At 36.9% G+C, this 461,373-nt stretch carries 403 protein-coding genes and 2 tRNA genes (2 of these 405 only partly in view); 186 read left to right on the top strand and 219 right to left on the bottom strand.

Features of this window, described 5'->3' with window-relative positions; genetic code table 11:
- Positions 1–568 carry the final stretch of a T9SS type A sorting domain-containing protein gene (locus J0L69_04665; GenBank protein ID MBN8692464.1) on the top strand. Its footprint begins 2,375 nt before the window's first position, so the window shows 568 of its 2,943 coding nt (coding positions 2,376–2,943); the start codon falls outside the window, past its left edge; the stop codon is at positions 566–568.
- 43 nt (positions 569–611) lie between these two features.
- On the opposite strand, the gene J0L69_04660 is transcribed toward J0L69_04665, so the two are convergent.
- From J0L69_04660 to J0L69_04625, 8 genes are all read right to left on the bottom strand, one after another.
- Positions 612–2,291 carry a L,D-transpeptidase family protein gene (locus J0L69_04660; GenBank protein ID MBN8692463.1) on the bottom strand — a complete coding sequence of 560 codons (1,680 nt, stop codon included), beginning with the start codon at positions 2,289–2,291 and terminating at the stop codon, positions 612–614.
- Between the two features lie 52 nt (positions 2,292–2,343).
- Positions 2,344–5,808, bottom strand: coding sequence for an efflux RND transporter permease subunit (locus J0L69_04655; GenBank protein ID MBN8692462.1), 3,465 nt, complete (start codon positions 5,806–5,808; stop codon positions 2,344–2,346).
- 28 nt (positions 5,809–5,836) lie between these two features.
- The gene (locus J0L69_04650; GenBank protein MBN8692461.1) at positions 5,837–6,946 is read right to left on the bottom strand and encodes an efflux RND transporter periplasmic adaptor subunit; all 1,110 of its coding nucleotides are present in this window, start codon (positions 6,944–6,946) and stop codon (positions 5,837–5,839) included.
- 123 nt (positions 6,947–7,069) lie between these two features.
- The gene (locus J0L69_04645) at positions 7,070–7,744 is read right to left on the bottom strand and encodes an ABC transporter ATP-binding protein (GenBank protein ID MBN8692460.1); all 675 of its coding nucleotides are present in this window, start codon (positions 7,742–7,744) and stop codon (positions 7,070–7,072) included.
- Positions 7,744–9,006: an ABC transporter permease gene (locus tag J0L69_04640; protein ID MBN8692459.1), complete on the bottom strand. Its 1,263-nt coding sequence runs from the start codon at positions 9,004–9,006 to the stop codon at positions 7,744–7,746. Before J0L69_04640 ends, J0L69_04645 begins: the two co-directional genes overlap by 1 nt.
- Complete coding sequence (locus tag J0L69_04635) at positions 9,007–10,110, bottom strand: efflux RND transporter periplasmic adaptor subunit (protein ID MBN8692458.1); 1,104 nt, start codon at positions 10,108–10,110, stop codon at positions 9,007–9,009. It lies immediately after the preceding gene.
- 30 nt (positions 10,111–10,140) lie between these two features.
- Entirely contained in the window at positions 10,141–11,484 is a 1,344-nt protein-coding gene (locus tag J0L69_04630; GenBank protein MBN8692457.1) for a TolC family protein, read from the bottom strand.
- A 14-nt stretch (positions 11,485–11,498) separates the two neighbouring features.
- Positions 11,499–12,113 carry a TetR/AcrR family transcriptional regulator gene (locus J0L69_04625; protein MBN8692456.1) on the bottom strand — a complete coding sequence of 205 codons (615 nt, stop codon included), beginning with the start codon at positions 12,111–12,113 and terminating at the stop codon, positions 11,499–11,501.
- Between the two features lie 88 nt (positions 12,114–12,201).
- Here J0L69_04625 and J0L69_04620 point away from each other — a divergent pair, with 88 nt between their 5' ends.
- Positions 12,202–13,074, top strand: a complete 873-nt coding sequence (locus tag J0L69_04620) for a M23 family metallopeptidase (protein MBN8692455.1) — start codon at positions 12,202–12,204, stop codon at positions 13,072–13,074.
- 494 nt (positions 13,075–13,568) lie between these two features.
- Here J0L69_04620 and J0L69_04615 read toward each other — a convergent pair whose 3' ends face one another.
- From J0L69_04615 to J0L69_04605, 3 genes are read right to left on the bottom strand one after another with little or no spacing between them, the layout of a single operon-like run.
- The gene (locus J0L69_04615; GenBank protein ID MBN8692454.1) at positions 13,569–13,988 is read right to left on the bottom strand and encodes an acyl-CoA thioesterase; all 420 of its coding nucleotides are present in this window, start codon (positions 13,986–13,988) and stop codon (positions 13,569–13,571) included.
- A complete protein-coding gene (gene gatC, locus J0L69_04610) occupies positions 13,988–14,290 on the bottom strand; it encodes an Asp-tRNA(Asn)/Glu-tRNA(Gln) amidotransferase subunit GatC (protein MBN8692453.1) in 303 nt (100 codons plus the stop codon). Before gatC ends, J0L69_04615 begins: the two co-directional genes overlap by 1 nt.
- Positions 14,274–15,026 (bottom strand): 1-acyl-sn-glycerol-3-phosphate acyltransferase, encoded by a 753-nt coding sequence (locus J0L69_04605; GenBank protein ID MBN8692452.1) that lies wholly within the window; start codon positions 15,024–15,026, stop codon positions 14,274–14,276. Before J0L69_04605 ends, gatC begins: the two co-directional genes overlap by 17 nt.
- A gap of 81 nt (positions 15,027–15,107) precedes the next feature.
- Between J0L69_04605 and trpS the strand changes: the two genes are divergently transcribed.
- Positions 15,108–16,082 (top strand): tryptophan--tRNA ligase, encoded by a 975-nt coding sequence (trpS, locus tag J0L69_04600; GenBank protein MBN8692451.1) that lies wholly within the window; start codon positions 15,108–15,110, stop codon positions 16,080–16,082.
- On the opposite strand, the gene J0L69_04595 is transcribed toward trpS, so the two are convergent.
- Together J0L69_04595 and J0L69_04590 are read right to left on the bottom strand one after the other, a co-directional pair.
- On the bottom strand, positions 16,079–17,104 hold the full coding sequence (locus J0L69_04595) for a T9SS type A sorting domain-containing protein (protein ID MBN8692450.1): 1,026 nt from the start codon (positions 17,102–17,104) through the stop codon (positions 16,079–16,081). The two genes, trpS and J0L69_04595, sit on opposite strands and share 4 nt — an antisense overlap.
- 70 nt (positions 17,105–17,174) lie before the next feature.
- Positions 17,175–18,989, bottom strand: coding sequence for an ATP-binding cassette domain-containing protein (locus tag J0L69_04590; protein ID MBN8692449.1), 1,815 nt, complete (start codon positions 18,987–18,989; stop codon positions 17,175–17,177).
- Positions 18,990–19,198: 209 nt separating this feature from the next.
- On the opposite strand from J0L69_04590, the gene rpmH reads away from it, so the two are divergent.
- Entirely contained in the window at positions 19,199–19,360 is a 162-nt protein-coding gene (gene rpmH, locus J0L69_04585) for a 50S ribosomal protein L34 (GenBank protein MBN8692448.1), read from the top strand.
- Between the two features lie 98 nt (positions 19,361–19,458).
- On the opposite strand, the gene J0L69_04580 is transcribed toward rpmH, so the two are convergent.
- On the bottom strand, positions 19,459–20,856 hold the full coding sequence (locus J0L69_04580) for an arginine decarboxylase (protein ID MBN8692447.1): 1,398 nt from the start codon (positions 20,854–20,856) through the stop codon (positions 19,459–19,461).
- Positions 20,857–20,951: 95 nt separating this feature from the next.
- On the opposite strand from J0L69_04580, the gene rocF reads away from it, so the two are divergent.
- A complete protein-coding gene (gene rocF / locus J0L69_04575; GenBank protein MBN8692446.1) occupies positions 20,952–21,905 on the top strand; it encodes an arginase in 954 nt (317 codons plus the stop codon).
- 43 nt (positions 21,906–21,948) lie between these two features.
- A complete protein-coding gene (locus J0L69_04570; GenBank protein MBN8692445.1) occupies positions 21,949–22,725 on the top strand; it encodes a 2-(1,2-epoxy-1,2-dihydrophenyl)acetyl-CoA isomerase in 777 nt (258 codons plus the stop codon).
- 70 nt (positions 22,726–22,795) lie between these two features.
- Here J0L69_04570 and J0L69_04565 read toward each other — a convergent pair whose 3' ends face one another.
- The 14 genes from J0L69_04565 to cdd form a co-directional block, all read right to left on the bottom strand.
- Complete coding sequence (locus J0L69_04565; GenBank protein MBN8692444.1) at positions 22,796–26,314, bottom strand: gliding motility-associated C-terminal domain-containing protein; 3,519 nt, start codon at positions 26,312–26,314, stop codon at positions 22,796–22,798.
- A gap of 223 nt (positions 26,315–26,537) precedes the next feature.
- Positions 26,538–27,224: an alpha/beta fold hydrolase gene (locus J0L69_04560; GenBank protein ID MBN8692443.1), complete on the bottom strand. Its 687-nt coding sequence runs from the start codon at positions 27,222–27,224 to the stop codon at positions 26,538–26,540.
- Positions 27,225–27,273: 49 nt separating this feature from the next.
- Complete coding sequence (locus J0L69_04555; GenBank protein MBN8692442.1) at positions 27,274–28,539, bottom strand: hypothetical protein; 1,266 nt, start codon at positions 28,537–28,539, stop codon at positions 27,274–27,276.
- A 1-nt stretch (position 28,540) separates the two neighbouring features.
- Complete coding sequence (locus J0L69_04550) at positions 28,541–28,813, bottom strand: hypothetical protein (GenBank protein ID MBN8692441.1); 273 nt, start codon at positions 28,811–28,813, stop codon at positions 28,541–28,543.
- A 1-nt stretch (position 28,814) separates the two neighbouring features.
- A complete protein-coding gene (locus J0L69_04545) occupies positions 28,815–29,858 on the bottom strand; it encodes a hypothetical protein (protein MBN8692440.1) in 1,044 nt (347 codons plus the stop codon).
- A gap of 184 nt (positions 29,859–30,042) precedes the next feature.
- Positions 30,043–30,369, bottom strand: coding sequence for a hypothetical protein (locus J0L69_04540; protein ID MBN8692439.1), 327 nt, complete (start codon positions 30,367–30,369; stop codon positions 30,043–30,045).
- 288 nt (positions 30,370–30,657) lie between these two features.
- Positions 30,658–34,581, bottom strand: a complete 3,924-nt coding sequence (locus J0L69_04535; GenBank protein MBN8692438.1) for a T9SS type A sorting domain-containing protein — start codon at positions 34,579–34,581, stop codon at positions 30,658–30,660.
- A 123-nt stretch (positions 34,582–34,704) separates the two neighbouring features.
- Positions 34,705–35,457, bottom strand: a complete 753-nt coding sequence (locus tag J0L69_04530) for a response regulator transcription factor (protein MBN8692437.1) — start codon at positions 35,455–35,457, stop codon at positions 34,705–34,707.
- Between the two features lie 96 nt (positions 35,458–35,553).
- On the bottom strand, positions 35,554–37,452 hold the full coding sequence (locus tag J0L69_04525) for a histidine kinase (protein ID MBN8692436.1): 1,899 nt from the start codon (positions 37,450–37,452) through the stop codon (positions 35,554–35,556).
- Positions 37,453–37,489: 37 nt separating this feature from the next.
- On the bottom strand, positions 37,490–38,248 hold the full coding sequence (locus J0L69_04520; protein MBN8692435.1) for an enoyl-CoA hydratase/isomerase family protein: 759 nt from the start codon (positions 38,246–38,248) through the stop codon (positions 37,490–37,492).
- Between the two features lie 37 nt (positions 38,249–38,285).
- Positions 38,286–39,872, bottom strand: a complete 1,587-nt coding sequence (locus tag J0L69_04515; protein ID MBN8692434.1) for a pyruvate dehydrogenase complex dihydrolipoamide acetyltransferase — start codon at positions 39,870–39,872, stop codon at positions 38,286–38,288.
- A 30-nt stretch (positions 39,873–39,902) separates the two neighbouring features.
- Positions 39,903–40,277 (bottom strand): four helix bundle protein, encoded by a 375-nt coding sequence (locus tag J0L69_04510; protein MBN8692433.1) that lies wholly within the window; start codon positions 40,275–40,277, stop codon positions 39,903–39,905.
- Positions 40,278–40,308: 31 nt separating this feature from the next.
- The gene (gene pdhA / locus J0L69_04505) at positions 40,309–41,322 is read right to left on the bottom strand and encodes a pyruvate dehydrogenase (acetyl-transferring) E1 component subunit alpha (GenBank protein MBN8692432.1); all 1,014 of its coding nucleotides are present in this window, start codon (positions 41,320–41,322) and stop codon (positions 40,309–40,311) included.
- A 61-nt stretch (positions 41,323–41,383) separates the two neighbouring features.
- Positions 41,384–41,866: a cytidine deaminase gene (cdd, locus tag J0L69_04500; GenBank protein ID MBN8692431.1), complete on the bottom strand. Its 483-nt coding sequence runs from the start codon at positions 41,864–41,866 to the stop codon at positions 41,384–41,386.
- 99 nt (positions 41,867–41,965) lie between these two features.
- On the opposite strand from cdd, the gene J0L69_04495 reads away from it, so the two are divergent.
- Complete coding sequence (locus tag J0L69_04495) at positions 41,966–44,059, top strand: PD40 domain-containing protein (protein MBN8692430.1); 2,094 nt, start codon at positions 41,966–41,968, stop codon at positions 44,057–44,059.
- A 70-nt stretch (positions 44,060–44,129) separates the two neighbouring features.
- Positions 44,130–46,145 (top strand): PD40 domain-containing protein, encoded by a 2,016-nt coding sequence (locus J0L69_04490; GenBank protein ID MBN8692429.1) that lies wholly within the window; start codon positions 44,130–44,132, stop codon positions 46,143–46,145.
- A gap of 8 nt (positions 46,146–46,153) precedes the next feature.
- On the opposite strand, the gene J0L69_04485 is transcribed toward J0L69_04490, so the two are convergent.
- The 6 genes from J0L69_04485 to J0L69_04460 form a co-directional block, all read right to left on the bottom strand.
- Positions 46,154–46,894, bottom strand: coding sequence for a shikimate dehydrogenase (locus tag J0L69_04485; GenBank protein ID MBN8692428.1), 741 nt, complete (start codon positions 46,892–46,894; stop codon positions 46,154–46,156).
- Positions 46,895–46,950: 56 nt separating this feature from the next.
- The gene (locus tag J0L69_04480) at positions 46,951–47,889 is read right to left on the bottom strand and encodes an Omp28-related outer membrane protein (protein ID MBN8692427.1); all 939 of its coding nucleotides are present in this window, start codon (positions 47,887–47,889) and stop codon (positions 46,951–46,953) included.
- Positions 47,890–47,907: 18 nt separating this feature from the next.
- The gene (locus tag J0L69_04475) at positions 47,908–49,629 is read right to left on the bottom strand and encodes a hypothetical protein (GenBank protein ID MBN8692426.1); all 1,722 of its coding nucleotides are present in this window, start codon (positions 49,627–49,629) and stop codon (positions 47,908–47,910) included.
- 7 nt (positions 49,630–49,636) lie between these two features.
- Entirely contained in the window at positions 49,637–50,149 is a 513-nt protein-coding gene (locus tag J0L69_04470; protein ID MBN8692425.1) for a TlpA family protein disulfide reductase, read from the bottom strand.
- Positions 50,150–50,321: 172 nt separating this feature from the next.
- Positions 50,322–51,020 carry a transferase hexapeptide repeat family protein gene (locus J0L69_04465; GenBank protein MBN8692424.1) on the bottom strand — a complete coding sequence of 233 codons (699 nt, stop codon included), beginning with the start codon at positions 51,018–51,020 and terminating at the stop codon, positions 50,322–50,324.
- A gap of 14 nt (positions 51,021–51,034) precedes the next feature.
- The gene (locus tag J0L69_04460; protein MBN8692423.1) at positions 51,035–51,271 is read right to left on the bottom strand and encodes a hypothetical protein; all 237 of its coding nucleotides are present in this window, start codon (positions 51,269–51,271) and stop codon (positions 51,035–51,037) included.
- 90 nt (positions 51,272–51,361) lie between these two features.
- Here J0L69_04460 and J0L69_04455 point away from each other — a divergent pair, with 90 nt between their 5' ends.
- The 3 genes from J0L69_04455 to J0L69_04445 are packed head-to-tail and all read left to right on the top strand — an operon-like array spanning position 51,362 to position 53,248.
- Complete coding sequence (locus tag J0L69_04455; protein MBN8692422.1) at positions 51,362–52,300, top strand: GNAT family N-acetyltransferase; 939 nt, start codon at positions 51,362–51,364, stop codon at positions 52,298–52,300.
- 11 nt (positions 52,301–52,311) lie between these two features.
- Positions 52,312–52,929, top strand: coding sequence for a YihA family ribosome biogenesis GTP-binding protein (locus J0L69_04450; GenBank protein ID MBN8692421.1), 618 nt, complete (start codon positions 52,312–52,314; stop codon positions 52,927–52,929).
- On the top strand, positions 52,919–53,248 hold the full coding sequence (locus tag J0L69_04445; GenBank protein MBN8692420.1) for a hypothetical protein: 330 nt from the start codon (positions 52,919–52,921) through the stop codon (positions 53,246–53,248). Before J0L69_04450 ends, J0L69_04445 begins: the two co-directional genes overlap by 11 nt.
- A gap of 128 nt (positions 53,249–53,376) precedes the next feature.
- On the opposite strand, the gene J0L69_04440 is transcribed toward J0L69_04445, so the two are convergent.
- Positions 53,377–54,135, bottom strand: a complete 759-nt coding sequence (locus tag J0L69_04440) for a TatD family hydrolase (protein ID MBN8692419.1) — start codon at positions 54,133–54,135, stop codon at positions 53,377–53,379.
- Positions 54,136–54,180: 45 nt separating this feature from the next.
- On the opposite strand from J0L69_04440, the gene J0L69_04435 reads away from it, so the two are divergent.
- From J0L69_04435 to J0L69_04410, 6 genes are all read left to right on the top strand, one after another.
- Positions 54,181–55,143, top strand: coding sequence for a glycosyltransferase family 9 protein (locus J0L69_04435; GenBank protein ID MBN8692418.1), 963 nt, complete (start codon positions 54,181–54,183; stop codon positions 55,141–55,143).
- Between the two features lie 66 nt (positions 55,144–55,209).
- Positions 55,210–55,518 (top strand): nucleotidyltransferase domain-containing protein, encoded by a 309-nt coding sequence (locus J0L69_04430; GenBank protein ID MBN8692417.1) that lies wholly within the window; start codon positions 55,210–55,212, stop codon positions 55,516–55,518.
- On the top strand, positions 55,502–55,846 hold the full coding sequence (locus J0L69_04425; protein MBN8692416.1) for a DUF86 domain-containing protein: 345 nt from the start codon (positions 55,502–55,504) through the stop codon (positions 55,844–55,846). Before J0L69_04430 ends, J0L69_04425 begins: the two co-directional genes overlap by 17 nt.
- Before the next feature lie 187 nt (positions 55,847–56,033).
- A complete protein-coding gene (locus J0L69_04420; protein ID MBN8692415.1) occupies positions 56,034–56,810 on the top strand; it encodes a DUF2971 domain-containing protein in 777 nt (258 codons plus the stop codon).
- Between the two features lie 306 nt (positions 56,811–57,116).
- Positions 57,117–58,004, top strand: a complete 888-nt coding sequence (yhdJ, locus tag J0L69_04415) for an adenine-specific DNA-methyltransferase (protein ID MBN8692414.1) — start codon at positions 57,117–57,119, stop codon at positions 58,002–58,004.
- Entirely contained in the window at positions 57,976–59,103 is a 1,128-nt protein-coding gene (locus tag J0L69_04410; protein ID MBN8692413.1) for a restriction endonuclease, read from the top strand. Before yhdJ ends, J0L69_04410 begins: the two co-directional genes overlap by 29 nt.
- A gap of 85 nt (positions 59,104–59,188) precedes the next feature.
- Here J0L69_04410 and J0L69_04405 read toward each other — a convergent pair whose 3' ends face one another.
- Positions 59,189–59,704, bottom strand: a complete 516-nt coding sequence (locus J0L69_04405; GenBank protein ID MBN8692412.1) for an acyl-CoA thioesterase — start codon at positions 59,702–59,704, stop codon at positions 59,189–59,191.
- Between the two features lie 53 nt (positions 59,705–59,757).
- Between J0L69_04405 and J0L69_04400 the strand changes: the two genes are divergently transcribed.
- Positions 59,758–60,339 carry a CopD family protein gene (locus J0L69_04400; protein ID MBN8692411.1) on the top strand — a complete coding sequence of 194 codons (582 nt, stop codon included), beginning with the start codon at positions 59,758–59,760 and terminating at the stop codon, positions 60,337–60,339.
- Here J0L69_04400 and J0L69_04395 read toward each other — a convergent pair.
- The gene (locus tag J0L69_04395) at positions 60,323–61,390 is read right to left on the bottom strand and encodes an SPOR domain-containing protein (protein MBN8692410.1); all 1,068 of its coding nucleotides are present in this window, start codon (positions 61,388–61,390) and stop codon (positions 60,323–60,325) included. The two genes, J0L69_04400 and J0L69_04395, sit on opposite strands and share 17 nt — an antisense overlap.
- 133 nt (positions 61,391–61,523) lie before the next feature.
- On the opposite strand from J0L69_04395, the gene J0L69_04390 reads away from it, so the two are divergent.
- Positions 61,524–62,381: a DUF1571 domain-containing protein gene (locus J0L69_04390; GenBank protein ID MBN8692409.1), complete on the top strand. Its 858-nt coding sequence runs from the start codon at positions 61,524–61,526 to the stop codon at positions 62,379–62,381.
- Between the two features lie 4 nt (positions 62,382–62,385).
- On the opposite strand, the gene J0L69_04385 is transcribed toward J0L69_04390, so the two are convergent.
- The 8 genes from J0L69_04385 to J0L69_04350 form a co-directional block, all read right to left on the bottom strand.
- Entirely contained in the window at positions 62,386–63,945 is a 1,560-nt protein-coding gene (locus J0L69_04385; protein ID MBN8692408.1) for an O-antigen ligase family protein, read from the bottom strand.
- 103 nt (positions 63,946–64,048) lie between these two features.
- Positions 64,049–66,262, bottom strand: a complete 2,214-nt coding sequence (recQ, locus tag J0L69_04380) for a DNA helicase RecQ (protein MBN8692407.1) — start codon at positions 66,260–66,262, stop codon at positions 64,049–64,051.
- A gap of 156 nt (positions 66,263–66,418) precedes the next feature.
- Positions 66,419–66,766 carry a hypothetical protein gene (locus tag J0L69_04375; protein ID MBN8692406.1) on the bottom strand — a complete coding sequence of 116 codons (348 nt, stop codon included), beginning with the start codon at positions 66,764–66,766 and terminating at the stop codon, positions 66,419–66,421.
- Positions 66,767–68,014 (bottom strand): ABC transporter permease, encoded by a 1,248-nt coding sequence (locus J0L69_04370; protein ID MBN8692405.1) that lies wholly within the window; start codon positions 68,012–68,014, stop codon positions 66,767–66,769.
- A gap of 71 nt (positions 68,015–68,085) precedes the next feature.
- Positions 68,086–68,310: a hypothetical protein gene (locus J0L69_04365; protein ID MBN8692404.1), complete on the bottom strand. Its 225-nt coding sequence runs from the start codon at positions 68,308–68,310 to the stop codon at positions 68,086–68,088.
- On the bottom strand, positions 68,310–68,867 hold the full coding sequence (gene lptC / locus J0L69_04360; GenBank protein MBN8692403.1) for an LPS export ABC transporter periplasmic protein LptC: 558 nt from the start codon (positions 68,865–68,867) through the stop codon (positions 68,310–68,312). The genes J0L69_04365 and lptC overlap by 1 nt, the downstream gene beginning before the upstream one ends.
- Positions 68,868–68,876: 9 nt before the next feature.
- A complete protein-coding gene (locus J0L69_04355; GenBank protein ID MBN8692402.1) occupies positions 68,877–70,304 on the bottom strand; it encodes a hypothetical protein in 1,428 nt (475 codons plus the stop codon).
- The gene (locus J0L69_04350) at positions 70,301–71,020 is read right to left on the bottom strand and encodes a type III pantothenate kinase (GenBank protein MBN8692401.1); all 720 of its coding nucleotides are present in this window, start codon (positions 71,018–71,020) and stop codon (positions 70,301–70,303) included. Before J0L69_04350 ends, J0L69_04355 begins: the two co-directional genes overlap by 4 nt.
- Before the next feature lie 112 nt (positions 71,021–71,132).
- Between J0L69_04350 and J0L69_04345 the strand changes: the two genes are divergently transcribed.
- From J0L69_04345 to J0L69_04335, 3 genes are all read left to right on the top strand, one after another.
- A tRNA-Phe gene (locus tag J0L69_04345) sits at positions 71,133–71,205 on the top strand.
- A gap of 254 nt (positions 71,206–71,459) precedes the next feature.
- The gene (locus J0L69_04340; GenBank protein ID MBN8692400.1) at positions 71,460–73,868 is read left to right on the top strand and encodes a TonB-dependent receptor; all 2,409 of its coding nucleotides are present in this window, start codon (positions 71,460–71,462) and stop codon (positions 73,866–73,868) included.
- Positions 73,869–73,911: 43 nt separating this feature from the next.
- Complete coding sequence (locus tag J0L69_04335; GenBank protein ID MBN8692399.1) at positions 73,912–75,096, top strand: thioredoxin family protein; 1,185 nt, start codon at positions 73,912–73,914, stop codon at positions 75,094–75,096.
- Between the two features lie 34 nt (positions 75,097–75,130).
- Here the strand turns inward: J0L69_04335 and J0L69_04330 are convergent, their stop codons facing one another.
- Positions 75,131–76,699: a T9SS type A sorting domain-containing protein gene (locus tag J0L69_04330; protein MBN8692398.1), complete on the bottom strand. Its 1,569-nt coding sequence runs from the start codon at positions 76,697–76,699 to the stop codon at positions 75,131–75,133.
- Between the two features lie 108 nt (positions 76,700–76,807).
- Here J0L69_04330 and kdsA point away from each other — a divergent pair, with 108 nt between their 5' ends.
- Together kdsA and J0L69_04320 are read left to right on the top strand one after the other, a co-directional pair.
- On the top strand, positions 76,808–77,632 hold the full coding sequence (gene kdsA, locus J0L69_04325; protein MBN8692397.1) for a 3-deoxy-8-phosphooctulonate synthase: 825 nt from the start codon (positions 76,808–76,810) through the stop codon (positions 77,630–77,632).
- A 79-nt stretch (positions 77,633–77,711) separates the two neighbouring features.
- Positions 77,712–78,602 (top strand): hypothetical protein, encoded by an 891-nt coding sequence (locus J0L69_04320; GenBank protein ID MBN8692396.1) that lies wholly within the window; start codon positions 77,712–77,714, stop codon positions 78,600–78,602.
- Between the two features lie 17 nt (positions 78,603–78,619).
- On the opposite strand, the gene ubiE is transcribed toward J0L69_04320, so the two are convergent.
- From ubiE to J0L69_04295, 5 genes are all read right to left on the bottom strand, one after another.
- Positions 78,620–79,342: a bifunctional demethylmenaquinone methyltransferase/2-methoxy-6-polyprenyl-1,4-benzoquinol methylase UbiE gene (gene ubiE, locus J0L69_04315; GenBank protein ID MBN8692395.1), complete on the bottom strand. Its 723-nt coding sequence runs from the start codon at positions 79,340–79,342 to the stop codon at positions 78,620–78,622.
- Between the two features lie 26 nt (positions 79,343–79,368).
- The gene (locus J0L69_04310) at positions 79,369–79,788 is read right to left on the bottom strand and encodes a GxxExxY protein (protein ID MBN8692394.1); all 420 of its coding nucleotides are present in this window, start codon (positions 79,786–79,788) and stop codon (positions 79,369–79,371) included.
- 22 nt (positions 79,789–79,810) lie between these two features.
- Positions 79,811–80,827 carry a D-glycero-beta-D-manno-heptose-7-phosphate kinase gene (locus J0L69_04305; GenBank protein ID MBN8692393.1) on the bottom strand — a complete coding sequence of 339 codons (1,017 nt, stop codon included), beginning with the start codon at positions 80,825–80,827 and terminating at the stop codon, positions 79,811–79,813.
- Position 80,828: 1 nt separating this feature from the next.
- A complete protein-coding gene (locus J0L69_04300) occupies positions 80,829–82,025 on the bottom strand; it encodes a pyridoxal phosphate-dependent aminotransferase (protein MBN8692392.1) in 1,197 nt (398 codons plus the stop codon).
- 99 nt (positions 82,026–82,124) lie between these two features.
- Complete coding sequence (locus J0L69_04295) at positions 82,125–82,958, bottom strand: T9SS type A sorting domain-containing protein (GenBank protein MBN8692391.1); 834 nt, start codon at positions 82,956–82,958, stop codon at positions 82,125–82,127.
- Positions 82,959–83,049: 91 nt separating this feature from the next.
- Here J0L69_04295 and J0L69_04290 point away from each other — a divergent pair, with 91 nt between their 5' ends.
- From J0L69_04290 to J0L69_04280, 3 genes are read left to right on the top strand one after another with little or no spacing between them, the layout of a single operon-like run.
- Entirely contained in the window at positions 83,050–83,754 is a 705-nt protein-coding gene (locus J0L69_04290) for an outer membrane beta-barrel protein (protein ID MBN8692390.1), read from the top strand.
- A complete protein-coding gene (locus tag J0L69_04285) occupies positions 83,754–84,482 on the top strand; it encodes a hypothetical protein (protein ID MBN8692389.1) in 729 nt (242 codons plus the stop codon). Before J0L69_04290 ends, J0L69_04285 begins: the two co-directional genes overlap by 1 nt.
- Before the next feature lie 25 nt (positions 84,483–84,507).
- A complete protein-coding gene (locus J0L69_04280; GenBank protein MBN8692388.1) occupies positions 84,508–85,530 on the top strand; it encodes a T9SS type A sorting domain-containing protein in 1,023 nt (340 codons plus the stop codon).
- On the opposite strand, the gene J0L69_04275 is transcribed toward J0L69_04280, so the two are convergent.
- From J0L69_04275 to J0L69_04230, 10 genes are all read right to left on the bottom strand, one after another.
- The gene (locus J0L69_04275; protein ID MBN8692387.1) at positions 85,527–86,039 is read right to left on the bottom strand and encodes a DUF2480 family protein; all 513 of its coding nucleotides are present in this window, start codon (positions 86,037–86,039) and stop codon (positions 85,527–85,529) included. The genes J0L69_04280 and J0L69_04275 overlap by 4 nt on opposite strands.
- Position 86,040: 1 nt before the next feature.
- The gene (locus J0L69_04270) at positions 86,041–86,370 is read right to left on the bottom strand and encodes a DUF59 domain-containing protein (protein MBN8692386.1); all 330 of its coding nucleotides are present in this window, start codon (positions 86,368–86,370) and stop codon (positions 86,041–86,043) included.
- Between the two features lie 36 nt (positions 86,371–86,406).
- Positions 86,407–86,778, bottom strand: coding sequence for a four helix bundle protein (locus J0L69_04265; GenBank protein ID MBN8692385.1), 372 nt, complete (start codon positions 86,776–86,778; stop codon positions 86,407–86,409).
- 30 nt (positions 86,779–86,808) lie between these two features.
- A complete protein-coding gene (locus J0L69_04260) occupies positions 86,809–87,228 on the bottom strand; it encodes a SufE family protein (GenBank protein MBN8692384.1) in 420 nt (139 codons plus the stop codon).
- A complete protein-coding gene (locus tag J0L69_04255) occupies positions 87,229–88,434 on the bottom strand; it encodes a SufS family cysteine desulfurase (GenBank protein MBN8692383.1) in 1,206 nt (401 codons plus the stop codon).
- Entirely contained in the window at positions 88,431–89,702 is a 1,272-nt protein-coding gene (gene sufD, locus J0L69_04250; protein ID MBN8692382.1) for a Fe-S cluster assembly protein SufD, read from the bottom strand. The genes J0L69_04255 and sufD overlap by 4 nt, the downstream gene beginning before the upstream one ends.
- Positions 89,703–89,711: 9 nt before the next feature.
- Positions 89,712–90,467, bottom strand: coding sequence for a Fe-S cluster assembly ATPase SufC (gene sufC, locus J0L69_04245; protein MBN8692381.1), 756 nt, complete (start codon positions 90,465–90,467; stop codon positions 89,712–89,714).
- Position 90,468: 1 nt separating this feature from the next.
- Positions 90,469–92,217, bottom strand: a complete 1,749-nt coding sequence (locus J0L69_04240) for a hypothetical protein (GenBank protein ID MBN8692380.1) — start codon at positions 92,215–92,217, stop codon at positions 90,469–90,471.
- On the bottom strand, positions 92,217–93,674 hold the full coding sequence (gene sufB, locus J0L69_04235) for a Fe-S cluster assembly protein SufB (protein ID MBN8692379.1): 1,458 nt from the start codon (positions 93,672–93,674) through the stop codon (positions 92,217–92,219). The genes J0L69_04240 and sufB overlap by 1 nt, the downstream gene beginning before the upstream one ends.
- A gap of 70 nt (positions 93,675–93,744) precedes the next feature.
- Positions 93,745–94,071 carry an iron-sulfur cluster assembly accessory protein gene (locus tag J0L69_04230; protein ID MBN8692378.1) on the bottom strand — a complete coding sequence of 109 codons (327 nt, stop codon included), beginning with the start codon at positions 94,069–94,071 and terminating at the stop codon, positions 93,745–93,747.
- A gap of 217 nt (positions 94,072–94,288) precedes the next feature.
- Here J0L69_04230 and J0L69_04225 point away from each other — a divergent pair, with 217 nt between their 5' ends.
- From J0L69_04225 to J0L69_04215, 3 genes are all read left to right on the top strand, one after another.
- A complete protein-coding gene (locus J0L69_04225) occupies positions 94,289–95,854 on the top strand; it encodes an HYR domain-containing protein (GenBank protein MBN8692377.1) in 1,566 nt (521 codons plus the stop codon).
- A 137-nt stretch (positions 95,855–95,991) separates the two neighbouring features.
- Complete coding sequence (locus tag J0L69_04220; protein ID MBN8692376.1) at positions 95,992–97,785, top strand: HYR domain-containing protein; 1,794 nt, start codon at positions 95,992–95,994, stop codon at positions 97,783–97,785.
- 87 nt (positions 97,786–97,872) lie between these two features.
- The gene (locus tag J0L69_04215) at positions 97,873–98,454 is read left to right on the top strand and encodes a DUF3109 family protein (GenBank protein ID MBN8692375.1); all 582 of its coding nucleotides are present in this window, start codon (positions 97,873–97,875) and stop codon (positions 98,452–98,454) included.
- 521 nt (positions 98,455–98,975) lie between these two features.
- Here J0L69_04215 and J0L69_04210 read toward each other — a convergent pair.
- Positions 98,976–99,836 (bottom strand): DUF4349 domain-containing protein, encoded by an 861-nt coding sequence (locus J0L69_04210; protein ID MBN8692374.1) that lies wholly within the window; start codon positions 99,834–99,836, stop codon positions 98,976–98,978.
- Between the two features lie 390 nt (positions 99,837–100,226).
- Here J0L69_04210 and J0L69_04205 point away from each other — a divergent pair, with 390 nt between their 5' ends.
- The 6 genes from J0L69_04205 (at position 100,227) to J0L69_04180 (ending at position 108,989) form a co-directional block, all read left to right on the top strand.
- Positions 100,227–101,198, top strand: a complete 972-nt coding sequence (locus J0L69_04205; protein ID MBN8692373.1) for a ribonucleotide-diphosphate reductase subunit beta — start codon at positions 100,227–100,229, stop codon at positions 101,196–101,198.
- 262 nt (positions 101,199–101,460) lie between these two features.
- On the top strand, positions 101,461–103,881 hold the full coding sequence (locus tag J0L69_04200) for a ribonucleoside-diphosphate reductase subunit alpha (GenBank protein ID MBN8692372.1): 2,421 nt from the start codon (positions 101,461–101,463) through the stop codon (positions 103,879–103,881).
- A gap of 104 nt (positions 103,882–103,985) precedes the next feature.
- The gene (locus J0L69_04195; protein MBN8692371.1) at positions 103,986–105,323 is read left to right on the top strand and encodes a toll/interleukin-1 receptor domain-containing protein; all 1,338 of its coding nucleotides are present in this window, start codon (positions 103,986–103,988) and stop codon (positions 105,321–105,323) included.
- 21 nt (positions 105,324–105,344) lie between these two features.
- On the top strand, positions 105,345–106,283 hold the full coding sequence (locus tag J0L69_04190) for a hypothetical protein (protein ID MBN8692370.1): 939 nt from the start codon (positions 105,345–105,347) through the stop codon (positions 106,281–106,283).
- A 44-nt stretch (positions 106,284–106,327) separates the two neighbouring features.
- Positions 106,328–107,806 (top strand): rhomboid family intramembrane serine protease, encoded by a 1,479-nt coding sequence (locus J0L69_04185; protein MBN8692369.1) that lies wholly within the window; start codon positions 106,328–106,330, stop codon positions 107,804–107,806.
- 367 nt (positions 107,807–108,173) lie between these two features.
- A complete protein-coding gene (locus J0L69_04180; GenBank protein ID MBN8692368.1) occupies positions 108,174–108,989 on the top strand; it encodes a KilA-N domain-containing protein in 816 nt (271 codons plus the stop codon).
- A 66-nt stretch (positions 108,990–109,055) separates the two neighbouring features.
- Here J0L69_04180 and J0L69_04175 read toward each other — a convergent pair whose 3' ends face one another.
- Complete coding sequence (locus J0L69_04175) at positions 109,056–109,418, bottom strand: DoxX family protein (GenBank protein ID MBN8692367.1); 363 nt, start codon at positions 109,416–109,418, stop codon at positions 109,056–109,058.
- 137 nt (positions 109,419–109,555) lie between these two features.
- Here J0L69_04175 and J0L69_04170 point away from each other — a divergent pair, with 137 nt between their 5' ends.
- From J0L69_04170 to J0L69_04140, 7 genes are all read left to right on the top strand, one after another.
- The gene (locus tag J0L69_04170) at positions 109,556–109,948 is read left to right on the top strand and encodes a helix-turn-helix transcriptional regulator (protein ID MBN8692366.1); all 393 of its coding nucleotides are present in this window, start codon (positions 109,556–109,558) and stop codon (positions 109,946–109,948) included.
- A gap of 105 nt (positions 109,949–110,053) precedes the next feature.
- A complete protein-coding gene (locus J0L69_04165) occupies positions 110,054–110,716 on the top strand; it encodes a DsbA family oxidoreductase (protein ID MBN8692365.1) in 663 nt (220 codons plus the stop codon).
- Between the two features lie 37 nt (positions 110,717–110,753).
- Positions 110,754–111,740: a hypothetical protein gene (locus J0L69_04160; protein MBN8692364.1), complete on the top strand. Its 987-nt coding sequence runs from the start codon at positions 110,754–110,756 to the stop codon at positions 111,738–111,740.
- 142 nt (positions 111,741–111,882) lie between these two features.
- Positions 111,883–113,883, top strand: coding sequence for a tetratricopeptide repeat protein (locus J0L69_04155; protein ID MBN8692363.1), 2,001 nt, complete (start codon positions 111,883–111,885; stop codon positions 113,881–113,883).
- An 80-nt stretch (positions 113,884–113,963) separates the two neighbouring features.
- Complete coding sequence (locus J0L69_04150) at positions 113,964–114,503, top strand: dihydrofolate reductase (protein ID MBN8692362.1); 540 nt, start codon at positions 113,964–113,966, stop codon at positions 114,501–114,503.
- 82 nt (positions 114,504–114,585) lie between these two features.
- The gene (locus J0L69_04145) at positions 114,586–116,595 is read left to right on the top strand and encodes a SpoIIE family protein phosphatase (GenBank protein MBN8692361.1); all 2,010 of its coding nucleotides are present in this window, start codon (positions 114,586–114,588) and stop codon (positions 116,593–116,595) included.
- Between the two features lie 3 nt (positions 116,596–116,598).
- Positions 116,599–117,297 carry a methyltransferase domain-containing protein gene (locus J0L69_04140; protein MBN8692360.1) on the top strand — a complete coding sequence of 233 codons (699 nt, stop codon included), beginning with the start codon at positions 116,599–116,601 and terminating at the stop codon, positions 117,295–117,297.
- A 4-nt stretch (positions 117,298–117,301) separates the two neighbouring features.
- Here J0L69_04140 and J0L69_04135 read toward each other — a convergent pair whose 3' ends face one another.
- On the bottom strand, positions 117,302–117,763 hold the full coding sequence (locus tag J0L69_04135) for a hypothetical protein (GenBank protein MBN8692359.1): 462 nt from the start codon (positions 117,761–117,763) through the stop codon (positions 117,302–117,304).
- Between the two features lie 44 nt (positions 117,764–117,807).
- Here J0L69_04135 and J0L69_04130 point away from each other — a divergent pair, with 44 nt between their 5' ends.
- The gene (locus tag J0L69_04130; GenBank protein MBN8692358.1) at positions 117,808–118,227 is read left to right on the top strand and encodes a hypothetical protein; all 420 of its coding nucleotides are present in this window, start codon (positions 117,808–117,810) and stop codon (positions 118,225–118,227) included.
- 75 nt (positions 118,228–118,302) lie between these two features.
- On the opposite strand, the gene J0L69_04125 is transcribed toward J0L69_04130, so the two are convergent.
- From J0L69_04125 to J0L69_04100, 6 genes are all read right to left on the bottom strand, one after another.
- Positions 118,303–118,491, bottom strand: a complete 189-nt coding sequence (locus J0L69_04125; protein ID MBN8692357.1) for a cold shock domain-containing protein — start codon at positions 118,489–118,491, stop codon at positions 118,303–118,305.
- Positions 118,492–118,565: 74 nt separating this feature from the next.
- Complete coding sequence (locus tag J0L69_04120) at positions 118,566–119,693, bottom strand: DEAD/DEAH box helicase (protein MBN8692356.1); 1,128 nt, start codon at positions 119,691–119,693, stop codon at positions 118,566–118,568.
- A 227-nt stretch (positions 119,694–119,920) separates the two neighbouring features.
- The gene (locus J0L69_04115) at positions 119,921–120,313 is read right to left on the bottom strand and encodes a hypothetical protein (GenBank protein ID MBN8692355.1); all 393 of its coding nucleotides are present in this window, start codon (positions 120,311–120,313) and stop codon (positions 119,921–119,923) included.
- A gap of 1 nt (position 120,314) precedes the next feature.
- Positions 120,315–121,571, bottom strand: coding sequence for an OmpA family protein (locus J0L69_04110; protein MBN8692354.1), 1,257 nt, complete (start codon positions 121,569–121,571; stop codon positions 120,315–120,317).
- Positions 121,572–121,719: 148 nt separating this feature from the next.
- On the bottom strand, positions 121,720–121,974 hold the full coding sequence (locus J0L69_04105; GenBank protein MBN8692353.1) for a GIY-YIG nuclease family protein: 255 nt from the start codon (positions 121,972–121,974) through the stop codon (positions 121,720–121,722).
- Between the two features lie 37 nt (positions 121,975–122,011).
- Positions 122,012–122,086: transfer RNA gene (locus tag J0L69_04100), tRNA-Val, on the bottom strand.
- A gap of 228 nt (positions 122,087–122,314) precedes the next feature.
- Between J0L69_04100 and J0L69_04095 the strand changes: the two genes are divergently transcribed.
- Positions 122,315–122,812, top strand: coding sequence for a hypothetical protein (locus J0L69_04095; protein ID MBN8692352.1), 498 nt, complete (start codon positions 122,315–122,317; stop codon positions 122,810–122,812).
- Between the two features lie 17 nt (positions 122,813–122,829).
- Positions 122,830–123,873 (top strand): AI-2E family transporter, encoded by a 1,044-nt coding sequence (locus J0L69_04090; GenBank protein ID MBN8692351.1) that lies wholly within the window; start codon positions 122,830–122,832, stop codon positions 123,871–123,873.
- Between the two features lie 2 nt (positions 123,874–123,875).
- Here the strand turns inward: J0L69_04090 and J0L69_04085 are convergent, their stop codons facing one another.
- Together J0L69_04085 and J0L69_04080 are read right to left on the bottom strand one after the other, a co-directional pair.
- Positions 123,876–124,787: a hypothetical protein gene (locus J0L69_04085; GenBank protein MBN8692350.1), complete on the bottom strand. Its 912-nt coding sequence runs from the start codon at positions 124,785–124,787 to the stop codon at positions 123,876–123,878.
- Positions 124,788–124,793: 6 nt separating this feature from the next.
- The gene (locus J0L69_04080) at positions 124,794–125,417 is read right to left on the bottom strand and encodes a hypothetical protein (GenBank protein ID MBN8692349.1); all 624 of its coding nucleotides are present in this window, start codon (positions 125,415–125,417) and stop codon (positions 124,794–124,796) included.
- A 97-nt stretch (positions 125,418–125,514) separates the two neighbouring features.
- On the opposite strand from J0L69_04080, the gene J0L69_04075 reads away from it, so the two are divergent.
- Positions 125,515–125,919, top strand: coding sequence for a 3-oxoacyl-ACP synthase (locus tag J0L69_04075; protein MBN8692348.1), 405 nt, complete (start codon positions 125,515–125,517; stop codon positions 125,917–125,919).
- A gap of 22 nt (positions 125,920–125,941) precedes the next feature.
- On the opposite strand, the gene J0L69_04070 is transcribed toward J0L69_04075, so the two are convergent.
- From J0L69_04070 to J0L69_04035, 8 genes are all read right to left on the bottom strand, one after another.
- Positions 125,942–126,433, bottom strand: a complete 492-nt coding sequence (locus J0L69_04070) for a PepSY-like domain-containing protein (GenBank protein ID MBN8692347.1) — start codon at positions 126,431–126,433, stop codon at positions 125,942–125,944.
- 58 nt (positions 126,434–126,491) lie between these two features.
- Positions 126,492–126,947 (bottom strand): ankyrin repeat domain-containing protein, encoded by a 456-nt coding sequence (locus J0L69_04065; GenBank protein MBN8692346.1) that lies wholly within the window; start codon positions 126,945–126,947, stop codon positions 126,492–126,494.
- A 39-nt stretch (positions 126,948–126,986) separates the two neighbouring features.
- The gene (locus J0L69_04060) at positions 126,987–130,292 is read right to left on the bottom strand and encodes a gliding motility-associated C-terminal domain-containing protein (protein MBN8692345.1); all 3,306 of its coding nucleotides are present in this window, start codon (positions 130,290–130,292) and stop codon (positions 126,987–126,989) included.
- A 165-nt stretch (positions 130,293–130,457) separates the two neighbouring features.
- Positions 130,458–131,087 (bottom strand): response regulator transcription factor, encoded by a 630-nt coding sequence (locus J0L69_04055; protein MBN8692344.1) that lies wholly within the window; start codon positions 131,085–131,087, stop codon positions 130,458–130,460.
- 6 nt (positions 131,088–131,093) lie between these two features.
- On the bottom strand, positions 131,094–131,627 hold the full coding sequence (locus J0L69_04050; protein ID MBN8692343.1) for a hypothetical protein: 534 nt from the start codon (positions 131,625–131,627) through the stop codon (positions 131,094–131,096).
- Positions 131,628–131,705: 78 nt separating this feature from the next.
- The gene (locus J0L69_04045) at positions 131,706–132,098 is read right to left on the bottom strand and encodes a hypothetical protein (protein ID MBN8692342.1); all 393 of its coding nucleotides are present in this window, start codon (positions 132,096–132,098) and stop codon (positions 131,706–131,708) included.
- A gap of 96 nt (positions 132,099–132,194) precedes the next feature.
- Positions 132,195–132,551: a signal peptidase I gene (locus J0L69_04040; protein ID MBN8692341.1), complete on the bottom strand. Its 357-nt coding sequence runs from the start codon at positions 132,549–132,551 to the stop codon at positions 132,195–132,197.
- Positions 132,552–132,611: 60 nt separating this feature from the next.
- Positions 132,612–134,354 (bottom strand): M61 family metallopeptidase, encoded by a 1,743-nt coding sequence (locus J0L69_04035; protein ID MBN8692340.1) that lies wholly within the window; start codon positions 134,352–134,354, stop codon positions 132,612–132,614.
- A gap of 23 nt (positions 134,355–134,377) precedes the next feature.
- On the opposite strand from J0L69_04035, the gene J0L69_04030 reads away from it, so the two are divergent.
- Positions 134,378–135,469: a tetratricopeptide repeat protein gene (locus J0L69_04030; protein MBN8692339.1), complete on the top strand. Its 1,092-nt coding sequence runs from the start codon at positions 134,378–134,380 to the stop codon at positions 135,467–135,469.
- Complete coding sequence (locus tag J0L69_04025) at positions 135,466–135,807, top strand: translation initiation factor (GenBank protein ID MBN8692338.1); 342 nt, start codon at positions 135,466–135,468, stop codon at positions 135,805–135,807. Before J0L69_04030 ends, J0L69_04025 begins: the two co-directional genes overlap by 4 nt.
- Positions 135,808–135,843: 36 nt before the next feature.
- On the opposite strand, the gene J0L69_04020 is transcribed toward J0L69_04025, so the two are convergent.
- Positions 135,844–136,599, bottom strand: a complete 756-nt coding sequence (locus J0L69_04020; GenBank protein ID MBN8692337.1) for a T9SS type A sorting domain-containing protein — start codon at positions 136,597–136,599, stop codon at positions 135,844–135,846.
- Positions 136,600–136,740: 141 nt separating this feature from the next.
- Between J0L69_04020 and J0L69_04015 the strand changes: the two genes are divergently transcribed.
- The 4 genes from J0L69_04015 to J0L69_04000 all read left to right on the top strand — a co-directional run bounded on the left by J0L69_04015 (position 136,741) and on the right by J0L69_04000 (position 142,362).
- Entirely contained in the window at positions 136,741–138,312 is a 1,572-nt protein-coding gene (locus tag J0L69_04015) for a HAMP domain-containing histidine kinase (GenBank protein MBN8692336.1), read from the top strand.
- Entirely contained in the window at positions 138,302–138,985 is a 684-nt protein-coding gene (locus J0L69_04010; GenBank protein ID MBN8692335.1) for a response regulator transcription factor, read from the top strand. Before J0L69_04015 ends, J0L69_04010 begins: the two co-directional genes overlap by 11 nt.
- 183 nt (positions 138,986–139,168) lie before the next feature.
- The gene (locus J0L69_04005) at positions 139,169–142,024 is read left to right on the top strand and encodes a gliding motility-associated C-terminal domain-containing protein (protein ID MBN8692334.1); all 2,856 of its coding nucleotides are present in this window, start codon (positions 139,169–139,171) and stop codon (positions 142,022–142,024) included.
- Positions 142,025–142,137: 113 nt separating this feature from the next.
- Complete coding sequence (locus J0L69_04000; GenBank protein MBN8692333.1) at positions 142,138–142,362, top strand: hypothetical protein; 225 nt, start codon at positions 142,138–142,140, stop codon at positions 142,360–142,362.
- On the opposite strand, the gene J0L69_03995 is transcribed toward J0L69_04000, so the two are convergent.
- The 8 genes from J0L69_03995 to asnS form a co-directional block, all read right to left on the bottom strand.
- The gene (locus tag J0L69_03995; protein ID MBN8692332.1) at positions 142,359–142,649 is read right to left on the bottom strand and encodes a 2TM domain-containing protein; all 291 of its coding nucleotides are present in this window, start codon (positions 142,647–142,649) and stop codon (positions 142,359–142,361) included. The two genes, J0L69_04000 and J0L69_03995, sit on opposite strands and share 4 nt — an antisense overlap.
- 3 nt (positions 142,650–142,652) lie before the next feature.
- The gene (locus tag J0L69_03990) at positions 142,653–142,943 is read right to left on the bottom strand and encodes a transcriptional regulator (GenBank protein MBN8692331.1); all 291 of its coding nucleotides are present in this window, start codon (positions 142,941–142,943) and stop codon (positions 142,653–142,655) included.
- Positions 142,936–143,517 (bottom strand): hypothetical protein, encoded by a 582-nt coding sequence (locus J0L69_03985; protein MBN8692330.1) that lies wholly within the window; start codon positions 143,515–143,517, stop codon positions 142,936–142,938. Before J0L69_03985 ends, J0L69_03990 begins: the two co-directional genes overlap by 8 nt.
- A gap of 108 nt (positions 143,518–143,625) precedes the next feature.
- Positions 143,626–144,267, bottom strand: coding sequence for a hypothetical protein (locus tag J0L69_03980; GenBank protein ID MBN8692329.1), 642 nt, complete (start codon positions 144,265–144,267; stop codon positions 143,626–143,628).
- Positions 144,268–144,349: 82 nt separating this feature from the next.
- Positions 144,350–146,149: an excinuclease ABC subunit C gene (locus tag J0L69_03975; protein ID MBN8692328.1), complete on the bottom strand. Its 1,800-nt coding sequence runs from the start codon at positions 146,147–146,149 to the stop codon at positions 144,350–144,352.
- Between the two features lie 47 nt (positions 146,150–146,196).
- Entirely contained in the window at positions 146,197–146,460 is a 264-nt protein-coding gene (locus tag J0L69_03970; protein ID MBN8692327.1) for a type II toxin-antitoxin system mRNA interferase toxin, RelE/StbE family, read from the bottom strand.
- A 5-nt stretch (positions 146,461–146,465) separates the two neighbouring features.
- Positions 146,466–146,669, bottom strand: coding sequence for a hypothetical protein (locus tag J0L69_03965; GenBank protein ID MBN8692326.1), 204 nt, complete (start codon positions 146,667–146,669; stop codon positions 146,466–146,468).
- A gap of 23 nt (positions 146,670–146,692) precedes the next feature.
- Entirely contained in the window at positions 146,693–148,126 is a 1,434-nt protein-coding gene (gene asnS, locus J0L69_03960; protein MBN8692325.1) for an asparagine--tRNA ligase, read from the bottom strand.
- 98 nt (positions 148,127–148,224) lie between these two features.
- Here asnS and lepA point away from each other — a divergent pair, with 98 nt between their 5' ends.
- The 3 genes from lepA to J0L69_03945 all read left to right on the top strand — a co-directional run bounded on the left by lepA (position 148,225) and on the right by J0L69_03945 (position 152,616).
- Complete coding sequence (gene lepA / locus J0L69_03955) at positions 148,225–150,015, top strand: elongation factor 4 (GenBank protein ID MBN8692324.1); 1,791 nt, start codon at positions 148,225–148,227, stop codon at positions 150,013–150,015.
- Positions 150,016–150,051: 36 nt separating this feature from the next.
- The gene (locus J0L69_03950) at positions 150,052–150,807 is read left to right on the top strand and encodes a hypothetical protein (protein ID MBN8692323.1); all 756 of its coding nucleotides are present in this window, start codon (positions 150,052–150,054) and stop codon (positions 150,805–150,807) included.
- Positions 150,808–151,038: 231 nt separating this feature from the next.
- Positions 151,039–152,616 carry an FAD-binding protein gene (locus tag J0L69_03945; GenBank protein MBN8692322.1) on the top strand — a complete coding sequence of 526 codons (1,578 nt, stop codon included), beginning with the start codon at positions 151,039–151,041 and terminating at the stop codon, positions 152,614–152,616.
- Between the two features lie 44 nt (positions 152,617–152,660).
- Here the strand turns inward: J0L69_03945 and J0L69_03940 are convergent, their stop codons facing one another.
- From J0L69_03940 to J0L69_03875, 14 genes are all read right to left on the bottom strand, one after another.
- Complete coding sequence (locus J0L69_03940) at positions 152,661–162,092, bottom strand: gliding motility-associated C-terminal domain-containing protein (GenBank protein ID MBN8692321.1); 9,432 nt, start codon at positions 162,090–162,092, stop codon at positions 152,661–152,663.
- 160 nt (positions 162,093–162,252) lie between these two features.
- Positions 162,253–163,182: a hypothetical protein gene (locus J0L69_03935; protein ID MBN8692320.1), complete on the bottom strand. Its 930-nt coding sequence runs from the start codon at positions 163,180–163,182 to the stop codon at positions 162,253–162,255.
- Positions 163,166–163,699, bottom strand: a complete 534-nt coding sequence (locus J0L69_03930) for a shikimate kinase (GenBank protein ID MBN8692319.1) — start codon at positions 163,697–163,699, stop codon at positions 163,166–163,168. Before J0L69_03930 ends, J0L69_03935 begins: the two co-directional genes overlap by 17 nt.
- Positions 163,700–164,671, bottom strand: a complete 972-nt coding sequence (gene hemB / locus J0L69_03925; GenBank protein ID MBN8692318.1) for a porphobilinogen synthase — start codon at positions 164,669–164,671, stop codon at positions 163,700–163,702.
- Entirely contained in the window at positions 164,668–165,348 is a 681-nt protein-coding gene (locus J0L69_03920) for a hypothetical protein (protein MBN8692317.1), read from the bottom strand. The genes hemB and J0L69_03920 overlap by 4 nt, the downstream gene beginning before the upstream one ends.
- A gap of 19 nt (positions 165,349–165,367) precedes the next feature.
- Positions 165,368–166,948 carry a hydroxymethylbilane synthase gene (hemC, locus tag J0L69_03915; GenBank protein MBN8692316.1) on the bottom strand — a complete coding sequence of 527 codons (1,581 nt, stop codon included), beginning with the start codon at positions 166,946–166,948 and terminating at the stop codon, positions 165,368–165,370.
- A 1-nt stretch (position 166,949) separates the two neighbouring features.
- Entirely contained in the window at positions 166,950–168,131 is a 1,182-nt protein-coding gene (gene hemA, locus J0L69_03910) for a glutamyl-tRNA reductase (GenBank protein ID MBN8692315.1), read from the bottom strand.
- A gap of 169 nt (positions 168,132–168,300) precedes the next feature.
- Positions 168,301–169,302: a ketoacyl-ACP synthase III gene (locus tag J0L69_03905; protein MBN8692314.1), complete on the bottom strand. Its 1,002-nt coding sequence runs from the start codon at positions 169,300–169,302 to the stop codon at positions 168,301–168,303.
- Positions 169,302–170,240, bottom strand: a complete 939-nt coding sequence (plsX, locus tag J0L69_03900; GenBank protein ID MBN8692313.1) for a phosphate acyltransferase PlsX — start codon at positions 170,238–170,240, stop codon at positions 169,302–169,304. Before plsX ends, J0L69_03905 begins: the two co-directional genes overlap by 1 nt.
- An 83-nt stretch (positions 170,241–170,323) precedes the next feature.
- Entirely contained in the window at positions 170,324–171,598 is a 1,275-nt protein-coding gene (locus tag J0L69_03895; protein ID MBN8692312.1) for a sensor histidine kinase, read from the bottom strand.
- Positions 171,599–171,676: 78 nt separating this feature from the next.
- The gene (gene rpmF, locus J0L69_03890; GenBank protein MBN8692311.1) at positions 171,677–171,865 is read right to left on the bottom strand and encodes a 50S ribosomal protein L32; all 189 of its coding nucleotides are present in this window, start codon (positions 171,863–171,865) and stop codon (positions 171,677–171,679) included.
- 11 nt (positions 171,866–171,876) lie between these two features.
- Entirely contained in the window at positions 171,877–172,395 is a 519-nt protein-coding gene (locus J0L69_03885; GenBank protein ID MBN8692310.1) for a DUF177 domain-containing protein, read from the bottom strand.
- A 53-nt stretch (positions 172,396–172,448) separates the two neighbouring features.
- Complete coding sequence (locus J0L69_03880; GenBank protein MBN8692309.1) at positions 172,449–172,805, bottom strand: MmcQ/YjbR family DNA-binding protein; 357 nt, start codon at positions 172,803–172,805, stop codon at positions 172,449–172,451.
- 3 nt (positions 172,806–172,808) lie between these two features.
- A complete protein-coding gene (locus tag J0L69_03875; GenBank protein ID MBN8692308.1) occupies positions 172,809–175,265 on the bottom strand; it encodes a choice-of-anchor L domain-containing protein in 2,457 nt (818 codons plus the stop codon).
- A 282-nt stretch (positions 175,266–175,547) separates the two neighbouring features.
- Between J0L69_03875 and J0L69_03870 the strand changes: the two genes are divergently transcribed.
- The 9 genes from J0L69_03870 to J0L69_03830 all read left to right on the top strand — a co-directional run bounded on the left by J0L69_03870 (position 175,548) and on the right by J0L69_03830 (position 183,245).
- The gene (locus tag J0L69_03870) at positions 175,548–176,351 is read left to right on the top strand and encodes a MotA/TolQ/ExbB proton channel family protein (GenBank protein MBN8692307.1); all 804 of its coding nucleotides are present in this window, start codon (positions 175,548–175,550) and stop codon (positions 176,349–176,351) included.
- Positions 176,352–176,434: 83 nt separating this feature from the next.
- Positions 176,435–177,115 (top strand): biopolymer transporter ExbD, encoded by a 681-nt coding sequence (locus J0L69_03865; protein ID MBN8692306.1) that lies wholly within the window; start codon positions 176,435–176,437, stop codon positions 177,113–177,115.
- A gap of 23 nt (positions 177,116–177,138) precedes the next feature.
- A complete protein-coding gene (locus tag J0L69_03860; protein MBN8692305.1) occupies positions 177,139–177,780 on the top strand; it encodes a biopolymer transporter ExbD in 642 nt (213 codons plus the stop codon).
- Positions 177,781–177,898: 118 nt separating this feature from the next.
- Positions 177,899–178,579, top strand: coding sequence for an energy transducer TonB (locus J0L69_03855; protein ID MBN8692304.1), 681 nt, complete (start codon positions 177,899–177,901; stop codon positions 178,577–178,579).
- A gap of 190 nt (positions 178,580–178,769) precedes the next feature.
- On the top strand, positions 178,770–178,979 hold the full coding sequence (locus tag J0L69_03850; protein ID MBN8692303.1) for a hypothetical protein: 210 nt from the start codon (positions 178,770–178,772) through the stop codon (positions 178,977–178,979).
- Positions 178,969–179,910: a substrate-binding domain-containing protein gene (locus J0L69_03845; GenBank protein ID MBN8692302.1), complete on the top strand. Its 942-nt coding sequence runs from the start codon at positions 178,969–178,971 to the stop codon at positions 179,908–179,910. Before J0L69_03850 ends, J0L69_03845 begins: the two co-directional genes overlap by 11 nt.
- Before the next feature lie 3 nt (positions 179,911–179,913).
- Complete coding sequence (locus J0L69_03840) at positions 179,914–180,306, top strand: TonB family protein (GenBank protein ID MBN8692301.1); 393 nt, start codon at positions 179,914–179,916, stop codon at positions 180,304–180,306.
- Between the two features lie 93 nt (positions 180,307–180,399).
- Positions 180,400–182,097 carry a tetratricopeptide repeat protein gene (locus tag J0L69_03835; GenBank protein MBN8692300.1) on the top strand — a complete coding sequence of 566 codons (1,698 nt, stop codon included), beginning with the start codon at positions 180,400–180,402 and terminating at the stop codon, positions 182,095–182,097.
- Positions 182,098–182,171: 74 nt separating this feature from the next.
- Positions 182,172–183,245: an acyltransferase gene (locus J0L69_03830; GenBank protein MBN8692299.1), complete on the top strand. Its 1,074-nt coding sequence runs from the start codon at positions 182,172–182,174 to the stop codon at positions 183,243–183,245.
- A gap of 47 nt (positions 183,246–183,292) precedes the next feature.
- On the opposite strand, the gene J0L69_03825 is transcribed toward J0L69_03830, so the two are convergent.
- Together J0L69_03825 and J0L69_03820 are read right to left on the bottom strand one after the other, a co-directional pair.
- The gene (locus J0L69_03825; protein ID MBN8692298.1) at positions 183,293–185,992 is read right to left on the bottom strand and encodes a DUF3458 domain-containing protein; all 2,700 of its coding nucleotides are present in this window, start codon (positions 185,990–185,992) and stop codon (positions 183,293–183,295) included.
- Positions 185,993–186,220: 228 nt separating this feature from the next.
- Positions 186,221–187,282, bottom strand: a complete 1,062-nt coding sequence (locus J0L69_03820; GenBank protein ID MBN8692297.1) for a VOC family protein — start codon at positions 187,280–187,282, stop codon at positions 186,221–186,223.
- Between the two features lie 86 nt (positions 187,283–187,368).
- Here J0L69_03820 and kbl point away from each other — a divergent pair, with 86 nt between their 5' ends.
- Together kbl and J0L69_03810 are read left to right on the top strand one after the other, a co-directional pair.
- On the top strand, positions 187,369–188,556 hold the full coding sequence (gene kbl, locus J0L69_03815; protein MBN8692296.1) for a glycine C-acetyltransferase: 1,188 nt from the start codon (positions 187,369–187,371) through the stop codon (positions 188,554–188,556).
- A gap of 105 nt (positions 188,557–188,661) precedes the next feature.
- Positions 188,662–189,555 (top strand): glycerol kinase, encoded by an 894-nt coding sequence (locus J0L69_03810; GenBank protein ID MBN8692295.1) that lies wholly within the window; start codon positions 188,662–188,664, stop codon positions 189,553–189,555.
- Between the two features lie 31 nt (positions 189,556–189,586).
- Here the strand turns inward: J0L69_03810 and J0L69_03805 are convergent, their stop codons facing one another.
- Positions 189,587–190,477, bottom strand: a complete 891-nt coding sequence (locus J0L69_03805) for an alpha/beta hydrolase (protein MBN8692294.1) — start codon at positions 190,475–190,477, stop codon at positions 189,587–189,589.
- An 86-nt stretch (positions 190,478–190,563) separates the two neighbouring features.
- On the opposite strand from J0L69_03805, the gene J0L69_03800 reads away from it, so the two are divergent.
- Entirely contained in the window at positions 190,564–191,064 is a 501-nt protein-coding gene (locus J0L69_03800; protein MBN8692293.1) for an IPExxxVDY family protein, read from the top strand.
- 1 nt (position 191,065) lies between these two features.
- Here J0L69_03800 and thiL read toward each other — a convergent pair whose 3' ends face one another.
- The 13 genes from thiL to J0L69_03735 form a co-directional block, all read right to left on the bottom strand.
- Positions 191,066–192,115: a thiamine-phosphate kinase gene (gene thiL / locus J0L69_03795; protein MBN8692292.1), complete on the bottom strand. Its 1,050-nt coding sequence runs from the start codon at positions 192,113–192,115 to the stop codon at positions 191,066–191,068.
- Between the two features lie 43 nt (positions 192,116–192,158).
- The gene (locus J0L69_03790) at positions 192,159–192,554 is read right to left on the bottom strand and encodes a GxxExxY protein (GenBank protein MBN8692291.1); all 396 of its coding nucleotides are present in this window, start codon (positions 192,552–192,554) and stop codon (positions 192,159–192,161) included.
- A gap of 55 nt (positions 192,555–192,609) precedes the next feature.
- Entirely contained in the window at positions 192,610–193,293 is a 684-nt protein-coding gene (locus J0L69_03785; protein ID MBN8692290.1) for a class I SAM-dependent methyltransferase, read from the bottom strand.
- Positions 193,293–194,738, bottom strand: coding sequence for an aldehyde dehydrogenase (locus J0L69_03780; GenBank protein ID MBN8692289.1), 1,446 nt, complete (start codon positions 194,736–194,738; stop codon positions 193,293–193,295). Before J0L69_03780 ends, J0L69_03785 begins: the two co-directional genes overlap by 1 nt.
- A 6-nt stretch (positions 194,739–194,744) precedes the next feature.
- Positions 194,745–195,263 carry an SRPBCC family protein gene (locus J0L69_03775; protein ID MBN8692288.1) on the bottom strand — a complete coding sequence of 173 codons (519 nt, stop codon included), beginning with the start codon at positions 195,261–195,263 and terminating at the stop codon, positions 194,745–194,747.
- Between the two features lie 84 nt (positions 195,264–195,347).
- On the bottom strand, positions 195,348–197,174 hold the full coding sequence (locus J0L69_03770; protein MBN8692287.1) for a cbb3-type cytochrome c oxidase subunit I: 1,827 nt from the start codon (positions 197,172–197,174) through the stop codon (positions 195,348–195,350).
- Between the two features lie 34 nt (positions 197,175–197,208).
- Positions 197,209–198,240, bottom strand: a complete 1,032-nt coding sequence (locus J0L69_03765; GenBank protein ID MBN8692286.1) for a cytochrome c oxidase subunit II — start codon at positions 198,238–198,240, stop codon at positions 197,209–197,211.
- Positions 198,241–198,285: 45 nt separating this feature from the next.
- The gene (locus J0L69_03760; GenBank protein ID MBN8692285.1) at positions 198,286–199,437 is read right to left on the bottom strand and encodes a quinol:cytochrome C oxidoreductase; all 1,152 of its coding nucleotides are present in this window, start codon (positions 199,435–199,437) and stop codon (positions 198,286–198,288) included.
- A gap of 86 nt (positions 199,438–199,523) precedes the next feature.
- Positions 199,524–200,183, bottom strand: a complete 660-nt coding sequence (locus J0L69_03755) for a cytochrome c (protein ID MBN8692284.1) — start codon at positions 200,181–200,183, stop codon at positions 199,524–199,526.
- Between the two features lie 23 nt (positions 200,184–200,206).
- Entirely contained in the window at positions 200,207–200,755 is a 549-nt protein-coding gene (locus J0L69_03750) for a DUF3341 domain-containing protein (GenBank protein MBN8692283.1), read from the bottom strand.
- 22 nt (positions 200,756–200,777) lie between these two features.
- Entirely contained in the window at positions 200,778–202,181 is a 1,404-nt protein-coding gene (gene nrfD / locus J0L69_03745) for a polysulfide reductase NrfD (protein MBN8692282.1), read from the bottom strand.
- Between the two features lie 28 nt (positions 202,182–202,209).
- Positions 202,210–205,551, bottom strand: coding sequence for a TAT-variant-translocated molybdopterin oxidoreductase (locus tag J0L69_03740; protein ID MBN8692281.1), 3,342 nt, complete (start codon positions 205,549–205,551; stop codon positions 202,210–202,212).
- Between the two features lie 30 nt (positions 205,552–205,581).
- Complete coding sequence (locus J0L69_03735) at positions 205,582–206,856, bottom strand: c-type cytochrome (protein MBN8692280.1); 1,275 nt, start codon at positions 206,854–206,856, stop codon at positions 205,582–205,584.
- Positions 206,857–207,231: 375 nt separating this feature from the next.
- On the opposite strand from J0L69_03735, the gene J0L69_03730 reads away from it, so the two are divergent.
- Positions 207,232–208,125, top strand: coding sequence for an SPASM domain-containing protein (locus J0L69_03730; GenBank protein ID MBN8692279.1), 894 nt, complete (start codon positions 207,232–207,234; stop codon positions 208,123–208,125).
- Here the strand turns inward: J0L69_03730 and J0L69_03725 are convergent.
- From J0L69_03725 to mutY, 5 genes are all read right to left on the bottom strand, one after another.
- The gene (locus J0L69_03725; protein MBN8692278.1) at positions 208,122–208,892 is read right to left on the bottom strand and encodes a uroporphyrinogen-III synthase; all 771 of its coding nucleotides are present in this window, start codon (positions 208,890–208,892) and stop codon (positions 208,122–208,124) included. The genes J0L69_03730 and J0L69_03725 overlap by 4 nt on opposite strands.
- Positions 208,893–209,217: 325 nt before the next feature.
- Positions 209,218–209,940, bottom strand: coding sequence for a DUF4271 domain-containing protein (locus tag J0L69_03720; GenBank protein ID MBN8692277.1), 723 nt, complete (start codon positions 209,938–209,940; stop codon positions 209,218–209,220).
- A gap of 25 nt (positions 209,941–209,965) precedes the next feature.
- Positions 209,966–210,907, bottom strand: a complete 942-nt coding sequence (locus tag J0L69_03715) for a hypothetical protein (protein MBN8692276.1) — start codon at positions 210,905–210,907, stop codon at positions 209,966–209,968.
- A gap of 86 nt (positions 210,908–210,993) precedes the next feature.
- A complete protein-coding gene (locus J0L69_03710) occupies positions 210,994–211,551 on the bottom strand; it encodes a YceI family protein (GenBank protein ID MBN8692275.1) in 558 nt (185 codons plus the stop codon).
- Between the two features lie 38 nt (positions 211,552–211,589).
- Positions 211,590–212,645, bottom strand: a complete 1,056-nt coding sequence (gene mutY / locus J0L69_03705; protein MBN8692274.1) for an A/G-specific adenine glycosylase — start codon at positions 212,643–212,645, stop codon at positions 211,590–211,592.
- Positions 212,646–212,761: 116 nt separating this feature from the next.
- On the opposite strand from mutY, the gene J0L69_03700 reads away from it, so the two are divergent.
- The 9 genes from J0L69_03700 (at position 212,762) to rsmA (ending at position 223,860) form a co-directional block, all read left to right on the top strand.
- The gene (locus J0L69_03700) at positions 212,762–213,076 is read left to right on the top strand and encodes an integration host factor subunit beta (GenBank protein ID MBN8692273.1); all 315 of its coding nucleotides are present in this window, start codon (positions 212,762–212,764) and stop codon (positions 213,074–213,076) included.
- Positions 213,077–213,080: 4 nt separating this feature from the next.
- Positions 213,081–213,905: a tetratricopeptide repeat protein gene (locus J0L69_03695; protein MBN8692272.1), complete on the top strand. Its 825-nt coding sequence runs from the start codon at positions 213,081–213,083 to the stop codon at positions 213,903–213,905.
- Positions 213,906–214,114: 209 nt separating this feature from the next.
- On the top strand, positions 214,115–215,674 hold the full coding sequence (locus tag J0L69_03690) for an Rne/Rng family ribonuclease (protein MBN8692271.1): 1,560 nt from the start codon (positions 214,115–214,117) through the stop codon (positions 215,672–215,674).
- A 214-nt stretch (positions 215,675–215,888) separates the two neighbouring features.
- Positions 215,889–219,524, top strand: coding sequence for a hypothetical protein (locus J0L69_03685; protein MBN8692270.1), 3,636 nt, complete (start codon positions 215,889–215,891; stop codon positions 219,522–219,524).
- Positions 219,521–219,931, top strand: a complete 411-nt coding sequence (locus tag J0L69_03680) for an ATP-binding protein (GenBank protein ID MBN8692269.1) — start codon at positions 219,521–219,523, stop codon at positions 219,929–219,931. Before J0L69_03685 ends, J0L69_03680 begins: the two co-directional genes overlap by 4 nt.
- 75 nt (positions 219,932–220,006) lie before the next feature.
- The gene (locus J0L69_03675) at positions 220,007–221,842 is read left to right on the top strand and encodes a tetratricopeptide repeat protein (GenBank protein ID MBN8692268.1); all 1,836 of its coding nucleotides are present in this window, start codon (positions 220,007–220,009) and stop codon (positions 221,840–221,842) included.
- Positions 221,835–222,710 (top strand): 4,5-DOPA dioxygenase extradiol, encoded by an 876-nt coding sequence (ygiD, locus tag J0L69_03670; GenBank protein MBN8692267.1) that lies wholly within the window; start codon positions 221,835–221,837, stop codon positions 222,708–222,710. The genes J0L69_03675 and ygiD overlap by 8 nt, the downstream gene beginning before the upstream one ends.
- Positions 222,711–222,729: 19 nt before the next feature.
- On the top strand, positions 222,730–223,032 hold the full coding sequence (locus tag J0L69_03665) for a DUF4286 family protein (GenBank protein MBN8692266.1): 303 nt from the start codon (positions 222,730–222,732) through the stop codon (positions 223,030–223,032).
- Positions 223,033–223,071: 39 nt separating this feature from the next.
- Complete coding sequence (gene rsmA / locus J0L69_03660) at positions 223,072–223,860, top strand: 16S rRNA (adenine(1518)-N(6)/adenine(1519)-N(6))-dimethyltransferase RsmA (protein MBN8692265.1); 789 nt, start codon at positions 223,072–223,074, stop codon at positions 223,858–223,860.
- A gap of 1 nt (position 223,861) precedes the next feature.
- Here the strand turns inward: rsmA and J0L69_03655 are convergent, their stop codons facing one another.
- The 19 genes from J0L69_03655 to J0L69_03565 all read right to left on the bottom strand — a co-directional run bounded on the left by J0L69_03655 (position 223,862) and on the right by J0L69_03565 (position 240,866).
- A complete protein-coding gene (locus tag J0L69_03655; protein ID MBN8692264.1) occupies positions 223,862–225,019 on the bottom strand; it encodes a glycosyltransferase in 1,158 nt (385 codons plus the stop codon).
- A 14-nt stretch (positions 225,020–225,033) separates the two neighbouring features.
- Positions 225,034–225,612: a SiaB family protein kinase gene (locus tag J0L69_03650; GenBank protein ID MBN8692263.1), complete on the bottom strand. Its 579-nt coding sequence runs from the start codon at positions 225,610–225,612 to the stop codon at positions 225,034–225,036.
- A gap of 1 nt (position 225,613) precedes the next feature.
- Positions 225,614–226,231 (bottom strand): deoxynucleoside kinase, encoded by a 618-nt coding sequence (locus J0L69_03645; GenBank protein ID MBN8692262.1) that lies wholly within the window; start codon positions 226,229–226,231, stop codon positions 225,614–225,616.
- Positions 226,232–226,338: 107 nt separating this feature from the next.
- A complete protein-coding gene (locus J0L69_03640; protein MBN8692261.1) occupies positions 226,339–227,337 on the bottom strand; it encodes an NAD-dependent epimerase/dehydratase family protein in 999 nt (332 codons plus the stop codon).
- Positions 227,338–227,339: 2 nt separating this feature from the next.
- Positions 227,340–227,972, bottom strand: coding sequence for a hypothetical protein (locus J0L69_03635; GenBank protein MBN8692260.1), 633 nt, complete (start codon positions 227,970–227,972; stop codon positions 227,340–227,342).
- A 3-nt stretch (positions 227,973–227,975) separates the two neighbouring features.
- Entirely contained in the window at positions 227,976–228,977 is a 1,002-nt protein-coding gene (locus J0L69_03630; protein MBN8692259.1) for an NAD(P)H-dependent glycerol-3-phosphate dehydrogenase, read from the bottom strand.
- 1 nt (position 228,978) lies between these two features.
- Positions 228,979–229,677, bottom strand: coding sequence for a 3'-5' exonuclease (locus J0L69_03625; protein ID MBN8692258.1), 699 nt, complete (start codon positions 229,675–229,677; stop codon positions 228,979–228,981).
- A gap of 73 nt (positions 229,678–229,750) precedes the next feature.
- The gene (gene queA / locus J0L69_03620; protein ID MBN8692257.1) at positions 229,751–230,800 is read right to left on the bottom strand and encodes a tRNA preQ1(34) S-adenosylmethionine ribosyltransferase-isomerase QueA; all 1,050 of its coding nucleotides are present in this window, start codon (positions 230,798–230,800) and stop codon (positions 229,751–229,753) included.
- Between the two features lie 157 nt (positions 230,801–230,957).
- The gene (gene atpG / locus J0L69_03615; GenBank protein ID MBN8692256.1) at positions 230,958–231,833 is read right to left on the bottom strand and encodes an ATP synthase F1 subunit gamma; all 876 of its coding nucleotides are present in this window, start codon (positions 231,831–231,833) and stop codon (positions 230,958–230,960) included.
- Positions 231,834–231,856: 23 nt separating this feature from the next.
- Complete coding sequence (locus tag J0L69_03610) at positions 231,857–233,434, bottom strand: F0F1 ATP synthase subunit alpha (GenBank protein MBN8692255.1); 1,578 nt, start codon at positions 233,432–233,434, stop codon at positions 231,857–231,859.
- Between the two features lie 15 nt (positions 233,435–233,449).
- Positions 233,450–234,004 carry an ATP synthase F1 subunit delta gene (atpH, locus tag J0L69_03605; GenBank protein ID MBN8692254.1) on the bottom strand — a complete coding sequence of 185 codons (555 nt, stop codon included), beginning with the start codon at positions 234,002–234,004 and terminating at the stop codon, positions 233,450–233,452.
- Between the two features lies 1 nt (position 234,005).
- Positions 234,006–234,521: a F0F1 ATP synthase subunit B gene (locus J0L69_03600; protein ID MBN8692253.1), complete on the bottom strand. Its 516-nt coding sequence runs from the start codon at positions 234,519–234,521 to the stop codon at positions 234,006–234,008.
- 68 nt (positions 234,522–234,589) lie between these two features.
- Positions 234,590–234,796, bottom strand: a complete 207-nt coding sequence (atpE, locus tag J0L69_03595; GenBank protein MBN8692252.1) for an ATP synthase F0 subunit C — start codon at positions 234,794–234,796, stop codon at positions 234,590–234,592.
- Positions 234,797–234,829: 33 nt separating this feature from the next.
- Positions 234,830–236,008 (bottom strand): F0F1 ATP synthase subunit A, encoded by a 1,179-nt coding sequence (gene atpB, locus J0L69_03590; protein ID MBN8692251.1) that lies wholly within the window; start codon positions 236,006–236,008, stop codon positions 234,830–234,832.
- 200 nt (positions 236,009–236,208) lie between these two features.
- Complete coding sequence (locus tag J0L69_03585) at positions 236,209–237,474, bottom strand: ABC transporter permease (GenBank protein ID MBN8692250.1); 1,266 nt, start codon at positions 237,472–237,474, stop codon at positions 236,209–236,211.
- Between the two features lie 2 nt (positions 237,475–237,476).
- A complete protein-coding gene (locus tag J0L69_03580; protein ID MBN8692249.1) occupies positions 237,477–238,229 on the bottom strand; it encodes an ABC transporter ATP-binding protein in 753 nt (250 codons plus the stop codon).
- A 32-nt stretch (positions 238,230–238,261) separates the two neighbouring features.
- The gene (locus tag J0L69_03575) at positions 238,262–238,684 is read right to left on the bottom strand and encodes a 3-hydroxyacyl-ACP dehydratase (GenBank protein MBN8692248.1); all 423 of its coding nucleotides are present in this window, start codon (positions 238,682–238,684) and stop codon (positions 238,262–238,264) included.
- Positions 238,684–239,823: a beta-ketoacyl-ACP synthase III gene (locus tag J0L69_03570; GenBank protein MBN8692247.1), complete on the bottom strand. Its 1,140-nt coding sequence runs from the start codon at positions 239,821–239,823 to the stop codon at positions 238,684–238,686. The genes J0L69_03575 and J0L69_03570 overlap by 1 nt, the downstream gene beginning before the upstream one ends.
- A gap of 119 nt (positions 239,824–239,942) precedes the next feature.
- Complete coding sequence (locus J0L69_03565; protein MBN8692246.1) at positions 239,943–240,866, bottom strand: flavodoxin family protein; 924 nt, start codon at positions 240,864–240,866, stop codon at positions 239,943–239,945.
- Positions 240,867–240,924: 58 nt separating this feature from the next.
- Between J0L69_03565 and J0L69_03560 the strand changes: the two genes are divergently transcribed.
- From J0L69_03560 to hemH, 7 genes are all read left to right on the top strand, one after another.
- The gene (locus tag J0L69_03560) at positions 240,925–241,350 is read left to right on the top strand and encodes a RidA family protein (protein MBN8692245.1); all 426 of its coding nucleotides are present in this window, start codon (positions 240,925–240,927) and stop codon (positions 241,348–241,350) included.
- Positions 241,351–241,361: 11 nt separating this feature from the next.
- Positions 241,362–241,778, top strand: a complete 417-nt coding sequence (locus tag J0L69_03555) for a hypothetical protein (GenBank protein MBN8692244.1) — start codon at positions 241,362–241,364, stop codon at positions 241,776–241,778.
- Positions 241,779–241,881: 103 nt separating this feature from the next.
- On the top strand, positions 241,882–242,841 hold the full coding sequence (locus J0L69_03550) for a hypothetical protein (GenBank protein ID MBN8692243.1): 960 nt from the start codon (positions 241,882–241,884) through the stop codon (positions 242,839–242,841).
- A 110-nt stretch (positions 242,842–242,951) separates the two neighbouring features.
- Positions 242,952–246,488 carry an isoleucine--tRNA ligase gene (locus J0L69_03545; protein ID MBN8692242.1) on the top strand — a complete coding sequence of 1,179 codons (3,537 nt, stop codon included), beginning with the start codon at positions 242,952–242,954 and terminating at the stop codon, positions 246,486–246,488.
- 658 nt (positions 246,489–247,146) lie between these two features.
- Positions 247,147–247,572 carry a TraR/DksA family transcriptional regulator gene (locus J0L69_03540; GenBank protein MBN8692241.1) on the top strand — a complete coding sequence of 142 codons (426 nt, stop codon included), beginning with the start codon at positions 247,147–247,149 and terminating at the stop codon, positions 247,570–247,572.
- Between the two features lie 57 nt (positions 247,573–247,629).
- Positions 247,630–248,313, top strand: a complete 684-nt coding sequence (locus J0L69_03535; protein ID MBN8692240.1) for a lipoprotein signal peptidase — start codon at positions 247,630–247,632, stop codon at positions 248,311–248,313.
- Positions 248,310–249,317: a ferrochelatase gene (gene hemH / locus J0L69_03530; protein ID MBN8692239.1), complete on the top strand. Its 1,008-nt coding sequence runs from the start codon at positions 248,310–248,312 to the stop codon at positions 249,315–249,317. Before J0L69_03535 ends, hemH begins: the two co-directional genes overlap by 4 nt.
- Here the strand turns inward: hemH and J0L69_03525 are convergent.
- Positions 249,310–250,428 carry a T9SS type A sorting domain-containing protein gene (locus tag J0L69_03525; GenBank protein MBN8692238.1) on the bottom strand — a complete coding sequence of 373 codons (1,119 nt, stop codon included), beginning with the start codon at positions 250,426–250,428 and terminating at the stop codon, positions 249,310–249,312. The two genes, hemH and J0L69_03525, sit on opposite strands and share 8 nt — an antisense overlap.
- A gap of 20 nt (positions 250,429–250,448) precedes the next feature.
- Between J0L69_03525 and J0L69_03520 the strand changes: the two genes are divergently transcribed.
- Positions 250,449–251,591: an anthranilate synthase component I family protein gene (locus J0L69_03520; GenBank protein ID MBN8692237.1), complete on the top strand. Its 1,143-nt coding sequence runs from the start codon at positions 250,449–250,451 to the stop codon at positions 251,589–251,591.
- Here the strand turns inward: J0L69_03520 and J0L69_03515 are convergent, their stop codons facing one another.
- The gene (locus J0L69_03515; protein MBN8692236.1) at positions 251,592–254,024 is read right to left on the bottom strand and encodes a T9SS type A sorting domain-containing protein; all 2,433 of its coding nucleotides are present in this window, start codon (positions 254,022–254,024) and stop codon (positions 251,592–251,594) included.
- 102 nt (positions 254,025–254,126) lie between these two features.
- Between J0L69_03515 and J0L69_03510 the strand changes: the two genes are divergently transcribed.
- Positions 254,127–255,659, top strand: coding sequence for a hypothetical protein (locus tag J0L69_03510; protein ID MBN8692235.1), 1,533 nt, complete (start codon positions 254,127–254,129; stop codon positions 255,657–255,659).
- A 2-nt stretch (positions 255,660–255,661) separates the two neighbouring features.
- The gene (locus tag J0L69_03505; protein ID MBN8692234.1) at positions 255,662–257,203 is read left to right on the top strand and encodes a hypothetical protein; all 1,542 of its coding nucleotides are present in this window, start codon (positions 255,662–255,664) and stop codon (positions 257,201–257,203) included.
- Between the two features lie 277 nt (positions 257,204–257,480).
- Here the strand turns inward: J0L69_03505 and rfaD are convergent, their stop codons facing one another.
- Positions 257,481–258,455 (bottom strand): ADP-glyceromanno-heptose 6-epimerase, encoded by a 975-nt coding sequence (rfaD, locus tag J0L69_03500; protein ID MBN8692233.1) that lies wholly within the window; start codon positions 258,453–258,455, stop codon positions 257,481–257,483.
- Between the two features lie 126 nt (positions 258,456–258,581).
- Between rfaD and J0L69_03495 the strand changes: the two genes are divergently transcribed.
- Together J0L69_03495 and J0L69_03490 are read left to right on the top strand one after the other, a co-directional pair.
- Positions 258,582–260,354, top strand: coding sequence for an AMP-binding protein (locus J0L69_03495; GenBank protein ID MBN8692232.1), 1,773 nt, complete (start codon positions 258,582–258,584; stop codon positions 260,352–260,354).
- Between the two features lie 22 nt (positions 260,355–260,376).
- On the top strand, positions 260,377–260,874 hold the full coding sequence (locus tag J0L69_03490; GenBank protein ID MBN8692231.1) for a hypothetical protein: 498 nt from the start codon (positions 260,377–260,379) through the stop codon (positions 260,872–260,874).
- Position 260,875: 1 nt separating this feature from the next.
- Here J0L69_03490 and J0L69_03485 read toward each other — a convergent pair whose 3' ends face one another.
- Positions 260,876–261,943, bottom strand: a complete 1,068-nt coding sequence (locus J0L69_03485) for a methyltransferase (GenBank protein ID MBN8692230.1) — start codon at positions 261,941–261,943, stop codon at positions 260,876–260,878.
- A 135-nt stretch (positions 261,944–262,078) separates the two neighbouring features.
- On the opposite strand from J0L69_03485, the gene J0L69_03480 reads away from it, so the two are divergent.
- The 8 genes from J0L69_03480 to J0L69_03445 all read left to right on the top strand — a co-directional run bounded on the left by J0L69_03480 (position 262,079) and on the right by J0L69_03445 (position 271,281).
- Positions 262,079–263,617 carry an aromatic amino acid lyase gene (locus tag J0L69_03480; GenBank protein ID MBN8692229.1) on the top strand — a complete coding sequence of 513 codons (1,539 nt, stop codon included), beginning with the start codon at positions 262,079–262,081 and terminating at the stop codon, positions 263,615–263,617.
- A gap of 1 nt (position 263,618) precedes the next feature.
- Complete coding sequence (gene fabG / locus J0L69_03475; protein ID MBN8692228.1) at positions 263,619–264,347, top strand: 3-oxoacyl-ACP reductase FabG; 729 nt, start codon at positions 263,619–263,621, stop codon at positions 264,345–264,347.
- 30 nt (positions 264,348–264,377) lie between these two features.
- On the top strand, positions 264,378–265,595 hold the full coding sequence (locus tag J0L69_03470; GenBank protein ID MBN8692227.1) for a beta-ketoacyl-[acyl-carrier-protein] synthase family protein: 1,218 nt from the start codon (positions 264,378–264,380) through the stop codon (positions 265,593–265,595).
- Positions 265,596–265,619: 24 nt separating this feature from the next.
- The gene (locus J0L69_03465) at positions 265,620–265,880 is read left to right on the top strand and encodes an acyl carrier protein (GenBank protein ID MBN8692226.1); all 261 of its coding nucleotides are present in this window, start codon (positions 265,620–265,622) and stop codon (positions 265,878–265,880) included.
- A 34-nt stretch (positions 265,881–265,914) separates the two neighbouring features.
- On the top strand, positions 265,915–266,820 hold the full coding sequence (locus J0L69_03460; protein ID MBN8692225.1) for a lipid A biosynthesis acyltransferase: 906 nt from the start codon (positions 265,915–265,917) through the stop codon (positions 266,818–266,820).
- Positions 266,821–266,939: 119 nt separating this feature from the next.
- A complete protein-coding gene (locus tag J0L69_03455; GenBank protein MBN8692224.1) occupies positions 266,940–268,487 on the top strand; it encodes a Re/Si-specific NAD(P)(+) transhydrogenase subunit alpha in 1,548 nt (515 codons plus the stop codon).
- Positions 268,488–268,550: 63 nt separating this feature from the next.
- Complete coding sequence (locus J0L69_03450; protein ID MBN8692223.1) at positions 268,551–269,942, top strand: NAD(P)(+) transhydrogenase (Re/Si-specific) subunit beta; 1,392 nt, start codon at positions 268,551–268,553, stop codon at positions 269,940–269,942.
- An 88-nt stretch (positions 269,943–270,030) separates the two neighbouring features.
- Positions 270,031–271,281, top strand: a complete 1,251-nt coding sequence (locus J0L69_03445) for a DUF2029 domain-containing protein (protein MBN8692222.1) — start codon at positions 270,031–270,033, stop codon at positions 271,279–271,281.
- Here J0L69_03445 and J0L69_03440 read toward each other — a convergent pair.
- Entirely contained in the window at positions 271,265–273,472 is a 2,208-nt protein-coding gene (locus J0L69_03440; protein ID MBN8692221.1) for a PKD domain-containing protein, read from the bottom strand. The genes J0L69_03445 and J0L69_03440 overlap by 17 nt on opposite strands.
- A 131-nt stretch (positions 273,473–273,603) precedes the next feature.
- Between J0L69_03440 and J0L69_03435 the strand changes: the two genes are divergently transcribed.
- From J0L69_03435 to J0L69_03425, 3 genes are read left to right on the top strand one after another with little or no spacing between them, the layout of a single operon-like run.
- Positions 273,604–275,826 (top strand): VCBS repeat-containing protein, encoded by a 2,223-nt coding sequence (locus J0L69_03435; GenBank protein ID MBN8692220.1) that lies wholly within the window; start codon positions 273,604–273,606, stop codon positions 275,824–275,826.
- Positions 275,826–277,256, top strand: a complete 1,431-nt coding sequence (locus J0L69_03430; protein MBN8692219.1) for a hypothetical protein — start codon at positions 275,826–275,828, stop codon at positions 277,254–277,256. Before J0L69_03435 ends, J0L69_03430 begins: the two co-directional genes overlap by 1 nt.
- Positions 277,234–277,638: a DUF393 domain-containing protein gene (locus J0L69_03425; protein MBN8692218.1), complete on the top strand. Its 405-nt coding sequence runs from the start codon at positions 277,234–277,236 to the stop codon at positions 277,636–277,638. Before J0L69_03430 ends, J0L69_03425 begins: the two co-directional genes overlap by 23 nt.
- Positions 277,639–277,642: 4 nt before the next feature.
- On the opposite strand, the gene J0L69_03420 is transcribed toward J0L69_03425, so the two are convergent.
- From J0L69_03420 to J0L69_03400, 5 genes are all read right to left on the bottom strand, one after another.
- On the bottom strand, positions 277,643–278,110 hold the full coding sequence (locus J0L69_03420) for a hypothetical protein (protein ID MBN8692217.1): 468 nt from the start codon (positions 278,108–278,110) through the stop codon (positions 277,643–277,645).
- Positions 278,091–279,014 (bottom strand): SDR family oxidoreductase, encoded by a 924-nt coding sequence (locus J0L69_03415; GenBank protein MBN8692216.1) that lies wholly within the window; start codon positions 279,012–279,014, stop codon positions 278,091–278,093. The genes J0L69_03420 and J0L69_03415 overlap by 20 nt, the downstream gene beginning before the upstream one ends.
- Before the next feature lie 181 nt (positions 279,015–279,195).
- Positions 279,196–279,609 carry a GxxExxY protein gene (locus tag J0L69_03410; protein MBN8692215.1) on the bottom strand — a complete coding sequence of 138 codons (414 nt, stop codon included), beginning with the start codon at positions 279,607–279,609 and terminating at the stop codon, positions 279,196–279,198.
- 1 nt (position 279,610) lies between these two features.
- Complete coding sequence (locus J0L69_03405) at positions 279,611–280,627, bottom strand: potassium channel protein (protein MBN8692214.1); 1,017 nt, start codon at positions 280,625–280,627, stop codon at positions 279,611–279,613.
- Between the two features lies 1 nt (position 280,628).
- A complete protein-coding gene (locus tag J0L69_03400) occupies positions 280,629–282,407 on the bottom strand; it encodes a sensor histidine kinase (GenBank protein MBN8692213.1) in 1,779 nt (592 codons plus the stop codon).
- Between the two features lie 47 nt (positions 282,408–282,454).
- On the opposite strand from J0L69_03400, the gene rimO reads away from it, so the two are divergent.
- Both rimO and J0L69_03390 read left to right on the top strand, forming a co-directional pair.
- A complete protein-coding gene (gene rimO, locus J0L69_03395) occupies positions 282,455–283,768 on the top strand; it encodes a 30S ribosomal protein S12 methylthiotransferase RimO (protein MBN8692212.1) in 1,314 nt (437 codons plus the stop codon).
- Positions 283,769–283,777: 9 nt separating this feature from the next.
- Complete coding sequence (locus J0L69_03390; protein MBN8692211.1) at positions 283,778–284,440, top strand: hypothetical protein; 663 nt, start codon at positions 283,778–283,780, stop codon at positions 284,438–284,440.
- Positions 284,441–284,442: 2 nt separating this feature from the next.
- Here the strand turns inward: J0L69_03390 and J0L69_03385 are convergent, their stop codons facing one another.
- The 6 genes from J0L69_03385 to mfd form a co-directional block, all read right to left on the bottom strand.
- Positions 284,443–284,865 (bottom strand): SET domain-containing protein, encoded by a 423-nt coding sequence (locus tag J0L69_03385; protein ID MBN8692210.1) that lies wholly within the window; start codon positions 284,863–284,865, stop codon positions 284,443–284,445.
- A gap of 64 nt (positions 284,866–284,929) precedes the next feature.
- Positions 284,930–285,625: an ABC transporter ATP-binding protein gene (locus J0L69_03380; protein ID MBN8692209.1), complete on the bottom strand. Its 696-nt coding sequence runs from the start codon at positions 285,623–285,625 to the stop codon at positions 284,930–284,932.
- Positions 285,625–286,608 carry an iron ABC transporter permease gene (locus J0L69_03375; GenBank protein ID MBN8692208.1) on the bottom strand — a complete coding sequence of 328 codons (984 nt, stop codon included), beginning with the start codon at positions 286,606–286,608 and terminating at the stop codon, positions 285,625–285,627. Before J0L69_03375 ends, J0L69_03380 begins: the two co-directional genes overlap by 1 nt.
- 8 nt (positions 286,609–286,616) lie before the next feature.
- Positions 286,617–287,822, bottom strand: a complete 1,206-nt coding sequence (locus J0L69_03370) for an ABC transporter substrate-binding protein (protein MBN8692207.1) — start codon at positions 287,820–287,822, stop codon at positions 286,617–286,619.
- Positions 287,758–288,726 carry a HAMP domain-containing histidine kinase gene (locus J0L69_03365; GenBank protein ID MBN8692206.1) on the bottom strand — a complete coding sequence of 323 codons (969 nt, stop codon included), beginning with the start codon at positions 288,724–288,726 and terminating at the stop codon, positions 287,758–287,760. Before J0L69_03365 ends, J0L69_03370 begins: the two co-directional genes overlap by 65 nt.
- A gap of 13 nt (positions 288,727–288,739) precedes the next feature.
- A complete protein-coding gene (gene mfd, locus J0L69_03360) occupies positions 288,740–292,123 on the bottom strand; it encodes a transcription-repair coupling factor (GenBank protein MBN8692205.1) in 3,384 nt (1,127 codons plus the stop codon).
- Between the two features lie 198 nt (positions 292,124–292,321).
- Here mfd and J0L69_03355 point away from each other — a divergent pair, with 198 nt between their 5' ends.
- The 4 genes from J0L69_03355 to J0L69_03340 all read left to right on the top strand — a co-directional run bounded on the left by J0L69_03355 (position 292,322) and on the right by J0L69_03340 (position 296,867).
- Positions 292,322–294,148 (top strand): Omp28-related outer membrane protein, encoded by a 1,827-nt coding sequence (locus J0L69_03355; protein ID MBN8692204.1) that lies wholly within the window; start codon positions 292,322–292,324, stop codon positions 294,146–294,148.
- Positions 294,149–294,227: 79 nt separating this feature from the next.
- On the top strand, positions 294,228–295,031 hold the full coding sequence (locus J0L69_03350; protein MBN8692203.1) for a T9SS type A sorting domain-containing protein: 804 nt from the start codon (positions 294,228–294,230) through the stop codon (positions 295,029–295,031).
- A 96-nt stretch (positions 295,032–295,127) separates the two neighbouring features.
- On the top strand, positions 295,128–296,138 hold the full coding sequence (locus J0L69_03345; protein MBN8692202.1) for a CBS domain-containing protein: 1,011 nt from the start codon (positions 295,128–295,130) through the stop codon (positions 296,136–296,138).
- A gap of 39 nt (positions 296,139–296,177) precedes the next feature.
- Positions 296,178–296,867, top strand: coding sequence for a phosphatase (locus J0L69_03340; protein ID MBN8692201.1), 690 nt, complete (start codon positions 296,178–296,180; stop codon positions 296,865–296,867).
- Here J0L69_03340 and J0L69_03335 read toward each other — a convergent pair.
- Entirely contained in the window at positions 296,864–297,700 is an 837-nt protein-coding gene (locus J0L69_03335) for a DUF1571 domain-containing protein (protein MBN8692200.1), read from the bottom strand. The genes J0L69_03340 and J0L69_03335 overlap by 4 nt on opposite strands.
- 48 nt (positions 297,701–297,748) lie before the next feature.
- On the opposite strand from J0L69_03335, the gene kdsB reads away from it, so the two are divergent.
- Positions 297,749–298,495 carry a 3-deoxy-manno-octulosonate cytidylyltransferase gene (gene kdsB / locus J0L69_03330; GenBank protein ID MBN8692199.1) on the top strand — a complete coding sequence of 249 codons (747 nt, stop codon included), beginning with the start codon at positions 297,749–297,751 and terminating at the stop codon, positions 298,493–298,495.
- Here kdsB and J0L69_03325 read toward each other — a convergent pair.
- Entirely contained in the window at positions 298,492–298,833 is a 342-nt protein-coding gene (locus J0L69_03325; GenBank protein ID MBN8692198.1) for a hypothetical protein, read from the bottom strand. The genes kdsB and J0L69_03325 overlap by 4 nt on opposite strands.
- Before the next feature lie 94 nt (positions 298,834–298,927).
- Here J0L69_03325 and J0L69_03320 point away from each other — a divergent pair, with 94 nt between their 5' ends.
- From J0L69_03320 to J0L69_03310, 3 genes are all read left to right on the top strand, one after another.
- The gene (locus tag J0L69_03320; GenBank protein ID MBN8692197.1) at positions 298,928–300,541 is read left to right on the top strand and encodes a PD40 domain-containing protein; all 1,614 of its coding nucleotides are present in this window, start codon (positions 298,928–298,930) and stop codon (positions 300,539–300,541) included.
- 214 nt (positions 300,542–300,755) lie between these two features.
- Positions 300,756–301,904: a DUF2029 domain-containing protein gene (locus tag J0L69_03315; GenBank protein MBN8692196.1), complete on the top strand. Its 1,149-nt coding sequence runs from the start codon at positions 300,756–300,758 to the stop codon at positions 301,902–301,904.
- 96 nt (positions 301,905–302,000) lie between these two features.
- Positions 302,001–302,375, top strand: a complete 375-nt coding sequence (locus J0L69_03310) for a hypothetical protein (protein MBN8692195.1) — start codon at positions 302,001–302,003, stop codon at positions 302,373–302,375.
- A gap of 33 nt (positions 302,376–302,408) precedes the next feature.
- On the opposite strand, the gene J0L69_03305 is transcribed toward J0L69_03310, so the two are convergent.
- Positions 302,409–304,358: an AAA family ATPase gene (locus J0L69_03305; GenBank protein MBN8692194.1), complete on the bottom strand. Its 1,950-nt coding sequence runs from the start codon at positions 304,356–304,358 to the stop codon at positions 302,409–302,411.
- Between the two features lie 21 nt (positions 304,359–304,379).
- Here J0L69_03305 and J0L69_03300 point away from each other — a divergent pair, with 21 nt between their 5' ends.
- Together J0L69_03300 and J0L69_03295 are read left to right on the top strand one after the other, a co-directional pair.
- Positions 304,380–305,786, top strand: coding sequence for an MBOAT family protein (locus J0L69_03300; protein ID MBN8692193.1), 1,407 nt, complete (start codon positions 304,380–304,382; stop codon positions 305,784–305,786).
- A 170-nt stretch (positions 305,787–305,956) separates the two neighbouring features.
- Entirely contained in the window at positions 305,957–306,721 is a 765-nt protein-coding gene (locus tag J0L69_03295; protein ID MBN8692192.1) for a hypothetical protein, read from the top strand.
- On the opposite strand, the gene J0L69_03290 is transcribed toward J0L69_03295, so the two are convergent.
- From J0L69_03290 to J0L69_03240, 11 genes are all read right to left on the bottom strand, one after another.
- A complete protein-coding gene (locus J0L69_03290; protein ID MBN8692191.1) occupies positions 306,710–307,918 on the bottom strand; it encodes a glycoside hydrolase family 16 protein in 1,209 nt (402 codons plus the stop codon). The genes J0L69_03295 and J0L69_03290 overlap by 12 nt on opposite strands.
- Position 307,919: 1 nt before the next feature.
- On the bottom strand, positions 307,920–308,804 hold the full coding sequence (locus tag J0L69_03285; protein ID MBN8692190.1) for a sterol desaturase family protein: 885 nt from the start codon (positions 308,802–308,804) through the stop codon (positions 307,920–307,922).
- A 62-nt stretch (positions 308,805–308,866) separates the two neighbouring features.
- Positions 308,867–313,522, bottom strand: coding sequence for a gliding motility-associated C-terminal domain-containing protein (locus J0L69_03280; GenBank protein MBN8692189.1), 4,656 nt, complete (start codon positions 313,520–313,522; stop codon positions 308,867–308,869).
- Positions 313,523–313,634: 112 nt separating this feature from the next.
- Positions 313,635–318,710, bottom strand: a complete 5,076-nt coding sequence (locus J0L69_03275; GenBank protein ID MBN8692188.1) for a gliding motility-associated C-terminal domain-containing protein — start codon at positions 318,708–318,710, stop codon at positions 313,635–313,637.
- 63 nt (positions 318,711–318,773) lie between these two features.
- Entirely contained in the window at positions 318,774–320,018 is a 1,245-nt protein-coding gene (locus J0L69_03270; GenBank protein ID MBN8692187.1) for a DUF4886 domain-containing protein, read from the bottom strand.
- A gap of 167 nt (positions 320,019–320,185) precedes the next feature.
- Positions 320,186–320,623 carry a hypothetical protein gene (locus tag J0L69_03265; protein ID MBN8692186.1) on the bottom strand — a complete coding sequence of 146 codons (438 nt, stop codon included), beginning with the start codon at positions 320,621–320,623 and terminating at the stop codon, positions 320,186–320,188.
- Between the two features lie 272 nt (positions 320,624–320,895).
- The gene (locus tag J0L69_03260) at positions 320,896–321,816 is read right to left on the bottom strand and encodes a PorP/SprF family type IX secretion system membrane protein (GenBank protein ID MBN8692185.1); all 921 of its coding nucleotides are present in this window, start codon (positions 321,814–321,816) and stop codon (positions 320,896–320,898) included.
- A gap of 29 nt (positions 321,817–321,845) precedes the next feature.
- Entirely contained in the window at positions 321,846–324,530 is a 2,685-nt protein-coding gene (locus J0L69_03255; GenBank protein ID MBN8692184.1) for a D-alanine--D-alanine ligase, read from the bottom strand.
- 108 nt (positions 324,531–324,638) lie between these two features.
- Positions 324,639–326,060, bottom strand: a complete 1,422-nt coding sequence (locus tag J0L69_03250; protein ID MBN8692183.1) for a T9SS type A sorting domain-containing protein — start codon at positions 326,058–326,060, stop codon at positions 324,639–324,641.
- 18 nt (positions 326,061–326,078) lie between these two features.
- Positions 326,079–326,663 carry a non-canonical purine NTP diphosphatase gene (locus J0L69_03245; protein MBN8692182.1) on the bottom strand — a complete coding sequence of 195 codons (585 nt, stop codon included), beginning with the start codon at positions 326,661–326,663 and terminating at the stop codon, positions 326,079–326,081.
- Between the two features lie 6 nt (positions 326,664–326,669).
- Positions 326,670–327,671, bottom strand: coding sequence for an NAD-dependent epimerase/dehydratase family protein (locus tag J0L69_03240; GenBank protein ID MBN8692181.1), 1,002 nt, complete (start codon positions 327,669–327,671; stop codon positions 326,670–326,672).
- 101 nt (positions 327,672–327,772) lie between these two features.
- Here J0L69_03240 and J0L69_03235 point away from each other — a divergent pair, with 101 nt between their 5' ends.
- From J0L69_03235 to J0L69_03225, 3 genes are all read left to right on the top strand, one after another.
- Positions 327,773–329,104, top strand: a complete 1,332-nt coding sequence (locus J0L69_03235; protein ID MBN8692180.1) for an oligosaccharide flippase family protein — start codon at positions 327,773–327,775, stop codon at positions 329,102–329,104.
- Positions 329,101–331,311 (top strand): N-acetyl sugar amidotransferase, encoded by a 2,211-nt coding sequence (locus tag J0L69_03230; protein ID MBN8692179.1) that lies wholly within the window; start codon positions 329,101–329,103, stop codon positions 331,309–331,311. The genes J0L69_03235 and J0L69_03230 overlap by 4 nt, the downstream gene beginning before the upstream one ends.
- Before the next feature lie 172 nt (positions 331,312–331,483).
- On the top strand, positions 331,484–332,380 hold the full coding sequence (locus J0L69_03225; protein MBN8692178.1) for a polysaccharide deacetylase family protein: 897 nt from the start codon (positions 331,484–331,486) through the stop codon (positions 332,378–332,380).
- Here J0L69_03225 and J0L69_03220 read toward each other — a convergent pair.
- Together J0L69_03220 and J0L69_03215 are read right to left on the bottom strand one after the other, a co-directional pair.
- Positions 332,370–333,134, bottom strand: coding sequence for a class I SAM-dependent methyltransferase (locus tag J0L69_03220; GenBank protein MBN8692177.1), 765 nt, complete (start codon positions 333,132–333,134; stop codon positions 332,370–332,372). The genes J0L69_03225 and J0L69_03220 overlap by 11 nt on opposite strands.
- Entirely contained in the window at positions 333,124–333,879 is a 756-nt protein-coding gene (locus J0L69_03215; GenBank protein MBN8692176.1) for a peptidoglycan bridge formation glycyltransferase FemA/FemB family protein, read from the bottom strand. The genes J0L69_03220 and J0L69_03215 overlap by 11 nt, the downstream gene beginning before the upstream one ends.
- Before the next feature lie 111 nt (positions 333,880–333,990).
- On the opposite strand from J0L69_03215, the gene J0L69_03210 reads away from it, so the two are divergent.
- From J0L69_03210 to J0L69_03195, 4 genes are read left to right on the top strand one after another with little or no spacing between them, the layout of a single operon-like run.
- Positions 333,991–335,067, top strand: a complete 1,077-nt coding sequence (locus J0L69_03210; protein MBN8692175.1) for a hypothetical protein — start codon at positions 333,991–333,993, stop codon at positions 335,065–335,067.
- The gene (locus tag J0L69_03205) at positions 335,064–336,182 is read left to right on the top strand and encodes a glycosyltransferase family 4 protein (GenBank protein ID MBN8692174.1); all 1,119 of its coding nucleotides are present in this window, start codon (positions 335,064–335,066) and stop codon (positions 336,180–336,182) included. Before J0L69_03210 ends, J0L69_03205 begins: the two co-directional genes overlap by 4 nt.
- A gap of 34 nt (positions 336,183–336,216) precedes the next feature.
- Complete coding sequence (locus J0L69_03200; GenBank protein MBN8692173.1) at positions 336,217–337,068, top strand: glycosyltransferase; 852 nt, start codon at positions 336,217–336,219, stop codon at positions 337,066–337,068.
- Positions 337,068–338,264 carry a glycosyltransferase gene (locus J0L69_03195; protein MBN8692172.1) on the top strand — a complete coding sequence of 399 codons (1,197 nt, stop codon included), beginning with the start codon at positions 337,068–337,070 and terminating at the stop codon, positions 338,262–338,264. The genes J0L69_03200 and J0L69_03195 overlap by 1 nt, the downstream gene beginning before the upstream one ends.
- Here the strand turns inward: J0L69_03195 and J0L69_03190 are convergent.
- Entirely contained in the window at positions 338,261–339,649 is a 1,389-nt protein-coding gene (locus tag J0L69_03190; protein MBN8692171.1) for a hypothetical protein, read from the bottom strand. The two genes, J0L69_03195 and J0L69_03190, sit on opposite strands and share 4 nt — an antisense overlap.
- A 56-nt stretch (positions 339,650–339,705) precedes the next feature.
- On the opposite strand from J0L69_03190, the gene J0L69_03185 reads away from it, so the two are divergent.
- The 3 genes from J0L69_03185 to J0L69_03175 all read left to right on the top strand — a co-directional run bounded on the left by J0L69_03185 (position 339,706) and on the right by J0L69_03175 (position 344,338).
- The gene (locus J0L69_03185) at positions 339,706–340,569 is read left to right on the top strand and encodes a class I SAM-dependent methyltransferase (protein ID MBN8692170.1); all 864 of its coding nucleotides are present in this window, start codon (positions 339,706–339,708) and stop codon (positions 340,567–340,569) included.
- Between the two features lie 87 nt (positions 340,570–340,656).
- Positions 340,657–341,706 (top strand): UDP-glucose 4-epimerase GalE, encoded by a 1,050-nt coding sequence (galE, locus tag J0L69_03180; GenBank protein MBN8692169.1) that lies wholly within the window; start codon positions 340,657–340,659, stop codon positions 341,704–341,706.
- Position 341,707: 1 nt separating this feature from the next.
- Complete coding sequence (locus J0L69_03175) at positions 341,708–344,338, top strand: AAA family ATPase (GenBank protein MBN8692168.1); 2,631 nt, start codon at positions 341,708–341,710, stop codon at positions 344,336–344,338.
- 68 nt (positions 344,339–344,406) lie between these two features.
- On the opposite strand, the gene J0L69_03170 is transcribed toward J0L69_03175, so the two are convergent.
- The 4 genes from J0L69_03170 to J0L69_03155 form a co-directional block, all read right to left on the bottom strand.
- Positions 344,407–345,087, bottom strand: coding sequence for a hypothetical protein (locus J0L69_03170; GenBank protein MBN8692167.1), 681 nt, complete (start codon positions 345,085–345,087; stop codon positions 344,407–344,409).
- 88 nt (positions 345,088–345,175) lie between these two features.
- Positions 345,176–345,865 carry a hypothetical protein gene (locus J0L69_03165; GenBank protein ID MBN8692166.1) on the bottom strand — a complete coding sequence of 230 codons (690 nt, stop codon included), beginning with the start codon at positions 345,863–345,865 and terminating at the stop codon, positions 345,176–345,178.
- Between the two features lie 76 nt (positions 345,866–345,941).
- Positions 345,942–346,628, bottom strand: a complete 687-nt coding sequence (locus J0L69_03160) for a hypothetical protein (protein ID MBN8692165.1) — start codon at positions 346,626–346,628, stop codon at positions 345,942–345,944.
- A 115-nt stretch (positions 346,629–346,743) separates the two neighbouring features.
- A complete protein-coding gene (locus J0L69_03155) occupies positions 346,744–347,112 on the bottom strand; it encodes a hypothetical protein (protein ID MBN8692164.1) in 369 nt (122 codons plus the stop codon).
- A 57-nt stretch (positions 347,113–347,169) separates the two neighbouring features.
- On the opposite strand from J0L69_03155, the gene J0L69_03150 reads away from it, so the two are divergent.
- The gene (locus tag J0L69_03150; protein ID MBN8692163.1) at positions 347,170–348,024 is read left to right on the top strand and encodes a peptidylprolyl isomerase; all 855 of its coding nucleotides are present in this window, start codon (positions 347,170–347,172) and stop codon (positions 348,022–348,024) included.
- On the opposite strand, the gene J0L69_03145 is transcribed toward J0L69_03150, so the two are convergent.
- Both J0L69_03145 and J0L69_03140 read right to left on the bottom strand, forming a co-directional pair.
- Positions 348,025–348,531, bottom strand: a complete 507-nt coding sequence (locus tag J0L69_03145) for a hypothetical protein (protein MBN8692162.1) — start codon at positions 348,529–348,531, stop codon at positions 348,025–348,027.
- 2 nt (positions 348,532–348,533) lie between these two features.
- Positions 348,534–349,415: a class I SAM-dependent methyltransferase gene (locus J0L69_03140; protein MBN8692161.1), complete on the bottom strand. Its 882-nt coding sequence runs from the start codon at positions 349,413–349,415 to the stop codon at positions 348,534–348,536.
- A 133-nt stretch (positions 349,416–349,548) separates the two neighbouring features.
- Between J0L69_03140 and J0L69_03135 the strand changes: the two genes are divergently transcribed.
- The 16 genes from J0L69_03135 (at position 349,549) to paaJ (ending at position 369,309) form a co-directional block, all read left to right on the top strand.
- Positions 349,549–350,958: an MFS transporter gene (locus J0L69_03135; protein MBN8692160.1), complete on the top strand. Its 1,410-nt coding sequence runs from the start codon at positions 349,549–349,551 to the stop codon at positions 350,956–350,958.
- 1 nt (position 350,959) lies between these two features.
- Entirely contained in the window at positions 350,960–351,517 is a 558-nt protein-coding gene (locus J0L69_03130; GenBank protein MBN8692159.1) for a YeeE/YedE family protein, read from the top strand.
- Positions 351,518–351,521: 4 nt separating this feature from the next.
- Positions 351,522–351,932 (top strand): YeeE/YedE family protein, encoded by a 411-nt coding sequence (locus J0L69_03125; protein ID MBN8692158.1) that lies wholly within the window; start codon positions 351,522–351,524, stop codon positions 351,930–351,932.
- A 1-nt stretch (position 351,933) separates the two neighbouring features.
- Positions 351,934–353,550, top strand: coding sequence for a beta-N-acetylhexosaminidase (locus J0L69_03120; protein ID MBN8692157.1), 1,617 nt, complete (start codon positions 351,934–351,936; stop codon positions 353,548–353,550).
- Position 353,551: 1 nt separating this feature from the next.
- A complete protein-coding gene (locus J0L69_03115) occupies positions 353,552–354,541 on the top strand; it encodes a N(4)-(beta-N-acetylglucosaminyl)-L-asparaginase (protein MBN8692156.1) in 990 nt (329 codons plus the stop codon).
- Positions 354,542–355,213 carry a copper homeostasis protein CutC gene (locus J0L69_03110; protein ID MBN8692155.1) on the top strand — a complete coding sequence of 224 codons (672 nt, stop codon included), beginning with the start codon at positions 354,542–354,544 and terminating at the stop codon, positions 355,211–355,213. It abuts the gene before it with no gap.
- Positions 355,210–357,723 (top strand): glycoside hydrolase family 2 protein, encoded by a 2,514-nt coding sequence (locus tag J0L69_03105; GenBank protein MBN8692154.1) that lies wholly within the window; start codon positions 355,210–355,212, stop codon positions 357,721–357,723. The genes J0L69_03110 and J0L69_03105 overlap by 4 nt, the downstream gene beginning before the upstream one ends.
- An 18-nt stretch (positions 357,724–357,741) precedes the next feature.
- Complete coding sequence (locus J0L69_03100; protein ID MBN8692153.1) at positions 357,742–360,672, top strand: GH92 family glycosyl hydrolase; 2,931 nt, start codon at positions 357,742–357,744, stop codon at positions 360,670–360,672.
- Positions 360,673–360,718: 46 nt separating this feature from the next.
- Positions 360,719–362,662 carry a (E)-4-hydroxy-3-methylbut-2-enyl-diphosphate synthase gene (ispG, locus tag J0L69_03095; protein ID MBN8692152.1) on the top strand — a complete coding sequence of 648 codons (1,944 nt, stop codon included), beginning with the start codon at positions 360,719–360,721 and terminating at the stop codon, positions 362,660–362,662.
- A 9-nt stretch (positions 362,663–362,671) separates the two neighbouring features.
- Positions 362,672–364,039, top strand: a complete 1,368-nt coding sequence (locus J0L69_03090; GenBank protein ID MBN8692151.1) for a tryptophan 7-halogenase — start codon at positions 362,672–362,674, stop codon at positions 364,037–364,039.
- A 107-nt stretch (positions 364,040–364,146) separates the two neighbouring features.
- Entirely contained in the window at positions 364,147–365,085 is a 939-nt protein-coding gene (gene paaA / locus J0L69_03085; GenBank protein MBN8692150.1) for a 1,2-phenylacetyl-CoA epoxidase subunit A, read from the top strand.
- A 37-nt stretch (positions 365,086–365,122) separates the two neighbouring features.
- Positions 365,123–365,410, top strand: coding sequence for a 1,2-phenylacetyl-CoA epoxidase subunit B (gene paaB, locus J0L69_03080; GenBank protein MBN8692149.1), 288 nt, complete (start codon positions 365,123–365,125; stop codon positions 365,408–365,410).
- Between the two features lie 24 nt (positions 365,411–365,434).
- Entirely contained in the window at positions 365,435–366,184 is a 750-nt protein-coding gene (gene paaC / locus J0L69_03075) for a phenylacetate-CoA oxygenase subunit PaaC (GenBank protein MBN8692148.1), read from the top strand.
- A 5-nt stretch (positions 366,185–366,189) separates the two neighbouring features.
- Complete coding sequence (locus tag J0L69_03070) at positions 366,190–366,531, top strand: hypothetical protein (protein ID MBN8692147.1); 342 nt, start codon at positions 366,190–366,192, stop codon at positions 366,529–366,531.
- Positions 366,532–366,769: 238 nt separating this feature from the next.
- Entirely contained in the window at positions 366,770–368,821 is a 2,052-nt protein-coding gene (locus tag J0L69_03065; protein ID MBN8692146.1) for a SpoIIE family protein phosphatase, read from the top strand.
- Between the two features lie 2 nt (positions 368,822–368,823).
- Positions 368,824–369,309, top strand: a complete 486-nt coding sequence (gene paaJ, locus J0L69_03060) for a phenylacetate-CoA oxygenase subunit PaaJ (GenBank protein MBN8692145.1) — start codon at positions 368,824–368,826, stop codon at positions 369,307–369,309.
- A 1-nt stretch (position 369,310) separates the two neighbouring features.
- Here the strand turns inward: paaJ and J0L69_03055 are convergent, their stop codons facing one another.
- The gene (locus tag J0L69_03055) at positions 369,311–370,627 is read right to left on the bottom strand and encodes a T9SS type A sorting domain-containing protein (protein MBN8692144.1); all 1,317 of its coding nucleotides are present in this window, start codon (positions 370,625–370,627) and stop codon (positions 369,311–369,313) included.
- Positions 370,628–370,717: 90 nt separating this feature from the next.
- Positions 370,718–371,272: a crossover junction endodeoxyribonuclease RuvC gene (gene ruvC / locus J0L69_03050; protein ID MBN8692143.1), complete on the bottom strand. Its 555-nt coding sequence runs from the start codon at positions 371,270–371,272 to the stop codon at positions 370,718–370,720.
- A gap of 63 nt (positions 371,273–371,335) precedes the next feature.
- Here ruvC and J0L69_03045 point away from each other — a divergent pair, with 63 nt between their 5' ends.
- From J0L69_03045 to J0L69_03030, 4 genes are all read left to right on the top strand, one after another.
- Entirely contained in the window at positions 371,336–372,283 is a 948-nt protein-coding gene (locus J0L69_03045; protein ID MBN8692142.1) for a flippase-like domain-containing protein, read from the top strand.
- Positions 372,280–373,398 (top strand): glycosyltransferase, encoded by a 1,119-nt coding sequence (locus J0L69_03040; GenBank protein MBN8692141.1) that lies wholly within the window; start codon positions 372,280–372,282, stop codon positions 373,396–373,398. The genes J0L69_03045 and J0L69_03040 overlap by 4 nt, the downstream gene beginning before the upstream one ends.
- A gap of 31 nt (positions 373,399–373,429) precedes the next feature.
- Positions 373,430–374,662: an ABC transporter permease gene (locus tag J0L69_03035; protein ID MBN8692140.1), complete on the top strand. Its 1,233-nt coding sequence runs from the start codon at positions 373,430–373,432 to the stop codon at positions 374,660–374,662.
- Positions 374,663–374,732: 70 nt separating this feature from the next.
- Positions 374,733–375,389, top strand: coding sequence for a hypothetical protein (locus tag J0L69_03030; protein ID MBN8692139.1), 657 nt, complete (start codon positions 374,733–374,735; stop codon positions 375,387–375,389).
- Positions 375,390–375,434: 45 nt separating this feature from the next.
- Here the strand turns inward: J0L69_03030 and J0L69_03025 are convergent, their stop codons facing one another.
- From J0L69_03025 to J0L69_03015, 3 genes are read right to left on the bottom strand one after another with little or no spacing between them, the layout of a single operon-like run.
- Positions 375,435–375,932, bottom strand: a complete 498-nt coding sequence (locus J0L69_03025; protein ID MBN8692138.1) for an N-acetyltransferase — start codon at positions 375,930–375,932, stop codon at positions 375,435–375,437.
- The gene (gene hflX, locus J0L69_03020; protein ID MBN8692137.1) at positions 375,932–377,131 is read right to left on the bottom strand and encodes a GTPase HflX; all 1,200 of its coding nucleotides are present in this window, start codon (positions 377,129–377,131) and stop codon (positions 375,932–375,934) included. Before hflX ends, J0L69_03025 begins: the two co-directional genes overlap by 1 nt.
- 9 nt (positions 377,132–377,140) lie before the next feature.
- A complete protein-coding gene (locus J0L69_03015; GenBank protein ID MBN8692136.1) occupies positions 377,141–377,749 on the bottom strand; it encodes a SirB2 family protein in 609 nt (202 codons plus the stop codon).
- A gap of 59 nt (positions 377,750–377,808) precedes the next feature.
- Between J0L69_03015 and J0L69_03010 the strand changes: the two genes are divergently transcribed.
- The 3 genes from J0L69_03010 (at position 377,809) to J0L69_03000 (ending at position 382,609) form a co-directional block, all read left to right on the top strand.
- Complete coding sequence (locus J0L69_03010) at positions 377,809–380,856, top strand: amidohydrolase family protein (protein ID MBN8692135.1); 3,048 nt, start codon at positions 377,809–377,811, stop codon at positions 380,854–380,856.
- Between the two features lies 1 nt (position 380,857).
- On the top strand, positions 380,858–382,144 hold the full coding sequence (locus J0L69_03005) for an amidohydrolase family protein (GenBank protein MBN8692134.1): 1,287 nt from the start codon (positions 380,858–380,860) through the stop codon (positions 382,142–382,144).
- An 81-nt stretch (positions 382,145–382,225) separates the two neighbouring features.
- Positions 382,226–382,609: a hypothetical protein gene (locus tag J0L69_03000; protein ID MBN8692133.1), complete on the top strand. Its 384-nt coding sequence runs from the start codon at positions 382,226–382,228 to the stop codon at positions 382,607–382,609.
- Positions 382,610–382,674: 65 nt separating this feature from the next.
- On the opposite strand, the gene J0L69_02995 is transcribed toward J0L69_03000, so the two are convergent.
- On the bottom strand, positions 382,675–384,057 hold the full coding sequence (locus J0L69_02995; GenBank protein MBN8692132.1) for a T9SS type A sorting domain-containing protein: 1,383 nt from the start codon (positions 384,055–384,057) through the stop codon (positions 382,675–382,677).
- A gap of 117 nt (positions 384,058–384,174) precedes the next feature.
- On the opposite strand from J0L69_02995, the gene J0L69_02990 reads away from it, so the two are divergent.
- The 12 genes from J0L69_02990 to J0L69_02935 all read left to right on the top strand — a co-directional run bounded on the left by J0L69_02990 (position 384,175) and on the right by J0L69_02935 (position 396,745).
- On the top strand, positions 384,175–385,185 hold the full coding sequence (locus J0L69_02990; protein MBN8692131.1) for an NAD(P)/FAD-dependent oxidoreductase: 1,011 nt from the start codon (positions 384,175–384,177) through the stop codon (positions 385,183–385,185).
- Between the two features lie 72 nt (positions 385,186–385,257).
- Positions 385,258–387,501, top strand: coding sequence for a transglycosylase domain-containing protein (locus J0L69_02985; protein ID MBN8692130.1), 2,244 nt, complete (start codon positions 385,258–385,260; stop codon positions 387,499–387,501).
- A 44-nt stretch (positions 387,502–387,545) separates the two neighbouring features.
- Positions 387,546–388,259: a CoA transferase subunit A gene (locus tag J0L69_02980; protein MBN8692129.1), complete on the top strand. Its 714-nt coding sequence runs from the start codon at positions 387,546–387,548 to the stop codon at positions 388,257–388,259.
- A 14-nt stretch (positions 388,260–388,273) separates the two neighbouring features.
- Entirely contained in the window at positions 388,274–388,930 is a 657-nt protein-coding gene (locus tag J0L69_02975; GenBank protein MBN8692128.1) for a CoA transferase subunit B, read from the top strand.
- 56 nt (positions 388,931–388,986) lie between these two features.
- Positions 388,987–389,529, top strand: a complete 543-nt coding sequence (locus J0L69_02970) for a hypothetical protein (protein MBN8692127.1) — start codon at positions 388,987–388,989, stop codon at positions 389,527–389,529.
- 2 nt (positions 389,530–389,531) lie between these two features.
- Positions 389,532–390,947 (top strand): FAD-dependent oxidoreductase, encoded by a 1,416-nt coding sequence (locus J0L69_02965; GenBank protein ID MBN8692126.1) that lies wholly within the window; start codon positions 389,532–389,534, stop codon positions 390,945–390,947.
- The gene (locus tag J0L69_02960) at positions 390,947–392,509 is read left to right on the top strand and encodes a glycosyltransferase family 39 protein (protein ID MBN8692125.1); all 1,563 of its coding nucleotides are present in this window, start codon (positions 390,947–390,949) and stop codon (positions 392,507–392,509) included. Before J0L69_02965 ends, J0L69_02960 begins: the two co-directional genes overlap by 1 nt.
- Before the next feature lie 115 nt (positions 392,510–392,624).
- Positions 392,625–394,028 (top strand): hypothetical protein, encoded by a 1,404-nt coding sequence (locus J0L69_02955; protein ID MBN8692124.1) that lies wholly within the window; start codon positions 392,625–392,627, stop codon positions 394,026–394,028.
- Entirely contained in the window at positions 393,994–394,758 is a 765-nt protein-coding gene (locus J0L69_02950; GenBank protein MBN8692123.1) for a glycosyltransferase family 2 protein, read from the top strand. Before J0L69_02955 ends, J0L69_02950 begins: the two co-directional genes overlap by 35 nt.
- The gene (locus J0L69_02945) at positions 394,736–395,104 is read left to right on the top strand and encodes a DUF2304 domain-containing protein (GenBank protein ID MBN8692122.1); all 369 of its coding nucleotides are present in this window, start codon (positions 394,736–394,738) and stop codon (positions 395,102–395,104) included. The genes J0L69_02950 and J0L69_02945 overlap by 23 nt, the downstream gene beginning before the upstream one ends.
- Positions 395,091–395,915 (top strand): polysaccharide deacetylase family protein, encoded by an 825-nt coding sequence (locus J0L69_02940; GenBank protein MBN8692121.1) that lies wholly within the window; start codon positions 395,091–395,093, stop codon positions 395,913–395,915. Before J0L69_02945 ends, J0L69_02940 begins: the two co-directional genes overlap by 14 nt.
- Positions 395,915–396,745, top strand: coding sequence for a GNAT family N-acetyltransferase (locus J0L69_02935; protein MBN8692120.1), 831 nt, complete (start codon positions 395,915–395,917; stop codon positions 396,743–396,745). Before J0L69_02940 ends, J0L69_02935 begins: the two co-directional genes overlap by 1 nt.
- On the opposite strand, the gene rpoN is transcribed toward J0L69_02935, so the two are convergent.
- The 5 genes from rpoN to J0L69_02910 form a co-directional block, all read right to left on the bottom strand.
- Positions 396,746–398,236 (bottom strand): RNA polymerase factor sigma-54, encoded by a 1,491-nt coding sequence (gene rpoN, locus J0L69_02930; protein MBN8692119.1) that lies wholly within the window; start codon positions 398,234–398,236, stop codon positions 396,746–396,748.
- A 2-nt stretch (positions 398,237–398,238) separates the two neighbouring features.
- A complete protein-coding gene (locus J0L69_02925) occupies positions 398,239–399,513 on the bottom strand; it encodes a tyrosine--tRNA ligase (GenBank protein ID MBN8692118.1) in 1,275 nt (424 codons plus the stop codon).
- A gap of 85 nt (positions 399,514–399,598) precedes the next feature.
- Positions 399,599–400,396, bottom strand: coding sequence for an alpha/beta hydrolase (locus J0L69_02920; protein ID MBN8692117.1), 798 nt, complete (start codon positions 400,394–400,396; stop codon positions 399,599–399,601).
- Between the two features lie 2 nt (positions 400,397–400,398).
- Positions 400,399–401,289, bottom strand: coding sequence for an LD-carboxypeptidase (locus J0L69_02915; GenBank protein ID MBN8692116.1), 891 nt, complete (start codon positions 401,287–401,289; stop codon positions 400,399–400,401).
- A 9-nt stretch (positions 401,290–401,298) separates the two neighbouring features.
- Positions 401,299–401,919, bottom strand: a complete 621-nt coding sequence (locus tag J0L69_02910; GenBank protein MBN8692115.1) for an HNH endonuclease — start codon at positions 401,917–401,919, stop codon at positions 401,299–401,301.
- 89 nt (positions 401,920–402,008) lie between these two features.
- Here J0L69_02910 and metG point away from each other — a divergent pair, with 89 nt between their 5' ends.
- From metG to J0L69_02880, 6 genes are all read left to right on the top strand, one after another.
- Positions 402,009–404,057: a methionine--tRNA ligase gene (metG, locus tag J0L69_02905; protein MBN8692114.1), complete on the top strand. Its 2,049-nt coding sequence runs from the start codon at positions 402,009–402,011 to the stop codon at positions 404,055–404,057.
- Positions 404,038–404,859, top strand: coding sequence for a hypothetical protein (locus tag J0L69_02900; protein MBN8692113.1), 822 nt, complete (start codon positions 404,038–404,040; stop codon positions 404,857–404,859). Before metG ends, J0L69_02900 begins: the two co-directional genes overlap by 20 nt.
- A 78-nt stretch (positions 404,860–404,937) precedes the next feature.
- Entirely contained in the window at positions 404,938–407,187 is a 2,250-nt protein-coding gene (locus J0L69_02895; protein MBN8692112.1) for a zinc-dependent metalloprotease, read from the top strand.
- Positions 407,188–407,360: 173 nt separating this feature from the next.
- Entirely contained in the window at positions 407,361–408,182 is an 822-nt protein-coding gene (locus J0L69_02890) for a UDP-2,3-diacylglucosamine diphosphatase (protein MBN8692111.1), read from the top strand.
- Positions 408,183–409,274, top strand: a complete 1,092-nt coding sequence (locus J0L69_02885) for a hypothetical protein (GenBank protein ID MBN8692110.1) — start codon at positions 408,183–408,185, stop codon at positions 409,272–409,274.
- A 36-nt stretch (positions 409,275–409,310) separates the two neighbouring features.
- Positions 409,311–410,201, top strand: coding sequence for a YegS/Rv2252/BmrU family lipid kinase (locus tag J0L69_02880; GenBank protein MBN8692109.1), 891 nt, complete (start codon positions 409,311–409,313; stop codon positions 410,199–410,201).
- On the opposite strand, the gene J0L69_02875 is transcribed toward J0L69_02880, so the two are convergent.
- Together J0L69_02875 and J0L69_02870 are read right to left on the bottom strand one after the other, a co-directional pair.
- Positions 410,196–410,942 carry a menaquinone biosynthesis protein gene (locus J0L69_02875; GenBank protein MBN8692108.1) on the bottom strand — a complete coding sequence of 249 codons (747 nt, stop codon included), beginning with the start codon at positions 410,940–410,942 and terminating at the stop codon, positions 410,196–410,198. The two genes, J0L69_02880 and J0L69_02875, sit on opposite strands and share 6 nt — an antisense overlap.
- 15 nt (positions 410,943–410,957) lie before the next feature.
- Positions 410,958–411,392, bottom strand: a complete 435-nt coding sequence (locus tag J0L69_02870) for a hypothetical protein (protein MBN8692107.1) — start codon at positions 411,390–411,392, stop codon at positions 410,958–410,960.
- A gap of 234 nt (positions 411,393–411,626) precedes the next feature.
- Here J0L69_02870 and J0L69_02865 point away from each other — a divergent pair, with 234 nt between their 5' ends.
- Complete coding sequence (locus J0L69_02865; protein MBN8692106.1) at positions 411,627–412,829, top strand: phosphoribosylformylglycinamidine cyclo-ligase; 1,203 nt, start codon at positions 411,627–411,629, stop codon at positions 412,827–412,829.
- Position 412,830: 1 nt separating this feature from the next.
- Here J0L69_02865 and J0L69_02860 read toward each other — a convergent pair whose 3' ends face one another.
- The 3 genes from J0L69_02860 to J0L69_02850 all read right to left on the bottom strand — a co-directional run bounded on the left by J0L69_02860 (position 412,831) and on the right by J0L69_02850 (position 416,596).
- Positions 412,831–415,440, bottom strand: a complete 2,610-nt coding sequence (locus tag J0L69_02860; protein ID MBN8692105.1) for a hypothetical protein — start codon at positions 415,438–415,440, stop codon at positions 412,831–412,833.
- Between the two features lie 86 nt (positions 415,441–415,526).
- Positions 415,527–416,126 carry a ribonuclease HII gene (locus J0L69_02855; GenBank protein ID MBN8692104.1) on the bottom strand — a complete coding sequence of 200 codons (600 nt, stop codon included), beginning with the start codon at positions 416,124–416,126 and terminating at the stop codon, positions 415,527–415,529.
- Positions 416,126–416,596, bottom strand: a complete 471-nt coding sequence (locus tag J0L69_02850) for a redoxin domain-containing protein (protein ID MBN8692103.1) — start codon at positions 416,594–416,596, stop codon at positions 416,126–416,128. The genes J0L69_02855 and J0L69_02850 overlap by 1 nt, the downstream gene beginning before the upstream one ends.
- Before the next feature lie 95 nt (positions 416,597–416,691).
- On the opposite strand from J0L69_02850, the gene J0L69_02845 reads away from it, so the two are divergent.
- Positions 416,692–417,324 (top strand): peroxiredoxin, encoded by a 633-nt coding sequence (locus tag J0L69_02845; GenBank protein MBN8692102.1) that lies wholly within the window; start codon positions 416,692–416,694, stop codon positions 417,322–417,324.
- 59 nt (positions 417,325–417,383) lie between these two features.
- On the opposite strand, the gene J0L69_02840 is transcribed toward J0L69_02845, so the two are convergent.
- The gene (locus J0L69_02840) at positions 417,384–418,067 is read right to left on the bottom strand and encodes a response regulator transcription factor (GenBank protein ID MBN8692101.1); all 684 of its coding nucleotides are present in this window, start codon (positions 418,065–418,067) and stop codon (positions 417,384–417,386) included.
- Positions 418,068–418,236: 169 nt separating this feature from the next.
- On the opposite strand from J0L69_02840, the gene J0L69_02835 reads away from it, so the two are divergent.
- Positions 418,237–421,116 (top strand): TonB-dependent receptor, encoded by a 2,880-nt coding sequence (locus J0L69_02835; protein MBN8692100.1) that lies wholly within the window; start codon positions 418,237–418,239, stop codon positions 421,114–421,116.
- On the opposite strand, the gene J0L69_02830 is transcribed toward J0L69_02835, so the two are convergent.
- Positions 421,113–421,511, bottom strand: a complete 399-nt coding sequence (locus tag J0L69_02830) for a hypothetical protein (GenBank protein ID MBN8692099.1) — start codon at positions 421,509–421,511, stop codon at positions 421,113–421,115. The genes J0L69_02835 and J0L69_02830 overlap by 4 nt on opposite strands.
- Positions 421,512–421,730: 219 nt before the next feature.
- Here J0L69_02830 and J0L69_02825 point away from each other — a divergent pair, with 219 nt between their 5' ends.
- The 8 genes from J0L69_02825 to J0L69_02790 all read left to right on the top strand — a co-directional run bounded on the left by J0L69_02825 (position 421,731) and on the right by J0L69_02790 (position 429,929).
- A complete protein-coding gene (locus tag J0L69_02825; protein MBN8692098.1) occupies positions 421,731–423,386 on the top strand; it encodes a T9SS type A sorting domain-containing protein in 1,656 nt (551 codons plus the stop codon).
- Between the two features lie 64 nt (positions 423,387–423,450).
- Complete coding sequence (locus J0L69_02820; GenBank protein MBN8692097.1) at positions 423,451–424,122, top strand: response regulator transcription factor; 672 nt, start codon at positions 423,451–423,453, stop codon at positions 424,120–424,122.
- Positions 424,123–424,244: 122 nt separating this feature from the next.
- Complete coding sequence (locus J0L69_02815) at positions 424,245–425,450, top strand: porin (GenBank protein MBN8692096.1); 1,206 nt, start codon at positions 424,245–424,247, stop codon at positions 425,448–425,450.
- A 60-nt stretch (positions 425,451–425,510) separates the two neighbouring features.
- Positions 425,511–426,917 carry an inorganic phosphate transporter gene (locus J0L69_02810; GenBank protein ID MBN8692095.1) on the top strand — a complete coding sequence of 469 codons (1,407 nt, stop codon included), beginning with the start codon at positions 425,511–425,513 and terminating at the stop codon, positions 426,915–426,917.
- Positions 426,918–427,018: 101 nt separating this feature from the next.
- A complete protein-coding gene (locus tag J0L69_02805; GenBank protein MBN8692094.1) occupies positions 427,019–427,408 on the top strand; it encodes an SRPBCC domain-containing protein in 390 nt (129 codons plus the stop codon).
- Entirely contained in the window at positions 427,405–427,932 is a 528-nt protein-coding gene (locus J0L69_02800; GenBank protein ID MBN8692093.1) for a hypothetical protein, read from the top strand. The genes J0L69_02805 and J0L69_02800 overlap by 4 nt, the downstream gene beginning before the upstream one ends.
- Positions 427,933–428,221: 289 nt before the next feature.
- Positions 428,222–428,614: a cytochrome c gene (locus J0L69_02795; GenBank protein ID MBN8692092.1), complete on the top strand. Its 393-nt coding sequence runs from the start codon at positions 428,222–428,224 to the stop codon at positions 428,612–428,614.
- 1 nt (position 428,615) lies between these two features.
- Positions 428,616–429,929, top strand: a complete 1,314-nt coding sequence (locus J0L69_02790) for a cbb3-type cytochrome c oxidase subunit I (protein MBN8692091.1) — start codon at positions 428,616–428,618, stop codon at positions 429,927–429,929.
- A gap of 2 nt (positions 429,930–429,931) precedes the next feature.
- On the opposite strand, the gene J0L69_02785 is transcribed toward J0L69_02790, so the two are convergent.
- Both J0L69_02785 and J0L69_02780 read right to left on the bottom strand, forming a co-directional pair.
- Positions 429,932–430,393 carry an acyl-CoA thioesterase gene (locus J0L69_02785; GenBank protein MBN8692090.1) on the bottom strand — a complete coding sequence of 154 codons (462 nt, stop codon included), beginning with the start codon at positions 430,391–430,393 and terminating at the stop codon, positions 429,932–429,934.
- Complete coding sequence (locus J0L69_02780; protein MBN8692089.1) at positions 430,390–430,854, bottom strand: hypothetical protein; 465 nt, start codon at positions 430,852–430,854, stop codon at positions 430,390–430,392. The genes J0L69_02785 and J0L69_02780 overlap by 4 nt, the downstream gene beginning before the upstream one ends.
- Before the next feature lie 108 nt (positions 430,855–430,962).
- On the opposite strand from J0L69_02780, the gene J0L69_02775 reads away from it, so the two are divergent.
- A complete protein-coding gene (locus J0L69_02775; protein MBN8692088.1) occupies positions 430,963–432,339 on the top strand; it encodes a tyrosine phenol-lyase in 1,377 nt (458 codons plus the stop codon).
- Here J0L69_02775 and J0L69_02770 read toward each other — a convergent pair.
- The 9 genes from J0L69_02770 to J0L69_02730 all read right to left on the bottom strand — a co-directional run bounded on the left by J0L69_02770 (position 432,326) and on the right by J0L69_02730 (position 442,608).
- Positions 432,326–433,576, bottom strand: a complete 1,251-nt coding sequence (locus tag J0L69_02770) for a hypothetical protein (GenBank protein MBN8692087.1) — start codon at positions 433,574–433,576, stop codon at positions 432,326–432,328. The genes J0L69_02775 and J0L69_02770 overlap by 14 nt on opposite strands.
- Positions 433,548–434,231, bottom strand: coding sequence for a Crp/Fnr family transcriptional regulator (locus J0L69_02765; protein ID MBN8692086.1), 684 nt, complete (start codon positions 434,229–434,231; stop codon positions 433,548–433,550). Before J0L69_02765 ends, J0L69_02770 begins: the two co-directional genes overlap by 29 nt.
- 10 nt (positions 434,232–434,241) lie before the next feature.
- Positions 434,242–435,282 carry a GTP 3',8-cyclase MoaA gene (gene moaA / locus J0L69_02760; protein MBN8692085.1) on the bottom strand — a complete coding sequence of 347 codons (1,041 nt, stop codon included), beginning with the start codon at positions 435,280–435,282 and terminating at the stop codon, positions 434,242–434,244.
- Positions 435,239–435,913 carry a hemerythrin domain-containing protein gene (locus J0L69_02755; GenBank protein MBN8692084.1) on the bottom strand — a complete coding sequence of 225 codons (675 nt, stop codon included), beginning with the start codon at positions 435,911–435,913 and terminating at the stop codon, positions 435,239–435,241. Before J0L69_02755 ends, moaA begins: the two co-directional genes overlap by 44 nt.
- A gap of 62 nt (positions 435,914–435,975) precedes the next feature.
- On the bottom strand, positions 435,976–436,983 hold the full coding sequence (locus tag J0L69_02750) for a c-type cytochrome (GenBank protein MBN8692083.1): 1,008 nt from the start codon (positions 436,981–436,983) through the stop codon (positions 435,976–435,978).
- Entirely contained in the window at positions 436,964–437,707 is a 744-nt protein-coding gene (locus J0L69_02745) for a hypothetical protein (protein MBN8692082.1), read from the bottom strand. Before J0L69_02745 ends, J0L69_02750 begins: the two co-directional genes overlap by 20 nt.
- A 100-nt stretch (positions 437,708–437,807) precedes the next feature.
- Positions 437,808–439,199, bottom strand: a complete 1,392-nt coding sequence (locus J0L69_02740; protein ID MBN8692081.1) for a hypothetical protein — start codon at positions 439,197–439,199, stop codon at positions 437,808–437,810.
- Positions 439,200–439,216: 17 nt separating this feature from the next.
- Positions 439,217–440,812, bottom strand: a complete 1,596-nt coding sequence (locus tag J0L69_02735; protein MBN8692080.1) for a NarK/NasA family nitrate transporter — start codon at positions 440,810–440,812, stop codon at positions 439,217–439,219.
- Positions 440,813–440,838: 26 nt separating this feature from the next.
- A complete protein-coding gene (locus J0L69_02730; protein ID MBN8692079.1) occupies positions 440,839–442,608 on the bottom strand; it encodes an MFS transporter in 1,770 nt (589 codons plus the stop codon).
- Between the two features lie 183 nt (positions 442,609–442,791).
- Here J0L69_02730 and J0L69_02725 point away from each other — a divergent pair, with 183 nt between their 5' ends.
- Both J0L69_02725 and J0L69_02720 read left to right on the top strand, forming a co-directional pair.
- Entirely contained in the window at positions 442,792–443,403 is a 612-nt protein-coding gene (locus J0L69_02725; GenBank protein MBN8692078.1) for a Crp/Fnr family transcriptional regulator, read from the top strand.
- A 98-nt stretch (positions 443,404–443,501) separates the two neighbouring features.
- Complete coding sequence (locus J0L69_02720; protein ID MBN8692077.1) at positions 443,502–444,605, top strand: proline dehydrogenase family protein; 1,104 nt, start codon at positions 443,502–443,504, stop codon at positions 444,603–444,605.
- An 86-nt stretch (positions 444,606–444,691) separates the two neighbouring features.
- Here J0L69_02720 and J0L69_02715 read toward each other — a convergent pair whose 3' ends face one another.
- The gene (locus J0L69_02715) at positions 444,692–445,462 is read right to left on the bottom strand and encodes a radical SAM protein (protein ID MBN8692076.1); all 771 of its coding nucleotides are present in this window, start codon (positions 445,460–445,462) and stop codon (positions 444,692–444,694) included.
- A gap of 185 nt (positions 445,463–445,647) precedes the next feature.
- Between J0L69_02715 and J0L69_02710 the strand changes: the two genes are divergently transcribed.
- Complete coding sequence (locus tag J0L69_02710) at positions 445,648–448,206, top strand: adenosylcobalamin-dependent ribonucleoside-diphosphate reductase (protein MBN8692075.1); 2,559 nt, start codon at positions 445,648–445,650, stop codon at positions 448,204–448,206.
- 135 nt (positions 448,207–448,341) lie between these two features.
- On the opposite strand, the gene J0L69_02705 is transcribed toward J0L69_02710, so the two are convergent.
- The 7 genes from J0L69_02705 to J0L69_02675 form a co-directional block, all read right to left on the bottom strand.
- Positions 448,342–449,001: a cytochrome c gene (locus J0L69_02705; GenBank protein ID MBN8692074.1), complete on the bottom strand. Its 660-nt coding sequence runs from the start codon at positions 448,999–449,001 to the stop codon at positions 448,342–448,344.
- Between the two features lie 13 nt (positions 449,002–449,014).
- Positions 449,015–449,740, bottom strand: coding sequence for a respiratory nitrate reductase subunit gamma (gene narI / locus J0L69_02700; GenBank protein MBN8692073.1), 726 nt, complete (start codon positions 449,738–449,740; stop codon positions 449,015–449,017).
- 2 nt (positions 449,741–449,742) lie between these two features.
- Positions 449,743–450,435 carry a hypothetical protein gene (locus tag J0L69_02695; GenBank protein ID MBN8692072.1) on the bottom strand — a complete coding sequence of 231 codons (693 nt, stop codon included), beginning with the start codon at positions 450,433–450,435 and terminating at the stop codon, positions 449,743–449,745.
- Positions 450,432–451,922 carry a nitrate reductase subunit beta gene (gene narH / locus J0L69_02690; GenBank protein MBN8692071.1) on the bottom strand — a complete coding sequence of 497 codons (1,491 nt, stop codon included), beginning with the start codon at positions 451,920–451,922 and terminating at the stop codon, positions 450,432–450,434. Before narH ends, J0L69_02695 begins: the two co-directional genes overlap by 4 nt.
- A gap of 21 nt (positions 451,923–451,943) precedes the next feature.
- Positions 451,944–455,561, bottom strand: a complete 3,618-nt coding sequence (locus J0L69_02685; GenBank protein MBN8692070.1) for a nitrate reductase subunit alpha — start codon at positions 455,559–455,561, stop codon at positions 451,944–451,946.
- 16 nt (positions 455,562–455,577) lie between these two features.
- Positions 455,578–456,444 carry a c-type cytochrome gene (locus tag J0L69_02680; protein ID MBN8692069.1) on the bottom strand — a complete coding sequence of 289 codons (867 nt, stop codon included), beginning with the start codon at positions 456,442–456,444 and terminating at the stop codon, positions 455,578–455,580.
- Between the two features lie 79 nt (positions 456,445–456,523).
- Entirely contained in the window at positions 456,524–457,252 is a 729-nt protein-coding gene (locus J0L69_02675; protein MBN8692068.1) for a Crp/Fnr family transcriptional regulator, read from the bottom strand.
- 123 nt (positions 457,253–457,375) lie between these two features.
- Here J0L69_02675 and J0L69_02670 point away from each other — a divergent pair, with 123 nt between their 5' ends.
- The 6 genes in view from J0L69_02670 to moaCB are tightly spaced (at most 47 nt apart) and all read left to right on the top strand, a layout consistent with a single transcriptional unit that may run on beyond the window.
- Positions 457,376–458,572: a molybdopterin molybdotransferase MoeA gene (locus J0L69_02670; GenBank protein MBN8692067.1), complete on the top strand. Its 1,197-nt coding sequence runs from the start codon at positions 457,376–457,378 to the stop codon at positions 458,570–458,572.
- A gap of 47 nt (positions 458,573–458,619) precedes the next feature.
- The gene (locus J0L69_02665) at positions 458,620–458,943 is read left to right on the top strand and encodes a LysR family transcriptional regulator (protein ID MBN8692066.1); all 324 of its coding nucleotides are present in this window, start codon (positions 458,620–458,622) and stop codon (positions 458,941–458,943) included.
- A gap of 34 nt (positions 458,944–458,977) precedes the next feature.
- Entirely contained in the window at positions 458,978–459,802 is an 825-nt protein-coding gene (locus J0L69_02660; protein MBN8692065.1) for an NTP transferase domain-containing protein, read from the top strand.
- A 2-nt stretch (positions 459,803–459,804) separates the two neighbouring features.
- Positions 459,805–460,905: a HesA/MoeB/ThiF family protein gene (locus J0L69_02655; protein ID MBN8692064.1), complete on the top strand. Its 1,101-nt coding sequence runs from the start codon at positions 459,805–459,807 to the stop codon at positions 460,903–460,905.
- Between the two features lies 1 nt (position 460,906).
- Positions 460,907–461,353 carry a molybdenum cofactor biosynthesis protein MoaE gene (locus J0L69_02650; GenBank protein ID MBN8692063.1) on the top strand — a complete coding sequence of 149 codons (447 nt, stop codon included), beginning with the start codon at positions 460,907–460,909 and terminating at the stop codon, positions 461,351–461,353.
- Between the two features lies 1 nt (position 461,354).
- A protein-coding gene (gene moaCB / locus J0L69_02645; GenBank protein ID MBN8692062.1) for a bifunctional molybdenum cofactor biosynthesis protein MoaC/MoaB crosses the window boundary here: on the top strand, positions 461,355–461,373 show its beginning. It continues 893 nt past the right edge of the window; only the first 19 of its 912 coding nucleotides appear in the window; its start codon is at positions 461,355–461,357; its stop codon lies off the right edge, out of view.

Here is a 461,373-nt window from a genome sequence, read left to right as displayed (position 1 = left end):
TACAGTTACTACTACTTATTCTGTTAGTGGTTTAAATTCAGGTTGTCCTTCTAACATGGCTGTATTTACCGTTACCGTAAACAATCTTCCTACAGTTACTGCAACTACAGGCAATACTATTATTTGCGGTCCTCCATTCCAGGGCACAGCCACTTTAACAGCGAATGGCGCATCTACTTATACATGGAACACATCTGCTAACGGTTCGTCCATTGCAGTTTCTCCATCAGTTACTACTACATATACAGTAACCGGAACGGATGCCAATGGTTGTGCAAATACAGCAGTAGTTACACAAAGCGTAAGTACTTGTACAGGTATCGATGGATCTAAATCAATCGCGTCACAAGTAAAAATATATCCTAATCCTAATAATGGCTTTATATCTGTTGAATTACCATATGAGGCTAAAATGGAAATAATTAATGTACTTGGTCAGGCTGTTTATTCAGAAACTATAATTGAAGGCAAAAATGAAATTAATTTAAGTGCGCTACAAAATGGTGTATACTTTATCAAACTTTCATCAAGTCAAGGAGAATCAATTACTAGAATAATTAAACAATAATCCTATACAACCTTTTAAAAAGCCCCGCTTAATGCGGGGCTTTTTATTTATACAACATTTTCATCATTTTTTCATCACGTCTGTATATGTCAATATACATATGTAAGCCGGTAGAATCATCGGCACGAACGGTATAATATTTTACGAAAATCGGAACCGGTTTCTTAATGCTTATTTGTCGTTGCACCGGTGTTAAAAAATACTCCATCAACGTATCATACGGCAATTTCAATGTATCATCGCGAATTAAAAACTTAGCCGTTTCAATAAATTTTTCCAAACGTATACAACCATGACTTTGATAACGATAAAATGTTTTAAAGTACTTCTTGCTGTTTGTATCGTGCATGTAAATACCGTACTTATTATGAAAATTAAACTTACAAATACCCAAACTATTATCTCCACCAATTCTTTGTCGGAATTTAAATGGTAAATAATCTTTACTGTACTTCTTCCACTTCATTTTTGAAATATCCATTACCCTTCCCTTATAATCTACACACTCAAAACCCTTCTTTCTCAAATAACTTGTATCGCGTTGCACCATGGGTAATATTTCCTTCCATGCAATACTATAAGGTACATTCCAATATGGATACACCAACATATAATTGATTTTACTCTTTACTGCGTGTGGTGTTGGTGTTTCCGGTTTCCCAACAACCACATTGGACTTTAATACTAAAGTATCCCTCTTTTCTTTCTTGTCATATTCCCAAATGTGTAAATCGGCACTTGGGATATTTACCCAAAAATATTTTTTTGGAAATTCTCTTGGTTCCCATCGCCATCTCTCTAAAGCCATTTCCATCTGACGGATTATTTTTTCTTTATCGTAACCTAATGCTTGTCGCGTATACTTACCCAGTTTCCCGTCAGGCTCTAAATTAAACTTTGGCTGAAACTTCTTTATCGCCTTCGCAATTTTCACACTGTCATTTCCTTTCACCAAACTGTCATACTCTCCTGTAATCATCAATCTTCTCTTTAGTTGTTGATAAAACAAAACTGTATCCGTCACGTTGGTGAAGGAAATTGAATCCCATTGCAAACTATCGTTCTCGAGAATGAATTTCTTCAATTCTACTTTCAGAAATTTATAACCTTCATGTTGAGGCTCTAATGAATCAAACGCAGCGCGAATGTTTCCTGTTTGTAAACCATGATTAATAATACTTACCCAATTACTATCCAGCTTCTTTGGATTCCACTCCAACATTAAACTATCCGGATAAAATCTTCCTTTATTCAAATGTGCGCCAAATTTATAACACGCATCCATTAATAATATTTCAGCACGTGCAATGGCAAAAGCATCATAAACGCTATCTTTAGCATTAAACCAGGTTTCGGATAATTCTTTGATTTTATTATAATGATAATCGTCCGGAATTAAACCATAATAACGCGCATCCTTGAAAATGCTAATTAAAGTGTCCGCTAATGGTTTCCATTTTGCTTTTTGCGTGAAATAAGGTGCAGTAATTTCAAATTGCGGAAGGATGTACTCCATCGTTCTAATCGTATCATCCAAAAGAGCCAGCGTAGTGTAATTAATTCGTTTGGTGAGAAGAGAGAAGATCTCCTTTTTTACCGAGATATCTACATCTTGTACAATTTTTACCTTAACGACCTTTTTCTCGACAATTTTCTCCTCCTCACAAGAAACGGCGAGCAATAAAACGACTATAAATAAAAAAGTTTGGTTAAGAAATCGCATACGAAATTCTTAACCAAACTTACAAAAATAAACGCTGTCTGAATGTTAAATTCTAGTAATCCAAGTTACCGTACTCTAATTTCACCTTCTTCATGCGTAAGATAATACGGCATATCAAGATGAAAAACGGTACATACATCAAGATCACAGGTAATTCAAAATGATTTAAAATTATAACAGCTTTGCGTTTTAATCTTTCAGCCATTAAGTACATGGCAGGAACCACAACTAATGTAATTACTGTCGCAAAAGCTAAACCAAATATCATTGTCCACGATAATGGTCCCCAGAATGTAACGTTATCACCGCCAAAATAAATATTCGGACTAAAGTTTGTAAACAAACCTTCAAAATCAATATTTAAACCAACTGCTAATGGAATTAATCCTAAAATGGCTGCAGTTGCGGTTAAGATTACCGGAGTCATACGGGTACGACCTGCTTCCACAGTTGCCTCCCATAAACTAACTCCTCTTGCACGTTCCATTTCAGCAAACTCTACCAATAAAATTCCATTGCGTACTGCAATACCACCTAAAGCAATAATACCTACACCGGTCATTACAATACTCATGTCCATTTTAAAAATGGCAGTCCCTAATAGCACACCAATGATACTGAAGAATATTTCTGTCATGATAATAACAGGTTTACCGAATGCGTTAAACTGCATTACTAAAATTAAGAGCATCAATCCAAATGAAATTCCTAAGGCACCTAATAAAAATGAACCGGTTTCTTTCTGTTCTTCCTGTTCACCTGTGAATGCTACTTCTACATTTCCAACCGGATTATACATTGCCGCCGCACGCTGTACTTTCGCTACCACTTCATTCGCATTATAACCTTGTTTTACATCAGATGCCAATGTAATCACACGCTTGAAGTTTTTGCGCTTAATACCACCGTAAGTTTGAGCATAACGGATATCGCACACCGACGATAAAGGAATACTGCGTAACATACCACCCATATTCATATCACGAAAAGTGATTTTTAAATTTTTGATGGTTTCAATATCAATTCGCTGATCATATTTGTATCTTAACTGTACAGGATACTCATCATCGGCATCTCTGAACTTTGTTGCTTCCGCACCGAATACGGCACCACGAATTTCCATTGCAATTTGACCGGTCATAATTCCTTCACGATTAGCGCGCTCACGATCGATGTCAAAAACAATCTCCGGTTTATTATCCTCAATATCCTTTTTCAACTCCATCACACCTTCAATTTTCTGATCATCCAAAAATCTTTTTAAATGATTAGCTGTTGAAATAAGATCTTCTAACTTATCACCACGTATTTCGATATTGATTGGTTTGGAAGTTGGAGGACCAGCCTGCTCCTGATTGGCAGAAATATCTGCCCCCGGAATATTCCACTTCATATTCTGCAAAGCATTTAAATATTTGGCAGTAGACTCGCCATTTCTTAAACCAAAGCGAACGAAATTAATCGCAATCTTACCACGGTTGGGGTAAGCATTTTGATCTTGATCTTGAGGATCAGTTACACCAATGGTTACGTTAGTAATAATTGATTCCACAACCGGATTATCCTTTCCAATCACCGAATCTACTTTCGCTTCCACCTTACGCATAATCTGATTGGTATAAACAGGATCTGTACCAACAGGTAATTTTACGTAAACAAAAACATTGTTTGGATCACCTTGCGGGAAGAACACTACTTTTGGTTGACGCGCGGCAAATAACATAATAGCTAAAACAAAACTTGCTAATACAATTACAACCGGACGATACGGCTTCGCTAAATTCCAATGTAAGAATTTTGTGTAGGCACGTTGAAACGCAGGCCACGTTTTATTCTGCCAGGCATTAATAACCTTATACAAAATCAAACGATGGGTTACCATAAATAATCCTAAGAAAATAACCAAGTTACCAATAGCCGGATGATTATTAATGTGCGCGATGATTGCTACCACTGCGTAAACTATAATTAATCTCCATCCCTTCTTAGAAATTTTTCCAAATTCTTTTTCTTCCTCGTGATGCGGTTTCATGAAATCAACTGCAAACACCGGATTGATAATGTATGCCACAAAGAGAGATGCCAACAATGAAATAATGAGTGTTATTGGCATAAAGAACATAAACTTACCGATGATACCTTTCCAAAATGCTAATGGGATAAACGGTGCTAAAGTTGTAAGTGTACCGGATAACACCGGCAAAAACACTTCGCCTGCCGCCATTTTTGCAGCAGTTTTAATGTCGCGCTTTCCATTTTCGAATAAGCGATGCGTATTCTCAATAACTACAATTGCATCATCTACCACAATACCGAGCGCCAATAAGAAGGCGAATAATACAATCATGTTCATGGTAAATCCTATGCCAGGCATGATCATGAAAGCAATAAACATGGAAAGCGGCACTGATAGCGCCACAAATAACGCATTAGTTACACCCATGAAGAACATTAAGATAAAGGTTACCAAAATAAATCCGATGATAATTGTATTAATCAAATCGTGTAAGGTAACTTCCGTTTTATCGGATTGATCTCCTGTAATTGAAATTTCAAGTCCGTTCGGAAACTCTTTCTCCTTCATGTCCTTAATAATCTCACGAATTTTTTCAGAAGCTTCGATTAGATTTTCTCCGGGACGTTTGATAACATTTAAGGTAATTACATTTTTTCCTTTACTGCTTGAAAAACTTTCCTGTTCCTTAAATGAATCAATTACTTCTGCAAAATCTTTTAAGTAAGCTTTAGCGCCGCTTTGAGAAGTAATCACAATATTTTTTAACTCCTCAACTTCTTTAAATTCGTTTTTAATACTTAAAGTACGTTTCATTCCATCCATTGGAACGCTTCCTAAAGTAATTGATAAGTTTTCCGAACCTAATGCGCGCTGAATATCTCCTAATGTTAACTGAGACGCTTGCATTTTATACATATCAAGATTGATTTGAATTTCTCTTTCCAAATCACCCACCATTTTTGCTTCGTTGATTTCACGCAGACCTTCAATTCGATCTTGTAAATCTTCGGCATACTGCTTTAATTTTTTCAAATCATAAGCACCGGCGATGTTAATGTACATGATTGGAATTTCGGAGAAAGCAATCTCCTTAATCATTGGCTCACGCGTTAGGGTTTGTGGTAAGTCAGTGCGGGCTTCATCCACTGCGTCCTTCACCTTTTGCTTTGCCTTGTCAGGATTAATATCCGTGTTAAACTCAATTACAACTACCGACACATCTTGTAAAGAAGTACTTGTTACCTTTTTTATGCCTGACACCGACTTTAATTTTTTCTCAATCGGTTTGGTAATAGTATTCTCAATGTTTGTTGGTGAGTTTCCTGCATTAACTGTGTTAACGAAAATGGTAGGAACAGTGATATCAGGAAAACTTTCCTTAGGTAAACCGATATATGACATCACACCAACTATCGAAATAATTATTGTGAGAATGTATACGGTTATCTTATTATCGATGGCCCAACTGGAGGGACCAAACTCTTTAAATTTATCTTTCATAATAATATATTATTTAAGCAGTCGTCAATTATTTATTATAAACTACTTTATCTCCTTCGTTCACGTTTTCAAAACCAAGTGTAACCAGTAAGTCACCAGCTGCTAAACCTTCTTTTACTTCCACTTTTCCATTATACTCGCGACCCGTTTTAATTACTGATTTTACTGCTTTATCATCCTTTACAACATAAACATATCTTTCGCCTGTCGTTGAATTTTGAATCACACGAACCGGAATTACTACAACTGGTTGCGGAGAAACATAATCATTAATTTTTAAGCGAGTTACCATATTTGGATGGTATTCCTTTTTGTTATCCAACAATACTTCAGCGGTAAATGTGCGTGACATTGGATTAATTGCGCGAGAAGCATAATTAACTTTCGACTCAAGTGAATCATTTAAGTCAGGGAAATAAATTTTTGCGATATCATTTTTCTTTACTCTTCCCGCGTATGATTCAGCTAACTCTGCTTTTACCTTCAAATTCGCGAAATTGATAACACGAATCGCAGGAATACCCGGAGCAATCGCGTTTCCAACTTTGATGTCAACCGCATCTACTGTTCCATCAATAGGAGAAATAATTTTTGACATACGTAATTGTTCCTGCAATGTTGCCATTTTCTTCTCTAAGCTTTCCTTATTGGTTTTTGCTTGTAAAAACTGAACTTCTGTTCCGATTTTTTGTTCCCAAAGATTTTTTTGCTTTTCATACAACTGATTCACTAAATCCATGTTCGTCTGTAAATCAGAAATGCTTTGTTGAATAGCGCGGCTGTCAGTTTCAGCTAAAACCTGCCCTTTTGAAACCTCATCACCCACTTTTACACTGATTTTTGTAACTGTACCCGGCATTTCACTCGATAAGGAAACATTTTCATCTGCATCCACTTTACCTTGCACATCGATGTACGTTGAGAAAATTTCAGGACTTACAGTTAAAACCTCTACCAAATTAGATTTTACCTCCACAGAATCTCCCATATCCTTCTTGATTTCAGCTTCCAAAGTTTCGATTTGCTTGGTTAACTTTTCATGCTCAGCTTTCAACGTTTCCAATTGAGTCTTCTTATCAGGTTGCGAACAAGAAGCAATCATAGCTGTAATCGCCATTAATAAAACAACTTTTTTCATTTTTATAGATTTTATATTTATTATCGTTTTTTTCATATGTAGATATTTTTTAAAGGTCTTATGGTTTAGCTATGTTACTTTCTACTTTTGTTTGTATCTAAGTACATGAATATTCCATAATTCTCAATTTACCACTTCACCGTCGTGAAGCCTTATTATTCTGTCTGTTTTGTTTGCAAAATTGTTATCGTGTGTTACTATTAAAATTGTTTGTTGATATTTCTCTTTCAGTTCCTTTAAAATTTCAAATACTATATCTGCATTCTTCGAATCAAGATTTCCGGTTGGCTCATCACCAAAAATTATTTTCGGTTCGTTAATTAAAGCTCTTGCAATGGCTGCACGTTGTTGTTGTCCACCCGAAAGTTTGTTTGCTTTTTTCAGCGCCTGATCCTCCAATCCCAACATTCTTAATTTGCTCATGGCGTTCTCCTCAATTTGTTTTTGATCGAGTTTGGCTAATTTCAAAGCGGGTAACATTACATTTTCTAAAACAGTGAACTCAGGGAGTAAATAATGAAACTGAAAAACGAATCCGATTTTTTCATTTCGTATTTCCGCCAAATCGTTTTTACTTTTTAAGCTTAAATCTTCGCCATCCAAAAATAAATGTCCTTTGTATTGAGTATCCAACGTACTTAATACATAGAGTAAAGTTGATTTTCCGCTACCCGAAGAACCCATAATAGAAGCAAATTGTCCCTTTGGAATTTGTAAATCAACATTCTTCAACGCCTGAAACTCCACAGGGTCGTAAAAGAATTTTGATAATTGTTTTGTTTCCAAAATAGCTTCCATTACTTACTTCTTATTATATCCACCGGGTCAATTTTACTCGCTTTACGAGCCGGCATATATCCTGCTATTGCCGTAACAATCATTCCAAACACAAAAGCGAAAGCGAAAAAATATGGTGACTGATTAAATTGTAAATGTTCCATGGCTACAAATCCTTTTACGTTCATTCGTATGCTTCCTACAATTTCCTGCAAGGTAAAACCAAGAAGTAATCCCAGTATGCCTCCAAAAAAACCGATTATTAAAGACTCCGATAAAAAAATAGTCCTGATATCTCGGTCTTTATAACCAATAGCTTTTAGGATGGCGATATCCTGCATCTTTTCATAAATAATCATCATCAAAATATTAAAGATGCCGAAGCCCGATACGACTAGAATTGAAAGAATAACCAAAACTGTAATCATGTTTTGAATTTTGAATACACCAAAAATATTCGCGTTCGCATCCTTCCAGTTTTGTGCCGGAAAACCATAACGATTTGTAAACTCTTTAGAAAGTTGCTCCGCTTTATCTATGTTTTTAAGTTTAATATTAATATCGGTGAGATAAGATCCATCCACTTGCAACAACTGCTGTGCGCTTCTTAAGTTCACGAATGCGCGTGTTTTATCTACCTCAACAATTCCTGAACGATGAATTCCAACCACCTTTAAAATCAGTTCAACACCTTTAGGGGAAACCACTGTGATGTTATCGCCCAGTTTTGCACCCAACAATTCAGCTAAGCCAATTCCGAGGATTAAACCATTAGGCGTATTTTGCAAATTGAGAATATTTCCTTCCACAGTATTTTCAGAAAGATCAAACAGCAAATTCTCCTTCTCAATATTAACACCTGAAACTCTTCCGGAAGATTGTGCAATACCCAAACGGAAAATAGCTTGCGAGCCTAAGAAAGGCGACACTCCTGCTATCTCAGGATGTTGTTCCAGTTGCTTAATTATTTGATAGCCGTTCTTAACCTTTGGTTGCTCATCCTTAACTTTTTGATTCCGGATAACAACCCACTCATTTTCTTTTTTGCCGGCATTTTCTAAAATACTGTGACGATCTTTGTCGGGCTCGTTATAAATACGAATGTTTGCAGTTGTATTTATGGTTTGTTCAATAAACACCGTTTGAAAACCGGACATTAAACCTGCCTGAAAAATAAAAATAGCAATGCCAAAAGTTACACCCAGCATAGCAACAATCGTTTGCCGTTTTTTAGACAACAAATGAATCAATGCTATTTTAATATTTGGTGACTTTGCTTTCATTTACTTTACAGGATTCTCAAGAATATCTGATTCAGACAATCCAGATAATACCTCAACAAATTCTAAATCTTCAATACCCTTTTTAATAACGATAGGCTCTTCCTTGCCCTTTACTTTTACTTTATTAAAGTCAAAAACATATTCACGCGGAATCACCAAAACATTGGCTCTTTTCTCAATGATAATATTTGCTTCCACTGACATGCCTGAATAGACTTTATGTTCAGGATGAAATGAAATAGTAGAAAGCACTTTAGCTGTTTTATTAATAGGATTTATACTTAAATAATTTTCTACTACTTCACCTTCAAACTTCTCGTTATTCTTGAATGCGTCTGCTTCATAAATAATTTTTTGTCCGGCCTTTACAAGCTCAACATCCGTTTCATCAATATTTAATTCAACTTCAAATCCATCGGTTCTTCCGATTTCCATCAGCATACGTTGTTGATTTACCAACTCGCCAATTTTTACATCCACATTAAACACTTTACCACTTTGTTCAGCTATAATGACAAAATCACTTTTTGACGACAATTGCGTTTCGTAATTAATTCGCGCGTTTTGCGCTTCGACAGAAGCCTTATCTGCAATATTATTCAACGCATCAGTAGCCTTGTAATAATTTGCCTTTGATATTTCATACTGCACCTTAGCCTGATCAAATTGTAATTGTGTGGTTGCGTTTTCCTTTATTAATTGAGAAAAGCGAACAAAATTTAATGAATCTAGCTTAAGCTTTGTAGCTGCAGCGTTTAAATCATTCTGATAAATACTGATGTAATCTGAATTACTCCCTGCATTTTTTTGCGCCAGGTTCATCAAATTTTTGGCCGACTCTGCCGCAAAATCAACCTGATCGTTTCGAATAGCAATAAGCGTATCTCCTTTTTTAATTAAATCTCCAGGCTTTACATAAATAGCTTTCACGTAACCAGGGTACTTGGCTTGTAACTTATAATAACCAACCGGGAAAACTTTTCCGGAAGCATACACTGCTTGTACCAAATCCTTCTTAACAGGACTAACGGTTTTATGCCCCCCTCCACAGGAAACTAAAAGCATCGCTGTGATTAAAATTGCAAGGTTAATTATAAATTTCATTTGGCTTGTTTTATTTTAACACTAAGTGCCTTACTTTATATTTCCAAGTGCTTTGTCTAAATCAGCTTTTGCGATAATTAAATCATATACGGCGTTTAGATAATTCGTTTCGGCTTCTTTAAGTGATGTTTCCGCAGTTACTACTTCGAGATTTGAACCTACACCCGCTTCATACTTCTTTTTAGCAGTTTCAAAAATGGAAGTAGCTAATTCTCGATTTTTCTTTTGGGTTAATAAGGAAGCGAAGGCGTTTTTATAGGAGATGGATGCAATATTCACTTCCAGTTCGATGGCCGACTTTAAATTCATTAATGAATTATTCGTTTTAGCTAAGTTCACTTGCGCTTGCTTTACTTTATAATATCTTTGTCCGCCACTGAAAATTGGAACATTCATTGTTACACCAAACAAACCGATTGGGTACCATTTCTGATCGAAATCCAAAAAATCAAACTTCGAGCGTTGCGCTTGTTGTAAGTAGGAAGCATAGGCCGCCAAGGTAGGAAGATACTGTAACTTGTACCTTTTTAATTCTAGTTTATTTAATTTCTCCTGGCTTTGTAATAAGGCATATTCCTGACGTGCTTCATAATTCACTTTTGTATCGCTAAGCAATTCTATGTCTTGCAATTGATCGGCTTTAATTTCGTCGGTTAAATTAATAGGTTGTTTTAAATCGTAACCCATTTGAAATTTTAATAAGGTTTCAGATACACCTACTAAACGTTCGATTTTTTCCTTTTCAATTGTTAGATTATTGTAAGCAAGCTCTAAACGATCGACATCAATTTTCTCTACGAAACCATTTTGATTCAATGCCTTTGTATCATCAAATAATTTCTTTAGACGAACAATGTTTGCATCTAAAGTCTTTAAGCGTTCTCGATTAATTAAAGTAGTGTAATACGCTTTTGTAATGGTAACAATAGTTTCAACTTTTGTTCTTGATAAATTTTTCTCCGATAAAATCTTTAACTCTTTTGCGGCTTTTAATCCGACAATATAATCGCTGCTAAATAACAATTGAGAAATTGTACCACCGGCTTGCATGTTATATTGCACACCAAACTTTACAGGAATAAACGTTCCGGGAGGCGCACCGAAAAACTGACCAGGTAATAAAGAGGTTGGTAACTCAAAGTAATCTTTGTAATCAACGCTTCCGCTAATTTGCGGTAAGCCTATACCTGTAATTTCTTTGCGTTTATACTCATTCATTTTCACATCCAACTCGGCATTTAAATAATTCGCGTTATGCTTAATGGCATAATCGATAGCCGCTTGCAATGAAAAATCGGCGGGTTGTGCGGTTTGTGAATTGGCACTTAAAGCCATCACTAAAACCGCTACTGTTGTTTTTAATTTATTAAACATGCTATTCATAAATATTATTCGTCTTCGTTTAATTCTTTGTATTTATTAATTAGTTTATGTCCCTTTAATATGCAAACCCCGTATAAAAAATGTTCGGCCAGTGAAAGTTGCACATCCACTACATTAAATTTATCAGGTGGATAAATATTAGGATTAAAAGCCATTTCAATTTCTTCCATTCTTAACCTTGCCAAAACTTTTACGTTTACGTCTTGGCGAACAAGTCCATCCTTTTTTCCTTTTTCCAAACTTGACTCCACCATTTTCTGAACAAAATTTGTTTTAAAGTCCTTTATCAGTTTCCAAGTTTGAGGATAATAGCGTTGAAGTTCATAAAACATAAGTGGATTTACTTTTCCAAAAATTTCAGCCATTCGTTTCATCATTTCAAAAACCTCTTCAACTACATTTCCGGTTTCTTCATGAATCATACGAAACGCGCATTGATGATTATCAACATCACATTTCATAAGGCTATGAATTATCTCCTCCTTTTCTTTAAAGTACTGATAAATGGTTTTTTTAGACATACCAAGATTTTTGGCTATATCATCCATGGTCACACTTCTGATACCATACTTAAAAAATAGTTCTTGTGCGCCTTTAAGTATTTTTTCTTCGGGAGTCATCTTTTAAAATTCGGGTACAAAACTATGGAAACTATTTTCGTCTTGCAAGTTTCTTAAAGAAAAAGATATTTTTCTGATATTTGAGCCATTGGCAGAAAAGAAACATAGCCGCTGGAAGCTTCTTACCGATCAGTTAAAGAACAAGTATCGTCTTGTAATACTGAACGATACAACATTTGGAGAGAAGTTTTCGCTACGACTTTCACCTTTAGGTTTAATAATAGCCATTAGTGCTGTAACCATTATTATGACCACTTTGGTGATTAGTTTAGTGGCTTTTACATCCCTACGCGAGTATATTCCGGGCTATGGCGACGTAGCAGAACGCAAAAGTTTGTTAAATCTTAGCCTTAAGGCCGACTCTATCGAGCAATCTGTTGCCGCACGGGATTGGTATATTAAAAACCTCGTGAATGTTTTGGAAGGGAAGACGGAAGGTAAACCGGAAAAACCAACGAAAGATACCAGTGGTAAATTTCAAAAGGTAAATACAAAACCAAGTGAGAGTGATGTGCAGTTTAGAAAAGATGTAGAGAATGAACCTGCCTCTTTACAGTTTGCAGGAACTACTGTTAAAAAAAATGCCTTGGCACAGTATTTATTTTTCTGTCCGGTAAAAGGAATAATCACTACTTCTTTAAATGCATCCGAAGAACATTACGGTGTTGATGTGGTAGCAAAGAAAGACGAACTGATTAAATCTACGCTCGACGGAACGGTAATTTACGTGGGCTTTACTCCTGCCGACGGACATATTATTCACATACAACACGACAATAATTTAATTAGCATTTATAAGCACAATTCTGAAGTTTTAAAAAAGATGGGCGAGCGTGTTCAATCCGGTGAGCCTATTGCAGTAATTGGAAATTCAGGAGAAACAAGTAAGGGACCGCATCTTCATTTCGAGTTATGGCATAACGGTCTGCCCATTAACCCCGAAGAGTTTATTGTGTTCTAGCAACGACTACTTATTGAACATTTTTCATTTTTTGTTATATGTTAATTATTTCAACATTAAACATATAACACTTAACAAGAAATGATTAAGTGTAAATAAAAATCTCAACATTCTCCATGGTGAGTTTTGGTGTCTTCGTGCATTAGTGGCAAAAAAAAGGTAACGCCACCAAATCCAAAAACACAAAAACCCTGAGTTTAGCTTGAAGTACTTTGCTAGGGTTGAAATTTAATTTTAACCTCAACCAAGCCTAATACGCAGAAACAGATTTATCGCTATCGCTCGAAATGACACGCTACTAAAAAACATAAACTTCTCTACGGTAATGTTAGTCACGAATGACACAAATATTCACGAATTGATTGGCGGAATTTGTGCCTCAGATAACACGGATTTTTATACCACTTATATTGCCACCAAATCACAAAAACACAAAACAGCGTATGTAATTTGGTGAGTTTTGGTGTCTTCGTGCTTTAGTGGCTGAAAAATATTTACAATAATCCCACTTTTTTCTTCCAGGCTTCGAAGTAAGGCGGATTGGTGATATACAATTCTTTTGTAACGGGATTCATAAATACTTGCGTGGTTTGTCCTTCACAGGCTAAATAACCATGCTTTGCACTGTAAATCTTAAAATTGAAAATTATTTTTGCCGCCGCTGAATTAACGAATACTGTTTCAATAATGGCCGAATCGCCGTATTCTAATGGTCTTTTATATTGCGCTTGAACATCTACAATCGGAACGGCTAATCCATCCGCATCATATACATCCAGATAAGTTAATCCGTATTCTCTTCCAAAAGCTTCGCGCCCGTCTTCAAAAAATTTAACGTAATGTCCGTGCCATACCACACGTAAGGAATCTACTTCGCTAAAACGAATCGGAACTTCTGTTTTATTAGTAAGCATTATTGATTTTGATCAATCACCTTAGGAACTTTGAAGTAATCGGAGTCGCGCTTCGGTGCATTCTTTAAGGCTTCATCCTGTGTAAGTGTTACTTTCACATCATCTTCACGTAACACGTTTTTTTCATCGGTCATGTAAATTAATGGCTCTACTTTATCCGTATCCAGTTCATTTAATTTGTCAACGAAAGCTAACATGCGGTTCATGTCGTTCAAAATTTCGCCCTTCGCTTCATCGTTAAATTCTAAACGAGCTAAGTGCGCAATTTCATCCACCATTTTAATATCAATCTTCTGTGCCATAATATTTATCTAATTCGGTTTTTATAAATTCATGAACCTGTGTACGCAAATCTACTAAATTTTCTTCTGTCATCCCTTTAGTAGAAATGGGTGCACCTACAATAACCCTGGCAATCCCCGGACGTCCATTGGCTTTAAAAAAACCTCCGTTCTGTAACAATTGCCAGTTATTAATGTTCACGACAGGTATAATCGGTACTTGTTTTTCGATAGCCAGTTTAAACGCGCCGTTTTTAAAATTTCGCAGTTTCCCTTCGTTAGAAATGGTGCCTTCTGGATAAATAACCATGCCAAAGCCTTGCTCAATTTTCTCTCCCGCTTGTTGCAAAGCCCTATGCGAACCTGTATTGCTTTTTCGATTAACAGGAATATCCATGTATTTAAAAAACTTTCCGAATAAAGGTGCTTTTAAAAGCTCCACCTTCCCCATAAACAAAGCCGTATGTTTCATGTAAAACACGCTCAAACAAATATCGAGATATGATGTGTGATTAGATACCACAACACATTTGTGCGGCCATTTAAATTTCTTTCTATACTTGATTACAGGAATAATACCCGCAAAAAGAACAATTAAAAATGCCCATACTTTTTTGAGAGCATACGCAAACCTCAACTGTTTTGTGATGAAAGCAATATAAAACAGTGGGTATAGGATTAAGAAAGGAATTGAAAAACACAAGATAAACCACACTTTCCAAAGCGGCATAAGGGTGTATTGATAAAGTGTTTTCATTGATAAAATTCAAAAGGCTAAGTTACTAAATTAATGTCAATGCCGGTTTATACAGGTAAAATTGTATTTTTACAGTCAATTATGGCACGCATATTAACAGGCATACAAAGTACCAATGTTCCGCATTTAGGAAACATATTAGGTGCTATTTTACCGGCAATCGAATTAAGTAAAAATCCTAAAAATGAATCTTTATTCTTTATTGCCGATTTGCATACTTTAACCTCGGTGAAAGATCCGCAGTTTATTATTAATAGTACAAAAGCGGTTGCTGCAACTTGGTTAGCTTTTGGGTTCGATACTACTAAAAACATGTTTTACCGCCAGAGTCGTGTTACGGAAGTGTGTGAATTAACCTGGTATTTGAATTGCTTTACGCCATACCCGATGTTAGCAAACGCGCATTCGTTTAAAGACAAGAGCAATCGTTTAGCTGATGTGAATTCAGGATTGTTTACTTATCCGGTTTTAATGGCTGCAGATATTATTTTGTATGATGCGAATTTTGTGCCGGTGGGGAAAGATCAATTGCAACATTTGGAAATGACGCGTGATATTGCAAGCGCGTTTAATAATAAATTAGGCAAAGAAATTTTCGTGATTCCGGAAGCATTAATTGATGAGCGTGTAATGATAGTACCGGGTACCGACGGACAAAAAATGAGTAAGTCGTACAACAACTTCATTAATATTTTCCTTCCGGAGAAAGAATTGAAAAAAGTGGTGGGCGGAATTGTAACAGACAGTACACCATTGGAAGAGCCGAAAAATCCTGACACGTGTAACGTATTTAAATTATATCAATTATTAGGAAGCGCCGAACAAACAGAAAGTCTCCGACAAAATTATGTAAAGGGTGGCTTTGGTTATGGCCATGCAAAAAATGCTTTGTTTGAATTGATATTGGAAAAATTTGGCGAGCAACGCCAATTATTCAATGAGTTGATGAGTCATCCTACGAAACTGGAAGAAGAGTTAAGCATTGGAGAAAACAAAGCCAAAAAAATAGCTCAAGAAAAATTAGCGATCGTGAGAAAAGAATTAGGGTTTGCTTAATGTTGGATTACAATTTTCTTTGTGATTATTGCTTCACTTGAAACTATCTGCAAATTATAAATCCCGTTACTTAAGGCGCTCACATCTATTTGATTAGTGCAGCTAGTCCTTAATACTATTTCACCTAAACTATTTATTATAGAAATTTCAAAATTTTGAGAATAATTATCCGGCGGAATCACGCTTACTGATTTATTTGCCGGGTTGGGATAAATTGAAATATCAGCTTTGTTATACTCTTGTATTCCGATGCAGGCATCCACAGTAACAGTTATAGCAGCCGATTTTATACATCCCACTCCGTTTGTACCATTAACTGTGTAACTGGTCGTTAAAGTTGGATTAACAACAATTGCACTGTTTGTTGAAACTGTGGACCAAGTATATGTAGTCATTCCGCTGGCAATTAATGTAGCCGTTTCACCAACACACAATATTGTATTGGTAGTACTAATTTGAATATCTGGAAATGCATTACATTTTTTTTCAATTACAATCGATTTAATCTTGATTGTGGTACTGGCATCCAATAATATCCAACCATATAGAGTATCATTTGGATAAATTTTTCTAAATCCTAAATAATTATTATTTGTCTTAAATGAACCATACTGAACATTACCGGGGCCCCAGGGTGGTGGTGGTCCTGAAAAACTGTAGTAAAGCGAGATGGTATAATTTTTCCAATTATATAGATTACTAACCGTTGCGCCTATTGGAATTGTATCTGCATATGAACTGTTTGATATATATGCGTACTCTATATTACTCAATGATAAAACTGATTTTGTAAAACTACTGTGAGATGGAGAACTAGAATGAGCATAAAGAAATCTCACATCGCTCACATTATCAGCATCAATATCAATGTCACAACTTGTCGTAGCCTTAGCAACAAAAGGCATTAAAGTGTCTTTAATATTATTGTAAAAAATGGTCGTAGAAATTGTATCTCCGGTTACAACCCCTTGAGAAAAAGTATAAAATGGTAAAAGAAAAAATATGCAGAGTCGCTTTAGCACCGGTGTCAATTTATTACCCTAAAGTTAAATAAAGTTCGCTAGAATACGAATGATTTAAGTCAGGAAAAAACTAATCCTTCACCCACTCTAATTGCATTTTGTTCAGCTTGTAGTAAAAGCCGTTTTCATTGGCGATTAAGTCGTGGTGCGTACCGGTTTCTTTTACTTCCCCTTTGTGTAACACCACAATCTTGTCGGCATTTTTAATGGTAGATAAGCGGTGTGCAATTACAATGGATGTACGTCCAACCATTAATTTATCTAAAGCTTCTTGCACTAATCTTTCGCTTTCTGCATCCAAACTGCTCGTAGCTTCATCTAAAATTAAAATGCTTGGGTTCTTCAATACAGCACGCGCAATAGCTACACGCTGTCTTTGTCCGCCTGATAATTGTATACCTCTGTCGCCAACTACCGTTTCAAATTTTTCAGGGAAGCTCATGATGAAATCGTAAGCATTCGCTTTTTTAGCAGCTTCAATAATTTCATCCATGCTGGCATCCGGCTTACCGTACAAAATGTTTTCTTTAATACTTCCTCCGAATAACAATACATCCTGCGGTACAATCGCCATTTGATCACGCAAAGCCGTTAACTCATAGTCGGTCGATTTTTTACCATCGATGGTATAGCTGCCGGCCGTTGGTTCGTAAAAACGCAAAACCATAGAGGCAATGGTTGATTTACCGCTACCGCTGCTTCCTACTAATGCTAATGTTTGTCCCGGTTCAATTTTAAACGATACATCTTTTAATACTTCAAAATCTTTTCGTGTAGGGTAAGTGAAATTGATATTCTTAAATTCAATTTCTCCTTTTAATCTTTCGAGATTAGATTTTTTCTCTTCTAAATTTATTTTTTCAATGTTACCATCAATCAATTCAAAAATACGTTCGTTGGCGCCCATCGCTCGCTGAATGGAAGCAATCTGATCCGGCAATCCACCTAATGAACCTGCCACGAATAAGGAAAGCATCAAAAATTTACCAAACTCTTCCGCTGTAATTTCACCGCTGTTTTTTAATAAGAGCATTCGCCACAAAATAAAAAACACAGCGCCAAAAATAAATGTCACCACAAAAGCAAAAAACGAACCTCTGAAAATTCCGAATTTCAATCCAAACTTTCTTACTTCTTCCGTATTGGCTGTGTAGCGATTAATTTCAAATGTTTCATTGGTGAATGATTTTACATTCGCAATTCCCGTTAATGCTTCGCCAACGATAACATTACTCTGCGCAATTTTATCCTGAAATTGTTTAGAGTATCCTCTGATTTTCTTTCCAAAAACAAGTGCAATAACAATGAGTGGAGGAATGATAATTAAAAAAAGTTGCGCCACTTCCCAAGAGGTGTAATAAATGATAAATACCAATCCACCCAAGCCAACAATACTCTGACGGATTAATTCGGCGATGTTAACTGTAAACGCGTCTGAAACCACATTAATATCAGTTGCAATGCGGCTGCTTAATTCTGCTACTTGATTTTGGGAGAAAAATTCCATTGGCATTTGAATGATGCGTTTAAACGAATCTGTTCTCAAACCTTTTAAAATACTTTCGGTAACCTGTGCAAACATAAATACACGTCCGAATGAAAACACACCTTGTACTACCAAAATCAACAGGAGCATTTGTCCGATGTCGATTAACTCGGTATTCATTTGTTCCACACTTTTTCCGGTTTGTCCGAAATACCCAAACATTTTACCGGAAATTAAAGGGAAGTATAAACCAACACCGGCGGTGCCGAATAAAAAGAACATACCCAACACAAATTTCCATTTGTGCGGACCCAAATAGGAGAATAAGCGTAATGATTTCTTTAAGTTGGCAAGCGTAAATTTGGCCTTCGGTAATTCTTCCTTCTCACTTTTACTCATTCGGTTACCACGGGTACCTGCAGCAGGACTTTTTGCCATATTTGTGTAATTTTAAGAGCTCAAAGGTACCTGATTTTGTTGGCTAAAATCTTAAAATTGATGTTTTTGGATCAATTTTAACGAAATTTGAGTCTTTTGTTTGTGGGAAAGCAAAAACTCTTTATATTTGCAGTCCATTTTAAAAAAAGAACATTTAAAATTTATATACAATGAAACGTACTTTCCAACCATCGCAACGCAAGAGAAGAAATAAGCATGGATTTCGTGAGCGTATGGCAACTGCCAATGGCCGTCGCGTGTTAGCTGCACGTCGTAAAAGAGGTCGTAAAAAATTAACTGTATCTAGCGAAAAGCTACACAAACGTCAGTAAGAATTTGATTTAATATATCAGGTTATAAAAAAACCGCGAGTAGATACTCGCGGTTTTTTATTTTGTCTCCCTTTCCATCCAGGGAAGTATTATCGGGATTAATACCCTAAAATCTTTAACATCGATTTATAGCTTTGTTCTTTGGCGAACAAACGCGTTGTAAATTCACCATCATCTTCCCTATCTATTAATACGTGCTTAGGCGCCGGTATTAAACAATGCTGCGTTCCGCCGTAACCACTTAAAGCTTCCTGGTAGGCACCTGTGTGAAAGAATCCAATATATAAAGGTTGTTTTTCGGTTTTCTCAATCTTAGGTAAGAATACTTGATTGGTGTGCGCCTCACTGTTATAATAGTCCATACTATCGCAGGTTAAGCCACCCAAATTGACCGGAACATACGGCTTATCCCAATGATTAATAGCCATCAAAATAAAACGCTGATTAATCCCCCAGGTATCCGGTAAAGTAGTGATAAAAGAGCTATCAATCATGTACCAGCGTTCGCGGTCGTTTTGCATTTTCTGATCAACAACAGAGTACAAAGTTGCTCCGCTTTCACCTACAGTAAATGAGCCGAATTCAGTAAAAATGTTAGGTTCATCAATCTCATTTTGGACACAAAAGTTCTTAATTTGAGCTACAATCTCCTCAATCATATACTCATAATCGTATTCAAACCCCAAAGAAGTACGAATTGGCATGCCCCCTCCGATGTTTAAAGAGTCAAGGGTTGGACATATCTTCTTTAATTCCAAGTAGATACTTAAACACTTGTTTAATTCGGTCCAATAATAAATAGTATCCTTAATTCCGGTATTGATGAAGAAGTGCAGGAGCTTTAGTTCGAACTTCGGATTACTCTGTATCTTCTCCTTATAGAGGCTCATGATATCAGTGTAGCGAATACCGAGGCGTGATGAATAGAAAGCAAAGGAAGGTTCTTCCTCGGTGCTGATGCGTATCCCGAGCTTGCACTTATCTACCTTCACATGCTTCTTGTAGTAGTCGAATTCATCCAAGTGATCCAGAACCGGAATTACATTAAAATTATCATTAATCAACTCGGTGATATACTGCTTGTACAGAGTGCGTTTATACCCGTTACAAATAATATATGTATCTTTGGTAAGCTTCTTTTTTTTGTATTGCTCTTTGAGTATTTGGATATCATAAGCCGAGGAAGTCTCGATATGAACATCGTTTTTAAGGATTTCATCCAGCACAAACGAAAAATGCGAGCTTTTGGTGCAATAACAATAAATGTATTTGCCTTTATAATCGGCCTTAGCCATTGCGACGTTAAATAAACGTTTCGCTTTTTGAATTTGGCTGCTGATTTTTGGTAAATAAGTAATTTTTAACGGAGTTCCGTATTGCTTGATAATTCCCATTAAAGGTATATCATTGAAATACAATTCGTTATCTTTTACATCAAACCCTTCTTGAGGAAAATTAAAGGTTTGGTGTATTAAATCGGCGTATGCATTATCCATTTTTAAAAGAAGTAAGTGAGTTACTTTGAAAAATTTTGGCTAAAGTAAGTAATTTACTTTAACTGTATGTTAAGAAACTAAAATATATGAAGGCAATGATAAAACCTATCCGCATAGTTGAAGTTAAAAGTGAAATTGGTGCCGGAACGCGTGGTGCCAGTATGGGAATTGACGCTATTAAGATAGCTGCCCTCGATTTCGGGAGTCCCTTTTTTAAAAAATTTAAAACCGTTGAAATTCCGAACGAAAACAACCTGCTTTTAGAGCCGGTTGTAAACGATTATGCTAAGCGTATTAAAGGTATTTACAACCTGAATGAGCGTTTAGCCAAGGAAATTTCAAAAATCCTTACAAAGGATGAGGTTCCAATTGTATTAGCCGGCGATCACAGTTCTGCATTAGGAACCATTTCCGGTATTCGTATGGCTTACCCGCAAAAACGACTTGGTGTAATTTGGATTGATGCACATGCCGATTTGCATAGTCCGTATACAACGCCAAGTGGTAATATGCACGGAATGCCTTTGGCTTGTGTATTAGGAGAAGATAATAAAGACCGTCAGCAAAATAAACCGGATGACGAAACCATAGAGTATTGGGAAAAATTAAAAAACTTAGGCGGCATCATGCCGAAAATTCAACCAAACGATTTAGTATTTGTAGCGCTTCGTGATTATGAACCGCAGGAAGATTATATTATTAAGAAAAATAAAATTCGTGTCTTCAATTTACAAGAGATTCGCAAAAAAGCCGTTGAGCGCGTAGCCATCGAATCACTAAATTATTTGGATCACTGTGATTTAATTTATGTAAGCTTTGATGTGGATAGTATGGATTCACGTATCTCCAGCGGAACAGGAACACCGGTGCCAAATGGTATTACAGAAAAAGAAGCCGGTAACTTGATTTATTATATCATGCGGAGTAAAAAAATCTGCTGCTTCGAAATGGTTGAGATTAATCCAACACTTGATAAAGAAAATTTAATGGCAGAAAATGCTTTTGAAATTTTACAGAAAGCAACTAATCAATTGAGTCACGATTTTTAGTTCTCGACTACGCTCGAACTGACAAAACAATATCTAAACAATTATGAATTTCATCACCTCCGAAAAAAAAGATAAAGTAACGGTTATCACATTAAACCGTGCCGATAAGTTCAACAGTTTCAATCGCGAAATGGCCTTGCAATTACACGCCGCACTCGATGATGCTGAAAATGATAAAGAATGCCGCGCTATTGTATTAACCGGAAACGGAAAAGCGTTTTGTGCCGGACAAGATTTATCGGAAGCAATTGATCCAAATGGTCCGGGTATTAAAAAAATTGTGGATGAACATTACAATCCGATTGTAATGCGTTTGCGTAAAATTGAAAAACCAATTATCGCCGCAGTGAATGGTGTTGCGGCAGGTGCCGGTGCTAACATTGCTTTAGCTTGCGATATTGTTACAGCAACTTCGTCGGCCAGTTTTATTCAGGCATTTAGTAAAATCGGATTAATTCCGGATAGCGGCGGAACTTTTTTCTTACCACGATTAATTGGCTTACAACGTGCATCCGCTTTAATGATTACAGGCGATAAAGTTTCGGCTGCCGATGCTTTACAAATGGGCATGATTTATAAAGTGTTTGAAGATGCCACTTTTATGTCAGACACATTAAAATTCGCTGCAGGTATTGCGGATATGCCAACCAAAGGTATCGGGCTAACGAAACGTTTATTAAACGAAAGTTTTTATAATACTTACGATAAACAAATACAATTTGAAAGTTTTATTCAAACTGAAGCTGCTGCCTCTTATGATTATAATGAAGGTGTAAAAGCGTTTTTAGAAAAACGTAAACCTGAATTTAAAGGCGAGTAATATTTAAAATTCCATTCAACAAAAAAGCCACTCAAATTGAGTGGCTTTTTTTATTTATCATTAATACTTATTATCGAATCAATGTTACATGTCCTTTGTATTCGTGTGCTTTACCAAACACATCTTTCACGTTGATTAACCAAGTGTAGGTTCCTTGCTCTACAGATTTATCACCTCTACCCTGGTAACGTCCATCCCATGACTCTTCAAACTTCTTAGTTGTGAAGATTCTCTCACCCCAACGATCGAAAATTTGCAATTGATATTCTACAATACCAAATCCTTTTGGCTGGAATACATCGTTTAATCCATCCGCATTTGGTGTAAACGCATTCGGAACATAGATTCCGAAATCTTCACCAACTACTAATGGTCTTACAATTGTATCCATACAACCGTGATCACTTTTTACTACTAAGGCTACAGCGTAAGTTCCTGCTTCGGTATACAAGAAAGTTGGGTTTTGCATGTTCGATGTATACTGCGCTGTATTCATAAAGAACCAATTCCAGCTTACAATGTTTGCGCTGTGTGAAGCATCCGTAAACACAACATCACCGTCAATATTAATTATTGGCTTAATCGGAGCGTGGTTAAAATCAGCTACCGGATTCGGATAAACTTCTGTTGTATAAGTTGCTTCCGCGCTACAACCATTTTGGTCGGTAACTACGGCAGTAATAGTGTAGATACCCGGAATTTCATAACAGGTTTCAGCGAAATTAATTCCGTTAGCAGAACTTCCGTTACCTAAATTCCAAGCCGCATTTGCAATTCCTGCAGCTGCATTAACTGTATACTGAACGCAAATTGGAGCACAACCTGTGTTTGGTCCTGAAACAATTGAAGGAACTGGTAAAGGATTTACAGTGGCATTAGCTGATGTAGAAGCGGTACAGCCATTCGCATCTGTTACAACTACATTATATGTTCCTGTGTAGTTTGTTGAATTCGCTTGAATAGTTGGGTTAGATACGCTGGCAAAGAATCCGTTCGGACCAGTCCATTGATAATTAACACCGCCTGTTGCATTGAGGTTTAAAATATTATTTACACAAATCGGACTATTAATCATAGCTACCGGCGTAGGTAATGGGTTAACCGTTAGATTACTGAAACCAGTACTCACACATCCATCAGAACTTGTTACAACTACGGTGTATTGTCCTGCATTTGACAAGGAAGCATTTAATACAGATGCATTTTGAGATGCAGAAGTAAATCCACCAGGACCACTCCAGGCATAAGTTGCTCCACCATTTGCGCTTAATGTAGTATTACCATTTTCACAAACCACAGGATTATTCACAGTAACTACAGGTAAAGGATTTACCACAACATTTGTTACTGCACTATTAATACAACCGTTTGCGTCTGTAACAAAAACCGTATACGCACCGCTGTTTGAAACAGCCGAATTAGAGATAGTTGGATTTTGCTGACTAGAAGCATATCCACCCGGTCCGCTCCAAGTATAAGTATTGTAAGCGCCAACATTTAATAATATCGCATCACCTGCGCAATAAGCACCGGTATTAGTTGGGTTTGGAAGCGGCAAGGCGTTAACCGTTACCGAAGTAGATGCCGTAGCAAAACAATTTCCAATTGTAATGGTAACATCATAAGTTCCGCTCATCGCTGTGGTAGAACCGGCAATTGTTGGGTTTTGTAAGTTAGAAGTATACCCACCAGGTCCAGTCCAACTATAAGCTGTACCTGCACCTGCATTTAATTGAATACCTGCACCTGCGCAATATGGCCCCGTATTTGAAGCTGAAGCAGTAGGGGTAGTTACGGTTGCATTCGTGCTTGTTGTGCCTGTACAACCTGCAACAGTTACAGTTAAATTATAAACTCCGGTTGCCGCAGGGGTGGCAGACGTTATAGTAGGATTTTGAACGGCAGATGTAAATCCACCGGGACCACTCCACGAATAAGTTCCGCCACCATTACCGGTAAACGTAAGATTTGAACCGGTACAAATTGGTCCGTTATTCGCAGCAACCGCCACCGGATGCGGATTAATAGTAATCACTGAAGTAGTACTTGCGGTACATCCTGTATTTGTAATGGTATGTCCTACTGTATATGTACCGGGAGCTGTAAAACTAACTGGTCCATAATTATTGGTACTTCCATTAGCCGGTGCACCGACGACAGGATTAAAATCATAGGTATGTGTACCCGTTGCTTGTATTGCATTAAACGTAAATGAATTTCCATTTAAACACTGCGTGTACGTTGGAGTGGTAAACGCAGGGTCGGGAGGCGGAGGCGGCGTGACGACCATCGAGGCCGTTGAGTTACACGTTCCTATCGCTACATTTTGATAGACCGTATATGTTGCTGAACTCGGAAAGACGACAGTGCTTGTTGCCGCAGTTGTTGTATATGATGCAGGTGCACTTGGTCCGACAAATGAAAATGTTTGAACTGCCGGAGCACCTGCTCCTGTATTAGTAAATGTATACGATGTACATGCGTTTGCTGAAGTAAATCCTGAAGCAGGAGGAGGAGTTACTAAGTAGGTTGCTGTTTTTGCTGTTGCAGCACAAGCTGCGAATGGTGTATAATCACAAGTATAAGTTCCAGGAGCAAGTGCTGTAATACAACTGGTTGTTACAACAGGTCCGCTTGGTGGAGTCCAAGTATAGCTTTGCATACCTGCAGGTCCGCACAATGGTCCCGGACAAACAGTACCTGATGGAGTTGCCGACATACAATCTGCATCAATGTAACAATATCCCCAATCGTAATTATAAATACACCAGTTACAATCGATACGAACCGTAATGTTCTGACCGTTATATGGAGAAAGATCCATAGCAATCGTTTGCCAAGGCACATAAGTAACAGGGTAAGATTGATTACCGATATTAACACCATTGAGTGGTGAAGTTTGAGTAGTTCCCGGAGGCATACCTACGAAAGCTCCCGGAGGATTTGCATAATAACAAGAGAAACTAGGACATGATAAAGGTTGATTTGCCGCATTTAAAAATTGGATTTTAAAAATTGCAGCTGCATTTCCCGGGTGAGGGAAATTTAAAATACAAAACGCGAAATGTAATTGAAACTGATTATTAATAGCTGTAACAGGAATAACACGAGAAGCGCTCGCTGTAAAATTTACTTTCCCAGAAATATTATTATCGTTTAGTCGCAATGAAAAATTTCCGCCCGGCTTCACTTTAGGGAAACCTCCAAAAGGATCATTACCCATGGCTGTTGTTTGAATTTGGTTGTCACCGGTTACAGTCCAACCCGAAGTGTTACCTGATTCAAAATCGATATTACTACAACCTGCTGGTTGTGGACCTTGTTGAATCGTGTTATTACCAATTCCTTTTGAAACTGAACCATCAGCATTCACTACTAATGCATTTTGGTGAGCATGAAACTTGCTGTAAACATAAGTACGTTTAGCATGTTCCATAAACTTATACTTCTCAACGGCAGTTTTCATGTGTGAAGCGTGTTCCTGCGCGCCAACGAAATCAAAACCGGCTAAAGAATCAATAGCGTTTTTTTGACCGAAAGAAAAAATCGATAAACCAACCGATAAAAGAGACCAACATAATTTTCTCATGGGATGAATTTTAATAAAGTAAAGGTAGACTATGTATATATCTACCCAAATTACTCACTCATTCAGCCACAAAGCTTACTAAATGACCGTTTTGAGTGAATGAATTGGTTAAAATGATTTAGCAGTCCGGCAAGTTAACTAAATATATGTTAATCAATGTTTTATAACCTTTTCGAATGAGTATTTTTCGAAAAGGGGCTAGTCCTAAGAGTTATCTAAAATGCTATGCCTCGATAAATTGATTTATTAATTCAGCAAGGTGCTTTGTGCTTACAGTCTCAATTGGATGCTTTGCTTCTTTAAGCTCGAAACGCTGCGAATTTTTGATTTTTGATGCCGCAAAATTTGTCTCCTCTACTGATACCATTGAATCATTTTCTGCTAAACCGAGCAAAACGTGATTGGAGATTTTTGCAAATTCCTCTTCAGTTAAAGCATTATTTTTTCCAAGTTCTAACATCATCTCTGCTGTGCTTTTCAAGAGGAGTTTCCATTTATCACCATGTCGTTTTTGCAATGCTTCCGCAAATTTTGGAACCTTTTCTGAGATGGTTTGAGAATCCAACATTTTGATTTCCTTAGCAGCAATTTCGGGCGACCATTCGAATTTAGTTCCTAAAGTGATAATTCGTCCTATTAAGTCGTGTCTTTTCGACGCTAAATACAAAGCCACAAATCCACCCATGCTGTATCCAAAAACGTGGGGCTGCTTTAAATTATTGGATTCAATGAAACTTTCTAATTCACTTGAGAAAGCCGCAATTCCAAAACCGTTAGTAAAAGATTTAGCACCATGACCGGAAAAATCCAATGTAAAACATTCGTATCCTTTGCTTTTAAGTTCTAAGCTAAGCGGATAGAGTTGATCGGAGGCACCAATAGCTCCGTGTAATAGGATGATGGATTTCATGTAGCTAATTTACGGAAAGACCATAAATTAAAAAGCAATTCTGTTTTGTTTATTTCAAGCAATCACAGAATATATTTCCATCTTGTCCTGTAGTAGAAGTTTCTATAGTTGTACTATAACTACTTCCATTCCAATTCTGAGTAAACGAAAACGTTTCGTACTTACACTTTCCATCCTTATAAGATAACCCCGCGGCGCCATACATAGTTTTCGAAATAGGAACACCGGTAATGTCGTTTTTCCGAATTTCCCAATCACCGCTTAACAACACAAAGCTCTTCATAACAGCATCCTTATTGTTATTAACGAGATACTTCTTTACACAGTCTTTATACTTAGTTTCGAGTGCCGGGTCTTTCTTTACGGCTTTAGGCATACAAATGGCCGGATTTGCCGGATTCGCAAATCCTCTGCTTACATTGAGGTTAAACTCACCACTCGCAATCGGAACTTCAGTAAGTGGCTTCACACTGGTGTAATTTGGAAATAAATCAATCTTAAAAAGATGCTTTCCGTCAGTTAATTTTGAATCATACCCAACTAAAGCGTCAATATAAGCTTCACTTAACAAAGCATCCTTATTAAAATTAAGTATTCCACCAATACTAGTTGCAGTACGCACTTCACTCTTAGACATGTATTGCTTACCATCTCCTTTAAAGTTTACACGCCCCTCATATGCCAAATTTCCATCAATGTAAATTTTATAGACCATTCCAACATGAATGTCAAAAATTTCAGAAGTACTTACTTTTTGTGCTTCATTGAAAACCGATGTTCTTAAATAGATACGAGCGTATATTGGTGAATTAATCTTAAAATCACTACTAAATTTTGTTTCTGTAGGGTTTTCTTTTGGTATTTCAGTCGTTGAAAACACAATTTTACCAGCGTATTTCTCATGGATTGGATTCGTAATGCCATCATCCTTTATAATTAAATTAGCTATTCTCTCTTGTTCTTTCAGCTTAGCCTCATCTTCTTTCTTTTGTTTATCGGCGGCTTTCCCATCACTTAAACTTTTAAGCGCTTCATCTCGCTTTGCTTTAAAGGCTGCTAATTTTGATTCGAACTCCGAAACATTATAAGAAGCGTCCTTTTGCTTAATCTTACTTATCTTCTCCTCCAGCGTGTTTATTTCACTTTTAACTCCGGTTTGAAAATTTTTATCCTTCCAAATCGGAGACGCCAACTTTTTTTCCAGGTTCTGTATATTAGTTTTAGCACCATCCACGTATGGTTGCGCATCTTTGTTTTGAGCGTTACATTGAATCATTACATGTAAGGCAATTAAAAATCCTATCGTCCTTTTCATATTATTTATTATTAATTCTTAAATCTTCTAGATTGTTTTCGTTCTTCTTAATTCTTTTCAGCAATAATATTTTAATCGGCAACATCATTAATAAAAATGGAAGAACTATTAATAGAACACTTAATGTTGGATAATATTTTCCATCGTTAATGCTTGCCTGCCACACGTTAATTGTTAATGATACCTTATTACTGGTGAATGTCACAACCGTCGCACATATAATCAGCAGAAATGTTATCGCTCCAAATGTTTTATCAAGTTTACTTTTTGTCATTTTATTTTACATTTTCACATAAAATTTCTACAACCTCTCCGAGATTAATATAACCCTGACCATAACTGCCACCTGCATAATCCTGTTTATAATCTACATAATGTAATAGTGAACAACTGCCATCTGCTCCTTTTAACGCCGCGGAAAAACCTTTTGTTCTACTTAAAATCGCACCTGTGATTGAATTCTTTTGTATACTCCATGATGAGCTATGAACATTTACTTTAACAACCGTTTTACCAGTGCCAAATTTTGATTTTAAAATGGCCGCCTTTATTTGCGCTTCCAATGGTGGGTCACTTACTGCCGCCGGCTCCATTTTAGTCTCTGCAATACGTTTTGCCATCGCACCCTGCGCATGCTTCCTGGCATTTTCCGCGCTGCCTAACATATTTAGTACGTCAAGAGATTTTTGCTTTGCTTCAGCTACAGATTTACTTGATGGAAAAACCTGGGAGAATGCATTCCATTTGTTGTAAATCCATTTAATTTGATAATAATTATAGACAGCATATTCAACACCTTCACTTTTTTCGTAATTATTCTTTGTGCTGACTAATTTTGTTTCATCTGAACCCGAAACTTCCCAATACCCTTCAATCTTACTCAAGCTTTCTTTATCGTTAGAATTTAAACTTGACTTACAGAAATTGCCAATTAAATCAATTTGTTCATTCACCTTTTTATCCAGTTCAGCAAAATCAGCATCGGTTTTACTGTTCTTATAACTTGCCGGTGTCCAATTTAAAATTACATCTAGATCTTCCGACGCGTTTTCTGCTGCCTTCCAATCCTGCTCCTTTTTATCATTTGCAGAGGCGCTATCTGATTTATATTTCTGTATCTCTGCTTCCATGGCGGAAACATCATAAGCCGGATCCGTCTTTTTAATTGATGAAATTTTTTTCTCTGCGTCTAAAATCGCTTCTTGATAGCCCATTGAACCAGGGCTCATTTTTTGTAATCGCTCAATTGCTTTATTGTAAAATTTTAAATTTGACTGCCCGCTTGTTGATAATTGCTGAGCGGATACATTTAAGGCCATTAGTAGTGTGATTTTTATAAAAACTCTTTTTATCATAAGTTATCTGTCATTGATTAATTGCATTCCATTTTTCTGCTGACTCATTTTTTTTTTACAGAATAAGAATTCTCGTTTTTAGTGAAGCCTGTATAATAATTGATACACTTTATTATTGTATTAATCTTAACACCGATAAAGTAGCGTTCTAATTAAACACAGTTAAAGAAAAAACATTAGAATCTATATATACATCCTTCAATGAGGAATACGGAAGAATAAGTAGCCGCGATAGCTTTACTTTCTTTACATCAAAGTACTCATACAAATAAAGTGCAGTTTCCTTTGCCTCCATTTTTGTAGATGCCGCCACACACTGTATGTTACTATTAGCAGAAAATATTGTAATCTTAGAACCTGTTTTAGTTAAAAGATCCGGAAAGGCAGTTATAGCGGTTTCTATATCTGTTTTTTTCACTTGTGCATTTAATCCTAATACACAAAATAGACAAAGTGCAGTTATTAGATTTTTCATTTTATAATTGTTTTACTTTAAGCTTTTAATTGTCTGATAGTACTATTGAACTTCAACTAATAATTTGAGTTTTTACTTACTTATACTTGTATTAATTAAGTTACCCTTAAACTCAGGCCATCCATCCAAAAAAGAACCAAAATCCGGCTCCACTCACCATCTCAACTAGATGCTTTATGTTAAAGTCAAATAGCTGAAGGCAAATCATTCTCCTAATAAAGGCGGCCGAAACCGCCTCTATACAAGGAACAACATAATCTATACCTTATATCTGTTGCTCCTATCCTTTTATTTATTCACTATAATTTTTGCTTTTGCAGATTTTCCAACCAGATAATAAATACCATCTGCTAAACTTGTAACAGAAATGGTTTGAGAATTATCTTTTACTTCTATAGTTTCGACTACCTGACCGATTGAATTTACAATTGTGTAATAACCACTTTCAGGAACACTAATTGTAAAGTCGCCATTATTCGGATTAGGAAAAATAACTATGGATGTAATTTGTGATTGCACTTCGTTTAATCCTGTACATGCACTTACTACTAAAGCGAGTGTTTGGGTATGAGTACAGCCTGCGCTATTTGATCCGACAACAGTGTAAGTTGTATTTGAAGTTGGACTAACGACAACGGCGGCACCGGTTAAAGATCCCGGGTTCCAATTGTAAGAATTGGCGCCCGTTGCACTTAACGTTGCACTATTTCCTAAGCAAATAATCGAAGAAGAACTAGATGCCGCAATTGTTGGATTAGGACTAACAGATATTGAAATTGTATTTGTTCCGCTACATGATCCACTCGTACCCGCGACCGTATACGTTGTTGCTGTTGTTGGTGTAATTATAATACTTGATGCATTTGAACCTGTATTCCATGTGTAAGATGTTGCACCACTCGCTGTAATTGTTCCAGAACTTCCTATACAAATAGTAGAAGGACTTGGAGTTAAAGCAATACTAATTGCAGAGCCAACTGTTACGCTCAATGTTCGTGTATTTGTACAAGTTCCAAAACTTGTTCCTGTAACGGTATAATTGGTGTTTGAAGATGGTGTAACGAGTATAGATGAAGTTGTGGCGCCGGTATTCCAGGAATATGTTGTAGCACCCGATGCTGACAAGGTAGCCGTACCTCCAGGACAAATTGTATAATTACTTACAACAACAGTTGGAGTATTATACACAGTTACATTAATGGTGCTTGTTCGGGAACAACCTAAAGTGTTTGTCCCAACAACTGAATACGTTGTAGTAACTGTAGGAGTAACTGCAATAGATGCGGTTGTTCCCCCGGTGTTCCAGCTATACGTTGATGCACCTGTTGCTGTTAATGTAACACTCGATGACGAACCCGAACAAATTGAAGCAGTACTTGCGGTTACATTTACTGTTGGTGATGGAGTAACGGTAATTGTCTTTTGATTTGCACTTGCACATCCACTTAAAGATCCAAATAACACATAATTCGTCGTTACTGTTGGACTTACAACAATAACCGTATTCGTATTTCCACCTGTCCATGTGTAAGAAGATGCGGTACCCGATGCTGTCAGTGTTACTGAATTACCTGCACATATACTATTTGAACTTGCTGTTATTGTAACGGTTGGTAAAGGAATAATAGTTTGTGTAACAGTAACACTGTTTGAACATGCATTGATAAATCCCGTTACAGTATATGTAGTAGTGGTAGAAGGAGCCACACTTATCGTTGCTGTAGTTGCTCCCGTGCTCCAAGAATAAGTAGACGCTCCACTTGCACTTAAAAATGACGTACCTGCACCACTACATGCGGTTGGTGTCGCTGCAGTCGCAGTTAATGTTGGAGAGATTCCTGCGGTTACAGTGTGTACGTCCATATAAACGCAACCTGTTGTTGCTGTATTTGCTACTAGTGTATAGGTAGTTGTTACGGTTGGTGAAATTAATACAGATGATGTGGTTGCTCCAATTGGACTCCAACTATAACTTGCAAATCCGGAACCTGAAGCAGATAATGTTGTTGAGCTTGAACAAAGTGTTGTAGTTCCGCCAGCGATATTGAGTGACAAATTCTGACAAGTATAAAATTTGGCTAAAAATCCGTCTTCAACCCCTCCACCATAACTAGCTTGATGACTACCCGTAGTTGAAATTATGCCGGCTGCACCCGTTTGAGCTGTAGAACCAGCAAGGTAAACATTCCCTACTCCATCCGGCTTACACGACCATCCATTATCAGTTAATGTGCCTCCGTAATATGAACCGAATAAACGAACACCGGACGGATTAAATCCAGCAATATAAGCATCACTTACAGCACCGCCTCCAAAAGTAGTTTGGTGACTTGAAAAAGATGAAATATTTGCTGTTGACATAGTAAAGCCAGTCATATAAATATTACCCGTATTATCTAAACTGCAAGCCATGGCCTCATCAGCATTGGATCCACCATAATAAGTTCCCCATAATCTTGTTGCACCATTTGAACTAATTTTTACCAGGTAAGCGTCAGAAGTACCACCCCCAGCTGTTGACTGATGGCTTCCGGCACTTCCCAAATTAGAACTTGGACTGTTGTCGGTTCCTACTGCATAAACATCTCCTGCAGTATTTATTGCGCAAGAAAAAATTTCGTCACTTGAACCAGCATAATAAGTTCCCCATTGTCTAACTCCTGATTGATTAAATTTTACAATAAAAGCATTACCACCTGTTTGATAAGCACCTGCTGTAACAATACCTGAAGGAGATCCGGAACTATATCCAACAAAAGCAATATCATTTGTAGTTTTATTTACATCGCAACCATAAACGAATTCGTTAGTAGTACCACCGTAATAAGATCCCCATTGTCTAACGCCGCTTGAATTAAATTTCACAATAAAACCATCTGAATTTGCTCCGGTGGTACTTTGATGCGAACCAGGTGTTGCAATTAATGTAGAGGTTGGAGCATTTGAAGTTGTTCCTACCGCTATCACATTATTTGCGCCATCAACTGCACAGTCGTTTCCATAATCATTATTAGTATTACCATAAAAAGTACTCCATACTCTTGTGCCTGTCGAACTATTAAATTTTAGTAAGAACGCATCAAAACCACCAGAGTTGGTTGTTTGATGTGCACCGGCAGTAGTAATTACCGTTCCCGATGAACTGGAATAACCGGTTACATAAAGGTTGGGAGTAGCAACCCCATCGATTGCATTGGCCATTGCATAATCGTCACCCACACCACCATAAAATGTAGCCCATTGACGAACACCCGATGGATTAAACTTGGCAATAAAAGCATCCCATGCTCCTCCTCCGCCAGCATGCGAAGTTTGAAATGCCCCGGACGTTGCAATGATAGTTCCTGCTGCTGTTGAGCTTGTGAAGCCAACAACATAAGAATTATTACTAGCATCGGTAGTTACATCTCTTATTCTGTCACTTACAGTTCCTCCATAATAAGTTCCCCAAAGCCTAACCATGGGATCAATCGTTAGTGTTCTAGTATGATCGTAAGATGAAATATTGAATTGCAGTTCGTTATTTTTTAATTCCCATTTCGCTTTTATTTCTTTTCCATCTTGGTATGCTACCGGTGCCATTTCTGTAATTTTGCCAAGTGGAGTAGTTATTTCCAATTGTCCCTTTTCATTTATTCTTAATTTTTTAGCTCCATTAATCTGAAATTTAATTTTGCTCGGATCAGCATTTGGAGAAACGATAAAATCATACTCTAAGTTTCCTTCCTTCTCATACCACTTTAAGTCGATACCGTTGTAAATATTCTTGTAAGTAACATCTGAGTAACTTTTTACATTTAGAGCACCGTTAGGACATTGTTGTAAGTAATAATTCGCTTCGCCTTCAAGTGGATTCCCTTTTTCGATTTTTACATTATTATTAATACCCATCCATTTCACATCAATTCTATAAATTGATGTTACATTAGGAGCTCTTAATTTAGTTTTGGTTTTTTCTTCTATTGTTTCTTTCCAACTTTCAATTTTACTGAGTTGATAGCTAATACCTGTATTGGTTAAATGATAAACCATACCATCAGAAGTACCACTAAACATCACATCGGGTCGTGGCTTGAAATTTTGATCACACACTTGGCCCTTGTTTTCAGTAAAACTAATGCCTGTTTGTTTTATGGAAGGTTCTGATGCATTTACATTAAATGCAGCTGCTAGAGCTAAGATGGTTATTGAAGTTGTTAAAGTTACTCTCATAAGATATAGATTTAAGGATTTCTATATCAAATTTAGAGAGGCCACTTCTGAGTTTTTCTGCGTTTTACTGCGCGAGAAGAGAAGTTTAATAAGTGATGGATTTAGTTTACTAAGTGATTTTGCCTACAGATTATTAAGCAATTCCAATATTTGCTCCTTTTTCCTTTGGGAAACCGGAACCACATGTTTGTTCTCGAGAATTAATGTACCACCGTCGGCTTTATCGAAACGCACAATACGCTTTACGTTGATAAGGTGTGAGTGATGGGTGCGGATAAATCCATAAGGCTCCAATAACTCTTCGTATTCCTTTAAACTTTTTGAAATAGTTATTTTTTGCTGTGGCACCAAATAGAATTCTGTGTAAGGCCCTTCTGCTTTACAATGTACAATATCCGAAACCTTTACAAAATAAATGGATTCGCTATCCTTTAATACAATTTTCTTCTCATTGATAGTGATGGAGCTTAAACTCTCTTGCAATATTTGAAATTGCAAATCCAGCGTTTTGCTTTTTATGTTCTGTTCTGCTTTTTCGACCGCCTTAATTAAGTCTTCAGCGTCAATTGGTTTTAATAAAAAATCAATCGCGCTTAATTTAAATGCATTGATAGCATATTTATCGTGCGCAGTTATGAAAACAAGTTGGAAATTAAATGTTCCCAATTTTTTAATGAGCTCAATTCCAGTTCCATCATCCATTTCCACATCCAGAAAAACCAGATTAGGTTGAAGAGCATTTATGGCTTTAATCCCTTCTGCTACTCCACCGGCCTCATGTATTTCGGTAACCTGAGGACACAATGCTTTGAGTTGTTTCACCAATCCTTTACGGATTTGCTCTTCATTATCAATCACCAATGTTTTAAGTGCCATATAACAAAGATACACTAAAATTCAGTTTAGGGAATTAAGGTCGTGTTGACTTTAACAAGTGATGAGACAGATTTATTAACTGATTGACTTACTTTATTAAGTGAGAATAGGTAATGTAACTTCCACCAATATTCCTTTACCTGTGGGATTTTTACTTAGATTATAGCCGGCCTTAGTTTTATGCCTTTTATTTAAAAGCATTAACCGGTCGCTTATTATTTGTGTAGCTCTTGAAGGATATTCCTTGTGTTGTACGTCGGTATTAAATCCAACCCCGTTATCACTTAATTCTACCTTTAGTGAATCATGCTCTTTAAAGAAACTAATCTTTAGCTCTCCTTTATAATCAATATTTTTAAATCCGTGCTCAATAGCATTTTCAATAAATGGTTGCAATAACATACCAAGAACCTTTAACTCATCAATTTCCAACTTATCATCCACTTTAATTTCATAATCGAACTTGTTGTTATAGCGTAATTTTTGAATATCAAGATAATTAGTTAAAAAGGAAATTTCTTCCTCAATGGTTGATAGCTCGTCGTACGTACTCTCAAGCGATTGACGCATAATTTTTGAAAATTTTGAAATCAGGGAAGGCACTCTTTTATTGTTCTCCTCATCCATTGATAATGTTTGAATCGAAGACAATGCATTAAAGAAGAAATGCGGATCCATACGCGCGCGGTTCAATCGCTGTTCGGTTTCAAGCGCCTTGAATTTATTTTTTAAAACTGATTGGCGATAAAAGAAAACAATTACCACAATAATGAGAATGGCTGCAAGTATAGCCACAATTAATATCTTTACATTCAACGAGGCTATTTCGTTTTTTCTACTCAAACTCTCAATTTCTCTTTCATTCTCCGCTTTCTGATATTTCTGTTGCATCTCATTGATAATTGTGCTTCTCTCAGAATTATAAATACTGTCTTGTATAGATTTGAATTTCTCTAATCCAATTATTGCCTCGTTTAGGTTGCCAATTCTTCGATTGTATACATACATCCTTTCATAATACACCATCCAATAATATGGATCATTTAAAACTTCAACGACTGTATGAATAGAGTCTAAGTACATAATGGCTGTTTTATAATCACCCAACATTGAGTAACAATCGCTGAACTCAATGTAATTTATGAGTATTTCATTTGGAAGTAAAAAATTCCGGAACCTGGAAGCTTGTTTACAATAGAGTAAAGCATTTATAGAATCATGTTTTATTCTGTATGCTTTAGAAATTGACAAACACAATTGATTTCCTCTTGCTAAATAATCATGCTTGATAACCTCATCCAAAGCCATCTTTGCATACACCAATGAAGAATCAACAAACTTACTTTCCCTAAATGATAACTGATCGTAAATTCCGGTAATTGCTGATAAAACAGTTATTCTGTTCCCGATTTCTTTTATCTTAGCGATAATTGATTTTGCTTTGTTCAAATATTGTATCGCTTCTTCACGTTGATCTTCATTATTAAAGAGCGCTGCCAATCTACAATATGTTAAAGCCTCACCATCTTTATTATCTGTGTTCAAGTAAAATTTTAATGCCGCTAAATAAGCATCGAGGGCCTTTGAATTATTATTTATGCGGTATTCATTTAAACCAAGGTTAAGAAACAAATCAGCCCTTAATGTTTCCGGAACATTCTTATTAATTAATCCTTTTAAAATACTGGAAGAACTATCATACTGATTGATTTTTTGCAGGTAAATAGCAAAATGATATTTTATTTCGTCCTCTAAATTTTTGAGTTTATTGCTGTTTGCTATACTATCCGCCTTAAGTGTATAATGCTTTAATGAATCAACATACCCGTATTGGTTAGAAAGTACCTGTCCGATTTGTAAATAGTTTTTGATTAGTTCTGTTTCGGAAGCTGATTTCATTTTGCTTCTTAACGTTTGTGCATTTTGAGCATTCAAACTAATAAGAAGAATGGAAAAACAAATAAAATAAAGTATTGATGTGCTTCTGAAATTCACACCTCTAAATTACTAAAAAGAAAATTACCTTATTAAATTAAGCCTTCTGCTTAAATTTATTGATAGCATTTACAGTAAATTCAGATAAAACTAATTTACCACTCATACCTGCGCGCTCAATTAATAACTGATCCCAATTCTCAGTGCCTTCCCACATTATTTTCTTTAGCATCGCCATCGCTTCAGGATTACTTGTCGCTAATTTGTTTGCAAGAATATCAATAGCTTTATCCATATCTGAAACATTGGCGAATAATTCAGCGTATAAACCTTTCTCTTTCGCCCATTGCGCACTTTGCCATTCTGTTGCATTGATAGTAAGCTGACAAAAAGCAGAGGTGCCAACCTTACGTTCTACCGCCGGACCCACTACAAACGGACCAATTCCAACTGCGAGTTCGCTTAATTTTACAGAAGCGCCATCCACAGCATATGTATAATCGGCTGCCGATGCAATACCTACGCCTCCACCAACTGCTTTACCTTGTACACGCGCCAAAACAAACTTCGGAGCCTTGCGCATGGCATTAATTACCGCTGCAAATCCGGAGAAAAATTTTAATCCGGTATCAATATCTTTAATTTGAATTAACTCATCGAAACTTGCGCCTGCACAAAATGCTTTATCCCCTTCACTTTTTAAAACGATTACCTTACACGCCTCATCCTTCCCCAATTTTTCAACTTCAGCAGCTAAATTTCGTAATTGCGCACCCGGCATTGAGTTGCTTTGCGGATGAAAAAAAGTAATAGTTCCAATTCCGTTTTTTATTTCAGATTTTACAAATGCTTCCATTTAATAGTTCGATGTGGTGATTATCAATTCGGATTAATTAAATTAATGTTGCGATAGGATTTTCCAGGTACATTTTTAATGTTTGTAAAAACGCTGCGCCTGTAGCTCCGTCCACACTGCGGTGATCGCAAGCTAAAGTTACTTTCATAACGTTCCCCGGCACTACGGCACCATTTTTCACAACAGGCACCTGACGAATTGCACCTACTGATAAAATACATGATTCAGGTGAATTAATAATGGAAGTAAATTCCTCGATGCCAAACATACCTAAATTGGAAACTGTGAATGTATTACCTTCCCAATCCTGTGGTTGTAATTTCTTTTCCTTCGCGCGTTTTCCCAAATCTTTTATTTCAGAAGCCACTTGCTGTAATGATTTCTCATCCGCAAAACGCACAACCGGAACTAAAAGTCCGTCTTCAACGGCAACGGCAACTCCAATATGAATGTGATTATTGATGCGAATCTTATCACCCATCCAATAGCTATTTACACGTGGATGTTTGCGCAATGCAGAGGCACATGCCTTAATCACTAAATCATTAAATGATATTTTCACATCACTCACCTGATTGATTGCATTACGTGAAGCGATGGCATTATCCATATCTGCTTCGATCGTTAAATAGAAATGTGGCGCGCCATTTTTGCTCTCCAATAAACGACGCGCAATGGTTTTACGCATTTGTGAAGCCGGCTCATCCGTAAAGCTTTCCACTCCTCCTGTAAAGAAGGATTTTTTAGAAGTGCCCGGTGTAAATGTCTCAATATCCTTTTTTGTAATGCGGCCGTTATCACCCGAACCACTTACCATAGAGATATCTATTCCTTTTTCCTTGGCTAATGCTTTCGCTAATGGCGACGCCTTTACGCGACCATTAGTAGTTTTATTTGAAACAGTCGTTGTTGCTGCAGAGGTTACTGTTGCCACGACTTTCTGAACTTGTGTTTCTGCTTTTGGTGCACTAACGGTTTCCGACTTACTACTTGTTGATGTTCCTACCGCCGCTAAAATCGCTTTCACATCTTCGCCGCCCTTTCCTAAAATAGCCAATACGCTGTCTATCGGAGCACTTTTACCTGCTTCAACACCAATATGAATAAGCACACCATCCTGGAATGATTCAAACTCCATGGTAGCTTTATCGGTTTCGATATCCGCTAACAGCTCTCCGCTCTTTACTTTATCACCTACTTTTTTATGCCACTTTGCAACTACGCCTTCGGTCATAGTATCGCTTAACTTTGGCATACGTACAACTTCAACGCCTTTTGGTAACTCAGCTTTTGCAGCAGAATTATTTTCGGCTGGAGGAGTTGTTTCAACCTTAACTTCAGTTTTTGGCGAATCGTTTCCGTTTAATAATGCGGAAATATCTTCACCTTGCTTTCCTAAAATAGCTAATATAGAATCTACTGGAGCTGCTTGTTTTTCTTGAACTCCAATATGCAATAAAACTCCATCCTGGAATGATTCAAATTCCATGGTGGCTTTATCGGTTTCAATGTCCGCTAATAGTTCTCCGCTCTTCACTTTATCTCCAATTTTTTTATGCCATTTAGCAACCACGCCTTCCGTCATGGTATCACTTAGTTTGGGCATTCTGACAATTTCAGCCATAATTTTTTTGTAATGTTGAGTGTTTAATTCTTAGTTCTTAATAGTTTTAGCCTGTGAAGTTTTGACGATTTTGGTCAAAATTTTCACTAACTCATCACAATCGCTATAATATTTCTCTAAATCTACCGGATAATAGTTTGTTTTTGAAAGTAATTTCAACCAATACAAAGTCTCTCGTGCTTCTTTACTTGCAATACTCATTTTAGTTATAAAATCTTTTTTAGTCTGTCCTGCGCTACCTTCCTGAACATTTGCGCCAATACTTGTTGCGCTTCGTAATAATTGCTTTAAAATAATAGAATCATTCGTTTTAGATAGTTGCTTATATAAATACACAATCTCAACAGCAAAATCAAAAGATTTTTTTTGAATTATACTCTCCTTATATGTTTCAACTAATTCCAATTATTAAACACTAAAAACTAAAGATTAAAAACTATTCCTGTATAAAAGGATAATTTGGTTCTAAATAAACATCATTATAAAGTTCTTCAGGCTCCGGATACGGACTCTCTTCAGCAAATTTTACCGATTCATCTACTAAAGCCTTTACTTTTTCTTCCATCGCCTCAATGCCTGCATCATCAATCCATTTATTTTTCTTCAAAGTATCAATCACTTTTTCAATCGGATCTTGTTTTTGATATTCTTTCACCTCATCCTTGGTTCGATATGTTTGTGCATCACTCATAGAGTGACCTTTATATCGATAGGTTTTCATTTCTAAAAAAGTTGGTCCGTCGCCTCTGCGTGCGCGAGCAACAGCCTCTTCAATGGCTTCATGAACAGCTTCTACCGACAAACCATCAACAGGTTTGCTTGGCATATCGTAAGCTAAACCAAGCTTCCATAAATCGTGAACATTACTGGTACGCACAACAGATGTTCCCATGGCGTACATGTTGTTCTCCACTATAAAAATCACGGGTAATTTCCATGTCATCGCCATATTAAACGCTTCGTGTAAGGCACCCTGACGAACTGCGCCATCACCCATTGAACAAACACAAACATTATCTGTACCCAAATACTTTTCCGCGAAAGCAATACCTGCTCCTAACGGTACCTGCCCTCCTACAATGCCATGTCCGCCAACAAAGTTATGTTCCTTACTGAAAATATGCATTGATCCACCCTTGCCTTTACTGCATCCGGTAATTTTCGCATACATTTCAGCCATTACATACTTTGGATGCATGCCCAATCCAATTGGATGAGCGTGGTCGCGATAAGCAGTAATATGCTTATCTTCCTTTTTTGTAGCACTCACTGTTCCGGCTACAATAGCTTCTTGTCCGATGTACAAGTGACAGAAACCTTTTATTTTTTGTTGAACATATACCTGTCCGGTTTTTTCTTCAAAGCGGCGCATGAGCAGCATCGATTCATACCATTTCAAGTATTGTTCTTTAGTGAACTTCAGTTTTTTTTCTACTGCGGTTTTTGACATAAGAAACGCGTTTTAAGAACTACAAAAATAAGAGAAATTGGCAAATAAATGAATAATATAATTATTTGTTTTTCAATTGTTTAGAATTAAATTGAAGGGGTAAAAGTTGATTGATGCCGTTGCACACATAAACCTTTCCTTTCTCGCCCGACATAATGATACGTATCGCCTTCCCAAACTTCTCTTCATATTCGGCAATTACTTGCCTACAGGCACCGCAGGGTGTAACTGGTTCGGTTATGATTAAACCGGAGACTTTACAAGTGACAGCAATTGACTTAATACCAACTGAAGGGAACTCTGATGATGCAGAAAACAATGCTACCCTTTCGGCACATAAACCTGAAGGATAAGCGGCGTTCTCCTGATTATTACCTTCTATAATTTTACCATTCTCGAGTAAGATGGCCGCTCCAACATGAAAATTTGAATATGGAGCATAGGCTCTTGTCACCGCCAGTTTTGCGTGCTCAAGTATTTTCTTTTCCTCAGAAATTAAATCGTTTTCGGAGGCATAAACCTCTACCTCAGTGTTCAACTTCATTAAATTAAAATCGCCTGCCATTCAGATATTAATATTGATTTGTTTAAAAGTAAGAAATATATCAATTAATGCTGCTTTTAAATACACTTAATTTATTACATGAAAAAATCTACCTTACTTATCGTTGCTTTCGCCTTTTTAGCACTTCTATCATTTGCACAGAAAAGTGGCGGATTATTTTATCAAAAAGCCGGTTTAAAAAATCTAACCAAAGAAGAAAATGAAGCTTTTGAAACGGCAAAAGAAATGTTGGATGAAAAACTCTATCCATTTGCTTATAACTGTTTCAAAGATTTATCCTCAAAATATCCAAACGAAACTTACTTGAAATACCTAATGGCCGTTTGCGGAACTTTTATTGGAGACAAACATGAAGAAGCCATCACTCTATTTGCAGAAGTGAAAGAAAAAAACAAAAAAGCCGCTTATCTAAACTATTACGAAGCTATACTTAATCATAAAACCTATCAATTTGATAAAGCCATCGAACTGGCGAATCTCCAACTTAAAGACACCAAACTTGAACCCGATCAAATTAAAATTTTAAATCAACTCATTCAATATTGTAACAACGCAAAAGAACTGGTAAAAAATCCAATTCAGGCTACGATTGAAAATGCCGGCTCACCTCCCAACACTGAAAATGCCGAATACTCTCCCGTTATCACAACCGATGAAGAAACCATGCTGTTTACCTATCGTGGAAAAGAAAGCACAGGCGGATTGCGTGATTTTCAAAACAATGAAAACAAATACGGTTGCTATTTCGAGGATATTTTCTTGTCAAAAAAAGTGGATGGAAAATGGCAGAAGGCGGTTAGTATTGGTGACAACAATACTAATGGCAACGATGCGGTTATTGCTATTTCAAACGACGGAGAAAAAATATTTTTATACCGATTTATGGAAAGTGACGGAGGGGACATCTACGTTAGTAACCGTGATGGCGATAGATTTTCGGAGGCGGTTCGTTTGGAAGGTGAGATTAATTCGGGCTATTGGGAAGGAAGTATGTCCCTATCCGGTGACCATAAAAAAATATTTTTCGCAAGTGAAAGACCCGGTGGTTTTGGAGGTAAAGATTTATACTCTGCCGTGATTATGCCCGATGGCAAATGGGGGAATATTAAAAACCTAGGTGATAAAGTAAACACGCCTTTCGATGACGATGCGCCGTTTATTCACCCCGATGGAAGAACTTTAGTTTTCAGCTCAAAAGGGCATAACTCAATGGGTGATTACGATATTTTTCTTTCTGATATTGATGAAATTGACAGTACCTGGAAAAAACCAACCAATATTGGATATCCAATCAATACACCTGATGATGATATTTATTACTTCCTGTCGGCCGACGGAAAACGTGGCTATTATGCCAGCGCCAAATCAGGAGGTTATGGAGATAAAGACATTTACATGGTTGCGCCTGCGGTGAGTGCAAAGAAATCCTATCTGACTGTGTTAAAAGGAAAAATTACAGAAAACCTTCAACCATACTCAGGCGAAGTGGTTGTAATTATAAAGAGCGGTAGTAAAAATTTCGGAACATTTAAATCCAATTCAGCCAATGGACACTATCTATTAAGCTTGCCATCGGGATATAATTATAAAATAACTTTCTATCATAAATCTTACGGCGAGAAAGTAGCCGATGTGATTACTGAAAAACTAAACGGCTATGCCGAAAAGATAGTTGACATTAATTTTGGAGAGAATGATACTTTAAATAAATTTCAGACCATAGTACTTGAATCGCCTGCTGAAAATATGCCGACGGCTGTTACCTCTACTCCAACTACTCCCCCAACAACGGAAACTCCGGTTACAACAGCCTCAACGAACACTGACATAAAAAGCATGTCTCGCGATCAACTGTTCAATAAATTCGCCGACTTAAAAATTGGCGGTCTTAGCTTTATTGTACAAGTAGGCGCTTATCGTCATCCGGAGAATTATAAAGGTGAGAAACTTAAAAATTTAGGTGGGCATAAAAGAGACGGAACCATTATGGGTGATGTACATTTGATTATTGCTACAAAAGAGTTTGCCACCTGGAGGGAGGCGGACGATTTTTGCAAAAAAGTGAAATCTGCCGGTACATATGATGCCTTTATTACTGCCAGTTTAAACGGTAAACGCATGTATTTAAAGGAACTTACCGAACAAGGGGTTTGGCTGAATACCGGTATGTGATTAAACAGATAGAAATCAGTATGATACTTTATAAATTTTATTATCTTAGCACACTTTGAAAAATCAATCTATGAAAAAACTTATCTATTTAGTTTTGTTTTTTGCCTTCCTTAAGAACTCTAATGCACAAGATGCGCAAACCAAATCTTGGTCTGCAGAGGATAAAAAAACTTTTGAAGCAGCAAATAAACTTTTCAATAAGCGCTTTTATTCTCAAGCCTATGAAAAATACAAATCTCTTTTTGTTTCGCATGAAAATGATATTTTTCTAAAATTTGTAACCGGTGTAAGTGCAGTTTATTTAAACGATAAGCACGATGAAGCTGAAACTTTATTAAATGAAGTGAAAGCGAAGGATAAAAAAAATAAAGATGTAGATTATTATCTCGCGCTTCTTTATCACAAAACATATCAATTCGACAAGGCTCTTGAGTTAGCGAATGCCTTACTGACTAATCCTAAAATCACTCCAGAAGATAAAGCAGAACTTGAGCGTTTGGTTTTCTTCAGTAAAAACGGAAAAGAATTATATCAAACTCCGGTAGATGCTAAAATTGAAAACTTAGGTTCTCCAATTAATACGGAAAATGCAGAATACGCTCCCGTGGTTAGTCCGGATGAAGAAACCATTATTTATACTTACCGCGGTAAGGAAAGCATGGGTGGTTTAGTAGATGAGAATAATAAGCCAAATCCGAAAGGAGATTACAATGAAGATATTTTTGTAGCAAAGAAAGTAGACAAAGTTTGGCAAACTCCTACAGGATTAAATGAGTTAAATACCATTGATAACGATGCTGCTATTGCTTTATCTCCGGATGGTGAATTGCTATTTATTTTCAAATACACCGGTGATAACGGTGATATTTATGTTAGTCATCGCGATAATGGAAAATACGGTCCGGCAGAAAAACTAGCGGGTGATATTAACTCTCCTTCATGGGAAGGAAGTGTATCCATGTCTACTGATCAAAAGAAAATCTATTTTGCAAGTGAGCGTCCGGGCGGATTTGGCGGAAAAGATTTATACGTAGCCACCAAAAATGAAGATGGATCTTGGGGTAATGTGAAAAATTTAGGAGATAAGATTAACACGAAATACGACGAAGACGCTCCGTTTATTTCTCCTGACAGCCGTACCTTAGTTTTCAGTTCTGAAGGTCATAATAGTATTGGTGATTTCGACTTATTTACTTCTGATTGGAATAAAAAAGATACGTCATGGTCGGCTCCAAAAAATTTAGGTTACCCAATCAATACTACCGATGATGATTTGTTTTATGTTTTATCCGCTGACGGGAAGCGTGGTTATTTTTCGAGTGCTCGTAAAGGTGGTAAAGGTGATCAGGATTTATATATGATAGAACCTGCTATAGCGGCTAAGAAAACATTCATTACTATTATTAAAGGTAAGGTTACTGAAAATTTAGTACCATACGAAACTGACATTACCGTAAGCGTGGAAGGTGATTCTAAAAATTACGGGACTTACCGTTCAAACCCTGAGAGTGGAAACTTCGTTGTAAACTTACCTTCCGGAAAAAATTACAAGTTGACATTCTACCATGAAGTTTTAGGTGATAAAATTTTCAATGTAAGTACAGAACAAGTGGAAGATGATTATGCAGAAAAATTAGTGAATGTGAATTTTGGTATGAGTGATACGGCCACTTTTAATCCGCAAAACATTGTGATAAAACCAGGAGCTGATACAAGTAAAGCTGTCGCATCATCTAATAATAACAGCAGCAGTATTACTTCCGAAAGTGATCTATTAAATAAATACGGCTCTGTGAAAATTCCGGGCTTAAAATATTATATACAGGTTGCAGCAACTGTTAGTCCTGAAAAATACAACCGCACTATTTTAAAGAAATTGTGTAAAATTAAAGATGGTGGTGTATTGAGAGATAATATCAAATTATTGATTACCGATAAAGAATTTGAAACATTAAACGATGCCAATGCCTTCTTAAAAGAAGTTCGCGCTGCAGGTCAGCCCGACGCGTTTATTACTGCTAAACTCAACGGTCAACGTTACTATCTAATTGATTTAATTAAAATGAAAGTGTGGGATTCAAAATAATCCCGCACTTATTTTTCATTCCATATTTCCCAACTTTTTTCGGCTTGAAGCTTAAGCATGCTTAAACCATTTATGGTTGTGGCGCCTTGCTCTCTGCATTTTTTTAAGAATAAAGTTTCTTGAGGATTATAAATTAAATCATAAGCCAGATGATTGGCGGTAACCTGTTCATATGGAATCGCCGGAGCTTCGTAAATGTTCGGAAACATTCCGACTGGGGTACAATTTACCAGCAATAAAAATTGTTTAAGTATAACCGGATTGAGTTCGGAATAAAAGAAAGTGTTCCGTGTTTTTTTACTGTTTGAAGAAGTCACAAAATAATACTCCACCCCAATACTTTTTAGTGCATAAGCTACCGCTTTAGAACTTCCGCCGGTTCCAAATATCAAGGCACGATTATGCTTTGGTTCCAAAAATGGTTTGATGCTGAAACGAAATCCGAATTCATCTGTGTTGTAACCTTTTGTTTTACCATTCGTGATTTTTATGCAATTCACAGCTCCGATCGCCTTAGCTTCTTCTGAAATTTCGTTGAGAAAAGGCATCACCCCCTCTTTATATGGTACGGTGACGTTTAATCCGGAAAGTTCCGGGTTATTTTGAATTAAAGATGGGAATTCTTTTATGTTTTCTAATTCGAAATTATTGTAGGAATAATTATTCAAGCCCAGCGTTCCAAATTTTTCTTCAAAATATTTTTTAGAAAATGAATGTGATAATTTCTTACCTATTAGTCCGAATTGCATGTACGAATATAAAAAAAGCCCGTTTAATAACGGGCTTTTAATTTTAGATAGTACTTTTACATGATATGCACCTTCTCCACCTGAATAATTTCCTTATTACTTGCTTTATAAATAAACACAACCACACTCGTATGCTTTAAATTATACTTTGGATTGGACGGCTTTACCGGCCAAGGATTTAATTTAAAACATTTATAAGTTTTAGTTACGGTGTCATTAATTGCAATAGGCGCCTTCTTTATTTCATCTCCCCATGAACCATTAACAGCGCCTCTTAGTGTATGCTCGAAATTATAATCAGGTCTTTCATCACCGTTAATTACAGTAGCACCTACCGGTGGTGAATAATCCTTTTGTGCACCAATAATACTATCTTCAGTAATCACCACGCTTAAAAAAACATCATCCGTAAATGCCTTTAAGAAAGTTGTTTTAACCTCTACATTTAATAACAATTGTGTTGTGTCAAGTGTTGTTGTCACCAACATTTTAGCGTCTTGCGGATTATTTAATAAAGCATCAACCGTTACCGACCAGGTCGTGCGAGGCTGAGGGTATGGAGTTTGTGAACGGTTTACGCATCCCTTTGGTAATCCGGCTGCAGACATGCCTAAAAAATTATCCCAATCAGTTCCTGCCGGTGTACGGAAATCTTCCGGATAATTAGGAGGAACCGGAGGTGCAAATTGTGTTCCTGCATGCACCGCAATAACTACAACGCTATCACCGTGACGGTTAACAATAGTGGTAGCATTTTCTGCCGCGCGCGGACAGTTACCACAGGTGTGGCCGGTATAATCTTCTACCAATACCTTTCTGAAATTCATTTTGGTAAGATTAGACTTTACGAAGTGCGGATTAACCGTACAATCAGTCACAGCATCAGGGTTTTGATTCGGATTCTCTACCTTATCACAGGCAAAAAATAAAATCACCGGAAGTATTAATAATGCAATATTTTTCATGCTTTTGATTTCTATACCTAAGTTAATCATTTAATCAATTTCTATTTGTTAAAAGCTGCTGGTTATAGATAATGTTATACCATTAGATGCAGGAACTACGCGGCAAACACCACCAACACAAAAAATACCGGCGCTTTGTTTACCATAACTTAATGAAATACGGTGTGCATCTTTGTTATATCCAATCGTTCCTAAATAATAATGAACTTGTAATTTAGGATCAGGGTTACCAAAATTCCATTGATCAAAAACAGCAATGAATAAATGTCCATTTGGCCACCATTCGATCATACCCGTTGCCCAATCGCCTTTCGCAATTAAGTTAGAGTTCGTTGCCACTTCCTTTCCATCCACTTTCTCTGCAAACAATCCTTGAAACTCAAAGCGGATAGAAGAAGATGATTTGTATTTGTAAGTGACATCAATCACCCCAATTTGCGCACGTAGATTTTTGTAACCGGCATTAGGAGCATTAAACTGAATAATATTACGGTTATAAAACTGATTCGCGTAAACAAAAGTTGCCTTAATTTTTTTATTGAACTTTTTATTGATTTCAACAAAGAAATCGTGATAGTATCTCTTATTATCATCACCCAATTCGGCAAAATCCCATTTCGTTTGATAATAGGTTCTACTAGTTAAAGAATCGGAAACACCGTATTGATTTAAACCGGAAGCTTGAGAATAGTTTAATGTAATTTCCATTCCGTACTTACCGCCAATGATTGAACCTTTCTTTACCTTATACTGTAATTCGGCCATGAATCCAATTTCGCCATTTAATTGTGTAGCGTATGGGTTCAATGCTAATAAGGTATATGAATGTTGTTTTGTAGTTGCAGGTAAATAATTAATTAATAAGTTTTGTAAGCTTTCATTTCTATCGCTGCGGTAACTCATGTTATCCAGACGTTTTCCCTGAAGTAAAATGGAGAATCCTTTTCCTGCGTAAGAGATGGTAGAAAATAAAGCATCGCCAAATTTATACGACCCATTATTATCTGCTGTTGGATCATTTATTTTATAAGCGTACTCTGTATTAAAATTAAATCCGTCGCGGATAATGTTAATACGCCCGCCGTAACAACCAACATTCTCCGGAATTACTAAGTTATTGTCTTGATCAGCTTGATACTTACTTACGAAACTTCCACCTAAAATTACACGTGTTTTTTTGTTACCAAGAATAGAATCAAACAATTCATTCACGTTTAACTCTCCATCGAAGCCACGCACAATTCCCGGTCCCTTTCCAAAGAATAAACGTTGCTTGCCAATAATTCCCTTAAACGTAAAACCTTTATAAGGACTTGAAATAATTCGTGCTCCATCAATAGAATTGTCATAAAGTAATCCCGGTTCGTAGTAAGCGCGCAACATTAATCCGTTTCCGAATTGCTCGTAAAAATTACCAATGGTAATATCCAATAAATCCGTTTGATAACGTGCAAAGCGATTGACAATACCTTCACCTTTGTAGGAAGGAAGGAAACCCTGACGAACATTGTTGTAAGCTTCATAACGAACACCCGCCGAAAATTTACCACGGGTATAATTAATGTTTCCAAAAACGTTCGATAATAATTTCTCCGGAACTTTAGGAGCACCAATTAAAGAATCGGTTTCGTAATATTGAGCATCTATCTGAAAATTTCCGTGTATTGAATTTAATTCATCTACTACCGGATTTTGTGCTCTAACGGTTTGCACACCTGCAACCAGAATTCCAAAAAGAAATAACTTTACCGAAGTCTTTAAAAACGTCATAAATTTTTTAGTGCTTTAGTTTTTCGCCCTTTGCTAATGCTTGAATGTTTTCGTACAATTTATCTTCGTCACCCTCTGCATAAGAATTGTGACTCCAAACTATTTTACCGCTACCGTCAATTAAAAAAGTATGAGGTACGTTATTTACATTCATAGCGCGTTTGAAATCTTGATTTTCATCGATATAAACCTCATATTCCCAACCTTTGGTCTTAACATCGGTTACTACTTTACTTGAGCTACGTGCATCATCAATAGAAATTGCGATTAACTTAACACCGGTTTCCTTTTGCCAATCGGCATAATTTTCAGCAATAGCGTCCAATTCTTTCTTACATGGCTTACACCAGGTTGCCCAGAAACTAATCACGATAGGTTTACCGTCATTGCTAAAAGTAGAAGAGTTCACTTTGGAACCATCCAGTTTTTTTAACGTTGCAGCAGGAATTTTATCACCATCAGATTTTACAGCGGCGGTTAATGTTACGAAGGCAATAGCCAATAAAAATAATTTTTTCATAGTGTTTAGATTTTACAAATATTGAAAGTATTTAAATCAAATAAAATGCCAATAAAGAGCGTATTTAAATCAAAATTGTAATCTTAACATAATTTTAGGAATACAATTTTATCCCGATAACTATCGGGATTAGAATTATAAAGCTAATTGATTTAAAATAACCTGCAAAGAACTATTTCTTTTTCTTTTTTGACTTAGAAATAGGTGCTTTTTTAGCCTGCTTTTTAGGTTCTTTTTTAGATTTTACATTCTCCTTTTTAGGAGTTGCGGAAGGCTTTTTGGTATCAGCCCAGGTTTTATAAATATCCTGTTGCACAGGACGGTAGGCCGGCTCACGCTGCAATGGCTCACATTCCCTTAAAGTGGTATGACATTCATAAGGTAACTGCTGATACAGCTTTGTACCTTCTGTCTTCCAGGCAATCATGGCATCACTTACATCTTTGATCACTTTTCCGGGATTTCCAACCACTACCTTACGTTTTGGTATTACCGTATCGGCAGGAACAAAACAAAGGGCGCCAATGATACACTCATCACCAACGACCACATTATCCATCACTACACTATTCATCCCCACTAATACATTTTTACCAATGGTACCGCCATGAATAATAGCTCCGTGGCCGATATGAGCCCCCTCTTTTAACAAGACAGTAGTGCCAGGAAACATATGAATCGTGCAATTTTCCTGAACGTTACATCCATCTTCAATGATGATTTGTCCCCAATCGCCACGAATAGCAGCACCGGGACCAACATATACATCGCGACCAATAATAACATTACCGGTTACGGTTGCATTTGGATGAATAAAAGCGGATTTATGTATAACAGGTTTATACCCGTTAAATTCGAACACATTTGCCATTTTTAGCCGGCAAATTATTTAACGTTCATGACTTCACACTTGTGATCGCCTTTAGGCGCCACATTGTTAACGTACATATCTGTACAACGGTCGCGTGCTCCTTGCTCGTTGTATTCTTTCACGTTATACTGTGTTTGGTTAATATAACCACCATTTTGCACAGTACTTACTTCGTTACAAGTACAACTGTAATTCTTTTTACAAGAAATCATCATAAAAAGAGCCGGAACCAATATCAATAACTTCTTCATTTCTTAAAAGTTTATGTAAAGATAATAAAATTATGGATTATTAGCATTTTAGTTTGCTACTTTAATGGTTATCTTTATGGCCTATTGACTATGCAGCCAATAATTGACAAAGTTCCAAGAGAGGCCCTTGTGGCCGAATTGAACAAAGACCGCTATGTGCGTAAGACCAATAACGGCAATAACGAAATTTATATTATCACTAATAACGATTCGCCTAACGTTATGCGTGAAATCGGCCGTTTACGTGAGGTGACCTTTAGACATGCCGGTGGCGGAACCGGTAAAGAAATTGATATAGATGAATATGATTTAAGCTCACATCCTTATAAGCAATTATTGGTTTGGAACCCGGAAGATCAGGAAATAGTTGGAGCCTACCGCTATATTGCCTGTAAAGATGCCGAATTTAGAGATGGAAAAGTACATTTAGCAACGACCGAACTATTTGATTTCAGTCCGAAATTTTATGCTGAATTTCTACCCTATACTATTGAATTAGGTCGCTCGTTTATTCAACCCATGTATCAACCTTCGGAGCAATTCAGAAAGGGCTTATTTAGTTTGGATAATTTATGGGACGGATTGGGAGCCATTGTAATCGACAACCCATACATTCAATACTATTATGGTAAAGTAACCATGTACACCGATTTTAATGTAACGGCACGTGATTATATACTCGCTTTTTTAAAACATTATTTTCCGGATCCGGATAACTTAGTTAAACCCATTCATTCGGTTCAACATAAAACGGATGTTACCGATTTTTTGAATGAAATAAAAAATTTACCGTATAAAGAAGGACACAGTGTTTTAAACAAAAAAGTACGTGCCTTGGGTGAAAACATTCCGCCGTTGATGAATGCTTACATGAATTTATCGAGCACCATGCGTGTTTTTGGTACTGCCATTAACCCAACGTTTGGTGGCGTTGAAGAAACCGGTATCCTGGTGAGGATTTCCGATATTTATGAAAGCAAAAAAGAACGCCATCTTAATTCCTACTTACAGGAAAAAGGATTGCTTTAATTGAAATTATCTTGCAAATAAAAAAAGCCATATTCGCCAAGTCATCGGCCAAAATAACGGAATGCCCTAAACCGGTGATGCCGGAGTATGCTTTTATTGGACGAAGCAACGTTGGAAAGAGTTCACTCATTAACATGTTGTGCAACAATAATAAATTAGCACACACCTCTTCCACTCCCGGAAAAACAAAAATCATTAATCATTTTTTAATTAATGATAATTGGTATTTGGTGGATTTGCCCGGATACGGTTACGCTAAAACAAGTAAAGTTGTTAGAGGCGAATTTGAAAAAATCATTACAGATTATATTACCACGCGCAGTAATCTTGTTTGTTTATTTGTATTGGTTGATTACCGATTACCGCTTCAGCAAATTGACGCGGAATTTATGGAATGGCTCGGCAAAAAAAATGTTCCGTTTTGTATTGTATTCACAAAAGCCGATAAACTCAGTAAAAGTGAATTGAAAAAAAATCTGGAAAATTACTTATTAAAGGTGTCTTACATTTTTGAAGACGAACCAAATTACATCATCACCTCCGCCGAGAAAAAGACAGGTAAAGAAGATTTGTTGGAATTTATTGAAGCCCATTTTGATTTGTTTAAGCGCGATAGAGATGAAAAGTGATTGGCAAGTATTACAGGAAAAACTAAATGAGCGCTTCGGCAATGAAATGGATTATGATGCCATTTTATATTTAATCGGATTGCAAGAGCTCGGCAAACTTCATCAAAAATTTAAAAAGGATCAAAAACTGGAAGTGATGCATATTGCGATTTGCACACTATTGGAGCCCTTTGGTTTTTACGAGTATAAAGGTCGTGATGAAGAAGGATGGCCGCATTGGGAATTAAAAGAGAATTTACCATTTCTGGAGCCAAAGCATCAAAACAAATTAATCATTGATGCCATTGTCGATTATTTTAAACGCGAAGAATTTATTTAATATGTCACGTTGAGCGGAGTCGAGACACGTTATATCAGTTCGCGACTACTCCCGATAGCCATTGAGACGAACTGACCATTTATATATTTTAAATCCTCTGCGTAAATCCGCGCTATCTGCGGGAGACCTCAATTAAAAATTTCCTCCGCGTTTTTGGTGGTAATTTCTGCTACTTCAGCAATTGTTGAGTTCTTGAGTTGCGCAACCTTTTCGGCAACCATCATCAAATAGGAACTTTCGTTACGCTTTCCTCGAAACGGTACCGGCGCTAAATAAGGCGAATCCGTTTCCAAAACTAAATGTTGCATATCTAATTGCTCAACCACTTTATCCAAGCCCGAATTTTTAAACGTCACCACGCCGCCAATTCCCAATTTAAATCCCAATTCAATTATTTTATTCGCTTGCTCTAAATTTCCGCTGAAACAATGGAAAATTCCTTTTGGTAATTTTTTATTTGCAGACAATACATCGAATATTTCATCAAAGGCATCGCGACAGTGAATCACAATGGGTAAATCATAGTGCAAAGCCCAATCAATTTGTTTTTGAAAGGCCATTTTTTGCTGCTCGAAAAAAGTTTTATCCCAATATAAATCCATACCGATTTCACCAACCGCGCAAAACTTTCTTTTCCCTAACCACTCTTCCACAATTTTTAATTCCTGCTCCACATTTTCATTTACCGAACAAGGATGCAAACCCATCATAGGAAAGCAATTCTCAGGATATTCCTTTTCCAATTGCAACATCCCCTCAATGCTTGTGCTGTCGATATTGGGCAAAAATAATTTCTTAACGCCGGCACCTATGGCTTTTTTGATAATCTGATTACGATCGTGATTGAATTCTTCGGAATAAAGATGTGTATGTGTATCGATGAACATGAAAATTAAATCAATTTGCTAACTTTACAAAGTTAACTTATTTAATTGAAAATTCTTATCATACGTTTCAGCTCTATCGGCGATATTGTTTTAACAACGCCGGTGGTTCGTTGTTGTGCGCAACAAATTAAAAATGCTGAAATTCATTTTGTATGCAAAGCTTCTTTTAAAAGTACACTGGAACACAATCCCTATATTCATAAACTCATTACGTTCGAAAAAGATATTAATGAAGTTATTCCGGCACTTAAAAAGGAAAACTACGATGTGTTGGTCGATCTGCACAACAATCTTCGCAGCCGCCGTTTAAAGTTAGCGCTCGGAAAAAAAAGTGTAGCCTTTGATAAGTTAAATGTCAGAAAATTTTTAGCTGTTGCTTTAAAGAGTAAAAACCTTTTACCCGATATACACATCGTTCAGCGCTATCTGCAAACCGTTAGTTCATTAGGCGTAAAAGATGACGGCAAGGGATTAGATTATTTTATTTCGGAAAAAGACAATGTCGACCTCAGCACCATTCATTCTGAATTAAACAAAGGTTACATAGCTTTGGTGGTGGGCGGTTCTTATTACACCAAAAAAATTCCGGTAAATAAATTAATTGAAATCTGTAACAACTCTAAACTCCCTCTTGTTTTATTGGGAGGAAAAGAAGATTCAAGCATAGCGGAGCAAGTGGTTTCAAAATGTAAAAACGCCATCAACATTTGCGGTAACTACTCGCTCAATCAATCCGCATCCATCATTCAACATTCATCATTTATAATAACCTCCGACACCGGACTCATGCACATTGCTTCAGCCTTTGGCAAAAAGATTTATTCGTTGTGGGGAAATACCATTCCTGAGTTTGGTATGTATCCATATAAAGCGGGTGAAGGCAGTCAACTATTAGAAGTAAAAAATTTAAAATGCCGTCCTTGTTCTAAGTTAGGTTACGGTAAATGCCCGAAAGGACATTTCAAATGCATGAATGAGATTGATGTGAGATTAGTTGGTAGTTCGTAGCTCGTAGACTGAGAGTCCATAGTTCTTAAGGTTGAAAATCAACAAAAAATAATGTATCTTTACCTTATGGGTATTTTAGAGTCAAATATTGATTTAATCAGGGACTTATGTTCAAAATATAACGTCTCTAAACTCTTTGTTTTTGGCTCTGTTCTAACTCCCGGATTTTCAAAAAAAAGTGATGTTGATTTTATTGTTTCGTTTAACAATGTTAGCCTTTATGATTACGCCGACAATTATTTTAATTTGAAAAGTTCACTTGAAAAAATACTTCAAAGACCAGTAGATTTATTGGAGGATAAAGCCATTAATAATCCTTTCTTAAGAGAATCTATTGACTCATCCAAACAAATAGTGTATGGACATAGAGATTAAAACCTGGCTATACGACGTACTTCAATCCATCAATGAGATTGAAAGTTATTATGATGGCAAACAAAAACTATTTGAAGAGTATGTAGCCGACATTAAAACAAAAAGAGCGATTGAAAGGGATTTGGAAATTATAGGCGAGGCAGTTAACAGAATTTCAAAAAAGAACCCTGATTTCAAACTAAACAATGCAGACAAAATTGTTGGCACACGTAACCGCATCATTCACGGTTATGACAAAATATCTGATGAGTTAATTTGGAGCATCGTGATTAATCATATTCCGAAATTAAAAGAGGAAGTCTCATTGCTCCTTAGTGAAGGAGATTGATTTTAATTGAGTTCGTAGACATTTCGTAATTCATTTGCTCCACCCTCTGCGAACTCCCAACTAAAACAACCTTTGAATTTTACTTTTAAATATTTAAATTAGCTTACCTAGCTGGAGTCATAAAATCATCCCAATCTTGCAAAGATTGCAAGCTTAGGGTAAAATATGGAAGTTACTGGCAAGTGTTATGACGACAACCGAAAGACCAAATATTGTTTACAAATATCATAGAGTTAATCAACATCTTGTTGACCTCTTGACAAACGGACAATTGTGGTTTTCGCACCAAAATGAACTTAACGACCCGTTTGACTGTAAGTACGCGCTCTCAGACGCGTTTTTAATTTCACTATTAAAGAAAAGTTCCAGCGACTTTTTTACCGATCTTCAAAAGGGTATACCACAATTCAAAGACGTTAGTCAAGACAAATTTTTTGAAATCATGCTTCCAATGCTCAAGACTAATGACTGGATGAATGGCTTTTACAATATGCTTTTCGGTGGACTAATGGGCTGGAGTGTTTCTTGTTTTACGACTAATGCTTTAAACGAATTAATGTGGGCGCATTATGCCGACAATAACAAAGGTGTTTGTTTAGAATTTGACCTCTCTAAGACGCCTGACCTTCATGAAAAACTCAATAAAGTAATTTACGACGACGCTTTCCCTGAAATTAATTCCATGGACGAATTACCGAAGGCTCTTTTGACCAAGCGCACTGCATGGAGCAAAGAAGACGAATGGCGCATATTGACAAATGTTAGAGGTGTAAAATCATTTAACAAAGAATCTTTAACATCAATTTATTTTGGCTGTAATGTTAGTAAGCAAACCATCGACAGCATAAAGAAAATACTTATGAGTAGTGGTTATACAAAAGTCGACTTCAAGCAATTTAGTTTTCGCATTAAAGGCGTAACGTTACGACCAATGGACAACGACGACCCATTTAAAAAAGTATAAACACCAGCCAGTAACAGCAAATAAACGTAAGCGGGCGGACTCGGTCATCGATCGGTGCGGAATTAAGGTGCGCTGACGCGCGAATTTATTTTGCACTCGCTAATAAACATTTGTATCTTTAAATTAACATTGTGCGTATAGACAGAGGAAGCAATAATATCCGCCTACGTCTACTCGCGGAACGTTATGTGCCATTCTGAAGAACAGTATTTTGATTGGAAATTTGTGAATAAAACGACCCTTGACTCTAAAGAATCGACCTGCGTTTTGACTATCTTTGAGACATTATAAAATATAAGTTTGACAATGGAAATATTAGGAAACGAACAACATAAAATTATTCACGGAGACGCTTTGGAAGCATTAAAAAAACTACCAGACAACTCAGTGGACTTAATATTTGCCGACCCACCATACAATATCGGTAAAAACTTTAATGGACATATTGAAAAATGGAAAACGGAGGAAGCATATTTGAAATGGTGCTATGAATGGCTAGACCTGTGTATTCAAAAACTGAAACCAAACGGTAGTTTTTATGTAATGACAGCGACACAATTTATGCCTTATTTTGATATTCACTTACGAAATAAATTAACTATCCTTTCAAGACTTGTTTGGTCTTATGATAGTTCTGGGGTGCAAGCAAAAAAATATTATGGTTCAATGTATGAGCCAATTTTGTTTTGCGTTAAAGACAAAAATAATTATACATTCAATACAAACGACATTTTAGTAGAAGCAAAAACAGGAGCAAAACGAAAACTTATTGACTACCGTAAAGCTGTTCCGACAGTTTACAATTCCGAAAAAGTCCCTGGTAATGTGTGGGAGTTTTCAAGGGTTCGTTATCGTATGGAAGAATACGAAAATCACCCTACACAGAAACCAATTGCTTTACTTGAACGAATTATCAGAGCAAGTTCTAACGCAGGTGATTTGGTAATGGATCCATTTTCTGGAACTTTTACAACTTGCTTTGTTGCAAAGGAGCTTGGTAGAAATTCCATTGGCATAGAATTGCAAGACGAATATGTAAAAATTGGCTTACGAAGATTACAATTAGCAAAAGAGTTTAAAGGAGAGAAATTAAAAAAAGAAATTCGCACCTTTGAAACAGAAAAAATAGCTACGGCTAACACATTAAAATTATTTGAAGAGCCAAATGGAACATACATTCACCGCAAACATTAAGGAAATATTAGCAAAGCACTTTGGAAAAAACTCCGAAGACATTTTTAAGCATAGCCATTTAATCCAATATTTAAACCGCAAGACCAAATCAGCAAGTAAGGGTTCGAAAGCCCGTGGCAGCTTTGCGAATATATACGCTATTTACGTTTTGGTGGAAGACTACATCACCAATGGTTTTCATGAAAAAGGTGACTACTCTGCTTACGAGGGCGCTATTTATAATAAACTCTTTCAAAGACAAAGAGAACTTCCTTTTGGAACAAATCTTCAAAACCACGCGTTGAATAATCGTTTGAACTCTGAGTTTGAAAATCTATTTCCAACTCTTGATTTCACTCCCATAAATCGTATCGCTGAATCAGAAAGGTATTGGTTTAATCAAAACCTTTTGCGAATTAAAATTGGCAAAACAGAATTTGACATCGCTTCAGCGGTAATTAAAATCATTGATGAATATGTGAAGACAAAAATGCAGTCTTTTGAAAGGTTTTTGCTTTCATGTCAAGAACTTCAACATTTGAAACCAGAAAAGCATAAAGAAGTTGAAGGGTTTATACTTTCACAATTAGCCCCAAATGTTGACGCCAGATTATTTGAGATCATTAGCTATTCCATTTTAAAATACTTCTATCATGACCAAAAAATTTACTGGGGTTATGAGCTTAAATTAGAAACTCTCAAAGAAGAAAATCTATCGCTCTATAAAACAGGAAGAACTAACGCTAATGACGGGGGAATTGACTTTGTCATGAAACCAATTGGTAGATTTTTTCAAGTTACTGAAACATTGGATTTCAAAAAATACTTCCTAGACATTCACAAATTAGAAAAATACCCAATAACTTTCGTAATTAAAGCTAATGAATCAAGTGAAGTTCTAATAAAAAAGATTGAGGAAAACGCCCTCAAAATATATTCTGCCAAAGCAATTGTCACCAAATTCATGAGTTGCGTTGAAGAAATTATAAATATCCCGACACTAACCGAAAGATTTAATTCTGCCGTAAAACAAGGGTACTTAAATAAAATCCTTGACGAAATAGTAATTCAAAGCAAAGTTGAATTTAACTATGAGGACACTGACGATGACGAAGAGTAAAAGAACGGCACATAACACCAGCCTGACAACACCATACATAATTCCACACTCACTCCCATCTACGAACTCCCAACTTCGAACTCCTCTAATCCTTAACAAACAAAGCTTTCAACTCAGTAGCTTCATCCGGCTTCATTCTTCCTGCTAAGATTAAGGATAACTGACGGCGACGTAATGCCGAATCATAACGCTTTTTTTCTTCTTCGGTTTCCGGTATCAATTGCGGAACAGGCAAAGGCGCTCCGTTTTGATCGATGGCCACAAAGGTTGTAATAGCTTCGTTACATTTTGTTTTTTGTCCCGTCACCGGATTCTCTACCCAAACATCCACAAACACTTCCATACTACTGTTAAACGCACGGCTTACTTTTGCTTCAAACGTTACAATGCTGTTTTGTTTAATTGGATTATCAAACGAAACATGATTGATGGAAGCGGTTACCACCACTCTGCCGCAATGTCTTTGCGCTGCAATCGCTGCGGAAATATCTACCCACTGCATTAACTTACCACCAAATAAATTTCCAACGTGATTTGTATCGTTTGGTAATACCACCTCTGTATTAATGGTTAGGGATTCGCGCGCAAACTTTGGCTTCATGGCTGTTTCTGTTTTATGATGCTAAATTACTACCTTTGTTTTAAATAAGCGCTATGGATTTCTTATATATTAAATCATTACACATTGTTTTTGTAGTTACCTGGTTCGCCGCCCTGTTTTATATGGTGCGCTTATTTATTTATACCACCGAAGCGCAAAACAAACCTGATAACGAAAAAACAATCATCACCGAACAATTGCTTACCATGCAACGTAAACTATGGTACATCATTGGATGGCCGGGTGCAATAGGCTCTTTGGTGTTTGGATTTTGGATGTTGTTTTTAAACTGGAGTTATTACCTCACACAACCGTGGATGTGGCTTAAATTGATTTTTGTAGGCTTTTTAGTACTCTATCATTTGCAATGCCATATGTTGTTTAACAAACAACGTACCGGGATTTTCAAATGGAACTCTTTTCAATTGCGATTGTATAATGAATTGGCCACTGTGTTTTTAGTGGGCATCGTTTTCTTAGTTGTTGTAAAATCAACCGGAAGTTTAGTGTGGAGCTTGTTAGGCTTATTTATTTTCGCTGCATTACTCATGGCATTTGTGACCATTTACAAAAACATGCGTGATAAGGAAGGAAAGAAAAAATCGGAAAAAAATTCGACTACTCCTGAGTCATAACCCAAGCGGATGGGTATTTTGATTTGATAGATTGGAGCAAATTAACCGCGCTTTCTTTATCATCGAATCCGCCGCTACTTACCACATACATGCCTTTTGCATTAGTACCGCTTATTGTAGCGTTTAAATTTTCAGCGGCTAATTTTTTAATCATTTTGCGTGCATTGGCTTTTACACTAAAGCATCCCATCACCACTTGATAACGGCCGGATGACACAACATGACTCATATTTGTATTTACCGAATGTGACGTTGTATTTACCGCATGAATATTTACAGCAACATGCTTGTCTTCAAACAATGTAATACCTGCGTATCCATTGGCATCTACTACATAATTGGAAGTCTGACTTAATTCGAGTTCAGTGAATTTAGAGTTATAGTTCACCGGTGTATAATTTGCGTGGGAACTTCCGCCAAATATTGCCGCAAACGAATTAGAATTTGGCTGCATTTGCTTAACGGCAAACAACAATGCAAATCCAATCACCGGAATTCCGATGGCTAAAGCTGCAATGCGTTTGTAATTTGTTTTCCTTACCGGTAATTTATCAGAAGCTTCCGCTTTTACTAAACGATCCTGCGGTTCGAATGCATGCTTTACAACAACTGTTTCTTCAACCGGTAATTCTTTTAAAGTAAGACTGCTTAATCCGAAACTATCAATTAAAAAATTGACGTCTGTTTTAGGCTCGAAGCAAATGTTGCTTTCGAAATCAACATAAAACAATCCTAAATTTTCAAACTCCAAACGACGTTTGGTATCGAGCAACATTTTACAATGTGCGCTAAATTCTTCTAAATGTTTAGTGGCCTGAATAAAATCGCATTTCACTTCTTCCTTCAACCAATTCGCCAAAACGCCATCGTTTTGCTTTAACTGTACATTAAATACAATTGATTTTGAAGGCGGGAATAAAACTTCCTTGTTTAAGGAATAATGTGATGCTTGTGATCGCGATACAAATCCGCCAAAGCCCGGCACCACCACATAATCGTGATTATACAGCAGTTCGGAAATTCCTTTTAATATGGCTTTTTGTACCAACATTTTAATGGGGCATCAAATTTAGCATTTAATACCAAATTTAGTCTTTACGGGGGGCTAAATCAAGTAAAAAAATTTAATAATTATAGAGGCTTTTCAACCTAATGTTCAAAAACTATATTACTTTTGTGACCCTATGTTTTTGAAACGCAGCTTATTGGTTTTTATGGGTGTTTTTACCATCTTGAGTTCTAATGTATTGGGACAAAGCAAGGATGCTATAAACACAAAGGAGCTTCTTTTAAAAATGGTAAAATCCATTAAGGAGGTACAGGGTTTAAAGTACAGCCTTAAAATTACAGAGCGCGGAAAGAAGGGATATAATCATTATGAATCGTCGGTTAAATTAATTCGTAAACCTCGTCAGCTTTACATTTACATTAAGGGAATTGAAGTATTATGGACGCAAGGCACCAACGATAAAAAAGCTTTAGTAAAACCAAATTCATTTCCTTATATCAATTTGAATCTTGACCCAATGGGGAACTTAATGCGTCAGGATCAGCACCACACCATTAACGAAATGGGCTTTGATTATTTTGGAAGCATTATTGAGTATGTGATTTTGAAATTCGGCGATAAGTTAGAAGACGGTGTAAAATACGACGGTGAAGAACGCTATAATAATCGTCCGTGTCATAAAATCACCATCAATAACAAAGACTTCGCGCAGACTACGTATACTGTTGGCGCTTCCGAAAATTTAACCTCTATTGCCAGAAAATTATTTGTAGCGGAATACATGATTGTTGAGATGAATCCGAAATTGAAAGATTACTTTGATATCCTTGCTCCCGGACAAGTCATTAAGGTTCCAAACTATTATGCGAAGACGGTTATTCTTTACATCGATCAATTTTACAATTTGCCTATTGGCGTAAAAGTGTATGATGATAAAGGTTTGTTTGAAGAATACAATTATCACTTCTTACAAGTGAATCCGAAATTTGACGAAAAAGAATTTACCCGCGACTACAAGGATTATAAATTCTAAGAGTCTATTGCTTTGCTTTTTTAGCGAAGGAAGCCAGCCAAATAAAAAGTGTATTAAAGAATGCGAAGAAGCTCACGCCGGATTGCGTTTCGAGAGTATCTTCCGTAAAAAAAGACACAACAGCAATTAAAAGAAACACAAAGTATAATCCGTGCAAATAATTTCTCAAAGCAACAGCCGGATACGCAAGTGAGAATAAAAACACAACAAGTCCGATTACACCGAAGGCAACTGTAATAGCTAAAAATTGATTGTGTGAACGCAAGCGCCATTCGCGACTAAGTTTTGTTTCGGTGCGATAATACGCTTTATCGAAAGCACGTTGCACATCGCCTGTCCCCACTCCAATCCAAGGACTTCTTTTAATAATGTAAATCGCCGCTTTCCAAAATTCCATCCGCATCAGCAAGGTATTACCTGAGGGATTACTTCCTTGTTTATAATCTCTGTATTCCCAAAACAATTCATGCAATCGATTTGCAATCGGTGATGCATCAACATATAAATAATTAGTTACTCCGCTTTCAATATTAGCTATATCTTCATTGGTTAAGGAAGCGATTCCGGCTGAATCTTTCGTTAAACCCTTACTGGATAAATAACGAATTAATGTCCAAATGACTTTCCCGCCCTTTTTATCCTTTCCATATACGGGTAATTTACTACGTAAGGGCCATTGCTCATGCAACTCATCGTACTGCAAATTATACGTGATGTAATAACCATTTTCTTTGTGCTTATTGGCAGTATCGGGAGTAAAATAAGCGCGGCCTGAATAACTTGTGCTTTTTTGAGAGTTTGATTTATCGGTTGAAACGAAGTTAAATTGTTGCCACTCGGATTTAAAAAAATAAAATGCAATGACTGAAAGTATTATGATTGCTGATAAACCCGCTACTTTAAAAATTGTTTTTTGCTTTAACACTAAATAGAGCAGATACACTCCCACCATAATCGTAAGCATTACCAAACCTGTAACCAGACTTAATACGAACATGGTGGCAATTAAAAAAAGAACAAGAATAAGCACACCTGATTTGCCATTTATACTTTTCGTCTCTTTAAAGAAATAAACCAGCACAGCAATGGCCAAATTGATAAATAAGCCAAAGCGAATGTGTGACATAAAACGCGAGGCTTTACGTATGTCGGTTAATTCGTGTGAGAAATTATAAAACAAACACCACATCGCGCTTACCACAACACCGGCTACAAAAAACTTCAACACTAAATTCAATTCGCTTTTTGTTAAAGGCGAAGTACTAAAGAACACAAGAGGCAGTAAAAGCATTGGAATTTTTATGCGGATATCGTCAATCCCTCTTGGTAAATCGATAGTAAAAATTAATCCGGCTAGATGCAATAAGAAAACAGAACTTAAAATCCAAAACAGGTGATTCGACTTAATAAAACTCCATTTTTCTTTCCAGCGACCTTCCAGCAACCAATTACCAAATAATACAAATTGCGGAATACTGGTAGGAACTGTTCCAAACATCATACCGGCCGCTAAACCGATAAGTCCGATAATAAAAATATATCTATGGATACGGGGAGGAAACACCAATTATTTAACGCAAAAAATTACAATAAAGTATGCGAAAATAAAGAAAAAGCCCTGTCATTTTTGAACAATGACAGGGCTGTGTATAATAAAACAAAAACTACTAATTAGCGTACTCTGTAATAAACTGAATACGTACCATGCGGATTTCCTCTTCCGTGTAATCATTCTCCCCTAACTCCTTCATTGCTGCATCTACACTGTCAGTTTCCGATTCTTTAAAATACTCCATTACCTCATCAAGCTTTTCTTCGTCCATCACATCCTGGAGATAATAATTGATATTAAGTTTGGTGCCGGAAGCAACAATGGTCTCCATTTCCGTTAAAAGATCATTCATTTTAATGTTTTTGGATTTAGCCATATCCTCCAGACGGATTTTACGGTCGACATTTTGAATGATATACACTTTTAATCCCGATTTATTTACCACCGACTTAATCACCATATCCACCGGGCGCTCAATCTCGTTTTCCTCCACATATTTTTTAATCATGTCGATGAAAGGCTTACCGTATTTAGCGGCCTTACCTGCACCAACACCAGATATTTTGGTAAGCTCATCCATGGTGATTGGATACTGAATAGCCATTTCCTCGAGTGATGTTTCCTGGAAAATAACATAAGGAGGTAAAGCCTTTTGCTTGGCAATTTTCTTTACCATATCCTTCAGCATCGCAAACAATGTTTCATCAGCTGCACCACCACCTGCTTTTCCGCCAACCATGATATCATCATCATCGGTTTTATCGGTATTGGCATAATCGTGATCGCGTGTGAATTTGATACTGTGCGGCTTCTTTAAAAATTCTTTTCCTTTATCAGTTACTTTTAATAGGCCGTAGTTCTCAATATCCTTAACGAGATAATTATTTACGATAGCCTGACGAAGTACAGCATTCCAGTATTTATCATCCTTATCATCTTCAGCACCCTTGCCCCACACTTCCAAATTGTTGTGCTTGTATGATTTTGATGTTGCGGTAAGTGTACCCATCAATACGTTAATAACATCTTTAATCTTGTGTTTTTCTTTAATTTCAAGAACAGCTTCAATAGCTAATTCCAAATCATCCTTCGCTTCAAACTTTTGTTTTGGATGGCGACAGTTATCGCACATCTCGTTACATTTACTTTCGTTGAACTCTTCGCCGAAATAATGTAAAATGAATTTGCGTCGGCAAGAAGACGTTTCGGCAAAAGCAGCCGTTTCGCTAAGCATTTGTTTTCCGATTTCCTGTTCGGCAACCGGTTTATCCTTCATGAACTTCTCCAACTTCATGATATCATCGTAGCTATAGAATGTCACGCAATTACCTTCACCACCATCACGACCCGCGCGACCGGTTTCCTGATAATAACCTTCTAATGATTTTGGAATATCATGATGGATAACATAACGTACATCCGGCTTATCAATTCCCATTCCGAAAGCAATTGTTGCAACAATCACATCAATTTGCTCCATCAAGAACAAATCTTGTGTCTTTGCACGCTCCTTTGCATCTAATCCTGCATGATATGGTTCGGCTTTAACGCCGTTTACTTTTAAAGCTTGCGCAATCTCTTCTACTTTTTTACGGCTCAAGCAATAGATAATCCCCGATTTACCGGAGTTTTGCTTTACGTATTTTATAATCTCTTTTAAAACATTTTGTTTAGGGCGAACCTCGTAATATAAATTAGAACGGTTGAAGGATGACTTAAACAAATTTGCTTTAAGCATCCCAAGGTTCTTTTGAATATCCTGTTGTACTTTTGGCGTTGCTGTGGCTGTTAAAGCCATTACCGGTACGTTTCCAACCTTATCAATGATTGGACGTAAACGACGGTATTCCGGACGGAAATCATGTCCCCACTCGGAAATACAATGCGCTTCATCAATAGCAAAAAATGAAATTTTAAACTCTTCGAAGAACTTGATATTATCTTCTTTAGTTAAGGTTTCAGGAGCAACGTATAATAATTTGGTTTTACCTGACAATACATCCTTCTTTACTTTCGCAATTTCACTCTTATTTAAAGAAGAATTTAAAAAGTGGGCAATCCCTGATTCGTCGCTAAACCCACGAATGGCATCCACCTGGTTTTTCATTAAGGCAATTAACGGGGAAACTACAATAGCCGTACCCTCACTCATTAAAGCCGGCAATTGATAGCATAATGATTTACCGCCTCCTGTAGGCATAATAACAAAAGTATCCTTTCCTGAAAGTACGCTTTTGATAATTTTCTCCTGATTTCCTTTAAAGCCTTCAAAGCCAAAAAAGCTCTTGAGCGTTTGTTGCAATTCTTCTGTTTCTACTTCGGCAATCATGCTTTCTATTGATTAAATCTATGTTCTTGTTGAGTGAATAAATACCTTATCTCCTATAAAGTTATACAAAATAATTTCTATTTCGCAAAACTTTTTGATTGATTTGGTACGTTTTTGGACAAATAAAGCTAAAAAGCAGATGGATTTTTTTAGGAACTACAGATTTACGTCCATTTTGGGATAATGGCGCAAAAGGATCGCTGAGAAAATAATGGCGGAAATAATGCCTACAATGGTACCCGGACCCAGATCGCCAATTACCACTAAAAACAATGTTTTGATGAAGAATATGCTGAGATAAAGCTGCACACCCCATTGTTTCATGTGCCACAATCCTATAAAGGCCATAAAGTTACCCGCCACTATAAATCCATATAAAGCAGGAACAAACATGCCTATTTTTTTAATGGATGGAGAGAAAACCGAAGGGAAATTAAACACCACTGTAATAAAACCAATGATGCAAATGGCAGATATTATTTTAGGCCTCGTTATCGCTCTCATTTAATTACTTCTTATGGCTTCTACCGGATCTAATTGTGATGCGCTGTATGCAGGCACAAATCCGCTAATAATGCCAATTAAAACCGAAATGGTTATACCTAATATAATATTTGAGTAACTCAAGGTGATTTCCATATCCATGTTGCCTTGAGCTGCCAGTGTAATGAGATAAGTGAGTAAGAGTCCTAACAATCCTCCCAGCAAGGAAAGAAAAACGGATTCAGATAAAAACTGTAATAGAATAAAATAATTCTTGGCACCAAGCGACTTTTGAATGCCAATTAAACTTGTTCTTTCTTTCACCGATACAAACATGATATTGGCAATACCGAATCCGCCTACTAAAATCGAGAATCCTCCAATAATCCAACCCGCAATACCAATGATATCAAACAGCACATCAAAATTTTTGCTCAACAAATTAGTTTCATTGAGTGCAAAATCATCATCGGCCATTGGTTTTAAACGACGCACGCCACGCATAATTCCGGTGAGCTCATCCATCATTTCGGCATTAGTAACACCCGGCTTTGCTTTAACCGCAATGTACGGATCGGCATTTTCTGAGTTTACATCCAAAATATATTTAGCAAAATGAAAAGGAATCACTACCTGGTTATCCATGCTGTTTCCAAGCATACTTTCTCCTTCAGTTTTGAAAACTCCGACAACAATTGCTTTTCTTCCCGCAATTTTGATATCCTTTCCGATTGGATCCTGATTATTCGGAAACAAACCTTCAGCAATTTTTCCGCCGATTACCGCTACATTGTAGCCGGCATTTACTTCATTCTCGGTAAAATATCTCCCGTTAGCAATATCAAAGGATTTTATTTTGTAGAATTCGTATGAACATCCCGCCAAAACCGCATTCTCCACAATGTTACTCTTATACTTAACGGTTCTTCTACCATGAATGGTATAAGCCACTGCATCAGCAGTCTTCGTCTTTTTCTCGATATCAAACAATTCGTTATACTGAGGCAGCGGACGGTTCATGTATTTCCACCAAGGATAATCCGGTCCGAAGCTCCATGGCCATTTCTGAACAAACACCACATTATCGCCGAGGCTTTCAATGCTTCCGCGAATGTTGCTTTCCAAACTATCTACGATGGTAAAGACAATAATAATGGCAAAAATACCAATGGTAATCCCTAATAAACTCAAGAAGGTGCGGAGCTTATTATTGTAAAGCGATTGCAATGCAAACAGAACACTTTCCTTTATAAGAGATAATACCAGCATTAAAACAAAGATAAGTGATATACCAATTCGCCAATGATAAGTATGACCAAAGGCGAATTTTTGATGTAAAATTACTTTTTACGGCTTGCTTCAAATGCCGATTGGCGTTCCTCTTGCTTCTTACGCTGATAGCGTCTTACCAAAAACATGGCCGCGCCAATTAAAAACACAAAGAAAAAATAAAGGGCGCTGTCGGTGTCCTTCATGATTAAAAAATAAATGGTTGCCACTACAGCAATAGCTGCCGTAAATAACCACAAATATTCCAAAGCCCTAAAAATTTTTCTGTTATCCATTATAAATCGTCGTTGTTAAGTTGAATCGTTCCTGTTACTTCCTTTATTTGATAATTGGTAAAATCCTGATTGCTTTCAAGACCTTTACCCATGATAATTTCCTTAGCTGTGGTAATTTTTACGAATGCGTCGGAGTGAATTTTTTTATTTGCCTCATCCCACACTAAATGTTCGGTGTTTAATTTTTCGCCGTCTTTATTTACCACTTCCACATTGTATTTTACCTCCATACGTTTGCGCGCCGGATAATGAACGCCATAATTGGATTTAAGCGTTGTTTCAGGTTTTTCATCCTTATTATAAAAAGTGACCCAAACACCTTCGGGTAAAATAGTCATGGGCTCTGTTACATTTCGATCATAGGTTAGAAGCTTCCCGGCTTTTAATACAATTTTTAATGCGGCCGAGTCGGAATAAATCATAGTAACTTCTTTTCCTGACTGAGAAGGAGAAACTTTAGGAAGACTTAGTGCCATTATTTTCGACCTGTCGTTTTCGCACGAAAACAGCAATATGCTAACCGTTATGGTTGAAACTATGAAGAGAAATTTCTTCATGAAGAAAAATTAATCGTAGCGGAATTTATTAAACCACTTGTCATTAAAGGTAAATCCAAGTACTATTTTTGCGTAGCGCTCGCGTACAAGATTATTATTAATTGAACCCATTTCGCCAAGCTGAGCGCTAATATTAACTACCGAAAACTGGCGATAAACACCTACCGGTAAACCAAGCCCAACGGTTAATCCGTAATTCACTATTTCGGTATTATTTAACTCCAGTGATCCTGTTTTATAAAATCCGCCTATGCGATATTGAATACGCTTAAGATAAGCTGAAGCACCGGCGGAATTCTTATTAGGAATGAAATTAATTCCTGCTGCCACACGAAATGAATTTTTTAATTCTGTCGCGCTTCCTAAATAGCGAAACTGACTCCAATTTGTATAAGCAGCTTCAGCAGCAACGGCAATCATATCGCCTTTTCTTAAACTTACTCCAAACCCTTGTTCCATAGGTAAGCGAATTGTATTTGGATTATCATTAACGAAAATGAAAGTGTCTTTTGCCAATTCATTTCCAAAATCATTTAACGAATAGTTGTACGCCAAGGTGCTATTTTTTACATTGATGGTATTCCCTAAATTCATAAAGTAACCAAACGCAACTTTCACTTTCTTTCTAAGCTCACGGTTTTTAACCGAATCGATTGTAAAAGAAGTTTGCAACCCAAAACTTCCGGTCACATCTTTAAACGAAACCGCACGGTAACGACGTGTATTATAATAATTATTCGCGTTAGGATAAATGACACTGGAGGTATGAAGAATACTTCCGAACAAATAATCCGCGCGCGCTCCAACACTTAGCTCCGACAAAAGTTCCTTACTTAATTTTTTACGTTTGTATACTTGTGTTTGTTTAGTCTTAACCAATGAATCTTTGTAGGCCGAACGGTAGAAGTTGACAAGCATCTTTCTAAACGGATTAATTCCAATACCCATGAATACTTTATTGATTCCACCTTCACCGGTATATTCATACTTAACATCACCGATAGTTTCAGTAAAAACAGTGCTTCTTAAATTATAACCCACATTCGAATGCGGCATAATACCGAAACTTAAGGCTGCTCTCTGCTTTAATGGAATTCCCATGGCAGCATAACTAAAATTAATGTTGCGGGTTTTGATAGCGGCTGTTCCGTTATTAAACTCTGTGAATTGTGTATGTCCGCCTAACTCCAGTGTAGTTAAACGAATTCCGGCAATAGCAGCGGGATTTGCAATATTAATAAATACAGGAGCTGCAGTATCAGGTTTTAAACCGATGAAAATTCCTCCCATACCTTTTGCGGGAGCAAACTCATTGCCATTTAATTCACCAAGTCCGTAACGCGAATAAGGACTAAACGTTAATTGAGCATGAAGCTGATTAATAAATAAAAGGCTCTGAAGTATCAGAAAACAAAGTATGTAGATTGGCCTTTTCAAGAATTATAAATCAATACCTCATTTAAGCCGGTTAAAACCGCATGAGGGTGGGCAAAGATGCGATTTTTTAAGCGTTTTGCAAAGAATTCGGTATCGCCTCCAGATACAACAATTGTTAAATCGGGATATAACAATTTATACTCCTCAATTATCCCGTCGGTCTCCTTTAAAATTCCGTTTATGACACCTGAAAGAATAGAGTTTTCCGTGCTATTTCCAATCAACGTATTAAAGTCAGGCTTCATTTTTACCAATGGCAATTTATCGGTAAAATGCTGCAAAGCCTTAAATCTCATTTGCAATCCCGGAGATATTGCCCCACCCAAATATTCCATATTTTGACTCACAAAATTGAACTTAAGGCAGGTTCCGGTATCTATATTCAAAACGTTTTTATTGGGGTACAAACTATATGCACCAATAGCGGCAGCGAGACGATCGGAGCCCAAAGTGCCGGCGGTTTTGTACAAATTCTTAAGGGGAATTTGAGCCTCATTCGTAAAAAACATAAACCTTTCCGCATGATTTAAGGCTGTTTTTAATTCATCATTGATGTTTACCACTGTGCCTACCATCACTTTATCGGCTGCCTTTAAAAAATCGACCGATTGAATTAAGTCGCTTAGCTTAGCAAAAACCCGGTAATCGAGCATTTCACGCTTACTGAAATAGGCTGCTTTAACCCTCGTATTACCGATATCAATGACCAAATTCATGAGAGTACGAAATTAACTAAAAACTTGGGGCACAGGGCTATTTAATATTTTTTTTGCCGAACAAAGAATTATCGTATTTTTGCATCCTCAAAATTGCCTTAGAGCATGGTATGGTACCTTAGCTCAGTCGGTAGAGCAAAGGACTGAAAATCCTTGTGTCCCTGGTTCGATTCCTGGAGGTACCACTTCAAAATTAGACCTTCCTTTTTGGAAGGTCTTTTTATTTTCTTTAAATCCTTTAGTCTTTCTGGTCGCGAGGTTACACTCGCGATGGCGAGCTTTGCCTCGCCATTCGATTCCTGGAGGTACCACAAAACCCCGCATGATGCGGGGTTTTTTATTTTTTGACCTTTAAGTAATATCAGGGAAATAATCCGGTACTTTTTCTTATTACATTGTAACCAATTAAGCCTTTTAAGTTATATCTGGTTTTATTTAGATGAAAGCACTTAAACAAATATGGATTCTGTTTCTCACAACTTCTATAAACCTATTGCAAGCACAAAGTAACAGTTATCGTATTTCTGGACTTGTTAAATCCGAACAAAACCAAAACGTTGAATTCGGCAATGTGATTGCACTAAGCATAAAGGATTCGGCATTGATTAAAGGCGGCCCTTTTCAAGATGGTACATTTAATCTTGGGCCACTTAACAATGATAGCATTCTGCTTAAAGTTACTTCAGTAGGTTATTCTGATTTTTTTCGGATTATTATTCGGTCTAACACAGACAGTCTTATTCATACTGAACCTATCACTCTCTTACAAGGTAAATCATTAAGTGAAATAACTGTCACTGCCAAAACGCCAATGTTTGAAGCTGATGGAGAAAAAGTAAAAGTAAATGTTGAAAACACCGCACTTAATAATGCCGGTAATGCATTAGACGTACTCAAACGCTCTCCTGGTGTAAACGTAAGTACCTCTGATAATGTGTCGGTTTTTGGTAAAGGCACTGCCATAATCTATTTAGATGGAATGATTGTGTCCACCGTTGACATTTTAAAAGCTCTGCCTTCAACAGATATTAAAACCATTGAAATCATTAACAACCCTTCGGCAAAATATGATGCGGGCGGCAGAGCGGTCATCAATATCATTACTGTTAAAAACAACCTGCAAGGGTATAACGGAAATTTAATTCAGAATACGCTTTACATTAAATCCATCTTTTCTTACACCGGATTAAGGTTAAATTATACTAAGAGAAAATGGACAACCAACCTGAGTTTAGGCACGAGCAAAGGCGAACAATGGAGTTCTGACATTTATAAACGTTATTATAAATCGAATGATACTTTAAACACAAGTATGATTAATTCAATTTATGATACACAAAAATATACCGACGTTTACTATTATAGAGCGGGCCTAAATTTCCGACCTGACTCGCTAACCACAATAGGATTTCAATACAATGGTTATTACGATTCTAAAAACAACTATTCGCAAAACACGAATTCAATTCTGAGCAATTCAATAGCTCAGTATAGTTTAAACACCTCAACACATAGTCGACCTATAGTCGTTAATAATTCGTGTAATGGAAATTACATCAGGAAACTAGACACGCTTGGGTCTGAGTTATTCATAGCTGCCCAATATGGAAACTTCAATTTAAAAACAACTTCCAATATTCATCAGGAAACTACTTTATATGATTCAATTGTTACCTCTGCTAAAAGAAACTTAAACACAAACTCCATTAACATATTTGGCGCACAACTAGATTTTACAAAAGTATTTAACCGAAAGTGGAAACTGGAAAGTGGCATAAAAGAAACTTACATTGATAAATCAAGTGATATAACCTTTCAAAATTACTCTCAGGAACATTGGATTTCAGATCCTAATTATAAAAACGGATTTTCGTTTAGCGAAAATATTTTAGCGGCCTATTCAGAATTGCGCTATAAAAAAAATAAGTTTAACTCCCGAGTAGGCATTCGGGCAGAATACACAAAGTCGAATGGTTTTTCCAAAATACTAAATCAAAAAATAATTAATCGCGAATACATTAATTATTTTCCAAGTGCATTTATTGGTTATGATTTCACGAAAGATTTAACCACCTCCATTACACTTTCGAGTCGAATAAATCGTCCAACCTTTCAGGACTTAGATCCGTTCATTAATTATATAGATTCTGTTACTTCTTTCAGAGGTAATCCGTATTTACTGCCGGAATACACCAACTCCATTGAAGCATCCTTAATTTATATGAAGGAAGCTAACCTTACTATAGGCTATAATAATACGCAAGGTGCTATGAGATTGGTCGTTGATAAACTCAACGACTCTACCGATGCTTTTACTGCGACGACAAAAAATCTTAATAATAGTGAAACCTACTCTTTCGGAATTACTATTCCGTATGAATTGAAATGGTGGACGACGGCAAACTATTTTGGGTACTTTATTAATAATTTCACTTATCAACTTAACAACGAAATAATAAAAAACAATAAATCCACATACAGCATTTACTTATACAATGAATTTAGAGCTAAAAAGTACTTTAGCTTTGAAATTACTTATGAGTATACTTCACCGGCAGTGGATGGGATTTTCACCTCCAATTCTTTTTCCATGTTATCTGCCACACTCAAAAAAAACTTTTTCAAGGATAAACTTACCTGCCGGATTACAGCCAGTGATATTCTAAAATCCTATATCATGAGCGGTGGCAGTAACATTCCCCTCTACAACCTCAATTACGAATCGCGAACCAGCACAAACTACTTCTTATTGGCTTTAAATTACAAATTCGGTAAACTTAAAAACAACGATTATAAAAACAGAACAGTTAATCAAGAAGAATTTAATCGTGTTAAAATTGGCAAATAAAATATCTACCACATATTAATTGCTTACTTTTATACTTTACGTTATGAAAAAATCATTATTAATATTCAGCGCATTGCCGGTATTGGCATTTTCACAAAACCGTCACATCAATTTTGAAACAGGCAACCTGGCTTCTGTTTTTGAAAAAGCTAAAAAAGAAAATAAATTCATTTTAGTAGATGCTTACACCACCTGGTGTGGACCGTGTAAATGGATGTCGAAAAACATTTTTACGAACGACACAGCTGCCGATTATTACAATGCGAATTTTGTGAATCTTAAAATTGATGCTGAAAAAGGTGAAGGAATTGCATTCGCCGAAAAATACGATGTACGTTGTTATCCGAATTTTTTAATATTAGATGGCGACGGAAAAGTTATTCATCGTGTTGCAGGCTCCATGCCAACTCAGGCATTTGTGAGTTTTGGTAAAACAGCATTTGAAAAAGAAAAAACCTTTTCATATAAAAAATCAGAATTTGAAAAATCCATTTTAACGGAACAAAACGTTACTGAATATATCGATTTACTTATGAGTTGTTGTTTAGATCCTTCGGCTCGAGCATTAGAATACATTGCAAGTGTAAAAGAAGCTGATTTAACCAAAGAAAATAACTGGACTGTACTTCGTGATTTTGTTTACAACCATGAATCGCGTGAAATGAAATATTTTCTGAGCAATCTCAATTTATTCGAAAAATCATTTGGAAAAGATGCCGTTGTTCAGAAATTAGAGCAATTGGGAAAAAGTTATTTTTCTAAATACACACGCGCGAAAGAATTTGATAAAGCCGGTTACGAAAATGCAAAAAAGGAATTTGCAAACATGAAATGGCCAAACACCGATAAAATTATTTTTGAAGCAGACATGGAAGCTTATAAGCGATTTGATAACACCAAATATTACGAACTCGCTGCTTCCGATTTTCAGAAACATTACAATAACGATTCACAAGAATTAAACGGTATGGCTTGGAATTTTTACGAAAAAGTGAGTGATAAAAAATTATTAGGCAGTGCCGTTAAAATGGCACAGCGAGCCTGTGAGATTAATGCCTCTTATGCCAATCTCGATACTTATGCGGCAGTGCTCTATAAAAGTGGTGATCTTAAAAACGCCGAAACACAAGCGAACAAAGCCATTGAAAAAGCAAAGGCCGAAAACATGGGAGCCGATGATTACAAAGAAACTGCTGAGTTGCTTAAGAAAATTAAATCAGGAAAATAAAAAACAAAAGCCCGAAAATTTTCGGGCTTTTTAATTATTGCTTAATTATTTTTCCATCGAAGACTTGCTCGCCGGCTCGTATACTGTAGAAGTAAACACCTTGTGGCAACAGATCTCCACTATCGCTTTTACCATTCCAGATAAACTCTTTAATTCCTTCCGTTTGCTTTCCGGTATTGTTTGTTGAGATTTTACGACCAAGTATATCTTTAAACTCAATGGTAACATTTACGTTTTCAAATAAAGCATAACGAATCGAAACACTATTGCTAAACGGATTAGGAAAAGCGATGGCTCGTAATCGATTTGTAGTTATCTCTTTATTTTCCTTTATACCAGAAAATAAAGTGTCTTGTTGCATTAATCCTTCCAGGTCTATTAATTCATCGCCGGGCTGATACAATAAAGACATAACACCGTCGAACAACATTTCGTTATTTGTATTTACACCCGCTGTTACATTAACAGGAACAGGATTGTGTGGATTTGCGGTGGTGTTATCGTAAACGTGTTTTGCAAATAAACGATAGCCTGCCGGAATTTTCACCAATTTTTTGTAGGTATAATAATCTTGCCATTCAAAATCCCACTTAGGAACATGAATCATGGGAATCGTATCAACACCCGGTTTCACTGCATACAACAACATACTCTTACCTAATAAGTGCGCATGTGGAAACACTCCGAATAAAGACAATGAATCAGTTAATGTGCCTGAAGTTGGATAGTAAGCCGTAAAAGTTTGTGTAGTATTAGCAGGAATAAACATACTCCAATTTTGTAATGGCGTAGTCACATAAATAGGACGAATGCCTGTGGTTGAAGTTGGATAAAAGTAGAGTCTGATTTTTGTGCTATCAATTTGACCTGCGCTACCTTTTGGATAATGCATTTGTAAGATAACATTGGATCCGGCTTTTAATTTAATTCCTGCACGTAACTGCGGACTATTCGGAAACACAGTAGCTTTCGTGCCCGGAGCAAATGTACCAATTGCATAATCTCCAGGAATATTATAACATGAACCGCTCATATTACTCACGTAAGTTCCATTTGAATCGGCCATAATAACAGCATGATGTACAATTGCTTTATTTCCCGGAACAATTTCAAAAGCGCGAATAACACGGTCTTGTGTTAATCCGGTAGGAACAGAAAAGCAAAGATAAATATCAGTGCTTGTAGCCGTACTTGTGTAAGTCGGTATTTTAACTTCTATATCGGCTGCTCCTTTTAACTGATATGCGCCCGAATAAACTGGAGCAGCAGGAGCTTGCGTAGTATCACCTTTAAGCGCTCCACCTGTAATCCAATTTAAAATTTGTGTTTTTTCGGCAGCCGTAATAATTCGTTCATGCTGAAAACGTGTATAAGACGTATCTGCCTTCCAAGGTGGCATAATATTATTATTTAAATCATACTGAATAACCGATTTGAGTTGATTAACCCCGGTATAATTCATAAATGAATATGGATTGCCGCCGGGATGATGACAAGATGTACAACGGGCGTAAAAAATACCGGCAACGTCTTTGTAAAATGTTTGTGCATTTAAGCAAATCGCAAAAGCAGATGCAAAAATAGCGAGTAGAATTTTCTTCATAGGTTTAATTATAATCAAATATATAAATTTAATCGATTTGACAAGGAAAATTATCGAAAGTTTAATTTAAAGGAATATATATTGTAATTTTACCCAACAATTCAGAACATGAAAAAAACAATTAAAGTAGGGAACATTGAGTGTGGCGCCAAAGATTTATTCTTAATCTCCGGTCCATGCGTTATTGAAGAAGAATCCATAATGATGAAAACTGCTGAGATGCTGAAAGAAGTATCAGAGCGTTTAAAAATAAAGGTGATTTACAAATCTTCGTTTCAAAAGGATAACAGAAGCAGTTTAAAATACTATGATGGTCCCGGCCTAAGCAAAGGTGTGGCCATGCTGGCGAAAGTAAAAGAGCAATTTGGATTTCCGGTTTTAACCGATATTCATTATCCCGACCAAGCTGCCGCTGCCGCTGAAGTAGTGGACGTTTTACAAATTCCTGCTTACTTATGTATGCAATCCACTTTATTGGTTGCCGCTGCAAAAACAGGAAAAGTGGTTAACATTAAACACGGACAGTTTTTAGCGCCCGACAACATGAAGCATCCTTTGCAAAAATGCATTGAGAGTGGTAATGATAAAGTAATTTTAACGGAGCGCGGTTATACTTTTGGATACAATGATTTGATTGTTGATCCAAGAAGTTTTTATCACTTAAATAATTTAGGCTATCCGGTTGTATTTGATGTTACACACTGCGTGCGTAAATATGGCATTCCAAGTTCTGATGCCAAAGGTGGAGCCCGTGAGTTTTTACCGGTACTTTCTCGTGCCGGTGTTGCCAGTGGCGTTGATGGTGTGTTTATAGAAACACATCCTGAACCCGAAAAAGCTTTATGTGATGCTGCTTCTCAATTATGTGTTTATGATTTAGAAGAATTTTTAAAACCATTGCTTGAAATTCACAATGTAGTCAGAAAGTACTAAGATAAGTGCTACGAAAAAGCCCGCAGTATCAAGCGGGCTTTTTTATTTATAATTTGTACATTAGCTTAAGAGGATTTATATGGGAATCAACAAATATGATGCGGAGCTTTTAATTTATGCCAAGAAAAAATTCAACGTTAATTTTGAAAGCACTTTAACGCTCGGCAGACTAACGCGCTATTTCAACGAAAAAGAATTTTATTCCTTGCTTTCCAAATTTAATTTGAAGGAAAGCCCTCCTGCTCATCTTTTTTCCTCAGAATACACAGAGGGATTTCTCGAATTTCTAGGTGCGTCAATGCCACAAAGCATGGATGTGTCCAAGTATGAAAATGCAAGTATCCTACACGATCTTAATACACCTTTACCAATAACCCTTCATCAAAAATTTTCTGTGGTCATTGATGGCGGAACACTAGAACATGTTTTTAATTTTCCGCTTGCCATTCAATCTTGCATGCTTTCTTTAAAGCAAGATGGTTTCTTTATAGGTTTTACCCCGGGAAATAATCAAATGGGACATGGTTTTTATCAATTTAGTCCGGAATTATATTATCGCGTATTTTCCGAACAAAACGGATTTAAAATGCATAAAGTTTTGATTCGGGTGGCAGACAAATGGTTTGAGGCCATGGATCCAAAAGAAATGAAATCTCGCATTGAAGTAGCCAATGGTTTGCCGATTTTTATTTATGTAATTGCGCAAAAATTAAAACACAGTGCATCATTTTCGGTACCTCAGCAAAGTGATTATGAGAGAACCTGGGATATTAACGAATCAGTTGCGACAGATAAAAAAAGAAAAGAAGATTCAGGCATTAAACATCTTTATCGGAAACTGATACCTAAGCGAATCAAAGATCTAGTAAGAAATTTCTATGATTTGTTTATCGACAAAAGAATAGATACACATGAACTTGGATTAATCAATCCAAAACATTTTAAAGAAATTGATTTATGTAAAGATTAAATTCCTATCCCTAAAATTTATTTTCCGGCTTCGTAAATTGCCGCAATGCCTAACGAAACTGATTCGAAATTAGCGTTTTTAAATCCGCATTTAGTTAGTATGGCCGTAAAATTTTCATTATCCGGAAAAGCTTTTACACTCTCCGGTAAATATGAGTAAGCGCGACTATCCTTCGAAAACACTTTACCGATAAAAGGCGTTACGTATGAAAAATAAAAATTATAAAATTGCTTTACCGGAAAACGACGAGGATAAGAAAATTCAAGAATGATAATTTTTCCGCCTGGTTTTAAAATGCGTTGTAAATTAATTATGCCTTTCTCCAAATTTTCGAAATTACGTACACCAAATCCCACTACAATTGCATCATAAGAATTATCCTCGAACGCGAGCGTTTCGGCATCACCTTTCTCAAGCGTAATTAATTTATCCAGATTTAATTTCTTTAATTTCTCGCGTCCGAATTTCATCATGCCTTCTGAAATATCGACGCCTGTAATTTTTGTTGGATTTAGCTTTGCACAGGCAATGGCAAAATCACCGGTGCCTGTAGCCACATCTAAAATTGCTTTCGGCTGAATTGGTTCTAATTTCTTGACGCATTTTTTTCTCCAACCTTTATGGATACCTAATGAAAGAAGCGAATTAAGAAAATCATAACGAAAAGCAATGTTATCAAACATTTGCTCAACTTCTTCCTTCTTGGCCGCGCCTGTATTATATGGGGTAACTTTATTCATTTTATTTCAACACAGAGTTACAGAGCTCACGAGAGCACTGAGTTTCTCTCATTTAGATAACCATTGATCCTGCGCCTAACTCCGTCTTTCAACAATGGCACATTGAAATTTATAAGCAAGCCCAGTTTCTTGTCTGCAAGTTTAAGATACGTTACAAGTTGAGCTTCATGAATTGGAAGAATGGCTTCAATTGATTTTAACTCCAGAATAATCAAATCATTTACTAAAACGTCAATGATAAAATTCTTATTCAATTCTTCACCTCTAAAATAAATAGGTAAGGATACCTGACTTTTTACCTTTAACCCTCTCTCTCGCATAACTGATACCAAACAAACTTCGTATACTGATTCTAAAAGCCCTGGTCCTAATTCCTTATGAACGTCAATTGCACATGAGATAATCAACTCTGTTAACTTATTATAATCCTCCTCCGTGTAACTCATACTTCTCTCTATCTCAGTGTTCTTACTTCACGAAATCTAAATCCAAAGCCTCACGTAACAAAGTTTCTTTATTGATTGGAACAACGCCAACTTCCTGACATACCAATCCTCCTGCCAAATTAGCTAACGCTGCTGTAAAAATCGGATTACACTCTAATGCACGACATAACGATGCCACACTAATAACCGTATCGCCTGCGCCTGAAACATCCGCGATATTACGCACGTGGGCTTCCACATGTTCCTTTACACTTCTTGAGTTTGTAATAACGCCTTTATCCGCTAATGTCACTAATGCTGTTTCCAATTTTTGCTTTACACGGAAACTACTTACGGCGCGTTGAAGCTCATTGATATTATCTCCATCCACATCTAACTTCAATCCTTCACGCAATTCTTTTAAATTTGGTTTAAACAATGTAACACCTTTATACGCGTTAAAGTTTTTCTTTTTAGGGTCAACGCATGTTGGAATGCCTTTACTCTTGGCTAATTCAACAACCTTCTGAATCAATTTCGGTGTAATTAATCCCTTATTGTAATCTTCAAAAATGATAACATCGATTTTATCGTGACCAATGATATAAGAGATAAGCGTTAAAAGATTTTGTGTTTCATCTGCGGTAATATCGTCTTCTGTTTCTTCGTCAACACGAACCAATTGCGAATTATTTCCTATCACGCGCGTTTTTACCGTTGTAATTCGGTCGCGTGATTTTAAAATACCTTTCTGACTTAATTTTTGTTGGCGCAATAAATCCAAGAAGGCCATACCTTCATAATCCACACCAATTACAGAACATAAAATAGGATTCGCACCCAAGGCCTGAATGTTCAAAGCCACATTCGCTGCACCACCTAAGCGACGTTCTTTCTTATTTACAGCTACGATAGGTACAGGCGCTTCCGGAGAAATACGATTTACTTTTCCCCACATATAACTATCCACCATCACGTCACCAATAATCAGTACGTTAAGATTATTGAATGATTTAAAAATTTCGCGGATGTGATCTTTCTTAATTGAAAACTTTCTCATTTTATTTCAATTTGGCTAATGCCTCTTTCATGCGGGTTAATGCTTTTCTTAAATTCTCTTCAGATGTTGCGTAAGAAAAACGAATATAATTATCATCACCAAATGCGGCACCCGGAACTAAAGCTACGAATGCTTCTTCCAATAAAAACATGGATAAATCCGTTGCATTTTGAATTGTTTTTCCGTTATAAGATTTTCCAAAATAATAACTCACTTCTGGAAAAACATAGAATGCGCCTTGAGGTAAATTGGTTTTTAATCCCGGAATTTCTTTCATCAACTGCAATACCAAATCACGACGTTTTTGAAACGCGTCACGCATTGGCTTGATATACGTATCAAAATCTAACTCCATGGCTTTGTGCATGGCCTTTTGCGTTATACTACAAGTAGCTGAAGTAAATTGTCCTTGCATTTTATCACACGCTTGTGCCAACCATTTTGGAGCCGCCATAATTCCGCCTCTCCATCCGGTCATTGCAAAACCTTTGGAAACGCCATTGATAACAACAACACGATCTTTAACATGCGCAAACTGTGCTAAGCATTCGTGACCACCAACAAAATTAATGTGCTCATAAATTTCGTCGCTGATAACATATAAATCTTCGTGCTTCACAACCACATCCGCAATTCCTTTTAATTCATCTTTAGAATATACGGAGCCTGTTGGATTACAAGGTGTGCTGAAAATAATTAATCGTGTCTTTGGTGTAATGTGCTTTTCTAATTGAGCAGGTGTTACTTTAAAATCCGACTCGATAGTGGTATTGATAATAACAGGCTTTGCTCCTGCCAATTTTAAAATCTCTAAATAACTTACCCAAAACGGAGAAGGCACAATCACCTCATCACCTTCATTCACCAAACACAAAACTGCATTAGCAATACTTTGTTTGGCTCCGGTTGAAACTACAATTTCATCGGGGGTATATTCTACTTTGTTATCGCGCTTAAACTTTTCGCAAATAGCTTGTCGTAACTCGACATAACCCGAAACATGGGTATAATAACTAAAGTTATCATCGATAGCTTTTTTCGCAGCATCCTTAATGATTTGAGGTGTTGCAAAATCGGGCTCGCCTAAACTTAAGCTAATAATATCAATGCCTTGAGCTTTGAGCTCGCGGCTTTTTCTTGCCATCGCAATGGTTTGCGATTCAGCAATGTCTTTTACGCGTTGTGAGAGATATGGCATAAACTATATTGAGAACAAATCTATAAAATAGTTTAATGTACCGTGTTATTTTAGACCCTTTTTTTAGCGCAACTTAGACAAATAAGGCTAAAAACGGGACTATTGAACAATTATGATTCTTTGAAGTTCCTTTTTACCTTGTTGTGCCAACTTTAGGAAGTAAACTCCACCGGTACAATTCTCCGGTAAATCTAATTGTTGCGAGTGAAAACCTGTTGATTGGTTTTCTGTAAATAGTTCAGCTACCAATTTTCCTTGCAAATCATAAATGGCAGCTTTTACTTCACCCTGCTCCAATAAATTATAGTTTACTTTAAATTCATCGGCAATTGGATTCGGGAAAACAGTAACACCTGAAAAAGAACTAGATTGTGCTTCAGTAATTCCTGAACTCAAATCAGGACTAAGAACTAAACTCCCTAAACCCGGTGTATCACCTGCAGTTCCTCCGGTTCCGTTTACAGCATTACCTGCAGCATAAACAGTAGCCGATCCGCTTGTTGGAGCTACCCAAACAAACTGAAAAGTTGCACTACCTGAGCCGGTTTTAATTCCGGAATGAATTGCATTTTTACGTGCACCTGAATTAGCAAATGCCACACCCGGCAACGCTGTTGTCATATTACCAGCATTCGTATTCGATGCTGTTAAAATCTCACAACCAAAACCAAAATTTGAAAAAGAAGCATTGCTCACAACTATACTTACGGTATAAGTTTGGCCGGGAATATATTTGTTTGCTACAAATGCCGGATTAGCAGTGATACTAACTGTTGTAGTACCGCCGCCGCCACCATGGCAAGCATTACAGCCTGTCTCCCCCGGAGAACCGGTACGACCTACGATACCACCACTACTTTTTTTAACAATAAATGCAGTGCCCGAGAGCATAACAACTGAAATAGATAATAAGGTTAAAATACGTTTTTTCATAAATATATGTTGTAACACTAAATTTCCTCATTTAATTCGGGACTACAAAATGTTTTAGTAATTAATTATTAGGCTTACCTTTGTCATCCGCATGTTTCACCCACGAATTGTTATATTTCTTCTGTTTCTCGCCACAGTTTCTTATTCTGTAGCTCAGCAAAAAACAGACTACAAAGGAGAATCGGAATTTGATTTAAAAAACTACAAAGGGGATCCACGCGACCGATTAATTTTAGAAGTTAACTATACAAATTGGCTAGGAGCACCCAAGAATATTAAATCTGATTGGAAGTGCGTTGGATTTAACTTCGCCTCTATGTTTGATAAACCTTTCGGTACTTCAAATTTCAGCTTAGGGTTTGGTTTAGGAATTTATGTACACAACTTTAGTTCAAACGCGGATTTTATTTTAAAGCTTGATAGCAATAATCAAAATGCAACAACTGTTTTACAACCTCGCACAACGCCTTACATCGCCAACCGTTATAACGAAAGAAGTTTTGAAATTCCGGTTGAATTACGATTCAGAACAAAATCAGCCACCATGTTTAAAGTTATGTTAGGCGGAAAAATAGGATATGTTATTTCGGATTTTAAGAAAACTGACGATGCAGACGGTAGAGTTAGACGTTACAATCTGCCTAATATTAATCGTTTGAGATATGGTGTTAATTTCAGAATAGGAATTGAACAAATTTGTTTAACCGGATGTTATTACCTGAGTGAAGTATTCACTGACAATGGTCCGCGTGGCGTTCATCCATTTTCTATTGGCATTGCAATTATACCCTACTAATGTTTAATTCCTTAAACATATCCTCTCAGTTAGAAAAAATCAGAACTAAAAATCGTAAGCACGAAGATATTTTACTAAATGAAGTAAAAAACATTTTAGGTGCCGACCTACTTAAAGAAAATAAAATATTAAATCATTTAAAATTTTACAACCAAGCTTTTGAACTAGTTGATGAGACAGAAGTAGATTATTCTTTAATCTACACCTTGCAGGAAATTAAAAAAACATGTGTTAATTATCGCTTGCGTTTTTTAGATAGTCAGCATTACAAAAACGAAATACCTTATGAAGCTGTTTTAAAAATCAAAGATTTTAATGCGGAACACCGAAAAGATTTAAAGCGCTTTAAAATTTTGGCGCCTGTAAGTGCATTTATCCGCGGAGATAACAATCTGCCTTGTTTATTGTTTGCCGAGACGTTAAATGGAAATTATTATTTAATTCATGCTTGGGGGCAAGATTTTAAGTGGTACAGAGCGCTTTTTAGCTTTCCTTTTCGAAGTATTGAAACACTTTTTTTAAGCGTTGCTCTTTTTACGCTGATAGTCGATGTTTCGCTGCCTGTACAATTAATTACCCTCGACCGAACCGCACCTTATTGGTGTGGCTACAGAGTAGCCACTTACTTTCATTTATTAATCTTTTTTAGCGGATTTACCACTTACGGCATGTTTGCCTTCCACAAACATTTTTCATCCAGTGATTGGAATAACACAAATATTCGTTAAATTAGATATACCTAATATTTAACGGATGAAAAAACTTTTACTCTCACTTATCTTACTTTCATTTTTCAGTAAAGCTCAAACTTATTACAAAACTATTGGAAGTAATAAAACTCAATGGGACATTTTCTTTGCCATGTACGGTGTTAGTCAGGCTGAAAAAACAAGTAGTCCATTAGCGCCAAATGTCAATTATGGACGATACGTTGCCGTTAATGATACAATCATAGCGGCAAAAAACTATAAAAAATATTACTATGGTGCCAATACATCCACCGTTAACACCCACATTGGCTATTTACGCGAAGATACGGTTGCCAAAAAGGTTTATTATCTCGACAAAACATCATTAATTGAAGATTTGATTTTTGATTTTTCATTGAACGTTGGCGATAGCATTTACTTGAATCTCGTTCCAACTATGAATCCTTTGCCAAAAGGTTATTATAAAGTTAAATCGATACAAAACACAACTATTAAAGCAGGTATAAGGAAAGAATTTAAATTAAAACATACTACAATATCTTCAAGTGATACATTAAGATTTATTGAAAGTGTTGGAAGTATTATTCATCCGCTCTATTTATACAAAAACTATTTTGGCTTTGGTGCATTTATAGGATATCCAAGTTGTCCCTTTCCGTATGATTTGGGTTTAGCTTGTAAATGGACGAATAACATGAAGGAATTTCAAAGTTGTACTTATGCGCTTGCGCTTTCAAACGGATGCTTCTCTAAATTAGACTCCTGTAATTATTGGAATAACTGTGGTGGAATAAATGAATTAAGCGCGATTAAAAAAGTTACTTTATCACCTAATCCTGCTCAAAATCATTGTGTAATAACCCTGGATGCAATTCAGGAAAGTAAAATCACCGCCGACCTTATTGATATTAGCGGAAGAAAAATAAAGAGCTTTTTTGTTGGTAAGTTAATTCAGGGTGAAAACGAAATTCGTTTGGAAACTGAAAGTTTGGAAAGTGGTTTGTACTTTATTTCTTTAACTGGAGATAATTTTAGAATCACTCAACCACTAACGATTACTCACTAATCTTTTTTTGCTTTATACAAGGGAACAGTACTGCAAGGTTCGCCGTACATGATGCTCTTTGCATATGGTTTTAGCGCGGCCGTTAATTTCACATACACATTCACAGGTACAGGTTTGTTACTGCATCCTTTAATTACAACACGCGCGTCTTTATATTGAGAGTAATCTATTTTCGAAAGCGAATATTCATATAATTCATTTTCCAACTGATCGAGGTTTCCGAATACGATTTTTTTAGCAAATGGTTCTAAAGCTAAACTTACAAGCATGTACGCCCATGTTGGCACAATGGCATCGTTCGTGCAAGTAATTGCCACAAACTTGTCTTTATAAACACTCCAGTCGCTATTCTTAATATAATCTCTGAAATCTTTTTCCTTTAAAATCAACTCCTGAAACAAAAGCGGCTTTACATCAAACAATACACGCTCACCACTTTGGTAATACTCTTCCAAATCAATGGTTACGATGCCGCTATTGGCTACTTTATTTACAATTTCTTCGCTCATGTTACATAAAACCCAATTCCAATTGCGCTACTTCACTCATCATTTCTTTCGTCCAGGTTGGTTCGAAAGTTAATTTCAATTCGGTTGACTTAATACCCGGCAACAACTTGCATTTATTTTCCACCTCAGCCGGTAAGCTCTCTGCCGCCGGACAATTTGGTGAAGTTAAAGTCATGGTGATTTTTAATTCGTTCTCGTCATTCAATTCCAATTCATAAATCAATCCTAATTCCCATACATCCACAGGAATTTCCGGGTCGAAACAGGTTTTGATTTCATCAATCACCCGTTGCATGAGTTCGGTGTTTTTTGTTATTATTATTGCAGCCATTCTAAAAGTCAAATGTGAAAGGTTAAAGGTAAAAAGTTAGATCTGTCTTTCTTTTATATAGTTCATTAATCCATAAATCATTTTACTTACAGATGTTACAGACGCACTTAAGTTTTCAAACTCCAATTCATTAATATAGTTTAAATCTAAAGCAATATACAACTGACTTCTAAGTTCACCTGCGGAGCCCTTTGCTATTCCAAGAAAATATGTAAACTGTTTATCCCCCTTTCTTTCAAAGCCCTCAGAGATATTTGAAAGTATTGATACTGCACTTCTTCTTATTTGATCTCTCAAAGCAAAATCCTTTGACAAAGCGGGCTGATTAGTTATCTCATATATATCCTTACAAAGTTTTCTTGAAACCTGCCAAACTTCCAATTCTTCAAAACTTTTTGCACCAGCCATATAATACTTTTAACATTAAACCTTCTACTTTTAACTATTTAAAAACGCTAAAGCATCTAACTTCATTTGTTTAATCATGCTCACCAATCCGTTTGCACGTGTTGGCGATAAGTGTTCTTTCAATCCAATTTTATCTATAAATTCCAAATTCGCACTCACTACATCCTCAGGTTTTTGATTACTTAATACTCGAATCATTAAAGCCACCATGCCTTTTGTAATAATGGCATCACTGTCGGCAGTAAAAACAATTTTACCTTCCTTGAGCTCTGAATGTAACCATACTTTACTCTGACAACCTTTAATAATTCTATCATCCGTTTTATATTCCTCCTTTATCTTCGGCAATGATTTTCCCAAATCAATAATGTGCTCATACTTTCCTTCCCAATCGTCGCCAAACAATTCGAACTCTTCAACTATTTCTTTCTCAATTTCCTGAATACTCATTTAACTTAGCATTTTTATACTCTTCTGAAGAGCTTCAATGAAAATATTTACCTCTTCTAATGTATTGTACATCGCAAAAGAAGCTCGCACCGTTCCGGGAATTTTATAACGCGCCATTAATGGCTGCGTACAATGATGTCCGGTTCGAACGGCTATACCGTATTTATCGAGCAGTGTGCCTACATCGAATGGATGCGCACCCTTTACGTTAAAAGAAATAACAGCTGCCTTTTCTAAATGATTGGCGTAAATCTCCACTTCCGGAATTTCATTCAGGCGTTCCGTTGCATACTTCAATAAAGTATGTTCATGCTTGGCAATTTTTTCGATTCCAATTTCATTCACATACTTCAATGCAGAAGCTAATCCTAAAACACCTTCAATATTTGGAGTGCCGGGTTCATAACGCAGTGCGCCTTCTACATAATCCGTTTTATCAAAACTTACTGTTTTAATGGTACCGCCGCCGCTGCGAGATAATTTCAATTTACCGACCCACTGTTTATTCATCCACAATACACCTGTGCCTGTTGGCGCGTAAACCTTATGTCCGCTGAACACATAAAAATCAGCGCCTAATTCTTTTACATCAATCTTCATGTGCGGAACAGATTGCGCTCCGTCAACCAATACAATCAAATCGTATTGTTTTGCAATTTTAATTAAAGCATCAACAGGATTAATAACACCAAGCGTATTAGACACATGTGTTACCGCCAATACTTTTGTTTGCGGCGTGATTAAAGATTCTAATAATCCAATATCCAGTGTGCCGTCTACCTCTACGGGAATCACTTTTAATTTTCCTTCATTCTTTTCACACCACAATTGCCATGGCAAAATATTGGAGTGATGTTCCATTTCAGTGATGATAATTTCACTTCCTACCGGCAATTCCAATCCCGCAGCAACTATGTTGATACTGTCTGTTGTTCCGGCGGTGAAAACAATTTCCTCTGTTTCTGCTCCTATAAATTTTGAAACTGTTTTACGCGCTTCTTCAAATAACTCTGTAGCTTCTCTACTCAACGTATGTACGCCACGATGAATATTAGCGTTATGCTCCGAATAATAATTGACAACAGCGTCAATAACCTGCTTAGGCTTTTGCGTAGTTGCGCCATTATCGAAATACACCAAGGGTTTTCCATTCACCTTCCGGTTGAGTATAGGAAAATCGGCACGTATTTTATTTACATCAATCACTTTAAATGTTGTTCAAATAAGTTCAGTACTCTATGTTGTAATTCTTCAATTTCAATTTTGTCTATCACTTCCTGTGCAAATGCCTGCAATAATAATTTTCTCGCGCTCATCTCGCCAATTCCTCTGGCCTTTAAATAAAATAAAGCCTGTTCGTCTACTTTGCCTGTCGATGTTCCATGCGAACATTTTACATCATCCGCGTAAATTTCCAATTGAGGCTTTGTATTAATGGTAGCGTCATCGCTCAATAAAATATTCTTACTGCTTTGATAAGCATTTGTTTTTTGAGCGTCCTTACGCACATAAATTTTTCCGTTGAAGATGCCGGTTGATTTATCCTTGGCAATGCCTTTGTATAATTCATTGCTTTGGCAGTTTGGCATCTGATGATCTACCAATGTATGATTATCAATCAGCTGATTGCCTTTAGCTACAAACAAACCATTCAAATGCGCTTCACACAAATCGCTAGCCAGCACTACATTCAGATTATTTCTTACCAACGAACCGCCAAATGTAAAGGTGTTAGTAGCATAATTCGCGTAACGGCTTACCTTTACTTGTGTGGTGTTCACCTGGAAAGAATGCAAATCTTCATACTGTAAACGGTACGAATTCAATTTCGCGTTTTCACCTAGTGTTACTTCCGATACATGATTGGTAAAAATGTTTGCCGAATTATTGTAAGAAACGAATGACTCAATAAGTGTAGCTTCCGCGTTGTTTTCCAACACAATCATTTGGCGAGGATTAACAAACGCGTTCTTCTTTACTGAACCAATATTGATAACATGAATTGGCTTTTTTACAACGCCCTTTATCTGAAGATAAAATCCGTTATTTGAAAATGCGGTATTAACTGCAACTAAAGCATCAGCGTCAGGAACAGCCAGACTTGAAATGTGTGTTTGTGTGCTGTTGGTTTGATCGAACGGACTTAACACAAATCCTTCCGCTTTATCTGACAATTCCGGTGAATAAGTGCCATTCACGACAACAATGGTAAATGTGTTGTTCAGCTTATATGCGTGAACTGATTTTATAGAATTGAAATCATACTCAAGCGATTTGAAATCTCTTCTTAATACGGCTTCAATATTGCAATACTTATAATCCTCTACTTTTGCATTCGGGAAACCTTTTTCTTCGATAAAACGAATAGCTGATACCAAAGCAGCATCGGGTATAAACGCGGTTTTATTCCCTGATTTACCTAAAGCATCAAGAATGTTTTGAGTAACGGATGTTTTTGAATCTACTATGCTCATCTCCCGGGATTATGCGTTTTCAAATTGTTTTTTAATTTCATCGTAACCTTTTGCTTCCAACTCCAATGCTAATTCTTTCCCGCCCGATTTTACGATTTTTCCTTTATATAGAATATGAACAAAATCAGGAACGATATAATCCAGCAAGCGTTGATAATGCGTAATTACGATGGTTGCATTGTCTTTCGATTTTAACTTATTAACGCCATTCGCTACAATACGTAAAGCATCGATATCCAATCCGCTATCGGTTTCATCTAAAATAGCCAGTTTCGGTTCCAACATAGCCATTTGAAAAATTTCGTTTCGCTTTTTCTCGCCACCACTGAATCCTTCATTTACGCTGCGGTTCGCTAATTTAGCGTCGAGCTCAACCAGCTTTTGCTTTTCTTTTACCAATGCAAGAAAATCTTTTGCTGCAATTTCCTCCTTGCCGTGATAGGTGCGGATTTCATTTAAAGCAGTTTTTAAAAAGTTAATATTACTCACACCCGGAATTTCCACCGGATATTGAAACGCTAAAAATAATCCTTCGCGCGCGCGATCTTCAGGCGACATTTCCAACAAGTTTTTACCATTGAAAGTAACTTCTCCGTCTGTTACATCGTAATCTTCTTTACCTGCTAAAACACCGGACAAGGTTGATTTTCCTGAGCCGTTAGGCCCCATAATCGCATGCACTTCGCCCGCTTTTACTTCGAGATTAATGCCTTTCAAAATTTCTTTATCGCCAACATTGGCATGCAAATTTTTAATTGTTATCATTTTAGTTGCTATAATTATAATTGTATACTTCTACTTTAAAATCATCTATGTAAAATTCCTTTTTCTCTTTATTCCATATATAAATTACTAATTTGTCTTCTGCATCTAATTTACCATCCATGGTAACGGAGAATTTACGTTCTTTCCACTCACAGCAGTCAGAAGCAGGCGCATCGTTTAATTTGTATGCCTGATAACTTTTCTTTTCGCCTGCCGCATTTTGTATATCTAACACCAACAACGCTTTCTCCGAATTGTTTAACTCTGCTTCCTTACGCTTTAATTTTACTCGCACAAAAATTTTACTTGTGGAGAATCCCAATTTTTCCAAACGGTATTCTACACCGAACTCATTTTCTTTGTAAGTAAAATATTCAGTCGAGTCGAATTTATTTTCATACTTTAAACTTGCTTCCGGATGTTTTTTAGAATAAGGTCTTAAATCATTACATCCGCCTAATACACCGGCGTATTTTTTATCGGTTTTAAATAATACATATTTGAATTTTTCAAAATTCATGCCGGCCGGTGGAATGATGCCGGCTTTATATTGGTAACAAACGAGCAGGTTAAATAATGCTGCTAATGTAATTCCGGATAGCGCAACGGGTTTGATTTTTATTTCACTTACTTTCTTAATAAGCGCGGCACCGGGTAATGCTAACACCGGGAGAAAATCAACAAATGCACGAATACTTATTCCGTCAAAATAAGTGTAAGCCCAATGTGAAGATAAAATGTAAAACACAAAAAGCAGGAAAGCACTCAGCACAAAAAACGAATAGCGCTGCTCTTTATACATAGGTATTAATCCAAATAAAAGTAATAAGCACAAAGGAGTATAAATGAATAATCCGCCATTAAAACCGAAAAGCATTTTAATCGGACTAGGATTAAACAGATACAAACCGTTATCCTTATATGTATACTGCATCAACTTTCCATTTTGGAAATACCATATTAACGACTGAATTGAAATGGTTAATTTAAAAACGGTACCGGCTGAAAACATTTTTAATTTATTATTCCATAAAATATCTTTTGTGCGGTAAATGAACTCACTCCATGAATCGGACCAGAGCGGAATTATAAATAAAATAATCGCATTGATTGGCCGCACCAGAATGATTAAACCAAATAAAATACCGGATGCGATAAAATAAGATAGCTTATAGGTATTGAAAACGCGATACGATGTGTACATAAAAGCGGATATCAGCGCGAAGGAATACACATGCGACATGGTTGGTTCAGTGATAGTATAACTTAACAGATGGGTGCCAAAAAAAACAAGCAGAGAAATTAAAGCAATATGCGTTTCAGAATATTCTTTCTTCAATAAAAGTTTACGGATGAAATAAAAACCCATGATAGCATAAAACAGCGCGCCAATACTTATCATCTTCTGAAATGGTTCGCTGATACCATTGATTTCGTAACCGCCCATGTTTGCCCATCCATAACCAATTAGAAAAAAAGGCAATAACATTAGCGATACACCTACAAAGTGAACATTTATTGTTCCGGTTGGTGTTTGAATTATATACCAAGGCGAAGTATCCTGGTGACCCAAATTATGGTCGATAAAGATGGCCATAAGATAAGAGTAGTAATCATTGCCATCACCGGCAATAACAGAACCGTATCCTATTGCATCTGTACGCCACACAAAAAAATAAATAAGCAAAAGACTGATGAAGCCAATCGCGTATAAATTTAATTTGGAATAATTATTTTGTAAAGCAATCACTATCCTACGCTACCTTCTAAACTAATCGCTAATAATTTTTGTGCTTCTACTGCGAACTCCATTGGTAATTTATTCAACACTTCTTTGCAATAACCGTTTACAATGAGTCCAATGGCCTTTTCAGTATCGATACCTCGTTGCTTGCAATAAAAAATCTGATCTTCCCCGATTTTACTTGTTGTAGCTTCGTGTTCTACAATTCCCGACTTATCTTTTATCTCAATGTAAGGAAAAGTATGTGCTCCGCATTTGTCACTCATTAATAAACTATCGCATTGAGAAAAATTTCGTGCATTGCTTGCGCCTTTACGAATCTGAACCAAGCCACGATAACTATTATTACTGAATCCTGCAGAAATTCCTTTTGATATAATTGTAGAGCGCGTGTTTTTTCCGATGTGAATCATTTTTGTGCCGGTATCAGCTTGCTGGTAATTATTGGTAACAGCTACCGAATAAAATTCCCCAACACTATTATCACCTTTTAAAATCACAGAAGGATATTTCCAGGTTACCGCAGAACCGGTTTCTACTTGTGTCCAGCTGATTTTTGAATTAGCTTCTAAGCAGATGCCACGCTTCGTAACGAAATTGTAAACGCCGCCTTTTCCATCTTTATCGCCCGGATACCAATTTTGCACGGTGCTGTATTTTACTTCCGCGTTTTTATGCGCGATAATTTCTACGACAGCCGCATGCAATTGATTTTCGTCGCGTGAAGGCGCAGTGCATCCTTCGAGATAAGAAACATAAGAATCTTCATCGGCTACAATTAAAGTACGTTCGAATTGTCCGGTACCCGCAGAATTAATACGGAAGTAAGTTGATAATTCCATCGGACAACGCACACCTTTTGGAATGTAGCAGAAAGAGCCGTCACTAAAAACCGCAGCATTTAATGCGGCATAAAAATTATCAGTGTGCGGCACAACCATGCCCATGTATTTTTTTACCAATTCAGGATGTTCCTGAACAGCTTCGCTGAACGAACAAAATATAACTCCTTTTTCGGCCAGTGTTTCTCTGAATGTAGTTTTTACGGATACACTATCAAATACAGCGTCAACTGCAATATTACTTTGTACTCCCGATAAACGTTTTTGTTCTTCGAGAGAAATTCCCAATTTTTCGAAAGTTTTTAAGAGTTCAGGATCTACCTGATCCAAACTTTCGAGCGTTGGTTTGACTTTTGGTGCCGAATAATAAATGATATCCTGAAAATCAGGTTTTGTATATTGAACGTGGGCCCATTCCGGCTCCACCATATTCTTCCAGTGTTTGAAAGCTTTTAATCGATAATCCAATAACCAAGATGGTTCTTTTTTCTTTGCAGAAATAAAACGAATGATGTCTTCATTTAAACCTTTAGGTGCAGTATCGGCATCAATGTTAGTTGTAAATCCCCACTTATATTCGGAATCGATGTGTTCTTTTAGAATTTCGTTTGACATTGTTATTTTAGTAAAAAGTGAAAAGTAGAAGGTTTAAAGCGTGACTATATTATCTTTTCACTTTAAACCTTTAACCTTATACTGAAAAAGATTCCCCGCATCCGCAGGTACGCGACGCGTTCGGATTTTTAAATACAAAACCTTTTCCGTTTAGTCCGCCCGAATATTCTAATTCAGTTCCTACTAAATACAAAAAGCTTTTACGGTCAACTACTATTTTAATGCCTTTATCTTCAAAAGCCTGATCACCATCTTTCATGTTATTATCAAACTCTAACATATATGATAGACCGGAGCAACCCCCACCTTCCACGCCAACGCGAATAAAAGTACCTTCCGGCTTACCGTCTTCCTTCATTAATTTAAGCGCATGTTCCTTTGCTGCTTCTGATACTGTAATCATAACTAATTGATTTTAAATTAATTATTATATTTCTTATTTAGAATTAATCTAATTCCACTACAAATATACCACATTTATGGTATGTGAACAAAAAGAAAACACTGTTTTTTATGTCGATTAAAAGAGTTCTTTTGTGTTGCTTCGCTGTTCACAACCTGTGATTTTTAACAAGCTTTCAATTGTTTGTTTAGATTACTTTTGCTAAAAACAATTATCCATGATAAAACGTTTACTCAACTACAAAAAACAATTGGCTTTGGCTGTTTTAGCTATTGGCTCTTACAATTCGCTTCAAGCACAATGCTTGGGTCTTACTTGTTCACCAAACATTACAGTTACGGCTACAACCGGAACTTGTGGCGCTGTGGTTAACTACTCTGCTCCGGCGGTTACCGGAACATGCTTGGCTTCGACTTCATCTACTTTCGCCTTCACCGGTGCGGCACAATCATTTACTGTTCCTGCCGGTGTTAATACTATTACAATAGAAACATGGGGTGCACAAGGTGGTGCAAATTGGGTTAACAATACAAATTTTGGCGGTTACGCTAAAGGAACATTTACGGTTACTCCCGGAGAAGTTTTAGCAATTTATGTTGGCGGTCAACCTACAACTGGAATTGTTGGTGGATTTAACGGCGGTGGAAACGGTGAAGCTGCCGGTAAAGGCGGCGGAGGCGGAACGGATGTTCGCCGCGGTGGTATTACTTATAACGATCGTATCATTGTTGCAGGCGGTGGCGGTGGTGCAGGATACTGGAGTAGCTTACATGTTGTAGGCGGACAAGGCGGAGGATTAGTTGGTACAGATGGTTACCGTGATCCAAGCTATGCTTCAAATCCGGGCGGACAAGGTGCAACGCAAACAGCCAGCGGATACGGCACATGTTCTACTTTTAGTGTAACTGCCATGGCAGGAGGTTTTGGTTTCGGAGGTTCTCCGAGTGGGTGTGGATGTGAAGGTTATGGCGGCGGCGGCGGCTGGTATGGCGGTGCAGGAAGCGGAAACTGTCGCGGTGGTGGTGGTGGAAGCGGGTACTTATTGCCAACTGCTACTAATACCATGTTTGCAACAGGAACGCGTGCCGGTAACGGACAAGTTGTACTAACGTACGGTGTCCCTCCGACAGCAACATTAACTACAGGTTTGCCTAGCGGTTCAGGTTTTCCGGTTGGAACAACTGTTCAAACCTATTCAGTAGTTGACTCATTCAGCAATACAGCAACTTGCTCTTTCTCTGTAACAGTTATTGACGCGGAAACACCAACTGTAACGTGTCCTGGCGATGTTACGCAATGTATTTCCGTTCCGGTTTCTTCTATTGCTCCGGTTTCTTCTTTTGACAATTGTTCTAGTCCAACTATTACCTATTCATTAAGTGGCGCAACTTCAGGAACAGGAACTGCAAATGCGAGCGGCACCTCATTTAATGTGGGTGTAACCAATGTAACTTATATTGCCACTGATGCGAGCGGAAATGTTGGAACTTGTACTTTCTCTGTTACTATTTCTGCGTGTACAGGTATCGAAGCTATCGCACCACTTTCAGGCGTGAAAATTTATCCAAATCCAAACAACGGAGAGTTTGTGGTAAATCTTGGAACTTACAACAGCAACATGACATTGGAAGTTTACAATGTATTAGGTGAGAAAGTTGTAAGTGAAAAAATTACTTCTGAAACTACTCAGGTGAAATTAAACAACAAAGCAAACGGAACTTACATTGTGAAAATCATGCAAGACAATCAAATGATTTATAAGTCGAGCATTATCAAACAATAATTTCCATTCATACTTAAACAATACTAAAAAGCTTGCGCTTAATGCAAGCTTTTTAATTAAATCTTACACATGTAAGAAATTTCCTTTTGTTGATCGAAATTCCTTATTCTTTAAAAATACATTTACAAAAAAACTTTATGAAATCAATTCTACAAAAATTCAAAGTACAATTAGCGGGTGCCATTGTAGCATTCGGATTGTCAAATCAAGCTCAAGCTCAGTGCTTGTCTATTAATTGTCCACCCAGTTTAACTGTTAATGCGCAAACAGGAACCTGTAGCGCTGTTGTTAGTTATTCAGCTCCGGTAGTTAGCTCCACTTGCGGACTTGTAACACAAACGATTAGTTATACAGGAGCCATTCAACAGTGGACAGTTCCTGCGGGTGTTACTACAATGACCATTCAAGCATTAGGTGCTGAAGGCGGAAACAGTACATCATCCACTATTCCTGCAGGATTAGGTGCTGATATCAGAGGAACATTTACAGTTACACCGGGTCAAGTTTTGAAAGTATTAGTAGGTCAATCTCCAACCGGGGGTAACGGAGGTGGCGGTGGAACCTTTGTAACCGATATGTCAAACAATCCTATTATCATTGCCGGTGGTGGTGGTGGTTCTGCAGGTGCAACTGATTCTCCGAATAAACACGGACAAGCCGGAACTGCAGGTGGAAATGGTGCCGGTGGCGGTGGAACCGGTGGTACTGCCGGAAACGGTGGTAGCATTGGCGCAACATTTGCATCTGGTGCAGGTGGAGGTTTGTTAACTGATGGCGCTGCGGGTTGGACGACAACATCAGGTGGTAAATCATTTTTAAATGGTGGTTTAGCAGGAACCGGTGGAGCTGTTGGTGGATTCGGCGGTGGCGGAAGCGGTTCAGGTTACGTTGTTGGTGCAGGCGGCGGCGGATACTCCGGTGGTGGTTCAGGTTCTAATTCAGCAGGACAAGGTGTTGGCGGCGGCGGCGGCTCATATAACGGCGGAACTAACCAGGTTAATACGACAGGTGTTCATACAGGAAATGGTGTTGTTTACATTACTTACGGAACAGGAACATATACAACAACACAAACTGCAGGTTTAACAAGCGGTTCTACTTTCCCTATTGGTACAACTGTTCAAACTTTTTCGGTTGTAGATTCATTTAGCAACACAACAACCTGCTCATTCTCTGTTACCGTTGTTGATGCTCAAACCCCAACTGTAACTTGTCCTTCTAACGTAGTGCAGTGCGCGGCAGTTGTTTCTTCAATTGCTCCGGTTTCTGCATTAGACAATTGTTCAAGTCCTAGTATTACTTATTCTTTAAGTGGCGCTACAACAGGAACAGGTACAGCTAACGCAAGTGGAACAAGTTTTAATACAGGTGTAACAAACGTAACTTATATGGCTATGGACGGCGCAGGAAACATTGGTTCTTGTACTTTCTCTGTTACCATTAATGTTACTCCTACTGTAACCGCAGTGAGCAGTACAAGTTTAATTTGCAGCGGACAAACTGCTACTTTAACAGCAAACGGCGCCTCAACATATACCTGGAATACCGGATCAAATAATAGTAGCATTGTAATTAGCCCAAGTGTAACCACAAGTTATACCGTTAGCGGTGATAGCAGCGGATGTGTTAACTCAACTGTGATTACACAATCGGTTTCGGCTTGTACAGGTTTTGAAACTCTTGTAGCTAATAATTATAACGTTTCAGTTTATCCAAATCCGAACAATGGTGAGTTTGTGGTAAATCTTGGAACTTACAACAGCAACATGACATTGGAAGTTTACAATGTATTAGGCGAGAAAGTTGTTAGTGAAAAAATTACTTCTGAAACTACTCAGGTGAAATTAAACAACAAAGCAAACGGAACTTACATTGTGAAAATCATGCAAGACAATCAATTGGTTTATAAGTCGAGCATTATCAAACAATAATTTTTTTCTCAACTCTTTTGAAAGTCCGTTAATTAAAACTAACGGACTTTTTTATTTTGTTTCATAAAGATATTTAACTTCGTGGGCATGATAGCTATTGGAAAAACTTTAATATCCGACGATTTACTCGATAAAAAATTTGTGTGCGACCTCAACGCTTGTAAAGGTGAATGCTGCGTGGCAGGAGATAGCGGGGCGCCTTTGGATAAAGAGGAATTGCCGTTATTAGAAGAAGTATTTCCAAAAGTAAAACCTTACATGACTAAAAAAGGCATTAAGGCTGTAGAGAAGAATGGTCCGTGGGTAAAAGACAGCGATGGTGATTACACCACCACTTTAGTAAGCGAAGGTGCCGAATGTGCATTTGTGTTTTTTGATGAAAACAAAATTGCCAAATGCGCCATTGAAGCAGCTTACAACGACAAAAAAGTAAAGTGGCGCAAACCCATCTCTTGCTATTTATATCCGGTGCGTATTGATAAACACAAAACCTATGATGCCGTTAATTATCATCGCTGGAACATTTGTAAACCCGCTTGCGAATGCGGCGCCAAATTAAATGTACCGGTGTTTATGTTTTTAAAAGAACCCTTAACTGTAAAATACGGCAAAGAGTGGTTTAATGAATTACTGAAAGTTTACAAACTCAGAAAAGCAGAAGCAAAATAGGTTTCCCGCGGATTACGCGGATAGACGCAGATATTTTTGTAAACAGATTTCTCGCTATAGCTCGAAATGACAAATTAAAAACAAGCGTCATTCCGACCGGAGGGAGGAATCTGTACCAATTAAGATTGCCCGCTATAGCTCGAAATGACAAATTAAAAACAAGCGTCATTCCGACCGGAGGGAGGAATCTGTACCAATTAAGATTGATCGCTATAGCTCGAAATGACAAATTAAAAACAAGCGTCATTCCGACCGGAGGGAGGAATCTGTACCAATTAAGATTGATCGCTATAGCTCGAAATGACAAATTAAAAACAAGCGTCATTCCGACTGCAAGGAGGAATCTCCCGTTTCAATTTAGATTTCTTCCTCCTCCCGATAGCTATAGGGACGAAATGACAATGAGCTTCAATCATACATTCTCCTTATACTTTATACTTATACTTTATACTTATACTTTACACTTTCTACCTTACACCTTTAAACTTCCTCCTCCCTCACTGTCTCCTGAATCCTTTATCCTAAATCCTGTTCTTCTTTCTTCTTCTAATCAACCAAACAATAAACCACCACACCAATCCGCCAACTAACCATAAAGGCCACAATTGCACCATAATTATTAAGAACCACAAAAATCCGGTGCCGCCATTTTTTAAAGCATCGCCGAATTTGCCGCCGAAATTAAATCCGCTGCTGCGCTTCTCGTAATAATGAATAGTAAGTGTACTATAACTCACTTGATTGCTCAAGTATTTTAATCGTCCTTCGGTCGACTCAATATCTTCGCGTATGTAACTAATCTCCTTCTCTATTCTCAAAATATCATCCATGTTATTGGCCTTGCCTAATAATTCCTGATACTTCGCTTCCAATTGCTTTTTGTTTTTTAAACGCGCTTCCATATCCACAAACTCTTCGCTCACATCTTGTATGTCGATATTCTTTGAATCCAACTCATCCACACCTTCTAAAATTTTATTCAAAAATCCATCGAAATTTTTTGCCGGGACACGCACCGTTAAATTCTCGGAAGGATTTTCGCTGTAATCGTAAGCATTTTCCTTAGCGATGTAACCACCTGCAGCTTTTAACGCTTCTGTAATTTGTTTTTTTGTTTCGCTTAGGCTTTTGGTTTTAAAAGAAACATCGCCGGTCTTAATAAGCTTACGTTCAAAAACCGCAGCCGGCACTTTTTCTGCCACCGAACCTGCTTCTCCGCCTTTTTGCTCCTCACCCGGAGGTGGTGGCGGAGCCGGCGCATTGAATTCCATTTGATCTTTAGCTAAAGTAGCTTCACTAAGCGGACTACTTTCCTTATTGGCTCCGCAAGCGTAAATAAAAATTACCGTGGCAGCGATAAGAACTTTACTGAAATTATTCATGGCTTAAAATTTTATAGGTTGTTATTAATTGATTCCGTTTTTAGTTTTTGGTAACCTTTCGGCTTTTTTGTCTTTAACTTTAATTAAGATGCAGCTAACTTTATGTTTCCATAATGTACTTAAAAATATTTCCTGTACCGCAAAACTTTTTTTGCCATTATTTTTTACTTTTTTTCATGTTGCCCTGCGGGCTTTGACTATCAAGGCATTCAGGGCTTTTCAACTTTTTTTGGTTAATTTCCTCATGTTAAAAAGTAGGCTCACGATGTTAATTTGTTGTTTCGTTTTCCGGCACATAATTTTCAATATTTGTAATCGGGTACTTCGCTAAAACGGCGATTTAAACCTTTGAAATAAGACTATTATTTAAAACTTATATATAAAAGCACTATGAACGAACCCTTATTAGCCGAGAACAAAGACCGCTTTGTGTTATTCCCTATCAAACACAAAGACATTTGGGAAATGTATAAAAAAGCTGAAGCCAGTTTCTGGACAGCGGAAGAGATTGATTTAGCTTCTGACATCACAGACTGGAATAATAAATTGAACGATAACGAACGTCATTTTATTAAACACGTATTAGCTTTCTTTGCGGCTAGCGACGGAATTGTAAACGAAAACTTAGCGGTAAACTTCTTAAACGAAGTACAATCACCGGAAGCTCGTTGCTTTTATGGTTTTCAGGTCATGATGGAAAACATCCACTCTGAAACTTATTCGTTATTAATCGATACTTATATTAAAGATCCTGCAGAAAAAGATAAATTATTCCACGCGATTGACACTGTTCCTTGCGTAGGTAAAAAAGCCGAGTGGGCTTTACGTTGGATTAACAACGGAAACTTCGCTGAGCGTTTAATTGCTTTTGCTGCTGTTGAAGGAATTTTCTTCTCCGGTTCATTCTGCTCTATTTTCTGGTTAAAGAAGCGTGGCTTAATGCCGGGCTTAAGCTTTAGCAACGAGCTTATCAGCCGCGACGAAGGTTTACATTGCGATTTCGCTTGTTTATTATATACACAGTATATCAAAAACAAAATGCCAATCGAGCAAATTACCAAAATCATCACCGATGCCGTAGCCATCGAAAAAGAATTCATTTCTGATGCTATTCCGGTGAAGTTAATTGGAATGAACTCTGATTTAATGTGCCAGTATATTGAATTTGTGGCCGACCGCTTATTAGTAGCATTAGGTTGCCCTAAGTTCTATAACGCTGCTAACCCTTTCGATTTCATGGAAATGATTTCATTACAGGGCAAAACCAACTTCTTCGAAAAACGTGTAGCCGAATATCAAAAGGCCGGCGTTATGGGCAAGAAGGAGGATAACAACGTATTTAAGCTGGACGAAGATTTCTAACCCGAAGGAATGAGAAATCATCCTTCAGGTTGTAAAAAATTCGTCGGCTAAAAATCCCGATTAAACAATTGAAGTACAATGTTTAACAAGGTCAAAATCTTGTATGGGACTTCTAGCCTCTAAACTTAAAAAAATAATTAACCGCCAAATTGTTGAAATCAAATTGAAGCGGAAACAAAAAAAGGAAATTATAGTAATAACTTGTAGATACTAAAAAGAGACTCAAAAAACCAAAGTAAAAACCAATTAATCCCCAGGGCGTATGTTCGTAATTAAAAGAGATGGCACTCGTGAATCAGTGAAGTTCGACAAGATCACTGCACGTATTCAAAAATTAAGCTACAGCTTAGATCCTACCCACGTAGATCCTATTCAGGTTGCTAAAAAAGTAATCGATGGTGTTTATGATGGCGTTACCACCAGTGAATTAGATAACCTTGCCGCTGAAACCGCTGCATCGTTAACGGTTCGTCACCCCGATTATGCTTCTTTAGCATCTCGTATCGCGGTAAGTAACTTACACAAAAACACCATTAAGTCATTCTCGAAAACAGTTGAAGCCCTTTACAACTACATCGACCCTAAAACAAATTTACGCGCGCAATTAATTGCCGACGATGTGTATGAAATCGTTCAGAAGAACGCTTTATTATTAGACTCGTCGATTATTTACGATCGCGATTTTGGTTATGATTATTTTGGTTTTAAAACGCTTGAACGCTCTTATTTATTAAAAATGCATGGCATGGTTGCTGAACGCCCACAGCACATGTTAATGCGTGTTGCCGTTGGTATTCACAAAGAAGATGTGGAAGCTGCCATCCAAACTTACAACTTAATGAGCGAACGTTGGTTTACACATGCAACACCAACTTTATTTAACGCCGGAACTCCAAAACCTCAAATGAGCTCTTGCTTCTTATTACAAGTAAAAGAAGACAGCATCGATGGTATTTACGATACATTAAAAAATTGCGCTAAGATTTCTCAAAGCGCAGGCGGAATCGGTATCAGCATTCACAATGTGCGTGCTACAGGTTCTTATATTAAAGGAACAAATGGTACTTCAAACGGTATCATCCCAATGTTAAAAGTTTACAACGAAACTGCACGTTACGTTGATCAAGGTGGTGGAAAGCGTAAAGGCTCTATCGCCGTTTACTTAGAGCCATGGCACGCGGATATTTACGAATTCCTTGACATTCGTAAAAACCACGGTAAAGAAGAAATGCGCGCGCGCGATTTATTTACCGCACTATGGATTCCGGATTTATTCATGAAGCGTGTAGAAGCTGAAGGTGATTGGAGCTTAATGTGTCCGAATGAGTGTCCGGGCTTAAGCGATTGCCACAGCGAAGAATTTGAAAAATTATATACTAAATACGAAAGCGAAGGAAAATTCCGCAAACAAATTAAAGCACGCGAATTATGGGCAGCCATCATCGACGCGCAAATTGAAACCGGAAATCCTTACATGTTATTTAAAGACGCTGCTAACTCAAAATCTAACCAAAAGAATTTGGGTACCATTAAATCATCTAACTTATGTACTGAGATTATTGAGTACACCAGCGCTGATGAAGTAGCGGTATGTAACTTAGCATCGATTGCTTTACCTCGTTTCGTAGATGAGAAAACAGGCACTTTCGATCACCAAAAATTATTTGACATTACTTACGTTGCAACGAAAAACTTAAACAAGATTATCGATCGCAACTACTACCCGATTCCGGAAGCGCGCAAATCAAACATGCGTCACCGTCCGATTGGATTAGGCGTACAAGGTTTAGCTGATGCATTTATTTTAATGCGTTATCCGTTTGAAAGCGAAGAAGCAAAAAAATTAAACGCTGAAATTTTCGAAACAATTTATTACGCGGCCTTAACAGCAAGTAAAGATTTAGCGAAGATTGACGGACCATACGAAACATTTGCAGGTTCTCCAATCTCTCAAGGTATCTTCCAGCAGGATATGTGGAATGTAACACCAAGCTCTCGTTGGGAGTGGGATGTGTTACGTGAAGAGATTAAAAAGTTTGGTGTACGCAACTCATTAATGTTAGCACCAATGCCAACGGCAAGTACATCTCAGATTTTAGGTAACAACGAATGTTTTGAGCCATACACCAGCAATATTTACACACGCCGTGTATTAAGCGGAGAGTTCGTAGTAGTAAACAAACATTTATTACGCGACTTAGTGAAATTGGGTATTTGGAATGATAATTTGAAAAACAAAATCATTGCAGCCAACGGTTCGGTACAAAACATCGATGAAATTCCTGCAAACATTAAGGAGATTTACAAAACCGTTTGGGAAATTAAACAACGTACCATTATTGATATGGCAGCAGACCGCGGTGCTTATATCGATCAATCACAATCTTTAAACTTATTCATCCAGGATGCGAACTTCGCGAAAATGAGTTCAGCTCACTTCTATGCATGGAAGAAAGGTTTAAAAACAGGTATGTATTACTTACGTACAAAAGCAGCTGCTGACGCTATTAAGTTTACAGTTGACCAAGGTGCATTAGCAAATCCTGCAGTGCAAGTATTAGGCAACGAAGACCAATTATTAGTAGAGCGCGGACAAACACATGTATTGAGTTATGAAGAGCAACAAGCGCAATTAGCTTGCAGCTTAGATAACCCGGATGCATGCGAAGCTTGCGGATCTTAAAACAAATGTCAGTTCGAGCGTAGTCGAGAACGAGACGCGAGAATAATTAATAAATAAACAAAAGCCCTGCAGAAATGTGGGGCTTTTTAGTCGGAAACAAAAAAATGAAACACTACAATATATTTATTGAAGATATTTATGGTATTGAGTCCTTTTTGATTGGTTTAAATGAAGGACAGTTAAACCGTGCTTTAAAAGCATATAGGAATGGTGAAGACTCAGTAATAATTATGGGTAAAACAATTGATCTTAATGAAAATAAGAATTTTGTTATCTACTCTATATCTAACCCCGATTTAGTAGGAAAAACTCAAGAACAAATAATTGAAACAATCAATAGAGAAAATAAATTTTTTGAAGGGGGAAGACTTTCAGAGCAGTTTTTAAGGAGATATGGCGCAAATATTACAGATGATTTTACCAATGGAAGTAGCTATGGAGAATTTTCTCCTAAATTCAAACCGACAAACAGTGAAGTTTCCTCTAATAAAAAAATGGATGGTAAAATTTTCATTAGTCATTCGTCGAAAGATAGTGAAATAGTAATAAAATTTTGTGATTTGATTTTAGGATTAGGTCTCAATATTAATACATCAGAAGAAATATTTAACACTTCAATGAGTGGTTCTAAACCGAAAACTGGTGAAGATTTCAGAAATCGAATATTAGAAGAACTAGTTAATTCAAAAGTGGTATTACAATTCATTTCAAAAGAGTATAAAGCTAGTGGAGTTTGTATGAATGAAATGGGGGCAGCTTGGGTTATATCGAAAAATGTTAAGCCTTTAATAATTGACAGCGAGGATTATGATATTGGCTTTATACATAGTACAAATCAACAAGCCCAATTACATAATGAAAGTGATATTTTAAAACTTATTGATGAACTAAAATCAGATAATATTATTAAGGATTTTAAATCTGAGGTTCTAAGTAAAAAAGTAAACGAGTTTGTTAATTGGTTGAAATCGTATAATAAGCGTGATTATATCACAGAAAAATATCCAAATAAAAAAGAATCATTTCAGAAAACAGGTGATACTATCGCTCATAATATAAATAAAGAAATAAATCCTTTCTATAAGTTAAATAAACGTGCGTCAACGTACTACCTTAGAGATTCAAAATACTGCCTAATACCAGATATGATGACGTTACTGTTTTTAGGTTATAGAGATTTTAATACAGTGAATTATATTTCAATTGCAGAGAGTGAATTTAATATAAAAACTGGCCAACCAATAGTGTCGGTAACACGTGGCGCAATTTTAAAAGATGAGCAGTCTAACGAGTTTTGGTTAAGTTACGAAAACAAAAGGCATCTAATTGATGAGGAAACAAATAAAGCCTTAAATAAAGAAAATCCAGCCATTAAAAACATTAAAGTCAACCGTAATCAATTATTACAAATTGTTGAAGGCGATTTTTTCTCAATAAAATAAACAAAATTCGTTTATACATTAATGAAATTAAACAAAAAACTCCTCGCTATCTTATCAACCTGCCTTTTTGGTTGGACTTGCACTTATGTTGCCACCGATGTTTTTGGAGATTATGCTTTTGGTCTTTTTATATGGTTACCCTGGGTGATGGGTGTAATGAGTACACTCATTTTTGCCTATAAAAATGAAGTGACTCGCAAAACCTGTAGAGATATTTCATTTGCTTCTATGGGTATATATTGCATAGGTCTTTTGTTCTTTGCCTTTGAAGGAATCATTTGTATGATAATGGCTTTGCCTCTTGGTTTACTTTTTAATTGGCTTGGTTATATCACGGGTTATGAAATTCTCAATAGAAACGTTAAATCTACAACCAATACACTTGGTGCCTTGGTGATTTCAGTTCCACTCTTAATGGGCATTGAGCATATCGGTAGCGATAAAGAATATACAGCAAATCCTATAACAACTAGTATTGAGATAAACGCACCCATTGAAACTGTTTGGAAAAACGTTATCGTATTCCCGCAACTGGATGAACCGACTGAATTTCTCTTTAATGCCGGAATCGCGTACCCTATTAATGCTAAAATTGATGGGCATGGAGTTGGCGCCATTCGCTATTGTAATTTTTCAACCGGAAGTTTTGTTGAACCAATTACCAAATGGGAAGAACCAACTTTACTTGCATTTGATGTAGTGGACCAACCTGAGCCCATGAAAGAATTAAGCCCTTATGATATTCAACCGAATCATTTACATGGTTATTTTGTCTCCAAAAAAGGACAATTCAAATTAACCAAACTTAGTAATGGTAAGACTTTATTGGAAGGAACAACGTGGTACTATAATAAAATCAAACCTGTAATCTATTGGGATATTTGGAGTGATTTCATCATTCATAAAATTCACGAAAGGGTTTTAAAACACATTAAAAAAGTTTCTGAGAATACCATTTGAGCTACAACATTAAATTTTTCCTATATTTAATTTAAAATACCCGTATGGCATTTGGTGCTTCTCCTAAATTTGAAAAAGAGTTTCAGCTGGAAGAATTATCACAGCAAGAATTTTTAGTAATAGCCATTGAAGCTGCAAAAGAATTAAGCTGGAACATTGGCACTATTCACGAACATGGCTTTATTGCCTACTCCGGCTTTAGCATGCGCTCTTACGGTGAAGAAATTAAAATTGACATACAAGACAAAGAAGTCAAATTAAAAAGCGAGTGTACCAGCAGTCAGTTATTTGATTACGGCAAAAACAAAGGCAACGTTGAAGATTTAATTTTAACCTGCAAACGCATTAAAGGAAATTTTACTAAAGAAGAATTTGCTGCTAAGTTTGAAGAATTAAAAAAATCATTTCTCAACGAAGAAGAAAAACTATTGAGTGAAGGAGCGTTAAATGTAAAATCTCAAAAAGGCAGTTTCTTTTCTCTCTTTGTGCCAAGTGAAGGTTACTATGTAACACCTATTCTTGTTAATCTAAATATTCTCATTTTTATTTTAATGGTGATAACAGGTACAAATGTTTTTTTACCTGAAAATGAAGACTTATTGGCGTGGGGAGCGAATTTCCGTCCGATGACTTTAGATAATCAATGGTGGCGTTTGCTCACTTGTTGTTTTCTGCATATCGGAGTTTTCCATTTACTCATGAATATGTATGCACTTATTTACATAGGTCTTTTATTGGAACCCATTTTAGGAACTACGCGTTTTTTGGCTGCCTATCTCGTAACAGGTATTGCTGCCAGTTTAACCAGTTTAGGCTGGCATGATTATACAATTAGTGCAGGGGCATCAGGTGCCATTTTTGGTATGTATGGTGTTTTTCTCGCCATGCTCACAACGAATTTAATAGAAAAATCAGCCAGGCAATCCCTTCTCTCCAGTATCGTTCTTTTTGTGGGTTATAATTTAGTGAACGGACTTAAAGGCGGAGTGGATAATGCCGCACACATAGGTGGACTGTTAAGCGGAATGGTGGTTGGCTATATTTATTATCCGGCGTTAAAAGATGCGGAAGCCCAAGTTTCAAAAAAAACCTCTATCATTTTAATAAGCGCAACAGTTTTACTTGCCACCGTTTTCATGTGCAGTTCCATTTCAAATGATGTAGCGATTTTTGATCAGAAAATGGAAGAATTTTCTAAGCTGGAAACGGAAGCGCTAATAATTTATAATCTTCCGGATACAACTTCAGACGACTACTATTTGAAAAAAATACAAAATCCGGGAATCAGCAATTGGAAAAGATGTGTAGAGATTACCGAAGAAGTAAAACGATTAGACTTGCCGGAAAACATTATGGAAAGAAATAAGTTATTGAAATATTACTGCCGTTTAAGAATTGAATCTTATCGCCGATTTGCTGAATACATCAAAGATACAACCCGCATCGAAAACAAAACAGAATTTGAAATCATCAATCAAAAGATTGAAAAAACGATTGAAGACATTAAAAGAATAAGCGAGTAATAAAAAAGGTTATCACAAAATGCGATAACCTCTACCCAACATTTAGAATAATTTTTCTTAAGCGGTTTTTGTTTCTTGTAAAAACATGGTTTTGTTTTTCAGATAAAAACCTAACCCGCTAGCGCGGTCCCGATAGCAATCAGGATGCAATCCACCCTTATCTCTGTAATTTTTGTTCACTTCTTCTGTTTGCTATAATTTATGGCAAGCAGCTTGCAGTTTTTGCCTATAGTTTTGCTGTAAATTTTATTAAAATACTTAATGGGGAAATCTATACAATTCCACTTTTAATTATACCGAATTCGGTATAATTAAAGAATAGCAACAAATTGTAACATGGTTAACACCATACCTAAAACTTGAAAGAATGGCAAAACAAAAGACTTTAAATGTAAAGGGTACGCTCATAGCCATAATTAATCAAAATAACATTGATTACATTTCGCTAACAGATATGCTAAAAGCAAAAGATGGTGATTTCTTCATTTCTGACTGGCTTAGAAATCGAAATACCGTTGAATTTCTAGGAATATGGGAAAGCATTTATAATACGGATTTTAATTATGGCGAATTCGCCATAATTAAAAGTCAAGCCGGTCTAAATAACTACAAAATAAGCGTGAAAGAATGGGAAGCTAAAACCAATTCGATTGGTTTAAAGGCCACACCGGGAAGGTATGGGGGAACATATGCTCACCCTGATATTGCCTTCGAATTTGGAATGTGGATCAGCGCTGAATTTAAAATTTACCTTATCAAAGAATTTCAGCGTTTGAAAGAAGAGGAGAACAACCGTTTAAAATTAGAATGGAATGTTAGTCGAACTTTAGCTAAAATAAATTACAAAATTCATACCGACGCTATAAAAGAGAATCTGATTCCGAAAGAACTGACAAAACAACAAATAAACTTTGTGTATTCTAATGAAGCCGATTTACTAAACATGGCTTTGTTTGGTATAACAGCCAAACAATGGCGGGAACAAAATCCAAAATTATCCGGCAATATACGCGATACTGCAAGCATTGAACAATTGGTTGTATTATCGAACATGGAAAGCATCAACTCCCTTCTTATAAATCAAAATATTTCACAAAGCGAAAGATTAACGCAATTAAATAAAATAGCGATTTCGCAGATGAGATCATTAATGACGAATGTTCAATTAAAGAAATTGAAATAGACAGTGCCATTTGGAGGTCGCAAATTGCGACCTCCATATTGAGAAACTTATTTTATAATTCTTCTCTTAAGCGATTTTTGTTTCCTGCAAAAACATGGCTTTATTTTTCAGATAAACACCTAACCAGATAAGCGCTAGGAAAACAGCCGCTGTCGGAAATTGTCCGCCGGCTAATTCCATACAAATTGCTCCGCCTAAATAAGAACACAAAAGAAGAAAACCAACTTTGTGTGCTTTAGGAATCCAGAATAATACAACTGCTAAAAGCTCTATAACAGCAATTAGATTTAAATAACCGATGAGTCCTGATTTGGTAAAGCCTTCCACAATGGGTTGCGCTTGCGTGAATTTCATAATGGCGCTCATTAATAACATTGCCGATGGTAAAGCCATTAATACGATGGAAATAATGCGTGTAGTTTTTGTCATGATTTTAGTTTTATAGATTGACAACAAAATTATGGTAACCTGCTTTACGTTTGTAACTACTTTCCCGTTGGAAACCGCTATACTTTAGGAAACCACTATAAAAAGGAAAGCTGATTATTATTTGATATCTTTGCGGCATGGAAACGTATGAATACGATAAACGTAAATGTCCGACACATGCCTCCGGTGAGCAATGCGCGAAATTACTTTTGCCCGTGAAAGACGCCTTAGATGTATTAAGCGGTAAGTGGAAATTGCAAATTATACTCTCGCTTTCTTTCGGCAAAAAACGTTTCAAGCAAATACAACGCGAAATTCCAGGACTAACACCTAAAGTTCTCTCTAAGGAATTAAAAGATTTAGAGATGAATGAACTGGTAGAACGCCATGTATATGATACATTACCGGTAAGCATCGAGTATGAATTAACCAATTATGGTACAACCATAAAGCCCCTACTCGGCGAATTACACAAATGGGGTTCTAAACACCGCAAGCGTATTATTGCGCGCAACGGAAGAAAGAATTAAATCTATAAGCTTAATATGAAAAAAATAACTCTCTTTTGTTTACTTCTTTGCGGTGTAACTGCTTTCTCGCAAACTAAAAGTGAGTCTGTAAAAAAAGATACCCTTATGAGCACTGCAAAAGTAAAAGTTGAAATTTGGTCGGATATTATGTGTCCGTTTTGTTACATAGGTAAACGCCATTTTGAAGAAGCCTTAAAACAACTGGAAAATAATAAAGACATAGAAGTGATATGGCACAGTTTTCAATTAGATCCTGATTTACCAAAACCCGCGCGCAAATTAAACGTGTATCAATATTTAGCCGAACGCAAAGGCATCAGTTATGAAAATTCGGTGAGCATGCACGAAAACGTCGTACAAATGGCCAAAAACGCCGGCTTGGATTATCATTTTGAAAAAGCAGTCGTGGCAAATTCATTTGACGCGCATCGCTTAATTCAATTTGCCAAAACAAAAGGCTTAGGCGATGAAGCCGAAGAGCGTTTGTTTAAGGCTTATTTTACAGAAGGAAAAAACATGTGCGATGCCGCTACTCTATTACAACTCGCTAAAGAAATTGGTTTAGATGAGAAGGAAGCGAATGCAGTGATAAACAGTGATGCTTATGCCGCGGAAGTAAAAAAAGATATTGAAGAAGCTTATAAAATTGGGGTAACCGGTGTGCCTTTCTTTGTGTTCAATCGCAAATATGTGGTATCGGGTGCGCAACCCTCCTCTACCTTTTATGGCGCGTTGAAAAATAGTTTAGCTGAAGTATCAGGTAAATAAAGAGATAAATTAATTTAGCATAAAGATTAATTGCATTATGCCATTAAGGTTATTCGGATTTTCATTCCTTATTATTTTATTTCTACACAATTCATTTGCGCAAAATGATTTAAAGTCGAATGTTGCGAGATTTCCCGGTTCATTTCTCAAAGTAAACAATTCCAGTGATTCATTTAAAATCAACAGTCCCTATTACATTGCGCAATTAATCTTAAATAACGATGGTCTCTTTAGATTTTATCAGGCGAGCCCTGCCGGATACCGAGTATGCATGGGATATTACAAAAAGACTGAGAAACTATTAAACTTAGCGGCTGATAGTTTAATGAGTTATAAATTAATTAATGACACAAATCTTTGTACTACCTTTTTTCGGTTTAAACGACCCCAGGTATTTATACCTCAACCCGAGATTTACTATTTTACATCCAAAGGAATTGAATCACAAACTATAAAATTTGACAAAATAGAAGTACTCATTTCCACTGACTTAAAATCAAAAAATGTGATATTAGATTCCTTAATAAGTATTCAATTCCTGAATTTTCCTTTCAAACAAGAACAGATTGTTTTAAAAAGACTGGGGCATTCTGATCTCATTTTTAAGAAGGATTCTATTTGGGGTTTCAGGCTGTATAAGAACGGAGACTTTACAACCTACCGCATTGATCCAATTGGTTTAAAATGGAATGTTTTTCCCGGAATGAGAGTTGAACAGGTAGTGGAAGGTTTTGTAGTTTATAGTATCGAAAGTACTTCGAAGGATAGGTACTATTATTTCAGCAAAGAATTAGACACTCCTGCATTTGTTATGAATTCTGATAACATAAAAAAAGAATATGAATACCTCCCTTGCTTTACAGCTAAAGTGAAAAAATCGCCTTTTCCACTAAACCATGGACAGATAAATGAGAAAACCAAGAATTTAAAAATAACTGATTTGTATACGGATTGTGTGCTGGAGGCAGAAAAAGCAAAGGCAGAGGTCCGGGAAGATAAGGAAGCGGAAACAAACACCGAATGATCTATCATACCTTTAATTTATTTTTACCGGATAACTACAATTTTTTGCACCGCCTAAAGTTAGAGCCATTATTTACTACGGACAAGTAATTCTTTGTTTCGCTCCTTTTTAAAAATTCAAGAATAGTTATATCTTTATCCTAATGAGGAAAAGGGTATTTTTTAGTCTTGCATTTTTATGTTTGCTTTGTGCTTTTAAGGCACAGGATGACACGATAAATTCAATACTTGCGAAATACGATTCAGATAGTTTACGCATCAACAAACTATTCAGATGGGCCTTTACGCTTAGCAAAAATAATCCTGAAAAGGCCATTGAACTTTCACAAAGAGGGATTGAGCTTTCAAAAAATCAAAAAAATTCATTAAAGGCAAGTTGTCTTAAAAGTCTTGCATTAGCCTATTACTACAAGGGAGATTATCCCACTGCCCTAAAAATTAATGTTGAAGCACTTGCTGAATCGGAGAAATATAAAGACAAAGATGAAAGTGCCATTATTTTAAATCATATCGGAATGATTTATGATGATATGAGTCAGTTCGCCAAATCAATTGATTATTACAAACAATCCATAACATTAATGCAGGAAACAAAAAATCAACACGGGGTGGCTTCTTTATTGAATAATATTGGTTTGAGTTACTACAACATGGGGCAATCCGATTCCGCATTATCCTATTTTGAAAAAGCCTATTCAGAAAACTCCAAAATCAAAAACCGGGAAGCAATTGCCATGATACTTACGAATATGGCCGGTATTTATTTTGATGAAAATGATTTTGAAACCTGTTTGAAATACGATACAAAAGCATTGGAAATAAGAAAGGAATTAAACGATCAATTTCAGATAGCGTCTTCGTTAAATAATATTGGTTATGATTATGTAAAATTAAAACAATATGAAAAAGGAATTTCATACCATCAGCAAGCCATGGCTTTAGGCCGGTCAATCAATGCAAAAGAAATCATCAAATCGGCATATGACGGACTAACCAATGCTTATTTAGGTTTAAAAGATTACAAGCAAGCCTATGAGTTTTCCGAGAAGTATAATTTAATTAAAGATTCCATATTTAACGAAAAAAGCTCGGCCCAAATCAATGAATTATCAGTAAGGTATGAAACAGAAAAAAAAGAAAGTGAAAATAAACTTCTGCAAAAGGAAAATGAATTGTCGCTTAAAACAATCAAGCAACAAAAAATTGTTAGCGCTTTCATTATTGCATTTTTAGCTGTTGCACTGGTTTTTTCCCTCTTTGTTTACAAAGCTTATAAGGAAAAACAAAAATCGCATCAAATCATTTTAAACCAGAAAAAAGAAGTTGAATTAAAAAATCACATCATCGAAGAAAAACAAAAAGAAATCCTTGACTCCATCAATTACGCTAAGCGCATTCAGTACACCCTCCTCGCACATGCCGATTTTTTAAAAGAAAACATTCCAAATCACTTTGTTTACTTCAATCCTAAAGACATTGTATCAGGCGATTTTTACTGGGCTACCAAACGCGGCAACAAGTTTTATTTAGCGGTGTGTGATTCAACCGGACATGGTGTTCCGGGCGCATTCATGAGTTTATTAAATATTAGTTTTTTAAATGAAGCTGTTAACGAGAAAGGAATTGAAGAACCAAATAAAGTTTTCGATTTTGTTCGTCAGCGTTTAATTGATAACATCAGCAAAGAGGGGCAGAAAGATGGATTTGATGGTATTTTAATTTGTCTTGACAAATCAAATAACAAAATCACCTATGTGGCGGCAAACAACGCGCCTGTTTTAATTAAAGCCGCCCTTCGACAAGCTCAGGGACCGGCTGCGGAGTATTTCGCGACACCGGAGTTACTAGAACTTGAATCAGACCGCATGCCGGTGGGAATGGGTGAACGCAAAGAAAACTTCAAATTATTTACTGTTGAAGCTAATACGGGTGATACTTTGTATTTATATACCGACGGCTACGCCGATCAGTTTGGCGGCCCGAAAGGAAAGAAATTTAAATACAAGCAACTCAACGAAGTGCTACTTGTAAATCACAACAAACCATTAAGTGAACAAAAAGAAATTCTAAAACAAACCTTTGAAAGTTGGAGAGGGAATTTAGAACAAGTGGATGATGTGTGTGTAATTGGTATTCGATTATAAGACAGTATGAGGTAAATCGGATTAAAGAACAAAATCGGAGCCATTAAATATAAATTGTAAACCGAATTCAATACTAGAATATGAGTTCACAACGTAAAGTTATTTTATACATAGCCATGAGTTTGGATGGCTACATCGCAAAACCAAATGATGACTTAAGTTTTTTAGACATCGTACAAAAAGAAGGCGAGGATTATGGTTATTTTGATTTCATTAAATCTGTGGATACTGTTATAATCGGAAGAAAAACTTACGATTGGGTCATGAAACAAGTAACTGAATTTCCTCATGCCGATAAACCTACTTACATAATAACTCGTCATTCCAAACCCAGCGAAGGTAATTTACATTATTACAATGGGTCATTAAAAGAGCTTATTACAAAGTTGAAATCGGAGAAAGGGAAAACGATATTTTGTGATGGTGGATCGCAAGTAGTAAATGCCCTTTTAAAAGAAAAACTCATTGACGAGATGATTATTTCAATCATTCCGGTTATGGTAGGAAATGGTACTCGCTTATTTGAGAATGAAAGACCAGAACAGGAATTACACTTAGTTAGCTCAAAATCCTTTGAGAAAGGACTGGTACAATTACATTACATTATTATTGAAAATTAAATAAGTTTTCTTTAAGAATAACAGGCGTATCTACTTGTTTAATTAACCTTGCATTTCAAGAATTTTATTATCTTTAATCCGCATGAATTCAGTTATAGCTAAGAACTTTATCGCGGTAATGCTACTGTTTTGTCTCAGCTTTACAGCAGAATCTAAAAATCTGGATTCACTTATTAACATCTTAAAATCCAATCCAAAAGATTCCATTTTTCGCATTGCAGCTAATGATTTGTATATCTCTTTAGCAAGCTTTAACCCTGAGGTTTATAAACCTAAGTTAATTCAAGTATTCCAAAATCGAGGTGAAGAAGCGCAAAAAGAAAATAAATACAAAACAGCCGCACAATCCTTTCAGGTTTTGGCACTTATGTATGAAGTAAATTTGATACAAGATTCAGCCATTTATTATCACTTTAAATCTACATCGAACTTTGAAAAAGCGGGAGATTTCAAAAACATGGCGCAAAGCTATTACCGTATCGCCAGAATTTACTTTTACAAGGGAACGTACATGGAAGCGAATCGTTATGTAAACATTCTATTAAATTATTATCTTCAAAAGGGTGAAGAATATTCGGAAGGCCTCGTTTCGACTTATATGTTCAAAGCCATAATTCTTCAAAACATTCCTGATTCTTTACCAAAAGCCTCATCCATTTACAAGAAAGCTATTGATATTGCAGAAAAACAACAATTAAAAATTTTGGGAATACTTTATAATAATTATGGCGAATATTTAAATATGGCCGGCAATCCTGTATCAGAAAGTTTTAAGTATTTTGAAAAAGCAAAGGAACAGGCAGAAATCACAAAAGACACCTCAATAATAGCTTACGCTTCGTATTGCATTGGTAATATTTCACACAAGCTCAATAAGAATTCCGATGCCGTAAAAGCAATCCTCCCTTATCTGAGTTTTTGGAACCGTACCGGAAGAGTGAATGATTTGCTTTTAGCGTATGAGATTTTGCATCAATCATACGAAGGTATGGCTGACTATAAAAACGCGGTCATTTACATGAAAAAACAAAAAGCTTTAAATGATAGTTTAATCAAACTAACCAACTCACAAACACTGGCTGAACTCGATACCAAATATCAAGTTGAAAAAAAAGATAAACAATTACTTCAGTTGAAAGAAAAAGCCGCCATTGAGCAATTGGAAAAGGAGAAGCAAGAAAACAAAAGTATGATGCTGATGATTGGCATTGGTGTTTCCTTATTGCTGGGCGGATTTGCCTTGTACGCTTACTTTAATAAGCAAAAAGCCAATAAACTTCTTGATAATGAAAAGAAATTAGTAGAACAACAAAAAGAAATACTTGAGGTTAAAAACAAAGAAATTTTAGACTCTATTAATTACGCTAAGCGTATTCAAAATGCCATTTTACCATCCGACCAATCATTTGTGAATACATTCAATGAATCTTTTATTTATTATCAGCCAAAAGATATTGTAGCAGGAGATTTTTATTGGCTGTATAAAAAAGAAAACACTATTTATCTGGCAGTTTGCGACTGTACCGGTCATGGTGTACCAGGCGCAATGGTGAGTGTGGTATGCAGTAACTCTTTGGAACGCGCCGTCAATGAATTTAATTTAAGCAAGCCTTCGGATATTCTAAACAAAACACGTGATCTGGTAAAAGTGGCGTTTATTGGTAATGAAAATAACGTGAACGACGGAATGGATATGAGTTTAATTTCCTTTGAATTCACCAACTCATCAGAAAAAGAAATACAATTTTCAGGCGCTAATAATTCGGTTTGGTATACAAACAAAGATGTAATGGAAGAATTAAAAGCAGATAAACAACCCATCGGGAATTATACTGCAGAAAAGCCATTCACCAATCACACTGTAAAAATCAGCAAAGATACCTGCCTATATTTATTTACGGATGGTTATGCCGATCAGTTTGGCGGACCAAAAGGAAAGAAATTCAAGTACAAACAACTCAACGAAGTACTACTTTCAAATCATAACAAACCATTAAGCGAACAAAAAGAAATTTTAAAACACACCTTTGAAAACTGGAGAGGCGATTTGGAACAAGTGGATGATGTGTGTGTGATTGGGATTAAAATTTAATCAATGAAAAAATTATTCATATTTCTGCCTGCGCTACTTGTACTATCCTGTTCAGAACATGAACACAACAAAAACAAGAGCCACGAACATCACGATTCTACTGTGCACGAACACCATCACGGTCACGTTAACCATCATATGAATCAGCGCCCTTTTGAAGAGTTGGTTGACCACTTTGAAAATCCAGAGCGCGATACATGGCAACAGCCTGAAAAAGTCATTGCGTTTTTAGGAGATCTAAAAAATAAAACGGTGATTGATATTGGTGCAGGTACAGCTTATTTCGAATCAAAAATAAAAGAACCAAGCGCTAAACTAATTGCCGCGGATGTTGACGATCGCTTTATTGAATATATGAATGCCCGAATCAAACGCGATAATTTAAGTAACCTCAGCACACGTAAAGCCGAATACGAAAATCCGCCTGTAGAAACGTCGGAAGCAGATATTGTTTTTATGGTAGATGTGTACCATCACATTGAAAATCGTGTAGACTATTTTAAAAAAGTAAAATCCGGACTAAAACCTAAGGGACATTTAGTGATTGTAGATTTTAAAAAGGGAGATTTTGAAGTTGGTCCGCCTGATGAAATGAAACTATCCGCTTCACAAATTATAAACGAAATGAAGGAATCCGGTTTAAAATTATCTGAAATTGATAGCACTTCGCTCAAGTTTCAATACCTTCTCAAGTTTGAATAGACAATCAATAGCTAGTTAAAATCTGCTCCAACCACACCAAAGCTTCTTCTCGTGTTTCAAACAATTTAGTAGGTAATCCGGGTTTGTGAAAATTGATGAATATTCTACCCATCAATCGCACCGGCATGGAAGTAATAACAATAGCCTCCGCTATACGGCCTTCGGGAATGTTTTGAGATGAATACTCACGCGCTTCTTTAGTGGCGGTGGTATGCTGACCGGCAATTGCCAGCACCGCATGCTTTTTACCTCCGGTAAACTCGTGAATGATTCTACGATGTTCGATAACATCTTCCAATGAAATCTCAGAATCATCTTCTAATTCACTTATCACAATACTTTTTCCGTCAAAAGAAATTGTTGCATGATTGGTTTTTATTGATGGTGTAAGGATGGGCTTCATCATAATTGCTTGTCTAAGATACAATTTTTCCTTTTCCGTCAAATCATTCACAATCTCTTGCATAATTAAAAAATTGTTGTAAATTGTATTATTCAAAATCAATTACCATGAGAATTACGTTTGTTTTAATGGTACTGGCATTTGCCTTTGGTAAGGCGCAAGATGCCCCCGGTGCGGCCTTAACCGCAGGCAGTGAGTCTTTGCAAGCACAATCTGAAAACCAAAGCATCACTTCCAATCAACCTACTAATGTTACCGATACATACGGGTATCAGGATATGTCGAGCGAGCCTAAATTCAAACAAGCAAAACGAAATGCGCGCGTTGAAGAATCGCCTTTTAATTTCATTGCTTTGTTTGTTGCTTTTATTTTGAGTGGTATTGCCGTTTATTTTATCCGTACTAAAATTAAAAATCAAAACGCGGAGACAATCCCGTTTGAAACAGAAGAGGAGATAGAATTAAAAAAAGAAGTGTGGGAAAAACTGGCATCCGATACTTCTGAAAAAAAGGAAGACGCCATATAAAAGAAAACCCCGAAGCAATGCTCCGGGGCTTGATTTTTCACTTTAAATATAGAGTGAAAAAATGGTAAAATGCAATTAAGCTAATTTTACATTAACAGCATTTAAGCCTTTCTTTCCTTCTTGAACTTCGTAAACTACTTGATCGTTTTCACGAATTTCTTCTTTTAATCCGGTTACATGAACAAAGATCTCTTGTCCATCATCACCTTTAATAAATCCGAAGCCTTTTACGTCGTTAAAAAATTTTACTGTTCCGTTTTTCATTTTGTTTTGTTTTTTTGCCCCTCCTAATAGAAAGAGCGGGTTATTATTTGTTTTATTTATTTATCAGTAAATCATTAAGAGAACGGATGCTTAGAAACAGCAATGTTCTTTTTAATTAATTTACTAATGTCTTTCATGTAACTTAATTCTTCCTGTGAGCAAAACGATAAAGCGGTTCCGCTTGCGCCGGCTCTGCCTGTTCTTCCGATACGGTGAACATACGTCTCTGCTACTTCAGGAATTTCAAAATTGATTACATGTGATAATTTGTCTACATCAATTCCTCGTGATGCAATATCAGTGGCTACTAAAACACGAATGCTTCTGTTTTTAAATCCCTTCAAAGCACGCTCACGCGCTCCTTGTGATTTATTACCATGAATAGCTTCTGCTTTAATACCATCGTTATTTAAATCTTTTGCCACTTTATCGGCACCGCGTTTGGTACGTGTAAACACTAATACGTGTTCGATCTCGTTACTTTTTAAAACGTGTTTTAATAAATTACGTTTATTCTCGCGCTTCACGTAAAATACGCTTTGGTCAACTAATGTTGCAGTTGATGAAACAGGACTTACCGCAACATGCACCGGATTTTTTAAAATGGTATTGGCCAGTTTCATGATATCAGGCGCTGCTGTTGCAGAGAAAAATAAAGTCTGACGTTTAGCCGGTAATTTTGCAATTACTTTTTTCATGTCGTTAATAAAGCCCATGTCTAACATGCGATCCGCTTCATCTAACACAAAATGTTCAACGCTGTTTAAATTAATAAAGCCTTGATTCATTAAGTCGAGTAAACGACCCGGTGTTGCAATTAAAACATCAACGCCGGCACGTAACGCTTTTGTTTGTGCTAATTGTGATACACCACCAAATACGGTTGTATGTGATAAACGTAAATTATAGCCGTAATCTTTAAAGCTCTCGCTGATTTGCAAAGCTAATTCACGCGTAGGCGCTAAGATTAATGCTTTAATAGAACATTGTTTGTTATTTTCCTTGTTGCTGTCTAATAATTGTAAAATCGGTAAAGCAAAGGCAGCAGTTTTGCCGGTACCGGTTTGCGCACATCCAAAAATATCGCGGCCTTCTAATATCGCCGGAATGGATTGTTGCTGAATGGGGGTAGGTGTTGTATACCCAATCTTATCTAAAGCCAAAACTAAAGGCTTGATAAGTTTTAAATCTGAAAAGGTCATTAATTGTTTTTAAATAAATACTCGGTAATTGTACTAATACATTTATACCATTAATTGTGGCTAAGAAAAATGTAAAAAATACCGAATTGCACTGTGGAGCTACAAACTGATTGAGATACAATCTTCTAAAGACATGACAAATGTACGACAATAATACGGGGAAACCTAATTTATTATTATAAGCTACTAAATCGGGTTTAGATAATACAGCGGTAAGGCGCTAAACGTTAGTTAGCTATGACTTTAATTTTGCTTGTTGGGAGAGTATTTGCCGCATCAGAGCCATTATGTTTTACACGCACATTCTCCAAATAGAAAAAATTACCTGTAGTAACTTTCATAAGTTGCTCCAGAGCTTCTTTATCCAATACTCCATCTCTAACAGCAAATTCTTTGATTACATCACCAACCTTAAAACTTATAATTGAAAAAATAATGGTGTAGTTTTCTGAATCGGGTCCGGATAATATAAGCTTCGTACATTTTGACAGATTACTTTTATTTATTTCCTTATTTGCATTAGCGCAATCCAAACTGGCATAAAACGTAGGTGCAGGCTTGGTTTGAGAAAATAAATCGAAAGAAAAAATTAAGAGAAAGGAAATAAATAAATTTTTCATCTTACTTTATAAATTTAAACTCCGTTCTTCGATTATATTCGTGTTCGTCATCAAAGCATAGCACGCCATTTGTACAACGATTTCGGATTTCCGTCTCACCTTTACCTAAAGACTTTAATCGCTTGGCTTTAATTCCTGCAGCAACAATATAATTTACAACAGCAGCAGCGCGTTGTTCCGATAATTTTAAATTAAACGCATCATCGCCTTCCGCATCGGTATGTGAAGTAATTTCCAATTGCACTTTAGAATTGTCCTTCAGGATCTGAATCACTTTATCGATGGTAGGTTTTGACTCCGGACGAATATCACTTTTTCCCGACTCGTAATAAATAGTTTGAATGGAAGTCATTTCTCCTTCATCCGATTCACTGAATTTACTGTAACGCTCGGTAATATCTTCGCTCGGTTCAAATTCAGACAAACGTGTAACCTCCGCTTGTAATAATTTATACTCAAATCCTGCCGGCGTGATATTGAATTTAGAAATTTCTGTTCCGCCACGAGTTAATAAAGAAACGTTGTTTACTTTTTGCTTTGGCGTTACACGTAAGCTATAGCTCATGTCTTTATCGGCTAAATAAATTTCGAAATCACCCATCGAATTGGTGTGCGTGCCAGCTAAAGTATCTTTCTTGTAACTGGAAACTACATGTACTGATGCATCGTCTAACGGTTGTTTTCTTCCGTTTGCTTCAGTTATCAGTTTAGCGCGAATGATTGTACTCTTTTTGGTATTATAATCAAATTTCCCAATGGAACTCGACCAACGTAATAAAGTGCCATCGGGAGCAATAATGGTAATTTTACTAAACAATTGTTTACTGCGTAAATCACCTTTACTGTTATTGCCGAGATTATAGTAATCCACACGGTAGGTAGAATTTACTCTGAAAGGTTTTTTAGCTTTAAGATGCTCTTGCCACTTTGATAGATTTGGCCCGTAATCATAACTTAAGCAAACAACTTTTATATTCTTAATTTTTGCCTGCAGTAATATTTCGATGATTTCAGTTTCGAGTTCTTTAATAGAATCGGCATTATCGATGCCCTTCCCTTCATCACGCCAACGGTATTTGTAAACGATTAAGTATTTATCCTCAGCGGGAATTTTAAAATCGACCTTGTTGCCATTTTCATCAATAACCTGTAAAGTTTCATTAATCACATCGCCGGGCTTTAAATCGGCAGAAGATTGTGAGAATGCTGTAATGGTAAAAGCGAATAAAAAAAGGAGTGTGTACTTGAACTTGTTCATTAAACTAAATTTAAAAAAAATACGCGAAATGTAAGGCTAAAGAAATGAACAGAAATAAAAAAGCCTCACATCCCGATTGCTATCGGGACTGTGAGGCTTTGTGGGAACTACTGGGTTCGTCCGCCGCGGCGGACAGTGCCCCCCTGCGTCAAATCCCAAATTTTTCTTTAATAAAATCTCTTCCCGCTCCTGTCTTTAGATATTTTTCTCTTTTTAAAGCGTCAGTTTTGTTAATAAATTCTTCTGTATAAATCAATTCCCAGGGCCCTTTGTTCTTAGTAAATCTACTTAAAGTGCCTTCATTATGTTGCCTTAATCTTATTGAGACATTCTCAGTATAACCGGTATATTTTTTCTTTACCGTCTTTGAATATATTACGTAAACAAAATATGGCCTGCGCAAAAATAAAAAAAGCCTTACTAATGTAAGGCTTTTAGTGTGGGAACTACTGGGTTCGAACCAGTGACCCCCTGCTTGTAAGGCAGGTGCTCTGAACCAGCTGAGCTAAGCTCCCGAGTTTTGGTGCTTTGAACCTCCCGATAGCTATCGGGATGAGCTAAGCTCCCATTATTCATTGGGGCAGCAAATGTAATTACAGATTTTAAATTATGCAAATTTTTTTAATCCCAGTGTAACTGGCTAAAATAGAGAGGTTTCTATTGGAGATTTCAAACCCATTCTACTGCCCCTAACTGGTCTTCGACCTGATATTTTAGCTATCTTTAAGAATCGAAAAATAACCATGAAACGATTTAACAGCACCTTCCTATTTTTATTTATAGCCTTAGCCGGTATTGCACAAGAAAGCACTTCAATCAACTACAAAAATTTACCGGTGAAGAAATTCTTTACGGCTTTTACCGAAACTGCCACGGTTAATGGCAAAACGATTTACAAGGCAAATGGAAAAGAAATTTCGAAAGATAAATATGATGTGATGATTGCTTCGCGTTCATCCATTGCTGAATGCACTCCGTGTATGTTAGAAACCTATGATGAAAATGGCAAACTAAGTACGAAGGCTGTTCAATATAAAGATTGTTACGTGGGTTCATTTACCGCTTACTATCCAAATGGAAAAGTTAAAACGCAAGGGCACTATCGCGAAAATGATACAGATGTTTGGGAACCGCTTTGGGATAATGGCTATTGTATAAAACACGGTACATGGACCGAATACGACGAAAAAGGGAAAGTTATAAAAACTGAAAATTACAACTTTGGAAATCTTAAAAAATAATCTTTAAGATTGTATAAATGTCAGCTGCCAATTCAGAAAAAACTAATTCTTACTTTAAGTTCGTAAGTTCCATTGTTTTTACAGGACTCATCCTTTACTTCGGAAAACCTTTTTTAATTCCGCTTGCTTACTCCTTCATGACGGCCATTGTACTTTACCCAATGTGTCGTTTCTTTGAAACTAAAGGCTTCGGAAAAACAATTTCAATTGCGATTCCCATTTTAATTGTGTGCCTTCTGTTCGGCGGATTAATTACCGTACTCACTTATGAAACAACTCTCATCAGCAGTAAATGGGCTTTATTACATCAAAAGATAAATCCGCTCATGCAGCAAATTCAAAACTTGCTGGAAACCGAATTTGGATGGAGCACAGAAGAACAAATGATTTGGGTAAGCGATACTTTACATTCTCTCAGTGCAAATGCAGGACAAATTATTCAGGATACATCAAAGGCAACGTTTGAAGCCTTATTGAACTTGTTCATCATTCCGGTTTACATTGCTTTGATTTTGGTTTACCGAAAAAAACTAGTCAATTTTCTTTCACAACTTTTTACTGATGATCAACGTGTACAATTATTCGCCGCGCTGAATGATACCATTAGCCTGTTTTCAAAATTCATTCGCGGCATGGTAATGGTTTATTTAACCGTTGGAATCTTAAACACGCTCGGACTCTGGTTAATTGGTGTGGAAAATCCACTTATGTTTGGAATGCTTACAGCCATCATGACTATTATTCCTTATTTCGGAATAGTAATCAGTGCTGTTCTTCCAATCACGCTAAGCTGGATTAACACAGGCTCGCTTTGGCAACCTTTAGGTGTTGTTGGTGTGTTCTCTGTTGTACAATACTTAGAAGCCAATTTAATTTTCCCATATATCGTTGGACGCTTTGTTAATCTGAATACTTTAGCAGCAATCGTTGTGATTTTTATTGGCGCGCTTTTTTGGGGTGTATCCGGAATGATTTTGTTTTTACCTTTTGCCGCAGCATTTAGGCTATTTGCCTCTCATTTTCCGGAGATGAAACATTGGTCGGATTTACTTGGAAAATAATTCTAATAAAGAAATAAAATAGCGCCGTTCTTTTTGTGAAGCCCAACAACGCGATCTTTCTTTGCTTCAAACGCTAATAAAAGATATTCACCTTCTTCTCTCCAGTCGTAAAGCTTTATTCTGTTATCGTATTCCCTCTCGTGCTTTAATTTTAATTGCTGCTGGTTATAAGTCCACACTTCTTGTCCTTTTGAATTAACAGCTGTAACCCTTACTTCGGGATAGTCCATTATGGCCGCATCGTGTAGTATAACACCAATATTTTCATCACCTGACACCACCTGCGCATTGATATATTCCTTGCTTCCTAGTATTGGCTGATGGTTGTAATGTAAAACAAATGTTTCGTTTTGCTTATGCTTATATAAATTGAAATTTCCAATTGGATATTTCCTCTTCTCTATTTGCGGCTCTGTGTTTCTTAGCTTCAAAATATCTTTTAGATAAATATACAGCTTTTTGCCTTGACTCGTTGTGATGTCAAACTTCCAATCGCCTTTTTGATATTTTATTTCCGCAATTCCATCCTCCGAATCAAGCTTCAAATAATTTGCTGGCTGTCGTGTATTGAAACATTCTTCAAATGCCTCCGTGTCGAAAATTGAAAAATATCTTCGCTCTAACTCCATCACTAAATATTTTTCAATCCGATGTACTTCCTTAAGCTCTTGTTTAAATACTTTAATTTTCTTTTCCTGCGGATTCTTTAAATCATACACAGTAAGTTTTGTATGGTAGAAAGCGTCGCCCTCTCCTCCACTATGAATTATTGTTGTTATAATAACTGCCTTATCACTCATTATCTCCACAAATTTCAAATCGCCATTCGCAATTTTATCACGGACTTTTATCATATAAAAAGCCAAGGCCATAATAACAACGAGCGATACAATGGTAATTAAAATGGTTTCCATGTTTGATTATTTATTCCTTTTAAATGAGGGCACATTCACACCCGCGCCAAAAATAAAAGCCGCGGCCGTTTTTTCGTGGTACATAACTGTTGGGTAATTTAAGTGCGAATAAACACTTACGCCTACATAAGTTCTTAATTGCACAGAATTAAAAAGTTTTACATCTAACTCTGCGCCCAATCCTCCTTCAACCGTAGATAAGTAAACTTTATTCCAGTCTTGCTTAATATCCGGATTCAACAACTCTTCCTCCACTACTCGCTTATAATTCATTTGCGTTTTATCAATATATTGAACAAATGTCATTAAGCTTACTCGCCACGAACCGTTACTGCTTTCTCTGAAATTGGCATGCAACATCTCCTCCGCATCCATTCCTGCCAACACAAACGAGTAAGCTAACTTCGCACCGGAAACTTTTAAACTTCGTTTGTGTACTAACGGCCCAACTTTTAAATGATGCTTTGACTGATTAAAACTTAAGTGCCCTGAATAAAACGCGCCATGAGCATTCGCCGAATAAAACATTTCGATGCCGCCACCCCAAATAGGTTTTTCGTTTTTCGCTTCCTGACAAAAAAGTGGGAATGAAAAACAGATGAATAGTAGCAGTGAAAAAAATTGTTTCATAAATAGAATATACTAAAAGTAATATTTTTTCGGATATTTATGAAGTATGAATAATACAAGTTTAAAAGAGCGTTTATTTTTGCATTGCAAAAATTTAATGGAACAGAAAGTTCAATCGCTCAAAGTTGCCTTATCGCAAATCACCGAATCAGCTAACAATGAAACAAAAAGCAGCGCCGGCGATAAACACGAAACCGCGAGAGCTATGATGCAACTGGAACAGGAAAAACTGAGTCGCCAGATTAACGACGCTTTACAAGTGCAGGCTGAACTATCATCACTTCCTAAAAACACTTCAACATCGGTTACGAAAGGCAGTTTAATTTATACCAACCGCGGACAAATTTTTATTGCGGTTGCCATAGGAAAAATCGAATTCGAGAAAAACACCGTTATTGTCATTTCCGACAAATCACCGCTGGCTTTAAAATTTATGGGATTAAAACAAGGGGCTTCACTTGATTTTAACGGTGTGAATTATCAAATAACTTCTATTCAATAAAAAAGCCCCTTGCGGGGCTTCGTTAATTTTTCTTTTTGTCATCATCGTCTTTGGTCGCTTCCTTTTCCAGAAATGCGCCGTTAGCATCAAAAATCAAATCTTGCTTTTCTACTTCAGCCTCGTACTTTATAGTTCCGTTAGCTTCCGTTATTTTAGAAGCCTCCTTAATTTTCTTTCCGGGATAATTTTTATTTACATAATCATTTATCGCGGCAGGTAAAGCTTTGATTTCAATTTGTTCCTCTGTTTTTACTAATTCGCCTGTTGCAGTATACTCAAGTGACTTCTCCACTTCACGCTTTTTCCCCTTACCATCCATTGGTACTTGTACCAATTCTATTTCCGCTTCATAGTTATCCCCCTCCTTCTCCCATTCCACTTCCTTAACATTCGGATATTGCTTTTTAAAAGCACTCACTACAGCAGTCGGAACGTCAGACTCCTTAATATCTTGTGCTGAAATATTACCACAAACAAAGGATGTAACACTTAGAATAATAATTACTTTTTTCATAGTCTAATTTTATTTGTCGATGTTTATTTGAAATTCTCAACTTAAGTAAGCATACGATTTACTTACTTTTATTTACCTCTTCTAAGTACTTTATCAATTCTTCATTTCCACTAACCTTGGCTTCAGAAATTACTGATTTTCCGTTGCCATTATTGTCATTCACAAAAGCGCCATTCTGTAATAATAACTTCACCATTTCTGTTTGTCCGGTTGAAGCAGCATAAATAATGGCAGAGCATTTTTGGTCATCTTGCCAATTCACATCGGCTTTATTGTTAATTAAAGCTTTTGCCATATCCAGGTTCTTATTTATAACCGCGGTGATTAACAAGCTCACTGTTTTATATGGAGTACCTGTAATAAAATAATTCGCATCACCACCGGCTTTCAAAAGCGCGGTTGCTTTTTCAGTTTCATTATTTTGTACGTGCGAAAATAAAACTTCGTTTTTACTCTGGCTGTATAAACCTAAATTGCTCAATGTAACAGCAAGAATTATAATTAGTTTTTTCATAGTCTTCTCTTGTTTCGAATTTATCAATTTTATTCTTTACTACTTTATTAATGTTACATGTCCTTTCAACTCATGGGCTTTTCCAAATACATCTTTCGCATTGATTAACCATGTATACGTTCCATCCATAATGATTCCGTATTTCACATCATTTTTAGATTTACGGGTTCCGTTCCATCCTTCGTTAAAGTCGTTAGTTTCGAAAATCTTTTCGCCCCAACGATCAAAAATTTGCAATTGGTAGTTAACAATTCCAAAACCCTTTGGTTGGAAAACATCATTCATACCATCACCGTTCGGGGTAAATGCATTTGGCACATAGATTCCAAAGTCTTCGCCTACTTCAATCGTTTTTACAATGGTGTCTAAACATCCTTTATCGCTTTTCACTACTAAAGCAACAGCGTATAATCCCGGTTCTGTATAAACAAAAGTTGGGCTCTGCTGTGTTGATGTATATTGCGCAGTATTCATGAAATACCAATTCCAAGCTACAATTGGCGCGCCATGCGATGCATCTGTAAATGTAACTTCAGGATCAATATTAATAATTGGCTTAATTGGAGCGTGGTTATAGTCGGCTACAGGCTGAGGATAAACCTCCACTGTATACGTTGCGGAGTTAGAACATCCGATTGCATCTGCAACTGTTAAGTTTACTGAGTAAACTCCTGTTGTTCCAAAACATGTTTGCGGTTGAGCCGCAGAAGATGTAAGTCCATTTCCTAAATTCCAATTATAGGTAGCGATGGTTGCGGCACTGTTTGCATTGAAGGTAACACATAATGGTGCGCATCCGCCTTTTACATTTGAATTAATAGAGGCGTTTGGCATTGGATTTACTGTAACAGCAATTACCGTAGACGAAGAACAACCATTCGCGTCTGATACTGTTAAATTATAATTACCTGTGTAATTAGAACTATTAGCTGTAAATGATGGGTTTTGTAATGATGAACTAAATCCGTTCGGACCGGTCCATTGATAGGTTACGCCTCCATTACCTCCTAAACTCAACTGTGTTCCTTCACAAATAGGTCCGTTGCTTGTTGCTTGTGGATCTGGTAAAGCAAACACTTGCGCATTTGAAACAGCGGTATTACTACAACCTGCGGCTGTGGTTACAGTTACTGAATAGGCACCGCCCATGGCTGCTGTTGCACCTGTAATTACAGGATTTTGCACTGCCGAATTATAGCCTAATGGACCGCTCCACGCATAAGAACTTCCACCACTCGCGCTTAGATTAATGTTTTGTCCTGCACATGCCGTAGGGTTACTCACCGTTACTACAGGATTCGAATTCACTACTACATTAAATGTTACTGTATTTATACAACCATTTGCATCGGCAACTGTTAATGAACCTACGCCACTATTTGCTACAGAGGCTACTGTAATACCCGGATTTTGCTGATTAGAAGAGAATCCGCCCGGAATCGTCCAAGTGTACGTTGTTCCACCTGAGCCGTTAAAGTTTAATGCATTGGTTTCACAAATCGGACTGTTGGATGTAGCTGTTGGACTCGGTAAAGCGTTTACTGTAACCGCTGTTGTACCGGAAGCTATACATCCGCCTGCATTTGCTACCGTAACTGAATAAACTCCTGCGCTTGCTAATTGTGAACCGGAAATAGTAGGGTTTTGCAAATTACTTGTAAATACATTCGGGCCGCTCCATGTATACGTTGAAGCCGCTCCAACCGATAATTGAATGGTGGCGCCCTCGCAATATGGTCCGTTATTTGTTGGAGTAATTACAGGGAGTGGACTAATAACCACATTGGTTGTGTTACTGTTGATACATCCATTTGCGTTTGTAACACTAACGGTGTACACCCCTCCTTCTGCAGAAGAAACGTTAGTTATGGAAGGGTTTTGTAAATTAGAAGTGAATGAATTTGGTCCGCTCCAGGAATAGGAAGTAGAAGCACCCACTGATAAATTTAAAACGCCGCCTACGCACACAGGTCCGTTATTGGCAGGAGCAACAACCGGTAAAGGATTTACTGTTACACCTAGTGTGTTTGTACCAACACAGCCTGCGGTTGAAGTACCTGTTACTGTATAAATGGTTGAAGCGGCAGGACTCACCGTTACTGTACCGCCGTTTAAGGCACCAGGACTCCAGGTATATGTTGATGCACCGGAAGCTGAAATAGAAGAAGAGTTACCAATACAAATCGCAGACGGTGTTGCTGCCACATTAACAGTTGGTAATGGATTAACAGTTACCATAACGGTTTGCGTACCAAGGCATCCGGCTGTATTTTTTGCATTTACTGTATAGATAGTTGTGGCAGTTGGTGTTACATTCGCAATAGCTGTAGTTGCTGTACCAGGTGACCAGGTATAAGTAGCGCCGCCTCCTGCTGTTAAGGTAACAGGGCTTCCAGGACAAACGCTGGTAGGAGATGCAACAGCAGTAATGGTTGGATTAACACAACTTCCATAAGCAAAAATGGCACCCCAAGGATGATTATCGGTAGCGCTTGCGTTGGCATGTTGATGTGATAAAGTTAAAGTATTGCTGTTATTGGTTACTAAGGCTACGATGTTACTTAATGCTTCAGGTCCGTTTACAGCCTGGTTAACATTATCATCGCTTAACGCGGTTAATGTATTATTACGGTAATAAAAACTTCCAACCGGACCACCACACATACCGGAGTTGATGTCTTGTCCCCAAACGGTACCTAAATTTGTTCCATTTACAATCAAACGTTCTCCATCAGCCGCGCTACACTCATAGCCACCAAAGAATGAATAACCAATATCACCTGCCAAAGTATTGAATGGGTAAGTAAAGGTTAATGTACCCCAGTTCATGATATTTGCGGAGTTTTGATTGTTCAGGAAGATAGCCGTTGCTACGCTTGATAAAGTTGGATTATCATAAGAGATATATAAATAAAAATCCTGATAACGGTTAGAAGTGCTCGCCTGTGTTGGTAAAGCTAAATTATATACGTTAACAGCTGGATTAACGATTGTTGTTACGTTGATAACGTGTACACCTGAAGCGCCGCCGTAGATGGTATTAAATGGGCCGGTTACCTGATTGGTTGCGTTAAAGGTAAGCGGTGTTCCGTTTAAAGTTACGTTCGTTGCAGGGGCATTACCTAATCGTCCTGCAATTAAATAAGCACGTCTGATAGTGCTTCCGGGTGCAATATTTACAGTAATGACTCCTGTTATTGGTGCCGTTTGAGAATAAGCCGGAGAATATCCCGCGCCGGTTACGCCACCTAAAAATTGATCTTGGTAATAACTGGTTTGAGCATTCGTGATATTGCAAATCGCAATAAGTACTACAAAACCAATTAATCTAATTTGCTTGAACATGACAATTAATTTACAAGACTAAATGTAGTCAATAAGCGTCCCAAAAGGCGTTTTTTCGCTCTTTAAAAGCTTATCCGGCTCATTTTCGAGGTAACTTCACTCAGTTTCGCTGAAAAGCACTGAAAATTAGCCTGTAAAAAGGCCTCCCTACCATGAATGAATAAACTAAAGCAAGTTACTTTCCATAGCGAACTTTAATAAGCCTACCACGGATTTTGTATTGGTTTTTCTGAAAATATTTTTGCGGTGTGTTTCAACCGTTCTTTCGGAGATGAAAAGTTTCTCGGCAATTTGAGCGTTGCTGCATTCTTTAGCGATGAGTTGAATAATTTCCTTTTCACGCGCTGTAATGTTTGGTTTATCCGGTCCTTCATCAATTGCTTTTTCGGCGCGCTCCAATTCTTCCTTCACAGTTTGACTGAAATATTCTTTTCCGCTTACAACTGTATTAATAGCATTTAAAACATCTTGCTTATCTGAATTTTTAAGAAGATAGCCTGTCGCGCCTGCACTTATCATATCATTAATATGACCGGCATCCCCAAACATGGATAAGGCAATAATTCTAGTATCGGGCAAAACGCGCTTGATGTTTTTAGCTAATTCAATACCATTCATTTCAGGCATCTGAATATCACTTAATACCACCTGCGGTTTTAATTGTTTTATTTCATCAAATGCCATCTGCGGATTGATGGATTTTCCCACCACCTTCAAGTTAGACTCTCCACTTAACAGTAAGCTAAGTCCGTCAACCAACATCCGGTGATCATCAACTATGTAAACAGTAACCAAGCTAGATTATTCGTCGTTCATGTGTTTTAAATTCAAGGCATACATTACAATGAATGCAATGTCGAAAACAAACATCAATGCCATCATGATTAGTCCTGCCGTTTTAGCCATTCCGCCTCCGGCAGCACCCATCATCGCCATGGCTTGTTTACCGCCAATAATTAATCCGATGTAAGGCAACAACTCTCCTGCTAAATAAATATAGAAGCCTTTCTTCTTCAATTTCCACATCATAAATGCGCCTAAGAAAGAAAGCAAGATGTAAACAAAATTTAAATATGGCGCAATTTGAGTATAAACATCTTCTTGCATTAAAACCATTTGTTCTTCCATTTGATCCGCCATTTCAGGACTGACAGCACGCATTTGTTCAATGTTTTCGGCCATTCTTTCAGGCGTGTTCATTACCAGACTCCATAAACCGCCAATGAGTGACAAACCGCACATAACAAATGTAAGTACACATAATACAGTTAAGAATTGCGGGCGTTTAGACTCCATGCTCTCAATCGAGAAATTATTATCGATAGGTGTTTCCATGTTGATTTTTGTTTGCATAAAAATAAAAAAAGCCGCTAAACACTTAGCGACTTCTTTATAAAAGGTTGTTAACCGTTATTAGTGGGATTGCAATGAATCAGCAACCGCTTCGATAGCTTCATTTTTTGCGCTATCTAAAGCTGCTTTCATTTCAGTTGCAAATTCTTGTCCGATACCTTCTAAAGCTTTAACAGCTTCTGCAACTTGATAAACACGGTAGAATGATAATGCAGTAGCTACTACACCTAAAATAATACCTGCCATCATCATACCTTTGTTTGGATTGTTACCGTTTTTAGCCATAACAAATCCAACGATACTTAATACTAAGCCTACAACAGCTAACCACCATGCACCTGCTCCTAATAAAGGAATAACAGCCCAAATTACGGCTACGATACCGATAACCATACCGGCTACGCCTAAACCTTTACCTTTTGTTGATGTTGCTGTGTTGTTTGTTTCTTCCATTTTAATTTTGTTTAATGATTAATAATATTCAAAAAAAAGGCATTTTTTTTGATTGACCAAGCTTATTACTTATAGTTTATTAACATAGTAACTTTACTAAACTGCCGGCGCATCTTCAATTTTCTTGTACACCGAATCGTCAAAGGCAAGAATTGCCCAGAAAATAATGCTTAAAAATAAAAGACCAACTGTAAATCCTGCTCCCTTACCAAAGGATAAAGAAATACGATGAAGCATCATTATCGCAAACACAATATTTGCAATCGGAATTAAGAACATGAAAATCCACCACCAAGGTTTATTAGCGATTTTAAGTAAAATAAGAATGTTGTAAATCGGAATGATGCATGCCCAGCCGGGCTGCCCCGCTTTTTCAAACACTTTCCATTGTGAAATAATAGCAAAAGCAATGATGCCAAGCCATAAGATGATAAAAATAATAAATCCTGCCATGTTATTTTATATTATAGGTTTATACAGCTAAATAAAATCATTTTTGCCAGAAAACAAAAATTAGTTTTCAATACACAACCATCGTTTATAATTGATTTCTTGCTGTAAAGTACGTTTACTTAACATCACAATTTTATGCTGATTAAAATAATTTGAATTACCTGCATTCAATTGCAAAGCCTTCAATTTTCCTTGTGAAGATACGGTTAAGTTAATGTCGCTTCCCTTAAAATAATTCAACCAATTATTCAAATCATTCTTTACTACAAAACCATTCACGGCAACAATATCATCATTTACTGATACGCCTGCCTTCCACGCGGGAGAATACGGAGCCACCAAAGATACCTTAGTGATTCCGGGTTGCTCAATAACTTTAAAACCAAAAGTATTTTCATTTGTTAATACACTTGGTAATTTCTGCATTTCTATTCCCACATAATTAAAACATTCATTTAAAACAGGCTCGAAATCTGAAGTTCCGTAAACATAATTATCAAATATTTCTTGTAACGAAACCCCTGCTGCTTCATTACACAAATCAATCACATCCTTTTCAGTGTAGCCTATTCCCTTTTTACCAAAATCATTATACAACTTCCGGCACACATCTTTTAATGAGTTTTTATTTTGAGTATGCTTTAAAATGGAAACATCTAATATAAACGCTACTAAATTCCCTTCATCATATATAGATGTTTTACGGTAAGGTGCGCCGGGTGCATAACCATCCAGCCAAGTCTCCCAACTACTTTGCGCTACCGACAAATTAAATCGTCCGTAATTATGAAAGTGCTTCATTAAGCGTTCTTCCAATGTTTCAAAATATTGCTGGTCATTAAACACATTGGATGCTCTCAACATTATATCGCCATAATACGTAGTAAAACCTTCGTAAACGTAACCGGTTCGCGCATAATTTTCTTTTGTAAAATCATACGGCATCATTTCAGCGGGACGAATATTTTTTACATTCCACGTATGAAATAGTTCATGCGAACTGACGCCTAACAAATCCTCATACGTTTTGCCATTGTTTAAATCGTAAGCCGGACCTAAAACAATCATAGTGCTTTTCTCATGCTCCACACCGTGATAATATTTATTCGGTAACACTTGAAATAAAAAATGATATTCGTTTACCGGAAAGCCGCCAAAAAATTCGATTTGCTTTTTAGTAAACGCGCTGAAGTGCGTTTTAATTTTTGTAAAGTCAGGTTTACACTCACCATTAAAATGTAAATAGAACTTAATTCCATTTACTTCATACACATCACTTTTAATATTTGCTGAAGCAATAAATGGAGAATCGGCCAGTTCATTAAAATTTGTTGCCGTTAAGGTTTTTCCTTCTATCGGCATCGAACAAGCAATTTTATAATCATCCGGAATCTCAAGAATTACTTCATGCTTTTCATTCATGCGATCCGGGATATACATACACAGATGAACAGGATTCACATAGATTTGTGTTTCATCTGCAAAGCAAGCACCTGCAGTCATTTCAAAAGCGAAATACGAGTAAGTTACCTTTATTGCGTTTGCACCATCCGTTTTAATCTGCCATTTATCCTTACTAAGTTTTGAATAGGATAAAGTATTTCCATTGGCGTCAAACGCATCAACTCGTTTTATGTTCTTAGCGAAATTTCCTAACTCATAGCGTCCGGGTCGCCATGCCGGAAGTTGTAACTCTAAAAATTCAGTATTAATGTTATCTATTTCCAGATCCACATAAATGTAATGCGCGGCCGGATTTTTGAGATATAATTTATATTTTATCATGCGAGGATTATCTGCCATAAAATTATAAATTTGATGAGGATATGCTAAGGTCAATTTTTCTTTTTCTTACCATTTCATTAACAGCACTGGGGCAAGACCCTGATACCTTATTATTCAGTTTACTCAAGCTGGAAAACGATACCGAAAAAGTTAACCAACTCTATAAACAAGGATTTTCGTTGCGTAATACCAATCCGCAACTCGCCTATTTGTATGCGAAACACTCCGAAAAGGAAGCCTTAGAATGTGGCTCACAAAAACATTTAGCTAAAAGTTATAATTTATTAGGAATCTTGTATTACAAAAAAGGCCAATATAAAACGTCGGTTAATTATCATCGCCATGCCTTGCAATTAAGAACGGATATAAACGATTTACTTGGAATTGCTCAAAGCCAGCAGAATTTAGGTAATGTGTATTCGGAGATAAAAATGATGAATAGAGCAGAGAAGGCTTATCTCGGCGCCATGAATGCTTATTATAAAATTGGATTAACTGAAAAAGCGCAAGAGTGTTTAAACAATATGGGCGTTATCCGACATGCCTTAAAAGAATACGATGCCGCCATTGAAAATTACAAAATGGCACTTACCATGTGTAATAAAAACGACTATGATGCCCAGGCAAGGTATATGAGCAACATGGGCGAAGCTTACCTTGGTAAACACGATACCCTCAAAGCCATTGCATTAAATACCGACGCGCTTAAACTTCGTAGGATGTGTGAAAATGACATGGAGGCCGGTGATAATTACGTAAATCTCGCAGGAATATTTACTGTAACCAAGGAATTTGACAAGGCCAAACGCTATTTACAAATTGCCGACAGCATTGCTAATCTTTATGATTACTTTGATTTGAAACTTAACGTGTATAAAATTTCTGCTTTTTATCATCAAGCCGCTGGTAATGCCAAAGAAGGATTTGAATTACTGGAAAACTATTATCACAAACGCGACAGTTTATTAGCCGCGCAACAAATGGCTACCTTACAATATGATTTTGAAGAGAATTTTTCGGAACCTATTAAAGTTAAAGCTTCTTTAAAAGATATTTCCAATAAATGGATGGCGATACTTTTAGTATTAATCCTTACCTTCATATCCTACTCTCTTTTTAAGAACAAACGATGAGCAAGAAAGATAAAAACCGCGTTAATGTTGTTTACTCCACCAACCCGAATTTTAATTACGAATCGGAGAGTAATGAACAGCATGAAACGTTGCCACCTGCGCAACAAAACTTAAAAGTATACCTCGACAGATTGGGTGGGGGAAAATTATTAAGCCGTGTATCAGGATTTGTGGGCACCGAAAATGATTTAAATGACCTGGCAAAACTCTTAAAACAAAAATGTGGTGTTGGCGGGAATTCAAAAGACGGTGAAATTCTCATACAAGGAGATAACAGAGATAAAATAATTACTCTCTTAACTAAAGAAGGATATAAAATAAAAAAAGCCGGAGGATAACCTTCGGCTTTTTGTTTAATTAATTTATCACACTACTTAGTCTAGTGAAATCTTTTTCACTTGCGTATGCTTTCCTTGAAGAATCTTTACAAAGTAAATACCCTTAGCATTACTGCTTATGTCGATTGGTTTATTATACTCCCCTTGAAAATTTGGTAATCTCTCGTTATAAACTTGTTTACCTTGCATGTCATAAACTGTAATTTCCGCATCGCCTTTGTTCTTAAGTGTGAAGTTTAGATTGAACTTTCCGTTGTTTGGATTGGGATACAACTTCATTTCTTCCATTTCAAGTTTTTTATCTGAACTACTTCCTAATCGCTTTAACTCTTCATCACTGGCATCAGTTATATCGAGCTTTACCATTACGATCTTTGTATAATGCTTTTCAGATTTCTTATCGTTGCCTGATTCCGAATCATGAATTACCATCACTTTTTTCATTTCCTTTCCATTCGCATCAACACCTGCTTCCTTAAGTGCCTTCTCAATCTCAGCGTTAATTTCACTTTCGGTCAACATCTTTGTTTCAGGACCTACTTCATCAATTGTTACAATTTTCATCACCTTTCCGTTTTCTGAGCTTACTTCGTTTATTTTGATGTTTCCATCCTTATCGCTCCATTTAAACTCTTCAGGATTACTGGTGGTAAAAGTAGTGTCAGTCACTTTTTCTACCCCATTAATGTTTTCAACCCTTTTAATTCGAATTGTTGCTTCCTTCTTTTCCGTTTGCGCATTAAGTGCCACACCTGTTAGCATCAATAATGCTGTTACCACTGATTTTTTCATAATTATATTTTTTAATTGATTATCATGAAGCAAAACTACCGCTACCATAAAGGCTGATCCGTTAAGGCGCGGTTAAACAGTGTTAAAGAAAGGTTAAAGTTGGCTGGAATGTGTTAAAGCCTCCCTAAATTTACCCATCGTATGTCGGCACCGAAAAGATATATACCAATTTTAATAGCAATTGCCATGTTTGGTTTAATTGCTTTACAGGCTATTTGGCTTTTTAATGTGTATCAATTCAAATCACAAGAATTAACCGACAAAACACGAGATGCTATTTTACAAACAATAAAACGATTGCAAAAAGAGGAAGACTCCAAATTAATTTTACAAAATATTGATTCGCTTCTGGTAACAGATAATATAATTGGCTCCGATACGAAGTCGGATATGCGGGTGATTGTTTCCAACATTAAAAACAAAATAAAAATTGACACACTTAAATGGGAAGGTCATTCAGGAATCGACAAAAAAATAAAATTTGTATCGGATAGTATACAATCAACTACTATAATTAAAACCGGTAAGGGCGATACAAAAAAAGTCATCATCCATTCCGAATCAATCAGTTTCAATCACACTAAAAATAAGGCTAAAGAACTCGAAACACTTTTTCTTAAAATGGCTTTACGAAGCAGTGATCAATCGCGCACTGTGCAAGAACGGATTAACTTCAAACAAGTAAAACAATTTGTTAGCGAGGAATTATTAAAACGCGGCATTCATCTTCAACCAAGTATATACATTTCATCGCGACTTACTGATACAAGCAAAGTAAAATTATTCTTCTCTAATCATAGCACTGAAAAACAAAACTTTTACAATAAGAGCTTTGTGAGTTTGCCTTTATACCCCTACGAGCCGGAAAGTAAAAATATTGTTTTGGAAGTTGGATTTACATCCACCATAAGCTTTGTTATTAAACAAATGGCAGGTTTATTGGTACTCTCTTTATTTATTACACTTTTAATCGCCTATGTGATGATTTACACATTCAGACGAATGCTTAGTCAGGAAAAATTGAATCAAATCAAGAATGATTTTGTGAATAACATGACGCATGAATTAAAAACACCCATTGCTACCATGTCACTTGCGTTGGATGCTATTAGCAATAAAGCCATAAAGAATGATGAGCAGAAATTCGAAAACTATACGCGTATATTAAAAGAAGAAAATAAAAAACTAAACAATCATGTAGAACAGGTGCTTCAGCTTGCACTATTAGAATCAGGAAAGCTGGCTCTAAACAAACTAAAGATTGATCTGAACCTTTTGATTAAAAAAAGTATTGAAACGCATCAATTACAAATTGAAGAGAAAAAAGCAAAAGTAATATATGAGGGTGAGGAGAATGTTATAGTTAATGCGGATGAATTTCACATGCAAAATCTGTTTAATAACATTATTGACAATGCTTTGAAATATTCAGCCAACGAGTGTATCGTGCAAATTAAACTTCAAAAGCGAGATAATTTAGTAATCATTTCAATTACCGATAATGGCCCCGGAATAGAGACGCATTTACATGAAAAGATATTTGAAAAATTCTTCCGTGTGCAAGGCGGCAATTTACATGATGTAAAAGGTTTTGGCATTGGCTTAAGTTATGTAAAGTCGGTCATTGAAGCGCATAACGGAAGTATTACATTAAAAAGCGATATTGGAAAAGGTTCTGAATTTATAATTAACTTTCCTTTACATGGGGTATAAGCTATTATTAATAGAAGACGAGAAAAATTTCGGCATGGTGCTTAAGGACTATTTAAGCATGAATGGATATAGTGTAACGCTTTGTGAAAATGGAGAGTTAGGAGTCGAAGAGTTTAAGAAAAACAATTTTGATTTATGCATCGTTGATATCATGATGCCTAAGAAAGACGGATTTACAGTAGCGGGGGAAATGCGTTTAATAAATAAACATACGCCTTTTATTTTTCTGACTGCACGTGGTATGCGAGATGATATAATTAAAGGATACCGACTTGGAGCCTATGATTATATTACAAAACCATTCGACTCTGAAGTACTTTTATATAAACTCCAGGTTATCTTAAATAAGGCACAAAAGGAAAATGCCATTCAAAACGAATATAAAATAGGTAAGTACACTTTTCAGGTAAAAATGCGCATTCTTAAAAACGGAACGGATACAGACATCAAATTATCACCAAAAGAAGCGGCGTTACTTCAATTACTTTGTCAGCACCAGAACGATGTTTTACCCCGCGAGAAAGCATTGAAACAAATCTGGAAAGATGATAATTATTTTACTGCCCGAAGTATGGATGTATATATAGTTAAATTACGCAAACATCTGTCATCCGACCCATCCATTGAAATAAATAACCTCCACGGAAATGGCTACACTTTACTCAGCCGATAAAATTTTACTTACATTTTATTTCCATTCACTAAACAGATACCGCATTTTACCCAATTTAAACCCTTTTTAGGGGTTTCCCGACCGTTAGACGTTCACTCATTTCCATCGAATTCTTGCTCATTTACAAATTTGGGCTCGAATATTACTTTTAATATTGCGTCAGATATCAGATAAACAAAATTTATGAAACGCATTAGTATTTTAATCCTCAGCATCCTTTTCTTAGGTTTTTATTCAAACAAAACTGTAGCCTGTCACGGCTTACCTTTAGTAAATTACAGCTTTAACGTTGGTGCCACCGGCGTAACCGTTAACGGTAGTTCAAATGCTGCAACTTGTGGTTGCGGACCTTATTGGATGCAAGTTGAAGTTTCGTGTTCGCCGGCATTTGTTGGTAACATGCCTACTTGTTTAACTGCCACTTTAATAAATTGGAATGTGGCAAACGGAACAACTTATACAAGTTATCCTTATTACCAATCCTTACTTAATATTCCGGCTTATACCGGTCCGGCTTGGATGGATAATTGTGTTGTTGAACCTTATCATAGTGTTTTTATTCCGTTCAATCAATTTTGTCCGGGCTCTACCATGTTTTTCAGGGCACGTGAAGTTATTGCAGGAGGTGGGCCTTCTTTCGGACCATGGACAGCAGTTAGTCAGTTTGTAGTGCCAGGAACATTATTAACTCCAACATGTACACCAAACTTAACACACACTCCTCCTACTACACCTGGATCACCGGCATGCGTGGGAACACCGTTTGTATTAAATATTAATAATTTGAATTGCTTAACTACTTGTGGTGGAACTTTAGCACCTTCATGTGTGCCAACAACAACTGTATTTTATAAATGGCGTTCTAACCCTGCTAACCCTTCTACACCAACCATTACAAGCTTACCAACTTTAAACGTTCCGATTGTAAATACTACAACAACATTTTCAGTTTGGGCAATCGATTCATGTAGTGTACCGGGCGGTGCTTGCGCAAAGAAAAGTTTATGCGTTAACACGAATACAGTATGGCCTTTAACAACTACTATTTACATTAACAATGTAACTGTTATGGCATCCTTTCCTGCTCCACCGAATCAATGTTTGAATGGTAATAATTTTTCTTTTAATGCTGTAACATCACCTGGCACCAATTACAATTGGAATTTTGGAGATGGAAATTTAGGGGCAGGAGCTTCCGTAAATCATTCTTATGCGGCACCGGGTACATACACAGTTTCACTTACTGCTTCTAATCCTGCAGCATGTGCACCAAATACAGCCACACAAGTTGTAACAGTTTATCCAATGCCGGTAATTACCGCTGGTAACAGTGGTCCTGTTTGTGCAGGATTACCTCTTAACTTAACTTCAAACGGTGCGGTTAATTACAGCTGGAGCGGTCCGGGTGGGTTTAACTCTGCATTACAAAATCCAAGCATTGCTTCACCTGCTATCAATCAATCCGGAATTTATACTGTAACAGGAACAGATGCTAACGGTTGTGTAGGCACGGCAACTACCAATGTGGTAATTAATCCGGGTGCTCCATTAAATATCAGCAACACTGGACCTGTTTGTAGCGGAAACAACATTAGCATGACAGTTAGCGGATCGAACACTTATACTTGGAGTGGTCCAGGAAGTTTCTCTTCCAATCAAAGTACTGTTACATTTAACAACGCAGCAGCAAGTGTAAGCGGAATTTATACGGTTACTGCGACTAGTGCAGGTGGATGTATTAGTACAGCTACTACACAATTAGTAGTTAATCCTACTCCAACTGTTACTATTACTAATAGCGGTCCGGTATGTAATGGTAATACAATTAACTTATCAGCCAATGGCGGCGGTACCTACCAATGGAGTGGTCCTGGTGGATTTACTTCTACTCAAGCTAACATCACCATAAACAATGCAACTTCAAATAATGCAGGCGTATACACAGTAACCGTTACCAGCACAGAAGGATGTACAAGTGTAGCATCTACAACTGTGGTTGTATATCAAAAACCAAGTTGCAGTGTAACAGCAAGCTCACCGGTTTGCGTTGGTGATGAATTAAAATTTACAACAACAGAAAATTTAGCGAATACTTATAGTTGGTCAGGGCCAAACGGATTTGTTTCTAATCAGAAAAATCCGAAAATTCCTGAATCAACTTTAAACAACAATGGTACTTATGTTTTAACTGTTACTTCCGAGAAAGGTTGTACGGCCACTGCTAGTGTGAATGTAATTGTTAATCCATTACCTGATGTAAATATCACTGCAAAAAACACCAGCGGATGTGCTCCTCTATGTAATGTAGGATTTACTGCAACTTCATCTTCTAACATTACTAAATACGAATGGACTTTAGGAAACGGCACCACTTCATCTAACAGTAATATCGATGATGTTTGTTTCTACCAAAGCGGACCATACTCACCTGCTGTAACGGTTGTAGATAATAACGGTTGTAGAAACACAATGGCAACTAACGTACAGGTATTCCCTAAGCCGGTTGCTGATTATAAATACAGTCCGAACCCAATCAATATTTTGAATCCATTGGTAAACTTCACCGACATATCTTTCGGTGGCGATATCAATACTTGGTTCTGGGCAATTAATCCGGGTAATTATGGAACATTTGCACAGCAAAATCCTTCAGTAACTTTTCAGGATACCGGTGTATACGCAGTACATTTAGTAGTAACGAATACGAATGGCTGTAAGGACACTGTATCAAAAGCGATTTATGTGTATGAAGACTTTATGTTCTATGTTCCAAATGCGTTTACTCCAAATGGCGATGGACAAAATGATGAGTTTAAACCAATCATCACCAATGTAAGCAACTACCACATGATTATTTTTGATCGTTGGGGTAAAGAAGTATTTTCAACAAAGGATCCAAACAAAGGTTGGGATGGAGTTGTAAAGAGTAAGATTAATAATAACGCTCCAACTAAACAAGAAGTGTATATCTGGCGAATAGAATTTAGCAGTAAAGGCAAAGGCGCGGTTCATACCGGACATGTCACACTGATTAAATAGTAAAACAGCAACGAGAAAAAAGGCGGTCATGTACCGCCTTTTTTTTTTGAATATACCCACCGGCGGGTATTCACTGATTTTTTAAAGCCGCTTATTTTTGTAAAAAGATTTTTATGAAAAAAGTGAGCCTCATCATTTTTTTGGCAGCAGGAATGGCTTTTACTTCTTGCCAAAAAGAATACGTTTGCGTTTGCACGCATACCGACTCCGGAGAAAAATCGTACGGAGATAAAATGAAAACCGGACCGTTTACCAAAGCGGCTACAGAGCAAGGCTGTGAGAACAACGATGAACTATCGGGCGGCGGATTAAAAGATTGTCATTTAGAAGACGCTTAGGAATTTTTTTGTTCCTCACGCTTCTTAAGTTTTTCGTATTCGCGTTCAACCGCACCTACTTTATCTCCCCGAAGATAGGTACCGGCAAAATGCCAAAATAATCCAAAGCCCCAACCAAGCGTTGGAAAAATTGGCCAAGGTAATCCATTGTGTGTAGTATGCCTATCACCAATGAACCACATTCCCCAAAAAAATATATTTACTAAAATGTAGGTGATTAAATGATTTTTAAAACCTACGCGCTTTTTTGCTTCTTTCCAAAGCAACTTATCTTTTTCTGTTTCCATTATTTATTTTGATTTAGTTAAATACTGCTTAATGTTTTTTACATATTCATCAAAAGCGTGAATACCTGCTGATGTAATTCTGCAGTTTGTTTGCGGATAATTGTCTTTAAACTTTTTCTCCACTTCAATGTACCCCGCTTCCTTCAACTTTTGAATTTGCACGCTTAAATTTCCGGCACTAGAGTTTGTTTGCTCTTTCAAATAGGTGAATTCAGCTTCCTTCACAGAAACTAACAAAGAAACAATTGCCAATCGTAATTGAGAATGCAATATGGGATCCAGATCTTTAAACATTCTCTGATTTAAATTTTAATCTAAGTAAATGACCAGGAATAACGTAACTGCTGATAATTGCAACAGCAATTACTAATAACAAATCGGTTTCGTTGCAGAATACAGAAACAACGGCACAGGCAAATGAAAACAGACTCCCAATTTTCAATGGTTTAAAATCTAGTATCCCGCCGGAAACGAATGTAGCTATACCGTAAAGTAACATAAGGAAAAAGTAGGTTGATTTAACGCCGTGTAATCCGATAAAAATAATTGTAAGGAATAAAGCAATGCCGAAAGCAATCCATAAAGCACTAAGGTAGGCATCAACATATGTTTTAACTTTTACTTTTTTGCTCTGGCGAATTCCATACACAGCAGAAAATACTCCTCCTAAAGGCATGAAAGTAACCCAAACATATTGACCCCACTCTATTTGTAACTTAATGCAAACAAAATGAATTAAAGCTGATGCAGCCACAAGCCATCCCCAAAAAATTAAAAGGAAGCCATCATCCGCCAATTTATTTTTAGCCTTATTAATCATGTTATCAATAAGCGCAAGACTTTGTTCCGGAGTTAAATTATTTTCCATTATTTGATGTATTTAATTTGACTTCACAAACATAAAGTAGTTTATATTATAAACCAAATATATTTAATAAATAATTATTAATCAATTAGTTAAAAACAATTTATGTTGCTATTTCGCCAGTTTTGATTTACAATAAGCAAGATCTGCTTTCGCCATCGTTTCTCCCCAATCAGGCTCCGTATCATCTAACGGTTTAAAAGATTTGAATTTTTCCAATGATTTCTCATAGAATTTTAAAGCGAACTTTGGTCCGCCCCCCAATTTCGGCGGCGCATTCATCACTGTCTTAGCTTTAATTAAATAAGCGCGCGGATTATTCGAATTTAATGCAATGGCTCGCTCGGCATGTTTGTTTGCTAATGCTCCGAATTTAGTTTGACGTGTAGAAGGATCAACACCTATTTTTATTCCCGCACTCATTGATAATAGCACATGTATTTCCGAATTGTTCGGACTTAACGAGTCTAACTTTTTTAAATATAAATCGGCGCGACGACAATAATCATCTACTTCGGTCGTGCCACTCTTAATAGCCATTAATAAATTGGCTAAAGATGCATAATACAAAGATTGTTTCAGTTTTTTCTCCTCCTTCACCATGCCGGTTAATCCCTGCTCAATACGTTGAAGCGAACTCATACTTTGTACGGTATCAAGTTCCTTTATCCATCTTTTAAACTGCTTATCGCTTTGGGAAAAAGTAAGTAGTGCTGATAGAGAAAAAACAAATATGAATATGCGTTTTATCATGGATAAATGCTATACAAACATAAAATAGTTTAAGAGAAAAACCAGCGTCAATTTGTATCTGTTTGGTTTACAGAATGCAATTTTAGTTATGATAAAAATCCCAAACCAATTGCGCTTTTGCGGGTCCAATTACCTTTGCTAATTCCTCGAGAGAGGTTTCTTTTATTTGCTTTACCGATTTAAATTCGTTCAGTAATTTGAGCGCCGTCACTTCACTGATACCCTTTATTAAACTCAATTCGGTTTTAATAGTTTCGCGACTGCGTTTGCTGCGATGGTGTGTTATTCCGAAACGGTGCGCCTCATCACGTATATGTTGTATAACCCGTAATGTTTCACTTCGTTTATCTAAATACAAGGGAATAGAATCTCCCGGGAAATAAATTTCTTCCAAACGTTTCGCAATTCCTATTACGGGAATTTTACCATACAAACCCAGCTTTTGTAAACTATTGACTGCCGCGCCTAATTGTCCTTTGCCTCCATCAATCACAATTAACTGAGGTAAAGGCAATCCTTCTTCCAATACGCGGGAGTAACGGCGGTAAATAACTTCTTCCATCGTTGCGAAATCATCAGGACCTTCCACCGTTTTTACATTAAAATGGCGATACTCTTTTTTTGCCGGCTTACCGTCGATAAACACAGGCATTGCACTTACGGCAAAATTTCCTTGGATGTTAGAGTTATCGAATCCTTCAATACGTCGCGGCTCCTCCTTCAAGTGCAAATCCTTCATCATTTGTTGCATGATGCGCGTGGTGTGCCGCTCCGGATCAGTTAAAGCAATTTGCTTCTCACGCTCGCGTTTATGCGATAAGGCATTTTTTAAACATAAATCAAGTAAATGTTTTTTATCGCCAATTTTAGGAACATAATATTTTGTATCCGGAAATTTAAACTCCGGTTCTTCCGCTACAATAATTTCTTTACTCTTGGAATTGAAACGCTGACGAATTTCGTTGATAGCGAACACTAACATTTCTTCCGGCGTTTCATCCAACTGCTTTTTCAATTCCAATATCTGCGCCTGCACAATGGCGCCGTTGTAAATTTTGAAATAACTAACGTAGGAAATACTTTCTTCGTGAATAGCCGCGAACACATCAGTGTCTGTTACGCTAGGATGAACAATGGTTGATTTCCCTTGGTATTTTTCCAGCAAATCTATCTTCTGTTTCAGCTCCTCCGCCTTTTCAAATTCCAAATTATCAGAGAACGTTTGCATCTCCGCTTTTAAATCCTTCAAAGCAAAAGCAAAATCGCCTTTAATAATTTTGCGGATTTGCTTCATGTTATTATCATACTCCTCAAAACTTTGTTTCCCCTCACACGGACCTTTGCATTTCCCGATATGGTAATCCAAACACACTCTGAATTTTTTCTTGGCAATGTTTTGCTCCGATAAATCATAACTGCAAGTACGCAATGGAAACAATTGCTTAATTAAATCCAACAGAGCATGCATCACCAAAACGGAAGGATATGGACCGAAATACTCTGAGCCGTCTTTAATTTGTTTGCGCGTGTAAAATATACGAGGGAATCTCTCATTCTTAATGATAATCCATGGATACGTTTTATCGTCGCGCAGATTAACATTATAACGCGGCTTTAAATTCTTAATTAAATTATTTTCCAGCAACAATGCATCCAGCTCCGTGTTTACTTTCACGGTTTTGATGTCGCTGATTTTTTTTACCAATAAACGTAAACGCGCGTTATCATGCTCTTTGGTAAAATAAGAACTCACCCGTTTTTTTAAACTCTTGGCTTTCCCCACATACAATAAAGTATTCTCCTTATCGTAATACTGATACACACCCGGTGTTTCGGGTAAGGATTTAATGATGGATTGGATATGTTCAGAAAAATCTTCTATCACTTCACTAATTTAAAACAAAAAAGGCAAAAACATTTGTTCTTGCCTTAATACACTTCATTATGTGTTCCAATATCGATGAAAACCGCATGAGTTTTATCTGAAAAATAAAAAATAACGCGCACATCATACTCTATAGAAAAACTCCACAAGTCCTTTAACTTTCCGGATAACTTATGCGTTTTAAGTCTAACGTCAGAAGGGTCCTCCATAAATACTTCCAATCGTGACCAAAACTTTTTCTCTAATGCTTTGTTTCGTGAAATCCGTTTGAAAGCTTTCTTAAATGAAGAACTAAATGCAACTTCAATCATAATTAAAGTAACTTTTTCAAACTATTGATGTTTGATGAGGATTTCAATTTTCCCTTTTTATACTCTTCTTTACTTTCTTCAAAATGGGATTGAATTTCATCCCTGCGCGCTTCAATTAAATATTTTTCCAGCAAAGCTTGTAACTCTTCCTTCTCACTCAAGGATAGTTTCTTAATATCCTCAACTATTTGACTAAATCCTCTCATATATCAAACTTACAAAAATTTACTTAGAATTCACAATTCTTAGGAGTTCTCGGGAATGGAATCACGTCGCGGATATTAGTCATGCCCGTTACGAATAAAACTAATCGCTCAAAACCCAAACCAAATCCGGCATGCGGACAAGATCCAAATCGTCTGGTGTCTAAATACCAACTCAATTCTTCTGCAGGAATGTTCATCTCCTTCATGCGTTGCTCTAACAATTCCAAACGCTCTTCACGTTGCGAACCTCCTACAATCTCTCCGATACCAGGGAATAAAATATCCATAGCTCTTACGGTTTTTCCATCGTCGTTCTGACGCATGTAAAACGCTTTAATGTTTTTTGGATAGTCGGTTAAGATAACCGGTTTATTGAAATGCTTTTCTACCAAATAACGCTCATGCTCACTTTGTAAGTCAACTCCCCACTCGTTTACTAAATACTGGAATTTCTTTTTCTTATTATGATTACTCTCTCTTAAAATAGAAATTGCTTCAGTATACGTTACACGCTCAAACTTATTGTTGATACAGAAATTTAATTTCTCCATCAAATTCATTTCGCTGCGTTCGTTTTGTGGCTTTTGTTTTTCTTCGTCTAATAAACGTTGCGTTAAAAACTCAATATCTTCTTTGTTATGCTCCAGCGCGTAACGAATTACATAGTGTAATAATTCTTCCGCCAGATCCATATTGTCATTTAAATCATAAAAAGCCATTTCAGGTTCTATCATCCAGAACTCAGCAAGATGTCGTGCGGTGTTAGAGTTTTCCGCTCTGAAAGTTGGCCCAAATGTATAAATATCTCCAAAAGCCATGGCGCCCAACTCACCCTCGAGCTGTCCGCTCACCGTTAGATTAGTAGACTTACCAAAAAAATCTTCTTTGTAATTTATTTCACCTTGCTCATTACGCGGAATGTTATTCAAATCAAAATTTGTTACATGAAAAGTTTCGCCGGCACCTTCCGCATCACTCGCTGTAATGATTGGTGTATGTAAATACAAAAATCCTTTATCGTTGAAAAACTTGTGGATGGCATACGCTAAAGAATGACGAATGCGAAACACCGCACCGAATGTATTGGTACGAAAACGCAAATGCGCAATCTCACGTAAAAATTCCAAACTATGTTTCTTTGGCTGCAACGGATACTTTTCCGCATCGCTGTCGCCAATAATTTCAACTGACTTTGCAACTAATTCAACGGTTTGTCCTTTACCCTGCGATGCAATTAAAGTCCCGGTAGCCGCAATAGCCGCACCGGTTGTAATACGTTTTAAAATTGTTTCCGGCGTATTATTAAAATCAACCACCACCTGTAAATTATTATTGGTTGAACCGTCATTCAACGCAATAAACTGATTGTTACGAAAGGTGCGCACCCAGCCTTTTACTGTTATTTCCTGATTTTGAGGACTTAACCCTAAGATTTCTTTGATTTTAACACGTGCCATATTTTAAATTTTGGGTTACAAAGGTGCAAAATTTTTCGATAATATAAGGCACTTTATTTGTATATTTGCTCTCTTATTTTTTTGAGTTTAAGCACATTATGAAGAACATCAGGAACTTTTGCATTATTGCCCATATCGACCACGGAAAAAGCACACTTGCCGACCGCCTATTGGAATATACAAACACCATTAGCAAACGCGAGATGCAAGATCAGGTTTTGGATGACATGGATCTAGAGAAAGAGCGCGGGATTACCATTAAGAGTCACGCCATTCAAATGGATTACATGTACAAAGGCGAGAAGTATGTTTTGAATTTGATTGATACGCCGGGTCACGTTGACTTTAGTTACGAAGTATCGCGTTCAATTGCGGCGTGCGAAGGTGCTTTATTAATTGTAGACGCTGCACAGGGTATACAAGCACAAACTATTTCGAATTTATATTTAGCCTTAGAACATGATTTGGAAATTATTCCAATCATGAATAAAATAGATTTACCAAGCGCAGAGCCTGAATTAGTAAAAGATCAAATTGTAGATTTATTAGGTTGCAAGCGCGAAGATATTATGTCGGCTTCCGGAAAAACCGGACAAGGCGTACATGAAATTTTAGAAGCGATTGTAGATAGAATTCCTGCCCCTAGCGGTGATGAGAATGGTCCATTACAAGCATTGATTTTTGATTCTGTATTTAATTCTTTCAGAGGTATTATTGCTTACTTCCGTATTTATAACGGACAGTTAAAGAAAGGCGACAAAGTAAAATTTGTGAATACAGGCATGGAATACAATGCCGATGAAATTGGTGTATTACGTTTAAAACAAGAACCTCGTGATATCGTAAAAACCGGCGATGTAGGTTATATTATTTCCGGAATTAAAGAAGCGCGTGAGGTAAAAGTGGGTGATACGATTACCACTGTTGCAAATCCATGTAAAGAAGCAATTAAAGGATTTGAAGATGTAAAACCAATGGTATTTGCCGGTATTTATCCTGTAGATACTGAAGATTTCGAAGAGCTTCGTTACTCAATGGAGAAGTTACAATTAAATGATGCTTCATTGACCTGGGAACCGGAAAGTTCTGCGGCATTAGGATTCGGATTCCGTTGCGGATTCTTAGGCATGTTACACATGGAGATTGTACAGGAACGTTTGGAACGTGAGTTCAACATGACGGTTATTACCACTGTACCAAACGTAAGTTACATTGCATACAAAACTAACGGTGAGGTCATAACGGTAAACAATCCGAGCGACTTACCTGATCCTGCACTCATTGATTATGTAGAAGAACCTTATATAAAAGCAAATATCATTACTAAATCAGAATTTATTGGTCCGGTAATGAGTTTGTGTATTGAGAAGCGCGGACAAATTGTTACTCAAAATTATTTAACTGCCGATCGCGTTGAATTAGTTTTTGAAATGCCATTAGGAGAAGTTGTATTTGATTTCTTCGACCGATTAAAATCTATCTCTAAAGGTTATGCTTCTTTCGATTATCATCCAATAGGCATGAAACAATCTGATTTAGTGAAGTTGGATATTTTATTGAATGGCGAGCAAGTGGATGCATTATCTGCCTTAATACATCGCAGTAATGCCTATGAATTCGGTAAAAAGATTTGCGAAAAATTGAAAGAATTAATCCCGCGTCAGCAATTTGAAATTCCTATTCAGGCTGCAGTGGGCGCTAAAATTATTGCGCGTGAAACCATTCGCGCGATTCGTAAAGACGTAACTGCGAAATGTTATGGTGGTGATATCAGCCGTAAGCGTAAATTATTGGAAAAACAAAAAGAAGGTAAAAAGCGCATGAAGCAAGTTGGTAGTGTAGAGATTCCGCAAAGTGCCTTCATGGCTGTGTTAAAGCTAAACGATTAGTGTAATAAAATCATTATTTACACGTTATAAATTAAGTTGAGAGCAGTAAAATTCATAACGCTTTTTTTGATTGGCTTCCTTCAGAGCTTTAGTCAGCAAAGTGATGGAATGGGCACCAATCTCCGTAATTTTTACAAAGGGAAATTGCATTTTGGTTTTACCATTGCTGCCAATCACACCGACTTCAGAATTCATACCGTAAGTAACGCCGCCTTTCCAGATACTGTTATTGATGATGTGCGTTATAAAATCAGAAGCGTTTACACCAAGGGCGATCCGGGATTTGCATTAGGTATTGTTTGTGATATTCGCGTGCACGAATATTTACGCGCGCGCTTTACACCCAATATCAGCTTTGGCTCGCGCTCTTTAGAATACACCTTGCAAAATGCTAAACACGATAGCACCAAAATATTTGTAAAAGGTGTTGAATCAACTTTTCTGATTTTTCCGATTGAATTAAAGTTACAATCCAAACGCATGGGTAATTTTGGCGCTTACGTCATTGGCGGGGGGGCTTATGCTTTGGATTTAGCTTCGAATAAAAAAGCGGCAGCCGTGAGCAGTAATGCCAACCGATTAGATGATGCCGTGCGAATTAAGCGAGATGATTTTATTTACAGCGCCGGTGCCGGTGTGGATTTTTATTTGCAGTATTTTAAATTCGGAATGGAATTAAAAATAATGAATGGTACCAAAAACTTAATTTACCGCGATAACAATATATTTGCAAAGAGTGTTGACAAGGTGAATTCGCGCATGGTCGTGTTTTCTCTTACGTTTGAGGGGTAAAATAATTAGTAAGTGTCAGTTCGAGCGTAGTCGAGAACTTTAGTTAAGAGAAATCTTTTTTCAGATTCCTCCCTACGGTCGGAATGACGCTTACTGTGAATTGTCATTTCGAGTTTAGCATCCGTAACGTAGAGAAGGAGGGCGTAACGAGAAATCTATTGAAAAGATTCCTCCCTACGGTCGGAATGACGAACGAAAGAATAACTAAGGGATAAAAACCCTTCTTGTAACATGAAAAAAACAATTCAACTGCAGCTGCCTGCAACAACAGCATTTAACGAGCAGCTTTTAAAAGAAGAAATTGCTACGCAACTTTCTTTAAATCCTAACGACACATTTTCTATTCAACCGGTAAAACGCAGCATTGATGCGCGGGGAAGAAACATTAAAATAAACTTAACTGTGGATGTTTACATTAACGAAAGCATTCCTGAATTTTCTTATACACCCGATTACAAACACTGTACTCCCAACTCCGAACTCCGAACTATAATTGGTGCCGGACCTGCCGGATTATTTGCTGCACTCCGTTGCTTAGAATTAGGTTTAAAGCCTGTGATTTTTGAACGTGGTAAAGATGTGCAAAGCCGTCGCCGTGATTTAGCAGCCATTAATAAAGAACACATTGTAAATCCGGAAAGCAATTATTGCTTTGGCGAAGGTGGTGCAGGAACTTATAGTGATGGTAAATTATACACACGTTCTACAAAGCGCGGTGATGTGGAAAAAATCCTTAAGGTTCTCGTTTATCATGGAGCATCTCCCGAAATATTAGTGGATGCCCATCCTCATATTGGCACCAATAAATTGCCAAAAATTATCGCCAACATGCGCGAAACAATTTTAAAATTCGGAGGAGAAATTCATTTCGAACATAAATTAACGGATTTTAAAACTGATAAAAACTTACTGAAAGAAATCACCGTTTTGGATCTTAAAAGCGGAGAAGAAAAATTGTTTCCTGTCGATAAAATCATATTAGCCACCGGACACAGCGCGCGTAACATTTATGAATTATTGCACGCGAAGAATATTTTAATTGAAGCGAAACCATTTGCGATGGGCGTGCGCGCCGAACATCCTCAGGAATTGATTGACCGCATCCAATATCATTGCGGTAGTTTGAATGAAGTGGTGCAAAAAAGAAATTATTTGCCGGCTGCCAGTTATAGTTTAGTGCAGCAGGTGAATGGCAGAGGTGTGTATTCTTTTTGCATGTGCCCCGGAGGTATTATTGCGCCGTGCGCCACCGACCAGGAGGAAATAGTAACGAATGGTTGGTCGCCAAGTAAACGAAATAATCCTTACGCGAATAGCGGCATAGTTGTTGGATTTGATCTAAAAGATTTTGAGCCATATAAAAAACACGGCGCGCTTGCCGGATTGGAATTTCAAAAACAATTGGAACACACGGCATGGATTAAAGGCGGGAAAACCCAAACCGCTCCCGCGCAACGTTTACAGGACTTTGTGAATAATAAATTAAGTAACAGGCTCCCCGATTGCTCTTATCAGCCGGGTATTACTTCGGTAATGATGAATGAAGTGTTGGGAAGATTAATTGGTCCGAGCTTGCAGGAAGGTTTTAAATCTTTCGGTAATAAAATGCGTGGCTATTTAACCAATGAAGCTGTGATTGTAGGCGTAGAATCCCGTACCTCAACACCGGTGCGTATTCCTCGTGACAGAGAAACATTAAAGCATCCGCAACTTGAAAATTTATTTCCTTGCGGTGAAGGCGCAGGATTTGCCGGAGGAATTGTTAGCGCTGCGATTGATGGAGAGAAATGTGCGGAGGCTTCACAATAATCATTTAAACAAAAAAGCCCGAACATTTGCCCGGGCTTTTTAATTTATTGCACTTTCTTTAATCGTGAGAGTAAGGTGACATGTCCAACATAAACATGTTCAGTGCCTCCTAAATCCCTCACAATAATTTTGTAGACATAAACACCATCTTCAACTGCCTTTGTACTTCCTTTCACTGTACCATCCCAACCTTTACGGAAATTATCGCTGGTAAAGATCAACTCACCCCAACGATCGAAGATATACATCACATAATTCTCTTCATCAATACCAACACCTTTTGGTTGGAATACATCATTTAATCCGTTTTCATCCGGTGTAAATGCATTCGGAATATAAATCGCGTAATCAGGCGTTATTTCTACATGATGCATAACAGTATCCATACAACCTTTATCATTAATTGCCACCAAATACACTTGGTAAACACCAATTAAATCATACACATGCGATGGATGCATTACAGTTGAATTATTATTCGGCGCATTATAATCACCAAAATCCCAGAAGTACGTTACAGCTCCCGTAGAGGTGTTTGTAAACTGAATTTCCGGATTCAACATAGATGTTGATTGCGGTGTTGGGAAAAACTCTGCAATCGGCTTAGGATATACTTCAATGTAATTCATCACTGATGTATCTTTCTTACAACCGAACTGATTTACGATTGAGAAACTCACATTATAGAATCCTGCTTCCGGATAGTACCATGTAATCGGACTGCCTCCTGCTGTTCCGCCTCCACCATTACCTCCACCGAATGTCCAGGTATAAATATCTGTATTCGATGTTGAAGTAGCAGTGTAGTTAACCGTTAGAGGCATACAACCTTTTGTTACATCCGATGTAAATGTTCCTTGCGGTAACGGATTTACATTCACCGTAAATTGCGCGGTAGCACCCGGTACTGTACAACCATCATTTATAGATACTGTATAAATGTTTGGTGTTGTAAAATAATTTGCTGTCACTTGAGTTGCAGAACCTGTTGAACCATTACTCCAGTTGTAAGTATACGGACCACCATTACCAGGACTTGTAATGTTTGGTGTTAATGTTGCATTATCACCATGACATTTCGTTACACTGAATCCATCTGCTAATAATTGAGGCTTCACATTGATATTAATGATTTTTGGTGAAGTCGCGCAACCATTCGCATCGGTTAAGGATACCATATAAGATGTAGTTACGGTTGGTGTTAATGCATGCGGACCACCACCGGATAAACTTGGTGTCCAGCTATACGTATAAGCAGGAGTACCGCCGCTACCGGCTGCATAAATCTGTGCAACTTGTCCATAACAAATAGTTGGGTCAGGACTCACATTCATCAATAAAATATTTGGTTGTGTTACATTCACAACACCACTTACTGTACAACCATACACATCGGTTACAGTAGCTGAATAAACACCCGCGCCTACTCCATTTACAGTTTGTGTAGTAGATGCTGATGGGTTATTCCACATAAATGTATATGGCGCTGTTCCTGATGAGAAGTTGATGGCCATTGAACCATTCTGCTGACCAAAACACAACGGCGCTGTGAAAGTCATAGATGTTAAGTTTGGTCCCGGTGCATTTGGTACGTTTACTGATTGCGTAATCACACAACCGTTAGCATCCGTTATTACAACATTCCAGTTATTAGAACTTAGGTTAGTTGCCACTGAAGTGTTTTGAGGTGTAGGTGTATTCCAGTTATAAGTATATCCCGGTGTACCACCACTAACAGAAACTGTTGCACTACCATTTGCATTTCCGCATGTAGCAGGAGTTGCCGTAGCTGAACTTAATAATTGTGTAGGCTGAGAGATTACATAAACACCGCTTGTTGTACACGATTTAGTATCGGTTACTAATAAACTATATGTTCCCGCAGCTAAATTAGTAATCACAGGATTTCCAGGTTGAGTTGGCGACCAAACTAATGTATAGGCAGGTGTACCACCCGTTATATTAGTAGTGATTTGTCCTGTATTATTATTAAAGCAAGTTAAATTAGTGACAGAGAAACTGTTTATCACCAATGGATTTGGTTGATTAATGGTTACGGTTTGAGAAGTAGGACAACCATTTGCATCCGTTACAAAACATGTATACGTACCAGGACCCATGCTCACTGCTACTGAAGAGCTTTGTGCTGTAGGAGTCCAGAGGTAAGTGTAACCCAGAGTACCACCATTCAATAACATAGTTGCAGTTCCATTGCTGGCACCGCTACAAGTTACATGCGTAACATTTGTAATCGCGCTGTTTAATTGCGGTGGCTGAGTAATATTTACCGAACCTGTTGCGATACAACCTGCGGCATCTGTTATTGTAATAGAGTGGAATCCTGCAGGTAAATTATTTACGTTTTGTGTTGTTTGTGCAAGATAAGACCAAAGAATACTAATTGTTCCGGTACCACCTGATATACTTGTAGTCGCAGAACCGTTATTTCCACCAAAACAACTTACCGCCGTTGTATTTGTAACAACTAATGTTGGTCCTGCAATATCATTAATTAAAGCGACACCTGAAATCGTACAACCATTCACATCCGTTACTGTAACTGTGTAAGCGCCTGCATTAACGCCATTAATACAAGAGTTGGTAAATAATGGATTGCTGGTCCATTGATAAGTATATCCACCTGCTCCACCACCTGCTACTACACACATGCTACCGTTTGCTTGTAAACAGTTTGAATTGGTTGAGCTCACCACTGCAGTTAAAGCTGCAGGTTGTGTAATATTTGTTGTACGTGTTGTTACACAACCTAAGTTGTCTGTAATCTGAACGGTATGCGTTCCCGGAGGTAATGTATTTACATTTGGTGTATTATTTAATGTTGGGAACCATAAGAAGGTATAAGGGCCTGTTCCACCGCTGTATGCTAAATTACCGATACCGTTATTTAATCCGTTACAAGTTACATTGGTGCTTGTTAATGTTGCTTGTAATGGTGTTGGCTGCGTAATGGTTGCTACTGCAGTAGTGATACAACCCATCGCATCCGTAATGGTTGCGGTGTAATTACCTGCGGCAAGACTGCTTGATGTGGCTGCTGTTGCTCCTGATGGCGACCAGTTATAAGTATAACCCGGTGTTCCACCTGAAGGCATTACTGTTGCAAATCCATCTGTATAACCTGCACAACTTACATTACCTGTAGCAGAGATGCTGGCCGTTAGTTGTGTTGGTTGAGTAATAATCACAGAAGCTGTTGCAGTACATCCATTTTGATCCGTTGTAAATAAAGTATAGGTACCAGGACACAAGTTTGTTACCGCTTGCGTGCTTAATGGTCCTGGACCACCCACCCAATTAAATATAACTGCGCCGATTGAGTTTGATGTTGTTCCCGCCGCCATACCGTTACATGCACCAAAACAAGTAACATTGGTTGATGTAATTGCTGAAGTCATTTGTGCAGGATTCAATAATGTTGTAGAAGTTGTAGCTACGCAACCCATCGCGTCTGTTACAGTAACAATATGATTACCCGGACCGAGTCCTGTAGGGTTGGCTAAAGTTGAACCTGACGGCACCCAATTATAAGAATAACCCGGTGTTCCGCCTAATACACCCACATTGGCTGTACCATTGGTTGCATTAAAACATAAAGGATCTGTGCCTGATGCAGTAACTGTTAATGCAGGAGGTTGAGTAATATTTACACTTACAGAAGAAACACATCCGTTCACATCTGTTACAGTTCCTGTATAAACACCTGCTGTTAAATTTGAGGCGATACCTGTGTTTTGTCCGTTACTCCATAAATAAATATATGGTGCATTACCACCACTTACTGTTGTAGTTGCAATTCCGTTATTACCGCCAAAACAACTTACATTGGTTTGACTAATCACACTCATTTGTGGGCCAGCCTGATTTGGTATAGAAGCGGCTGCAGTGGTAACACAACCGTTAGCATCCGTCACAGAAACTGTATACGTACCAGCTAAAGCGTTGCTGATGCTCGGACCAGTCGCAGAAGTACTCCATACATATGTATAACCAGGTGTTCCGCCTGTTGCGGATATGGTAGCAGAACCATTCGCTTGATTACAATTAGCTGTAGTTACGCTTGAGGTTACAGTTACAGAAGTTGGCTGTGTTATGGAAGCTGTTGCTACGGCAATACACCCCTTAGAGTCTGTTACCGTTACCGTATAAGATCCGGCCGGTAAATTTGGCGCTGTTGCCGTGGTAGCTCCACCTGCTGCCCATAAATAAGTTAATGGCGGTGTTCCTCCACCGTTATAAATCGCCGTAGCTGATCCGTTATTACCTCCAAAACAACTTACCGCTATTGTTCCTGTTAATACATCCAATGGACCCGGCTCTGTTAGCGTACCCGCCACTGAGGACGTACATCCAAAGGCATCGGTTAATGTAACAGAATAAGTTCCTTGTCCAAGATTGGTTGCTGTTTGCGTGTTTTGTCCGTTACTCCAGCTATAGCTGATTGGCGCACTCATAGCTCCTGTAAAGCCAGCTGTCATACTTCCATTGGTGAAGCCTGCGCAACTTGGATTTACACTCGCTGAAATTACTGCCGTTCCTCCCGGTGTTACGCCAATCACACCCACCGCAGTAGTTGTACAAGAATTAGCATCGGTAATTGTTACTGTATAAGTTCCTGCTACAAGAGGGTTCGATTGCGCGTTGTTTCCACCTCCACCACTCCAGTTAAATGTATAAACCGGCGTACCGCCTGATGCCGATACTGATGCAGTACCATTGGCTGCAGTACAATTCGCATTCGTAGAACTTACAGTTGCGGTAATAGCTGTAGGTTGCGTTACTTGAACAGATTGAGTTAAAGTACATCCGTTTGCGTCACTTACCGTTATATTGTAAATACCTGCGCCCTGACCGGTGAATGTTGTAGAAGTTTGGAATGGCCCTCCGTTTAATGAATAATTATAAGGACCTGTTCCGCCCGAGCCTGCCGCAAGTACAGAACCGTTAGTTCCGGCATTACAGCTAGTTGGATTTGAAGTTAAGCTTAAAGTTAATTGCGTAGGTTGGTTGATGTTTACTGTAGTTGTTGTTACACAACCTGCCGCGTCTTTAACCAAAACAGTATATGGCTGAGACGTTAAATTCGTAAACACACCAGAACCGCTGGTTATATTTCCTGGCGTTAACGTATAACTATATCCCGGTGTTCCACCGGAAGTATTCACTGTAAAGCTTCCATTACTTCCGTTAAAACAACTTACAGCGGTTTGTCCGCCGATTAAAGCAACAGGACTTCCTGTATTTCCAATTGTGTAGTTAACTGTTAATGTACAACTGTTAGCGTCCAATACCGTTAAAGGATACGTTCCTGCTAATTGGCCAGCCACAAAAGTATTGGTACTAAAGGGACTGCCATTAAATGAATATTGATAAGGAGCAGTACCACCGGTTACGCCTGTTACTGTAGCGCTTCCGTTAGCGTTACCGCAATTTGCATTCGTGGTAGATACACTTGCCGTTGCCGGACCGGTAATGTTCGCGATATTAAATGTGCCGGTAATAATACAACCATTTGCATCGGAAACTTGCGCATTTTGAACACCGCTTGCTAAACCTGTTGCCGTATTAGATGAAGAAAGAGAGTTAACTGAAAAACTATAAACCGGAGTTCCGCCGTTTACACCAATGGTTACACTTCCTACTGAACCTGCACATGAATTAGGTGCCGTGGTGAAAGTAATTGCTAATGGTGTTGGTTGTGTGATGACTGCAGTTTGTTGAGCAGTACAGTTATTATTATCACGAACTATTACAGTATATGTTCCTGCTGTTAAACCTGTGAAGTTAGCACTCGCCTGGAACGGACCTCCATTGATTGAATAATTATAACCCGGAATTCCTCCACTAGCAACCGAGCTAATTGATCCTGTATTTCCTGCATTACATAATACATTGGAAGGTGTTATTGTTAATGTAACCGGCGTAGGTTGAATAATTGTTAAGGTTGCTGAAGTAACACAACCTACTGCATCACTAATGTTAACATTATAATTTTGCGCAGTTAATCCGGTGAACACACCGCTGGTGTTTGTTAAACCTCCCGGTGTTACAGTATAACTATAACCTGGTGATCCGCCCGTAGTATTTATTGTAAAACTACCATTAGCCCCACCAAAACAACTTACACTTGATGTACCAGCAACAGTAGAAGTTGGACTACCTGTATTGTTAATATTGAAACTAACGGTGAGCGTACAGCTATTTGCATCGCGTACAATTACCGTATGTGAACCTGCTGATAATCCACTTATACTGTTTGCCCCAAACGGACCGCCATTAAATGAGTATTGATACGGTGCCAAGCCTCCGGTAACAGCCGATACTGTAGCACTACCATTCGCGTTACCGCAAGTAGCGTTAGAGGTATTAACTGTTGCAGAAGCAGGACCGGTAATGATTCCGATATTAAATGTTCCGGTAATGGCGCAACCATTCGCATCCGTCACCTGTGCGGTTTGAACACCGGAAGGCAATCCTGTTGCAGTTGAGCCGGATGCAGTTCCGTTTACTGAATAGTTATAGGCCGCAGTACCACCGGTAACACCTATCGTTACACTTCCTGCAGCGCCCACGCAGGTATTTGGCGTAGTTGTAAAACTTAATGCAAGAGCCGGCGGTTGAGTTAAGGTAACTACTTGTTGTACCGTACAGTTATTATTATCACGTACAACTACCGTATACGTTCCCGCGCTTAGCCCTGTGAAGCTCGAACCTATTTGGAATGGCCCTCCATTAATTGAATAGTTATAAGGAAGCGTACCTCCACCAGATGCCGCGGTAATAGAACCGTTAGTACCTGCGTTACATAAAATATTCGTTGGGGTTAAAGTCAAAGTTAATACCGGTGGCTGTGTAATATTTACAGTAGTAGTTGTTACACAACCTGCAGCATCCTTTACAGTTACCGTATAAGGTTGCGCAGTTAAACCTGTAAAAATACCAATACCGTTAGTGGCTCCACCCGGGGATAACGTATAACCATAAGCCGGCAATCCACCCACTGTATTAACAGTAAAGCTTCCCGTTGTGCCGCCAAAACATGGAATATTGGCAGAAGCGCCAATACTTGCAACCGGACTTCCTGTATTACTAATATTGAAGTTTATTGACAGCGTACAGCTATTTACATCACGTATCACAACATTATGAATACCTGCCGCTAATCCAGTAATGCTATTACCACCGAAAGGCCCACCATTAAATGAATAGGAATACGGACCAGTTCCGCCGGTTACATTTGTTACGGTTGCGGTTCCATTGGCGTTACCGCAGGTTGCGCTAGTAGTTGCCGTTGTAATCGAAACCGGACCTGTAACCATGGTAATATTAAAATTCGCGGTAAGTGTACAGCCATTTACGTCGCGTACAATTACATTATGAGCTCCTGCCGGCAAACCGGTAACGATACTGCCTGTTGCGGCTCCGTTTACTGAATATGTATACGCCGGAGTACCACCTGTTACATTCGTTACAGTGAATCCTCCCGTTGAACCTACACAGGCTGTCGGAGAGGTGGTGAACGTTATAGAACTTGGGCCGGGCGAATTAGTTAATGTTACAGTTTTTGAAAATACACAACCTCTCGAATCAATAACCCCAATCACATAGCTACCCGCCGGTAAATTAGTTAAAGGAGGTGTGGTTGAGTATGGTCCGCCATTTACATTGTAAGAATAGCTTGGTGTTCCGCCTGTAACAACACCTAAAGAAATACTTCCATTACTTAAACCACATGTTGGATTAATAGAAGTTGTTGCCAATGCTGTAATTGGAGGGCTATTCGTTATACTAGTTGTAAATGTAGAGCGACAACCAAAGTTGTTTATCAAAGTGATAGTATAGTTTCCGGCAGCCAAACCTGTAACAGTTTGCGTAGCCACACCAACACCATTCACAGAATAACCGGTTACTGTTTGCCCGACACTTGTATTGCTAATCACAATGCTTCCATTATTAAATCCGCAACTTGCATTACTTGGTGTTAAAATTGCTGTTGGTTGAGGATTTATTGTAACGACAACCGTTGTTTGATTTGTACATGTACCAACCGCTCCTTTAACTGTATATGTTGTTGTTGTTCCGGGTGTGGCTACAACCGCCGATCCGCTAGTAGTATTTAAACTTGCGCCGGGCGACCATGTGTAAGATGTTGCTCCTCCAACACTAAGATTGGCCGAGCCCCCCAGACACACGGATGTTGCTGTAGGTGCAACAGTCAATGTTGGAGGAGTAAAGTTTGCCGGGAGATTTATTGTCATTGTCCCACGACAGTTAGTTGTTGTATTCAAAACTGTTGCCGTATAAACACCGCCAACGTTAGCCGTAATTGGATTGGCATTTACACTACCAACAATTCCAGGGCCTGTCCAGGTGTATGTGTGACCCGCAGGGCCCGGCAATGCATTAATTTGTGCCGATGGTGCAGTACAAGAAAGTGTATTTGTAATCGATAAAGTTGGTGTAAGCGTTGCGCTACAAACAACAGTAGTGGTTAATACTGTTGATGCAGGCGGACATCCCGTCTTACTAACGGTCGCCGTATAGACCCCACACTGATTTACAACCGCAGTAGCGCTGTTTCCACCACTAACAATACCGGGGCCAGACCATGTGTATGAAAGCGGACTCAACGTAGAGGTTACCATTACATTAGCAGTACCGCCGGAACATCCGATTGGAGTACTTGTACTTGTATTCGCTACTGTTGCTGTTAAAGGGCCGCATGGTAACGGACAAGAAGCAAAGTCACCTGCACCATAACTATTCGTACTAGTATTAGTAAAATTGATTGTTGTTCCTGTAATATTTCCTGTATATAAACCACCGGTGTTACTTACGATTACTTGATTTCCTACTATAGCAAAACCACCACCCGCCGAAATACTTGGCATACCAGTCATGTTATAAGTACAAAGTTGTGTTCCTGTTGGACCATACATGGTCATAGATTGAGGTGTGGTTGTTTTCAAAATATAAAAATTACCACAACCATCCGCTACTACGTCATAAGGACCTCCACCGCCAAATGTTCCAATTGTCATTAACAAAGTAGCCGGACCTGTACCGTTGTATACATAAATCTGTCCTGTTCCCCCATTCAAACCGTAAATTACTCCACCTCCACCACCAAGGTTTACCACCGGCATAGAGTGTCCGGTATTAACCCAAGATGTACCATTCCACCAAGCCATATTTCCTGCAATAGTTGTATAAAACGTTGGATTTGGAAACGCTGCGTTAAGGTTTGGTCCGTAAGATAATCCTGTTCCACCAATAGGTATTCCGGTGTTGCTTGGATTTCCTGCGCCCAATGGTAAACTGGTATTATAAACCTGGATTGGACTTGTATGCATATATACCAAACTGTTCGGGCATGGTGCAGCAAATGTTTGCGCCTTTATTTGATAAGCGAATAGTATCGCAGCAAAAGACACTAGGAAGAAATATAATTTTCTCATGGGGAGAGGGGATTTCTAAATGTATAACACTCTAATATAGAAAATAGCTTTAAACAAGTAAGATTATAGGCTAATTTATAGGTGTATTTAGCTCAATGGGGGCTGAGTTACGCTCGAAAGGGAGACCATTACAGGAAATCGGCGGCTCATTTTCAGGTAATTAATAGAACGCTGAAGAGTTACTGGCAGCATTCCAATAAACGGTTGGCCGCTTGATTTTTTGGTCTTTTTTATACAAAAACTGCATGTTATTTTCATCTAACATGGGTATGTGACAATTGATAGGTGTGAACCATTTTCTTGGAATAAAAATCATATCATGAAACAACCTGTTTTGAACAAAATTTCTCACGTGCTCCGCATCAATTCCGATGTTTGCCTGAACATTCTGCGCGTAACCAATATTTGCTTTCACTTGAGCGCTTAGTAATCCGTGCGAATAGTTTGTATACACGCCACCAATTGTATCCATGTAACCAATATGCGGAAATGTTTTATCATCTCTCACCGCATTACCCATTTGTCCGGTCCACATGGTGCAATTAATAGCAGCCTGAAAAATATTTTGATATTGGTATTGAATTAAAAATGCTCCGGTTCGAAAACGATCAAGCGTTGGCCGTGCATATAAGTCATTTTCAGATATCAATGAAACAGCATCGAATTGCAAGGCAATAATTCCGGTTTGTTGCTTTGTTTTTATTTTATTGAAGTACGCATTGTAAGCATAGGCAATGCTGTATTTCCGATTGGTTTGATTTGAATACACATTAACAAAAGGATTAAAAAAATCTTGTTTCTTTCCTGCTGACAAAACTAACCCTCCGGACACTACAGCTTCGTTATGTTCAATAGATGGTCCAAGGTTTTTCAAATAATGATATAACCGAACTTCTGCATTTACCTGGGCAAAATCATAATAATAGTAGGCATTAAGATTAATACCGATTCGTTGTACTTTATTTCCGACTGAAATGGAAGCGCCAACTGCTAAACCGAAATTTTCAGCACGATAAAATTGGGCAAAAGAAAAGTGTTCTAAGAATAAAAAGTATAGAAAAACAATTGGATATTTACTGACTCTTACCAATAAACAAAGATAATTCTTCCAGAATTTTTTCGGTAGTAAGATCAATGCCCTTAACTTTTATTGGCGCTTTTTCATAGGTGCTTTCCCTTTGCTGAAGCAAGGATTTTATAATCGCCAGATTTTCCTCCTCATTTTTGCCGGTAAGTAAAGGCCGCTTATTTTCCGACTGACTTAAGCGATGTAATAATGCCTCGGGTGGCATACTCACATAAATTGCTAAGCCGGATTTAAAAATAAACTCATCATTGTTATTGAAACAAGGTGTCCCACCACCTAAAGAAATTACCGAACTATCATAGCGACGAACAACTTGCTCTAAGTATTCGCTTTCCTTTGCTCTGAAATATTCTTCGCCTTTGTGCTTAAAAATTTCAGGAATAGATTTATCTTCCTTACGTTCGATATAATGATCCAAATCAACGAAAGGTCGGTTTAATGCTTTGGCTAATTTCTTTCCATGCGTTGATTTCCCACAACCCATAAAGCCCATGATGAATATTTTTTTTGGTATCTCCATTTATTTATGGTCTAAGGCCCATTCTTTGGCGAAGTAAGTAAGTATAACAGAAGCTCCGGCGCGTTTTATACTAAGTAAAATTTCATCGCGAATTTTTTTATTATCAATCCATCCCTTTTGTGCCGCTGCCTTCACCATAGCATATTCACCACTAACATTATATGCAGCAATTGGTAATACAAAATTATCGTTTAATGATTTAATAATATCCAAATATGATAGTGCCGGCTTTACCATTAAAAAATCCGCTCCCTCAGAAAAATCTAATTCTGCCTCTAATAAAGCTTCCTTACTATTTGCAGGATTCATTTGATAGGTTTTTTTATCACCAAATTTAGGAGCACTGTCCAACGCATCTCTGAACGGTCCATAAAATGCGCTGGCATACTTAGCCGTATAACTCATAATAGACACATTCGTAAATCCATTGTCATCTAACACATCGCGCAGGTGTGCCACGCGTCCATCCATCATGTCACTGGGACCAATGATATCCGCTCCGCATTGAGCTTGAGCAAGTGCCATCTTTCCAAGCACCTCCAATGTTTCATCATTTAATATTTCTCCGTTCTTAACTATACCATCGTGCCCGTCGCTGCTATATGGATCCATAGCAACATCCGTCATGATAACAGCCTCCGGAAATTTTTTCTTAACCTCAGTTAAGGTACGCAAATACAATCCCTTTTTATTCCAACTCTCAGTGGCTTTCTTGTCTTTTAATTTTTCTTCGATGTTAGGGAATAAAGCAAATGTATTAATCCCCAAATTTAAACATGACTCAATTTCCTTTAATAATAAATCAGATGAAAATCTGAATATTCCCGGCATGGAAGCAACTTCCGATTTTTTATTTTTTCCATCGATTAGAAAAAGTGGAAAAATAAAATCGTTTACCGTTACTTCATTTTCCTGCACTAATTTTCGTATTACTTCGCTTTTGCGATTGCGGCGCGGACGATGTGTTATCATATTGTTACCGGATTAAGTTTTTGTTCGGATTGTAATCCTCTATACATTACATACAATGAAATTGCCATTAATACATGACCAAGATCCATGTGGTTAAACCAATTGGAAATAGCGAGTTTAGCAACATGACTTACAACTGCCAATATGGTAATGCCGATACCAATAATTAATCCCATACTGAAACCGGATTTTGTTTTATTGTAATGAATGATTTCCAAAATCAATACCATCAACACTAAACCAATGGCAGCTTGTATTTCTACAATTACAAAAGTTCGATAAAAAGCCAGTACAAAAACAATGATGACCAATTCGATAATATTAAAAATGCGAAGCGCTGAATATGCTTTTTTACCAATACTATCTGTTGTATGATGAAGAACCGCAAATTGAGCGAAAGCGACACCTGCAACACCAAACAACCAACCAATCATCCGCCACTCGAATCCCACTTTGTAGGCAAATGCATGTCCGATAAATCCTGCGACAAGAGTTGACAACGCGGTAAATAAAAAAAAGTACCTGTATAATTGAACTGCTCGTGAGTTAGATGAAGAATTCGTGTTAAAATACGCGATAAAACCAACAGTGGCCACCATCATATCTGTTAGAACAGTAATGGGTTCATCAATTCTTAAACCAAAAAGTTCAATGCTTGGATTTTGGAAAGGGACCATTGTTTAAAAATGCAAAAAATTAGTTAAAGTTCAAAACGGCGCGGAATAAACCAAGATCATCGAATGAAGTCGTTGTAGTGATTTGTGTTTCTTTCACTCCCTTTTTCACAAGCGCATTCTTAGTCGCATCGCCCATGGCGACTGCAAATTGAGTGCTGCTTAATTTATTTTTTTCGAAATACGCATCAACATTACTAGGACTCGTAAAAATGATGATGTGCGTTGAAGGATCAATTTCTACACTATGCTTTAATGTTGCATACACGGGAATACTTATTGCATTTTCCCTCTTAGGAAATTGGTTTTGTATACTCATCAAACTATCCTTGGCAATTGGAAATAAAACCTTGGTGTTTCCAACTTTGGCAGCAAATTGCTTACCGATTAATTTTGTATCCGTGCTTTGTCCGATAAAATCAGCGCGCAAACCAAATTTTCTCAATTCATCTGAAGTAGCTTTACCTACACAACCGATTTTTACTTTTCCAAGAGAAGGTTTTTGGTTAAAGAAATACCGCACAGCATGCTTACTGCTGAAAAATAACCACTCCGTTTGTGGTAATTCCTTAAGGGAAATTTGTTTAAACTCTATTAAACTCTTTGCTACCAAGCCATAACCAATTCCGCTTAAAGCACGAGGTAAAAAATCTTTATCGTTCACCTGACGTGTTATAAAAACTTTCTTTGCCTGAAGAGATTGAATGTGATCAACTATTTTATCGGAGAAACCATCCGTATTATACGTTTCAAAATAAAGTTGTTTTGGCATTGCATTCCACGACGAAGCAATACTAACCCAGGTTTTAAATTTGAAACGGTCTTCATCATCTTTTTCAGTTTCACAATACACACCGAGGGGTAACTGACAACCACCGTCAAATAAATTTAATACACGGCGTTCGATGTTGATACGGATTAAAACATCCAAATCATTTATCTCGTCAATCAGATCGAGTAATTTATTATTATTCTCTTTTATCTGCCAAGCTAAAACACCTTGCGCAGGAGCAGGAATGAATTCGGTGGGCGATAAACGTTCGACATGAAATTCATTGAGATCAATTCCTAAACGTTCTACACCCGCCGCTGCTAACAGAATAGCATCGTATTGTTTTTCCGCCAACTTTTTAATGCGAGTGGGAACATTCCCTCTCAAATCTTTCAATTCTACATCCGGCCGGAAAGCTAATAACTGAGATTTACGACGAGCCGATGATGTACCAACCAGTGCCTTATCCTTTAAATTAAATTTTTTATTATCATCCACCGCGTCCTTTCGAATCAACAATAATTCAGAAGGATCTTCACGGTGAGATACTCCTGCAATAATTAGTCCGTCGGGATTAGTAGTAGGTAAATCTTTATGTGAATGCACGGCTAAATCAATTGTACCTGCGAGCAATTCTTCTTCTAATTCCTTCGTAAAAAATCCTTTTCCTTCCAGCTTATCAAAACTGGTATTCCATTGTTGCGTTCGATCGCCTGAAGTACTGATGATTTTCAGTTCTACTTCGCAACCTTTTTTCTCCAATAAATTTTTTGTGTAATTGGCCTGCCAAAGTGCTAATTCGCTTCCTCGCGTACCGATAATAATTTTCATTCTAATCTTTACTTAGCAGTACTTCTTTCGCCGTTTTCATGGCCACGGCATTGTATTTTTTCTCTACGTAATTTAAAACTTTATCAAGCACTTCTTTGCTTTTATCATCGAGCGAATTAATTTCCTTTGAAAAAACTTCATTCATAGCCAATTCCTTAATGGCCTTTACTTGTTTTGGAATTTCACCGAATGCTAATTCAATTTTGCGCTCATTGTAAAGTGAAATGAATTCTTCGAGTTTAGTTTTAATAATAGCGCGGCATTTATCCACTTCACCTTTTCTCAAGTCAAGATTTTTTTCAGCCTGAGATTTAAGTGAATTAATATCGATATAATGGATGTTATTATTTTCAATCACTTGTTTATCGACGTCAGCAGGTAAAGCCAAATCGATAATTACTTTTTTAGTGTTATCGCCTGCTTTTATTGTTTGATAAACTGAATCAGTTATTACTGGTTCTGTAGAACCTGTACACGTAATGAGTACATCAAATCCTTTATTGTAAGTAGTTAAATCGTTTAAAGAAAAAGCCGTGGCATTTAATTTTTGTGCTAATGTTTCGGCGTTTGAAAGCGTTCTGTTAAATATGGTAAAATTAGCGTACTTATGTTTTTGTAAATAGTTTGCCATATTGGTGTTAGTTTCTCCTGAACCCACCATGATAATTTTTGCTTCGTTCTTTATTCCCAAATCGCGAAGTTGACGGTAAGCTAATGAAACAACTGATACAGGATTTTTTGCTATATCGGTATTTGTAAAAACTTCTTTTGCTGTTTCGATGGTTTGTTTCACTAATAAACGAGTAAAATCACCGGTAAGATTTAAGCCATTACATAATTCATACGCTTTACGTACTTGAGTGATGATTTCGCGCTCGCCAACTACTAAAGACTTTAAAGAGGAAGCTAATTCGAATACGTGATTGATTGCCTCATCCCCTTCAAACAATTCAGCAGAAGAAGCAAATTGTTTTAAATCTGAAACAGATAATTGCGGATTAACAAACTTCAAAATATTTTGAATAGTTGTTTCGTTCAACAAAGTATCCGTACAAACAAAAAATTCGACACGGTTGCAGGTGCTTAAGTGCAATAATTCATCGAAGTTGAAATTAACTTTTAGTTTACCTAAAAACAGACTTTGCGCCTCTTCATTTAAATGCAGAAGGGCTAACTTTTCCAAAGGAAAATTGCGATGATTAAAGGATATGACTTTAAAGGCGTTCAACCGGGTACAAATGTCGTTATTGACAAGCTTTTTATTGTCATATAATTGTCATTACACCTAGTAAATTAGAGGAAAGAGACGAAAGTCACATTAAGGATGGAAAAAACTGATTTTAAACAGTTTTTTATTTCACTTTACTGCCATCGTAAGCCCATTTTACCCATACAGAACCCCAGGTAAAGCCCCCACCAAAGGCAGAAATAATCAGATTATCTCCCTTTTTCAGCTGTTTTTCATAGTCCCATAGCAAAAGAGGAATGGTGCCGGCCGTTGTATTGCCGTATCGCTCAATGTTCATCATGATTTTATCCTCATTCAGGCCAATTCTAGACGCGGTTGCATCTACAATACGCTTATTTGCCTGATGTGGCACTAACCATTGAATATCATTAGAAGTAAGATTGTTTTTTTCTAAAATTTCAGCGCTCACATCTGCCATACCCTTCACCGCAAACTTAAACACAGCTTGCCCTTCCTGATATACATAATGCTGGCGTTTATCTACAGTTTCGTGGGAGGCAGGAAGTACAGAACCGCCGGCGTGCATACATAAATAGTTTCTGCCTGCACCATCAGCTTTTAAAATAAAATCCTTTACACCTAAGTCTTCAGTAGTAGGCTCTAATAAAACAGCACCTGCTCCATCGCCGAAAATAATACACGTAGCGCGATCGGTATAATCGATGATAGACGACATTTTATCTCCACCAATAACCATTACTTTTTTATAACGACCGGTTTCAATAAACTGAGCACCTGTTGCTAAAGCATAAATAAATCCTGAACAAGCCGCAGATAAATCAAATCCCCATGCATTTTTAGCTCCGATTTTATCACATACTACATTAGAAGTAGAAGGAAATCCATAATCACCGGTGATAGTACCAACAATTACCAAATCCAATTCTTCGGCGGAAATTCCTCTTTTTTTAAGAATTTCATTAGCGGCTCCAACACACATTTCCGATAAGCCTCTGCCCTCACCTTTTAAAATTCTTCTCTCTTTTATACCGGTACGAGTAGTAATCCACTCGTCGTTGGTTTCTACCATTGTTGAGAGTTCGTCGTTGGTTAAAATATATTCAGGTACGTAACCTCCAACTGCTGTTATAACTGCTTTTATCATTACTGAAATGCTTGTTTAATTTTTTCACTGAGATTAGCATTAACAATATCCTTTGCTAACAATAACATGTTTTTGAAAGCAGTAGGACTTGAAATACCATGCGCGATTAATACATTGGAGTTAATTCCCAGAATCGGAGTTCCACCGTAAATCTCGTAGTTAAACTTATCGAAATAGTCGTTTTTAATTTTTTGTTTGCGCATCATGGTATAAAAAGCTTCTGCTGTTTTTAACACCACATTGCCGGTAAAGCCCTCACAAACGATTACATCCGCTTTATCATTAAATAAATCGCGGCCTTCCACATTACCTACAAAATGAAAATCTTTTGAATCCTTCATTAAGTTGTAAGTTGCTTGTGCTACTAAATTTCCTTTTTCCGGCTCTTCACCAATATTCAGAAGAGCGACTTTTGGTTTTTCAATTTTATAAACTTCTTTGGCGAGAATAGAACCTAAAATTCCGAACTGGTATAACACATCCGGTTTACAATCGGCATTGGTGCCCACATCTAAGATTAAACCCCAACCGCCATTTTCCTTTGGCAAAGGATTGGCAATGCTTGGACGAATAACTCCAGACACAGCCTTTACAGAAAACATCGAACCAACTAACATGGCACCTGTGTTGCCGGCACTGGAGAAAGAATGAATTTTTTCGTCTTTTAATAATTTGAAACCAATGGCAATGCTGCTATTAGGTTTTTGAGCCAGTGCTTTTGTTGGATGCGCGCCCATATCCAAAACTTCTGTTGTGTGCACAAATTCGAAGCGGGATAAGTCGGCATTTTGCTCTGATAAATATTTTTTGGCATGCACCTCATCACCAATCAAAACAATAATTGCATCAGACGGAAGTTCTTTAGCGGCGAGGATAGCACCGTCTAAACAATTTTTGGGTGCATAATCGCCACCCATGATATCCAAACCAATTTTCATAAACAAATGAGGTTCTCTTAAAGAGGCTAAAAAAACAAATTTAGGTTTAAAATTACAAGTGAACAATTCTAAAGTTATCAACTCTAATTTCTTGCGTGAATTTTAGACTGAAGAGTTTCTGTACTGAATTTCAATTGTATAAGCACACCCTTATCAGTACTTACCTTCAATTTACCATCCAGCTGCTCAGTTAAGGCATGCATTAAAGACATACCCAATGACTGTGATTCTTCTTCTCTTTTGTTATCGCCGCTTATTCCCCTCCCGTTATCATTAATTTCTAATACTATTATTCCATTACTTTCAGAAAGATTAATACAAATGACAGGAGTTTCAGTCATTTGACTAAATGCGTGCTTGAAAATATTTGTCAACGCTTCATTTACCAACAAACCAACCGGAATTGCCTTATCCAATGAAATTTCAATGTCTTGATAATTTTCCTTTAAAATAATGCTTTGATCCTTATTGAAAGTTATCATCAGTTCTTTAACCAGAGAGCCGACATAATCGTGTAAATAAATTTTATTGAGATCGTGTGATCTATACAACATATTGTGCACAAGCGACAAGCTCATGATTCTACTTTTTGTATCATTTAAAATCTCTTTAGTTTCATTATTTTTAGCCTTATCGTGTTGCATATTTACTAATGCCGCGATAATGGAAAGATTGTTTTTTACCCGATGATGTACCTCGGCAAGTAAAATTTCTTTCTCCTTTAATGAAGCATTTAACTTGCCTTGAATTTCTCTTTCTTGCTTTAAGTGGTTGATGATTTCGGAATTTTGATTGACGATTAAACGATTTAACATAAATGACAAAACAGCAGTACAAACAACAGAAAAAACAACATCGTAATACCATAAAAGATTTACCTGTTCAGGTGGTATAGAATGGTTTCGAATACTCGTAAAATCAAAAAAAACGGATATCAGAAAAAATAAAATCGAAATAAAAAAATGCAAAACCGTAAACTTATCCTTAATGGATGGATTATTTAAAAGAACAACTGTTACTGTTAATGGAAAATAAAACAAATAGGCCCCTGATTCGAATGGGTAATACTCATTAACGAAGAAAAGAGAAATATTTATGTACAAAGTAAAAACAACAAGCGAAAGACTATATTTCCCCAGATAATTTAAATAGATGCAAAACAATGCCGTGATAAAGAATGCTAATTGTACCCAAATAGGATATTCTGATTTTAAAAAAACCGCATTACTGGAACCGATAAGTAGAAAAAAAGCTACGATTAAATTAAAGTAGTTCAGTGTTTGTACTTTTCTTTTCTCATGAAAATCGCTGACACGTGAAACGCCTAGGTTGCCGATTCGTTGAATTAATTGTTGCATAGAGAGCCTGCAAAATAATTCTATTTAGAGAAATAAAAAAGCCCCAAACGGGGCTCTTTAAGTTAGATGTTACAAGGATTAAGCGTTTGCTTTTTCCATTACAACTTTTCCTTTATAATATAATTTACCTTCGAACCAGTGTGCACGGTGAAATAAATGTGCTTCGCCGGTTGTAGTATCTTTTGCAATAGTCATATTCGGTGCTTTGTATGTAGCACGACGTGAATCTCTGCGTGAGCGTGATAATTTTCGTTTAGGATTTGGCATGGTTTCTTATTTTAATTCTTGTTAAACTTTATTTTATTTAATTTTTCCCATACGGGATTTGGTTCTGTTTCTTGTACTGAACTTTCGTCCAGTTTTTCTCTTGTTACCTCATCACATTCAACCTCGTCGTCTATTTCGCAAGGAACGCGGCGATAGGGAAGAGCTAACATTATATATTCGTACAAATAGTGAGAAATATCGGCTCCGGCATCTCCTTCATTAATCACCAAAATCTCATCGTTGCTCTCGTCGGGGTTACCGGTTTTTAAAACCAATTCTTCCTGAGATTCGATTGGAAAATCGTAATCAATCAAACAACGATCGCAACTTAAATTAACGGTTCCGTTAATTTCGAATTGCATTTGCATGAGATGATTTTGCTTTAATAATACAATACGCGCATCTAAATCCGCTTTATGTATTTCACTATCTGCAAACTGCTCAAAGAACTTCCCGTCAATTTTAAACTCAAACTCGTGAGTTCCAACAGGCAATCCGGCAAATCTAACTATGTACTGCTTCTTGCCCATTTCGCTTAAAAAAGGGATGCAAATGTAATAATAATAAGGGATTTACAAAAATATTATAGCCCTTCCAGCTCCTTTTTTTGCTTTTGGGGTAAACTATCTACCACACAATCGTAACTGTGATTAATCCATTCTTTTATCAGCTTAATTGGTGTCGAACCATCACAAGTCACTGTATTCCAATGCTTTTTGTTCATATGATACCCCGGTTTCACGCATTTATATGTTTCGCGTAAAGTAATCGCCAAATCAGGATTGCATTTTACATTGAATTCCAGTGGCCTGGAATCTATCCCTGTTAAAAGAAACATTTTTCCCATCACCTTAAAAACAAGTGTTTCCTCATCAAACGGAAAACATTCCTCCACTCCTTTTTTTGAAAGGCAATATTCCCTCAATTCTTCAATATTCATGATTTAACGAATAACGTTAATATGCCCGGTAAAATTATAGGCTTTCCCAAAGTAATCCTTTGCCAGGGCTTTGTAGGTGTAAGTATCCTCTTTTACTAAACTTCCTTTGTATTTTCCATCCCAGCCCTTGTATAAATCGTCCGTACTAAACACCTGCTCACCCCAACGATCATAAATCTGCATCTTAAATTCCTTCACCAAAGTTCCTACAGCATAATAAATATCATTCACGCCATCCGCATTCGGCGTGAAGGTATTTGGGAAATACAAGGTCATGAAATCCTTTACAAAAAAGTCGAATTTAATTGTGGTTCTGCATCCGTTATCACTTACCAAAAAATAATTCACATAATACCATCCATATTCAGACAAATTAAGTACAGCTACCGTATCGCGTAACATAAAACCTGTATTCAAACCTGCAAAATCAACGGTCCATAAACTCGTTGGATGAATGCTGATTTGGAAATTTTCATTCACTGAAGGATCGCGCGGATTGATTGTTACATAGCCATTAAATGAATCATTATAATTTGAAACATTGAACACTGCGGTATTTGTACAACCAACAGCATCTTTTACAATTACATTATAGGAACCGGCACCAAGTCCGCTCGCTGTTTGCGTTGTTTGTCCGTTACTCCAGGTATAAGAAATCGGTGCTGTTCCGCCTAATACTATGGCTGTTGCCTCGCCTTTTTTCTGATCACATTTATCATCTTTAACTACACTGTTAATTGGCAGATAGGTGAAATTATTGATTGCGTATAGTTTGGCAGCCGGACAATTATTAGCGTCTCGTATAGTAACAGTATAAGAGCCCGACGCTAATCCGGAAACAGATTGTGTGGTTTGTCCACCCGACCAATTAAAAGTATATGGATAAGTTCCGCCAATAAGTGTATCAATAAGGATGGCGCCATTCGGTTGATTACAAGTTGCGTGCACAATACTATCCACAATTGTAATTACAGGTTCGAAATTTGATACATTAACCGACATCGTTTTTATACAACCGTCGTTATCGGTAACAGTTACTGAATAATTTCCGGGCAGAAGGTTAACAGCAATTGATGACGTCTGCACGGGGGATGTATTCCACACATAAGTATAAGGCGGAACGCCGCCTAAAGCGTTAGCCATCGCCTCTCCGGTAGCATTATTACAAAGCGCAGGATTAGAAGTTGGCGCCATTGTTAAAGTGGTGGTTGCGAAAATTCTTACCGAATCTTTCTTCACGCAACCGGTAGCATCAGTAATAGTGCAAACATAAGTTCCTAAACCAAGTCCGGTTGCTGCTGCCGATGTTTGTACCGGATTAGTATTCCAGGAATAAGTAAAAGGCGCATTACCTCCATTCGGCACAACAGTAGCAGAACCGTTTACATCCTGCGGACATTTAATATTGGTAATGGATTGTGTTACACTAAAACCGGTACTATGCGGCACTTGAACTGTAATGGTTTTGGTGTAAGGACAAGGATTTTGAAATGTGATTTGACATTGATAATTCCCCGGAGCCAAATTTACTGCTGTAGCAGAGGTTTGTCCACCCGGACTCCATAAATAAGTGGCCGTTCCGGTATAGTTACCAACTGTAGCCGTAGCCGATCCGTTATTCAAATCACAGAAAGAGGTAGTAGTTTGTGTAGCTACCGTAGGGATTTGTGCCTGTGAACAACTAATACCTTGGTATTCTAAAAAAACGCCTGAGTCGTAATCACAATCACCCGCATCCGCAATAGCTAACTTTAAGTGATAGGTTTGACACGGTGTTACGTTTGCTGATGCTGTAAGAGGTGTAGTGAATCCATCGTATTGTATAGTTCCGCCACCTGCATTATTAACATAAAAGCTGCAATTAGTACAAGGTCCGCTATTAGTAGAACCATTATTAATATTATTGATGGTTACTTGTGTAGAGTTAGGTAAACGGGCAATATTATTACCATTGTATGTACCACCCGCAGGGTTAGGTCCCCAAATAAAAAAACCAAACGCATCATTAAATTGGGAACCCACAAATTCAGGATATTCTTCCGAACCGAAAACATATTTTATTTGGAGCGTATTACAAATTGGTTTGATATCGAATTCTAATATACAACCATCGTATGTTGCTTTAGGTTCTATAGCGATTAATTGTGGATCGGAAATACTTGAATTAGTATTAAAGCACTCGCCCTTATCGGCATCATTATTAGTCCCCATGGCATTTGTAGCTTTACCCGTAGTAAGTAAAATACCATTGTTAAGTCCAATGTTAGAGTTATTAGAAAGAAAAATTCCTGAGCCACCGGATCCACAATTAATAACTGCATTTGTAATCGTAACGTTATTTCCTACAATTTGATTCACCAAAGTTGCAGCATTGTTATTGGGAGATACCAATAGTTGTGCATCTAACAGATTAACCGTTAATAAAAGTAAAACTATCAGGTATGTTTTTGTCTCTTTCAATTAGACTATAAAATTATCCTAAAAAGAGTGAATTCAATTGAGAATTATCGTCTTTTAACAAATTTCGTGAAAAGAATAACGTTATTGCTCACCACTTATTGCAAAATAACAGCCACTTATAAAACTCCCCCATTTTGGGCGCAGTTTCAAATACTATTTTTAGAGCGTAAAGCGTTATGAAACAAGTAACAAACACTTAATCTCAAAAACTTTTACAATTAAAACTAATTTACTAAGTTTGGCAATCATAAAAACTAATAATAACTAATAACACATACATCTATGAGCAAGAACAAAACATCAGGAGGATTTCCTTTAGTAGTTTCAGCATTAGCAATTGCTATTTGCATCGGTATCGGCGTTTTCATTTTCACCCAAGTGTTAGGTGCGCCTAGTAACTTTGAAGGTGGCGACCCAATCAAAGGGCATCCGCATAACTTATTAGGAACCATGTACAAAGGTGGATTTATCGTACCTATCTTATTAGGGTTTTTATTTACAGTAATCACTTTCGCTCTTGAGCGTTTTGTTACTATTCAAAAAGCAAATGGTAAAGGTCAAACAGAAAAATTCGTTGCTAAGATTAAGGAATTAATTTCAAGCCACGATTTTGATGGAGCTATCGCTGCTTGCGATGCTCAAAAAGGTTCATTAGCAAACGTAGTTCGCGAAGGAATTGAAAAATACAAATTCGTCATGAACGATTCTTCAATGGATAAAGAAGCAAAAGTTGCTGCTATTCAAAAAGCATTAGAAGAAGCTACAGCTTTAGAATTACCAATGTTATCAAAAAACATGGTGGTTATTTCAACCATGGCCTCTATTGGTACTTTAGCCGGTCTTATCGGTACTGTAGTTGGTATGATTCGTGCGTTCGCGGCTTTGGCAAACGCCGGTGCTCCTGATACTGCAGCCTTAGCAACCGGTATCTCTGAAGCGCTTGTAAACACTTTAGTAGGGATCTTAACTTCTGCTTGTGCGATTATTTTCTATAACTTATTTAGTAACCGTATCGATCAGATTACTTACGCAATGGACGAAGCAGGATTTACCATCATCGGTGAATTCCAATCAACCGGAAAATAATTCACATTCCCTTTAAAATATTTTTTTAAGGGGTTTATGGAATTTTAAATAAGTATTCATCTAAATATTAAAACACTAAGAAAATGTCAAAAAAACCATCAAAAGGCGGCGCTCCAAGCTTAGATATGACACCCATGGTGGACTTAGCTTTCCTGCTCGTTACCTTTTTTATGTTGACAGCTTCTTTTCGTATGGCCGAACCGGTAACGGTTGATCCACCTTCTTCAATTGGTCAGGTAACACTACCAGATAACCACATTATGGTTACTATTGATGATAAAGGCCGTTTGTTTTTTGGAATTAGTAATTCAACAGCTAAAATGGCGGCACTTCGCCAAATGAGTGATAAATACGGAGTAAAATTTACTGAAGAACAAATAAAAAAATTCAGTGGTTTACCAAGTATTGGTGTTGATTTGAAAGATTTACCAAGATACATTGATGCCAGCGAAAATGAACGTACCAGCTTTCAACCACAAAAAGGTATCCCTAACGATACTTTAAAAAATCCACAATTAAAGGATTGGATTTCGTTTGCAGGAAAAGAAGCAGTAATGGCTTACAATGCAGCAAAAGAACAAGCTGAAGCAGCTGGTTCAGATTTTAAAGCAGAGAAGCCACGCTATGCAATTAAATGTGATGGCAAAACCAAATACATTTTGGTTAAAGATGCTATCAAAACATTTACGGATTTAAAAATTTATCAGTTTAACTTAATTACATCTTTAGAAGGCGGCGGAACGGTTACCAATCCACAACCTTAAAGAGTAAATAAAAACATTAACACATGGCAGAAATTGCAGAAGATGGCGGCGGTGGCCACGGCAAAGGTGGCAAGAAAAGAGCCAAGAAGCAGTCGACGAAAATCGATATGACTCCCATGGTTGACTTAGCGTTCTTGTTATTAACGTTCTTCGTATTAACATCAACGTTCAGTAAACCAAAATCGATGGAGTTAACTTTCCCTGCTCCGCCTGAAAACATTCAAGATCAACCTCCGATTAAAAACGGTATAACAATGCTCTTAACTAAAGACGACCGTATTTTTTATTACGAAGGCGAGTTTCGCGCTGAAGCAAATGAAAGCGGACCAAAAACCGAATTGAAAGAATTAAATTTTTCACAAGGCGATGGCGGCTTGCACAAATACCTCGGCGAAAAAAATAAATGGCTTCATGATCAAGTAAAGGAATTGGATAAAAAATTAGAAGCAAAACAAATGGCCGACACTACTTACAAACGTTTAGTGAAGCAAGCCAAAGCTGATAAAACGACTCCAACATTCCTTATTAAAACCGATGACCAAGCAACTTATAAAAACGTGATCGATTTAATTGATGAATTAAATATCAATATCGTTGGTAAGTATGTTGTAGTGGATATCATGAAGTCGGAGTTGGATATGATTAACGAAAAAACAGGAGGTTAAGATGCTACAGAATTGGAATGACCTTACACTGGACGCCCGTAACGAATTGGTTTTTGAAGGCAGAAATCAAAACTACGGCGCCTACGAACTGCGCAAACATTACAACAAGCGCGTTACCATGATTATTGGTGGCATGATTGCTTTCAGTATTGCTTTGTTTGGTTTAAAATTATTTATCGATAACAAACCTGAAGAAGTGGAGAAACCAATTGACATGAGTAATATCGTTGTTGATTTAACACCACCACCACCACAGGAAGAACAACCACCGCCACCACCACCACCGCCACCACCACCAATGGTTGAAATGGTGAAATTCGTTCCTCCGGTGATTAAAGATGATGCGGTGGAAGAAGAACCTCAAAAATTACAAGAAGACGTTAAAGAAACTAACGTTGGTACTAAAGACCAAGAAGGTGAAAAGGATTTGCCTGTGGTTCCGGTTGAAGAAACCGGACCTGCTGAAGCAGCAGCTCCTGAAATTTTTACTGTTGTAGAAGAAATGCCTGAATTCCCGGGTGGAGCAATGGAGATGATGAAATATATCCAAAAGAATATTCAGTATCCGGCCATGGCACGCGAAGCAGGTATAAGTGGTAAATGTTTCTTGAAGTTCGTTGTAAACGGAGATGGTAATATCAGCGACGTTCAAATTCTAAAAGGTGTTGCAGGTTGTCCTGATTGTGATAAAGAAGCAATGCGCGTTGTAAAATCAATGCCAAAGTGGAAAGCAGGTAAACAAAACGGACGAGCAGTACCGGTTTACTTTAACTTACCAATCAACTTTACAATTAAATAGATTTCTCATTAAATTAAAAAAGCCCGGACCTATTGTTCGGGCTTTTTTGTTTTACAATATTGACAAATATTAACGGAACTTATTAAGGGTAATATTTATCTTAGCATCTATGAAATAACCATGTTCCTTATACACAAACATGAAATAGAAGAAATATTGTTATAAAATGCGGCTTTTTAAAAATTTACACATGAAAAACTTGAATCAATCTGTATCGCTTTGGTTTAGCATCATCATGGTTTTATTGGTGGTGTCTGGAGCATTTGCTTTCATTTTTACCGATTTCATGATTGATAGAGTAAGTGGTGGCCGAAGATTAATGATGATTATTGTTTTCTGCGCCTATGCCATTTTTAGAGGCATGCGTGTTTATCAGCAATTAACAAAACGTGAAGAATAATTTTTTAAATAGTTTACTCCTTTTAATTGTACTTGCATTTACAGGATGTGATAATTATTACAAAAATGATTATCAAGACAACTCTCCTACTTCAGGTCAGCTGAAAGTATTTCATGAAGAGGGGCTTAATCTCCACGTGAAAAATCAGCTTTATACTTTCGCCGTACAATACCCCGGTAGTAAATGCGAAAGTATTGTAGCTTTTGAAAACGAATGCATAAAAGCATTATATGATGATTCTTGTAAAGCAATTATGATTAATCGGCTCTTGAGCGAAAACGAAAAAAAATTATTTGCACAAAAACAACTGAATCCGCGCTATTCTGCCATGGCAAAAACAGGCGTTGCACTCATTGTGAATTCGCAAACAAAAATAAAAACCTTAAGCACTGAACAGATAAAGAAATTATTAAGTGATGAATTGATTGTAAAAGATTCTGCAGGAACTGAAATTAAACTCATCGCCATTACCGATAATAAACAATCATCTGTTTCATTGTATTTAAGAGATAGTTTATTAGCACAAAAATCATTTGGAAAAAATTGTTTTGCTGTTGAGAGCAGTTTAGAATTAATTGAAAAAATCGCCAACACACCAAATGCTATTGGGTTTCTAGATTTTGCATGGTTAAGTGATAAAGACGATGAGCTTTATAAAAAATATCAGAATAAAATTCATTTTATTTCGGTTGGTAAGGATAATACTGTTTATTTCGAACCCAACCAAAGTTCATTTAAAACCGGAGAGTATCCGTTTACACGCACGATTTATTTCATACGGCGCTCCGAAGATTTTACACTTTCGCAAGGCTTAGAAACATTTATGGCCGGACCAAAAGGACAAATGACTTTTTTAAAACAAGGTTTATTGCCGGCACGTCAACAAGAACGTGTTATTGAAATAAACATGGCTCCACTTAACGCAGAATAATACATGAGAAAAACAATAATTATACTCTTATTTGCGTTATCCTATAAAGCTTTTCCGCAAGCTGATGAAGCGATTAAAAACCCGGATGTAATGCCTGAATACCCCGGGGGATCGCAGGAAATGATGAAATTTATTTCCTCACATCTCAAAACCGACAGTCTGAAAACCGATAACACAACAAACCAAGGAGGATGTAAAAGCTTAGTAGAATTTACCGTAGATAAAAACGGCAAAGTGGGGCAAGTTTTTATTGTGAGAAGTTGTGTGGGTTGCGCGGCATGCGATGCTTTGGCGGTTAGAGCCATCGAAAAAATGCCTCCATGGAAACCCGGAATAAAGGATGGAAAGCCCGTTCCGGTTAAAATGGGTCTACCTGTGTTTTTCACCCTTAAATAATCCTTAAAAAATGTAAAAAAATGACCGGTATTTAGCCTTTGGCACCAAACTTGAATATCTGATAATTATATTAAATTTGAACTCTATATGACAATGAATATGAAGACCCGTTTAACCCTAGCTGCCCTTAGTTTCAGTGTGTTTACATACGCACAAACTTTACAGGATGCTATCATCAAAACACAAAACGAAAATTACGCTGCAGCCGGATCTGATTTCGCTACCATCGTTAGCAAAGAACCTAGCAAAGGCGAGAATTATTTTTATTACGGAGAAAACTTTTTCGGTAATAATGATTTGGAAGGTGCTAACGCACAATACCAAAAAGGAACTGAACTAAACGCTACATATCCATTAAACTATGTAGGATTAGGGAAAGTATTATTATACAAAGGCAAAGAAGCGGAAGCTAAAGCCATGTTTTATAAAGCTGCCACTTTAGGTGCAAATAAAAACACCGAAGTGATGCGTAAAACCGCGGAAGCCTATATCAATGCGGAAAATAAAAATTTAGATGAGGCTATTAAATTATTAAATGACGCTATTAAATTAGACGCGAAAAATCCTGAGAATTATATTTTGATGGGCGATGCTTTATTGGAAAAAAATCCAACTGATGGAAGTGCGCCAATTAAAAATTATCAGAAAGCATCTGAGTTAAACCCGAAATCTACCAAAGGTATTTTACGCGAAGGTAAGTTATACCAACGCGGACGTAACTACCAATTGGCTATTGATTATTACAAAAAAGCTTTAGGTATTGACGCGACTTTCGCACCTGCTTACCGCGAATTAGCGGAAGTGTACATGATGGCAGGACGTAATAAAGACGCCATTGAATACTGGAAAAAATATTTAGAATTAAACAACAGCAATGACGCGCGCTACCGTTACTTCACTGCGCTTTATAACAACAAACAATATGCAGAAGCCATTGCGGAAGGTGAAAGTTTAATGAAAGCCGGTTACAGTAATTTGTACATTCCTCGCTTAATGGGTTATGCTTATTATGAAATGGGGAATAAAACCGACACCATGGCTTATGTAAAAGGATTAGATGCCATGACGAAGTTTTTCGACTTATCATCGAAAGAATCAAACTTCAAATATTTACCAACCGATTATAAATACAAAGGAATGTTACTTTCTAAAAACGGTAAAGACTCTTTAGGTGTAATTGAAATGGAAAAAGCAATCGCCATGGACGCAAGCGGTAACTGCGAATTATGGGCTGAGGTTGGTCGTATTTGGGCGAAAGCAAAAAACTATAATAAATCTATTGCGGCATGGGAAAAACGCACTACTTGCTCAAAAGCAGTTAACGGTCAAGATAATTTTGAATTTGGAAGAACGTGTTACTTTGCCGGTGGTGCTCAATTAAGAGAAGCCTCTACCATTAAAGATGCTAAAGCAAAAACAGCGAAAGAAGCCGAGGCAACACCCTATTTCGTAAAAGCAGATACGTGTTTTTCCGGGTTAATTCGCAGCAATCCAACCTTCCCTGCAGGTTATTTCTGGAAGGGTCGTGTTGAAACATACCTAGATCCTAACAATACTCAATGGCTGGCAAAGCCGTTATTTGAAAAAGCTTTAGAACTAACGAAGCCAAATGAAAAAACAGGTAGCTACAAATCAAATGTTATTGAAGCATTGGAATATTTAGGGTATTATCACTTAACTCAAAATGCGAATAAACCAAATCCTGAATCGGATAAATACTTTAATGAGTTAAAAACGATTGATCCGAATAACGTAAAAGCTAAAAATTATTTTACGCCTCCAAAAAAGTAACTAACTCTAACTTGTTTAAAGCCCTGTCTTTTTCCAAAATGAAAAGACAGGGCTTTTTTATATCTTAGCATTTCATGATTACTAAAAATCGTATTTACGGTTTAGACTTAATGCGCTCACTCGCCATGTTGTGTGTTATAATTACACACAGTGGATATGGGTCACTTTTCGGTACACGTTATGGAATTGTAGCGGTAGAGTCTTTTTTTGTTGTCAGCGGCTTTTTAATTGGCGGGATTTTGCTTCGTGATTTTAAAGACCAAGCAGACCTTAGTAGCGTTACCCATTTCTGGAAAAAAAGATGGTTTAGAACACTACCTCTCTATTATGTTGTTCTTCTTTTAAAGTTTATCTTAATCGACCCAAGTATTGGATGGAACATATTGTACTATTTTACCTTTTTACAAAGTAATTTTTACGGGATTGATTATTTAAATGTTAGCTGGACATTGGTGGTTGAAGAATGGTTTTACTTATTAATGCCGTTGTTCTTTCTCATTTTTTTCAGAAAAGGTATAAAGCCAAAAAACTTTTATATTCTTTTAGCTGCGTTTATCATTGCCGACAACTTGTTACGCTATTTCTGGGTTCTAAAAACCAATTATCCTTATGGCGCTATGGTAGGTAACTTTGTTTTCAGAATGGATTCCAATTTAATTGGAGTTGGATTAGCAGGCATACGCATGTTTCATCCTGAAATCTTCAAAAAAATGTCGCATGTTAAATATTTTATTTTAGGATTTTCTGCTTTAATAATCGCGTTTATACTTTTTAGCATAGACGGAGGTGGCACTTCCGACGTTAACATACAAGCTGTTTGGGTTAGAAGTTTTTGGTTTTCGATTGTAAGCCTTTTGGTTGCTGTAATAATTCCATTCTTCTATCTTGCTCCGATTTTTGCACCAAAAGAAGGTAAACAACCATTTAGATGGGTTATTACATGGATAAGTTTACTTTCGTATCCTATTTACCTTATCCATGTTGAAATGTATCGTTTTTTAAACAGTACATTTCCTGTTTTCGGCGAAATTCATCCCGCACTTAAATTCGTGAGTCAAAACGCCATTGTGGTGGCTTTTGCCTTACTTCTTTATTTTTTCGTTGACAAACCCGTACTTGATTACCGATCAAAAATGGTAAAAAAATAAAATCCCATTGATTACTCAATGGGATTTTAAATTAAGAAACTAATTTTCTACTTCACAGAATTGTAAACTTCAATTAATTTATTTTTTAATTCGGCTACCGATTTCTTTTCTGCCTCGAGTGAACTAACGTCCTTGCCGTCTTTTTTATCCTTCTCAATTGCGCTGCTTATCTTATCTTCTTTGCTTTGCCAATTATCTACCAAACTACTCTTAATTACTTTTAAAGCACCATAGCGAACATATTGATTACCTGATTTTGCCATTTTCTTTAACTCTGCCGCTCCTGCTAAAACAGTTTCCGGTTTGTTGCAACGCTTCAAGAATTTTCCATATACGCTTGTATAGCCTAATAATTCAAATCCGCTGAATTGTGATTGTGCATTGACAAAGAATGAATGATTCTCATCTGTTCCATTACCTGCATATAAATCAGCAATGGTAAAAATTAACTTCTTGCCTTTTTCATTTTCTAACGATTTTGCTTTTTGCATAGCTAACGTTGGATTTGCCTTAGCCAAACCTTGTAAGGCTGCCGAGAGAATTGAGTACGATTGCTCATTCATAGCCTTTTCATACAATGCTTCCAAATCCTTACCGGTATAATTAGATGCTAAAAACTGAATGGCTTCTGCACGTACTTTTGTATCGGCATCCTTCTCAGAAACAGAAACCATTAATGGTTTTAATTCAGCTTCATTTTCTTTCGCTACTCGCCCTAACATACTAATTGCATCCATGCGAAAGTTTTTCCACTTCTCATTTTGCACGGCTTCTTTTACCAATTCATAAACTTGCTTATCGCTTAAATTATTTCTGAAATAGTTTAAAGCCTCATCTCTGTCGCCCCATAATGGCGCATTTTTAAATTGGTAAGCATACTCTTCTTTCGACTTTTCGTATGTTATTTTAGCAACCAACTGACGTTCTGCATCAAAGTTTACCAATTCAGGTTTGGCACTTACATTAAAGGTAAACGTTTGCTTAGCTTCATCAATTACGATTTTTCTTCTTTCCGCTTTACCTTTAATGTATAAGTCAACATACAAAGGCAAGTGATACAATGGTGTTTCTTTAAAATCTTGTTTCTGTTCTACTTTTAGAGTTACGATTTTATTTGCGTCATCATACTCTTTGCTCACATTTAAAATCGGATGACCGCTTGCCATAAACCATTGGTTAAAAAACCAATTCATATCCTCACCTGTAACCTCTTCAAATGCTAAACGTAAATGATGAATTTCAGCCGGCTTAAAACGGCGATTTTCTAAATACAACTTTAAAGAAGCAAAGAAGGCATCATCACCTACAATTTTACGCAGCATATGCAATATTTGCCCCCCCTTATTATAACTATACGCATCAAACATGTCTTCGCGGTGCTCATAATCGTAACGAATCATGTGAACTTGCTTTTGCTGACTTTGCATGTAATATCCCATACGAGAACTTGCGTGGTGTTCATCAGCCGCATCCCGACCATACTTGTATTCATTCCATAAATACTCGCCGTAAGTAGCGAATGATTCATTTAAAGGAAGGTTACTCCAACTTTCACTCGTCGCCAAATCTCCGAACCATTGATGAAATAATTCGTGTGCGATAACGTCTTCTCCTTTTTTTCCGTCAATCATTTCACGTGTAGTTTGATATACCATGAAATCGCCATGCAAAGTAGCGCTTGTGTTTTCCATAGCACCACTCACGTAGTCACGCGCTACAATTTGCGCATACTTTTGCCAAGGATAATCAACCCCAAGCTTTGTAGAATAAAACTCCATCATCTCCTTTGTATTACCAAAAATTCCTTTGGCATGTGCCTCATACTCTTTCTCCACATAATAACTTACTTCTTTACCTCTCCAGGGTTCATCTGTTACTTTTACAAATTCACCTACGCCCATCATAACTAAATAGGGCGCGTGCGGTAAATCCATTTTCCAATGATCAGTACGCGTACCATCAGCATTTTTTGTTGAGGCAACCAGCAAACCGTTAGATAGTGTAGTATATTTATTATCTACTGTCATGAAGATTTCATTGGTCATCTTTTCGTTCGGACTATCAATAGTCGGGAACCAGGCCGAGTTACTTTGTGTTTCACCTTGTGTCCATATTTGAGGCATCTTATTCGGATCTTCGCCCTTAGGATTGATAAAATACAAACCCTTATCGTCATTAATAGCCTGAGATCCGCCTTTCTTTAATTCATTCGGTTTAGAAATGTATTCGATTTCCACTTTGTATTTTTCATCGGGACGAAACTCACGACCTAAACTAATTTTTAATGAATCGCGTTCGTACTTGTAATCAGTACTTGATAACATCCAGTTTTCACTTGGTTGTGTGGCCTTTTTACCTTTAGGCGCAACAATAGGCATAGTGTTCAGTTGTAAAACCTTTAAACTTTTTATCTCCATACCACGTGCATCCAAATACAACATATTTGTTGGATAGAAATAAGGTTTGATATCTAATACTGCTTTACCAATCAGTTGAGATTTTTGCCAATCGAAACTTACTTCCAATTTAGTATGTAAAATATCATTCGTTAAACTATTGGTTGCTCGATACACCTTTTTCTTTGGTGCCTCATCCGCTACTACTTTTATAGTATCAAGATTTATAGCAGGTTCATCTGCAATGCTTGTAGTATTGTTTGTCTTTGCTGTTGACTGACTCTTCTTTGTGTTTGAACAAGCCAGTGCAAGAACGGTTAAAATTCCAATGGTTAATTTATTGGTCATCATACGGGTTTAATTTGTATGCAAGTTAGCGATTTAGAGGAGTTTTAAAATAACCCAATATGGGTGAAACAAGGAAGCCCAAAATAGTTCACCTTTGTATCAGAAGTTTGTTCATGTTGTTCTAAAATCACGAAGCCCCCTTAAGAGAAATCTTAAAGGGGCTTTAGTTTTAGTGCTCATCCGTCCCGGCATAACCGCGACACCTTCACCACTCAGGAGAAAGAAATGGTTTTAATCCTTTACTCTATTCCATTTCAAGGTTTTCATCATCCAGGCAGGAACCGGCTTTTCAGGGGCACGTTTCCTTAAATCGAGGTACCAGCCCCATTTTTTCATGATTGGGATTTTTTTGGTCTCAACAAATTCAATTAATGTACCGTCCGGATCCTCTATATATGTAAAATGGCCCGCAGCTTCACCCATTTCAAAACCGGCACCCCCATCCACTGTAAATGGATGTCCGGCCTTTTCGCAGGCCTCTTTTAAAGCTTGCATATTCCGAATATCAAAGCATAAATGAATAAACCCTAAATCTCCCCAAAAACGATTTTCGAATATTTTACGGGGACTGTAATTATACACTTGCACCAGTTCTATATAACTACTGCCAAACATTTCGGCAAAACTGGCTGTACGCTTTTGTGAATGCGTTAATAAAATACGACGGCATTTTACATTTCCACCAGGAAGAGATTTTAAATCTTCAAATTCTCCCTCCTTATCATACACTACTTTATCATAACCCAATACTGCAGCATAAAAGTTTTTAGATTTTTCGATATTACTTACACCAATAATCATTCCTACCGGTCCGCCTGTTGTTTTTAACCCTTTCCCAAACCAGTCTTTTCCTTCCACAACTTCAAAAATATTACCGTATAAATCCTTGATGAAAAAATGCTCTTCGCCATTTGGGGATTTCACGATATCACTTAATAAAGTAGCGCCTTTAGCTTTCAGAAACGCATAAGACTCCTTCACATTTTCACTTTTAATTTTTGCAACAAATAAACCTAAATCACCTAAATGTGGCTGAAAAGTAGCCGGCTGAGGCGTACGGCTGGTGTATTGCCAAATTTCGAATCCGCCACCGCCTTTAAGGTTAATTGCCAAAATAGCATGTCTGCTTTGCGGTTTTCCACCCGTATAAGGCAGCATCAAATTGGCTTCGGCAGCCTCTTCAAAAATAGGAATATCCATACCGAAATGCTGACGGTACCACTTAAATGCCTCATGTACGTTAGGAACTCCAATCCCAACTTGTTGTATGCCTGCTATTAAATATTTGCTCATAATTAAGGGCAAATATAGAGACTAATTTGACTTATAAAACCGTGATTTTTCCAAGGTAATTATTACATTTAAACAAATTTTTAGCTATGTACGGAACATTTAAAGATCACTTACAAAACCAGCTTAATGATATTGAAGCAAACGGTTTATTTAAACGCGAACGTGTTATTACCACCCCACAAGGTGCGTCAGTAAAAGTAAACGGTAAAGACGTAATTATTTTTTGTGCCAATAACTATCTTGGTTTATCGTCGCACCCAAAAGTAATTGAAGGAGCTAAAAAAACCTTAGACAGTCATGGTTACGGCATGAGTAGTGTTCGCTTTATTTGCGGCACACAAGACATTCATAAAACCTTAGAACAAAAAATTGCCACCTTCTTAGGACAAGAAGACACTATTTTATACGCTGCGGCATTTGACGCAAATGGTGGTGTATTCGAACCTTTATTTGGAGAAGAAGATGCGATTATATCCGATGAGTTAAATCACGCTTCAATTATTGACGGTGTACGTTTGTGTAAAGCACAGCGCTATCGTTACAAAAACAGTGACATGGCGGATTTGGAAGAACAATTAAAGAAAGCACAAGCACAACGTTATCGCATTATTGTTACTGATGGTGTATTTAGCATGGATGGTTACGTGGCGCCGCTAGATAAAATTTGCGATTTGGCTGATAAATATAATGCCTTAGTCATGGTGGACGAAAGTCATGCCACAGGCTTCATTGGCAAAACCGGACGAGGTACTGTTGAATTAAAAAATGTAATGAAGCGCGTTGATATCATTACCGGTACTTTAGGAAAAGCTTTAGGTGGTGCGATGGGCGGATTTACAACCGGTAAAAAGGAAGTTATAGAAATATTGAGACAACGGTCGAGACCTTACCTCTTCTCTAATTCATTAGCACCACACATTGTTGGTGCAAGCATTGCCGTGTTTGATTTATTAAGTCAGACGACCGAGTTACGAGATAAATTAGAGTGGAATATCAATTATTTTAAGAAAGGCATTAAAGCTGCCGGTTTAGAAATAAAAGAAGGCGACAGTGCTATTGTTCCGGTAATGCTTTATGATGCTAAACTATCACAAGTATTTGCCGATAAATTATTACAAGAAGGCATTTATGTAATTGGATTCTTCTTTCCGGTTGTTCCGAAAGGACAAGCCCGTATTCGTGTACAGTTATCAGCGGCACACGAAAAGGAACATTTAGATAAAGCTATTGCCGCATTTGCAAAAGTTGGAAAAGAGTTGGGAGTGATTAAATAGTTGTATTATATAATTCGTAGAATTGGGATGTGATGAGGGCACTCTAATTGGTTCACTGTTTAATATAATAATTATAAATTAGCAAGGTTTAAAATTAACTGCTGTATGGAATATCTTTCGACATCTGCGTTAGCGAACGAGTTAGAGATTAAATCATCAGATCTATTTGACAAACTAAAAGCTAAAGGCTGGATAGATAGAAAAAATGAAAAATGGGTTCTAACAGAACTAGGTAAACAAAACGGTGGTCAAATTAGAAACAATCCTAAGTTTGGAGACTATATCGTTTGGCCACATAATATTTCTTTTGAAGACAATGAACAAAAGATGAAAACAAAACTTATTAATGCAACTGCCATAGGTAAACATTTTGAAATTTCATCTCAGAGGCTAAACCTTATTTTATCTGAATTAGGCTGGATTGAAAAGGATATTGCAGGCTGGCAAGTAACAAAGTTGGGGAAAAATCTTGGCGGTAAGCAATTTGAACACGAAACCTCTGGAGGAACATATGTGCTATGGCCTGACAGCATTTTGAACAATAAAAACCTTGTTTCTGTTTTTAAAGACAGTTCTACAGCTCCGGAAATTCAAAAAACAATCCCAGATAAGGAACAAGAGATAGATAAAAAAAATACCGATAATTTTCGTGAAAAATTTCCAGCAAGCTTCAGAACAAAGGATGGACACATGGTTCGTTCGCGTGCCGAAGTAATTATAGACAACGCTCTCTATGATTATAAACTTGCTCATGCATATGAAAGAAAGCTTCCAGTTGAAGAAGAGGTATATTCTGATTTCTTTATACCTACTGAGAATGTCTATATTGAATTTTGGGGAATGGAAGGTGACCCTAAGTATTCTGAAAGAAAAAAAGCAAAGATAGATATATACAAAAAATATGACTTTAAACTAATTGAGCTTAATGATAACGACATATTAAATCTTGACGATCATTTGCCGAAAAAATTATTGAAGTTCAATATTAAAGTTTATTAACCTTGATATAGAATAAGGTGATAAAATTTCATTAAAGCTCTATCCACTTCACCACCGTTTCATTCACCACGCCTTTAAAAGAATTATTTAATCCATACGGAGAATGCTTTCCGTTTGGCAATGTAAAGAGCTGATTTTTTATTTTCTTGAATTGAAGTGAATCAGCTAACTGTTTGCTTTGTGAGAAGGGCACAACATCATCATCCAACGCATGGATTAATAAAACAGGAATATTTTTTATGTTGTGAATTGGGCTCGCTTTTATTACTTCAGGTTCATTTTTAATATAATCTCTTCCTAATACATCTTTATACAAATTTGGCAAGCCCCATTGTTGAGTGAGTAGATAAAAACTATCGTCGTTAAAATTTGTAGGTCCGGCAAATGATGTCACAGATTTAATATCTTTTTCCCCCAATGTATAAGCATATAATAACGCAAGGTGGCCGCCCGCGCTGGTACCCAACAAATGAACCTTGGTAACGTCTAAAGAAAAATTTGCCGCATTATTTTTTAAGAACAACAATACGCCCCGTATATCAGCTAGCATATCGTTTAATTTTGCTTTTGGCGCCAAACGATAATTAATGTTGGCAACACAAATTTTCTCGTCATAAAAATCAGTGGCCATGTCTGTCCAAAACATATTTTTATCGCCTTGTACCCATGCGCCACCATGAATAATAACCAAAAGCGGTGTTTGCGCATCTCTGTTTTTTGGCAAATACAAATCAAGATAATTAAGTGTGTCTTTACCGTACTTCAAATCCTTTAATACAAAAGCTTCATCTGTCGGATACTTTGGCTTAAATACTTCAGGTGGTTTCACGCGATTAAAAAACGTATACAAATAAACACCTATTATTGCCAATGCTAAAGCCGCCACCAAGTACAAGCCTTTTATATTGTTAATGAATTGCATTTTTATTGTAATAAAATTAATGAAATAAAAATTAACCCGCTCAATTCTTTTATACTGCTCAAATATTTATTACCTTCATCTTACTAATGTCAAAGCAAAAAGCATATACTCTTGATCCGTCACCGGAAGATTATAATTTTTTGCTTTACGGAATTGCTTGTCCGGATAATCAGTATTTTATTGTTAATTCCGTAAACGATGCTTTGGGAATCGATTTGCGTTTAGAGGAATACATCGACTTAAGTCATCGTATGGGTAAGGATTTTAAATTTTCTTTTTATAGTTTTTTCGATGAGGCATTAAATCTGGAATATAATTTAATTCCGAACCGCAGTAATTATGTGGCACAGGAAAACAATGAAAAAGAAGGTGGTGATTTATTCTCGCTTTTTAATGAAACTGTTGATGAGAGTAGTAAACTGATTCCGGAACTTACAAAAACAGATTATCTGCTATTAATAAAAGGCGACGAGCATTATCATCACAGTTATAAAATTGCGGAAGCGTTAAAGAAAATTCCTGAAATAATTACTCTTCAGGAAATAATTCCTGATCAATTAAGCAGTAAAAGTAATTTAATTTTCTAGTTTACTTTTTCAGCAAAGCATCCCAGCCTTGCGCTTTTAATGCTGCGACTGTTCCTGATTTAGTAACGAGGTTGGTTCCCTTTTCTTTATTGGTAATGTGTCCTATGACTGAAAAATCAGGAAGATTTTTTACCTTATCATAATCTGCTGCATCAATAGTGAAAAGTAATTCATAATCTTCGCCGCCACTTAAGGCGCAAACAGTTGCATCTAAATTAAATTGACGTGCCGTATCATAGGTTTGAGAATCGATTGGAATTTTCTCCTCATACAATTCACAACCCACATTAGATTGTGTGCAGATATGCAAAATTTCGGAAGCTAAACCGTCACTCACATCCATCATGGAGGTTGGTTGTAAATTTAAATCGGAAAATAATTTAACGATATCCTTTCTTGCTTCCGGCTTTAGCTGTCGCTCTAAAATATAATCCTTACCTTCTAAATCAGGTTGGATGTTTGGATTTTCCTTAAAGATGGTTTTTTCTCTCTCTAAAATTTGCAAGCCCATATAGGCTCCACCCAAATCTCCACTCACACATAATAAATTTCCTTCTTTAGCACCATGGCGATACACCACTTTATCTTTCTCGCATTCACCTAAAACAGTAATATTAATTACCAAACCACTTAGTGAAGAGGTTGTATCTCCGCCCACTAAATCAACACCGCATTTCTGACAAGCTAAAAGCATTCCTGCATATAACTCTTCTACTGCTTCCAAACTAAAGCGACTGGAAATTGCCATGCTTACAACAATTTGCTTGGGCTGACCATTCATCGCATAAATATCGCTTAGGTTCACTATAACAGATTTGTACCCCAAATGCTTTAAAGGAACATACGTTAAGTCGAAATGAACGCCTTCCACTAACATATCACTCGAAACCAAAGTAACTGTATTTGTATTTGTGTAATTAATGACAGCCGCATCATCACCAACACCCTTAATGGTTGAAGGATTTTTTAATTCAATATGTTCGGTAAGATGTTTAATTAAACCGAATTCGCCTAATGCACTTAACTCTGTTCTTGTGTTATTTTCCAACATGATTACGGATTTTTACGAATATACGAATGTATAGTCAATTGTTTTAATGTTCATTTACAATGCGTTTGCAACGAACCCCTTCTGGCGTGAATATTATCACAATACCCAATTTTAAGCCCGTTACTTTTAAATAATTTGAGATTTGTTCGAGATTTTTCTTCGACAGATAACCACTTTTTTTAAGCTCAATAATAATTTTACCATCTATCTCAAAATCGAGATAATTTGTTCCAACTACTTCTCCCTTATACTCTACATTATACTTTACTTGCTCCTTATAACCTATATTCTCTCTCTTTAATTCAAGAGCGAATGCTCTTTGGTAAGTTTTCTCAAGATGCCCAAAACCCAATTCATTAAAAACAGAATAAGCTAAACCCACTAACTTATAACTAAGTTCCGGGTAAATTAAATCTTGTTTATTTAATACAGGCTTCAAACTCTTACAAATATATAAACACAAATTCGTAACATTCGTATTGATACGTACTCTATTATTTTTTAGCGTGACCGTAAACTATATAATGATACCCTTTTGGTAAATTATTAAATACAACTGAATCGATATGCCCGAACACGTTGCGAGAAGCTTCATTAAAACCAAATGCTCCCATGAATCCTGCCGTGTGCAATTCTGTATCAGTGAATTTATTCAAGTAATTTTTTATTTGTGAATAGTGCATATAATTCCAATCCTTCGCCCACTTCACGAAATTCTTTCTGAAGAAAGAATGAAATTTACTTGCTCTTAAATTTTCAGCAAATAGAAAAATTCCACCCGGCTTTAACGCCTTATAAATTTCATTGATACTTTTTTCTATTCTCTCATCCTTTCCCTCACGCCCTACTCCACCTAAAACAGATTTCAAAATGATGACATCAAAATGGTTTTCGTAAGGAATTTCTACCGCATCGAAACATTGATAGTCTATTTCTCCTTTTAATTTTAAAGATGAATGATGATTTTTAATTTCATCCGGTGTTGGCTTTATGTCGTTACATATTACACTATGTCCCTTCGCTGCCAGCCACAATGACAATCCGCCTTTGTTTGCGCCAATCTCCAAACACATCAGTTTTTTATCCTTAGGAATTACTTTTTCCCAATGTAATAATGCGTTCGACCAGTTTTTCACATCCCAGCCAAGTATATCTTTATTGCTAAGCTCTCGCTGCATTATTTTAGTTTAACGCAAACGTTTTTAGGCTCTGTAAAGAAATCAAAAGCTTCGAATCCGCCTTCACGACCCACACCGGATGATTTCACACCGCCAAACGGCGTACGTAAATCACGCAACAACCAACAATTAATCCAAACAATTCCGGTGTGTAATTCTGAAGCCACTCGATTCGCCTTTGTGATATCCTGAGTCCAAACTGTAGATGCTAAACCATACATGGTTGAATTCGCCATCATTAAAACTTCTTCCTCCGTATCGAATGGCGTAATTGTTACTAGCGGTCCGAAAATTTCTTCCTGATTCGTACGGCAATCGTAACTTAAACCTTCTATAACAGTTGGTTCTACATAAAAGCCGTCCTGAAATTCTCCCTCTATAATCTTACGTTTACCGCCACATAAAACCTTCCCGCCCTCTTGCTTTGCTAATTCAACATAACTTAAAATCTTCTCCATGTGTGGTTTTGAAACGACTGCGCCAATTTTCACACCATCCTGGAGGGGTGGACCAACCGTTAGTTTCTTTGTTTTCTCAACGAAGTCGTTCTTGAATTTTTCATAAATAGGTCGCTCTACAAATATTCTTGAGCCGCATAAGCAAATTTGTCCCTGATTCGCGAATGAAGACAACATCGTTGTCGATAACATTTTATCGTAATCGCAATCGGCAAAAATGATATTAGGGTTTTTCCCGCCTAACTCTAAAGACATTTTCTTGAACATAGGACCTGCCACACTTGCAATATGCGCGCCCGTTTTTGTTCCACCCGTAAATGAAATAAGAGGAATATCCTTATGCGAAACAATTGCATTTCCAACTTTTGGACCTAATCCATGTACAATATTTAATACACCTTTTGGCAATCCGGCTTGAATACAAATTTCCGAAAGTAAATAAGCCGTCATTGGCGTTACTTCGCTGGGCTTTGCAACTACAGTGCATCCGGCAGCCAATGCAGGAGCAATTTTCCAGGTAAATAAATACAATGGTAAATTCCAAGGAGAAATACATCCTGCAACACCAACCGGTTGACGTAAGGTGTAATTAATCGCTGTATCTTCCATTGCATGTGCATGCGATGAATAATGCAAAATGCCGGTAGCATAAAAATTAAAATTAGCGGCAGCGCGTGGAATATCAACTGTTTTTGCCAAGTGAAGCGGCTTACCATTATCAACACTTTCAATAAGCGCTAACTTGTCTAAATTTTCTTCTATCAAAAAGGAAATTTTTTGAAGAATGCGTGAGCGGGTTTCTTTTGGCGTATTACTCCAAGCTTTGAATGCTGCCTTTGCCGCTTTTGTTGCCAACTCTACATCGCGCTCATCACTATCAGGAATCAAAGAATAAACTTTTCCGCGCGAAGGATCAATGTTATCAATATACTGATTAGAAATAGGCGCTACTAGTTCGCCATTGATGTAATTTTGAATTTTACTCATGTACAATTATTTTTCGCACAACTCTTTAAGGTTTTTTAATCCTTGTTCGAATTGCTGATTTAAGTTTTTATTAATCATTGGTCCCATTAATCGTGCCATAGGGTATGCCAGCGGACCGTTATTCTCCCACACCACTTTTGTAGTTCCGTTTTTTAAATCATCAAATGTCCAACTGTCTAATGCTGTACTTTTCCATGGTTTAATAAATTCGAGATCCAAAGTAATTTCTTGCGGCGCAGTAAATCCTTTGATTGTTAAACTTCCTTGCCCGATCTTCTTTCCATCCCATGCAAATTTATGTCCTACTGTTCCCGGCGCTCCGGTAATTTCTGATTTAGCATCCTGTTCCATTTTGTGCCAAGGATTCCAGTCGCGGTAATGATTTAAATTTGAAATACGCTCGTATACATGCGCTGCAGGCTTATTTATTACAATTTCCTTTTTGATACTATACTTGCCGGGTAAAATAGCAGCGATAATCAGCACCAAGCCAATTATTGCGATAAGGATGTAGATTATAATCATAATTCAATTTTTAGGTTTAAACAAAGATACTAAAAACAAAAATGCCCCCTTTTAAGGAGGCATTTTGTAAGTTTTATTTAACGATTAGTGTTCGCCACCGTCATGTTCGCCTTCAGCTAAAGGAACGGTTTGAGGAACGAAATCGTGTTCTTGTCCAGGCTTGCTGTAATCGTAAGCCCAACGGTGAACAACCGGTAAAGCACCAGGCCAGTTACCGTGAATATTTGCCATTGGAGTAGTCCACTCTAAAGTATTAGAATTCCATGGATTTTGAGGAGCTTTCTCACCGCGGAACATACTATAGAAGAAGTTGAATAAGAATACACCTTGACCTAATGCTCCGATGATAGCAGAGATTGTAACGATTTCGTTAATATCTACTAAGTTGTCGAACATTGGGAAGTTGCTATTCGTGTAATAACGACGAGGAACACCTGCTAATCCTAAGAAGTGCATTGGGAAGAATACACCATACGCAGAGATGAAAGTAATCCAGAAATGTAAGTAACCTAATTTCTTATTCATCATGCGTAAGAACATTTTAGGGAACCAATGGTAAACCCCTGCGAACATACCGAAGATAGCAGACAGACCCATTACAATGTGGAAGTGAGCTACTACGAAGTATGTATCGTGAACGTTGATATCAAGAGTAGAGTCAGCAAGGATAATACCTGTAACACCACCAGTGATGAATGAAGAAACCAATCCGATTGAGAACAACATTGCAGGTGTATACTGAATATTACCTTTCCATAATGTAGTAATGTAGTTAAATGCTTTTACCGCAGAAGGAATCGCAATTAATAAGGTAGTGAATACGAATACTGAACCTAAGAATGGATTCATCCCGGTCATGTACATGTGGTGACCCCACACGATAAATGATAAGAAACCAATTGCTAACATAGAACCAATCATAGCACGGTAACCGAAGATTGGCTTACGAGAGTTAGTGGAGATAATTTCAGAAGTAATACCTAAAGCAGGTAATAATACGATGTATACCTCAGGGTGACCTAAGAACCAGAATAAGTGTTCGAATAAAATTGGGCTACCACCAACGTTGTCTAACGGACGACCGCCAATGTAGATATCCGATAAATAAAAGCTTGTTCCGAAGCTACGGTCGAAGATTAACAATAATGCACAAGAGAATAATACAGGGAAAGATAACACACCTAAGATAGCTGTAATTAAGAACGCCCAGCAAGTTAAAGGTAAACGAGTCATGCTCATACCTTTTGTACGTAAGTTAACGATAGTGATGATGTAGTTCAAACCACCTAATAAAGATGACACAATGAATAACGCCATTGAAGTTAACCATAAAGTCATACCTAATTTAGAACCAGGCATAGCTTCAGGTAAAGCTGATAATGGAGGGTAAATTGTCCAACCCGGTGATGCAGGTCCGTCTTCAATAAAACAAGAACCTAACATGATTGCACTTGATAAGAAGAAGAACCAGTATGAAAGCATATTCATAAAGCCTGATGCCATATCGCGCGCTCCAATTTGATAAGGGATTAACAAGTTAGAGAACGTTCCGCTTAATCCGCCGGTTAATACCATAAATACCATGATAGTACCATGGATAGTAACTAAAGCTAAATACATATTCGGATCAAGGATACCGTCTTTGCCCCACTTGTCTCCAAGTATAGCATTGATGAAGGCAAATTTTTCTCCCGGCCAAGCTAATTGCATACGGAAAATGATAGACATTGTCATAGCGACAACAGCCATAATAACCGCTGTAATTAAAAACTGACGAGAGATCATCTTGTGATCCATGCTGAAAATGTACTTACTCACAAAGCTCTCCTCATGGTGGTCATCATGATGTGCATGATCGTGATGAGTAGCATGCTCGTGTTCCAGTGCTGTTGCTGTATGTGTAGATCCCATGTTTATTATTTATTAAATAGTGTTAGTAATAGTATTAGTTAGAGGCTACAGTTTTTACTGCTTTTTGTTTAGCTAACCATTCGTTATAATCCTTTTCAGACTCAACAATGATTGTCATTTGCATATTATAGTGAGAAGCGCCACAAATTTTGTTACATAATAAAATGTAATCAAATTCAACAGGCTCTTTTCCTTCTTTAGCACGTTGTTTATTGATACCTGCCATCATTTGCTTCACATATGGATCCTGACGCATTTCGGCAGTTGTTTTTGTAGGTCTGAATTTAAATGCTGTAACCATACCCGGAACACAGTTCATTTGTGCACGGAAATGTGGCATATATGCAGAGTGAATTACATCACGTGAACGCATTAACATTTCAACTTCACGACCAACAGGTAAGTGAAATTCGTTCTTAATTAAAATATCATCGTAACCTGTTGCATCAGCTGTATCTAAACCAACAGAGTTAGTTCCACCAATTTGACGGAAATCTGTTGATCCTAATTTACCGTCTTTACCAGGGAAACGAGCTGTCCAATCGAATTGTTTTGCATAAAGTTCAACAGTAACCTTATTTGCATCAGTTGGAGCCGACATAATTTCATTCCAGTATTTCAAACCGAAAATGATAATGAAAGCTAAAGCTGAAGCCGGAATAACTGTCCAAAGCATTTCTAACTTATTGTTGTGAGAATAAAAAACTGCTTTAGCGTTTTTATGTCCGCGATATTTAAACGCGAAGTAAAACAAGAAGAAGTTTGTTACTAAGAAAATAAAAGAGATTAAATACATGTTTGCATCCCAAAGCGCATCGTACTTTTCGCCATGCTCAGAAGAAGCAGCAGGTAAAGAACGATCAATCCAGCGATTAATTTGCCAGAAGAAGAATAGGAAGAAGAAAACCATAAAGGCTAACATTCCTTTTCCCATTGCGTCGTTATCAGCATCGTTAACATGCCATTCCTTGGTTTTCTTTAAACCTCTCGATAATTCGATGATTCTTAATAATTGGTGACCTGCAATTATCAGAAGTATGATGGCTAATAGAACTAGAAGTTTCATCGTATATAATTTTAATTTCTGTTAAACTTTACTTTCTTATCTTAATTAAATTGAGTGATGTAAACTCTCCTCAATGAAAGGATGATTTTTCACTTTTAATGGTGCTTTAGTTAAAGCGTTTAATACTACGTAAAGGAATAATCCAAGGAAGAAGAAGAAAGTTCCAAATTCCATCCAGCTTAAACCAGTCCAATGGTGACCAACAGTACCAGGCATCACCATCATGACTACATCAAGGAAGTGTCCAACTAAAATAATTGTACCAACAAAAATTAAGAAGAAGAAATTACGTTTACTGTCGCGGCTCATTAACATTACCATAGGGAATGCAAAATTTACCATTAATACAGTCCACATTAATGCTTTGTAACTTTCCCAACGAGTTTGGAAATAAATAACCTCTTCAGGAATATCTGAATACCAAATCAACATGAATTGAGAGAAGTATAGGTAAGTCCATAAGAATGAAATCGCAAACATCCATTTACCCATATCATGAACAGTACTCTCAGTAACAAAATCAAGATATCCTAATTTCTTTAACCAAACAATTAGCATGGTGATAGTAACCATGGCGCTGATCCACATTCCAGAGAACGCATACCAGCCATATAATGTAGAGAACCAATGAATATCGATACTTAATAACCAATCCCAAGCAGCGGTTGAAGAAGTTACTCCAAACACAACCATAAACCAAGCACCTAACTTTACATTCTTCCAATGGTAACTGTTGTTAACGTCGATATCTAATTTATCTGCTTCTAATGAGTTCTTACGTAATTTAAGCGTAAACCAAAGCCATGCAATCATATATAATACGGTTCTAATCCACCAAAACGCACCGAAGTATCCCATTTTACCGGCGATGATTGGGTCATGCTCAGCTGCTGCAGGATCCATCCACACATAAAAATGATTCATGTGCAATTGACTTACAATGAAAAACAAAAAGAGAGCACTTAAACCCCATGGAAGGTACATGGTTACTGCTTCAATTACACGCTTAATAGAAGTTGCCCATCCTGCTTCAGCTGCATACTGCAATCCTAAAAAGAAAGCAGCTGCCAATGCAATTCCCATAAAGAAGAAAGCACTAGTAAAAATGTTAGCCCAAGCCCTGTTGTGATTGTATTCAGGATCTGCATTGGTATCCATCATAAACATGGCGATAATAGAAATTAAACCGATAGCCATTAAAATGAACGAAGCCATTTTAGCTTTTGATGGTACGGTGAATTGTAGTTTGTCAGTATTCATATCCTAAAATATCTATGAATTAATTAATGTGTTGATTTAGTTTCTTCTTTTTTAACCTCAGCTACCGGAGCGGCTGCTTTTGTTGAATCTGCAGGAGCTGCTTCTTTTGGTCCTTGTAATTTCTGTACATAGTGCACCAATTTCCAACGCTCATCCTGAGTTAAAATACTAGCATGATTTCCCATTAAACCTTTTCCGTAAGTAATTGAATGGAAAATTTTACCCTCTGATAAATTCTTTAATGCTCCATTATAAGCCGGAGGTGCACCAGGTAATTTACCACCTACTTTTCCATCACCGGCGCCGCTGGCACCATGGCAATGCAAACAATATTTACCGTATAAAGCTTCAGCTTCAACCATTACTTTATCATTTAAAGCAATTGGGTTTTTTAAATATAAACCGGCTTGCTCATAGCCTTCTGCTGTGTTTGGATATACATAAGGCATATACCCACGCGCAATTGTACCTTTTACGGGAGTAAATTGAGTTGAGTAAACAGTATCACCGTTAAAGGTGCTTGTTCCATAAACCTCAACAGATGGTGAACGATACATGTCAGGCATGAATTCCACGCCAGGACTATTTGCATCTTTTTTACCACAAGATGTAAAACCAATAACTAATGCCGCAAGTGCAACACCGTTGTAAATTGATTTTATGTTTTTATAATTTAGTTTCATATCTAACAATCTGTTTTGTCAAATTAATAAGCCGGTTCGATGTGTAATGTTCCTTTGTAATTCACTTCCTCTGCACCGTTTTCTTTTAAGATAGCGTCCGCTTTTTTAGCTTGCTCATCATTTAATTCCAAATACACTAAAAACTTATCATCGGTAGTACGAGGATCAGGGTTTTTAGCTTTTGCACCCGGAACCAACCAGCAACGTAATAAATACGTTAATGCCATACCGTGCGCTGCACAGAATACTGTTGATTCGAAAGTAATCGGAATAAATGCAGGGATATTGAAATAATAAGCCCAGTTTGGTTTACCTCCAATATCTGCCGGCCAGTCATGAATTTGCATATACCACATCATTAAGGTGGCTAAGCTCATTCCAGTAATTCCGTAAATAAACGCGCAGATTGCTAGGCGTGTTCTAGGAACTCCGATTACCGGATCTAATCCGTGAACAGGAAAAGGAGTAAACACATCTTTAACGCGAATACCTGATGCACGTAGCTTTTTACAGGCTTCCATCATTGGCACTTCGTCGCCAAAAACACCGTGTATAATTTGTTTAGTTGCCATATCTTTTAAAATATCTTTTTATTTAGTGTGCGTGTGAATGAGCGTGTGAATGATTAGCTGATTCTTTCTTTTGTGATTCACCTGATTGCTTCAAGATGGTTTTTAATTCAGCTTGAGCAATTACAGGGAAGTAACGAGAGAATAATAAGAAGAATGTTCCAAACATACCGATTGTTCCAATGAAAATACCGATATCAATGAATGATGGAGTATACGTATTCCATGTCGATGGTAAGAATGTACGTAATAAAGTAGGAACGATAATTACGAAACGCTCGAACCACATACCAATGTTTACTACTATTGATAACAAGAATGTAGCAACAATTGAGGTACGGATTTTCTTAAACCAGAATAACTGTGGAGAAATTACGTTACATGTCATCATTGCCCAGTACGACCAAGCTAAAGGACCTGTAGCACGATTTAAGAATGCGTATTGTTCCCATTCTACACCTGAATACCATGCAATGAATAACTCAGTTAAATAAGCAACGCCTACAATTGAACCTGTAACGATGATTACGATGTTCATGTATTCGATGTGCTTGATGGTTAAATAAGCTTCTAATTTGTAAATCTTACGAACTACTAACATTAAGGTTAATACCATCGCGAAACCTGAGAATACCGCACCGGATACGAAATAAGGCGGGAAGATGGTAGTATGCCAACCAGGAACTATTGATGTGGCAAAGTCGAAGGATACGATTGAGTGTACGGAGAATACTAACGGAGTTGATAAGCCTGCAAGTACTAAAGATACTTCTTCGAAACGGCTCCAGTGACGAGCGCTTCCACCCCAACCGAAAGATAATAAACCGTAGAATTTCTTTTGCCAAGGCTTAATTACTCTGTCGCGAATCATAGCGAAGTCAGGAATTAAACCAATGTACCAGAAAACAATTGATACGGTTGCGTAAGTTGATACCGCGAATACGTCCCACAATAATGGTGAGTTAAAGTTAGGCCACAATGAACCAAATTGATTTGGTAATGGGAATAACATATAATCTAACCACGGACGACCGGTGTGTAATGTTACGAAGATAGCCGCACACAATACAGCGAAGATGGTCATCGCTTCTGCAGAACGGTTAATCGCCATACGCCATTTCTGACGGAATAATAATAATACCGCAGAGATTAATGTACCAGCGTGACCGATACCGATCCACCATACGAAGTTGGTAATATCCCAAGCCCAATCGGCAGCGTTGTTAGAGCCCCAAGCTCCGATACCAACACCAATTGTGTAAGCTAAACAGCCAATACCCCATAAGAAAGTTAATGCGCAAATAGTTAGTAATACATACCACCCTTTTGCTGCTTTACCTTCAATAGGTGCAATGATGTCATCAGTAATTTGTCGGTAGTTCTTACTACCTAAAATTAACGGTTCCCTGATTTCTGATTCTGCGTGCATATTTTTTATTTAATATGATTAATATTTTTTATGAGTGCTTTTCTTCTTTGTGCTCTTCATGTTTTTCTTCGTGCTTCGCTGCGCCATGTCCACCTTCTTCGTGAATAATAGCTTCTTCCTGATTTCTCACTTTTACCATGTAAGAAACAGTAGGCTTCACACCAAGTTCTTCTAATAAGAAATAATTTCTGTTATCATTTCTCCATCTAGCGATTTGTGAATTCTCATCATTTAAATCACCAAACATAATAGCGTTAGTAGGACAAGCTTGCTGACATGCAGTTTTGATAGCACCATCAACAACAGGAGCGCCGGCTTTCTTAGCTTCTAACTTACCTGCCTGTAAACGTTGCTGACACATAGAACATTTTTCCATTACACCACGACTACGAACTACAACGTCTGGATTTAAAACCATACGTCCTAATTCTTGTTGTGCAGGGTTGCTTGCGAACCATTCGTTAGCGTTATAGTTAAACCAGTTAAATCGACGAACTTTGAATGGACAGTTGTTAGCGCAATAACGAGTACCAATACAACGGTTGTAAGTCATCATGTTTAAACCTTCAGTACTGTGGCTGGTAGCTAATACCGGACAAACAGTTTCACAAGGTGCATGATTACAATGTTGACACATGATTGGTTGGAAAGTTACCTTCGGATTGTTAGAAGGCGTTTCCATATCTAAGTTCATTTGCTTGTATCCGATATGCTCTTCAGCCGCTTTTTGCTTAGTCATATCAGAGCTATAATAACGGTCGATACGTAACCAGAACATGTCACGTGTTTTTCCGATTTCTTCTTTACCAACAACGGCAACGTTATTCTCAACACCACAAGCTACCACACAAGCTGAACAACCAATACAAGAAGTCATGTCAATGGTTAAACCCCATTGGTGACCCATACGCGGATGTGAATCCCATAAATCAATTTCGCTTACATGCTTCTCACCGGTATGTGTGTGCATTACTGCAGAAGGATTCCAAACTTCTTTGTCCTTCTCCTTAAATTCTTTTAAAGAAACTTCACGTAATAAAGCTTCTTCACGACCCATAATGGTGTGTTGAATTTGAGTAGCAGAGAATTTATGTGTCTCTTCAGTTTTTGTAACATTTACTGAAGGAGAAATTGCCTGAATAGTATCATTTGAAACTGTACAGAATTGGAAAGCATTCGCACCAACTCCATTTGCAATCTTCAAAGTTTCAGCAACACGGCCATAACCTAAAGCTAAACCGATTGTTCCTTTAGCCTGGCCTGGTTGAGGATAAACAGGAACGTTTACAGATACACCATTAACTGATAATGTTGCAATGCTTCCGATGATATCCTGACGTAACATTTCATGCATTCCTAACGCTTTCACGTCTTCCGGACACATAGTAATGTAATTATCCCAAGTTACTTTAGAAATAGGATCAGGTAATTCCATTAACCAAGGATTATTGCTTTGGTTACCGTTTCCTAATCCAACTTTTTCGTAAACCATTAATTCGAATGCGCCACCTTTTACAGAAGTTGCCATTGAAGCAGCTTTGTTATAGTCAGGTGTAGGCATTGCTTCAACAACCGGAGCCGCTACTTCTTTAACCGGAGCAGGTTTTACTTCTTCTGTTTTAACAGAATCTAAAACCTCAGCGATTGCTGCAGCAACACCGCTCATGATTGGCATACCTGCCGAATCTTTTGCCATAACTACTTCCGGAGTTTCTTTAGCAACACGTACTTTTAAAACACCATCGTGTAATGTATGAGCCCAGAATGAAGCGAAATCTAAATATTTACCTTGTTGAGGGAAAATATGATTTTGCCAGTAGGCTTGTAAATAAGTATAGTAAGAAGATTTAACACCAGCCCAAGCTAATAATGAATCCTGGAATTGACGTGTACCTTCATAACGAGGTGCACTGAAAATTGGATTAATGGTTGGCTGTTGTAAGCTGAAGTGACCGGCTTTTGGATTTGCATCACCCCATGACTCTAAATAATTATTATCAGGACAAACAAAATCCGCCATTTGTGAAGTCTCGTCTAATACCTGAGAGAAAGAAACTTTTGTAGCCACTTTCTTGTAAGCATCAGCAAACTTCAATGAAGCAGGTGCTGTATAAACCGGATTACAGTTATAAGTTAATAAAGTAGAGATTTTACCCGCAGACATATCAGCTACTAAATCTGTAAAATCTTTATCGTTACCTTGTTTTAAATTGAAGTGGTTAGCATAATCTACTGTTTTACCGTAGTTATCTAACATTTTGTTGATGCCATTGATTAAGGTTTGAATACCTTCATCATTAACACCGGAAACAACTAATGAATTCCCTTTGTTATCGGCTAATTCTTTAGCAATTTTTGCAATCGCTTTTTCAGCTTCTGCATTTCCGATTTTTCCATCACCGGAAACAGTTGCATTACCTGTAGCTGAAGCTACCTGATTGAATAATGAAACAACAACTTTACCGAATTCAGAAGGCTTAACCATGTAACGATAATCGGCGTTTGCACCGGTTAAAGATAAGTTAGCTTCGAAATGATAATGTCTGCTCATTTCAGCATTTTCCTTACTAACCTTACGGCCTTTTCCGTATTGACTAGCAAATTCAATTGGGTTTAACCAAGTTCCTAAGAAGTCGCAAGCAATACCAACAATGGTTTTTGCTTTATCGAAATTATAAGAAGAAACTACAGCTTTTCCGAATACGTTTTTGTTAGCAGAAACTAAAGCAGCGTAAGAAACTGAATCGTAAGTTACATGCTTAACGTTTGGATATTTTGCTTTCAACTCAGCAATTACTGCTTTAGTTGAAGGACTGATAATAGTTGAAGTTACTAAACGAGCCTCACCAGACGCTAAAGCTTTAGCAACTGCATCATCAACATTTTTCCATGTTGTTGCAGTTCCTTTTGCTAAAGGACCGGTTAAACGCGCGCCATCATATAAGCTCAATACTGAGGCTTGTACACGAGCACTAGTTGCGCCATTAGATACTTTTGATAACTCGTTACCTTCGATTTTAATCGGACGGCCTTCGCGTGTTTTTACCAATACGGAAGCATAATCATGCCCATCGTAAAAAGTAGAAGCATAGAAGTTAGCTACACCCGGTGTTACCTCCTCGGGTTTCACAACATAAGGAATTGCCTTTATAACAGGAGTCTCACAGGCTGCTAAAGCAACAGCAGCTGTAGAAAAGCCCATTACTTTTAAGAAATCGCGGCGGCTGGTACCGTTAGATTTTGTACCTTCTTCATTAAGGAATTCATCCATTGGAAGAGGTTCAGCAAATTCATTTTTGCTTTGCTGTAAAAACTCAGGACTTTCGGTTAATTCCGGTAATCCTCTCCAGTATTTTTTTGACATAGACATCTATAATATTCGGTTAGTACTGGTTAATTATTAGTAATGGCATTTTGTACATTCAAGGCCACCGATTTTTTCAACGGTAAACTTAACATCATACTGCCCTTTATATTTTTCTTTTAACGCTTTGTGCAAGCGATCGTAGTACGGATTTCCTTCCATTGCCACTTCCGTTTTGCGATGACATTCAATACACCATTTCATAGTTAAAGGGTTCTTCTGCTCAACTGTAGTCATTGATTTTACATCACCATGACAATTAGCACAATCTTGCTTTCCAACAACCACGTGTTGTTGGTGACTAAAATAAACATGATCCGGTAAATTATATACTTTTATCCATTTAATCGGATTTGCTTTTGATTCATCGTACTTTCCTGTTGAAGGATCGTATCCGGCAGCATCGTAAATTTTTGCAATCTCAGTTTTTCCTGTTGTAGGTCCTTCCTGAATGCCTTTATGACAATTCATACAAATATTAACGGTAGGGATTCCTGAGTGACGCGATTTCTCTACTGAAAAATGGCAATACTGACAGGCAATCTCATTATCACCTGCGTGAATCTTGTGTGAAAATTTGATTGGTTGATCAGGGTGGTATCCCTTTTGGGTTTTCCAATCATAATAAACTGAAATATTGTAACAAGCATCCCAACAGCTCTTCATGCCCGCAAAACCTAAGATGATGCAGAAAACGCCAACTAAACGACGGTGACCGCTAATCCATCCTTTTGCTTCTTGCCAGAAGGTCATTTCAGGATTTTCAGGTTTACCCTCGCTGCGGTTAGCTGTATTTTGTAATGAAGTACGTACGCTGCGTAAAGCTGTAATCAAAATAGCTAATACAACAACGAAAGTTAAGATTAAATATAATGGGTCAATTCCCTTTGCAGCTTCTTCAGCACCTGCAACAGGAACACCTGCATCCGGACCTTTCGGACCCGCAGCTGCAGGAGGTGGAGCTTGCAAGAAAGCAATGATTGCGTCAACATCTTTATCTGATAACTGTCCTTCGAAAACAGTCATTGCCGCTTTACCATTGTCATTAAAAATTTTGTTGGCGTAAGCATCGCCGGCCTTAATCATTTTCTCATTGTTGAGAATCCAGTTTTTTAACCAGTCGCCTTTTGGCGCGCGATCAAAAATACCTTTAAGACCCGGACCGGTTAATTTTTGGTCGGTATGCGAGGTGTGACACACCGCGCAATTTTGCTTAAATAATTTCGCTCCGTCCTGGGCGATGATGTTACCTGCAAAAAGCACTAACATCATTGCTGTACCCAGCAAAGATTTGAAGGAAAAATGAAACATACGGCTATACATATTTGAATAGGAAGAACTCCTTGTTTGTTGCTTGTTTAATGACACTTTAATGACAGTTAATGCCCGCAAATTTAGCAGAAGTAACGAGATCTAAATCGTAAAAATTTAATTTTTTTAACATTAATACTAATTTATAATTATTCTAAATAAGGACCTCCGACCAATGTTAAAATTTAATCGATTAGCTAAAATTTAAGGTGTTTTTAGGTTTGCAAGTGCTTATTCGTAACTTTGAGTTTTAAGGTCTTGAAACAGCTCACTTTAATACTTCCAAAACTTAGTTTTTTAAAGCTAAATAATGCTGTAAAGGCTTTATTTTCATACCATTTGTCGCGACTCTTCCGAAAACCGTTCGCCAACGCAATGCCTCTGAGTATCTCCATTGAACCTACCACGAGTTGTAATTTGCGTTGTCCGGAATGCCCAAGCGGATTGCGACAGTTCACACGCCCAACCGGAATGCTTCAATTACAACGATTTGAGAAAATAATTGAAGAGCAACGTAAAACACTCATCAACATCATGTTTTACTTTCAAGGTGAGCCATATTTAAATCCTGAATTTTTAGAAATGGTGAAAATCGCGAATCGGAAAAAAATTTTCACAGTTACGAGCACCAACGCACACTATCTCACAGATGAAAACGCGAAAAAAACCATTGAAAGCGGTTTGGATAAAATAATTATCTCGATTGACGGCACTACACAAGACACGTATGAGCAATACAGAGTAGGCGGACAATTAGAAAAAGTAATTGCCGGAACAAAAAACATTTTAAAATGGCGGAATGAATTAAAAAGCAAAACGCCCTATGTGGTTTTTCAATTTTTAGTTGTTAAACCCAATCAACATCAAATTGATGATGTATATAAATTGACTGAAGAATTAGGTGTAGATGAAGTAGCCTTAAAAACCGCGCAGGTTTACGAATTCGAGAATGGAAATGATTTAATTCCAACTATCGATAAGTACTCGCGCTATGCACAAAATGCTTCCGGCAAATGGCAAATAAAAAATAAACTGTTGAATCAATGCTGGCGCATGTGGAGCAGTTGTGTTATAACCTGGGATGGATTGGTTGTGCCATGTTGTTTTGATAAAGATGCCAAGCACCAATTAGGAGATTTAAAACAAAATTCATTTAAAGAAATTTGGTACTCGGAAAAGTATAATACTTTCCGGAAATCAATTTTAAAATCTAGAAAAGAAATTGATATCTGCACCAATTGTACAGAGGGAACTAAAGTGTGGGCTTAACGCTTATTCGCTTCCTTAATGTAAGCATCCAAAGCCATACTCATACTTGGGTTTTGAGGGTTCGGAGCGAAAATATCTAAACGATATCCTAATTGTTTTACCATTTGAGCAGTAGCATGACCAAAGGCTGCGATGCGTGTACCTGCTTGTTTGAAATTAGGGAAGTTTTGTTTTAATGAACGGATTCCTGCAGGCGTGAAAAACACCAACACATCGTATTCACCAAGATTTTTTATATCGGATAAATCCGCTGAAACGGTACGATAGAAAATTCCTTTGGTGTAAGAGATTTTAATTTCGTCGAGGAAATCTGCAATTTGTTCTTTATGAACATCCGAACAAGGTAATAAAAACTTTTCTTCCTTGTTTTTACGAATTACATCTACCAGGTCTAATAAAGTTCCGTGCCCGAAAAATATTTTACGCTTACGGTATTGAATATACTTCTGTAAATAATAAGCCGTTTGCTCATTGATGCAGAAATACTTCATTGTTTCAGGAACAGTAATACGCATTTCATTACACACTCTGAAAAAATGATCAACCGCTAAACGACTGGTTAAGATAACTGCACCATGCGCTAAAATATCTATCCTTTGTGCTCTGAAATCCATCGCACTTAATCCCTCTACACGAATAAACTGACGGAAATTTATATTTAAAGAATACTTACGGCCTAAATCCAAATACGGATTTTTATCATTATCGGCAGGCTTTGGTTGCGACACCAAAACATTCTTTACTTTATTCTTTGGGAAATTACTGATTTCAATAACAGGTAATGGAGGCGGAACATAAGCAGGCTGCTTAGCATTTTTTCTCTCCTTTTTTACCGGTGCTTCTTGAACTTGTTTAGGTTGCTTTTCGAGCTTGGTTGCTTTTGCGATAACCTTTTTTGCAGGTTTCACAACTGCCTTTTTTACTTGCTTTTTTACTTTAGCAACTTTAACGGGCTTCTTTTTTGCAACTGCCTTTTTGGGTTTAGTAGTTTTCTTTGCAGGTTTTTTTACAGCTTTAGCTTTTTTTGCTTTTACAGTCTTGCTACCTTTTTTACTTGTAGGTTTTGACTTTGTTTTTTTAGCTGCCATAGAATTAAAAATTTACTACTAAAAATTTAATTAATACCAATAATGGTAAAATTTCCAGAGTGCAAAGATATACAAATAATTGAAAAACCCCCATACCCTGCTCTATACCTGAAAACAAAAAACCGCGATATAACCTGAACATGTAACCTAAAACGATAAAAAGTAAAGATGGAAATACCAACCACACCGGATTAATGGGTGCCAGCTCTGCAATAATCATTACCGGTAAAAGTATAACTCCCACCGACTGATTAATAATTAAAGTATTGTTGATGTACTCGTAAATAGTGCTTTGAGTTTGGGTAATAAATCCAATAATGTTCAGAATAAAAAACTTTACCGTATAAACTACCAATACCAGCAGCACAAAAAACATGAATTGAAAAAAATAGGATTGATCATCAAGTATACCACCAAACAATCGATTCAGCTTATAAAGCAAAAAAGCGGTTACAACAACAAATACAATATTTAATAATACTGAAAGTTGTTTAAATGGTCCGTAATTTTCTCGCTCCAACTGACGAGCAACTTGCAAACTGTAAGCGGCATTCAAGACCCTCAAAGTACGCGACGGCATTGTTGCCTTTAAAACAATTAATACAGCTACCGCCAAAAACAAAACAAACGATGGCCAGAATAAATGTTGGGCAGGATTAAAAATAGCCCCATCATGAATGGGCTTTAAAAGGTGGTTATTAAAAATTGGTTCGTAGGAAGTTGTCATTTCTAACTAAACCAAATTTTAAAGATTAAAGCGCGAAGGTTCTTGAAACACAGAAGCCGAATTTTATTTGTCCTTTCGACCAGGTGTCGGTTGTATACGGAATAAAACTATTCTCAATTAATGCCGGAGCATTCGTAAAGAATAAACTAAAAACGTGTCCGCCTGTTTCTAATTCAAAACCTAAAGCTAAAGGATTATAAGCAGACGTATTGTTTTGGTAATAAGGTGAGAAGTTGTAGAAATAATCACCAATTAAACACATACGCTTAGTTAATTTTAAACGTGCACCAAAGCCTAAAGAAAATAAACCATTAGTATCTTCTGCCTTGTTGGAAGCATTAATGCTTTGCTTAATGTAATTTCTATGCAAATAAGAAGGTAAAAACTCAAGTGATAACCATTCGGTTAATTTGCTGGCAATGATTACTTGCGCGAAATAGTTGACGCGATGCAATTCGTCGGTTTCAAAATCTTTTACAATACCCGCGTATAATTGATCGGTTTTCATGGAGGTATATCCAATATCTGCAAACACTGCAATCGATAGAGGAATATGAAAATCTTCAGTTTGTGTTAATGGTCTCCATTTTATAGAGCCATCGTAAGTTTCGCGGTAACGACTTCTTCCAATACCAATAGTTAAGTTATCGGTAACACCATAGTCAAACGACCAGCGGATATCGCTCGCATTATCAAAGCCAAAATAAGTATGAGCGGCTTCATTTAAAGCATTTGGCTCAAGTGCCGAATTGTACACATTACCAAAGCGGTGAGAAATTCGGAAATCCAAATGTTTCTTTTTTACTGTTTCAATAGTATGAGCATTTCCTAATTTATAGGTTTTAAAAGTAGCATATACTTTTTCGTGTTTGTTCTCGCTGCCTTCATTTACCAAACTCAAGAGATCATCTTGCGCAAATAATGTTCCTGAAACTAAAAAAACCGAAAACAGTAATAATTTTTTCATACTCATGATTTAATTAATGATGTCAAATATAAACAAAAAAAGGACGGAAAATTCCGTCCCTTTAATTGTATAATAACAAATGAAATTTATTTTTTCACATAAGGCTTGATGGTAGATGTTAAAGTTACATCTACAACCTCAGCAATGTTCTTTACATATAAAGAAGGCACCTTAATATCGTAATCAGCTACTTTTACCTTGAATTTAGTTTCTAACGCAATAGCATCACCCTTCTTCGTAATAGTTCCTTCAAGAGTTACATCTTTTGTTACTCCGTGAATAGTTAATTTACCGGTAGCGGTTACTTTTTGAGGCGCGTCTGTTGTTAAATCAATTTTCTCGTTCACTTTTCCTTTAAACATAGCGTTCGGAAATTTGGTTGATTCCATATAGTTCTCATTAAAATGCTCTTCCATTAAAGCATTTTTAAACTTAAACATCTTGATGGTAATCACGGATTGCAAATCGCCGGTTGTAGCATCTAAAATAACCGCAGCTTTTTTATTAGTAGCCTCAATGTCTTCAAGTGGAGACTTCGAGAAGAAAGTAACAACAGAAGTTTCTTCTTTTCCTAAATCGGCAAACTTCTGTGCTTGAGAATTAAAAACAAAGCCTAAGGCTAAAACAAATACTAATTTTTTCATATATAGGTTTAAAACAATAATTATACCAAAAATAGAAATTATTTAATCAAATCCTCGTCTTTAAGGTACTTTTCTATGAGTCGAGGGAATGCATACTTATGGAGCTGTGCAATTTTTACCTTTTTTAACTTAAGGTGGTGAGGAGGATTTTCTAATGCAATTTGATAAAAACTGGCATGTAAATTCTGATGGGATAAAATGTGTTTGTATTCCTTGCTCACATTAATTATACGCGGTGATTTTCCCTTCCAGATTTTTATTAATTCCTTGCTCTTTAATAATGTTGCTTCATTATTTCGTTTATCACTTTCGATGAGATAAAATTCATACAAGCTTTTCCAGATATCCTTTCCCTCTCGTTTATTAATATAAGTATTGCCATTATCTACAAACACTATATAATTAAGGTAACGATCCTTTACTTTCGTTTTCTTTGCTTTTACCGGAAGTTGATTTACTTTTTGTGTTCGAAACGCTTCGCATTTGTCATTAAAAATACAATTGGCGCAATCCGGATTTTGAAGGCGGCAATATAATGCCCCGAACTCCATAATAGCTTGATTGAAATCCGCGGCGGATTTTTTTGGCAACAGTTCATTCGCCAATTCGTAGAATTCCTTTTTTCCGGCTGTTGAGTCAATTGGTGTTTCTATTCCGAAAACGCGACTTAAAACCCTGTATACATTTCCATCTACCACGGCATGCGGTAAACCATAGGCAATACTTGCAATAGCTGCTGCTGTATAATCGCCCACACCTTTTAATGCACGAATCTCATTATAGCTTTGGGGAAAGCCGGCATTATGCTCTTTTACAATCGTTTTGGCTGCTTCATGCAAATTTCGGGCCCGCGAATAGTAACCAAGTCCTTGCCATAGCTTCATTACCTTATCCTCCGGTGCTTTTGCCAGATCCTTCACCGTTGGGAAATGCTCGATAAACTTTAAATAGTATCTAAGTCCTTGATTTACTTGTGTTTGCTGAAGAATAATTTCCGAAAGCCATATTTTATACGGGTCGGAGGTGCTCCGCCAAGGCAATTCGCGCTTGTTAAAATTGTACCATTTTATGAGCCGTTTGGCGAAAAAATCCATAATTCGACAACAAATTAAAATAAAATTTGATGATTTATTTTTAGGTTTTAATATAAATACTATCTTTGCCCTCCATTTTTGATAATTCAAATTATTGATTTTAAATACTTTGTAAAATGACAAAAGCTGACATCGTAAACGAGATTTCTGAGAAGACAGGAATTGAAAAAATTGCAGTACAAGCTTCAGTAGAAGCTTTCATGAAATCGATCCGTAATGCCATGATCGAAGGTAAGAATGTTTACCTACGTGGATTCGGAACATTTGTAGTGAAAAAACGTGCCGAAAAAATTGGCCGTAACATTTCTAAAAATACAACCGTTGTGATTCCTGCGCACTACATTCCGGCATTTAAACCTGCTAAAACTTTCTCTGAGAGAGTGAAAAAGAATGTAAAAGTTGCTGAGCCGGAACCAAAAAACAACGACTAATTAAATGAGTCAGATTAAAAAAACGCAGCTGTTATTAATTATAGGAGCTGTAGTTTTATTCGTTCTTTTATTTTTTGCCAACAAGAAACCATCTGTTGTTGCAGCAGATAACGGTGAGCAGCATGCGGTTGCTGCCGAAACCATTGAAAGTTTCGTGAAAACCGCTGAAGGTGTTTTAGCACCCGAATTAAAAAAACAAACCGATTCTTATCTGCAAAAAGCGAATGGGGCCGATAAAACCAAATGGCTCGATAGTATCGTTAGCTTTTGGGACAAAAATAAACGCCCCGATATTGCTTCGTATTACTTTGAACAAAAAGCAGAGGCAGTTAAAAATTCAATTACCTGGTTTAAAGCCGGCGACCGCTATTATTATTCGGTACGCTTTATTAAAGACCAAAATGAATTAATGCCTTTATATCAAAGCGCGATACGTTGCTACGAAAACGGTTTAAAGCTGGAACCAAATAATGCAGAAGCTAAAATCATGATGGCTTCCTGTTATGTAGAAGGTTCTTCCGATCCAATGAAAGGAATTACAATGCTTCGTGAAATTGAAAAAACCGATAGCAATAATGTAACGCTTCAATTAAACTTCGCTTTTTTCTCGGTTAAATCGCAACAATGGGACAAAGCCATTAAACGTTTTGAAAAAGTTTTAGCCATCGATTCGCTTTATATTGAAGCGTATCTGCACCTGGCAGATGCTTACGAACAAATGGGTAATAAACAAAAGACAATTGAAATGTTGGAGAAGTATAAGGTGAGAACCGATGATGCTTTAGCCCGACAAGAAATTGAAAAATATATACAACAATTAAAAAATTAATAATTTAAAAACAGATCTTATGCCAAGCGGAAAGAAAAGAAAAAGACATAAAATGGCGACCCACAAACGCAAAAAACGTTTGAGAAAAAATCGTCACAAGAAAAAATAATCAATAACCCCTTAGGGTATTAGTTAGATTTTATGCGAACGGAAAAAAGCCAGTCTTTTTTCCGCTTTCGCCATTATATATAAATTAAAAAATTTAGAGCGTGAATTATGATTTAGTTATTAATTCCACGCCTAACGAAGTTGTTATAGCTCTTTTAAACGATAAGCGTTTGGTTGAGCTTCATCGTGAAAAGAATAACTCCAAATTTTCGGTAGGCGATATCTACTTTGGCAAGGTTAAAAAGGTTATGACCGGCCTTAATGCTGCCTTTGTGGATGTTGGATATGAGAAAGATGCTTTTTTGCATTATCTCGACCTTGGCCCGCAAGCCACTTCGCTTTATAAATATGTTGAGCAAACGCGTTCCGGTAAACAAAACGTGAGTAACCTCATGTATTTTAAAAACGAGCCCGACATTAAAAAAGACGGGAAAATCAACGAGATTGTAAAAAGCGGACAACAAATTTTAGTGCAGGTTGCTAAAGAACCCATCTCTGCAAAAGGACCACGTATTACTTCTGAAATTTCTTTAGCCGGACGATACATTGTATTGATTCCGTTTGCCGATAAAATTTCAGTTTCTTCAAAAATTAAAAATTCGGATGAGAAACACCGCCTGAAAGATTTAATGCAAAGCATTAAACCTAAAAACTTCGGTGTTATTGTTCGTACTGTTGCCGAAGGAAAATCGGTAACCGAACTGGAAAATGATTTGAATGATTTAGTAGCGCGTTGGGACGAATGTTACAAAACACTTAAAACTGCTGAGCCTCCACACCGTGTGTTAGGTGAAGTAGATCGCACCAATGCCATTCTTCGTGATTTTTTAAATGCTTCGTTCAACAACATTCATGTTAACGACAAAAAACTATTTGAAGATTTAAAAGTATACATCCGCAATATTGCTCCGGAAAAGGAAAGCATTGCCAAATTATACGACGGTAAAGTTCCGATTTTTGATCAGTTCGGAATTGAAAAGCAAATCAAATCGCTCTTTGGGAAAACCGTTCACATGAAGAGCGGTGCTTATTTAGTGATTGAACATACCGAAGCTTTACACGTATTTGATGTAAACAGCGGAAACCGTGCAAAGAGTGATAATACGCAAGAGCAAAATGCACTCGAAGTAAACCTTGAAGCAGCCGTTGAAGTAGCACGTCAATTAAAGTTGCGTGATATGGGCGGAATCATTGTGGTTGACTTCATCGACATGCACAATCAGGAGAATCGTAAATTACTTTACGATAAACTGAAGGAGGAAATGAAAACCGACCGCGCAAAACACAATATTTTGCCGCCAAGTAAATTCGGTTTAATTCAGATTACCCGTCAGCGTTTACGTCCTGAAGTGAATGTGGAAGTATTGGAAACTTGTCCGAGTTGCGGCGGCACCGGAAAAATTCAACCGAGTTTATTGTTTGTTGACCAAATTGAAAATACACTCCGTTTCATTTCTAAGGAACAAAACGAAAAAGTATTAACCCTTAATGTACATCCTTACATTGAGGCCTATATTACTAAAGGCAGTTGGTTTAAGAAAAGCTTATACCGTAAATGGAAAAGCGAATACAACGTAAAATTGGAAATTCAACCAATGGCCAGCTACGGCTTTATGGAATTTAAATTCCTCAATAAAGACAACGACGAAATTGTGATTTAATTGAAAACCCCGGATGAAAATTTGGGGTTTTTTGTTAATGTTTGTAAAAACACTCCCCCTCTGTTTTTTAACACTTCGAATGATTAAATTTGTGTAAAGCGCATGATTCTTGCATCTTAATAGATATCTCGAGTTTGCCCTCCTTCACTATGTTTCGGAGGGCAAACTCGATATGACAAACAAAAATTAAAAAGATGTCTCGACTAGGCTCGACATGACAGGTAAGGAAAACATATTAATTCAAAAGCTGGATGAGTTTATACGCAAGTATTACAAGAATCAACTCATTAAAGGTGCCCTGTACTCCACCGCGCTTTTGGTTAGTGCCTACTTATTAGTTGTATTGTTAGAATACTTAGGAGAATTCAGCACTACCGTTCGCAGCATTTTGTTTTATACTTTTTTATTCAGCAGCATTTTTGTTCTCGTTAAATTTATTTTTATTCCGCTTTCCAAACTTAAACGCTACGGAAAAATTATTTCCTACGAAGAAGCCGCGGCAATTATCGGTACGCATTTCACAAACGTGCAGGATAAACTGCTTAATGTTCTTCAATTGCAAAGTGAAAGAAAATTCAGCGGCTCGGATGAATTACTCATGGCAAGCATCAATCAAAAAGTGAACGAATTAAAACCCGTTCCTTTTACTTCAGCCATTAACATCTCAGAAAATAAAAAGTATTTGAAATATGTTTTACCTCCACTCTTTCTTACCATTGCTATTGCTCTCATCTGGCCGCATATTCTCACCAAGAGTACCACGCGTTTAATGCATCACCAAACCTATTTCGAAAGCGAGGCGCCGTTTCAGTTTAACATAGAAAACAATCAATTGAAAGCTGTACAACAACAAGATTTTATCCTGAAATTAAAATTAACAGGCGATGAAATTCCCAATGAAGTTTTCATTTCAATTGATGGCAATGAATTTAAACTGGAAAAAGAAAATAATGTAACTTTCAATTATACTTTTAAGAACGTTCAAAGCAGTACGCCTTTTATTTTAACTGCTGCCGGCTACAACTCGAAGTCTTATGAACTGGAAGTTTTACCTAAGCCGGTGCTGATGCAGTTTAATGTGCACTTAAAATATCCGGCTTACCTTAACCGCAAAGACGAGAACATCGCGAACAGCGGGGATTTACAAGTACCGCAAGGCACAAAAATCGATTGGGAATTCAATACTAAAAACACCAATAATCTCATTCTTGGATTTGGTGACACTACTTTAAACGCTTCGCAAAGTGCAGAGAATAAATTTTCGTTCAGCAAAATTTTATTGCGTAGTACAGGATACTTCATCAAAACACAAAATCAGTTTGTCAGCTCACAAGGTGATTCCGTTAACTATGGCATTAACGTTATCGCAGATCAATCGCCTTATATTGATGTGAGTGAAAAAACAGATTCCATCAATATTAAAAATATTTATTTCAGCGGCAGCATTAAAGATGATTACGGCTTTTCGAAATTAGTTTTCCGTTATACGCATTACACCAGTGACTCATTGGGTAATTCGCGACAAAAAAGCGGAGAAAACATTTTAGGTGTCAACAAAACACAAATCTCACAACCTTATTTCTACTACTTCGATGCCAATCAGTTTAATTTAAAACCCGGTGATAAAATTGAATATTATTTTGAAGTGTGGGACAACGACGGCGTAAATGGTGCAAAGCCTGCTAAAACAAAAGTGATGCAGTTTAAAGCGCCTACCATTGATGAAATTAATGAAGCTACCGGAAAGAATAATGAGGAAATTAAAAAAGACCTCGACGAAAGTATTAAGAAAGCGAAAGAACTTCAAAAAGACATTAATGAGCTAACCCGCAAAATGAATGATAAAAAACAATTGGGTTGGGAAGACAAAAAGAAACTGGAAGAATTGTTGAACAAACAAAAAAATCTCGAAAAGAAAATCGATGAGATTAAGCAGGAGAACCAGCAAAACAATCAGCAACAAAATGAATTTTCTCAGCAGGATGAATCCCTTCTCGAAAAGCAAAAACAATTGGAAAAATTGTTTGAGAATGTGATGACACCCGAAATGAAGAAGATGTTTAATGAGTTACAAAAGCTCATGGATCAGCTCGACAAAAACCAGATTCAGCAGAAACTGGAAGAGATGAAATTAAACAACAAAGACATTGAGAAAGAATTAGACCGCGCTTTAGAAACCTTCAAACAATTTGAGGTGGAACAAAAAATGCAGCAGGCCATTGATAAGTTAGATGAACTGATTAAAAAAGAAGAACAATTGAACAAGGATACTGAGGGTAAGAAGAACGAAGAGAGTAAGAAACAAGACGAGAAGAGTCAAGACAGCAAGACTCAAGACGAGAAGAAGCAGGATGAAAAGAACCAAGACGGCAAGATGCAGGACGAGAAGAAGCAGGATGAAAAGAACCAAGACAGCAGGACATTAGACCAGAAGAACCAGGATGGCAAGACACAAGATGAGAAGAAACAAGATGGAAAAAAGCTAGACAATAAAGAGCTCCAAAAACAACAGGACGAAATCAAAAAAGAGTTTGATAAGTTAGCGGAAGACATGAAAGAGTTGGAACAAAAAAATTCTGAACTCGAGCAACCTAATCAAATGCCTGATACCAAAAATGAACAAAAGCAAGCTGAAGAAGAAATGCAAAACAGCTCTGAACAATTGAGCAAGAACAATAAGAAAAACGCTTCCAAAAATCAGAAAGAGGCTCAGAAACAAATGGAGAAGATGAAGCAGGATATGGAAAACGCGATGCAAGAAATGGAAGAGAAAGAAGAGGAAGAAAATGCCGCTGCTCTCCGCCAAATTCTTGAAAATTTATTGAACCTCTCTTTTGCACAAGAAGAATTAGTAAAAACACTTCCGAAAACGCGCATCGATAATCCGCAGTACATTAAAATTCCGCAACAACAGAAAAAATTACAAGACGACGCGAAAATTATTGAAGATAGTTTACTCGCGCTAAGTAAACGCGCACCACAAATTGAAGCCTATGTGAACCGTGAAATTTCTTCCATTCATTTCAATATGAAAAAAACAATTGAGTCCTTAGCCGAACGCATGCCTGCTGAAGCGGGAATGCGTATGCAAGGCGGACTCACGGCTATTAATAATCTGGCTTTATTGCTGAACGAAAGTTTAGAGCAAATGCAACAGCAAATGAAAATGAAAAACCAGATGAAAGCATCGGGTGGTGGAAAATGCAAGAATCCTAAAAACAGTGGCTCAGGCCAAAAACCAAAATCCGGACAGCCAAGCATGAGTAAAATGCAGCAGCAACTCAATCAGCAATTACAACAATTAAAAGAAGCATTAGAAAAAGGACAAAAGCCCGGAGAAAAACCGGGACAGAAACCAGGGCAAAAGCCGGGACAAGGCATGGGCATAGGGCAAGGTCAGCAAAACCAGGGCGGACAGCAAATGATGCCCGGAACTTCGGAACAATTGGCTAAAATGGCGGCCCAACAGGAAGCCTTAAGACGCCAGTTGCAGCAAATGATGGATCAGATGAAAAATAAGGGTCAAAATCCTGGCGGTAACCTGGCCGAAATGATGGAACAAACCGAGAAAGATATTGTAAATAAGCAAATTACGAACGAAACCATGAAGCGCCAGCAGGAGATTTTAACCCGATTACTGGAAAGCGAAAAGGCTGAAAGGGAACGCGAGCAGGACGAAAAAAGGAAAAGTAATGAAGCAAAAAATCAGGATTTAAGTAACCCTAGCCAATTTTTAGAGTATAAAAGAATGAAAGAAAAGGAACTGGAGTTGTTAAACACCGTTCCGCCAAGTTTAACCCCTTATTATAAAGAAAAGGTAAATAATTATTTTAATAGCGTGAGTAAATGATACCGGCGAAAGGACAGAAATTAAAGATAGAATCATCATCCGAAAATTTAAGACTAGTTGAACGTTTAATCGAAGACGTTTGCGAAATATATAATGTAAACGAAGATAACTACGGTAACATTTTAATTGCCGTGACTGAAGCGGTGAACAATGCCATTTATCATGGCAACAAAGGCAATCCTCAAAAAAATGTACACATTGGTTTTGAAAATGAAGATAAAAAAATCGTTTTCTCTGTAGCCGATGAAGGACAAGGATTTGATTACGATAGTTTGCCCGATCCTACCGACCCAAATAACATTGATAAAATTAATGGCCGCGGCGTGTTTTTAATGAAACACTTAGCCGATAAGGTAGAATTCAATCATAACGGCAAAGAAGTTCAGTTGACCTTTAACCTGAACTAAATTATCCTTAACAATATTTTTAGTTTCTACTCTCATTTCTGCCGCATTATTAGGTAACTTTACCTATATTTCATTGTGCGAATTTCACTAGTACATAGTTTTATTTTATTCATTGCGCTGTTCATCAGCTCTACTTATCATGCACAAAAAAATGCGGATGATAAATTCGCGATGTTATATCTCGATAAAAAGGAATACGAAAAAGCCAATGTGTATCTTGAAAAACTATACGATAAAAATCCGGATCAATGGTACTCGTATTATTTTACCGGATTATTAGGCGTTAAAGATTATAAAGAAGCGGAAAAAATTTCGAAGAAGATGTTGAAGCGTAATCCGCAAAACGTAAATATCTACATTAACATTGCTAAAATTTACCGCGAGCAAGGTGATACAAAAAAAGAAAACGAAAATTATCAGAAAGCCATCAAAGAAGTTATTCCGATTCAAAGCTTCATTCAATTACTCGCAGTTGAGTTCATGGAAGAAAAATTATATGACCTTGCCATTGAAACGTATCTAAAAGGAAGAAAGCAAACACCGGAGTATCCTTATTACTATGAAATAGCTGAAGTTTATAAACGTAAAGGTGATTTGAAATCGATGATCAATCAATACCTCGACGCGATTGATTTTAGAGAAAGTGAATTGTATACCGCCCAAGGTTATTTACAAAACGCCTTAGGTTATGAAGAGGAAAGTGCAGGTTTCAAAAATCCTATTCTTAAACAAGAACTTCAAAAACGCATTCAGCAGCATCCCGATAAAATTGTATTCGCCGAATTTTTAATCTTCATTCAAAAACAACAAAAAGATTTTGAAGGTGCATTTACACAAAGTAAATCACTCGACAAACGTTTGAAGGAAGACGGACATCGTATGTTTGAGCTCGCCAAACTTTGTTTGAGTAATGAAAAATACGAAGTAGCGCAGAAATGTTTCCAATACATTATTGATAAAGGCCCTTCTTACGGTTTTTATGATGCGGCTTGCATTGACATCATCAATTGCGAATACCAATACCTAACGGGTAAAGCACAACCTTCATCAACCGAATTATTAGCTCTTGAAAACAAATTTTTAAAAGCCACGGAAAAATACAAAAATTCACATCTTGCTAATTTTTTAATTAGCAATCTTGCCAACTTACAAGCGTATTACTTAAACAAACCCGACAGTGCCATTATGCACATTGAAGGCTTGTTACAAAATCCGGCAATGGACGCACAAACACGTGCTGAATTTAAAATCCAATTAGCCGATATTTATTTATTGAAGAATGTGATTTGGGATGCGTCCCTTCTCTACTCTCAGGTTGAAAAAGATTTTAAGTTTGAGCCTATCGGTCAGGAAGCAAAATTCAGAAATGCTAAATTGAGTTTTTATGCTGCCGATTTTACATGGGCTAAAACACAATGCGATGTTTTAAAAGGAAGTACCACCAAATTAATTGCCAACGATGCATTGGATTTATCGCTTATCATTACGGATGCCATTGGAGTAGATACAAATGCGGCGCCTCTTGCCAGGTTTGCTGTGGCTGATTTATTGATTGTTCAGCACAAATATGATGAAGCGATTGTGCAATTGGATAGTATCAATAAAATTTTCCCGACACATACTTTAGGAGATGATATTTTATTTAAGAAGGCTGCTATTTATGATAAGCTGGGAAAATATCCGGAGGCGGAAAAAATGTATAAAGACATTATAGAATATTATTCGACTGAATTATATGGTGATGATGCGCAATTTAAGTTAGCCGAGTTATACGAGAAAAAAATGATTGACGTAGAAAAAGCGAAAACGGAATATCAGAATGTACTCACTAAATATCCCGGAAGCATTTATGTTGTGGAAGCACGAAAACGTTACCGTCAATTACGTGGAGACAATTTAGACAATGGATAGGAAAGACTTTTTAAAATCAATTTCATTACTTATGGCGAGTCCGATTGTGAGCAACGCTCAACCAATACTTGATGAATTAAAAAAAATGGAGAATACCGCGCGTATGCCTGTTTTTTTTATCGGACACGGTAATCCGATGAACGCATTGTATGATAATGCATTCACCAAAAAACTAAATTCAATTAAAGCGGGTGTTCCAAAACCAAAAGCTATACTTGTGGTATCGGCGCATTGGTTAACCCGAGGCACTTATGTTTCAACGAATCCTTCTCCCAAAACAATTTATGACTTTGGCGGTTTTCCCGATGAGTTGTTTCAAGTAAAATACGAGCCTAAAGGTTCGCCTGATCTTGCAAAAGAAGTAGCGCAAAAAATAAATTACACCAAAGTTACCGAGGATAAAGAAATGGGATTAGATCACGGCGCGTGGACGATTTTAAAACACATTTATCCCGCAGCGGATATTCCAACTTTTCAGTTGAGTATAGATTATAGTAAACCGGCTTCCTACCATTATGAATTAGCCAAACAATTAAATTATTTACGCGACAAAGGCGTACTCATTATCGGAAGTGGAAACATCGTACACAATTTAGGAATGGTCGACTTTCAGAATCCGAACAATGTTTTTGATTGGGCACGTGAGTTTGATACTACCGTGAAGAATTTATTGGATAAAGGAGATGATGTGTCTTTAATTAATTACGAAAAATTAGGTAAGAGCGCGTTATTATCCATTCCAACCAATGATCATTATTTACCAATGATTTATACTCTCGGATTAAAAAATAAAGGAGAGCATGTTGAGTATATTTACGAGAGCCTTGAAATGGGAAGTTTAAGTATGCGTAGTTTTGTGATTAAATAATTTAATAAAATAAAGAACCATGTTTATTTATAACGTAACGGTTAACATAGATTCAGACGTACATGACGAATGGCTAAAATACATGAAAGAAACGCACATTCCGGATGTGATGAACACAGGATGTTTTACTGAAAATAAAATTGTGAAAGTATTGAATGTGGATGATGTTGGACACACCTACTCCTTTCAGTATACGTTTGAAAAAATGGATGATATTGAGCGCTATCAAAAAGATTTCGCACCCGGATTACAAGCCGATGTAAAAAAAAGATATGCTGATAAATTTGCAGCGTTTAGAACATTATTGGAAATAATCGATTAAAATAATCCGCGAAAATCCGCGTAATTTGCGGGACACATTATGACACAACCCGTAAGAGCGAAAAAACATTTAGGTCAGCACTTCCTGTGCGACGAAAACATCGCCAAAAAAATTGTGGATGCTCTATTGGAATGCAACAACGGCATTTCTGTAGTTGAAATTGGTCCCGGTACCGGTGTACTTACAAAATATTTAATTGCTGAGCTTAAAGAAAAGTTTTTCGCTTTAGACATTGATGAAGAATCCATCGCTTATTTAAAAGAACATTATCCTGCGGCGGCCAACAACATCCATTACGCCGACTTTTTAGAATACGATGTATCTAAAATAGTTTCGGGTAAATTTAATGTCATTGGAAATTTCCCATACAACATTTCCTCCCAAATCATGTTTCGTGTTTTAGAAAACAGAAATAAAATTGATTGTGTAGTGGGTATGTTTCAAAAAGAAGTAGCTCAACGCATCGCCGAAAAACCCGGGAGTAAAACCTACGGCATTTTGAGTGTACTGCTCCAGGCCTTTTACGACATTGAATATTTATTTACCGTACATGAAAATGTATTTAGTCCGCCCCCAAAAGTAAAATCGGCCGTCATTCGTTTAAAACGTAATGCAAGAAAAGAGTTACCCTGCGGCGAGGAATTATTCATTAAAATTGTAAAAGCCACCTTTAATCAAAGAAGAAAAACGATTCGCAATTCGATAAGAGCAGTGATTACAATTCCTGATGAACAATTGAATGATTTGTTTCAAAAACGCCCTGAGCAATTAAGCGTTGAACAATTTATTGAATTGACCTTATTTGTTGAGGGTAAGTCTCAAAAATAATTTATTGCTTATAAAAAGTATTCAATTGCTGCCCTACCGCTTCCAAAGAAGCGTGCATTAAAACAAATTCACGCATCGCAACGGAATCAAATTTTAATTGTCCATTAATTAAATTTTCCAATCCGTTTACCAATTGCGATTCGCTTCCGGTGTCAACTAACACACCGTAATCTTTATTAATGATATAAGGTAATTGTCCGACTTTACTAACGAATACAGGTAAGCCGCAACTCATGGCTTCAAGAACCACAACAGGCATTCCTTCAAAATGACTAAACAAAATTAATGCGTCAGACTGCTGCATGTATTCCGCGACTTGTTCAGGCTTTAACACACCGGTAAATTTTACATTAGCTAATTGAAGCTCCTTCGCCAGATTTTTTGCATTGAGCAACTCTTCATTATCACCGCCAATCACAACAAAATCGAAATCAAATCCTTTATTCTGTAATTTTTTAATGGCTTTAAAAGTTCCGCTTATATTCTTTTCGCGTTCCACTAAGGAAGAAACATGCAAAAGTTGTATACGTGAATTGCTTTTTTTTCCCGGCTTAAACAGAGTTGTATTCACCACGTTGTAAATTAATTCGTATTGTCCGTTTAATCCGTGTTCAAGCATGGCTTGCTTTTGTGGTTCAGAAACGTGCCATATCTTTTTCGCACTTGCAATGGCGGCTTGCGTTGTTCGTTTTAGAATTCCCCCTTTATAATTCCCATCTTGTTCTAAATAACCGCTCCAATGCTCTACAATGGTGTAATCAGCTTTAAACGCCTTGCGGTATAAATCCAAAACCATAGCGACCGGAAAAATCACGTTTACCTGAATCGCCTTTACACTGATTTTGTTTTGCTGTAAATGCACGATTAATTGTTTGTGCGCCTTTTTAAATTTAATGAATTGTAAAAAAGAAGAGAAAGGCTTAACTGAAAAAAATGATTTTGAATAACACAATCGATACTCCGTTAAATTTTGGTTGACGATTGTTTCTTCGATTTGCAATGAAGATTTTTGATTGGAACTGTAGGCATACACTACAATTACTTTTCTAAATTGAGATAAAGCAATAGCGTGATTACGAATAAAAATACCGTGTGTGGGATTTGTTTCAACAGGATACCACGACGTTAAAAAAAGTATGGCGTCTTGTTCGTTTGACATTAAATGAAATTGGATTACTCCAGACTAACTGTAGACTTCAATGTAAACAGCGATAAACTATCATTGATTTTAAAGAAACCGGAACCTAATTTATTTCCGCTCTTCATGGCAATCGTAATGAATCCTAAACCTGCTCCACCCTTTTCGCTTAATTCATTCTTCTCTAAGTGCTCCATATAATATGTTTTAAGAGCAGCAGGATCCTCAAACGAATTAAGCCTCTCTACGTCGGCCGTTAGTTTAGGGATATTAGAATTAGCCACAACGTTTGCAGTGATGATTTCTACTTTAGACGCGCCTTTACTTAAAATGAAATAATTATGCTGGTGCCCTTGCGCGTCCCTTCCTCCGTGAATCAACATGTTTTGTAACGCTTCAACTGAAATAAAAAATATTTTTTTGAGAGGACCTTTTGCAATGGCAAGTGAAGTTACTTTTTCTTCCACTTCAGTTTCGAGGCGACTAATCGTATCCACATTTAAAACGCCATCGTAAGCAAGCAATATTTCACTGCCTCCCTCTTTTAGCGAATCCATTGTTTTTAAAAAGTGATTTTTAAAAAACGCTTCTTCTGTATGTGTACCGTCGCTCAACTTATTTAAATAAACCGTTCAATTGGCTATCAATTAATCTTATTACTTTACCTAAATCTTCTTTGTTCTCGTTGAAATTAATATCATCAACATCTACAATCAACAACTTCCCTGATTCATACGTTGAAGCCCATGCCTCGTATCTTTCATTTAATCTTTTTAGATAATCCAAACGAATTGAATTCTCATAATCACGTCCACGCTTTTGTATTTGTTTTACCAATGTAGGTACGGAAGCGCGTAAATAAATAATCAAATCAGGCGCTTTAATTAAGCTCTCCATTAATTTGAATAACGAAAAATAATTTTCAAAATCACGTGTTGTCATCAAGCCCATTGCATGAAGATTTGGCGCAAAAATATACGCGTCTTCATAAATAGTTCTGTCTTGAACAACAGTGTGTTTTCCCTTACGGATGTCTAAAATTTGAGAGAAACGATTGTTTAAAAAGTAAACCTGCAAGTTAAACGACCAACGCTGCATGTCTTCATAAAAATCATTCAAATAAGGATTGTCGTCAGCGTCTTCGTAATGCGCATGCCACTTGTAGTGCTTGGCAAGTAAAGATGTTAATGTTGTTTTTCCTGACCCAATGTTACCGGCAATTGCAATGTGCATAAAACATTAAAAATAATAGACTAAGATATAGATTTTACGTACAAAAACCAATTTTTTTAATACGAATGCCTTTTTTAACAAATTGATAATTAATAACTTGGTTGGATTTAGGTGCCAAGGTTTTTATAAACACCCGCAGCGAAGCCAATGCTTTGTGAAATTGGGGTGAAATTACGGCTTAAACATTTTTTAACTTTTTGGGAATTGTAGGTGGTTTTATCGGTTAAGGTTTCAATCATGGAAGCATTCACTTTCAGGTTTTCTGGCAACAGAAATGTGAACAAACGCCCCAAATTCAGGAAAAATTTTCCGGCTTTTATTTGCGGGGGTTTCTTTCCCAAAGCAATGTGTATTTGCTCTAATATTTCCTTAAAGGAATAATTATTTTCTACCAATAAATAACGTTCGCCAAACATTTTTTTGTCACACAAATCCACCATCATTTCCGCAACGTCCTTTACATCCACAAATCCATTCACACCTTCTGTATAAAACAAAACTCCTTTTTTACTTAAGGAGAATAATTGTCCGGTCCCTCTATTCCAGTTACCAGGACCAACGATTACACCCGGATTTACAATAACTACATTCAAGCCTTCTTCCATAGCTCGCCATACTTCTTGCTCTGCTAAATATTTGCTTAATGAATAAACGTTTTGATTCGGTTTGTTCTTCCAAAAAACAGTTTCATCCAAATCACCTTTTATATCGGGATTTTGCAATGTGGCGATGGAACTCACAAAACAAAATGATTCAATCCTTTTTTGAATACAAGCATTCACCAAATTAGCGGTGCCTTCCACATTTATCTTTAATAACTGATTTCTATCGCTGTTATTAAGTGACACAAGTGCGGCGCAATGGTAAACAGAGGTGATATCGTTGAGCAATTCATCGAGACCCAAAACATCATTTAAATCAACGTCGCGCCAAATAATTTGATTGAATAATTTTTTTGAATCGGTTGTATAATAGGAAAAAACTTTCTCTACCTCCGATAAATTACTGGATGCGCGTTTTGTTGCAACTACTTTTTTTCCTTGTTGCAATAAGGTTAGCAAAACATGCGAACCAACCAATCCTGTAGCTCCTGTTACTAAATTCAATCTTATGAAAGTTTAAAGTTTAAGAAAAAAGTAAACACCAAAATCTGAGTTAACATCCCTAATGCAAAACCGGAATATAACTGCGAAGGTTTATGTGCGTCTAAATATAATCTCGCCGTTAATATCATTCCGGCAATTAAAAACAGAATAGCGATTTCAGGTACGGCATTGTACTTTAAAACAAATGATATCATCATTAAAGAGCCGATCAATCCGCCGATTCCTACAGCGTGCGCACTAATTTTAAAGCGTAAATTAATGAGTGCGGTGAGTAAAACAGACAATCCTCCTCCGAAAATAAGTACTTTAATGCTTGGCCAAATATTTAAATCTAAAAACAAATAAAATAAGCCGAAATAAAAACACGATGTGAGCACATAGGGAAAAGTACGCTCGTTTCTGTCTTCAAGGGTTATAGAGCTAATGCGGTTTAATTTATAGAGAATAAAAATATTAATAACAGGTAAGATGAAAGAAAAAGAAAATATCATAGCGGAAATAATCCATTTCAATTTGAAAGGCGTCATGTAATCATAAATAGAGCCTTTTAAAAAAAAGAAAAAGATCAGACTTCCGTAACTGCACATCAGCAAAGGATGAAACACAACGGAAATAATATTAGCTATAAGTCGCAAATTTTAAGATAATTTTTCGGATAACATTTCCATTTCACGACGAGGGTCTTTTTGTGCGTAAACAATATTGTAAACTGCATTCGTGATAGGCATATCTACATTATATTTTTTATTGATTTCGTGTACGCACTTTACTGCGTAATAACCTTCAGCGATCATGTTCATTTCTAATTGTGCATGCTTAACACTGTAACCCTTCCCTAGCATGGTTCCAAACATACGGTTACGGCTAAATTGAGAATAAGCTGTTACCAACAAATCACCCAAATAAGCAGAGGCCTTAATGTCTCTGTCAATGGGATGAACTGCATCCACAAAACGTTTGATTTCCTGAATAGCGTTACTTACTAATACAGCTAAATAATTATCGCCATAACCCAGACTATGACAAATACCGCCGGCAACTGCAATAACATTTTTTAATACGGCCGACAACTCAGTTCCGTAAATATCGTCGCTGCTTGTTGTTTTTATATAACGACAGTTTAAATAATTACACAGGATATCAGCGTTGCTTACTTTAGAACATGCAATCGTGAGATAAGATAATTTCTCCATCGCTACTTCTTCCGCATGACATGGCCCTGTAATTACACCAATATTCTCGAATGGAATTTCATACACGGTATGCAAATACTCACCAACAATTAAATTATACTCGGGGATAATACCTTTAATTGCGGAGAAAATAATTTTATCCTGAAATAAATTCTTAGGGATTTCATGAATGCTCTTATGTAAAAATGCTGAAGGAATAGCAAGAATAATAATATCAGACTTATCGATACAATTTTTTACATCACTGAACAATTCAATTTTATTTAAATCGAAATCAACGGAACTTAAATATTTTGGATTGTGATGATGTTGCTTAATGTAGTTAATATCGTCTTCGTTACGGAAATACCAATTAATACTGCCTGAGTTATTGCTCAATATCTTCACGATAGCTGTTGCCCAGCTACCACTACCTATCACGCCTATTTTATGTTTCTTATTAAACATGTTATGCAAAAACTAAATCCTTATCACTCACCATTGGTAAATTATTGTAACGCTGATATACACGTGCCAATGTTACCACATCCTTCAAACAATACTTTTTAATTTTATCGAGATTTTTATCTTCATAGTACACTTTCGCCACCATACTTCCGTCCATATCATCCTTTGGGGAAGGAATACCAAAAATATGCGCTAACAAATTAAGTGATGTGAAATTCTTAACATCACCAAATCGCCACATTTCCATAGTGTCTAAATGTTTTACCTCCCAAGGTTTTTTACCCTGCAGTTGAAAGTTTTTAGGAAAAGCTAATCCGTTTACCACTACTCGTCTGCTTAAAAAAGGATAATCGAATTCCTTTCCATTATGTGCGCAGAAAACATGTTCTGCCTTATTAAAATGCGTTTTTACAATGTCAAGAAATTCCTCTAATATCTTTTTTTCATTTTCCCCTGCAATGGCTTTAACTCTGAATTCCTTACCATTATAGTATCCCAAGCCAATACAAATTACTTTCGAAAATTCGGCATACACGCCGGCTTTCGAATATAATTCTTCAGGTTTGTTATCGGGATTATACATCCACTTCTTGTCCCACAATTCTTTTTCCGCCTGACTTAAATCTTTGTATTTATAAACCAACGGCGCAGTTTCTATATCCAGAAACAATATATTATTCAGCTTGGGTTGAGTCATAATTACTACTAATGTATAAGTTTTAATTCAATAAAAAAAGGCTGTTTCTGAGGGGAAACAGCCTTTGATTTTCATCTTACAAAATCAACATGGCATCGCCATACGAATAGAAGCGATACTTTTCTTTTATCGCTTCTTTATAAGCTTTCATGATTAAATCATATCCACCAAATGCACTTACCATCATTAATAAAGTAGACTCCGGCATGTGGAAATTTGTGATCATGCAATTGGCAACACTGAAATCATACGGAGGAAACACAAATTTATTTGTCCAACCCACATACGGATTTAATTGTCCGGTTGTAGAAACTGATGACTCAACAGCACGCATAACAGTAGTTCCAACAGCACACACTTTTTTCTTCTTTGCCTTCGCTGTATTTACAATTTTACATGTATCCGCAGAAATTAAAGCTTCTTCGCTCTCCATTTTATGTTTGGTTAAATCTTCTACCTCAACCGTTCTGAAAGTTCCTAAACCAACGTGCAAAGTTAATGGTGCAAAATTTACACCCTTAATTTCTAATTTCTTTAATAATTCACGGCTAAAATGTAAACCGGCAGTTGGAGCAGCTACTGCACCTTCGTTTTTTGCAAAAACAGTTTGGTAACGATCGATATCACTCTCTTCCGCTTTACGTTTAATGTATTTTGGAAGTGGTGTTTCTCCTAAATCATATAATACCTTACGGAATTCTTCATAAGAACCATCATATAAAAAACGCAATGTTCTTCCCCGAGAAGTTGTATTATCTATTACCTCAGCCACCAAACTATCGTTTTCGCCAAAATATAATTTATTACCGATTCGGATTTTACGCGCCGGATCAACTAACACATCCCACAAACGGCTCTCTGCGCTTAATTCACGTAATAAGAAAACTTCGATTTTTGCGCCGGTTTTCTCTTTATTACCATACATACGCGCTGGAAACACCTTCGTGTCATTCAACATCATCACATCACCTTCATCAAAATAATTAATGATGTCGCGGAATTTTTTGTGAGAAATTTTACCGGTTGCGCGATCAACTACCATTAAACGGCTCTCATCACGACTTTTTGCAGGATACTCTGCCAACAATTCTTTTGGCAGATTGAATTTGAACATAGATAACTTCATAGTACTTGTTTTGTTTTTTCTTTGAAAAAGACCAAATAAAAAAGGTGGCCTTATTTCATTGTTGTTATTACTATGTAAGAAAAACACGAAATAAAACCACCTTTGTGGAATTATGCATGTATTAATCTTACGGGATTAATTACGAATTAAAGAACGGTTAACCATTTAATGCCTCGGCACCACCCACAATTTCCAAAATCTCCTTGGTAATTGTAGCCTGACGCGCTTTGTTGTAAGTGATTTTTAAATCACGCAACATTTCCTTGGCATTATCGGTTGCTTTATGCATTGCTGTCATACGTGCACCATGCTCTGATGCGTTTGAATCTAACAATGCTTTATAAAATTGTGTTTTTAATGAACGCGGAATTAAATCATTTACTATAAATTCTTTTCCTGGTTCATAAATATAATCTGTACTTGTACTTTTTCCGGATGTTGGTGGAACAATTGGTAAAAACTGCTCTGTCATAGTTATCTGAACAGCTGCATTTTTAAATTGATTGTACACCAAAATAACTTTATCAAATTGTTTGGTAGCAAATGCCTCCATGATTTTTTCGGCTACCGGGGATGTTTTCGCAAACGACAACCCATCGAACAACTCATTTAAGTTTGAAGGTAAATCTTGTCCGCTGATAATATAATCTGTACGCTTAAATGCATCTTGCACTTTTTTACCAATTGGTAATACGGTAACATGACAGCCGTTAAAGTCATTCTTAATTAAACTCCAAGTACGTTTTACAATATTGGCGTTAAATGCTCCGGCTAAACCGCGATTACTGCTAATCGGAATGATAAGTATATTTTTACCTCCCGCATTGCGCGCGTAGGCATTTTCAGAATTATCCAAAGAGCTGCTTACATTACTCAAAATTTCCTGAAGCTTCTCGGCAAAAGGGCGCATTTGAGTAATCGCATCCTGAGCACGTTTCAATTTTGCAGCACTCACCATTTTCATGGCGCTGGTAATCTGCATGGTTGAACCTACTGATACAATTCTATTTCTGACTTCCTTTAAACTTGGCATTTTAACTAATGCGTATTATCAAATTATTTATACTTCGCTGATAAATCTTTGGCAACAGCCTCCAATACATTTGTAATCTCATCGGTATACTGACCGGCTTTTAACTGATCTAAACTACCTTTATGCTTACGCTCTAATGTATCTAAAAATTCTTTTTCGAATTCACGTACTTTATTTACAGGCACTGAACGTAATAAATTCTTAGTACCTAAATAAATAATAGCGATTTGCTGTTCAACACGCAATGGAGAGAATTGTCCTTGCTTAAGGATTTCCACGTTACGCGCACCTTTGTCTAAGATTGATTTTGTAGCCGCATCTAAATCAGAACCGAACTTCGCGAAAGCTTCTAATTCACGGTATTGAGCCTGGTCTAATTTCAAAGTACCTGCTACTTTTTTCATTGACTTAATTTGCGCGTTACCACCTACACGTGATACAGAGATACCTACGTTAATAGCAGGACGAACACCCGAGTTAAATAAATTCGACTCAAGGAATATCTGTCCGTCAGTAATAGAAATTACGTTAGTTGGAATATAAGCAGATACGTCACCCGCTTGTGTTTCAATAATAGGTAAAGCTGTTAAAGAACCGCCTCCTTTTACTAACGGTCGGATAGACTCCGGCAAATCGTTCATGCTCTTTGCGATATCGTCTGATGCATTCACTTTTGCAGCACGCTCTAATAAACGGCTATGCAAATAGAATACGTCACCAGGATAAGCTTCACGTCCCGGAGGGCGACGTAATAATAAAGACACCTCACGATAAGCTACCGCTTGTTTTGATAAATCGTCGAATACAATTAATGCAGGACGACCGGTATCGCGGAAAAACTCACCAATGGCTGCGCCCGCAAACGGAGCGTAGAATTGCATTGGAGCTGGGTCAGAAGCATTGGCCGCTACGATGATTGTATATGGCATTGCTCCATTTTCTTCTAAAGTACGTAATACGTTAGCAACTGTAGAACCTTTTTGTCCGATTGCAACATAGATACAATATACAGGCTTACCTGCATCATAAAATTCTTTTTGATTAATAATTGTATCGATACAAACCGCTGTTTTTCCGGTTTGACGATCACCAATTACTAACTCACGCTGACCGCGACCAATTGGAATCATCGCGTCGATCGCTTTGATACCTGTTTGCAATGGTTCAGTTACCGGCTGACGATAGATAACACCAGGCGCTTTACGCTCTAATGGCATTTCGTAAGTAGTTCCTGTAATCGGACCTTTACCATCAATTGGATTTCCTAAGGTATCAACTACACGACCTAACATGCCTTCACCAACTTTTAATGAAGCAATGCGGCCAGTACGCTTGCAGGTTGAGCCTTCTTTAATATTATCACTAGGGCCTAATAATACGGCACCAACATTATCTTCTTCAAGGTTCAATACAATTCCTTGTAAACCTGTTTCGAATTCAATTAATTCACCTGATTCTACTTTTGATAATCCGTAGATAAGGGCAATACCATCACCAATTTGTAATACGGTACCAACTTGTTCCAATTCTGTTTCGCTTTTGAAACCAGATAATTGTTGTCTTAAAATTGCAGATACTTCTGCCGGTTTTACTTCTGCCATTTGCTTAAGTATTTATTAATTTAAATCAGGTACATATAAGTTACCCGAAAAGTTCTTTTTTAAATCGTTTAATTTACGCTTGATACTTGTGTCTATTTGTTTATCGTTAACAGTAAGTATAAAACCACCAATCAAACTCTTGTCAGTTTTTTCAACTAAATCAACTTCACCGTTTACACTTTCCTTTACAATTTTTAAAACCTGTGCTTTCGAAGCATCATCCAGTTTTACAGCTGTAGTAATTACTGCACTCGTAATGTTTTTGAATGCTTTATATTGCTCATCGAAAGCATAAGCAATATTATCAATGAATCCTTCACGGCGCTTCTTAGCAATAATATCAAGGAAGGCCAAAGTAGTTGCAGAAATTTTTCCTTCGAAAATAGATTTAAGAATAGACATCTTTTTATCTGTTTTCACAACCGGACTTTCTAACAATACAACAAACTCTCTGTTTTCTTTACAAACCTGAGCAATAAGACGCATATCATTGCGCACTTCTTCCAATTGCTTGGTCTCAACAGCAAGGTCGATTAATGATTTAGCGTATCTTGAAGCAACGATCATCATTTTAGTTCAGATTTACGTCTTTCATTAAGTTAGTTACCAATGCTTTTTGCTTATCATCGGATGAAAGCTCAGAACGCAAAATTTTCTCTGCGATTTCAATTGACAAAGTAGCTACCTGATTTTTTAATTCAGTAATAGCAGCATTTTTTTCGTTAGTGATTTGCTCACGAGCAGAAGTTAAAATACGATCAGCTTCAGATTTAGCTTTTGTCTTTGCTTCGTTGATAATAGCATCTTTTGTATCACGTGCTTCTTTTAATAAAGCATCACGCTCAGCACGAGCTTCAGCCAAAATCTTTTCATTTCCGGCTTTTAATTCCTGCATTTCAAGTTTCGCCTTTTCTGCAGATTTTAAAGCTTCATCAATACTCTCTTCACGAGACTTAATAGCCGCTAAAATTGGTTTCCAGGCAAATTTGCCTAACAAAACCAATAATAAAATAAACACGATGCTGGTCCAGAAGATTAAACCAACTCCCGGAGTTACTAGTGCGTTTAAGATAAATAGTGAATTCATTTTTTATTTCTTTTAAATAATAACTTTTAAAAAACAGGTCCTCTGCCAACCGCAGAGGACTTTTGTTTTTACTTCGACATTAAAGCTACAACCACACCGAATAAAGCAACACCTTCAACTAAAGCTGCTGCGATAATCATTGTAGTTTGGATCTTTGAATGCGCTTCTGGTTGACGAGCAATGGCATCCATTGCATGACCACCAATTTGTCCGATACCGATGCCGGCGCCAATTACGGCTAAACCTGCTCCGATTGCTGCGATACTTCCACCCATGGTTTTTGTTTTTTATTTGTTATTATTTGTTTATTAATGTGATTCCGTTGCATGTTCACCTGAATGCGACTCGTCGTGTGAATGGTCGGCTGTAGCCGCGCCAATAAACAAGGCGGTTAACATAGTGAAAATGTAAGCTTGTAAAAATGCTACTAAACACTCCAATACATCAATAAATAAAGCAAAGGCTACTGATATTGGAGAAATAGCTAATGATTCGAAGAAGAAAATTAATCCCACTAAACTGATTACAATAATGTGTCCTGCTGTCATGTTCGCGAATAAACGAATCATTAAGGCGAAAGGCTTAGTTAAGATACCAACCACTTCAATCGGAATTAATATTGGCCATAACCATTTTGGAGCAGGAGGCATTAAAATGTGATGCCAGTAAGCGCCGTTAGCATTCACGTTAGTTACAATCAAAGTAATAACCGATAATACTAATGTAAACGCGATATTTCCGGTTAAGTTTGCACCAATTGGAATTAAACCAAATACGTTATTAATTAAAATTAAGAAGAAAACGGTTAAAAGGTATGGAACGTATTTTTCGTAACCGTGACCAATATTTCCCTTAGCTAAATCATCGCGCACAAAAACAATTAACGGTTCAAAGAAAGATTGCTTTCCTGTTGGTGCAGAAGTAACACCTGTAGTTTTGTATGCTTTTGCAATTGAAGAGAAAATCAAGATTAAAACTATGGCTGAAATAAAAAGCTGAGCTACGTTTTTGGTAATTGAAAAATCAAGAGGTGCCGCATTTTTTGGGTGCCACTCATTTCCATTTTCTTCCATCTCTAAATATTGTCCGTGAACATTTGGAGTTTCAGAAGCGTAATAAATTGTTTCTTCGAAATTCACAAAACGCTCACCGTTTTTCTCTACAACATGAGTACCATGTGTATCATGATGAAATTCTCCGGATGAAAAAACAACCAATCCGTTATTGGTTTTTAAAATAACTGGTAATGGAATTGAAACGGCATCGTGACCTTCACCAAATAAGTGCCAAGAGTGAGAATCTAAAATGTGTTCGAAAGCAACTTTTGTGATATCTACTTTTTGTTCTTTGCCATGTCCATCTGAAACATGCACCGCGCTAGAATCACCATGGTGCTCTAATTCGGTTGGTTCGCCGGCGGCAACCTTACCTGAAAACAGGAAAAAAAGGACTAAAAAAATCGGGAAAAATATCGCTTTTGCTCGCATGAAAAATCTCAAAAATTATCGTTCTTTAAATTTCGGGTGCAAATGTAGGTATAAAATGATATTTCGAGAAATTATTTATGAAGAAAAATGGCAAAAATCCGAATTTGTTAAGGCTTGAATTTTAACCAGTTAGAATATTTGTATTCCTTGCTTAGCGTGATTTTAGTCAGTTTACTGATTTTGAACGACGAAGACGGCTTTTAACGCATGCGTTTATACACCTGATAGTAATAGGCTCCGCCAAAACAAGCGGCGGCGAAAACTAAAAGTTTTAATAAGTGTATCCAAATGGCCGAAAAGGAAACGCCTCTAAGAAAAACCCCGTAAAATGCTTCTAATCCCCAATTTAGCGGTGAAATGGAGCTGATGCTTTTCATGATTTCAGGCATGACAAAAGTTGGGATCCAAACACCGCCCAAAGCAGCCAATAAAACTACAAATACAGCTCCAAATAAGGCAGCCTGATCTTGCGAACTGGCAATGGTTCCAACTAATAAACCAAATGCGGTAGCAGCCAATCCGGCACTCAATGCAATACTGAATAATGTAAAATAATTTTCGCCTGTTTGTAAGGTTGGAAGTCCCATTAAAGGCAATATATATAAGCCCACGCTTAACATTAAAGCAAATTGAATCAATGAGACAATAAGATACAAGGTGATTTTTCCGGCCAAAACAAAAACATAAGAACCCGGCATCGTAAGTAATCTGAATGCGCTTCCGTCTTCCCGCTCGCGAATAATATTTCCAGATAATGGAATACAAATAAAAAACATAGCGAACATTGTCCAGGCCGGCACGTTATGCTGCACTGAATTTGGCACCAGTGTTGATTCGTTGTTTGTTGCGTACTCTTCGCTTGTTGACACTAAAGGTTTTGTTTCCAATGTGACTTCTTCCGATGACGGCATTAAGTCTTTCATCTCCACCTTCAAAACATCAACCATACTCTGCATTTCCAATGCTGAAACAATCCGACCAATAGCACCACTAATACTTACTTTAAAAGACTGCTTGGTGATAGGATCAAAATATAATTTCAACTGCAGCGAGGCTGTGTCAACTACAGATGGCAATGTGTCTTCTGCCGGAAATAATTTTGAGATACGCTGAGATGCTTTTTCGCGTAAACGTGTTGTGCTTTTCTCGGGAATAAAAATACCGATTAAATACTTACCTGTTGCTATGAGTTCTCGTGCCTCTTCCTGATTGATATCCTGCTTCTGTACATCAAAAAATTTAGTCTGCTTTAAGGCTCTTTCTAATTGCACCGATAAAGAATCATGATCTTTATCCACCAATAAGAGAGGAACAGAGGTTTCGTTTACCGACTTAAACGTTGTATCCTGTATGATTGTTACCACAAAAACCAGCGCCATTGGCATAATAAACATAATGCCCATTGCCGCCTTGTCGCGCACAAGTACTTTGTACTCTTTATATAAACTATATAATAGTTTCTTCATGTTTAATCCCTGAATTTCCTTCCTGTTATTTTCAGGTAAACTTCCTCTATGGTATTACAACCGTTGTTTTGTATTAATTCTTTTGTAGAACCTTCCGTTATTAATTTCCCTTCATCAATGATGGCAATGTGCGAACAAAAATCTTCAGCCTCATCCAAATGATGTGAGGTGTAAAAAATTGTCATTCCCTTTTCGGTATTCAATTTTTTTAAATAATTGATGATGGCTGTTTTGGATTGGATATCAACTCCTACAGTAGGTTCGTCGAGAATTAATAATTGCGGATGATGTAACAATCCGGCAATTAAATTAATCCTGCGTTTCATCCCTCCAGAGAAGGTTTTTATTAATTGATCTTTGTGTTCAAATAAACCCAACACTTCCAAATTATACTTAATTCGTTGTTTTAATTCATCGGTTTCAATACCATACATGTGTCCGAGAAACAACAAATTCTCATAAGCAGTTAACTTAGGATAAAGTGCGATTTCCTGTGGAACAACTCCAATTATTTGTTTAATCTTTTTGGAATCAACCGCTGTATCCCAACCGTTAGTTATGATTTTTCCGTTGGTAGGAGAAAACAGTCCGCAAAGCATGGAAATAAGAGTGGTTTTCCCGGCTCCGTTTGGACCTAACAAACCAAAAATACTTTGCTTAGGAATAACTAATGAAAGATCATTTACAGCAGGTCTTGGTGCGTTTTTGTACGACTTTAAAACATTTTGTATTTCTACCAAAGGGGCACCCTGCATTTTAATCTTCATTAGAGTGCACAAAAATAAGATTATTCTTGTAAAAATATCTTCATTTCACACGAAGCAACAGGCTGTCCGTTACATGTGGATGTGACAATAACCAAAGTAACATTCATTACAAAGGCTTTTATTTTAACTTCCGTGATTACTTCTGTCCCCACTTTTGGAAGTTGTTGAATTTGTAAATCCTTTATATTACCAATGAAACCAACCTTTGGCGGTAAATTATGCTGACGGGCAATGTATCCAGCATGAGCCGCCGCTGATTGCGCTAAATTTTCCGTAATTCCCGCTTCCGTCAATGCACCATTCTCAACTAACAAATGATCCTCTTCAACCAAAAATCCTGTTTTAACACTTTCCTGTGTGCTTTCGTAGATAGTATGAACAAGACAAATAGGATTGCGTTGAGGAATGTATTCAAAAATATGTTCGCGTGTTACAAGTGCCATTATACAACAGTTAATAAAGCGTTAGAATAAGAGAAACGAGCGCTCTCCGGAACAGACAAAAATATTTTCTCACCCTTCTTTAATTTCCCGCTGTTCAACAAAGCTTCAAGAGCTAAAAAGATCGATGCAGCGCCTACATTTCCGACTTCCGGTAAATTTAAAAACCATTTATCGCGCGGCACCACCGTGTCAGTTAATTCCATCTCCGCATAAATTTTATCAGCAAAATACATACTGGAAATATGCGGCAAATAATAATCAATTTCTGAAGACCTTAAATTGTGTTTCATTAATGAAGATGCATAAGCCTTACCTCCAAACTTCACAATATTCTTATCCAATAATTTTACATCTTGCTTTAGTGTAAAAAGTGATTTACCTAAAATATCGCTTACAGGATGATCAGCCCATCCTTTTAAACCACCATCATATTTCTCTCCACCCATATACATACACGTTTCAGCCTCATTAGCAAAACTGTAATTTTCAATCCACTCCACTTTTAAACTAAGTGCTGAAGCATTTGGTTTACTCGTAACGTATGCAGCAGCAGCTCCATCACTTAACATCCAGCGTAAAAATTCTTTATCAAAAGCAATAATCGGATTAGTTTCTAATAACTCCAGTTTTTTGTTTTCTTCTTCAAAATTTTGATGCTTCAACATGGCCGAGGTTCTTTCAGATGCAGCAACCACGGCATTCTGAGTATCACCGGAAAGCACTGATAAATATGAGTGCTTTAGCGCGTGCATACCCGTGCAACACACGCCGCTAAAAGAAATAACCTGTGTATTTGAAGTTTCAGGAAGTAGACCATGCACCATTACTGCGTGTGATGGCGTAAGTTGATCAGGAGTAGTTGTGCCACACGTTAGTAACTCAACACTCTTTAATTCCTTCGAATCTGAAAATAGTTTCTTAATGGCATTAGCTGTTAATTGAGCATTTGTATGAGTAGCCTCTGAATTTTTAGTAAGCGCATAATAACGGTTTTTAATTCCGTTACTGCGCAAAACAATTGCCTTTGAACGCGATTTACGTCCGCCAATTACGCCAAGGTATTCCTCCATTTCATCATTTGAAACGGGTTGACCCGGTAAATAACTGGATATTTTATTTATGTAAACGCTATTCGCCATTCTATCTCTTTTAAACAAAAGATAATTGATTTTGTTTAATTAAAGTCAGGGCACAAAAGTAATATTTCTGTGCTAATTACGTGTTTTAACAAGAAAAATAAGTGGCAGCGGGTATATCATTAAGACTTTAAACCCGTTTGCTGATAGTAGGCAATTTCCCTTTTCATTTTACCCGGAACAATAATTGGAGTTAAACGCGCCACAATAGTAATAATCGGCGACAGGAGTAAAATAGCTGTTGGCAATACAATACCAAAAATGCGAACGCGCGTTTTGCGGGCAGGATTTCCTGAATTCCCTTTTTTACGAATATAATTAGCGTAGATTGGAAACATAGCTCGACCTCTACCCTCCATAATCATAATATTAGCGCGTAGAAAATTTAAATTAGCCTTTACAATTTTTGGTTGAAGTGAACTATAATTATTTTTTTCTAAACATGATTTTATTTCCTCTCCAACACCTGAGGCCGCATCCAAATCCTTCTGATTAATTCCGTATCGAGGAAAAAAGCCCATAAATTTTTCTTTCACACCCTTTAATTCAAATGCTAATACAGTTACTAAACTGGTGAGATTAGAAGAATGATCCGGAAAAACAAGATTGCCCACCAAATTCGCGTTTAAATCCTTCAAATACTTTTTCATTTTCTCTTGCGCACCCAACCACATGTTGCGGCAATTAATAATTGTAATGACCGGCTTTCCATTCAGTAATTTCTTCGCTTCAGGAGTTTGCAAAAACGAGCTAATGGGGCGACATACACTTAAAAACCAAGGTTGATAGGCTATGAATATTAAATCATAATTTTTATCAGGATTTATTTTTAAAGGCTCCAATTCCATTGGAATTCCAAACACATTTTCAGGAAATGCATCCATAAATTCCTGATAACCCCATGGATACGAAAAAGGAACTTTTGGTGAAATTAATTCGTAATCGATTTCATAATTACTATCCTGCACAAACGATTTAAGCGTAGCGTCTATTGCGCTCTTTGCCTGTCCTGTTTGTGTAAAATAGATAACCAGAATTTTTTTCATGACAAATTAATTACTCGCAAATTTAAGCTTATATTTATATTTGCTTTTAAATTTTATCATGAGTAACGAAAACATTAAAATAGAATCGGGTAAGGCGCCTGAACCGGTTGGTTTATATCCGCATGCTCGTCGCGTTGGCAATTTATTATTTTTAAGTGGTGTGGGGCCACGCGAGAGAGGTACTAAAAAAATTCCGGGAGTTGAACTTGACGAAAATAACAACATCATTAGTTACGATATCGCAGCTCAATGTCACAGTGTTTTTAGAAACATCAAATATATTTTAGAAGATTCAGGAAGCAGTTGGGATAAAATTGTTGATGTAACGGTTTTCTTAACCAACATGAAAGACGATTTTCCTATTTATAATAAAATTTGGGCCGAGTATTTTAAAGATAATGCGCCTTGCAGAACAACTTTAGAAATAAATAAACTCCCAACGCCAATTGCTATCGAATTAAAAGTTATTGCAACCATCGATTAAACATTGCAACCATGAAAAAAATCATTTCTATACTATTACTTTTCTTCTGTGCTTCGGTATTTTCTCAGAACGAAAAACAAGACTATTCTAAACTGAAAATTTTAGATGACGTTAAGTTGAGCGTGGAAGGTGTTGATTTATTAGGAAACACCACACAAAAAAACATGGAAGCCTTGAAAGAATTAAAATTAACCGGACTGGATGCGGAGAATTTTAAAATTATTTACTATCATTTTAAAACCAACTACAAACATAGTTTAACCAAAGATGAGTTTACCGATGGAATTATTACAGAAGCCATGACAAAATTCTTTCATGATTTGGAAAGTAATTGCAAAGTGACTTTCGAAGAAATAGTTATTAAACAAACAGAAACAGGAAAGCTATTTAAAATCACTCCACTTACTTTGGTTATTAAGGTAGATTAATCTGCCAAAAATTAAATATGAAAAAGCCCGAATAATTCGGGCTTTTTAGTATATTTATATAATAAATTAGGCATCCCCGCGTTAATCTTTAAAATTCAACATCATGCCTGTAAGATTTTTAATTTTTGCTTCACTCGTTTTTTTCTCGCTAAACTTTTTTGCGCAGGATCAACTCTTCAAAAAAGACAACAGTAAACTAGAAGTGAAGGTTTTGGAAGTAACGCCGAACGAGGTTAAATATAAATTAAAGTCTAATCCCGATGGGCCGCTTTACATCGTTAACAAAAGTGATGTGGCTTTGCTTATTTACGCAAACGGTGAACACGAAACTTTTCCTGAAAGCAAACAAAAAACAGAAATTGTATACACCCCGGTTTCTCCTTTTGTAAGAATGGATAGCTTAAGGGCGCAACGTAAAAGAGAGAGCACCGAACAATTTAATACAATGACCAAAAAGAAAAACGTTGTTTTTGTAAACTCTTTGGCTCTATTAAACGGAACTGCCAGTCTTTCTTACTTACGCGAATTCGGAAATGGTTTATTCAGTATTCACTTACCTGTGTCTACTTCGTTTCTTGAGCCATCTTTGCAAAACAGCTTTGGCTTATCTACCAATTATTACTACGGAAACATTTACAATTACAAGATAACACACAAAACCATTGACGCGGGAATGGGTATTTACTTTCACACCAGTGGTAAGCATGCTATTACTCATTTCATTGGTCCGTTAATTCGCTTCGCTCAATATAATGGTACCTTTTATACCTATGATTATTCCTTAGATCAATGGGGTAATCCCATAACCGGTTATTCTGATAAAAAACACGGATTTGTACTTAATGAATCTTACGCTATGATTAACAATGGGATTTTGTTTAGAATTACACCCGCTTTTAACATGATGCTACACGCCGCCATTGGCACCACCATCAATCGTCAATTCGTTGCCAATGATCCTAATGATTTTAAGTCTCCTAACGGTTATTATAACTACAATCAAAATTATACCAATTCAAATCCGGTGTTTAACATTGGGCTTAACGTGGGATACAGATTCTAATTATTTCTCTACCTTTCTAGTTGTTAACTATTTAAAAAGCCTTATCAGGCTAAATAATCTTTATTTTACAGCTTATTTTTAGTAAATTCGCTCTCCTTTTTAAAAAGCGGATGAAAAAATATCCTGAATACAAGCAACTCAACTTACCTCAAATCAGCAAAGAGGTTTTAAAATTTTGGGAAGAAAACAAAACTTTCGAAAAATCAGTGTCTACCCGTGAGGGAAAAACACCATGGGTTTTTTATGAAGGCCCGCCAAGCGCAAACGGAATGCCCGGCATTCACCACGTAATGGCGCGCGCTATTAAAGATATTTTTTGTCGCTTCAAAACTTTACAAGGTTATCAGGTAAAACGTAAAGCCGGTTGGGACACCCATGGTTTACCAATAGAATTAGGCGTTGAAAAAAGTTTAGGCATTACTAAAGAAGATATCGGAAATAAAAACAGTCCGAAATATATTTCTGTTGAAGATTACAACAAAGCTTGCCGTAAGGAAGTTATGAAGTATACCGATAAGTGGGAAGAACTCACTGCTCAAATGGGATACTGGGTAAACATGAACGACCCTTACATAACTTACGATAACAAATACATTGAGAGCGTTTGGTGGTTGTTGCAAAATCTTTACAAGAAAAATTTATTGTACAAAGGCTACACCATTCAGCCATACTCGCCGGCAGCAGGTACAGGATTATCTTCACACGAATTAAATCAGCCGGGTTGTTACCGCGATGTGAAAGACAGAACAGCTACTGTACAATTCAAAATCCGGAAAAAGGAATTTGAAAAACACGCTGTATTAAATCAGTTTAAAGCTGACGAAAAAGAATTTTACTTCCTTGCATGGACCACTACTCCCTGGACTTTACCTTCTAACACTGCATTAGCAGTTGGTAAGGATATTGATTACGTTTTTGTAAACAGTTTCAATCCGTTTACAGGAAGTCCGCAGGTTGTTGTGCTCGCAAAAGATTTAGTAAACAAATATTTCTCTGAAAAACACACCGATTTAAAATTCGAAGATTATAAGCCCGGTGATAAGAACATTCCTTTTAAGATTGTTGGTCATTGCAAAGGTTCTGATTTAGCAGGCATCCATTACGATCAGTTATTGCCATTTGCAGAACCCGAAGGAAATGCATTTAAAGTATTAGTTGGTGATTTCGTTACTACTACCGATGGTACAGGTATCGTTCACATTGCGCCAAGCTTTGGTGCGGATGACTTTAGAGTGGCGAAACAAAACAATGTAGGTGCTCTAACTCTGGTTGACAAACGCGGTAAATTTTTACCGGAAGTGCAAGATGGTATTTTCCTTTACGGAGAAGAATATGTAAAAGAAGCGTATTACACCGAAGAAGAAAAGAAAGCTGAATTTGAAAAGCAGAAAAAAATATTAGAAGCCAACGGGAAAATTAAAGATTTAAAAGTTTACCTGAGTGTTGATGAGCGTATTGTTTTAAAATTACAGGAAGAAGGTAAATTATTTAAGAAAGAAACCTACGAACACAGTTATCCGCATTGCTGGAGAACTGATAAACCGGTTTTATATTATCCATTGGATTCATGGTTCATCAAATCAACGGAGGCAAAAGACCGTATGATTGAATTGAACAAAACTATTAACTGGAAACCTGAAGCAACAGGAACCGGTCGCTTTGGTAACTGGTTAGAAAACCTGAATGATTGGAATTTATCACGCTCGCGTTTCTGGGGTATTCCAATTCCCATCTGGACCAGCGAAGATAAAACAGAACAGATTTGCATTGGCTCAGCAGAAGAATTACAAAAAGAAATTGCAAATGCACTTGCAAAAGGTGTAATGAATGATAATCCGCTTGCGAAATACAAAGTGGGCGATATGAGTAAAGAAAACTACGATACGTTTGATTTACACAAACCATATGCCGATACTATTGTATTAGAGAAAAACGGAAAAAAATTATTCCGTGAACCGGATTTGATTGATGTGTGGTTTGACAGTGGCGCTATGCCATACGCGCAATTGCACTATCCTTTTGAGAACAAAGATTTAATTGATAACGGAATTTCTCCCCTCTCCTCGGGGAGAGGGATCGGGGGTGAGGGCAAAAGCGCAGCTTTTCCTGCTGATTTCATTGCGGAAGGTGTTGATCAAACCCGTGGCTGGTTCTTTACCTTACACGCTATCGCAACCATGAATTTTGATTCGGTAGCCTACAAAAATGTAGTGAGTAACGGATTGGTGTTAGACAAAAACGGAAACAAAATGAGTAAGCGTTTAGGAAACGCAGTGGATCCGTTTGAAACATTAGAAAAATTTGGTGCCGATGCTACTCGCTGGTACATGATTGCAAATGCAGCACCTTGGGATAATCTTAAATTCGATATTGAAGGCATCAGCGAAGTACAACGTCAGTTATTCGGAACGTTGTATAACACTTATGGTTTTTACGCCTTATATGCGAACGTTGACGGATTTTTGGTTGATGAAAATAATATTGTTCCGGTTAAAGACCGTCAGGAATTAGACCGTTGGATTTTATCTAAACTCCATAGTTTAATAAAAGACGTTACTGCGCATTATGAAAATTTTGAACCACATCGTGCCGCACGTTCCATTGAAGAATTTGTTGATGAGCATTTAAGTAACTGGTATGTGCGCTTAAGCCGCCGCCGTTTCTGGAAAGGTGACATGAGTACTGATAAAAAAGCGGCGTATGAAACTCTTCACGAGTGTTTAATGGTGGTTGCTCAGTTAATGAGTCCGATTGCACCTTTCTTTGGAGAATGGTTATATCAAAATTTAAGCACGCCTGTTCGCGAAAACGCTATTAAAAACAACACGCCTTTACGTTTCGAATCTGTACACTTAACTGAGTTTGTAAAACCGGAAGAAAAAATTGTTGATGTAAATTTAGAGCAGCGCATGGAGCTAGCTCAAAAAATTTCATCCATGATTTTATCGATACGTAAAAAAGAAAACTTACGTGTGCGTCAGCCTTTACAAAAAATACAAATTCCTATTTTAGACAAAGACACACAAAGCAAAATTGAAGCGGTAAAAGATTTAATTTTAGCTGAAGTGAACGTGAAGGAAATTGAATTTGTGGATGAAAGCAAAACGCAAATTGTAAAAAACCTGAAGCTGAATTTTAAAACCTTAGGTAAAAAATGCGGGGCTAACATGAAAGCAGTTCAAGCATTTGCCAATGAAAACGGTGCCAAAATAATCAGCGGAATAGAAAAAAACGGAACATTCACCGTTTCTGTTAACGGAGCGGATATCGTTCTTGAAACCGAAGATGTTGAAATTATTCCGGTTGACATTCCGGGTTGGAAAGTCGCGAATAATGGTCCGTTAACTGTAGCATTAGATGTAACTCTAACCGAACCATTAAAGCAAGAAGGGTTAGCGCGTGAAATTGTGAACCGTATTCAAAACCTGCGTAAAGACAAGGGATTAGACGTTACCGATCGTATTTTGGTTAAAATAAAGCAAAATGAGGCCTTAAATTCGGCCATAAATAATAATTTAAGTTATATTTGTTCTGAGACATTAACCGGCGATTTGCAACTGGTAGCAGATTTAAATACCGCAACTGCTAATGCCGTTGAAGTTGACGAAACAATATCGACCTTAATATCAATTGAAAAGTTAAACTGATTAAGTAAAGTGTAAGATGGCTAAGAAAGACAATAAAAAAGCAAAGGCAAAACCGGCGAAAAAAGCTGTAAAGCCTGCTGCAAAAAAAGCAACTAAGCCTGCTAAAAAGGTAACAAAACCTGCTGCAAAAAAAGCCGCAAAACCGGCTAAACCTGCAAAAAAAGCCGCAAAACCGGTAGCGAAAAAAACCGTTAAACCTGCTCCTAAAAAAGCAGCGAAACCAGTTAAGCCTGCAAAACCTGCTAAATCAGCAAAACCGGCGAAGGCTGTGAAAACAGTTAAAGATTTAATGGTAAAGAAAACGGCAGGTAAGCCAATTGATGCGATTAAAAAATCAGCAAAAGCTGTTTCAAAAGATAAAAAGGGAAAGAAGAAATCACGCGGCGGTGACGACGATGATGATGATGAAGATGTTGATGTAAAAGATGATTACGAAAAAAATGAAGAGGATGATGAAATCGTTGGCGATTTAGAAGAGCCGGCTGTTTTAGATGTAGATGGTGATATTCCACCTCCTGATGATGATGATGATGATGATGAAGTGCCTATTAAAAAAGGTCGTGGTCGTCGTAAAAAGAATGAAGGAAAATCAAGCGGCGGTAGCATGGAAGCTTATATCCGTAACCGTCCTTTACAAATTGATTTATCAAAACCATTAATTAAAAAGAGCGCGGAAGAAGCTCCAAAACCATTCGTTAATACAAAAGACAACCGCTCTCGTTATACAGATAAAGAATTAGCTGAGTTCAAAGAATTAATCCTTGAGAAATTAAAAGAAGCTCAAACAGATTATGAATTATTAAAGCAAACATTATCTAACGAAGACAACCACGGAACGGATGATACTTCTCCAACCTTTAAATTATTGGAAGATGGAAGTGATGTTTTATCGAAAGAAGAAACAGCGCAGTTAGCTGCCCGTCAGGAAAAGTACATTATCAATTTAAAAAACGCGTTGGTTCGCATCGAAAATAAAACGTATGGAATTTGCCGTGTAACCGGTAAGTTAATTCCTAAAGAGCGTTTACGCAGTGTACCTCATGCTACACTTGGCATTGATGCTAAATTGAACCAAAACAAATAAAAACTGTTTACACTCTAAAGTGTCAATTCAAAAATGGATTGACACTTTTTTATTTATATGCTTAAAAAATATAAAATACCACTTCTTACCATTTTCTCGGTATTGTTTATCGATCAGTTTATTAAAATTTACATTAAGCTGAATTATCCTTTAGGAGAAGTTACACGCGTTGCCGGCGATTGGTTCATTCTTCACTTTACAGAAAATCCGGGGATGGCTTTTGGCTTAGAGTTTGGTGGCGATTACGGAAAGTTATTTTTAAGTGTGTTTCGTATTATTGCTTGCGGTGTAGGTGTTTGGTATATCACAACGCTCGTTAAAAAAGGAGAACATTGGGGATTCATTCTGTCGGTATCTTTGATTTTAGCCGGCGCCATGGGAAATATTTTTGATTCGGTGTTTTATGGTGTATTATTTGGCGAGAGTGATGAGTTTAATGTTGCTCAGTTCATGCCGGCCGAAGGCGGATACGCAGGCTTTTTACATGGACGTGTGGTAGACATGTTTTACTTTCCGCTTTATGAAGGACATTTTCCGGATTGGTTTCCAATTTGGGGCGGTGAAGATTTTCAATTCTTCAGACCTATTTTTAATTTCGCCGACTTCGCCATATCTACCGGTGTTGGAATTATTCTTGTGTTTCAGAAAAAATTCATCAATGAACATCAGCATCATCCTCACGAAAACCCAACTGAAACATCCGTAGAAAATGTTCAGGAAAATTCAAATGAAACAAAATGAAGAAGGCGGTACTTTTAATTAATCTTGGCACACCCGATTCTCCTTCAACATCTGATGTGAGAAAATATTTAACTCAGTTTTTGAATGATCCGCGCGTGATTGATATTTCTGCAGCAGGAAGATTTATGTTAGTGAATGGGATCATCGTGCCTTTTCGCTCACCTAAATCAGCAAAATTATATCAGCAGATTTGGAGCAGCGATGGCTCTCCATTAATCATTCATACAAAAAATCTGGCAGAAAAAGTTCAGCGAACGCTTGGTAACGATTACATAGTAGATTGGGCCATGCGTTATCAAAACCCATCTATTAAAAGTGTATTGAATCGTTTACGCGAACAAAAACCATCCGAGATTATTTTTGTTCCATTGTATCCGCAGTACGCGTCATCATCAAGCGGTTCTACTGCCGAATTAGTTTTAAAAGAATTATCGAAGTGGGAAGTTATTCCTACTATTAAAATCATTAATAAATTTTACGACAATCCGCATTATATCAATGCAGTTGTTAAGTCGGCAGAAGGTTTTGATTTAAACGCTTACGATCATATTTTATTTAGCTACCACGGATTACCAGAAAGACAAATTAAAAAAGCATCCGCTCATTACGGAAACAATTCTTGCCACTTTGGAAAATGTTGTGATGCCATTACGGAAAATAATCAATATTGCTACCGTGCGAATTGCATGGAAACAACACGACAGTTGGTGAAAAAATTAAATATTCCGGAAGGTAAATACACTTCTACTTTTCAGTCGCGCTTAGACGATGCCTGGTTAAAACCTTATTCGGATAAAGTGATTGAAGACTTAGCCAAACTAGGTGCAAAAAAATTATTGGTATTCTCCCCTGCTTTTGTTGCAGATTGTTTAGAAACGATACATGAAATCGGTACTGAATACAACGAAATATTTAAAGAGCACGGTGGTGAAAGCGTAACGCTAGTAAAAAGCTTAAACGATAGTGATGTTTGGGTGGACGCTATAAAAGCAATGGTTAATTAACAACCAGCTTACTTTTATATGTCTTATCCTTTGTGTTCAAAAACACAAAATACAATCCGTTTTTTAAAGAAGAAATATCAAGTTTTGTATTGTTGGCGCCTTCCGAACAAACAACTTCTTTTGACAGCACTAAATAACCACGATTATCATATACATTAATAATTTCGTTGGCTGCAGACTTACAAATGAAATTAACTGCTACCTCACCTGAGGCAGGATTTGGCACTAATGTAAAATCATTTTTACCTTTCATCTCAACAACTCGTAAATCTGAATATTCAAATGATCCATCCGTATCAACTTGTTTTAATCGATAATAAGAAATTCCGCTTAAAGGCGCTGTGTCGTAAGCACCGTAAGAAATATTTACATTACTGTTTTTAGCGCCTTCTACTCTTGTTACTTCTTCAAAATACACACCATCCTTACTTCTTTCAATAACAAAGTGGTCGTTATTTTTTTCCATAGCGGTAATCCATTTTAAATGCACTTTATCATTCCCCAAAACGGTTACATCGAAATTCACTAATTCGATTGGCAATACAATGGGACCGCAAGGTGCAGAAGGATTTAAGCTAAAGCCATCTAAACTTGCGTAAGACACACTACCTGTTAAATGATCACAACGTAATGTCATGGTGGCTGCATTAGCCACAAACACTAATTGATAGCGGTACCATGTGCTTGCCGTCATTGGAATGTTAACTGTAATCGATGCCGAACCAACAACAGAAATACGAGGCAAGGATGGTCCCTGATTATATATAGAAGTTCCTGTTCCGAAACAAGCGCCGCAAAAATAAAGCGTGTAAGTTTGTCCCGCAGTTAGTCCTGTAATGGTTGTTTGCGCACATTCACCTAAAGCCGCTAAACCTAACCAGGTTCCTCCATCCGGAGAAACTACAGGTGTTACAGAAGAAGAAGCAACATACGAAGGCATTGCTAAACAACATAAATCAGGTGAAAAGCCACAACCCGACCAACCTACTGCATTACCTACATTGATTCCGCTATTAGCACAAGGCGCTCCTGAAATCGAACCATTTGTTACTAATTGTGCCTTTGCAAAAAAGGAAATAAAAAACAATATTAGTAATGCCTTGAAACGCATGATGTATAAAACAAGTATATTTGATAAAAGTAACGAATCGGATTGCGAATACCAATATGCATAATGATAAATTAAAACAATTTAGGGCTTTTGCCATTCTCAACAACAACCATCACGCTTTTGGCTTTCGGCATTTAACCATTGCAAGCAATTCAGTTAGCGAATCTCCTTTAGACTCAGTAAAAAATCAATTTACCTTTCTTAATTACGATTATAAAAATAAAATTGAGAATTTAACTTCTCAAGGCTCATCTGCACTCCGATTTCCTCAAAGCTTTTACTTTTCTCCTGAACTCATTAGCGAATATATTCCGGAAGACGAACAGAAATCGATGCCTGTAAAATTACAATGTATTACAAGTAAAGAAGAATACATCGAAAAAGTAAAAGCTCTAAAGCATCATATTCAGCTTGGTGATATATATGAAATTAATTACTGTATCACGTTCGAAGCAAAAAATGCGGAGATAAATCCATTTGATGTTTTTAATAAATTGAATGCCTTAAGTCAGGCACCCTACTCTGCTCTTGTTAAGTTGGATGATCGTTACATCATCTGTGCGAGTCCCGAATTATTTTTAAGTAAGCGCGGCAACAAATTAATTACAAAACCCATTAAAGGTACGGCGCGGCGAAGCACTAATTCACATGAAGACGAACAGATTAAAAACGAATTAAAAAACAGTTTGAAGGAGCGTACCGAAAACGTCATGATTGTAGATGTAGCCCGCAATGATTTTTCGCGTATTGCTAAAAAAGGAAGTGTAATAGTTGAAAAACTTTACGACATTGAATCCTATCAACAAGTTCACCAAATGGTAAGTACCGTGAGTTGCGAATTGAAAGATGGAATTTCTTTCAACGAAATCATTCATGCTACTTTCCCAATGGCAAGTATGACCGGTGCTCCAAAAATCAGAGCAATGCAATTGATTGACGATTTTGAAACGTGTAATCGCGGACCATTTTCCGGCACCATTGGTTATATAGATGAAAAAGGTGATTTTGATTTGAATGTTTTAATCCGAAGCATCTTTTATAATGAAAAAGAAAAATACCTTTCCTTTTCTGTTGGAAGCGCGATTACACATTTGTGTGATCCTGAAAAAGAATACGAAGAATGCTTACTAAAAGCTGCGGCTTTAATTAAATCCCTCGAATAATTATTGCAGAATTAATTTTTCTCTCGCGATCACTTTTTTGTTTCTGGAAATACTAACGATGTAATTTCCTTTGGAAAAAGCTGAACAGTCAATTTTTGTCTCCTGAGTACTTAAAGAACTTGAAAAAACCAGTTTTCCCTCTGTACTGATGATTTCAATAAGCTCTGACCCTTGCATTGTGTAATTTTCTAATCGAACAGTTACTTGCTGACCTGCAGGATTTGGGAATAACTTTAAATTTGATTTTCCCTTCACACTTTCCTGAATTCCAATTCCGGGATTGATGCCATTTTTATTGGCAAATACATATTCACCCAAACGTAAGGTATCGATTATGAACTTCCCCATTTTAGTTCCTGTTTTATATTTCGTGTATTTATCCACTAATTTCCAATCATCCGCTCTGTTCTTTCGATACAACACAATAATACTATCATTTTGTACGGATGTCAAACAGGTATCTAACTGCCCAAAGCTTCCACTCGTAGTATTCGTTCCATCGAAATTTAAATGCAACTTCGCGTGAAATCCCGGCGTTAAAACACCATCAATTCGCCAATAATGTTGGTTTGAAATTTTATAATTACCAATGTTATTCTTAAACGGATCCGGCTTTGCGTAATTATGTTCTACACGTATAAATGAAGAATCTGCGCCTTTATTTACCACTTGAATAATACATTTTCCCAATGTGTTATTAAAACTACCAATAGATTTGTAAATTTTGTCTTCAGCCACCAAAGCATCTAACAATTTACCGTTATAATTGATGGCACTCATTACCGGCGCAAAATTTAAGGCAAAAGTGAAACTTTGCGCCGCTCCGCTCATGGTGAACGACTTTGTTGTAGGTTGCCATAAATTATTGAAAAAAGAAATTTCCAAAGGCACATTCGAATAATAAGCCGGCGCGCCCGTGATTTTTTGCTTTACATGTACCGTTGCAATATAACTGCCAACACCCTGCGGCACATAGTTTAATGAATCCACAGAAAAATGCGGCCAACCACCGTTCATCACCCAGTTATTAAAAAAATCACTCAGACTTTTACCGGATGAAGTTTCCAATAAACTTTTAAATTCCATGCTATTCATGTTTTTGTACGCCTTCTGAGCCATCACATATTTGATTCCGTTAAAGAAATCCGTATCGCCCATATAAGCGCGCAAATTATGCGCTACCACAGCTCCCTTTCTATATACATGATCCCCATATGTGTATTGATGAGGCACGCCGGATACCGCCCAATATTTTCCTTCTCTGAAATGTGCGAAATGCACCATATCATCATGCGTTGAAATCAAATTGGTGATGTAAGAATTGTAACCGTATTTCCATTCTCTGAATAAATACTCACTATAGCTGGCCCAGCCTTCATTCAGCCACATATCTTCCTGCGTTTCGCATGTCATTAAATCACCCCACCAATGATGCGATAATTCATGCGCCATCAATGTTGCTTCATAACCAATACTTATTGCTGCTTGAGGATAAGCAATATTAGTAGCGTGTTCCATTGCCCCACTATTAAACGGAACCAAACAATAACCTACACGATTCCATACATAAGGCCCATAATAATTTTCGAAACCGCTCACCGCATTTAATAAATTCACAAAGCCTGCCTTTAACGCGCTTGTATCCGCAGCACGCGCAGCTAAAATTACAGGCACTGTTCCTGAAGCTACCGAAGCCGTCCAGTTAACCTGTGTATAATCCGCCACAGCTACGGAAGCCAAATAGCTGGGAATTTCTTTTTCTAATTTCCAGGAACGAGTTCGTAAACTTCCATTCACCACATCATTTATTAATTCACCGTTGCAATACGCTTTCTTCGATACATCGGTGGTGATATTAAAATCATACAGACTCTTCTCCACAAAATTATCGAAGCAAGGAAACCATACTCTTCCATAATTATGAGGCTTTGCACCAAACCCCACACCTAAATTAAATGCATAGTTACCGCTAAAATAAAACCCACCCCATCCGGATGGATCTCCCTGTGGTTTGCCATGATAAAAAACATTCAGATTCAATGTATCCGTCGTGTTATAGGAAGCAGGTAAATTCACTTTTATAACCGTATCATTGTAAGTGTAGGTGAGCAAACTGCTATTCAGCTTAACCGAATCGATTTTCATCTTTAATAAATCGAGACGGATTTTGTTTTGTCCGTTTAACTTAGGTTTAAATTTTATAAGCGTGTTCCCGCGAATGGTATCCGTTACAAAATCGGTGATGTTTAGGGAAATCGTGTATTTTAGAATATCGAAAGTGTCACTTCGTAAGTTTTCCGGCGAAGGATATAAAGTGGCAGTATTTACCGTGTTCTTTAATTTTTGGCAGGAGATTTCCTGACTTTTAATGTAAAAAGGCCATATTAAAATGGTTAAGATTACAAGAAATGAGCTATTTTTTATCGCTTTCATGACCTAAACTTTGTAGACAAGATTAAAATTAGCAAAAAAAAGTGTTTTTTTACAGCAATATAAGAATACAATAATGCTTTTAACATTTTGAATTCCTAAAACATGATAACAGTTAGTCTGGAAGAAGTTTTTGATTTAATTAAATCACTGAGCAAATCGGAGAAACGATTCTTTAAACTGACCGTAACCACAGATTCCAATTCAGTCAACCTTTCGAAATTATTTGATGAACTGGAAAAATCTTCGTTGGAAGAAATCATTAAGCCCTCTAAAGTCATTAATAAACTTCTCAAGCAAAAGAACATCTTAGAAGATATTTATGATGTCATTTTAAAAAGCCAGCGCACCTTTTACGCCGAAAGCATTACAGCTTACACAATAAAAGACGAAATAACCAATTTGCGGAATTTGTTTGATAAAGCCCAATACAAGCAATGCCGTAAAATGCTAAACAAACTAAAGGAGGAAGCTTACAAGGATGAGAGTTTTAGTTTTATTCTGGAAATAATTTCCATTGAAAAGCAATTGCTGGATATTGAAAATAAATTCGGCATCAACTTTAAATCGTTGGATGACTTAATAAAAGAAGAGCAACAACTTATTGATAAATCAAAAAACATTGCCGAATTAACCCAGGCCTTTTCTAAAGTAAATTACCTGGTGCGCCAAAGTATGGTAGCAAAAACTGCTAAGGAATTTGAAGCCTACGATAAAATGCTGAACTCTCCATTGCTTAAATCCAAAAAACAATGTCTCTCTAAAAAGGCTGAAGTTTTATATCATCATACGCGCGCTTTATGTTATTCAAAGAAAAGAGATAACTCAGCCCGTCAACAGGAATTTAGCGCCATGATTGAAGTAATGGATACGAATCCATTTTTAATTAATGAATATCCGAAAAGATACTTATCGGCCACCAACAATGTTTTATCAGTTGAAATTGAAAAAACACATTATGCCACAGCCGAAAAACTCATTAATAATTTCATACAACTCAAAACGCATCCTGCCTTTAATACAACCGATTTACAGCTAAAAATATTTACAAGCACTACTAACGCGCAGCTGTTAATTTATACTGATGGCGGACGAACAGACAAAGCTATTCCAGTTGTAAAGTATATCAACGAACAAATAGAATTATATAAAGAAAAAATTAATAAGGAGGAACTTCTCATCTTCTATTACAACTTCGCGAACCTGTATATATACTCCGGAAATTATCCGGAAGCCAGTAAGTATTTGACATTACTGATGAGCGAAAACGACACGCATTTACGCCTCGATCTTCAGTGCTTTTCGCGTTTACAAAACATAATTCTTCATTATGAATTAAACAAAATACCGCAACTTAAATACATTATTAAAACAGCGCGCGATTTCTACAAAAATCAAAAACATCAGTTTAAAGTAGAAAAAATGGTAATCGATATGTTTGAGGAATTAGCGGATACCGAAGAACCGATGCATGTGTGGGAAAGATACCGTAAAGAGTTTAAGGAAGTGATGCAAGATCCTTTCGAAAAAATTGCTAATTACTATTTTGATTTCTTAGCTTACACTGAAAGTAAAGTGACAGGCAAAAAAATCGGAGATATCATTTTTGAAAAACAAGCCGATAACTGGAAAAAATAAAGATGAAACCGTCCAATTTATTATTCGACATAATAAAATCACTTAACAGCGAAGAAATAAAATTCTTTCGTAAGGTTTCTTCTTTGCAACAAGGTGAAAAAAATTACATCAAGCTTTTTAACTTCATTTCTACTTTACCCGAATATGATGAGGAGTTGGTTAAAGATCAGTTTAAGAATGAAACTTTCATTAAACATTTACCTTCAGAAAAAAATCAGCTTCTACACCACATCTTAAAAAGCTTACGCCATTTCAGAATAGAAAACAGCAAAACCGCTGAAATCAATGAGCAAATAAAAAACATCCAGATACTCTTTAATAAATCGCTTTACAAACAAGCACGTAAAGTATTGAACGATGTAAAAGAGCAAGCTTATAAACACGAGTTATTCTATTATATCCTTGAAATTATTGATTTGGAAAAAGTAGTTATCGATATGGAAGCACATTTCGGACAAATAACGAATGTCACCATCGAAAAACTAGTAGAGGAAGAGATTACCATTTATCAAAAAATAGAACAACTGACTCACTTCGAAAAATTACTTAGCCGATTAAATCAACTTTCTGCTAAGCTCCTTTTTGTTCGTACAAAAAGCGATGTTGAGGAAATAGAAAAAATACTCGCTGATAAATCGCTCCAGGATAAAACGGTCATAAATTCGAAAAAATCATTTATCACTTTATTACATATAAAAGGATTAGCGGCACGTTTGCTAAATCAACCGGATGAAATGTGTGATTCTTTCCAGGGCTTAATCTTCGCTATGGAAAATGAACCTTCACTCATTTCCGAATTACCCAAAAGTTACATCGTAGCGCATGGCTATACCATTCGTTATTATGCCATCAAACGTTTATATACTGACGGATTTAAAACCATTGATAAATTAAAGGCCTTGTGGCTCGATCCGAAGTTTAAGAGCATCGATTTACAAATTGCCATCTTCTCTAATTCCTACATTAATGAAATGCTTTTATACGCATATATTGGGCAACATGATAAAGCAAAAAATGTCATTCCGGCCGTAATTAAAGGATTGGAAAAGTACGAAACCAAAATCAACGAAGAAGAACTACTCCGCATTTACCAAATCATAACCATGGTGTATTTTGGAGTTGGTGAGTATAGCAAGGCTTTACATTGGGTGAATAAAATTATTAATTCCAATTATGCCGAATTGCGACAAGACATCATTCGTATTTCGAAACTCATCAACCTAATTATACACTTCGAATTGGGCAACGAAGATTTATTGCCTTATATCTATAAATCAACCGCGCGCTTTGTTTCTTCACTCGACAACAAATACAAATTTGAAGTCCTCTTCCTAGAGCATTTTAAAAAGATAGCTTTATCAAAGCGGGAAGGAAAGCAATCTGCTTCTTTCGTGAAATTCAAAGAAGAAATGCAGGAGGTGTTTAAAGACCGTTATGAGAAAAACGCGTTGGAATACTTTAATTTTTATGCGTGGCTCGATTCCAAAATTCACAGCATCAGCTTCTCCGACGCCATCAAGATTCGTAAACAAAATATGACTTGATTTTTTCAGGGCTAAAGCCCATTATTATATCGTATCCAAATCGGCCTAAAGGCCGAATTTTAAGAAAATCATTGATATCAGTCGGGCGCATACATAAACCGACAATCAGAAAACAATTCACAAAACACTCACCATTACCAACATTGGCCTTAGGAGCTACATTAATTCGTGATAACGTCCCGGAGTTCCGATAAGATTCACAAAACACTCACCATTACCAACATCGGGCTTTAGGCCGATGAATTTCTATAAGAACGAATGGGCTTTAGCCCTGAAACTAATAGTACGATTTCTTACTCAAATAATTCTGCACATAATCCTTTACACCCTCTTCTAAAGAAGTAAACGGCTTATTATATCCTTGCGTCACTAACTTATTCATATTTGCTTCCGTGAAGTACTGATACTTATCGCGAATATCAATTGGCGTATCGATAAATTCAATATTCGGTTCTTTATCAAGCGCCTTGAATGTAGCTTTCGCTAAATCCAAAAATGTTCTGGCTTTTCCGCTTCCCAAATTGTAAACACCGTTCTTAATTTGATTTTTGTAAGTAAAAAACAATACGTCCACTAAATCTTTTACGTACACAAAATCGCGAAGCTGACCACCATCGCTGTATTTAGGATTATGACTCCTGAATAATTTTACAAAACCTTTATCTTTAATCTGATTGAACGAATGAAAAATAACAGAAGCCATTCTCGCTTTATGGTATTCATTAGGGCCGTACACATTAAAAAACTTAAACCCATGCCAATGCGGAGGACATTTTCCATCCTTAGCCTGACCAAGCGCCCAGATGTCAAAATCATTTTTACTGTCACCGTATGGATTTAATGGCTTTAACAAAGGGATTTTTGTTTCATCATCATCGTAACCATACTCTCCCAAGCCATAAGTAGCTGCCGAAGAAGCATAAATTAACGAGATGCCGTTTTCTGTACAAACTTTCCAAATATCTTTTGTATAATTAACGTTTAACTCATCGAAAATCGATTTATTAAACTCGGTGGTATCAGTACGTGCACCGATGTGAAACACACAAGTAATTTCTTTGGCATGTTCCTTAAACCAATTTACAAATTGCGAGCGCTCAACAGCTCCTTTGTATTTTTTGTCTTTGTAATTGTTAGCCTTTTCTGTTTTAGAAAAATCATCCACAATTACTATATCATTAATGCCTTCGTGATTTAAGCGTGAAACTAAACAGCTTCCAATAAATCCTGCAGCGCCTGTAACTACTATCATAATTTTAAATTCATTCAAAATTAACTAAAATCCGAACATAACGGATACTAAACTGTTAACGAATTTGATATAAATCAAATTTGAGGTATAAACCAAAATCTTATCTTTGATTAACTAAATTTATTTATGGAAGTAACCAGGGTATTTGACATCATAGACTTATATAAATCGAAATATAAAAAAGACGATTTATTGTGCGGTAAGGAAAACAAGGTGTGGAAAAAATACAGCAGTGATAACTTTATTGATTATTCCAAGTGGGTAAGTTACGGGCTAATTTCGCTTGGCATCAAAGAAGGCGACAAAGTGGCCATTGTTTCTAACAATCGTCCGGAATGGATTTTTGCAGATTACGGTTGCCAGCAAATAAATGTGGTAACAGTTCCCATCTTTCCAACTTGCAGCAATAATGATTTAAAATTTATTTTGAATCACGCGGAAGTAAAAGCTGTGTTTATATCCGACAAATCTATTTACGCTAAACTCGCCTCCATTCAAGATGAAATCCCGAGTGTAAAAAACGTGATCAGTTTCGATCATTTGGTTGGATTAATGAGCTTCCATGATTTTATAGAGCAGGGCAAAAAGAACGAACAAAAAGAAAAAGTGGAAAACATTAAAAAGAGTATTAAACCAAGTGATTTATTAACTATACTCTATACTTCAGGAACAACAGGCACTCCAAAAGGTGTGATGTTATCGCACAGTAATTTGGTGGAAAATGTAAAGGCATGTCAGCATATTGCTCCGTTTGCTCCATGGTGGAAAGCTCTTAGTTTTTTACCGTTAAATCACGTTTACGAACGCATGCTCATAACGCTTTATTTGTTTGAAGGTATCTCTGTTTATTTTGCGGAAGGATTTGAAACCATAGGCGATAATCTCAAAGAAGTGCAACCACAGATATTTGTTTCTGTACCTCGTCTCATCGAACGTGTGTACGAAAAAATTACCGCGGCCGGCGAAAAACTCACCGGCTTTAAGCGTAAAATGTTTGATTGGAGTATTGAGATTGCAGAGCAATATGAAGTGGGCGGTGCCAATGGTTTTATGTATGAATTAAAACGTAAAATAGTAGATAAACTCGTTTACAAAAAATGGCGTGACGCTGTTGGCGGAAAATTAATTTGCATGGCTTCCGGTGGTGCCGCATTAAATCCAAAATTAGAGCGCATCTTTTTGTGTGCCGGACTTAAAGTTTTACAAGGTTACGGTTTAACCGAAACATGCGTGGTAGTAAGTGTCAATCGTTTTGGTGAGGATAATATCCGAATCGGAAGTGTTGGTCCGGTAATTGACGGCGTGGAAGTAAAAATTGCGGAAGAAGACGGAGAAATTTTAGTGAAAGGCCCGAGTGTCATGATGGGCTATTATAAAAACCCGGAAGCTACAGCAGAGGTGATGGACAAAGACGGATGGTTTCACACCGGTGACGTGGGAACTTTTGTAGAAGGTCGTTTTTTAAAAATCACCGACCGCAAAAAAGAAATTTTCAAAACCAGCGCCGGAAAATACATTGCACCATTGGCTATTGAGAATAAATTAAAAGAATGCCGTTTCATTGAGCAATGTATGGTGGTTGGTGAAGGACAAAAATTTGCCTCCGCTTTATTAGTTCCAAACTTTGCCAACTTTAAAGATTACTGTAAGAGCTCGGGTATCGAATGGAAAAGTAATACCGAGATGGCTTCACACGAAGATTTAAAACGTTTAATAAACGAATATGTGAAGCAAGCCAATCGTACTTTAGCGCCTTACGAACAACTCAAGCGTTGCGAAATTTTAAATGCAGAATGGAGCATCGACGGTGGTGAATTAACACCTAAACTCAGCCTTAAACGTAAAGTGATTAAGGAAAAATACAAAAATGCAATAGAGAATATTTTTAGTATGGATTAAAATACTGAAAGCATAAGTTTTTATGACAAGAAAAATTATCTTTTTTACTTTACTTGTAATTTATGTTTCCAATATAAAAGCGCAGGCCAAAGCTACTTTTCCCAAATCCTTTTTTACTGAAAATTTCGATTCGGTTGTTGTTTATGGATTATACGAGTCTCACGTTGGCATTACCAGTAATGGGAAATTTAACAATAAAGCTGTCAAAACAAGGGTATTATTATCAGCAACTGATCTAGACTCTCTTAATTCCATTTTATCAAGTAAGAAAGTTTTTAATTTCACAAACAGCACTTCAAGTTCAACGTACTCTTATGGGATTTTGTTTTACAAAAATGGATTTATATCAAGCGTTATAGATTTTTCCATTAAGTACAAATTCCTTGTGATTCTTTATAAGGCTGTAGAAGAATCAAATAAAAAATGGAAAACGTTATCTTTCCAGGCAAGATACTGTTATGAAGTTAACAACAACGGTGTTACCCAGTTTAAAAAATTTCTTGCCCAAATTGGAGTTTAGGTTACTTCTTCACGCATACTTGAATCGTGTGGCTAATCCCCACATTATCCGTTTCTTCAACTATTTTTAACCCGGCTCTGTCAATTAATTTATTAAACACAGCCGAATCATACATCTGACTGTTACCATTAGCGATATTGGTAAAGTATAAAGAAGTCATTTGTAAACTGAATGCCGCCGTCTTAAATCGCTGACGATCCCAGAAGGTTTCCATAATGTAAACCATACCGTTTTCGTTTAAAGCTTCATTACAACGTTTTAAAATGCTCACGATTTCATCTTCACTAAAGCAATCTAAAAACTGACTCATCCAAATAATATCAGCGCCTTTCGGGAATTTCTGAGAATCGTCCAAAATATTTATCTCATGAAAATTGGCTCTATCAATATGACCCGCTGCTTCAATATTTTTCTTTGCCATATTAAGCTGTCCCGGCAAATCCAAAATGGTCATTTTTACGTTCGGGTCATAACCCAAACATTTCAGAGTAAACTTTCCGGTATTGCCTCCAATGTCTAGAATATGTTTTGGCTTGTGCTTAAATAAAATCGGTAATACTTGCGGGAAAGAACCATCGCTGTAAAAATGATCAAAAGCAAACCAACTCTTTTGCGCTTTTGATGGCAAATGAGCCAAAGCTTCATACACGGTTTTCCATTTACCAAATACTTCCAGTCCGGTTGGTTTCGTTTTTTTAATACTCTCCTGTAAAGTAAACATACCCTCATAACACACATCTTGCGTAAAGTCCATGTTTACTTTGGTCATTGCATCATTCAAGATAAAATAACCGGTTTTAGTCATGTGATAAACGCCATTGTTAACGGTGAGCAAACCAATGCCAAGCCCCGCTTCAACCAATACACGAACACCATACTCGGGTAAGTTGGTTTTTTCAACTACTTGATCAAGAGTTAAACCCTCCGTTTTAGCCGCTTCAATAGCCTCTAATATTCCTAAATCGCGTAAAGCCAATGAAGCCTGAAATACGATGGGTGCAAACGCAATCCATTGTGCCGACTTAATGGCCTCCATTGCTGTTTTGGTGTCTTTCTCGAAAAAATTCATACTAATTATGCTGCTAAAAAAACAAATATACGGCTCAAAAGTTACATATCTAAATTGTTCTAAAATTATAAAAAATACCCTCCGCCACTTATTTCATATTTCTAAGTAAAATTGTATTATTACAGTTGATTTTTTATGGTAAAGATAGGCGACAAAAAAATTTCGGCCGACGATTTTTATAAGGTTCTGATAAACAACTTACAATTAGATTTAGACGAGGAGTCTATTCGTAAATTGTACCGTAGTTTCTACTTTTTAAAAGAGTTCACACGCGAAAAACTAATCTATGGTATTAATACCGGTTTTGGCCCTATGGCTCAATACCGCATTAATCACGACGATCAAATTAAACTTCAGTATAATCTTATTCGCAGTCACTGTTCGGGTGCCGGTAATCCCATCCCTGAATTAGATTGTAAAGCCGTTATGCTGGCACGTTTAAACACCTTGTTACAAGGCTATGCAGGCATTCATCCTGATACCTTGGTATTGATAAAAACTTTAATCAATAAAAATATTTCGCCTGTTATTTACGAGCATGGCGGACTAGGTGCCAGCGGAGATTTAGTACAATTAGCACACTTAGCTCTCACTTTAATTGGTGAAGGCGAAGTGTATTACCACGGAAAAATCACTTCTACGAAAGAGGTTTTTGAAAAAGAAAACATTAAACCAATGGAAATTCATATTCGTGAAGGATTGGCCTTGATGAATGGAACCTCAGCCATGAGCGGTATTGGAGTGCTAAACGTTATTTACGCCGAGAATCTGGTGAACTGGTCGGTAATGGCTTCATCTGCCATTATGGAAATTGTTCGAAGCTTTGACGATCATTACTCTACTCCATTGAATGAAGTGAAGCATCACTACGGACAAAACGCAGTAGCAAAAGCGATACAGAATGCATTAGCAGATAGTAAACTGGTAAAGAAACGTGAAGAGCATCACTATAATCAAAAAGTGGAAGTTGATGTGTTGGTGGAAAAAATGCAGGAGTATTACTCCATTCGTTGCGTACCACAAATTGCCGGACCAATAGTTGACACTATTAATTACGCCAAAGAAGTTTTAATTAACGAAATCAACTCAGCGAATGATAATCCGATTGTTGACTGGGAACGTAAAAACGTGTATCACGGTGGTAATTTCCATGGCGATTATGTATCCTTAGAAATGGATAAATTAAAAATTGCCGTTACAAAATTATCGATGTTAGCAGAGCGTCAGTTAAACTTTTTACTGAACGACAAACTCAATAATATTTTGCCTCCATTTGTAAATCACGGTACACTTGGATTAAACTTAGGCATGCAAGGCGTTCAATTTACGGCTACCTCAACAACTGCCGAAAATCAAATGTTAAGTAACCCAATGTATGTGCATAGTATTCCAAGCAATAACGACAATCAGGATATTGTAAGCATGGGTTCTAATGCAGCCTTGATTTGTAAAAAAGTTATTTTAAACAGCTATGAAGTTTTAGCTATTGAGTGGATGACTATTTTACAAGCGATTGATTATTTAAAAATTCAAGATCAGCTTTCTTCTAAAACTAAAGACGCTTACGATAACTTACGTAAAGTGTTTCCTTGTTTTAAGGATGATTCCATCAAGTACAAAGATGTGAAAGCGGTTAGAGATTATATTTTTTACAACCATATAGAAGTATTATAAAATGAATTACGCACTGGTAACCGGAGGATCGAGAGGAATTGGTAAAGCTGTTTGCATTAAACTCGCTGAAATGGGTCACAATGTAATTATCAATTACACTTCCAATGAAGAAGAAGCTAAAAAAACACAAGAAGCTGTAAAAGCAAAAGGTGTTGATGCCATTATCATGAAATTTGATGTTGGCAATATTGAGCAAGTAGATAACACGCTTGGTAAATGGATGGAAGATAATAAAGACAAAAATATTTCCGTTTTGGTAAACAACGCGGGTATTCGTCGCGATAATTTGTTAGTGTTTATTAATCCGGAAGATTGGCATAAAGTCATGAATATCGCTGTGGATGGATTTTATAATGTAACGCGCTTAGTATGCAAACAAATGTTGAGTAAACGTAAAGGCCGCATTGTAAACATGGTTTCCTTATCAGGATTAAAAGGCATGGCTGGACAAACCAATTATTCAGCTTCCAAAGGTGCGGTAATTTCTGCGACTAAAGCATTAGCACAGGAAGTTGGCAAACGCGGTATAACTGTCAATGCTGTTGCTCCGGGTTTTATTAAAACCGATATGACAACAGATATTCCGGAAGATCAATTCAAAGCCATGATTCCATTGAATCGTTTTGGTGAAGCAGAAGAAGTAGCCGGTGTAGTTGGATTTTTAGTTTCGGATGCGGCTTCATATGTAACAGGACAAGTTATTTCAGTTAACGGAGGATTATATACCTAATAAAAACATATTCTAAAATTCAATAATTAAATGAACCGAGTTGTTATAACAGGAATGGGTGCATGGTCTTGCTTAGGCAAGAATTTAGATGAAGTAAAAAATTCTTTGTTTGAAGGGAAATCCGGTATTTTTCTGGATGAATCACGAAAAGAATTAGGATACCGTTCGTCTTTAACAGGAAAATTGGAACGTCCGCAATTAAAAGGATTGCTCGACCGCCGTCAACGTGTTGGTATGGGCGAACCTGCTGAGTATGCTTACATGGCAACTTCTGAAGCGCTTAAATTGGCTGGTATTGAGATTGATTTTTTTGATAAAAATGAAGTTGGAATAATATACGGTAATGATAGCGTAGCCGGTTCAACTATTGAGGCAACCGACACCATTCGCGCTAAAAAAGACACAACACTTTTAGGTTCCGGTGCAATTTTTCAAACAATGAATTGTACCGTTACTATGAACCTTTCTACTATTTACAAATTAAAAGGTATTAATTATACACTTGCAGCGGCTTGTGCCAGCGGTTCTCACTCTATCGGCATGGGATACCTTATGATTAAATGGGGCTTACAACAACAAGTTATCTGCGGTGGCGCACAAGAAGTCAATAAATATACATTCGGCGCATTCGACGGATTAAGTGCGTTTTCAGCAAGAGAAAGCGAACCTACTAAAGCTTCTCGTCCGTTTGACAGAGACCGAGACGGTTTAGTTCCAAGCGGAGGAGCTGCCACGGTTATTTTAGAGAGTTTAGAATCGGCGCAAAAGCGTGGTGCAAAAATTTTAGCTGAAGTAGTTGGTTATGGATTTTCATCTAACGGTGACCACATCTCCAACTCGAGTGTTGACGGACAAATGCGTTCATTAAATATGGCGATGAAAGATTCAGGTTTATCTGTTACCGATATCGATTACATAAACGCACACGCCACTTCCACTCCGGGTGGTGATAAAGTAGAAGCTCAGGCATTGTATCAAATTTTTGGAAGCAAAACACCGGTAAGCTCCACTAAATCTATGACCGGTCACGAGTGTTGGATGGCAGGTGCGAGTGAAATTGTGTATTCCTTACTCATGATGCAAAATGGCTTTATTGCTCCAAACATCAATTTTGAGAATCCGGACGAAGACTCTGCCAAGCTTAATATTGTGGCTAAAACCCAACAAAAAGAGCTAAATACCATATTATCAAACAGTTTTGGCTTTGGCGGCACTAATTCTACCTTGATAATTAAGAAATTTATTTAAATTTGCCCTTTATTCAACATTACCATGACCAAAGAAGAGATTATTTCGAAGTGTAACGAGTTTTTTGTAGAAGAATTTGAGGTAGACGGTTCTAAAATCAGTCTTGAGGCAAACTTACGTGAAACCCTTGATTTAGACAGTCTTGACTACGTTGATTTAGTGGTAGTAATTGAAAGTAATTTCGGTTTTAAAGTAAAAGGCGAAGATTTCGTTAACATTAACACCTTCGACGATTTTTATAACTATTGTTATAATAAGATCCAGGAAAAAGCCCAAATGGCTTAAACCTTAACTATCCTTAATTGTTGTAAGGATAACCATGAAAAATCAAGCTGCACAGTGGGACGGTCAATCAAAAGCCAAAATTTTAGGTTATAAGATTTTTGTTGGCATTTTAAACACCGTTGGTTTAGGTCCTGCTTATTTTTTATTGCGCTTCGTTTCTTTCTATTATTTTCTCTTTAGTAAACCTAACCGTTACGTGCGTGAGTATTTCATAAGGGCTCATCATTACAGTAAATGGAAAGCATTCTGGGCTGTTTACAAAAACAATTACATATTCGGGCAAACCATTTTGGATAAGGTGGCGCAAATGGCCGGCGTAAAAACAAATTTTGAATTTATACATGAAGGCGGCGAAGTTTTAGATAAAATCGCTGCACTTGGAAAAGGAGGAATTTTAGTCAGCGCCCATACAGGAAACTGGGAAATTGCCGGACAGGGATTAAACCGCTTAAATACAACATTCAATATTTTGATGTATGAAAATGAAAAAGCAAACATCAAAGAATACATGAATGATGTGATGAAGAAAAAGAAGATTAACGTTATCGCAATTAACGAGGAAACAAAAAGTCATATCATCGAACTTCATAAAGCTTTTTCCAATAACGAACTTTTAGTAATGCACGGTGACAGGTTCAGGGAAGGAACAAAAACACTGACTGCCGATTTCTTCGGACAGCCTGCGAGATTTCCGGCGGGACCTTTCATTATGGCTGCAAAGTTCGGCGTTCCATTATGTATAGTTTTTGCCAATAAATCCGATAGTAAAACGTATCATTTCTATTCCACGGAACCTATAGAAGTTCCTCGCGCTCGAGGAGAAAAAGAAGTGGAGGCAGCCTGTCAGAAAATGCTGCAACGCTATGTACATGAGTTGGAGGAGCGTATAAAAAAATACCCGCATCAGTGGTTCAACTACTACGACTTCTGGGCTCAATAATTTTTAAAATTCCATTCGGTAAATACGATATTTTTTGTTTTATTTGTTAGGCAAAAAAAAGGCCTTGCCAATGTGTAGGTCGTTAATTTTGCTAATTGTTTCACTAAATTTTTATTTACATGAAAGTTGGAATTCCATCTGAAATATTTCCCAGCGAATTAAGGGTTGCGGCTACGCCAAAAACCATTAAGCGTTTGCAGAAACAGGGATTTGAAGTTTACATTCAACGCGGAGCCGGTTTGAAGGCCAATTATTCCGATCAGGAATTTGAAGAAGCCGGTGCCAAATTAGTTAATACAGCTGCCGAAATTTACGGCAACTCCGATATTGTACTGAAAGTAAAAGAACCTGCTGCAGAAGAAATAAACATGATGCGTGAAGGCTTAGTGATGTTAAGCTACCTATGGCCTGCACAAAATCAGGAGTTACTTCAAAAGTTAGCCGATAAAAAAGTGAATGCTGTAGCAATGGATGCGATTCCGCGTATTTCGCGTGCGCAAAAAATGGATGTACTATCTTCCATGGCAAACATTGCCGGTTACCGCTCGGTTATTGAAGGTTCCTATCATTTCGGACGTTTTCTTAACGGTCAGATCACCGCGGCAGGTAAAGTAGAGCCCGCAAAAGTTCTGGTGATTGGCGCAGGTGTAGCAGGCTTAGCTGCCATTGGTGCCGCAAATTCATTAGGCGCTATTGTTCGCGCATTCGATACCCGTAAAGAAGTGGCTGAACAAATTCAATCGATGGGCGCCAGTTTCTTAACTGTTGAAATTGACGAAGACGGTGCTACTGCTTCAGGTTACTCAAAAGAAATGAGTAAAGAATTCATTGAAGCGGAAATGAAATTATTTCTTGAGCAAGCTAAAGAAGTTGATATCATCATTACTACAGCACAAATTCCGGGACGTCCTGCACCAAAATTAATTTTAGATTATCATGTGGCTGCGATGAAACCGGGTTCTGTTATTGTTGACCTTGCTGCTTCTTCAGGTGGAAATTGTGTTTCAACGAAACCGGGTGAAGTTTACAAAACACCAAACGGCGTAACTATTGTAGGAAAATTAGATCAGTTACCAAATCAAGCTTCTCAATTATACGGTAATAACCTTTGTCACTTGTTAGATGACATGGGGAAAGCGGAGAAATTTAAAATCGACATGGAAGACGCGGTTGTTTCGCGTGCCATGGTAACATATAATGGAAAAATCAACTGGCCTCCTGCTCCGTTACAAGTTAGTCCTACCGCGGGCGGTGGCGCTAAAAAAGTAGCAGCTCCAACAGCCGAAGAAATAAAAATTTCTGAAGAAGAAAAAGCAAAGAAGACTGCTATCTCAACATTAATCAGCTTAGCTGTAGTTGGCGGTTTATTATTGCTGGTAGGTGCTTTTGCGCCTCCTGCGTTTATACAACACTTTACCGTGTTTGTGTTAGCGGTATTTGTAGGCTGGCAAGTAATTTCAAACGTATCACACTCACTTCATACACCACTAATGGCTGTTACCAACGCTATCAGCGGTATTATTATCGTGGGTGGTTTATTACAAACCAAAAATGATTTTAGTAACATCATGACCATACTAGCTTCTATTGCGATTTTAGTAGCAAGCATAAATATTGTTGGTGGATTTGTTGTGACACACCGCATGCTGAAAATGTTTAAAAAATAAGCAAGCAAAAAATTCAACGACACAAATAATTAAATAACAAAAAGGATAATTGATTTTATGTTTATAGTAAAAGAAATACAAACAGCAGCCTACTTATTTGCAAGTATTCTGTTTATTTTAAGCTTGAGCGGATTGTCATCACAGGAATCTGCTAAGCGCGGTGTTCTCTACGGTATTGTTGGTATGATTGTAGCTATCATCGCTACGGTAATGGGACAAGGTGTAGAAGGTCATGTATACATTATCGCAGCCATTGCTGTTGCTTCCGTGATAGGCATAATGCTGGCAAGAAAAGTAGAAATGACAGCGATGCCACAATTAGTGGCCATCTTACATAGTTTCGTTGGTTTAGCTGCTGTGTTAGTTGGTTTCGGTTCTTACCTAGATCCGGAAACACAACTTTTAACCGGCGCGGCTCACACCATTCACTTAGTTGAAGTGTTTGTTGGAATTTTTATCGGAGCAATTACATTCACCGGTTCCATTATTGCCTGGGGTAAATTAGATGGTAAAGTACCTTCAAAACCTTGGAGCTTTAACGGACTACAATTAATGAATCTGACTTTATTAATCGCTTGCGTGGTGCTTGGTGTTTTATTTTGCAAAGCAGAAGGAACAAGCGGTATGCTTTACTTAGGAATTATGACAGCTATTGCATCATTCATTGGCGTTGTATTAGTAATGGCGATTGGTGGCGGAGATATGCCGGTAGTTGTTTCCATGTTAAACTCTTATTCAGGATGGGCGGCTTCAGCAGCGGGCTTTATGTTAGGTAACGATTTATTAATTGTTACAGGCGCATTAGTGGGAAGCTCGGGTGCTATTTTATCGATGCATATGTGCCATGCCATGAATCGTTCTTTCTTCTCTGTAATATTTGCAAGCGGAAGTGGCGCTGCTAAAGGCGGCGAGAAAAAAGCAATCGAAGGTGAAGTTACCGCATTGAATCACGAAGAAGTTGCAGCTTTATTAAAAGAAGCTAAATCAGTGGTGATTGTTCCGGGTTACGGAATGGCAGTGGCGAAAGCTCAATATCCTATTTACGATTTAGTTCAAACGCTTCGTAAAACAGGAAAAAATGTACGTTTCGCTATTCATCCTGTTGCAGGACGTTTACCCGGACACATGAATGTATTATTAGCGGAAGCGAATGTACCTTATGATATCGTATTGGAAATGGATGAAATTAACGATGACATGCCTGATACAGATGTTGTCATGGTGATTGGTGCTAACGACGTTGTAAATCCAAGCGCACAAGATGATCCGAATAGCTCTATTTACGGAATGCCGGTTATTGAAGCGTGGAAAGCAGAAAAAGTAATCATCATGAAACGTTCTATGTCGGCCGGTTATTCAGGTGAAGATAATCCTTTATTCTACAAACCGAATTCCGAAATGCTTTATGGCGATGCAAAAGCCAGCGTTGAAAAGATTTTAAGTTTCTTAAAATAATTTAAAATGTAAAACCGAGGAATATTCAATTGGTTTTACACTTAAAAACAATGTAATTTTAAACCCGGTACAATGCCCGGGTTTTTTCATGAATCCTACCGCAAAAAAATATCTGATTTACTCACTTGGCTTTTTACTGCTGTCCGTTTACGTATTTCTCGAATCACAAAACCGCGGCGATTTAACCATTTATCTGAATGCCTCCCGCGATTTATTTAAAGGGGATGATATTTTTGTAAATACATATTTCGACGGCTATCATTATTTCTATTCAGTGTTATTCGCCATCATCATCTACCCGCTTTCATTTTTACCACCGTGGGCGTATAATTCACTTTGGATTACGTTAAACATTTTTTTAGTCTACAGAATATTTCTCATTATTAAAAACCTTTTACCCCTGCACGATTTCAGCAAAAAACATTTAATGTTTTTACGTGTTTGCGGTTTTCTGTTTGCCTTGCGCTTTATTCATGAAAACATTCACGCGATGCAGATTACAATTATCATCATGTATTTGGCTTTACAAGGACTACAATTTATTTTCGCCAACAAATACATTAGCGGAGGGGCTCTCATTGCACTCGGTATTAACATAAAACTTTTACCAATTGTTTTAGTTCCTTACTTACTTTACCGTGGGTTTTTCAAAGGCGCCATTTTTACCATTGTGTTTTATTTTTTATACATGTTTATTCCGGCTGTAGTTATCGGGTGGGATCACAATCAGCAATTGTTGGCAACATGGGGACACTTGATTAATCCCCTTAATTCAAATCATGTACTCGATACTGAAGAAAGAAGCTTCCACGGCTTATCGACTCTACTCTCAACTCTTCTCGTAAAAAACGTACCCGACAAACATGCTTTAACTATTCCGCGCAATATCGCAGATATCAGCATTGAACATTTAAATTTAATCCTGAATATAGTGCGCTTAATTTTAATTGCCTTCACCCTTTATTTTTTACGCTCAGCGCCTTTTAAAAAGCCCGTTACTTTTTATCAGCGTTTCCGTGAAGTTAGTTACATTCTGATGCTTATTCCGCTTATATTCCCGCATCAGCAACACTATGCTTTTTTATTTGTTTGCCCGGCCTTTGTTTTTTGTATTCATTATCTTATTCGAAATAGAAACGAACTAAATAAAAATTTTAAAAAAGCAATAGGTTTCATGCTTGTCCTAATTTACCTGATTTGTAATTTGAAATTATTATTAGGTGAATTCAATGAGTATTACGAGCATTTTAAGATTTTAACTTATGCTGCCATTCTATTGGTAATTGTATTAGCTTTTTGTGAGCCGAAAGAAAAAGAAAGTGTTAACGCAACAGTGTAACATGACCGTAATGATACTCATCGCGCTTACTCACCACATTTAAGAAAGATATCATCCAAACATAAACATCCTGCTTGCATAATTTTCCTTTGAATGTTCCGTCCCATCCTTTTGAAGTGTCATTTGTACTGAATATCTTCTCGCCCCAGCGATCATAAATATCAAATTTATATTCTTCTACCCCTATTATACTTGGCATAAACACATCGTTTAATCCATCCGCCTTCGCCGGGGTAAAACTATTCGGTATCCAAAATCTGAACTCAGGTAAAATCTTTACAATGCGGGTCGCTGTATCCGGACAACCAAATCCATTTACTACAGTTTGTACTACAGTAAAATCACCGTAATTATTATAATGGTGCGATGGATTTACCATTGTAGATGATTCGCCATCACCAAACGTGTAATACCAACTCGTAGAGTTTATACTTTCATCGAAAAAATAAATATCCGGATCAAAAATAGTCGTCTCCGTTGGTAAAAAAGAAAATCCGGCTTGCGGTCTAACATTTACTGTGACCATAGCAGGCACAACAAACTTGCTTGTATCGACACATCCATTGTTTGAAATAACCGTTAAAGTAACATTGTAAACTCCCGCCGGTGTAATGGTGAATGTTGGATTCTGCTGCGTTGAAGATGCACCATTACTTACCTGCCATAAATACGTTGCTCCTGCAGATGCGATACTCGTATTACTAAATGTTACTACGGCAGGGTCACACTCCTCCAATGAATCTGAATTAAAACCTGCTTGCGGCTTTGGTGTAATAGTTACGCTATCACTCAATAACTTCGTGCAGATAGCTTGCTTCACTGTTACCAAGACGGGATAAGTTCCCGGAGCGCTATATGTGACTCCCGTTGGTGAAGATAATGTTGATGTGGCCGGTGTAGCAGTCGATCCAAAATTCCAACTGAAGGTGGAATAAGGCGCATAGGTTCCTGTAACTGAATAATTGAAACTATTCCCCGTAATACACTGAGCCGGAGGAGTTGTAAATGTTGGCGATAAAACCGGGTATACATAAAATGTCTTTTTCAATGTATCACTGCAAGGTTTACCGGGCTCTGCAATTAAGGTTACCGTATATTTCCCGGTATCAGGATATACATATGTGGGATTAACTAAATTAGATGTATCGTTCGTTAACGCGTTTACTCCAAAATCCCAATGAAACTGAGTTCCTCCTATACTTTGATTAACAAAATTAACCGTATACCCCGAGCAAGGTTGCATCTGATCCTGCATCGCGCTTAGCACCGTAACATTACACGTCACCACATTAAATTGAAAATCGCGATGATGCGTCCCGATTAAAACATTGTTCCTGAATTCCTGCACACAAACCCCAACAACCCATTGTCCGTTAATATCCGGAACGCCACTTAAAAATCCTGTTGTTGGATTAATATTTATGGTAGGTGATGATGACATCGGAAAACTACCAGTATAAGGTGGCTGAAATGGTACCGCTACATATGGCGGAGGGGTGTTAACCGTTGGACAAGAAGATGGCGGACTAGCACATGCCTGAGGCGCTGCAGTTCCAATACTCGGACAACAATCATCTAATCCGTTAAATGGACTACATAATGAATACACTAATAAATCACCATCGGCATCTGTTGCGGAATGATCGAAGTTAATGGGAATGCCATTACAAATAAAAATAGGCGGAAATTTTTTAAACCGTGGTGAACTGTTTTGAGCCACTACTTCCGGCCCGGGAATGTGCTCCCAATAGGTAGCTCCCACAGCATTCGGATTAATGACATTAAGAATAGTTACGTTGCGACAACAACGTTGATACACCAAATAATATCCGCCGGTTTTAGGAGGAAGATTTATCACATCCTCATATAAACCTTCTTCCACACATACATCATTTGGCGTTTGAATACATGGATTGTTGATGGAAGGAGGGATATTTGTTACTGAGAGTAATGGCAGACTTCGTGTCATAATTACATTTGAAGAAGCATCGTAAACAGTAAGAAAGGCCGGATTATCGAAGGGCGCTAAACCATTAAAACAATCTCTAAAAACCTTTAAGGTTACTTTATAATTATTACTGCCTAAATAATCGTAGTAAATTTCACCACCCACAATATGTGTTGCCTTCGTTTGTAGGGTATACAAACAAAACCCAACAAAAAAAGCTAATATGCGCAGCTTTTGGGCCATAATGATTTAACTAATAAAGTTAGCAAAAATTACCGGATTTTAAAAGCAAATGAGCAAAATGCGCCTTATAACGAGTGATTTAACATGGTTTTGATTAGGGAATTGAAATACCATGACTTAACTTTGTAAGAATGAGATTTTATTTAAAATTCATACTTGCATTGTCGCTTTTTAATGCAAGCGCACAGCTTCCGGTAGGACGCGATACACTTTCCGTTATGGAAGCCGGAAAAATTTTACGTTCACCGTGGGCAGGTGGACTTAATTTCTGTCAATTTTCAAAAGTAGATTTAAACGGTGATGGTAAAAAAGACATCGTGGTTTTCGATAAAGTAAATTCCTTCGCTTACGGCGTTGTTCGTTGTTTCATCAATGAAAGCAATGCCGGCGAAACTAAATACAGAGTAAATGGAAATTTGAAATCATCTTTTCCTGCGGTTGATAATTGGATGTTTTTTTATGATTATAACAATGATGGAAAAGAAGATTTATTTACTTACGTTTTAGGCGGAATAAAAGTTTTTAAAAACACAAGTGTTGGTTCCACTATAAGTTTTCAATTGGAGAAAACGCGACTTAAATCTGATTTTACACCTTCCTCTTCGCCAACCATGGGAAATATCTATTCCAGCCCGCAATCTGTTCCCGGTTTTACCGACATCGACAATGATGGCGATATGGATGTACTCACTTTCAGTTCAACCGGATTTAAAATAGAATACCATCAGAATCAGAGTAAAGAATTGTACGGTATTAGCGACAGTTTAGTGTTTGATATGGTAGACTATTGCTGGGGAAACATTAGCGAAAATAGTTGCGCCGTTACACTGAATGATTGTCCTTTACAAATCACGTATAACGATGCCGTTCAAAAGGTTTTACATGCGGGTTCCTGCTTAATGTGTTTCGACAGAGATAATGATGGTGACCAGGATTTAATTATGGGGGATATTTCCTGCTCACATGTAACTTATATGGAAAACGGCGGAAGTATTAGTAATGCTAATATAACTGATACAACAAAACGCTTTCCAAATTATCCGTTACTTGCCAATACCCAAGTCATTAATTTAAATTCCTTTCCATGCACCTATTTTTTAGATGTAGATAATGATGGAAAAAAAGATTTATTAGCGAGTCCTAATGATTCTTACAGTGAGAATTTTGAAAGCGTGTGGTATTATAAAAATAACGGAACTACAACGAACGAATTTCAATTTGTAAAAACGAACTTTTTACAAGAAGACATGATTGATGTAGGCGAAGGCGCGTATCCTGTTTTATTTGATAACGACAATGATGGTTTGTTGGATTTACTGATAGGAAATCATGGATACTATGATAACGGCATCAACAAAACAAGACTTACATTTTATAAAAATGTAGGCACACTTTCTCAACCTTCCTATTCATTAATTACCCGCGACTTTGCATCTGTTTCAACATTAACTAATACCATGTTTGGTTTAGTTCCTACAGTAGGAGATATCGACGGGGATGGTGATAAAGATTTGGTTTTAGGCGATACTTACGGAAGAATTCACTGGCTGGAAAATACCGCCGGCTCAGGAAACATATGCAACTTCAGCAATTTTAAATTCAATTATTTCGGAATTACAACGCCCTCTTCTTACGCGTATCCTCAACTCATCGATATTGATCGCGACAGTAAATTGGATTTATTAGTAGGCATGCAAAACGGAAGATTAGCTTATTACCGCAATACGGGAACCGTTAGTTCGCCAACTTATAGTTTAATCACCTCCACATTTGGAAATGTAAACGTACGAGGAAATCCGGCTGTATATTTAACCGGAAACTGCACGCCGTTCATGTATGATGAAAGTGGTTCTTACAAATTGCTGTGCGGATCCACCAGCGGAAGAGTTTTTTATTACGATAATATTGATGGTAATCTTACTGGTAACTTCAACCGAATTGATACCAATGTGAACGTTATTTACGAAGGTATGCAAAGTGCCTTACAATATGTTGATATCACCAATGACGGAAATCGTGATTTGATTTGCGGTAACTACGCAGGCGGATTAACTTATTTCTCCTCTAACAATGTTGGAATCGGTATAAATGAAGTTTCGTTAGTAAACGCCAATGATGTTGTTGTGTTTCCAAATCCCGCGAAGGATTTTATTTTTATAAAATTAAACGACGCTTATAAATTTGATGTGACCATAACAGATGTTCTCGGCAAAACAATTCTAAGCAAGAGTGATAATTTTGAAAGAACCCAATTCAATGTTGCCGATTTACCTTCGGGTGTTTACTTCTGTGAAATAAAAATCAGAAATAAAAATTCGGAACAAAGCGTTTACAAAAAAATAATTATCGATTAGTGAAATCCCTTAAATTCATATTTCCTTTTGTATTGCTTTTTGCCTTCAGCTTTTGCCGCAAAGACAAAGGATTAACCAATTATGGGAATTATCCCAATGAGGTAGGAAAAATAATGGTGAACCAATGTGCCACTACCGGCTGCCATAACGCTGCCAGTGCGGAAGCTGCCAGCGGATTAAATTTAAGTACATGGAGTGATTTGTTTAAAGGAAGCCGTTCAGGTTCTCCTGTTATTCCATATAGCAGTCGATTCTCCTCGCTCTGTTACTTTATTAATTCTTATAATGATTTGGGGCCTGTGAATTTACCAACGATGCCTATCAACGGAGAAAAACTTTCGAGGGAGGAAGTACAAACCATAAAGAACTGGATTGACGCGGGTGCTCCCGACGTAAATGGCAACGTAAAATGGGCTGATAATCCAAACCGAAAAAAATTATATGTGATAAATCAGGGTTGTGATGTTGTAACTGTATTTGACAGCGAAACTCAATTGCCCATGCGCGTGATTGATGTGGGAGTTGATCCTAACAATATTGAATCACCTCACATGGTGAAGGTAAGTCCTGACGGACAATACTGGTATGTTGTGTTTACCAACTCTGATAAAATGCAAAAATTCCGTTGCAGTGATGATCAATTAGTGGCGACAGTTAGTCTGGGTGCAAACTATGATTGGAACACTATGATTTTAACGGATGATGGTAAAAAAGCATTTTGTGTTGCCTGGGCCATTAACGGACATATTGCTGCTGTTGATGTTGAGCAAATGAAACTAATACGCAATTACGGTGGATATACACAGGCGCATGGCGTTGCATTAAATGCAGCCAATGATATGATTTACGTAACTGCTCAATATGGAAATTATATATATAAATTGGATACGGCCTTTAATAACGTATGGCAAGTCAGTTTAAATGGTTTACCGCCTAGTGGAGCAAGCTCTTTAGACCCGCATGAACTTTTATTGTCACCTGATAAAACAAAATTCTTTGTGACCTGCCAGAACAGCAATGAAGTAAGAGTTTTTGATATCGCCTCCGAAACAGTTACGCAAGTGATTCCAACAGGCACTTACCCTTTAGAAATGGCTTTTCACGTTCCAACCAACCGTTTATTTGTTACTTGTGAATATGACACGAATGCTGGTGCGAATGGAAGTGTAGAAGTGATAAACATGAGTACTTATTCTACGCAAAACATTAAGGTTGGATTTTTACCCCATGGTTTGGCGGTAGATGAAAGCAAGAAAGTTTTGTATGTTGCCAGTCGCAATATTTTTTCTAACGGTCCGGCCCCCCACCACACCGCGATGTGCGCCGGAAGAAACGGTTTTATCAATTTGATTGACGTAAACACCCTACAAGTATTAAAAAAGAAAACCGAAGTGTCGGTTGATCCTTATGGCATTGCCTACCGAAAATAAAGATGTTGTTCTGTTTGATGGTGTTTGCGGCTTATGCAATCGCAGTGTGAAGTTTTTAATCCGCAAAGAGCGGAAATCTGAATTGGTTTTTTCACCATTACAATCGGCCTACGGAAAAAGCCTATTGGAAAAATACGGCATCAGTACCGACAGCATAGTATACGTTCACAACAATAAAGCATACACCAAGTCAGGGGCCGCCTTGCGTTTGTGTTTACGCTTAAAAGGATTGTGGCCTTTGATGATTGTATTTATGATTGTGCCTTATTTTATCCGCGATTTTGTATACGATTACATTGCTAAAAACAGAATTACCTGGTTTGGAAGCACGGGATACTGTGAGGTGATGACTGAAGAAACAAAACAGCGTTTTGCCGAATAATGGATTAATGAAATTCTGTTTTTTGCAAGCGATCAAAAACCTTTTCGCCTTCATAATAAAACCAACTTTCGAGCTCTCCATGTTTAATGAAGTATTTCATCGGCTCTGTTCCGCAAGTGGGTTTTTCAATCTTGTTTAAAGAATCGTTGCGCAAGCGGTTTCTTTCACAAAACAATAATAAAGTATCACCTTCTTTTACATTCCATTTTCCCGACAAATGACTACCACATGTTTTAAGATAAAACAAAGAGTCAGGCTGTAATACCAATACTTGCCCCACAATAATGGATTCATTCCTCAAATACATAGATAATTTTTCCAGAAAAGAATGGTGTTTATACGTTTTGCTTTGGTATACTCCTGTAATAGGATTTATTTCCTTTCGGCAACTAATAAAGATGAACGAAAGCAATACTGCATAATTAATCGCTTTTATTTGCGATCTGAAATTATCACTTCCCCATCTTTGCAATTTGCTCTTCCATTAAGCGGATACCTTCTTCAAAACTGTGGGGATTATATCCTAATACTTTCTTCGCTTTATCAATAATGAAACCGGTGCGTGGCGGACGTTTAGCCGGTTGTTTGATGTCGGCCGACTTAGACGGATTGATTAAGCTCTTATCAAGTTTGTAATAATCCGCTACTTTATGGGCCAATTCCAATATGCTCATGAAATCTTTACCGGAAATATTAAAAATTCCGGTGGCACCCTTTTCAGCAATTAAAATACAGCCATCCGCTAAATCTTCCGCTAAGGTTGGTGTGCGGAATTGATCATCCACTACATTTATTTTTTTGCCTTGCTCTAAATTTTGTTTCACCCACAACACGATATTACTTCGACTCATGTTATCGACAATACCATAAACCAAAACCGTGCGTGCCATGGCCCACTTCAGTTTACTGGCTTGTACAATCTGCTCAGCCATTAATTTTGTTTCGGCGTAATAACTTAAGGGATTGGGTTTTTCTTCTTCAGTTAAAGGGCCGTGCGTACCATCAAAAATAAAATCGGTAGATAAATGAATGAAATGAGGTTTGTAATTTTCATTTTGCAAGCTCTCTAAAACTTTTACCTGATGCTCCACGGAAGTTGCATTCATTAATAAAGCACCGTCGCGATCGGTTTCACACGCATCCACGTTAGTCATGGCTGCAGTATTGATGATAACATCGGGCTTATGCTTTTCAAATACTGCTTTTACGTTGTTGTAATCGGTGATATCCAACGAATCGTAAACGTATCCGCTCTTATCCACCAAACGATTCTCACCACGCGCTGTAGCAATTAATGTAACACCCGGCTTTTGTTTTAGTTTATAAACTAATTTTTGTCCGAGTAATCCGTTAGAACCTGTAATTAAAATTTTCATAGTCTATTTTTATTTGCCACTAAAACACTAAACCTCCAAAGTTCACTAAACTATCTGCTCTCTTTTTGTGTTTGCGTTTTTGGTGACGATACTTTTTACTTACCACTAAAACACTAAATCTCCAATACTCACCAAAGTATCTACACTTCGTTTTGTGTTTTGGTGTTTTGGTGGCGACACATTAAACAACAAATCTTTTAATACCACTGCCGATATTCACCACATTAAAATTGATTAAATATCCTAATCGCTTATTGGTTAATTTCAAATGACTTAATACTTGAGCTTCCCAAACAGGATTAATCATATCCACAGCTTTTAACTCACATATGACTTTTTCCTCAACTAATACATCTAATCGCAATCCCTCATCAAAAATAAAATCGTCGTATGTTATAGGGATTTCAACCTGTCTCTGAAATTTCAAACCTCGTTGAACTAATTCATGACAAAAACACACTTCATATACTCTTTCCAGCAAACCTGGTCCCAATTTTTTATGTACGGTATATGCAGCATCTACTATGAGTTTGCCCATCTCATTCAACTCCTCAGGTATAGGTTCAAATTTTTTGACGGTTGATTTTGACTCCATCTTATACTATAAGCAACTCTTTAAGCTTCTTTATTTGATCAGGAGTGCCTAATACAAATATCTTAGAATGAGGAATGATTTTGGTATCGGCACTTGGATTTACAACGTATTCCCCCATGGCTGTTTTAAATCCGATAATGTTTGCCCCCGACTTATTTCTGATTTCTAAATCCTTCAAAGTTTTATTTATCATTTCCTCTGATGGCTTATCAAAAGAAATTTCTTCGAGATTAATATTATCGCCGCCTTCTGCAGTAATAAAGTCAATAAATTCCATCACATCCGGTTTCATAACCAGAGAAGCCATATGAGCTCCACCTACTCTATCAGGCATGATAACGTTATTAGCACCGGCGATTTTCAATTTGGTATCCGAGTTATCATCACTCGCGCGGGAAATAATGGTAAGGTTTGGGTTCAAATGACGTGCCGTTAACACAATAAATAAATTATCTGCGTCAATTGGCAAAGTGGTGATTAATGCAGAAGCGCGTAAGATGCCGGCCTTAATTAGTGTCTCATCCTTTGTTGAATCACCATTAATAACAAGATCACTAAATTTATGTGTAATGGATTCGGTAACCTGATTACTATTTTCAATCACAACAAATCGACGATTGTGCTTTTTTAGTACGTGCGCTGCCTGCCGACCGTTACGTCCGTATCCGCAAATGATAACGTGTCCTGATAATTTTTGTATCGCTTCGTTCAATTTTTTATTCTTTAAAAACGTGTTGAATTCGCCATCCACCACAAATCGTGTAATGGCCGAAACCGCATAAGCAAATGTACCAAAACTTGTGATGATTAAAAACACCGTGAACATTTTACCGGCGTCAGATAATTTGTGTACCTCCGTATAACCTACCGTTGCAATGGTGATAATGGTCATATAGAAAGCGTCAAAGAGCGGATAATCATCGATGACAACATATCCAATAGTGCCTATAAAGATCAAGGCAAATAGTACACTCAGCGGAACCCATAAATTGAAGTATTGACGAAAAAACTCTTTCATTTTATTTACTTATTGGCACCTCAATTATTACGTTCGTTCCCTTACCCGGGGTTGAATCAAAATGCACAGTACCGTTTAAAAATTCGATCCTCGAAATTATGTTTTTTAATCCAATTCCGCCAAACTCATTTATCTTGCCCGTATCAAATCCCACACCGTTATCCTCAATCATCACCGTCAACTCATCCTCATGACGAATTAATTGCAGATTTATGGTATTTGCCTTAGCGTGTTTGATAATATTATTGACAACTTCCTGAATGACACGGTATAGAACTGTTTCTGTTTGATCGTCTAAACGTTTGTCCATGCCAACAATTTCCAAATCCACTTTCAGATTAGGCAGATTCCCCATTTTAGTCACAAATTCCTTAACCGCACTGGCTAATCCCAATTTTAAGAGCGTGTTCGGCATCATACTGTGCGAAACCGTTCTGACTTCCTTTACCGAATCATCCACCAAACTTAAAGCATTAGCCATGGCTTCCTTTTCTTCCGGTGTGTTCAAATGTATTTTCGACTGCAATGAACTTAAATTCAATTTAGCCGCCGACAAAATTTGGCCGACACCGTCATGTAAGTCTTGCGCTATTCGTCTTCGCTCCTTCTCTTCCGCCTCTACAATTGCTTTAGTACGCGTTTCCTTTTCCTTGGCTAACTCTGCATCTGCTTTTGCTTTTTGTTCTATTTGCTTTTTCTTATAAAATTGGTAAGAAATAAAAGCGAGAAGCAAAACGAAAATTAAAATTGAAAGTATTACGATGTTTTTAATAAAATTGGAATAACGTTGCGATTCTATTTCCGCTTTATTCTTTACCAATTCTAAATCTTTCTTCTCTGTTTGATATTTGGTAGTTAATTCATTCAATTGCTTTTCACTCTCCAAAGTAAAAACTGAGTCCTTTAAACTAACATGTCGCTTATAAAACAGCAGAGACTTTTCGTGCTCACCTAATTCTTCGTAAGCCTTTGAGATATATAAAAAATTATTCGACAATAATTCAGCATACTTCAAATCATAAGCAATCTGATTACTGCTATCAAGATAAGCAATGGCTTGTTTGTGCAACTTTGCGCTATAATAATTTACACCTAAGTCGGAATAATTAATTGCCAGAGCAAATGTATCTCGCATTCCTTTTCTTATTTCCAATGCTTTTTTCAGATAGACTTCAGCTTCATTAAATTTCTGCTGCAAACTAAGAGCACCGGCTATGTTATTTAAAGCATAAGCCACTCCCACTTTACTTCCCAGCTTTTCCGACATACCCAAAGATAAACGGTAACGCTCTAACGCTTTTTCATAATCTCCGGCATATTCAAACACAACTCCTGATTCATTGTAAATGGCAGCAATACTATTACTGTCTTTGAGCGCAACGTAAATACTCATAGCCTTATCATAATTTTCTTCGGCTTGTTTTAATTTACGTGTCTTGCGGTAAAGTTTTGCTAAATCATTATAAGCAGCGGCTAACTCGGATGGCTGATTTGCCCTTTCGAGAATAGTAATGGATTTAAAATAGAATTTAGAGGCGGCCTCATACTCCCCTTTAAAATAATAGGCAACGCCAATATTGCGATTAAACCAAGCTAACGAAACCGAATCACGTGAAGCTTCTGAGGCGCGAATTCCTAAACCACAAATCTCAATGGTTTTATCAAAATCACTTAATCCTGCAGCCTGACAGGCCTTCTTAAGTGAATCAATCTTTGGGGTGCCCGCAAATGCAGCAGCGGAAAATACGCTAATCAGAAAGGTGAGTACAATGTTTTTCACTCAATAAAAATACTAATTTCTTACTAAATACCCCTATCTTTACACCAATGAAAGCACGTACCCTTAAAAAAAATAAAGTAAACGTAGTTACACTTGGTTGCAGCAAAAATATTGTTGACAGCGAAGTGCTGATGGGGCAATTAAAGGCCAATAACTTTACGGTTGAGCATGAAAGTAAAGATGATGACCATAACATTGTTATCATTAACACCTGCGGCTTTGTTGAAAATGCGAAGCAAGAAAGCATTGACACCATTTTACGTTATGTAGATGCAAAGAAAGATGGTTTGGTTGAGAAAGTTTACGTGACCGGATGTTTAAGCGAACGCTATAAATCAGATTTGGAAAAAGAAATTCCGGATGTGGACGCATATTTTGGAACGCGTGAACTGCCTAAGATTTTAAAAACATTAAAAGCAGATTATAAACATGAATTGGTAGGTGAACGATTACTTACAACACCGCATCACTACGCTTATTTTAAAATCAGTGAAGGTTGTGATCGTCCGTGCAGCTTTTGTGCAATTCCTTTAATGCGAGGCGGACATGTGTCAGTTCCTAAAGAAGAATTAGTAGCGCGTGCCAAAAAATTAGCTGCTAACGGTACTAAAGAATTATTATTGATTGCACAAGATCTTACTTATTACGGATTGGATATTTACAAAAAACGTGAGCTCGCTGATCTGGTAGATCGCTTAAGCGATGTTGAAGGGATTGATTGGCTCCGATTGCATTACGCCTTTCCGAGTGGCTTCCCAATGGAAGTGCTGGATGTAATGAATAAGAAAGCCAATGTTTGCAATTACCTGGATATGCCTTTGCAACACATTAGCGACAACATGCTGAAAAGCATGAAACGCGGTACTACCAAACAAAAAACGATTGATTTAGTGAATCAGATTCGCGATAAAGTGCCAGGCATTGCCATTCGCACAACGTTAATTGCAGGTTATCCCGGAGAAACACAAAAAGATCACGAAGAAATGTTGCGCTGGGTGGAAGATACTAAGTTCGACCGCTTAGGAATTTTCACTTATTCACATGAAGAAAATACATCCGCGTTTTTATTAAAAGATGATGTGAGTGAAAAAATTAAACGTCAACGTGCCGATGCAGTGATGGCCGCACAACAAGAAATTTCTTATACCCTTAATCAAAATAAAATCGGACAAACATTTAATGTTTTATTCGACAGAAAAGAAAACGATTTTTTCATTGGAAGAACTGAGTTTGACAGTCCGGATGTAGATAATGAAGTATTGGTTAAAGCCACTAAAGACACATATGTTCGCCTTGGTGATTTTGCCAAAGTAAAAATCAACGACGCCAGCGATTTTGATTTATACGGCGATTTAGTTTAACTTTATTTAATGGAGTTAATTATTCGGATAGCTGTTATCATTCACATCATAGCTGGGAGTGGCGCATTACTATTTGGCGCTATTGCATTTGGATTACGTAAAAACACACCCAAACACAAACCGATTGGTAAAATTTACTTTTGGTGTATGACGGTTGTTTTTATAACCGCCATGTTCGTCTCAATTTATAAGGGATTATTGTTTCTGTTCTTAATAGGTATTTTTACTTATTACAGCACACTCATTGGATTCCGCACTTTACGATTAAAAAATCTACATAAAGGTCAGAAGCCATTAAAAACAGATTGGTTCATAGAAATAATTGCCGGCCTTACGTTTATAGGAATGATTGTATTTGCAGGAATAATATTATTTGTGAAGGGAAATTTTGGAGGCGTGATTCCTTTAGTGTTCGGTTTATTTGGCCTTTTAAGTGTCAGAACCAATGTGCGCTTGATGCTAAGAGAACCAAAAGAAACACTTTACTGGCTTAAAAGACACATTGGTCATATGATGGGTAGCTATATTGGTGCAGTAACCGCTTTTTTAGTAAATCAAACCGAACATATTCCAATAAACCCTATTATACTTTGGCTAGGACCTGCGCTTGTTGTTGGTCCAGCTATTGCCATGGAATTAAAGAAAGTGAAAAGTGTTCCTATTGAAAAGTAGGATTATTTTGGTTTCTTCTCGAAACCATGCTTAATATTGTAGCGTACCGCATCCCAATATTCTTTCGTATAGTCTACAAAAATTTCTTCGCCTGCTTTGATATCGCGGGTAGCCTGAATGTAACACTTCTTTCCAACTATTTCGTAAACGCAATTATTTTTTAATCCCTTAACACGACTCATTCCTTCTGCGTCGTTAGCATAACGTGCCTTGTATTGAGGTGTTGGAAATGCATCAATACATCTTTCTTTACTAATGAAAAACAAATATCCGTCTTCGCATTTATCAACGCGTTCCTGGTATTGCTTCCATTTAATGATTTCGCCTCTGTACTCAATAATACGAGTATCTTTTTTAATTGCTTTTGTGGTAAAGAGGCCTTTGCCTGCTTTTGGTAACCTGGATTTTTTTACGATAAGTGCCATAGAATAACGGCGACAAAAATAGTATTTTTTGTTGTTCTAAAAATTTAAATGATAATTAGTTTCATTATTTTGAGATAACCTCGTTGTAAAGTTTATCCGGTTCGCCGAATTGATACCCTGATTCGTTAAAATAAATCACTTTATCCACGTGTTTAAACATGATGTCGATGTCGTGCGATGAAATCACAATTGTTTTCCCCTGTTCCTTTGACAATTGTTTTAACAAAGCAAATAAAGCCAGTCTGGATTTATAATCCAAAAACGCTGTTGGCTCGTCCATTAATATGACAGAGGTTTGCTGTGCCAATGCCTTTGCAATTAAAACTTTTTGTTTTTGTCCGTCACTCAATTCATCATAAGATCGCTCGCAAAGTTCAAAAATACCAATGGAGTTCATACTCGATTGAACAATAGATTTATCTTCCTCTGTTAAAATACCAAATGAATTGAGGTACGGAATTCGTCCGCTAGCCACCACGTCAAATGCAGTAAGATTGAAGCCTGATATTTTATCGGTTAATACCACCGCCACTTGTGACGCTAATTGAGCTGCTGTCAACTCAGCAGCATTTTTACCATCGATTAATAAAGTTCCTTTCAGCAACGGAATAACACCACAAATAGTTTTTAGTAAAGTTGATTTACCACAACCATTGTTGCCTGCCAACGCTATAAATTGTCCGGCATCAATACTCAACGTAATTCCGGCTTGAACAACTTTGTCGGCATAACCAATATGTATGTCCTTCAACTCCAGCATTACGATAATGTTTTTGATTTAAACAATAAATAAATAACAACCGGAGAGCCGATCAATGTAGTTAAGGTATTAATTGGCAACAAATAATTTGAACTTAACCATTGACAAATGCAATCACACAATAATAGCGTGAAGGCGCCTAATAAGAATGAATAAATAATTTGATGCAATTGATGTGATGTTTTAAATATTAAACGCGAGGCAATCGGAACCGACAAACCTACAAATGCAATTGGACCGCAAAAGGCTGTGATTATTCCGGTTAAACAAGCAGTGATGACAATAATGAAAATTCTTAAGCGATTTACATTGATTCCTAAATTTTGAGCATACGCTTCATTTAGCAATAAAGCATTTAATGATTTTGACAGGAACAGAGTACACACGACTAACAATAAAACCACTATAATCAATATTTTCACATCCGACATGGTTGTGTTACTTACTGAGCCCATTCCCCACACAATAAAACTTTTTAAGCTCGCGGGATTGGAAACGTATTCGATAATTCCTTGCGCTGCACCTAAAATTTGAGAGAACATCACACCAACTAACAATACCGTAATGTTACTTTTACTTCTTTTTGAAATGAACAACACAAACAGCATCACTAATAAAGCACCGCTTATGGCAGCAAAACTGATCAAAGATTTTCCGGCTAAATAATCGGTGATACCGCCAAATAACATCATCGCAATGGCTACTGCTAGTCCGGCACCACTGCTTACGCCCAGCACGTAGGGCCCAGCTAATGGATTACGAAAAAGTGTTTGCATTAAAAGTCCGGCCACAGCCAATCCGCCACCGGCTAAAATGGCAGTAATCGACTTTGGCAAACGAATATCAAAGAAAATGGTGCGTGCCGTTCCGGAACTAACTTCACTCCAGGTTAACACTGTACTCCCGTAAAACAGATTTAAATAAAATAATACGACGAGTCCGCCAAGCAGTAATAAACTATTTATGAGTGGAGATTTTGCCACGCCTAAAATTAGTTAATCTTTTTATAATACTTAAGCTGATGTTGCGGCAAGAGTTGAGGATGAAAAATCGCGATTAAATCAGCCAGTAATTCGTCGGGATTCGTCATTCCTTCCGCCCAATAAATACTGTATCCCTTATCGTTAGCATGAAGTGTGTTGTTATACAATTGACCTGTTTTAAATGCATTAAATAAAGCATAACGTTCGTCGAATGCCAGCAAATCTTTTTTAGTATTGATGTTGACGAATAAATTTAACCAGTAATCAGCCCCACCAGCCTTTTCGTAAACCTGCTCAAAATTCAAAGGGATGCTTCCCGTTTGATTCTCGTCTTTCCATAAATAATTTGCGCCGGCATCTTTTAATAAATGTGCCATAAAACTTTTTCCGCCGGGTACATACCACGCATCTGCATACTTTATTTCAGTAAGTACACTAGGTTTACTATGAACTGAATCCGTCATACTTTTTAATTTCGTGTAATTGGTTTCTGTTACAAGAAACAATGAATCAGCCAAGGTTGATTTATCAAAAAAAGCAGCAATGAATTTTATCCACTCGGCACGCGCTAAAGGATGCTCCTCCAAATGATCAAGCGTAACCGCTACCGGAATTTTTGAAGAAAGTATTTTTTCATGTACATCATCCTTTGGATTCCCCATGCCAAAGGTTAATAACAAACCGGGATTTAACATCAACGTTTTTTCAATGTCAATTTCCGGACTCTTTGCAATTTCAACAATTTGTTTGCTACGTACTTTATCAAGAATATACGTGTTGTTATAATAATCGGCATTTTCAATGGCCACAACTTTATCAAGCAAATTCATTTTATCGAGCATGGAAGCATAAACAGAACTTAAACAAGCTATGCTCTTAACAGGGATGTTTATGTAATAAGAGTTTTTGAATTTCAGATCAGGTTGCTGCTCGCCTTTATATAACACAAAAGTAGCTGTGGTATCCTTTGAATCCCTTTTGCCAAAAATAAAAAGCACTTTACAATTGTCAGTTTCTGCAATCGAAAAACGTTGTGCATAACGAATGCTTGAATCCGCCTTCAAGGGTTTTGCAGACAAGCTTTCAGCAGCGACCGTTTCATTTGGAGTGCAGGATTGCACAACTAAAACAATTACTGCAATTAAACAACTAAATAGTAATCGAAAATACACTTCCTTTTGGTTGATTAGATGATAATGAAATTTTTCCGCCATGTGCATCCACAATTGTTTTCACAATGTAAAGTCCGAGACCGGTGCCTTTAGTTTTACGTGTTTCTTCGTTTCCAACTCTATAAAACTTCTCGAATATTTTTTCTCTTTGCTCTGCCTCTACACCGATGCCGTTATCCGAAATCTTTAGTTTTGCATGTTGACCTTCCTGTTTAAGTTCAAAGCTAACTTTAGGATTTTCCTGTGAATATTTAAAGGCATTATCAATAAGATTAATAATGATGGAAGGAAATAAAACTTTATCCGTTAAAACATATACATCCGATTCAAGGTTCACTAATAGACTTCCATCATTAACCTTTTCCTTATAATAACTTTCAATGATATCCTTTGCTAAATCACTAAGATTTATCCTTTCGGTATTCATGAGTAGCTCATTCTTATCAGCGCGACTTGCAAGTAATACATCTTCAATTAAACGGTTCAATCGATTCGTCTCCTTCAACGCATTTTGCAATAATTGTTCGCGCTTATCCTCATCCAATTGTTTGTGCTTTAATAATGTTTGCAGCTGAAGCTTAGTTGCGGCAATTGGTGTTTTTAATTCATGTGTTACGCTTAGCACAAAGTTTTTTTGCTGTGATACTAATTGCGTTTCTGTTTCATAAGCTTTACGAATACGGTAAATTCCATACAACAACAATAATAAAAACACGGTGCCCTCACCCGCAATCATATAGATTTTTAATTTTTTAGTTTTGAGTAATTGATTTATTTCCAATTGCATTTGTTGAGGATCGGTGGAAGTAAGCGCTACAATTTTTTGCTTTTCATTGATGATTTCGGAGGTTTGCTTCACCATTAAAATCTCCCACCACAAAAATTGTAAAATGATATATGCAAAAAGTATCGTAAAAATAAATATGGAACGGGAGCGCTTTCTCATCAATTAATCAAATTTAATTGTTTTGTGCGGGTTTAACAATTAACGCATTCATGTCCTCTAAAACACGCATTGCCTTTTTCACATCTTCCACCTCTTCAATAGTGACGTAAAACTTATCGTTTTGTTCTTTTAAGCGACATAATTTATTGAATTTTTGCGCAAAGGCAATTACGCCATGAAACACAGGTGTACTATAATATGGCGATTCTTTGTGCGCCACAAAGTAGGCCAACATCATTTTGTTCTTTAATGTTACTTTCTCGAAACCTAATGCCATTGCCTTCCAACGGAATCGCACCACATTAATCAATTCGATTGCTTCGGTTGGAACCGGACCAAAACGATCCCGTAAATTCTCTTCGTATTTAATTAAATCTTCTTCCTTTGTAATATTATCCAACTCACGGTATAACAATAAGCGTTCAGTTAAATTACTGACGTAATAATCCGGGATTAATAATTGTAAATCCGTATCGATAACAGTTTCTTTTACAAACTGACGCGAGAATACACTTTTATCATGTGCCTCTTCATTCTCTTCCGGAAGAATAGTTTCTTTGTACCAATCCTCTTGCTTTAATTCTTCAACTGCTTCATTCAAAATTTTCATATAGGTATCAAAACCCATATCGTTTATAAAACCGCTTTGTTCTGCTCCAAGCATGTTTCCTGCACCTCGTATATCCAAATCGCGCATGGCTATTTGAAATCCGCTTCCTAAATCACTAAAATCTACAATCGCTTTTAATCGCTTGCGTGCTTCATCGGTTAAGCTCACTTGTGGCGGTGCAAGTAAATAACAAAATGCTTTTTTATTACTTCTACCTACACGACCGCGCATCTGATGCAAATCACTTAAGCCGAAATTTTGCGCGTCATTAATTAATATTGTATTCGCATTACTGATATCTAAGCCCGATTCGATAATGGTAGTAGCAACTAACACATCATAATTTCCTTCCATAAACATGAGCATCACCTCTTCTAATTTTTCTCCCTCCATTTGTCCGTGCCCTATAGCAACGCGCGCTTCCGGCACTAATCGCTGAATCATGCCCGCTACTTCGCCAATATTCTGAACTTTATTATGCACAAAGAAAACTTGTCCGCCCCTTTTAATTTCATACGCAACTGCGTCTCTAATTAATTCTTCACTAAACACACATAATTCGGTTTGCACCGGATAACGATTTGGCGGCGGTGTTGAAATAACAGACAAATCGCGGGCACCCATCAAACTAAATTGGAGCGTACGCGGAATTGGCGTTGCAGTAAGCGTAAGTGTATCAACATTCGCACGCAAAAGCTTTAATTTATCTTTTACACCAACTCCGAATTTTTGTTCTTCATCAATGATGAGTAAACCTAAATTTTTAAACTTCACTTCTTTTCCGGCGAGACGATGGGTTCCTATAATGATGTCAATTTTACCATCATTCAATTGCTTTATGATTTCTTTTTGATCTTTCGCACTGCGAAATCTGTTTATGTAATCTACCTTACAAGGAAAATCTTTTAAGCGTTCGCTAAATGTTTTAAAATGTTGGTACGCCAAAATAGTTGTTGGCACCATTACCACCACTTGCTTACTATCGCATACAGCTTTAAATGCCGCGCGAATGGCAATTTCTGTTTTCCCAAAACCTACATCACCGCATACCAAACGGTCCATAGGGTGAGGCTTTTGCATATCGCGTTTAACATCTGCTGTTACTTTAACCTGATCGGGAGTATCTTCATATATAAACGAAGCCTCTAATTCGTGTTGCAAATAATTGTCTTTCGGAAATGCGTGACCTGGTTGTGCTTTACGTGTAGCATATAACTTAATTAAGTCAAAAGCCAGTTCCTTTACATTTCGTTTTGTTTTTTGTTTTAAAGTCGCCCAGGTGGTGCTTCCTAATTTATCTATGCGCGGAACGTTTCCTTCTTTTCCGGTGTATTTACTGATACGGTGCAGACTATGAATACTTACATAAAGTATATCATTGTCTTTATACACTAATCTTACGACCTCTTGTGTTTTGCCGTTAACAGTTAGTTTATGTAATCCTCCGAATCGTCCGATTCCGTGATCGATGTGTGTCACGAAATCTCCGGGCATCAATCCTAATATTTCTTTTAGAGTAAGTGATTGAGCTGTTCGCTGCTTTGTTTCTTTCAAACGGAAACGATGGTAGCGATCAAAAATTTGATGATCCGTGTAACATGCCACTTTTAAATCGTGATCAACAAAACCTTCATGAATATTTAACGGTAGATGCTGAATGAGTGTTTGATGGTCGCGGTGCTCAGACGCTAGCATGTCATCAAAAATGGTAAACAATCGGTCGGCCTGTTTGGCATTATCCGTTAAAAAATAATTTTTGTAGCCCTTAGCCTTATTTTCTTTGAGATTATTGATGAGCATCTCAAAGTTTTTGTGAAAAGTGGGTTGCGGACTTTGATTAAACGTTAGTGTAATTTCTTGCTGAAGAACATTGCTTCCGAATTCTACGCAGGTAAATTTGGTGGTATTGTTTTCAAATTCTGATTTAGAGATAAATAATTCTTGAGGAGGGAGATGTTTAACTTCTCCGCTTAATTTTAAAAATTCCTCTTCAGCCTTCGAATAAAATTTATCGATGGCATCGGCCGCGAAAATTTTATCTTCCACAAATAACACGCATTCATTATTAAAATACTCGAATAAAGAGCTGCGGCTTTCCGTTAGTTGTGCCGAATTAATATTTGGAATGATAGTCACAAAATCGTGACGGGTATTTGAGAGCTGGGAAGAAGGATCAAATGTTTTTATGGATTCCACCTCATCACCAAACAATTCCAAACGAAAAGGAAATTCATTGGCATAAGAGTAAATATCAATAATACCGCCGCGTATAGAATATTGTCCGGGTTCAAAAACAAAATCGGATTGCTGAAAGTGATAGGTGTTTAAAAAATCCTGAATAAACTCAATGCTTAATTTTTCGCCTTTTTTAATTTGAAGTGTGTTTGTATTGAGTTGTGATTTTGTAGTGATTTTTTCGGTGAGAGCCAGCGGGTAAGTAACCATGATACCTTTAAAAGTATCCCTTACCAAATGGCTTAAAACCTCCGTTCGTTCCTGTATATTGGCATTGGCTGTTTTTTCTATAAGATAGGGGGAGCGCTGCGACTCCGGAAAAAACAAAACCTTTGCCTCATCAATAAGCGACTGTAAATCATTAAATAGGTAAGCCGCTTTCTCTTTATCAGAAGAGATGATAAGGTAGTTTTGATTTTGCTTTTTGAAAGCGGAAGCTACAATAAAGGCAATAGCAGAGCCCCTTAAACCCGAAAAAACTTGGTTTTTTTGTGGCTTAATGTTGTAATCCTTAAAATCTAAAAGGCCATCTAAAATCGTCCCTTCTGCCATTTTGTTAGAGCAAAAGTAGCTAAAATTTAACAAATTAGAATTTAATGATGATAAAAATAGGAATCCAATTTTAGCGTATATGAATGATTGTTTTACGCCAATCCTATAAATAATATTGCTGAAAGATTGATTTTGTATCTTGTTTTAATTACATTTACTAAACCAATTTAAATTTAAAAACCAAATAACTAAATACAAATGAAAAAACAATTACTTACGATTGTAGCAGCAGGAGCGGTTAGCTCAATGTTTGCTCAGCTTCCGGTGAGCACAGCTCCTCAAAACAGAAAGGCTGTTTTAGAAGAATTTACCGGTATTAACTGTCAATACTGTCCTGATGGGCATAAAATTGCAGCTCAGATCCAAGCTTCAAAACCAGCTGGTGATGTGATTTTAGTAAACATCCACACTGGTGGTTATGCTACTCCAAGCGGAACACAACCTGATTACCGTGTTGCAGATGGTAACGCAATCGCAGGTATGCCAGGAATGGGAATTACAGGTTACCCTACAGGTGCTATTAACCGTAACATTTTCTCAGGAACTGCAATGGCTCACAGCCGTAGCGCTTGGGCAACTAACGTAAATACTATTTTATCACAAACTTCTTGTGTTAACGTGGCTTTACAAGGTACATTAAACGCTGTAACTCGTGTTTTACAAGTACAAGCACAAGTTTATTATACAGCAAATAGCACTGCTCCAACTAATTCATTAACCATTGCTTTATTAGAAGATTGGGTAGTTGGTCCACAAACTTCCGGTGCTATTTATTACCCGGCAATGACAAATCCTGATGGTTCTTACAATCACCAACACATGTTACGTGATGTAATCACTACAGGTTCATTTGGTATTCCTGTTGCTCCAACAACTGTAGGTAGCACTTATACCAGTCCAATTATTTCTTACACTGTTCCTTCAATTTTTGGTGCAGGAACTAACACAAACGTTTGTAACTTAGGTAACCTTCAGTTAATTGCTTTTGTTGCTGATGGTCAAACTCAAATCAGAACCGCTGCATTCGGACCAATTACAATGACTGGTATTCCAAATGCATTAGACTTAGGTGTTGCTGCTAACAATTTAGTAACTGACGCTCAAGTTTGTGATGCTAAATTAAACGGTAGCTTTAAGTTTACTAACTCTGGAAGTGTAACTGCAACTTCTGCAGTATTCGCTTATTCAATTAACGGAAGTGCTCCAACTAACTTTACTTGGACAGGTTCTGTTAATGCTTTAGCAACTTCTCCTTCTATCCAATTACCTACAATTAACTTCGCTCCTGTTACAACAAACTCTTTAACTATTAGTGTTGTTTCAGTTAACGGTTCAGCTGATCAAAATACAGCTAACGATATCGCTTCTAAAAACAATATTCCTTTAACTACAGTTACTGCTAATATGTTAAACATGCAAATGGATTTCACTCAAGACCGTTACGGTGATGAAATTTCTTGGGGTGTTTATGATGAGCAAACAATGACTGCGGTTCCGGGCGCTACTATCGCATTAGGTACTTATCCATTATTAGGCGCAAATGGTACTCAGTTACATACTCACACTTTTGTGATTAACCAAGCAAAATGCTACAAGCTAATCGTGAAGGATTCTTATGGTGATGGTATCAACGCTGGTGCTGGCGCGGGTAACTACATCTTAAAATCAGGCGGAACAAACATCATTACAAGTAATGGTATGTACGGTTCTGGCGAAAACAAATGGTATAAGTCATCTGTTACAGCAGGAATCGGAACTGAAGGTATCAACATTTCTAACGTAAATGTTTATCCAAATCCGGCTTCTAACGCTGCTAACATCAATATTGAAATGGCTCAAAACGAAAACGTAAACATTGTTATCGTTAATGCTTTAGGCCAGGTTGTGTATAACGAAACTAAGTCTTTTGATGCAGGTTCACACAACATCAATTTAAATACTGAAAACTGGGCTAGCGGTTTATATAACATCAACATGACTACTTCAAAAGGTAGTGCTACTCAGAAATTAACTATTTCTAAATAATTAACACAATTATTAGCAAAAGCCGGCCTTAGGTCGGCTTTTGTTTTTTAAATTTGTATTAAATTAAAACAAATAACGCATGAAAAAAATATTTACTCTTTTATCACTTATTGCATTATCAGCTTTTACAATTAAAGCGCAATCTTTTGCGTTGTATAAAGTAAATCAAACAGGTACCTCAATAACAGGTACTGTTAACACTAATGATGTAATGAGTTTCACAACGACCGCGAATTCACAAGAAAAAATTCGTTTGCGTATTACTAACCTGAGCTCAACAAACACGCATACTTACAATGTGATCAGAACGATTTTGTTTAATAATCCTCCTTTAGTAGTTAGTGGTGCATCAGTGTCGCCGCAAACTTATATGTGCGTGGGTACTACTTGTTATGATAACAGTGTAGCTACTCAAACTTTGGTGGCAGACATGACCGTGCTTCCTCCAAATTCAAATTCAGATGCTGAAGGTATGCCTTTCGTTATTTACTTAGAAGAGGCTTCTAGCCTTGGGCAATATGATGTACGCTATAAAGTATTCAATCAGGTTACAGCAGGCGATACCATCACTTTTACCATGAGATATAACTCTTATTTAAGTGTAAGCGAAAACAAATCGGTAATTGAAAGTGCCAGCGATGTATTTCCAAATCCTGCGAACACCAATGCTTTTGTTAACGTTACTTTAAAGAACGAAGGTGCCGTAAAGGTTCAGATTTATAACAGCCTTGGCGCTTTAGTTTATAGCGGAAACGAACAAAAGTTTGCTCCGGGTAAACATAAAGTGAATTTCGATTGCGGAAGTTTAAATTCAGGTATTTACTTTGTTACCTTAAATGCAGGTGAGTCTAAAATCACTAAACGCATGGTAATTAACAAGTAATTGCCTCACTCTTAATATAAAGCCGCCCCAAAAAGGCGGCTTTTCTTTTTTATACGCTAAAATTTTAGTTTCTTTGAACTTGAAAATTTAATTAATATGGAATTATACTTAGACTCAGCCAATTTAAAGGAAATTGAAGAAGGATTTAAATTAGGCTTTTTAAACGGATTAACTACCACCCCTACCTTTATGCAAAAGGAAGGGATTACAGATATTGATGGAACCATTGTAAAATTAAGCAAAATGGTACCGGTACTTCAGATTGAAGCTTTAGGTAACACTGCAGAAGAAATTCTAGCGGAAGCAGAGCGTCAATTAGCATTGGGTTTAGATAAAAACAAAACAGTATTTAAAATTCCGGTTTCTTTAGAAGGTGTTCGCGCTTGTAAATTACTTCGCGATAAAGGACTATTAGTGAATGTGCATTTAGTTTACACATTACAACAAGCTTATATGGCAATGCATGCCGGCGCTACTTATGTGTGTCCGCTTGTTGGTCGTTTACAAGATCAGGGACATGATGCATTAGCATTAGTAGAACAGTGCGTTAATGCTGTAGATTTATATGGATATGATACAAAGATCATGTTCTCTTCTGTTCGTCATGCCGAGCACGTAAGAAATGCCATAAACATAGGTGTACACACCATTACAGTTCCATTAAAAGTGATGAAGCAGCTAACCGAAAACAACTTCACAACGGTTGGAACCGATCAATTCATTATGGATACACGTTTAATGATGGTAAAAGTAAAAGAAGCAATCAGAGGAATTAATCCGGTGGTTAGCGAAAATACTTCTTTAACTGATGCTATTATTAAAATGACAGAATTTGGTTACGGCGCAGTAACTGTAACAAAAGCCGATGGTAGCATTAAAGGTGTGTTTACCGATGGCGGTTTAAGAAAATTAATCATGGATAAAGGACGTGATGTATTAAATAAAAAATTATCTGACCTTGAATACCGCGATCCAATTTCAATCGACGGAAATGTATTATTGAATGAAGCAAATTCTTTATTCAAGAAAACAAATGTAGATACGATTGTAGTAACCGACGGAGGAAAACCTGTAGGTATGCTCGATATACAAGACATGAAAGGATAAACTTAAGCCGCCTCAGTGCGGCTTTCTTTTTAAAATAAAATGGCAAAGAAAAACACATCACTTAAACTACTCTGCACAAAAGCAGTTCTCACAAAAAAATTAAACGCTGTAAAAGCATTTGTGTTTGATTGGGATGGTGTTTTTACCAACGGAGAAAAAGATTTTGAATTGCAAAGCCGATTCAACGAAATTGATTCGATGGGGACTAATCTTTTGCGTTTTGCCTATTATTTAAAAAATTCTCATCACCCTTTAACCGCCATTATTTCCGGCGAAAACAACAAAGCGGCATTCACCTTCACCAATCGCGAATGCTTTCATGCAAACTATTTTAAAATAGCTAATAAGATTGATGCAGCTCGTCACTTTTGCCTCACGCACAATTGTACTTTAAATCAATTGGCCTTTGTGTTTGATGATGTGTTGGATTTAAGCATTGCCAAAGAATGTGGCTTGCGGATTTTTATTGCGCGACATTCAGCTCCGCACTTCGCCAATTACGTCATCAAAAATAAATTAGCCGATATTATCATTTACGCCGAAGCCGGCTCTAACCCGGTTCGCCATATTTGCGAAACACTGATTGATGCGTACGGATTATTTAATGAAGTGATAAAGCAGCGCACCGGCTACTCCGACAAATACAAAAATTACATTGAACTAAGAAGAGGCATCAAGCCGGTTTACTACACTGTATCCAATAATGTAATCGGCGAAACCAAAATCTAAAAGTGATAGCCTTTGTACTCCTTGGTAAACTCAGCAGGATCGATGGGTTTATTTAAGATGATGTCATAAAAATCATAACACTCAAACAATCCCTTATCATCATAAATACTTACACTCACTGGTAACATCGATTTCTCATCAATGTACAAAACAGCTCGCTTACAATAATAATTAGGCACCTGTAATTTGGTGCCTTGTTTGATGTAACCGAAATCATTAAATAAGTTATTTTTAAAACGGAGTAAATAATCATTCACATTAAACTTGGCCGCAATTGTTGTAACGGTTTCCTTAGGTCCAACTTCATAGGTGAAAAAATTAAATGCACTCGATTCATAAACAACCATGTGACATTGATACCCGTTTTTTTCGTGCTTCCCAATGTAAGAAAGGCTTTTCAGCATGTTTTCCTTTTCTTTGCTAATCGCCAAAGCAATGGTTCGTCCGATAAAATCAAAACCCAATTCGTGTATGGTGTAATGCTGATTCTTTCGCATGATGTTTCCGGTTGGACTTAAATGCATGGTTACATAAGGAAAAACATGCGGCTTTACCACGGCTTTGTTATCGTATTTACCTGTTACATAAAGTATCTCTAATTTTTTTTCAGGATTCACAAAATACAATTGACGAGGCTTAATGTTTATTTTAGAAACAGATACCGCCGAAATATAACCGCTTTCAGTTCGTTCTAGAGCCTTCACTTTAAACCTCACGGTTTTCATGTGACTAATGGAGTCGAGCATTTCTGTAATAACTTTAGCAGGACGTATATCCTGAGCTATTACGCCTAAACTGTAAATAAAAAAGAATATAATAAGAAGCCTTCTCACAAAATATTCCATAAATTTAATCCTAAGTTTTTTAATTAAACAGCGCAAATGAAAATTTTAGGAATTATTCCCGCTCGCTATGCTTCCACCCGTTTTCCGGGCAAACCCCTAATCGATATTTTAGGAAAAAGTATGCTGCACCGGGTGTATGAGCAAGCTTCCAAGAGCAAAAAACTTACTTCAATCGTCATCGCTACCGACGATGAACGTATTGCCTCACATGCTCAGTCGTTTGGCGCCAAGGTTGTAATGACTAAAGCAGAGCATCCCAGTGGTACCGACCGTTGTTTTGAAGCATATAAAAACTTCGGAGAAGAATTTGATTACATCATCAACATCCAAGGTGACGAGCCCTTTATCGACCCATCACAAATTGATTTACTGGCTAATATTTGTAATGGTAATACTGAACTAGCTACCCTTATGATTAAATGCAATAGCCATGATGTTCTGTTTGATAAAGGTGAAGTAAAAATTACTTTGAATACAAATAACGAAGCGCTTTACTTCAGTCGCATGGTTATTCCATTCATAAAAGGTGTGGATGAAAAAGAATGGCATAAGCATTTTAATTATTTCCGCCATGTGGGTATGTATGCTTACCGTAAGGATGTATTGGAGAAAGTAACTAAACTTCAACCTTCTTCTCTTGAAAAAGCAGAATCACTGGAACAATTACGCTGGCTTGAAAACGGATTTAAAATCAAATGTGCAGAAACATTGCACGATAGTCATTGCATCGACATACCGGAAGATGTAGAAAAAGTAATTAAGTTAATGGGGATTAAAGCCTAGTTATTAGGAGCTCCCTTATCTAACCAACATTTAATTTTATCTAAGTCAGATTGACTTAATGCCGGTCCGCCTAATGGCATATCTTTTAGAGTAAGAACACGGTTCTTAAAAGTTCCGTCATCTACCTTTGCTTTTGTATCGGCATACACCGCAAAATTAGGCGAGGCAGAATGACAACCCGCGCAACGAGCACTTAACAAAGGTTGAATATCTACTGAATATTTAATAGAATCACAGGCATCCGGAGTTACAGCAACCTCTTTTGGAGGGAGACCTACCTTATTTACACAAGAAAAAACTGTTAAAGCTAAAATTGCAGCAAAAATGACCTTTTTCATACCCATAATTTATACCCTTAAATATACTAATTATTTGATTTTCGCTGCTATATTGATAATATTTTTTATTTTTACTAGGTAAAATACCAATATAATGATGTTAAGAAGAAGTCTATTTTTAGTATTAAGTTTATTATTAGCCAACAGCTATTTCGGAAAGCCTTTGGATGCCGGCGACCAGGTAAAAATGGCGCTTGCCAAGCAAAAATTCTTAGGCGGACAAGTTGTGGAGGCTCTCAATATTTATAAGGAAGTCCTTACAAAAAACCCTAAAGACGCCACCGTATTACATCACGTTGGCGAGTGTCACTTTACCTTGAGAGATTACGATAAAGCATTAGAAACATTTTTAAAAGCCAAAGAAAACGGAGACATTAAATATCAATCGCAATATTATTTAGGTCGCGTGTACCAGTTAAAAGGAAAGTATGATGAAGCTTTAACCGAATTACAAGCTTATAAAAGTAAAGCCACTGCAAAAGAATCGGAAGAACAAGACGCAGATGTTTATATTGATCAATGTAACACAGCTAAAACTTTAATTGCCGCTCCGCTTGATGTTAAAATTGAAAATATGGGTCCGGAGATCAACAGCAAATATGATGATCAATCGCCGGCTATTTCAGCAGACGGAATGCGTTTAGTATTTAATACACGCCGCCCTGAAACTACTAATGCACCTGTTGATGTGGAAGGTGACGGAAAATTTTTTCAGGATATTTATTATTCCGATTTCGATACAGTAGCTAAAAAATGGAAAACCGCTGATGGTGTACCGGGCTCTATTAATACCGATGCGCATGATGCTTGTACAAGTATTTCGGCTGACGGTAAACAGATTTACATTTACAAAAATGATTTAAAAGATCCCCAATCACGTGGTGGAGATGTTTATGTGTCTAAAATCGTAAGCGGTAAATGGCGTACACCTGAAAATTTAGCCAAGCCAATTAACACCAGCTATTGGGAAGGTGGCGCTTGTATTTCGCCGGATGGTAAAAAAATATTTTTTACTAGTGAGCGCCCGGGTGGTAGCGGCAGCTCTGATATTTGGATGGCCGAAAGAATTTCAAAACGCGAATGGGGCAAACCGGTGAATTTAGGAACCGACATTAACACTCCTTTTGATGAAGTAGGTTTATTCTTAGCGCCGGACGGAAAAACATTATTCTTCTGCTCTAACGGAAAAGGCTCCATGGGCGATTACGATATTTTTAAAACCGTATTTGAAAACGGTAAATGGAGCAAGCCGGTTAACTTAGGTTATCCGATCAATAGCGAAAAACGCGACGGACCATTTGTAGTAAGCGCTGATGCGCAAACCGGTTATTTTGCAAGTAACAGAGATGGAGGCTTGGGTGAAAGCGATATTTACATGGTAGATTTAAGTAATTATGCTGTATTGGAAAAAGACGGCAAAGTAAAAAGCAATAACGGTTTAAGCATTTTAAAAGGAACTGTACGTGATGGTTACGAAGGTTACGGATTGGCTGAAGTAGATGTAGAATTTACCGATGAAGCGGGAGCTAAAGTAGGAAGCACTGCTACGAATGAAAACGGAGAATATTTCATCACCTTAAAAGGCGGTATGAAATACACCATCACAGCAAAGAAAAAAGGATTTAAAGATGCCGTAGAAGTGGTTGAATTAAAATTAGGCGCTAAAGAAACTTACTCTTTAGTAAAGGATGTGATGTTGAAGAAATAATTTTATAAAAATTCTAATTTGAAAATCCCGGGTTATGCTCGGGATTTTTTTGTCCATTTTTCTCAAGTGCTAGATGTAAAGAAGTTGTCTTAAAGAGCGGAATTCCAATAAAGCTAAGTGGAAATTTTGGTATATTGACCCATAAATATAATTCATTTTGAAAGCTCTTAATTACATATCAAATAATAAAACAATATGGTATTTATTAATGGTTTTGATATCACTAATTGTAACTTTTCAAAACCTTATTTTAGGCGAGAATCATTATTGGGGTGGCGTTTACACTTTTTACAACAATTACATAATTTTTAAAAGCTCATTCTTTTATCTAATTAGCGGGCAGAATCCTTATGATTATCATCTTGACAAGTATGCCGACCTTTTTAAGTATAGCCCTACGTTTGCTTTATTTATGGGATTATTCTATTATTTGCCTGATTGGTTAGGATTAAGTTTGTGGAATCTCTTAAACGGATTGATCTTACTTTATGCAATTACAACTATTCCAGGATTTTCAAACAAAAAGATGCTTTATTTACTGCTTTTTGTAATTATTGAACTTGTTTTATCCTTACAGAATTGCCAAACGAATTCGCTTTTAGCCGGCCTAACTATTTTATCCTTCACCTCAATGGAAAAAGGCAATGCAAGCGCTGCTGCTTTCTATATTTGCTGCGGAGTATTCATTAAAGTTTTTCTGATTGCAGCCTGTTTACTTTTCCTTTTCTACCCTAATAAACTACGGTCTGTTCTATACTTATTGATATGGTCAACACTATTCCTTCTCTTACCTGCAATCTTAATCGGATTCGATGACCTATTCAAACTTTACACGTATTGGCTCAAAACTATAAATGGCGACGTAAATGACACAATTGCATTGTATAAAGTTGGAGAAAGCTATAGCGTATATCGGTTTTTTGATGTTTTAGCAGGTTCCAAAGTAAATAAGACCTACATACTCACCGCTGGTATTTTACTTTTTCTTTTTCCATTGATTCAATTCAAAAAGCACACAAAATTTGGTTTTCGTTTATCTTTTTTGTGCCTTACGCTTATTTGGATTGTTATTTTCAATCATAAAGCAGAATCACCTTCCTATATTATTGCAATGACCGGTATTGGCATCTGGAGTTTGAGTCAAGAAAACAATCGATTTGCTGTAATATTATTATTTATAAATCTGCTCTTTACATCATTATTTTTTACCGATTTGGTGCCACAATTTTTAAAAAGCAATGCTGATAAAGCCATTATAAAAACATTTATGCCAAGCATAACATTTCTATTAATCGTATTCAATCTATATACAAACCATACTAGTAATGATACGTATAAAGAAGAAAATTTAAAGAATGAATAAATTTCGTAAATTAGATTAATGCGTTTTAAAGCACATATCCCGGTTTTACTCCTTGTGCTTCTTTTTACAACCTGTAAAAAATGTCCGGAAAACACATTGTGGTTTAGAAACCCCGAAAAAGTATTTAAAGGTGGAAGGCTGCAGTATCTAAAAGTTAACAACATTGATAGCCTTCCTTTTTTTAACTCATACTATGGGTTTAATATTAATAGTGAAATTATCGATTATGATAACAAAACAAATTACCTAGCCTCAATTCACTTCATAGGGAATATGACTATATTAAAAAAATCGGACAAAGTAGGGCTTTATTTACATCTAACAAGCGCGCCACAAAACAATAACAAGGTTACTGATTTTTCTATTTACAATTTTTGCGAATGGCAAATTCTGAAATATACAAAAACAGGAGAATTAAAACTTAAGACAGAAAAAAACGGTAAAACATATGAGGTGCTTTTTGAATATTAATACTTCTTAATGAAGAATACACTACCAAGAGCATCAATACAAAAACTCCCAGGCGGATTTGTAAAAATTATTTTTCTCGCAATACTCAATAAATGATTTATAGAAGGGGTGATTGCCCACGGTGGCGGTATCCATAATCACCACCAGTTTTTTTCTGGCGCGGGTTAAAGCTACATTCATCCTTCGGATATCACTCAAAAAACCAATCTCAGATTCCGTATTGCTTCTTACCAGAGAAATATAAATCACATCCCTCTCCTCTCCCTGAAAACCATCAATCGTTTTAACTGAAATATGGTCGATTGGTTTTCCTTCCATATTTTGCTCACTCAGTTTTTCTTTGAGTAATTCAATCTGCTCTTTGTAAGGTGATATAATTCCCACCGAAATTTTTTGCGCAGGGTACGAATAAGCATATTGCTCTAACAATAAATTTAAATGCTTGTATAATAAATCCGCTTCGCCGGTATTAAACAAACTGAGCGTCTCCGGATTTTGCACTTCATCAAAACTGCATCCCGCCGTATCAATCAACTCTACCGGCAACGACAACAAATCCGACTCTGATGTGGCATCCAATAAAACCTCCTTCACCGTAATATCAGCTTCTAATTCATTGTTGTAAAAATAAGCGTTACTGAAACTCATAATGGCATTATGCATGCGGTATTGTCGCGTTAACAAACTGGATACGCCCTCCAGCTTAATACATCTGTCCAACAACGTAATGTCCAATCCTTCTTTCTTTGCTTTAATGCTTTTTACCACAGGCGGCAACTGAAAATGATCGCCGCTAAAAATAACGCGGTTGCATTTTATCAATGGAATCCACACCATTGGCTCCAAGGCCTGCGATGCTTCATCAAAAAATAAAGTCTGAAATGTTTTCTTTTGCAATCCTCTGTTAGTAGAAGTAACAGGTGTGCAACATATCACCTGCGCGCTTTCAAATAAAGAATTTACTACGTGTTCTTCCAATAAACGCGCTTCCTTAATGCAGTTCTTCGCCTCTGCATAAAAAGCGGCACGCTGCGCGGCATCTTCTTTTCCGAACACTCGTTTATATTTTCCGGCCATACGGAAATACTCTTCCGCATTCTTGCGCAAATTTTTTATGTCTTTGTAATATTGGTGATTTTGAACTTGTCCGTCAACAGAGGAACTTATTAATTCTTCTGATATCCTGGCGGGATGTCCTACACGCAAAACGCTTATCCCCTGCTCCAATAGTTTTTCAGTGAGCAAATCAACAGCGGTGTTTGTGGGTGCGCAGACTAAAACCTGTTTCTCATTTTGTAATGTCAGGCGAATAGCTTGTACTAAGGTGGTAGTTTTTCCTGTGCCGGGCGGACCATGTATCACCGCCACATCATGCGCCGATAAAGCATGGCGAATGGCGCGGTTTTGTGATAAATTTAAATTAGGAATGAGAATAGATTCATCCGGCTTTTCAAATGAAGGATTCATTTCACCCTGCATGATTTCGCGCAACTCGGCCAATTTACTCCCGATAGCTATCGGGATCTTGGCATTGATAACAATATCCAATGCCTTTTGCATTTCAGTATAGCTGTTATCGTCAAACTGAATATTGATGCCTAATTTACCGTCATAAGCCCAATCGGGTAATTCCTCGCCATGCAAAATGATCAGCATTTTATTTTTTCCCGAACGCTTGATCGTACCCGTCATCTCATAGGTTTCATCCTTTTCCTTATTGGTAAACAGAGTTACATTTTTACCGGTGCTGAACTGATGTGCTTCATCTAAATGCGTGGTGCGCTCAACTTCGATCTGTAACAAATCGCCATAACCTAATTCCTGATTTAATATTTGAATGGGATACCAGGTGACACCATTCTTACGGCGCGTTTCAACATTCGCCTTTAAAAACTGCTCCTTATATTGAAAAAAATCCTCTTCACGTTCAATCAAAAGCAATTCCTTGAGTAATTTTAAATGCCGAATTGAGGGTGAATCCATATATTTGTTTAATAGCGAGAAATGATTTTTAACACCATAGAGTTTGTTATTTTCCTTTTAGTGGTTTTTGCCCTCTATTGGTCGTTCTTTAACAAAAGTAACACTCGTCAGAATATATTACTACTTTTTGCGGGTTATTTTTTTTACGCCTGGTGGAGCTGGAAATTCCTGTTTATGTTCATTGGCACTTCTTTAATTGATTTTTACGCTGCACAAAAAATTGAAAAACATCAAGAACCCGGCAAAAGAAAATTTTTTCTCATTCTTTCCATCACCGGAAATCTGAGCGTTTTATTATTCTTTAAGTACTATAATTTTTTTGTAACCGAATTCGCCAATCTTATCGGGAGTAATCCGGACAATTTAACTCTTCAGATTATTTTACCGCTTGGCATCAGCTTCTATACGTTTCAAGCGATGGCATACACTATCGACGTGTACCGTAGAACCACACCTGCAGAGAAAAATCTACTAACTTATTTATGTTACAGTAGCTTCTTCCCCCAAATGTTATCCGGTCCTATTGAGAGAGCGAATCACCTGATGCCGCAGTTTAACCGCCGAAGAGAATTTAATTACACGCAGGCAGCAAAAGGATTAGAATTAATGCTCTTCGGGTTTTTTAAAAAAGTGGTGTTGGCCGATAATCTGGCGGTAATTGCCGACAGAGGTTTTGCTTCTCCTGAAAATTATGGCAGCGGTGATTTAATTATCGCGACTTTATGTTTCACTTTTCAGATTTATTGCGACTTCAGCGGCTATACCGATATCGCCAGAGGTGTAGCTCGCTTATTCGGGTTTGAACTAATTAAAAACTTCAACAACCCTTACTTCGCACAAAACATCAATGAGTTTTGGAGAAGAAGACACATTTCACTCAGTACCTGGTTCAGAGATTACCTATACATTCCATTAGGAGGAAATAAGAAAAGTAAATTAAGAACTTCCATCAATATCATTTTTGTATTTGCAATTTCAGGTCTATGGCATGGTGCTTCAAGAACTTTTTTAGCCTGGGGATTGTATCATGGAATACTCTCTGCCTTAAATCGATTGTTCAGTTTTAAATTTGATTTGCCCAAGTCTTTTAAAATTATTTTTACTTTTCTGATTGTTGCGTTTGGATTAATATTTTTCCGAGCTGTTAATATGGAAAACGCCTATGAAGTGATGGGCAAAATATTCCACAGTGAATTTTCCTTGCTGAAAATATTTCTTGGTATCAGTCGGTTGAAATTATTTTTGTTGTTCACCGCCTTAGCCGTTGTATTTATATTGGAACGCCTAAACGAAATCAATCCAGGCTATTTTCAAAACCTCTTTGCGAAAAAATTAATTAAATATTCCGCTTACTATTACGCTGTAATTTTAATTCTGCTACTAGGCGTTTACGACAACACACCTAATTTTATTTATTTTCAGTTTTAATGAAGCGGTTTATAAAGAAAATACTTTTGTTTAGCTTGCCGATTATCGTCGGCCTGACTATCATTTTCTTTACAAATACCGATCGTGAATTTTGTTACAATTACATTAAGGGCGATTGCGACACAAGGGGTAAATTGTTTTATAAGCGTATAGAAACTAAATCAGTCGGAGTGGATTATTTATTTGTGGGCTCTTCTAAAACCATGAATGGCATCAACGACGGACTCATTGAAGATTCTCTAAATAAGTATAGCAAGAACAAATTGAAATTATACAACGCGGGGTATTGTCGGTTCGGGCGCAATCTGGATTTTTTATTGTGTAAAGAGTTTTCTAAAAACAATAATTTAAAAAAGATATTTGTAGAAGTGCGCGCTGATGAATCAACTACTTCGCATCCTATGTTTGCATTTTTAGCGAACAGCCACGAAATTTTACAAGGTATTCCTGCTTTAAACGGAAAAATAACTTCTGAAATTTACAATCATTCACTCATGAATTTAAATTACCTCCGTTGTGAATTAAACCTGGAGAAAAAAGAAAAAAACAAATACAAGCTCGAATTACACGGCTATAACAATATTGACCGTGTCATGGAAAAAGAATTACTCGAAGAGTTTTACAAGGAAGAATTAAATAAAAACAAAACGATTGATAAAGACGCTTTAGAATACCGCTATAGCCGTTTTTATCTTAGCCGAATAAAAAAATTATGTGATAAGAAAAACATCGAGCTTAATTTCATTTTTATGCCAAGCTTTGGTAACACTACCAAGTTGCCGGCATTTAAAGAAGAGTACGAGCAATGGGGTAAAGTAATTGTTGGTCCCGACTCTATTTTCAATAACAAATCTTATTGGAAAGACGTGGCTCATTTTAACACAGCGGGCGCAACTGCTTTCTCCAATTTTTTAGCTAAAGAATTAGCGCGTTAAATACACCTTCTCGGCTTTCTTCCCCTTGTACTCCACTTCAATTTTTAATCCTGGCTTAATACCATAAGGAATATCAAGCTCTCTATCAGAACCTGTTTTTTCAAAAATCACTTCTGTTCCCAATAAAAACTTCACTGTATAGGTTTCTTTTTTGGCTAAACCATTGCAATAAAGTTTAAAGGTATTTTGATCAGAGTAAACCAAAGAAACAAAAATACCATCCTTTTCATGATCCTTCTTTTTTCCATAGAGCATTTTAGGTTTGCTCTTCGCGTCGGTATTAGCAGGAGGCGCATTCTTATCATTGGCGTTTACAACTAAATGTGTTTCCTGCCCATCATCCTTTGTCCAAACTCTGATGTAATCAATTACCATTGGTTCGAAACTTGTATCCTCCTTTTCCGGGCCCGGATGAAACGGACCGTTATCATCCGCCACTGCTACATTCGCTACCAAATTTTTTGGTTTGTCAAATTTCACTTTAGAAACAGCAATACATCTTCCGTTCATATAATAACGTACTTCATCATTCTCCCACAAACCCGAAACAATATTAAATTCCTTATCCAAATCTCCATCCAATTTAATCCACCCGCCAAAACTTCTTTTTTGTCCGATAGGATTTCTCACCATATCACAACCCTGGCAATGTGTTTCAACGTGTGTTTGATTTTCTCTTTCTCCTTTTAACTCCATAATATCAATTTCTTCATTGGGAGTTCCGCCATATAACCAAAATGCCGGCCACAAACCTTTATCGGAAGGTGCTTTAAATTTAATCTCGAAATAGCCCTTGTTAAATTGTCGCTTGGATTGAATCATTCCGGCTGTATACTTATAATCGCGTTTATTTAACCCGTTAAATTTCTTGCCGCTCTTTATGGTATCATTATCATTCATCCAGTCTACCAATTTTGCATTCACGCTTTCTTTATTCACGTTAAGATATAGGCAGCCGTTTTTTAATTCGTGATTCTGCATGAAATCGGTATAATATTGTTGTTCCTTATTGGAAGCGATACTACGCGCCCAACCATACCAATGACTCCATTTATCGAGATTGATTTCCGATTCCGAAAATTCATCCCCGTCAGTGTAATAATATTGGATAACGGTATCCGCATTAATTTGCCACAACAGTTGCGAGAATGAATGACAGGAAATAAAAATTAAGCCGATAAATAATAAACGCTTCATGCTATTTGTTTTGGTGAAGTTCTTGTCTTAATTGCGTAGATGTTTTTGTGCTACCGTCATGACTCCATCCGGGAGGACCGAACACATACATTAATTTGTTTTTGAATGAAGTTTGCTTTTTGAGATCGTTGTAAATCGCTTTCCATTCATGAAACACCATAGTTAACGGATTATAGGTCCCAATGTTTTTAGTGAGTCCGTATTTCACGGGATCCTTATCATCTTCCGCCTGAAATGTGCCAAATAATTTATCCCATATAATTAAAAGCATTCCCATATTCTTATCTAAATACTGAATATTACTTCCGTGATGAACACGGTGGTGAGAAGGCGTTACAATGATGTACTCCAGAAATCCTAACTTCTTTATTGTTTGCGTATGAACCAAAATTCCGAAAATCTGCGTAGCAGCATACATGAACATAATATCAATTCCTTTAAAGCCCATTAAGGCTAAGGGAATAAAATAAATGAATCGATAGAGAGGTTGAAAAACGGAAGAACGAAATCCTACGGTTAAATTAAATTCTTCACTGCTGTGATGCGTAACATGCACCGCCCAAAAAAATCGACAGTAATGATCAATTCGGTGCAACCAGTAATACATGAAATCTTCGGCTAACAACAACACAGCCCAATACGCAATCACATTTTGAATTTCAAAAAACTTAAATTGAAAAAAATAATTGAGTACCCATAAGCAAACCCCTCGCAATACAATGTCTAACGTAAAGTTGAGAGCTGAAAGATAAATATTCGCCAAAACACCTTTGGTGCTATATAAATGTCTTTGCTTAAAATAGCTGTAAAGAATTTCACCACCGATAACAATGATGTATATCGGTGTGGTAATTAAAATTAAAAGGCTTTCCCTGAACTCTTGCATACTGGCACAAAATTAATCATTTATGTGCTTGTAAGAATAACGTGACCTACTAATAAAAGTCATTATTTATACACGGTAACATGACCGGTTTTACGATAGGCTTTCCCCGAGTCCATGGTGTACTCAAGAATGTACGCATACACATTATCATCTACCAATTTACCATTGAAGGTGCCATCCCATCCTTCCTCAAACTTATCGGATGTATAAATTTTCTGCCCCCAACTATTGTAGATACTAATGCTATATTTCTTAATACACTGAGGTAAAGTTACTATTTTGAAAACGTCATTTAATCCATCGGCATTTGGCGTGAATGTATTCGGAATAAACACAACACCCTCCGCACAACCAACAGTTACGGGCTTGCATAAGGTATCAGAACATCCTAAATTATTTCTTACGTACAAACAAGCTACGTATGTTCCTGGTTCTCCAAAGTAAACACTAGGCTCATAAGCACCTGTATTTGTTCCATTATTAAAATACCATTGGTGATATGTAAATCCTGAAGATAAATTCTGAAACTGAATAGCATTGAAATTATCATTTTGGTTATCCATAATCGCAAAATCCGCGTTTACTTTCGATACATTAACCGCAAATGTTTTTGTGTTCACACAAGAGCCTGTTGCGCCCACAACTGTATACGTTGTGTTTGAACTTGGTTTAACAGTCACAGTATTTCCTGTTGTTCCACCCGGTAACCAAACATAATCCGTTGCTCCAATAGCGCTTAACGTAGCTGATTGTCCTGCGCAAACGGTGATAACCCCACCCGGTAAAACTGTAATATTTAAAGCACTTGTTACACTTACTTGTTGAACTGCGGTTGATGTACATGAACCACTACCGGCCAATAAGGTATAAGTTGTCGTTACATTAGGAGATACTAAAATTGAATTGGCATTAATGTTACCAGGCATCCATGTATAAGATGTAGAACCATTTCCTGTTAAAGAAACTGAAGATCCGCTACACACTAATGGAATTCCGGAAGTTGTAATATTAATGGCCGGTGCTGTAATGGTGTAAATTGTAATCACTCCACTTGAAAAACACCCACCTGTGTTAGATACAACAGTATAATCTGTGTTGGTTAATGGCGTAACTGCTACTGTTGTTGAATTTACATTCATAGGAAGCCAAGTGTATGTTAGGGCAATACCATTAGCCGTTAATATTGTTGTTTCACCCGGACAAACAGAAGCGGATGAAGCGGTGATATTAATTGTTCCTGTTGCAGAAACAGTAATTGAAACGGTAGTGATAGCAGTGCATCCAAAAGCGTCGGTGCCGGTTAAAGTATAATCGGTATTAGCAACCGGACTAACAACTAACGACGAAGCAGAAATAGAACCCGGTAACCAGGTGTAGGTATTTGCTCCACCGGCTGTAAGCGTGGTTGTTTGTCCCGCACAAATAGATGTAACACCACTAACCGTTAATGTAGGAGGGCTGTTAACCGTTACAGTTGCAAAACCTGAAGCGCTGCAACTTCCTGCATTTCCTGCTACAGAATATGTTGTAGTTGTTGCAGGATTAACAATTATACTTGAGGTTGTAGCACCTGTACTCCAAGTGTATGTTGTAGCCGGACTTGTAGCAGTTAACGTAGCGCTTCCGCCCGAACAAATGGTTGGCTGATTAATGCTGATAGATACTGAGGAACCCACATCAATCGTTGCCGTTGCAATGGCTGTACATGAACCATTGGCACCAATTACTGTATAGACTGTAGTAGCTGCAGGATTATCTGTAAAAGAACTTCCCGTTGTTCCGGAAGGTAACCATGTGTAAGTTGCAGCGCCATTTGCTGTTAAGGTGGCTGTTTGTCCGGCACAAACCGTAGCATTGGTAACCGATAATGTAGCAGTGTTGTTGACCGTTATACTTGTTGTTGCGATCGCAGAACAACCATTTGCATCGGAACCGGTTACGGTGTAATCCTGACTGGCAGCAGGATTTACGTTAACAGTTTGTCCGATTAAGCTGCCCGGCATCCATGTATAGGTCGTTGCTCCTGCAGCACTCAATTGAACTTGTTGCCCCGAACAAATAACTGCATTGGAAGTTGTGGCTGTAACAGCCGGAAGAGGATTAACAACAACCGTTGCAACTGCCGATCCTGTACATGCACCGCTTCCGCCAATAACAGTATAAGATGTTGTGGTTGTTGGATTAGGTGTAATGCTTGAGGATACTTGAGCTGTACTCCACGTATAAGTTGAAGCTCCACTGGCTGTAATGGTTGCCGTACTTCCATTACAAATAGTAGCCGATGTAGCACTCACAGTTAAACTTGGTACAACATTCACTGACACTGTTGTGGAGTTAGTACAATTTCCGTTACTGCCTGTTACAGTATAAATTGTTGTTGCTGCCGGAGAAACTGCTATTGAGTTAGTAGTTGGTCCAGTGTTCCATGTATAACTTGTAGCACCGTTTGCAGTAATGGTCGCTGATTGGCCGGTACAAACAGTTGATGAATTTGCTGTTACTGTAGGAGAAGGAGAAATTGTTACTGTTGATGTTTGACTCGCATTACAAGCTCCGTTGTTTCCTGTAATGGTATACACGGTAGTTGATGCCGGATTTACAACGATCGATGATGTATTCGCTCCTGTGCTCCATGTATAATTTGTTACGCCATTCGCAGTTAATGTGGCGTTTGTTCCACTACAAATGGAAGAAGAATTAACTGTGATTGTTGGTGAAGGTAAAACGGATACTGTGGCAGTTATGGATGCTGTACAACTTGCAATAGTTCCTGTAACCGTATAAACTGTTGTTGCCGCCGGATTAACAACTATGGAGTTTGAAACAGCAGCTGTACTCCATGTATAAGTGGTTGCGCCATTAGCTGTCAAGGTAGCTGACTGAGAAGCACAAATAGAAGGGCTGTTGACCGTTAGTGTAGGTCCTGTTATGACAGTTATCACAGAAGGCACGCGATAGGTTCCGCCCTGACAATATCCTGCGTAAACTGTATAAGTACCTGGAGTTGTTATTACGGAAGTTGTAAACGGACTTCCCGTACCAATAGGGCTGCCGCCCGCAATAGTTGGGTACCATAAAATAGTAGCAGGTGCCGCATTTGTACTTGCATTTAATGTGGCCGCGTTATTAACGCAAATAGTAACCGCTGATGTTGCTGTAATAGTATTCGCTGTTGGGATTATTGAAGTTGAACCCGCGCCTCCCATTGTTGCGCCATTCGGAGGAAAATTTGTTCTAATCTGTCCGCTATTACCCGCAACGATTCCATTGGTGCCTCCGGTTACAGCCGTAACAGGAAGTGTATTTGTATAACCAACATATCCACCACCACCACCGGCACCAGGACCATAAGCCTCTGAATTAAAACATGGCGCACCAAAATTTTGATTTCCTCCTGCGCCACCACGCGCAAACAAAGCCGTTGGTGCAGTTAAGTTAGTAGTTCCAACAATATTTAGAATTACGCTACCTCCGCCTCCGCCGCCACCTGCGCCATCACGACCGGTACATGAACCTCCCGTAATTGTATTACCACCATTACCACCGTCTGCGAGAATTGTGCCTGCTCCCGAAATGTTTCCATAACACAACACATAAACCATACCACCTCCATTACCCGCCGGTGTTCCATAATTGTCATTTGAATCTCCGGCGCCACCGCCGCCTCCAATAAATAATTTTCCTAATGAATAATCTAACGGTCGGCCACCAAAGCCTCCCATGTTTCTGCGACCATCACCACCCCAACCTGCTCCGGGACCAGGACCAATCGTTAATGGGTTTTGATTGGAAGAAGAAAAAGAATAACCACCGCGTCCGCCACCAAAGGAAGTGCTTGTAGCGAAACCGGCAAATTCTAAATTCCATGCAGCATTAAATCCAGCTGTTGGGTTTCCCAATCCTGTATATGCCGCTATATTACCACCGTTAGATCCGCCACCACCACCTGCATTGTGTGATGTTCCGCCGCCGCCGCCATTAGCAATAGATCCTCTGCAAAAAACTCCTGAATATACTTTGTATCGAATGGTATCGCCTGCAATACTTTCTCCTTTGTAAGCACCTTCCACACCGCTCACATGTCCAAATTTTGTTGCACCGGCTAATGTTGAAGAGTTTTCTACGGCACCACCTCTAAATCCGGTACCACTAACATTGAATGATGGAGTTGACGTGAGTGTTACATTTCCTTCCGACTCTACAACAACAACACCTCCGGTAGTTCCATTCCAATTCGGACAAGTAATAAATCCACTGGTGATACTAAGCGATGAATAACGCGGTACACGAATAACTTGCACTTTACCCGCAGCGGTATAGTTTTTTTGAAGCGCACAATCTAAACTAAAAGATGTTGCACTTAAAACAGCGTTAATTTGAGCGAATTCATAATTCCCTGCATTGTTATAATTCGTAATTGCACCGTACGTAGTGTTGGTAGGAATAGAACTGTTAAAGTCAGGGAAAATTGTATCACGTCCGCAGTTCACACTCGCCCCCTGCATTTGAATAATCATGATTAAATCACCAATCGCATAACCCGCGGTGCTTGCAACAGAAATACTTGTAGCGCCGGTATTAGCGTTAGCGGTTAATGCTGTATAAGCATTTACAATTGTATTTGCTGCAGTAATGTTACCTGCACCATCCTTTCCACGTTGCGCGGAAAGTGACATTGTGATAAAAGCCGATAAAAAATATAGAATATATTTTTTCATTTTGCCTTGCTAATTTACCCAATTAAATGCTTTTAATAAAACCGTCCAATTGAGAAATAGCTCGTTTATACTTTTTTTTAACCTTATAATAATATTGAGATTGAATTCCTACTTATCTAAACAAGGACACATAACCCTTTATTTCCTCCGATTTTCCATCGATAGTACTGTATTTTATAATATAGAAATAAGAGCCTGCAGGGGCTGCCACCCCTGCTGTTGTATAACCATCCCAACCGCCGCCAATTCCATCCCATTCATACATTCTTAAGCCCCAACGATCTAAAATTGTGCAATGGAAACTTGAAACCCCCGTACCACTTGCCTTAAACACATCGTTTATTCCATCAGCGTTTGGTGTAAATACATTTGGAATATTGATGCTGATGGGCTGAATAACATCGATACATTTCGTTAGTGAATCGGCACAACCTACACTATTGGTTGGAGTCACCATTTTTATGCAATAAGTTCCTCCGGTATTGAAAATGTGAGTGGGATTAATGACATTAGAAACAGTGGTTCCGTCTCCAAAATTCCAATTACCGGAATTTCCATAACTGGTAATGCTAACCACGGAACCTGGAGAGTGTTGTGTACCTACTACATCAAAACTTGCTGAATTTACCGGTAAAAATGAAATTGTAATTACAGTATTTGTTGATGAAACACAACCTGTGCTGAATGTTCCTGTTGCGTTCACAGTGTATACTCCGCTGGCAGCATAACAATGTACGCTATTTGTAGATGTACCCGTTGCATCACCATAATCGAAAGTTACAGGATTATAGCCATTGGTCACCGAGAAAGTTGTACATGAACCTGGACAGAACGGATTTGGATTTAAGACCTCCATGGTAAATGCAGGTGCTGAATTAACGGTTACCGTTGTTGTTAAACTTGCCAAACAATTTCCATTGGCGCCATCTAAAGTATAAGTTGTCGTAACACTTGGCGTAACCAGTATCGATGATGTATTCAATCCGCCCGGTGTCCAGGTGTAGTTAGTTGCACCATTTGCTGTTAATGTGGCGGAACCACCGCAAATCGTAGGGCTGTTAACCGTTAGTGTTGGTGTTGGCGTAACGGTTACGTCAGCACTAGCGGTATTATCACATCCATTAGAAGTTCCTATAACAGTGTAATTTGTACTCGTACCCGGGTTCACGACAATTACAGAACCGCTTGAGCCGGAAGGCAACCAGGTATAGGTTGTTGCTCCGCTTGCAGTTAATGTAGCAGATTGTCCCGAACAAATAGCAACACCTGCTAAAGAAACGGAAGGAACTGAATTAACTACCACTGTTGTAGAACCTGAACCATTACAAACACCGGCACTTCCGTTAACAGAATAAGATGTTGTAGTGCTTGGTGTAACAACAATGGTGGATGTATTCGCACCTGTATTCCAAGTGTAGCTGGTAGCGCTGCTTGTGGCTGTTAAAGTCACGGATTGTCCTGCACAAATGGTAGGACTATTGATACTCACTGATAATGCAGCGCCTACGGTTACTCCAACTGTTGATGTTGTAACGCAGATACCATTCGCTCCATTTACTGTATATGTCGTATTGGCAGCCGGTGCTGCTGTAAATGTTGCGCCGGTTCCTGCGCCCGGATTCCATGTATAGGAGGTTGCACCACTTGCTGATAATGTTGCGGTTTGTCCGGTACAAATTGTGACAGACGGAATGCTTAAGGTTGGCGTTGCGGTAACAGAAACTGTTGCTGAAGTTGTGTTTGTGCAACCGGCAGCATTACTTCCGGTGATTGAATAAGATTGGGTAGATGTAGGACTAACGGTCACCGAACTGCCGCTTAATCCACCGGGGTTCCATGTATACGTTGTGGCTCCACTAGCTGTAAGTGTTGCTGTATTTCCGGAACACAACGAAGCATTAGCAACGGCTACTGTAGGATTAGGGCTCACTGTAACTGTAGAGGTTTGAACACCACTACATGCACCAACTGAACCGCCGATTGTATAACTTGTAGTTGAAGATGGATTAACTGTAATACTTGATGAATTGGATCCTGTTGACCAAGTATACGTTGTTGCGCCACTTGCTGTTAAGGTTGCTGTTTGTCCCGCACAAATACTTGGATTGTTTACTGCAATTGAAATCGCTGAACCAATATTTACACTTACGGTGCGTGTATTCGTACAATTGCCATTGGCTCCTGTTACTGTATACGTTGTATTTACAATAGGAGAAGCAGTAAAGGTTGAACCGGTACTTCCACCTGGATTCCATGTATATGTAGTAGCGCCACTCGCTGTAAGAGTTGCCGTTCCACCGGGACAAATAGTCGTAGATGCTGCAGCAACTGTTGGAGTAGTTGTAACTGAAACCGTTGTCACCGTATTTCCTAAGCAAGATAAAGAACTTGTCGCCGTAATCGTATATGATTGATTGGAAGTCGGACTAACGGTCACCGAACTGCCGCTTAATCCGCCGGGGTTCCACGTGTAGGTGGATGCGCCACTAGCTGTTAACGTTGTGGTTTGTCCGCTACAAACAGTCGGAGAATTTACACTCACCGTTGGATTTGGATTCACAACGATACTTGTTGTTCGAGTATTTGCACAAGTACCATTACTTCCCGTTACTGTGTAATTTGTTGTTGTTGTTGGAGAAAGTGAAACGGTTGATGTGGTTGGTCCTGTACTCCATGTATAGGAAGTAGCTCCACCTGCCGTTAAAACCGTTGATGCACCCGAACAAATCGTTGCCGAACTTGCGGTTACTGTTGGTGTCGGTGCAATCACTACAGATGTAGTTCGAGTGTTGGAACAGGTACCGTTATTTCCCGTCACCGTATAATTAGTTGTAATAGTTGGAGAAACAATAATGGAAGAAGTCGTTGCGCCTGTACTCCATGTATAGTTTGTAGCCCCACCCGCAGTTAAGGTAGCTGATTGTCCTGAACAAATGGTAGCAGTGGTAGATGTCACACTAGGTAAACTGTTTGTAGTAACTGAAGTAACTAACGTAGATGTACAAGAGCCATTACTACCGGTAACAGTGTAATTTGTGGCAACTGTTGGCGAAACAACAATAGAAGTTGTTGTTGCTCCGGTATTCCAAGTATACGTTGTTGCTCCGCTTGCTGTAAGCGTAGCGGATTGTCCTGTACAAATACTTACCGGTGTTGCCGTTAAATTTGGAGCCGCTAGTATTACCACATCCGTAGTTCTTGTTGCAGCACAAGTAGCAAGTGTTCCACTAATAGTATAAGTAGTTGCCACTGTAGGTGAAACTACAATAGAAGAAGTAGTTGCTCCGGTATTCCATGTATAAGTTGTAGCCCCACTCGCAGTTAAGGTGGCTGATTGCCCCGCACAAATAGAAGGACTGTTAACTGTTAGCGTTGGGCCGGTAATTACTGTAATTACCGATGGCACGCGATACGTTCCTCCATCACAATATCCGGCATATAAAGTGTAAGTTCCAGCCGTTGCGAAAATTGGTGTTACAAAAGGTGAGCCTGTTCCAATCGGAGAACCTCCCGCTGCAACATTATACCAGTTAATAGTCACTCCTGTGGTAGTGGTACCGGCCGTTAGTGTTGCTGTATTATTAACACAAATAGTTGTGGTAGGTGTAGCTGTAATGGTTCGCGCAGCTACCAATGTGCCTGTTGATCCTGCTCCACCCCGTGTTGCACCGTTAGGAGGAAAATTAACGCGTATCTGACTTAGATTACCCGTTACAATACCGGTAGTACCTCCATTAATTGCAACAACGGGTAATGTACCGGTAACACCAACATAGCCTCCGCCTCCGCCGGCACCCGGACCATAAGCATCTGCACTGGTACATCCACCACCAAAATTAACGGTTCCACCACCTCCGCCTCTTGCGAAAATTGCGGTAGCCGCTGTTAAGTTGGTTGTTCCCACTACATTTAATATAACGGTTCCCCCACCTCCGCCACCTCCGGCGCCATCACGACCTGAACAAAATCCACCGGTAGCCGTATTATTACCATTACTACCATCAGCAACTATTGTTCCTGCTCCACTCAAATTTCCATAACATAAAATATAAACCATACCTCCGCCATTACCGGCAGGCGTTCCAAATCCATCATTCGCATCACCGGCACCACCACCGCCACCAACAAATAGTTTACCTGTTGAATAATCTAACGGTCGGCCACCAAAGCCTCCCATTTTTCTTCGGCCATCACCGCCCCAGCCTGTACCTGGACCCGGAGGAGAAGTATTTGGGTTTTGATTATTTGATGAAAACGTATATCCACCTCTTCCTCCACCGGAAGATGTGACTGTTGAAAATCCGGGAGATTCTAAATTCCAAGCAGTAGCCCAAGTTGGATCAGGATTACCATAGGCTCTATATGCCGCAACTACTCCACCGTTAGCTCCACCGCCACCGCCTGCATTGTGCGAAGTGCCACCTCCGCCTCCATTCGCCATGGCACCGCGACAATATAAACTTGCGAGTGGTCGGTAAACACCTGTATCACCCGCTATACTTTCACCTTTATAAGCACCTTCTACACCCGATATATGTCCGAATTTATCAGCACCCGCAAGCGTAGAAAGATTTTCTACGACACCACCTCTGAATCCACGGCCTGTAACACTAAATGATGGCGTTGCGGAAAGTGTTGCATTCGACTCAACCTCAACAACAGCAATTGCTCCAACAGTACCATTCCAAGCAGCTGCACCAATGTAACCTGCTCCGCTAATGTTTAAAGTTGTATAACGCGGAACGCGCACAATTTGACAACGACCGGTTTGAGTATAATTAAATCTTAAGCCGCAATCGAGACTAAAAGACGTGCCGCTGAGAATAGAATTGATTTGAGCAAATTCATGATTACCGCAATTATTATAATTAGTAATGTATCCGGATGAAGTGTCTGCAGGCACAGAACTGCTGGCGTCAAACCAAGGAGGAGTTGCGCCGCCATTTGTTGTGTTAACACTTGCACCTTGCATTTGAATAATTATGATCAAATCACCAACAGCGTAGCCTGCGGTACTTCCTACCGAAATAGTAGTATTTCCAACATTAGCGTTGGCGGTGAGAGGTGTATAAATATTGACGATGGTATTAGCAACAGTTATATTACCTGCGCCATCTTTTCCGCGTTGCGAGAACGCAACAAAGGATAAGAATAAAAAAACTAAACTTAAAGTACTCGATTTTTTCATTGAGAACTAATCTGATTTATAAGAGACTAATATACTAAAAACTAATCGAATTACCTCTATAAACTACTCGTCAGTCAATACGATTTTCCTGGAAAAATAGCGTTCGCCGGATTTTAAGTTAACGATATAAATTCCTTCAGAAAACGTACTAAAATCAAATAATTCGCGCTCACCAATTGCTTTTTCATCGACTAATTGCTTCCCCTCCATAGAACTTAACGTAACATAAAGAGCTTGCGTTGGGTTGAGATTACTTATTTCAAGTGTTTTTTTATGGGTTCGGATGCTAAAAGTTTCGTTAAGACCTAATTCCGATATGCCTGTCAATGAAACAGTCTTGATTATACTATCGGATTTGCACTGATTTGTTGATTTTAACTGCACAGTGTAGGTGCCGGCACCCGGAAAATTGTAAGTGGGGTGTTTCAAATTACTCCCAAAAGACCAGCTAAAACTATTCGAATTTTTAGATTGATTAGTGAACTGGCAATTAAAGGCTGAAGTAATTGAATAGGAAAAATTAGCAGTCGGAAAATTGGAGCCCAAATTCCAAACACTCACACTGTCTAAAACAGTTTGAGATGAAATAGTTTGAATATTGGTCACATCAGTTGAAGGCAATGAAGGATTGTATGTAGATCCAACACATGTTTTCTTGAATATAGAAGAATAAAAAACACAAGCGGCCAAATAAGAGCCGTGTAAACTCGGGTGACTTTCATCCGGTTGATATAAATCGATGGTTGGATAACTGTTTCTGAAATTTTTCCACGCAACACCAACCGGTGCAACTGAAGTTTTAAAACTATCGCTAAACATCATATAGCTTTCGCGTAATCGCGCTTGCATACCAATGTAAGTGCACACCGGTGCGTAGCTCGCGCAATTTGAAGCATCTCCGTTTTTCCGTCCCCAGGTCATATAAAACATGATTTCAGTACACGGGTTATTGGCGCGAATACTATCGCATAATCTTTTGGCAAAAGGATACGTTTGACTCATCACTTGTGATTGAGAAAAAGAAGGTTCTTGACTTTGCGCTTGAAGAATGACAACATCCCACTGCTGAGATTTTATTTTTTGCAGAGTAGTTGCGTCTTGTGAGTGCATGTTGAACGTATAACCACCGGGCGTATTGGAATCATAAATAACAGTATCGGATTTTGAGAGAGCTATATCGGCAACTAACTGTGGTAAATTATTGACGTAGGTATAACTGTTTCCAATAAATAAAACTTTTTTCTTTGTTTGAGCTAATAAGTTCAGGCAAAAAGAAAATGATATAAACAGATAAATTACTTTTCTCATTCTATAAAATTAAATCTAAATAAGTGTAGATAACGGTTGCAGAATAAATCTTAGGCTGTATTCGCTCAATGAAAGGTATAAAAACAAAAAATCCTCCGATTTCTCAGAGGACTTTTTGAACCAAAGCAAAATTGCTTAACCCTTAATTATAACAATCTGCTTACTCCTTAGTTTAATTTGAAAGGAGGAATTTTACCTTCTTTCATTAACTGTAAACTTTTCTTTTTATGTTCTTCGAAATTACCGAATGCCAAAGCATCTAGCATTTCCTGACGTGACATATTTGGATTGCCGAATTGCTTGCGGATTTCATCCGAGCAACGATCAACATACTTTTCAAATTTTGCGGGTGCCCACAAATATTCTTTCTTTGCAGCTTCCTTATCGAATTTAAATTCTTCCGGTAAACCACCTTCAATTTTAGATTTGATTTCTAAACCTTCGTAAATTTTTGGTAATTGACGGTTATCAAATAAAAATGGTTTTGAAATCATGATCACATGCTTTTTACGCTTAGGATCAATCATTGATAAACCTTCAATACGCAAACCTTTTTTCTTTAAAGTGTTGTACTTACTCTCGAAGTTTTTTAGAATCTCAAACATGGCTTTTTTGACTTATCAACAAAGATACGGCAGGAAATTGTTAATAACTCATGCATTTAGACGAAGGATTGGACTCAAAACGATGAAAAACAGTGAAAAAGCTGTTTTTAACTTGTTAAAATACAGTTAATTGAGATTTAATAAAATACATAAAGTATTGACTATCATAGTTTTAAAAGTTAATGAATAAGAATGAATTGTTCATTTCGCTTTTCTTCAACTTTTAGATGAATCGCTATTAGGCTCGATGAATATGCATACAAAATGGAGTTTTACCACCTTTCCATGTCAAGGAGTTGGCCTCTTTCCTCCTTATTTCGGAGATTAAAAGATGCTGATAGTTCCCAAGAGCCGGCTGTATTTCCTGATAATTTACTCACAACAACATCATAACCCAATTGCAATGAAAAATATTTTTGTCTGTAACCACTTCGTAATACAATTCCATCCAAATTTTTATACGCGGCGCCTAGCAACCACGAGTTAAACAATAAAAAATTACCCCCTACTATTAATACATTAGCATTATTTTGATTTTGATAGTTAAGCTGCGCCTGAAAAATATTCTTATCATTAAAATATAAATTATAAGAAAGGTAACCGGAGAAACGAACCGGTAACTTACTTACACCGAGAAATCCTTCATCGGGTTGTGTAAAATGAAAAGCAGAAAACCCGACATAGAAATGCCTATAGTAAAATAACAATCCTGCAGAAAAGTCCATATTGGATTTACGCGCAATAGGTGGTAAACCAGTTAATGGAGTTATCACCCCTGATTCGATCCAATCACCAAAGTTTAATTTAGTACGATCCAATGTTCGTGTAAAATAACCTAACTGAATAGAAGGAATTAATTTTCCCTTTCCATTAAATAAATGGATGTGTTGAGCATAAACCAAATGAAATTCATCGCGCTTAAAAAGTCCATCATTAATATCATCATGCAAATAAATAAAAGCCAATCCACTTTTTGACTTTTTTATAAAAACGTCGGTGGCGTTGTAATACGTAATATAATTAGCTGAAAGTGTTGGCCATTGATTCCTATATAAGAATTGGTTTCTTATCAATCCATTTGTTCCAGCAAAGGAAGGATTTGTATAAATTAATGATTGATTGGTGTTAAAGAAAAGTGGATCCTGCGAAACAACATTAAGAGAAAGAAGCAATACATATATAAGTGATAGCATTCTCATGTCTATCAAATATACAAAATCAATTACGCCTTCGCAAAACGCTTTTGTCCGAAATCCAATATTCTATCAATAAACTCGTAAGGTTTATACTGATTGATGGCTGCCTGATGATAAATACAAGTGGCAGGTGTCATACCCGGTAATGAATTTACTTCTATAAAAATAACTTCAGCACGCGGACCATCAAACACTCTTACAAACGCATCGATACGACAATAACCTTGCACGTTTAATGCTTTAGCAGCACCACCTAAAGCTTGCTTTACCTGATCGGAAATCAGCTGTCTTTCTTTAACATCCTTGGCATAACGAGCCGGTGTAATGTTTTGTCCTTGTCCCGCTAAAAACTTTTCTTCCAAACTTAAAATGTCTCCTTCCGCTAAGGCTTCCGATGCTTCAAAAACTTCGTATTCTAATTCTCCTTTAGCATTAAACTTAGTAAGCATGCCTCCGGTAATTTCTAAAAAGTGCTTGGCGCCATTTTTTGAAATCAGTTCTTCCACCAAAATAACGGTTTTGATTGGAAACTCTTCTTTTGGTTTAATGTGTAATGTCTCTGCGGCTTTTAAATCCAAATCTTCGCTTGCGCGAAACATTAATGTTGCAAATGCTTCAAATTCTTCGAAGGATTTTATTTTTTTCACTGCACTGCTACATCCGTCATCAACCGGTTTTGCAATAAATGGATATTTGTAATCATTGGCTAATACAGTTTTCAAATTCTCCTTATTTTTCTTCCAATCATCCGCCGTAATGAGCATATGTTTTGCAACCAAAAAACCATTCTTCATCAAAATCTCATTGGTACGGTATTTATCGATGGTAATTTCAGAACTGCTCTTATCAGAACCGTTATACGTTAAACCAACAGCCTCTAGTTTTTCCTGAACAGAACCATCTTCACCCGGACGACCATGTAAAGCAATAAATACCTGCTTCACTTGCTTCGCCAAATCAGAATAGGTTAGCAATTGCGGGGCTTCTAAATTGGAAGCAGAAGAATATTTTTCAGTTACGGTATTACATTCTTTTATAATCTGATTGATGATAGGATGAACCTTATAGTTGTTTATTTTCTCTTTGATATCATCTGCATTATCCTTCAACAATAAATTAATCGGCAATTTATACATGAGGTGATTATCATGATCACCTGTTAAGAAAACAGGAATTGGCGCATACTTCTCTGAAGAAGCCAACTTCTCATAAATGTTTCGTCCGCTCTCTACAGAAATATGTCGTTCGGAAGAATAACCACCTAAGATAACTGCTACTTTTACTTTATTACTTCCTGCCGATTTTTCATTCTTAATGCTTTGATCTAGCTGCTTTAAGTGTGCATCATAGATTCTTGCACCTTTTGAATTTTTAATGCGCTTTGCCAGCGAAGTCCGTATTATATAAGTTAAAAACTGCGAAGGATTCAATCCGATTTCCGCTGCCTGATGAAAGAAAAAAGAGGAAGGCATCATGCCTGAAGTTGTATTCGGATCATTCAAAAATATTTTCCCATCCTTACTTAAAAAACCATCAATACGTGCGTATACATCGAAATTAAGGGCGTAAAACAACTTTTCGCACTCTTTTCGAATGGCATTGATTTGCTCATCCGGCAAATCAATTGGTGTAATCTTGCGCGAAAGTCCCGGCATGTATTTACTGCGGTAATCAAATAGCTCTTTACCTTTTCGTATTTCGGTAGGTGGAAGCGCGATTGCTTTTTCATTTTCATCTTCCAAAACAATGCAACTAAATTCCTTTCCATCAATGAACCCTTCAACTAAAACTGTGCTTTCGCCATCTAAACTTTCCAGTACACAACCTTCTTTTGATTTTAAATGTTTATTCAGGCTTTCAATTAAAGTATTTGGGTCATAAACTAACTCTTCATTATCAATTGATATTGGTAATCCAATGCCTTCACGGATATCCGTTAAATGCCGTACAAAATCTATCTTCTCACGCTCATTTAATTTATTCCATTCTGTTGCGTCGATCCATTTTGTAAATAACGCCTTTTCAACGGCCGACATAAATTCCACTTCATTATCCTTCATTAAAATGGTCACGCCAATGGATGATCCTTGATTAGCAGGCTTAATTACCATTGGGAAACCAATCTCTTTTTTAGCCTTATCCCACACGCCTTTACACTCGCCCTTTATCCACGCATTTCTATCAATTGTAAAAAATGAAGGAGAATTAAATCCGGCTTGCACCATCAGCTTTTTTTGCACGGATTTATCAATGCCAATAGCTGAAGGTAAAATGCCGGAGCCTGAATAAGGAATACTTAAATATTCGAATAAACCTTGTATGCGGCCATCCTCGCCATAAGGACCATGCAAACATAAAAACGCAAAATCAATTAAGGACTTGAGTTCATCCACTTTTACTTTCTTACCAATTTTAGAAATCAATTCGTCTTGTTGTGCCACCGAGAGATTTCCCAAATTCTCTGCGTAAAATTGAAACTCTGAATTGTTAGCCGGTAAAAATTCAACCGGCGGATAGAAATCACGAACAGTACCCTTGTAAACAAATTGCCAATCGAGTAATACAAAATTTCCGAATGAATCTACAAATAAAGGAATCGCTTCAAAAATAGATTTGTTCAAGTTATCGTAAACAGTACGGCCGCCGGCAAAAGAGATTTCACGTTCTTTAGAGCGACCACCAAAAATAATTCCGACTTTTAATTTTGACATAAGTTCAATAGCGTATTAAGGGCATAATTCTGCCTCATTAAATTTCAAGTTTTAAATGCTGGATTTTTGGGTACGAGAAAAGAAGTAATTAACGGACTAATTAACAATTTAGTCCTTTACAAACCTTTGATGGAAACAATTACCCTTAACATTAATCTCAATAATGTAAATTCCGGAAGGTAATGCACTCACATCAATGGATTTGTCTACTATACCTGTCATGCAAATTTGACCTACCGCATTCATCACTTTATACTGAAATGAACCTTGCTGTACAAACCATTGTGATTTTATAAAAAGTTCATTTGATACAGGGTTTGGATACAGTGCACCCTTCCCATCATTTTCCAATTCGCTGATTCCAACCGTACAATTGTTGTTATAAGTAATTATTTTGGTGCCTCCCCAATTGGCATAAAAGGGAATTCCCGTTATTAGGTAAGATACATAGATCTGATTTTTATACCTTCCAATTCCCCAACTTCCAAGACTATCTGTTGGTATTCCGAATCTTGAACATGAATCAGGCAAGGAAGGATTTGAAACATTAACGGCAAACAGGTCACTTCTTCCCGCGCTCATGAAAACCAAATTACAATTGTTGTCAAATTCAATTTCGTTGGTATGTCCAATGCTATTGACCCAGTTATTAGAAGAAGTTTCGCACTTCCATGGATTCCACCATCCTATTTGTGTAATATTTGAGGTATCTTTTACATTAAGAATTTCCATGCCGCAATAATCTGCAGCAACATAAACCAGCGTATCATTCAAGATTAGATTATTGTATGCGCGTGCTTTGTTAATGATGGCCGGATTTGAATACTTACCGGTTTCTTTCAAAGATAACTTGTTCGTTGCATCAATCACACGAACACCTCCTGCGTCATAACTTAAGTAAAGAACATTGCTTTTAGCAACAATTTGCCGCGCATTAATTTTGAGTAGTTCCGAGCCGTTGGGATTTGGTTTTGGAAAATGAACACTTGGTTTAAATACCGAAACAAAAGCAATGTTAGATTTATTGCTGATATCAAGTACAATTACTCCATTTTGCATCGCAGATAAGTAAGCGTAATTACCTTCAATGGCGACATGACCTGCACCACTTGTTGCGTTATAGGTATAGGTAGAGGTTACGGTTGGTGACGCAGGATTACTAATATTAACAATTGCCATTCCTGATTTTTGCGCCGTTGCACTAAAATGATCACCCAAGGCTAGATATAAATAATTCCCACTCTGCGTACAATTCATGACATGCAAATTTTGCAATGAAGAAATGCCAATTGTTGCAACCAAAGTTGGAGAAGTAACTGTACTAATATTGTAAATTATCAATCCACTTCCCTTCGCGCATACATATAGAAACGGCTTTAATGCTGCGGTGTCTCGTCTGGCCGTTAGGTTAATTTGCAATGTTGGAAAAGTCATAGGGATATCCTTTTGCAATTGAAAATTTACGGGTTGAACACATTGCGAGATGGCAAACTCATAAATAAAACAAAAATAGATGAGGAATTTTTTCATTGTTGTTTTACCTACAATTTACGATTTATTCTGAGCTTTCAAAAATTCATTCATTTTTGAAACCGCAATAGCCCGGTGCGAAATTTGATTTTTTTCCTCGGCTGTCATTTGGGCAAAAGTTTTGGTATAACCTGCGGGAATGAAGACGGGATCGTAGCCAAAACCATTAGTCCCTATGGGTTGTTGTGCAATCGTGCCCTCAATTATTCCCTCAAACAAATATTCTTTACCATCCAAAATTAAAGCGATAACCGTTCTGAAGCGGGCTTTACGATTTTCAATGCCTTCCAGATTTTTTAAGAGCTTTGCGGTGTTTTTTTCATCACTTTTTGGTACGCCTGCATAGCGCGCTGAAAAAACACCCGGTTCATTGTTAAGCGCTTCGACTTCAAGACCGGAGTCATCGGCAAAACAATTTTTGTTGTATTTGTTATAGACGTGCTTTGCTTTTAGGAGGGCGTTACCTTGGAAGGTAGTGGCTGTTTCCTCAATATCATCATTGCAATTGATGTCTTTTAAACTAACTATTTTTATCGCTGTACTGACTACCTTCTGAACTTCGGCAGCCTTGTGAGCGTTGGCGGTTACAAAGACTAATTCCATTTCGATTTAATCCTCCAACCAAATCTTAGGTAACTTTTCGGTTATTTCAATGTTGTCGAACTTTTTACTCTTTTTGATGCCGGTTTTTTTAGCCCAGGCTGCCATTTTTTGCAGACCGTTACTTAATGAAACAAAATCTTTGTCGTTAATGCCGAACACTTTTTTACTTTTTGAGTGATCAGAATAAGCATGTTGCACTTCATTACGTGCTTCTAAAAAACGGATTGGCTGACTAAGATTCATTGCCTTAGTAACTTCCTCGGCCAATTGCTTCACGGAATAATCTACATCTCCTCCAATATTAAAAACCTCGTTGTAGGCCTCTTTAATTTCAACGCACTTTGCGATATGTGGCGCTACATCATCGATGTAACTAAAGGCACGGGTTTGACTTCCATCTCCAAATATTGTTAATGGTTTTCCCTGCATTAATTGATTCATGAAAATGCCTACTACGTTGCGGTAGCGGTCGCCCAGGTTTTGATATTCGCCATATACATTGTGCGGACGGAAAATAACATAATTCAAACCAAACATTTCGTGAGTTACCTTTAAATCCATCTCCACCGAATATTTTGCAATACCATAAGGATCTTCCGGCATCGGCACCATATCCTCTCGCATTGGTAATTGTCCCTTCCCATAAACAGCAATAGAAGAAGTAAAAACAAAGCATTTGATTTTATGAAGAACCGCTTGATTAATGAGGTTAATGCTTCCCAGTACGTTATTGTTATAGTTAAACCTTTTGATAAAATGACTTAATCCCTCGGCAGCATAGGCCGCCAAATGGTACACATAATCGAATTTTTCCTCGGCAAACAACTTTTCGAGCAGTGGATTATCGTTGATAGAGCCTTTAATAAATTTAGCCTTTGGATTCACGTTTTCCTCAAACCCACCGCTTAGGTCGTCGAGTACAACTACCTGATGACCCATTTTAAGTAGGGAATTCGTTACGTGTGCCCCAATAAAACCTGCACCCCCGGTTACCAACGATTTTGCCATAAAATTGAATTTAGTACTAAACAAATTTAAAAAAAGAAATTAAAGTTGAAGCCTGAGGGAATGCACAAATATTTTTGTAGATTTGGTATGTATAGCACTCTATGCTAAGTAAACATCTTATCTCATCCGTCCTAACGCAAGTTCCTGTGTTTATTTTGGGCGTACTAAGTGGGGTTTTTTCTACACGAATTTTAGGCGATGAAGGCAAGGGTGTGTTTTCACTTTTTCAGGCCAACGCTCAGCTATTTGTTTTGGTTTTTTCACTGGGCATACAAACAGGTATTGTTTATTTCATTTCATCGAAAAAAATTAATGAGAGGTATGTTATAGGCATGGCGATATCGGTTTTTGGTGTATGCTCATTATTATTAATTGGCCTTCTTATCATAAGTAGTTTAACTGATGCGGGTAGTTTTTTTCTACCGGAAGGCTATACCTCACCTGTTTATTTAATGGCTTTGTTTATAATGTTTCTATTATCCTTTCTTAACAGCATACTTGGTGCTGTTTTCCAGGCACATTCCAAATTCAACACAATCAACTTTATAGCATTAACGAATAGTATCATTAACGTGTTAGCCTTCACATCTTTGTTCTTTATGTTCGAATCTGAAACGAAATCTGCAATTGAAAGGTTTAATACAATCCTAGGCATAACAATATCCGTATTGTTGATTAACTCACTTTTATGGTTATATAATTATAGTAGAAACATTGCTCTTAAACCTGATTTTAATTTTGATTTTAAAAATCAATTTAAAACATTCATAAGTTATAACACCTCCATTTATATAGGCATGTTTATTAATTTTTTTAATTACCGCCTCGATTTGTGGATTGTAAATCATTATTTGAATGATAAAGAGCTTAGTTATTACTCACTTGCTGCCAATATTAATCAAATCATTTTATTTTTGGCGGTTACAATAGCGTCTGTTATGCTTCCCAACCTTTCCGGTAAAAGCGAGACTGAAAGAACGGAAACCTTTATCAAAGTAAGCCGTTTGTGTTTTGCCTTATTCTTCCTGATTACATTTATAGGGTATTTGCTTTCGGCATGGATAATTCCATTTATGTATGGCTCTGAATTTGAAAGTACTGTGATACCTTTTCAGGTTATCTTGCCGGGCATGTTATTTTCCTGTATTACACAGGTATTCTCTATATATGTTGTTTCATCCAACCGTAACATTTATAATATAACTGCCTGTTCTATTGGCTTAATATTTACATTAATACTCGACTTATGGTTAATTCCACAACTTGGAATCTATGGGGCTGCTATTGCAACAACATTGAGTTACTTCGCTATATTTGTAGTAACATATTTATTTGTGATTAATCACACTAAAAAAAGAACGCTCAATTTATTTATACCGTTACCGGGCGATGTTCGTCAGGTTATACACCTACTATCCTCCAGAACTAAATGAAAGTTGCCATCATAGAAACAGATCATTTTCAATACGGTCTTACGCAGTCGGCCGTTTTTGAAGGCAATGAAATCTACTTTTTTGTTACAGAAAGTATAAAAAAAGAAATGCATCAATATCAACCCGAATTATGTAAGGGTACGTTTCATGTTATCGATAGTTTAGAAAAAGGGGCTGATGAAATTATAAGTATCTGTAATGAGAAAAACATGGATGTGCTGATGTTGAGTCCGGTTTTTGACGGGTTTGAGGCAGTATTAAAGATTTCGAAAAACATTACTTGCAAAAAAGTAATTACTATTCATAATCTTAATTTTTGGTTAGACGCTAGATACAGAACTCCACATTCTTTTAAAGAAAGAAAATTAAAACAAGAAATTGTAAATAGCTTCGACTATATTGCTGTTGAAGATTTCATTTATAATTACGTTAAAAATGAAGCTTCAGAAAAGTACAGCAAGTATCGCTTTCTTTACATTCCATTTACCATTTTTAATGAAAAGCAAGTAAGGAAATATTCCAAATCCGATAACACTTTAAAAGTAGTTTTGCCCGGAAGTATCCATAAAGACAGAAGACGTTACGAAAATGCAATCGAAGTTATAAAGCACTTCGCGAAAAAGAAAGCAAATATTACATTTTCCTTTGCAGGGAAGGCTTTAGAAGATTATGGCAAATGGGTGATCAGTCAACTAGAAGAGGCAAATGCTATTCACCCTGGAATTGCTACTTATTTTGGAAATGATAAGGAAATTGTACCTGAAATGTTTTTAAAAGAAATGGAAACCTCGGATATTGTCCTATCAACATCCACCATTGAATTTAAAGCGCTCGGTACAACAGAATATATAGGAAAAACCAAGCCTACAGCAGCTATACATGATATGATGAGTTTTGAGTTGCCGGGTTTATTACCATCAAGCCTTACCATCCCTGAAAATTTAAGGGGCTCCGTGTTTAATTATACACATGCAAATGAACTAATCTCAATCTTGCAAAAGTTACTTGATTCGCCTGCTCTATTAAAAGAATGGAAAGACAAAGCGGCACAAAACTCACGGTACTTTTCCTCAGCGCAAATACGTAAAAATTTACCTTTCTTCTATAACCAATGTTCCCGGTGCATTATGGATAACTCTAATGATCCTGAAATATTTTTTGATAAAGAAGGCCATTGTAATTATTGTAACGATTATTTTAGTTATGTTCAGAAGGAATCTACTCTTCATGAATATACACTTGAAAAAATAAAACCGACCATTGAAAAAATAAAATTAGAGGGTGCGGGTAAAAAATACGATTGCATTGTGGGCATCAGCGGAGGAACTGATAGCGCTTATTTAGTTTATAAACTTGTTGAATTAGGACTAAGACCGCTTGCTGTTCACTTCGATAATGGCTGGAATAGCGAAACGGCTAGTCAGAATATTGAGGTGCTGCTTAAAAAATTAAATGTTGATTTATATACAAGTGTCATTGATTGGGAGGAATTTAAGGACTTACAAATTTCGTTTTTACACGCTGGCGTAATTGATGTAGAGCTAATCACCGATTTAGCCATTATTGGTTTGCTTTATAAAACTTCCGTAAAATATAACACGAAATATATTTTCACAGGTCACAACACGTCAACAGAATTTATTTTACCAACCAGCTGGTATCACTTTAAACTTGATTCGCTGAATATTAAATCCATTCATAAAAAGTACGGCAGACGTAAAATAAAGACATTTCCTTACCTGAGTTATGCCGAACAATACTACCATGCAAAATTCAGAAAAACAAAAGTAATCGCCTTGCTGGATTACCTGGACTATAACAAGATGGATGCTCAAAAAATTTTAGCGGAAAAATTGGATTGGAAAAACTATGGCGGAAAACATAACGAATCTATTTTTACCCGCTTCTATCAAAATTATATTCTTCCGGTTAAGTTTAATGTTGATAAACGAAAGGCGCATCTCTCTTCTTTGGTTTGCTCTGGACAAATTACCCGTGAAGACGCTCTTCAAGAAATGAAAACAAACATTTGGGATATTCCACAAACCTTAGAAGATAAAAATTACGTGCTAAAAAAACTTGGGCTGAGCGAAGAGACATTCGATAAGTGGATGAAAGAAAAACCTGTTTCTCATTATAAATTTGCCAGCTACATCACACACCATAATGAATATGTGAAAACAGTAAAAAAATTACTCGGACAGTAATTTCAAACAACTTTAGTGTTAAAGGGTGGCTACCTCCCTTTGTTTTTAAAATTTTTTTATTATATTGTGAGCCATGAGTTCATGGCGAAATGCTATATTTAAATTACTCTGTTTATTTGGGGTTGGTCGTCTATTACTTCTTTATAACCGGTCAAAAAATAGAATACCTGTCTTGGTATTCCACAAAATCATTCCGGAATATGATGCTACGTGGCCCGGCATTCATCCCGACTTGTTTGAAAAAATATTGCTCCGCTTAAAAAAACGCTACACCATTCGCCCTATTTCCGATTTGCTAACTAAAAAACCGGAAGAATTAAAGGATGCTTGTTTTATTACTTTTGATGATGGATATAAAGATTATCTCGATTATGCCTATCCAATTTTGAAAAGGCATCAAGTCCCATCTGCGTTATTTGTTCTGCCTTATCAGATTTCGAACAAGGGTCATATTTGGACTTCAGCAATCAGCTTTTTCATAAAACACTATCCTTTTGAAGAAATAGAATTATTTTTTAAAAATCATAAAGTACAAATTGAAGATTATTCAAATAACTATTTTAAACTAAACCATTCTATTACAAGAAAATTATGCAAATTACAAGCTAAAGATCGTGTAGTTATAATTAACGCTTTACGTCAGAAATTCATTGAGGATACTCGCGTGATAGAAAACGAACTACTTTCGTTTGATGAACTTCGTGCCTTAAATCCAAATCTTACGCAGGTAGAATCACATAGCTTTTCGCATCCTAGTTTTAAAGTAGAGACAGATGAAAACTTTATTGATCTTGAATTGAAGGAGTCGAAAGAAGTAATAGAAAGAGAATTAAATAAATCTGTAAGCGCATTTGCTTTCCCCTTTGCAGAATACAACGAATTATCCTTCAATAAAATGAAACGTTATTATAAAATGTGTTTCACCAATATCAACGATTTTGTTTACTTAGATAAATTAAAAAACGACCCTGAACAACTTTTTGATCTCAATCGCTTTTATATTCATCAAAATAGTGCCGAAGAAGTCTTTATGCTAATCAACGGGTTTCATAGAATCTTTAAGCGCTAATAGTCTTTTTACAAACCACAAACAACCACTCGTCTGTAGAGCTATCATCCGTTCTTTCACCTGCTAAGTTATAAAATTCAACGCCATCAAAGCCCTGCTTATCCAATTGCTTCTTTACAAATTCAGGCGTACTGTGAAATGTCATTAACCCATAATTATGCGCGCAATTATTAATTACGGCATACTCCTTTTCGTATATTTCAAATTTTCGCTTTTTAAAATGCCTACGCATATAAGGAAGTAATTTCAAAAAAGTCTTTAAATTAATCCACGCACTATTTTTAGAATTCAGCCACGGAGAGAGATTAAAATTATGCGCGTTTTTATTATGTGTTGAGAAAAAGAAAACACCTCCCGGTTTTAACACCCTGTTTATCTCAGATAAAATTTTTGCTCTATCGTCTAACGACGCGTAATCTATACCATTAAACGAAAAATTAACAAAGTCGAACGAGCCTTCACTAAAAGTTCCTAAATCCACCGCATTCATGCATCTTAAATCAAGCTCAACGAATTTTAACTTGGCTTTTTGAATAAGATTTTCTGAATAATCGATTCCCACATATTGTTTGCAGTAATTTAAAAGATGCGCTGTAGTTCGCCCCGCACCGATTCCGATATCAAGTAAATTGCCACACTTGTCACTTTTAAAATGCCTTTCAAAAATAGACTTCTCTACAGGCATCAAGCCCGAAAAGCCATCGTACCAATGTACAACATGAGTTGAGTTGTATGTCTCCAAATTATCCTGCATGAAATAATCTCTTTAAAAAACGAAGAAATACATTCTTATATATAACGCCGCTATACTCCTTCACCTTATAGCCGCCAAACTGCTCCTTGAATTTATTAATTCCCAGTAAATGTGTGTCGGAATTGCCATTATACCAACCACAAAAATCATACACCTCAGCTCCAAGCTTCTTACATTCTTTTATATCCAGCCAATGAAGTGCACGATGAGCCCTGCCATAATGCGAGCTTGATGCTTCTCCCTTATTTTTATGCTTTAAGTGAAACGAATACAAATTAGAAGCTCTTTGTTTAGTTATTCGATAAAAATTAACGCACAAATAATTATCGCCCTGACGGATGTAAGAAACTGCCATCAATCCTTGCTCGCAATAAGCCTTTAACCGGAAGGCTTCGGCTTTACGAATGGCTTTGTGTTCCGCAAAGTCGTCATACAATTTAATATATTGCGGCATGGCATCTACCGATACCGGAAAGATAAAGTCATATTCGAAATTTTGATTTTTCAGAAATGAATTTATTTCGTCTCTAGTCCTATGATAAATGGCTTCCCAAATATCATTTTCGGCTTGTTCAAGATTAATCAGTAAAGTATAAAACTCGCTTAAGTTATTTTGCGTGTTTTCAGGCACCTGAATAAAGTAGTTAATATCATCGCTAACCTCTTCTGAAGAAATTAAAAAAATCTCATTAACCGAGAAGATGCCTCGTCGATACTTTAATTTATTTATATTCTTAAGTGCCACACGAAAGAGCTTATTTACAAATATAGAATAATTACACTGTTAACCCGTAATAACTCCATCCAAACGTGCTTAAATCAAGTTTTTATACTATTTTTGAAAAGGTTGTAACTGTTGAAACTAGAAAACCAACATATCCTGATACTTTCCAACGAACCCTGGGGCGAAACCTGGTTTTCAAAACACAACTATGCTTGGGAATTGGCAAAAAAAAACAAAGTGTATTTTATTAATCCCCCGGTTCCATTTCGTCCATTAAATATTTTTTCTTCCGCGATACATCAAGAGAAAATTACCGACAATTTATATGTGCTTACTTACAAAAACATATTACCGGTAAGTGTTGAAATATTGAGAAAAATAAACGAAGGTTTCGTGTTTAAGCGATTAAAGAATCTTCTTGACTTACATAATGCTAAACAACCGATTTTCTGGACTTTTGATCCTTCGCGTTTAACCTCTCCTGAATTATTAAATTGTCGCTATACCATTTTTCATGCGGTAGACAAGTACAGATTTTTACGTAAAGCAGAATATGTTATTACAAAAAAAGCTGATTTAATTATTTGTGTAGCTGAAGAGATTGCAGAAATATACAGAGACAAAAATAAAAACGTTCGGGTGCTACCGCATGCTATTGCTTCCGACGAAATCATTAAGCAAAAAAAACAAAGAGGCTCGAAATTAATCGGTGTGTTTGTTGGGAACATTGATAAACGAATCGATTTTGCCTATACAGCAGAAATGATTCAAAGATTTCCGGAAGTTGAATTTCATTTTGTTGGAAAAATAATTAATGACGGAAGCCCATCCCATCTTGTTTTTGAAAAAGGTTTCAAAAATGTAATTCATCACGGCGAAAAACCTTTTAAAGAATTAAAAAAGTTTATTTCTCAAGCTGATTTTTGTATTTTATTTAAAGTAAATGAAGTCGGTGGAAATAAAATATCAAGTCACAAAATGTTGCAGTACTTCGCGCAAGGGAAACCAATTTTTGCATCTCATTTAACGCAATACGAGCCTGTAAAACATCTTCTTTATATGAGCGACAATCGCGAAATCACCATGAATTCATTCGCGAATTTTGTAAAGCACCGCGAAGACGATAAATTATTTGATGAGCGAATTAATTATGCGCAACAGCACTCATTTGAAAATATCATTTTAAAAATTGAAGGATTGATAGCATGAAACATGTTGTAATGATAATTGCCAACAGTCCTAATCCGTCCTACTTTAAATGGTTTGCCGAACTGAACCATCAAGAGAAGGCGTGTAAACTTTCCTTCGTTTTTCTACACACTGAAACGCCGGCCTTATGCGAAACTGTAAAAGCTTATGGTGTTGAATCACATATTCTTTATTTTAATACCTATATCAGTAAGCCGCTACAATACATTAAAATGGTTTTTAAGCTTTACTTTTTATTTAAAAAAATAAAGCCGGATGTTGTTCAAACCAATTTATTTGATGATACGCTTCCGGGAATGCTAGCCGCCAAGTTAGCGGGTGTAAAAAAACGCGTCATTACCAAACAAGATACCGGATACCATGTTAAGTATGCGCCTTGGGTGGTTAAATACGACAAATTCAATAATCGCAATGCGACTCACTTAATCGCTGTTTCCGAGGAATCTAAAGAGTTTATTTTAAAACACGAAGAAGGAGAAGCAAATAAAATTACCATGATACATCATGGTGTTGACGAACAATTCATCACCTCAGCAAGTTCTTCACAAATCGAATTCGTTAAAAATAAATTTAATCTGTCAGGAAAACTTGTAGTTGGAACTGTAGCACGCTATATTCCTTTAAAAGGCTATGCCGACTTAATTGAAGCGGCTGCTATGTTAACTGCCGAATACCCTCATATTTTGTTTTTAGGTGTAGGGTATGGTGCGCAAATAGATGAACTTAATTTGAAAATAAAAGAAAAGAACCTTCAAAATAATTTTGTGCTAACCGATTTATTGGACTACGAGCTAATGCCTGCGGTTTATCAATGCATGCATATTTATGTTCACGCCGCGCAAATCGAACCTTTTGGTTTTGTACTACCTGAGGCCATGTTTAACAAAAAACCTATTATTACCACGCGTGTTGGTGCGGCCCGTGATGTATTAATCCATCAAGAAAGTGCCTACTTAATCAATTATAATTCGCCGGAGGAAATTGCAAGCGGAATACGTTTTATTATGAATAATAACCTCGGAGAAGAAATGGCGAACAAAGGCTATAATTTAGCTAAAGCTCATTTTGCGCGTGAATTTATGTGGAATAATTACAAATCGCTTTTTTTAGGTTAATACTTTGCATAGCAATAATTACCATACAACTCTAGTGTCTGTAATCATTCCGGCTTACAACGCGAAAGATTTCATCTCCGAAACAATTGAATCAGCTCTCAGACAAACTCACGCAAGTTTTGAGCTACTGATAATAAATGATGGCTCAACAGATGGAACTGACAAACTTATTGATGAGTACGCGCTACGTGATTCGCGCATACGCGTTATTCATAAAGCCAACAGCGGCGTTTCCGACACAAGAAATCGCGGGATCGCGGAGGCCAAAGGCGATATCGTTTTTTTTCTTGATGCCGATGATATTTGGAATAAAAACAACATAGAAGAGAAAATAAAATATATAAACATAAAAAAAACCGACGCTGTATTCTCGGCCTGTGAAATGATTGACGAAAAGTCGATTTCATTTACAACTTACTTAGGAGGAAGTGAAGATTTGTGCTTGAATGATATGCTATTGTCTAAAGGCAATTACACAACTGCACCATCCGGAATAGCCATTAAAAAAAATGCTTTAATTGATGTAGGTGGATTTGATGTTAACTTATCCAACAATGCCGATCAGGATTTTTTTATTAGAATTTTAGCCGCGGGCTATAAAATAGGTTACATTCCTGATGCGCTATGGAAATACCGAATTCACTCAGGCAGTATGTCAAAAAATGTTCGCCTTTTAGAGAAAGATATTCTTTATGTTTTTAATAAAGCGGCGCGTAATAATTTATTCCGCTCGTTTTTATTTAAACAAAAGTGTTTTGCGAAAATTTATATCACCTTAGCAGGAAGCTGGTGGAAGAATGGCAATAACAAAATACGGTCGATTTACTTTTTAATGAAAGCTTTCCTAACCTATCCCCCTGAATTAATTAAATTCCTTTTTAAATAATGGGTAGCTGTAAAAAAAATATTTTAATACTAACCTATTGGAGTTTTAAGGACGCCCTCATTCAGACCTATACTTTGCCATATGTACATCAGATTTCTGAAACATTGAATGACGACAATAAAATTATTCTGCTAACGCTTGAGAAAGAACCTCAGGATTCTTTTGATGTCAATAATAAAATTCGTGTAATAAGTTGGCTTTATAAACCGCTTGGTATTAAAGCAGCCTGGATGTGGGTCAAATACATTATTAAATTAGTTCGCATCATTCGCGAAGAAAAAATAAACACCATTCATGCCTGGTGTACCCCTGCCGGTATGATAGGTTATGTTTTATCAGTTATAACCCGAAAAGAATTGGTAATTGATAGCTTTGAACCGCATGCAGAAACAATGGTTGAAAACGGGGAATGGAAAAAAGACAGCTTCGCCTTTAAATTATTGTTTCGTTTTGAAAAACTTCAAGCCCATCGCGCCAAACATCTTATTGCAATCAGCAGCAAAATGCACTCTTATGCAAAAGAAAAATACAACCTCAGTAATAAACCACTCTTTATAAAACCGGCTTGTGTAAACCTGCAGTTATTTTCCATAAAGAATATTAAAAATCCGGAGCTTATAAATGAGCTCGGTCTTAAAAACAAAATCGTTTGTGTTTATGCAGGAAAATTCGGAGGTATTTATTTAGAAAAAGAAGCTTTTGATTTTTTTAAAGCAGCTGAAAATTTTTGGGGTGATAGATTTATTGCTTTGATCTTAACTTCTAATACTGAAGAAGAAATTGAAAACTACAGAATTCAATCATCACTTAAAACATCATCTATCATTCGTCGCTTTGTGCCTCATGCTGAAATTGCAAATTATATTGGCTTAGGTGATTTTGCTTTCACACCGGTAAAGCCAATTCCCACTAAACAATATTGCTCTCCCATAAAAGATGGTGAATATTGGGCTTTAGGCTTACCCGTGGTGATTACCAAAAACATTTCAGATGATAGTGACATCATAAAACAAAATGGAATTGGATATGTATTAGAGCATCTGAATGACGCTGAATATTTAAAAGCGATTCAGTTAGTGGATTCGCTTCTAAAAAACAATTCGCGTGAAAATCTTTATTCAAAGATCAGAAGTATTGCTGAAACAAGGAGAAATTTCTCAATTTCTCAAAGCATTTACAACGCTATTTATCATTAAAAGAAAATGTCTCTCTTCTTAATTTGCTTGTAGCAATAGTCTATCAGAAACAAGGCAGAGACAAAATAAGGCACTAATGGGATTTTAAACCGTACCAAAGCCCCAAAATTAGAAGTGGTGAGTCCAATCATAAATCCGAATAAAATAGAAAAAATAACACAAAACAAAATGATTGGATTGGCCACAATAATTTTTAATGCGCCTTTCAATTTTGTAGTGAAAATTATGTACAGAACAAAGCCCAGCAAAAATAAATTTTCGAGGCCCGCGAGTAAAATCACAATGCTTGTTCCGTCTATTAGAAAGTAAGGCCTAAATAACCCTGCGTTAAGTGCCGGTAAAAACAAGCGAATCATTCCATTGAAAGTTCCATCAAAATCTCCAATATCAAAGCTGGAACCACCGTAATAACTTTGCTTTAAATCATGATTGGTTACAGCAGCCGTTTCAAATGCCCGCTCTAGTGAAAATTTAGACATGCTGCCTCCCAAGCTGTTCAACACATAAAAAGAGAGCCCTAATATCCCTGCAATAATGATAGGGAATATTATATAACTTACAAATTTACTATTTACACGTTGTAACTTATCATAAAAAATCCAAAGCAAACCACCGGGAAATAATACAATGAATATGTATGGCTTAATATTGATGATAAGCCAAGAGGCAAGCGCCATCAAAATAACACTTCCTATTTCTCTCTTCTTTAGAATAAAAAATTTATGCGCCGAAAAAATAAACATAGCTGTTGCCATGTAGGTGTAGGTGTCTTTTGAAATGCCCCCTCCCCAGAACAACGGTGATGGGAAATACAATATTGCCCAAGCCAATTTAGATTCAATTTCAGGCGCATAATCCCTAAACATTAGGAATAACTTCCATATCGAAAAATAAGATAAATACGAAATTAACAGCGAAGTCAAAAAATAACTTTTACTGGTAAGTAACGAAAAAATACTCGTGATTTTAATTACCATAAAAGTATGCGAATCAAAAAACATATACGAGTACGGAAATCCTGTTTTGTCATCAAACAAAGAACGCGTTTCGACAGAAGGTGGCGACAACATCACTTCTATATATTTCGAAGGGTCTTTGTAAAATAAATTTACCATCGCCATTGTCGACTCAAAATACGACACCGTATCGCCTCCCTTATAGTAGAAAAGGTAGATTGAACAGAAAAAAAACGTACCTGCCATTTTAGCCGCCAATCCTGTCATGTAGTGTTTGTAAGATTTATCCAGCTTAAGCTTACGACTTTGAAATAAAAAGCTGAAAATAAGAATCAATACGGCCGTACCTACCGTTGCAAATATATCTATCCATTCGAAGCGAATACGTTGATCGTATTCCCACATTTCCATGGGGTACAGATTGTCCATTAATCTTTATACTTATTTAGTAATAATCGTAAATTTACAAATTATTAGATGATTTGATGGAACATGCCATTTGCATTGTTTGTAGTAACAAACAACTTAAACCGCTCAATAGCTACAAAGGAGCCTTTTTAGTTAAATGCGCAGGTTGTGGCATGGTTTTCAGTCAGAAAATTCCCTCAAACGAAGAACTCACAAAAATCTATACGAACTACCCTCGCTTTACTTCCTTACCACCATTAACCGTAAAACGTTACAACGAGCTTTTGGATAAAATGGAGCCCTTTAGACGTACCAATAACCTTCTCGATCTTGGCTGCAGTAACGGTTTATTTTTGGAATGTGCTAAACAAAGAGGCTGGAATGTTTTTGGTACCGAATACGCACAAGAATCAATTGATTATTGTGCCAACAAAAATATAAAGGTGTTTAAATCCGACCAATTGTCGGATGATTTCTTTAAACTAAGTTTTGATGTAGTAACCAGCTTTGAAGTTATTGAACACATCAATAACCCAAATGAAGACATGGCTTTGGTAAATAAAGTGCTTCGTAAAGGAGGCGCCTTTTATTTCACTACTCCGAATTTTAACTCCATCAGCCGTATTATATTAAAAGAAAAATGGAATGTTATTGATTATCCCGAACACCTTTCCTATTACACACCATCCTCCATCCATTTTCTCCTCAATGCCAATGGGTATAAAAAGAACTTTTTGATAACAACCGGCATTAGTTTTACCCGATTCAGTCAAAGCATGAATTCTGAGGCGGTTTCCAAAAGCATTCCTGTAAATGACGAAGCTTTAAGAAATAAAATTGAACATAATCCTTTCTTAATGTTCGCAAAAAGTACGATTAACTTTATCCTTAACCTTTTTAAAGTCGGCGATTCCCTAAAGGGTTTTTACATTAAGCAATGACAGCTGGCTTTAACAGTTTTATTGCCAAAACCATGTTGCAATTCCTTTAAAAAATCTTATTTTTAAACCTTACAAGTTATTGTACCAATGAGTCAAAAACAAAGCATAATCGTTACCGGCGGTGCCGGATACATCGGTTCACACACTATCATAGAACTTCTTGAACAAACAGATTTCGATGTTATTTCAATTGATAATTATTCTAACTCGAGCGAAAAAACATACGAACGGATTTTTTCTATTACCGGGCAACAAAAACGTCTCACACATCTTAATATCAATCTTTGTCATAAGGACGAATTAATTAACGCTTTCCAAAACATAAATAACATAGCCGGCATTATTCATTTTGCCGCTTTTAAATCGGTACCGGAGAGTGTAAGCAACCCGTTATTATATTATCACAACAATAATGAAAGTCTTGTAAATGTGTTGTACTTATGCAAAGAAAAAAACATTAATCACTTTATATTTTCTTCTTCTTGTTCTGTTTATGGTAACATCGATAAACTTCCAGTTACTGAAAATAGTCCTTTCCAACCGGCCGAATCACCTTATGCGCATACGAAACAAATTGGTGAAGAAATTGTAAAATCATTCACGCGGTTTACCCCGGGCTTTAACTCTGTTTTATTACGCTATTTTAATCCGGTTGGCGCCCATAAAAGCGCTCAAATTGGTGAATTACCATTAGGAGCTCCAACAAGTTTAGTTCCTATCATTACCCGAACAGCAGCAGGTATCATTAAAGAAATGCATGTACACGGTAGTGATTATGAAACACGTGATGGCTCATGTATCCGTGATTACATTCATGTAACAGATATTGCAGATGCGCATATCAAAGCATTAGATTACATTTTGAAACATAAAAACAAAAACAATGTAAGTTTATTTAATCTCGGCACCGGAAACGGTGTAAGTGTTTTTGAAGCGATAAATTCTTTTGAAAAAATATCGGGATTAAAACTTAATTATAAAGTTGGGCCACGCCGCGATGGCGATGTGATGGCTATATATGCCAATAATGATTTGGCAAAAAAAGAACTGAACTGGGAACCGAAGTTTAATATAGATGAGATGATGTTGTCTGCATGGAAATGGCAGCAACATTTATCATCAGCAACAACTAATTAAAATGGAAAAACGTTTTAAATTCAAAAGCCTTTCTGTTTACTCGTCGGATGAATGGATGGCTAATTCAACCAAAAGGTATCGAACCGTATTTGACAAAGCTGAAACAACTTATATTCGTTGTGAGTTAGCTTTATTTAATAAACTTTTTGATGAAGAAGATTGGCAAACAAAAGTGATTATCCGTTGTGAAAAAATCATTCCGGGTAACAACGAAAAAATTTGCGAGTTAGAGACTGAATTAAAAGTTAGCAAGGAAGATAACATTGCATACATCCGCGATGGTTGGGGAAATGCGACGCAGGGTAGTTTCTGGAAAAAAGGAACCTATAAGTGGATAGCGTTGATAGACGGAAACGTTATAGGCGAACAACAATTTTTTATTGAAGATGTGGGTTTGGTGACGAATAATTCGAATCCATACTTTACCATTGAACACATCAAATTATACCCCGGTGATTACGATGGCTGGCAACAACGCCATCGCAAGTATTTAAAAACATTCAGTAAAGCAACCACACAATATGTTTGGGCTGAGATTAAAATTAAAGCGCTTACTAACTCTGATTTTAATTACGAATTATTCTTAAATTATATTGATGATGCGGGTCAACCTAAAGCGCATCAAAGCAAAACCGGTTTCATCGATTCAGATAAAAGCGGATTTTCATACACCATTGATTTAGGCTGGGGTCATAACAACGCAGGTTCATGGAAAGACGACCAGTATACTTTAGAGGTTGTGTTTATGGATGTCTTAATAGGCGGTGTAACTTTCCAATGTAAAGATGTGGAAGAAGAAGGCACTCCTGAACTTATTACTTCAATCCAACAAACCTTGTCGGTTAATTCAAACTCAACGAATACTACAGCACAATCCAACGCAACAGCTCCGGATAAAACATTAGAAGAATTATTGGAAGATGTTCAAGCTTTAATTGGATTAGAAAATGTGAAGAAAAGTTTGAATGAAAACATTACGTATTTAAAATTTAATCAGCTTCGCAAGGAAAAAGGCTTTGATGATAATTCTAAAATCTCATTGCACTCGGTGTTTACGGGAAATCCCGGCACCGGTAAAACTACAATTGTAAAGATGTTGGGCAAGATTTACAACAAGATGGGCTTATTGTCGAAGGGGCATGTGCATGAAGTGGATCGTTCTATTTTAGTTGGTGAATACATTGGGCAAACCGCACCAAAAGTTAAAAAGGCTATCGAAGATGCGCGTGGCGGAATTTTATTTATTGATGAAGCTTATTCATTATCACGTGCCGGCGACGACAGCAAAGATTTTGGGAAAGAAGTGATTGAAATTCTATTGAAAGAAATGAGTGATGGTCCGGGTGATATTGCTATTATAGTAGCAGGGTATCCTAAAGAGATGAATGTGTTTTTGGAAAGTAATCCGGGTCTAAAATCACGTTTCTCTGAATATTTCCAATTCGATGATTACTTGCCGGAGGAATTATATCAAATTTCTCAATACGCAGCAAAAAATAAGCAAGTCACAATTGCCGCTGATGCGGATGCATATTTGAAGGAACAATTAACAGATGCCTATCGTAAACGAAATAAATCTTTTGGTAATGCTCGTTTTGTACATGGCTTAATTGAAGAAGCCAAACAAAACATGGGCGTTCGCATCATGAAATCCGGCAATCTTGAAAATATTACAAAAGAAGATTTGTCGACGATTACTGTGGATGATTTACGACAAGTATTCATCACGGAAGACAAGAAAAAATTGAATCTTGTTGTTAACGAAAAAGATCTTCAATTAGCCATGGCCGAGTTAAACGAACTCACTGGGATGGATAACATAAAACAAGATTTGAACGAATTGGTTAAGCTCATTAAGTTTTATAACGAAATGGGTAAAGATGTAGTCAATAAATTTTCGTTGCATTCCGTTTTTACCGGAAATCCCGGAACCGGAAAAACAACTTTAGCGCGCATCATTGCTAAAATTTATAAAGCGCTTGGACTATTAGAAGGCGGACACATTGTTGAAGTAGATCGTGAGGGACTTATTGCAGGTTATGTAGGACAAACCGCTTTAAAGACACAAGAGAAAGTGGATGCCGCTATGGGTGGAATATTATTCATTGATGAAGCTTATGCTTTGGCAGAAGGCGGTGGACAACATGATTTTGGCAAAGAAGCTATTGAGGTTATCTTAAAACGTATGGAAGATCACCGGGGTAAATTCGGTGTAATTGTAGCAGGCTACCCTGATAATATGCATAAGTTTATTGAAATGAATCCGGGATTAAAATCAAGATTCGATAAATTGTTTCATTTCTATGATTACACTTCCGACCAATTAATGGTGATTGCTGATGCCCTTTTGAAAAAAGAAGGATTAAAAATGTCGGAAGAAGCTCGTGAACATTTACACAAATATTTTACAGCACTTCATGAAAAACGTGATAAGTTTTTTGGCAATGCGCGCACCGTTAGACAAACCATTGGTGAAGTTGTGATGAAACAAAATTTACGAATGGCTGCTATGGCTACTTCTCAGCGAACTACTGAAGCATTAGCATCTCTCACGTTTGATGACGTAAAGCACCTGCAAATTGGCGAATCACAAACCAAGCAAGGATTAGGCTTTAGATTTGGAACACAATAATGATAGGAATGATCACAAAAAAACCCTGAAAATACTTTCAGGGTTTTTTATTATACTATAATTTAGAATTATTGGCGGCCACCTTGCATGGCTTTTAATTCTTCCATCGTCATCATCTTATATCCTTCGGTTGATAATTCAAATTTTGAATCAGCTACTGCGCCGGTAGAAACTTCTTTCGCCACCATTTTAATTTTCATTCCGCCTTGTCCGCCGCCCGAATATTCAAAAGGTACACCATTCAAGCCCTTCATAATTATCTGACCCCTTCCTTTACCTTCTTTGTTCGGATTTTCGAATTTATCGCAATACCACACTTCAGTTTTTTCTTCTTTATTATCTTTTCCAACAACTGTTACAATTGCTTTCTTACATTCGTAACCTGCAATTGTTTTTGTTTCGTTAATGTATTCGATTTTTGGATCCGCAGGCTTATCTTTTGCCTTAGCAGCGTCCTTTTCCATCTCTTCTTTGGTTTGCTTCACCGCAATTTTATTTCCCATTTGCTCCATTAACATCACCATTCCCTTTTCATCAATCATTGTTTGATTTGTAAACATCATTGAAGTCATTTCAGTTAATGATTTTCCGTTTTTGAATGTCACCTTAGTTTCCATATCACCTAACATAGCTGCTTGTTCAGGAGCTAATCCTTCAAAAGTCATGGCATAGGTAATTGAGCCTTCTTTAATTTGCGCATTTGTAAAACCACAAATCAAAATGGCTGCTGCTGTAATTAGTTTTTTCATGTTGTTGTTTATTATTATTGTTTCAAATGTCGTACCAATTTACGCCTTTATGGCTGTTAAATTTTGTAAAATAGATGAGCGGTTAATTTTACTGAAGACCGCTAAAAAACTTCTGCATTTCAGCCTTATCTACGATCTTATAATAAGCAGGCAATTCAAAAGTGTTATCAGGAATTTCTACATTCTTTACCTTTTTGGCCGTAAACTGCAATTCAAGTCCCATCTTCTTTAAACGGTATTGCATCAACATGCCTTTAACACCAACATACGGACTTAATGAATTTACATTCTCTACTTGCATTTCTTTCGTGTAATAGGCATCAAAAGTTACTGTAGGATCATTAACCATGGTAACTTTTATTTTATGGCATTTATATCCTGCTATTACTTTGGTATCGTTTGTTTCTTCGATTTTTAATTTATACATCGAGTTTTCGAGAAGTACTTCTTTTTCATTCTCAATACAAGCTTGTTTCACATCCATGAACTTTACCATTTGTGTTAGTGTTTTATTGGTAAAGTCGGCCATAAACATGGTATTGAACATGCCCATGGTACTCATTTCCATGATGAATTTATCTTTTTTAAATTTTAAGGTAGCTGAACTTGGTGCTAAACCGGCCAAAGGATGGTTTTCATCAACGACTTTTGTTTCGTATTCAATCTGGCCTTCATCGCTTACTTTGCTGTCTTCACCTTTACAAAAAGTTAATGTTAAAGCAAAAACAACAGCTAACGCGGAGAATAAATACTTTAATGAAAAAAGCTTCTTAGCCATTTTAAACAAGAGCTTAAAATAAGAAAATATTAGTCAGATTATCAAATAAATTTTGAGCTAAGCTACTATGGCTTAATCAGAACTGATTAAAGAACTCCTGCATTTGTTGCTTGGAGATGATTTTAAAGTCTCCGGGTATTTCGAATGCTTTGGAAGGTATTGTCTCCTTTTTAACAGATTTTGCTACAAATTCCATCTCCAAACCCATTTTACTGAGGCGATATTGCATTAACATGCCCTTTACTCCCGAATATGGACTCAATTCATTTACATTTTCAGTCCCCATATCGGTTGTATAATAAGCATCAAAAGTAACTCCGGGATTACTCACCTTTTTTACCTTAATGCGCTTACACTTATAACCGGCTATTGTTTTTTCGTCGGATGTTTCTTCAATGATAAGTTTATACCCTTCGTTTTCTTTTAATATAACACTCTCACTATCAACACTTGCCTGACGCATATCTAAAAAATTAACCATTTGGGTAAGCGTTTTGTTCTGAAGATTACAGATGTACATGTTCTTAAACATACCCATGGCAGTCATCTCCATCATGAATTTATCATCCTTAAATTTAAGTGTGGCTGAACCCGGAGCAAGTTCTGCTAACGGATGATTGTAGTCAACCACTTTCGCATCATATTCAATGACGCCTTCATTTACTGCTTTTTCATTGGTATTATCACATGAAAAAACAAAAACTATAAGAGTCGAAAAGAATAACGCTTTAACAAATAATGATATGCCGCGGGCAGGTTTCAATTTAAATCAAGAAACACTAAATCTACATAATTTATCAGCTCAAGCAACAGTAATCGAAGATTTTTTGAAATAAAAAAGGCAGCCTTTTGGGCTGCCTTTCTTAGTATATTTGTAATTAGCGAACTGTTACAATTTTCTCAACATTCTTTCCTTCTTCCAACTTAATGATGCTTACTCCTGATAAAGTTGAAGTTGCACTAGATTTAGTTGCTCGAATATCATAAATAGCCGGTAATTTAAAAGTAAAAGTTACACGTCCGGTTGCGTCTGTTTTTCCACTGGCGCGTAAATCGGCAGTAATAGTACCTTGGTTAGGAGTTTTTACATTAGCATAAAGCAACACATCTACACCTTCCATACTTGTTCCGGTAGAATCCCAACAAACTACAGTGGCAACACAATCTGTATTTTTCTTACAAGAAGTGTTACACAGATAAAAAACACCAAGCACTGCAAATCCTATTAAAATACCTTTTAGTTTCATTGTTTTAATTTTAAATGTACGATATTCGTATAGCAAATATAATCCATTTAATTATAAATGACAAATAGTAAAAGCTTAATTTTTAGCCTTTTAATTCTGTTTAGCTTAACCGTTTACCAAGGGCAAACCCTATCAAAGGAGACCGTCTTAATCAGTACCTCTTACGGAAATATGAAACTTAAACTCTATGAGGAAACACCCCTTCATAAAGCCAATTTTTTAAAGCTAGTGAAAAGTGGTTTTTATGATAGCTTATTGTTTCACAGGGTTATAAATAGCTTTATGATTCAGGGTGGCGACCCCGATAGTAAGCGCGCTAACGACACGGTTCTTTTAGGAAACGGAGATATTGGCTATTGGGTTCCGGCCGAATTCAACTCGTCCATTTTTCATAAGAAAGGAGTTATTGCAGCTGCCCGTGAAGGCGATGATGTGAATCCTAAAAAGGAATCTTCGGGTTGTCAATTTTACATTGTACAGGGTAAAAAATACGATTCACTTGCTCTAAAGAAAGCGGAAATAAGAGTGAATCGAGATGTGGTAATTAAAACCAATTATTTGGTGGGCTTTGGAGGTAAAAGTAAAAAACTGAAAGACTATTATATTCGATTGTATACACAAGGGAAAAATGACAGTTTAAATTGGGCCGTTAAACAACTAAGCGATTCGGTTTCTATTGCCGAATATTATAAAGCTAAAAGATATGTTTTTTCCGAAAAGCAAAAGAAAACATATGAATCAATAGGCGGAACACCACACCTTGATAATAATTACACGGCCTTTGGCGAGGTCATTGAAGGACTTGATGTAATCGATAAAATTGCTGCGGTAAAAACAGATAAGAACGACCGGCCAAAAGAAAACATCCGCATGAAAATATCTTTGTTAGAAGAAGGGAAAACAAAAAAATAATTACTTTTTAAAATAGTAATTGATGTTCATGTAAGGATGAATACGATCGTTAATGATGAAATCGGACTCGTTCATTCTGATTATTTTAAATTGATTTGGTACATACTTAGTTTCATCTTTCTTGAGCAAATACTTTTGTGTATAAAACATACTGTCAGTACAAGTAAAACGCACACGCGCCACTGCCGGACCAAAATAACCAACCTTTCCATTATGTAATATGTCCCAGTCGTAAAACATTATGGTGTCCGTATCATTAAACTTAATTTTATACTTCGCGAGGGTTTCCTTTTCTTCCGCGCTTAAATTACTTACCAATTTTAATTCGAAATTTTTTTGCTTCATTTGACTGGTAATGGCCGAATCGGTTGGAAGCAGTTTACCCTTACCATGCTTAAAGTTAACTGCACGATAACTTGTGCCCGGGGTGCGAATAGTTTCGCAATTTACCTGACTAATTCCGGCAAAACTTATCAGTAGTAATATCGCAGTTATGAATTTTTGCATGTTTATTTTTCTAATTTTCCCCACACTCCTAAAGGTAATTTTATTCCGGATTTTGATGGAAGGTACAACTCACCGACCGTTAGTTTCGATTTGTTTTTCTGAGCAAATGGCTTAAGTAAATTTTCAGGCACCATGGCGGAGAAGCCCAATGAATACGCATTCAAAATCAACAAATGCTTTTGCTCGTCTACCAATTGCAGAACGCTCTCCATCATTTCACTGATGTTGTCTTCCAATTTCCATTTTTCGCCATTTGGTCCGTGACCATAAGCAGGAGGATCTAAAATTATTCCTTGATATTTGTTTCCTCGTCTGATTTCCTTCTTCACAAACTTTAAGGCATCATCCACCATCCAACGAATGTTGTCCAAATTGGATTTTTGCATGTTCTCATTGGCCCAGGTCACCACTTGCTTTATACTATCCACATGCGTAACATCGGCTCCTGCCGCTCTGGCAGCTATGGATGCGCCTCCGGTATATGCAAACAGATTTAAAAATTTAGGTTTATTCAGTTTAGATAAAAACGTAGCGATACTATCCCAATTTACGGCTTGTTCCGGAAAAATACCCACATGTTTAAAAGAGGTTAAGCCTAACCTAAACACTAACTCGCCCTCTTGCTGACTTCCGTTTAAACGATAGTTAATCGTCCATTGATCGGGCATTTGCTTTAGCTTTTTCCATTCGCCGCTGGAACTTGATTTTGGTACAAACTTAACATGCGCTAACTTTTCCCATTCTTTCTCGTCATATATCTTTGACCACACGGCCTGCGGTTCAGGACGTATAGTAATAAACTTACCAAAGCGCTCTAACTTCTCGAAATTCCCGCAATCAATTAATTCGTAATCGTTCCAGTTTTTAGGGTACAATAATTCCATAAACTAAAATTAATCCTAATATTTAGGCGCCTGACAATGCGTTTAAATTAAATATCGCAACTGTCTTGTTAAAAACTTAGGGGTCTACGGCAATTACTACACAGACTAAAACAATATTTTAGATTAATTATTTATGCAAAAACTACAATCATCATTTGTCGCCCTAATAAGTGTTTTCTTCTTTTGGGGTTTTGTGGCAGCGAGCAACGGAATTCTAATTCCTCTATTCAAAGAAAAATTTACATTATCACAGTTTCAATCGCAATTGGTTGATTTGGCTTTTTATGCGGCTTACGCGGTAGGCTCCCTCATCTATTTTTTTATCTCAAGAGCAAAGGGCGATCCCATCAATAAAATCGGCTATAAAAAAGCCTTGATTCTTGGATTAATCATTTCCGCCATCGGTTCTTTGTTTTTTATTCCTGCTGCCGGTTTATTCTCCTACCCTTTATTGTTAAGCGCTTTGTTTGTAATTGGCTTAGGTTTTGCCTTACAGCAAATCGTTGCCAACCCATTTGTAATTAATTTCGGTGCTCCGGAAACAGGTTCGCATCGCTTAAATTTAGCAGGCGGAATTAATTCTTTTGGCACAACTATTGGTCCTGTAATTTTAAGTTACGCTTTGTTTGGAAATATTTCTGCGCCGGCTGCAGCCGATAGCAGTTTAGACGCTGTAAAAACACCGGCATTAATCCTATTTGGCTTGTTTATTTTATGTGCTTCCATTCTCTGGTTTTCAAAACTTCCTGTTATAACCAATACCGAAACCTTGGATAAAGATTTAGGCGCATTAAAATATCCTCAACTTACATTGGGTATGTTGGCCATTTTCGTTTACGTGGGCGTTGAAGTTTCCATTCAAAGTAACCTTGGAGCTTTATTACAAATGCCTGAAATTAAAGGCATCGACCATACAAAAATTTCACACTTTATATCATTGTATTGGGGAAGTTTAATGATTGGCAGGTGGACCGGCTCATTGGCAGTTTTCAATTTTAAACCAATAACCAAACGCATTATGCAGTTTGTTACACCATTAATTGCCTTTGCCGTTATTTTTGGAGTAAATTATTTACGCGGAAGCAATGTGGAAGATTTCTATTTCTACATTCCTTACATCCTAATTGCTTCGCTGATTTTTGTTTTGTCGGGCGACAATCCGGCTCGTACCTTATTGATTTTGTCATTAACCGCTTGTGTGATGATGATTGTTGGTTTAGTAAGTACAGGCAACCTTGCGCTTTACTCATTTATTAGCGGAGGCTTGTTTTGTTCTGTGATGTGGCCTTGCATTTTTGCCCTAGCTATTAACGGTCTGGGAAAATACACCAATCAAGGTTCCTCATTATTAGTTATGATGATTTTAGGAGGTGCTTTAATTCCACCGTTTCAAGGATTTTTGGTGGATAAAATGAACCCACACAGTTCATACATTGTTACTGTGTTTTGTTTTGCCTACCTTGCATGGTACGCCTTTAAGGTGAAATCCATTTTCGCGAAACAAGGAATTGAATTAAAAAACACAACCGAAACAACGCATTAATATGTTAGAATTACTTACAAAACCCTGGCCATGGTATGTATCTGGTCCGCTCATTGGATTAATGGTGCCGATACTTTTGATTCTTGGCAATAAATCATTTGGCATTTCCTCTTCATTGCGCCATTTTTGCGCCGCTTGCATTCCGGTTAAAGTAAAATTCTTCGATTACAACTGGAAAGCAGAAGCCTGGAATTTAATTTTTGTTCTAGGTGTTGTTGCCGGAGGTTTTATAGCGGGTATACTTTTGAAAAACCCCGAACCCGTACAAATTTCCGAAAACACCGTTAAAGATTTGCAAGGTTACGGCATCACTAATTTTTCTAATTTATATCCTGTAGAGATATTCAATTTTCAAAACTTACTTTCAGTGAATGGATTTTTATTTATGATTGTTGGAGGCTTTTTAGTTGGATTTGGTACGCGTTATGCGAATGGTTGTACTTCAGGTCATTCTATTATGGGATTATCCAATTTACAATTCTCATCACTGGTAGCAACCATTTGCTTTTTCGCAGGCGGATTAATTATGTCCTGGTTTATTATTCCTTTATTGTTTTAATCGTATGAAAAATTTAAAATACTTTTTTGTCGGACTATTATTCGGATTTATTTTAATAAAGGCGGAAGTTATATCTTGGTTTCGTATACAAGAAATGTTCCACTTTCAATCCTTCCACATGTATGGTATCATTGGATCTGCGATTACCATTGGCGCACTCTCTATTTTCATAATCAAAAAATTCAACATAAAAGATACTTCCGGGAATCCAATTACAATTGCGCCGAAAGAATTAAACAAAGGAACTGTTATCGGCGGTTTATGTTTTGGATTTGGCTGGGCATTAACCGGAGCGTGTCCCGGACCGTTATACGCGTTAGTTGGAAGCGGTCACTTAATCATACTCATTGTTTTACTGAGTGCTATTGCCGGAACTTTTACTTACGGTTTATTAAAAGACAAACTTCCACATTAAGATGAGGTATATAATTATTTTGTCTTTATTTCTAACGAATGTTCTTTTTTCGCAGAAAACGTTATTACCTATCATTCCGTATCCAAATGATGTTGTTTTACAAGCCGGACAATTTACTCTATCACCGCAAACAAAGATTGTTGTAAAAAATGATGCCTTTAAAAATGATGTAGACATATTTAACGACTATCTCGAAAAAAACTACGGCTTTAAATTAGAAATCACGGATAATATTATCAAAACCGGAAATTTTATTTCTTTTTCTTACCCCGATTTTGAAGCAGGGTTTTATGAAAATTATCATTTAGACATTAATCCTGCGCGTATCCATATTGTGGCAGAAGGAAAAGGTGCGGGTGCCTTTTATGCACTTCAAACCTTAATTCAATTAATTCCGTCTCAAGAAATAAAATCACTTAAAACAGCTCCTCAAAAAACATTTATTCTACCTTGTGTTTCGATTAAAGATCGTCCGAGTTATACTTGGCGCGGTATGCATCTTGATGTGTGCCGCCACTTCTTTCCTACTTCTTTTATCAAAAAGTATATTGATATTATTGCCATGTATAAATTCAATACTTTTCATTGGCACTTAACAGAAGATCAAGGATGGCGTATTGAAATAAAAAAATATCCAAAACTAACTTCAATTGGCGCCTGGAGAAACGGCACCATGATTGGCAAATACAGTGATCAAAAATATGACACGCTCCGTTACGGTGGATTTTATACTCAAGAAGAAATAAAGGAGATTGTTGCTTACGCATCCGCCCGACATATTACGGTTGTGCCTGAAATAGAAATGCCGGGCCATTCTCTAGCGGCTATAGCGGCGTATCCGTGGCTATCGTGTACAGGGAAAAAACAAGAAGTGGCAAAAGGCTGGGGAGTGTTTGATGATGTTTATTGCACAAAAGATTCTGTTTTTAATTTCTTACAAGATGTTTTAGATGAAGTGATAGCGCTGTTCCCTGGCAAATACATTCACATTGGCGGTGACGAATGCCCTAAAACCCGTTGGAAAACATGTGCTAACTGTCAGAAACGAATAAAAGAATTAGGCTTGAAAGATGAGCACGAACTTCAAAGTTATTTCATCACCCGAATGGAAAAATACTTAAACAGTAAAAGCAAACAAATTATTGGTTGGGATGAAATTTTAGAGGGAGGCTTGGCGCCCAATGCAGCAGTTATGAGTTGGAGAGGAACAGAAGGCGGCATTGCAGCAGCAAAACAAAAACATTTTGTAGTAATGTCGCCGGGTAAACCTTGTTATTTTGACCATTACCAAAGTAAAGACAAAACAAAAGAGCCGCTAGCCATCGGAGGTTATAACCCATTAGATTCAGTTTACAATTATAATCCAACGCCAAAAATTCTCACAACTCAAGAATCTGAATTTATTATGGGAGCACAAGCTAATGTTTGGACTGAATATATTCTGAATGAAAAACAAGTTGAATACATGGCGGTGCCGAGGTTGATTGCCTTATCGGAAGTATTGTGGACGCAACCCGAATACAAAAACTTCAACCACTTCATTTCACGGCTTAAAATCAATCGCGTCATTCTAGATAAAATGAATGTGAACTACGCTAAACATTTTTTAAAACCATAAAATGGCTAACAGAAGAGATTTTTTAAAACTTTCGGCATTAACTGCCTCCTTGTTTACCTTTAATAAATCTAAAGCTGCAGAAGTATTAACGGATGCCGGAAAAAAAACAATTAAACCCATTGTTATTTCTACATGGCGCTTTGGTATCGAAGCAAATGCAGAAGCCTGGAAAACATTATCGACTAACGGTCGTGCCCTAGATGCCGTTGAAGCCGGTGTTAAAATCCCCGAGGGTGATCCAAAAGAAAGAAGTGTAGGATTAGGCGGAAGACCTGACCGCGATGGTCGCGTTACGCTGGATGCTTGTATTATGGATGAGTTTTCTAATATAGGTTCAGTAGCCTGCCTTGAGCATATTGTTCATCCGATTTCAGTGGCGCGAGCTGTAATGGAAAAAACACCACATGTAATGTTAGTTGGCGATGGTGCTTTACAATTCGCTTTATCGCAAGGATTCAAAAAAGAAAATCTATTAACTGCTGAATCAGAAGCGGAATGGAAAGAATGGTTGAAAAAATCAGAATACAAACCAAAAGTGAATATTGAAAATCACGATACTATTGGAATGGTAGCACTTGACATGAATGGAAATTTATCAGGCGCGTGTACTACAAGTGGCATGGCTTTTAAAATGCATGGCCGCGTTGGTGATTCTCCTATTATTGGTGCCGGCTTGTATGTAGATAATGAAGTGGGCGCCGCTACGGCCACCGGTCATGGCGAAGAGGTTATCCGAATGGCAGGTTGTCATACGGTTGTTGAATTGATGCGCCAGGGACTTTCCCCGGAAGATGCATGCAAAAAAGCAACGGAAAGAATAATCGCAAGCGCTAAAAGAAGAAATAAACCATTAGATGAAATTCAAATTGGCTTCATCGCCATAAATAAAAAGGGAGAACATGGCGCTTATTGTTTGCAAAAAGGATTTAATTACGCTGTTTACTCTCCGGAAATCAACAACAAACTCATAGACGCTAAAAGTCTTTTGTAATTGAATAAAAAACTAGAAATAGCTTGCTTTAATCTTGAATCTGCACTGATTGCCGAGGAAAATGGTGCTGACAGAATTGAGCTCTGCGAAAATTATAAAGAAGGCGGACTTTTCCCCAATGAGGTATTAATTAAAGAAGTTCTTACTAAAACCACTATACCGGTATTTGTGATGATTCGTCCGCGTTCCGGCAATTTTATTTATTCGCCAGATGAAGTTGAAATAATGAAACAGCAAATTCACTTATGTAAAAAATTAAATTGCGATGGTATTGTATTTGGCGTGATGAATGAAGATGGTTCCATAAATACCGCGGTATGTAAACAGTTAGTAAAACTAGCCGAACCATTATCTTGCACTTTTCACAGAGCCTTTGATCAAGTAAACGATTATAGCAAAGCATTGGAACAAATCATCGATTGCAGATTTAAAAGAATCTTGACTTCAGGAGTAAATACTAATGCCATTACAGGAAAAAATATCTTAAGAGAGTTAATTCAAAAAGCAGAAGACAGAATTATCATTATGCCCGGTGGAGGAATAAGATCATCTCACGTCTGTGAATTAGCCGAATTCACCGAAGCTAAAGAGTTTCACTCAGCTGCCATCATCAATGAAAACGAAACGGCTAACGCGGAAGAAATTAAAAAACTTAAATCCAATTTAAATTGAAAAGAATTCATTCTACATATTTATTTGCATGTTTAACTTTCTTCATCGCCTTTTCTCAGAACAAAGAACTTATTCTGGATAAAAACTGGACGTTTTCTCAAAAAGGTAAAAACATCTGGCGTAAAGCTCAAGTACCCGGCTGCGTTCACACCGATTTAATGGCTAACAAAATAATTCCTGATCCTTTCTTTGGCGACAATGAAAAAGATTTACAATGGATAGAAAAAGAAGATTGGGAATACAAAACGAATTTCAAAATCACCAAATCAGATTTACAAAATGATAAAATCGAAATGTTTTTTGGCGGGCTTGATACCTATGCTAAAGTTTTTCTAAACAACCAGGAGATTTTAGTGACCGATAATATGTTTCGATCGTGGACGCTTGATGTTAAACCATACTTGAAAGAAGGTGTTAATTCTCTCTACATACTATTTGAAAGCGCCGTTAATAAAGGGAAACAATTAAGCGCTCAGCTTACATATACGCTTCCGGGTGAAGAGAAAGTATTTACGCGCAAAGCACAATATCAGTATGGCTGGGATTGGGGTCCGCGTTTTGTAACTTGCGGCATCTATAAAAACATTAAACTTCGCTTTTTGAATGTAGCTGAAATCAAAGACATTCATTATACCGTTACTAAAGTTACCGATTCACTCGCCACATTTACATTAAAGTTCGACATCCATACTTACCGCGATGGCTATTACGATATGTTCATTAAAGATGTCAGTAGTGGTGAAGTTTTTCCAAAGGAAGGTCAGCGAGTAAGTTTATACAACAAAGGTGTTAGACCATTCGCTATAACACTTAAAATTCCTCGTCCAAAATTATGGTGGTGTAACGGCTTGGGCGAACAAAATTTTTATGACTATACCATTACATTAATTAAGAAATCGGGAAGCATTGACAGCAAAACCGTAAGTGTAGGAATTCGATCTGTCGAATTAGTTCAAGAGGAAGATGCCATTGGTAAATCGTTTTATTTTAAATTAAACGGCAAACCGGTTTTTATGAAAGGTGCGAATTATATTCCGCCGGATAATTTTTTATCACGTGTGAGCGCTAATGATTATCGCACAGATATTATGTTAGCCGAAAGTAGAGGAATAAATATGCTACGTGTATGGGGAGGTGGTACTTACGCCGATGAAGAATTTTATAAAGCCTGTGACAAAAGCGGAATTTTAGTTTGGCAAGATTTTATGTTTGCCTGTGCTATGTATCCCGGCGATTCGGCATTCATTGAAAATGTAAAAAAAGAAGCTGATGAACAAGTTCATCGCCTGGCACTTCACCCTTGCATTGCTTTATGGTGCGGCAATAATGAGATTGATGAAGGGTGGAAGAACTGGGGATGGCAGAAACAATTTAATTACTCAGCTTCTGATTCGGCAAAAATATGGAACGACTATACAAAATTGTTTCACCAAGTTCTTCCCGCAATTGTAAAGGAACATGCGCCTAAAACAAACTACATCACAACGTCTCCACAAATTGGTTGGGGACATAAAGAAAGTTTGTCACAAGGTGATTCTCATTATTGGGGTGTGTGGTGGGGAAACGAACCTTTTGAAACATACGAAAAAAAAGTGGGCCGATTCATGAGTGAATATGGCTTTCAGAGTTTGCCTGACTTAAACTCCTTCAAAATGTTTGTCAGTGCGAATCAATTAAATCTTAATTCTGATGAAATAAAAAATCATCAAAAACATCCAACCGGTTTTAAAACAATAGAAACTTACATGGAACGTGATTTTATTGTTCCAAAAGATTTAGAGAAATATATTTATGTATCTCAATTAACACAAGCCCGCGGTATGCAAATCGCCATTGAGGCGCATCGCAGAGCAAGACCAAATTGCATGGGCACATTATTCTGGCAAATGAATGATTGTTGGCCAGTAACATCTTGGAGCGCCATTGATTATTACAAACGGCCAAAAGCATTTTATTATGATTTAAAGAGATTATACGATAATGTTTTAATTTCTATAATTAAATCCGATATTTATTACGAGTGCCATATTCTTAACGATAATCTAAATGAAGTGAAAGGTAAAATTGAATTAACAGTAAAAGATTTTTTTGGAAAAAAGTTGTATGAAAAAGTATCTGATGTAACCGTCAAACCCAACTCTTCATTAATTTATCTTCGGCTTACCGATGATGAATTAAAAAACATCCATAAAAATGAATGCTACATTTCCTGTGTTTTGCGCATCGATTCCAATACGGTTAAAAAAACACTTTATTATTTTGTTCCGCCTAAAGATTTAAAATTACCTAAACCTAATTTAGATATTAAATTCGCCGATGATTTTGGCACTGTAAAAATCAAAAGCAACACTCTTGTAAAAAACCTTTACATCAAAGGATTAGGTTTTACAGAAAATAATTATTTCGATGCTGAACCGGGCGAAGAAATTGAAATGACTGTAATGCCATTTGGGAAAGCCGGACAAAAATTAACTTTTATTTCCTTATACGATATTCTACCCCAGCAATAATATTCGTAAATTCAAGTCGTGAAAAAACTTTTTATTTACGCATTTACTTTATTGCAACTGCAAATTTTCGGACAAAATTTTTCGCAGTATGTAAATCCTTTTATTGGAACAGGCGGACATGGTCATACTTTTCCCGGAGCAGTGATGCCTTTTGGTATGGTGCAGTTAAGTCCTGATACACGAATTGACGGCAGTTGGGACGGTTGTGGCGGTTATCATTATAGCGATAGCATCATCTACGGCTTTTCACACACGCACTTAAGCGGTACAGGTGTAAGCGACTGGGGTGATATTTTGTTGATGCCAACAATTGGTACACCAAGCGCAGATAACAAAATCTATTCCTCCAAGTTTTCGCATACAAATGAAAAAGCAAGTGCAGGATACTATGAAGTTCTATTAAATGATGATAACATACAAGCAAAATTAACCACAACATTACGTACGGGAATTCACCAATACGTTTTTCCGGATGTACAAAAAGCGAATGTTGTTTTAGATCTTCTACATCGTGATAAAACTTTATCGAGTAATATTCGTGTTTTAGACAGCGTAACGATTTCCGGTTTTCGCGTAAGCGAAGCATGGGCTAAAGAACAGCATATCTATTTTATTATAAAATTTTCGAAGCCATTTAAAAAAGTTAAGTACGCGTTAAACAAAACTTTAAAAGATTCGCTCGATAAACGCAAACGTGAGATGGCACAAGGTGTAGTGTTTGAATTTGATGTTAGTGACAAAAAACCACTCATGATAAAAGTGGCTCTATCAGGCGCCGATACTGATGGTGCTTTAAAAAATCTTACTGCGGAAGCCACACACTGGGATTTTGAGCAATATAAATCAGAAGCAGAAAAAGCCTGGGACAAAGAATTATCGAAAATTGAAATTAAAAGTAATGATAAGGAAAAGTTAAATGTTTTTTATACTTCCTTATACCATTGCATGATTCATCCAAGCATAAATAGTGATGTTGATGGAAGGTATAGAGGCAGAGATAATAAAATTCATGAGGCTAAGGGTTATATTCATTATAATGTTTTCTCATTGTGGGATACCTATAGAGCATTGCACCCATTATTTACTATCATCGATAAAAAACGCACCCGAGACTTCATACACACTTTTTTTTGGAATTATGATGAGGCGAGAAGATTACCCGTATGGGAGTTGTCTTCCAATGAAACCGATTGTATGATTGGGTACCATTCTGTTTCCGTAATTTCGGATGCATTTTTAAAAGGCATTAATGATTTCGATACAGTTGTAATATTTAACGCCATGAAGGCCGCCTCAAACTATACGGGTTTCGGGCAACCTGCTTATATTCAGAACGGATATTTACAAGTAGATGATGAGCCGGAAAGTGTTTCTAAAACGCTCGAATATGCCTATGATGATTGGTGTATTGCTCAGATGGCTCAAAAGCTTGGTAAAAACGAAGATTACAAAATCTACATGAAGCGCGCGCAATCCTACAAAAATCTTTTTGATCCTTCGAGCGGCTTTATGCGCCCTAGAAAAAACGGAAATTGGTTAAGCCCGTTTGATCCTTGCGAAGTAAATAATCATTACACAGAAGCCAACAGTTGGCAATATTCTTTTTATGTTCCTCATGACATGGATGGATTAATTAAACTTCATGGCGGAGATGCTGCATTTGAAAAAAAATTAGATGAACTCTTTTCAACTTCTTCTAAAACTACAGGGCGTGAACAAGCAGATATAACAGGACTCATAGGACAATATGCTCATGGGAACGAACCCAGCCATCATATGGCCTATTTGTATAACTATGTTGGTAAACCTCACAAAACAATCGCAATTACAAACCGTATTTTGAATGAATTTTATAAAAACGCACCGGATGGATTAATTGGCAATGAAGATTGCGGACAAATGAGTGCCTGGTATGTATTTAGCTCAATGGGATTTTATCCGGTTACCCCCGGAATTCCAATGTATACATTGAGTGAACCTATTTTTGAATCCATCAAAATAAATCTTGAAAATGGAAAAACATTTATCATTCAATCACCCAAAACTTCTTTAGGTAGCGAAAATAAATTAACAGCTGTTATGCTTAATGATAAAAAAATATATCGCTCCTCCATTCCACACCAAATCATTGAGAATGGTACTAAATTAACTTTTGTATACAACACCCAAAACGATTCTATAGAATATGGCAACAAAACGATGCATCGACCTCACACCAGAGTTAATCACTACCCGATTATACCGGCTCCTGTAATAGGAAGTTTATCAAAGTCATTCAAAGAGAAGCAAGAAATCAGTATTAGTTGCAACCTTCCAAACGTAAATATTGCCTATACAACAAACGGAAGTGAGCCAGCTAAAACATCTCCGCTCTATTTTAAACCATTTAATATCGATAGTAGTTGTACTATAAAAACCAAAGTTTACTTCGAAAATGACAGCAGCAAAACTACAGTTGCACGTTTTTATAAAATGCCTCATAATTGGAAATTAATGCTCAATTGTAAATATAATCTGCAATATTCAGCAGGAGGGCCTGAAGGAATAATTGACGGAATAAACGGCGATGTAAACTGGCGGAAGGGTGAGTGGCAGGGTTACCAAAGTCAGGATTTTGAAGCAATAATTGATTTGGGCAAGGAGCAAACCGTTAGTATTGTGTCCGGAAATTATCTACAAGACACGCGTGCCTGGATTGTTTTACCAACCGAAATAGAGTACTTTGTTTCAAAAGACGGCAAGAAATATACTTCCGTTGGGAAAATTTCAAATCCTGTCCCGGCCAGTGATTACACTCCTCAAATTAAAAAATTTGAATACCACTTGCCGAAAACGCAAAATGCCCGATATGTAAAGTTTAAAGCGAAAAACTTTGGAAAACTTCCGGATTGGCATCTTGGAGCCGGAGGTGATGCCTTTATTTTTATTGATGAAATTGAGGTAAAATAAATACCTTTACCGTCAACCTTTTTACCGTAACTTTGTTTTAGAATAAATGTCGACGATTTTACCATACTGCAATAGTCTTACACAATATAGTCGCTTTGTAACCCGTGAGGTTAAAATTGGGGATTTATTAATGGGTGCTCATCATCCCATTCGCGTACAAAGTATGACCACTACTGATACGATGAACACCAAAGCTACGGTGGAGCAAAGTATTCGCATGATTGAAGCCGGTTGTGAGTTGGTGCGCATTACTGCTCCGAGCTTAAACGAGGCAAAAAATCTGGAACTGATAAAAAAAGAATTGAAAGCAAAAGGCTATAACACGCCTATCTGCGCGGATATACATTTTACCCCAAATGCCGCCGAGTTTGCAGCACGTGTTATTGAAAAAGTGCGTGTAAATCCCGGGAATTATGCCGATAAAAAGAAATTTGAAACCATCGATTATACCGACGCAGCATACGAAGCGGAATTAGAAAGAATACGTACGCGCTTCACTCCCTTGGTGAAAATTTGTAAAGAATACGGAACCGCTATGCGCATCGGCACCAATCACGGTTCATTAAGCGATCGGATTTTAAGTCGTTACGGCGATACTCCTTTAGGAATGGTAGAAAGCGCATTTGAATTTTTACGCATTTGCGAAGAAAACAATTATTATAACATTGTTATTTCCATGAAAGCAAGCAACACACAAGTGATGGTGCAAGCTTATCGTTTGTTGGTTGCGAAGATGATGGAGACTCAAAGAAATTATCCTTTACACTTAGGCGTTACAGAAGCGGGTGATGGTGAAGATGGCCGAATTAAATCAGCAGTCGGAATCGGTACTTTATTAGAAGATGGATTAGGTGATACTGTTCGTGTTTCATTAACTGAAGAGCCTGAATTTGAAATTCCGGTTGCTAAAAATCTAGTTGAACGCTATTCGAATCGAAAAAATCATAAAACTATTCCGGAACTAGAAAATTCAGCTTCATTACCATATAATCCGTTTGAGTACGAAAGAAGAAAAACGCGTGAAGTCATAAATCTCGGAAATCACCATGTGCCCCGCGTAATCGCAGATTACTCAATGAAAGAAGAAATTACGCCTGCTTCTTTATTCGGCGTTGGTTATAATTATTCTGTACCGCAAGATAAATGGAATCTGACAGATTTAGCTGTCGATTATATTTACTGCGGCGATAAAATAGCAGATTTCGAAATTCCCGGAACATTAGGCCTTATTTACAATTCCGAAATTTGGAAAAAAGTAAAACATAAAGACCGCTCCTACCCTTTGTTTTGCGCCGAAGAATATTTCAAGGCTTCTGAAAAATCAGATGAATTAAACTTTGTAGCCGTTGAACTTCCATCTTTAACAAAGGATTTTATTCAGCGAATTAATGCTGAAAAATCAGTTGTTCTAATTGCCGATACTTTTAATGAACATGCGATGCCGGAACTGCGCCGACTGTTCATCGAGTTAGAATTAAACAAGTGTAATATTCCTGTTATCATCAAACGGAACTTTATTGGTTTAAACGAATCGCAATTTCAATTATTCAGTGCAACCGACCTGGGAGGATTATTACTCGATGGCTTCGGAGATGGAATTTGGATTAAACAAAAGGACTGCGTTTCTACTCAGGTTTGCAACTCTACTTCATTTGGAATATTACAAGCTACACGCACGCGCATTAGTAAAACCGAATACATTTCTTGTCCGAGTTGCGGTCGTACCCTCTTCGATTTACAAGAAACCACGCAAAAAATCAGAGAACGCACACATCACTTAAAAGGAGTAAAAATCGGCATCATGGGTTGCATTGTTAATGGTCCGGGTGAAATGGCCGATGCTGATTATGGATATGTGGGAACCGGTGAAAATAAAATCTCGCTTTACAAAGGCAAAGAAGTGGTAAAGAAAAATATTACCAGTGAAACTGCCGTTGATGAACTCATTGCTTTAATAAAAGAGCATGGCGATTGGGTAGAAAAACCTTAAATTAGTACTATGATTTACGATGTGGCCATAATTGGTGGTGGTCCGGTTGGTTCAACCGCTGCTACCCTATTAGCACGCGCCGGATTAAAAGTCATTGTTTTTGAACGTGAAAAATTTCCTCGTGATCACGTTGGTGAATCTCTCTTACCTTTTTGCCACGGAATATTCAAAGACCTTGGTTTACTGGAAGAAATGAAACGTCGCTTCTCCCGAAAACCGGGCGTACAATTTACTAGCATCGATAATACCACACAATCTATTTGGTGCTTCGGTCATGTTATACATGATGAAAGTTTTTTATCATTTCATGTTCTGAGGGCAGAATTCGATGAAATGTTACTCAATTTCGCACAATCAAAAGGAGCTGACACGCGACAAGAACATCTGGTAACAAAAACGGAAAAAGACGAAAACAATATTCATCAGATTCATTACCGAAATAAGCAGAATACCGGATCTGTTAAGGCTAAGTTTCTAATTGACGCTAGCGGACAGGATTGTTTTCTTCCAAATAAGAATAAAACAAAAGTTCAATACGAAGGCATGAGCCGTGCCGCTTTTGCCTGTCATTGGAAAGGCGTTAAATACGATGAGGCTTTAAATGAAGGCTTAATTCAAATCGTTTATTTAGGTGGGGAAAAGAAAGGATGGATTTGGATGATTCCTCTCGAGAGTGACCGCCTCAGTGTGGGTGTTGCACTTAATGCTGATTATGTGAAAAAACGCAGAAATGAATTAGCGAAGAAGAAAGTAAAAAATTGGCAGGAAGAATTATACATGTGCGAGCTTTCGCAGGCTGCAAAAGCACAGGAAATTTTACACGAAGCAAGAAAAGTACAACCTGTAATTACCGTTTCTGATTTTTCATACTATTCTTCCGAACAATACGGAAAAGACTTTGCCATTCTTGGCGATAGCGTTGCGTTTTTAGATCCTATTTTCTCAAGTGGAATTTACATGGGTATGAAAAGTGCTTATGTACTTTGCGAAAAATTAATTGAAAATTTTTCCAATGGCACTGATTTAAATCTTGGCTTTGACAAAGTGTACGGAGAAATCAACGGAGCCTATAGTTTAGTGGAAAAATTTGTGCGCCTTTTTTATAATCCTGATAAATTAGACATGGCTGCATTGGGTACACATTCCAAAATGGCACATTTACAGCACGAGCAAGCGTTTGCACTTGTTCATTATCTTTTAGCAGGAGATTTCTTTTCGCAACACGCAAAATATTCGGAATTTCTCGAGCTTTTAGAAAAACCGGAAATGTTCTCCCGTTACAAAAATCTGGTATTCGGTCAGCACTCCACTAAATACAGTTGCGGACATAAACCGGAAGAGATATATCCCGACCTTCTGGCAAAATTTCCCGCATAAGAAGTAAATACGGCGATTTACGGGGGTTTTCGGACGAAAAACCTTGTATTTTAAGCTTGTTTTGAACCCATTTTACATTAAATTTGTTTGTCTATTCAAAAACGGTTATGGAAAATAAAACCTATGAAGATTTGTTTGAAGCCAAATTGGCAAAAAACGAAATGATTGAACCAAAAGATTGGATGCCGGAGAACTACCGTAAACATTTGATTCGTCAGGTTTCTCAGCATGCCCATTCTGAAATTGTTGGCATGCTACCTGAAGGTAATTGGATTACACGTGCCCCTAGTTTGCGTGCAAAAAAAGTTTTATTAGCAAAAGTACAAGACGAAGGCGGACACGGATTATACCTTTACACTGCTGCTGAAACTTTAGGAATCAGCCGTGATGAATTATTAGATAATTTACATACAGGAAAAGCAAAATACTCTTCCATCTTCAATTACCCTACTCTTACTTGGGCCGACATTGGTGCCATTGGATGGTTAGTTGATGGCGCAGCCATTATGAATCAGGTAATGTTGCAGCGTACTTCTTACGGTCCGTATGCACGGGCAATGGTGAGAATTTGCAAGGAAGAAAGTTTTCATCAACGCCAGGGTTATGAAATCATGACTCACTTAGCTTTTGGAACTCCTGAGCAAAAAGCAATGGCACAAGATGCTATCAATCGTTGGTGGTTTCCAACAATGATGATGTTTGGTCCGCCGGATGCTGAGTCACCTAACAGTGAAAATGCAATGAAGTGGCGTATCAAGCGTGAAACCAACGATCAGTTACGTCAGCGTTTCGTTAATCAAACTGTTCCGCAAGTAGAATATTTAGGATTAACTGTTCCCGATTCAAAATTAAAATGGAATGAGGCGAAGAAAGGCTACGATTTCAGTGAACCGGATTGGACAGAATTCAAAAACGTGATTAGCGGCAATGGTCCTTGCAACAAGGAGCGTTTAGGCGCACGCGTTAAAGCGCATAAAGATGGCGCTTGGGTACGTGAAGCAGCAGCAGCCTACGCTAAAAAACAAAATCAATCAATAGCAGCATAAATTTTATACTTAATAAAAAAATAAATTAATTACGATTATGAGCGATTCACAAGGACCACTTTGGGAAGTATTTGTGCAAAAGAAAGCGGGACAACCGTTTGTACACTGCGGCAGTTTACATGCATTTGATAAAGAGATGGCATTACAAAATGCGCGCGATTTATATACACGCCGCAATGAAGGAATGGCTTTATGGGTAGTTCCATCATCTGCGATTACCGCAAGCAGTCCGGAAGACATGGGCTCATTTTTTGAACCTGCCAATGATAAAGTTTACAGACATCCTACTTTCTATCAGATTCCGGATGCAATTGGTCACATGTAATTTGAATTAAATTTAATTGTAAGAATGAATAATCTATTTGTATATACACTTCGCCTTGCGGATAATTCTTTGGTACTGGCGCAACGATTAAGTGAGTGGACCGGACACGGGCCGTTTTTAGAAGAAGATTTAGCATTAACCAATGTGGCACTCGATACTTTTGGCACCGCAACATCGCTATTGGAATATGCTGCTCAAGTAGAAGGCAAAGGTAGAAGCGCTGATGATTTAGCTTATTTCAGACATGAAAGAGAATACACCAATGTTTTGTTAGTAGAACAACCTAACGGTGACTATGCCAAGACAATTGTTCGTCAGGCTTTTGTTGATCATTTTAATTTGTTACTGTATACCGAACTGGCTAAAAGCAAAGATGAAACAATAGCGGGCATTGCTCAAAAAGCAATTAAAGAAGTGACGTATCACGTTCGTCACAGCTCTTCATGGGTATTACGTTTCGGTGATGGTACCGAAGAAAGTCATAACCGCGCACAAGAAGCGGTTAACGAATTATGGCGTTTTACCGGAGAACTGTTTGAAATGGATGACGTAGAAAACAAATTAGTAAAAGAAGGCATCGTCGTTAATACATCTTTATTAAAAGAAAAGTGGGAAAAACAAATTACCGACTTATTAACCAAAGCCACACTTAAAAAACCGGAATCATCATTTATGCAAAGCGGTGGAAGAAAAGGCATGCATACCGAACATTTAGGGTATTTATTGTCGGAAATGCAAACAGTTCCAAGAATGTATCCGAATGCAAAATGGTAATTGTTATGAAAAGATTTTTTTGTTTAACAATTCTTTCTTTGTGCTTTTTAATTGGAAATGCTCAATCGGAAGAAATAAACATAAACGTAACACGTAAACAGTTAAGAGACGCAAAAGTGTTTTCTGATTTAGTTCAAAACGTCGACAAAAATTGCAAGATCAAAAATTGCATGTATGGGATGGTGGTAAATGGAAATGTAAATGAATTCAAACTTAACGGACATTTTCTAGCATTACCTAAAGACATCAGTAGACTACAAAAGGTGATTGTACGAGAAATAGAATCTGACTGTAAAAACATTACAAATAAAAAATATGTGTTTACGGTAATAAAGGATGAAAAATGAACTTAAAAGACTCCTGGAATAAATTGTATCCTTACTTTGTAGATTTCTGGCATGGGCAATACCCAGTGGGTGTTGAGCCGGCTTGTGCGGATGAATTGCCAGACTTTAAACAAAGAAATATTTTATGAGCTTAAAAGATTCTTGGAATAAACTCTATCCTTACTTTGTAGATTTCTGGCAATACCTTGTTATTATTCTTATTATGATTCTTGGCGCTATTTTTATACTTTAGTATAGTATGCGCAGCATTAAATTTATAAGTCTATTATTTCTTCTGCTCCTTTCTTACTCTCTATTTCCGCAGCTGAAAGACACTGTTGCTATTAATAAAAATTTACGTCTCGCGGACAAGCTCCTTGAACAAAATACTGATTCGGCTCTTATTATAATTAAACAAAGCGCCAAAGCTTCAAGAGAAAAAAAATACATTTATGGCTATGCCAAATCTAACTTACAGTTAGTACGCTATTACTTATTAAAAGGCCTTAACGATTCTTCCAGCTATTATACAACCGACGCTATTAAATACGCGCGAATCACGAAAGACACTGCTTTAATCATTAATACATACTTGCTTTCTTCGCGTGCATTAAGTTCAGCATTACAATACAACAAAGCCCTCGAATTATGCTTACAAGCACAACGCTTCGCCGAATCAAAAAAGAACATTAAGTATAAAATTAAAATTGCTCACGACTTAGGTTATATACATAGCAATATGGACCTACATGAAAAAGCAATAAGCTATTACAAAGAAGGACTAAGATTAAGTCAACAGGAAAAAGATACTTTCAATTTTGCCAATATTTCTGCACGTTTGGCAGGTGAATTTAGCTTGATTAAAAAATTTGATACGGCGATGGTTTATAATAAACAATCGCTCAAATATTTTACTTTAATAAAGCACAAAAGAGGTATTGGCGTTAGTCTTGTTAACTTGGCGGAGAATTATAACGGACTTAAACAATACGACAAAGCCATCGAAACAACTTTGGAAGCCATTAAAATCAGAACTGAATTAGGCGACAGTTATGCCCTCACTATTTTGAAAAACAATCTAGCCTCTTGTTACTTAAAGAAAAAAGATTACAAGAAAGCATTGGAAGCCGCCAAAGAAGGTGAAGAACTTTGCAAACAACAAAACGACATTGCACTGCAAATAGATAATTATAGTAGTCAGTACATCATTTACTATTACCTCAGCAATTTTGAAAAAGCGTTTGATTACGCATATCGCTATATTAATTTAAAAGATTCCGTTAATCAATCTACCAATTTAGCTTCGCTCACTGAATTACAAACACGCTACGAAACTGATCAAAAGGAAAAAGAAATTAAACTGCTTCAATTAGAAAATAAAAATGCAGAAGAACGTTCGAAAGCAGAATCTGCAAAACGAAATATTATTTTGTTTTCTGTTATTGCCATCACACTCACCATTACTGCATTCTCTATCATTCTTTATAAACGATTTAAAGAATCGAATTCTCAGAAAAACATTATTGCAGAGCAAAAACAACTGGTAGATTTTAAGAACAAAGAAATCATTGACAGTATTAATTACGCGAAAACCATACAGGAAGCTTTAATTCCGGATGAGAAGGAATTAAAACAAACACTCAGCGATGCTTTTGTGATTTTTAAACCAAAGGATATTGTTAGCGGTGATTTTTATTGGCATAGTGTGGTAAAAAATTATCATTTCGTTGCGGTTGCCGATTGTACCGGTCATGGTGTACCGGGAGCGTTTATGAGTATGATGGGGATTTCCTTTTTAAATGAAATAGTAAACGAACGCGAAATATTTGAAACCGATAAGATTCTAAATTTACTTCGTGAAAAAGTAATAAGCAGTTTGAATAAGGATGCGGGAAAAGACAAACGCGATGGTATGGACATGATTATTTTGCGTTTTGATGGTAATAACCAAAGTATTATGTTCAGTGGTGCAAACAATTCAGTTTACCATCAAAGCTCAGAAGGATTAAAAGAAATCAAAGGCGACAAATTTCCGGTGGGACTTCACCATAAAGAACTTTTAGATTATCAAGCGCAAATCATTAACACTAAAAAAGGGGACCGTATATTTGTAACCACCGACGGATATCCTGATCAATTTGGCGGACCGAAAGGAAAAAAATTCATGTATAAAGCCTTTGAGGAAATTCTTAATAGCAACAAAGAAAATCGTTTGTCTGTTTTACAAGAAACGTTGACAGAGCGATTCGACACATGGAAAGGCGACAACGAACAAATAGATGATGTAACTGTTATTGGCATTGAAGTGTAAACATGGCATCCAAAGACGACATATTAAAATTGCTTTCGGAAATTCCGGATCCGGAAATTCCGGTTATTACCATTGCGGAATTAGGGGTGATACGCGATGTGATTTTAAACGGCGAAACAGTTGAAGTAAAAATCACACCAACGTATAGTGGTTGTCCGGCTATGAAACGCATGGAGGATGATATCAGGGAAGTGTTAACTGCAAATGGTTTTAAAGAAATTAAAATCACCTTGGTGTATTCGCCGGCATGGACGACCGATTGGATACCTGAAGAGGCAAAAGAAAAATTGCGTGTTTATGGCATTGCGCCTCCCGAAAAAACAACAGAGGATAAAAGTTGGTTAACCGGAAAAAGTAAAATTGTAAAATGTCCGAGATGTAAATCAGACAACACGCGTTTGGTTTCTCAGTTTGGAAGTACGGCTTGTAAATCACTCTATCAATGCAATGACTGTTTAGAGCCTTTTGATTACTTTAAGTGTATTTGATTTATCTTGAGATGATCAGTTTTTTTCTGATTATCGATTTCTCACTTCCTATCTCCACAAAATAAATTCCACTACTTATTTCACTTAAATCAATTTCCTGTTTTTTATTGGTAAGTCGTAGTGATTTGATTTTTCTGCCATCTATATTACGTAAATTCAGCTCAATCTCTGAACTTAATTCATTTTTCATTTCTACAAATAACTTACTCGCAGCCGGGTTTGGGTAAACTGATATGCTTGAATTTAGTTTTTCTGACTCGCTGATTCCTACACAAGCATCAACTGTAAATGTTACAATAGTTGTTTGACTACAAGTTGCATTGATAGTATAATCATACTTTACACTAAAGGTTCCTGTTGTGGCCGGACTAAAAACATTACCTGTCACACCCACTCCGCTAAAGGTACCACCAATTGGACTTGCAGTTAAAGTAAAACTTTCTCCAACACATATTGAAGTTTGCGTGTTAGTAATTGCTGCGGCAGAATTTACAGTAAACACCACAGAACTTGGTAAAGTAGCGCAGCCGGTCAAATTCGGAATGGCATAATTTACCGTATAAATTCCGGCCACGAGACTTTTTGTAGAAAAATAATTTCCACTCACACCCTGACCGTAGAAAATTCCTCCGGAAGGCGTTGCACTCAATAAAACACTATCACACTTTTGAAGAACCGAAGAAGAAGTTGTTATTGTTGAGGGCACAGGCGTTCCTGTATAACTACCACATGTATATGCATAATCGACAATTTTAATTGGGGCGTTTGAATCTACATTCACCCATCCATAAATAGTATCGTTGCTAGGTAATATTTTTCTGAAACCTAAGTAATGATTCACTGTTGTTTGCCCGCATGTCCAAGAAGCTTGAGGGGTATAAGAATAAAAGTACAAATAAGGCCCCGGAGAGAAAACTGTTGTGGAAGTTGGTGTTGCGCTCCAATTTAATGCTGCATTAATCGGACTACCATAATTTAGTTTCTGTACGATGGAGGTCATTGGACATCCCGTTGGAAGGGTTGTATAAACAATTTCTGCGCCACTAAATGATTTAGCGTAAACATTGGATGAATTTGTGCCGCCACTAAAACACGGAATACCTTGATACGCCCCAATTTCCAAATCCTTTTGCAAGTCCCCATCAATATCTAAGGAATATGAAAAACTGGTTCCGGGACAACAATTACACCAAGGATTTAGCGTGTAAGTCTTATTCACCAAATGATAATTGCAACAAGTACTGCCCACCGTGAATGTTTGCGCAAGTATAAGCTTACTTGCAAATAATAATGTGAATATAAGAACCCATTTTCTCACTAAATAAATTTACGAAATTTTAACCTTTATTGTTGCGAAACCTGCCAAATGTCAGTTTCACTTTATAAGTGGTCGGTTTTTGCATGCGGATTAGGCTTTACGTTTCGGATTATCCGCTAAAAACGCTTTCCAGCCGGTATAGGATTTAGCCGCGCCCGTCAATTTGCTGTTCTGATAATAGTGGCACATGGCTGCACCTAAAGCATCGGTAGCATCTAAATGTTGTGGGGTGTTTTTGAATTTCAAAAGCTGTTGCAACATCGCCGCTACTTGCTCTTTACTTGCATTTCCGTTTCCGGTAATGCTCATTTTAATCTTCTTTGGTGAATATTCCGTAATCGGGATTTTTTTACTCAAGGCCGCCGCAATCGCAACACCTTGCGCTCTTCCCAACTTCAACATACTCTGTACATTCTTCCCGAAAAATGGTGCTTCAATAGCTAATTCGTCGGGCTTATATTCTTCGATAATTGCAATGGTGCGTTCAAATATTTTTTGCAAACGCAGCGCATGATCTTCCAGTTTATCCAATTTAATTACACCTGTAGCTAGTAATTCAGGCTTATTGTTTTTGATATGCACCAAACCGTATCCCATGATAATAGTTCCGGGGTCAATTCCCAATATAATCCGGTCGGTTGCCATTTGCTAATTATAACGTAAATTTAGAGGAATTATCTGTTGTATTTGGCTTCAACAAAAAATATTATGAGCTGGCTTATTAAAATAGCTATTGGCCTAGCCAGCTTCTATTTTATTTATTATCGCTTACAAGGCGAATTCACTCCTGAGAAAACACAAGCCGTCACCTCAGCTTTCTCCAATCTAAACTCATACATGCTTTTGTTGGCCTGCATCATTTTCATTCCCATCAATTGGGGTATAGAAAGCTATAAATGGCAACTCATAACAGCACCCATTGAGGAAGTTTCGTTTATCACCGCCTCTAAGTCGGTTTACACCGGTTTATGCGTTGGTAATTTAGCGCCGGGAAGGGCCACCGAATTTTTAGCAAAAATATTATTCTTTAAACCTAATAACCGTCCAACCATTACACTGCTGCATTTCGCTAATGGTATGTTTCAATTAGCCGTTACCATATTATTCGGACTCATTTCCATTTTTGTTTTTTATCAGGAAAAAATATCAGAAGAAAATTCTGCCGCACTTTGGATTGGCATTTTATGCATGCTTTTACTAAGCATATTCACTTTTTTTATTCTGAAATTTCAATCCATTCAAAAATGGATTGTAAAAAAATTTGAGCGGAGTTATGGTCAACATGCCTTGCCCTACAAATTCAACTCAAAAATAATCTCCAAGCTTTTGGTTTTATCTGTGCTTCGGTATTTCGTTTTCACCTTTCAGTTTGTATTGGTTATTAAATTGTTTTATACCGATTCTCTTACTGCCGAAATGATTGCAGGCATTTGCATATACTTTCTTCTTACTACCGTTTTACCTATGATAAGTGTTGTGGAAGCAGCCATACGTTCGGCCATTGCGTTGATGATTTTTTCAGGAAGCGATATTTCTGAGATTGCCATTGTATTAACGGCTGTGATATTATGGATATTGAATATCGTAGTGCCAAGTATAATTGGTTATGTAATTATTGTAAAAGAAAAATTTGAAATTTCATTATTTAAAAAATGATGCTGCTTTTAAAATTAATAGCAATTGTGGCACTGTGGTTATATGCAGGCGCTTTACTTTATGCAGCTATTGGATTTTGGCGCAGTCATTTTTTTACATCAAGGTTAGAACATAAAAATTTTACGCGCGTTACTGTTGTAATTCCTGCCCGTAATGAAGAAGCAAACATAGAAGCTTGTTTAAGCTCTATCTTGTCGCAGGAATTTGATTTTAGTTTGCTGCAAATTATTGTAGTGAATGATGCATCCAACGATAAAACATTAGAAATTACCGAACGTATTTTAAGTCAATCCGGAATTAGTCATTTAATTATTTCCAATCAAACTCAAGAAGGCAAAAAGAAAAGTTTAACTAAAGCCATAGAAAGTGCTGATGGGAGTTTAATCATTACACGCGATGCGGATACATATACAACAAGTAACCGATGGCTCAAAACAATCGTTGATTTTCATGAAGTGAGTAAAAAAGAATTTATTATTGCCCCGGTGCGTTATGAAAACAAAAACGGACTGCTTTCACAAATTCAATATTTCGAAAGCCTTGCTTTATCTATTTTAACGGGCGGTTACGCAGCCTACAAAAAGGCATTTTTGTGCAGTGGTGCTAACCTGGCTTTTACTAAAAGTGTTTTCCGCTCAACAAATGGTTACAGCAATCACCTAAATATTGCCTCCGGCGATGATGTTCTGTTTTTGGAGGAGGTAAAAAAAGTAAAACCCGAAACAATTGTCTATTTAAAACAGAATGATGCCACAGTTATAACCTATCCTGAAAAAAATCTGCGAAATCTGGCATTTCAGAAAATCAGATGGGCTTCAAAAATTGGGCAAAATTCTACCATTTTCAATGCTTTTTTGGGCATTTTGGTGCTTTTTATCCATGTTTTTACCGTTTTTAGCCTATTTGTGCTTTTATTTAGACAGCATATTTCAGCCTTTGGTATAATTTTTATTTTGGGTAGGTTTTTAATTGACTATTTGTTATTATTTTTAGCCTCACGTTATTTTAAACAAGACCTGAAATGGTGGTGGTTTTTACCGGCCGGGCTCATTTACAGTGTATTTGTTTCAATAACAGCAATTTTAAGTTTACTAATTAAACCCAACTGGAAGTAAAGTGCTTTTTAAAAAGAAAAGTATAGCCGACATGGAAGCTGAATCCCTTTCCAAACAAACCTGGAAACGGTTTCGCCGAAATGGTTTAGCAATGACAGGATTGGTTTTAATTTGCATCGCCAGTATTGTTTCTATTTTAGGTTATACAATTACTCCCGATTCAACTCCTTTCGCAAACGATCAAAAACCTGAACTTCATATTAAAGAACCGGGCTTTAGCATTCAATTGTTATTGCTCAAAAAAAATGAGGCGGCTAAAAGCACTAACTTTTTTACAAAAATGTTTGTGGGTGCGAACAGCGAATTCAGCTCGGTAGCGATTCATGATTATAAATTTGCAGGGCCTGAAATCATCGTAGAAGAATACACAGGACAAACTCCTAACAATGGCAATAAAGTTCCTTACAATTTGGCTGATGTTGTTTACGATGTAAATCCTAATAAGAAAATTAAATTCGATGAAGCATCGAATACACTTGAATTTACTTTGATCAGCTCAGGTGAAACCGTTAAAAAGAGCGTGACTGAATTACAAGAAGAAGTAAAAAACAATCACCTCGAAAGCAAAACTTTTTTATTAGGTACTGACTTAGCCGGCCGTGATTTGTTAAGTCGATTAATGATTGGAACGCGCATTTCATTAAGTGTTGGTTTTATTTCCGTTGTCATTTCAATTGTAATTGGAATTTTATTGGGTGCTTTAGCCGGTTATTTCCGTGGAAAAGTAGACGACCTCATTATGTGGAACATCAATGTTGTTTGGTCTATTCCCACTTTATTACTCGTAATTGCCATCACTTTAGTTTTAGGGAAAGGAATATTCCAGGTGTTTATCGCGGTAGGATTAACTATGTGGGTAGATGTGGCGCGTATTGTGCGCGGACAAATTTTAAGTATTCGTGAAAAAGAATTTGTGGAAGCAGGTCGCGCATTAGGTTATAAAAACATGCGAATCATTCTTCGTCACATTCTACCAAATGTAATGGGTCCGGTAATCGTAATTGCCGCATCTAATTTTGCTTCTGCTATATTAACTGAAGCCGGTTTAAGTTTTTTAGGTATAGGTGCTCAACCGCCAACTCCTTCCTGGGGCGAAATGATTAATGCGCACAGAGGTTATGTGTTGGTAGATAAAGCGTATTTAGCTTTTATTCCCGGTATTGCCATCATGTTACTTGTATTAGCATTTATGTTAGTAGGTAACGGTTTACGTGATGCGCTCGACTCCCGCTCTCTGGATTCTAAACCAATTATGGGCAGTTAAATATACCCAGCAGCGGGTATTTCCAATTTCTTTAAGTACAAGCACCTTTGTTTCAATAAAAATTATTGAAATGAAAAAGTTAGTTGTACTATTAGCGATTGCTATTTTAGGAATGACAAAATCAAATGCGCAAAGTTTTGGTTTTGGAACTATTACCGCTGATGCGGGTTTTGGTTTTGGAATGTATGGAATTAGAGCTTACTCGCCGGTAAATCAAGAGGAGCATACAGGCTTGGCTATTGTTGGAACTTTACCATCAGTAAATGCTGAATTTGGCCTATTACGTTTAATCGGTGTAGGCGTTCACTACCGTCGCGGTACTTACGGCGGTTATGGCGGAGGTAAAATTCGTGGTAACGACATCTGCGGAATGGTAAACTTACACTTGGCTAACAAAAAAGATAAATTCGATTTGTTAATTGGAGCGGGTTACGGCATCAGTGGATTTAAAACAAACACAACAACAACCGAAGGCATTAACGCTCGCGGAGGAATTTTAAGAATTCACGTGACTCCAAAATTATACTTCGGGAAATATGTTGGTATGTTCTTTCGTGTAGCCTATAATAAACACATGTTGAATAACAACCTTGAGTTAACTGATTCAAGCGGAAAATTGTGGACAGAAGCAGATGGAGCTACCTGGAATATGGGCGGACTTGAATTTAATTTAGGTGTAGCAATGAAATTAGCACTCTTAGGAGGCAAAAAAGAAGAAAGTAAGTAATAATCTAATACACTATTACAAACGAAAATATCCTGATAAAATTTATCAGGATATTTTTTTTCCTAAAATAACAAGATCTCTTTCGATGCCATCCATTAAGGCAACACCGGGCATGTGCGCCCAGGTTTCAAAACCAAATTGCTTGAATAATTTTAAACTGGGTTCGTTGTGTCCGAAAATAAAGCCCAATAGGTTTTTTACATTTAAATCGCCACAAGCATAAATTGCTTTTTGCAGGCAAACTTTTCCCAAGCCTTTTCCTCGGAAGTTTTCTTCCAAATAAATACTTACCTCCACTGTACCGTCGTAGGCCGGTCTTCCATAAAAGGAATTAAAACTCATCCAGCCCGCATATTCGTTATCACAGATCACCAACCATAAAGGACGCTTTGCGCTTGAATGTGCGTTAAACCATTGTAATTTGCTTACAACGGTCACCGGCTCAAGGTCGGCCGTCACTAAACGCGAAGGAATCGTAGAATTATACGTTGACACGATTTTTGGTAAATCCTCCAAGGTGGCGTATTGAAATTCTACATTCATTAATATAATAAATTATTGTACGGATAACGTTTAACATGCATGTCCTTCACCATCGTGTAAATGGTAGATTTAAGTTCATCGACATTTATTTTGTTTTGTGCGCTAATGAAAATACACGGACTATTCAAAGCACCCATCCAGGTTTTTTTCAAATCATCCATCGATAAATTACGCTTTGTTATTGGCGTCAAATCATCCTCATCCTTTTTCTCATAGGTAAACGCATCGATTTTATTAAAGATTAAAAGTGTTGGTTTATCACCGGCGCCTATTTCTTTCAAAGTTTCTCTAACCACATTAATGTGATCTTCAAAATGCGGATGTGAAATATCAACTACATGCAATAAGATATCAGCTTCACGAACTTCATCCAAAGTAGATTTAAAACTCTCAACTAATTGTGTTGGTAGTTTACGAATAAAACCAACCGTATCACTTAACAGGAAAAAAAGATTATCAATAGTTACTTTTCTTACTGTTGTATCCAAGGTGGCAAATAATTTATTCTCTGCAAATACGTGACTTTTACTCATCAAATTCATAATGGTAGATTTGCCAACGTTTGTATAACCAACCAATGCCACACGAATCATTTCTCCTCTACTCTTTCGCTGCGTAGCCATTTGCTTATCGATAGTAAGTAACTGTTCTTTTAAAGCCGCGATTTTATCGCGCACAATTCGCCTATCTGTTTCGATTTCTTTTTCACCGGCACCACCGCGTGTTCCTGTGCCACCACGTTGTCTCTCCAAGTGAGTCCACATACCCGTTAAACGCGGCAATAAATACTGATACTGCGCTAACTGAACTTGTGTTTTAGCATGTGCCGTTTGTGCTCGTTGAGAAAATATTTCAAGAATTAATGTGGTGCGGTCAAGAATTTTCTTTCCGAGTTCCTTTTCAAGATTTCGTTGTTGTGAGGGTGATAATTCATCATCAAAGATTACTACATCAATATTGTTTTCTTTGATAAAAGCCGCAATTTCCTGTGTTTTGCCTTTACCGATAAAAGTAGATTTATCAGGCTTGTCTAATTTTTGTGTAAACCATTTACGCGTTTCAACACCATAGGTTTCCGCTAAAAACTCAAGTTCCTCTAAATACTCTTTCGAACGGTCTTCGTCTTGCAGTTTAGAAATAACCCCGACTAACACCGCCAACTTTGGCTGATGGGTTGTAGAGGCAGAATCAGATTTCATGAATGAGAACTATTTACCCTTAATATTGCTTTCTACATAAGAAGAAATGGCTGCAGCTTGCTCCTCACTCATTTCAATTTTCACCATGCTTCCCTTACCATTTAAAATGGTTTGCTTAATGGCAGCGGCATCCATCACAGTTTTAGAAATATCTGCCGCACCCATGGCACCTTGTTTGCCGTCATCACCATGACACAATTTGCAATTAGCTTCATATAGTGCTTTTCCATCTGTAGAGGCAATACCTTCAGTCGGAACTGCCACTTTATGCTTACGGCTCATTTCTGCCAAACCATAACTCGCTGTAATCATTAATAACGATAATGCGGCCAAGATTTTATTTCCCTTTTTAAATCCGATAATAGCAACCGGAATAGAAGTTAATACCAACGCAATTTTTATAATCATGATGGTTTTAATTTCAGGCATCTGCGTTAACATGTAAACACCTGTAATCAAAAATAAAGTACTCACAATCATTTCAGGAATCTTAGTGACTTTAGTAAATTTTTGAAGTAAATCTTGCTTATTACTTAACAGTAAAACAGTTTTAATAACATAGATTAAAAAAAACAAGGTTACTGCTAACCAATGCGTATGTAAGAATGCTTTATACATGTGATTTTATTTTATCCAAAATTAACAATTTATATTATATTTGGATACCTTTAAAAACGATGTTAAAAAGAATATATTTTGCTGTTACTGTCTTATTTACTATAAGTTCCGCTTCAGCGCAAACCACCTTCCCTTCTAATGGGGCTCCAAATCCGGTTCACACCATTTATGCATTCACAAATGCTAATATTCATGTCGACCAGGATATAACGATCAATAATGGCGTTCTTGTGATACAAGACGGTAAAATTATTGCGGCAGCCGAAAAGGCAACTATCCCATCATCGGCTATCGTATATAATTTAAATGGAAAACATATTTATGCTTCCTTCATTGATTTATATTCCAATTTCGGATTAGCAGAAGCATCACAACCAAAAGACGGGAAAAAACAGAATGCACCAAAAGAAATCAAAAAGGGTGCTTATGGATGGAATCCGGCAATCAGAGCAGATGTAGAAGCGCATAAAGAATTTACCTACAATAAGGATAAAGCATCAGAGTTAATGAAAATGGGCGTTGGACTTGTAGTTACTTCCTCAAAAGACGGTATTGTAAGAGGAAGTGGTGCTTTAGTTCACTTAGCGAATCAAAAAGAAAATGAAGCCATAATTAAAGATAAGGCTGCAGCTTTTTACTCTTTCAAAAAAGGAAATTCACCGGAACAATATCCAGGATCACTAACCGGTGCGATGGCGCTATTGCGCCAAACTTATTACGACGCAAAATGGTATAAAGAAAATTCTGCGAAAACCGAATATAACATCTCACTTGAGGCCTTTAATTCACTTAGCACTTTGCCGGCTATATTCGACGCGGGTGATAAGTATAATGCTTTACGCGCAAACGTTATTGGAAAAGAGTTTGGCGTAAAATATATTATTAAAGGCGGAGGAAATGAATATCAACGCATCGCAGATATCCAATCGACTTATTGCAAATACATCATACCAGTTAACTATCCGGATGCTCCTGATGTAGAAGATCCTTTAGATGCCACTGAAGTTTCGCTGGCCGAATTAAAACATTGGGAATTGGCGCCTACCAATGCAGCTGCAATGGAGACTAATATGATTCCCTTCTGCTTTACAAGCGCTGATCTTAAAGATGCCAAACAATTTTTACCAAATATTCGTAAAGCCATTCTTCATGGTTTAAGTGAAAAAACCGCTTTACGCGCTCTCACTACAAATCCGGCATCGTTTATAAATCAAAGCGATAAAATTGGCGCATTAAAAACGGGCATGCTAGCCAATTTTTTTATTTCGAATAAAAATATTTTTGAAGATGACGCCATCATCTATGAACACTGGTGTAATGGTCAACAATCCGTTTTTGAGGATATGAATATGCCTGACATCAGAGGAAATTACAAATTAATTAGCAGCGATGGCAAGAATTTTTCAGTGTCAATTAAGGGTGATGCTGCAAAACCTTCCGGCGCCATAAAAATGGATACTACAAAAAAACCTCTAACCATAGTTTTCAAAAACAATCTGGCTACTTTTACTTTTCAATACGACAGTAATAAAACAGCACGACTCAGTTTAAATTACAATGCACTTAACAAAACATTTACAGGAAAAGGGCAATGGGCCAACGGTTCTTGGTTTGATTTCGATTTGAATTTTATTTCGGCTGATACTTCAAAATCTAAACCTATAGATAAAAAGAAAAAGCCGGAAATTGGAAAGGTATATTATCCATTCTCGGCTTATGGGGAACCTTTGCCTGAAAATGACGGAATTCTAAGAGATGCTCTAACTAAATTTAAAAATCGCTATGACGCCATCTTAATTAAGGATGCCACTATTTGGACAAATAATGGTGACTCCGTTTTAAAAGAGTATGATGTTTATATTACAGAAGGGAAAATAGTACGCATTGCGCCAAATATTGATGCTCCGAAACTCGCGTTTGCGAAAATTATAAATGCAAAAGGAATGCATCTCACTCCTGGAATCATTGATGAACATTCACACATCGCTTTAAGCGGAGGTGTGAATGAATGGGCACAAGCAAGTAGCGCTGAAGTACGAATGGGTGATGTAATTAATCCTGAAGACATCAATATTTATCGTCAATTATCCGGCGGCGTAACATGCGCTCAATTATTACATGGTTCCGCAAATCCTGTTGGCGGACAAAGTCAGATTATTAAACTACGTTGGGGAATGGGACCCGAAGAGATGAAGTATTACAATGCTCCGGGTTTTATCAAATTTGCACTTGGAGAAAATGTAAAACAAGGCAATAATCCTTATGGCTCTAATCGTTTTCCGCAAACGCGTATGGGCGTTGAACAAACGTATATAGACATTTTTACCAGAGCACTTGAATACAAAAAACAAAATGAAGCATTCGCAAAAACTAGCAGTAAACAAAAAGGCATTACCGTTTCTCCAAGAAAGGATATTGAATTAGATGCTATTGTTGAAATTTTAGACAGCAAACGATTTATCACCTGTCATAGTTATGTACAAAGTGAAATTAATATGTTGATGCATGTAGCGGATAGCTTCCACTTTAAGGTGAATACGTTTACGCATATTTTAGAAGGATATAAAGTAGCGGATAAAATGAAAAACCATGGCGTAACCGCGTCAACGTTTGCCGATTGGTGGGCTTATAAAATGGAAGTAATGGATGCTATTCCGTATAACGCCGCTTTGCTTACAAAAATGGGAGTAAATACTTGTATCAACAGTGATGATGCGGAAATGGGAAGGCGTTTAAATCAGGAAGCTGCGAAATCTATTAAGTATGGTGGATTAACCGAAACCGAAGCTTTAAAATTAGTGACTTTAAATCCGGCAAAAGCGCTTCGCATTGATGATAAAGTGGGAAGCATTCAAGTTGGAAAAGTGGCCGATGTGGTTTTATGGAACGATAATCCATTAAGTATTTATGCGAAAGCTGACAAAACTATTATCGATGGTCAGATTTATTTTGATCGTGAAGAAGACGCGAAACGTCGAGAAGAAATTAAAAAAGAGAAGGCGCGTTTGGTAAGTAAGTTAATCGCCGAAAAACAAAAAGGAACAAAGACAGTTAAACCTTCGGGACGTAAACAACAGTTATATCATTGTGATACTATTGAGGAATAAAATGAAAAAGATTAGATACATTATTGCGTTATTAGTTGTGGTTTTACAATTAAACGCACAAAACAAAAAGAAAATTCTATTAATGAATGGCGTTGCGCACATTGGCAACGGCACCATTATTGAAAACAGTTACATTGGTATTGCAGATGGAAAAATTAATCTTGTAACAGATGCGAAAACGTCTAAAATAGATCCGTCTGCTTATGACACCATTATCCATATAGAAGGAAAACATGTCTATCCTGCTGTTATTTCTCCCAATAATATTTTAGGCTTGCAAGAAGCCGAGGCTGTTCGTCCGACTAGCGACTACAGCGAAACCGGCGGACTTAATCCGAATGTAAGAAGTTTGGTTGCGTTTAATACCGACAGTAAAATTTTACCAACCGTAAAAACGAATGGCGTGCTTTATACACAATGTACACCGCGCAGCGGACTTATTTGCGGTTCATCCTCTATTTTAGCCACAGAAGGTTGGAATTGGGAAGACGCAGTCTTAAAGGCAGATGATGGCATTCATGTAAATTTTCCAAAGTCAATACAAAAACAAGGTTGGTGGGCAGAACCGGAGCCAAGTAATAAAAACTCCAAGTTTGATGAAGAATTAAAAGCGCTTACCAAGTTTTTTGAAGATGCATCCGCATATTGTAAAACTTCTAATCCTACTGAAAAAAACCTGCGCTTTGAAGCCATGCGTTGTGTTTTTAATGGTCAATGCAATTTGTATTTAAATGCAAATACCGCAAAAGATATCATCATGGCTGTAAACTTTGCAAAGAGTTTTAATATTGCCAAACCTGTTATAATAGGCGGAAAAGAAAGCTGGAAAATTACTGCATTTCTTAAGTCAAATAAAATTCCGGTTATATTAAATCGTTTACATGATTTACCGGATCACCCAGAAGATGATATTGATATTACTTTTAAAACTCCGGCTTTACTTCAAAAAGACAGTGTATTGTTTTGTTTGCAGTTTGAAGGTGATATGGAAGCCATGCAAAGTCGCAACTTGCCTTTCTTAGCAGGCACTTCCGTTACCTATGGTTTAACAAAGGAGCACGCTTTACAATCCATCACCCTCAACACGGCAAAAATTCTTGGTATTGAAGGAATGATAGGCAGTTTGGAGGTAAACAAACTCGCTTCAATTGTTGTGTCCGAAGGTGATTTATTGGATATGAAAACGAACCAAGTTGTTTTAGCTTACATAAAAGGCAAATCTGTTAACTTAACGAATGAACAATACTTACTTTATCAGAAGTATAAAACCAAATACGGTTTAAAATAACCATCGGTCATAGAATTACCTCATTTAATACTAATTAACATTTCATGCGCAATAAAAGTATTTAACTTGTGTTGTGATTAAATGAGCGTAAAAAAACAAATAACCAGAACTGCAGAAGTTTCGATTGACAAGCAAGGATTTTTACACTTTAAAATAATTGATGGTTCTGTGATAGATGAAGAAGACGCGTTAGACAACTTACTTGTTATTAAAACCATTTCCGAAAACAAAAAAATGCTTAAGCTAATTGACTTAAGAGGGAAATGGAAAATGACTAAAAAAGCGAGAGAGGTTTCAGAAAAAAACGTATCAGCGAAAAACACGATTGCCCGTGCTTACATCATTGATGGTTTTTTAACAAAGCTATTATTAAAATTCTTCCGTTCATTCAGCTCTAATGATTGTCCGCAGGAATTTTTCACTGATGAAGAAGAAGCTGTTGAGTGGCTACTTAGAAACGAATAATCAAGAAACTACCATAAAAAAAGCCCCTTCCTTCGAAGGGGCTTTTCATTTTCATTGTTCAAATATTAGTCAACGATAATTTTTTGCGTGTGTTTTTCAGCACCTACAGTGATGTTTACAAAGTAAACGCCTTTTTGTAAATCAGATAAATCTAAAGTTAAAGTCTCACCTGTTGTAACCGCAGATGCTTTTGCAGTGCGAACAACTTGACCTAACATGTTAATTACATTAATATCACAACCTTGTTTAGCAAGAGGCAAGTTGATTTTAACTTTCCCTGAAGTTGGATTAGGATACACTTCAAATGCTCGTGGAGCATTAGTCACTTCATTTAATCCTAATGGAGCACCGCTAAATTTGAAGATACCACCTACACCTAAGTTATCACCAAAACTTCCAGCCCAAGCATTAGTGTTGTCAGCGAAATCTAATGTTAAATACTGGATGTTAGAACCACCCCAACTGTTCCAGGTAGCACCATGATCAGTTGAGTAAGAAATAACCTGATTTCCTGTACCTGCACCGGCAGAAGCAAACCAACTTGTTCCTGTAATTGGCGCGATGTCGTTTAATCCCATATTAGGATCTAATGGAGAAACTTGAGTCCAAGTAGCACCACCGTCAGTAGTTCTGTATAAACCTAAAACAGGAGAAGTTGTTGTTCCTGAATAAGCATAAGCTAAACCGTTATTTGCATCAGTAAACGCTAAATCATTAACACCTACAACAGCACCTGTAATTGTACCTACAGTCCAGTTTAAACCACCATCATTTGAATGGTAAACACGACCGTTATTTGTACCAAACCAAATATCATTAGTTCCATATTTTGTGTAGATGTTAACTAAACCATATTCTGAAGAGTTTAATGGATTTGGAATGTTTGCACCTGGAACTTTAGTCCAAGTTGCACCGCCATCAGTAGTACGATAAATTTCGTACTCACCACCAACCGGATCACCTTGAATAATACCAACTGAAGGAGTCACAAAACAAACGACATTAACGAAAGATGCGTTGTTTGTATAGCCTCCTGCAGGGGTCATGTTAGTCCAAGTAGTACCACCGTTTGTGGTTTGATGAACAGCCCCTTTATTTTGAGTTGCTTTTGTATAAGCTGATACCCAAGCTGTATTTGCATCAATAGCGTCTAAATTAGCCATTACATAAGTATTTGTATCTGCATAAACGTTTCCGCCTGCCCAAGTTGTACCACCATTGGTTGTACGTGAAAACCAGTTATAGTTTTCGTTTGGCGCTAAACCATTGTAACCAATAGCCCACACGTCGTTTGTGCTAACCGCATCTAAAAAACGAACACCCGCGTAAGGAGTAGTTCCATTGAAATTACCGGTTTGGATAATGTTCCAAAACGGACTAGGAGTAGCTTGAGCGAAGGCTCCAACAGAAAGAGCCGCAGCAGCTAAAGAAAGTAAAGTTTTTTTCATGTTTAATTATTTTTATTTAGGCTAAGATACGCATTTTAATGCAATTAAAAACAAAATTTAAGCTCCCAAAGTCCTGTTGAATGCCTATTTATACTTAAATTTGCCGAAATTTTTAAGATGATTAGTACTGATATAGCCATTATTGGAGCCGGGCCCGTGGGTTTATTCGCCATTTTCGAATGCGGATTATTAAAAATGCGCTGCCATTTAATTGATTATTTACCCCAACCCGGTGGTCAGTTATCTGAAATTTATCCTAAAAAACCCATCTATGATATCCCGGGGTATCCAACTGTATTGGCACAAGAATTGGTAGATAACTTAATGAAGCAAGCAGAGCCTTTTAAGCCATCTTTTACTTTAGGTGAACGAATTGAAAAGTTGGAGAAACGCGGCGACCGTGATTTTTTACTCGAAACTAATTTAGGAACCCAAATTCAGGCGAAATGTATTGTAATTGCGGGTGGATTAGGTTGCTTTGAACCGCGTAAACCCGAAGTAAGCGGATTAGAGAAATTTGAAAACGGTAAAGGAGTTAACTATATGATCCTTGATCCGGAAAAGTACAGAGGTAAAAAAATGGTACTGGCAGGTGGGGGTGACAGTGCTTTAGATTGGACCATCTTTTTAGCTGATGTGGCCGAGAAAGTGACCTTAGTTCATAGGAGCGAATCATTTAGAGGGGCCCCGGACAGTGTAAACAAAGTGATGAAATTAGCCGAAGAAGGAAAAATTAATTTACTGCTTAACACCAATTTAAATTCCGTAAAAGGAAACGGCCATCTCGAATCCGTTACTGTGGCAAATTCAAAATCAAACGAAACTCAGGAAATACCAACAGATTATTTGATTCCATTATTCGGACTATCACCAAAATTAGGTCCTATCGAGCACTGGGGCTTAAACATTGATAAGAATGCCATTGAAGTAAACACCGACGATTACAGCACCAATGTGGAAGGGGTTTATGCTATTGGAGATATCAACACCTATAAAAACAAATTAAAGCTGATTTTATGCGGTTTTCATGAAGCGGCCTTAATGAGTCATAGTGCGTACAAGTATATTAATCCGGGTGTGAAATACACCATGAAATATACCACTGTAAACGGTGTAAATACATTCTAAATCCTTTCACATTTATTGCACAATTATATTTCCCGCTTACAGGGAAATTGTTACTTTTGGTAAAAATTTTACGTGGCCAAAAACTCTAAATATATTGCCGGCACTTGGATGATAATATGGCTTCCGTTTCTAATCATTTTATTGATTGTTTCATTAGTCGCTAACGAAGTGTTAGGTGACCTGCCAAGTGTTGAAGAGTTACAAAATCCTAGGAGCAATCTGGCAACCGTTATATACAGCTCCGACGGAAAAGAATTAGGAAAATATTACAACGAAAATCGCGTCAACGTTACTTTCAAAGATTTAGATAAAGACCTGGTAGACGCTTTAGTTGCTACTGAAGACGCGCGCTTTTATGAGCATAACGGCGTTGATATAAAAGCCCTTTTACGTTCTGCTTCTGGTGTGTTTACCGGCGGCTCTAAAGGCGGAGGAAGTACCATTACACAGCAGCTGGCTAAGATGATGTTTCCGCGTGAAAAACTCAGCAAATTTCAATTGGTTATTCGAAAAATTAAAGAATGGGTTATTGCCACACGACTTGAAAAAAATTATACCAAAGAGGAAATCATGGCCATGTACCTCAATAAATTCGACTTTTTGAATTTAGCAGTTGGTGTTAAATCGGCTGCCAAAATTTATTTTAATTCTAATCCCGATAGTTTACGCATTGAGCAAGCTGCCATGTTAGTTGGTATGGCTCAAAATCCTTCACTCTATAATCCCATTCGTTTCGAAGAAAAAACCAAACATCGCCGTAATGTGGTTTTAAGTCAGATGTTGAAATACGGTTACATTAACCAAACACAATTCGACACTTTAAAAATTAAACCATTAGGACTTAGTTTCCGGCCGGAAGATCACAACGAAGGCCCTGCTCCCTACTTCAGAGAATACTTACGCGAAAACTTTCTAAAGCAATGGTGCGAAAATCATATTAATCCTGAAACAAAAAAACCTTACAATATTTACAAAGATGGCTTAAGAGTTTACACTACCATCGATTCACGTATGCAGCAATATGCTGAAGAAGCAGTGGCAGAGCACATGCTCGAATTACAAAAAGCGTTCATTAAAGATTGCAAACAAAAACGCAATGCACCTTTTGCCTATAACGTAAAAAAAGAAGAGATTCAGGCCATCATGACATCTTCCATGAAGCGGAGTGATCGTTATCGCGAATTAAAACAACAAGGTTTAAGCAAAGAACAGATTGAAAAAAACTTTAACACACCTGCAAAAATGACGGTGTGGAGTATCAGAGGGGAAATTGACACAACAATGACACCAATGGATAGCATTCGCTATTACAAAGGATTTCTTCAAACGGGTTTTATGGCTGTTGATCCGCAAACCGGACAAGTACGCGCTTGGGTTGGCGGCATTAATCACAAGCATTTTAAATATGATCACGTAAAAGTAGGTAAACGTCAAGTAGGCTCAACCTTTAAACCTTTTGTTTATGCCATGGCAATACAGGAAGGGTATTCACCCTGCTATCAAATGCCTTGTGTGAAAACGTGTGTAACTACAGAAGATGGTAAAGAATGGTGTCCGGATAATTCTTTTAACGCTCGTCAGAAAGCAAAGTGGGAAAACCGACTTCTCACCTTAAAACAAGCCCTTGCACTCTCTGTGAATTATATCAGTGCCGCACTCATGAAAAAATTTGGACCATACGCTGTTGTTAATCTTGCGAAACGAATGGGTATTACTTCGCATCTTGATCCTGTTCCGTCTTTGTGTCTTGGTACAGCAGATATTTCCGTATTCGAAATGGTTGGCGCTATTGCCACTTTCCCTAATCAAGGCACATTTGTTCAGCCTACATTCATTACACGTATCGAAGATAAAAACGGAAAAGTACTGGAAGAATTCATGCCACAAACCGATGAGGTGTTTAGTCCCGAAAAAGCTTATGTGATGTGTCAGCTTATGAAAGGCGTTGTGCAACACGGAACGGGTATGGGATTAGCCAAATACAAATTAGGTGCTCAAATAGGAGGAAAAACCGGAACTACACAAAACAATTCCGACGGATGGTTCATTGGTTACACGCCTGATTTAGCAGCCGGATGTTGGGTGGGGGCTGAAGACCGTAGTGTACATTTTAACAGCACTGATGTTGGTCAGGGCGCAACCATGGCTATGCCGATATGGGGGAAGTTTTTTCAAAAAGCGCTTAATGACCCAACACTAAAATTGAGCAAAGGCGATTTCGTTAAACCGGATAATTTAGGTGATATAGAATTAGATTGTGCAAAATATGAATTAGAAACAATTCCCGGAGAGGATTTTGAAGAGGGAGGATTTTAGTTGCACACTCTAAATTTTTAATTTTATAAATGATTTTTTAAGATATGATAAACAAAGTAGTAAAAAATGCCGACGAAGCCATTAAAGACATACAAGACAACATGACTTTGTTGTTGGGTGGTTTTGGTTTATGCGGTATTCCCGAAAATTGTATTTCCGCACTTGTAAAAAAAGGCGTGAAGGGATTAACCTGCGTAAGCAACAATGCCGGAGTTGATGATTTCGGTTTAGGATTATTATTGCAAACTCGCCAGGTAAAGAAAATGATTTCTTCATACGTTGGCGAAAACGATGAATTCGAGCGTCAAATGCTGAGTGGTGAATTAGAAGTTGAATTGATTCCTCAAGGCACACTAGCTACACGTTGTTTAGCCGCAGGATACGGAATGCCGGCCATTTTTACGCCTGCAGGTGTTGGAACAGAAGTAGCGATTGGTAAAGAGGTGCGTAAATTTATATTTAACGGTGTTGAAAAGGATTATTTGATGGAGTATGCGTTTGATGCGGATTTTGCAATTGTAAAAGCATGGAAAGGTGATACTGCCGGTAATTTGATTTACCGTTCTACAGCAAGAAATTTCAATCCAATGATGGCAATGGCCGGAAAAATTACCATTGCGGAAGTAGAAGAGTTGGTGCCTGTTGGAGAATTGGATCCGGATCAAATACACACACCGGGAATTTATGTGCAACGTATTTTCAAAGGTGAGAATTACGAAAAACGTATTGAACAAAGAACGGTAAGAAAGAAATCTTAATAAAATATTGAAGCATGTTAGATAAAAACGGAATAGCAAAACGCATTGCCCGCGAGGTAAAAGACGGAATGTATGTAAACCTTGGTATTGGCATTCCTACTTTAGTAGCGAACTACATCCCGCAAGGAATTAATGTTGAATTACAATCTGAAAACGGAATTTTAGGCATGGGACCATTCCCCTTCGAAGGAGAAGAAGATGCCGATTTAATTAATGCCGGAAAGCAAACAGTTACACTTTTACCTGGAGCTGTTATCTTCGATAGCGCCATGAGTTTTGGAATGATTCGCGCACAAAAAGTTGACCTTACCATTTTAGGCGCTATGGAAGTAAGCGAGAATGGAGATATTGCCAACTGGAAAATTCCGGGGAAAATGGTAAAAGGAATGGGTGGTGCTATGGATTTAGTTGCTTCGGCAAAAAACATTATTGTTGCCATGCAGCAAGTAAACAAAGCAGGCCAATCGAAATTATTACCTAAATGCGATTTGCCTTTAACCGGCATTCATTGCATTAAAAAAGTGGTAACAGAACTTGGCGTTTATGACATTCTTCCTGAAGGAGGATTTAAATTATTGGAGCGTGCTCCAGGAGTAAGTGTTGAACAAATCAAAGCCGCTACCGCCGGTAAACTAATTGTAGAAGGTGAAATTCCTGAAATGATTATTTAAACTATACAATTTTTTTGAATTTTAAACGTTTTATGAATTACGCCTTAAAGTCTATAATGAAGCATAAATTACTCGCCATTCTTTGTTTGATATTTTTTGTTTTTTCTTCGTGTGAGCAGGAAGAAGAGTTACTTAGTCAAAACTTCTCATATACTCAGGTTTTTGACATGGATAATGGTGTTACAAACACAACTTCTTATATAGAAGGCAATAATGCTCATTCCGGTAAATGGTTTAGCAGAACTGATTCATCTGTTAATTTTGGTTTTGGCTATTCATATATTTTACCAGACTCCTTAATGGGTCGTGCTGTTGACTTAAGCGTGGAAGGATGGGTTAGAACAGGTGACATAAAAAATAATTGCGAATTGGTTATTTCTGTATCTACCCCGGATAGTTTATACATTTGGGTTGGTTGTGATGTGAAAAACGCAATTAAAAATCCCAATGAGTGGACATTTGTTAGCAATAGTTTTCGTGTTGGTCCGGAAATAACTTCCAAACCAAATCTAAAATTTACCATATTAGCCCATAACGTAGATGCTAAATCATACTTCGATGTGGATGATGTTAAACTGAGTATCAAAGAAGAATTTTAATTTTGAAAGTTGCTGTAATTGGGGCAGGACCCGCAGGCATGACAGCCGGGTATGAACTTGCCAAGAGTATAAAAAATGTTGATGTATATGAAGCCGGCTCATCAGTTGGCGGAATGGCTAAAACAATTGAACTGTGGAATCAAAAAGTAGATATTGGTCCGCACCGCTTTTTTAGTAACGATACACGCGTTAATGAACTATGGTTAGAGGTTGTAGGTAATGATTATGAAATGGTTGACCGCCTCACCCGAATTTATTACAACAAAAAGTTTTTTCACTATCCTATCAAAGCCTTTAATGCTCTCTCAAATATGGGAGTTTTTAAAGCTGCGTCTTGTATGGTTTATTATGGAGTAGAAAAAATTTCTCCGACAAAAGACATCAGTACCTTCGAAGGTTGGGTAACGAACCGCTTTGGAAAAAAACTATATCAAATATTTTTTAAAACCTATACTGAAAAGTTGTGGGGAATCCCATGCGACGTGTTAGATGCTGATTTTGCCGCCCAGCGAATTAAAAAATTCAGTTTAGGTGAGGCTATTAAAACCGCATTGTTTGGCAATAGCGGAAAACACAAAACATTAGTTGATCAATTTGCCTATCCTCATGGAGGAACAGGAATTGTTTATGAACGCATGGCTCAATTTGTTAAAGACAAAGGCGGCAATGTGTTCTTAAACACACCGGTAAAGAAAGTTATTACAAAAAACGGAAAGGCTTGCGCTCTTGAATTAGAGGATGGGACAGTTAAAGAATACGACCACATTATTTCTTCCATGCCATTATCTTTAATGGTTACTCGTCTTCCCGAGGTGTCTGAGAATATAAAAGCTGCGGCACAAGATTTAAAATTCAGAAATACAATAATTGTTTACCTAAATGTACAGGCAAAAGATTTGTTTCCTGACAATTGGTTATACGTTCATAGTGCCGATTTACAAATGGGCCGATTAACTAATTTCAGAAATTGGGTTCCGCAATTATACGGTAAAGAAGAAAGCACAATTTGCGCTCTCGAATATTGGTGCTACGACGAAGATGACTTCTGGAGCAAAAGCGACAAAGAATTAATCGAACTTGGTAAAATAGAGCTAAGAAAAACCGGATTAATTGGCAACGCCGAAATAAGTGATGGTTTCGTTTATAAAATTCACAGATGCTACCCGGTATATTCTACAGGCTATAAAGAAAGATTAAAACCGGTTGAAGACTATTTAAGCAGTGTTCAAAATCTACATGTTATAGGTCGATATGGCGCATTTAAATATAATAATCAAGACCATAGTATCTTGATGGGGCGCTTAGCAGTAGAAAACATATTAAAAGGTACTCATCATAACCTGTGGGAAATTAATACCGATTACGATAGTTATCAGGAATCATCAGTCATCACAAAAACCGGATTGGAGAAAAAATAATGTTTGACAGTTATTTTTCAAATACTCAGCAATTACAAATCTTTGCTGCTTTTCTTTTAATTGTTACTTCTATATTTCTTTTTGAATTTACCAAAAAACAAAAAACAGCACTTTTAGTTTTTTTCAGTGGTATTTTAACCTTAAAATTATTTTACGCATTACTGGATCCATTCGTGCATACCTGGGATGAACAGGTTCATGCATTAGTTGCAAAAAACTTGATGAACGACTTTCTTAAACCTACCCTATTCCCTGAAAATATATTATCCTTTCATCATGAAAATTGGACCGGCAATTATATTTGGGTTCACAAGCAACCACTCTTTCTTTGGCAAATTGCACTTTCCTATAAATTATTTGGCGTTAGTGTTTTTGCATTAAGATTACCCAGTGTTATCTGTGCGACCTTAACGGTTTTTTTTGTTTACAGAATTGGAAAGAATTTTGCGAATCAAAAAATAGGATTTTATTCGGCCCTGTTTTATGGCGTTTTAAATTATATTAATGAAACCTTAGCAGCCTATTATCCAACCGATCACAACGATATCGTTTTTCTTTGTTATGTTACCGGAAGTCTTTGGGCCTTTTCAGAACATATACTCAATCCTGAGAATAAAAAATGGATCTTGCTTATTGGAGTGTTTTCGGGCCTTGCAATCTTAACAAAATGGCTTGTGGGCCTCTTAGTGTACTCCGGTTGGGCATTATATACAGCAATTAATACCCCTAAGAAATTTTACTTGCCTAAGCTTTACATCAAACATTTAAAGGCATTAGTAATTACCGCTGCTATTGCCATTCCTTGGCAAATTTATATTATCATTAATTATCCGGTTGAGGCAGCACATGAATACTCTTATAACTCTAAACATTTAACTGAGGTTATTGAAGGTCATGGTGGCAATGCCTGGTTTCACTTTGACAATCTTCAGCTCACCATAGGTCATGCAAGTATTTATTTTATATTGCTTGGCTTTTTCCTTTTACAATATTTTATCACAGACAAAAAAGTTTACTTCGTGTTGCTTTTTTATGTAAGTCTAGTTTTTATATTTTTCACTATTGCGGTCACAAAAATGCCGGCCTTTACTCTTGTTGTATATCCTTTCATCATGATGGGGTTAGCCGCTATACCACTTTACCTGATTAAATCGTTTAAAATTTTAAATTCTAAAGCCCAGAATGTAATCATGGCATTGGCATTGGTATTTATTTCGTTTATTCTTATAAAACTAGAAACCACTCAGGAACTTCACACAAAATGGAAAAAGAACCCTGTCGTTTATGCCGATCGAATTTTTTATCTAAAATGGAAAAAAACATGTAAGTATATAAAATCATTGAAGCTGGATAAATCTTATGTGGTCTTTAATTGTAATGAATTTAGGCATATTTCATTCATGTTCTATACAGATAACATTGGCATGTGGGGTTATCCGGATGCCTTCACTGTTGAAACTCTTAAATCAAAGAATAAAAAAATTGCCGTTATCAATGATGGGCATCTACCTCCTTTTTGTATTAATAATAAAGACGTACTTATCATTCATGTTCCCTCGTAATACCTTTTAGTTTCAGATTCATTCCTTAATAGCATATCAAATGAGTCTGTATAACTTCTTATTTAAAGACACATTGGTTTGGACTAACCTGTAATTTTCTTAATTTTAAACAAAAATGGACTCCATTACTAATACCGATTCTATATTTAAAAAACCAAGCATTTTACTTTTAGTATTTACGCTATGCTTTTCGGTTATCACAATGGATTTGTGGAGACATTGGCACTTAATGCATAAAGATGATCATCAGTTTTATTGGGATGTAGCGGGTTATTATTCCTATTTGCCTTCTGAGTTTATTATTCATGATTATCAACCCAATGGCAAAGAGTACCAAAAGTATCTTTTAACTTTACCAAATGGAGAAAAAATAACAAAAGGCACATATGGTATGGCCTTGCTTTATTCACCTTTCTTCGCATTAGGATATAAAATTGCTATAAATGAACATAAACCATTAGATGGATTTAGTGAACCTTTTGCAATAACATTGCACTGGGGAAGTATTTTATACGGCTTGCTTGGCTTACTGTTGTTACGAAATTTTTTGATTAAGTATTATTCTGAAAAAGTAACTACAGTTACATTAGCGATCATTTTTTTTGGCACCAATCTTTTCTATTATGTTTTATCCGCAAGCGAAATGACGCATGGATATTTGTTTTTTCTCTACTCTGCTTTTCTTTTAACCACCTATCATTGGTATCAACGTGTAACATATCTTAAAACAACTCTCCTTGGTTTACTAATTGGCGTTATTACCTTAATTCGTCCCACTGAAGTTCTTGTAGTTGTTCTTTTTTTATTTATCCACTTATCAACTTCTACAAAATTTAAAGATAGAGTCATTTATGTCTTTCAACAATACAAGCATCTATTAATTATTGTACTGCTTGCTTTTTTAGTTTGGGTGCCACAACTGCTTTTTTGGAAACAGCATACAGGGCAATATTTTTACTTTTCTTATCCTGACGAACGCTTTTTTTGGGGAGATCCTCAAATTATAAATATTTTATTCAGTTACAGAAAAGGATGGTTTGTTTATACACCATTAATTATTCTTGCCTTCGTAGGAATGATTTCAATGCAGAAAAAATACCCTACTCTTAGAAATGCTATTTTAGTCATTACAATAATTAATATTTATGTGCTAAGCTGCTGGTGGGATTGGTTTTTTGGCGGAGGCTTTGGCGGAAGAGCATTCGTTCAGCACTACGCCTACTTATCTATACCTATTGCTTCTTTATGTGAATACATTTTCGAATTGCTTCCAAAAATTAAATTCAGGTCCATTCTTCAATTACTTTTTATAATCATAATTTTTGCAGGAATCAATTTAAATATTGGCCAAACCTATCAATACAACTACGACCTTATACATTACAGTAGTATGACAAAAGAGGCCTATTGGCATAATTTTGGGCGATATAAAATTTACGGTATGCATGAAGGTAAGTACTGGCAAATTTTGTCGGAACCGGATTATGAAAAATTACATAAAGGTGAAAGAGACCAATAAACATATCAAACTTCTCATTGTCATTCCCTGTTATAATGAAGAGGAATCCATTGGTAGTTTATTACAGTCGCTTCAGTCTTTAAGTCTTCCTAATGTTTCTATCACCGCTTTGCCTGTGAATGATTGCTCAAAAGATAATACTCTTTCTGTTATCAGAAAACACACCTCCACTTACTTAAATCTTCCCGTAAATCTGGGTATTGGAGGTGCGGTACAATCCGGTTATAAATACGCATACAAAAATAAATTTGATATCGCCATTCAGTTAGATGGTGACGGACAACACCCAATTAGTGAAATTCAAAATCTCCTTCAACCTATACTAAACAATGAAGCCGATGTGGTTATTGGCTCACGCTTCATCACTAAACAAGGTTTTCAATCTTCCACTTTACGCCGAACAGGAATTAAATATTTTAAAAACCTGAATCGACTGTTACTTGGCATTACTATTACCGATAGTACATCCGGATTCCGTGCATTAAACCTAAAAGCACTGGAGATTGTAAATGATTATTATCCGGATGAATATCCCGAACCGGAAGCAATTGTGTTATACCATCTCAACAATTTAAAAATTATAGAAGCTCCTGTAGTAATGCATGAACGTCAAGGCGGCCAATCATCTATTCGATCCTTCGGAAGTATATACTACATGATGAAAGTTACACTGGGAATTTTATTCATTTATTTAAGACTAAAGCTTAATGGAAAACGTAATACCCTTTAAAATCCAAATCATCAGCATAATTGGCTCTTTGCTTTTTATGTTTTTTATTTTCCGTTTAATTACCAAAGGTAAATTGCGCGAAGAGTATTCTATTGTGTGGATATTTTGTACCATTACCTTATTAGTATTTGCCATCTGGCGTAATGGTTTAGATTTAATCGCGAAAATGCTGGGAGTATATTATGCACCCGCGTTAATCTTTTTAGGCGCCATCTTTGCCATCATTATTTTCTTAGTGCATCTGTCTGTTGTTAATTCTAAACAACACGCGCAAATTAAACTCTTAGCTCAGGAGTTAGCTCTTCTTAAAAACAAACTGGAAGAAAAAGAAAATGAAAACAAATAACACTTTTCTTTTTAGTATCGACTTAGAGGATGTTCGCGAAAATGTTGAGAATAAACATTTGTATAAAGATCGTGTTATAGAGAACACGCAGATTTATCTCAATTGGCTCAAAAAACATCAATCTAAATGTACCTTTTTTACAGTTGGAAAAGTGGCAGAGGTGCACCCTGAACTTATTCAAACTATACTTGCTGAAGGACACGAAATAGCTTGTCATTCGTATGCGCATATTCCGGTAGCGAACCAATCACCGGAAGAATTTAGAATTGACCTTTCTAAAAACATAGAGGCTCTTCAAAAGGCCGGTTGCACCACTATAAAAGGTTATCGTGCTCCAATTTTCTCAATAGACAAAAGATGTGAATGGGCGTATGAAATAATGAAGGAATTTGGAATTACTTATTCAAGTTCTGTATTGCCCGCTAAAAACCCTCTTTACGGATGGCCTGAATTTGGTCAAGAGTATAAACAATTTCCTAACGGGATAATTGAATTTCCAATAAGTCTTGATCGCTTTGGTCCTTTAAATTTACCATTCGCGGGCGGGGTATATTTCCGTGCCTTACCTGAATTTCTGATTTTAAGGTCATTTAAAAAATATTTTAGAAACAACCAGCCTGCATTAAGTTATTTTCACCCATACGATTTGGATACAAACCAGGAAAAATTCATGCATTCCGGAATTAACAATAATAAATTTTTCAACTGGTTGATGTATTACAACCGTAAAAATTTAATTAAAAGATTAGATATGGTTATTGCATTGGATGCGCGTATAACAACTTACTCAGAATTCATCAGTAAATTATAATGGAATACGTCTTTAAACAAACACAAACAGATAATGACAGCTTGAGAAAGTATTCTTCGCTGTTAAGTGCTGTATTTACTGAAACTAAAAAATATACTTTTGAATTTCTTCAATGGCAATATCTTTTAAATCCTAACGGAACCGTCATAGGCTTCGATGCTTTTTATGGTGAAGAATTAGCCGCACACTATGTTACCATTCCTGTCACCTATGAATATAAAGGAGAATTAATAAAAGGTTTATTATCACTGAACACTGCCACCCATCCTAACCATCAAGGCAAAAAATTATTTACGCAATTAGCCGAGAAAACATATGAGCTTGGAAAAAATCAAGGATACAAATTTGTAATTGGAGTGGCAAACCAAAACAGCACGCATGGATTTATTAAAAAACTTGGCTTTGATTTAATCTCAACACTGGATGTAAAAATTTATTTTGGAAATATTAAACAAATAGGTGTTACGTCCGAAATGTTTAAATCGCATTGGAACAAGGAAGCACTTAAATGGCGTACAGAAAACCCAAGCGCTTCATATTTCAGAACTCATCAATCACTTATTTGCGACACCCATATTTCGATGATAAAAGCTGTTTTAAGCAAGAGAAAAGAATGTGTTGTAAAGGAAAACATACACCCGAAAGGGAGTTTGCTTAAAATGGAAATTGGACTAAATAATTCGCCTTCTAATTTTGTGCTTGGAATCAATTTGCCACAAAAACTAAAGCCTTCTCCCTTAAATTTAATAATAAAATCACTGGGTGAATTTAATTTACCAATAACAAAAGAAAATATCTATTTTGAATTAATAGATTTTGACGCGTATTAATTATAGTCCCTTTCGCATTCTTGCTACCGGAATGTCCAGTTGCTCCCTGTACTTAGCCACTGTACGACGAGCTATATTATAGCCTTTCTCCTTTAATATTTCACAAAGTGCGTCATCGGTTAATGGCTTTTTCTTGTCTTCGTTGTCTACACAATCTTTTAAGATTCGCTTTACTTCACGAGAACTAACTTCTTCTCCACTCTCGGTACTTAAAGATTCCGAAAAAAATGTTTTTAATAAAAATGTGCCGTAAGGCGTTTGTACATACTTGCTATTCGCAACACGCGATACCGTTGAGATATCCATTCCCACTTTATCCGCAATATCCTTTAATATCATTGGCTTTAATGATGACTCATCACCTGTTGTGAAATACTCTTCCTGATATTCCATAATAGCATGCATGGCTACCATCATGGTTTGATGTCGTTGCTGTAAAGCCTCAATAAACCATTGAGCATTTTCAATTTTTGATTTAATAAACGTACTCGCTTCTTTTAAACTTTTATCTTTTTGCTTTGAGTACTCCTTCAACATTTCTATATACTCTTTGCTGATTTTTAAATCCGGTAAGTTGCGTGAATTAATACTTAACTCCGGTTTACAATCAACCACCGAAATCACAAAATCAGGTACCACTTCGGAAGCTGTCATTGCGTCTCCGGAAGAACCGGGACGAGGATTTAAATGTGTTATCTCGGCAATTACATCTTTCAGATCTTCATCATCAATATTTAACTTGCGTGTGATTTTATCGTAATGCTTTTTGGAAAAATCATCCATCATATCACGAACCACATCAATAGCTAATAATACTTCTTTGGTTTTATCTTGCTTACGATTTAATTGAATAAGTAAACACTCTTGTAGGTTTCTAGCGCCTACTCCTGCCGGATCGAACTCCTGAAGTACTTTCAAAACCTTTTCTACCGTTTGAGTATCGGTATTAATATTATTGCTAAACGCTAAATCATCTACTATCGAATCCAATTCGCGGCGCACATAACCGTCCTCATCAATACACCCAATTAAATAAAGCCCGATGGTGTATTCCGTTTCATCCAAATCACGCATGCCCAATTGCTGTTCAAGCAAGTCATGAAAATCCGGACCTTCCACCACCACAAATTCGCGTGATTCATCATCTGCCCCTTTATTACTCACTTCATACTTGTAGGAATCCATCTCCTCATCGCCCATGTAATCTTCCATCTCTACCTGGTCGTCGATACGCTCAGGTTCTTTCTCCTCAAAATCTTCTACTTCTCCATCATTCTCATCTGTCGTTTCATTAACCGAATCTGCGTTATCATACATCTCTTCATCAGAGGCTGAATTATCATCTTCTTCCAAAGCAGGATTTAATTCTAACTCTTCTTTGATTCTTTCTTCTAAAGCAAGTGTAGGCAACTGCAACAATTTCATCAACTGAATCTGTTGCGGCGAAAGCTTTTGTAACAGCTTTAAACTTTGTGTTTGCCTTAATGCCATTTTTAGTTTACTCTACACAAGAAATAATTTTTCTTTCCTTTTTGTATCAAAATATATTTTTGATTCAACGTGTGCTTCATGTCGATATTCCCCTGAATATCTTCCCATTTATTCTTATTTACGCTTACCCCACCGGCCTGCACCATCTTTCTCGCCTCACCTTTACTTGGGAATATTTTTGTTTTCTCTGCCAATAAATCTAAAAATCCAATTCCGCTGCTTAATTCGCTTTTCGATACTTCAAACATAGGTACACCATCAAACACATCTAAAAATGTGGCTTCATCTAACTTCGCTAAATCTTCTACGCTTCCTTTAAATAATATTTCAGAAGCTTCCACGGCAGCGTTATAATCTTCTTCACTATGTACACGAATCGTAATATCTTTTGCTAAGGCTTTTTGCAAATGGCGTTCATGTGGTGCTGACGCGTGTTTTTCTTCTAAAGCTTCTACTTCTTGCTTTGAAAATAAGGTGAAATACTTGATGTAAGTTTTTGCATCCTCATCGCTGGCGTTTAACCAAAATTGATAAAATTTATAGGGCGATGTCTTCTCGCGGTCCAACCAAACATTACCGCTCTCACTTTTTCCAAACTTCGTCCCGTCTGCCTTTTTAATTAATTGAGTGGTTAATGCAAAGGCTTCTCCTCCGCCCTTTCTGCGAACTAATTCCGTACCCGTTGTAATATTTCCCCACTGATCACTTCCGCCCATTTGCAGTTTGCAATTTTTGTTTTTATACAACCAGTAAAAATCATATCCTTGCAATAACTGATAACTAAACTCAGTAAAACTCATGCCTGTCTCCAATCGGTTTTGCACCGAATCTTTAGCCATCATGTAATTAACCGTAATAAACTTTCCTACTTCACGGATAAAATCAAGAAAGGAAAACTGTTTCATCCAATCGTAATTATTCACCAACTCTGCTCCAGTTGTTCCTGCATTAAAATCTAAAAATTTCTCTAATTGCTTTTTAATGCCCGCAACGTTTTTATTCAAAGCTTCCTCGTCCAATAAATTTCGCTCGGCTGATTTTCCACTTGGATCTCCTACCATTCCGGTAGCCCCACCAATTAAGGCAATGGGTTTATGTCCCGCTTTCTGGAAGCGTAACAAGGTCATGATTTGTGCTAAACTCCCAACGTGCAGGGAATCTGCAGTAGGATCAAACCCAATGTAGGCAGTTACTGTTTCCTTTGACAATAATTCTTCGGTGCCAGGCATAATGTCGTGCAACAAGCCTCTCCAGCGTAATTCTTCAACAAAATTCATACAATAATCTTATTGCATAAAGTTAAGAAAAATGTGCTTATTTATCTCTGAAAATGGAAAAGTAAAAAGGCTTTGTGTGAGGCAATTATCCTATGAATTGCTTAATGGCTGCGCACATTTGCGGAACCGCTTCCAGATTTAAGGTATGTCCTGCCATTGGTATTACAGCTAATTGCGAACCTGAAATATTCTTTTGTACTTCATTTGCCAGATGCACCGGCAGTAATAAATCTTTCTCGCCCTGCAATACAAGCGTTGGTGTTTTTATTTTTCGTAATTCCGGTCTGAAGTCATCTCTTCGCTTTGTTGCTTCCATGAGTTTGAATAAGGCTTCTTTTTCGCCGTTCACTTCTTGTCGCGCCTGCTTCATTAAATCAATTGGAATAAGTGGATTTTTAAAGTAGTCTTCACTTAAAACACTTGGAAGCATAATATCAAGCATAAGAGGATATCCGCCTAATTCTAATGCGCGCCACCAGGCATGTTCTATGGCGTCATAATATGGCGTTTTATGAGCGAAGGTGGAAATTAAAATTAATTTTTCGAGGCGTTGAGGATATAATACAGCAAAGTGTTGCGCTACCAAACTTCCATAGGATAATCCTGCCAGTATCACTTTACTTAATTTCAGTTCATCAATTACTGCTAATACATCTTTAGCATGAATATTAAAATCTCGCCACTCTCCTGATTTGTCGCTTTGTCCCTGAAAAATAAAATCAAGTAACACAATTTTAAAATCGTTCTTAAATGAAGGCGTCGTTAAAATCCAGGACACAGTGCTTTGTGATAAACCATTTAAAAAAACAATGGTTCTTTCACTTTGCATGTTACCATGCACTTCATAATACAAGTTTAAATTATCGTGAGTTTTACAAATCATTTTTAATACTTAAGCGTTGCGCCTTTTTTAGTCACCTTCAGTGTTGCTTTCTTTCCGAAATATAATGCGAGGTTGCGCGGAATATGTCCTGCCGGAAAATTAAAACATACCGGATACTTATATTCTTTAACCGCGTCGTAAATTATTTCTTCGGCACTTTTACCAAAAGGTATTTTGTTATCCTTCATATCACTCATCCCGCCTACAATTAAGCCCTTCAGATTTTTTAATTTACCGGAGCGTTTTAATTGCAACATCATTCGATCAATATGATACAGATATTCATCCAAATCCTCAATGAATAATATTTTATTTTTTGTGTTGATATCGGAAACCGAACCACTCAACGCATACAATAAGGATAAATTCCCCCCAACAATTTCAGCTTGCGCTACGCCATTTCTGTTTAACTTAAATGCTTCCGTTTCGTATTCTTGCTTTTCACCAAATAGTATTTTTCGTAAACTTTCGGTGGCTTCTTCGTTTTGCGCAAATTGAAATGGCATAGTTCCATGAATAGAGGCAATGCCCAAATTAGTTAAATGACTCTGCAAAACAGTTGTGTCACTATAACCAATTACCCATTTGGGTTTCTTTTTAAAATCAGAAAAATCAATCGCATCAATAACACGAATGGTGCCGTAACCACCTCTGGCAATAAAAACCGCTTTAACATCTTCGCTGTCTAATGCCCATTGTAAACCACGTGCGCGCTCAGTATCCTTGCCGGCAAACTGATCTTGTTCTTTAAATAAGTTAGGAGCAAAAACGACTTTGAGTCCCCAATTTTTTAAAATTTGTAATGAGGGCTCTAATTCGCTTTTAGAAATTTTTCGGGCAGTAGCAGCAATGGCCACAACATCTCCCTTCTTGAGTAACGGGGGAGTTTTCACGGCTGATGCTTATTTAGCGTTTTGCTTGGCTTTTTTGTAAGCTAAGTATTTCTTGTGATCAGGCTCACCTTTCACTTTTATCTTGTACCAAAACTCACCACTCTTAATGCGGTAAATATTCATCTCTGATACACCAAACGCGTCTGCAATTTGTTTTAATGTACGCTTACGTTTAGGATTCCAGATTTCTTCTTTAATACGACGAACTTTTGCTTCGGTAAGTACTTTTGAATAATCACCGTCTTGCAATACACGCTCTTTTAAGGCACGTTTAACAGCCGGACTCGACTTACGGTGTTCCACTTGCTGCTCTAGTGTTACCCACTTTAAGTTAGAAGCGTTGTTATTGCCTTTATTATGATCTAAGTGAATGACATATTCGTGTTTTGGACTTGGTCTTTTCACAAATGACTCTGCCACTAAACGATGTACAAACAATGATTTTTTTACACCAAACATTCGCAAACTGATGCAATGATAATCTTCAATTCGTTTTGCTTTTAATTTTTTTGCCTCTTTAGGGTTATCGTAATAACTGGAAAGTTTTCCTGTATTAGACACCAAATATTTCTTCTGTAGTTTCACCTTTTTCGGAAACTCGATGAGCTTCCATTTTTCTGCGTTTGACATTGTAATAATTTTTTATAATTAATAAAACTTAAAGGGCAATGTGTATCTTTGTACAATATTACAATTTTTTTTAATTTTTAAAAGCTTTTATGGCAAAACATTTTAAGCGCACTCTGGTAACCGCAGCCCTCCCTTATGCCAATGGCCCCGTTCATATCGGGCATCTGGCCGGCTGTTACCTGCCCTCCGATATTTACGTTAGATACCTGCGAAGCAAGGGGGAAGACGTAGTTTTCGTGTGTGGAAGCGATGAGCATGGCGTTCCTATTACCATAAAAGCGAAAAAAGAAGGCATTACACCTCAACAGGTGGTTGACAAATATCATAAAATTATGGGGGATGCTTTTAAGGAATTTGGCATCTCTTTCGATATTTATTCCCGCACTTCCAATAAAACACATCATCAAACCGCATCTGATTTTTTTAAAACACTTTACGAAAAAGGATCTTTCACCGAACAGGTAACTGAGCAATATTACGATGAAGAGGCTAAACAATTTTTAGCTGATCGTTACATAACCGGTGAGTGTCCGAAGTGTGCTAATCCGAATGCTTACGGCGATCAATGTGAAAAGTGCGGTTCCAGTTTAAGTCCAACAGATTTAAAGAACCCTAAGTCCGCTTTATCAGGGAGTGCGCCGGTATTAAAACAAACTAAAAATTGGTTTTTACCTTTAGATAAATTACAACCCAAAATAGCTGACTACTTAAGTAAACACAGCGATTGGAAACCTACTGTTTATGGTCAGTGTAAAAGCTGGTTAGAGAGTGGCGACGGTTTACAACCTCGGGCGATGACACGCGATTTAGACTGGGGTGTTCCTGTTCCTGTTAAGGATGCGGAAGGAAAGGTTTTGTATGTTTGGTTTGATGCGCCCATTGGCTATATTTCTGCTACAAAAGAATTAATGCCCGATAAATGGGAGCACTATTGGAAAAGCGAAGACACGCGATTGATTCATTTCATCGGTAAAGACAATATTGTTTTTCATTGCATTATTTTCCCTGCCATGTTAATGGAACATGGTGGTTTTATTTTACCGGATAATGTTCCGGCCAATGAGTTTTTAAATCTTGAAGGCGATAAAATTTCCACCTCCAGAAATTGGGCCGTGTGGCTGCATGAATACTTGCTTGATTTCAATGACCGTCAGGATGTTTTACGTTACACTTTATGCGCGAATGCGCCTGAATCAAAAGACAATGATTTTACCTGGAAAGATTTTCAAACTAAAAACAACAGTGAGTTAGCTGATATTCTCGGGAATTTCATCAACCGTGTAATGGTTTTAACAAATAAAAATCATAACGGTCTGGTGCCTGAGGCAAGTGAGTACACTAAAACTGATTTATTGGCTTTAGAAGAAGTAGCTAAAGCCCCGGATAAAATTTCAGAAGCGATCGAAAAATTCAAATTCCGTGAAGCCCTGGCTGAAATGATGAATTTAGCACGTATCGGTAACAAGTATTTAGCTGATCAGGAGCCTTGGAAATTAATTAAAACGGATGAGAAACGGGTAAGAACAATTATGAATGTTTCCTTACAAATTGCGGCTAATCTGGCTATAGTTTGTGAGCCCTTTATTCCTTTTACAAGTAAAAAATTATTTGCATTGCTAAATCTCCAGCCAATGAAATGGAGTTCGGCACGAAACACGAATAACATCGCAGCAGGACATAAAATAAGTGACCAATCAGCGATTTTATTTACGAAAATTGAAGACGCCGATGTGCAAATTCAGCTCGATAAATTGGTGAATGCTAAAAAAGAGAATGCGGCAGCGAACGCCTCCCTACCTGAAGCAAAATCTGAAACTTCTTTCGATGATTTCGGAAAAATGGACATTCGTGTGGGGACTATTTTAGAAGCAGAACGCGTTCCTAAAACCGACAAATTATTAAAGCTCAAAATCGATACGGGCATCGACAAACGTACGGTTGTAAGTGGTATCGCAGAATGGTATAAACCTGAAGACATCATCGGCCAACAAGTGTGCATTTTAGCTAATCTTGCGCCTCGTAAAATAAAAGGCATCGAAAGTCAGGGTATGATTTTGATGGCTGAAAATTTGCAGGGCGAATTAAGTTTTGTGAGTCCGACTAAATTAAACATCAACAATGGCTCAGTGGTTAAGTAAAATAATTTTCGCTTTTTTGTTTTTTGTGCCTGCCATTCATTTTGCACAAGACAAAAACAAAAGCGTTTACAATCCACCCGACTACAAAGATAATTCACAGTTTGAACATTTTTACAAGCGTCGGACTGCTATTTCAAAGTGGCAAATCAACCAATTAAAAAATGGCGCTTTAGTTGTTCGATTGCACAACAACAAAAAACTTATTGAGAGTTTGCGTAAAATGGGTAAAGCCGATTTAGCTACCCAAAAAGAATACGAGATGATGGCCATCAATAAAAATATTGTGCTAGCGTTTCAGAAATATTACACCTTCTCTAAAGTTTATTTCTTTTACAGTCATCACAGTGATACTTTATTAAACGGTACACGCAGCGGGATTTTTTTAGATTCTAATTTAGTAGTGGATCCAAGCATTGAAATGAAAGAAAAATTTTATTTACTCGCCGAAAAAGACGATGTGTATAATTCTTCTATCGGTTATGTGAAGGAAGATACTGCTCTTCTTGTCAAAGAAATTGGCAATCCCAGTAAGGAAGCTGCCATTGTTATTAAAAACAAATATGGCCATCAATTAAAAGACCCTTTTCCGTTTTACGTAACTAATAAAAGTACGGTAACAGGAACTCCAATTGTTAAAATTAAAGTAGGTGATGCCATCATTCCGGTTACCGTTGAGAAAAGACAACGTATTGAGAGGCATTATATTTATGTGGCAGCACTCAACCGCTATTTGTCCGATTTCTATAAGGACAATAAAGACTATGAGGTTACCGACGAAAAGATAAAGCCCTTCTTGTACTAGCATTCCCAGAATAAATCGGATTTAAGCCTTTTAACTCAGTAATAATTTCATTACCTTTATTAGTATTCATTTAATAACATGAAGAAATTTTTACTTTCTGCCAGCTTACTTGGATTAAGTATCGCTGCATTTGCTCAATCGGAAAGATTATGGTCGCCGATTAACGAAAATCAAATAACATTAAGCGGTACACGAGAAATTGTTCCGCAAAAATATTTAACCTATCAGGTTAATATAAATGAATTAAGAAGTAAACTCCTTACTGCTCCGTCAGAAAATCAGGTTAACATTTCTCTTTCGAATTGCATTATTGATTTACCAATGCCTAACGGTCAAGTCGCTGCCTTTCGCGTGGTGGAAGCCCCAATCATGGAAGAAGGATTAGCGAATGCCTATCCAAAAATTAAAACTTACTCTGTAAAAGGTGTTGATGACATCTATGCAAAAGGAAAATTAGATGTAAACGATTTTGGATTTCACGCTATGATTCGAAGCACAAATGGTAGTGTATTTATCGATCCGTTTTGCAGAGGTAATCAAATTGATTACATCACCTATTATACCCACGATTTTAAGAAAGACCCTGCACACATGCTTCCTGAAGTTGGTGTGATGGAGAATCCTGAATACACTGCAGATAAATCATCCAGCGCGCCACCGGCAACTTGCGTTGGCGCTAATTTACGCCGTTACCGATTAGCGGTAGCCTGTACAGGTGAATATGCCGTAGCAGCAACAGGCGTGGCTAATCCTACGAAATCACAAATATTATCGAAAGTAGTAACCAGTGTTAATCGTGTAGATGGTGTTTACGAAACGGATGTGGCGGTTCGATTAATGTTAGTGGCTAACGATACGATTGTATTATATCCTAGCGGAGCAACGGATCCGTTTAACGGAAACAACAATGCCGGAACATTAATTAATGAAAGTCAAACCGTGATTAATGCAAACATTGGTTCTGCTAATTATGATATCGGACATACATTCAGTACCGGTGGTGGTGGATTAGCGATGTTGGGTTGTGTGTGCGGAAGCAGCAAAGCGCGCGGTATAACCGGAAGCGCAAATCCCGTGGGTGATCCTTACGATATTGATTATGTAGCACACGAAATCGGTCATCAATTCGGAGGTAATCATACATTTAATGCATTAACTAATTCTTGTAATGGAAACCGAAATGCATCCACTTCTGTTGAACCGGGTAGTGGAATTACGATTATGGCATATGCAGGTATTTGCGGCACCACAAATAATTTAGCGAATAACAGCATCGCATACTTTCATGCTATCAGTTATGATGAGATTGTGAACTTTACTCATCTTGGCGGCGGTAATTCATGCGCCAGCACAGTTACAACCGGTAATCAACCTCCTGTAGTAACTGGACCCGGAACTTATACCATTCCGAAATCCACACCTTTTCAATTGACAGGGAGCGGTACAGATCCGGATGGCGATCCTTTAACTTTTCAGTGGGAACAAACTGACCCCGGAACAGCAGGTGGAAACTGGAATTCCGGTAACAGACCATATTTCATGTCATACACACCTACACCATCTCCTACCCGCTTATTTCCAAAACTAAGCGTGATTCTGTCAGGAAACATGACTGGAACGAAGGGAGAATATTTACCTGCAACAGCGCAAACTTTAAATTTCCGTTTAATTGCCCGTGATAACAAAATGGGTGGCGGAGGGGTGTGCTACGTTAACCAGCCTGTTATTATTTCCAATGCAGGCCCGTTTAGTGTTACCTATCCAAATGCAGCAGCTATTTCATGGCCTGGAGGTTCATCGCAGACAATTACCTGGAATGTGAATGGTACAGATATTGCACCGGTAAGTTGCGGAACTGTAAACGTTTTGATTTCGTACGATGGTGGTAATACATTTACAACCTTAATGAATAACGTTGTTAATTCAGGCTCCCTTACTGTTACAGTTCCAACCGTTACTGCTAATATTACGATATGTAGAATTAAAATTGAATGCCCTACAAATATTTTCTTTGACATTAATGACTTCAATTTTACAATTACAGCAACAACAACAGGTATTAACCAAATTTCTTCTCAAAACATGCTTGGTTTATCTGTAGCGCCAAATCCTTTTACTTCTGTCATTACGATTAATGCGGCTAATCGCAGCGGTGAAGCAGCTTTAATAACAGTAACAGATTTATTAGGAAAAATAATTATGCAAGAAAGTGCTGAAGGAACAGGTATACATAAAGAGTTAAACTTGCAAAATGTTGAAAGTGGAATATACTTTATAAGTATAAAAACAAAATCGCATCAGGCAGTAGCTAAAGTGATAAAACAATAATATTTAGTCCCATTTTTAAAACCCCCTCCGCAAAACAGAGGGGGTTTGTTTTTACTCAGACTTAAATATTAATTTACATTATTTGAAATTTAAATTGAAAAAATAATTTCTTCGTAACCTTCGTTTCACACTGGGTTCATTTTAAGGGATAATATTTGTAAAACCCTTAATGAGTGAAAACATACTACCGAACCATTGTGCTTTCTGATATACATCTCGGCACAAATTCATCTAAAGCAAAAGAAGTAACCCGATTTCTTAAACATCACAAATGCGATACATTAATTCTTAATGGCGACATTATTGACGGATGGCAATTAAAAAAGTCAGGTAAATGGCAAAAACGTCACACCAATTTCTTTAAACACATTATCAATTTAACGGCCAAAAATAAATGCGATGTTATTTATCTGCGCGGTAATCACGATGACTTTTTAGAAGAAATGATTCCTTTCACTTTCGGACGATTTCAAATAAAAAAATACCACATTCATTATGGACTAGAAAAAAAATACTTTGTTACGCATGGAGATATTTTTGACAATGTTACTTCAAAATTCAAATGGATTGCTAAGTTGGGAGATATTGGCTATACATTTCTGCTTTGGTTTAATCACCATTACAACAATTATAGAGAAAAGAAAGGTTTACCATACTACTCCGTTTCGCAAGCAGTAAAAGCTAAAGTAAAGTCAGCAGTCTCTTTTATTTCAGATTACGAAAATGAATTGGTTAAGGTAGCGCGTGCCAGAAAATGTGATGGCATTATTTGTGGACATATCCATCAGCCTGTTGTTAAAGACATTCATGGCATTGAATATTTAAACTCGGGCGACTGGGTGGAGAATTTATCGGCCTTAGTTGAAGATGAAAACGGTAAATGGCACATCGTATATTATCATCATTGGCAGATGATACATGAGGCCGCAAAAAAAGCAAAAGCGAATAAGGATATTGATAATATTTTACCTCCGGGTGTTACACTTCAAGGATAAATGAAAAAAAAATATTTGCTATTTGTGCAAGGAGAAGGTCGCGGTCATATGACACAAGCCATGACGCTCCATGATTTACTAATTGAAAAAGGTCACGAAGTTTCAGGGATAGTTTTAGGCTCCAGTGGCAAAAGAGATATTCCTGAATTCTTTTTCAAACACGTGAAATGCCCAATACTTCAATTACAAAGTCCGAATTTTGTCACCGACAAAAAAAACAAATCCATAAATGTTACTAAATCTGTCATACATGGATTCAAAAACATCAAAACCTATAAAGAAAGTCTGAAAAAAATAGACGAACTCATTCAAAAAACAAAACCGGATGTCATTGTTAATTTTTTTGATTTATTAGCCGGACTTTATTACAGATTGTATAAACCAAATATCCCTCACCTTTGCATTGCTCATCAATATATTTATCTGCACCCCGAATTCAAATTTCCCGATGGCAAAAAAGGAGATCAATTCGCTATAAAATTGTTTACTAAAATTACTTCTACCGGTTCTAATAAAAAACTAGCGCTAAGCTTCTATGAATTAGAGGGAACAAAAAACAACGTAACAGTTGTTCCTCCTCTCTTGCGTAATCAAGTTTTTGAATTAAGCCCTGAGCTAAACGGTCATTATTTGATTTATCTCGTCAATAATGGTTATTTTGAAGAGATAGCCGAATGGCATAATAAAAATCAGGAAGTGGAATTGCACTGTTTTACTGATAATCCTCAATTTATTTATTCCAATTACACTTTTAATAAAGAAACGCTCCATGTACACGCCATCAACGATAAATTGTTCCTTGAGAAGATGAGTGGCGCGAGAGGGCTTGCCACTTCAGCAGGATTTGAATCGGTTTGTGAAGCGATGTATTTAGGTAAGCCTGTATTAATGGTGCCAATAAAAGGACATTATGAGCAATTTTGCAATTCGAGAGACGCTCACAAAGCAGGAGCCGGAATTTACGCGGATAAATTTGAGCTTTCCAAATTATTGGATCATACTAATGAATATAATTACGAAAATCCAATGTTTAAATCATGGATTGCTAATGCAAAAGAACGCATCTATAAAGAAATTGAAGCGTTTTCATAGTTTTTTTATTTAATAGAGTATTTCTAACTTTAAGCAATGTCACGAAAAATTCTTTTTATTGTAAATCCAAATGCCGGGAAAAAAATTTCCGGTAAATTAATAGAAACTATTCGAAAAGAATTTCCTTCCTCGATACATAATGATATTACTATTTGGAAAGACAGAAATCACTTCCAGGAAATATTACATTCACTACAAACAGGTTCCTATACCGATGCTGTTGCCGTGGGTGGTGACGGAACAGTTAATCAAGTTGCTAAATCAATACTTAACACCAACATTGCTCTGGGTATTGTTCCTGCAGGGTCGGGTAATGGTTTAGCACGTTCACTCGGAATTTCTGTTAAAACAGAAGAAGCTATTAAACAAATCGCATTGGGAAATTACCGAACCATTGATACCGGAAGTGTAAATGGCATTCCCTTCTTTTGCACAAGCGGAGTAGGTTTTGACGCGCATATCGGAAAATTATTTGCTACCTCAGCTAAACGCGGGCTTCAATCTTATGTAAAAATTACAATCAGAGAAATTTTTAATTACAAGCCTTCGCGTTATAAAATAAATATTGACGGAAAAGACATAGAGCGTAACGCGTTTTTAATGACGGTCGCAAATGCCGGACAATATGGTAATGATTTTTATATTGCTCCCCAAGCATTATTGAATGACGGTTTGTTTCACCTCGCCATCTTAAAACCATTTCCGTTACTAAAAGGTATTGGCGCAGTAATTAAAGTTTTAAGAAGAAAAGCCAACGAATCTGCATTAATAGAAACCTTTACCGGAAAAGACATTGTTGTGACACGGGAAAATCCCGACAGCATACACTATGATGGTGAGCCGGATATGCAAGGAAAAGAATTAGTTTATAAAATTCATCCTAATTCTTTGAAGGTTATTATCGGTAATAAATTTGACGGACTATAATTGCCTGATGTAATTTAAAAACAATTCTAAAGCAATTTTCTTTCTGTCATCCAGATTAAAATCAATTTTATTCTTTAAGTAATCTTCAGCATTAAATTTTTCTGAGAAATGATGCGAAGAATTCTTTAAAGCATTATCAATGTTATTGACACCTGACTTTAAAACCTGATTAAACTCTTTTATAAAATCAGGATTTGTTTCGCCGTTGCTCACCCATGCTGCGAATACAAATGGTAAACCTGTAAAATTTTTCCATTCTTCCGCTAAATCGTATTCAAACTTATAATTTCCATTTAAAACAAAGGTGCGATCGCCGATTACAACAGCGGCGGTATTGCCACTCACAAATTGCTCGTAGCCCGGAATTGCATCCTCAAATTGAAAATTTGTTTTCCAATAAAACTTATTTAAAACTTTCGTGAGTGTCACCGAAGACTTAGACTGATAATCGAGGATAACTGTTTTAATCTCGTTTAACGGAACCATGCTGTAAAGCTTAACGCTATCCACCTTTCCGTTAGCGCCAATACAGTAGTCGGTAATCACTTTAAAATTTTCCAACTCCGGCAGTAAAGCTACCGGCACTAAACCGATTTCTACCTGTTTGAATTTTAGTTTCTGCGCGCAAATACTCGGGATATCTTCCTGCAAATCTATTTGATCAATCAGCTTAGAATTTTTTAACCCATACCTGAATGGCAGAGTATTAAAATAGCTGACTATAGAAATTTTGGTTTTAATAAGAACAGGAAGAAATTATTCTTCGTCGACTAAGTCGATTTTTTTGAAATACATTTTATCGCCCTTCATGACGATAAGCACTGCCGTGTTTGCTTCTTTAATTAAATCATTTGGCATGAAAAATTTCACATTATCATTTTCCATTAATTTTTTTTGGAAAATAATTTCACGTGCACCACGCTCTAAATCCTGAAAAGTGATACGTAAAATTTCGCCGTATTTGTTAGCACCGGTAGCCGAAAATTCACGCTCTAATAATTCCGCACGCGTACATTTGATACCTTCATCAATATCCAACTTAGATTGCTTAACAGAACCATCTGTTTTTAACGTATCGCCATGAATTTGCTGATTTGCAGCATTAGGATAAGAAGCCCTAGGTTTAAAACTAAAAAGGCCAATCACCACAATAAGGAAAGCAAAAAGATATGTGAGTCTTCTTAAAAACATTTTTCAATGACTTAATCTACTCTACAAAAAGTAGTTATCAAATTTAATACGATAACCCTAAAAAACAACAAATGTTAGTAAAATTTGGCCAGGCAGTTAATAACGGCTCCTGATACATTTATCTGCCGAAATTCACAGTATTTGTTTACTTTTGAGTTGTTAAACTAAAGGTTAAGCGACTAAAACAGGCTTTTTATTGTCTTGATAATCAGTTTTTTATAAAATTAAAAGGAAATGTCCGATTCTAAATACAATTTACGAGGGGTTTCGGCCTCCAAAGAAGATGTTCACAAAGCGATTGCCAATTTGGATAAAGGGCTTTTTCCAAAGGCATTTTGCAAGGTGGTTCCCGACTTTTTAAGCGGCAGTGAAGAGCATTGTGTCATCATGCATGCCGATGGCGCCGGTACCAAATCTTCGTTGGCGTATGCTTATTGGAAAGAAACCGGCGATTTAAATGTATGGAAAGGCATTGCACAAGATGCGGTTATCATGAATGTAGATGACTTGATTTGTGCAGGGGCAACTGATAACATTTTACTTTCTTCAACGATCGGGCGTAATAAAAATCTAATTCCCGGCGAAGTTATTTCCGCTATCATTAATGGAACTGAAGATGTTTTGGAAATGCTACGCAATAACGGCATTAGTATTCATTCTACAGGTGGCGAAACCGCTGATGTGGGCGATTTAGTTAGAACTATTATTGTGGATAGCACTGTTGTGTGTCGCATGAAACGTAACGCTGTTGTTTCAAATGACAATATAAAAGCCGGTGATGTTATTATTGGACTTGCCTCTTACGGAAAGGCTACTTATGAAAATGAATACAATGGAGGTATGGGCAGTAATGGTTTAACCAGCGCGCGCCACGACGTATTTGGAAAAGCAGTTGCGCAGAAATTCCCTGAAACTTACGATAATGCGCTGCCAAAGGAAGTCGTGTATACAGGAGGACTGAATCTAACCGATAAGATTGAAGTTAGCTATACCGATTCTAACGGTAAGCAAACAACGGAAATGATTGATGCTGCGAAATTAGTATTATCACCAACACGCACTTACGCTCCCATAATTAAAGCTGTTCTAAATCAATTTGCAGGTCAAATAAACGGACTTGTACATTGCAGCGGCGGGGCGCAAACTAAAGTGCTTCATTTTTTAAATGATGGATTACATGTTATAAAAGATAATTTATTTGATGTGCCGCCTCTATTTAAAACCATACACCAGCAAAGTGAAACAGACTACAAAGAAATGTACAAGGTGTTTAACATGGGGCATCGCATGGAAATTTATGTGCCTGAACATTTAGCCGGCGAAATCATTAAAATTTCGAAATCATTTAATGTGGATGCCAAAATCATTGGCCGTGTTGAGAAAGGCGAAGGCAAACACGTTACGGTAAAATCAGAGTTTGGTGTTTTTGAATACTAAACTACTTTAGCAATACACACTTTAAAGTGTTGTTGTCGGTAACGAGTAAATATTTTTTACCGTCTTTAAATAAATCAAACACCAGTGGCTTACCACTTCCCTTAATTCGCTTAACGACTTTTTTCAATCCCGCCTGAACAATCTCAAGATTGCCGTTTATTGTATTAATGAAAAAATACATTCCATCCGTATCATAATAATAAGTCCCCGTTGTAAAAGCCTCGTCAGCGGTTTCGTGTCTGAATAACTCATTCCCCATCAAATCATAACAAACAAGTTTTGATTTGTCAACGATTACAATGTCTGTTTTCTTATCATCATCAATCAGCTCGAAAAAATAACTGGGATTTTCGAAATCAGCATTTAATTTGGCAATATCTTTTTTATCCTCCAGACTAACTTTTTCCAGTAAACTGTTTTTATCATCAAAATAAATCAGGTTGGTATTTTGAATATTGTTTGCTGCATCAATAAAATAATCACTGCTATTTGTAATTAATTTATTCGACAAATCAATTCTACCTTCTCCTCTCCGACTGTAAACATAAATTTTCCCTTCTGAGTCATTAGTTATTAGATAGTCGCTTGCCCCAACCTTAACATACTTCACCGGCAAATAAACCGGATGCTCCGTTTGAATAGGCATGAATTTTTCGTTTTTAGTTCCATTTATGTTATAATTATAAATTTTATTGTCGGCACAGGCAATGATTATTCTGTAATCTTTGGTTTTGTCGTAATCTTGTAAGGATAATGGATTTGTGGCTGATGATGGTAACTTGAGTGGATAGCCCGGAACATAATTTCCATTCCTATCAATTAAGTGCAAATGCGTACTTGTATTGAACAATATCTGATACTTATTGTTTTTAAAGGCATCCACCGTATAAAATGGAGAAAGACTTTTTTCGCCGATATTTTTCTTCCAAATAATATTTCCCGTTGCGCTGGTTAAATATAAATTATTCTTCACGTCTTGAAACAATAATTCGTTTTGACTCGATTTGTGATTAATAAATGTTGCGACTTGAGAAGTAATTAAAGTATCCGCCTCACAGGTCCATAAACCCGGAGCATCCTTATTGGATGAAGCGCTCTGATATTTTACAGCGGCTCTGAACTGTAATAGATTTTTATAATTGCTAATGTTAATGCTGTAATCACTCACTTTTTTCACATAAACCAAATCACTATCGGATAAAAATGAAAATAAATCCTTCGCCTTATAGGTTTGCTTATTAATATTACAATAAACCTGATAATTGAAATCGACTAATAAATTTTCTTTCGCATAATTCATGAATACTTCATTTTGCGTAGCTGAAGAGTTATTTAAAACCGAATTCATGTAAAATAAATGCCCTTGTAAACTCTCCGATAGTATCAAGTAATTAGAATAGGCGAATGCGAATTGCGCCTTGGCTTCATACAAATCACCAAAAAATTCCTTATTGAAATCGCTGATGCTGTCACGCAATTTAAAATTTCTGAGCCCCTGATAATTCATGATACTATCCGACAAATAATTTAAGGCTTCATTCACTCGTGTTGAATCTTTGATTTGAATAACCAAGGCCTTTTCGGTGTTGGCGTTTAAAGCATACTCACATTCAACCACTACCTCATTGACGTTTTCTGCTAATTGTCTTTCCACATTAAACAGCGCGCTATCGTTTGCCTGTTTCCAATACATTGCGTTTGACTTTACTTTTAACTTTTCCTTTAATAAGGGATAATTGCTGATGGCAGTAGCTTTATAGGATAAAAGATTAAAGGGTAATATCGAGAAAAAATCTCCGGACTTTGCAGGTTGTCCGCTCAACGCATTTAAGAATGAAGAAGTATCTGCATCATTAAATCCATTGGCAACAATTGCCTCCGGTGTTACTTCCAACTTAGCGACAGACACACCTGTTAAGGCAATCTGATTCGTATTAATTTTAAGATGGCTCTTTTTAAGTAAGTCATAATTAAAATAAACGTTGCATAAATCATCCTCATCCAAATTTTTACGCAATTGAATAAATTTAATCTCCTTACTTAATTTTTTCTCTCCTGCATTAAAACATTTTTTTACCAACGCCTCACTCTCCGAAATTGCAACTACGCCGTTTGAAACTTGTATTGTATAACGCAAACGATCCTTCCAAAATTCCAGCTGTCCTTCCGTGCCAGCTTCGCATTTAAAATTCGCTTTCAATATATCTTGAAACTCTTCCTCTTGTGCCAGCTCTTGTAAATTAAACGTCATTAATAAACGTAGACTTTGGTTTTCGTTATAGAAGCCTAGGTTTATTTTACGGCCGCGGAAAAACTCCTTAAAATTTTCTACTTGTGTGGTTAACGAATCGAAATATGAAATTTGTGATTCAATTGATTTAATTTGCCTGATGTTAATTAAGCTGTTCCAAATTAAATTTTGATTAATCAGCTTGTTGGTTAATTCATGAAATCCTGACACCTCTACTAAACAAACTGCATCGTGCGGCAAAACATCGAGTGCGTTCAGGGCCGGTTTTTTATTTTGTTTTAAATAAAAATAACCCCACACTGCCGCGCTTAAACCGGCAGCAACAAACACATAAAAAAAGATGGTTTTAAACTTTTTCAAATCAAACAGTAGCTATCTAAGTTAAAGGATAGCGCGCTTGATTTTCGCGTAAAAACATGTACTTATTAAACCGACACTGTGAATTGTCAGAATTCGAGTTCCAATTGGTCGGGCAAGAGGCGAAAAGAAGTTCGGTGCAGAGGCGTTGGCCCGAGTTTTTTGATGCCTTCACGATGTTCTTTTGTTGGATAGCCCATATTTTTTTCCCAGGCATAACCCGGATATTTTAGTGCAGCCTCTTTCATAAAATCATCACGGTAAGTTTTAGCTAATATACTGGCGGCCGCAATGCTCAGGAATTTAGCATCACCCTTAATAATGCATTGATGCGGGATGTTATCGTAGGGCTTAAAACGATTCCCGTCAATTAATAAAAGTTCGGGACGAATTTTTAATTGGGAAACAGCTCTTTGCATGCCTGTAATGGATCCGTTTAAAATATTTATCTCGTCGATTTCAACATTACTGACTTGAACAACCGCAAAAGCGAGGGCTTCCTTTTCAATAATTGGGCGTAATTCATACCGAACCTTATCGGTAAGTTGTTTACTGTCGTTTAAAATTTTGTTTTTATAATCCTTTGGTAAAATTACAGCCGCCGCAAAAACAGGACCTGCCAAGCAACCTCTTCCGGCTTCATCACAACCGGCTTCAATCAAATGCTTATCAAAATACGCTTTAAGCATTATTTTAAATTAGACAGGCAATTTTTAATGGCTGTGAAATCCGGAACTTTACCCGCATCTTCTAAAACCTCAGCATACTGAATAATTCCATTCTTATCAATTACAAAAGCCGAACGCTTTCCAACGCCAATCATATCGAAAACAAAACTTTCATACAACGAATCGTAAGCGAGTGAAGCTTCCTTATTAAAGTCACTCAACAATTCGAAATTCAAATTCAATTCCTCTTTAAATTTCTTTAAGGTAAATAATGAGTCGATAGAAATTCCGAAAACCTCTGCATTCATGTTATTATAAAAACTTAAATCGTCGCGGGTTGAACACAGTTCTGCCGTGCAGGTGCTCGTAAAAGCCAATGGGAAAAACAACAGAACTACGTTTTTTCCTTTCATTTCACTTAAGCTGACAGCTTTCTTATTTGTGTTAAAGAGTTTAAAATCAGGGGCTTGTTGACCTATTTGCGCTTTCATTTCTTTACAATTATTTAAGTTTAATTTTTAGCGTATGAACAAAGTAAATAATAATTTTGTATTGATAATTAGTAACCTTAAAAACTCATAATAAAATGACATCATTAATTGGAAAAAAAGCACCGTCGTTTAAAGCAGCAGCTGTTGTTAACGGTGGCGAAATCGTGAACGATTTTTCATTGGATCAATATGTAGGTAAGAAGTATGTAATTTTCTTCTTCTACCCTAAGGATTTTACATTCGTTTGTCCAACCGAATTACACGCATTTCAAGAAAAATTAGCGGAATTTGAAAAACGCGGTTGTGCTATTGTAGGCTGTAGCACCGATACAGAACAAAGTCACTGGGGCTGGTTACAAATGGATAAAAAGTTTGGTGGCATTAAAGGCATCACTTATCCAATTGTTGCCGACACAAACAAAACCATCTCAATTAACTACGGTTGTTTAAATGGCGACTACTCTATTGACGAGAACGATAATTTTGTAGCAAGCAGTGAAATGATTGCGTATCGTGCTTTGTATTTAATTGACAAAAAAGGAAACGTTCGTCACTTATTGATTAACGATTTACCATTAGGCCGTAACGTGGATGAAGCTTTACGTATGTTAGATGCTTTACAGTTTAACGAAGAAAACGGAGAAGTTTGTCCTGCTAATTGGAGCAAAGGCAAAGAAGGCATGAAAGCTGACCACTCAGGTGTTGCCGATTACTTAGCAAAACACTAAAAAATTTAAATTACACAAAAAAACCTCGGAGAAGATTCTCCGAGGTTTTTTTATTGCATTCAAAATTCAAACTTGTACCCTACACCTTTTACGGTTTTTATATTTTCTTCTCCTAACTTTTCGCGGAGTTTGCGGATGTGAACATCTATTGTTCTATCGCCAACAACCACCTCATCGCCCCAGATTTTTTCGAGAATGAATTCGCGGGTGAATACTTTCCCGGGCTTCGACACTAATAGTTCCAGTAATTTAAATTCCTTCTTTGGAAGTATAATTTCATTTTGGTTTTTGTAAACCATATACTTTTCCAAATCCACTTTAATGTCTCCAAACTCCATTACCTTTTCAGTTTTTGGGGTATCAGATCCTAAACGTCTTAACAATGCTTTAATACGACTAATAAAAACTCTAGGCTTCACCGGCTTAGTGATATAATCATCAGCACCCGAGTCAAAACCTGCTATTTGCGTGTAATCTTCGCTGCGTGCACTTAAAAACACAATTAAAGTATTGCCAATTTCTTTATTTTCACGGAGTATTCTGCATGTTTCGATACCATCCATCTCAGGCATCATAACGTCGAGCACAATAAGGTGTGGTTTATTCTTTTTGGCAAGATCTATCCCGTCGTGCCCATTTAAAGCCGTATAAACTTCATAACCTTCCTTTTTTAAATTGTACGATAAAAAATTCAGAATATCTTCTTCATCATCCACCAATAATATTCTGTATGCTTCACTCATAATTAGTTCCTTTTTGACGGCACTAAATTAATTTATATTAGAGGCTCAAATGTTAAGTAAACTTTAAATAATTTTTATGCCCCGTATATATTGTTAACCTTCGCTTAACATTAAAGTTAAGATATCCTTAAACTAGGTTCCGTCTTTTGTGCCATAATTATTGGAACAAATGAAAAGGATTTTAAGTGCGCTTACTTTATTAATTAGTATAACAGCTTATTCACAAACCGGAAAAATTACCGGAAAAATTATAGATGCTAAAACCGGTGAAACTTTACCGGGAGCTACCGCGGTAATTGAAGGAACGACCAAAGGTGCGAGTGCTGATTTTGATGGTAATTTCAGTTTAAATAATGTACCGGTAGGTAAAGTAACCCTTATTGTCAGTTATATTTCTTACGACACAAAAAAATTAACCGGTATTGAGGTGAAGGCGAATGATGTGACAAACGTAAACGTTCCGCTTGAAACTTCTTCCTCGCAAAATTTACAGGAAGTTACCGTAACGGTTGAAATTGCCAAAGAAAATACAGCCGCCTTAGTTTTAATGCAAAAAAACAATGTCAGCGTGAGCGATGGTGTATCTGCTGAAACCATTAAACGCACACCGGATAGAAACACCGCTGATGTATTAAAACGCGTGAGTGGAGTTACAATCATTGAAGATAAATTTGTGATTGTACGCGGACTTAGCGACCGTTATAATGTTTCCTTTTTAAATAACTCTCCTTTACCAAACACCGAAGCAGATAAAAAAGCGTTCTCCTTCGATATTTTTCCGGCTAATATGCTCGATAATATTTTAGTGAATAAAACCGCTACGCCGGATATGCCCGGTGATTTTGCCGGAGGTATTATCCAAATCAACACAAAAAATATTCCCGATAAAAATTTTGTTTCCTTATCGCTTAACGGAGGTTATAACACCATCACAACAGGTAAAGAGCAGTTAACTTACCAGGGAGGAAAAAGAGATTGGTTAGGTATTGATGATGGTACGCGTGCTTTGCCAAGCGAAACGCCAACGCAAGAAAACTTTCCGGCAGATAATATTTCTCAATTTGAAGCGGCAAAACCTTTTAAAAATGATTGGGCGATTGAAAAGTCTACATTCAAACCCAATTTTTCTACACAATTTGCAATCGGTCAAAACATAAAATACAAGGAGCGCGATTTCATTGGCATTTTATTCTCGCTTACCTATAATAACTCCAACACGTTTGCACAAAGAACCAGAAACGTATATAATAATAATGCGACTGGCACCGGTGAATCTGTACAAGAAGAACATTATGATTTAAATGTTTATGGTAATCAAACTTTACTAGGTTCCATCTTAAATCTGTCGTTTAAACTAAATGAAAATCACAACATCAGTTTAAAAAATATTTACTCCATCAGCTCCGATGATAAACTTATTGCTTCATTAGGAAATAGAGGAATGAACGAAGATATTCCAATTGAAACAAAAATTAATACGCGTTTCTTTCAAAGCAGTAAGGTTTACTCCGGACAATTATCCGGCGATCATTATTTGCCGAAGTTAAAAATTAAAGGTAATTGGGTAGGCTCCTACGGAACCTCCAATCGTAATGTTCCGAATTACAGAGTAACAGCTTACAGTCGCTTAACAAAATTCAACGATCCGTTTGATCCAAATCCGTATGACACCACATATCAAGCCAATGTTGCATTAAGTACAAGTGGACCGGATTACGGTGGTTATCGCTTCTATTCCAATCTCGATGAAAAAATAATGAGCTTCAGAGCAGATTTCTCAAGAGGATTTAAAATCAGCGAAAAACTAAAACAAGATATTAAAGTTGGAGGATTCGCCCAAACACGTGATCGTGAATTTTACACACGACAACTTGGCTTAACTCACATTAACTACATGTTTAAAAAATCATTGCTCTATCTGCCGGAAGATCAAATTTTCGCTCCGCAAAACATGGGTTTAAATATTCCGAGTGAGGCAGGTTATCCCGACTCTACTGGTTTTAAGTTATACGACTTAACCAAACCTACCGATAAATACAGCGCCTCTTCTAAATTGTTCGCCGGCTACTTAATGCTCGACACGAAATACAAAGAATGGTTTCGCGCCATTTATGGCGTACGTTTAGAAAATTTCTCACAGCGCGTAGATGCTGAAAGAACAAAAGGCGTTCCGCTTGTGATTGAAAGAAGTCATCTTGATATTTTGCCTTCATTAAATTTAATTTTCTCATTGAATGAAAAACAAAATATCAGAGCCAGCTATTCTAAAACTTTGAATCGTCCGGAGTTTAGAGAATTAGCGCCTTTCAATTGGCAAGACCCGGAAACACGCTTCTTGCTAAATGGTTATGATAGTTTAAAACAATGCAGCATTCATAACATGGATTTGCGTTATGAAATTTATCCGGGCCGCGGACAACTATTCTCAGTAAGCACATTTTACAAAGACTTTACGAATCCGATTGAAATGGTAGCACAACAATATGCTGCCGATGAAATTACGTTTCGTAATGCTCCTAAAGCAACTATATATGGTGCTGAGTTAGAATTTAGAGTAATACTAGGAGCATTATTTAAAACAGATTCGATAAAATTCTTAAATAATCTGAGTGTGTTTTCGAATCTTTCTTATTTCAAATCGGAAGTTTCCTTGTTTAAGCCCGGTTCAACAACAGAAAAATACACACGCAGCTTACAGGGACAATCGCCCTATATTATCAACGCGGGAATTTTATATAACGACAACGAACTCGGATTTAGTATAGGCGCTATGTTAAATAGAATTGGAGAACGCATCTACAACGTAGGAACACAAAACGAACCGGATCGTTGGGAAAATAGCAGAACGGTTGTTGATATCCAGTTTGGCAAACAACTTTGGAAAAATAGAATAGAAATTAAATTCAACATCCGCGACTTGTTGAAACAACGTTCGGTTATTTATCAGAATAATGATAATGACACCCGTTTCAATAAAGGAAAAGATTATGAAGTACTAACACGTACTTACGGAACAGTTTACTCGTTACAATTAAACATTAAACTTTAATGCGAATTGTTTTTAAGTTTGATTAGCGAGGTATTGAGTTTAACCAAAATGTCTAATCCTCTCTTGGCGGCATTCTTTAATTTTAATTCGGGGTATTGATATTTTAACTCCTTACTTAAAGCTTTAAATTCATCGTTAAACAAACACACATCCTTAAAAACTGATTTCTTCAGTTTCTTCGTAAACATTGGTGATTTTGCGTAATGCGACTTCAAATGCTTATTTACATCTGATAACTTCAGCTTACTACTTCCCATGTTAATTCCTTCATCGGAACAAATTTGTTTTGCTGTTTTAAGTATGAGGTTATAGGAAAGAAAAACCGAATCCAGATAAAATTGTTGCTTATATGCCTGTTTGTTCTTTTCGAACAGTTCCTTTATAGTGAGTGCCATATCCTTTTTTACAAATATGTAAATTAATGTATATACTTAGTGTGAAGTTTATGTTAATTAAACATTAAACGAAGCCTCAAAATAAATTAGTATTAAGGGAATGTTACACAAAAATATTTTTGTTAATGTTTCGATAATCTAAGTATAATCTTTTACTAATACCGCTTTAACCCCCCTTTAAAGTTGTGTCCCTTACTTTGTGGCATAAATTTTAAAACAATGAAAAAGATTTACAAAACATTATTATTAGCCTTTGCAATGAGCTCTGCTATTGCGCAAACAGGCTTTTGGACTCCTACAACGTATAAAGGAGCATTTGCTCCGGCACCAACAGCCATGTGGACTGACACTTGGACAGAATGGGATCCGGTTAACAAAGTATACCCTGCTCCAACTATGACTGTTAATTCTAACATTACAACTAATACAACTTGGGCAAGCGGACAAACAGTTTTATTACAAGGTCCGATTTATGTAAAAAACAATGCTGTATTAACCATTCAACCGGGTGTTGTAATACGTGGTGAAAAAGCCAGTGCAGGTTCAGCATTAATTATTACAAAAGGTGCGCAAATTAACGCGGTGGGTACCGCAGCACAACCAATTGTATTTACAACCGATCAAGCACCGGGCGCAATTAACCGCGCTGTAGGTGATTGGGGTGGATTAATTATCTTAGGTAACGGTGCATTAAATTTAGCAGGTGGATTAGCCAACGTGGAAGGCTTACCTGTTTCGGCAGATTCAGAATACGGAGGAGGAACAACTCCTAACAACAATGACAATTCAGGTTCATTAAGCTATGTACGTATTGAATTTGGCGGATATGTTTATGCAGCTAACAAAGAAATTAATGGCTTAACCATGGGCGCTGTTGGTAAAGGTACACAGATTGATCACATTCAGGTATCTTATACAAATGATGACGCTTTTGAGTGGTTTGGTGGTGCAGTGAATGGAAAATATTTAGTATCATACAGAAATCTAGATGATGATTTTGATACAGACAACGGATGGAGCGGTTATGTACAGTTTGGTTTAATTGTTCGTGATCCTGCTTTAGCTGATAATCCTTCAGTGTCTACTTCAGAAGGTTTTGAATCAGATAATGATGCAACCGGAAGCACAAACTCTCCTTTAACGTCTGGAATTTTCTCTAACATAACAGGTATCGGTCCTTACCGCGGTAACTCTGCACAAGTAATTGCTACCGGTTACCGTCGTGCTTTACGCTTAAGAAGAAATACGAACCTAAAAGTATTCAACTCTATTTTCATGGATTTTAAAACCGGATTATTTATCGACGGTGCTGCGGCAGATGGAAATGCAAACTCAGGGGCTTTAAAGTTCAAATACAATCTAATCGCTACAACTTCAGGTGTGAATCCTAAAACTGTTGAAACAACTGCGGCAAACGTGAATGTAAATGGTGCGTGGTATGTTGCACAACCGAATGATTCATTAAATTCATCTAACGGTATCCTTGTTACTCCTTGGAATTATACATCTCCTGATTATCGTCCGGTTGCATCCAACACAGTTACCGGTGGCGCTAACTTTGGCGACCCTGCTTTATTAGCCGGTGGAATTTTATCGGTAAATTCATTGGAAGATTTTTCAAAACAAATTGGTGTGTATCCAAATCCAAACAATGGAGAAGCAACTGTTATCATCCATGCTTTACAACCTTTTAACATAACAGTAAACATTTACTCTATCACAGGTCAGTTACTTTCAATGCCATACGAAAATCATAGTATTGTTGAAGGTGTGAATTCTTTACCTGTAACTGCTGATTTAGCAAGTGGGATTTATTTTGTTGCCATCAGCAACGGAACAAAAACCGAAACCATTAAAATGGTTGTAAATAAATAATCTCATTCATTAAAAAAGCCTGTTTAGTTTAAACAGGCTTTTTTATATTCTTTAGAAATTAATAGTGGGTTACAAAGCATTAATATATTCTATTAATCACAACAACATTGACTTTTACAAAAAAGGTTTACTTAACCTTAACTGTAAGATAAATGTAGTTTATTCATTCACTGACTTTGAAAGGTTTCTGTTAAGTGAAACCCCACAAATTATTATTATGGACCTGGAATTGGATAATACCGATGCCATCACCGTAATTAAAGAAATAAAAAGTCATTCGTTAAGTATTCAGCCTTTCATTATTATTTGTTCAAACAAAGCAGATGATTTTATTGAAATAAGCGCGTTAAATTCAGGAGCGGATGAATTTATAGAACTTCCCATCAATCATTTGATTTTTGAATCAAAGATGAAAGCCTTGTGCAAGCGAATTAAAAACGGAATAGAACAAAATATCCAGCAAGGATTTTTTATCGACCATGAACAATACAAAATTTATTTAGGCGAAGTAGCGCATACACTTCCACGACTCGAATTCAAATTACTGAATTTACTATTTTCACAACCCAATAAAATTTTTTCGAAAGATGAGATAGCTTCACAAATTTGGAACAACAAAGATATTTCCGCGAAGCGCACCATTGATATACATATACGTAATATTCGTAAAGAATTGGGTGAGGATATTATAAAAACCTACAGGGGTCTGGGATACTGCCTGCGCCTAAACACCTGATTTTCAAAAACAAATACATCACCTTGAAATTACAGCCCTAGGCTTAACAATTCCTTAACATTAAATTTAACTAGTATTTACATATCAACTATTTCTTTGCGTGCAATTAATAATAATTTAACGTGAAGAAAACTTTATTTTTACTTTTAACAATTGCCTTTGTTACCGTAAACGCACAAACCGAACAGAAGTCGCCTTATTTTAATTTCAAAAATGGATTAGGCTTTGCAACTCCCGATAGCTCTTACTCTATCAACATTCGTTTCCGAATGCAAAATCGCTTAATGATGAACACTATTTCTGATGAAGATTTAAATCCGGCTTCCTATGAATTCAGAGTGAGAAGATGTCGTTTAAGTTTTACCGGACATGTATACAATCCAAAGTGGAGTTATTATTTACAACTCTCTTTTTCACGTGGAGATATGGACTGGAGCATGAACGATGCCTCTAATTATAACACCGGTGTAAACGTGGTGCGTGATGCAATGATTTACTATAAACCAATTAAACATTTACAAATTGGTATCGGACAAACTAAATTACCCGGTAACCGTCAACGTGTAGTTTCTTCAGGTTCTTTACAGTTTTATGATCGCTCACCTGCTAACTCCAATTTTACGCTCGACCGTGATGCCGGCTTATTCTTAACTTATACCCTACCAATTGGTAAAAAATTCGTTACATTAATTAAAGGCGCTGTTACTTCAGGTGAAGGCAGAAATTCTAATTCGAGTAATCCTGGCTTAGCATACTCAGGACGTTTAGAAATGCTCCCATTGGGAACTTTTACAGATGGTGGTGATTATTTTGAAGGCGACGTGGCACGTGAAGAAAAACCTAAAATCTCAATTGGTGGTGGTTATCACTTAAATGATTTGTCTGTACGTACCCAAGGAACCTTAGGAAAAGATTTATATGAAAGCAGAAGTTTTGAAGTTTATTTTGCCGACTTCTTATTAAAATATAAAGGTTTTGCCGTAAGCTCAGAATATCTTAGAAGAAATTGTGATAATCCGGTTACGAAAAATAGTACAGGTTCAAGCAGAACTGTTGTTGAAGGCGATGGAATTAATTCACAAATCAGTTATTGCTTTAAAAGCCGTTGGGAAGTTGCTGCCCGCCATACATTAGTTTCTCCGCATAACGATTTACTAAGTTCTATTCATGAGAATGAACAGTATGGCTTAGGTGTTACCAAGTATTTAATGAAGCACAAAGTAAAAGTTCAGGGAAATGTGTTTTATAACCGTGAGCGTAACTTAAAGACCAATAAAGACTTAAATAAATATTGGTTTGGTGTTATTCAATTGGAGTTAGGGATTTAACATTAACTTAACACGGATTCCGTTATTAAAAAATAGATTTGTAACCATAAAATTGATATTATGTTTGGATTAACTACAGGCCTGGCCATTTTACTTATTCTTTGCTTGCTCTTAGCTTGCTTTTTCGAATTCATTAACGGTTTTCACGATACAGCCAACGCTGTTGCTACCGTAATTTATACCAACTCCATGAAGCCAACTGTAGCTGTTGTATACAGTGGTATCTTAAACTTCGTTGGTGTTTTATTTGGAGGTATCGCCGTAGCCATGGGAATTGTAAACTTATTGCCTATGGATGTGCTGGTTGATGCAAATCCTTATCACGGCATCGCTTTAGTATTGGCATTATTAGTGAGTGCCATCATCTGGAATTTTGGAACCTGGTACTATGGTATTCCATCTTCCAGCTCTCATACTTTAATTGGCGCTATCTTAGGTATTGGTATTGCATTTTACTTTTTACCGGGCGAAGTTGGCGGCACTGCCGTTAACTGGGACAAAGCTAAAGATACAGGCTTAGCATTATTATTGTCTCCGCTTATCGGTTTCTCATTAGCCATTATCATGATGTTTATTTTTAAACGTTTCATCAAAAATGAAATCATTTACAAAGAACCAATCCCCGGAAAAAAACCTCCTATCTGGATCAGAATGTTATTATGGTTGACTTGCGGAACGGTAAGTTTCTTCCACGGACAAAACGACGGACAAAAAGGTGTAGGTTTAATCATGATGATTTTAATTGCGATTCTTCCGGGCTATTTCGCGGTAGATAAATCTATCAACTTACAAAGCATCCATGGCAATATGGATAAGATTGAATTACTGATGAAAAAAGCAGACACAACTGCTTTAGCCGCTAAAGAAAAGAAAATGTTTGCCGATGTAATGAAACACAGCATTCACTTTCATGAAACAACCAATGGTAAATTTTCTTCTGAAGAAGTTGCGGTAACTGAACGTTTCAGTTTACGTAAAGATGTAGTGAAAGTAACCAAGAACACCGAAAAATTAATTAAAGGCGGTAACTTAACTTTAAGTGCTAACGACATTAAGGACTTAAACAGAGAAATAAAAGCTTCTAAACGAATTATCGAATACGCTCCGTCATGGGTAATTATTTTAATTTCCATTTCCTTAGGATTAGGAACTATGATTGGTTGGAAACGTATTGTAAAAACAGTAGGAGAAAAAATTGGTAAACAACACATGAGCTATGCGCAAGGTGCAAGTGCTGAAATGGTTGCTTCCATGGGAATTGGTATGGCATCTGCTTACGGATTACCGGTTTCTACTACACACATGTTGTCTTCAGGTATTGCCGGTTCTATGGTGGCAAAGAAAGGTTTGAAAAACTTACAAAAGAATACTATTAAAACAATTGCTTTAGCCTGGTTATTAACCTTACCGGTAACAATTATTTTATCAGGCGGATTGTTCTTATTATTCCGTGCTTTATTAGGTTAATAAAATAGTTCTATGATTGAAGAACCCCGCTTTAGGCGGGGTTTTTTTATGCTTGACATTCTTCTTTTCATTCATTACATTTATTATTATAAATCGTATTTATGGAATCATTAAAAATGTCAGTAACGCTTCCGGTTAAAGCCGCTAAGTTATACAAAGCCTGGTTAACCAGTAAAGAACATGCAGCCTTCACAGGAGGTGCCGCAAAAGTTTCATCCAAAGTAGGAGGAAAATTTACCGCCTGGGATGGATACATCAGCGGAAAAAACACAGAGTTAAAAGCCAATAAAAAAATTGTACAAACATGGCGTACCTCCGAGTTTCCGGAGGATGCTCCTGATTCTATTCTTGAAATTGATTTCGAAGAGAAAAACGGGAAAACCAAATTGAATTTATACCACTATAATTTACAAAAAGGCGACGCGAAAAAATACCGCGACGGCTGGCGCGATTATTATTTTGAACCTATGAAACAATATTTTGGAGAGTGAATAAATTTAGCATCATAGCTTTTTCGTTTTTAAACTTTTTTATTGCTTCTGCACAAAACAAAACCTGTGACTGTTTGGTTAAAACTGCCGAACAACGTTTAGAGGTTCATCTGTTACTTAAAAACATTAAACTAAAGGACAACCCAGCTCCAAAACCTTATTTATATTTATATCCGGAGAAAGGCGCTACAGAAGCTTATCATAAAATCATTAAAGATTCTGCCGCTTACTGGACCATTCAACCGCAAGTTCGCTCTAAAAACAAATACGTTGCATTTCAAATGGAAAAAATTCCCTCCGGTTTTTTGACCATGATTAATTTCAATTCATCAGATAGCATCCCTGTTTATGCGGACGCTGATAAAAAATCGAAAGTGATACATTACATTAAAAAATTAGGCAATGGCAATGAGCAGGCTCCTTATTGGTTTGTAGGTTGCAAACCCGGTTTCGCTAAAATAAAATTACTTGAAAAACAATCGCAGACGGGTTGGCTAACAAAAGAAAATTATTTGCATGAATAGTTGTATAAAATATTTAAGCATCGCTTTCACACTCGCTCTGATGGCTTGTGAAAACAAAAACGAATTGGGTCGACCCTTGGGTGAATGCAGCTATGAGTAGACAAAGAATGGGGTACATCATAATGTGCTCTATTGTCAAATATATTCTTACTATTAACATAACAATAATTTAATTCTTCAATAACTAATAGCAGTTATTCATGATTTAATAAATAATGCAAAGCAACAATAAATGATTAGAATCATGTTTTAAAATATATAATCCGCATAATTTAGAAGCTCGCAAAACATGGTTAAGATTACGTGGATATCATTAGTTGTAAGTTTTGTTGTCTATACTGTTTTTATAAACGTTTTATGTCATAATAAAGCTACAGCTCCTTTAACTAAGGAAATTAATCAAGGTTGGGAGATTTGGCAGAACAGAAACTGTCAGGCCTGTCATCAATTATATGGCTTAGGGGGCTACATGGGGCCTGATTTAACAAACAGCACTTCTAAAGTAGATGTGGCCTACATTAAAGCAGTTATTAAATCCGGTACTTCACGAATGCCAAATTTTAATTTAAGCGACAATGAAATAGAAAAAGTAATCGCTTTTTTAAAATGGGTAGATAAATCTGGTCCTTCGGCTGTTGACTTCAAGAATGTACATTGGACCGGAACTTACATAATAGATTAGTATGGATAAGCTGGAAAGAAATTATACTCGTTTCGTATTTATTTTGCTTTTATTTTCATTAGTGCTTGGGGTAATTACAGCATTCTCATTTATTTTTCACGAACATATTAAAGCCTACTTGCCATTACAACAACTGCGGCCGATGCATGTAAGCGCTGCCTTGTTTTGGATACTAAGCGGAGCCTCACTTAATATCTTTCTTCATAATCAAAAAGACAAAACAGTTCCGAAAAACGCGTTAAGCATTCGAAACGTTTCAATAGTACTTTGGCAGATAAGCATTGTGGTGATTTTTATACATTACACATTTAAACAATTTGGCGGAAGAGAATATTGGGAGTTCCCGGGATGGATTTCATTACTACTTCTATTATGCTGGATTGGATTTTGTTCTTACTATTTTTTGTTTTGGAAAAACGAACCTAACAAGCGGCCACAATACATTATAATGTGGGGAACCGGAATGTTATTTTTTCTAATAACATTTATAGAGCAAAATTTGTGGCAAATTACTTGGTTTCGCGAGTCGTTTTTACAAGAAGTTACAATACAATGGAAAGCTAATGGCAGTATGGTGGGCGCATGGAATCAAATGATTTACGGCACATCCTTATATCTAATGGTACAAATTAGTGGTAAAAAAGAAATTGCATTTGATAAAAAATCAATTGTGTTCTATTTTTTAGGTTTTACTAATTTACTCTTTAATTGGGGGCATCATATTTACAATTTACCAACCAATAATTGGATGAGGCATGTTGCTTATGCAATTAGCATGACAGAATGGATACTTCTTATTAATATTATTCAAGGATTCAAAAAAACACTTTCGGAAACATTGCGCTTTAAACAACTCATTAGTTACAGGTTTCTTATAGCATCCGAATTTTGGGTTTTTCTTAACTTGATTTTAGCACTCTTCATGAGTATCCCGGCCATTAACAGATATACTCACGGAACACATATAACTGTTGCACACGCAATGGGAACCACCATAGGTATAAACAGCATGATTCTACTCGGATCCTTCGCTTATCTACTAAAGATTGATGACATTCAGATGAAACAAAAAAAAATATTTCATGCCGGCTTCCTCATCATTCAAATAAGCTTAGCGATTTTTTGGTTAAGTTTAATAGCCGCCGGTGTTTTCAGTGCTTATGATCAGACGTACTTAGGAATTAAAACTTATGCTTCGGTAATTCCGTCGGTAGTAACAAGCCTGTATGTTTTTGCAACAGCGGGCTTGTTTATGTTGATTGGTTTTGCAATAATTATACCTTATTTCTTTAAAGGAATAAGTAAATCGAAATGATGTCAAAATTTTAATCTTGATTTTCGTCTAGTATTTGCTGAGAGAAATAATTTCTTATCTTGAAGAGTAGAGGGTTTTATTTGAGGCACATGAGTAGCTTTGGCATTATCATCTAATGCAACAAAAGTAAAATAAGCTTCATTAATTAAATATGCTTTTTGGCTGACTATTTTTTTTGCCCAGGCTACAACATGAATTTCCATGGAGGTATTAAACACTCTGGTAACTTTAGCTTTAATAGTAATGATATCGCCCACTTTAGCGGGCATTTTAAACTTTACACTGTCGATAGATGCCGTAACACAAATTTTCTCAGCATGATTTTGCGCGCAAACCGCGGAAGCAATATCCATCCACTGAACTAATCGCCCACCCTGTAATATCCCCATCGGATTAGTATCATTCGGGCACACTACCTCTGTTACAATAGTTTCTGAGTGAGCACTTTTTTTAAACTTAATCATTCCGGTAATTCAAAAGAAGAGTTCCACATTTGTCCGGATTCTATTTCCTCAAATGTTACTTGCATGTATTTCGTGTCGCCTTCATTTGTTAGTTCGCGCTTTACCACGATACTCTCTGGCTTATCTTTATAATGAACCTTATCTCCACAACGTAACATAAAAGGATATTTCACCGTAATTTTTTCTTCTTCCGTCATAACCATTTTATAGGCTTCTTCAAACAAGCACTCTTCAAATCTTTCAATTAAAATTTCATCGTTAATTTCCTTCTTGGCATCATCCGACAATTTTTTCGTCCAATTTAAGAAACTTGTAATGGCTGCTTTTCGCAAATCACTTTTTATATAATCTGGAAATGGACATCGGCGGTCTTCCTGATCATTAAACCAATAATTGAGTGAGACCTCGAGCATATCATACTCAATATAATTCTGACTGTTTAATAACATTTCTACTTCCATTAGAATAAATATTTAAACCAAAATTATTATACAAATAATTATAATATTATGACTTAAATCATATTATTACCTGCTTTAAATCTAGTGCTTTACGGTAAAATTTATCTTATGATTCATCACTCTTGGGCAGAACCATTTAAAATAAAAATGGTTGAGTTATTAAAAATGACTACTCCCGCACAACGCAAAAAAGCACTTCAAGACGCAGGGTACAATACGTTCCTTTTAAAGTCTGAAGATGTATATATCGATTTACTAACCGACAGCGGTACATCAGCCATGAGCGACCAACAATGGGCCGGTATGATGCTTGGTGATGAAGCCTATGCTGGTAGCAAAAACTTTTATAACCTTGAAACCGCTGTAAAAAAATACTATGGTTATAAGTATGTTATTCCAACACACCAGGGCCGTGGCGCTGAAAATATTTTATCTCAAATCATGATAAAAAAAGGAGATGTAATTCCGGGTAATATGTATTTCACAACAACCAGATTACATCAAGAGCTGGCCGGAGGTGTGTTTTATGATGTTATTATAGATGAAGCGCATGACAGTTCCGATTTATTTCCTTTTAAGGGAAATGTGGACATCGGGAAACTAGAACGTCTTGTGAAAAAATTTGGTGCTAAAAAAATTCCATATATATGTGTAGCGACAACAGTAAACATGGCGGGCGGCCAACCAATTTCTTTAGCCAATCTTAAGGCATTACGGAATTATACAAACAAACACGGTATCAAAATAATCCTAGATATGACACGTGTAGCAGAAAATGCTTTTTTCATTCAGCAACGCGAAGAGGGTTATAAACGTAAAAGTATTGCTTCAATAGTTAAAGAAATTTGCAGTTATACCGACGGCGCAACGTTTAGCGCAAAAAAAGATGCTTTAGTTAATATCGGCGGATTTTTGGCTTTAAATGATAAAAACAAATATGAAGAAGCGAGTAATTTAGTTGTTGTGTACGAAGGCTTACATACTTATGGGGGCTTAGCTGGAAGAGACATGGAAGCAATGGCCATTGGTATTGGAGAGTCTGTTAATGATAACCATATTAAAGCACGAATCGGACAAGTACTTTATTTAGGAAAAAAACTGAATGATTTAAAGATACCTATTGTGAATCCGATTGGTGGTCACGGGATTTTTATTGATGCGAAAAAATTTCTTCCTCATTTAAAGCAAATTCAATTTCCTGCTCAGGCACTGGCAGCTGAAATTTACGAGGACAGTGGCGTTAGAACCATGGAAAGAGGCATTGTTTCGGCAGGACGAAATAGCAAAACCGGTGATCATTACTACCCGGAATTAGAATTAGTACGACTAACTATTCCTCGCCGTGTGTATACACAAGCCCATATGGATGTTATTGCCGAATCTATAGAAAGTGTATATGCAAAACGCGATAAAATAAAAGGACTGGAAATGATTTATGAACCCGCTTACTTAAGATTTTTCCAGGCCAAGTTTAAGAAACTTTAGGTTTTTCTCTTAAAGAAACTATTAAAACAGTAACGAGAATCAACGGAAATAATATTGAAATTATTGCCAGAAAAGGTAGGGTTAAGTTTGAACAGCGAAATAAACCTTCCATCTCGGCAGCTTTATATGCCATTAACGCTTGTGTTATTAAAAACACAAGCGTTAATGCTTTTATGGCTATTCTGTAATAAATTTTATTTGTGATATCTACTATTGAAGCTGTCATTTTTATAGTAGGAATTGAAATGATACCCAGCAATACGAAATGCAAATAAAACAATATTAAATATCGATTTAAGGAAGTTGCAATTGCTATATGCGGAAAAGACGCCGACAATTGCATTATTGATTTTAAAATCAATCCATAAATAACCCAATTCATGCTAAATGGTATTTTATTTTCCAAACTCTGTACTAAAAACTCTTTATTGAGCAAAAATATACAGGCTGTCAATTGTATTGCGCAGGCGACCATGCTGATTGCATTGAACCAAAATTCGGGCGCACTCCATAAATACGAATTAACCAAGGTAAGAGGTACCGACACAACAAAAAGATAATAAGCTCCCTTTAATCCCTTATCATTCTTTGAGCCAAAATAAAAATGAATGAAAGCCAGAATACTGCTTACAAAAAAACCATTATATTGAAAATGAAGATATGTGTATATCGTGTTATAATAGGCAGGACTGGCGTTACCAAAAGATTTTACGATAATACCTAAAATAAGGGGGAAAGCTCCTGAAATAATCAAACATGTCCAAGCTAAAATCAAATAGGATTTATATCCGTTAAACGATCTTAAATTTCTAAATCCAATTGCCTTAATTAATTGTAGTGCCAGAATTGTTGAAAGAATTACATGGAGAGTGGATAATATTATGGTCAAATAATTATAGCCATACTTCACAAAAAGTGGAACCATGAATAATAACAGTACAACATCCGCGGCCAGCCAAACTGTTACTTTAGTGCTGAATTTATATTGAATGAGATGTCCTGTAATAGCAAAGTTCGCTAAGAACAACCAGCCCAAAAAGGCTCCATGAGAATGCGCGTGAATTAAATTATTATAAGATATATTAAAACCGCTAAAAGGAAGAATTCTTAGCAGAGCCCCAAGGCAAGCAATAATTACAAGAAACAAATAACTAATTAAAATGATTCTTCTTAATGTGTTATTATCACTGCCCGTTAGCAGAATTGAATTACTTTTTGCCTTTAACTCCTGTTGCAACTTGATTTAATTTTTTTGCATTCACAATTGCAATCTCTTTACCTACTAAATCAATTACCCGCTCTTTTTTAAGTGCTGCTAATGTTCTAATAACTGTTTCGTAAGTGGTGCCGGCCATATTGGCTATATCCGTACGCGATAATGTATAGCTTAATAACTTATTTCCTTCATTCTTTTTGTATCCGAAACAATCAATTAATTTCATTAATATAATTGCAATTCTTGTTTTAGGGTCAAGAATTAATAAGTTTTTCATTCTGGTTTCCGAATCTCTAAGTTCATCAGATAAAAAATTAATCAGGTATACGGCCATTTCATTGTTACTTTTAAGAATTGAAGAAAAAACTTCAATTGGCAAAAATGTAATAACCGACTCTGCTAAAGTTTCGGCAGATATCGGATAAACTTTTGTATTAAGTCCTCTATGGCCTACTATCATTTCATTTGAAGCTAAGCGAATGATTTTTTCCGAATTATCATGTGATTTAGAAAGTACTTTTATTCTTCCTCTCTCAATAAAATAAATCCCTTTTACCTGCTCTCCTTCATTAAAGATTCTTTGTCCCTCCTCAAAAAACAAAGTTTGTCTGTTTTTTTCAAATACTTTTTTGCTCTCATTTGAGCAATACTTAGTAAATAAACTTAATGAAAACATAAAATTATTATTATCCTCCTATTAAAATCATACTTCTATTACTTTCCGACATTAGTCTTCCCTCTTCACTCGCAAAATTCTTTATTCCACCTCTTTGACTTTTTTTATTAAATACAGTTTCCTTAATTAGCTCTTCAACATTTTCGTTATTTCGTAAAGCAGTAAGTAAATCGGTCTCCGAACCAGAAAACAAACAGTTTTTAATTCTTCCGTTTGCAGTTAATCTAATTCTATTACATGAATCACAAAATGGATTACTTACGGTAGAAATCATACCAAAATTTCCGGTGAATCCTTTAATCTTGTATTTTCGTGATGTGTCATTTTTCTTATCCTCTACCTTTAACACATTTCCTTCGCCGAATATTCTAGATACATTCTGCAAAATTTCCTCTGCGTTGACTGTTTTAGAAAAATCCCATTTATTTCCCTGAAAGGGCATGTATTCTATAAATTGAACTGTTGTATTCCATTCCTTTGTTAAGCCAATAAAATCAATTAATTCATCATCGTTCACTCCCCTAATAACAACAACATTTAGCTTCGGATTAAATCCTTTACTGAATAAGAGCTCAATATTATCCATTACACGGTTAAAATAATCACGACGTGTAATTGAATTAAACTTATCCTTTTTTAATGAATCGATACTGATATTAATCTTAAAGATGCCGCAGTTCTTAAAAGTCTCAATGTGCTGATCAATAAGAATACCATTTGTAGTAATAGCCATTTCACAATTCAATTTACTTAGGCTTGTCGCAATACTATCAAAATCTTTTCTTACAAAAGGCTCACCACCAGTAAACCTTATTTTATTCACTCCCAACTTTACAAATTTTGAGACCAAGATCTCTATCTCCTCTGCGCGCATAATATTTTCTTTGGGTGATAGTTGAATGCCATTTGCAGGCATACAATAAAAACACCTCAAATTACATCGCTCTGTTAAAGAAATGCGCAAATAATTATGTATTCTTCCGAACTGATCGCGCAGCATACTTTGCTTATTTGAATTTCTTATGTTGATTAAGTAATTGATTAAACTCATCTTCACTGATTAATTTCTGAGCTAAAGGAAACAACGTATAATCTTCGCGGTAAATATGAAGTCTTAGAAGCTCCGTAAATTCACGGCATGTATCATAAGCAGTATCATACACAAACATTCTTGAAGTAACATCTTGAATTCGTGTTGCCAATCCTAATAAATTAAATGCCAATGTGCCCAACTGAATAAATTTAACATGATCATCTTCCATCACATCAATGGCTGTTTTTGGGTTGTCGCCTGTACTGTGTTCGCCTGACTCCAAAAGTTTTTTATTTAAGAGTGGGAAAAGTACCTTATCCTCCTTTTCATTGTGAACTAATAATTTGTTATCGTAAAATTTAAAAAAATCTGAAAATGCATAATTTATCTCCGATGTGACGTTATAGCCATTTGTTTTGAACTCTGCTAAAGCAGTTTCAAATTTATCAATTTCCGCAGTCGCCACTTCGTGTTCACGTACTAACTCCTGTAATGTTTCATGCATAGTTTTAAAATCAACCTTTGGCTTCTTCTCCTCTTCGTAAACAGAAGGAGGATCAAAAGGAGTACAACCTTTCATGTTGTCTAACCCATGCTCCACATTTCTTTTAATAGGGTCCTTTTTATTAGTTTCTTTTAAGTCGATCATATCGTTATGTTTTAAAGCAAATAACGGTATAAAAATAAACAAACTGTATGATTTTAATCATACTATTGAATGACAAATAGCGGGTTTTTAGTAAATGTAGTGTCTGTCAGCGATTTGAGAAAAGCAATCAAATCTTGCTTGTCTTGTTCGGTTAATTGTAAACCAAACTGCTTACTAGACTTAGTCATGATTGGATCAAGTGTAGCGCTATGTTTTACACCACTGTTATAGTGCTCAATCACATCCTCAAGAGTAGCAAATCTGCCATCGTGCATATACGGTGCTGTTAGCTCAATATTTCGTAATGTAGGGGATTTAAATAATCCGATATCGGATTGTAATCCTGTAATATTATAGCGTCCTAAATTAACTCCTGAGAACAGCGAATCAATTCCAATGTTATGAAAGCGATTATCGGAAAAAAGTCCTAACGAATGGCAATGAAAACAATCACCCTTTTCTGAATTAAAAATATTAAACCCTCGCAATTCCGGCTCCGTTAAATCAATTTGATGTTTCACAAATTTGTCAAATTTCGAATTCTGCGATACCATCACACGAATAAATTGTGAAAGCGCCTTTGCTAAATCATAATGCGTTATTTCATCGACATCGTATACACGTTTAAATAAATCGCTATAAAGTGTTGAGTTGTTAACTTTATTGATATCGGTATTGAAAAAATCTTTCACTTCAAAAAGCATGATGTCTTCGACACTACCGCTTACTTTACCGTTCCATAAAAAATTAGTATTGAATCCGAGATTGATGTGTGGCAATGAATTAACCCCGGAAGCAGAGAACGATTCATTTGGCACATGGCATGACGAACAAGACTTTCCGTTATTGGATAAAATCGTATCGTAATACAATCTCCTTCCCAATTCGATTCCTTCAACCGTTACCGGATTATTGTCGGGAATATTTAGTTTTGGAAAATACGCCGGAACATCTATAGCGTATGGCGTAAGAGGAGCTTGTGACGTTGTTGCATAGGGCTCTTTTTTATTACAAGCCCAAACCAAAGCAAGAAACAATACACTTAATATTTTACTCCAGGCTAAACGCATCCTTTATGTTATTAATTATTTTTCTGTTAGCAACAGTATCATTCATGGTATAATTATTTTCAAAATTCAGATTGTACAAATTAGGACTTTGAAAAACCTCATTAATATTAAAAACTAATTTATACTCATGATTCCAAAATTTTTGCGTTAGCTTTTTGGAAATCGTAATTTTTGGTTGAAAATTATTTTTGCCTAAATGAATAGCGTATCCTCGTTTTATCGCTAAGGTATCCAAATATCTTCCTTCTAATTTCATGAAGTGATAACCACCCCCCATTCCATCGGGCCAAGCCATGTTTAAATTTTCTATGGTGTTTGGCAAACTTCCTGAAATATTTTTTAAATTACTTAACCCAATCACGAATGAAACCTCAGTATAATCGCCCGGGGCAATCGAGTCAATCAAAAAACTACAGGTGGAGTTAACAGAGCCATCGATATAAATTATCTTATTCGACGTAATTGTTTTTTTACTGTTTTTGAATGTAAGATCAGAAATATAAAACTGAAGGCTTTCAACACTATAAATATTTCCGGCTGCATTCGTATTATTTAAACTATCCCAAATAATCGTGGTGTTAGCGTTTTTAAGTATAAGAGAAAACTTTGCTTTCGAATATTCAGGCATAATATCCTCCTTTCTGCAACCAAATAAAAAAAGGATTGCCACCACAAATGGCAATCCTTCTAAAAAACTAACAAAGATTTTACTAAATCTAACCATTGATATAAATTAACTCTTTGTACCTATAAATGTAATAAGGAACTAAGTTACATACTATGATTAGCGTCATGTTTAAGAGAATGAACGTTCTCAGTTTCTATTACATTTTTAAACCAACTTTAGGCCATGCAATTTTACCCGGACGTATAATAACTGAGAGGTATGCCCAATTGCTTTTAGGCTGCAAACTCACAGCGCCTCTTAAGTGTTGTAAAGCTGCTGCGCCAAAGAATTGCGAATAACCGCCTTGAATAGCAACTCCTTCTGCAAAATTGTAGCTTAAAGTAAAGTCTAATTCGCCTCCTAAATGATTTGAAGCCAATGGAACGTATTTATTATTAACGACCTTAAATCCTTCTTGTCTGTCTCTTACAGGAGCTGCAGCATTAAAATAGTGTCCATTTATTCCGGCCATCACTTTCTTATAGGTATATGTTACACGTAGGTATCCATCCAATAATCCAACACTGCTTCCATGATTTCCAACATAGAAATAATCCATATAACCATTAAATCGATGATTAGTCCCGTAATAAGGATTAAACGCGTGATTAACTATGCGATATGCTTTCGTAGTATCTGTTTCATCATTACCGGAAAGATACTCAGCTCCTAATGTTACCAACAAGCCTTTTATAGGTTTGTACCCTACTTCCGCACAAATATCATATGCGCTTGTTTTTTCATACTTAGGTGTATTTGATGAAGTTGCTGAAGCAGTTGCATCATCACCCATTTGATAATATCCATAAAAGAATGCTTGCAGTTTATCACTTTTATATTCTGCGCGCAAGCCCATCGTTTGCTGATACAAAATAATATTAGATTTTACACCTGTTACTCCGTTAAGGTGTACAAATGGCATACCGTTATTTAGAAACAAGAAACTCGCATTGAGGTTTTTAAATTGCTTATTTGCCCATAAATACTGAAATGATTGGTAGTTGTTTACTGCACCATTTGTAACAGTGTATGGAATATTTTTATTGGCTTCTGCATTTTGATTATACGTTCCTCCAACATGAACCTGCCAGGTACTATCTGTATACATAAACACACCCGCGTCGTGTCGGCGCGCTTGCATAGCCCAATCTAATCCTCCTAAAATTCTATCGTCATCGTAGGATAGAACTTGTCGGCCAATTTTTGCTTTAAATTTTTTTGTGAAGAACAATTCCCCATAACCTTCAAACAGTGAGAGCCCGGCTGTGTTGTCAATTACAGAGTGTCCCACATTCCCCCATGTTCTTACATCCTGAACAGAAGCATATATTCTGAATTTTTCATGCTTGTATTCACCATTCAATCGCATACGTTGTGAAACGAAAGCACCCGCTTTCATATTCGTATCCGATAATGTTGAATATCCATGTCTATACTCACCACGAGCCATATACTGTCCCGACAATGAAAATTGTGCATTCGCAGTATTAGCCAACAAAATACCTGCTGCTAATCCGCTGATCAATTTTGAAATAATTTTTGTTTTCATATGGATACATTTTTAGTTTAACTTGGTCTTTCACATCCTTTACGTTGATAGTAATACCAATTGATTACAGTTCCAATAACAGCGAATACAAGAAGACCGATAAAGAATCGATTTGCGCTTCCTGTTGCTGTAATAGCATTGCCAATTAAAGTTGCAAATATGAATGGGCCATATGCTGCAATAGCACCCGTCCAACCTAGAACTCCTGCTGCCTGACGTTGATTTTCGGAAAAGATTATTGGATACTGACGGAAGGTTCCGGCGTTACCAATACCGGTAAAAAAGAATAAACCTAACATAACACCAAGGAACAGCGGAAACTGATCAACACTTGTTGGGTTCAATAATCCCTGTGAAATCAAGATAGCACTTCCCACTATTAATCCAACACCTGTTAAAGTGGTAAGAATGGCTCCGCCAACTTTATCGGCAATAAATCCAAATATGACACGGCTGGCTGAACCAATTAGTGGTCCGTAAAACGCGTATGCCAAAGGGTCAGGCGCATTAGGGAAATTTCCATAGAGCGTTTTTATCATTAACGGAAATGCGGCGGCCAGACCTGAAAACCCTCCGAATGTCATTACATAAGTAATTGTACAAAACCAAGTATGTTTGCTGCCAAAAATATCCAGTTGTTCTTTGAAAGAAGCCTTTACCGGTATACTTCTCAAATAAACCCAGCATATAATACCTAGAATAATCAAAAGTGGTGCGTACCAAAATGCTGCTGACTGTAAATAAACATCTTTATTCTTTACAGCTTTTGTGTTCTCGTTCATTTTCTTCATCACCTTTTCGCCAGCTTTAGGATGAATAGAACTGATTGCTTTTCCTTGCGCTTTAGCAGGGCAAGCATTAAAGAATGCGACTTTATCAGTTAACGAAACGGTTTGCTTAATTGAATCCTTAATTTTTTTAGGGATATTTAAAATAATTTTTGATTGAATGCCGGTGTCTAACGAAGCAAACACCTCTGTTCTTTTAGCTCCATCCATTTCTTTTAAAGTTGCGGTAGCTTCTTTTGCATCAATACCGGTTGACACTTGTGAAGCACCATAAATAGCCAAACCTAAAATTGCCGGCGTTACAAACTGTGCGACAGAAACACCAAAGTTTCCGATTCCAGCCTGTATGCCGAGAGCAGTTCCTTTCAATCGTTTTGGGAAAAACATATTAGTACTTGGCATGTAAGAAGAGAAATCACCGCCACCAAAACCGGAAGTAAAAGCTAACACCATAAATACCCAAAATGGAGTATTTGGATCCATTACTGCCAAACCAATTCCAATTACCGGAATAAGTTTAATTATAGTAGCAACTGTGATGATGTGCCTTGTACCATATATTGGCAAAAGAAACGTATGAACTATACGCAATGTTCCTGCAGCTAATCCCGGCATAGCGGCTAACCAGAATAATTGATCAGGCGTAAACTTAAATCCTATCGATGGGAGCTTTACAACAATTGCACTCATCATAAACCATGTGGCAAACGAGAGTATTAACGTAAACGTTGTTATCCATAACGTTCTCCAAGCAATTTTTTTTCCTTCGGATTCCCAAAAATTATCATCTTCGGGATCCCATTTATCTAACCATGTTTTAGCCATAACGTTTTTTATAGGTTTTATTTATTTTATCTGACAATTCTTAATACAGGACAAGGAGCATCCAAAAAGACATCGTATGTTCGGCTGCCCATTAATAATTTTCCGAGTGGAGACGCTTTATGACTTGCAAGCAAAATAAGCTCCGCGTTCCTTTCTTTGGCAATTGTTACAATTTCTGTAGCAACATCCCCCTGTCCAAATACAGCTTCTATATTAGTTACCTCCATATCTTTTAGTTTTTTTGCTTCATTTAATAGAATCTGTTTGCCCTCATTTATCCAACTTTCACGTATTTGCGCAAAATTTTCAGAATCGGTTGCTAATATTCCGGTACTGTGAGACTTTTGATTTACATAAAGCAGCAATAAACTTGCTCCTGTTTTTTTAGCCAGGTAAGCAGCTTGTTCTCTTGCTTTTTCGGCAAGTTCAGAATTCCCAATTGGGTAAATAATTGTACGGTAAGCAAATTCACCACTTCTTGCAGGTTGCATTTTTTGCCCTTCAATGTGTTCTTGTATTTCAACTTCGATTGTCTCCGGTTTAAATATTGCGCGACCGCCCGGACCAACCCATTTTTTAGTCCATTTTTTTTGTGCTACCCTAAGTATGACAAAGGCTATTACAGCTAGTGCTGCGAAAGCAAGAAAGCCCCATGAAAATGATCCTGTGCTTTGTTTTGAAATTCCCATAGCATTTGGAATAAAGCTGCCACCTAGTGCACCTATTTCTCCAATCATACTACCGGCAACAGCTGTTGCTAAGGGCCAACGTAATGGCACCAATTGAAACAGCGCCCCGTTACCTGCACCTAATGCAGCAAATGATAACATAAATAAAATGGTTGTTGTTACCAGATTAAGCTGAAATGATGCGATTATCATGAACAGAATTACAAAACTAAAAATGAATGAAAGTGTGTTTATTCCTCCCCATTTATCAGAAGCCCATCCTCCAACAACCCTAACTGCACTTCCCATCAGTGCTGCCAACATAGTTAATTGCCCTGCTTCTACTTTTGTAACGTGAAACTGATCGTAGAAATAAGTAGGTAAAAAAGTTGAAAGCCCTATAAAACCACCAAAGGTTATTATATAAATCAAATTAAATACCCATCCATCCTTTTCGAAAAGACAAGATAAATGTTCTTTCAGTGATTGCTTATGCGTATCAGGTGGCTCTTTAGCAAAAACTAACATAACAATCATTGGTAACAGCATAAACAATGCACCAAAGCCATAAACAGCTTGCCATCCAAATTTTTGAGCCAACGGAGGAGCAAAAATCATGGCTAAAACAGTACCACTATTGCCGGCACCGGCAATTCCCATTGCCAATCCCTTATATTTGGGCGGAAACCACCCTGAGCCTAATGATAATGCCACACCAAAGCTTGCTCCTGCAATTCCTAATAAAATCCCCATATTAATGACCTCAGAGTAAGTATCAACCATAAAATATCCATAAACCAACGCAGTAAAAATAAGCCCCATCTCAACCATAGCAGCCCATTTTCTACCTATATATTGTGCCAATACCCCTAATGGAAATCGCATAATAGCTCCTGCCATAATAGGAACCGAAATCATAAACCCCTTTTGTGCCGGAGATAAATTAAACTCTTCGCTAATAAATGGCGCCATTGCTCCATTTAAAACCCAGATTGCAAAACAAAAATCGAAATACAGAAAAGCAGAGAACAAAGTTGGTGGGTGTCCTGATTTAAGAAATGTTTTAAAACTTGCCATAAAAATAATCTTTAATTCTGGTGTAAAAGTAGAATCTGCGTTTTGTTTCAAAAATGATTGGCGTCATAAATTTAGCCTTTTGTCATGTTCTAAAATTATTCAACTCTTACCGTTAACTAATATACTTAGACCCTTTTGCTCTTTTTGTTATATGATTAATATCATATTAAAAGCCATGTAGCGTATCTAATTTTACATAGAGCCAAGAATAATTTGGAAAATAGTCAACGCATAATGCATTTATTCGATCAGAGTGAGACAATAAAGCTCACTGAACATACCTTACTAAACAGTACGTATGGTAAGGCTGAAAGTATCTATCTTATAAAAAAAGGAGCTATCAAAGTATTTAAGAAAAAACAAGATGAGCTTTTCATTTTATCTATAGGTTTTGAAGGAGACATTATTGGACTGGAACAGCTGTTTAACGATAGCGCCAATGATAAATACTATTATGCAGTTCCGGGTACAGAAATCAAACAGCTATCCATTGCCCCTTTGCAAAATATACTCAAAACAAATTCACGATTAAACATGGAGGTGCTACAGTATATTTCTGAGATGACCGATCAGGTAGAAGTGAATCTGATGAATGTTACACAAAGAAGTGTTACCTGTAATATGGCTAATTTACTTATTAAACTAAATTCCATTAAATGTAATGGGATTATTCCAAGCGTTGTTACAACCAAAGACCTTGCTAACTTAATAGGCACCACAATAAATTATGTGTATAAAACTTTACAAAACATGGAAGGTAAAAAAATAGTAAGCTTCAAAGACCGAAGGTTACGCATTGTAAATAATGAGTTGTTAAAGCAGCTTGCCACAAACGGCAAAATTTAATTCTATCCATCATGAATTCTCCTATTCTATATAACACCGAAAAAGCCTTCACGCTTAAATCGAACAGTGAACTTTTTCAAACTAAATTAATGTATAGAATAATGAATTATACGTGGCTTACCAAATTATTAACCAAGCTTGTTAACTTCTCTCTAAAAATAGGTTTACCTATTAAACCTTTAATAAAAAAAACTGTTTTTAAACAATTTTGTGGCGGAGAAACGATAAATGAAAGTAAAATTGTAATTATTAAATTATATGGCATTAACGTGAAGTCTATTTTAGACTATTCCGTTGAGGGCGTCAGTACAGATGAAAACTTTACAAATACACTAAATGAAACACTTAAAATAATTCAAACAGCGCATAACAACCCCTCCATACCCTACACATGTATAAAGCTAACAGGATTTGTAGATACAAAATTACTTGAGAAAGTAAGTTCTAATCAAGAATTGAGCGCGATTGAGCAACAAGAATGGCTCAACTTAAAAAACAGGCTTTCAACTTTATTTGATGCCGCACAAAAATATAATGTTCCGGTTTTTATTGATGCGGAAGAAAGTTGGATACAGCCAGCCATAGATAAACTAGCGGAGGAATTTATGGTGAACTATAATCGCAACAACCATGTTGTTCTTACAACTCTTCAGATGTATAGAAATGACAGATTGCCTTACTTGAAAAAACTCATCAAGTTTGCCAGATTTCATCAAATTAAACTGGGTATTAAATTGGTTCGAGGTGCCTATCTTGAAAAAGAAAATGAGCGTGCAAAAAAATTAAATTATCCCAGCCCGATTAATTCTACCAAAGCAATAACAGATTCTGAATTTGACAGTGCTGTGAAGTTGTGTTTAGATAATATTGATATTATTATGCTTTGTGCCGGTACTCATAATGAAATTAGCACTTTACTTCTTTTAGATGAAATGAAAAAAAGAAATTTACCAAATAATCATCCGAACATTTTCTTTTCTCAACTCTACGGAATGAGTGACAATATTACCATGAATCTTGGAGCACATGAATATAATGTAACAAAATACGTTCCGTACGGTCCGGTAGAATCTGTCATTCCCTACTTAATTAGAAGGGCTCAGGAAAATTCCGGTATTGCAGGACAAATGAGCAGAGAGCTAAAAATGATATTACATGAACAAACCCGACGTAATCAATTAAAACTATCAGGTAACGCATGAGTTCGTAATTAAAATTACTCCTTTAAAACCCTTACAATTACAAGTTATTTCACAAATTATAATTGTGTTTGAAATACAATTTCAACCTAGGTGTAAACTTTTGCCTTAATTCCGGCATCATTTACTCTTAGAGCAATGTTACTTAAGGTTTCACTTGGAATTTTTTGCAGTTCTTTAGCCGGAGTTTCTCTATCTATAGTGTAAATCATGACCTCATTTGGATGCAGCTGCTTTATATAATTTAGCCAATCGTTCAAATTTGACTCATCTGTGCTGTTAATATATTCATTCTTAAACATGCCTTTAAGAAAAATAGATTGTATAATTAATTTATCCTCAAGTTTTTTTAGATTTTGAACATACCAATCGATGCTCTTATTATTTAATGGCTGGTCGATTACTTTAAACAATTTATCATTACCGGCATCAAACTTCATAACACATAAATCAACCTTCAACAGTGCTTCTAAAACATCCGGTTTATTCATTAATACTCCGTTCGAGAGAATAACAATTTTTACCTTTGGCATATATAAATTTCTTAATCGAATAGTATCTTCGATAATTCTCAAAAATTGCGGATGCATTGTTGGTTCGCCATTTCCTGCAAAAGTTATCACATCCGGAAGATCTGCTTTTTGTCCCAACTCTTTGAATTTAATTTGCATTGCAGAAACAATATCTCCATAACTTGTATACTTAACTTTAGTGTTTTTAAGATTTGTCCAACCGCACTCACAATAAATACAATTAAAGTTACATACCTTATTATCTAAAGGCAAAAGATTAATGCCTAACGATTTTCCAAAACGCCGACTGACAATAGGCCCAAATACGATTTTATCAAAAAGAATCACGGCAAATAATATAAGTAAGTTACTAATTAAACAAGGGATGTTTAATGATAATTATCATATTACTTATTAATTCTTAAAAATAATCTCTGACTAAAGTTTAAATGTTAGAAACAAACTGAATAAGTCGCATCCTTCAAACCCATCCTGTAGATTTTATTGAAATAACTTGCATCAAAAAATATTTTATGATTACAGCTGAAAATAAAAAAGAAACTAAAAGCGCTACCAGTACATACACCTTCGCTGAAGCTCTGAGTAAAAGTATGGAGTATTTCAACGGGGATGAATTGGCAGCTAACACATGGTTGAGCAAGTATGCCATGAGAGACAAGAAAGGGAATTTTCTGGAAAGCACTCCTGTTGAGATGCATAAACGAATGGCAAAAGAATTTGCGCGTGTTGAATCGCTTTATAAAACAAAAGAAAACCAGAAAAATCAATTGTCTGATTATGGCAAAAAACGTGAGGCACTTACTAACGAGTCGATATTTCATCTATTTCATAAATTCAAATATGTCATTCCGCAAGGCAGTGTAATGTCTTCTTTAGGAAACCAACATGTAATTGCATCTTTATCTAATTGTATTGTATTACCGGAAATATACGATTCATATGGCGGTGTATTCTATACAGATCAACAAATGGCACAATTATTTAAACGCCGTTGTGGAGTTGGTATAGATATTTCTACTCTACGTCCGAGCGGACAAAATGTGAGTAACGCGGCAGGAACCACATCTGGTGCTGTTTCATTTATGGACAGATTCTCGAGTACAACAAGAGAGGTTGCACAAAATGGAAGAAGAGGCGCCTTAATGATTACTATGGATATTGCTCATCCTGATATAGAACAATTTATTACAATAAAACAAGATCTTAAAAAAATTACCGGTGCTAACATATCAATAAAAGTATCGGATGAATTTATGACTGCTGTGAAAAACGGAACTAAATTCACATTAAAATATCCTGTCGACTCAAAAAACCCAAGCATTACAAAAACAATTGATGCAAGAGAACTTTGGAAAACAATTACAAAATGCGCACATAACACTGCTGAGCCGGGAATCATCTTTTGGGACAGACAACATCACTATTCTACGTCATCCATTTATCCTGGATTTAAAAATGTTTCAACTAATCCATGTTCTGAAATTGCCATGCAGGGCGGCGATAGTTGTCGATTAATAGCACTTAATTTGTACAATTTCGTTGATTCTCCTTTTACTTCAGATGCTAAATTTAACTTTGAGAAATTTTATGAGATTAGTTATGAAGCGCAACGATTAATGGATGATTTAGTGGATTTAGAACTTGAGGCTATTGAGAAAATAATTGCGAAAGTTCAGTCCGATCCTGAACCCGATTTTATTAAAAAAGTAGAGCTCGAAACCTGGAATTTATTATACAACGCAGGAAAAAAAGGGAGAAGAACGGGTTTAGGTTTTACAGCTCTTGCGGACACGCTCGCTGCACTAAACATTAAATTTGACAGTAACGAAGCGTTAGCTATGACAGATGAAATCATGAAGACGAAATGCAAAGCTGAATTTGAAAGCTCTATCGATATGGCTGTTGAACGAGGAAAGTTTGAAGCCTACGATAACACATACGAAGATCAATCCGAATTTATTGATATGTTTAAATCGGTATTTCCAGATGTAACAAAAAGAATGTACAAATTTGGAAGAAGGAATATTTCCATTAGTACAGTTGCACCCACCGGTAGTATTAGTATTTTGGCGCAATCATCTTCTGGTATTGAGCCGGTATTTTTATTAAGTTACAAGCGTCGTAAAAAAGTTAATCCGGGCGACCCTAACAGCAAAGTTGATTTTGTTGACAATCTTGGCGACTGTTGGCAAGAATTTACGATATACCATCACCGTTTAAAAGATTGGATGAGTATTACCGGAAACAATAACATTGCACAAAGTCCGTATTTTCAATCAACCGCTAATGATATTGATTGGGAGAAACGTATTTTGTTACAATCAATTGTTCAGAAATACACCACACACAGTATTAGTTCAACCATTAATCTTCCCAATAATGCCACTGAAGAATTAGTAGGCGATATTTATTTAAAATCATGGGAGGCAGGATTAAAAGGGATTACCGTTTATAGAGATGGTTCGCGTTCCGGTGTACTTGTATCTGACAAGGAAAAAGAAAAATCAAATCATTTAAAAGATTCTATTCCGCCAAAACGCCCTGCAAAAATTGACGCGTCTATCATGCGCTTCATGAATCATAATGAAAAATGGATTGCGTTTGTGGGAATTATTGACAATCGGCCCTATGAAATTTTCACAGGTAAAGCCGAAGATTCGTTTATTTTACCGGAGTGGATTAGTAAAGGATGGATTACAAAAACAAAATCAGAAGGCGGTAAAAGCCGATATGATTTCCAATATCTTGATAAAGACGGATACAAAGTAACCATTGAGGGATTATCTCGTTCCTTTAACAAAGAGTATTGGAACTACGCTAAATTAATTTCAGGCGTGTTACGACATGGAATGCCTTTAATTCACGTGATTGATTTAATAGAGAATCTTAACTTCTCAAATGAAAGTATTATAACCTGGAAATCCGGATTAGAGCGCGCACTAAAACAATTCATTCCTAACGGTTCACAGGCCAAGGACAAGCAGTGTCCAAGTTGTGGCGACCCTAGCGGACTGATTTACGAAGAAGGGTGTTTAAAATGTAAAAGCTGCGGCCATTCAAAATGCGGTTAATCCATTGCCTTACTAATAAAAAAGAGCGGAGAAAAAATCTCCGCTCTTTTTTATCCAACATTAATAAAGTGTGAAAATTAAAAAGCGGGCCGAAAAAATCGTAACCCGCTTTTATTACACACACAGCAATTCAACTTATATTAGACTCGATATGCAAGATTTCATAATCATAGCTAATACTATTACACCTACAAACATTAAAAATCTCCCATTCTGTTCTAAATACTTACTAACACGATCACTCAAAGGCAAAGTATCAAAAGAATATCCCAATCGCCTCAAGTTATACTTAAGAACCATTAAATAAGCCGATAATCCGATGATTAAAGTAAGCAGCAGTGTAATGAAAACTTTAGTGCCGGTACTCCAAGGTGCGCTTTTAACCGGTTGTTCAACAGCTACGTTCTGTGCTGCTGCAACCGGAGCGCCCGCATCAGGATTTCCAACAAATGAAAGAATTGCTTTTATGTCCCCATCCGATAGTTGTGCAAAAGGCGGCATAACCATTTTTCCACCCGCCTCATAAACCTCAATTGCAGTTGCATCACCACTTTTAACCATTCCCTGCGAATCTTTAATCCACTTAATCAACCACTCTTCGGTGCGTGTGGTGTTAATTCCTTCCAGTCCCGGACCAACTAACTTTTGTTTTGTTGTAGTATGGCAAACGCCACAATTTTGTTTAAATAACGCCTTTCCGTCCTGAGCATATACTTCACTAAATAAACACAACAGGATTATCGGTATCAAACCGCGTATACGGTCTATACTGATATATAGTTTATTGGTTTTCATATATTAAAATTAATTAATTATTGAGCGATTTTTTTCCGTAAGAATGAGCTCTGCTTGTTCTGATCGATCGACGATCCCAATTCCATACCACTTGCTGGTAACTTCTCCATAGATAATCTACAGGGTATACTAAGAAGTGCACAAAGCGTGTGAAAGGAATGATTGCAATAATGCTGAATGCAGAAACAACATGTATTTTTAACCATACTGAATTTACAGTTGAAATGGCATCGATTTGCGGATCGAAAACAAAAATAGAACGTAAATAAGGTGTAAGGAAAGCCGCAAACCAATTGGAGCCCCAACGATTAAAGTAGGCCACACACAACCCGGATACTATTTGGATGAATAAAACTAAATAAACTACTACGTCCATTTTATTAGTAACCATTTGCACTCGCTTGTTTGTAAGGCGACGAGTAACAAGAGCTAAAAGCCCCCATAATGCACTAATACCAAAAGCGAAAGAAGCGCACTCGATAATTAATAATCTAACAGTATGCCCGTTCCATGCAATTAATGTAGACGGAAATAAAAAAGCTATTAGATGTCCGAAAAAGAGAAAAAACAATCCCCAGTGAAAAGGTTGACTTCCGAAGAACAAAGTTCGGCCCTCTAAAAACTGAGAAGATAATGAAGAAACTTTAAAGCCCTTGTAAAGGTATCTATATATAGATCCTACTAAAAATGTTGCTAGAGCAACATAAGGCAATGCGATAAATAACAACTGGTTTAGCATAATTAATCGATTTTATAGTTGTTTACTAATTGATTTACTGAATTATTTTTATTAAAGAACGAATCGTTTACTAGGTTTTCCTCTTTAGGATTATATTTTAGAATCGCTTCATGGAAGTCTGATTCCATTACTTTTAAAAGTGCTAAAAATGCATTGTGATATAAGTTACCGCTATTAAGTTCTTCGGCAATTAATGCATTATGTAGTTTTTTAATAACTTTCATTTTTAATTCGATTTTGGCAATATCAAATTCCTGGATCATTTTTTTTACTCCCGGAACAAGTATTTTAGCTACTAACTCGTTTACGAATTCCTTGTCAGAGTGAACAGTTATTAAATACAACACATGCGATAAATGATCAGGTAGCTCAGGACTACAATCATGATTAATTCGACCTTGTTCTTGTTGCATATGCAATAAAAAAGAACCCCTCTTATAATCTTCACCAAAAATTACATACCCCAAATCCAAATAACAAATTGGCTGCACATCAAATGTTTTTGTAAACAGCTCTTCTCTGCCATCTTCATCAAGCGAAATAAAATGATTTGTAAAAGGAAGTAAACATTGTGCCGCTTCAGGGTATTCCGATTCTAAAAGCTCCTGACAAAGTATCGCCTTGTTAGAACTTTGCGTATCAGGATACCTGAAGAGATCGGCCAATGTTATATAAATATGTGAGTTTTTTATCATAATCCTCTTGCTGGTTTTTCTTTAAATCCAAATCCTGTATTCCCTTTCACGTCAGCAGTGTTTTCGAGCATTTCGATAGATTCTTCACGGTGTGCGGGAGGAATCACAAAGCGCTCATCAAATGTCGCTAAGGTGGTTAGTCTGAAAATATCATCTGCAGTTTTAGGATCTAAATGTATTTCTTGCATTGCTGCGTTAATTTCCTCTTTAGTTAAATCACCAACAGTTTCGCCTCTTCTATGCATACGTACTGCCATAAGTCTTTTAAGCACTTCGGCTACTTTTTCGGTGTTTCCTGCGGTAAATAAGGAAGCCAGATATTTCATTGGCAAACGTGTACTGTCAATACCTCCCCATAATGATTTAGAGGTCGTATTGTAAATTCCATTTTGAACACTTGCCATTCCTGGTAACAACGCTGGAACATAAAACAAATTAGGTAATGTTCTGAACTCAGGATGTAATGGTAAAGCCAATTTCCAAACCTTTAAGAATTTATATACTGGTGATTTTTGAGCTGCTTCAATGGTTGACATCGCAATACCATTTAATGCAGCTTGCTTAATAACTTCCGGATCAAATGGATCTAAATAAATTTCTAATTGCGCATCCACTAAATTTTCATCAGTAGCTGAAGCAATTCTTTCAATTTTATCTGCATCATATAAAAGCACTCCTAAATAACGAATTCTTCCAACACAAGAGTGGAAACATGCAGGAGCCTGGCCACTTTCTAATCTTGGATAACACAACACACATTTTTCTGATTTACCGGTATGCCAGTTGTAATATGATTTTTTATAAGGACAAGCGGTTACACACATTCTCCATGCACGGCAACGCTCCTGATTAATCAACACAACACCATCTTCACCGCGCTTGTATAATGCTCCTGACGGACATGATGCTACACATGCCGGATTCAAACAATGGTTGCAAATACGAGGTAAATAATGAAATGTCATTCTTTCCAGTTGAAACATTGCTTCCCTTTCAGCAGGAGTAAGCTTTTCCATATTTACGTCTTGACGAGCGAAATCCGGAGACCCCCCCATATCATCATCCCAGTTTGGACCACTTCTTACTTCCATAGTTTCGCCTGTAACTAAAGAAACGGGACGAGCTGTTGGTTGATCGTCTCCTTCTGGAGCAGTAATCAAATCCTGATACTTGTAAGTCCATGGTTCATAATAATCATCCAAAACCGGCATATACGGATTGTGAAAGATATTTTTTAAACCTTTAAATTTTCCTGTGCCTTTTAAAGAAACGGTGTCGCCGTTTTTTTCCCATCCACCTTTATAAATTTCCTGATTCTCCCACTTTGTAGGATAACCTGTGCCCGGTTTGGTTTCTACGTTATTCCACCACATGTATTCAGCGCCCTTTCTGTCTGTCCAAATGTTTTTACAAGCAATTGAACAAGTATGGCACCCGATACATTTATCGAGGTGAAAAACCATGGCTATTTGCGATCTTACGTTCATAACGCTATTATTAAGTTGTTTTTAAAATTCTAATTTTTCCATTTTTCTTACCAATACGTGTGTATCACGATTTACACCAACCGGACCCCAGTAGTTGAAATGGTATGAAAACTGTCCATAGCCACCTAACATCAAATTTGGTTTTAAGTGAACACGTGTAAAACTGTTGTGTCCTCCGCCTCGTTTTCCTCCTCTAATCTGAGATTTTGGTTGTGAGTACGTTCTTTCAGGAGAGTGGTAAACAATACAAACTCCTTTTGGAATACGAGCACTAACACACGCACGAGTACAATACACACCGTGGTCGTTATATACTTCCACCCAATCGTTATCTTTAATTCCTAACTCAGCTGCATCTTGTTCACTCATCCAACAAGGCTCCATTCCTCGAGATAAGGTTAACATACGTAACGTATCTCCATAAGTTGAGTGAATATGCCACTTACCGTGTGGTGTTAATACATTTAACATTTTTGCTTTTCCGTCATTAACTGTTTTGCGTAAGTCGCCGTACGCTTGTGGAGTTGGAGATGGCTTGTAAGTTGGTAAATGTTCGCCAAACGCAATGTATCCATCGTGATCTAAATAGAATGACTGGCGACCGGTTAATGTTCTCCAAGGCACAAGGCAATCTACGTTATACGTATAGGCACAGTACGCTCGACCGTTATCCATTAAACCCGACCAAAGTGGTGAGTTGTTATAGCGGCGAGGTTGTGATTGTAAATCTTTGTAATCAATTTTTACATCTTTACTTCCTATACCGTGCTGTAAGAGTGGCATACCGGTCTTCTTCTCCATGTTAGTGTAGGCTCTTACAGTTAATTCTCCATTGGTAAGGGAAGATAATTTAAGAATAGAATTAATCGCCTCAATATCTTCTTTCAGTGAAGGGTACTCTGTATTGTTAACTTTTTGTACGTGACGTTTATCGTTTAACATGTTTTTATAAACATCATCGGCCATAAAGCTTACACCATGAGCTCCGATTTGATTATTTAATAGGTTTTGTCCTAATGAAATAAATTTGTTATAGATTTGCGTGTAATCCCTCTCAACAATTGCAATTTTATGCATTGTTTTTCCAGGAATAGGTTCACACTCGCCTTTGTACCAATCTAATAGTTTTGGTTGTGATATTTCATCAATACTATCATGAGAAAGCGGAACATTCACAATATCTTTTACAGGAGCAGGGAAATGATTTTTTGCCATTTCACTAAACACCTTAGCAATGTATTGGAAAATCTGCCAATCTGTTTTTGCTTCCCATACAGGTGCAACAGCAGCGCTCAAAGGATGAATAAATGAGTGCATATCTGTACTATTAATGTCTGCCTTTTCATACCAAGATGCTGTTGGTAAAACAATATCTGAATAAAGAGCCGTTGTGTCCATACGGAAGTTAATGTCTACTACCAAGTCCATTTTTCCCTTTGGTGCTTCTCTCCAAATCACTTCGTAAACCTCGTCCTTAGCAACCTCATCGGCAATTTTATTAGTATGCGTACCTAGGTAATGATCTAACATGTACTCATGACCTTTAGCACTCGACATTAAAGCATTACCGCGCCAAATAAACCAATTACGTGGGAAGTTAATTTCATTATCAGGATCCATTACAGAATATCCTAGTTCTTTCGACTTGAGTTGTTTTACAACATAATTTCTGATTTCATCATCATTACTTGCGCCGGTACTAATTGCATCTTTTGCAATTTGTAAATTGTTTTTACTGTATTGAGGATAGAATGGCATCCAACCGTTTCGAACCGACATGGCAATGAAATCAGCGGAGTGCATATTCCCTAATTTACTTCCTTGAGGAACTTTATTATACAGTGCTTGATTATTATCGTAGCGCCATTGGTCGGAATTAATGTAGTGCCAAATCGGTCCTTGCTGTAAGCGGTTAGCGCCCTGCCAGTCCTTTGCCGACATGATTGTTGACCATGAATCCATTGGTGCTAATTTTTCCTGACCAACGTAGTGATTCATACCGCCACCATTTACTCCATTACAGCCAGTGAGCATTTGGGTCATGATGGCTGAACGATACATTAAATTATTATGGAACCAGTGGCAAATAGCCGCTCCAACAATAACCATACATTTACCTTTTGTAATTTCAGCTGTGTTTCCCCACTCTCTTGCTAGTTGTAAAACTGTATCTCGACCTACGCCGGTAAATATTTCTTGCCAAGCCGGAGTATATGCGTGTTTTTCGTCGTTATAATCTTTTGGATATTCGCCCGATAAACCGCGACCAACACCATACTGACCCATCGTTAAATCATAAACAGTAGTTACCGGTATTTTTCCATTAACTGTATCAATGTATCTTACCGGAACACCACGTACTGCTTTTTTATCTAAACCAAATTCAGTAAACTCAACACTTAATACATCATCTTTTTTATCAATGAAAGTTAATGTTGGGTCGTAAGTGCCATTATCTTCCCCGTCTTCAAATTTCAAATTCCAGTTACCTGTCTTGTTTTTATCCCAACGTTGTCCCATCGAGCCCTTTGGCATAACAAGTTTTCCTGATGCGGCATCAACGTTCAAGAATTTCCAATCGCCATTTTCAACGTTTTGATATTTTGAGATTGTATTAGCGCGTACTAATTTTCCTGGTAAATATTTATCACCATCTTTTATTAATTCAACTATAAAAGGGCAATCCGTATAACGTTTTACATAATCCATAAAATATGGAACCTGACGGTCGACATGGAATTCTTTAAGAATAACATGAGTAACAGCCATCCAGAAAGCACCATCAGAACCGGCATGACACGGAATCCATTGATCGGCGTGTTTTGCAACCATACTAAAATCAGGAGACATTACAACTGTTTTAGTACCGTTATGTTTCGACTCAGAGAAAAAGTGAATGTCAGGTGTACGAGTCATACCAAGGTTTGCACCCATTGACACACAGAATTTAGAATTATACCAATCAGCACTCTCACATACGTCAGTTTGCTCACCCCAAATTTCTGGAAATGCTGTAGGAAGGTCGCAATACCAATCGTAGAAACTTAAGTTAACGCCCCCAATTAATTGCAGGTAACGAGCACCTGAAGCATAACTTAACATCGACATGGCAGGAATTGGCGAGAAACCAATTACACGGTCTGGACCATATTTCTTAATAGTATAAAGATTAGCGGCTGCAATTAATTCAACAACCTCATCCCATTTAGCTCTTCTGAAACCTCCTTTACCTCTTGCTTTTTGATAACGCTTTCTTTTTTCAGGATTATTCTGAAGGCTTTCCCATGCGGTATAGGCATCACCGCATTTTTGTTTCTCTTCTTTAAATAAATCTAATAAAGCTCCACGAATTAATGGATACTTAACGCGAATTGGGCTGTATAAATACCATGAGTAAGAGATACCACGTTGACAGCCGCGAGGCTCATATGGTGGTAAAGTTTCCTCTAACAAAGGATAATCTAATGCTTGTGTTTCCCAAACAACAATTCCGTCTTTAACGTATACTTGCCAAGAACAACCGCCGGTACAGTTAACACCATGCGTGCTCCTTACAACTTTATCGTGTTGCCAACGGTTTCTGTAAAACTCTTCCCATTTACGGGTTTTCGGAGAAATTATATCTTCAATCCAGCTCATAATTTTAAGGATTTAGTTAGTTAATAGTTTTAATTTGACGTCCGTGATAATCGCCTTTTACTGATTTGATTTTTCTTTTATTCCATACAAGAAGTATTAAACCGAATAAAATCATAAATCCAATCAGTCCGCCGATTAATAATGGGTTCATCCCTGCAGTTTGTGGTGCTTGAGGATTATCTGCGTCTTGAAGAAATGCAGATAAAGCCTTTATCTCATCTTGCGTTAATGGATTATTTTTAAACGCCTGAGTCATGGCAGGAAATGGTGGCGAAGAAAGCAATCCGCTAATTCCCGCATCACCGCCTAATCGGGCATAGCAATTCGTTAAATCCTTTGCAAGCACGCCACCTGCAATCATATCTTTATAATTAACGTTATGGCATGAGATACAAGAAGCACCTCCGTTTTTGAAGGCGGTATTTCCTTCAAAATACAATCTTCCCTTTAAAATAAGGTCAGCCAAGTTAGCGGTGTCCTTAGTTTCAGTTTGGCTAGGTGCAGCCTCAGCAACCGGCGCTGATACTGCTCCACCACTCTGCTCAGCAACATATGCAATAACTGACTTAATAGCATCATCACTCAAATTTTGGTCTGGCATAATCATTCCTCCATACTCGTCGAAAATTGCTTTTGCATCCGCATCACCACTTTTAATAAATGCTTGTGAACTTTTGACAAATTTCAAAATCCACTCTTCACTTCTTCGTTTATTCACATCCTTCAAATCCGGACCAACAAGTTTGCCCTTACCTATTGAGTGACAAACGCCGCAAGATTGTTTAAACGTTGCTTCACCGTTTTGCGCCGCTAACGGTAATTGTACGGTAGCAACAAATAAACTAAAAATGCTTATAGTTTTTATTATTGACTTTCCTTTCATAAACATGTTTTTTAGTTTTTAATCTGATAAATTCCGATACAAATATGACTAAGGTTTACTTATTTAAATATGATTCTAATCATTTTTTCAAACTATTATCCATACGATTCGACAGTTCCGTAATTCTTTGTCTATCCACTATACGTATTCTTTTTCCCTTTAATTCAATTATGGCTTCTTTTGCAAATTCAGAAATAATTCTAATACTGGTTTCGGTGGTTGTTCCAACGATATGCCCAATATCCTCTCTTTTAAATGTTGCGTTAATGGTTCCGTCTTTCTCATAAATCCCATAGAACTCTTCAAGAATTAAGAGAATTTCTGCAACTCTTCCGCGCACGTTTTTTTGCGCCATATTCAGCATCATGTTTTCAGCAAACCTTAAATCGCGTGAGAGAATATTTATTGTTTGAGCAGCAATTTCTGGTTTTGAATACAACAATTCGAAATAAACTTCCTTAGGATAAAAACACACATGTGTATCTTCTAGTGTAATTGCAGAAGCTTGATAAATGTCATTACATAATAAAGCGCGGTAGCCAATATAGTTACCCGGCTTAGCTAAACGAACTATTTGCTCCTTCCCCTCCTCACTCGCCTTTGTTATTTTTACATTTCCATCATGAATGCAATATATACCGCGTGGTTCAGCACCCTCCTTAAAAATATATTGTCCCTTTTTGTATAATTGATAATGCTTCTTAGCGCTTAGTGTAGCAAGTTCATCCCCTCTAAACACTGAAAAAATGCTTTGAGAACAAGTGATGCAATTTGCGCAACTCGGGGATTGAATGTTTTTTGTTTCCATTGCTTAGAGGCTTGTAATTGGGTCAAAAGTACCTCGTTAGTGCCCTGTGGAAGCAGACATATGTTCTGTTTTTTGATGATTTTAATCATATTCTTAATTTAGCATTGTTTATTACTTTGAACTATGATTTCAATTAACGACGCTAAAATCAAACTTTTAGAAGAATCTAATAGCAGACCCAAGGGTTTAATTAGAATGAATATTGATAACGTTTTTGGTCTGGCGTTAGGTGAAGATCTTATTGCCAAATGTGACTCACCCCCATTTCATCAATCGGCCATGGACGGATACGCAATAAATACTGAAGCATTTGGTAAACTAGACAATATATGTTTAGAATCAGATGTTGAAATTAGTGCAGGCAGTGACAAAAAAATTAAGTTAAAACCTAATACCGCTGTGAGAATCTTCACAGGGGCAAAAGTTCCTTTAAATTGTAATCTTGTGATTCCACAGGAGCACGTTAATATTGACTCGAATAATAAATTACAATTTAATTCCTCAGGGTATTCAAAAGATGATAATATTCGGCATAAAGGTTCCCAGTTCAAAAAAGGCGAATTAATTCTTGAAAAAGGAAGCATTATGAACGCTGCAAAAATCGCTATTGCTGTTACTGCCGGGCATGCGCAACTTAAAGTTATAAAAACCCCAAAGGTTCGTATAATTGTTTGCGGAAATGAGCTTGCTTTACCCGGATCGAAATTAAGCGCCGGCCAAATCTATGAAAGTAATTCTGTAATGATAACCGCACTTTTAAAAGAGTATAACATTGAGATAAGCGGATCTTCCTATTCTAAGGATTCATTAAAACAATTACAAAATCAACTAAAAAAAGCCTTTCAACAATCGGATATTGTTTTGGTAAGCGGAGGGATTTCAGTTGGTAAATATGATTTAGTCCAACTTGCACTAACAAATTTGAAAACTCAAACAGTATTTTATAAAATCAAACAGAAGCCCGGCAAACCACTTTACTTTGGACGAAATAAAAACAAATTTGTATTTGGTTTACCCGGTAATCCCGCCGCTACACTTACTTGCTTGTATGAATACGTCTTGCCATTCATACAATCACTCTCATCAGTTAAGCCCGATAATATATTGCCTAAAAAAGCGAAGCTTCTGAATGATTATAAAAAGAAAGCGGGTTTAACCCATTTTTTAAAGGCTATGGTTGATGATAACGGAATTACCATTCTCCCCGATCAGGAATCTTATAAATTAACTTCATTTGCAATGGCAAATTGCTTAGCTATAATACCTGAAGATGCCAGTGAAGTTAAAAAGGGGGAATTCATAGAATATCATTTGATATGATTATAATCATTGAATATTATATACAAATAAAATATTTTTGACTAAAAATGAATATCAACGGAAGAATATGGCTTGAAACCTCTAAAGGCACTTTTGCAGGAGAAGGTAGAATTGCGCTTCTTGAAAAAATTAAACTTCACGGTTCAATTAATAAAGCCGCGAAAGAAATGAAAATGAGTTATAGGCAAGCTTGGGAGCAAATAGAATCGATGAATAAACAATACAATAAGCCGTTAGTTCACAAAGCATCAGGCGGCGTAGGCGGCGGCGGTAGCGTTTTAACGTTGGAAGGAGAAAAAGTAATTAAACTTTATAAAGAGATTAAACTTAAATTTAATGAGTTTTTAAAAACTCAGAGTAAAACATTATAAATATACATAGCGTTATTCACCTGCGCCTATAACGATGCCAAAAAAACCAAATACTCTTCATGCGTTTGTTCTTGCCGGTGGCAAAAGTACACGTATGGGCACCGATAAAGGTTTGGTATTACATTTGGGTAAACCTTTTGTTGTTAGAATTATCGAGGCCATTCAATCGCACTCCGACTCTATTACTATTATAAGTAATACATCGAATTATAATTACCTTGGGTACCCTATTCTTGAAGACCTTATTAAAAATAAAGGCCCTTTAGCGGGTATATATACAGGATTAAAACACTCCTCCTCTCAAAATAATCTTTTTGTTAGTTGTGATATACCTTTATTGAACAATGCGGTAATTAACTACTTAATTTCACACGCCGATTATAGCTCAGATGCAAGCGTATTAATACACAATAATAACATCGAGCCGCTTTGTGGTATCTATAATAAAAAGATTACTGAAACCCTTAAATCACTTATCGAAGAAGATAAATTAAGTGTAATTAGTGCATTACAACACCTAAACGTTCACTACATCGATGTCAGTAATGTTGATGGTATAACACCTGACTCATTAAAAAATATTAATACAAAAACAGAATTAATTGAAATAGAAAAGCATTTAATGGGAAAAGTTAATGTTACTTTATTTGGTGTCTTAGCAGAGTTGGCAGGAAATTCAAATTTAATATTTGAAAATGTTAACAACACTAATGAGTTGAAGAATGCGCTTACATCACAATTTCCTGAATTTGCTAAGTACAATCTTCTACTCGCTAACAACAATATTTTTATCCATCAAAATACACCACTTAAAAACGGCGATTCTGTTTCTGTTATGCCGCCCTTTTCAGGAGGATAACCATGCTCACAAACGATGAAATATTAAGATATGACCGCCAATTAAAAACAAAAGCAATTGGTTTAGAGGGACAGTTACGTCTAAAACAAGCTAAAGTATTATTAATTGGTGCAGGAGGATTAGGTTGTCCGGCTTTACAGTATATGGCTGCGGCAGGTATTGGAAAGATACATATTCTGGATGGTGATATTGTAAGTGAGTCTAATTTGCAGCGCCAGTTACTTTTTACAACCAATGATGTAGGTAAATATAAAGCAGAAGTTGCGGCCGGCAAACTACAGTTTATTAATCCCTTTATTGACATTACATTTCAAAATCAATTTTTGTCTGCTACTTTAGCATTAAACCTATTTCCTAAATATAACCTCATTGTAGATTGTAGCGACAATTTTGGAACACGCTATCTCATTAATGACGTTTGCTTGCTTAACAACTTAACTGTTGTATCGGCCTCACTTTATCAAACCGAGGCTCAACTCGGAACATTTAATTTGCTTTTAGGCGATAACACGCGCAGCGCTTCCTACTCCGATATATTTCCTGAAAGTGATAAAAATGCTCAGTCGCTAGATTGTAACACTGCCGGAGTAATTGCCACATTACCCGGCATAATGGGCGTAATGCAAGCCAATGAAGTTTTAAAGTACTTTACTGATAAAACAAATTGTTTGACAAATCAATTACTACTTCTGAATGCTATTACTTTAAAAACAAGTTTCTTTAAGTTTGCAGCTTTAAATTCAACAACTAAGGTTTCTGAGGAGTATATTCTTAATAAGACTTACGATATTCCTTGCTCCACTTCAAACAAATTAGTTATAGACATATCCGAATTACAACAAATAACAAAAAATAGCTATACAATAATTGATGTTCGCGAAAAAAACGAATTGCCCATTATCAGCTCCCATAAAATAATTAACATTCCTTTATCCATTTTGAATGAGAGAATGGATGAATTGAAAAAATATACCAGTATTCTTTTTGTTTGTAAATCCGGGGTCAGAAGTAAAAAAGCAGCCCAATTAGCAAAAGAACAACTGATCGATTTACAAATCTATTCGTACAAAAACGGCATTGAAGAACTGATAAAACTTATTTAACATGAAACCAACTCATACAAATTGCTTTGAGTTATTAGACGGTAATATTTCTGTTTCTAAAACAACTCAAGTACTACAACAAGGCACACAGTTTCCTGATTCGGGCGCCTATTCAGTTTTTATGGGCCAAGTAAGAAATGATGTTATTGAAAACAAAACAGTACGAGCCATTCATTACACAGCTAATGTGGAAATGGCTAAACAGGTGATGACCGGTATTCTTAATGACGCATACAATGAATTTAACACAAATTTCGTTCATGTTTTACATAGCCTAGGCGAAGTATCCAAAGGAGAAATTTGTTTACTGGTAATGGTTGTATGCGGTCATAGAAAAGAAAGCTTTAAAGCTTGCGAATACATCGTTGAACGATTAAAAAAAGAATTACCCGTTTGGGGACAAGAAATATTTGAAGACAACACTCATACTTGGAAAATAAATAAATAATATGGTAAACATTTTATCGA

Source organism: Bacteroidota bacterium (assembly GCA_017303905.1).
Lineage (GTDB): Bacteria > Bacteroidota > Bacteroidia > B-17B0 > Aurantibacillaceae > JAHEYG01.
This window is presented reverse-complemented; position numbering and strand designations above follow the sequence as displayed.

Bases quoted from the DNA above. Each gene is read 5' to 3' on its own strand.
- J0L69_04660 (MBN8692463.1), bottom strand. From the start codon at position 2,291: ATGCGATTTCTTAACCAAACTTTTTTATTTATAGTCGTTTTATTGCTC.
- J0L69_04655 (MBN8692462.1), bottom strand. From the start codon at position 5,808: ATGAAAGATAAATTTAAAGAGTTTGGTCCCTCCAGTTGGGCCATCGAT.
- J0L69_04650 (MBN8692461.1), bottom strand. From the start codon at position 6,946: ATGAAAAAAGTTGTTTTATTAATGGCGATTACAGCTATGATTGCTTCT.
- J0L69_04645 (MBN8692460.1), bottom strand. From the start codon at position 7,744: ATGGAAGCTATTTTGGAAACAAAACAATTATCAAAATTCTTTTACGAC.
- J0L69_04640 (MBN8692459.1), bottom strand. From the start codon at position 9,006: ATGAAAGCAAAGTCACCAAATATTAAAATAGCATTGATTCATTTGTTG.
- J0L69_04635 (MBN8692458.1), bottom strand. From the start codon at position 10,110: ATGAAATTTATAATTAACCTTGCAATTTTAATCACAGCGATGCTTTTA.
- J0L69_04630 (MBN8692457.1), bottom strand. From the start codon at position 11,484: ATGTTTAATAAATTAAAAACAACAGTAGCGGTTTTAGTGATGGCTTTA.
- J0L69_04625 (MBN8692456.1), bottom strand. From the start codon at position 12,113: ATGACTCCCGAAGAAAAAATACTTAAAGGCGCACAAGAACTATTTTTT.
- J0L69_04615 (MBN8692454.1), bottom strand. From the start codon at position 13,988: ATGCTTACTAATAAAACAGAAGTTCCGATTCGTTTTAGCGAAGTAGAT.
- gatC (MBN8692453.1), bottom strand. From the start codon at position 14,290: ATGGCACAGAAGATTGATATTAAAATGGTGGATGAAATTGCGCACTTA.
- J0L69_04605 (MBN8692452.1), bottom strand. From the start codon at position 15,026: ATGAAAACACTTTATCAATACACCCTTATGCCGCTTTGGAAAGTGTGG.
- trpS (MBN8692451.1), top strand. From the start codon at position 15,108: ATGGCACGCATATTAACAGGCATACAAAGTACCAATGTTCCGCATTTA.
- J0L69_04590 (MBN8692449.1), bottom strand. From the start codon at position 18,989: ATGAGTAAAAGTGAGAAGGAAGAATTACCGAAGGCCAAATTTACGCTT.
- rpmH (MBN8692448.1), top strand. From the start codon at position 19,199: ATGAAACGTACTTTCCAACCATCGCAACGCAAGAGAAGAAATAAGCAT.
- J0L69_04580 (MBN8692447.1), bottom strand. From the start codon at position 20,856: ATGGATAATGCATACGCCGATTTAATACACCAAACCTTTAATTTTCCT.
- rocF (MBN8692446.1), top strand. From the start codon at position 20,952: ATGATAAAACCTATCCGCATAGTTGAAGTTAAAAGTGAAATTGGTGCC.
- J0L69_04570 (MBN8692445.1), top strand. From the start codon at position 21,949: ATGAATTTCATCACCTCCGAAAAAAAAGATAAAGTAACGGTTATCACA.
- J0L69_04565 (MBN8692444.1), bottom strand. From the start codon at position 26,314: ATGAGAAAATTATGTTGGTCTCTTTTATCGGTTGGTTTATCGATTTTT.
- J0L69_04560 (MBN8692443.1), bottom strand. From the start codon at position 27,224: ATGAAATCCATCATCCTATTACACGGAGCTATTGGTGCCTCCGATCAA.
- J0L69_04555 (MBN8692442.1), bottom strand. From the start codon at position 28,539: ATGAAAAGGACGATAGGATTTTTAATTGCCTTACATGTAATGATTCAA.
- J0L69_04550 (MBN8692441.1), bottom strand. From the start codon at position 28,813: ATGACAAAAAGTAAACTTGATAAAACATTTGGAGCGATAACATTTCTG.
- J0L69_04545 (MBN8692440.1), bottom strand. From the start codon at position 29,858: ATGGCCTTAAATGTATCCGCTCAGCAATTATCAACAAGCGGGCAGTCA.
- J0L69_04540 (MBN8692439.1), bottom strand. From the start codon at position 30,369: ATGAAAAATCTAATAACTGCACTTTGTCTATTTTGTGTATTAGGATTA.
- J0L69_04535 (MBN8692438.1), bottom strand. From the start codon at position 34,581: ATGAGAGTAACTTTAACAACTTCAATAACCATCTTAGCTCTAGCAGCT.
- J0L69_04530 (MBN8692437.1), bottom strand. From the start codon at position 35,457: ATGGCACTTAAAACATTGGTGATTGATAATGAAGAGCAAATCCGTAAA.
- J0L69_04520 (MBN8692435.1), bottom strand. From the start codon at position 38,248: ATGGAAGCATTTGTAAAATCTGAAATAAAAAACGGAATTGGAACTATT.
- J0L69_04515 (MBN8692434.1), bottom strand. From the start codon at position 39,872: ATGGCTGAAATTGTCAGAATGCCCAAACTAAGTGATACCATGACGGAA.
- pdhA (MBN8692432.1), bottom strand. From the start codon at position 41,322: ATGTCAAAAACCGCAGTAGAAAAAAAACTGAAGTTCACTAAAGAACAA.
- cdd (MBN8692431.1), bottom strand. From the start codon at position 41,866: ATGAAGTTGAACACTGAGGTAGAGGTTTATGCCTCCGAAAACGATTTA.
- J0L69_04495 (MBN8692430.1), top strand. From the start codon at position 41,966: ATGAAAAAATCTACCTTACTTATCGTTGCTTTCGCCTTTTTAGCACTT.
- J0L69_04490 (MBN8692429.1), top strand. From the start codon at position 44,130: ATGAAAAAACTTATCTATTTAGTTTTGTTTTTTGCCTTCCTTAAGAAC.
- J0L69_04485 (MBN8692428.1), bottom strand. From the start codon at position 46,894: ATGCAATTCGGACTAATAGGTAAGAAATTATCACATTCATTTTCTAAA.
- J0L69_04480 (MBN8692427.1), bottom strand. From the start codon at position 47,889: ATGATTAACTTAGGTATAGAAATCAAAAGCATGAAAAATATTGCATTA.
- J0L69_04475 (MBN8692426.1), bottom strand. From the start codon at position 49,629: ATGACGTTTTTAAAGACTTCGGTAAAGTTATTTCTTTTTGGAATTCTG.
- J0L69_04470 (MBN8692425.1), bottom strand. From the start codon at position 50,149: ATGAAAAAATTATTTTTATTGGCTATTGCCTTCGTAACATTAACCGCC.
- J0L69_04465 (MBN8692424.1), bottom strand. From the start codon at position 51,020: ATGGCAAATGTGTTCGAATTTAACGGGTATAAACCTGTTATACATAAA.
- J0L69_04460 (MBN8692423.1), bottom strand. From the start codon at position 51,271: ATGAAGAAGTTATTGATATTGGTTCCGGCTCTTTTTATGATGATTTCT.
- J0L69_04455 (MBN8692422.1), top strand. From the start codon at position 51,362: ATGCAGCCAATAATTGACAAAGTTCCAAGAGAGGCCCTTGTGGCCGAA.
- J0L69_04445 (MBN8692420.1), top strand. From the start codon at position 52,919: ATGAAAAGTGATTGGCAAGTATTACAGGAAAAACTAAATGAGCGCTTC.
- J0L69_04440 (MBN8692419.1), bottom strand. From the start codon at position 54,135: ATGTTCATCGATACACATACACATCTTTATTCCGAAGAATTCAATCAC.
- J0L69_04430 (MBN8692417.1), top strand. From the start codon at position 55,210: ATGGGTATTTTAGAGTCAAATATTGATTTAATCAGGGACTTATGTTCA.
- J0L69_04425 (MBN8692416.1), top strand. From the start codon at position 55,502: ATGGACATAGAGATTAAAACCTGGCTATACGACGTACTTCAATCCATC.
- J0L69_04420 (MBN8692415.1), top strand. From the start codon at position 56,034: ATGACGACAACCGAAAGACCAAATATTGTTTACAAATATCATAGAGTT.
- yhdJ (MBN8692414.1), top strand. From the start codon at position 57,117: ATGGAAATATTAGGAAACGAACAACATAAAATTATTCACGGAGACGCT.
- J0L69_04410 (MBN8692413.1), top strand. From the start codon at position 57,976: ATGGAACATACATTCACCGCAAACATTAAGGAAATATTAGCAAAGCAC.
- J0L69_04405 (MBN8692412.1), bottom strand. From the start codon at position 59,704: ATGAAGCCAAAGTTTGCGCGCGAATCCCTAACCATTAATACAGAGGTG.
- J0L69_04400 (MBN8692411.1), top strand. From the start codon at position 59,758: ATGGATTTCTTATATATTAAATCATTACACATTGTTTTTGTAGTTACC.
- J0L69_04395 (MBN8692410.1), bottom strand. From the start codon at position 61,390: ATGTTGGTACAAAAAGCCATATTAAAAGGAATTTCCGAACTGCTGTAT.
- J0L69_04390 (MBN8692409.1), top strand. From the start codon at position 61,524: ATGTTTTTGAAACGCAGCTTATTGGTTTTTATGGGTGTTTTTACCATC.
- recQ (MBN8692407.1), bottom strand. From the start codon at position 66,262: ATGATTGCCGAAGTAGAAACAGAAGAATTGCAACAAACGCTCAAGAGC.
- J0L69_04375 (MBN8692406.1), bottom strand. From the start codon at position 66,766: ATGAGAGCGATAACGAGGCCTAAAATAATATCTGCCATTTGCATCATT.
- J0L69_04370 (MBN8692405.1), bottom strand. From the start codon at position 68,014: ATGCTGGTATTATCTCTTATAAAGGAAAGTGTTCTGTTTGCATTGCAA.
- J0L69_04365 (MBN8692404.1), bottom strand. From the start codon at position 68,310: ATGGATAACAGAAAAATTTTTAGGGCTTTGGAATATTTGTGGTTATTT.
- lptC (MBN8692403.1), bottom strand. From the start codon at position 68,867: ATGAAGAAATTTCTCTTCATAGTTTCAACCATAACGGTTAGCATATTG.
- J0L69_04350 (MBN8692401.1), bottom strand. From the start codon at position 71,020: ATGAATTTGGTCATTGATATCGGTAATACGAGGGTTAAAGCAGCCTAT.
- J0L69_04340 (MBN8692400.1), top strand. From the start codon at position 71,460: ATGAAAGCACTTAAACAAATATGGATTCTGTTTCTCACAACTTCTATA.
- J0L69_04335 (MBN8692399.1), top strand. From the start codon at position 73,912: ATGAAAAAATCATTATTAATATTCAGCGCATTGCCGGTATTGGCATTT.
- J0L69_04330 (MBN8692398.1), bottom strand. From the start codon at position 76,699: ATGAAGAAAATTCTACTCGCTATTTTTGCATCTGCTTTTGCGATTTGC.
- kdsA (MBN8692397.1), top strand. From the start codon at position 76,808: ATGAAAAAAACAATTAAAGTAGGGAACATTGAGTGTGGCGCCAAAGAT.
- J0L69_04320 (MBN8692396.1), top strand. From the start codon at position 77,712: ATGGGAATCAACAAATATGATGCGGAGCTTTTAATTTATGCCAAGAAA.
- ubiE (MBN8692395.1), bottom strand. From the start codon at position 79,342: ATGAATAAAGTTACCCCATATAATACAGGCGCGGCCAAGAAGGAAGAA.
- J0L69_04310 (MBN8692394.1), bottom strand. From the start codon at position 79,788: ATGAGTTACACGGAGGAGGATTATAATAAGTTAACAGAGTTGATTATC.
- J0L69_04305 (MBN8692393.1), bottom strand. From the start codon at position 80,827: ATGAGAAAGTTTTCAATTAAGAAAGATCACATCCGCGAAATTTTTAAA.
- J0L69_04300 (MBN8692392.1), bottom strand. From the start codon at position 82,025: ATGCCATATCTCTCACAACGCGTAAAAGACATTGCTGAATCGCAAACC.
- J0L69_04295 (MBN8692391.1), bottom strand. From the start codon at position 82,958: ATGAAAAAACGTATTTTAACCTTATTATCTATTTCAGTTGTTATGCTC.
- J0L69_04290 (MBN8692390.1), top strand. From the start codon at position 83,050: ATGTTTCACCCACGAATTGTTATATTTCTTCTGTTTCTCGCCACAGTT.
- J0L69_04285 (MBN8692389.1), top strand. From the start codon at position 83,754: ATGTTTAATTCCTTAAACATATCCTCTCAGTTAGAAAAAATCAGAACT.
- J0L69_04280 (MBN8692388.1), top strand. From the start codon at position 84,508: ATGAAAAAACTTTTACTCTCACTTATCTTACTTTCATTTTTCAGTAAA.
- J0L69_04275 (MBN8692387.1), bottom strand. From the start codon at position 86,039: ATGAGCGAAGAAATTGTAAATAAAGTAGCCAATAGCGGCATCGTAACC.
- J0L69_04270 (MBN8692386.1), bottom strand. From the start codon at position 86,370: ATGGCTGCAATAATAATAACAAAAAACACCGAACTCATGCAACGGGTG.
- J0L69_04265 (MBN8692385.1), bottom strand. From the start codon at position 86,778: ATGGCTGGTGCAAAAAGTTTTGAAGAATTGGAAGTTTGGCAGGTTTCA.
- J0L69_04260 (MBN8692384.1), bottom strand. From the start codon at position 87,228: ATGAGTATTCAGGAAATTGAGAAAGAAATAGTTGAAGAGTTCGAATTG.
- sufD (MBN8692382.1), bottom strand. From the start codon at position 89,702: ATGAGCATAGTAGATTCAAAAACATCCGTTACTCAAAACATTCTTGAT.
- sufC (MBN8692381.1), bottom strand. From the start codon at position 90,467: ATGATAACAATTAAAAATTTGCATGCCAATGTTGGCGATAAAGAAATT.
- J0L69_04230 (MBN8692378.1), bottom strand. From the start codon at position 94,071: ATGATTACAGTATCAGAAGCAGCAAAGGAACATGCGCTTAAATTAATG.
- J0L69_04225 (MBN8692377.1), top strand. From the start codon at position 94,289: ATGATAAAACGTTTACTCAACTACAAAAAACAATTGGCTTTGGCTGTT.
- J0L69_04220 (MBN8692376.1), top strand. From the start codon at position 95,992: ATGAAATCAATTCTACAAAAATTCAAAGTACAATTAGCGGGTGCCATT.
- J0L69_04215 (MBN8692375.1), top strand. From the start codon at position 97,873: ATGATAGCTATTGGAAAAACTTTAATATCCGACGATTTACTCGATAAA.
- J0L69_04210 (MBN8692374.1), bottom strand. From the start codon at position 99,836: ATGAATAATTTCAGTAAAGTTCTTATCGCTGCCACGGTAATTTTTATT.
- J0L69_04205 (MBN8692373.1), top strand. From the start codon at position 100,227: ATGAACGAACCCTTATTAGCCGAGAACAAAGACCGCTTTGTGTTATTC.
- J0L69_04200 (MBN8692372.1), top strand. From the start codon at position 101,461: ATGTTCGTAATTAAAAGAGATGGCACTCGTGAATCAGTGAAGTTCGAC.
- J0L69_04195 (MBN8692371.1), top strand. From the start codon at position 103,986: ATGAAACACTACAATATATTTATTGAAGATATTTATGGTATTGAGTCC.
- J0L69_04190 (MBN8692370.1), top strand. From the start codon at position 105,345: ATGAAATTAAACAAAAAACTCCTCGCTATCTTATCAACCTGCCTTTTT.
- J0L69_04185 (MBN8692369.1), top strand. From the start codon at position 106,328: ATGGCATTTGGTGCTTCTCCTAAATTTGAAAAAGAGTTTCAGCTGGAA.
- J0L69_04180 (MBN8692368.1), top strand. From the start codon at position 108,174: ATGGCAAAACAAAAGACTTTAAATGTAAAGGGTACGCTCATAGCCATA.
- J0L69_04175 (MBN8692367.1), bottom strand. From the start codon at position 109,418: ATGACAAAAACTACACGCATTATTTCCATCGTATTAATGGCTTTACCA.
- J0L69_04170 (MBN8692366.1), top strand. From the start codon at position 109,556: ATGGAAACGTATGAATACGATAAACGTAAATGTCCGACACATGCCTCC.
- J0L69_04165 (MBN8692365.1), top strand. From the start codon at position 110,054: ATGAGCACTGCAAAAGTAAAAGTTGAAATTTGGTCGGATATTATGTGT.
- J0L69_04160 (MBN8692364.1), top strand. From the start codon at position 110,754: ATGCCATTAAGGTTATTCGGATTTTCATTCCTTATTATTTTATTTCTA.
- J0L69_04155 (MBN8692363.1), top strand. From the start codon at position 111,883: ATGAGGAAAAGGGTATTTTTTAGTCTTGCATTTTTATGTTTGCTTTGT.
- J0L69_04150 (MBN8692362.1), top strand. From the start codon at position 113,964: ATGAGTTCACAACGTAAAGTTATTTTATACATAGCCATGAGTTTGGAT.
- J0L69_04145 (MBN8692361.1), top strand. From the start codon at position 114,586: ATGAATTCAGTTATAGCTAAGAACTTTATCGCGGTAATGCTACTGTTT.
- J0L69_04140 (MBN8692360.1), top strand. From the start codon at position 116,599: ATGAAAAAATTATTCATATTTCTGCCTGCGCTACTTGTACTATCCTGT.
- J0L69_04135 (MBN8692359.1), bottom strand. From the start codon at position 117,763: ATGCAAGAGATTGTGAATGATTTGACGGAAAAGGAAAAATTGTATCTT.
- J0L69_04130 (MBN8692358.1), top strand. From the start codon at position 117,808: ATGAGAATTACGTTTGTTTTAATGGTACTGGCATTTGCCTTTGGTAAG.
- J0L69_04125 (MBN8692357.1), bottom strand. From the start codon at position 118,491: ATGAAAAACGGAACAGTAAAATTTTTTAACGACGTAAAAGGCTTCGGA.
- J0L69_04120 (MBN8692356.1), bottom strand. From the start codon at position 119,693: ATGACCTTTTCAGATTTAAAACTTATCAAGCCTTTAGTTTTGGCTTTA.
- J0L69_04115 (MBN8692355.1), bottom strand. From the start codon at position 120,313: ATGAAAAATTTATTTATTTCCTTTCTCTTAATTTTTTCTTTCGATTTA.
- J0L69_04110 (MBN8692354.1), bottom strand. From the start codon at position 121,571: ATGAACAAGTTCAAGTACACACTCCTTTTTTTATTCGCTTTTACCATT.
- J0L69_04095 (MBN8692352.1), top strand. From the start codon at position 122,315: ATGAAACGATTTAACAGCACCTTCCTATTTTTATTTATAGCCTTAGCC.
- J0L69_04090 (MBN8692351.1), top strand. From the start codon at position 122,830: ATGTCAGCTGCCAATTCAGAAAAAACTAATTCTTACTTTAAGTTCGTA.
- J0L69_04085 (MBN8692350.1), bottom strand. From the start codon at position 124,787: ATGGAAACCATTTTAATTACCATTGTATCGCTCGTTGTTATTATGGCC.
- J0L69_04080 (MBN8692349.1), bottom strand. From the start codon at position 125,417: ATGAAACAATTTTTTTCACTGCTACTATTCATCTGTTTTTCATTCCCA.
- J0L69_04075 (MBN8692348.1), top strand. From the start codon at position 125,515: ATGGAACAGAAAGTTCAATCGCTCAAAGTTGCCTTATCGCAAATCACC.
- J0L69_04070 (MBN8692347.1), bottom strand. From the start codon at position 126,433: ATGAAAAAAGTAATTATTATTCTAAGTGTTACATCCTTTGTTTGTGGT.
- J0L69_04065 (MBN8692346.1), bottom strand. From the start codon at position 126,947: ATGAAAAAACTAATTATAATTCTTGCTGTTACATTGAGCAATTTAGGT.
- J0L69_04060 (MBN8692345.1), bottom strand. From the start codon at position 130,292: ATGTTCAAGCAAATTAGATTAATTGGTTTTGTAGTACTTATTGCGATT.
- J0L69_04050 (MBN8692343.1), bottom strand. From the start codon at position 131,627: ATGGAAACACCTATCGATAATAATTTCTCGATTGAGAGCATGGAGTCT.
- J0L69_04045 (MBN8692342.1), bottom strand. From the start codon at position 132,098: ATGGAAGAAACAAACAACACAGCAACATCAACAAAAGGTAAAGGTTTA.
- J0L69_04040 (MBN8692341.1), bottom strand. From the start codon at position 132,551: ATGGCAGGATTTATTATTTTTATCATCTTATGGCTTGGCATCATTGCT.
- J0L69_04035 (MBN8692340.1), bottom strand. From the start codon at position 134,354: ATGGCAGATAATCCTCGCATGATAAAATATAAATTATATCTCAAAAAT.
- J0L69_04030 (MBN8692339.1), top strand. From the start codon at position 134,378: ATGCTAAGGTCAATTTTTCTTTTTCTTACCATTTCATTAACAGCACTG.
- J0L69_04025 (MBN8692338.1), top strand. From the start codon at position 135,466: ATGAGCAAGAAAGATAAAAACCGCGTTAATGTTGTTTACTCCACCAAC.
- J0L69_04020 (MBN8692337.1), bottom strand. From the start codon at position 136,599: ATGAAAAAATCAGTGGTAACAGCATTATTGATGCTAACAGGTGTGGCA.
- J0L69_04015 (MBN8692336.1), top strand. From the start codon at position 136,741: ATGTCGGCACCGAAAAGATATATACCAATTTTAATAGCAATTGCCATG.
- J0L69_04010 (MBN8692335.1), top strand. From the start codon at position 138,302: ATGGGGTATAAGCTATTATTAATAGAAGACGAGAAAAATTTCGGCATG.
- J0L69_04005 (MBN8692334.1), top strand. From the start codon at position 139,169: ATGAAACGCATTAGTATTTTAATCCTCAGCATCCTTTTCTTAGGTTTT.
- J0L69_04000 (MBN8692333.1), top strand. From the start codon at position 142,138: ATGAAAAAAGTGAGCCTCATCATTTTTTTGGCAGCAGGAATGGCTTTT.
- J0L69_03995 (MBN8692332.1), bottom strand. From the start codon at position 142,649: ATGGAAACAGAAAAAGATAAGTTGCTTTGGAAAGAAGCAAAAAAGCGC.
- J0L69_03990 (MBN8692331.1), bottom strand. From the start codon at position 142,943: ATGTTTAAAGATCTGGATCCCATATTGCATTCTCAATTACGATTGGCA.
- J0L69_03985 (MBN8692330.1), bottom strand. From the start codon at position 143,517: ATGGAAAATAATTTAACTCCGGAACAAAGTCTTGCGCTTATTGATAAC.
- J0L69_03980 (MBN8692329.1), bottom strand. From the start codon at position 144,267: ATGATAAAACGCATATTCATATTTGTTTTTTCTCTATCAGCACTACTT.
- J0L69_03965 (MBN8692326.1), bottom strand. From the start codon at position 146,669: ATGAGAGGATTTAGTCAAATAGTTGAGGATATTAAGAAACTATCCTTG.
- asnS (MBN8692325.1), bottom strand. From the start codon at position 148,126: ATGGCACGTGTTAAAATCAAAGAAATCTTAGGGTTAAGTCCTCAAAAT.
- lepA (MBN8692324.1), top strand. From the start codon at position 148,225: ATGAAGAACATCAGGAACTTTTGCATTATTGCCCATATCGACCACGGA.
- J0L69_03945 (MBN8692322.1), top strand. From the start codon at position 151,039: ATGAAAAAAACAATTCAACTGCAGCTGCCTGCAACAACAGCATTTAAC.
- J0L69_03940 (MBN8692321.1), bottom strand. From the start codon at position 162,092: ATGAGAAAATTATATTTCTTCCTAGTGTCTTTTGCTGCGATACTATTC.
- J0L69_03930 (MBN8692319.1), bottom strand. From the start codon at position 163,699: ATGGAGATACCAAAAAAAATATTCATCATGGGCTTTATGGGTTGTGGG.
- hemB (MBN8692318.1), bottom strand. From the start codon at position 164,671: ATGATAACACATCGTCCGCGCCGCAATCGCAAAAGCGAAGTAATACGA.
- J0L69_03920 (MBN8692317.1), bottom strand. From the start codon at position 165,348: ATGGTCCCTTTCCAAAATCCAAGCATTGAACTTTTTGGTTTAAGAATT.
- hemC (MBN8692316.1), bottom strand. From the start codon at position 166,948: ATGAAAATTATTATCGGTACGCGAGGAAGCGAATTAGCACTTTGGCAG.
- J0L69_03905 (MBN8692314.1), bottom strand. From the start codon at position 169,302: ATGATAAAAGCAGTTATAACAGCAGTTGGAGGTTACGTACCTGAATAT.
- plsX (MBN8692313.1), bottom strand. From the start codon at position 170,240: ATGAAAATTGGTTTGGATATCATGGGTGGCGATTATGCACCCAAAAAT.
- J0L69_03895 (MBN8692312.1), bottom strand. From the start codon at position 171,598: ATGCAACAATTAATTCAACGAATCGGCAACCTAGGCGTTTCACGTGTC.
- rpmF (MBN8692311.1), bottom strand. From the start codon at position 171,865: ATGCCAAATCCTAAACGAAAATTATCACGCTCACGCAGAGATTCACGT.
- J0L69_03885 (MBN8692310.1), bottom strand. From the start codon at position 172,395: ATGGGCAAGAAGCAGTACATAGTTAGATTTGCCGGATTGCCTGTTGGA.
- J0L69_03880 (MBN8692309.1), bottom strand. From the start codon at position 172,805: ATGAATATTGAAGAATTGAGGGAATATTGCCTTTCAAAAAAAGGAGTG.
- J0L69_03870 (MBN8692307.1), top strand. From the start codon at position 175,548: ATGAGCAAGAACAAAACATCAGGAGGATTTCCTTTAGTAGTTTCAGCA.
- J0L69_03865 (MBN8692306.1), top strand. From the start codon at position 176,435: ATGTCAAAAAAACCATCAAAAGGCGGCGCTCCAAGCTTAGATATGACA.
- J0L69_03860 (MBN8692305.1), top strand. From the start codon at position 177,139: ATGGCAGAAATTGCAGAAGATGGCGGCGGTGGCCACGGCAAAGGTGGC.
- J0L69_03855 (MBN8692304.1), top strand. From the start codon at position 177,899: ATGATTATTGGTGGCATGATTGCTTTCAGTATTGCTTTGTTTGGTTTA.
- J0L69_03850 (MBN8692303.1), top strand. From the start codon at position 178,770: ATGAAAAACTTGAATCAATCTGTATCGCTTTGGTTTAGCATCATCATG.
- J0L69_03840 (MBN8692301.1), top strand. From the start codon at position 179,914: ATGAGAAAAACAATAATTATACTCTTATTTGCGTTATCCTATAAAGCT.
- J0L69_03835 (MBN8692300.1), top strand. From the start codon at position 180,400: ATGAATATGAAGACCCGTTTAACCCTAGCTGCCCTTAGTTTCAGTGTG.
- J0L69_03830 (MBN8692299.1), top strand. From the start codon at position 182,172: ATGATTACTAAAAATCGTATTTACGGTTTAGACTTAATGCGCTCACTC.
- J0L69_03825 (MBN8692298.1), bottom strand. From the start codon at position 185,992: ATGATGACCAATAAATTAACCATTGGAATTTTAACCGTTCTTGCACTG.
- J0L69_03820 (MBN8692297.1), bottom strand. From the start codon at position 187,282: ATGAGCAAATATTTAATAGCAGGCATACAACAAGTTGGGATTGGAGTT.
- kbl (MBN8692296.1), top strand. From the start codon at position 187,369: ATGTACGGAACATTTAAAGATCACTTACAAAACCAGCTTAATGATATT.
- J0L69_03810 (MBN8692295.1), top strand. From the start codon at position 188,662: ATGGAATATCTTTCGACATCTGCGTTAGCGAACGAGTTAGAGATTAAA.
- J0L69_03805 (MBN8692294.1), bottom strand. From the start codon at position 190,477: ATGCAATTCATTAACAATATAAAAGGCTTGTACTTGGTGGCGGCTTTA.
- J0L69_03800 (MBN8692293.1), top strand. From the start codon at position 190,564: ATGTCAAAGCAAAAAGCATATACTCTTGATCCGTCACCGGAAGATTAT.
- thiL (MBN8692292.1), bottom strand. From the start codon at position 192,115: ATGTTGGAAAATAACACAAGAACAGAGTTAAGTGCATTAGGCGAATTC.
- J0L69_03785 (MBN8692290.1), bottom strand. From the start codon at position 193,293: ATGCAGCGAGAGCTTAGCAATAAAGATATACTTGGCTGGGATGTGAAA.
- J0L69_03780 (MBN8692289.1), bottom strand. From the start codon at position 194,738: ATGAGTAAAATTCAAAATTACATCAATGGCGAACTAGTAGCGCCTATT.
- J0L69_03775 (MBN8692288.1), bottom strand. From the start codon at position 195,263: ATGATTATAATCTACATCCTTATCGCAATAATTGGCTTGGTGCTGATT.
- J0L69_03770 (MBN8692287.1), bottom strand. From the start codon at position 197,174: ATGGGATCTACACATACAGCAACAGCACTGGAACACGAGCATGCTACT.
- J0L69_03765 (MBN8692286.1), bottom strand. From the start codon at position 198,240: ATGAAACTTCTAGTTCTATTAGCCATCATACTTCTGATAATTGCAGGT.
- J0L69_03760 (MBN8692285.1), bottom strand. From the start codon at position 199,437: ATGGCTATCGGTTTAATTTCTATTATCGCCATGTTTATGATGGATACC.
- J0L69_03755 (MBN8692284.1), bottom strand. From the start codon at position 200,183: ATGAAACTAAATTATAAAAACATAAAATCAATTTACAACGGTGTTGCA.
- J0L69_03750 (MBN8692283.1), bottom strand. From the start codon at position 200,755: ATGGCAACTAAACAAATTATACACGGTGTTTTTGGCGACGAAGTGCCA.
- nrfD (MBN8692282.1), bottom strand. From the start codon at position 202,181: ATGCACGCAGAATCAGAAATCAGGGAACCGTTAATTTTAGGTAGTAAG.
- J0L69_03740 (MBN8692281.1), bottom strand. From the start codon at position 205,551: ATGTCTATGTCAAAAAAATACTGGAGAGGATTACCGGAATTAACCGAA.
- J0L69_03735 (MBN8692280.1), bottom strand. From the start codon at position 206,856: ATGTTTCATTTTTCCTTCAAATCTTTGCTGGGTACAGCAATGATGTTA.
- J0L69_03730 (MBN8692279.1), top strand. From the start codon at position 207,232: ATGCCTCTGAGTATCTCCATTGAACCTACCACGAGTTGTAATTTGCGT.
- J0L69_03720 (MBN8692277.1), bottom strand. From the start codon at position 209,940: ATGACAACTTCCTACGAACCAATTTTTAATAACCACCTTTTAAAGCCC.
- J0L69_03715 (MBN8692276.1), bottom strand. From the start codon at position 210,907: ATGAAAAAATTATTACTGTTTTCGGTTTTTTTAGTTTCAGGAACATTA.
- J0L69_03710 (MBN8692275.1), bottom strand. From the start codon at position 211,551: ATGAAAAAATTAGTATTTGTTTTAGCCTTAGGCTTTGTTTTTAATTCT.
- mutY (MBN8692274.1), bottom strand. From the start codon at position 212,645: ATGGATTTTTTCGCCAAACGGCTCATAAAATGGTACAATTTTAACAAG.
- J0L69_03700 (MBN8692273.1), top strand. From the start codon at position 212,762: ATGACAAAAGCTGACATCGTAAACGAGATTTCTGAGAAGACAGGAATT.
- J0L69_03695 (MBN8692272.1), top strand. From the start codon at position 213,081: ATGAGTCAGATTAAAAAAACGCAGCTGTTATTAATTATAGGAGCTGTA.
- J0L69_03685 (MBN8692270.1), top strand. From the start codon at position 215,889: ATGACAGGTAAGGAAAACATATTAATTCAAAAGCTGGATGAGTTTATA.
- J0L69_03680 (MBN8692269.1), top strand. From the start codon at position 219,521: ATGATACCGGCGAAAGGACAGAAATTAAAGATAGAATCATCATCCGAA.
- ygiD (MBN8692267.1), top strand. From the start codon at position 221,835: ATGGATAGGAAAGACTTTTTAAAATCAATTTCATTACTTATGGCGAGT.
- J0L69_03665 (MBN8692266.1), top strand. From the start codon at position 222,730: ATGTTTATTTATAACGTAACGGTTAACATAGATTCAGACGTACATGAC.
- rsmA (MBN8692265.1), top strand. From the start codon at position 223,072: ATGACACAACCCGTAAGAGCGAAAAAACATTTAGGTCAGCACTTCCTG.
- J0L69_03655 (MBN8692264.1), bottom strand. From the start codon at position 225,019: ATGTCAAACGAACAAGACGCCATACTTTTTTTAACGTCGTGGTATCCT.
- J0L69_03645 (MBN8692262.1), bottom strand. From the start codon at position 226,231: ATGCACATTGCAATTGCCGGTAACATTGGGTCAGGAAAAACAACATTA.
- J0L69_03630 (MBN8692259.1), bottom strand. From the start codon at position 228,977: ATGTTTAATAAGAAACATAAAATAGGCGTGATAGGTAGTGGTAGCTGG.
- queA (MBN8692257.1), bottom strand. From the start codon at position 230,800: ATGAAGTTATCTATGTTCAAATTCAATCTGCCAAAAGAATTGTTGGCA.
- atpG (MBN8692256.1), bottom strand. From the start codon at position 231,833: ATGCCAAGTTTAAAGGAAGTCAGAAATAGAATTGTATCAGTAGGTTCA.
- J0L69_03610 (MBN8692255.1), bottom strand. From the start codon at position 233,434: ATGGCAGAAGTAAAACCGGCAGAAGTATCTGCAATTTTAAGACAACAA.
- atpH (MBN8692254.1), bottom strand. From the start codon at position 234,004: ATGATGATCGTTGCTTCAAGATACGCTAAATCATTAATCGACCTTGCT.
- J0L69_03600 (MBN8692253.1), bottom strand. From the start codon at position 234,521: ATGAATTCACTATTTATCTTAAACGCACTAGTAACTCCGGGAGTTGGT.
- atpE (MBN8692252.1), bottom strand. From the start codon at position 234,796: ATGGGTGGAAGTATCGCAGCAATCGGAGCAGGTTTAGCCGTAATTGGC.
- atpB (MBN8692251.1), bottom strand. From the start codon at position 236,008: ATGCGAGCAAAAGCGATATTTTTCCCGATTTTTTTAGTCCTTTTTTTC.
- J0L69_03585 (MBN8692250.1), bottom strand. From the start codon at position 237,474: ATGAAGAAACTATTATATAGTTTATATAAAGAGTACAAAGTACTTGTG.
- J0L69_03580 (MBN8692249.1), bottom strand. From the start codon at position 238,229: ATGCAGGGTGCCCCTTTGGTAGAAATACAAAATGTTTTAAAGTCGTAC.
- J0L69_03575 (MBN8692248.1), bottom strand. From the start codon at position 238,684: ATGGCACTTGTAACACGCGAACATATTTTTGAATACATTCCTCAACGC.
- J0L69_03570 (MBN8692247.1), bottom strand. From the start codon at position 239,823: ATGGCGAATAGCGTTTACATAAATAAAATATCCAGTTATTTACCGGGT.
- J0L69_03565 (MBN8692246.1), bottom strand. From the start codon at position 240,866: ATGAAAAAAATTCTGGTTATCTATTTTACACAAACAGGACAGGCAAAG.
- J0L69_03560 (MBN8692245.1), top strand. From the start codon at position 240,925: ATGAGTAACGAAAACATTAAAATAGAATCGGGTAAGGCGCCTGAACCG.
- J0L69_03555 (MBN8692244.1), top strand. From the start codon at position 241,362: ATGAAAAAAATCATTTCTATACTATTACTTTTCTTCTGTGCTTCGGTA.
- J0L69_03550 (MBN8692243.1), top strand. From the start codon at position 241,882: ATGCCTGTAAGATTTTTAATTTTTGCTTCACTCGTTTTTTTCTCGCTA.
- J0L69_03545 (MBN8692242.1), top strand. From the start codon at position 242,952: ATGAAAAAATATCCTGAATACAAGCAACTCAACTTACCTCAAATCAGC.
- J0L69_03535 (MBN8692240.1), top strand. From the start codon at position 247,630: ATGCTTAAAAAATATAAAATACCACTTCTTACCATTTTCTCGGTATTG.
- hemH (MBN8692239.1), top strand. From the start codon at position 248,310: ATGAAGAAGGCGGTACTTTTAATTAATCTTGGCACACCCGATTCTCCT.
- J0L69_03525 (MBN8692238.1), bottom strand. From the start codon at position 250,428: ATGCGTTTCAAGGCATTACTAATATTGTTTTTTATTTCCTTTTTTGCA.
- J0L69_03515 (MBN8692236.1), bottom strand. From the start codon at position 254,024: ATGAAAGCGATAAAAAATAGCTCATTTCTTGTAATCTTAACCATTTTA.
- J0L69_03510 (MBN8692235.1), top strand. From the start codon at position 254,127: ATGATAACAGTTAGTCTGGAAGAAGTTTTTGATTTAATTAAATCACTG.
- J0L69_03505 (MBN8692234.1), top strand. From the start codon at position 255,662: ATGAAACCGTCCAATTTATTATTCGACATAATAAAATCACTTAACAGC.
- rfaD (MBN8692233.1), bottom strand. From the start codon at position 258,455: ATGATAGTAGTTACAGGCGCTGCAGGATTTATTGGAAGCTGTTTAGTT.
- J0L69_03495 (MBN8692232.1), top strand. From the start codon at position 258,582: ATGGAAGTAACCAGGGTATTTGACATCATAGACTTATATAAATCGAAA.
- J0L69_03490 (MBN8692231.1), top strand. From the start codon at position 260,377: ATGACAAGAAAAATTATCTTTTTTACTTTACTTGTAATTTATGTTTCC.
- J0L69_03485 (MBN8692230.1), bottom strand. From the start codon at position 261,943: ATGAATTTTTTCGAGAAAGACACCAAAACAGCAATGGAGGCCATTAAG.
- J0L69_03480 (MBN8692229.1), top strand. From the start codon at position 262,079: ATGGTAAAGATAGGCGACAAAAAAATTTCGGCCGACGATTTTTATAAG.
- fabG (MBN8692228.1), top strand. From the start codon at position 263,619: ATGAATTACGCACTGGTAACCGGAGGATCGAGAGGAATTGGTAAAGCT.
- J0L69_03470 (MBN8692227.1), top strand. From the start codon at position 264,378: ATGAACCGAGTTGTTATAACAGGAATGGGTGCATGGTCTTGCTTAGGC.
- J0L69_03465 (MBN8692226.1), top strand. From the start codon at position 265,620: ATGACCAAAGAAGAGATTATTTCGAAGTGTAACGAGTTTTTTGTAGAA.
- J0L69_03460 (MBN8692225.1), top strand. From the start codon at position 265,915: ATGAAAAATCAAGCTGCACAGTGGGACGGTCAATCAAAAGCCAAAATT.
- J0L69_03455 (MBN8692224.1), top strand. From the start codon at position 266,940: ATGAAAGTTGGAATTCCATCTGAAATATTTCCCAGCGAATTAAGGGTT.
- J0L69_03445 (MBN8692222.1), top strand. From the start codon at position 270,031: ATGAATCCTACCGCAAAAAAATATCTGATTTACTCACTTGGCTTTTTA.
- J0L69_03440 (MBN8692221.1), bottom strand. From the start codon at position 273,472: ATGGCCCAAAAGCTGCGCATATTAGCTTTTTTTGTTGGGTTTTGTTTG.
- J0L69_03435 (MBN8692220.1), top strand. From the start codon at position 273,604: ATGAGATTTTATTTAAAATTCATACTTGCATTGTCGCTTTTTAATGCA.
- J0L69_03425 (MBN8692218.1), top strand. From the start codon at position 277,234: ATGGCATTGCCTACCGAAAATAAAGATGTTGTTCTGTTTGATGGTGTT.
- J0L69_03415 (MBN8692216.1), bottom strand. From the start codon at position 279,014: ATGAAAATTTTAATTACAGGTTCTAACGGATTACTCGGACAAAAATTA.
- J0L69_03410 (MBN8692215.1), bottom strand. From the start codon at position 279,609: ATGGAGTCAAAATCAACCGTCAAAAAATTTGAACCTATACCTGAGGAG.
- J0L69_03405 (MBN8692214.1), bottom strand. From the start codon at position 280,627: ATGAAAGAGTTTTTTCGTCAATACTTCAATTTATGGGTTCCGCTGAGT.
- rimO (MBN8692212.1), top strand. From the start codon at position 282,455: ATGAAAGCACGTACCCTTAAAAAAAATAAAGTAAACGTAGTTACACTT.
- J0L69_03390 (MBN8692211.1), top strand. From the start codon at position 283,778: ATGGAGTTAATTATTCGGATAGCTGTTATCATTCACATCATAGCTGGG.
- J0L69_03385 (MBN8692210.1), bottom strand. From the start codon at position 284,865: ATGGCACTTATCGTAAAAAAATCCAGGTTACCAAAAGCAGGCAAAGGC.
- J0L69_03380 (MBN8692209.1), bottom strand. From the start codon at position 285,625: ATGCTGGAGTTGAAGGACATACATATTGGTTATGCCGACAAAGTTGTT.
- J0L69_03370 (MBN8692207.1), bottom strand. From the start codon at position 287,822: ATGGCGGAAAAATTTCATTATCATCTAATCAACCAAAAGGAAGTGTAT.
- J0L69_03365 (MBN8692206.1), bottom strand. From the start codon at position 288,726: ATGAGAAAGCGCTCCCGTTCCATATTTATTTTTACGATACTTTTTGCA.
- mfd (MBN8692205.1), bottom strand. From the start codon at position 292,123: ATGGCAGAAGGGACGATTTTAGATGGCCTTTTAGATTTTAAGGATTAC.
- J0L69_03355 (MBN8692204.1), top strand. From the start codon at position 292,322: ATGAAAAAACAATTACTTACGATTGTAGCAGCAGGAGCGGTTAGCTCA.
- J0L69_03350 (MBN8692203.1), top strand. From the start codon at position 294,228: ATGAAAAAAATATTTACTCTTTTATCACTTATTGCATTATCAGCTTTT.
- J0L69_03345 (MBN8692202.1), top strand. From the start codon at position 295,128: ATGGAATTATACTTAGACTCAGCCAATTTAAAGGAAATTGAAGAAGGA.
- J0L69_03340 (MBN8692201.1), top strand. From the start codon at position 296,178: ATGGCAAAGAAAAACACATCACTTAAACTACTCTGCACAAAAGCAGTT.
- kdsB (MBN8692199.1), top strand. From the start codon at position 297,749: ATGAAAATTTTAGGAATTATTCCCGCTCGCTATGCTTCCACCCGTTTT.
- J0L69_03325 (MBN8692198.1), bottom strand. From the start codon at position 298,833: ATGAAAAAGGTCATTTTTGCTGCAATTTTAGCTTTAACAGTTTTTTCT.
- J0L69_03320 (MBN8692197.1), top strand. From the start codon at position 298,928: ATGATGTTAAGAAGAAGTCTATTTTTAGTATTAAGTTTATTATTAGCC.
- J0L69_03305 (MBN8692194.1), bottom strand. From the start codon at position 304,358: ATGGATTCACCCTCAATTCGGCATTTAAAATTACTCAAGGAATTGCTT.
- J0L69_03300 (MBN8692193.1), top strand. From the start codon at position 304,380: ATGATTTTTAACACCATAGAGTTTGTTATTTTCCTTTTAGTGGTTTTT.
- J0L69_03290 (MBN8692191.1), bottom strand. From the start codon at position 307,918: ATGAAGCGTTTATTATTTATCGGCTTAATTTTTATTTCCTGTCATTCA.
- J0L69_03285 (MBN8692190.1), bottom strand. From the start codon at position 308,804: ATGCAAGAGTTCAGGGAAAGCCTTTTAATTTTAATTACCACACCGATA.
- J0L69_03280 (MBN8692189.1), bottom strand. From the start codon at position 313,522: ATGAAAAAATATATTCTATATTTTTTATCGGCTTTTATCACAATGTCA.
- J0L69_03275 (MBN8692188.1), bottom strand. From the start codon at position 318,710: ATGAAAAAATCGAGTACTTTAAGTTTAGTTTTTTTATTCTTATCCTTT.
- J0L69_03270 (MBN8692187.1), bottom strand. From the start codon at position 320,018: ATGAGAAAAGTAATTTATCTGTTTATATCATTTTCTTTTTGCCTGAAC.
- J0L69_03265 (MBN8692186.1), bottom strand. From the start codon at position 320,623: ATGTTTGAGATTCTAAAAAACTTCGAGAGTAAGTACAACACTTTAAAG.
- J0L69_03260 (MBN8692185.1), bottom strand. From the start codon at position 321,816: ATGCTATCACTTATATATGTATTGCTTCTTTCTCTTAATGTTGTTTCG.
- J0L69_03255 (MBN8692184.1), bottom strand. From the start codon at position 324,530: ATGTCAAAATTAAAAGTCGGAATTATTTTTGGTGGTCGCTCTAAAGAA.
- J0L69_03250 (MBN8692183.1), bottom strand. From the start codon at position 326,060: ATGAAAAAATTCCTCATCTATTTTTGTTTTATTTATGAGTTTGCCATC.
- J0L69_03245 (MBN8692182.1), bottom strand. From the start codon at position 326,663: ATGGAATTAGTCTTTGTAACCGCCAACGCTCACAAGGCTGCCGAAGTT.
- J0L69_03240 (MBN8692181.1), bottom strand. From the start codon at position 327,671: ATGGCAAAATCGTTGGTAACCGGGGGTGCAGGTTTTATTGGGGCACAC.
- J0L69_03235 (MBN8692180.1), top strand. From the start codon at position 327,773: ATGCTAAGTAAACATCTTATCTCATCCGTCCTAACGCAAGTTCCTGTG.
- J0L69_03230 (MBN8692179.1), top strand. From the start codon at position 329,101: ATGAAAGTTGCCATCATAGAAACAGATCATTTTCAATACGGTCTTACG.
- J0L69_03220 (MBN8692177.1), bottom strand. From the start codon at position 333,134: ATGCAGGATAATTTGGAGACATACAACTCAACTCATGTTGTACATTGG.
- J0L69_03205 (MBN8692174.1), top strand. From the start codon at position 335,064: ATGAAACATGTTGTAATGATAATTGCCAACAGTCCTAATCCGTCCTAC.
- J0L69_03195 (MBN8692172.1), top strand. From the start codon at position 337,068: ATGGGTAGCTGTAAAAAAAATATTTTAATACTAACCTATTGGAGTTTT.
- J0L69_03190 (MBN8692171.1), bottom strand. From the start codon at position 339,649: ATGGACAATCTGTACCCCATGGAAATGTGGGAATACGATCAACGTATT.
- J0L69_03185 (MBN8692170.1), top strand. From the start codon at position 339,706: ATGGAACATGCCATTTGCATTGTTTGTAGTAACAAACAACTTAAACCG.
- galE (MBN8692169.1), top strand. From the start codon at position 340,657: ATGAGTCAAAAACAAAGCATAATCGTTACCGGCGGTGCCGGATACATC.
- J0L69_03175 (MBN8692168.1), top strand. From the start codon at position 341,708: ATGGAAAAACGTTTTAAATTCAAAAGCCTTTCTGTTTACTCGTCGGAT.
- J0L69_03170 (MBN8692167.1), bottom strand. From the start codon at position 345,087: ATGAAAAAACTAATTACAGCAGCAGCCATTTTGATTTGTGGTTTTACA.
- J0L69_03165 (MBN8692166.1), bottom strand. From the start codon at position 345,865: ATGGCTAAGAAGCTTTTTTCATTAAAGTATTTATTCTCCGCGTTAGCT.
- J0L69_03155 (MBN8692164.1), bottom strand. From the start codon at position 347,112: ATGAAACTAAAAGGTATTTTAATAGGATTTGCAGTGCTTGGTGTTTTT.
- J0L69_03150 (MBN8692163.1), top strand. From the start codon at position 347,170: ATGACAAATAGTAAAAGCTTAATTTTTAGCCTTTTAATTCTGTTTAGC.
- J0L69_03145 (MBN8692162.1), bottom strand. From the start codon at position 348,531: ATGCAAAAATTCATAACTGCGATATTACTACTGATAAGTTTTGCCGGA.
- J0L69_03140 (MBN8692161.1), bottom strand. From the start codon at position 349,415: ATGGAATTATTGTACCCTAAAAACTGGAACGATTACGAATTAATTGAT.
- J0L69_03135 (MBN8692160.1), top strand. From the start codon at position 349,549: ATGCAAAAACTACAATCATCATTTGTCGCCCTAATAAGTGTTTTCTTC.
- J0L69_03130 (MBN8692159.1), top strand. From the start codon at position 350,960: ATGTTAGAATTACTTACAAAACCCTGGCCATGGTATGTATCTGGTCCG.
- J0L69_03125 (MBN8692158.1), top strand. From the start codon at position 351,522: ATGAAAAATTTAAAATACTTTTTTGTCGGACTATTATTCGGATTTATT.
- J0L69_03120 (MBN8692157.1), top strand. From the start codon at position 351,934: ATGAGGTATATAATTATTTTGTCTTTATTTCTAACGAATGTTCTTTTT.
- J0L69_03115 (MBN8692156.1), top strand. From the start codon at position 353,552: ATGGCTAACAGAAGAGATTTTTTAAAACTTTCGGCATTAACTGCCTCC.
- ispG (MBN8692152.1), top strand. From the start codon at position 360,719: ATGTCGACGATTTTACCATACTGCAATAGTCTTACACAATATAGTCGC.
- J0L69_03090 (MBN8692151.1), top strand. From the start codon at position 362,672: ATGATTTACGATGTGGCCATAATTGGTGGTGGTCCGGTTGGTTCAACC.
- paaA (MBN8692150.1), top strand. From the start codon at position 364,147: ATGGAAAATAAAACCTATGAAGATTTGTTTGAAGCCAAATTGGCAAAA.
- paaB (MBN8692149.1), top strand. From the start codon at position 365,123: ATGAGCGATTCACAAGGACCACTTTGGGAAGTATTTGTGCAAAAGAAA.
- paaC (MBN8692148.1), top strand. From the start codon at position 365,435: ATGAATAATCTATTTGTATATACACTTCGCCTTGCGGATAATTCTTTG.
- J0L69_03070 (MBN8692147.1), top strand. From the start codon at position 366,190: ATGAAAAGATTTTTTTGTTTAACAATTCTTTCTTTGTGCTTTTTAATT.
- J0L69_03065 (MBN8692146.1), top strand. From the start codon at position 366,770: ATGCGCAGCATTAAATTTATAAGTCTATTATTTCTTCTGCTCCTTTCT.
- paaJ (MBN8692145.1), top strand. From the start codon at position 368,824: ATGGCATCCAAAGACGACATATTAAAATTGCTTTCGGAAATTCCGGAT.
- ruvC (MBN8692143.1), bottom strand. From the start codon at position 371,272: ATGGCAACCGACCGGATTATATTGGGAATTGACCCCGGAACTATTATC.
- J0L69_03045 (MBN8692142.1), top strand. From the start codon at position 371,336: ATGAGCTGGCTTATTAAAATAGCTATTGGCCTAGCCAGCTTCTATTTT.
- J0L69_03040 (MBN8692141.1), top strand. From the start codon at position 372,280: ATGATGCTGCTTTTAAAATTAATAGCAATTGTGGCACTGTGGTTATAT.
- J0L69_03035 (MBN8692140.1), top strand. From the start codon at position 373,430: ATGGAAGCTGAATCCCTTTCCAAACAAACCTGGAAACGGTTTCGCCGA.
- J0L69_03030 (MBN8692139.1), top strand. From the start codon at position 374,733: ATGAAAAAGTTAGTTGTACTATTAGCGATTGCTATTTTAGGAATGACA.
- J0L69_03025 (MBN8692138.1), bottom strand. From the start codon at position 375,932: ATGAATGTAGAATTTCAATACGCCACCTTGGAGGATTTACCAAAAATC.
- hflX (MBN8692137.1), bottom strand. From the start codon at position 377,131: ATGAAATCTGATTCTGCCTCTACAACCCATCAGCCAAAGTTGGCGGTG.
- J0L69_03015 (MBN8692136.1), bottom strand. From the start codon at position 377,749: ATGTATAAAGCATTCTTACATACGCATTGGTTAGCAGTAACCTTGTTT.
- J0L69_03010 (MBN8692135.1), top strand. From the start codon at position 377,809: ATGTTAAAAAGAATATATTTTGCTGTTACTGTCTTATTTACTATAAGT.
- J0L69_03005 (MBN8692134.1), top strand. From the start codon at position 380,858: ATGAAAAAGATTAGATACATTATTGCGTTATTAGTTGTGGTTTTACAA.
- J0L69_03000 (MBN8692133.1), top strand. From the start codon at position 382,226: ATGAGCGTAAAAAAACAAATAACCAGAACTGCAGAAGTTTCGATTGAC.
- J0L69_02995 (MBN8692132.1), bottom strand. From the start codon at position 384,057: ATGAAAAAAACTTTACTTTCTTTAGCTGCTGCGGCTCTTTCTGTTGGA.
- J0L69_02990 (MBN8692131.1), top strand. From the start codon at position 384,175: ATGATTAGTACTGATATAGCCATTATTGGAGCCGGGCCCGTGGGTTTA.
- J0L69_02980 (MBN8692129.1), top strand. From the start codon at position 387,546: ATGATAAACAAAGTAGTAAAAAATGCCGACGAAGCCATTAAAGACATA.
- J0L69_02975 (MBN8692128.1), top strand. From the start codon at position 388,274: ATGTTAGATAAAAACGGAATAGCAAAACGCATTGCCCGCGAGGTAAAA.
- J0L69_02970 (MBN8692127.1), top strand. From the start codon at position 388,987: ATGAAGCATAAATTACTCGCCATTCTTTGTTTGATATTTTTTGTTTTT.
- J0L69_02960 (MBN8692125.1), top strand. From the start codon at position 390,947: ATGTTTGACAGTTATTTTTCAAATACTCAGCAATTACAAATCTTTGCT.
- J0L69_02955 (MBN8692124.1), top strand. From the start codon at position 392,625: ATGGACTCCATTACTAATACCGATTCTATATTTAAAAAACCAAGCATT.
- J0L69_02950 (MBN8692123.1), top strand. From the start codon at position 393,994: ATGAAAAATTACATAAAGGTGAAAGAGACCAATAAACATATCAAACTT.
- J0L69_02945 (MBN8692122.1), top strand. From the start codon at position 394,736: ATGGAAAACGTAATACCCTTTAAAATCCAAATCATCAGCATAATTGGC.
- J0L69_02940 (MBN8692121.1), top strand. From the start codon at position 395,091: ATGAAAACAAATAACACTTTTCTTTTTAGTATCGACTTAGAGGATGTT.
- J0L69_02935 (MBN8692120.1), top strand. From the start codon at position 395,915: ATGGAATACGTCTTTAAACAAACACAAACAGATAATGACAGCTTGAGA.
- rpoN (MBN8692119.1), bottom strand. From the start codon at position 398,236: ATGGCATTAAGGCAAACACAAAGTTTAAAGCTGTTACAAAAGCTTTCG.
- J0L69_02925 (MBN8692118.1), bottom strand. From the start codon at position 399,513: ATGAATTTTGTTGAAGAATTACGCTGGAGAGGCTTGTTGCACGACATT.
- J0L69_02920 (MBN8692117.1), bottom strand. From the start codon at position 400,396: ATGATTTGTAAAACTCACGATAATTTAAACTTGTATTATGAAGTGCAT.
- J0L69_02910 (MBN8692115.1), bottom strand. From the start codon at position 401,919: ATGTCAAACGCAGAAAAATGGAAGCTCATCGAGTTTCCGAAAAAGGTG.
- metG (MBN8692114.1), top strand. From the start codon at position 402,009: ATGGCAAAACATTTTAAGCGCACTCTGGTAACCGCAGCCCTCCCTTAT.
- J0L69_02900 (MBN8692113.1), top strand. From the start codon at position 404,038: ATGGCTCAGTGGTTAAGTAAAATAATTTTCGCTTTTTTGTTTTTTGTG.
- J0L69_02895 (MBN8692112.1), top strand. From the start codon at position 404,938: ATGAAGAAATTTTTACTTTCTGCCAGCTTACTTGGATTAAGTATCGCT.
- J0L69_02885 (MBN8692110.1), top strand. From the start codon at position 408,183: ATGAAAAAAAAATATTTGCTATTTGTGCAAGGAGAAGGTCGCGGTCAT.
- J0L69_02880 (MBN8692109.1), top strand. From the start codon at position 409,311: ATGTCACGAAAAATTCTTTTTATTGTAAATCCAAATGCCGGGAAAAAA.
- J0L69_02870 (MBN8692107.1), bottom strand. From the start codon at position 411,392: ATGTTTTTAAGAAGACTCACATATCTTTTTGCTTTCCTTATTGTGGTG.
- J0L69_02865 (MBN8692106.1), top strand. From the start codon at position 411,627: ATGTCCGATTCTAAATACAATTTACGAGGGGTTTCGGCCTCCAAAGAA.
- J0L69_02855 (MBN8692104.1), bottom strand. From the start codon at position 416,126: ATGCTTAAAGCGTATTTTGATAAGCATTTGATTGAAGCCGGTTGTGAT.
- J0L69_02850 (MBN8692103.1), bottom strand. From the start codon at position 416,596: ATGAAAGCGCAAATAGGTCAACAAGCCCCTGATTTTAAACTCTTTAAC.
- J0L69_02845 (MBN8692102.1), top strand. From the start codon at position 416,692: ATGACATCATTAATTGGAAAAAAAGCACCGTCGTTTAAAGCAGCAGCT.
- J0L69_02840 (MBN8692101.1), bottom strand. From the start codon at position 418,067: ATGAGTGAAGCATACAGAATATTATTGGTGGATGATGAAGAAGATATT.
- J0L69_02835 (MBN8692100.1), top strand. From the start codon at position 418,237: ATGAAAAGGATTTTAAGTGCGCTTACTTTATTAATTAGTATAACAGCT.
- J0L69_02830 (MBN8692099.1), bottom strand. From the start codon at position 421,511: ATGGCACTCACTATAAAGGAACTGTTCGAAAAGAACAAACAGGCATAT.
- J0L69_02825 (MBN8692098.1), top strand. From the start codon at position 421,731: ATGAAAAAGATTTACAAAACATTATTATTAGCCTTTGCAATGAGCTCT.
- J0L69_02810 (MBN8692095.1), top strand. From the start codon at position 425,511: ATGTTTGGATTAACTACAGGCCTGGCCATTTTACTTATTCTTTGCTTG.
- J0L69_02805 (MBN8692094.1), top strand. From the start codon at position 427,019: ATGGAATCATTAAAAATGTCAGTAACGCTTCCGGTTAAAGCCGCTAAG.
- J0L69_02795 (MBN8692092.1), top strand. From the start codon at position 428,222: ATGGTTAAGATTACGTGGATATCATTAGTTGTAAGTTTTGTTGTCTAT.
- J0L69_02790 (MBN8692091.1), top strand. From the start codon at position 428,616: ATGGATAAGCTGGAAAGAAATTATACTCGTTTCGTATTTATTTTGCTT.
- J0L69_02785 (MBN8692090.1), bottom strand. From the start codon at position 430,393: ATGATTAAGTTTAAAAAAAGTGCTCACTCAGAAACTATTGTAACAGAG.
- J0L69_02780 (MBN8692089.1), bottom strand. From the start codon at position 430,854: ATGGAAGTAGAAATGTTATTAAACAGTCAGAATTATATTGAGTATGAT.
- J0L69_02775 (MBN8692088.1), top strand. From the start codon at position 430,963: ATGATTCATCACTCTTGGGCAGAACCATTTAAAATAAAAATGGTTGAG.
- J0L69_02765 (MBN8692086.1), bottom strand. From the start codon at position 434,231: ATGTTTTCATTAAGTTTATTTACTAAGTATTGCTCAAATGAGAGCAAA.
- moaA (MBN8692085.1), bottom strand. From the start codon at position 435,282: ATGAGTTTAATCAATTACTTAATCAACATAAGAAATTCAAATAAGCAA.
- J0L69_02755 (MBN8692084.1), bottom strand. From the start codon at position 435,913: ATGATCGACTTAAAAGAAACTAATAAAAAGGACCCTATTAAAAGAAAT.
- J0L69_02750 (MBN8692083.1), bottom strand. From the start codon at position 436,983: ATGCGTTTAGCCTGGAGTAAAATATTAAGTGTATTGTTTCTTGCTTTG.
- J0L69_02745 (MBN8692082.1), bottom strand. From the start codon at position 437,707: ATGGTTAGATTTAGTAAAATCTTTGTTAGTTTTTTAGAAGGATTGCCA.
- J0L69_02740 (MBN8692081.1), bottom strand. From the start codon at position 439,199: ATGAAAACAAAAATTATTTCAAAATTGATCAGCGGATTAGCAGCAGGT.
- J0L69_02735 (MBN8692080.1), bottom strand. From the start codon at position 440,812: ATGGCTAAAACATGGTTAGATAAATGGGATCCCGAAGATGATAATTTT.
- J0L69_02725 (MBN8692078.1), top strand. From the start codon at position 442,792: ATGCATTTATTCGATCAGAGTGAGACAATAAAGCTCACTGAACATACC.
- J0L69_02710 (MBN8692075.1), top strand. From the start codon at position 445,648: ATGATTACAGCTGAAAATAAAAAAGAAACTAAAAGCGCTACCAGTACA.
- J0L69_02705 (MBN8692074.1), bottom strand. From the start codon at position 449,001: ATGAAAACCAATAAACTATATATCAGTATAGACCGTATACGCGGTTTG.
- narI (MBN8692073.1), bottom strand. From the start codon at position 449,740: ATGCTAAACCAGTTGTTATTTATCGCATTGCCTTATGTTGCTCTAGCA.
- J0L69_02695 (MBN8692072.1), bottom strand. From the start codon at position 450,435: ATGATAAAAAACTCACATATTTATATAACATTGGCCGATCTCTTCAGG.
- narH (MBN8692071.1), bottom strand. From the start codon at position 451,922: ATGAACGTAAGATCGCAAATAGCCATGGTTTTTCACCTCGATAAATGT.
- J0L69_02685 (MBN8692070.1), bottom strand. From the start codon at position 455,561: ATGAGCTGGATTGAAGATATAATTTCTCCGAAAACCCGTAAATGGGAA.
- J0L69_02680 (MBN8692069.1), bottom strand. From the start codon at position 456,444: ATGAAAGGAAAGTCAATAATAAAAACTATAAGCATTTTTAGTTTATTT.
- J0L69_02675 (MBN8692068.1), bottom strand. From the start codon at position 457,252: ATGGAAACAAAAAACATTCAATCCCCGAGTTGCGCAAATTGCATCACT.
- J0L69_02670 (MBN8692067.1), top strand. From the start codon at position 457,376: ATGATTTCAATTAACGACGCTAAAATCAAACTTTTAGAAGAATCTAAT.
- J0L69_02665 (MBN8692066.1), top strand. From the start codon at position 458,620: ATGAATATCAACGGAAGAATATGGCTTGAAACCTCTAAAGGCACTTTT.
- J0L69_02660 (MBN8692065.1), top strand. From the start codon at position 458,978: ATGCCAAAAAAACCAAATACTCTTCATGCGTTTGTTCTTGCCGGTGGC.
- J0L69_02655 (MBN8692064.1), top strand. From the start codon at position 459,805: ATGCTCACAAACGATGAAATATTAAGATATGACCGCCAATTAAAAACA.
- J0L69_02650 (MBN8692063.1), top strand. From the start codon at position 460,907: ATGAAACCAACTCATACAAATTGCTTTGAGTTATTAGACGGTAATATT.